Origin of the sequence: Leisingera caerulea DSM 24564, from assembly GCF_000473325.1 — a bacterium.
Taxonomy (GTDB): domain Bacteria; phylum Pseudomonadota; class Alphaproteobacteria; order Rhodobacterales; family Rhodobacteraceae; genus Leisingera; species Leisingera caerulea.
Genome location: NZ_KI421513.1, coordinates 2,662,567 through 3,106,372 on the forward strand (window position 1 = coordinate 2,662,567; position 443,806 = coordinate 3,106,372).

The window sequence follows — 443,806 nt, forward strand, 5'->3', positions numbered from 1 at the left end:
CAGGCCAAGCGCTGCCGCGCCAGCAAGCGTCAGTGCCCGGTTGCCGGAGCGCAGCGCGGTAACCAGGGCTGCCACAACGATCAGGCCGCTCCACAGCAGTGCGCCGCCGGGCAGGGCCGCAAGGGAGATCTGTTCGCCCACGGGAAGGGTGATCGCACCAAGCGTGGTGCGGACCGGGGCCAGCACGCCCTTCAGCGTGGCGTGGGCCACAATGGCAAACACCGCAATCACCAGCAGCGCCCGCAGGTTGCCGCTGCCCGCCAGCACCAGCAGCCGCGAGGCGCAGCCGCGGGTCAGGATCATGCCGCTGCCGAACATCAGCCCGCCAAGTGCAATGGCCGCCAGCGGCAAATCCTGCACCATCAGCCGGTGATCGGCAAAGCTGATCCAGCCCTGCGCCACGGCCGCCTGAGTGCCGGCAACGGCCACGGCCAGGGTCATTGCCCAGACACCGGCGGCCTGGCGGCGGTCTTCTCCCACCAATGCACGGCGGAAGCAGAAACGGGTCAACTGCGCCAGCGCGCCGAAAAGGGCGCCAATGCCAAGCGCAAACAGGACGGAAACCTCCCGTGCGGTGGTCTCCTCAAAACCGAGTGTTTCGAACATGGCGCTCTCCAGCTGTGGATTCGGAACGTTTTCCCGAAATGGCCGGATTTGCGCACCCGCGCAAGCCGCAGGTGGGGCGCGGGAAGGGGGCAGCGGCAGGAAAAAATTCCGGGTCGGACCGCCCGGAAGAAATCCTGCCTTTGCCGGACACGGCTGCTGCAAAACAAACTGGCCGCTTTCTGCAAAGCGGCCAGTAGGTATGTTTTTATTTGAATGTGTGCGTGCGTTCCGCCTCAGCGGCCCCGGATCCGCGGATCCAGCGCATCGCGCAGCCCGTCGCCCAGGTAGTTCACGCTCAGCACCGTCAGCGAAATAGCCATGCCGGGCCAGAACACCCGCTCCGGGTACTGCTGCAGATAGTCGGTGGCATCGAACAGAAGCCGCCCCCAGGTCGGGAAATCCGGCGGGAAGCCGAGGCCGAGGAAGGACAGCGATGACTCGGTGATGATCGCGGTGGCAATCCCCAGCGTGGCCGAAACCATGATCGGCGACAGCACGTTGGGCAGGATGTGCCGGGTGATCAGCCCGGTGTTGGTGGTGCCGATGGAGCGTGCCGCCATCACGAACTCGCGCTCTTTCAACGCCAGCACATCGCCGCGCACGATGCGTGCGGTGGGCATCCAGCTGGTCACCCCGATCGAAGCCACAATCAGGATGAAGATCCCCTGTTCCGGCCCGAAGGCCGCGTTCAGCGGCTCGCGGAACAGCAGCATCATTACCAGCAGAAGCGGCAGCAGCGGCAGCGCCAGGAACAGGTCGGTCAACCGCATCAGCGGGCCGTCCAGGCGCTTGAAGAAGCCGGCAACCACCCCGATGAAGGAGCCCAAGAACAACGCCAGCAGCATCGCCGTCAGACCCACGGATACCGAGGTCGCGCCGCCCGCCATCATCCGGGCCAGCATGTCGCGGCCCAGCTGGTCGGTGCCGAAGGGATGCGCCCAGGTGGGGCCCTGGTTGCGGGCGCGGATGTCGATCTTGGTGGCGTCGATGTCCCAAACCAGCGGCCCGGCATAGACCGCCAGGATGATGAACAGGAACAGGGCCCCGCCCATCAGCGCGCCGCGGTGGGATTTGAACTGGTCCCAGACGTCCAGCCACTGGCTGCGCGGCGGGTTGTGCAGCTCCTCCAGCGCGCCGGCGCCGGGCACCGCGGTCGAGGCCGGCGCCATGCCTTCGTCGGGCACAAAGCGTTCCTTGTCAGTCATAGCGGATCCTCGGGTCAAGAATGCCGTACAGCACGTCGGCGATCAGGTTGAACAGCACGATCAGCACCGCAAAGATGAAGGTCAGCGTCTGCACCATCGGCAGGTCGTTGGCCTGAATGGCGCCGATCAGCAGCTGGCCGATGCCGTTCACCTTGAACACCTGCTCGGTGATGATGGCGCCGCCAAAGATCGACGGAATCCCCAGCGCAATCACGGTGACCACCGGGATCATCGAGTTGCGCAGGACGTGGACCATCACCACCACATATTCGCTCAGGCCCTTGGCGCGGGCGGTGCGTACGTAATCCTGGTTCAGGTTGTCCAGCATCGAGGCGCGCATGAAGCGGCTCAGCTGCGCGGTGATCTGCAGCGCCAGCACCATCACCGGCATGATCATCTGCTTCAGCTGGTAGACAAAGGCGTCCCAGCTGTCGACCACATGGGTGGTGTCATAGATCGACGGGAACCAGCCCAGCTGCACCGAGAAGATGACGATCACCAGCACGCCGGAGAAGAACGGCGGCACCGAGAAGCCCACCATCGACACGAAGGTGCCCAGCTGGTCGAACCAGCTGTACTGGCGGTAGGCGGAATAGATACCGATCGGCAGGGCGATCAGGATGGCGACCACATAGGCGGTGCCGACGACCCACAGGGTCTGCGGAATGCGCTGGATCACGATGTCCATCACCGGCGAACGGGTCTGCCAGGAGATCACCCGCAGGTCGCCGGCAGAGAAGGACGTGCCCAGGTAATGGTCGATCAGAACCTGCGGCTCGATCCAGAAGAACTGCACGATCCATTTCCAGAACCGGATATGCATCGGCTGGCCAAGGCCAAGCGCCTCGCGCATTTTCTCTTTGACTTCGGGGGGGACGGTCAGGGGAACCTGCGCCATCGGGTCGCCGGGAGCGAGCTCCAGCAGCAGGAAGATCACGAGGCTGATGAACAGCAGTGTCGGAACTGCCAGGATCAGCCGCCGGATTGTAAAGGTCAGCATCAGGTAGGCGCCTTTGCAACTTGTATTAAGGTCGGAGCAGGCGGGGAGGGCCTCACATCCATGTCACGCGCAGGCGGTTAAACGTAACCAATGCTGAATGGCAAGGGGCCCCGATGTAACGTCAGGGCCCCAAGTGAGGCAAGCGCTGCTTACTTGATGCGGTACCAGTCAGCTGCGTTCCACAGCTCGCTGTCCCAGACGTTCAGGTGAACGCCGCCCAGCGTGTTGGAGTGCGCCGACAGGCGGCCGCGGTGCACCAGCGGGATCATGCCGCCGTTTTCGACCATGATGTCATTGAGGCGGCGGCCGATTTCGGCGCGGGCCTCAAGGCTGGCGGTCTTGGTCAGCTCGGCGTGCAGCTGGTCGAACTCTTCGTTGCAGAAGCGCGAGATGTTCTCACCCTGCCACTGGGATTCCGGTTTCGGTGCCTTGTCGCACAGGCCGTTGGCCAGATAGGCCTGCGGGTCGGTGCCGTCGAAGTTGTTGGCGTACATCTCGACGTCGGCATAGAACTTTTGGAAGGTGTCGGGCGAGCCCGGGTCACCGCCGAAGAACACCGAGGCGTTGATGTTGCGCAGCTCGGATTCGATGCCGATCTGGCTCCACCACTCCTTGATCAGCGCCTGGAAGTCCTGGCGCACGGCGTTGGTCGAGGTCTGGTACAGGATCTTCATCGGCTTGCCGTCCGGGGTCTCCCGCACGCCGTCGCCATTGGTGTCCTTATAGCCGGCTTCCTCCAGCATCGCCTTGGCGCCTTCGATGTCCTGGGTGGAGCAGTCAAAGGTGTCGGAGGCGAAGGCCGCAGGCGCAGGCACCCAGTTGCAGCCGACCTTGCCGGCCTTGCCATAGCCGATTTCGACCAGCAGCGGACGGTCGATCGCCATCGACATCGCCTTGTAGACGGCCGGGTCCGTCAGGAACGGATGCGGATGCTTGGCGGTGGAGCGTTCGCCCTCCGGCAGGTCCGGCGACGGGTCGGTCTGGTTCAGCATGATGCGTTCCACCAGCGAGCCGAAGCCCGCAACCGGCTTGCCCTTGCCGCCTGCTTCCATCTGGGCGATCACTTCCGGCGCCAGCTGCAGGTTCCAGGCATAGTCGAACTCGCCGGTTTCCATCACCGCGCGGCCGGCAGCGGTTGCGTCACCGCCACCCTTGAACAGCACCTTGGCAAACGCGGGCTTGGCCGGATCGCGGTAATTGGGGTTGGCCGACATGGTGATCACGTCGTTCGGCTTGAACTCATCCACCACAAACGGGCCGGTGCCGATTGGGGCAAAGTTGGCGTCGGTGCATTCCGGCGCGCGGGCGCCCATGCAGTTCTCGAACTGCGCTTTCTGCAGGATCGGGCTTTCACCGCCGGAGAACGGGCCATAGGGGAAGGGGGTCGGTTTGTCGAAGGTGACCTTGACGGTCATGTCGTCCACCAGCTCGACTGAGCTCACGCCCTCGAACTTGGTCAGCTGCGCGCAGCCGCCCTCGGGATGCATGCAGTAATCGGCGGTGAACTTCACATCATGGGCAGTGAAGTCGGTGCCGTCGGACCACTTGATACCGGGCGCGATTTTCCAGGTGATCGAGGTCAGGTCTTCGCTGACGCCGCCGTTTTCGACGGTCGGGATCTCGGTCGCCAGATAGGGCACCATGTTGCCCTCGGGGTCATAGCGGGCCAGCGGCTCGATCACCAGCGAGGCGGCCTGAATGTCCTTGGTGCCGCCCGACAGGAACGGGTTCAGGATCGACGGCGCTTGCCAGTAGATGATGTTGACCTGGCCATCGGACCCGCGCTCAGCAAAAGCTGCCGGCGCCAGGGCCGCCGTGGCAACGGCCCCCATCAATAGGGATTTGAGTTTCATCACACTCTCCTTGTCGGACACGTTTTGTGTCTTTTTGTTGGCCGGGCCGGATGAGGCCCGGAGGTTTGCCGCATTACTGCGGAGGTGTCGCAATCGCACCTGCAGGCAGGCTGAAATCGCAGGCATTAAGCACTCTTAACATGTTGCCGGACGCACCGGCGCATGACGCTCTGCAGGCAACCACGAGGGTATCGAAAACCACTTCCCGGGAAATTGCAAATTCCAATTTCGAAAAGCCTATGCATTATTTGCATGAGCATTTTTGTGCAAAGTAGAGTTTACTCCGGGTGCTGAGGCCGCGATCTGCGGCCGGCTTGGGGAATGAAAGATAGGGAAGCCGTCATGCTGGACAACGCTATTGCGTCCATTCGAAACCTGCGCGTGGAGTTTCAGACCAAGGACGGTCCGGTTGTCGGTGTCGAGAACGTCTCCTTTGACGTGAGCCCGGGCGAAACCGTTTGCATCGTCGGCGAATCCGGCTCCGGCAAATCGGTTTCCTCGCTGTCGCTGATGCGGCTGGTGGAGTTCGGCGGCGGCGAGATTGCCGGCGGCGAGCTGCTGTTTGACCGGCGCGATGGCGGCGAGACAAACCTGGCGGACACCGAACAGGAGATGATGAAGCAGATCCGCGGCAATGAGATCGGCATGATCTTCCAGGAGCCGATGACCGCGCTCAATCCGGTGTTCACCGTCGGCCGCCAGCTGACCGAAGGGCTGCGCATCCACAAGAACATGAACAAGGCCCAGGCCGAGGAGCGCGCGCTGGAGCTTTTGCGCCAGGTCCGCATCCCTGAGCCGGAGCGGCGCCTGCAGCAGTACCCGCACGAGCTCTCCGGCGGCATGCGCCAGCGCGTGGTGATCGCCATGGCAATGGCCTGCGAGCCGCGGCTGCTGATTGCGGATGAACCCACAACCGCGCTGGATGTGACCATCCAGGCGGAGATCCTGGCCCTGATGGACCGCCTCAAGCGCGAGACCGGGACGGCGGTGATGTTCATCACCCACGACATGGCGGTGGTCGCCCAGATGGCCGACCGCGTGGTCGTCATGTTCCGCGGCAACAAGGTTGAGGAAGGCCCGGTCGAGCAAATATTCGAGAACCCCAAGCATGACTACACCAAGGCATTGCTGGCGGCGGTTCCGAAACTGGGCGAGATGCGCGGCAAGCAGTACCCCGAGCCGATGAAGCTGATGGGCGTTGAGGACCAGAAGATCGAGCCGATCAAGGGCACCGATGAGGTGCTGCTGGACGTGCAGAACCTGACCACCCGTTTCCCGGTCAAGGGCGGGCTGCTGCGCCGCACCATTTCCAACGTGCACGCGGTGGAGGACGTTTCTTTCAAGGTGTTCAAAGGCCAGACCCTGTCGCTGGTCGGCGAATCCGGCTGCGGCAAGTCCACCGCGGGCCGATCCATCCTGCGTCTGGTGGAGCCGCTGTCAGGCAAGGTCGATTTCGAAGGCCGCGACGTTTTGAAATTCAGCGCCTCCGAAATGCACAAGGCGCGCCAGGACATGCAGATGATCTTCCAGGATCCCTTTGCGTCGCTGAACCCGCAGATGCAGCTGATGGATCAGGTGGCAGAACCGCTGCGCAACTACGGCCTGGCCTCCGGCTCCGAGCTGCAAGACCGTGTCGCCAGCCTGTTCGACCGCGTCCACCTGCCGCGCAGCTTCATGCGCCGCTATCCGCATGAGATGTCCGGCGGCCAGCGGCAGCGGATCGCCATTGCCCGCGCGCTCGCCCTGAACCCCAAGCTGATCGTCGCGGATGAGGCCGTCTCGGCGCTCGACGTGTCGGTGCAGGCGCAGGTATTGAACCTGATGATGGAGCTGCAGGCGGAACTGGGCCTGTCGTTCCTGTTCATCAGCCACGATATGGCGGTGGTGGAGCGCGTCAGCCATCAGGTCGGCGTCATGTACCTGGGCCGCATCGTCGAAATCGGCCCGCGCGAGCGCGTTTTCGAAAACCCGCTGCACGCCTACACCCAGGCGCTGATGAAGGCGGTGCCGATCGCCGACCCGCGCCAGCGCAAGTCCGAGAAGGAACTGAACTTCAAGCCGATCCCGTCGCCGATCCACGAGGTGGGCTATGAGCCGGACCCGTCGGAATACCTGGAGCTGGAGCCCGGCCATTTCGTGCTGACCACCGACAGCGGCTACTGATGATGGCGGTAGCATCGCAGGACCGGCCTGTCGCCTTGGTGACAGGAGCGGCCCGCGGGATCGGGCAGGCCATCGCTCAGGAGCTGGCAGGAAACTACTCCGTTGCGATAACCCATTTGGAAACCCGCCCTGCGGACAGTTCCTTTCTCGCGGTGCGCGCGGACTTCCGTGATCCGGAAGCACCTGCCATGGTGGTGGAGCGCACGTTGCAGCACTTTGGCCGGATAGATCTGATCATTAATAACGCCGGTGCTATCGCATCCGATGGTCCGGAAGTTTTCGACAGCTCTGCCCTGCGGGAAATGTTCGATGTAAACCTCTTTGCCGCTCAGGGATTGCTGGCCGCCGCGCTTCCGCATTTGACACCCGGTGCGGGCGTGATCTCCATTTCTTCGGTAAACGCAAGTATGCCTCCGGCTGGAGCCGCGCTGTTCGGGGCCAGCAAAGCGGCGCTGGAGCTGTGGACCCGCGGCATGGCCAAAGAGCTGGGACCGCGAGGTGTCCGGGTTAATGCCGTGGCTCCGGGTGCGGTCAATGACCCACAGAACCCAAGGCCGCCGGAGCTGGTGGGTGAATTCGAAAAGTTGACTGCGCTGGGCCGGTTGCCCTCGCCATCCGATATAGCAGCGGCGGTTAGTTTCCTGGCTGGGAGCGGAGCAAGCTTCGTCACAGGCGAGGTGCTTACTGTTTCAGGGGGCTACAGACTATGACTAAAAAACTGACGCCGCTGGAGATCATGACACAGCTGGTCTCCTTCCCGACCGTGAGCCGGGACACTAATCTGCCGCTGGTGGATTGGGTGCAGGACTATCTGTCCTCCCATGGCATCGAAAGCCACCGCTGGGTGGACCCGGACCAGCCGCACAAGGCTGCCACCTTTGCCCACGTGGGACCGATGGAAGAGGGGGGCGTGGTGCTGTCGGGACATACCGACGTGGTGCCCGTGGACGGCCAGCCCTGGGACACCGACCCGTTCTCCGTTGTGGAGAATGACGGCAAATACTTCGGCCGCGGCACCTGCGACATGAAGGGCTATGATGCCCTCGCCATCTGGGCGCTGGTCGAGGCGCATGAGCAGGGCGTCAAACGTCCGATGCAACTGGCTTTGAGCTTTGACGAGGAAATCGGCTGCACCGGCGCGCCGCCGATGATTGAGGCGATGCAGCCCGTGCTGCCCAAGGGCTCCGCTGTGATCGTGGGCGAGCCTTCGATGATGAAGGCGGTGACCGGCCACAAGGGCGGCACCGGCTATGCCACCCATCTGGTCGGGTTCGAGGTGCATTCCTCGCTCATGCACACTGGCGTCAGCGCCATCATGGAAGGAGCGAAGCTGATCGACTGGGCCAACCAGAAGAATGCGGAGAACATGGCCAAAGAGCCCGGCGAGGTGCAGGCGATGTTCACCCCGCCCTGGACCACCTGTCACGTCGGCATGATCGAGGGCGGCACCGCCCATAACATCACCGCCAAGGACTGCCGCTTCATGATGGATTTCCGGGTGGTGCCAGGGGAAAACGCCGCCGATTGGGAAGCGGCCTATCTCGCCAAGGTGCGCACGGTCGAAGCGGAAATGCAGGCCATCCACCCGGAGGCCCGCATTGATGTGTCCAAGCATTTCGATGTGCCGGGCCTGGTCCCGGAGCAGGACGGCGTGGCGGAGGCGCTGGTGCGCAGCCTGACCGGCGACAATGGCTCCCACGTGGTCAGCTACGGCACCGAGGCCGGGCAGTTCCAGAAGGCAGGCTATTCTGCCGTAATCTGCGGCCCCGGCGACATCGCCCAGGCGCATCAGCCCAATGAGTACATCACAGTGGCGCAGTTCAACGCGGGCCATGCCTTCATGCGCGGGCTGGTGGAAAAGCTGCGGGGGTGATCCCAGCGCCTTGAAACCGGGCCTTTCGTGCTCAGATTGGTGTGGAAGGCGTACGGGGGGTGTACAGGTGGTGCAGGGGGTGCACGCATGTCACCCCACTCTGGCGGGTTCCGCCGCGTCCAGGCGGCCCCGGATACTTGCGAAGCTAAGTTTTTTCGCGGACAGTCTGCCGCAACGGAACCTGAAACAGTAAAGGGGAGGGGATTATGCCGGCCAAGAACCGCTTTGCCGAGATGCACCAGGAGATCACTGCCTGGCGCCGTCATCTGCACGAAAACCCCGAGCTGATGTACGAGGTGCATGAGACCGCCGCCTTTGTGGTGGAGCGGCTCAAGGAGTTCGGCGTCACCGATATCACCACCGGCGTCGGCCAGACCGGCGTGGTCGCGGTGATCGAGGGCAAGACCAACACCTCGGGCCGCGCCATCGGTTTGCGTGCCGACATGGATGCGCTGCCGATCCCCGAGGCGTCCGGCGTGGACTATGCCTCCAAGACGCCCGGCGTGATGCACGCCTGCGGCCATGACGGCCATACCTCGATCCTGCTGGGGGCGGCCAAGTACCTTGCAGAGACACGGAATTTCGACGGTAAGGCGGTGCTGATCTTCCAGCCGGCCGAGGAAGGTGGCGCCGGTGGCAAGGCGATGTGCGATGACGGCCTGATGGACCGCTGGGGCATTCAGGAGGTATACGGCCTGCACAATATGCCAGGCCTGCCGGTGGGCGAATTCGCTATCCGCCCCGGTCCGCTCATGGCGTCTTCGGACGAGTTTGTCATCACGGTCACCGGCAAGGGCGGCCACGCTGCTGCCCCGCACGACGCGATTGATACCACCCTGGCAGCTTCGCAAATCGTGGTCTCGCTGCATTCCATTGTCTCCCGCAACGTGGACCCGGTGAAACGGGTGGTGCTGACCGTTGGCACGTTTGAGACTGACAGCACCGCGTCCAACGTGATCGCCCATACCGCCAAACTGCAGGGCACCGTCCGCACCCTGGACCCCGAATACCGTGCCCAGGCCGAGGACTGGGTGCGCCGGGTGGCGGAAAACACCGCCGCAGCATTCGGCGCCACGGCTGAAGTTGAATGGCTGCCCGGCTACCCTGTGACTATCAATGATGAAAACGGAACCGCCCACGCGATAGAGGCGGCGCAGGCTGTCTCCGCCGAGGTCAACACTGAGACCCCGCCGATCATGCCGTCGGAAGATTTCTCTTACATGCTCGAGGAACGCCCCGGCGCCTATATCTTCCTCGGCAATGGCGACACCCAGATGTGCCACCACCCGGCCTATGTCTTTGACGACGAAGCGATCCCGCTGGGATGCAGCTGGTTTGCCGAGCTGGTGGAACGAAGAATGCCCGCGGCCTGAGGCTGCGGGGAAAGACAACCAAAGGAGTGAGAAATGCCGGTCAAGAACCGCTTTGCCGAACTGCAGGATGAAATCACCGCCTGGCGCCGTGACATCCACGAAAACCCGGAAATCCTGTTCGAAACCCACCGCACCAGCGCCCTGGTGGCGGAGAAGCTGCAGGAATTCGGCTGCGACGAGGTGGTGACCGGCATCGGCCGCACCGGCGTGGTCGGCGTGATCAAGGGCAAGGCGGACACCTCCGGCAAGGTGATCGGCCTGCGCGCCGACATGGACGCGCTGCCGATCCATGAGCAGACCGGGCTGGACTATGCCTCCAAGACACCCGGCGCGATGCACGCCTGCGGCCATGACGGCCATACCGCAATGCTGCTGGGCGCGGCCAAGTACCTGTCGGAGACGCGTAATTTCGACGGTACCGTGGTGGTGATCTTCCAGCCCGCCGAAGAGGGCGGCGGCGGCGCCAAGGTTATGTGCGACGACGGTCTGATGGACCGCTGGGGTGTGCAGGAGGTCTACGGCCTGCACAACTGGCCGGGCCAGCCGCTGGGCACTTTTGCCCTCCGCCCGGGTTCCTTCTTTGCCGCCACCGACCAGTTCGACATCACCTTCGAGGGCCGCGGCGGCCACGCCGCCAAGCCGCATGAGACCGTGGATACGACCGTGCTGGCTGCCCAAGCCGTGCTGGCGCTGCAGACCATCGCCTCGCGCAATGCTGACCCCGTGCATCAGATCGTGGTCTCGGTGACCTCGTTTGAGACGTCGTCGAAAGCGTTCAACGTGATCCCGCAGAAGGTGCAGATCAAGGGCACCGTGCGCACCATGTCTGGCGAGATGCGCGACTTGGCAGAGAAGCGGATCAACGAGGTCTGCACCGGAATCGCCGCGACCTTTGGCGGCACTGCCGATGTCACCTATCACCGCGGCTATCCGGTGATGGTGAACCACGAGGAGCAGACCGAGTTTGCCGCCAAGGTGGCGGCCAGTGTCGCCGGTTCCTGCGAGGATGCGCCGCTGGTGATGGGCGGCGAGGATTTTGCCTTCATGCTGGAGGAGCGCCCGGGCGCCTACATCCTGATGGGCAATGGCGACACCGCGATGGTGCATCACCCGGAGTACAACTTTAACGACGATGCCATCCCCGCGGGCTGCAGCTGGTGGGCGGAGATCGTCGAGCAGCGGATGCCTGCGGCTTGATCAGCACCAGGGGGAGGGGGCTGTCTGCCCCCTCTTGAGCCTTCGGCTCAATTCACCCCCGATGATATTTTCAGCCAGATGAAGAGGGATCAGGCTGCGCTATGGCGCGGGGGTCAGTGTTCCAGCAGCTCGCGGTAGATGGTGACGAGGGTTTCCGCCTCTTTCTCCAGCGCGAAATTGGTCATCGCGTGTTTGCGGGCGGCTTCTGACCACTCCGCCAGCCGGCCATTGGTGGAGAGCACCTCGTTGATGGCCTGCACCATCTGACCGGCCTCGCCCGGGTCGATCAGCAGACCGGTTTCACCGGGAGCGATCAGCTCCTCGAAAGCGCCGACGCGGGTGGCAACGGCCGGCACGCCGCAGGACATGGCCTCCAGCGGGGTCAGGCCGAAACCCTCCCAGCGCTGCGGCGCCACGTAGAGGTCCAGCGCCTGATACCAATGGGAGACTTCCCAGACAGGCACCTCGGGCGGGAACAGCAGCCGCTCGGACAGGCCCGCGGCCTCGACCTTGCCACGCAGTTCTTTCTCGAATGACACGTGTTTTTCGGTGGCGCGGCCCATCACAAGACCCACCGCCTTGGGGTGCGCCTTCAGCACATCCAGCATGGCATCGACAAAAACATCGGTGCCCTTCTGCGCCCGGATGCGCCCGTAGCAGCCGATCAGGATGGCCTCTTCCGGCAGGCCCAACTCGCGCCGCAGCGCCGGTTTATCGGCGGGCGGGCAGAATTCCTCGGTGTTGATCCCGTGATGCACTACCTGCACGGGCTTCTCCAGGTAGGCCGCGCCCTTGGCCGAGGTGGCAATCACCCGGTCCATCTGTGAGATCAGCCACTTGGTATAGTCCGAATGCTGCCGCTGCGAGGCGGAAGTGAACAGCAGCTTAAGCCGTTTGCCCAGGAGATATTTAAGCGCCAGCCCGCCCAGCATTTCCACATTGCGCCGGGCGTGCCAGACACGGGCGCCCGCAGGGCCGTTGCGGTTCATGAACACAAGCTGCGCCGCCGACAGATGCGGCATATCCCCGGGCAGGCCGCTGCCTGCGGTGGCAATGGCGATCTGCCGGCGTTGCAGCGGCACCAGCCGCACGATGGTCGAGGTCACCCCGGACAGGCGGCGTTTGAAGTTCGGCGCGATGACTTCGATTGTATTGGCATCAACCTGTGCCATCATGGCCTCCTTTGCGGGGGCAGAAGCGCCAGCAGGGCGTCTACCGTCTGGTCCAATTGATCCGACTGCCGGGAGATGAACTGCCCGGCGGCATCGCGTGCGGCCTGGAAAATGTCCGGCTTCTCAAGCCATTCCGCAACCTGGTCCGCCAGTTCCCCAGCAGAGCCGATTTCCGCAGCGGCGCCAAGTGCGGACAGCTCAGCATAGGTTTCGGCAAAATTGTAATGCCCGGTGCCGGTGATGACCGCGGCCCCTGCCTGCATCGGCTCAAACGGGTTGTGGCCGCCGATTTCGCGCAAGGACCCGCCCAGGAACACGAGCGGGCTGAGCGCGTACCAGGTGCCGACCTCGCCCAGCGTATCCGCCAGATAGACCTGCGTGGCTTGCCCCGGCAGCATGCCCCTGCTGCGCCGTGCACAGCTGAGGCCCGCTGCAGTCACCAGAGCTTCCGCGGCGTCTCCGCGCTCCGGATGGCGGGGGGCCAGCAGCAGGCAGAGATCCGGGTGCTGTTTCAGCAGCGCCTGATGGGCCTCCAGCACGGTCTCCTCCTCGCCCTCGTGGGTGGAGGAGGCAATCCAGATGGGGCGGTCCCCAATGCTGCCGTGCACCTTGGTGAGGATATCCTGGTCAACCGGGAGCGGCGCGGAGACGGCCTTGAGATTGCTGCCGGGGCGGATGCGGTCTTGCGCGGCGCCCATTGCCTGCAGGTTTGCAGCCGTTTTGCGGTTCTGGGTGACCAGCAGATCGAATTGATCCAGGATGAAGCGTGCGGTGTCCGGGCGTTTCTTCCAGCCCTCGACCGATTTGTCCGACAGCCGGGCGTTCAGCAGCACCAGCGGACAGCCTGCTTGGCGGGCGCGCACCAGCATTTGCGGCCACAGTTCGCTTTCGACAAAGACCCCCAGGTCCGGGCGCCAATGGGTGAGGAAGCGGTCCACGGCGGCAGCGGTATCCAAGGGCGGGAACTGGTGGCGGCAGCGCGGCGGCATCCGTTTGGCGATCAGCTCGGCGGAGGTGGGCGTGCCGGAGGTAATCAGAAACTCCGCATCCGGGGCCTGCTCGCCCATTCGCCGGATCAGGGTCAGCACCGACAGGCTTTCGCCGACCGACGCGGCATGGAACCAGATCAGCCGCCCGGAGGGGCGGGGCAGGGAGGCATGGCCAAGGCGCTCGCGCACGCGCTCTTCCGGCAAGCCGTAATCGCGCAGCTTGGCCGCGACCTTGCGCCAGGCGAAAGGGGCAATCAGCGCGCTGGCGCCGCAATAAAGGGAGTACAGCAGCGTCGGCCGCGCGGGCGTGTTCCCGGACATGGTCAGCCGCCGGTGTGGCTCATGTGGCGGGTCATCTTGCCGCCGACTTCCTGGCGCGAGTAGTCGAAGTCGTGGCCGCGGGGCTTGTCGCCGATGGCGGCGCGGATGGCGGCCTCCAGCACGCCGGTGCCTTCCTCATTGGCGCGCAGGGGCGCGCGCAGGTCGGCTTTGCCCTCCTGGCCGAGGCAGGTGTAGATTTCGCCGGTGCAGGTCACCCGCACCCGGTTACAGCTTTCGCAGAAGTTATGGGAGAGCGGGGTGATAAACCCGATTTTCTGGCCGGTCTCTTCCAGCCGCACATAGCGGGCAGGCCCGCCGGTGCGCTCAGCGAGGTCAGTTACCGTGTAGTGGTTTTCGTATTCCGCACGCACGTCCTTCAGCGACCAGTATTGCCCGATGCGTTCCATATTGCCGATGTCTTCGCCCATCGGCATCACCTCGATCCAGGTGAGGTCCATGTCCCGTTCGGCGCACCAGCGGGTGATGGCGGGCAGCTCTGCCTCGTTGAAGCCTTTCAGCGCAACGCTGTTGATCTTGACCCGCAGGCCAGCCTTTTGCGCCGCGTCGATGCCTTTCAGCACCTGCGGCAGCCGGCCCCAGCGGGTCACGTCCGCAAACTTCTGCTCATCCAGCGTGTCGAGCGAGATATTCACCCGGCGCACCCCGGCGGCATAGAGGTCATCGGCGTATTTCACCAGCTGCGAGCCATTGGTGGTCAGCGTCAGCTCTTTCAGGGCGCCGGTGTTCAGATGGCGGCTCATCGCTTGGAAGAATGTCATGATGCCGCGGCGCACCAGCGGCTCGCCGCCGGTGATCCTGAGTTTCTCGACACCCAGACGGATGAAGGTGGAGCAGAGCCGGTCCAGCTCCTCCAGCGTCAGGAGGTCCTTCTTGGGCAGGAAGGTCATATTCTCGGACATGCAATAGACGCAGCGGAAATCGCAGCGGTCGGTGACCGAGACACGCAGGTAAGTGATTGCGCGGGCGAAGGGATCAATAAGCGGAGCCGTCATGCTACCTAGGTAAAGCGGGGCACCGCCCGCGGCAAGGGGGGACAGCTTTTGTGTCTGGCAAAGAGTTTCGCGGATAGCTAGGGTTTGCCCATGCGTATGATATTCTTTTCCCTTGCTTCGATTTCCCTGCTGGCGGCCTGCGAAGGCATCCAGCTGAATTCTTCCGTTTTGAATGGCCGGGATGCACCGGCGCCGTCTGAGCCGCAGGACCCTATGCTGCAGCCTGCTCCTGGTATTGACGTGGCGGAGGCGGATCCCGCCGTGCCTGCAGCGCCGTCGTTCCGCGGCTCCGCCACCACGGTGGCGTCGCTGGGCGATCCCTCGGTTCCGGGGATGTGGATGGAGACGCCGCTGGTGGCGGCAGAACAGCAGGCGCTGATCCGGACGGGCCGCAACACTGAGGCGGTGGTGACACTGAAACCGGTTCCGGGTGCGGAATCGGGCGGCAGCCGCTTGTCGATCAGCGCCATGCGCGCGCTGGGCCTGCCGCTGACCGAACTGGCCGAAGTGCAGGTGCTGCCCGCAGGCTGAGCTCTGGTTTTGCAAGAGGGGGAGCCCCCGCCCTATTAGGGCGGGGGCGTGCGCTGCCCGGCGGGTGCCGGGCGCGACCCTGGCAGGGCTAGGCGTGTTTCAGATACTTCGCCGCTTCCTTGCGGGCAAAACCTTTCATCTCCGCACCATGCGCGTCCAGAAAGGCGTGGGTGCGGGCGGCGTCATGCTTGCTGAGGTCGCGCAGCCACCAGCCGATGGCCTTTTGAATGAACCAGTTCCGGTCCGGCACATACGCGGCCGCCCAGCCAAGAATGCGCTCTCGCCGGTCCTGATCCGCCGGTTTCACGTTATTCATCTTGGCCCAGGGCAGAGTGGCCACCAGCGCGGCGCGGCGCGTCCACATATGGTCGGAGCGCGACCAGGCCTCCACCGTGTCCAGCCGCTCAGGATCCGCCTGCAGCCGCTTGGCAATGGCGGAACAGACGTGATCGGCAATGGCCCAGCTGTCGAACTCCGGCACCCAGGTTTGCAGCAGCGCCCAGATAGCCTGGTCGTCCTTGATCCGGGCCTGCGTCAGCAGTTTGGCGGCGGCGATGCGGGCCTCGAAGACATCGCTCTCCCACAGGGCCCGCGCCAGCCCGGCACGTTCTTCAGTGTTCAAGGTTTGCCGCCAGGCTTTGGTCAGATCATTGGTGGCCGGGTTGGGCACGCCAAGAACCGCGCGGGTTTGCTTGTGATAGGCGGCCATCTGTTCTGCCCGGCCGGGTTCGGCCAAGGCTTTCAGCTGCGCCAGAGCCTCCTGCAGCGTCACGGCGGTCACTCGACCGTTACCGATTTCGCCAGGTTGCGCGGCTGGTCCACATCGGTGCCCTTGGCCACCGCAGTGTGATACGCCAAGAGCTGGGCGGGAATGGCGTAGAGGATCGGTGTCAGCGCCTCCTTGACCCGCGGCATCCGGATGGCGCACCAGACGTCGTCGCCGGCCTCGTTGATCCCGTCCTGGTCGGAGATCATCAGCACCTTGCCCTTGCGGGCCAGCACCTCCTGCATGTTGGAGACGGATTTGTCAAAAAGCGCATCCTTGGGCGTCAGCACCACCACCGGCATGTTCTTGTCAATCAGCGCGATGGGGCCGTGCTTCAGCTCGCCGGAGGCATAGGCCTCGGCATGGATGTAGCTGATTTCCTTGAGTTTCAGCGCGCCCTCCAGCGCCAGCGGGAACATCAGCCCGCGGCCCAGGAACAGCACATCGCGGGCTTCGCTCACCTTCTGAGCGGCCTGGCGGATCGCCTCGTTCTGCTCCAGCGCGGAAGACAGGACATTGGGCAGGCCGCGGATCGCGGTGGCATACTCTGCCATCTCCTCAGCACTCAGGTGTCCGCGGTCGCAGGCGGCCTTGAGCGCCAGCGCCAGCAGCACCGTCAGCTGGCAGGTGAAGGCCTTGGTGGAGGCGACGCCGATTTCAGGGCCGGCAAAGATCGGCAGCGCCAGATCGCTTTCCCGCGCGATGGAGCTTTCGGGAACGTTGACCACCGACAGGATCTTGTTCGCCTTCTCCTGACAAAAACGCAGCGCCGCCAGGGTGTCGGCGGTCTCACCCGATTGCGAGACAAACAGGGCCAGTGTCTTGGCCGGGATCGGCGGCTCGCGGTAGCGGAACTCGGAAGCGATATCGACTTCGACCGGCAGGCGGGCGATTTGTTCGAACCAGTATTTGGCGGTGACACAGGCATAATAGGCGGTGCCGCAGGCGACCATTGTCAGCCGCTCGACCTGAGAAAAATCAACCTCTCCGGGCAGCCGGACGGTATCTTCCTCGACTGGCAGGTAATGGCGGATCGCCTCGGCGATCACATGGGGCTGCTCGGCGATTTCCTTGGCCATGAAGTGCTTGTGGCCGGCCTTGTCGACCTGGGCGGCGTCGATCTGGATGGTCTTGGTTTCGCGGTTCACCAGGTCGCCATGCGCGTTGCGGATCTCGGCGCCTGCGCGGGTCACGACGGCGCGGTCGCCTTCCTCCAGATAAGTGATCCGGTCGGTCAGCGGCGCCAGGGCAATGGCGTCGGAGCCCACGAACATCTCGCCGTCGCCATGGCCGATTGCCAGCGGCGAGCCCTTGCGGGCGGCGACGATCAGGTCCTCCTCGCCGTCAAACAGGAACGCGAGCGCAAAGGCGCCCTCCAGCTGGTCCAGCGTCTTGAAGGCGGCATCCGCCGGCGCAAGGCCCTCCTGCAGGTAGCGTTCCGTCATCAGGGCAACTGTTTCGGTGTCGGTCTCGGTGCGGAACTCCAGGCCGCAGTTCAACAGCTCTGCGCGCAGTTCCTTGTAGTTCTCGATAATGCCGTTGTGCACCACGGCGACGGCGCCCGCGCGGTGCGGATGCGCGTTGCTGACGGACGGCGCGCCATGGGTCGCCCAGCGGGTGTGGCCGATCCCGGCCTTGCCGGCCAGCGGCTCGTGCACCAGGAGGTCGGAGAGGTTCACCAGCTTGCCCACCGCGCGGCGGCGGTGCAGTTCGCCCCTGTTCACCGTGGCGATGCCCGCACTGTCATAGCCGCGGTATTCCAGCCGCTTCAGCGCCTCGACCAGGATCGGGGCGGCCTCGTGATTGCCCAGTACGCCGACAATTCCGCACATCACTTGGCTCCCTTTTGCAGGCGGGCTTTCTTGGCGTGCAGCATCTCCATGAGCTTGCGCGCGCGGCCCGGTTTGTTGGTTTGTTCAGCGCGGCCAATGGCCAGGTCGCCGTCTTCGACATTCTTTGTGATGATGGCACCTGTCGCGGTCATCGCCTCGTTGCCGACCCGCACCGGGGCCACCAGCATGGTGTTCGACCCGATAAAGGTGCGGGCGCCGATTTCGGTGCGGTGCTTCATCACACCGTCATAGTTGCAGGTAATTGTGCCCGCGCCAATATTGGTTGCTTCGCCGACCGCGGCGTCGCCGATATAGCTAAGGTGGTTCACCTTGGCGCCTTCGGCAATCTCGGCGTTCTTGATTTCGACGAAGTTGCCGATGTGGGTGTTCTCCGCCAGCTCCGCACCGGGGCGCAGGCGGGCATAAGGCCCCACTTTGGCACCGCGGCTGACGTGGCAGCCCTCCAGATGCGAAAACGCCCGGATCAGCGCGCCGCTTTCCACCGTCACGCCGGGGCCGAAGACCACATTGGGTTCGATCACCGTGTCGCGGCCGATGATGGTCCCGAAAGAGAGGTAGACGGTTTCCGGCGCCATCAGGGTGACGCCCAGGTCCAGAAGTTCGGCCCGTGCGCGTGCCTGGAACAGCCCGTCGGCCTGCGCCAGTTCCGCGCGGGAATTGACGCCCAGCGTTTCCGCCTCGTCGCAGGACACGGCGGTGACTTTCAAGCCCTCGCGGCGGGCCAGTTCCACCAGATCGGTCAGGTAGTATTCCCCCGAGGCGTTTTCATTGCCAACCCGGGCGATCAGATCGAACATCGCGCTGGCCTTGCAGGCCATCAGCCCGGAATTGCAGAAGGTGATGGCGCGCTCGGCTTCAGAGGCGTCCTTGAACTCGACAATCCGCTCCAGGCTGTCGCCGTTCATCACCAGGCGGCCATAACGTCCCGGGTCGGCAGCCTCGAACCCCAGGATCACCAGATCGGCGCGCTGGCGGGCTTCGACCATCCGCTCCAGCGTCTCGGCGCTGACAAAGGGCGTGTCGCCGTAAAGCACAACCACATCGCCCTCGAAGCCGTCTAACGCGGCGCGGGCCTGGTTCACCGCATGGGCGGTGCCAAGCTGTTCCTCCTGAAGGACGACTTCGGCCTCCTCGTCGATTTCGGCTACCGCCTCACGCACTGCCTCAGCCCCGTGACCTGCCACAATGATGGTGCGCTCCGGCTCCAGTGCGCGGCCTGCAGCCATAGCGTGCTCCAGCATCGGCGCCTGGGCGATCGGGTGCAGGACTTTGGGGAGGTCGGAGTTCATCCGCGTGCCTTTTCCGGCCGCCAGGATGACAAGGGCAATGCTCATAATCGCTTTTCTCTTTGTGTTTTTAGCGCTCCCGTTTTATCCGCTGGGGGGCAGGGCGCAAGGGATAGCGCCATCAAACTAGATTGCGGGCTGCAACATGCGGCGGCGGAAAAGTGCCGAAAGGGCAGGGTATGCGAACAGTTATCTTCGATCTGGACGGCACGCTGGCGGATACCTCGGGCGATCTGCTGGCGGCGGCCAATTTCTGCTTCCGGCAGATGGGGCTGGGCGATGTGCTGAGCCATCCCGAAGATGCAGGCGTCGCTCTGCGCGGCGGCCGGATGATGCTGACCGCAGGTTTGAAACGGGCAGGGCAGTTCAACCCCGCCACCGTCGATGAGTTTTATCCGGTTCTGCTGGAAGCCTATCGCGATGCTATCGACCACCACACTATACTTTATCCCGGTGCAATGGAGGCTGTGGAGGTGCTGAAAGCCGCGGGCTTCGGCGTCGGCATTTGCACAAACAAGCCGGAAGGGCTGGCAGAGCAGCTGATGCGCAGCCTTGGCGTGCGGGATGCCTTTGCCTCGCTGGTTGGGGCGGACACGCTGCCGGTGCGCAAACCCGACCCGGAGCCGCTGTTCGAGGCCGCCCGCCGCGCTGGCGGCGATCCGGCGCGCACGCTGCTGGTCGGTGACAGCGACACTGACCGCACAACCTCTGCCAATGCGGGTGTGCCGTCGGTGCTGGTGACCTTCGGGCCCTCCGGCGATGACATGGCGGCGCTGAAACCCGAGGCTCTGCTCGACCGGTTCGAGGACCTGCCGGAGGTCGCGGACCGGCTGATTGCGTGATCCCGCAACTTAGTTTCGGGAAAGCCGTCCTTTCGGGTTCTCTCTTGACCCTTGAGGGGCAGCGGCTCACAAACGCCGCATGAGCGAGACATTTTCCGGGTCTTTCACCCAGCAGGAACCCATCCCTGAAGACGCCATCGAGGCCGCGCTGGCGGTGCTCCGTAGCGGGCGGCTGCACCGCTATAACGTGGCAGAGGGCGAGGCAGGGGAAACCGCCCTGCTGGAGCAGGAGTTCGCGGCGCAGACGGGCGCGAAATACTGCCTTGCGGTGGCGTCCGGCGGCTATGCGCTGGCGACCTCGCTGCGCGCGGTCGGGGTGAAGCCCGGCGACAAGGTTCTGACCAACGCCTTCACACTGGCGCCGGTGCCTGGATCAATCGCCTCTGTCGGGGCGGAGCCGGTGTTTGTCGAGGTGACCGAAGGCCTGACCATCGACCTGGAGGATCTGGCGGCGAAGGCGGATCAGGCGAAAGTGCTGATGCTGTCGCACATGCGCGGGCATCTGTGCGACATGGACCGGCTGATGGAGATCTGCGACGCAGCCGGTATCACCGTGATCGAGGATTGCGCCCACACCATGGGCGCCTCCTGGAACGGGGTGCTGTCGGGCCGCCATGGCGCGGTGGGCTGCTATTCCTGCCAGACCTACAAGCATGTGAACTCGGGCGAGGGCGGGCTGCTCATCACGGATGATGAGGAAATTGCCGCCCGCGCCATCATGATGTCGGGCTCCTACATGCTGTATGGCCGCCATCTGGCGGCGCCGGGGCCAGAGGTGTTTGAGCGGGTGAAATACGAGACCCCCAACATCTCGGGCCGCATGGACAACCTGCGCGCCGCCATCCTGCGGCCGCAGTTGCGCGACCTGGATACTCAGGTGGAACGCTGGAACGACCGCTACCGCGCGGTGGAGGACGGTCTGCGCGGCACGCCAGGCCTGACGGTCGTGGAGCGACCCGCGCAGGAGGACTATGTCGGCTCCTCCATCCAGTTCCTGCTTTTGGACTGGAGTGAAGACGCCGTGCAGGAGGCCGTGCGCCGCTGTGCCGCCCGCGGGGTGGAGCTGAAATGGTTCGGCACGCCGGAGCCTGTTGCCTTCACCTCCCGCTATGACAGCTGGCGCTATGCGGACACCCCGCGGCTGCCGCAAAGCGACCGCATCCTGGCGGGGGTCATCGACATGCGGGTGCCGCTGACCTTCAGCCTGGAGGACTGCGCCCAGATCGCCCGGATCATCCGGGCAGAGGTGTCTGCCGTCTATCAGTCGGGCTGATAGAGCGGCACGGTCGAGATCGAGACCTTGGCGGAGCCATCCGTCAGCTCGGCTGCGTGGGCGACATAGATCAGCGTCTGGTTGGTTTCATCGAACAGACGTTTCACACGCAGGGATTTGAGGATGATGGACCGCGACTCCCGGAACACGTCCTCGCCGTCATCGCTGCGGTCGATGTCGCCCAGCGTGATCGGCCCGGTCTGGCGGCAGGCCAGCGAGGCGTTGGAGGGGTCCTCGAACCAGTTGCCCTTGGACAGCCGGTCAATCAGCCCGCGCTCAAAATAGGCGATGTGGCAGGTGACACCTTGGACCTTGGGATCGGAGATCGCCTCGATCACAATATCATTGCCGACCCAGTCGACCCCGATCTGGCCGATCTCCTCGGCGGCGGCTGGCATGCCCAGCAAGCAGAATGCGGCAGCCAGGGCGCGGTTCAAACGTTTCATGGAAATCTCCTGATTCTATTCGGCGGGGCAGGTTTCGCTCCCTTTATGCATCACTTACGCGCAGGTGCGGAAAAGGATCCATGGAACCTTTTGCCGGAGGCGGAGTTACTCCTGCTCAACGGCGCGTTGAGGCGCCGATGACAGAAAATGGATGAGAGGACACTATCATGTTTACGCCGAAACGCGCCCTGACCGCATCTGCCTTGGCCCTGCTGGCTGCACCGGTTTGGGCCGGCGCGCAGGTGCAGGCCGTGACCGACCTGAACCTGCGCGCAGGCCCGGGACCGCATCACGAAATCATCGGTGTGATCTCTGCCGACGGCTCGGTTGATCTTGAGGGCTGCCTTGAGGAAAGCAACTGGTGCAAGGTCGCATACGATGGTGCGGACGGCTGGGCCTATGGTGAATACCTGACTGGGGCCGTCACCGAAAAATTCGTTCCGGTGGTTGCCAAGGAAAGCCCTGTCAAGTTCAACACCGTGACCTATACCACCACTGAAACCGGTGAAACCGATGCAGCAATGGGCGCACTCGGCGGCGCGATCACCGGCGGCCTGATTGCCGGTCCGGCCGGCGTCGTCGCGGGGGCCGTGGCAGGCAGCCTCGCAGGGGAAGCCGCTGTGCCGGACGAGAAAGTCGTCACCTATGTGCGCAGCAATGCCACCGAACCGGTGTACGTGCAGGGTGAAGTGGTGACTGGCGTCATGATCCCGGAGGAAGTGGAGCTGACCGCGGTTCCGGACTCCGAATACCGCTATGTCTACCTGAACGGCTTGCCTGTGCTGGTTGAGGCGGATGACCGCACGGTGGTCTACGTGGTGCGCTGATCCGGTCCAAAGCGAAATTGTGCGGGCGGTCCCTTGCGGGCCGCCCGTTGCCGTTTGCGGTGTCCGCACAGGAACACGATTGACCCGAATCGTGCCCTGGTCTATTGAATTGAACAACTGTTCATATAATCGGCTGTGCCCTGGAGGATCTGCGGGATGTTCAACGCAAGCATGAGTTTCGATCTTGGTGAGGATGTTAACGCCCTGCGCGATGTGGTTCACCGCTGGGCGCAGGACCGCGTCAAGCCGATGGCGCAGGAGATCGACCAGAACAACGAATTCCCTGCCGGTCTGTGGCAGGAGATGGGTGAGCTGGGCCTGCTCGGCATCACCGTGCCGGAAGAATTCGGCGGCGCGGGCATGTCTTACCTCGCCCACACCGTCGCGGTTGAGGAAATCGCACGGGCCTCGGCCTCCGTTTCGCTGTCCTACGGCGCGCACTCCAACCTCTGCGTTAATCAGATCAAACTGAACGGCAATGCGGAGCAGAAGCAGAAATACCTGCCGCGGCTGATCTCTGGTGAGCACGTCGGCGCGCTGGCGATGTCAGAGGCGGGCGCGGGTTCGGACGTGGTCTCGATGAGCTTGCGCGCGGAAAAGCGCAACGACCACTTCCGCCTGAACGGCAACAAGTACTGGATCACCAACGGCCCGGATGCCGATACGCTGGTGGTCTACGCCAAGACCGATCCGGAGGCGGGCTCCAAGGGCATCACCGCCTTCCTGATCGAAAAGGAGATGAAGGGTTTCTCCACCTCCAAGCATTTCGACAAGCTGGGGATGCGCGGCTCCAACACTGCCGAGCTGGTGTTTGAAGACGTGGAAGTCCCGTTTGAGAACGTGCTGGGCGAAGAGGGCAAGGGCGTGCGCGTGCTGATGTCCGGCCTGGATTATGAGCGCGTGGTGCTGGCGGGCATCGGCCTGGGTATCATGGCGTCCTGCATGGATGAGATGATGCCCTACATGGCGGAGCGCAAGCAATTCGGCCAGCCGATCGGGAACTTCCAGCTGATGCAGGCCAAGATTGCCGACATGTACACGGCGATGAACTCGGCGCGGGCCTATGTCTACGAAGTCGCGAAATCCTGCGACAACGGCACCGTGACCCGCCAGGACGCGGCGGCCTGCTGCCTTTATGCGTCCGAGGTGGCGATGACCCAGGCGCACCAGGCGGTGCAGGCCTTTGGCGGCGCGGGCTATTTGTCCGACAACCCGGTCGGCCGCATCTTCCGCGATGCCAAGCTGATGGAAATCGGCGCAGGCACCAGCGAGATCCGCCGGATGCTGATCGGCCGCGAGCTGATGGGTACCATGTAACAAACGAAAACCCCGCGCATCCCAGGGAGGCGCGGGGTTTGAAACAAGCCTGGCGGCACGAGGCCAGCCGCCAGACCGGAACAAAGTCACTAAGGATCAGAAGCGGTGCACGTAAGCGAGGTTCACGACAACCGGATCAATCTCTGCGGTGCCGATTGCGGCGCCGTTCAGGGTTGCGTCGGTGTCGATGTCCATCCAGCGCACGTTGAACCGCAGCGCGCCATTGTCGGAGATCTGGTAGTCGGCACCGGCGTTGACCGCCACACCAAAGCTGTCATCGAGGTCGAGCGTGCCAAGCGCGGTCTCTTCCTCAAAGAAGGTGGTGTAGTTCAGGCCCAGACCCAGGAACGGCTTGACCTTGCCGGCGGTCGGGAAGTGGTAGTTGACCGACAGGGTCGGCGGCAGCTGCTTGGCGGACGCTGCAAACGCGCCGTTCAGGCGAACGTCATGCTCGAACGGCGAGGCCGCCAGCAGCTCGACACCCCAGTTGTCGCGGAAGAAGTATTCAACGGTCAGCGAAAGCGCGGTGCCATCGTCGATATCCGCTGCGGCGCCGGCCAGGGTGCCGTTGCCGGATTTCGGGTTGACGTTGGCGATACCAACACCAACGGTCCAGTCGCCTTGCTGCTGGGCCAGCGCGGGGCCAGCCAGGGCGGCGAGGGCAGAAGTCAGTGCCAAAGCGGAAACGATGCGTTTCATCGGGTGCGTCCCTTTTCTTGTGTTTACCCCGCAGTGGTGCCCCATGGCGCGGCCGAAAACTCTGATCTGGATCAAGGGGCGGATCGCTTTCCCCTTGAAAAGCCGGTGAAAAATTGCATGTCCGCCATGCGTTTCGGGAATGTCTAAATATGCATGACACCTGTAACATTCCCGGGCTTCGCGCTGATGGCAGCTGGGACCTGCCGGAGCGGCTGAACATGGCCGCGCAATGCCTGTCGCATCCGGCTGAAAAGACCGCCCTGATTGATATGACCGGTCCGGCGCGGCGGGACATTTCTTACGGCGGGCTTGCGGAGATGACCGACGGGCTGGCCCGCTACCTGCTGCAGCGTATCCAGCCGGGCGACCGGGTCGGGGTGCTGCTCAGCCAGTCGCCCTGGTGCGCCGCGGCGCATCTGGCGATCTGGAAGGCAGGCGGCATCTCGGTGCCCTTGTTCAAGCTGTTCAAGCGCGACGCGCTGGCGTCACGCGCCGGCGACGCGGGTGTGCGCTTCGTCTTCACCGACGCCGAGGGCGCCGGCCTGCTAGGCGATCTGGCCGAAGCGGTGATGACGGACAGCGCCGGGCTGGAGGGGGCACCGGTCCCCTTCGCCGATACCGCGCCGGATACGCCTGCCGTTCTGATCTACACCTCCGGTACCACCGGCAGCCCCAAGGGCGCGTTGCACGGCCACCGCGTGCTGACCGGCCATCTGCCGGGCGTTGCGATCAGCCACGACCACCTTGGCCAGCCCGGCGATGTCCTCTGGACGCCGGCCGACTGGGCCTGGATCGGCGGGCTGTTCGACGTGCTGATGCCGGGCCTGGCGCTGGGCGTGCCGGTGGTTGCCGCGCGACTGGACAAGTTCTCGCCTGAAGCCTGCGCCGGTCTGATCGCCAAGGCAGGCGTGCGCAATATCTTCTTCCCCCCAACGGCGCTGCGGATGCTGAAGGCAGCAGGGCAGGGGCTCAACGGCCTGCGCTCTGTTGCCAGCGGCGGAGAGCCCCTGGGCGCAGAGATGCTCGCCTGGGGCCGGCGCCGGCTGGGCATGACCATCAACGAATTCTACGGCCAGACCGAATGCAACATGGTTGCCTCCTCCTGCGCGGCAGATTTCGATCCGCGGCCGGGCTGCATCGGCAAGGCTGTGCCGGGGCATGAACTGGCAGTGATCGACGAAGCGGGCAACCCTACCGAAGGCGAAGGCGACGTCGCGATCCGCCGCGGTTCTGCCTCAATGCTGCTGGAATACTGGAACCGGCCCGAAGAGACCGCCGCCAAGTTCCGCGGCGAGTGGCTGGTCACTGGCGACCGCGGCATCTGGGACGGCGATTACCTGCGCTTTGTCGGCCGCGAGGATGATGTGATCACCTCCGGCGGCTACCGAATTGGCCCGGCGGAGATCGAGGATTGCCTGCTGACTCACCCAAGCGTCGCGACGGTGGGTGTGGTCGGCAAGCCCGACAACCTGCGCACCGAGATCGTCAAAGCTTATGTGGTGCTGAAACCCGGTGCCGCGGCCTCCGAGAAGGAGCTGCAGGACTACGTCAAGGACCGCCTCGCGCATTATTCCTATCCGCGCGAGGTGGCGTTCCTGGACGCGCTGCCGATGACCGTGACCGGCAAGGTGATCCGCAAGGAGCTGAAGGCGCGGGCTGCGGGGGAGGTGAACTGATGAAACAGCCAGCTCCTTTCGCAATTGCAGCCAGTGTCTTTGCTTTGGGCATGGTGTCACCACCTGCAGCGACAGGTGATGAGCACTCCCATTTTGATACACCTGGTTTTCTATCCGCGTGCACGGTGTTTGTCCCGGATGTTGCCTTTGCGGTGCCGATGGACACTCAATGCGTCTCGCAGGCAGTCCGCATGTGCAACTTGAGCCGCGAAATGAAGGCTTTGCAGCATTGTGCTGACCTTGCCGCGGCTTGGATGGAGGCGGATGGGGCAAGCATCGTCAGTCAAATGCCCGGTTTTGATGAGAGTGTTCTTGATGACAATTGGCACGAAGGTTTGTCTTTGCCTGCTTTGGCCGACGCGCCGGATTGCACCAAGGTCTTTGACCCCAATCTGCCACCCGAAACAGCGTGCCGCTATTCCGAAGCACTTTCAGAATGGCTTAAGCTGAGAATTTTGCTGCGCAGTGAAGTTGTGGCCGGGGATGCAAGCCAATGACCTACGGTGTTGCACACCCGGCGTACGCTGCGCCAACCGGAAATATAGATCTCAACCCTATAACGGGAGAGTGGACATGAAACTCACATCCAAGGCGATGCCCTCTTCGGAAGGCTTCAAGCAGAACCGCGAGGCGCATCTGGACGCCCTCGCGCAGATCAGCGAAGCGGCCGAGGCCGCGCGCATGGGCGGCGGCGAGAAATCCCGCGCCCGCCACGAGAGCCGCGGCAAGATGCTGCCGCGCCGCCGGGTGGCGAACCTCCTCGATCCCGGCTCCCCGTTTCTGGAAATCGGCGCCACAGCGGCGCACGGCATGTATGACGGTGCGGCACCTGCGGCAGGTGTGATCGCAGGCATCGGCCGGGTGCACGGCCAAGAGGTCATGGTGGTCTGCAACGACGCCACCGTGAAGGGCGGCACCTATTACCCGATGACGGTGAAGAAGCACCTGCGCGCGCAGGAGATCGCGGAGGAGAACCGTCTTCCCTGCATCTACCTTGTCGACTCGGGGGGCGCCAACCTGCCCAATCAGGACGAGGTATTCCCCGACCGCGACCACTTCGGGCGCATCTTCTACAACCAGGCCCGGATGTCGGCCAAGGGCATCCCGCAGATTGCCGTCGTCATGGGCTCCTGCACCGCAGGCGGTGCCTATGTGCCAGCGATGTCGGATGTGACCATCATCGTGAAGGAGCAGGGCACCATCTTCCTGGCGGGCCCGCCGTTGGTGAAGGCCGCGACGGGCGAGGTTGTCAGCGCCGAAGACCTGGGCGGCGGCGATGTGCACACGCGCCTGTCCGGCGTGGCCGATTACCTGGCCGAGGATGATGCCCACGCGCTGGCGCTCGCGCGGCGCTCGGTGCAGTCGCTGAACATCACCAAGCCGCTGACGGTGAATTGGGCCAGCCCGGAAGAGCCTGCCTACGACCCCGAGGAAATCCTGGGCGTGGTGCCCGGCGACCTGCGCACGCCCTACGACATTCGCGAGGTAATCGCGCGGCTGGTCGACGGCTCCCGCTTTGACGAATTCAAGCCGCGCTTCGGCGAAACGCTTGTCACTGGCTTTGCCCACCTCAAGGGCTGCCCGATCGGCATTGTCGCCAACAACGGTGTGCTGTTCTCCGAAGCCGCACAGAAGGGCGCGCATTTCGTCGAGCTGTGCAGCCAGCGCAAGATCCCGCTGGTGTTCCTGCAGAACATCACCGGCTTCATGGTCGGCCGCAAATACGAAAACGAGGGCATCGCCCGCCACGGCGCCAAGATGGTGACCGCTGTTGCCACCACCAACGTCCCCAAGATCACCATGCTGGTCGGCGGGTCCTTCGGGGCCGGCAATTACGGCATGTCGGGCCGCGCCTACCAGCCGCGGTTCCTGTGGACCTGGCCGAACTCCCGCATCTCGGTGATGGGCGGCGAGCAGGCGGCGGGCGTGCTGGCGACTGTGAAACGCGATGCCATCGAACGCCAGGGCGGCAGCTGGAGCGCCGAGGAAGAAGCCGACTTCAAGCGCCCCACCATCGAGATGTTCGAGGAGCAGAGCCACCCGCTCTATGCCTCGGCGCGCCTTTGGGATGACGGCATCATCGACCCGCGCAAATCCCGCGACGTGCTGGCACTTTCGCTCAGCGCGGCGCTGAACGCCCCGATTGAAGATACACGCTTCGGCGTCTTCCGGATGTAAATTCCGCGCTTCATCTGGCCAGAAATATCCCCGGGGGTCCGGGGGCAGGCAGCCCCCGGTCCAGAGATCCAGACAAAGGACCAACCCCATGTTTGACAAGATCCTGATTGCCAACCGCGGCGAAATCGCCTGCCGTGTGATGGAAACTGCCCGCGCCATGGGCGTGCGCACGGTGGCGGTCTATTCCGACGCCGACGCCGCCGCAAAACATGTGCAAATGGCGGACGAGGCGGTGCATATCGGCGGCCCGGCCCCGGCGGACAGCTACCTGAAAGGGGATGAAATCATCCGCGTGGCGCAGGAAACCGGCGCCCAGGCGATCCATCCGGGCTACGGCTTCCTGTCGGAAAACCCCAAGTTCGTCGAGGCGGTGGAGGCCGCGGGCCTTGTCTTCATCGGGCCGTCGGCGGATGCGATCCGCAAGATGGGCCTCAAGGACGCCGCCAAGGCGCTGATGGAAGAGGCCGGCGTGCCGGTGGTGCCGGGATATCACGGCAGCAACCAGGACCCGGAGTTCCTGGCCGCCGAGGCTGAGAAGATCGGCTACCCGGTGCTGATCAAGGCGGTGGCCGGCGGCGGCGGCAAGGGGATGCGGCTGGTTGAGAAACCGGAAGACTTTGCAGATGGACTGCAAAGCGCGCAGGGCGAGGCAACCACGGCCTTTGGCAATCCCGACGTTCTGATCGAGAAATACATCCAGCAGCCCCGCCATATCGAGGTGCAGGTCTTTGGCGACGGCGAAAAAGCGGTGCATCTGTTTGAGCGCGACTGCTCGTTGCAGCGGCGCCATCAGAAGGTCATCGAAGAGGCTCCCGCGCCCGGCATGACGCCGGAGATGCGTGAAGCGATGGGCCAGGCCGGCGTGCGCGCGGCCGAAGCCATCGGCTACAAGGGCGCTGGCACGGTGGAATTCATCGTCGACGGCTCCGACGGGCTGCGCCCCGACGGCTTTTGGTTCATGGAAATGAACACCCGCCTGCAGGTGGAGCATCCGGTGACCGAGCTGATCACCGGTGTCGATCTGGTGGACTGGCAGCTGCGCGTTGCTTCGGGCGAGAGCCTCCCTGCCAAGCAGGAGGACCTCACCATCACCGGCCATGCGTTTGAGGCGCGGCTTTATGCAGAAGACGTGCCAAAGGGCTTCCTTCCGGCGACAGGCACGCTCACGCATTTGTCTTTCCCGGCTGAGTGCCGCGCCGACAGCGGCGTCAGGGCAGGGGACACCATCAGCCCCTGGTACGACCCGATGATCTCCAAGGTGATCGTGCACGGCTCCACCCGCAAGGTGGCGCTGTCGCGGCTGGCGCGCGCGCTGGAGGATACTGAGGTCGGCGGCACGGTCACCAACCTGGCGTTCCTTGGCGCGCTGGCGGCGCACAAGGAGTTTGCCAACGGCGACGTGGACACCGGATTGATCGCCCGCGATCTGGACGCTCTGGTGGCCGCGCCGGAGGTGGAGCTGCGCCACAAGGCGGCGGCGGGCATGGTGGCGCTGGACCTGGCGGGGGCTGCGGCGCACACTGGCTTCAGCCTTTGGGCACCGCTGCACCGGGCTGTTACCCTGTCGCATGCGGGCGAAGAGTTCACCGCCGATGTGCAGGTGGACGGGCCTGACCGGCAGCTGTGGACCATTGGCGGCGAAACCGTCGTGGCGGAGCGCAGCCAGGGCCAATGGCGCATCGGCGAGCGCCGGATGCCAACCGTTTCGCAATCCGGAGCGCTGATCACCGTGCATGATGCCTACGGGCTGGAGTTCACCGTGGTGGACCCGCTGGACCGCGCAGCCGCAGCCGGTGGCGACATGAACGTGGTCGAGGCGCCGATGCCAGGCCTGGTCAAGGCGGTATTTGCCGAAGCGGGCCAGGCGGTGAAGGAGGGCGACCGGCTTGCCGTTCTGGAAGCCATGAAGATGGAGCACTCGCTGCTGGCCGCCCGCGATGGGGTTGTGGCCGAGGTTCTGGCCTCTGCCGGTGATCAGGTCGAGGCCGGCGCCGCGCTGGTGCGGCTGGAAGACGAGGATAGCTGATCCGGATCTGCAGGCGGTGTGAGTGCCGCCCTGGCAGCAGTTTGAGTATTTTTTGGAAAGATGAAGCCAGAGGGGCGTTCCATGAGCGAATTTGCCGAGATCTTCGAGGTGGGCCCGCGTGACGGGCTGCAGAACGAAAAGCGCGAAATCCCGGTGGCCGAGAAGGTGGCGCTGACCGACTGCCTGTCGCGCGCCGGGTTCAAGCGCATCGAGGTAGCGAGCTTTGTGTCGCCCAAATGGGTGCCGCAGATGGCGGGCTCTGGCGAGGTGCTGGCGGGCATCACCCGGGCCGAAGGGGTGCGGTATGCGGCGCTGACCCCCAACATGCGCGGGTTTGAGGATGCGGTGGCGGCAAGGGCGGATGAGATCGCCGTCTTTGCCTCGGCGTCCGAAGGCTTTTCCAAGGCCAACATCAACGCCACCATCGAGGAAAGCATCACCCGCTTTCTGCCCATTCTGGAGGCCGCAAAGAACATCGGCCTGCCGGTGCGGGGCTATGTCTCCTGCGTGACGGATTGCCCGTTTGACGGGCCGACCCCGCCGCAGAAGGTGGCGGAGGTGGCGCACCGGCTGTTCGACCTGGGTTGCTATGAGATCTCGCTGGGCGACACCATCGGGCAAGGCACGCCGGAAACGATCTCGGCGATGCTGCGGGCCGTGGTCCAGCAGGTCCCGGCCGGGCGGCTTGCCGGTCATTATCATGACACTGCGGGGCGGGCGCTGGACAATATCGAAGCCTCGCTGGAGCTTGGCGTGCGGGTGTTTGATGCCGCCGTGGGCGGCCTCGGCGGCTGCCCCTATGCGCCGGGGGCCGCGGGCAACGTGGCTACCGAAGCGGTGCACAAGCGCCTGACGGATTTGGGCTATGATACCGGGCTGGACGCGGATGTGCTGGCCGAAGCCGCCGCGATGGCCCGCGCCATGCGCGGCCTGCAGTAAGATTTCAGCGGAGAAGCAAGATGTTTGAAACGATCACCCTGGACACCGACGCCCGCGGCGTCTGCACCCTGACGCTGAACCGCCCGGACAAGCACAACGCGATGTCCGGCCAGATGCTGCAGGAGCTGACCCTGGCGGCCAAGCGGCTGGCGTCGGACGAAACCGTGCGCGTGGTGGTGCTGACCGGTGCGGGTAAGAGCTTTTGCGCGGGCGGCGACCTGGGCTGGATGCGCCAGCAGATGGATGCGGATGCCGAAACCCGCGGCCGCGAGGCGCGGGTGCTGGCAGAGATGCTGATGGCGCTCAACACCCTGCCCAAGCCGGTGATCGGCGCGCTGCAGGGCAATGCCTTTGGCGGCGGCGTCGGCATGGCCTCGGTCTGCGATGTGGCGATCGGCGCGGATCATCTGAAGATGGGCCTGACCGAAACCAAGCTGGGGCTGATTCCCGCCACCATCGGCCCCTATGTGATTGCCCGCATGGGCGAGGCCAAGGCGCGCCGCGTGTTCATGTCGGCGCGGCTGTTCGGCGCGGACGAGGCGGTGGAGCTTGGCCTGCTGGCCAAGGCAGTGCCGGCGGACCAGCTGGCTGAGGCAGTCGAGGCGGAGGTTTCCCCCTATCTGAACTGCGCGCCGGGGGCCGTGGCGGCCGCCAAGCAACTGGCCCGCGACCTTGGGCCAAGGCTGGATGATGCGGTGATCGACCACACGATTGAGGCGCTTGTGGAGCGCTGGGAAGGCGAGGAAGCCCGTGAGGGCATCAGCGCTTTCTTCGAGAAGCGCAAGCCAGGCTGGCAGGTCTGAAAAACCGGCATCTTCGACTCACTTTTGAAGGGCGGCTGCAACTTTCGTTGCGGCCGCTTTTCTTATGAAATCACTAAGAGATTACAGACATGTTGCGGCAGTGCTTTTTCCTTGTCACAAACCCCCGATGATTAACCTTGCCTTAGTTGACGCTGTAGGGGCGGAGGGGTAGACACGGTCCAAATCAACACGCCAATTGACGTCGCGCGGGAAACCGCCGGGGAAAGGAGCTGCTCTTGGAAGAGATGTTGAGGGAATACCTGCCGATCCTGGTCTTCCTGGCCGTCGCGGCAGGATTGGGGATTGTCCTCATCCTGGCAGCCGTTGTGCTGGCGGTCCGCAACCCGGACCCGGAGAAGGTCAGCGCCTATGAATGCGGTTTCAACGCTTTCGACGATGCCCGTATGAAATTCGATGTCCGGTTCTATCTGGTGTCGATTCTCTTCATTATTTTCGACTTGGAAATCGCTTTCCTGTTTCCCTGGGCCGTCGGTTTCAAGGACATCAGCGACACCGGCTTCTGGTCGATGATGGTGTTCCTGGGCGTGCTGACCATCGGATTCGCCTATGAGTGGAAGAAAGGGGCCCTGGAATGGCAGTGATGACCGGAGCCAACACCGCCGGTGTGGACAAGGAAGTTGTCACCCGGGCCCTGAATGCCGAGCTTCAGGACAAGGGCTTCCTGCTCACCTCAGCTGAGGACATCATCAACTGGGCGCGCACCGGCTCCTTGCACTGGATGACCTTCGGCCTCGCGTGCTGCGCGGTGGAGATGATGCACACCTCGATGCCGCGCTATGACGCTGAACGTTTCGGCATCGCGCCGCGCGCCTCTCCGCGCCAGTCCGACGTGATGATCGTTGCAGGCACCCTCACCAACAAGATGGCGCCGGCCCTGCGCAAGGTTTACGACCAGATGCCCGAGCCTCGTTATGTGATCTCGATGGGCTCCTGCGCCAATGGCGGCGGTTATTACCACTACAGCTATTCGGTTGTGCGCGGCTGCGACCGGGTTGTGCCGGTCGACGTCTATGTGCCCGGCTGCCCGCCGACCGCCGAGGCGCTGCTTTATGGCCTGATGCAGCTGCAGCGCAAGATCCGCCGCACCGGCACCCTGGTGCGCTAAGGAGGGCGGAACAGATATGACTGAAGCACTGAAAGAGCTTGGCGCCCAGATCGAAGCCAAACGCCCCGATTGCGTGGTGGCCTGGGACGTGTCCTTTGGCGAGCTGAACCTCGACGTCACGCCCTCGAACATCGCCGGCCTGGTGGAGTTCCTGAAATCGGACGCCAACTGCAAGTTTTCAACCCTGGTGGACATCACTGCGGTGGATTACCCGGCGCGGGCCAAGCGGTTCGATGTGGTCTACCACTTTCTGTCGATGTACCGGAACCAGCGCATCCGCCTGCGTGCCGCCGTGCGCGAGGATGAGATGGTGCCCTCGATCGTGAACGTGCACCCCTCGGCCAACTGGTTTGAGCGGGAAGTCTACGACATGTTCGGCATCCTGTTCTCCGGCCACCCGGACCTGCGCCGGATCCTGACCGACTACGGCTTCCGCGGCTACCCGCTGCGCAAGGATTTCCCGACCACCGGTTATACCGAAGTCCGCTATGACGACGCCCAGAAGCGCGTGGTGTATGAGCCGGTGAAGCTGGTGCAGGAGTACCGCCAGTTCGATTTCATGTCCCCGTGGGAAGGTGCTGAATACATCCTGCCCGGCGACGAGAAGGAGGGGGCGCAATGATGGACGGCTCCAAATTTGACGACGGCAGCGTCGACGCGCTGAGCGGCGAGCAGAAGATCCGCAACTTCAACATCAACTTCGGCCCGCAGCACCCTGCGGCACATGGCGTTTTGCGTCTGGTGCTCGAACTCGACGGCGAGATCGTCGAGCGCTGCGACCCGCACATCGGCCTGCTGCACCGCGGTACTGAGAAGCTGATGGAAAGCCGCACCTACCTGCAGAACCTGCCGTATTTCGACCGCCTCGACTATGTGGCGCCGATGAACCAGGAACATGCCTGGTGCCTGGCCATCGAAAAGCTGACCGGCACCGAAGTGCCGCGCCGCGGCCAGCTGATCCGGGTTCTGTACTCGGAAATCGGCCGGGTGCTGAACCACCTGCTCAATGTCACAACGCAGGCGATGGACGTCGGCGCGCTGACCCCGCCGCTGTGGGGTTTTGAAGAGCGCGAAAAGCTGATGATTTTCTATGAGCGGGCCTGCGGTGCGCGCCTGCACGCGGCTTACTTCCGCCCCGGCGGCGTGCATCAGGACCTGCCGGATGAGCTCTTGGACGATATCGACCTCTGGGCGATGGAATTCCCCAAGGTTCTGGACGACATCGACGGCCTCTTGACCGAAAACCGCATCTTCAAGCAGCGCAACTGCGACATCGGTGTGGTGACCGAGAAAGATATCCAGGAATACGGCTTCTCCGGCGTCATGGTGCGCGGTTCCGGCCTGGCTTGGGACCTGCGCCGCGCGCAGCCCTATGAATGCTATGACGAGTTCGAGTTCCAGGTGCCGATCGGCAAAAACGGGGACTGCTACGACCGCTATCTCTGCCGCATGGAAGAGATGCGCCAGTCGACTTCGATCATCCGCCAGGCGATTGCCAAGCTGCGTGAAGCCACCGGCGACGTGCTGGCCCGCGGCAAGCTGACCCCTCCCAAGCGGACCGATATGAAGACCTCGATGGAAAGCCTGATCCACCATTTCAAGCTGTACACCGAAGGTTTCCACGTCCCGGCCGGCGAGGTTTACGCTGCCGTCGAGGCGCCCAAGGGCGAGTTTGGCGTCTATCTGGTGGCGGACGGGTCCAACAAGCCCTACCGCTCCAAGATCCGCGCGCCGGGCTTCCTGCACCTGCAGGCGATGGACCACGTTGCCAAGGGCCACCAGCTGGCCGACGTCGCCGCCATCATCGGCACCATGGACGTTGTGTTCGGGGAGATTGACCGTTGAGGTTGGTTGGCGCGCTTCTTCTGTCAGTGCTTGGTTCAACTGCTTCCTCTCAGGAAGTGGAAGGTCAAGGTGATGCTGAGGGCGTAGCCCAGTATGTTGTGGAGGCGGCTACGTCACCGGAATTCCAAGAGTTTCATTGCCGCGGCTTGCTGGATCGAGCTGAGATGGAAGTGGCTCGCGTTTTGAACGACTTAGACTACAGTTTGGTGCTTTCCGCCCGCGGAAATGGCGGTGCCATTGGCAATGTCGAATGCCATCTCTCTTCGTCGAGAACGGTAACTAAAACCTATGAAGGTGTGAAAGACTGATGCTTCGCAGACTGCACCACGAACAACCCGACAGCTTTGCCTTCACCCCGGCCAACCAGGCCTGGGCGGAGGCGCAGATCACCAAATATCCTGAGGGCCGCCAAGCCTCGGCGGTCATTCCGCTGCTGTGGCGCGCGCAGGAGCAGGAAGGCTGGGTTTCCAAGCCCGCGATCGAAGCCATCGCCGACATGCTCGGCATGGCTTATATCCGGGTGCTGGAGGTTGCCTCCTTCTACTTCATGTTCCAGCTGCAACCGACCGGTTCCGTTGCCAATGTTCAGATCTGCGGCACCACATCCTGCATGATCTGCGGGGCAGAGGACCTGGTGGCGGTATGCAAGGAAAAGATTGCCGAGAAGCCGCACACCCTGTCGACGGACGGCAAGTTCACCTGGGAAGAGGTCGAGTGCCTGGGCGCCTGCACCAACGCCCCGATGGCGCAGATCGGCAAGGACTACTACGAGGACCTGACCGTCGAGAGCTTCACCAAGCTGCTGGACGATCTGGCCGCGGGCACGGACGTCACGCCCGGCCCGCAGAACGGCCGCTATGCGGCAGAACCGAAGTCGGGCCTCACCACACTGACTGACTTCGACAGCGGCAAGACGCAGTACAATGCCTCGGTGCAGCTGGCGGTGGACATCAAGGACGGCGTCAAGCGCATTCAGGGCGATGAGGTGCCGCTGCTGACCCCGTGGATCGGCAAAGACGGCACCGTTGCCGGCCGCGCCGCCGAGGGCCAGCCGCCCAAGGCGCCCGAAGCCCCGGTCCCCGCGGCCCGGCAATCGGAAGCGGTCAAGACCGCCCCGTCGAAAAAATCCGACGCGGCTGAGCCTGCCTCGCCCGAGGGGGCCGCAGCCAAGGCATCCGAGGAAAGCGAGCCGGAGCTTCTGAAGGAAGCCCGCGGCGGCCTGGCCGACGACCTCAAGATGCTGAAGGGCGTTGGCCCCAAGCTGGAGGCAAAGCTGAACGAGCTTGGCTTCTTCCACTTTGATCAGATCGCCGACTGGACCGAGGAGGAGATCGCCTGGGTCGATTCCCGTCTGCAGTTCCGGGGCCGGATCACCCGCGATGGCTGGGTCGAACAGGCGAAACGGCTGCAAGTGGGCGATGAGACCGAATTCGCCAGACGTGCCAAAGAAACGCACATCTACGGCGACGACGAATAATCACGCCGCGGCCCCTGCGGGCCGGGCTTGGGTGATAGGGAACAGATGACCAAGGAGCAGGACCAGGCCATTGCAGCAAAGGGCCGGCATATCGCGCTTGTGATTGCCGGGACCATCTCGCTGTGGATCGTCCTGTCGCTGTTCATCGGCCCCATGCTGGGGCTGCCGGGGCGCTTTGCGCTGCTGTTCGACTTCGCCGCGCTGGCGGGCATGATCTATGCCCTGGTCAACATATATCAACTCTGGCGCATGCGCCGGGACAGCCAAAGGTAGGCACACATGCTGAAGGATCAGGACCGGATCTTTACCAACCTTTACGGGATGCACGAGCGCACGCTGGCGGGCGCCAAGGCGCGCGGCCATTGGGATGGCACCGCGGGGCTGATCGAAAAGGGCCGCGACTGGATCATTCAGACCATGAAGGACAGCGGTCTGCGCGGCCGCGGCGGTGCGGGCTTCCCGACCGGCCTCAAGTGGTCCTTCATGCCCAAGGAAAGCGACGGCCGTCCGGCGTATCTGGTTGTGAACGCCGATGAATCGGAGCCCGGCACCTGCAAGGACCGCGAAATCATGCGCCACGATCCGCACACGCTGATCGAGGGCTGTCTGATCGCCTCTTTCGCGATGAACGCGCACACCTGCTACATCTACCTGCGCGGCGAATACATCCGCGAGCGCGAGGCGCTGCAGGCGGCGATTGACGAAGCCTACGGCCAGGGCCTGTTGGGCAAGAACGCGGCCGGGTCCGGCTGGGACTTCGACATCTTCCTGCACCATGGGGCAGGGGCCTATATCTGCGGCGAGGAAACCGCCCTGATTGAGAGCCTGGAAGGCAAGAAGGGCATGCCCCGGATGAAGCCGCCGTTCCCGGCTGGCGCGGGTCTTTACGGCTGCCCGACCACCGTGAACAACGTTGAATCCATCGCCGTCGTGCCGACCATCCTGCGCCGCGGCGCCGACTGGTTCGCGGGCTTCGGCCGCCAGAACAACGCGGGCACCAAGCTGTTTGCGATTTCCGGCCACGTCAACAACCCCTGTGTTGTCGAAGAAGCGATGTCGATCTCCTTTGAGGAGCTGATCGAGAAGCACTGCGGCGGCATCCGCGGCGGCTGGGACAACCTGCTGGCGGTGATCCCCGGCGGCTCCTCCGTCCCGTGCGTGCGCGGCGAGAACATGCGCGACGCGATCATGGACTTCGACTACCTGCGCGGCGAGTTGGGCTCCGGCCTCGGCACCGCCGCGGTGATCGTGATGGACAAGCAGACCGACATAATCAAGGCGATCTGGCGGCTGTCCAAGTTCTATAAGCACGAAAGCTGCGGCCAGTGCACGCCGTGCCGCGAAGGCACCGGCTGGATGATGCGCGTCATGGACCGCCTGGTGAAGGGCGAGGCTGAGCTGGAAGAGATCGACATGCTGTGGGACGTGACCAAGCAGGTCGAGGGCCACACCATTTGCGCCCTTGGCGATGCGGCGGCCTGGCCGATCCAGGGCCTGATCAAAAACTTCCGCGAGGAAATCGAAGACCGCATCAAGGCCCAGAAGGCGGGCCGCATGGGCGCGATGGCGGCGGAATAACTATTGATGGAAGCTTTCGCCGCATATTCCCACGCTCTGGCTGCGCTGGTGATCTTTACCCTGATCATCCTGGCACTGTCGCCGGTTTCGGCGCTGGCCAAGCAGAAGTCGGGCCTCGCTCCCGGGGCCACGCCAGATGAGGATTATGCGGACAAAGCCTACCGTCTGAACCGGGCCTATCTGAACGGCTGCGAGACGCTGCCGGCCTTCCTGACCGTGACGCTGGCGGCCATTCTGGCCGGTGCGGCGCCGTTCTGGGTGAACCTGCTGGCGTCGCTGGCGCTGGTGTCGCGGCTGATCATGATCGTTATCCATTTGCGCGGGTCCGGCAAACCGCATGGCGGGCTGCGGTCGGTTTTTTACGTGATTGGCTGGGCCTGCATGGCCGGCCTGGCACTTTTGACTTTGGTGGCAGTATTTTGAGCATTTTGAAAACATACCGGATGGCACTGCCGATGGCCTGCCTTGCAGCGGTAACGCTGGTCACGGCCTGCGGGACCTCCGTCAGCAACAGGGACCGGCTGCTGTACGACGGCGTGCCGTTCAAGGCCAAGACCAAGCCGGTCGACAAGAAGACAGACCCGGCCGCGTTCTACGTCGAAATCAAGGGCGCCGACCGCTCCGTCAAGGGCGCGCGTCAGGCGGCGCATCATGCCGGCACGAAATACTGCGTGGTCACTTATGGCTCTTCGAAAATCGCCTGGGCAACGGATCCCAGCGACGAGACAGCGCCGCTGACGCTGACCGATGGCCGCGCAACCTTCCAGGGAACCTGCACCCCGTGAGCGGATTTCCGGCATATCAGGGCCGAAAGGCCGGTCTGCTATTGAATAGCAGCGCCGCATGCCTGCGCATGGGGTCTTTCAAATTGAAGGAGTCCCCTGCCATGCGTGCATTGATCGCCGTTGTCCTGTCCACCTTTGTTGCCTTGCCTGCCGCGGCGCTGGCCAAGCCGTCGCTGCGCGACGTGCAGGAAATCGAAGACCCGCTGTTTGCCGTCGCCGTGGCCAAGGAAGTGTCCGACTACTGCGATGATATCTCCCCCCGCTACCTGAAAGGGCTGGGGGAGTTGCGCCGGCTCAAAGCGCGGGCAAACGCGCTGGGATACACGGACGCGGAAATCCGCGACTACATCGACTCTGATGCCGAAAAGGACCGGATGCGTGCCAAGGGAGAGAAGCTCCTGGCGCAGAACGGCGTGGATTACGGCAAACCGGAAACCTTCTGCGCCTATGGCCGCGCGGAAATCGAAAAGAACAGCGCGATCGGCGTGTTACTGAGGGCGAAATAGACCATGTCTGACCTCCGCAAGATCAACATTGACGGAACCGAGATCGAGGTGGATGGGGCGATGACCCTGATCCAGGCCTGTGAGGAGGCCGGTGTCGAGATCCCGCGCTTCTGCTATCACGAGCGGCTGTCCATTGCGGGCAACTGCCGCATGTGCCTGGTCGAAGTTGTGGGCGGCCCGCCGAAACCTGCCGCCTCCTGCGCGATGCAGGTCCGCGATCTGCGCCCCGGCCCCGAAGGCCAGGCGCCGCAGGTGAAGACCAACTCGCCGATGGTCAAGAAGGCCCGCGAAGGCGTGATGGAATTCATGCTGATCAACCACCCGCTGGATTGCCCGATCTGCGATCAGGGCGGCGAATGCGACCTGCAGGACCAGGCGATGGCCTATGGCGTGGATTTCTCCCGCTTCCGCGAGCCCAAGCGCGCGGTGGACGATCTGGATCTGGGGCCGCTGGTCGGCACCGCAATGACCCGCTGCATCTCCTGCACCCGCTGCGTGCGCTTCACGACTGAGGTCGCGGGCATCACCCAGATGGGCCAGACCGGGCGCGGCGAGGATGCGGAGATCACCTCCTACCTGAACGAAACCCTGCAATCGAACTTGCAGGGCAACATCATCGACCTGTGCCCGGTGGGCGCTCTGACGTCCAAGCCCTATGCCTTCACCGCACGGCCCTGGGAACTGACCAAGACCGAAACCATCGACGTGATGGACGCGCTGGGATCGAACATCCGCGTCGACACCAAGGGCCGCGAAGTGATGCGCATCCTGCCGCGCAACCACGACGGCGTGAACGAGGAGTGGATCAGCGACAAGACCCGCTTCGTCTGGGACGGCCTGCGCCGCCAGCGCCTCGACCGCCCCTATGTGCGCGTCGATGGCAAGCTGAAGCCTGCCACCTGGCCGGAAGCTCTGGCCGCTGCGGCGAACGCCATGAAGGGCAAGAAGGTTGCGGGCCTGATCGGCGACCTGGTCCCGGTTGAGGCGGCCTTTGCCCTGAAACAGCTTGTCGAGGGCTTGGGAGGCAAGGTGGAATGCCGCACCGACAACGCCCGACTGCCGATCGGCAACCGCGCAGGTTACGCCGGCACCGCCACGATTGAGGACATCGACAGCGCCAAGTTCATCCAGCTGATCGGCACCAACCCGCGCGACGAGGCGCCGGTGCTGAACGCCCGCATCCGCAAGGCATGGCTGAACGGCGCGCAAGTGGGCCTGGTCGGCCAGCCGGCAGACCTGACCTATGACTACACGCACGTGGGCACCGACCGTGCCGCGCTGGAAAGCCTGCTGAACAAGGACTACGGCGCCGTCACGGACGCGCCGTCCCTCGTGATCGTGGGGCAGGGTGCCCTGCGCGAGGCCGACGGCCTGGCGGTTCTGGCCGCCGCGCAGAAGCTGGCCGCAGACACCGGTTCCAAGCTGCTGGTGCTGCACACCGCCGCCTCCCGCGTGGGTGCAATGGACATCGGCGCTGTGACCGAAGGCGGCATGGCAGCGGCCATCGACGGGGCCGAGGTGATCTATAACCTCGGCGCCGATGAGGTCGAAATCGACGCAGGCGCCTTTGTGATCTATCAGGGCTCCCACGGCGACCGCGGCGCGCACCGCGCCGACGTGATCCTGCCGGGCGCCGCCTACACCGAGGAAAACGGCCTGTTCGTGAACACAGAAGGCCGTCCGCAGCTGGCGATGCGTGCGAGCTTTGCACCGGGTGAGGCCAAGGAAAACTGGGCTATTCTGCGTGCTCTCAGCGCCGAAGCGGATGCCAAGCTCGGCTATGACTCGCTGGCTCAGCTGCGCCAGGCCCTGGTGGCCGAGGTGCCGCATCTTGCCCGGATTGACGAAGTGGCCGAAAAGGACGGCGAGCCGCTGGAACAGGACAAGCTCGGTAAGGCTGACTTCCTGCCCGCGATCAAGGACTTCTACCTGACTAACCCGATTGCCCGCGCCTCAACGCTGATGGCAGAGCTGTCGGCAGGCGTGAAAGCCCGCGCAACCGGGAAGCTGGCCGCCGAATGATCCGTCTTGCCCTCATAACGCCTGTTCTGCTGGCCGCCTGTGCAATGGCGCCCGGCACTGAAGGCGTGCGGCCTGCCCCGGTGTATGAAGGGGTGGAAACCAGCCTGCTGGAGGGCGACCTGGTTCAGTTTCACGTCTCCATGCGCGGCGCGGCCGTGCAGGAAGATCTCGACAATTATGCGGAATGTGCCGCCGCGCAATACGCGCTGATCCGGGGTTATGGATTTGCGCGCCATGTGCGCACAACAATGAAACAGGCAGGGGGCAGCCGGACCGCTGATGCGGTCTATCTGATTTCGCCCTCTCTGCCGCGCGGCCTGCGCACCATCGACGCCGAAGTCGTGGTCGCGGATTGCGCGGCGAACGGAATACCCACGGTGTGAGGACCTATGGCTGATTTCTTTAACACTCCAGGCGGCATCGCTGTTCTGATCCTGGCGCAAGTGCTTGCAGTTGTTGCCTTTGTGATGATCTCGCTCCTGTTCCTCGTCTACGGGGACCGCAAGATCTGGGCCGCGGTCCAGATGCGCCGGGGCCCGAACGTGGTGGGCGTCTACGGCCTGCTGCAATCGGTGGCCGATGCGCTGAAATATGTGGTCAAGGAAGTGGTGATCCCGGCCGGCGCCGACCGCACCGTCTTTATCCTGGCGCCGATGACCTCCTTCGTGCTGGCGATGATCGCCTGGGCGGTGATCCCGTTCAACGACGGCTGGGTGCTCTCTGACATCAACGTCGCCATCCTCTATGTCTTCGCGGTGTCTTCGCTGGAAGTTTACGGCGTGATCATGGGCGGCTGGGCGTCGAACTCGAAATACCCGTTCCTGGGCTCGTTGCGCTCCGCGGCGCAGATGATCTCCTACGAGGTCTCCATCGGTCTGATCATCATCGGCGTGATCATCTCCACCGGTTCGATGAACTTTGGCGACATTGTACGTGCGCAGGACGGCGATCTGGGCCTTTTGAACTGGTATTGGATCCCGCATTTCCCGATGGTCTTCCTGTTCTTCATCTCGGCACTGGCAGAGACCAACCGGCCGCCGTTTGACCTGCCCGAAGCGGAATCGGAACTGGTTGCGGGCTACCAGGTGGAATACTCGGCCACGCCGTTCCTGCTGTTCATGGCCGGGGAATACATCGCCATCTTCCTGATGTGCGCGCTGACCACCCTGCTGTTCTTCGGCGGCTGGCTGTCCCCGATCCCGGGCCTGCCGGATGGCGTGCTGTGGATGGTCGGCAAAATGGCGTTCTTCTTCTTCCTCTTCGCGATGGTAAAGGCGATCACCCCGCGCTACCGCTACGACCAACTGATGCGCCTGGGCTGGAAAGTGTTCCTGCCGTTCTCGCTGGCCTGGGTGGTCTTCGTATCCTTTGCTGCAAAATTTGACTGGTTCTGGGGCATCTTCGCCCGCTGGACCGTGGGAGGCTGACCGATGGCAAACATCGACTACACCCGCGCCGCCAAATACTTCCTGCTGCAGGATTTCTGGGTCGGCTTCAAACTGGGGCTGAAGTATTTTTTCGCGCCCAAGGCCACCTTGAACTACCCGCACGAGAAGGGGCCGCTGTCGCCGCGCTTCCGCGGCGAGCACGCGCTGCGCCGCTACCCGAATGGAGAGGAGCGCTGCATTGCCTGCAAGCTGTGCGAGGCGATCTGCCCGGCGCAGGCGATCACCATCGACGCGGAACCGCGCGAGGACGGCAGCCGCCGCACCACGCGCTATGACATCGACATGACCAAATGCATCTACTGCGGCTTCTGTCAGGAAGCCTGCCCGGTGGACGCGATTGTCGAAGGCCCGAACTTCGAGTTCGCCACCGAGACCCGCGAGGAGCTGTTCTACGACAAGGAGAAACTCCTGGCCAACGGCGAGCGCTGGGAAGCCGAGATTGCCCGCAACCTGGAAATCGACGCACCGTACCGATGAAATTGCCAGGCAAAAGTTTTCTGAAAACTTTTGCCAAGACTTTTCAGAAAAGTCTTGGACCGGAGGAAAAGACGTGACCAAGCCGCCGCCCAATCCGTTTGAGGCCATGATGGAACAGATGCAGGCCCAGGCCCAGCAGATGGCCAAGGCGTTCAACCCGGCGCTGGAGAACTTCTCGCCCTCCGAGGCCTTCAAGGAGTTCGAGGCGCTGTGGCCCACCATGCCCAAAGAGGTCATGGAAATGATGTTCGGCAACACCGTCAACAAGGACGGGCTGGATGCCAAGACCCGGCTGCTGCTGACGCTGGCCGGGCTGACTTGCCAGGGCGCGCAGGCTGACTCGGCGGTGCGCCAGACCGTGCGCCATGCCTTGGAAGCCGGCGCCAAGAAACAAGAGATCGTGGAAACGATCGGACAGATGTCGGTTTTTGCCGGCATTCCGGCCATGAACCGGGCGCTGGATCTGGCGCAGACGGTCATGGACGACAACAAGGACGATGAGAAATGAGCGTTTTTGCCTTCTACCTCTTCGCCATCAGCGCCATCACCGGCGGGCTGTTCACCGTGATCAGCCGCCAGCCGGTGCATTCGGTGCTGTGGCTGATCCTGGCTTTCCTTTCCTCGGCCGGGCTGTTTGTGCTGCTGGGGGCGGAGTTCGTCGCCATGCTGCTGGTCATCGTCTATGTGGGCGCGGTCGCGGTGCTGTTCCTGTTTGTGGTGATGATGCTGGATGTGGATTTTGCCGAGTTGAAGGCGGAGATGGCCAAGTACATGCCGCTCGCCTTGCTGATCGGCCTGGTGATCCTGATGCAGTTCGTGATGGCCTTCGGCGTCTGGGAAACCGCGCACAAGGCGCCTGAGCTGCTGGCCAATCCGGTGCCTGCGGACCGCCACAACACCGAGGCGCTCGGCCTCATCATCTATGATCAATATTTCCTTCTGTTCCAGCTGGCGGGCCTGATCCTGCTGGTGGCGATGATCGGCGCGATCGTGCTGACCCTGCGCCACCGCACAGACGTAAAGCGCCAGGACGTGGTTGCGCAGATGATGCGCGACCCGGCTGCCGCGATGGAGCTCAAGGACGTGAAACCGGGGCAGGGGCTGTGATCCAATGATTGGACTTGAACATTATCTGACCGTCGCGGCGACGCTGTTCGTTATCGGCATTTTCGGGCTCTTCCTGAACCGCAAGAACGTGATCATCCTCCTGATGAGCATCGAACTGATGCTGTTGGCGGTGAACATCAACCTGGTCGCATTCTCCAGTTTCCTGGGCGATCTGGTGGGGCAGGTCTTTACCCTGTTCGTGCTGACCGTGGCTGCGGCTGAGGCCGCCATCGGCCTTGCGATCCTGGTCTGCTTCTTCCGCAACCGCGGCACCATCGCCGTCGAAGACGTCAACGTGATGAAGGGCTAAAGAAACATGGAAACCATCCTCCTCTTTGCCCCGCTGGTGGGGGCCGTGATCTGCGGCTTCGGCCACAAGATGATCGGCGAGAAAGCCGCCACTGTGACGGCTACGGCGCTCTTATTCCTGTCGGCGCTGCTCAGCTGGATCGTCTTCCTGTCCTTTGACGGGGTGACCCAGAACATCGAGATCTTCCGCTGGATCGAAAGCGGCTCGCTGTCGACCTCCTGGGCGATCCGGCTGGACCGGCTGACCGCGATCATGCTGATCGTGATCACCACGGTGTCCTCGCTCGTGCACCTTTACTCCTTCGGGTACATGGACCATGACCCGCAGTGGAAAGAGGGCGAGAGCTATAAGCCGCGCTTCTTTGCCTACCTGTCGTTCTTCACCTTCGCGATGCTGATGCTGGTGACCTCCGACAACCTGGTGCAGATGTTCTTCGGCTGGGAAGGCGTGGGCGTTGCCTCCTACCTGCTGATCGGCTTTTACTACCGCAAGCCTTCGGCGAATGCCGCGGCGATGAAGGCGTTTATCGTCAACCGGGTTGGCGACTTCGGCTTTGCGCTGGGGATCTTCGGTCTGTTCTTCCTGACAGACAGCATCAACCTGGCAGACATCTTTGCCGCGGCGCCGACGCTTGCGGAAACTCAAGTGTCCTTCCTGTGGACTGAATGGAACGCGGCAAACCTGATTGCCTTCCTGCTGTTTGTCGGTGCGATGGGCAAATCGGCGCAGCTCTTGCTGCACACCTGGCTGCCGGACGCGATGGAAGGCCCGACACCGGTGTCGGCGCTGATCCACGCCGCAACCATGGTGACCGCGGGCGTGTTCCTGGTCTGCCGCATGTCGCCGCTGATCGAGTTCGCGCCAGAGGCCGCGGCCTTCATCACCGTTCTTGGCGCTGCGACCGCGTTCTTCGCGGCAACCGTCGGGCTTGTGCAGAACGACATCAAGCGCGTGATCGCCTATTCGACCTGCTCGCAGCTGGGCTACATGTTCGTGGCCGCAGGCGTCGGCATGTATTCCGCCGCCATGTTCCACCTGTTCACCCACGCCTTCTTCAAGGCGATGCTGTTTCTGGGCGCCGGTTCGGTGATCCACGCGATGCATCACGAGCAGGACATGCGGAACTATGGCGCGCTGCGCAAAAAGATCCCCTATACCTTCTGGGCGATGATGATCGGCACGCTGGCGATTACCGGTGTGGGTGTCCCGCTCAGCGGCTGGGTTGGCTTTGCCGGTTTCGTGTCCAAGGACGCGATCATCGAAAGCGCCTATGCAGGCGGTTCTATGTTCGGCTTCTGGGCGCTGGTGATCGCGGCCTTCATGACCTCCTTCTACTCCTGGCGCCTGATCTTCATGACCTTTTACGGCGAGGCCCGCGGTGACAAGCACACCCACGACCACGCCCATGAAAGCCCCTGGACCATGCTGGTGCCGCTGGGCGTGCTGGCCGTTGGCTCGGTCACCGCAGGCATGATCTGGTACAGCAGCTTCTTCGGCCACGCCGATCAGGTCGGCAAGTTCTATGGCATCCCGGTGGCCGAAGCTTCTGCTGCCGCACATGGCGAAGAGGCAGGTCAAGGCGAGGAAGCCGCGCATGGCGAAGAGGCTGCACACGGCGAGGACGCCGGCCACGGCGAAGCCGCGGCAGCGGGCGAGCACCACTATGTGTTTGCCGGCCAGCCGGGCGAGGGTGCGCTGTACATCGCACCGGACAACCACATCCTGGAAGACGCGCATGCAGCGCCGAAATGGGTGAAACTGTCCCCGTTCATGGCGATGTTGGGCGGCTTGGTGCTGGCGCTGTGGTTCTACATCTGGAACCCGTCGCTGCCGAAACGCCTGGCTGAACAGCAGCGTCCGCTGTACTTGTTCCTGCTGAACAAGTGGTACTTTGACGAGATCTATAATGTGATCTTTGTGAAGCCCGCTCTGGCAATCGGACGCTTCTTCTGGAAGCGCGGCGACGGCGGCACCATCGACGGCTTCCTCAATGGCCTGGCCATGGGTGTCGTGCCCTTCTTTACCCGCCTCGCGGGCCGGGCACAGTCCGGTTACATCTTTACTTATGCCTTCTGGATGGTGCTGGGCATCGCAGCCCTGGTCACCTGGATGTCGATCGGCGGAGGAGCGCACTGATGGACAATCTCCTTTCTATTGTCACCTTCATTCCGGCGCTCGCGGCGGCCATCCTGGCCCTGTTCCTGCGCGGCGAGGATAAGGCGGCGCAGCGCAACGCCAAGTTTGTTGCGCTTTTTGCCACCACGATCACCTTCCTGGTGAGCCTTGGCATCTATTTCGAGTTCGATCCCGCCAATACCGGCTTCCAGTTTGTCGAGGACCGGGAGTGGATCTTTGGCCTCAAGTACAAGATGGGTGTAGACGGCATCTCGGTTCTGTTCGTGATGCTGACCACCTTCATCATGCCGCTGACCATCCTGGCCAGCTGGTCGGTCACGGACCGGGTGAAGGAATACATGGTGGCCTTCCTGCTGCTGGAGACGCTGATGCTGGGCGTCTTCATGGCGCTGGACCTGGTGCTGTTCTACCTGTTCTTCGAGGCGGGCCTCATTCCGATGTTCCTGATCATCGGCATCTGGGGCGGCAAGGAGCGGATCTACGCATCCTTCAAGTTCTTCCTCTATACCTTCTTCGGGTCGGTTCTGATGCTGGTGGCGATGGTGTTCATGTATGTGGATGCCGGCACCACCGATATTGAGACCCTGCTGACCCACAACTTCTCTGCGGCGTCGTTCGACGTGCTGGGCGTCCACATAGTGGGCGGCGCGCAGACGCTGATGTTCCTGGCGTTCTTTGCCTCCTTCGCGGTGAAGATGCCGATGTGGCCGGTGCACACCTGGCTGCCGGACGCACACGTGCAGGCGCCGACCGCGGGGTCCGTGGTGCTGGCGGCGATCCTCTTGAAGATGGGCGGCTACGGCTTCCTGCGCTTCAGCTTGCCGATGTTCCCGGTGGGCGCGGACGTGATGACCGATGTGGTCCTGTGGATGTCGGCCATCGCCGTCGTCTACACCTCGCTGGTGGCGATGGTGCAGGAAGACATGAAAAAGCTGATCGCCTATTCCTCGGTTGCGCATATGGGCTTTGTCACCATGGGCATCTTTGCCGCCAACCAGCAGGGCATCGACGGCGCCATCTTCCAGATGCTGTCGCACGGCTTCATCTCCGCCGCGCTCTTCCTTTGCGTCGGCGTGATTTATGACCGGATGCACACCCGCGACATCGACGCCTACGGCGGCCTGGTGATCCGGATGCCGGCCTATGCGCTGGTGTTCATGTTCTTCACCATGGGCAACGTCGGCCTGCCGGGCACCTCGGGCTTCATCGGTGAATTTCTGACCCTGATGGGCGCCTTCCAGAAAAACACCTGGGTGACCGCGGTGGCGGCAACCGGCGTGATCTTCTCGGCCGGCTACGCGCTGTGGCTCTACCGCCGCGTGGTGTTCGGCGACCTGATCAAGGGCAGCCTGATGGGCATCAAGGACATGTCCGCGCGCGAGCGCTTCGTCTTTGCGCCGCTGGTTGCCATGACACTGATCCTGGGCGTCTATCCGGCAGTGGTCACCGACGTTATCGGTCCCTCGACCGAGGCGCTGATTGCAAACTTCAACCAGTCTCTGGCAGCGGCCGACACCTCGGCAGCCACCCAGATTGCTTCGCATTAAGGGAGCATCAGGCAGATGATCCAAGCTGATCTTACTGTAATCCTGCCAGAGATCGTTCTGGCGCTTTACGCCATGGCTGCGCTGATTGGCGCGGTCTACACCACCAAGGACAAGCTGGCGGCCCCGCTGGTCTGGAGCACGGCAGCACTGATGGCCGCGGTGGCATTCTGGATCGCCTCCAGCCCTGCGGGCACTCAGACCGCCTTTGGCGGCATGTTCATCGACGACGGCTTCTCGCGCTTTGCCAAAGTGGCGCTGCTTCTGGGCGCCGCTGCGGTGCTGCTGGTCGGGCAGGACTATATGGCCCGCCGCGGAATGCTGCGGTTCGAATACCCGATTCTGGTGGCACTGGCCGCCGTCGGCATGATGATGATGGTTTCCGCGGGCAACCTGATGTCCCTCTATATGGGGCTGGAGCTGCAGTCGCTGTCGCTTTACGTCGTCGCCGCCATGCGCCGCGACAGCGTCAAGTCGACCGAGGCGGGCCTCAAGTACTTCGTGCTGGGCGCGCTGTCCTCCGGCCTGCTGCTCTATGGCGCCTCGCTGGTCTACGGCTTTGCCGGCACCACCCAGTTCGCAGGCATCATCCAGGTGGCCGAGCAGGGCCATATGTCCATCGGCATGCTGTTCGGCCTGGTGTTCATGATCTCGGGTCTTGCGTTCAAGGTCTCGGCGGTGCCCTTCCACATGTGGACCCCGGACGTCTATGAAGGCTCGCCGACCCCGGTCACCGCCTTCTTTGCCACCGCGCCCAAGGTTGCGGCTATGGGCCTGTTTGCCCGCGTGCTGCACGACGCCTTCGGCGGCGCCATTGCCGACTGGCAGCAGATCATCGTGGTGCTGTCGGTGCTGTCGATGTTCCTGGGCGCCATCGCGGCGATCGGCCAGCGCGACATCAAACGCCTGATGGCGTTCTCTTCGATCGCCCATATGGGGTATGCGATGATCGGCCTGGCAGCGGGTACCGAAGCGGGCATCACCGCGATGCTGGTGTATCTCGCGATCTACGTCACCATGAACATCGGCACCTTCTCCTTCATCCTGATGCTGGAAAAGGATGGCAAGCCCGTCACCGACATCCTGGCCCTGAACCAGTTCGCCGCGCGCGAGCCGGGCAAGGCGCTGGCGGTGCTGATCCTGATGTTCTCGCTGGCCGGCGTGCCGCCGATGCTGGGCTTCTTTGCCAAGCTGGGCGTTTGGAAAGCCGGCGTCGACGCGGGCCTGATGGGGCTGGTCGTGGCCTCCGCAATCGCCTCGGTCATCGGTGCATTCTATTACATCCGGATTGTCTTCTACATGTACTTCGGCACTGGCGAGGACGATGTGGAGGCGAAGGGCTCGCCGGTGCTGACCGTAGCGCTGATGGCCTCAGCCGCGATGATGCTGGTCGGGCTGGTCTATCAGTTCGGTATCGACACTGCGGCGGCTGCTGCTGCAGCAACCCTTGTAAATTGATCTGCTTTTCAGGCAGGCTGAAAAGGCCCGGTCACGCGACCGGGCCTTTTCGCACTTTCGAGGAGCGCAGATGAGCTGGCCAGCAGGATATGGAAAACGGGTGCTTGCCGAGGTGGACAGCACCCTCAATGAGGCCGCCCGCATCGCCGGGGAACTGGCGGGGCCGGAGTGGATCCTGGCCCTGCGCCAGACGCAAGGAAGGGGCCGCCGCGGCCGCGACTGGAAAGACCCCAAGGGCAATTTCGCCGCCACCCTGGTAATGCGGCCTGAGGGCGCGCCGGACCTGGCGGCGCTGCGCAGCTTTGTCGCCGCATTGGCTGTTTACGACGCCTGCGTCGCGGTCACGGGCCGCAGCGAGGGCCTGTCGCTGAAGTGGCCCAACGACGTGCTGCTGAAGGGCGGCAAGCTGGCTGGCATTCTTTTGGAAAGCGCGGGCAACGGGCAGGGAGTCACCCACCTGTTTGTCGGCATCGGTGTGAACCTGGTGGAGACCCCGATGCAGGAATGGCTGGAACCCGGCGCGGTCTACCCGGTGTCGCTGCTGTCGGAGACCGGTGTGCAGGTCACGCCGGAAGAATTCCTGGAGGCCGTGGCCGAGGCGTTTGCCCGGTACGAGCAGCAGTTCGCGACCTATGGCTTTGAGCCGATCCGCACCGAATGGCTGGCCCGCGCAGCCAAGCTGGGCGAGGTGATTACTGCCAAGACCGCGTCGTCAGAAACCGAGGGCACCTTTGAAACGGTGGACGCCAGCGGCAACCTTGTCCTAAACACCGCCAAGGGCCGCGTCAGCATTCCCGCGGCGGATATCTATTTCTAGGAAGGGGCAGCAATGCTTCTGGCAGTCGACTGCGGCAACACCAATACCGTTTTCTCGATCTACGACGGGGAGAAGTTCGTCGGCATGTGGCGCACTGCCACCGACTGGCAGCGCACGGCTGATCAGTATTACGTCTGGCTGAACACGCTGATGCGGCTGCAGGGGATCGAGGCGGATATCACCGACATGATCATCTCCTCTACCGTGCCGCGCGTGGTGTTCAATCTGCGTGTGCTGGCGGACCGCTATTTCAACACGCGGCCCCTGGTGGTGGGCAAACCCGAATGCCTTCTGCCCGTCGCAGTGCGGGTGGACGAAGGCACAGCCGTCGGCCCCGACCGGCTGGTCAACACGGTCTCCGGTTTCGATGCCCATGGCGGCAATCTGATCGTGGTGGACTTCGGCACCGCAACCACCTTTGACGTGGTGGCAGAGGACGGCGCCTATGTTGGCGGGGTGATCGCACCGGGCGTGAACCTCAGCCTGGAGGCGCTGCACCAGGCCGCCGCGGCGCTGCCCCATGTGGATATATCCAAACCTGAAAATGTCATCGGCACCAACACTGTGGCCTGCATGCAGTCCGGCGTGTTCTGGGGCTATGTCGGCCTCGTCCGCGAAATCTGCACCCGCATCAAGGCAGAGCGCGGCGTGCCCATGAAAGTGATCTCGACAGGCGGGCTGGCGCCTTTGTTCCAGCAATCTGCCGATCTGTTCGACGCATATGAGGACGATCTCACCATGCATGGGCTGCAGATCATCCATAAATACAACAAGGAAAATGGTACTGACGCATGAGCAGTGAAAGATTGATCTACCTGCCCCTCGGCGGGGCGGGTGAAATTGGCATGAACGCCTATGTCTATGGCTATGGCCCGCAGGGCCAGGAACGGCTGGTCCTGGTTGACCTGGGCGTGACCTTCCCCGACATGGACACAACCCCGGGCGTGGACCTGATCATGCCGGATATGACTTGGCTCAAGGACCGCGCCGACAGGCTGGAGGGGATTTTCATCACCCACGGGCACGAGGACCACATCGGCGCCATCGCCCACATGTACGCGCATCTGAACGTGCCGGTCTACGCCCGCGCCTTTACCGCCAATCTGGCGCGCCGCAAGATGGAGGAGGCTGGCCACGATCCGGCCAATGTGCACACCGTGCAGGCCTGGCCCGAGGTGACCAAGCTCGGGCCCTTCACCATCGGTGTTGCGCCCATGAGCCACTCGATCCCGGAGAGCGGCGGACTGGTGATCGACAGCCCGGCAGGGCGGGTGGTGCATACCGGCGACTTCAAGCTTGACCCCAATCCGCTGGTGGGGGAGCCCTTTGACCCGGAGATGTGGTCAGAGATCGCCAAGGACGGCGTCCAGGCGCTGGTCTGCGATTCCACCAACGTGTTCTCGCAGCATCCGGGCCGCTCCGAAGCGGAACTGCCGGAGGAAATCACCAAGCTGTTCTCCGAGGCCAAGGGGCTGGTCGCAGCCACCACATTCGCCTCCAATGTCGCACGGGTGAAGACCCTCGCGGAGGCGGGGGTAAAGGCGGGCCGCTCCGTGGTCCTGCTGGGCCGTGCCATGCGCCGGATGATCGAGGCGGCGGTGGAGACCGGCGTTCTGGTGGACTTCCCCAAGACGATCAGCCCCGAAGACGCCGGCAATGTGCCGCGCGACAACCTGATGCTGATCACCACCGGCAGCCAGGGCGAGCGCCGCGCCGCCACCGCGCAGCTGGCGCGCGGCAAGTACCGCGGGCTGGAGCTGAAGGAGGGCGATTTGTTCCTGTTCTCCTCCAAAACCATTCCGGGCAATGAGAAGGGTGTTATCCGCATCATCAACCAATTCTCGGAAATGGGCGTGGATGTGGTCGACGACAGTTCCGGCCTCTACCACGTTTCGGGTCATGCCAACCGCCCGGACCTGGAGGAGATCCACAGACTGCTGAAGCCCAAGATGCTGATCCCGATGCATGGCGAGCACCGCCACCTGCGTCAGCACGCCCGCCTGGGCGAGGAAAAGGGCATTGCCAGCGCCGTTGTGGTGAACGGCATGATGATGGACCTGACCGGCGATGCGCCGAAGGTGACCGAGTGGATCGAAACCGGGCGCACCTATCTGGACGGCACCGTCAAATACGGCGCCATGGACGGCATTGTCCGCGACCGCATCCGCATGGCGCTGAATGGCCATGTGGTGGTTACTGTGATCCTCGATGAAGAGGACGAGCCGCTGGGCGAGCCCTGGTGCGACGTCAAGGGCCTGCCCGAGACCGGCAGCTCCAAGGCCGCCCTGGTGGACGTGATGGAGGAAGACCTGAACCAGTTCCTGATGCGCGCCGGGGCCAAGACCCTGCGCGATGACGACAAGCTGGAGCAGGAACTGCGCCGCATCGCCCGCCAGAGCGCTTTCAGCGAAATCGGCAAGAAGCCAGAGGTCACGGTGGTGGTCAGCCGCATGCGCTGATCTTTTGGGGCAGGGCGGTTCTCCCGCCCGGCCCAAGCCGCATCAAAAATGCAGCAGGTCCCGTTGGGCCGAGCGCCGCGCGCCCTGACGGGCCCGCAGCGCTGTTGCGTCCGGCGGCCGCCCGATTAGACTGCCTCAGCAAGTGTTTTCGAGGTGCGGATATCATGACGCGCAACAGAGCGATCCAGCATCCCAGCTGCAGGGTGCCCATCCTGACCTGGTGGGAAGGGATCTATGACCAGGTGTTCGTCGCGCTGCATCCCTTTTACCGGATCCGGAAAGCGGAGATGTTGGTCTCTCGCGCTGGCAGCGAAATCTATGAAGGCGTCCTTCCTTGCGAAGACCGGCCGGAGAATTTCGGTGACAGGATTAAGTCACGCGGAGACGCGGTTTCCTGGGCGGAGGTTCATCAGTCTGTCGCGCCGGACCTGCCCTGAAGTGACGTTTACCTGGCGATCTGGCTGCTGGCCTGTATCGGCTATCAGAACCGTGCCGGCATTGATCTGCAGAAGCGGCTGGCCGCCTACTGCCAGGAAAACCGGCTGTACCTGCCTGAGGACGACGGGCTGCCCGCCATACTGGAGCCCGTTGTGCAGGAGTTCCTCTCCTGTTTCGGCTGCCGGCATGTCACAGCCTGGGATGAGTTCAGGCACTACAGCGACACGGTGCCGCTTTCGGTATTCAGAAAGGCTGAGCCCTGCTACTTGCTGCCGCAAAGCGTCACAAGTTCAGCCGTTTGGGGGCTGTATCTCCCGGATCCCGGCGTCCTGATGACCTGGGGCTTCGACGGCACCGAGGCCATTATTGCCATGACAAGCAGGGCGCTCGAAATCGCCAAGCCTGAGAATTTTTTTGAAGGCTGGTACGCGGATGCAGGGACCTATGAGGACGTGTTCAATCCCGTTGAATTCCTGAACCGGGAGCAGTGACACAGGCTGCCAAAAGGAAACGCCGCGGCCCCTTGGGGCGCGCGGCGTTTTCATATTTCTGCTGCTGCCGGGAACCGGCGGGCGCCTCAGCCGTGCAGCGGACGGGCGCAGCTGGGGCAGGAGACCACCTTGCGCGGGGCGCGGAACAGGGCGCGGAACAGGCTGCGCATCATGTTGGCAAAGGCCTCTGCGCGCAGCTCGTGGGCGCGGGCCTCGATGGCCTGGAAATGGGAAATGGTCAGGGTTTGGGTGTCTTTGGTGTTCATGGCTCAGCCCATCATCAATGGCGCGTTTCAGTGTTGCGTTTCCTATACGCCCGTTGCCGCGGGCTGACACTGGCCAAGTTCGAAGACCCGGTATGCTGCAAGTGCAAAGGTCCTCATGCTGCATCTGCATGGCCGCAGCCGCAGGCGCCGCAAATATAAAGGCCGCCCCAAAAGGAGCGGCCCCGAAATATTCTGTGGCGCTGGTCAGCTGGCGCGGCGTTCGGCAAAGCTGAGCGCGATGAAGCTCGGCAGGTGGTCGCCCATGCCAACCACGGCCTTGTCGTCGCGCTTGCCGTATTTCCCGCGCGACGAGGAGCGCTCGGGCTTCTGCGCGGGCTTGTCCTCCTTGCGGGGTGCGCGCGCCTCAGCATCTGCCTTGGCCTCCGGCTTGGCGCTCTCCGGCTTGGCAGTGTCCGGCTTGGCGGAGCGGGACGGCTTTTCCCGTTTGGGCTCCGTTTTCACCGGGTTCTCCAGACGGGTGATTTCCTTCTGGATCAGCTTCTCCACTGCATCCAGCGCCTTTTCGTCGCGCGGCGTGCAGATGGTGATTGCCTTGCCCTCGCGGCCGGCACGGCCGGTGCGGCCGATGCGGTGGACATAGTCCTCGGCATGGCCCGGGACGTCGAAATTGAACACATGGCTGACGCTGGGCACGTCCAAACCGCGGGCGGCCACATCCGAAGCCACCAGGATGCGCAACGCTCCGTCACGGAAGGAGTCCAGCGTTTTGGTCCGCTGGCTCTGGTCCAGGTCGCCGTGAATGGCAGCGGCGTCATAGCCGTATTTCTTCAGCGATTTCGCGCAGATATCCACGTCCGTCTTGCGGTTGCAGAAGATGATGCCGTTGGTCAGCTTGTCGCCCTCGCCGTCGATCAGCGCGCGAAGGACCGTGCGCTTTTCGCTGCCCTCGCGGTCGCGGCGCGACGGTTTGACCTGCACCACTGCCTGTTCGATGGTCTCCGACGCGGTGGCCTGGCGGGCCACTTCGATGCGGGCCGGACCCGACAGGAAGGTATTGGTAATCCGCTCGATCTCCGGCGCCATGGTGGCGGAGAAGAACAGCGTCTGGCGGGTGAACGGCGTCAGCGAGAAGATGCGTTCGATATCCGGAATGAAGCCCATGTCGAGCATCCGGTCGGCCTCGTCCACCACCATGATCTGCACGCCGGTGAGCAGCAGCTTGCCGCGCTCGAAATGGTCCAGCAGGCGGCCCGGGGTGGCGATCAGCACGTCGACGCCCTTGTCGATCAGCGCGTCCTGCTCCTTGAAGGACACACCGCCGATGAGCAGCGCCTTGGTGAGCTTCACATGCTTGGCATAGGTGTCGAAGTTTTCCGCCACCTGGGCGGCCAGCTCACGGGTCGGGCACAGCACCAGGCTGCGCGGCATCCGGGCGCGGGCGCGGCCACGGGCCAGCAGGGTGATCATCGGCAGCGTGAACGACGCGGTCTTGCCAGTGCCGGTCTGGGCGATTCCCAGAACATCGCGCCCTTCCAGCGCGGGCGGGATCGCACCGGCCTGGATCGGCGTGGGGGTTTCGTAACCAGCTTCCTCAATAGCTTTGAGGACCTTGGGATTCAGGTTCAGATCGGTAAATTTTGTCATCTGTGTCCGTCATTGCGGACACTGACCTGGCCCGCGCGTGTGTGTTCCAGCCGGATCCGCAAAGGTCATGCGGGATGGCAGCTTCCGGCTCGCTGCGGGGCATATCAAAATCCCGGGCCATCGTCAATTAATGCCGGATTTTCCAGTATTTTTGCCTGCTGGCTATGCAGAAAGGAAACAAATCACCCGGAATCCGGGAAGTGTCCAGGGCAATTGCGGTGCTGCGGCCGGGCCGGCGAATCTGCTGGCGGCCGCAGAAGGATGCAAGGAAGAACGCCCGGAAGGCCGGGCGTTCTTGTCAGACCATCATTTCCTTGGTCGCGGTCAGGTGCAGGTCGGGATAATCCCGCACCACCCGGTCGATATCCCACTGCAGCCGCGTCAGATAGACGATGTCACCATCGTGGTCATGGGCGATGTGCTGCTTGTTGGCGTTGGTGAACTTGTCCACCGCCGCCTTGTCGCCGCTGACCCAGCGGGCCGAGGTGAACTGGCTCGCTTCAAACCGCACCGGCAGGCCGTATTCCATCTCGATCCGGGAGGCGAGTACCTCAAACTGCAGCTGCCCGACGACACCAACGATGAATCCGGAGCCGATCGAGGGTTTGAACACCTTGGCCGCGCCTTCCTCGGCAAACTGCATCAGCGCCTTTTCCAGATGCTTGGCCTTCATCGGGTCGCCGGCGCGCACGCCTTGCAGCAATTCCGGCGCAAACGACGGGATGCCGGTCACCCGGATCGCCTCTCCCTCGGTCAGCGTGTCGCCGATGCGCAGCTGGCCGTGGTTGGGGATGCCGATGATGTCGCCGGCCCAGGCTTCTTCCGCCAGTTCCCGGTCGGAGGCCAGGAACAGCACCGGGTTGGACACCGCCATCGGCTTTTTGGTGCGCACATGGGTCAGTTTCATGCCGCGCTTGAAGTGGCCGCTTGCCATCCGCACAAACGCCACCCGGTCGCGGTGCTTGGGGTCCATATTGGCTTGAACTTTAAAGACAAATCCGGCGACCTTCTTTTCCTCCGGGCTGACCTGACGGGGCTCGGCGGATTGGGGCTGCGGCTCGGGGCCGTATTTGCCGATGCCGTCCATCAGTTCCTTGACGCCGAAGGAGTTGATGGCGGAGCCGAACCAGATCGGCGTCATGTGGCCCTCAAGCACCGATTGCGGGTCCAGGGCGGGCAGCAGCTCGCGCGCCATCTCAACCTCTTCCAAGAGCTTTTCCAGAAGATGCTCCGGCACATGCTCGGCCAGCTTGGGGTCGTCCAGGCCGTTGATCTCGATGCTTTCCGCCACCTTGTTGCGGTCGGCGCGGTCCATCAGCTCCAGCCGGTCGCGCAGCATGTCGTAGCAGCCGATGAAATCGCGGCCCACCCCGATAGGCCAGCTGGCGGGGGTCACGTCGATCGCCAGCATTTCTTGGATTTCGTCAATAATTTCAAAGGTGTCCCGGCTCTCGCGGTCCATCTTGTTACAGAAGGTCAGGATCGGCAGGTCGCGCAGGCGGCAGACCTCGAACAGCTTCTGGGTCTGGCTTTCCACACCTTTGGCGCCGTCTATCACCATCACCGCCGCATCCACCGCCGTCAGGGTGCGGTAGGTGTCCTCGGAAAAGTCCGAGTGGCCGGGCGTGTCTACCAGATTGAAGCGGAAGCCGCTGAAATCAAAAGACATCGCCGAGGCGGAGACGGAGATCCCGCGGTCCTTCTCCATCTGCATGAAGTCCGAGCGCGTGCGCCGCGCCTCACCCTTGGCGCGCACCTGTCCGGCCATCTGAATCGCGCCGCCGTACAGCAGGAACTTTTCAGTCAGCGTGGTCTTGCCGGCGTCCGGGTGCGAGATGATCGCAAAGGTCCGGCGCCGCGCTATTTCGGGCGGCAGTTCGGGGCGGTTTGCAGCGGTGTCCAACATGCGGGTGGCTGTATCCACAAACCGCGAAAGAGGCAAGGAAAACGGCTGTCCCCGTATCCTGGCCGCTGGACAGGACCGAATTCTGTCTTGCCTGTATTTTGCTAACGCTTTTTCTGTAACGTTTACGCTAGGCCTGTGTGGTACAGGAACTTATAGACTTATCCGTTTTAGGACCGGCACGTGCAACTGGGTGAATTCTCCGATCATTTTGAAATTCTGGACGCAGTTGAACTTGCCGTGATCGTCCTGGAGGTGGGCAAAGACGGGTTGCCGCGCTATGTCGCCATGAATACTAAGTCGCGGCAGTTCACTAAGTTCAAGTACAGTGATTACGCAGGCAAGACGGCGCTTGAGCTTTATGGCGGGGCGACCGGCCGCCGCGCCTTGAACCATCATTTGGCAGTCATCAGCAGCGGCGAGGAGGCGACATATGACATTGTCCTTCCCACGGAGCATAAGGCCAAATACCTCAGCACGACACTGCGGCCGGTGTTTAACAAGGATGGCCGCCTGACTTACTTGGTCGGCTCCTCGTCTGATGTCACATCGGAACGGGAGCGGGACGAGGCCCTGGAGCTCACCAAACTGGCCCTCGATAAGGCCGAGGAGGCGAGCCAGGCCAAGGAGCGGTTTCTGGCCAATATGAGCCATGAAATCAGGACGCCGATGAATGGAATCATCGGAATCTGTGAGTTGCTGAAGGAGACGGAACTGGACGAGCAGCAGCAGCTGTTTGCAGACACGATCTTCAACTCGGCGACTGCGTTGCTCAGTGTCATCAATGACGTGCTCGACTTTTCCAAGATCCAGGCCGACAAGATATCGCTTCACGACGCGCCGTTTTCACTGCTGGAGCTTGTTCAGGATGTTGGAACCCTGCTGTGGGCCAGAGCCGCCTACAAGGGCATTGAACTGCGCACGGATTACCCCGACAACGCACCCCGCGAATTTACCGGCGATGCCAGCAAGATCCGCCAGATTCTGATGAACCTGCTGGGCAACGCGATCAAATTCACCGAAGACGGACATGTGTGCGTCAGCGTCACCTATGATCCCGGGGCCGCAACCTTGCCCCTGCGCATTCAGGTCAGCGACACCGGCATAGGGATTGAGAAAACTCAGCTTAAGTGGATCTTTTCCGCGTTCGAACAGGTCGACCGCCGCGCTGCGCGTGTGATTGAGGGGACCGGCCTGGGGCTGGCGATCACCCGGGCGCTGGTGGAGCGGATGGGGGGCACAATCACCGCATCGTCCATGCCCGGCGAAGGGTCGGTCTTTACGGTGGGCTTGGATCTGCCGCAGCCGGACTGGCGCGCTGCACAACAGGCAAGCACCTCGGCGGCGGTCCGTTCCCAGGCTCACAGGACCGCGCTTAACATTCAATCCGGCATTCCGGTTCCCAGAATGCCGCCAGAGGCGCTTTCGGGCATGCGCATTCTGGTGGCCGAAGACAACAGAACCAACCAGTTGGTTGTTCGCAAGATGCTGAAATCGACCGGTGCCGAGCTTCGTTTCGCCGGAAATGGCCAGATTGCGCTGGATGCCTACAAGGCCGATGGCAGTGACCTGATCCTGATGGACCTGTCCATGCCCGTCCTTGGCGGGCTGGAAGCAACGCGCCTGATACGCGAGCATGAACAGCAAGCTGAGCTGCCGGAATGTCCGATCATTGCACTGACCGCCAACGCGCAACCCAGCGATGTCGAAGCCTGTTTGGCTGCAGGCATGAACGACTTCCTCTCAAAACCGTTCCGCCGGCATGAACTGCTGGAGCGCATTTTGCGGTGACACCCTGATCAGGACTTCAACTTTCGCGGAGCAAATCAGGCGGCGCTTGAAGGCACAGCGGATTGGCAGGCCGGGGCCTCATTGAGCACCTACCGCAACGAAGCCCGCTTCAGCAGCCCCACCGCATCAGGCCGGTCCAAGAGTGACCGGCTCACATCCAGCCCATGGGCGCCGCGCTTGTGGGCGGCGGGCAGGGGGGCGTGCTGGTGTGCTGAGCGCGTGACCCAGATATCCTCCGGCAGCGCGGGGCGGGTGACGGGGTCGAGGAAGGTGCTCTCGGCGGCGATGCCCTCGGCGTAGATGATGTGGTGGCGGTCGAACAGGATTTGGAAGTAATCGGCAAAGCCGCCGTCCAGCACCACCACGCTGTCGCCGTTCACCAGGTCGCGGGCGCGGACCAGGATCTCTGGGGCGCCGGCGCCGATCTCGTCGCTGCGCTGGTAGACCATCAGCCGGTGGGCGGGGCTGACGATCAGGTCGCGGGCGTTGTTCAAGGCGCCCTTGCGGATCAGGACCGGGGCCAGATCGCCGACCGCGCGCAGGGTGGACTGGCCGACCCAGCGCACCTCTTGGATGCCGTCGTCGCGGGTGAGGACGCGGTCGCCGGGGCGCATGTCTTCGATGGGGCGCTGCGCGCCGGTGGACAGCGTGATGCAGGTGCCGCGGGTAAAGGAGACGCAGGCCGACTGCGCCAGCTTGCGCCGGGCAGGCTCGCGCTCAGCCTTGACCAGGGTATAGGGCATCTGCGGCTGCAAGGGGGCGAGCGGCACCAGGTAGATGCCAGCGATGTAGCCTTCGGCGTCGGCCTCCACCATCACCAGGGTTTCGGTGTTGGGGCCGCGGTCGGGCATCAGGGTCAGCAGGCAATCCAGGTGCAGCGCGGCGCCGGGGGTGCCAAGCGCGGAGTTCTCCGCAATGGAGAGGCTGCCGTCGTGATGGGCGGCGATGCCCAGCCGCCGCTGTGCAGAGGCGGCATCGAGCATGTAGACGTCATCCAGCACCAGATCCTCGAGCACGCCCAGCGGGTCGCCTGCATTGGCGCCGCATTCGGCACGGAAATGCTCGGCCAGGCAGGCCTGGACGGAGGTGAGGCTGGCGGTCAAGGTCTGTCCCATGAGCGGCTTTGTGTTTCGTTCCCACTGTGGGCCCGTGCGGGGCGCTGTCCAATAGATTTGCCGCAGAAATGTGGCAGAAAACGGTCCGGAAGAGGCGGATTTTCCGACCAGTTAACGTTTGGGGCAGGGCGCGCGGGGCTGGCTTTCGCGGGGCGGTCAGTGCAAGCTCCGCGCGAACGGTGAAGATTCCCGAGGGAGGACGACAATGGATCTGGGTGTTTCGGGCAAGCGCGCGCTGGTCTGTGCCAGCAGCAAGGGGTTGGGTCTGGGCTGCGCCGAGGCGCTGGCGGAGGCAGGCGTGAACCTGGTGATGAATGCCCGCGGGGCGGAGGCGCTGGAGGCCTCGGCGCAGGCGATCCGTGACGCCTATGGCGTGGATGTGGTGACGGTGGCCGCCGACGTGACCACGCCGGAGGGGCAGCAGCAGGTGCTGGATGCGGCTGAGGGCGTGGACATCCTGGTCACCAATGCGGGCGGGCCGCCGCCGGGCATGTGGACCGATTGGGACCGCGAGGATTTCATCAAGGCGCTGGATGCCAACATGCTGACCCCGATTGCGCTGATCAAGGCGCTGGTGCCGGGCATGATGGAGCGCGGCTGGGGGCGGGTGGTCAATATCACCTCAGTCTCGGTCAAGTCGCCGATCCCGGTGCTGGGGCTGTCGAATGCGGCGCGGGCGGGCCTCACCGGCTATGTCGCGGGCACTGCGCGGCAGGTGGCGGGAAAGGGCGTCATCATCAACAACCTGCAGCCGGGCATTCATGCCACCGACCGGGCAGAGGCGCTGGACGGAGGAGCCGCGAAGGCGCAGGGGATCTCGGTGGAGGACGCCAAGGCGCAGCGTTGTGCCACCATCCCGGCGGGCCGTTACGGCACCCGTCAGGAGTTCGGCGCGACCTGTGCTTTCATGTGCTCGCAGCATGCGGGGTTCATGGTCGGGCAGAACATCCTGCTGGACGGCGGCGCCACCAACACCACGATGTAAGGAGCCGTGCATGGCCAGCGGTTTTTCCCTGAAGGATCAGCTGTTCAACCGCGGCAAGGTCCGCTATCTGGCGGGCCTTTTTTCCGCGGCTGAGACTGGGTTTGATGCTGAAACCTTTGAAGCCCAGGTGATGGCGGAGCTGCCGGCGCTGGAGCTGAAGCAGCGGATCACGCTGATTGCGCAGGTGCTGGCGGATCACTTGCCGGACCCGTTGCCGGAGGCAGCGCCGGTGCTGGTGAAAGCGCTGCCGCCGCCGCTGGACCCGGATAAGACGGATGATGATTTTGGCGATTTCATCTTTGCCCCCTTGGGGGAGTATGTCGCCGCGCGGGGGCTTGAGGCGCACCGGGATCTGTCGCTGGACCTGCTGGAAGAGATCACCCAGCGGTTTTCGATGGAATGGGCGATCCGGCCGTTCCTGAACCGCTGGCCCGCGGAGGTGCTGGAACGGATGAACGACTGGGCCGGACACAGCAGTTATCATGTGCGGCGGCTGGTCAGTGAAGGCACCCGCCCGCGGCTGCCCTGGGGTGAAGCGGTGGGGCTGCAACTGGCAGAGCCGCTGCCGCTTTTGGACCGGCTGCACGGGGACGGCACGCGCTATGTCACCCGCTCGGTAGCCAACCATCTGAATGACATTGCCAAGAAGGATCCGGACCTGGTGGTGGACCGGTTGCAGGGCTGGCGCGAGGCTGGCCAGCAGGACCGCAAGGAGCTGGACTGGATGACCTCCCACGCCCTGCGCGGGCTGGTCAAGGCGGGCCATCCGCGGGCGATGGCGATGCTGGGGTATGACCCGGAACTGATCTTGGATGCGTCTGTCACTGTTCCGGAAGCCGTGCGCATCGGCGAAGCGCTGGATCTCTCCTGTCGGTTGGAAGGCGCTGCCGACGCGCCGGTGCTTGTGGATTATATCCTGCATTTCCAGCGCCCTGGCGGCAAGGCTTCGGCTAAGGTGTTTAAGCTGAAACAGGCACGGATCGCCGGCGGCACGCTGGAGCTTGGAAAGAAGCACAAGCTGAAAGGCGATGCGACGACCTTCAAGCTGGTGCCGGGACCGCACCGGATCGAGCTGATGGTGAACGGCAAGGTACGCGCCGAGGCAGCGTTTGAGCTGCTGCCGGAAGGGTGAGTTAACGTACACACTCCTCGTTCGCCCGGCGGCACGCCGGGCAGCGCCCGTCCGCGGACCGGCACTGTCCTCAGAGCTTTGTATCGCACACTCAATCACACTTGCGTCAGACTTCCCGCCAGCCCGATTGCCCGGGTGCTTGGGGGGCGCTATCCCAATGGTCCGGAACCATCAGGAAAGGCGCCTCCATGAAACATGAAAACGTGCAGACCTATTACGGCGAGGTGCTGCAGGGCAGCGGCGATCTCCAGACCAACGCCTGCTGCACGCCGGACGATGTGCCGGACCATGTGAAGGCGGTTCTATCCAAGATCCATGACGAGGTGCTGACCCGCTATTACGGCTGCGGCCTGATCGCGCCGGAGGCGCTGGAGGGCGCGCGCATCCTTGATCTGGGCTGCGGTGCGGGCCGCGATGTCTATGCGCTGTCGGCGCTGGTGGGGGAGCATGGCAAGGTGGTGGGTGTCGACATGACCCCGGCGCAGCTGGAGGTGGCGCGGCGCCATCAGGACTACCACGCCGAGGCCTTTGGCTATGCCAAGCCGAATGTCGAGTTCCACCACGGCTATATTGAAAAGCTGGAGGAACTGGACCTGGAGCCGGGCTCCTTTGACATCATCGTCTCCAACTGCGTGATCAACCTGGCCACCGACAAGGGCGCTGTGCTGCGCGGCGCGCATCATCTGCTGAAAGAGGGCGGGGAGATGTATTTCTCCGACGTCTACGCCGACCGCCGGGTGCCGCAGGTGATGGCGGAGGATGAGGTGCTCTATGGCGAATGCCTGTCCGGCGCGCTGTATTGGAATGACTTCCTGAGCATCGCCACGGAATCCGGGTTCAAGGACCCGCGGATGGTAACCTCGCGCCTGTTGACCATCGAAAATCCGGTGCTGGAGAAGCGAGTGCAGCCGCTCAAGTTTCTGTCAGCCACCTACCGGCTGTTCAAGCTGCCTGCCTTGGAGCCCGCCTGCGAGGATTACGGCCAGGCGGTGATCTATAAAGGCACAATCGAGCACGCGCCGCATGTGTTTGCACTGGACGACCACCACATCATCGAGGCGGGCAAGGTGTTTCCGGTCTGCGGCAATACATGGATGATGCTGCAGGACACTCGCCTGGCGCCGCATTTCGAGTTCATCGGCTCGTTCGAGACCCACTATGGGATTTTCGAGGGGTGCGGCGGCAATTCGCCTTTCAACGGGCTGGAGCAGAACGGCGCCGCGGCAGGGTGTTGTTAGAACGGTCCATTCGCAATTGAAATCTACCGCCCGGCGGCACCGCCGGGCAGCGTCCGTCCGCCCGCACGGGCGGACGCTTCGCTTCCCCGCCCTCGGACGGACGCCGCCCTCAGCGTGGTTTCTTGACCGTCTGCTGCTTTTCTGACCGCTTGCGGCGGCTGAGCAGGGTTGCTATCCCGGCGTGAACCCAAGCGTTTTCATCGGAAACAGCCCCGAGGCCTCATGAACACTGCCCCCGCCGAGATGCACAGCACCATGGCCCCGCCGCGGCTGGAGATCCGCAATATCCGGCGCTTCTTCGAGGGCCGCGCGGTGGTCGACGATGTCTCATTGCAGATCCAGGCAGGGCAGGTGACCTGCCTTTTGGGGCCCTCGGGCTGCGGCAAGTCCACCACGCTGCGGATGATCGCCGGGGTGGAGATGCAGGACAGCGGCGAGATCTATGTCGATGGCAAACTGATCTGTGACACTGTGTTCCGGGTGCCGCCGGAGCGGCGCAAGATCGGGCTGATGTTCCAGGACTTTGCCCTGTTCCCGCACCTGAGCGTTGCTGACAACGTCGGCTTTGGCCTGAAGGGCAGCAAGGACGAGAAGCGCGCGCGGGTGGAGGAGCTGTTGAACCGGGTGTCGCTCAAGCGCTTTATCGACGGCTACCCGCACCAGCTCTCGGGCGGTGAGCAGCAGCGGGTGGCGCTGGCGCGCGCGATTGCGCCCAGGCCGCGGATCATGCTGATGGATGAGCCGTTCTCGGGCCTTGATAACCGGCTGCGCGACGGCATCCGGGATGAGACGCTGAGCCTCTTGAAGGAAGAGGACGCTGCCGTCCTGCTGGTCACGCATGAGCCGGAAGAGGCGATGCGGATGGCCGACGAGATCGCCCTGATGCGGGGCGGCAAGATCGTGCAGCAGGGCGCGCCTTACAACGTCTATACTCACCCGGTGGACAAGGCGGCGGTGGCGTTCTTCAGCGACGTGAACGTGCTGAAGGCCGAGGTGAACGGCGCCTTGGCGCGCACCGCCTTTGGCGAGTTCCTCGCGCCGGGGGTGGCCGATGGCACCGCGGTGGAGATCGTGTTCCGCCCGCAGCATTTGCGCATCGACTTCGACCGCGGCGGCCAGGGGCCGCTGCCCACTCCCAGCGATGGCGTTGCCGCGCGCGCAGTAGTGGAGCGTGCCCGCTTCCTGGGCAGCGAAAGCCTGGTCGAGTTCCGCATGGACTTCGACGGCTCAGTCCTTAAGGCGACGGTGCCGAATGTCTTCCTGCCGGAAAAGGGCCGGGTGATGTGGCTGACAGTGCGCCGCAACCGCTGTTTCGTCTTTCCCGCCTGAGGTTCAAGGGGCATTCTGCACCCGGTGAAACAGGAGGTGCAGATGCAGGGCAGCTATCAGATCCGGGCGTTGGCGCCTGCGGAAATCGAGACCGCTGTGGACTGGGCCGCGCGCGAAGGCTGGAACCCAGGGCACAGCGATGCGGCATGCTTTGCCAGCGTTGATCCCGAAGGATTCTGGGGCGGCTTCCTGGACGGGCGGATGATCGCCTGCATCTCAGTGGTGAATTACGGGCAGGCGTTTTCGTTCCTCGGCTTCTACATCGTGGCGCCGGAATACCGCGGGCAGGGCTATGGCTATGCGCTGTGGCAGAACGCGCTGGAACATGCCGGGGACCGGGTTGTCGGCCTTGACGGGGTGGTGGATCAGCAAGGGAATTACTGCCGCTCAGGCTTTGAGCTGGCGTACCGCAATATCCGCTTTGGCGGGGTGCCTGCCGGCAGGCCGGAGGCGTCTGCGGATTTTGAACTGTCCCCGCTGAGTGCCCCCACGCCGGAGCTGGAGGCGCTGGACGCCCGCGTTTTCCCGGCACCGCGCCGGGCCTTCTGGCAGCAGTGGCTGGGGGCGGAGGGGCACCACTCCTTTGCCGCGTATCAGGATGGGGACTTTGCCGGGTTCGGCACCCTTCGGCCCTGCGGCAGCGGCTGCAAGATCGGGCCGCTGGTGGCGGCCTCCCGTCCGGCGGCGGAGGCAGTGCTGGCGCGCCTGCTGCAGGAGCTGCCGGCCGGGCAGGAGGTGTTCCTGGATGTGCCGGAACCCCATTCTGCGGCGGTGGACATGGCGCGCGTCCTCGGGCTGGCGCCGGTTTTTGAGACCGCCCGGATGTACCGGGGCGCCGCGCCGCAGCTGGAGACGGACCTGATTTTCGGCGTGACAAGTTTCGAACTCGGCTAGGGGGCGCTCCCCCGCCGCCGCTGGCGGCCCCCCCGGAGTATTTGCACAAAGGTAAACGCCGCCCCAGCACATCGACTGCTGGTGCGGCAGCTGTCAGCGCAACGCGCGCCCGTACCGCAGCAGCAAGTGCGCCATGGTGCAGACGGCCACGATCGCCAGCAGGCCCAGGCCGCGCTCGTACACGCCGTCGATGCCGGTGGGCAGGAAAAAGAACACCGGCGCCGTCAGCGTCCAGATCACTGCAATGGCCCGCAGCATCCGGGTGTAGCCTTGGCCCATCTGACCCGCCGCACCTGCCATCACCCAGGGCGCGACCGCCATCAGCACCCCCAGTGCGTAGACGAGGTAGATGTGGATCACCACGCCCTCGTTGTCGCTGTCGCCGTATTCGTTGCGCGCGCCGACCAGGAAGACAATCAGCCCCATCAGCGCAAAAGCGACGATTCCGAAACTCCAGCCGCGGCCGCCCAGATGCACATGGGAGGCGGCAACAGCGATGGCCACCAGCGCGGCGGAGAAGGCATAGAGCCCCGAATCAACGATGAATTCATAGCGCCCCGCGCCAAGGTCGCTGATCGTGTCCGCGACCCAGTCATGGTCCGGCACGACGAAATCGGCGGCTATCACCGAACCAGCCAGCAGCAAACAGCCGAGGACGGCATAGGCGGCGAGCAGAGTGATCAGGGTGGGGGCGATATGCAGGGTAGGGGGAAGCGGGGATTGGGACATCGGCGCGGGCTCCTGGTGCTGTCAGCATCTCAACGCAGCAGGCAGGCCAAGTGTTCCGCGTCTGCGCGGTGCAAGCCGCGCTGTGTGAGCCCGCCCGGATGTTCCGCGGCGCTGCGTACAGTCCTGAGGCGGACCTGAGACCCGGCGTGAAAGCTATGAGCTGGGACAGGGGGGCGCTGTCCTCGCCGCCTGTGGCGGCTCCCCCGGGATATTTTCGGCCAGAAGAAGAGAGGACCTTAGGAGCCGTATGGATCGTAGTCCTGCAGACGTTTGCCGGGTTCATCCACGAACAGCTCGGGCAGGGCCTGTGCGTTTTCGATCAGGTCGACCCGGAATACCCGGAAATCCTGCCGCGTTTCGCACCACGCGGTCAGGGTCCAGACACGGCCCCAGTATTCCATGTGCAGCGGGCGGATTTTGCGTTCGGTCAGGGTGCCGTCGATGCGGCGGTAGCTCAGCTGCAGCTTCTGGCGGGCTTTGATCGCGGCCCGCAGCGCCGGCATGTGGGCCAGGGCGCGCGCCGCGTCCGCAAACGGGTAGACCGCGAATTTCCAGGCGTCGGCCTCGGCGATGGTTTGCTCCGGCAGCACCGCATCCACCTTGGCCGCCAGCGACTGGGCGGCGGCCTTGAGGTCCGGATCGGCGGCCTCTGCCACGATGGCCATGCCGAGGTTCAGCGCCTCCAGCTCCTCCGGCGTCAGGGTGAGCGGCGGCAGGCTGATCTGCTCGCGCACCATGTAGCCGACGCCGCGCTCACCCTCCACCGGCACGCCGGAGGCCATCAGCGTGTCCATGTCGCGGTAGATGGTGCGGGTGGAAACCTCCAGCCGTTCGGCGATGTCCTGGGCGCGGTGCAGCTTCCCGTCGCGCAGGATCTGGATGATTTCGAAAAGGCGGTCGGTGCGGCGCATGGCCCTAGCCTTCGCGCGGGGGAGGGAGGAGGTCAAGGGCTGCGCCCGCCCGGGAGCGGCGCAGCCCCAAGGGGTCAGGGGGCCATCTGCCACTGAACCTCTTCGTGGCGCATTTGGGTGCTGCCGGGGGCAATCGCCGCCATCACCTCCGGGCTGAAATCCTGCTGCATGAAGTCCTGCGCCACCTTTTGCGCGGTGGCCATGTCCTTCCACACCACGTAGTCGGTCCAGCGGCCATCCGCGCCCTGGCTCAGCTGGCGGGTGACAAAGCCCGCCTGGGCGCGCACAAACCCTTCGGTGCGCTGCATCAGAGCGGTGAAATCCGCCGTGCTGATGCCATCAGCCAGTTTGAAGGTCACGATTTCGGCGACATGTTTGGTCATCACGTTTCTCCTGATTTGCTGTGATGGGCTGGATTTACCGCACCGCAACTGACATAAACCTGTCAGTTGGATGCGGGCGGGCGGCAAAAACTGCCAAATCCGCCCGCTGGGGGGCATTTCTGCACGGCTTGTTGCTTTCGCTCAAAGCAGCCCGCGCGCTAAACCCGTAGCGAACAATTCCACCGGCGCCGCCAATCCGCGCCGGATCACGTAAGGAGAGACTTTCATGCTCAACAACATCGGCCTGCCTGGCCTGCTGCTCATCGCCGTTGTGGTTCTGGTCCTGTTCGGCCGCGGCAAGATTTCTTCGCTGATGGGCGAGGTCGGCAAAGGCATCACCTCGTTCAAGAAGGGCATCAGCGAAGGCAGCAATGAACTGGAGCAGGACTCCGCGGACTCGGCCAAGGACGTGACCCCCGAGACCGAAAAAGATAAGGTCTAAGCGCGGATGTTCGATCTTGGGTGGACCGAACTGCTGGTCATCGGCATTGTCGCGCTGATCGTGGTCGGCCCCAAGGACCTGCCGGTGCTGTTCCGCAATGTCGGGCGGTTCGTGGGCAAGGCCAAGGGGATGGCGCGCGAGTTCAGCCGGGCGATGCATGACGCGGCGGATGAGGCCGGAGTCAATGAGGTCGCCAAGGGCCTGAAGGCCGCGTCGAACCCTATGGGCTCTGCCATGGACGGGGTCAAGCAGGCGGCGCAGGAGATGGCCTCGTCGATCGACCCGACCAAATTCGATCCCGATAGCGAGACCGGAAAGCTGGCGGCGCAGCGCGCGGAGGATGCCAAGAAGATCCAGGCCTCCACCGCGCGGGCCGCAGCGGAGCGCAAGGCGCGCGAGGCGGAAGAGGCGATGGCCAAGGCGGATGCCGCCGAGGCGGCGCTGAAGACGGATGATGAGGCCAAGCCATGAGCAACACGGATGAGATCGACGACTCAAGCGCGCCGCTGATCGAACATCTGGCCGAGCTGCGCACCCGGCTGATCCATTCGGTGCTGGCGTTTATCGTGGGCATGGTGATCTGTTTCACCGTGGCAACGCCGGTGTTCAACTTCCTCACCGCGCCCCTGTGCCAGGTGCTGGCCGAGAGCGGCCAGGACTGCTCGCTGATCTTCATCAGCCCGCAGGAGGGCTTCTTTGTCGCGATCAAGATCTCCTTCCTGGGCGGTTTCATTCTGGCGTTTCCCTATATCGGCTTCCAGATGTGGCGGTTTGTGGCGCCGGGGCTGTACAAGTCTGAGAAGGGCGCGTTCCTGCCGTTCCTGGTGGCCTCGCCCTTCATGTTCCTGCTGGGCGCGAGCTTTGCCTTCTACGTCGTCACCCCGCTGGCCTATGACTTCTTCCTGGGCTTCCAGCAGTTCGGCGCCTCTGGCGAGGCGATTACCGGCGAGGAGGTCACTCAGGGCCTCAGCGTGGTGTTCCAGGGCTCTGCGCAGGAGTATCTGAACCTGACGATCAAGTTCATCGTGGCCTTTGGCTTGTGTTTCCAGCTGCCGGTGCTGCTGACGCTGATGGGCAAGGCGGGTCTGGTCAGCGCCGAGGGCCTGGGCTCGGTCCGCAAATATGCGGTGGTGGCGATCCTGGTGCTGGCCGCACTGGTGACGCCGCCGGATGTGATCACCCAGATCATCCTGTTTGTGGTGGTTTACGGGCTTTATGAAATCTCGATCTTCCTGGTCCGCCGGGTCGAGGCCAAGCGCGAGGCGCAGCTGCGCGCCGACGGCTACTATGATGATGAGGATGAGATGGATGCCCATCCAGACGATCCGATGATGGCCGAGTTCGAGGCCGAGGACGGCAAGGACAAGTAAGCCGGAGACGGTTTGAAACGAAGAAGCGCGCCTGAGAGGGCGCGCTTTTTTTACGTTTGACCGGGGGCGAGGAGGCCGCCGGGCGTGCAGTCAGCCGCTGTGCGCAGCATTGATGATCCGCCGCATCAAGCCCAGGAACTGCTCTCTTTCCTCGTCTGACAGGGGCGCTAGGGAATGTTCATTCTGATCGTTGGCGGCCTGGTAGGCACTGTCCCGGGGCGCCTGTCCTTTTTTTGTCAGCCAAATTTGCTGCGACCGCGCGTCCGCAGGGTGTTTCTTTCTGACGATCAGCCCGTCTCTTTCCATGCGGTTCAGCGTATTGGCCAGGGTCGCTTGTTCCAGCGCCAGTTTTTCCAGAAGCTCGCGCTGGGTCACCCCGTCCTTGACCCAGAGTTCCAGCAGGATGGGGAATTGCCCGATGGTGATGCCAAGCGGAGTGATGCGCTCCTGCAGCCCGGCAGCAAACAGGCGGGCGGTGTGGTTGACCAGATAACCGGCGGAGTTTTCTTTCTCGAATTCCATAGTTCTCATCTGCACTTGAATAGCAAGCTATGCAATGATACATAGCAAGCTATATTAATTGAAAGGAACCGACATGCCTGGACTTGCTGAACTGGACGCCGCCGTCACGCTTGCCGATCAGATGGAGGCCCGGGAAGGGCCTGTTGTTCTGATGAATGTGTTCACCATCGACCCGTCTGATGAGCAGGCCTTGCTGGAGGCTTGGGCGCATGACGCCGACTTCATGAAGTCGCAGCCCGGGTACATTTCGACGCAGATGCACAAGGGGATCGCAGGCAGCGCCACATACGTGAATTATGCTGTCTGGCAGGATGTCCAAAGCTTTCGCGCGGCCTTCATGAACCCCGAGTTTCAAAGCCGGATTGCCCGATACCCGGAAAGCGCGGTCACGCGGCCGCATTTGTTCAAGAAACTGGCAGTCGCCAACCATTGCGTCGCCTGACCTGTTTGGGATGCAACAGCCATGAAACAGAAAATTCACGCAGCCGCAGGTGTCACCGCCTTTCTGATCATCCTGACGTTTTGGAGTTCCACGGTGCTGAGCGAGGCCTTTGGAACACCGGAAACCATAGCCCTGGTCAAATCCAGAATCCTTATTGGCATGTTTGCCCTGATCCCGGCGATGGCCATCGCTGGTGGATCTGGCATGGCCATCGGGCGGCGGCGTAAAGATGCGCCGGCCGCTGCGAAGAAAAAACGCATGCCCTTGATTGCCGCGAACGGTTTGCTGATCCTCCTGCCGGCGGCCTTCTTCCTTGAAGCCAAGGCAAGTGCCGGAAACTTTGACGGTGCCTTCGTCTTTGTGCAGGGCGTTGAGCTGCTGGCCGGCGCGCTGAATCTCACCATGATGGGATTGAACATCCGGGACGGCCGCAGAATGGCAGCGCGGCGCAAGGGCCTGGCTTAGGCCGGTTCTTCCCCTTGCCGGCCTTGCCGGAACATGCTTTGAAATCCGTCGACTTACCGACGGAGGCACCCCATGGACCAGATCGCATTGACCCGCATTGCCGAGGCGCTGGAGCGGATGTCTCCGGCGCCTTTGGAAACCCCCGATTTCAACGCGGCCAGCGCCTTTGTCTGGCATGTGGGGCCGGAGCGGCTGGAGGCCGTTGAACAGGTGAACCGGGTGGATCTCGACCTGCTGGTCGGCATCAACCGTTCCCGCGATACGCTCTTGGAGAACACCCGCCGTTTTGCGCAGGGGTTCGCCGCCAACAACGCGCTGTTGTGGGGCGCCCGCGGCATGGGCAAGTCGAGCCTTGTCAAAGCCGTGCACGGGGCATTGGCCGGCGATCACCCGGACTTGAAACTGGTGGAGCTGCAGCGCGAGGATCTGCCGTCGGTCGCGCGGCTGTTGAACCACCTGCGCGGCTCGGAGCACCGGTTTATCCTGTTCTGCGATGACCTGTCGTTCAGCCATGACGACCAGCATTACAAAAGCCTCAAGGCGGTGCTGGACGGCGGGATCGAGGGGCGGCCGGAGAATGTGGTGTTCTATGCCACCTCCAACCGCCGCCACCTGATGCCGCGGGACATGATCGAGAACGAGCGCTCCAGCGCCATCAACCCGTCCGAGGCGGTGGAGGAGAAGGTCTCCCTTTCGGACCGCTTTGGCCTGTGGCTGGGCTTCCACCCCTGCGATCAAGACGACTACCTGGCGATGATCGCGGGCTATTGCGCCGCTTACGGTGTCAAGGTGGACGCAGAGGGATTGCGGGCGGAGGCGGTAGAGTGGCAGGCCACCCGGGGCGCGCGCTCTGGCCGGGTCGCCTGGCAATTCTTCACCGATCTGGCCGGGCGGCACGGGGTGGCGCTGCGCTAGGACACACAGGGCGCTGAGAGTTGCCGGAAACGGGAAAAGCCCGGCCAGCCAGCCGGGCTTTTGCATGTTAACAGAGCTTTACCTCTGTCAGTTCAGGTAGCTCAGCGGGTCGATGCTTTCGAATCCGTCGCGGACCTCGAAATGCACGTAGGCGTCATCGCCGCCGCGCAACGAGGCGATGCGCTGGCCGCGGGCGACGCTCTCGCCCTTCTTGACGGTGATGTTGTCGACGTTCTGGTAAACCGTCAGCAGCTTCTGGCTGTGGCGGATCACCACGATCGGCACGTTGTTGGAATCCTTGGTGATCGCGGCCACGGTGCCGGCTTCGGCGGCGTTGACCGGCGCGCCGGGCGCGGCAGCGATGTCGATCCCGTCATTGCGGCCCTTCGAGTAGGTCTTGATGATCTTCCCCCGCACCGGATAGGCCATCGCCGCGCTGCTGGCGCGGGTGGGTTTCGGCAGTTCCGGTTTGGGCAGGGTCTCGGCCGCGGGCTTGACTGCGGCGGGCTCCACTTTCTCTTCCGGCAAAGGCTTGCTGGCGCTGGGCGGCACCGGCGTTTCGGACCCGGTGCCGGGTTCGGTCACCGCCACCGGAACGGCGGTTGCGGCAGGGGTCACCTCCGCTGTGCGCTCTGCTTTCAGCGGGATCAGCAGGAACTGGCCTTCGCGCACCGCGAAATCGCTGCCCAGGCCGTTCCATTCCGCCAGCGACTTCACCGGCACCTGATACAGCCGCGAGATGGTATAGGCGGTCTCGCCGCGTTTCACCTTGTGGCGCACCGGTTCAGGGCCGCGCTGCACCTTGGCAGGCTGCGGCTTGGGCGCCGGCTGGATCGCGGTGGTCGTCACCGAGCCCGGATTGGGCGAGGTCAGCGGTGCGGTTTCGATCGCCTGGCCGGCCAGGGACGCGATATCCACAGAGCCCGGGGTGGAGCTGCCGCCTTCGGACAGGCTGGCAGGCGCCCGGCGCGGCAAGGCCAGCACTTCACCCTGGCGCATTTTGTCGCCGGTCTCCATGCCGTTGTAGCGGGCGACCTCCTCCGGTGGCAGGCCGATGCGCGCGGCTACATCCGAGACGGTGTCGCCGCGCTGCGCCACCGCCACCTGGTAAGAGGGGTAGGTGATCAGGCCGCGGCCGTCCGGAGCGGGCCGGCTGGAGGTGGCCGACTGGGCGGCGGTGGCGGTGTTGAAGGCGCCAAGCTGACCGCGCAGGTCGTAATCCAGCGGGCTTTGGCAGGCGGCCAGCACCCCGGCCAGCGGCAGCAGGGCCAGCAGCCGTGCCCGGGGCAGCATAATACGGGGCAGCCCGCGGGATGCGGTCCGGGTGGGGGTGGTCCGGGTCATCTTGCTCTCCTCAAAACACGCTTCCCCTTTTTCGCGGGGATTCTCTCGCGTCAATCACTATAGCCCATGCAATCCAGCCGGCGGCTGAATTCCGCCGTCAGTTTACGGGGGCGGCGCAGGAATATCAAACGCAGCTTGCGAACTGCGGCAGCGGTCCTAACTGTCCTTGCCCAGGCCTTCCAGCAGCGGCACAAACCGCACCGGGCGCAATTCGTCATACTCCAGCCCGTCATCGGTTTTGCGCACCCGGATCAGGGTTTGCACATGGTCCGACTGCCCCACTGGCAGCACCATGATGCCGCCGGTCTTAAGCTGCGCCAAGAGCGGCCCGGGCGGATCCTCGGCGGCCGCGGTCACGATGATGCGGTCAAACGGCGCCTGGTCCGGCAGACCGTGGCTGCCGTCGCCCACCAGCGATGTCACATTGGAAAGCCGCAGGCCGTCGAACACGGCCCGCGCCTCGCGCACCAGGCGGGCGTGGCGGTCGATGGTGTAGACACGGCGTGCCAGTTTCGACAGGATCGCCGCCTGATAGCCGGAGCCGGTGCCCACCTCCAGCACGGTGTCGCGCTGCGACAGCTGCAGCGCCTGGGTCATCATGCCCACCACCGAGGGCTGCGAAATGGTCTGGCCGCAGGCGATCGGCAGCGGCACGTCCTCATAGGCACGCTGTGCAAAGATGCCGCGCACGAACAGGCCGCGGTCGATCTCTTCGATCGCTTCCAGCACTTTCTGGTCCGTCACCCCGCGCGAGCGCACGGAGTACAGGAACTGCATCTTGGTTTCCGGATCGGGTCCGTTCATTGCTGCGCTCACTCGCCCGTCCATTCGACCGCCTTCAGCGCATCCATGGCATCGCCCGCGGTCAGGTCGGCGCGCATCGGGGTGACGGAGATATAGCCGTCCAGGTTGACTGCGGCGTCTGAGCCGGGCGTGGCTTCCACATGCTGGTTGCCGCCGCGGATCCACAGATAGCGGCGCCCGGTGGGCGACAGCTGCTCCTCAGCCGAGAAATGGCAGCCATGGCGGTACCCCTGCGGCGCCACGCGGGCGCCCTTGACGTCCGCGGCCGGGACCGGCGGGAAATTGATGTTGTAAAACAGGCGGTAGTCCTGCGCATCCTGCGGCTGGGCGGCCAGGATCTTTTGGATCAGCGCGGCGCCGTGCACGGCAGCGGCCTCAAACGGATTGTCTGTCTCCCGGTTGGCAGGCCCGTAATACTGCGACAGCGCCATGGCCGGGATGCCCTGCAGCGCGGCCTCCATCGCGCCGCCCAGCGTGCCGGAGTACAGCGCGTTCTCCGCCGAGTTGTTGCCGCGGTTCACACCGGACAGCACCAGGTCGGGCCTTTGGCCGTGCATCACCACATGCAGTCCCGCCAGCACGCAGTCGGCGGGTGAGCCTTCGGCGGCAAAACGGCGTTCGTCCAGCTGGCTGAGCATGGTGGGGCGGGTATAGCTGATGCAATGGGCGACGCCGGATTGCTCAAAGGCGGGCGCCACGGTCCAGACCTCGCCATCGGGGCCTGCGACCGCATGGGCGATGGATTCGAGGATGGTGAGCCCTTCGGCACTGATGCCGTCGTCATTGGTGATCAGAATGCGCATGGGGTGTCTGCCTGCCGTCTTCAACCGGGTTTCCGATTGAATAGGACCTGTGCCGGAACGGGGCAAGGTTTTCGCGGAGGGAAGCGGCATCCGCCGCAAAGCGGGGCAGGGAGGCAACAGGCGAAGCCGCAGGGCGCACTCCCGCCCCTTTGGCCTGCATCAAAGATGCCGCCCAAATCGTTGGGCCGGGCGCCGCGCAATGCGCGGCGCCCGGCAAATTGCCGGTGTCAGTCTGCCAGGATCTGCGGCAGCAGGCGCGCGGCCTCTTCCTGGATGGTGGCCAGGGCGGCGCGGTCCTCACCCGGGTGGAAACGGGCGCGAAGGGCGGTCGCCATCGGCTGCGGCTGCAGAATGCGCACCTGCGGGCCGGTGCGTTCGGTTTCTGCCTGCCAGCTGCGCGCCAGCGCCATCTGGGCCGCCTTGGTGGCGCCGTAGGTTCCATAGAACTTTTCGCCCGCCTTCGGGTCGTCAAAGAACACCGCGCGCCCGGTCTGGCCCAGCAAGGGCGCCACGTAGGGGATCAGCACCGAGGTGGCCGTGGCGTTGATCGCGACCGCCTTGGTCCAGTCCTTGGCGGCAACGGAGGGCGCCGGGCAGAGCGCGGTGGCATGGATCGCGGTGTGCAGCCACAGGTCCAGCTTGCCCCAACGGTCGTGGATGCCGCGGCAGAGCGTGGCCATTGCCTCCGGCACGGTGACGTCCATCGGCGCAAGGGTGGCGCTGCCGCCCGCGGCCTTGATACGGTCGTCGAGCTCTTCCAAAGCACCGGTGGTGCGGGCTACGGCGACGATGTGATGCGTGGGCGCAAGCGCCTCGGCCAGGGCATTGCCAAGGCCGCGGGATGCGCCGGTGATGAGAGCAAGCTTTTCTGTCATGGCCGCCTTCTTGGGCCGCCCGCGCAGGCAGGTCAAGGGGCAGCGGCCCGGGGCAAGAATTTTCGAAAACTCCTGGCAAATTTCTTTGAAGAAATTTGCGTGGCACCCGTGGTTCAGCTGCCCGGCATGGACAGGCGCTTGGTCTCGCCGCGGGCGCTGAGGATCAGCCCGTGAGCGTCGATTGCCACCACCTGGCCCAGCGAGGACAGGCGGGCACCGCGCGTCACGGTCTTGGTGCGGCCGTTGGGCAGGCGGACCAGCGCGGTCAGGCTGTTTTCGGGGCCATAGATGCCCAAAAGGTTCAGCCGGTTGCGGTTCACTGCGTTATCCTGTGTGGCCAGCCCGGCCACTTTGGCGGGCGTGCGCCCCGCCTTCTCTGCGTTTGCCATATGTGTCATCCCCGAAGTGTCAGGGCGTATCTGGCCACTCGGCCGGGCCGCTTCAACCAGCCTGCGCGGGCGTCGGCGGGAAGCCGCGGACCGGCCGGGCGCGATGCGTGGAACCCCGCCGCCGCAGCCGGGCAAGGGCCAGGGCGTAACGGTCAGGCGTCGAAAACCAGCGAGGGCAGGTCGTGGCCGTAAGCATAGAGCAGCTCCAACAGCTCCTCCAGCGCGGCGCCATCCTTTTGCAGCGGGTAAAGCGGGTGGTTCTGCTCGGTGACTTTCAGTTCCGGATACTGGCCCTCAGGCCGCATCTCCAGCACACAGCCCGCAGGCATCGGCATGTCCGGCGGGATCGCATTGGCGAGCCAGGCCGGGCGGTCGCCCAGCTTTTCCGACTCGCGCATCTCGAAAAGGTCGAGATAGGCATCGAAATCATCGCGGCTGAGGCTGGCCCATGTGCCCAGCAGAAACTCCTCGCCGCGGCTGCCGGACAGCGGGATCGCCAGCACCGCGCGGACGAAGCGCAGGTCGCCCAGGCGGCAGAAATCCTCGGTCAGAATGTCGCCGCGGGTGGCGAGGACGGCGGAGTTGTCCTCCACCTCCATATCCTCGGAGCAGATATCCGGCCGGTCGCAGCTGAGGCTCAGCAGTTGCGCAAAGGTGGCGCCGCAGCAGCGGCACTGGCGCGGAGAGGTCAGCATGCGGGCAAGATGCGCGTCCAAGGGGCGGCCTTTCGTCTGGAAGCATAAAAAGGCGCGGGCCATCACGGCCAGCGCCTTGTCCATGCAGTGGTCGCGGCCCTCATACGCGGATGCGGCCGGAAGTTCAAACCCCCCTTTCCGCAAGGAGGGCAGGGCGGGATCAGCCGGAGGCCAGGTTGGAGGCGTTCCAGGAGGCGCCGGGCACCGGCATGTCCTTGATCTTGGCGCTCACGCGGCTGCTGCCTTCGAGCGCCGCCAAGTACTCCTCGGTGACGCCGGTGATGTAGTTGCCGTCAAAGCAGGAGCAGTCAAAGCCCTGGATGTCCGGGTTGCCTTCCTGTGCCGCCCAGATCAGGTCCTCGAGCTTCTGATAGAACAGCGCATCGGCGCCCAGCTCGTCGCGGATTTCCTCGATGCTGAGGCCATTTGCGATCAGCTCATGCTTGGTCGGCATGTCGATGCCATAGACGTTGGGGTATTTCACCGGCGGCGACGCAGAGGCGATATAGACCTTCTTGGCGCCGGCTTCGCGGCACATTTGCACGATCTTCTTGATGGTGTTGCCGCGCACGATCGAGTCGTCGATCAGCAGCACGTTGCGGTCCTTGAACTCCAGCGGGATCGCGTTGAGCTTGCGGCGCACCGATTTCTGCCGCTCCGCCTGGCCCGGCATGATGAAGGTGCGGCCCACGTAGCGGTTCTTCACCAGCCCCTCGCGGTAGCGGATGCCGGTGGAATTGGCGACTTCCAGCGCCACGGGGCGGGCCGAATCAGGCACCGGGATGATGCTGTCGATTTCGAGCCCTGACTCCTGGATCTGCTTGGCCAGCGCCTGGCCCATGCGCAGCTGGGTCTTGTAGACCGAAACGCCGTCCATCATCGAATCCGGCCGCGCCAGATAGACATACTCAAAAATGCAGGGGGTCAGCTTGCCCTCGACCGCCTGGAAGGTATGCAGCTTGCCGTCGAGGTCGATCAGCACGGCCTCGCCTGCCTTCACGTCGCGGACCTTCTCGAACCCGTTGATGCCGAACGCCACATCTTCGGAGGCGATGCAGTAATCGTCGCCGTCACCCTGTGCCGGGCGCTTGCCCAGCGACAGCGGCCGGATGCCGTGCGGGTCGCGGAACGCCAGCATGCCGACACCGGCGATCATGCACAGCACCGAATAGGCACCCTGCACCCGCTCCATGGTCATCTTGACGCCGGCAAAGATGTTGCGGATCGGTTCGGCGTTGCCGTTCACCTTGATGGCATCGGCCACCTTGTCGGCCAGGACGTTCAGCAGGATTTCCGAATCCGAGGTGGTGCGCAGATGGCGGCTGTATTTGCCGGTCACCTTTTCGCGCTGCTCGGCGGTGTTGGTGATGTTGCCGTTGTGGACCAGGTAGATGCCGTAGGGCGCGTTGACGAAGAACGGTTGCGCCTCCGTCGCGCTGAGCGAGCCTGCGGTGGGGTAGCGCACGTGGCCCATGCCGACACGGCCGGTCAGGGTTTCAGCGTCTGCGGGGCCGAACACATCCTTGACCAGGCCGTTTTCCTTGCGCTCGCGAAAGAACTCGCCGGTGTAGGTCACGATGCCCGAGGCGTCCTGGCCGCGGTGCTGCAGCATCAAGAGGCCGTCATAAATTTCCGCAAAGACATCGGTGTCCCGGCTTGCGATCCCCAAAATCCCGCACATTGGCTGGCTCCAATCCCACTTAGGCTTTGCTGTTCGATGGCTGTTGGAAGCGGTGGTGCCGGCAGTCTAGCGCATTTTGCGGCGCGCGCGCCAATCCGGCCGGGCTGGCCGCACTCTTTCCCGGTGCCTGAGCCTGAAGGCCAATTGCGTCATCGGACCCCGGCGCCGGGCGCGGCAGGTCATGTCCACAAAGGCAGGCGGGCAGCAGCGGCAAGGCGGTGAGGCTCCGAATCCGTTTCCTGTTCGCGCCCTCACATAGTGGCTTTCTTTCCCTCTGTCATCAGAGGATCACAATTCCCCGCTGCACTGCGGCGGCTGGTAGCGGGCAGGGCGGCGGATGGTCTGTGCCGCCCCTCCCGTCAGTGCAGCGTCAGCAGCGAGATGGACCCGACCAGAACAAGGCTCAGCGCCCAGACCAGGTCCAGGTTGAACCACCCTTTGGACAGGAATTTCAGCCCCACCCAGCGGTAGATCCCGTAGGCCAGCACACCGCCCGCTGCCGTCATCGCAGCGGTATGAAGCAGCGCCACCAGCGCCGCGATGCCCGCGTTGCCGGTGATCAGCGTGCCCGCGGCGGCATGGCCTGCGTCCGTCTCGACCGTGCGGCAGATGCCAAGGTAGATCGGCACCAGCATCAGCCCCGCGCCATGCGCCATCGCCGCCAGGAACGACCACAGCGCCAGCCGCGACGGCGGCACCCGCGCCAGAAACCGCGGGTGGCGGCGGTTCCACAGCAGGTAAAGGCCCAAAGCAATCACCAGGCAGGCGGCGCCGATCTGGATTTCGCGCTGCCACTCAGCCAGCACCATCAGTGCCGAGAACGGAAACAGGATCGCCGCCATGGCCAGCAGGTGGCCGGCCGCCAGCGCGGCCAGCGCCCGCCATAGGCTGCCCTGCGACCGGTCCATCAGCGCGGCTGACACCGCCAGCGGCCAGCCCATGCCGGGGTTCACGCCGTGATACACGCCAGAAGCGGCAACGGCCCCCCACAGGGCCGCCGCCGTGCTGATCTCTGCCACGCGTCAGGCGGAGGGGTAGCAGAAGCTGTCGGTGGAGCAGTCGCCCCCTTCCAGCCGGATCTGGTGGCTGCGGTAGCCCTTGGGGAATTCGACATAGAAATCCTTGTCCAGCTCCAGCCCGCCGGTTTCCCCGGCGTTGGCCATCACCATCTGGCCGCCCTCGGCGTCCGGATAGAACTGGTCATCCCAGGTGGAATAGAGCGAGTTGGTCCAATAGACGCGCTTGCCGTCGCGGCTGATCTCGACCATCTGCGGGCCATAGGCAAACTCGTTGCCGTTCGGGTGCTTGGCGCCCCGCGCAATCCCGCCGATCTCCACCTTGCCGGCCAGCTTGGGGTTCATCGGGTCGGACACATCATATTGATGCATCTCGCCCAGGCCCCAGCAGGCGACGTACAGAAACCTGTCATCCAGGCTCAGGTCGATATCGGTGACCAGCGGCGGCACCGCCTCGAACCCCTGCAGCAGCGGCGGCAGGTTCTCGGCCTTTTCGGGCCGCGGGTCGATTGTGATGGTCTTCTTGGCATCAAAGGTGCCGTCGTCATTCTGCCACCAGGTGAAGATCGCACCTTGCAGGTTGGTGGTGTCGACCACCACACCGCAAAAACCGTAATCCTTGGACGGGTCATGCGCAGGCCGGATTTCCAGCGCCATCTGGTGGTTTTCGCCCAGGTCGATGGTCTGCACGTTCTTGCGCTCGCGCAGGTTCCAGAAATGGATCGAGTGGCCGTATTTGTTGCTCAGCAGATCCTCCGCCACGATGCCGTTCTCGAACTGCGGCGGCAGGCCCCATTCCGAGCTCACCATGTAGTCGCGCGGCAGGTTCCACCAGAAGTCATAATGCTTGTCCTGCTTGCCGCGGTCCATCTCGTAACGGCCCAGGATCTCGAAGGTTTCGCAATCCATGATGAAGATGCCCGGCGGCCCGTCGGTGCCGTCCTCGCCGCCGCCGCCCAGGGTGGACACATAGATGCCCTCCGGCCCGCAATGGATGGTGTGCGGGCGCGAATAGCCGGTCTTGGCAAAGACCTCCTCCGGTTCGATGATTTTGTGGATCTTCGCCTCGCGCGGCTCCTTCACATCCACCACGTAGATCCGGCTGGAGCGGATGCCGGGAATGATCAGATAGCGCCGTTCCAGAAACGCATGGCCGGATAGCGGCGACAGCGACGAGGAACAGGCGTTCCAGCCGAAGTGGTGAAACTCGTCGCCTTTGTTGGGCATGATCAGCTGATGCACGATCTCGCCATAGCTGTCCGACTTCGGGTCGACATCGACCACCGCCAGCCCGTCGGGCTGGGAGCCGTCCGGGCTCAGCATCAGGGTAAAGGCCAGCGTTTCCGCCGGGGCCTCCATGGCAAGCCTGGGGGTGGCATGAAATGTGGGGTCAGGCCTCAAGTTCATAGTCAAATCCTCCCTGGAAAACAGGCGCCTGAACTGTTGGTCTTCTAGGTGCGCCCGCACCGATGCTGGCACACATCCGGATTTCGGGCAAATTTTTTTGAAAAGACGCCGCCGGGCGGAACATATGTTCCGTTTGGGCGGCCGCATAACGCGCTTTTCGCCCGGTCGCGCAGCGCCGCAGCGGACGGTTGTTCCTGAAGGGGGTGATCGCCGCCGCTGCAAAAGGAAAGGCCCGCACAGGGGCGGGCCGGAGGTGGGGGAGGGAAAAACGGTTCGGGATCAGGCCGCCAGGATGCGGTCCAGCAGGTTGTCCAGCGGCGCGGGCAGGCGGGCGTCTTCCGCACCCATGCCGGTCTCTGCAAGGGCGCGGCCCTCATCGCTGGCCAGAACCTGGCGGGTCTCGGTCAGCGACAGCTGGTGAAAGGCAGAGCCTTCGCGGTCATCGCCGGCGGGCATCAGCATGCCGCTTTCGGCCCAGACCAGCTCTTCTTCCTCGAATTCGAAATGGATGCGGCCCAGGCGCTCCGGCGCGGCGGCAGCGATGCCCTTGTAGCCGGCCAGGGCGATCAGCTTGGTGACCACAACCGGGAGGCCGAACAGGCGCTCGGCGGTGTCCATCTCCAGCGCCACTTTCTGGTCGGAGGGCAGCATCAGGTCGGTGTCATTGCCCAGGGCGCCGGCCGGCACATGCATGCAGGTGGTCAGACGCGGCACCGCGTGGCTGACCGCCTTCACTTCCTGGGCGCCGCCGTCAAAGGTGAACACCATGTCGCCGGGCTTGATGTCGCGGGCCTGTTTGAAACCCTCTTCGGTTTCCACCAGGGTTGCGGGCAGAAAGCCGCCGCTGCGGATGCGGGCCCGCTTCGGCGCCGGTTTCCCGGACTGCGGCAGGAGGTCGTTCAGCAGCACATCAACCGGCAGGAAATCGGCGAAATCTGTGGTGTGATCCAGCTGCATTTTGTGTCCCTTCTGAGCATCCTTGGCCCGGCGTTTTGCCGTTGAAGCCATGAGGCCCCCGAATTGGGACCAAATTGGGGCATGGGTGCGGCCCCTTCCGGGATGCGGCAGATTTCTGGGGACAAAACCGCGGTTTTACCCGGGATTGTTAACCTTTCGGCGGCTCAGCATGAGGATTTGTTAAGATTTGACCGGCGTTTGACGCTCGGCTTCTGCACGCCTCGAATCGTGATTCCTGTTGGTTAACAGAGTGTTAATGCACGGTTGCGCTGTTAATAATTATGGTGATGAAGCTGTGGATAACTGTGTGAACGCTTTGAAAGCAAACAAAAACGGGCGCCTTGCGGCGCCCGTGCGGCTTTGTTCCGGTAATGTCTCTTGGACAGTTACTGTCCGCAGCTGCCGATCAGCGCCTCATACTGTTCGGTGACCCAGCCCAGGGCCTGCTCCGGATTGCGCTCCTCGATCTTGCCGATCATGCGCTCAAACACCACCGCGGAGCGGCTTTCGTCAACAACGGTAAAGCTCTGCCCGGTCATCACCACGGCATAGAGGAAGAAGGCAATTGCGACCAGAAGAATGCCGCGCAGCACCCCGAAGAAGAAGCCCGCGCCCTGGTCCACCCCGCCAAGCGCCGAGCGCTGCACCAGGGTCGAGAACAGCGGCGTGAAGAATGAGACCACAATCAGTGCCAGCGCGAACACTGCGGCAAAGGCGGCGATGATGGACAACTCGCAGCTGTCGGCGATGAATTCGCCGATCACCGGGATCTCTGCCATCAGCGGCTCGACCTGCGGCGCAAAGATGAAGGCGAGGATGCCGGCGGCGATCCAGCCGGCGATGGCCATGGCTTCGCGCACGAAACCGCGTGAATAGGCCAGCAGCGCCGATACGACGATGACCAGGGCCACGACCCCGTCAATGATTGTGAAACCTTCCATGTCCCTCGCCCGTTTACCTGCGGTATCAAATTTTTTGCGACTTTAGCCGGCCCCGAAGAATTCGCCAACAAAACCGGCCAGGTCGCTGGACTTTCGCAAGTTCAGGCCGGTCACGGACACGGTTTTGCTGCCGCCTGGGGCGATCGCCGCCGTGAAACCAAGTTTTTGCGCCTCTTTCAACCGGTTTTCGGTCTGCGGCGCCGGGCGCAGGGCCCCAGATAGCGAAATTTCTCCGAAAACCGCGGTATCGGCGGGCAAAGCGACGTCTTCCCGCGCACTGAGCAGCGCCGCCGCCACCGCCAGGTCTGCGGCAGGCTCCGAAATCTTCATGCCGCCCGCCACGTTCAGGTAGACATCCAGCCCCGCAAAAGGAATGCCGCAGCGCGCCTCCAGGACGGCCAGGATCATCGCCAGCCGCGAGCTGTCCCAGCCGACCACCGCGCGGCGCGGCTGCGAATGCGGCGAGGGCGCAATCAGCGCTTGCATTTCGACCAGAACCGGCCTCGTGCCCTCGATGCCCGCAAACACCACCGAGCCAGGTGACGGCTCGCCGCGTTCCGACAGGAACAGGGCAGAGGGGTTCACCACCTCCGCCAGCCCGCCGCCGGTCATCTCGAACACCCCGATCTCATCCGCCGGGCCAAAGCGGTTCTTGACCGCGCGCAGGATGCGGAACTGATGGCCGCGCTCGCCTTCGAAGTACAAAACGGTGTCGACCATATGCTCGACAACCCGGGGGCCTGCGATCTGGCCTTCCTTGGTGACATGGCCGACCATGATGATCGACACCCCGTTGCGTTTGGCAAAGGTGGTCAACTCATGTGCTGCCGCGCGCACTTGGCTGACCGACCCCGGGGCGCTGTCCACGTGATCAGCCCACATGGTCTGAATGGAATCGATAATGGCGAGCTGCGGCTTTTCCGCCTCCAGCGTGGTCAGGATATCGCGCAGGTTGGTTTCCGCCGCCAGCTGCACCGGCGCGTCCGCCAGCCCCAGCCGCTGCGCCCGCATCCGCACCTGGGCCGAGGCTTCCTCGCCGCTGACATATACGGTCTTCAGCCCCGCATGGGCGAACCGCGCCGCCGCCTGCAGCAGCAGTGTGGATTTGCCGATGCCCGGATCGCCGCCGACCAGGATCGCCGAAGCGGGCACCAGCCCGCCGCCCAGCACCCGGTCCAGCTCTCCAACGCCGCAGCAGGTGCGCGGCGGCGGGGTCTCCCGCGCCGACAGATCCGTCAGCTGAATAGTGCGCCCGCGCTTCACGCCCAGCGACTTCTTGGCGGGGCCGGAGGACAGCCCCTGGTCCTCGCTGATGGTGTTCCACTCGCCGCAGCCTTCGCAGCGGCCCGACCATTTGGAGAAGCTCGCGCCGCAGGCCGAGCAGGAGAAAGATGTTTTTGCCATGCCGGATCAGTGGCAGATGTTTCCCTTTTGTTCAAGAGGGCTGCGGGCGCTGCGGCGGCGGATGCGAGGCGCTGCCTCGCGCTCCGGGATATTTGGGGCCAGATGAAAGAAGGATCCGGTCTTCATCTGGCTGAAAATATCCCGGGGGAGGCCCGTCAGGGCCGGGGGCAGCGCCCCGGCTCCAAGTCAGTCGGCGCGCCGCGGCGGCTTCATCGCGACCACGCTGCCGGTTTCGGGATCGGTGCCGTCCGGCGGGCTTTGCAGCTGGGCCGACAGTTCCGGCAGCAGCTCGAACAGCTCCTCGCGCAGGCGGCCAAGGTGCGATTTTGCCAGTGATTCCTCGATTTCCACATCCCGGGTCCATTGGCGCAGCTCGTGCATCACCATCTTGGCGTCCTCCAGCCTCGTCTGGAAGGCATCCAGTTCCTCCTGGCGCTGCTTCAGAAATGTGCGGGCGCGCTCGACGTTGGCGTCTGAGTAGGTGCTGGCCAGGTCCTGGCTGACCTGGCTCATCTGCGCTGCCAGCTCCAGCACTTCCGGCTCCAGCTCGCCCAGATCCGGGTGGTTGCGCATGAAGGCCAGCCGTTCCTTGACCGCGTCGAATTCGGACCGGGCGGTGAACAGCCCTTTGCGGTCGCCCGCGTGGGCGGTGTGATAGGCGCGGGCCACATCCTCCATCTGCACGGTGAATTTGCGGTGCGAATTTTCCAGCGCCAGCATGCGGCCGTTGGCGGGCAGAAAAAACGCCAGCATCAGAACCAGCGCGGTCAGCGAGATCTGCGCCACCATGCCTGCCTGCGGATAATAGGTCCCGTCCAGCCCCGCCTGCAGCGTCAGCCAAGGCCAGACACCGGCAGCCGACAGCGCTGTCGCTAGGACCGCGCCGAGGGCGGCAATGCAGATCAGCGCAAACGTGAGGCGCAGGAACAGCGCCTGGGATTTGAAAAGGACAGTGTGAACGGCGGACATGAAAACCCCTCCATAATACCGAAACCACCCGGGGGCCGGTGGCAGGGGGGGGTGGCCTTGTCAGGCCGTCCACGGCGGCACCCTCGGAACACAACAACGCGGTTCGTCGGCAAAATGTTGCACAAGAATCAAATTTTAGGCAACTATCCGCTGATATTATTCCTTAACGCCTGCGGCGCATTTGCCATGCCGAGCACCAGCGAGGCGAATACGCAGCCGGTGAACAGGTAGAGCCCCCAGGCGGTCTCGATGGTGGCGAGGCCTATGCCCTTGGCGAGGGTTATATAGAGCGCGATCAGGAACACATCGGCCATCGCAAGCTTGCCCAGCACATGCAGCACCGGCTGCAGCCGCGCATCCAGCAGGTTCCACTGCACCAGTGCCAGGCCCATGGTTTTGAGATAGGGCGCGAAGATCGCAAAGAAGGTGACGATCAGCGCCAGCACCGCATCGCTGCCCCAAAGGCTCTGCAGCCCGGTGATCACCGAGATCTCGCTGAGGCCGAAGATCGGCAAGAGACCCGCCCGCATCAGCGGGGCAAACCAGGCGACGGGGTAGAGGATCAGCAGCGACAGGGTGAGGAGGCGGAGGGTCAACCTAGGTTAACTCGCTTCTTAATCTGGAGATGCTGCGCCGCACATACCACAACCCCAGGCACGAAAGCACTGTCCAGAAAAGTAGGACTGTTCCAGCCCCCCACGGACTTTCCCGAAGTATACCATCAGCTACCGCAAGGCAGAGTTTGCCAGATAAAGCGGTTGCAAGCATGGCACCCAAAAGCCGTACATTGGCTATTCTAAAAAACCTTCTGCGCAACAGCGGGGCATAGAGATCCGGGCCTTTAGCAACCTCGAACCAAACGCTCATAGTGAACATCATCACAATAGCGCCTAGTGCAATTGAATAGATTGCCATTTCTACCGCACCGCCTCGATCGGCCCCTCCGCGCGGCCGTGGATGAACTGCTCCATGTAGGGATCGCCCGAATGATCCATCTCCGCGACGGGGCCGGTCCATTGGATCACCCCGCCGTGCAGCATCGCCACGTTGTCGGCAATGGCGCGGACGGAGGTCATGTCGTGGGTGATGGTCATGGCTGTGGCGCCCATCTCCACCACGATTTCGCGGATAAGGTCGTTGATCACACCCGACATGATCGGGTCGAGGCCGGTGGTGGGTTCATCAAAGAAGATGATCTCCGGCTCCGCCGCAATCGCACGGGCCAAGCCCACGCGTTTCTGCATCCCGCCGGACAGTTCTGAGGGAAAGAGGTCCGCCACATTGGCCTTGAGCCCGACGCGGCGCAGCTTTTCGATGGCGATGGCGCGGGCTTCCTCCGCCGGCCGCTTCAGCGCCCCGCGCAAGAGGCGGAAGGCCACGTTCTGCCAGACCGGCAAGCTGTCAAACAGCGCACCGCCCTGGAACAGCATGCCGAAGCGGGCCAGGAACTTGTCGCGGTCGCCGGAGTCGGCGGGTTTGCCGTCGACATAGATCTGCCCTGAGTCCGGCTTGATCAGACCCAGGATGCTTTTCAGCGCCACCGACTTTCCGGTGCCGGAGCCGCCGATAATCACCATCGACGTGCCCTTGGGGATCTCCAGGGTCATGCCGTTCAGCACCTGGTTGTCGCCAAAGGCCTTATGGACGTTTTCCATGCGGATCATAGCGAGAAGAACACCCCTGTGAGGACAAAGTTGGCAGCCAGGATCAGCACCGCGGCGGATTCGACAGAGCCCTTGGTGGCGCGGCCCACGCCCTGGGCGCCGCGGCCCGATTGCATGCCGTAATAGCAGCCCATCATCGCCGCGATGGTGCCAAAGGCCGCGCCCTTGACCAGCGAGGAGATAATGTCGAGCGGCTCCAGGAAATCGACCGTGTTCTTGAGGTAGGCGGCAGCGTTGAAGCCGAGGTTCTGCACCGCAACCGTATAGCCGCCCATGATGCCGATGATGTCGCCGACGCCGACCAGAACCGGCACGGTGACCAGCGCCGCCAGCACGCGGGGCGCCACCAGGTATTTCATCGGATGGGTCGACAGCGTCACCAGCGCGTCGATCTGCTCGGTCACCTTCATGGTGGCGATCTCGGCGGCGATGGAGGAGGTCACGCGCGCCGCAATCATCAGTCCCACCAGAACCGGGCCCAGCTCGCGCACCATGCCGATGGCGACGATCTGCGGCACCACGGCTTCGGCGTTGAAACGGGCGCCGCCTGCATAGATCTGCAGCGCCAGCGCGCCGCCGGTGAAAATCGCGGTGAGGCCGACAACCGGCAGCGACAGCCAGCCGATGTTCAGCAATGCCTGCAGCAACTCACGGGGGTAATAGGGCGGGCGGACCATGTGGCTGAAGGCTCCCAGCGCAAACAGCGCTGCGCGCCCGACCGCGGCCATCCCGGCCAGCGCGGTGCGGCCCAGCCGGGCCAGGAGGCTGACGGGATTCATTCCTGATAGGTCCGTGCGTAGCGGTGCCCGGTGGCGGTCAGGATCTCATACCCGATGGTGCCGGCGGCTTCGGCCAGCGTATCTACGGTCTGATGCTCATTGAGGATGACCAGCGCCTCCGGCACCTCTGCCAGGCCGGTGACATCAACAGTGATCAGATCCATCGAGATCCGGCCCACGACAGGGCAGGGGGTGTCCCCGGCATAGACCTGAATGCCGCCATTGCCCATCGCCCGGTGCAGGCCGTCGGCGTATCCCGCCGCCACGGTGGCGATGCGGCTGGGGCGCTTTGCCACCCAGGCGTTTCCGTAGCCGGCGCTTTCGCCCGGCTCCAGGTCGCGCACCTGAATGACCGGCAAATCAAGATGCACCACCGGCAGCGCGTCCTTGAACGGCAGGCCGCCATAAAGACCGATGCCGGGGCGGCAAAGGTCGAAGTGGTAATCGGAGCCCAGCAGCATGCCGCCGGTCGCGGCCAGCGAGCGCGGAATGTCCAGCCCGTCCGTAAACTCGCGGAAGGTGTGCAGCTGGCGGGCGTTCATTTCGTGGCCCGGCTCATCGGCGCAGGCAAGGTGCGACATCAGCAGCACCGGGTTCTGGCCCAGGGCGATCTCCGCCACCGCGGCCCATTCACCCGGCTCCATCCCCAGCCGGTTCATGCCGCTGTCCAGCTGCACCCCGAACGGGTGGCCGGGCAGGGTTTCGAAATGGCGCAGCATCTGGTCCAGCGAGTTCAGCATCGGCGTCAGCTGGAAATCCTTCAACAGCTTGGCGTCGCCCTCCATATGGCCAGAGAACACCGAAATGCCGGGACCAGGCCCCAGCGCACGGCGCAGCGCGCCGCCTTCCTCGGCCGCGGCCACAAAGAAATTGCGCGCGCCGGCTTTGGCCAGCGCCTTGCCCACGCGGCCTGCATCCAGGCCATACCCGTTCGCCTTGACCACTGCCGCAGTCTCGCAGCCGGTCAGCGCATCCAGATTCCGCCAGTTGGTGACCAGCGCATCCAGGTTGATTGTCAATCTTGCCGTGCTCATGCGGTGTTCATGACACGGGGAAAGCGCAGGTCAAGGGGGAAAAACCGGAATGCCGGCGGAGGTTTGCCTTTGCCGGACCAAAAAAGCCCGGTCCGGCGGGGGTGCCGGGCCGGGCTGGTGCTGATGGCCTGACGGTCAATGGGTCCGGCAGGCAGCAGCACTGTAAATCCGCGATCCGGCCCGCCGGGCCGTGATCAGTGTTCGTCGTAGCCCTGCTGCCAGGCCTTGGCGAGGTTGCCGAAGCGGGTGAACTGCGCTTCGAACGACAGCTCCACCGTGCCGATGGGGCCGTGACGCTGCTTGCCGACGATGACCTCGGCCTTGGCGTGCAGCCGTTCCATCGCCTGCTTCCACTCTTCCATCTTCTCCAGTTCGTGGTCGCCGGGCTTTTCCCGTTCCTTGTAGTATTCCTCGCGGAACACGAACATCACCACGTCGGCGTCCTGTTCGATCGAGCCCGATTCCCGCAGGTCCGACAGCTGCGGACGCTTGTCCTCGCGGTTTTCCACCTGACGCGACAGCTGCGACAGCGCGATCACCGGGATGTTCAATTCCTTGGCAATCGCTTTCATCCCCATCGAGATTTCGGCGATCTCGTTGACCCGGTTGTCGGACATGCCGCGGCAGAGCTGCAGATAGTCGATCACCAGAAGGTCCAGCCCGTGCGTCCGCTTCAGGCGGCGGGCCCGTGCGGCCAGCTGCGAGATCGGGATCGCCGGCGTGTCGTCGATGAACAGCGGGCAGCTTTCCAGGTCCTTTGCCGCCTGCACAAAGCGGCGGAATTCGCTTTCCGTCATGTCGCCCTGGCGGATCTTGTGCGAGGAAATCTCCGACGCTTCCGCCAGGATCCGGCCCGCCAGCTGCTCGGCGCTCATCTCGAGGCTGAAGAAGCCCACGACGCCGCCGTCCAGCGCGCCTTCCGATCCGTCGGGTTTCACCCCGCGTTTATATGCCTTGGCGACGTTGAAGGCGATGTTGGTCGCCAGCGACGTCTTACCCATAGAGGGGCGGCCTGCGAGGATGAGGAGGTCCGAGGGATGCAGGCCGCCAAGTTGCTTGTCGAGGTCTGTCAGGCCCGTCGAGATGCCGGCCATGCCGCCACCCCGCTGATACGCCTCGTTGGTCACATTGACCGCTTCTGTGACGGCCTTCAGGAATGATTTGAAGCCGCTTTCCGTCTGGCCCTGCTCTGCCAGCTGGTAAAGCGCCTGCTCTGCTTCAACGATCTGCTCTTTAGGTTCTGATGCCACGTCAACGCGGCGTGCCTTTTCCGAAATGCTCTGGCCCAGGGCGATCAGCTCGCGCCGGATCGCCAGGTCGTAGATCATCTGCGCGTAATCCCGCACCGCAAAGGCGGAGATCGACGCGCCCGCGAGCTTGGCCAGATAGGCCGGCCCGCCCAGTTCCTTCAGCCCCTCGTGGTCCTCCAGGAACGCCTTCAGCGTCACTGGCGAGGCCAGCGCGTTCTTGGAGATCCGCGCCGCGGCCACCTCGTAGATGCGGGCGTGCACGGGGTCGTAGAAATGCGACGAATCGATGATCAGCGCGATCTTGTCGTAGACCTCGTTGTTGGTCAGAATCGCGCCCAGCAGCTGCTGTTCCGCCTCTACCGAATGCGGCAGCTCATTGTCCGGCATCGCGGCCTCCGGCGCCGCGGCGGAGTCGGGCATCGGGGCAGGAGGGGGCATGTCGCCGTCGAAAGGGGTAATCTCGTTCATCACTGCTCTCGTCTTTCCGGCCGCCTTATACGGTGCGCGGGGCCATTCGCCTATCTGGGAATCTCTGGGGATCCCTTGTGGATATCCGCACCGGGCCTGTGGGCTGTTTACCGCAATGGGCCAGCAAGCCTGTCCTAAGCAAACTACATGATGCGGCAGGGTTTGGGTAGACCCCTATATCTGCCTGTCAGTCTTTGCGGAAAACGATTCGAAGCGGGCTTTTCCACAGCCCGCCCGGTAACGCATGACCAGGCGTTAAGCGGATTTGCGCGCGCCCCGCTTCCGGCTTTGGGAGGCGGGCGAGTTGCCCGTCGTCCCAAGCGCTTGGTCCGCCTCAGGCTTTATGCGCTTCCTGCCAGGCGCGCGGGTCCTTCAGGAAGGTTTCCACCTCATCCAGCGTCCCGGTGCTGAACACGCCCTGTGCGCGCGCCTCGGCCAGAACATCCCACCAGGTGCACAGGTAATGCAGCTCCACCCCGTGATCGCCCAGTGTCTTGGTGGTTTCCGGGAAGATGCCGTAATAGAAAATCACCGCGGTGTGGCCGCAGGTGGCGCCGGCCTCGCGGATCGCATCGACAAACGACAGTTTCGATCCGCCGTCGGTGGTCAGGTCCTCCACCAGCAGCACCCGCTCGCCCTCGCTCATCGCGCCTTCGATGCGGGCGTTCTTGCCGTACCCTTTGGGCTTCTTGCGCACATAGGTCATCGGCAGTGCCAGCCGCTCCGCCACCAGGGCGGCAAAGGGGATGCCCGCGGTCTCGCCGCCGGCGATGTTGTCAAACGCCTCAAAGCCCGCGTTGCGCATCACGGTCACCGCCATGAAATCCATCAGGGTGGAGCGGATGCGCGGAAAGGAGATCAGCTTGCGGCAGTCGATATAGCTGGGCGACGGCAGGCCGGAGGCCAGGGTATAGGGCTCTTCCGTGTTGAAGTTCACCGCGCCGGTTTCCAGCAGCATCCGGGCCGACAGGCGGGCGATTTCTTCTTTCGACGGATAGGAAGTGGGGATCATGGCGGCAGGCATCCTTTGCGGCGGCGGTTTTGCTGTCCTTAAACCGGAACGCTGCCGTTTTGAAGCCCTGGCGAAGGGCCGGCCCCCAATGATCGCGGGGGCCGGCCGCAGCGTGGTTCAAATGCGGTTCAGAAGATAAAGTCGTTGCCCGACAGATCGGCAATTCCGACCCCGTCCAGCGTGATCGAATTGCCGTTGTTGTCGCTGATCACAGCATCGCCATCGCCGTTTTCGGAAAGGTGGTTGTTCTTCAGATCGCGGAACGACTTGATGTTGCTGACACCGGACAGGTCGATCTTTTCCTTCCGGCCCGCGGTCTCGAAATCGGACACGGTGTCGTCGCCGAAGGCGCCCTTGAAGATGAACCGGTCGGCGCCGCCTTCGCCGAACAGGTCGTCGTTGCCGCCGTCGCCCAGGATCTTGTCGCGCCCGGCGCCGCCCAGGATCAGGTCATCGCCGCCCTTGCCGGACAGCGTGTCATTGCCACCCAGTCCCATCAGGCGGTTATCGCCGCCGTTGCCCAGGAGCTTGTCCGCGCTTTCGGAGCCGCGCGCCCGTTCAATGCTTTTCAGCGTGTCGCGGTCGCCGAAGCCGTCGATGGCAAAGCCCTTGGCCAGGTTCACCGTCACACCGTCCTCGCCGCCATAGCGCGCGTCGCGGTCATAGCGGACCTCGTCCTGGCCTTTGCCGCCGTTGATGGTGTCGTCGCCTTCGATGCCGCGGAAGTAGTTGGCCTTGCCGTTGCCGGTCAGCGTGTCGTCATGGGCGGAGCCGCGCAGCGCCTCGATGCTTTTCAGCGTGTCGGTCTTGCCCCAGCCGTCTGTTGCGGTGCCGTTGCCCAGATGCGCGGTGACGCCGCTGGGGTCCCAGGTGAACGCGACCTGGTCGAAGCCGCCGCTGCCGCCATTGTAGGTGTCGCGCCCGTCGGAGCTGACGAAATAGTCGTCGCCGGCGCCGCCGTTGAACGTGTCGCGGCCCGCGGTGCCGAAGAACTCGTCGTCTTCGGTGGACCCGGTGGTGGCGAGCGACGACCAAGCTATGACCTGGCCCGGCGCCAGCGCCCCGGCGGGGTCGGACAAGCCGGAGATGGTATCGTCGAAGTCATTCCAATCCGCCGGTGAACTCACTTGCGGCAGCGCCGCCCCGTCAATCACGAAATAGAACTCTGTGTCAGTGTTATCGCCGGTTTCAAAAGTGACCCCCAGGATCACACTGGTGCCGCCGGACCAGGTGACCTGCGTCAATATTGTTTCGTCGGAGAGGAAGCTGAAATCAGGGTTGTTCAGATTAACGCCGCCGGAAATCGCCTGAAGGACATCGTCATTCATGTCGATAAAGGCGACGCCGTCGTCGTCACGGCCGCTAATGGAATAGGTGAAGGTCGAACTGGCGTCCGGAACCACCACCTGCACGTCGACGTTGCTGACGGACGACGGTTCGCCGTCCACAAAATCGACCCGTGCGCCACTGAATGTAAAAGTTGTCATACCATTGCCCCTTACCGGTATTGCGCCAGAAGCCGCCGCTGGCGGAAATCAATAGCCCGATACTTGAAGGGGGCTGCTGATTCCCGGCAAGGCGGAGGGGATAGAAACTTTATTGTTGGTTAACAAGTGTTGCTATTCGGCACGCCAGTACACGTCAAAGCCCGGATCAAACACGGTGACAGGCCCGTCGCCGCTCTCGATCTTCTCCGGGAACTTTACCGGCGCATCACCCTTGCTCAGCGTCAGGCTCCCGCCGCTCACCGGCAGGCCGTAAAACGCCGGGCCATGTTCGGAGGCAAAGCCCGCCAGCTTGTCCAGCGCGCCTTCCTCCTCGAACACATGCGCCAGCAGGGACATGGTGTTGGTGGCGGTGAAACAGCCGGCGCAGCCGCAGGCGCTTTCCTTGTTCGGGTCGGTGTGCGGGGCAGAGTCGGTGCCCAGGAAATAGCGCTTGTCGCCCGAGGTCGCAGCCGCCCGCAGCGCCAGCCGGTGCTCTTCGCGCTTGGCCACCGGCAGGCAGTAGTAATGCGGCTTGATGCCGCCCACCAGGATGTGGTTGCGGTTGATGATCAGGTGGTGCGTGGTGATCGTCGCTCCCAGGTCCTTGTCCTGGCTGGCGACATAGTCGGCGGCGTTTTTGGTGGTGATATGCTCCATCACAACGCGCAGCCCCGGGGTGGACTTGCGGATCGGGTCCAGCACCCGGTCGATGAACACCGCCTCGCGGTCGAAAATGTCGATATCGTGGTCGGTGACCTCGCCATGGGTGCACAGCGGCAGGCCGATCTCGGCCATTTTCTCCAGCACCGGGCGCACCTTCTCGAAATCGCGCACGCCAGAGGCGGAGTTGGTGGTCGCCCCGGCAGGGTACAGCTTCACCGCCTTGACCAGCCCGCTGGCATGGGCCGCGGCCACATCTTCCGGATCGGTGTCCTCAGTCAGGTAAAGCGTCATCAAGGGTTCAAACGCCATCCCTTCCGGCAGCGCCGCCAGGATGCGGTCCCGGTAAGCCGCGGCCTGATCCCCGGTCACCACCGGCGGCACCAGGTTCGGCATGATGATGGCGCGGCCGAAGTGGCGGGCGGTTTCGGGCAGCACGGCCTGCAGCATCGCGCCGTCGCGCAGATGCAGGTGCCAGTCGTCGGGGCGGGGGATGGTCAGCGTCTCGGTCATGCGCCCGCGTTAGCACATGACCGCACGGAAACAAAGCGGCGGATTGCGTGCTTTTACAGTCCGCGTCAGCGTTTGGGGGGGAAGGTGAACCCGCCCTCCTCGGCGCGTTGTTCCAGCTCCCGCAGGCGGCGGCGGAACCGCGGCGCGCGCATCCGCTCCGTCACATTGCGGCACATCAGCGCCATCAGGTAAGGGCGGTCCTCCCGCTCCAGCCGCCCCAGCAGGTTGCGCAGGAAGAAGGAGTTGTTGCGGCGGCTGCGGAACAGCTTGTAAAAGGCGCCCCCGGTGAGCTTGCGGCTGCCCGCCAGCGACAGGATGTGATAGAGCATCTCCATCTCGATCAGCCGCGTCTGCACCGCATCGCCCATATGCATCGCCCGCAGCCGGGTCACGTTCTTGCGGGCAAACAGCGAAGCGTGCATCGCGTCCAGCCGCTCCTGCGGATCATAGATCACATAGGCCTGATCCGCCGCATCCAGCATATCCGGCGCATAGCCGTAGCGATCGGTGAAGGACAGGCGGCGCATCTCGGCAAACCGGTCGTCCCATTCTGTCATCCGCGGGTCCAGCGTGGCCTGCGGCTGCACCGCCACAACGACAGCGCCGGGCGCCGCCACCGAATAGGCCGCCGCCGCATAGCCGCAAGGCCCTGCGCCGTAAAAGATCACGTTGTCGAATTCGTCGAAAAACCCGTCATCAATCAGCTGGTCGAAAAAGCCGTAGATGCCGCTGTCGCGGAACCAGGTGTCGCCGTCGGACACCACGCACATATGCGACCAGCCCAGGTTCTTCACCAGGTCAAACCCCAGCGGCTGCGCCAGATCGGACAGGTTGTGGATGCCTTGCATGGTCTCGAACGTCACCAGCAGCGTGTTGCCCTGGTCGATGAAGGTCGCGAAATGCCGGCTGCCCAGCGGCTGGAACATGCCATGTTCTTCGGCCAGGGCCGCCATCCGGGCCTTCCACTCTGCAGGCTTCAGCCCGGAAAGGTCTTCATCCAGATTTTCAAGTCCGTCCTGCATGCCTGCTATCCTCCGCGCCCTTCAGGAAAGGTCCGGGCCTGCTGTTCGGAGTAACAGTTAGGGGTGAATTAAGGCCAAATTTGGAAAAACTCTTGCCTCTTTAAGGCGTTGCAGCGTCCATTCGGCGGCCTTCAGCAGCGCCGCCAAAGGCTCAGCTGCCGTCCTCCGGCCGCCGCCCTGCGGATTGCCCCTGAACGGCAAAATCCCGCAGCAGCGCCGCCGCTGCCGGGCTGAGCGCGCGCGAGGGCGGCGTCATCAGCAGCCGGGCAAACAGCGCGCGGCTGGGTTCCTGCTGCATCAGTGCCGCAAACCGGGCATGGCGCCAATCCACCGCCTTGGCATGCAGCCGCGCCAGTTCCGGGTCGCTCAGCAGGCTGGCCTGAATCTCGGCCCGCGCCGCCCGGCAGCGGGTGATGGCGGTGTCCTCGGCGCCGCAATAGTTCCGCTCCACCCAGTAATCCATCCCCAGCTCCGCCTGCCGGTTGACGCGGCCGCGGTCAGCCTTCAGCACATAACTTTCCATCGCACCCAGCGGGTAGTGGTTCAGCTGCGCCAGACGCCCGTTGGGCTGGCCGTAGCTGGAAAACAGCCGCTTGGTCTTGAACTCGGCGCCCAGCTCGCGCCCCTCGCAGTCGAACCAGCGGAAGCTGTCCAGCCGCGCCGCATCCCTGGCATCGCGGGGGCGGTGAACGCCGCATTTGCGGTAGGTGCCGTCATTGCGGTACAGCGTCTTGAACATCACCGCCCGCCAGGGCCAATGGATCACCTCCGGCGCACAGCGGGTGAATTGCTCGGTGACCGGCACGTCCTCATACCGGACGATGCCGGCATTGCCGAACAGCCGCCAGGTCAGCGTCACCGCATCCGCCTGCGGCAGCGCAGCCAGCAGATCCGCCACCGTGCCGTCGCCGGTCTTGATGCAGACAAATTCGTCGATATCCAGCACCAGCACCCAATCGGCCTGTTTCATCAGCGGATGCCGGTCCGCCTGCTTCAGCGCGGTGAACTGGATGCCGCCCTTGTCATACGGGCCATCGTTGCGCAGGTGGGTCAGCTGCCCCAGCGCCTGCAGCCGGTCCAGCATCCGGGCGGTGCCATCCTGGCAGTTGTTGGAAAAGACAAGGAAATCGGTGAAACCCGCCGCCCGGTGATGGGCCAGCCATTCCAGCAGAAAGGCAGCTTCGTTGCGTACGCAGAGGATGGCCAGAACCCGCATCCGCCTCAGGCCCCCCGGCTGGAGTCAGCGGCCGGGGCAGGGCGGCAGGACGGCATGTGTGGCGCGTTGCGCATGGCGTGCTTCCCGCTCCTCGTAACCCGCGCCCGGGTCAGCGCATCTCAGGTTGGAAGTTTTACCTGCCCGGGCGGGATTTACAACTCTCCGGCGGCCTGCGCGGGTGCCGCCGCCCGCCGCCGCCGCAGCGTCTGCACGCCGCGCGGCTTGACCGGGGCCGCCCTGCGTGGCCTGTTGGGCGGGGCAAAGGGAGGCACAGCATGCAGCAGGCGCAGTCAATTGATCAGGTCCAGCAGATTCTCTTCGGCCAGGGCTATGTCTGCGGCCGGGCGCTGGCCACGGTGGTGTTCCTGTCGCTGAAACTGGGCCGCCCGCTGTTCCTGGAGGGCGAGGCCGGCACCGGCAAGACGGAGATCGCCAAGGCGCTGGCCGCGGGCCTCGGCCGCCGCCTGATCCGGCTGCAATGCTACGAGGGGCTGGATGCCGCCAGCGCTGTCTGCGAATGGAACTTCGCCGCCCAGATGGTCGCCATCCGCACCGCTGAGGCTGCGGGCGCTGCCGACCGCGCCGCGCTGCAAAACGAACTGTTCTCTGCCGACTACCTGATCGAACGCCCGCTGCTGCAGGCGATGCGCCCGGATGAACGCGGCGCGCCGGTGCTGCTGATCGACGAGCTTGACCGCACCGATGAACCGTTTGAGGCCTTCCTGCTGGAGGCGCTCAGCGACTTCCAGGTCACGATCCCCGAACTGGGCACCATCCACGCCCCGGAGCCGCCCATCGTAGTGCTCACCTCCAACCGCACGCGGGAGGTGCATGACGCGCTGAAGCGCCGCTGCCTCTACCATTGGGTCGACTACCCTGATTTCAGCCGCGAGGTGGAGATCCTGAACGCCCGCGCGCCTGAGGCCAGCCAGCAGCTCAGCCGCGAGATTGTCGCCTTCGTGCAGGCCCTGCGCACCGAAGATCTGTTCAAGAAACCGGGGGTGGCAGAAACCATCGACTGGGCCAATTGCCTCTTGGCGCTCGACGTCATCGCCCTCAGCCCCGAGGTGATCGCCGACACCCTCGGCGCCATCCTAAAATATCAGGACGACATCGCCCGCCTGCAGGGCTCCGAGGCGAAACGCATCCTCGACCAGGCCAAAGCCAGCCTGGACGCGGCGTGATGCTTCTTCTGGCTGAAAATATCCCGGGGGTATGGGGGCAGAGCCCCCATGAAACGCACTAGTGCCCGACACTCCGCCGCTGTCCCTGCCGGACGATCCCAAGCTGGTCCGCAACATCACCCATTTCGCCCGCGCCCTGCGCAAGGCGGGGCTGCCGATCGGCCCGGGCCGGGTGCTGGACGCGGTGCAGGCGGTGGCCGCCGCGGGCTTCACCAGCCGCGGGGATTTCTATTGGGCCCTGCACGCCTGTTTCGTCACCAAGCCGGAGCAGCGGCTGGTGTTTGCGCAGGTCTTCCGCCTGTTCTGGCGCGACCCCAGATACCTTGAGCAGATGATGGCCGCGATGCTGCCCGCAATCCGCGGCGTGCAGCAGGAGCGCGCCGCCAAACCCGCCGAAAAACGCGCCGCCGAGGCGTTGCTGGACGGGATGCTCGATCAGCCCGATGCCCCGGCGGAGGAGCCGGAAGGCACCGAAATCGACATCGACGCCGCCCGCACCGCCTCGGCAGAGGAGCGCTTGAAAACCCTGGATTTCGAACAGATGAGCACGGAGGAGGTTGCCGCCGCCAAACGCATTCTTGCCCAGCTGCAGCTGCCGGTGACGCCGATCCAGTCCCGCCGCCTGATGGCCTCGCCACAGGGCCGCCGGGCCGACTGGCGCCGCACCCTGCGCAAAGCCGCACGCCAAGGCGGCGATCTGCAAACCATCGCCCGCGCCAAGCGCCGCATCCGCTGGCCCAACCTGGTGGTGCTCTGCGACATCTCCGGCTCGATGAGCCAGTACAGCCGCATCATCCTGCATTTCCTGCACGCCGCCGCCAACGCCAAGGGCGCAGGCTGGGCCAGGGTGCATGGCTTCACCTTCGGCACCCGCCTCACCAATATCACCCGCCACCTGCACCAGCGCGACGTCGACGCGGCGCTGGCGGCGGCAGGGGCAGAGGCGCAGGACTGGGAGGGCGGCACCCGCATCGGCGGCTGCCTGCACGCCTTCAACCGCGACTGGTCGCGGCGGGTGATGGGGCAGGGGGCGGTGGTGCTCTTGGTCACCGACGGGCTGGACCGCGGCGATCCGGAGGTGCTGGCGCGCGAGATGCAGCGGCTGCAGCTGTCGTCGCGCCGCCTGATCTGGCTGAACCCCTTGCTGCGCTGGGACGGCTTTGCCCCCAAGGCGCAGGGCATCCGCGCCATGCTGCCCTATACCGACAGCTTCCGCGCGGGCCACTCCATTGCCTCGCTGGAGGAGCTGGCCCAGGTGATCTCCAGCCCTTCAGACACGGGCGAAAAGGCGCGGCTGATGGCGCTGCTGCGGTCCGGCGGAAATTAAATTCCAAAAACAGAATGTGACTTGATCTGAATCAACTTGTCTCCTATTGCCTTAATATATTCTGAAAACAGAATGTAACGTGCGAAAGGAGAAATCATGCCACTCAACTGGAAAGCCGGGGGCCTCCTGCTGGGGCTGGTGTTCTTTCTGGCGGTGCTGCTGGTCAAACCCATCGGGGTGTCGACCCAGTTCGTGATCCTCGACGGCATCATTGCCGATGCGGTCAACCCGCAGCTGGTGACGGAGACTGCCGGCGGGTACACCTCCAGCAATGCCTATCTGGCAAAATCGGACGGCAAATACGCCAAGTCCGTCGTCAATCCGCTGAACTACAGCTTTGTCTTCGTGCTGGCGATGGCGCTGGGCGGGCTGCTGTCGGCCAAGCTGCGCGGCGGCATCACCGGGGTAGAGCGCAGCGTGCATGCCCTGTGGCGCGCCAATTTCGGGGACAGCCCGGCGAAACGCTATGCCGCGGCCTTTCTCGGCGGGTTCATCGTGCTTTATGGCGCGCGGCTGGCGGGCGGCTGCACCTCCGGCCACATGATGTCCGGCATGATGCAGACCGCACTGTCAGGCTACATCTTTGCCGCCGGCGCCTTTGCTGCCGCCATTCCCGTCTCGCTGATGCTGTTCAAGAAGGAGGCCTGAGCCATGACCACCATTCTCCTGGCAATCGTGATCGGCGCCGCCTTTGGCGCGGTGCTGGACCGGATCGGGGCGTCCAACCCCAACTACATCGGCAAGATGCTGAACCTCACCAATCTGAACCTGGCCAAGGCCATCCTGCTGGCAATCGGCACCGGCTCGGTGCTGATGTTCGGCGGCCAGATGGCGGGGCTGGTCGATGTCGGCCACATGTCGGTCAAGGCCGCCTATGCCGGCGTCTTCATCGGCGGGTTGATGCTGGGCGCGGGCTGGGCGCTGGCGGGCTACTGCCCCGGCACCGGCGTGGTCGCCGCCGCCTCGGGCCGCAAGGATGCGCTGTTCTTCATCGCGGGCGGCCTGTTGGGCGCGGCGGCCTATATGGTCACCTACCCGGCATGGAAGGCCAGCGGCCTCTTGGACAGTTTCGCGGGCGGCAAGGTGACCCTGGGCACCGTGCCCGGCGCCAAATACGACGGCCTGACCGCGCTGCCCGGCGACCTTCTGGGCATCATCCTGGGTCTTGGGTTCATCGCCTTGGCCTTTGCCCTGCCGGACCGGCTGGTGCCGCAGAAAGCGGCCGCGCAGCCTGCGGAATAACCCGCGCGCGAGCAGCAGCAAGGGGCGCCCGCCGGGGATGGCGGGCGCATTCCTGTGCCTGACTGCTGCTTCGCGCTTGAAACTTCACGTGCCAGCGCCGAGGTTTAAAAGCAGCCGCCGCCCGGGCGGTCCGGGGAGAGACGCAAGATGCAGCACACCGCCCAGTTTGAGAACGCACCGGAAACCGCGCTGGACTGGCACAAGTCCGGCGCAGGCGCGGCCCTTGCGACCGTGGTGCAGACCTGGGGCTCCGCCCCGCGCCGCACCGGCGCGCAGCTGGCTGTGTCCGGCGATGGCAGGATCGAAGGCTCGGTCTCCGGCGGCTGCGTCGAAGGCGCGGTTGTGGTGGAGGCGCAGGAGGCGCTGGCGGACGGCAAACACCGGCTTTTGGAATTCGGCGTCAGCGACGAGGACGCCTTTGCCGTCGGCCTCGCCTGCGGCGGCACCATCAAGGTGCTGGTGGAACCCGTTGGCCCTGCATTGCCCGAGGACATGCTGGAGGAGCTGGCGGCCGCCCGCGCCAGCCGCGCGCCCGTGGCCTATGAGGTGAACCTGACAACCGGCGCCCGCCGCCTTGTGCGCGGGGAATACAAGGACCGGATGCGCATGGACCGCTCCGGGCTGGAGGACGACGAGGAGACCTTTGTCGCCGTCCACAACCCGCCGCTGCGGCTGGTCTGTGTCGGCGCTGTCCACATCGCGCAGGCGCTGGTGCCGATGGCGCGGATCGCGGGCTATGATCCGGTGATCATCGACCCGCGCGCGGCCTTCGCTTCACCGGAACGCTTCCCCGGCGAGACCCTGATGGACGACTGGCCCGACGAAGCCGTCGGAAAACTCGGCCTCGACACCCGCACCGCGCTGGTGCTGCTGACCCACGACCCCAAGCTGGACGATCCGGCGCTGCAGGCCGGGCTGGCAGCGGAGGTGTTCTACATCGGTGCGCTGGGCTCCAAAAAAACTCACGCCGCCCGTGCCGCCCGGATGCAGCAGGCGGGATTCACCGAAGACCAGATCAGCCGCATCCACGGCCCCATTGGCCTGGATATCGGCGCCGCCGGTCCGGCGGAAATCGCCGTTGCGATCCTGGCCGAAATGACCGCCGTCCTGCGCGGCAAACAGCCATGAGGTTCGGCCCGGTCCCCTTGAAAGATGCCGAAGGCGCGATCCTTGCGCATTCCTTGCAGGGCGCATCGCGCAAGGTGGCCAAAGGCACGGTGCTGACCGCCGAGGACCTCGATGATCTGGATGCCGCCGGTTACACGGAGCTGACCGTCGCCCGGCTGGACCCCGCCGACCTGCATGAGGACGCCGCTGCCGAAGCCCTCGCGCATGCGCTGGTTGCGGATCCGTCGGCGCAGGGCATCCGCATCTCCGGATCCGGCACCGGCAGGGTCAATCTTTATGCCACAGGCGCCGGGCTGGTGCGGCTGGACCGGGACAAGCTGGAGGCTGTGAACGCGGTGGACCCGATGATCACCGTTGCCACCGTGCCGGACTATCACCGGGCCGATGCGGGGGGCATGCTGGCGACCATCAAGATCATCTCCTATGGGGTATCCGCCGACGCCATCCGCCGCGCCAGCGAGGGCGCCGCGGATGCGATCCGGGTGCTGCCGCCGGTGCTGTCCTCCGCCACGCTGATCGAAACCACGGTGAGCGATGATACCCCGCCGGACAAGGGCCGCGCCGCGATGGCAGGCCGCCTGCACCGGATGGGGCTCAGCCTGTCGGCACGGGTGGTGGTCCCGCACCAGCAGGACGCGCTGGCAGAGGCCATCGCGCAGGCGCCGGGGCAGCTGGTGCTGATCCTCACCGGCTCCGCCACCTCTGACACCCATGACGTGGCGCCCGAGGCGCTGCGCGCCGCAGGCGGCACGGTGACCCGTTTCGGCATGCCGGTCGACCCCGGCAACCTGCTGTTTCTGGGCAAACATCAGGACAGGGTGGTGATCGGCCTGCCGGGCTGCGCCCGGTCTCCGGCCCTCAACGGCGCCGACTGGGTGCTGGAACGGGTGATCTGCGGCCTGCCTGTCGGGTCCGCCGATATCGCCGCCATGGGTGTTGGCGGCCTGCTGAAGGAAATCCCCACCCGCCCGATGCCGCGCCGCGACGCAGAAGGCTGACGCCGCAGCGCAGCGCGGGATTTGTGACGCAAGGTCACAACCATAGGTGCACCCTCCTGACCCGGAAATTACCCTTTGCCCCCCTGTTAAAACACTTCGCGGATGGCGCGGCACGTGCTTAACTCCCCTCAGCCAGACAAGAACGAGCTAAAGGGAGGGTACTATGGCCAAGGTCTCAATGACCGTGAACGGCAAGGCTGCCAGCGGCGTGGTTGAAGGGCGCACGCTGCTGTCCGCGTTCCTGCGCGACAGCCTGGGGCTGACCGGCACCCATGTGGGCTGCGACACCAGCCAATGCGGCGCCTGCGTTGTGCATGTGGACGGCAAGGCGGTAAAAGCCTGCACAATGCTGGCGCTGGAAGCCGAAGGCGCGGAGGTTGCCACCATCGAAGGGCAGGCCAACGCCGACGGCTCGCTGAACACGATCCAGCAGGCGTTCCAGGACCATCATGGTCTGCAATGCGGCTTCTGCACGCCTGGCATGGTGATGTCGGCGGCGGCACTGCTGCAGGACAACCCCAAGCCCAGCGAACAGGAAATCCGCGACTACCTTGAGGGCAACCTGTGCCGCTGCACCGGCTACCACAATATCGTCAAGGCGATCATGGCGGCCTCGGGACAGGATGTGTCCTCCATCGCGGCGGAATGACAGGACGACCCCAGGCCGGCACCCGGCCTGAGCTGACCAAGGAGTGACTGACAAAGAGGTGCGCCCCGCTAGGCAGCACCCTCCAGGGAGGAAGACCAGACATGCCCAAGGACAATCCAAACGGCGGTGGCATCGGCGCCAGCCCCAAGCGGCGCGAGGACGTGCGGTTCCTGACAGGAGCCGGGAACTATACCGACGACATCAACGTGAACGGCCAGGCCTACGTGCATTTCCTGCGCGCGGATGTGGCCCATGCAACCATCAACTCCATCGACACATCTGCAGCGGCTGAAATGCCCGGCGTGGTGAAGATCTTCACCGGCGCCGATTTCGCCGAGGTCGGCGGTATCCCCTGCGGCTGGGGCGTGACCGACCGCCACGGCAACCCGCAGCAGGAGCCGCGCCACCCGATCATCGCAGACGGCACCATCCGCCACGTGGGCGAGATCGTCGCCGCCGTGGTTGCCGACACGCTGGAACAGGCCCGCGATGCGGCGGAAGCGATTGAGCTGGACCTCAGCGACAAGCCCGCCGTGGTCAACATGGCGGCGGCCTTGGCCGAGGATGCCACCAAGGTGCATGAGGATCTGACCTCAAACCTCTGTTATGACTGGGTGTTCGGCAATGACGACGACGACGCGGTGCAGGCAGCCTTTGACAGCGCCGCGCATGTGACCACGCTGGAGCTTGTCAACAACCGCCTGGTCGCCAACCCGATGGAGCCGCGCGTGGCGATCGGCGACTACAGCCGCGGCACGGACGAATACACGCTCCACACCACCAGCCAGAACCCGCATGTGATCCGCCTGCTGATGTGCGCCTTCGTGCTGGGCCTGCCGGAACACAAGGTGCGGGTGGTGGCGCCGGATGTGGGTGGCGGCTTCGGCTCCAAGATCTTCCACTATGCCGAAGAGGCCTTTTGCACCCATGCCGCCAAAGCCTGCGGGCGGGCGGTGAAATGGACCTCGACCCGGTCCGAGGCGTTCATCTCGGACGCCCATGGCCGCGACCATGTGACCAAGATCGAACTGGCGCTGGACGCAGACAACAATTTCACTGCGCTGCGCACCAATACGATGGCCAATATGGGGGCCTATCTCTCGACCTTCTCCACCTCGGTGCCCAGCTACCTGCACGGCACGCTGATGGCGGGGAATTACAAGACGCCGATTGTGCAGGTGAACGTCAAGACCGTGTTCACCAACACCGTGCCGGTCGATGCCTACCGCGGCGCGGGCCGGCCCGAGGCGACCTATCAGCTGGAGCGCGTCATCGACAAGGCCGCGCGCGAACTGGGCGCCGACCCGATTGCGCTGCGCCGTCAGAACTTCATCACCGAGTTCCCCTATGAAACCCCGGTGGCGCTGACCTATGACACCGGCGATTACGTGGCGACCATGGACAAGCTGGAGGAGGTCGCCGACGTGGCAGGTTTCGCCGCCCGGCGCGCGGAGAGCGAGAAGAACGGCAAGCTGCGCGGTTTCGGCGTCAACTGCTATATCGAGGCCTGCGGCATCGCGCCCTCCAACATCGTCGGCATGCTGGGGGCCCGTGCGGGGCTTTATGATGCTGCAACGGTGCGGGTGAATGCCACCGGTTCAATCAGCGTGATGGTCGGGGCGCATTCCCACGGGCAGGGGCATGAAACCTCCTTCCCGCAGGTTGTGGCCGACATGATCGGCATCGACGAGAGCATGGTCGACATCGTGCATGGCGACACCGGGCGGGTGCCCTTCGGCATGGGCACCTACGGCTCGCGCTCCATCGCGGTCTGCGGCTCTGCCATGGTGCGGGCGACCGAGAAGATCATCAGCAAGGCCAAGAAGATCGCCGCCCATCTGATGGAGGCCTCGGACGCGGATATCGAGCTGAAAGACGGCCAGTTCACCGTTGCGGGCACCGACAAATCGGTGGCCTGGGGCGATGTCTGCCTGACCGCCTATGTCCCCCACAACTACCCGCTGGAGGAGCTGGAGCCGGGGCTGGAGGAAACCGCGTTCTATGATCCGGCCAACTTCACCTATCCGGCCGGCGCGTACGCCTGCGAGGTGGAGGTGGACCCCGACACCGGCAAGGTCACCATTGAACGGTTCGCAGCCGCCGATGATTTCGGCAACATCATCAACCCGATGATCGTCGACGGCCAGGTCCATGGCGGGCTGGGGCAGGGCATTGGCCAGGCGCTGTTGGAAAACGCAGCCTATGACGAGGACGGCCAGCTGCTGTCGGCCTCCTACATGGACTATGCGATGCCGCGTGCCGATGACGTGCCGTTCTACCAGGTGGATCATTCCTGCCAGACGCCCTGCACCCACAACCCGCTGGGGGTGAAGGGCTGCGGCGAGGCAGGCGCCATTGGCTCGCCGCCTGCGGTGGTCAACGCAGTGATCGACGCGCTGCAGTCGGGCGGCAAGAACGTGACCCACATTGACATGCCGCTGTCGCCCGCTCGGGTCTGGGCGGCGATGAATGGGTAAGGTGTTCGCGGGGGCGCTGCCCCCGCACCCCCGGGATATTTCCAGCCAGAAGAAGAGCCTGAGCGCTCTTTGGAAAGGAAAAGAAGATGTATGAATTCGAGTTTGAGAAACCCTCGACCGTCGCAGAGGCCGTGGCCGCGCTGGCGGAGGAGGACGCGCAGGCGCTGGGCGGCGGGCAGACGCTGATCCCGACGCTGAAGCAGCGGCTGGCGATGCCGTCGAAACTGGTGAGCCTTACAGGCATTCCGCAGCTGAAGGAGCTGAGCGACAACGGCGGTATGCTGACCATTGGCGGCGCCGTCACCCATGCGGAGGTGGCCGAGGCCGCTGCGGGCGCCTATCCGGCGCTGGCGGATCTGGCCGGCCGCATCGGCGACCCGGCAGTCCGCAACCGCGGCACCATCGGCGGCTCGCTGGCCAATAATGACCCGGCCGCCTGCTATCCGGCGGCGGCGCTGGGCAGCGGCGCAACCATCGTCACCAATACGCGCGAAATCACCGCCGACGACTACTTCCGCGGACTGTTCGAGACCGCGCTGAACGAAGGCGAAATCATCACCGCGGTGCGCTTCCCGGTGCCGGAAAAGGCGCATTACGAGAAGTTCATCCAGCCCGCCTCGCGGTTCCCGATGGTTGCGGTATTCGTGGCGAAATACGCCGCGGGGGTGCGCGTTGCGGTCACTGGCGCATCAGAGGACGGCGTGTTCCGCTGGAACGAGGCCGAGGCGGCGCTGGATGCCAGTTTTGCACCGGATGCATTGGATGGGCTCAGCGTGGATGCCGGCGGCATGATCGGCGATCTGCACGGCAGCAAGGAATACCGTGCCCATCTGGTCGGGGTGATGGCGAAACGCGCGGTGGCCGCGTCGGGGTAGCCCGCAGAAGTGAAGCATGGAGTCAGGCACCGGTCCCCGGTGCCTGTTCCGCGTCAGTGCTTCAGATAGGAGGACATTTCCTCCAAGAGGCTCTGGGTCTTGCCCGACAGTTCCCGGATTTCTGTTGCAATGACGGCAAATCCCTTGCCCATGTCACCGATCCGCGCCGCCTCGATCGAGGCGTTGAAGGAGATAAACTTGATATTCTTGCCGACCCCTTCGGCATGGGTGATGGTGGCCCGCATCTGCGCGTCGCGCTCCTCCTCGCGCAGCTGCTGCGCCTGGTGCAAGGTTTGCACCATGTCCTTGAGAAAGGCGGACACCGCAGGTTCCAGCCGGTAAAGGCACAGGGCGGCCAGATCCGGCACCGCGCGCACATGCGCCAGCGCGGTGCCATCCGCGGCCGTCACGGCGCGGTGCAGCGGCCCCAGCATCTCAAGGCAGGCCCGGCGCTTGGCCTCAAGCTCAGCGGGCAGGGCATAGCTGCACTCCGCCAGCAGGGTGTCCAGCCCGCTGCTCAGCATATCATGCGCCGCACTGATGCGCTGCACCGACAGGGCCAGAACGTCCCCGGCACTGCTGCTGTCCGCACTCTCCGGCGCTTGCACAAGCGCCAGCAGCGACAGGGCGGCGATGCGGCTGGGGCCGATGGCCATGAAGGCGGTGTTCTGAATGTCGGTCAAGCTGGTCATGCGGCTGCCTTTTGTGCGGTCAAGGCAGGTATACCCGGCAGCCGTTAAGGCCGCGCTAACCGCGGCGCCGGGGGCAAAGAAAAGCCCCGCGGGCTGGGCGCCTGCGGGGCTGATGGTGTTCCGGGCCGGAAGGCGCGGCTTATTTCTTGGCGAGCGGCCCGATCATCATGATCATCTGGCGGCCTTCCATCTTCGGCATGTTTTCGACCTTGCCGATTTCCTTGGTGTCTTCGGCAACCCGCTCCAGCAGCTCGCGGCCAAGGTTCTGGTGCGCCATCTCGCGCCCGCGGAAGCGCAGGGTGACTTTCACCTTGTCGCCGTTCTCCAGGAACTTGACGACATTGCGCATCTTCACTTCGTAGTCATGGGTGTCCGTGTTGGGGCGGAACTTGACCTCTTTGACCTCGATGATCTTCTGCTTTTTGCGGGCTTCGCTCTCGCGCTTCTGCTGTTCGTACTTGAACTTGCCAAAGTCCATGATCTTGCACACGGGCGGGTTGGCATTGGGCGAGATTTCTACCAGATCCAGTCCGGCCTCTGCCGCCATCTCCATGGCCTTGGCGGGGTGCACAACCCCGACATTCTCGCCATCGGCGCCGATCAGGCGGATTTCAGGGGCACGGATTTTTTCGTTGACGCGCGGGCCGGTGTCACGTTGGGGCGGCGCGTTATGAGGTCTGCGGGCTATGACTGCTATCCTTCTGTCATTGCAAAAAGTGCGGGAACGCTACTGCCCCCGCGAGTGTGATTCAAGGCTTATGGGCGGTATGGCTGCAGGAAAGATGCTTTTCAAGGCCGCATGTTGCAAATCGCCCTTTGAGCGTGCGCTTTTGAGGCCCTTGGCGGGCTGCGGGCCGCGCGCCGCAACCTCCTGAAAAGTCGGGATTGCGGCGGGGTTCCGCCGGTTGCGGTCCGGCGGCGGCACGCGCCCGCCCGTGAGGCGGCTGCGGTGAACTTTCCCCTTGAGCGGACCCGGCTGCCGCCCCATTTGGCAGAGCAGAAGGCGAAAGACCGGCCAGCGGAGCCGGATCATGGAAGGAGCCCGTTATGAAAAAGTTGTTGATCGTGATCGCCGTGGCCGTTGCAGCGGTTGCCGGCTATGTGCTGCTGACCGGCCCGGAGCCGCAGGAGACGGTGCCGCAGGTGCAGGAGGAGCAGAGCAGCACGGTCCCGGAGACCGCTGAAGACAGCACTGCCCCGGCTGAACAGGCTGTAGAAGACGCGGCGGAGGCCGTGGAAGAGGCGATCGAGTCCGGCGCAGAAGCCGCAGGCACGGCGGTTGAGGCGGTGCAGGACACGCTGAACGAGGCGGCAGACGCCGCGGCAGAGGCGGCGGGCGATGCCGTCGAGGCGGTGCAGGACTCCGCCGGTGAGGCCGGGGGCGTGGCCGACCTGGCCGGTGAAGCTGCGGATGCGGCGGAAGAAGCCGCCGTTGAGGCCGGCCAGGCCGCGGAGGCCGCAGCGGATGAAGCTGCAGGCGCGGCGGACGCCGCCCAGGATGCCGCTGCAGACGCCGCCACTGAGGAGCTGAACAGCGCAACCGGGACAACTGAGGGCGGCGCGGCCGCGGAAGCTGAAGCCGAAACCAGCACCGGAACCGGCACTGGCAGCAACTGAGCGGCGCTGTCTCCGCTCAGCCGCCTGTAAGGCGGTGCCGTGCGGCCGGCCTGGCCGGCCGCAGGATCATGGCGCGGTTCAGTGCGGCCGCGCCTGGGCCTGCTGGGCCACGCGCGCCATTTGATCCAGAGCGCTCTGGCCCCCCGCCTGGGGCTGCGGCGCCAGGAAGGCCAGGAAGGTTTCCCAGCCGGCGGCGCTGCTGCCCTGTTTGCGGGCGCGCTGGATTTGCAGCTGTGCGACGCCGACCAGGTCCAGCGGCTTGGACCCGTCATAGGCGCTGCCGGTGATACCGGCCAGATGGCTGCGGAATTTCCGCCCCATCGAATTCAGCAGAAGCATCGGCGCGGTCACCGGCTGGCCGGCCTGCACCAGCGCATCGAACATCTGGTCGATGTCCTGCGGCGTGATGGCGCGCGGATCATAGCGCGCTTTGACACCGGCGATTTTTTCGGGGATCGAGGGCTGCACCTGGCCCGGGCGGGCCTGAAAGCCTGCCACCGCAGCCTTGACGCGTGCCTTGCCTGCTTCTGTCCTGACGGACATGAAAACCGGCTCCTGCCCGGAGGCCAATTCATTCTGCATTTCGAGCTTCTCCATTCTGGATACTTGCTTCCAGAATACAGAATCGTCCCCAACAAATGATAAACGGGAGGCGGCGGCCTCCCGTCAAAACAGTGTCAAAAATCGGGCAGCCTGCGGGGGCAGCCCGGCGCAGGATCAGTCCAGGAACGCCTTTTCGACCACGAAATGCGCGGGCTTGGAGTTCGCGCCTTCTTCCAGGCCATAGGTGTTCTCAAACAGGTCCTTGAGCTCCAGGTTGAAGGCCAGGTTGCCGCAGATCATCGCGCGGTCGCTTTCCGGGTTCAGCGGCGGCACGCCGAGTTCGGCAAACGCCTCGCCGGAACGCATCAGGTCGGTGATGCGGCCCATCTTGGGGCTCTCCTCGCGGGTGGTGGTCGGGTAGTACTTGATCTTCTTCCAGAAGCCCTCGCCGATCACCTCGTTCAGCAGCTCGTCGTCCTTGAGGCTGTCGATCAGGCGCTTGCCGTATTCCAGCTCGCCCACTTCGCGGCAGGTGTGGGTGATGATCACCTCGTCGTAATCCTCGTAGGTCTGCGGCTCGCGCAGCAGCGAGGCAAAGGGCGCAAAGCCGGTGCCGGTGGCAAAGAACCAGATCCGCTTGCCCGGCAGCAGCGCGTCATGCACCAGGGTGCCGACCGGCTTGGGGCGCAGGATGATCTCGTCGCCCGGCTTGATGTGCTGCAGCTTGGAGGTCAGCGGACCGTCCTGCACCTTGATCGAGTAGAACTCCATTTCCTCGTCCCACGACGGCGAGGCGATGGAATAGGCGCGCAAGAGCGGCTTCTGTTTGCCGGTCTTGGGGTCCGGATCGCCCATCAGGCCGATCATCACGAACTCGCCGGAGCGGAAGCGCAAGGAAGCAGGCCGGGTGCAGCGGAAGGAAAACAGCCGGTCGGTCCAGTGTTTCACCTCAGTCACGGTCTGGGCGTCGGGCAGGGCCGGCACCGCTTTGGCCGGTTTCGGGTCGGTTGCAGTGTCGGTCACGGGCGTCATCTCATTCATCGGTTCCACTGCCGGAGGAGTAGCCGGCACCTCTGATTAATCTTTGATACAGGTCAGGGAAAGCCCCCGTTTTGGAAAACCGGCCCCGCGCGTGACGCAACGGAACCGGTTTCAGAGGCATTTCCCGGGTTCGGGAGGGCTGGCTCAGCGGGCAGCGGTGCTGCCGCGCAGGCGGGCCTGATAGCTGTGGTCCTGCCAGTTGGCGCGGGCCAGCCATTGGTCCTCGGGCTGGCGGGCGGCCAGCTCATCGCTCAGCTCCACCTCGTCAAAGCCGGAGCGGCGGGCCATCGCGTACTGATCGGCGATCACATGGCCGAAGGCGCGCAGGCGGCCCTCATAGCCCTTCAGCCGCAGCTGGCGGGCCAGGGTGAAGCCGCGGCCGTCGGCAAAGCTGGGGAAGGCGACCCGCACCAGCTCGACGCCGTCCAGCGATACCTCGTTCAGATTGGCATCCGAGGCCAGCTGCAGCACATTGGCGCCGTCAAAGCCGCCGGTCCAGTCGTCGAGGGCAAAGCCCGTGTCCGTCACGATAACGCTCATCGTTCAAGCTCCTGTTCGCACGAATTTGCCATCCACCACATGGATGCCGCATTCTTCTTTGTTTTCGCCGCGCCAGCGCCCGGCACGGGGGTCTTCGCCTTCCTTGACCGGGCTGGTGCAGGGCGCGCAGCCGATCGACGGGTATCCCTTGGCCACCAGCGGATGGCGGGGCAGGCGGTTTTCGTCCATATAGGTGCGCACGTCCTCGGGCGCCCAATGGGCCAGCGGGTTGATCTTGAGCCGCCCGGTGCCGTCCTCGACCTCAAAGAAGTCCAGCGCGGCGCGGCTGCCCGACTGAAACCGCTTGCGGCCGGTGATCCAGCCTTCATATCCGTCCAGCGCCTTTTGCAGCGGGATCGTCTTGCGCAGGGTGCAGCAGGCGTCCTTGTCGCTGAACCGCAGCGCCCCGTAGGGGTCTTTCTCGGCGATGTCATCGGCGCGGATGATGCGCACATTGCGCAAGCCCAGCCGCTCGCTCACCTCCTGCTGGTACAGCAGGGTTTCGGTGAACAGCAGTTCGGTGTCCACGAACACAACCGGCGTCGTCGGGTCGATGATCGCGGCCATGTGCAACAGCACCACGGATTCCGCGCCGAAAGAGGAGACCAGGGCGATATGGCCCGCGTCCCGCAATGCGCCCTCCATCACCGAGGTGGCCGAATGGTGGCGGAAGCGCGCATTCAGCGCTTCCGCCTTGGCGGCCAGCTCCCGGTCCCGGAGAAGCTCGGCTTCTCCGGCGGGCCTATTTCCGGCTGGTTGGAACATCAGATCAGGCGACCTTTTTCTGAGCCTCGGGATAGAGCGCTGCCTTGAAGGGCTCCATGCCGATGCGGTTGTAGGTCTCGAGGAAAGTTTCCTCAGGCCCCTCGCGCCGCGCCATATAGACCTCGACGATGCGCTCCACGGCCGGGACGATCTCGTCATAAGCAAAGCCGGGGCCGGTGCGGGTGCCGATGGCCGCCGTCTCAGTCGCGTCGCCGCCCAGGGTGATCTGGTAGTTCTCCACCCCTGCGCGGTCCAGGCCCAGGATGCCGATGTGGCCCACGTGGTGGTGGCCGCAGGCGTTGATGCAGCCCGAGATCTTGATCTGCAGATGGCCGATGTCGTGCTCCATCTTCAGTTCGTCAAAGCGGGTTGCGATCTCCTGCGCGACCGGAATCGAGCGGGCGGTTGCCAGCGCGCAATAGTCCATGCCCGGGCAGGCGATGATGTCCGAGATCAGGCCGATGTTGGCGGTGGCCAGGCCATGCGCTTTCAGCGTGGCGTGGATCGCGGGCAGGTCGTTCTTGTGGACATGCGGCAGGATCACGTTCTGCTGGTGGCTGATGCGCAGCTCGTCATAGCCGTACTGCTCGGCCAGATCGGCCATCACGCGCATCTGCTCGGCGCTTGCGTCACCCGGGGTGGCCCCATGCGCCTTGATTGAGATGGTGGCGATGGCGTGGCCTTCGGCGCGGTGCGCGTGCAGGTTGGTGTCGGCCCAGGCGCGGAACACCGGGTCGTTTGCGTAAGCGGTGTCGAACGCATCGGTCGGGGCGGAGCGGAACTCCGGCGCCTGGAAATGCGTCTTGATCTCTTCCAAGAGCTGCTGGTCGGTGCCGTCGTACTGGCCGCGGATCGCCAGGAAGGCTTCCTCGGTCATCGCGCGGTAGGTGTCGATGCCATTCTCGGAGACGGTGATCTTGATGCGCGCCTTGTACTTGTTGTCGCGCCGTCCCAGCACGTTGTAGACGGTCAGAACCGCCTCCAGATAGGGCAGCAGATCCGCCTGCGGCAGGAATTCCCGCAGCACCTGGCCGATCATCGGGGTGCGGCCCAGGCCGCCGCCGACGATGACCTTGAAGCCGGTCTTGCCGTCCTGTTCCACCACCTGCAGGCCCACGTCATGCGCCTTGATCACGGCGCGGTCGGCGCTGCTGCCGGTGATGGCGATCTTGAACTTGCGGCCCAGGAACTGGAATTCCGGGTGGTCGGTGGACCACTGGCGGATCAGCTCGGCATAGGGGCGGGGGTCGGTCAGCTCATCCGCGGCGGCACCGGCGAAATGGTCGGCGGTGGTGTTGCGGATGGTGTTGCCCGAGGTCTGGATGGCGTGCAGGCCGACCTCACCCAGCGCGTCCAGCATGTCCGGCAGGTCGCGCAGTTTGGGCCAGTTGTACTGGATGTTCTGGCGGGTGGTGAAATGGCCGTAACCCTTGTCCCATTTCTCGGCCAGCAGCGCCAGCTGGCGCATCTGGGCGGAATTCAGGGTGCCATAGGGGATCGCGACCCGCAGCATATAGGCGTGCAGCTGCAGGTAGACGCCGTTCATCAGGCGCAGCGGCTTGAACTCGTCCTCGGTGAGGGAGCCGTCGATGCGGCGCTCGACCTGGGCGCGGAACTGGGCGTTGCGTTCAGCCAGGAAGGCTTCGTCGAATTCGTTGTACTTATACATTGGCGTCAGCCTCCTGCTTGCCGTGGAAGTAGTTGGAGGGGCCGGTGCGGCGGAATTCCTCGCGGAAGTGGGTCGGCTCGGGGCCGTTCGGGCCTGCCTTGGCGTCGGCCAGATAGGCGCCGACGATCTTGATGTTCTGCTTCTCCGCCTCAAGCAGGCGCAGCTGGGCTTCGGCCTCGTCGGTGATCAGCTCGGCCTCGGACAAGTCGCGGGTCCAGGTGTCCTGGGCGGTGAAATAGATCACGTCGCCTTCCAAAAGGTCGTTGGCGGTGATGACTTTGGGCGTAAAGGGGCGAGGCATTATGCAAGCTCCGTCTTGAGGTCGTTCAGGGCGGCCACGGCTTTGCGCGGGGCGAGGCCCAGGAATGTAAGGGCAGGGCCGCTGAACCCGGCCGCGTCCAGGTCGGCGGGCAGGCGGTCCAATGTGGTTTCCAGCACCCGCTGACCGGGGCGGGAGGCGTTCTCGACGATGGTCACCGGCGTCGCGCGGTCGGCACCATGCATGATCAGGCGGCCCTGCACGAAACGGGCGGATTTCTTGCCCATATAGACCGCGGCAACCTCGCCCGGACGGGCCAGCGCTGCCCAGTCGTGATCGGCAAAGCCGCTCATCGCGTGGCCAGTCAGGAACCGGACCGCGGTGTTGCGGCCGCGCTGGGTCAGGCTCTGGCCGATGGCGGCGACAGCCGCGGAGGCTGCGGTGATGCCGGGGATGATGCTGTAAGCGATGCCCGCTTCCTCGCAGGCGGTCAGCTCCTCATCCAGGCGGGCAAAGACCGCCGGGTCGCCGCCCTTCAATCGCAGCACCTTCTTGCCTTCCTTGGCCAGTTCCACCAGACGGGCATTGATGTCCGCCTGGGACACCTGCGCGCCAAAGCCTTCCTTGCCTGCGTCTTCCAGCACCGCCTGCGGGCCGGCCAGCGCCAGGATTTCATCGCTGACCAGACGGTCGTGCAGGATCACATCGGCGGCTTGCAGCGCGCGCAGCGCCTTCAGGGTCAGCAGTTCCGCATCGCCGGGGCCGGAGCCCGCAAAGGTCACCTGGCCTGCAGCCATACAGTCCATGCCGCCGCGGACGTGAGTGGCGGCATTGGCAGCATGTGTGGATGGTGCGGACATTCCAGTACCCTCTGCGGTGTGTTTGACTTGAGGGTAGATATAGGAAATATTCCCGGTATAACGCTATATGGGCGCGGAAATAAGAACATTGGTTTTGCCGGGGCGGGGCATCGGGCCGATTGGTCCTCACATAAGGAGAAAACAGGAATGACGGTGCGGATCGACGGCACGGACCGGAAAATTCTGGCTGAACTGCAGCGGGATGCCAGCCAGTCTCTGGACGAAATAGCCCGCCGGGTAGGGTCTTCCAAGACCCCTGTTTGGAATCGCATCCGCAAGCTGAAGGAGGCCGGCGTGATCGGCCAGCAGACGGTGCTCTTGGACCCGGAGGCACTGGGGTTTGAGGCCTGTTTCTTTGTCCTCATCCGCACCTCGGAGCATGAGGCGGAATGGCAGGCCAAGTTCCTGCAGGCCCTGCGCGACCGCCCCGAGGTGCAGGAGGCGCACCGGCTGGCGGGGGACATCGACTATATCCTGAAGGTGCGGGTGCAGAACGCGCGGGCCTATGACGTGTTCTATCAGGCGCTGATTTCAGAGGTGAAGGTGCACAACGTGACGGCGCTGTTGTCGATGGAAGAGATCAAATCGACCACCATGCTGCCGCTGGGCGCCTGACCGGCGGCTGCGGTTCTGCACCAGCCGGCAGGACCGGTGCCCTGCCGGCTGCCCCGGTTGTCACAGGGGCGGCTGTCACAGGGGCGGTTGTCACAGGGGCGGGCGCAGCAGCAGATGCCGCCCGTCCTGCAGCCGCCAGGGCGATGTGTCCCCGGCGCAGGGGGCCGGCAGGACGCCGATATCGGCCAGCAGATGCGGTGATGTTTCCGTCAACCGCTGCAGCTCGTGGCGCGGTACCTGCACCGCGTCCTGGAGTGCCGCAGCATGAGGCTCAGCTTTTCTAAGACCCGTCAGACCCGCAATCCAGCCAAGCACGCTGCGGGCTGGAGACCCATGATGCCGGGCGTCTGCGTTTTCGCAATATGCAGTCATAGCAAATCCTCCGTTCTGGCCTTTGAGAGTTAGGGCTGGAGGGGCTTGCGCGCAAACCAGTTAAACTCCACCATGGATCAGGAAAACTGACCCATGGTGAACGCATGCGCCTGCCGCCCCTCAATGCCCTCCGTGCCTTCGAGGCCGCCGCCCGGCACGAAGGCTTCATCGCTGCCGCAGACGAGCTGTTCGTGACGCGGGGCGCGATCAGCCGCCAGGTGAAGATCCTGGAGGACCACATCGGCGTGCAGCTGTTCCACCGCAACGCCCGCGGGGTGGAGCTGACGGCGGCGGGGCGGCGGCTCTATCCGGTGCTGACAGAGGCCTTTGCGATGATGCAGCGTGAAGTGGAGCAGGTCGCGGCGGATGCCGCGGAGCTGCGGGTGATCTGCCCGCCGACGCTGTCGATCCGCTGGCTGCTGCCGCAGCTGGAGCAGTTCCGCGCCGCGCATCCGGAGGTCAAGCTGCGGCTGACCACCGACTTCTACAGCTACAAGGGCTTCGAAGCTGCGGAATACGATCTGGGCATATCGCTGCAGAACCGGCCCGGGCGGCCGCCGGACATTGAGGTTCTGCCGCTGTTCGAGATGATCCTGTCACCGGCCTGCGCCCCGTCGCTGCTGCCGGCCCTGGCGGATGGCCCGGCGGCGCTGGCGGGCCAGCGGCTGCTGCACGAAAGCCCGCGCCGCAGCGACTGGGCGACCTGGGGGCAGCATTTCGGCGTGGGGGAGGTAGACCCGTCCGGCGGCGAGGTGTTCCCGAACCTCGACATGGCCACCCGCGCGGCGGTGATGGGGGCCGGGGTGGTGATGGCCGACCTGGTACTGTGCCAGGAAGAGCTGGCCCGGGGCGACCTGGTGCTGCCCTTCCCGCAGATGACCTGCGGCACCCCGGACGGCGCCTATGCGCTGATCGGCGAGCGGCAGAAATGGCATGACCCCAAAGTGGCCGCCTTCCGGGACTGGCTGCTGAGCGGCCCCTGCATGGCGGCGCTGTCTGCCCTGCCTGAATGACATCCCGGCGCGGGTAAGGAGGGGAACGGAAAGGGGGCGCTGCCCCCTCGGCGCTTGGGCGCCTCACCCCCGGAGTTTTTTGCCAAAGGTGAAAGGGGGGCGCCGCGCCGCGTCAGCGGCGCTTGGCCCAACCGGGCAAAGGGATCTTTGATCCCTGCCGCGCGGGCGGGAGTGCCCCCGGTCCCTCAGGTGCGGCTCACCATCAGCCGGGTCAGGCCGTGGAAGTGGTAAGTGTTCGAATATTCCGGCTCTGCCGCCAGTTTCAGGTCCGGGCAGCGCTCAAACAGGATCGGCAGGGCGATCTGCATTTCCAGCCGCGCCAGCGGCGCGCCGACGCAGAAATGCAGGCCGCCGCCAAAGCTTTTGTTCACCTTGGGCGGCCTGGACGGGTCGAACCGGTCCGCGTCGTCCAGCGCCGCCGGGTCGCGGTTCGCGGCCCCCAAGAGCAGCGCAACCTGATCGCCGCGCTGGAAGGTATGGCCGAAAACCTCTGCCTCTTCATAGGCGTAGCGGGTGAACATATGGAGCGGCGGATCAAAGCGCAGGATTTCCTCCACCAGCCCCTCGATGCCCGCGGGCGCCAGCCACTCCGGCTGCCAGCCCTGCTGCAGCATGGTCTTCACGCCGTTGCCCAGGGAATGCACGGTGGCCTCGTGGCCTGCGTTCAACAGCAGGATGCAGGTGCCGATCAGCTCATCCGTGGAAAGCTTGTCGCCTTCCTCCTCTGCCGCGATCAGGCGGGTGATCAGGTCGTCGCGGGGATCGTTGCGGCGCTCGTCAATGTAGCCGCGCAGGAAGTCCGTGAACTCTTGCGAGGCCTGTGCCGCAGCGTGTTCGGTCGCTTCGGTGCGCGACGCCTGGTACATCGCCACCATCTTGTGCGACCAGTCCAGAAGCTGCGGTGCCATCTCCTCCGGCACGCCCAGCAGGCGGCAGATGGTGATCACCGGCACCTGGGTGCAATAGGTGTCCAGCAGGTCGAAGGGCTGGTCCGGGAAAGCATCAATCAGCTGGTGGCACAGATCCCGGATGCCCGGCTCCAGCGCCGCGATCTCGCGCGAGGTGAAGGCGCGCAGCACCAGCTTGCGCAGGCGGGTGTGGCGGGGCGGCTCGGCGTCGAGCATCGAATGCGCCTCCACCGCCAGGAAGGGGGCAAGGTGGGCCGGGCCGTCCGTGCGCAGCTCTTGCGGCACCTCGCGGCCGAAGCGGCGGTCGCGCAGCAGCATGTGAACCGCAGAATGGCCGAAGGCGGCAACCATGCCATAGTCCTGCCAGCGGTGCAGCTGGCCCTCGGCCCGGGCGGTGGCATAAAAGGGATAAGGGTCCTGCACAAAGGCGGGATCGGTAGGGGATTGGGTTAAAGTCTTCATATACCGGTTCTTGCCGCTGCATCTGGTCAATGCAAGGGGCGCTTTGATAACGTGCCGCCATGAAAACACAAAAATTTCTTCGCTGGAGTCTGCCTGCCGGGTTCCTTTTGGCCGTGGCGGCGCTGGCGCTGGCGGTCTGGTCCTATGGCTACCGCCAGGCACTGGACAGCCTGGCCGAGCGCAGTGCGGCCGATCTGGCCCTGGCCTCGGACCGGGTGAGCACGCAGTTGCAGGTCTATCAGGAGCTGGCGGTGCTGACCGCGGAGCATCCAGTGCTGGCGGATCTTGCCGCGCCTGAGGCGCAGGCCGGTGCGGCGGATCTGCTGCGGTCGGTGGCGGATAAGACCGCGGCGCTGGATGTGTTCTTTGCTGCGGCAGACGGAAATGTGCTGGCGGCGGCCGAAGGGGTGACCGGCGCCAGCGTGGCGCAGCAGGATTATTTCATCCGGGCGATGCAGGGCGCGCTGGGCACCGGCCACGGGGTGCTGCAGCCGGATGGCAAGCGGGCCTATTTCTATGCCGCTCCGGCCTTTGCCCCGGACGGCCGGGTGCGCGGGGCGCTGGTGGTGGTCGCTGACGTGGAAGATGTGGAGCAGACCTGGCGCGGCTCGCTGCCGGCGGTGTTCTTCACCGACGAGAGCGGCGAGGTGTTCATTGCCAACCGCTCGGAGCTGTTGTTCTGGCAGCGCGGCGCGGAGGGGCAGAGCCCGAGTGTGACGGGCCGGGAGTTTTATGCCGGGCATGAGATCTGGACCCTGCGGGGCAGCCCCTATCTGCCCGCCCGGGCGCTGCATCTGTCAGTCGGGCTGCCGGTCATTGGCATGACGGGTGAGATCCTGGTGGATGTGGCCCCCGCGCAGCGGATTGCGGTGCTGCAGGCGGCGGCGCTGGCGGCGGTGTGCCTGGCCCTGGGCGCCATGCTGTTCATCGTGATGGAGCGCCGCCGCACCCTGGCGGAGGCCAATGCGGTGCTGGAAAGCCGGGTGGAGGCGCGCACAAGGGCGCTGTCGGCGGCCAACCTGCAGCTGCGCCGCGAGGTGCGCGAGCGCGAGGAAGCGGAGGCGGCCCTGAAACGCGCGCAGGAGGAACTGGTGCAGGCGGGCAAGCTGTCGGCGCTGGGGCAGATGTCGGCGGGCATCAGCCATGAGCTGAATCAGCCCTTGATGGCGATCCAGCAGTATGCCGAGAACGGCGCGGCCTTTCTGGAGCGCGGAAAGGCGGCGCGCACCGGGGAAAACCTGGGGCGGATTTCGGACATGGCGGTGCGGATGGCGCGGATCATCAAGAACCTGCGCGCCTTTGCCCGCAACGAAAGCGAGCCGATGGGGCAGGTCGATCTGGTGCAGGTGATCAGCGCTGCGGCAGAGCTGACCGCGCCGCGGCTGAAAGCGGAGCAGGTGGATCTGCGCTGGCAGCCTGGCGACTATCCCGCGCCGGTTTATGCCTGGGGCGGCGAGGTGCGGCTGACGCAGGTTTTCGTGAACCTGATCAACAACGCCGCGGATGCCATGCAGGGACAGGTGGAGAAGGTGATCTCGATCTCAGTCGTGACCGGCCCGCGGCTGCAGGTGCGGGTGCAGGACAGCGGCCCCGGCATCAAGGAGCCGGAGAAGATGTTCGAGCCGTTCTATTCCACCAAGGTGGTTGGCAGCTCCGAGGGGATGGGGCTGGGTCTGTCGATCTCCTATGGTCTGGTGCAGAGTTTCGGCGGCAACATCCGCGGCACCAACACCGGCGGCGGCGCGGTGTTCACGGTTGAGCTGGAGCCGTGGAGCGACGCCGGGCAGAAGGATGATGCCGCATGACCCGCAAGGTGCTTTTGGTGGATGACGATGCGGCGGTGCGGGAGGCGCTGGCGCAGACGCTGGAGCTGAACGACCTAGAAGCGGTCACCGCGGGGTCCTTTGTGGCGGCCAAGGACCATATCACGCGCGGCTTCGACGGCGTTATCGTCTCTGACCTGCGGATGCCGGGGCGGGACGGGTTTCATCTGCTGGACTATGCCCGCAGCGTGGATGAGGAGCTGCCGGTGGTGCTGCTGACCGGCGAGGGCGACATTCCGATGGCGGTAAAGGCGATGTCGCAGGGGGCGTTCGACTTCCTGGAAAAACCCTGTGCCGCGGCGGATTTCCTGCCGGTTTTGGAGCGCGCGCTGAAGACCCGGGCGCTGGTGCTGGAGAACCGGCGGCTGAAGCGGCAGCTGGAAACCGGCGATCCGGCCTCTAGGCTGCTGTTCGGCAGCTCGCCGCAGGCGGAGGAGATGCGCCAGCGGGTGCGGGCGGTTGCGCCGACGGGCGCAGAGGTGCTGGTGACCGGCGCGCCGGGCAGCGGTATTTCCAAGGTGGCGGAGGTCATCCACCTGATGTCGCCCGCCTCGCAAGGCCCGTTTGTGAAACGCCCCGCCGCCGGGCTGGCGGCGGAGACGGTGGCGGAGCTGTGCCAGGAGGCGGCGGGCGGCTCATTGTTTCTGGACGAGGTGCAGGCGCTGCCGGAGGCGGCGCAATACGCGCTGCTGGCGCAGCTGGAGCAGGGCGGCGGAGTGCGGATCATCGCGGGCTCCAGCGCTGATCTGGCGGGCAAGGCGGAAGCGGACGGGTTCAGTGCCGATCTGTTTTACCGGCTGGATGTGATGCGGGTGCGGATCCCGTCGCTGGCCGAACGCCCCGGCGACATTCCGGTGCTGTTCCGCCATTACGTGGCGCAGGCGGCAGAGCAGGCGGGGATTGAGGCGCCAGAGATCAGCCAGGATCATCTGGCGGCGCTGATGGCGCAGGACTGGCCGGGCAATGCGCGCTCCTTGATGTCGGCGGCGATGCGGTTTGTGCTGGGAATGCCGGAGGAGGCCGCCGCAGCCGCGGGGCTGGGGCTGGCGGAGCAGATGGCGCAGGTGGAGCGGTCGCTGCTGATTGCGGCGCTGGGACGGGCCAACGGGCGCGCGGCTGCGGCTGCGGAAGCCCTGAAGCTGCCGCGCAAGACGTTCTATGACAAGCTGGCCCGCTATGGCATCCGGCCCGAGGATTACCGCCGCTGAGGGCGCTGGGCTGTAGGGCCTTGCGGTTCGTCCGATCCGGCTGGGATGCCGGGGTATTAAGGAGGCGGCGCCGCCGGTGAAGCCCCAAGGGGGCCATAGGCGGAGGGAGGACGGGGGTCGCAAGCCCCCATGTCCGCTGAAGCCTTCGGTGCGGGACGCCCCTGCACCCGATGAAGAGGTGGTCTTGGGGGCCCTGTGTTCTCCTGGCGGTGCGGGGTGTCAGTCCGCGCCAGTGTCGCGACGGATGGCAGTATTGCAGCGCGGGGTTAAGGCCGGGAAAGCGGGGCGTGCGGTGGGCGTGCAACACCCCGGCTGTGGTGTTACTGCGTCAGGTAGGACGCCTCCCATTTCGGCGGCAAAGCCGCCTGCCGGGCAGCGGGACGGGAGTTTTTGCGAAAGATGAAAGGGCGGCGATTCCCCTGCAGTTCTGTCGGGCGCTAACATTTGTGCGGTTTTCCGCACAAAGCCGGAAGCACCTTGTGCGGGATTTCGCACAGCTTTTGATCCGCTTCGCCAGGACGTATTCAGAGATGTCCGTAAGCCTCTGTCAAATTGCGGAAATTCCGGATGGGAGATGATTCCCGAATCAAATCTTGAGCGGTTTTACGCAACTTGGGATGCTCTGAGCGGGCTTCAGCTATGCGCTGAGGGCAACATAGAATTTTCTGATGATTTTTCTGGGAGGAAAGACATGAAATTCCTGACCACTGCTGCAACCGCACTGGCACTGGCTGTGACCGCAGGTGCCGCAAGCGCCGCCTGCGACGATGGCGAGGTCGTGGTGAAATTCAGCCACGTCACCAACACCGACAAGCACCCCAAGGGGATTGCCGCGTCGCTGCTGGAAAAGCGCGTGAACGAGGAAATGAACGGCACCATGTGCATGGAGGTCTACCCGAACTCCACGCTGTACAACGACAACAAGGTGCTGGAAGCGATGCTGCAGGGCGACGTGCAGCTGGCCGCGCCGTCGCTGTCGAAGTTCGAGAAGTTCACCAAGCAGTTCCGCCTGTTCGACCTGCCGTTCATGTTCAAGAACATCGAAGCCGTGGATGCGTTCCAGGCGTCTGAAACCGGCCAGGAGATGCTGGACTCGATGCAGCGCCGCGGCCTGCAGGGGCTGGCGTACTGGCACAACGGCATGAAGCAGATGTCGGCCAACAAGCCGCTGGTGGAGCCCACGGATGCCAACGGGCTGAAGTTCCGCGTGCAGTCGTCGGATGTGCTGGTGGCGCAGATGGAAGCGATCGGCGGCTCGCCGCAGAAAATGGCGTTTTCGGAAGTGTACGGCGCGCTGCAGCAGGGTGTTGTGGACGGGCAGGAAAACACCTGGTCCAACATCTATGGCAAGAAGTTCTTTGAGGTGCAGGACGGTGTGACCGAGACCAACCACGGCGCGCTGGATTACCTGGTGGTGACCTCGGTTGACTGGCTGGACAGCCTGGAGCCGGACGTGCGCGACCAGTTCCTGACCATCCTTAAGGAAGTGACTGCCGTGCGGAACGCCGAATCCACCAAGGTGAACGGCGAGGCCAAGCAGGCGATCATCGACGCCGGCGGCGTGGTGCGCGAGCTGACCCCTGAGCAGCGCGCGGCCTGGGTCGAGGCGATGAAGCCGGTCTGGGAGAAATTCGCAGGCGACGTCGGCCAGGAAAAGATCGACGCGGCGCAAGCCATCAACGCAGGCCTGTAATCCGGGCCTGACCGGGGTGCCCCTGCGGGCGCCCCGTATCCGCGGGCGGCGCGGGGATCCGCCGCCTGCACCCCTTTCCGCAAAACTTGGGAGGCAGCCATGGCGGGGTCCAGAACCGGCCCGAGCGGGCTTATCAACTCACTCGAAGAAACCCTGATCGCGCTCCTGCTGGGGCTGATGACGGCGATTACATTCGCCAATGTGATCGCGCGGTTTGTATTCAATTCCAACATTCTGTGGGCGCTGGAGCTGACCGTGTTCCTGTTTGCCTGGCTGGTGCTCTTGGGCGCGTCTTATGCGGTGAAGACCCATGCGCATCTGGGGGTGGACGCCATCGTCAACATGCTGGCGCCCGGTGCGCGCAAGGCGGTGGGGCTGTTTGCCGTTGCCTGCTGCCTGGTGTTTTCGCTGCTTCTGCTGAAGGGCGCCTATGACTACTGGGCAGTGTTTGCCGACCTGCCGCCCACCTCGGGCCGCTGGTTCCCGACCGGGTTTGACATGAAGGCGCGCAGCCAGAGCTTCTATGAGGTTCAGGACGTGCCGATGGTGGGGATCTTCAAGTTCCTGGAAGACCTGATCAATTACGGCGACTCCTACGAGAAGCTGCCGAAGGTTGTTCCTTACGTGGTGCTGCCGGTGTCGATGCTGCTTCTGGTGTTCCGCTTTACCCAGGCAGCGTTCCAGATTGCCCGCGGCGAGGCGGACCGGCTGGTCGCCAGCCACGAGGTCGAAGACGAAATTGCAGAAGTGCAGGCACAGCGCGGGGAGCATGACTGATGGAAGTGGTAATCCTCTTTGCGATGGTGATTGGCCTGTTGCTGATCGGGGTGCCGATTGCGGTGTCGCTGGGCCTCAGCTCGACCATCTTTCTGCTGATTTATTCCGACAGCTCTCTGGCGTCGGTCGCAGGCACGCTGTTTGAAGCCTTTGAGGGGCATTTCACCCTGCTGGCGATCCCGTTCTTCATTCTGGCCTCGTCATTCATGACCACAGGCGGCGTGGCGCGGCGGATCATCCGCTTCTCCATCGCTTGCGTCGGCCATCTGCCGGGCGGGCTGGCGATTGCGGGCGTGTTTGCTTGCATGCTGTTTGCGGCTCTGTCCGGGTCGTCTCCCGCGACCGTGGTGGCCATTGGCTCCATTGTGATCGCAGGGATGCGGCAGGTGGGCTACTCCAAGGAGTTTGCGGCCGGTGTGATCTGTAACGCGGGCACCCTGGGCATCCTGATCCCGCCCTCCATCGTGATGGTGGTCTATGCGGCGGCGGTTGAAGTCTCGGTGGGGCGCATGTTCCTGGCGGGCGTGATCCCGGGCCTGATGGCCGGTCTGATGCTGATGATCACCATCTATGTGATGGCCAAGGTCAAGAACCTGCCCAAGGGCGACTGGAAGGGCTGGGGCGAGATCTTCACCTCGGCGCGCGAGGCCGGCTGGGGTCTGTTCCTGATCGTGATCATCCTGGGCGGTATTTATGGCGGTATCTTCACGCCGACCGAGGCCGCGGCGGTGGCGGCGGTTTATGCCTTCCTGATCGCCTCCTTCGTCTACAAGGACATGGGGCCGCTGTCGAACGGCGAGGGCGAGGCCAAGACGCCGCTGATCAAGAAGCCTTATGCGCTGGTGACGGCGTTCTTCCACAGCGACACCAAGCACACGCTGTTCGAGGCGGGCAAGCTGACCGTGACGCTGCTGTTTGTGATCGCCAACGCGCTGATCCTGAAGCATGTGCTGACCGATGAGCAGGTGCCGCAGCATATCGCCAATGCGATGCTGTCGGCGGGCTTTGGCCCGATCATGTTCCTGATCGTCGTCAACGTGATCCTGCTGATCGGCGGCCAGTTCATGGAGCCCTCGGGCCTGCTGGTCATCGTTGCGCCGCTGGTGTTCCCGATTGCCATCGAGCTGGGCATCGACCCGATCCACCTGGGCATCATCATGGTGGTGAACATGGAGATCGGCATGATCACCCCGCCGGTCGGCCTGAACCTGTTCGTGACCTCAGGCGTCGCGGGGATGCCGATGATGGGGGTGGTGCGCGCGGCGCTGCCGTTCCTCGCCGTGCTCTTCGTGTTCCTTATCCTGATCACCTATGTGCCGTGGCTGTCGACCGTGCTGCCAAATGCGGTGATGGGGCCGGAGATCATAACGAAATAGGCGGTTTGCCAAAAAGAAACGCCCCGGGAGACCGGGGCGTTTTTCGTTTCAGGGCAGGGGCTTTGCCCCTCTGCGCCGCTGGCGCATTCACCCCAGGATATTTGGTGCCAGATGAACACGGGATCCGCTGTTGGACTGGCTGAGAAAAACTCCGCCGGAGGCCCGCGCCGGGAGCCGCGTATCAGGCCGCCTCTAGCGCGGTGATGATCGGGGAGAAATCGGCCGCCTTCAGGCTGGCGCCGCCCACAAGCGCGCCGTCGACGTTGGAAACGGCGAAGATTTCCGCGGCGTTCGAAGGCTTGACCGAGCCGCCGTAGAGCAGGCGGATGCTGCCGGCGGTCTCAGCGCCGAAGCGGGTGGTGAGTTCTGCGCGCAGGAAATCGTGCACTTCGGCGATTTGTTCCAGCGTGGGCACCTTGCCGGTGCCGATGGCCCAGACCGGCTCATAGGCGATCACGGTTTTTGCGCCGGAGGCCGAAGCCGGGACCGAGCCTGCCAGCTGAGTGCCTGCGACCTTGAGCGTGTCGCCTGCCTCGCGTTCCGCCAGGGTTTCACCGATGCAGATCACCGCGGTGAGGCCCTCGGCCATGGCGGCCTCTGCCTTGGCGCAGACCTGGGCGTCGGTCTCGCCGTGGTCGGCGCGGCGTTCGGAGTGGCCGAGGATCACGGCGGAGGCGCCTGCGTCCTTGAGCATGGCCGCCGACAGATCGCCGGTGTGGGCGCCGGAAGCATTGGTGTGGCAGTCCTGGCCGCCGATGGCGACAGCGCTGCCCCTGGCGGTGTCTGCGGCGCGCGAAAGCAGGGTCGCGGGCGGGCAGATCAGGATATCGGCTGCCGGGCCGGGGTGGCCTTCGGCCAGTGCCGCCAGTTCACCCAGGCTGTCGCCGGTGCCGTTCATCTTCCAGTTGCCTGCTGCCAGTTTCCGCCGCATGGGGGTGCCTCCGAATGTCCTGTTTGGGCGTGACTGGTAGCACCGGCAGCGGAGCGGCGCAATTCGCTTGGAGGGGGAGTGGCGATGCAAAAAGGGCGGGGAAGGCCCCGCCCGGTGTTTTCTTGCCCGACGCGCCGGATCAGGTGCCGGGCGCTTCCTTAAAGGAGATCGACTCGCCGCAGCCGCAGGCCTCGGCCACGTTGGGGTTGTTGAACTTGAAGCCGCTTTCCAGGAGCGTCACCTCATAGTCGATTTCGGTGCCGAACAGGAACATCTGCGCCATCGGCGCGATCAGGATGCGTGCGCCGTCCTGTTCCACCACCTCGTCGTTGGGGGAGGGCTCGTCGACGTATTCCATAGTGTATTCCATGCCCGCACAGCCGCCTTTCTTGACACCGATGCGCAGGCCGGCATGGCCGTCCTTCTGCATCAGCTTGGCGATCTGCGCCGCTGCCTTGGGCGTCATTGTCACAGCTTGCTTGCCGGGAATTCCAAACATCCGGGTCTCCAAAAAGTCGCGCGTTGCTTATTATCTAGGAGCGTCTTGCCGCTGTCTCAAGTGCGCCCGGGCCGCGGACCGGCGCGTTGCGGCGCCGGACACGCTCCTGCGGCTTACATGAAGCCCAGTTCGAGGCGGGCCTCGTCGGACATCATTTCCATGCCCCAGGGCGGCTCCCAGGTGAGTTGCACATCGACGCTTTTGACGCCGGGCACCGGTGACACCGCATCGACGATCCAGCCCGGCATCTCGCCCGCCACCGGGCAGCCGGGCGCGGTCAGGGTCATGATGATCTTGACGTCGTTTTCGTCGTTGATGTCGATCGTGTAGATCAGGCCCAGTTCGTAGATGTTCACCGGGATTTCCGGGTCATAGACGGTGCGGCAGGCCTCGGCCACGGCCTCGTACAGCGGGTGGCTGACGGAGGAGGGCGCGATCAGCGGTGCGCCTTCGAGCGGTTCGGAAGGATTGGTCATGATGGTCCCGGTCTGATTTTCCGACGATTTATATAGGAAATAAGCAGCCCGGCGTCCAGAGGCGCCGCGCGCGGCCGCGGAAATGATCTGTCAGCCAGCCTTGCGCGCGGCCGGGCGTGCGGGTTTGATCTGAGGGGTTTCCGCGCTAAATCGTTGCTCCCCCATAATGATTTTTGAAAGCTGCCCGGGTGCAGCGGCCGGATGACGCATGCCGGCCGTGCCGCTGGGCCTGGCAGGAACGGGGGAGGGAGAGCCATGCCTGAACCGAGTGTGCCCGCACGGGCTGCTGCGATTGCTGTGCCGGCGCTTGCCGCGCTCTTGGCGACCGCCGCTGCGGCCCAGGATCTGAGCGGCTGGCGCTGGCAGCTGACGCCGTTTGTGCTGGCGCCTTCGGTGGAGAGCACGACAGAATTGGGCCGGGCTGCCGGGGATGTGTCGTTTGAGGCAAGCGACGTGTTCGATCAGCTGCAGGCGGGCGGAATGCTGCAGTTCGAGGGCGTCCACAGCAGCCGGTTCGGGTTCCGGCTGCGGTATGCGCTGCTGGATGCCGATGCCACCGGCAGCAGCCCTGCCGGGGCGCTGCCGGTGACCTATGATCAGAATGTGGCGGAAGCGGTGGTGACCTACAGTTTCGGGCGCGGCCGGGACAGTTTCCAGCTGTTCGGGGGCGTGCGCCACTGGGATGTGGATGTGATTGCCGGCTTGCCCGGCGGCAGCGTGCGGCAGGGGGCGGAATGGACCGACCCGATTGCCGGGCTGCGCTGGCAGCGGCGCGTGTCGCCGGAGTTCAGCATCCTGCTGGAGGGCGACATCGGCGGGTTCGGCGCCGGGTCGGATCAGAGCTGGTCGGCGATGGGCGGGCTGGTCTATGACCGCTGGGAGCGCGCCTCGATCTATGTGATGTACCGCGGGCTGGGGGTGGATTACCAGGAGGGCACCCGCGGCACCGGCAGTTTCTTCCGCCATGATGCGGTGACCCATGGCCTGCTGGCGGGCATCGGGTTCAAGTTCTGAGGGCGGGCGGCAGCGCGGCGGCCCGCCCGCCGGATCAGTCGTTGATATCGTGATCGAAGGTTTTGACCTGGCCCTTGGGCAGGGCAAACAGCCGTTTCAGCAGCAGCCAGGCGGCCAGCGACAGGCCGGCAAAGATCAGCAGCAGCAGGGGCAGGCCCCAGCTGCCGCCGGACACCAGCAGCAGCAGCGCCACAGCGGCGGCGCCGATGGCGAAGCCGAGGAAGACAAACCCGGGCGCCAGGATTTCGAGGATGCCCAGCACCAGCGCTGCCGCGGCCCAGACCCACCAGAGCGTCCAGAAGCCATCTGCCATCACTTGCTTCCTTTCAGCAGACTGAAGGCATCGCCAAAGGCTTCCAGCGCGTGGGCCGGGACCAGAATGGTCTGCTTGCCTTCACCCTTGCCAAGGGCGTTGAGCGATTCCACCTGTTTGAGAGCGACCTGGTACTGGGCGGCCTCGAGGCCATTCTCGGCAATCGCCTTGGCGACAACCTGGGTCGCGTAGGCCTCAGCCTCGGCCTGGATGCGCCGGGCCTTGGCGGTCTGCTCGGCGGCGTAAAGCTCGGCATCGGCCTGCAGCTCGACCGCGCGCTTCTGGCCCTCGGCCTTGGTCACCTCGGCCCGGCGGGCGCGCTCGGCGTTGAGCTGCTGCAGCATGGCGTCGCGGGTGGCCTGGTCGAGGTTCACATCCAGGATCTCGGCGCGGGTCACTTCGATGCCCCAGTCATCCACCGCGCTTTCGACGCTTTCCTGGATGCGGGAAATCAGCTGGGCGCGGTTCGACTGCACCTCGTCCAGATCCATCTTGCCGATCTCAGCGCGCACGATGCCGGCCACGGTGGTGGCAATGGCGCCGTCCACATCGCGGATCCGGTAGACGGTCTTTTCCGGTTCAAGGATGCGGTAGAACACGGAGGTGTCGATCTGCACCAGCACGTTGTCCTTGGTGATCGCGTCCTGGGTGGCGTTCGGGAGCTGGCGTTCCAGGATCGAGATCTTGTGGCGGGCCACGTCGAGAAGGGGCACGATGAAGTTGATGCCCGGCCCCAGCACCGAATGCAGGCGGCCGAAGCGTTCGACCACGAATTTCTGCGACTGCGGCACGATGCGGATGCCCTTGAGCGCGATGATGATCAGCAGGAGGGCGCCCAGCAGGTAGAGAAGGTTGCCGGACAAGAGGTCGAGCAGTTCGTTTTCGGTCATGAATATGCTTTCTGTTTCAAACTTCTGCGCGCAGGATCATGCGGGCGCGCAGCGAAGGTCAAGGAAAACCGCGGATCAAGTGGCGGCGGGTTTCAGGCGGCGCACCGGAGCCGGGCGGACCCGGTTTTCGATCTCGATGTAGATCAGAGCGGCGATGTTCTTGGCGGAGGTCTTTTCAATCCCTTCCAGCCCGGGAGAGGAATTCACCTCCAGCACCTTGGGGCCGGTTTCCGAGCGCAGCAGGTCCACCCCGGCCACGTTGAGGCCAAACGCCTTGGCTGCGCGGACAGCGGTGGCGCGCTCCTCCTTGGTGATGCGGACCGCCTCGGCGCTGCCGCCCAGATGCAGGTTGGAGCGGAAATCGCCATCGGCGCCGGAGCGTTTCATCGAGGCCACCACCTTGGAGCCGACCACCAGGCAGCGGATGTCCTCGCCCGCGGCCTCCTTGACAAATTGCTGCACCAGGAAGTTGGCCTTGAGCCCGCGGAAGGCAGTGATCACGCTTTCGGCAGCCTTCTTGGTTTCCGCCAGCACCACGCCCTTGCCCTGGGTGCTTTCCAGCAGTTTGACGATCAGCGGCGCGCCGCCCACGATCTGGATCAGGCTGCCGGTGTCCTTTGGCGAGGCGGCGAAGGCGGTGGCGGGCATGCCGATCTTGTGGCGGGCCAGGATCTGATGGGCATGCAGCTTGTCGCGGCTGGCGGTGATGCCCTCGGATCCGTTGACGCAGAACGTGCCGAGCGTTTCGAACTGGCGCAGGAGCGCGGTGCCGTATTGGGTGACGGAGGCGCCGATGCGTGGGATCACCGCGTCATAGCGGGGCAGGCGCGTGCCGTCGTAATGGACCTCTGGCGCCAGTGCATTGAGGGCCATGTAGCAGCGGGTGGTGTTGATGACTTCCACCGTGTGGCCGCGGTTTTCGCCCTCTTCCACCAGGCGGCGGGTGGAGTAATTGTCCTCGCGGCTGAGCACAGCGATGCGCAGGGCGCGCTTGGGGGCGGATTTGCGGATATTTGCAGAGGCGTAGACGGAATAGTCCAGCGCCGGCTGGCACATGCGTTCGCCGGGCACCACGGTCACGTTGTCGGTCAGCGCCTGGCGGCCCAGCAGCATGTGCTTGGCCATGCCGCGCCGGTCGGTCAGCGTCAGCTCCACCGGCCAGGACTGGCCTGCGATCGCAATCGGCGTCTCGATCACAAAGCGCATTTCGCTTTCGCCGTTGGAGGATGTCACCTCGCGCCGGTCCTTGATCAGGGCAGAGCAGGGGATTTCGAGGTCGTACTGGCCGGGAATGGGATGCACCATGAAGCGCACCTTGGGGGCGCTGGCCGGGCCGAAGGTTTCAATACCGGTGGCGTGCAGCGACGAGGTGCGGGCGCCGGTATCCACTTTGACCCGCAGCGCAGGCAGGCCGAGGTCCGGCAGGCTGACCCACTCCTCCCATCCGAGTTTCAATTGCGGCGCGGGGTCTGCTGTGGACATGCGCGGGGCTCCTTGGCATTAGGGGGAATCACCGGTGTGCCGGTGTCATGGTAACGGCAGGAATACGAGATGGCAGAGCTTTTCAACTTTGAACTGAAGGCAACCGACGGCAAAGCGCGCACGGGCGTTATTAATACCCCGCGCGGCGAGATCCGCACGCCCGCGTTCATGCCGGTTGGCACTGCCGGAACCGTCAAGGCGATGATGCCGGAAAGCGTGCGCGCCACCGGCGCCGACATCCTATTGGGCAATACCTATCACCTGATGCTGCGCCCGACGGCGGAGCGGATCGACCGGCTGGGCGGCCTGCACAAGTTCATGAACTGGGAGCGCCCGATCCTGACCGACTCGGGCGGGTTCCAGGTGATGTCGCTGGCCGGTCTGCGCAAGCTGACCGAAAAGGGCGTGACGTTCAAATCCCACATCGACGGCTCCAAGCATGAGCTGACCCCGGAACGCTCGATGGAGATCCAGCGGCTGCTGGGGTCTGACATCGTGATGTGTTTCGACGAATGCCCGGCGCTGCCTGCGGACCGCGACCGGATTGCCGAGTCGATGCGGCTGTCGATGCGCTGGGCGGAGCGCTCGCGCGAGGCGTTCGGCGACCGTCCGGGGCACGCGCTGTTCGGCATCCAGCAGGGCGGGCTAGCGCAGGACTTCCGCGAGGAAAGCGCCGAGGCGCTGAAGACCATCGGCTTTGACGGCTACGCGGTGGGCGGCCTGGCAGTGGGCGAGGGGCAGGCGGCGATGTTCGGCTGCCTGGACTTTGCGCCGGACATGCTGCCCGGGGACAAGCCGCGTTACCTGATGGGCGTGGGCAAGCCCGACGACATCGTCGGCGCGGTCGCGCGCGGCATCGACATGATGGACTGCGTGCTGCCGTCGCGGTCGGGGCGCACCGGGCAGGCGTTCACCCGCTACGGCGTGGTGAACATCAAGAACGCCCGCCACCAGGACGACCCGCGGCCGCTGGATGAAAACTGTTCCTGCCCGGCGTGCTCAAATTATTCCCGTGCCTATCTGCACCATGTGTTCCGCAGCAACGAGATGATCTCGGGCATGCTGCTGACCTGGCACAACCTGCATTATTTCCAGGAGATCATGGGCGGCATGCGCGAGGCGATTGCGGCGGGCACGTTTGAAGCCTGGCAAAAGGACTTCCACGACACCCGCGCGCAAGGCGATATCGAGCGGTTGTGAACAGGCAGGGCTGAACAGTCACTGTGCGCAGGCGGGCAGCTTCTCTGGCTGACGCCCGGTTGAAAGCGCGGTGCAGGGTGCTCAGGTCATTCCGGCAACGTTCTTGTTGCTGGACACTTTGACCGGAGGGACATCCCCGTGAGCCAAGAATTGTTTTCCGCCGCCACCGCTGGCGCAATCGAGTTGAGAAACCGCATTGTCATGGCGCCGCTGACCCGCAACCGGGCTGATGACCAAACCGGCGAGGTGCTGGACCGGCATGCCGAGTATTACGCCCAGCGGGCGGGCGCCGGACTGATCATCACCGAGGGCAGCCAGATCAGCCCCGAGGGCAAGGGGTATATCCAGACCCCGGGCATCCACACGGCGGCGCAGGCTGCGGCCTGGCGCAAGGTCACGGATGCGGTCCATGCCAAGGGCGGCAAGATTGTTATTCAGCTGTGGCATGTCGGGCGGATCACACATGACTCGCTGCTGCCCGAGGGCACCAAAGCCGTGTCCTCCACCGATGTTGCGGCAGAGGCGCAGACGTTCACCCATGAAGGGTTTGTGCCGACGGCCAAGCCGCAGGCGCTGAGCGCGGAAGACATCCAGCGGGTGATTGCCGACTTCGTGCAGGCCGCGAAATACGCCAAGGATGCGGGGTTCGACGGTGTCGAGCTGCATGCGGCCAACGGCTATCTTCTGGAGCAGTTCCTGAAGGACGGGGTGAACACCCGCACCGATGCCTATGGCGGCTCCCCGGAAAACCGCGCCCGGATCGTATTTGAGATTCTGGACGCGCTGCAGACGGTTTGGCAGGCCGGCCGGATCGGCCTGCGCCTGTCGCCCTTTGCCACTTTCAATGATGTGTCCGACAGCGATCCCGTAGGTCATTACACGCCGGTTATCCAGAAACTGAACAGCTATGGCCTGGCCTATCTGCACATGGTCGAGGGTGAGACCGGCGGCGCCCGGGACGGGGATTTCGACGCCCTGCGCAAGCTCTATACCGGCACCTATATGGCCAACAATGGCTATGACCGCGAAACCGCGCTGGCGCGGACGGCCTCGGGCGAGGCTGACCTGGTGGCCTTCGGCCGCCCCTTCATCGCCAACCCGGATCTGGTGCAGCGGCTGGCCGCAGACGCGCCGCTGAACGAAGGCAACCCGGAAACCTTCTATGGCGGCGGAGATGAGGGGTATACCGACTACCCGGTGATGCAGCAGGCGGCTGAATAATCCGCTGAGGCCCAGATGAGGCAATGGCGGCCGGGCAGCAAACGCCCGGCCGCCGGTATCAGTTCAGCTGGGGTCCGGGCGCCTGTTCACCTGTTGTGAAGACCCTGTCTGCTAACCTCGCGCAAAAGCGGGGAGGATGGCGATGACCGGTTTGCGCGCGATTGTTCTGGCGGTTCTGCTAGGCAGCTCTCCGGCGGCACAGGCGCAGGAACAGGAACCTTCTCAGGGCACGGGAAGCGCCAAGTCTCCCGGATCTCTGGCGGAGGCGTCGGGCTTCTTCAAGGCGCCGCCGATTGATGGCTGCACCATCACGCTGGAGGAACTGGTCAAGGGCAAGTCCAGCGCGCTGCGCGGGCGGTGGACCCTGCGCAAGGGGCCGGGCGAAATGGGGCTGGTTTCGGCCGGGCGTGTCGAGATGCTGCCGGTGCCGCAGCGCAGCGGCGAGATTCTGTCGCTGGATTTCCGGAACGGCCGGCTGATGGCGGGCTCGCCTGCGCTGGGCTTCATGCCGGTCGCAGTTGAGGACCGTGCGCCGCCGGCGCCGGGCAGCGGCCTGCGGGCCGAAAGCGCAGGCCGCGGCGACCTGCCGGACGACGCTGAGGTGTTTCTGGACGAGATCGCCCTGGGTCCCCTGGCGTGCGGTCCGGACCAGCTTTTGCGGCTGAATATCGCGGGCGCGCAGGACAGCGGGACGGGGCATGTTCTGCGCCAGGACTACCGGCTGTTTCTGGTCGACCAGTCAAGGCTGAGCGGCACCTACAGCGAGACCGGCGCGGCGGGCCGCTTTGAGCGCGGCCTGGTGACGCTGGAGCGGCGCTGAATGGCGGATCGCACCAGTCTGCCCGGCCGTTTCCGGCACCTCTGCCCGGCCGTTTCCGGCACATCCCCGGGCGTGTTAGCGCTTTGCTCACCCTTCGGTCATTTGCGCCTTGTGGTCCGGGCGCGCTGCGGGCAAGGTGGGGCCAACCAAGCGGCGGGCTGGTTGAAAATCATTAACCTTCCCCCCAGATAAAGACATCCAATGAGGAGACGCGCCAAGCGCTGCCGGGATCGGGGCCGGGCCGTCTTGCCAAGCAAAGGACCGAGTATGCAAGAGCCACTCAATTCCTCCTATCCTGTGCTGCCGCTGCGCGATATCGTGGTGTTCCCCCACATGATCGTGCCGCTGTTCGTGGGCCGGGAAAAGTCGGTGCGCGCCCTGGAAGAGGTGATGGCGGACGACAAGCAGATCCTGCTGTCCAGCCAGATCGACCCTTCCGAGGACGACCCGGAAACCGATAGCATTTACACCGTCGGCGTGCTGGCCAATGTGCTGCAGCTGCTGAAGCTGCCCGATGGCACCGTCAAGGTGCTGGTCGAGGGCCAGTCGCGGGTGAAAATCACCGAATTCCTGGAAAATGACGACTACTTCGAGGCGAAGGCCGAAGAACTGGCGGAAATGCCGGGGGACGTCACCACCACCGAGGCGCTGGTGCGCACCGTGGGCGATGAGTTCGAGCGCTATGCCAAGGTGCGCAAGAACATTCCCGAGGAAGCGCTGTCCGCCGTTGGCGAGACCGCCGAGCCGGCCAAGCTGGCCGACCTGGTGGCGGGCCACCTGGGCATCGACGTGGAGCGCAAGCAGGAGCTTTTGGAGACTCTGTCTGTCAGCGAGCGGCTGGAGAAGGTCTATGGGCTGATGCAGGGCGAACTCTCGGTCCTGCAGGTCGAGAAGAAGATCAAGACCCGCGTCAAGAGCCAGATGGAGAAGACCCAGCGCGAGTATTATCTGAATGAGCAGATGAAGGCCATTCAGAAGGAGCTGGGCGACGGCGAGGAAGGAGCCGGCGAAATCGCCGAGCTGGAAGAGAAGATCGCCGCCACCAAACTGTCGAAAGAGGCGCGCGAAAAGGCCGATGCGGAGCTGAAGAAGCTCAAGAACATGTCGCCGATGTCGGCGGAAGCCACGGTTGTGCGCAACTATCTCGACTGGATGCTGTCGATCCCGTGGGGCACCAAGTCGCGCGTCAAGAAAGACCTGAACAAGGCGCAGGAGATCCTGGACGCCGATCACTATGGCCTCGAGAAGGTCAAGGAGCGGATCGTCGAGTATCTGGCGGTGCAGCAGCGCTCGGCCAAGCTGAAGGGGCCGATCCTGTGCCTCGTCGGCCCTCCGGGCGTGGGTAAGACCAGCTTGGGCAAATCCGTGGCCAAGGCGACAGGGCGCGAGTTCATCCGCATCAGCCTGGGCGGCGTGCGCGACGAGTCCGAGATCCGCGGCCACCGCCGCACCTATATCGGCTCGATGCCCGGCAAGATCATCCAGGCGCTGAAGAAGGCGAAGACCACCAACCCGCTGATCCTGCTCGATGAAATCGACAAGATGGGCCAGGATTTCCGCGGTGACCCGGCAAGCGCGATGCTGGAGGTGCTGGATCCGGAACAGAACAACACCTTCATGGATCACTACCTGGAGGTGGAATACGACCTGTCGAACGTGATGTTCCTGACCACCTCGAACAGCTACAACATGCCCGGGCCGCTTCTGGACCGGATGGAGATCATCCCGCTGTCGGGTTACACCGAGGACGAAAAGCGCGAGATCGCCAAGCAGCACCTGATTTCCAAGCAGGTGAAGAACCACGGCCTGAAGGCCAAGGAGTTCGAGCTGACCGAGGATGCCGTGACCGAGATGATCCGCACCTACACCCGCGAGGCGGGGGTGCGGAACCTGGAGCGTGAGATCGCCAAGGTGGCGCGCAAGTCGCTGACCAAGATCGTCAAGAAAGAGGCCGACAGCGTGACTGTCACGCCGGAAAACCTTGACGAGTTCCTGGGCGTGCCGAAGTTCCGCTTCGGCCTGGCCGAGAAAGAGGATCAGGTTGGTGTGGTGACCGGGCTGGCGTATACTTCCGTCGGCGGCGAGCTGCTGTCGATTGAGGCACTGCGGCTGCCGGGCAAGGGCCGGATGAAGACCACCGGCAAGCTTGGCGACGTGATGAAGGAATCGATCGAGGCGGCCTCGTCCTACGTGCGCTCTGTCTCGCCGAAACTGGGCATCAAGCCGCCGAAGTTCGACCATTGGGACATCCACGTGCACGTGCCGGAAGGCGCAACGCCTAAGGACGGCCCCTCGGCGGGCCTGGCGATGGTGACCTCCATCGTGTCGGTGCTGACACAGATCCCGGTGCGCAAGGATATTGCGATGACCGGCGAGGTCACCCTGCGCGGCAATGCGCTAGCGATCGGCGGCCTTAAGGAGAAGCTGCTGGCGGCCCTGCGCGGCGGTGTCAAGACAGTGCTGATCCCGCAGGAGAACGAGAAAGACCTGCCGGATATCCCGGACAACGTGAAAGAAGGTCTGGAGATCATCCCGGTGTCCCATGTCTCTGAGGTGCTGAAGCATGCGCTGGTATCGCAGCCTGAGCCCATCGAATGGGACGAAGAGGCCGAAGAGGCCGCCGCCGCCAAGGCGGCGCTGAGACGATCGGAAGAGGGGGCGGGGGCAACCGCTCACTGATCCGCCGGTCAGATCCGGAAACAGCAGATCCGGAAACAAAAGAAAGGGCGGTCCGAGGGGGCCGCCCTTTTTCAGTGCTCTCTTCCGTTCTGGCCCTTCTGTTCGGGGCTTTTTATCACTGGCGCAGGGGGCATGGCTTCAGGCAGTCCTCCCGCCCGTCGCCGGATGCGCCGGGGCGCATCCGCCCCCGTTGGGCGTGGCGCCGCACCTGCGGTGCGGCGCGCGGCCTGCCCCGGAAGGGGCAGGCCGCCGGGCCCAAAGGCAGGATGGGACCCGGCCGCAGGCCGGGGTCCGTTCAGCCGCGGGAGCGCCCTGCTGCTGCCGCATCAGAGTGACGGATCAGGCGGCCTTGCTGGCCTTCTCCATCTTGGCCTGCACGGTGGCAATGGCCATTTCCGCAGGGCTGACATCCGCCGCCTTGGCCTGGGTCAGGATCGCTGCCATGGTTTCATCCAGCGCCTGCAGCTTCTCGGCGACAAATCCCTCGCGGTCCTTGATCTTCTGGATCTCGGTCGCGACGTTGATGATGCCGCCGCCGTTGGCAACGAAATCGGGCGCATAGAGGATGCCGCGGGCGTGCAGCGCTGCACCGTCCTCAGCCGTTGCCAGCTGGTTGTTGGCGCCGCCTGCGACGATGTCCGCCTTCAGCTGCGGGATGGTCCGGGCGTTCAGGATGCCGCCGATGGCGCAGGGGGCAAAGACGTCTGCCTCGGCGCTGTAGATCTCTGCCAGCGGCACGGCCTTGGCGCCGAATTCTTCAATCGCCCGCTCCACACGGGATTCGTCGATGTCGGTGACAACCAGCTTGGCGCCGGCCTCATGCAGGAACTGGCAGAGGTACCAGCCGACGTGGCCGAGGCCCTGCACCGACACGGTGACGCCGGACAGATCGCGGCTGCCGTGCTTGTGGGCGCGTGTGGTGCGGATCGCGTTGAAAATCCCCCGCGCAGTGATCGGCGAGGGGTCGCCGCTGGCAAACTCGCCATCTGCCAGGCCAGCCACAAAGCGGGTTTCTTCCGCCAGGATCGCCATGTCCGCCGGACTCATGCCCATGTCCTCGGCGGTGATGTAGCGTCCGTCCAGACCCTCGATGGCGCGGGCAAAGGCGCGCAGGAGGTCCGGCGTCTTGTCCTTGGCCGGATCGCCGATGATCACCGCCTTGCCGCCGCCCAGCGTCAGCCCCGCCGCAGCGTTCTTGTAGGTCATGCCTTCGCTGAGGCGTTTGACGTCAGTCAGCGCTTCGTCTTCACTGGCATAGGGGCGCATGCGCAGGCCCCCGGCTGCCGGGCCCAGCTGGGTGGAATGCACGGCGATAAAGCCGAGGAGGCCGACAGACGGCTCCTCGACGCGGAAAATTTCTTCATGGCTGCTGGATGCGACGGCAGTCACTGTCATTGGGATTGATCCTCCTAAACCTATCCGGATAATAGCCGGGCCGCGGCGCCGGTTTTCACCAAAAAACCGTGCCGGAGTCCGGTGTTTTGGTGGTAGCCTCCACACAGGGCGCCACGTTTAGGGGAAACCTCCATGGATTCGATCGACCGCAAGATTGTCGCCGCGCTGCAGCGCAATGGCCGGCTGAAAATTTCGGAACTTTCCGGCATGGTCGGGCTGTCGCCCACGCCCTGCGCCCGCCGGGTCGCGAGCCTGGAGGAAAGCGGGGTGATCTCCGGTTATTCCGCCCGGGTCGATCAGGCCAAGCTGGGGCTTCCGGTCACCATCTTTGTGGCTGTGGAGCTGGACAAGCAGTCCACCGAAGCGCTGAGCGCGTTTGAGAGCGCAGTGCGCCGCTTTGATCAGGTGATGGAGTGTTACCTGATGACCGGCACGCGGGATATCCTCTTGCGGGTGGTGGCCGAGGACCTGCCGGATTTCGACCGTTTCCTGGAGGACAAGCTGATGCGGGTGCCGGGCATCCGCAACACGCGGTCGAGCTTTACGCTGCGCACAATGATTCAGCGCGACGCGCTGCCTGCCTGCTGACCGGTTCACGGCGCCGTCTGCATGCAGCTGCAACCGCGCCTGAAGAAAATGCAAGCGAAGGGCAAAAATCTTCTGCCGGCCCTCTTGCGGAGCCTGCATCGGACGGGTAAAAGCCTGCCTCACGGGTGATTAGCTCAGTGGTAGAGCGCTTCGTTCACATCGAAGATGTCAGGAGTTCAAATCTCTTATCACCCACCACCTTCCTCCTTGGTGAAATTCTGTTTAAATTCAGTTGCTTTAGGCGTTGTCGGCAACCGACTAAGAACGGCTTCCATTGTACTCTTGCCGGGCTAGCCATTGTACTTTTCGGCCCAGTCAGAAGCGGAATTCGCTCTGAAATTGGCCTTGTGAAGCACAGGCTTGCGACTCATTTTTCGTGTCCTCCATAGCCGGTTCGGATTCGTACGAGCGCAAGCGGCCTTAGGCATCCGCACATTCGAAGGGTGTGTGTGCTCCGAGCTGTATCTATTGAAGCGAAACCATAGGGGGGTGACGTCTGCCGAAACTGTATGTCGCAAGGGTTGAGTTGTGCTGGTTCTTATTGCCGCCTAGGTGCTATGCATTGAGAAAACTCAGGTGATTTAATGCAGGCCACTGACTTCATAAAAAAATGGGAAGCTTCGGAGCTGAAGGAGCGAAGCGCTTCCCAGTCCCATTTCAACGACCTCTGTGCACTTCTCGGAATTGAAGACCCCATCAGTGCTGACCCCAAGGGCGACTGGTTCACATTCGAACGCGGTGCGTCCAAAACATCAGGCGGGGAGGGCTGGGCGGACGTTTGGCGCAAAGGGTGTTTTGCATGGGAGTACAAGGGCAAGAAGAAGGATTTGGACAAAGCCTTCGACCAGCTTCTGCAATACTCCATAGCGCTGGAAAACCCGCCGCTTCTGATCGTGTCGGACATGACGCGCATCCGTATTCACACGAACTGGACGAACACCGTTCAGCAGGTCCACGAAATTACCACGCCGGACCTTCTGGATGCCAGCAAGCGCGACTTCCTTCGTGCCTGCTTCACTGATCCGGAGAGCCTGCGCCCAGCCAAGACCCGGCAGGCCTTGACCGAAGAAGCTGCGCAGAAGTTCGCTTCGCTGGCGCAGCGTCTGCGCAACCGCAAACACGACCCGCAGACTGTCGCTCATTTCGTGAACCGTCTGGTTTTCTGCATGTTTGCAGAAGACGTGGACCTTTTGCCGAACAAGATGTTCCAGCGCGTTCTTGAACATTCACTTAAGGTCCCGGAGGACTTTCGCGAGAATGCTGAACTGCTGTTCAACGCTATGGCCTCCAAGGAAATTGGTAAGGTTGGTCTGGAAAAGGTTGAATGGTTCAATGGCGGGCTGTTCGATGATGGCAACGCGTTGGACCTTGAACAACAGGATGTAGCGGACCTGCTCGCCGCCGCGAAACTGGATTGGTCCGAAATCGACCCTTCAATTTTGGGCACTCTGTTCGAGCGCGGGCTAGACCCGGACAAGCGCTCTCAGCTTGGCGCTCACTATACCGACCGTGACAAGATCATGCAGATCGTCAACCCGGTCGTGGTGGAGCCGCTGCTTATAGAATGGGGCGGGGTAAAAGCCCGGATTGAAGCGGCACTGAAGAAGGCGGAGAGCGCCAAGTCACGGGCTGCCCGGACCAAGGCTGAGAAAGCGGCGGAACGCCTTCACGCGGCGTTTCTGGAGCGTCTGCGGGGCTTCCGCGTGCTGGACCCGGCCTGTGGGTCAGGGAACTTTCTGTACCTGTCCCTCTTGGCGCTAAAGGACATTGAACACCGTACGAACCTTGAGGCTGAGGCCTTGGGGTTGCCGCGTGGTTTCCCGACCATCGGTCCGGAATGCGTGAAGGGGATCGAACTGAACCCCTACGCCGCCGAACTAGCGCGAGTGTCTGTCTGGGTTGGGGAAATCCAGTGGATGCGTCGGAATGGCTTCGACGCCGCGCGCAACCCGATCCTGCGTCCGCTGGATACTATCGAGAACCGGGACGCCGTACTTGCCCCGGATGGGGCCATGGCCGACTGGCCCGATGCGGATGTTGTAGTCGGCAACCCGCCGTTCCTGGGGAACAAGCGTATGATCGCGGTGTTGGGCGAAAAATACACGACAGACCTGCGCAAGGCATGGAAAGGCGTCCCCGGCGGCGTGGACCTCGTGGCCTACTGGTTTGCCAAGGCATGGGAAATGATGCAATCGCGCCGACTGAAACGTGCTGGACTGGTTTCGACGAATTCTATCCGAGGCGGCGCGAACCGAGAGGTCCTGAAACCCATCGTGGAAGCCGGGCGCATCTTCAATGCTTGGTCCGACGAGGACTGGACCGTCGAAGGAGCAGCGGTGAGGGTTTCCATGGTTTGCTTCGATACCAAGCAGGCTACCGAGTCAAACGGTGCGGTTCTCGACGCCCTAAGTGTTGCGCGGATTCACTCAGATTTGACGGCAAGTGAAAAATTGGACTTTACCTCGGCTTCGAGGCTTGGGGAGAACCGCCGCCTCTCTTTCATGGGAGTAACCAAGTCAGGGCCATTCGATTTGGAAGGCAGTGTTGCGCGAGGTCTTTTGGCAAAGGTTGGGAACCCGCACGGAAAGCCTAACAGTGACGTGCTGAAGAGATCCGTAAACGGCACTGAGTTAGTGCGCCGTAGAACAGACCGCTGGATCGTGGATTTCGGACCGGGCACCAAGGTTGAGGAGGCGGCACTCTATGAGGCGGTCTTCGAGTTCGCTAAGAAAGAGATTTTTCCCAGGCGACAGGAAAGTCGCACGGAGAAAAATCGCGTTCACTGGTGGCTTTACGAACGTCACCGCCCTGAGATGTACCATGCTCTGCGACGCTATTCGCGCTATATTGGAACGGCAATGGTCGCGAAGCACCGTGTATTTGTTTGGCTGGAAGCAAGCTATGTTCCTGAGAACCTTGTTATAGTTGTTGCCCGAGACGACGATGTCACCTTCGGCATTCTGCATTCCCGCTTCCACGAACTTTGGGCCCTACGGATGGGCACGTCCCTCGAAGATCGGCCCCGCTACACCCCTTCCACGACCTTTGAGACCTTCCCTTTTCCAGTGGGCCTGACCCCGAACATTCCTGCTTTCGACTACGCCAAAGACCCTTGCGCTGGGAAGATCGCCGAAGCCGCCGCAGAGTTAGACCGCCTGCGTGAAAACTGGCTGAACCCGCCTGACCTCTTGGACAGGGTTCCCGAGGTTGTCGAAGGCTACCCTGAACGGTTGATACCTAAAGACGACAAGGCCGCGAAGGAACTCAAGAAGCGCACCCTGACCAACCTTTACAACGCCCGCCCCGCGTGGCTGGACCATGTCCACAAGAAGCTGGATGAAGCCGTGGCAGAGGCCTACGGCTGGGGCGATGACTGGCGCGACGGCAAGCTGACCGACGATGAGATTCTGGCGCGCCTCTTCCGGCTCAATCAGGAGCGAGCGGCAGAGCAGGACAAGGCATGATGAAAGCGGCTGCGCGGATCGGGCAGGGTGCCAGACCGATCAGTGCCGCGCAGTCTCGCGGGACCGAACAGAGAAAAATCGCGCAACTCTGACTGTGGAGATACCCCATTGTACAGAAAAGTCGGTCCCTTCAAAAAACTGAGCGCCGGGACAGGTCAATATTGACCTATTGCTCCAAGGGCTTTGGGCTAGGATGGGTGCAACAAAATTCTGATTTCTGTCGAAAATTACTAGGGCTGAATCGTGATGGAAAGAGGGGTCTTTACTGCGCGGCTGGGTCCCCTGCGGTGCGGAGTTTTATACCGGGCGAAAAATGGTGGTGCGCAACGGGATCAGGGTCAGATAGCAACGGATGTGCTAAACATCACTTCGACGCGGTTGCATAGCGGTCGGTGGGTAGCACCCGTCGCCCCTTTGAGCGATGGGCGTACTCCCCAGACGGGTCCCATGCCTTTGGTTTCAATTTTGTAACCGGTTTTTGCCCGTCTGGTGAGGCAGCTAGTGCGCCAAACACAAGTTCAGCAGGCGCGGCGCGCCGTATTGTCCTGTTATGCCACCTTAGCCAATATCAGGCCGTCTGAGGGCCGCTGACGCGGCCTGCGACCTACTCAGGCGGCGCGGGCGGACAGCCTGTCAGCGGCGTTCTTGACGCTCATAGAAGCCCATTTCTTACCTCTTGGAGTCGGCACACCAGCGGCGTTCAAGGCATCGGCGATCTTCTGATACGACGCACCGGATTCCCGCATGGGAAGGACGATAGAGGCGACACGGTCAGCAGCCGCGTCAGCGGCTTCTTTCGCGGCCTCATTCCGCTTCATTGTCTTGTCGCGCAGGCCGCCCAGCTTCACGCCTCTAGCCTTGGCTGCGGCGAGGGCTTGCTTGGTTCTGAGGCTAATGAAGTCGCGTTCCTGTTCGGCCAAGGCGGCGTAGATATGCAGGCTGAACTTGTCGGCATTCGGCATGCTCGAAACCCTTATTTTTAGGGCCTGATCGTCCATCAGTGCGGCAATTTGGCTGACCTTCCGAGACAGTCGGTCGAGCTTCGATACCAGCAGCTCCGCGCGCTCCTTCTTTGCCAGTTCGATGGCTGCGGCGAGTTGGGGGCGGTGCGCGTCAGCGCCGCTCAGGACGTCCGTGAAAGTGCCCAGAACCTCAAAGGGGGTGTCGCTGTAGTTGTCCAAGAATAGCGCAATATCGCGGTCCTGAGCTTCCAGACCAAGGCCCGACTCGCCTTGTGAAGCGGTCGAGACGCGGCGGTAAATCACGTATTTCTTGGTCATGCTGGCCCTTCATAAAAGCAGTCATCGTTCGTTGTGATCTTTATATGGCATGCGCCAGCATGATTCGCGAGTCTTTTCAATTACTTATGTGGAAACGGTGCGTTTCGGGCCTGCAATATTTGAGTCTTTCAGTTGATTAATAATATGTCAGCATTGCTTGCATATTTTTGAATGTTGCTCACGTTGGGGCGCGTGGCGGCTGACGCAGTTTCAGTCACGTTACAAAACACCAGATCTAGAAACGCTCGAAAAAAGTTCGCTAATGGCGAACTTTTTTCTTGCAATCACGCGGGGGTTCACCTATCTAAAATCTCAGTTAGTCATAGTGGAAGGAAAAGTCGTCACATCTTGAGCCGCAAGGCTCGCGGGAGGCCTTGCCTCCTACCGCTTAACCGGCCCCACGGCCTCCGGCCCCCTCAGGGACGTCAGAGGACACGGCGCGGCGAAGCAGAGACCCACAGATGACCCGTGGGTCTCTTGGTACCTTGGTTTGGTTGTCGTTGTCCGCACTTCTTGCTCGCGATGACACTCGGTTCACGTTGAATCGAGTGGGTAAGAAGGAGACCAGAAAATGGACTTGAAGACTAATGAACGACAACAGCGACTGAAAAGAACGAGCAAATGGCCTTCATGGCTGCGCGCTCCGTTCCTGCTTAAGTGGGCAATCCGGATAGGGTTGTGTGCTTACCGCCTCTGGCGGCTGTGGAATGCCCTGATGGGTGATCCCGGTAGCTAAGTCGCTTCCATTGTATCCCTGTTCAAGAAAGGAAAAGCGATGCTTTCGGAAGCGCTCCGCCTTATCCGCGTGTATCACGATATAAAGCAACAAGAACTCGCCGAACGACTTGGGCTATCAAAGTCCTACATATCGGAGTTGGAGAAGGGCAAGAAAGCCCCATCCATGGATGTAATTCAAAAGTACTCAGATGAGTTTGGAATTCCCGCCTCTTCGATTCTGTTCTTCTCCGAGAACCTAGGCAACCCATCGAAGGCGACCAGAGCAAAGTCTGCAATTGCGGGGAAGGTCCTGCAGTTTTTGCAGTTCATCGAGGCTAAAACCGCAAATGGTGAATCGTAAGTACGGGTTGAGGGACAGCCCATTTTTTCGCCTTAGCTCTAAGGCAAAGTTGGCGAAACTCTTGCAGGTGTCACCTGCTAAGCTTAAGAAGCTGTCTCACCTTGAGACAGGCTATATACGTTTTAAGAAACCCAAAAAGAAGGGTGGGTCACGCGACATTAGCGCTCCTATCCCCCCTCTTAAATCTGTACAGGCTCGGATTTCGGACCTGTTGGGACGGATCGCACCACCTGATTACCTCTTCGCTCCTGTGGCAGGGCGGTCATATGTAGACAATGCGGCACATCACATTGGGTCTCGGTCGGTCCGATTGTTGGATATCGAGGACTTCTTTCCAAGCTGCACAATCAACAAGGTCATCTGGTTTTTCCGTCGTCGCATGGAATGCTCACCGGATGTTGCAGTTATCCTTGCCAAGATTGTCACGCACGAGGGGGTTCTTCCTCAAGGAAGTCCCTGCAGCCCAATTCTTGCCTACTTCGCATACCTTGATATGTGGGAAGAGCTTGAAAAATGCGTTAGGGGCGCAGGCTGCAAGCTAAGTGTCTACGCTGATGATTTGACCGTATCCGGCGACACTGTGCCAGAGTCCATGATCTGGGAAGTAAAAAAGACACTCCACCGTCATGGGCATCGGTACGCCGCCCATAAGGAGAAGGCACGGCGGGAACGCCCCGCCGAAATAACTGGGGTCATTCTCACGCCATCGGGTGTGACCGTACCGAACAGGCAGAGACAAGGCATCCATCTTGTTTTGGACGAACTTCGGAAGGTTAAAAACCCTGAACAGGCGAAGCGTCTCGAAGCCCAGTTGCGTGGGCGAAAAGCCCAGTTCAAGCAGGTCCAAGCAGGAAATAAGCGATAGGCGCTATCAGGGCCCATTTGTCCACGTTCGGCGGCGTGGACAAATGACGGACAAATAGATTTCCTCTTCAAGCCCCTTATTTTTATGGTCCGATTGTCACTATTTGTCCATTTGTCTATTTGTCCAATATATATAGGGTCCCGTCCCCCCGCCAAACACATACCCCTGACTGCGCCGCCGGGGGTGTATGTCTCTGTCCGGGTCGGTCCATCCAAAATTTATTGGACAACGCGGACAAATGGACAAATAGACATCAACCAATTGAATAAAGACGATTTTCTTTTGTCCATTTCGTTGTCCGCCTAGCCTTCCGTTGGACAAAAGGGGGGCTAACGCGCCCCTCTACCTTCATCCGTTGGACAAAAGGGGCGCTAACGCGCCCCTCTACCGTCATCCGTGTACAAACATTCCCGGAACCCGGATGTTCTTTTCACGCCCTTCGCCGGGTACGTATTCATGATACCACTGCATCCGGTCACCCTTCTTGCGTTCGATAAGGGCGTCCACCCCCCCTCAGGCGGTCCGCGAGGGCCTTGGGGTCGGTCGTGATGCCAAGCTTGCCCAACCGGTTGACCGGGATGATATAAGTACGGGCCAGCATTTCTGCTTCCGGGTCCTGCATCTTGTTATGGGCGGTATCGTCGGGCCGTCCGTTCTCTGACAGGTGCCCGTAATATCCGAGAATTTCCTGCCGGTTGAACTCGCGTTCTTCATGCATGGTCACTACGTCGCCCGTCTGGATGCCCCGGCGGAGTGCGGTACGCAACGCCTCCACCTGCTGCCGGTCGGTGTCCAGATGGCCCATGCGGACGTCCATATTGTCTTCGAGAAGCGCGCGCATGTATTCGCGTACGGGGACATTACAAAACAATCCCGCGTCCTGTGCGATTTCTCCGGTCACCGCGAAGATAGCAGCGACACGGACCACCCGGCGGGCAGAAGACCCCGGCGCAAGGTCGGACCATTCATCCATGATGCCACGGACGCGGCTCCGCACCTCATCCCGCCCCAACTTCGCCAGCGCTTCGGCAAAAACCGGTGCGGTCACTCCAAAAATCGCCCGTTCCCGGTCATCGCCGGACAAGACCTTGATCGCCGCCAGTTCATCGCTGTCCGGGGCAAGCTCCGCCGCGCTGCTGAAATTGACGGAAAACGTCCGGGCAATGGTGCCGGTCTTCGTATCAACGCCCGCCGCCTCAAACACCCGCAACATGTCACGCTCAGCAGAGGTAACGAAACAGGTACGCCATGACCGAGTCCTCCGCCGTCCGCCGTCTGCCGTGCCCCGTCCGCGTCCCTGACCTTCCGCCCACTGCATAAGCGTCCGCTGCTTCTCGTTCGCGTCCAGCTTGGATGCGCCGTCTTCGTCCAGAACGTACACCGCGCCGTTGGCCTGTTCCGCCTTGGTCTCGACATAGGCAGGCGTCGCATCTGCCTTGTCGAAAAGACCGGTAGCATCCGGTGAGGCATGGTGCGCCGCACCGGCCTTGCCTGCCGACGACTTGCCGCGCCCGCCGTCGCCTTCATGCGCAAGGATAACAGATACATCATTTTCGATGTAATCGACCACCATCCCCACGAGTCCAGAGAGATAACCGGGCATGAAATACCTGCCGTTGACGCCCGTCAGGGCGGTGGACGCGTAAAAGTGATGGTCTTCCAGCGTGCCCCGCGTCTTCCCGCTAACGCGGGCCTTGGGATCAAGGATGTACCGGGTCTCACCTTCGTTCACCACGTTCCCCGTGGGCGATACATAGGTGTCTCCAAACCACCCCGGCTTCTGCACCAATACAGCTTCATTGTCGGTCTGCACTGCCTTCAGCAGGGCCACCATCACCGGAACCTTTGCCACGGCGTCAATTTCGAGTCCGTCATCAGCGAGACGGGAAATAAGGCTACCGGAATCCCGGAAGGCGTCCCCGATGGAATAGACCGACTCCACGATACCCCGCTGCGCTGACCGGTGGCGATACCGGATCGTGATTTCATTCGTGCGGCCTTCCTCGGTTTCGCCGAAGGCGACGAACGGGACCTCGAAAGCGCGGCACAGGCGCTTGGGACCTGCGTCCGGCTTGTCAAAGTCCGGGGCATAGAACCACCCGGCCTTGTAGGTCACGAAATCAGGCAGCCACGCTGCGTTCTGCGCGGCACGTTCAACGGTGGCGGTGGTGGCCTCTCCCAGCGGAACGAAAGGCGCAGGTGCAGACTTGCGGCGGGCCTCGGCAAGCTGCCTGCGGGCGTCAGCCCGTTCGGCCCGGTCCAGCCTATCCCAGATGCCCCGAACGTCATCCAGCTTGAGCGCGGTCTGCTTCGCAAGGAAAGCATTGATCCGCCCCCGAATTGCCTTGTCGGTGACGCCCGCAGTGTGTGCTACGCCGATGAAATATTCGACGTCCGACTCGTTGGCGTCCATCGTAAACGCAGCCGCCTGAGCCTCAAAATCCGCCGCCTGTTCAGCCGCTTCCACTCGTTCCTCTTCCAGTTCTGCCGGGGTCAGTTCTTCAAAGGGTCCCGGCTGGTCAGGCGCGCCGATCATGAAGGAGTCGCTTTCCAGCCAATCGGGATCAATGACTCCGTCTTCGATCCACCGGGCGATGTAGTTCACGGTATGGTACCGGTCCTTGCACGTGTGCTGGCAACGTACATACGCAAAGTCGTGATCCGCGTATTCCCCGGCATTCCAAACGGTCGTGGACGTGAGGCCGCTTTCGCTGGTGTGTTCGTCGGAGAACGGGCATTCGACGTGCAGGCGGTCGCTGCCTACACCCTTCGCGACGTGGGATTCAGACAGCATGTCCGCCAGCATCCACCGCTTGCCGTAGCGTCGATACAACGCGGTCACGTCGATTCCGATGCTGGTGGTTACGTCCGGGATGGTAGTGCCACCCTTGCCGCTTCCTGCCTGCGAAAACGGATTGTCAGCGCCCCTTGCGACCTCCGGAATCTCATCCCACTGGACGGAACGGCCCCGGAAAACGGCGCAGTAGCAGTCAGCGCCGGGGCGGTGCTTGGCGATGTACAGAATCCGGCTGGGGTCAGTCGCCACGGGGTCGATCCGCACGCCCAGCATCCGGGCCAGCCCCCGGACCTTGTTCGCCCAAATCTCCTGACCGCGCTTCGGACTCGGGTCCAGCGTCGTGACGTCAATCGGCTCCGCAAAGAGCGCGACGGCGCGCATCTTCTGCAAGGGCGGGCAGGACCAAACGGCCTGAATCTTCCCGTCAATATCGGCGCGGGGGTCGGTCAGTTCGCACTGTGAAATGAAGTCTTCGGAATACGCCCCCTTGTGGCGCAGGTACGCCCGGACGGCTTCCGTGGATACTTCGTCGCCATACTCCAGAATCTTGTCCACGGCCTCGCAGTCCGTAGTCCGTTCGTGGTTGTAAGAGGTGTACAGGACGATTGCGAGGCCGGAGGCTTCGCACCGGGCAATGACGTCCGCAAGTGGCTGTTCCGGTTCAATGTCCAAGCCCATCGCAACCATGCCGCGCATGTTCTCTGCCTTGCGCTCGCCGTTGGCGCTCGCCCCGAACACGTACCCCGCGCCGTCCTTCCGGTCGTCTTCGCGGTGCCACGTCAAGGAGTCGTCCAGCCATTCGCCCCAAGTCTTTGCCTTCGGACGCCAGCCCCGCGTCGGCATGAACCGCTTTCCCCAATCCTTTTCGATAAGGGGGGCGGTACAGCCCATAAGGGCGTCGAATACTTCGGATGCTTCGCCGTGGATATACGCGTCGTTCCAAGTCTCCCCCACGTTCCACGGCGCGCGGTTGCGCGCCTGTTCGCGGGACAGTTCTTCGCTCAGGTCATATACCTGCGCCGTGTTTCCTGCCATTCGTATTTCTCCTTGCGCAGTCAATCATTTCATTTTCTCTCTCCTTCAGACCTGTTCATTCGGCCCCATCCTGTGGGGCGACGGGCGGCAGTAGAAACAGGACAAGCCTGCCGCCCCAGTGTGTCTCTGACTGGGCCGCTGACGCGGCCCTTTCCTTACAGATTGCAAACCGGTTCTAATTCATCCTGAGCTTGCCAAATTGCGCTTGGCTTACCTGCTGTCACTTCGTCAGGCAGGCGCGGTCGTACTTCTTCATGGTGCCATTCCGCGTACGTACCTCTCGGCGTCCGCTAAGTGTGCAGCAAACTGCGCCTGTAGCTCCTTCAGTTCCCTGACCATGGGCACTGACAGCGGACCCTGCGATGCTTCACTGATTTCAGCACCAGTACAGACCAACTCCGTCAGGAGCATGAACTCTTCAGCCTCACGGCTCCCCAGCGGGAAAACTTCTGCCATTTTCATTCCTCCGTTTCGTTTCGAATGTGACGAACTTGGTAAGAATTCGAACGGCAGTCAAATGTAACATACTGACTTTGTGTGATTTTTTGAGACTTTGATTGTCACGGAAACTGACATTTCGGGAAATAGCACATCTGCCAATTTAGCTTCCCGCCGCTAAGTTCAGAGTTGCTGGGAAGAAATGCCGAATTGCTGAGTGTCACATAAAATGACGCCCTTGGAAAATGGCACATCCTGCGCTCAAAGTGACGTTGCGTCACTTTGAGCGCAGCACATCTGTCGGAGCTTTCAAACCGGCGCGTATTCATCCAGCACGTCCGTCAGGTTGTCGGCAAGCACAGGCGGGTAGGAGAAATCTCCCAACTCTGCGGCCCTCCGCCCGGTGCTGTAAGTCGCGGGGTCAGGAGAAAATCCCGCACGGCGCAGGACATGACGCGCGAGCTTGCCGTCACCGTCCAGCACGTTCACCAACCACGGCAGCGAGATACGCAAGCCACGCCCACGCGACTTGTTGGCTTCCTTCAGCAAGAGGTCTGCGAGGTCATCAATCATATGGGATTCGTACATTTTGTTTTCCTTGTCTGGTAAGTTTGGTGCCCCGGCGGGAAGGAGAAGGACCCGCCGGGGCTGGTATGGCGGAGTTGTCAGTTCTTTCCGTGCCCATACCCATTTGCAATTGCGCGCTCGAAGCGCTGGGCCACCTGTTCAGTGATGAAGGCATCAAGCTTGCCAGCCTCGCGCGCCAGTGCCATCTTCCGCGCGCGAGGAATTTCTGCCAACACTTCACGGGTCAACCGTTCGCGCAGTTCATCATCCGATGATGCCAGAGAACGCTGGGAGAATTCACATTCACTAACTGCGTCACGCGCCCACTGCGCCCAGCCAGAGGGGTCTGAAGGCAGTTCTGCGACGGTTGCACCCTCAAGGTGCGCGAGCACCTCAGGCCGCAAGATTACTTCCTGCGCCAGCTTCTCAGTCATCAAAGGCGAAAGGCGGTTTCCGTACTCGCGCGCCAGCGACAGCGCCATATTCTGCCGAACCTTTTCCAGCTTTTCTACCTGCGGCGGAGTCAAGCCGCGTTCCAGATTTTCGATAGTGTTCAGTTCGTGGGCAGCCATGGATAGTTTCCCTTCTTAAAAAGTGCGTGGATGTAAAAAGTGTCGCCGAAGCCTGCGTCCTTGACGCGTGGAAGCACGGCGCTGATGGAATAGTTCTTTTCCCTGCCTCCGCCCTTCGAGCTTGAAGGTGCCAAGACGTACGGCAAGGGAAACGGATGGTTCAAAAGGCGGCGAGCGACGTGATATGAAATACCCAGCGCTTCACCGACCTGACGGGTTGTCAGCATCTGCGGTCCTTATTGGTAACGATGGAAGAAATAGCGCCCCCGGCGCTTCGGTCTGCATCCCCGATGCCAGCCGATGGTCAAATAATACCACAGAGCTAGCCCCCCACCAAACTTGAGCGGACAAACGGGTCACGTTGTTTACGTGGTCGTTCAAAAAGAAAAAGGCCCGCCAATCCGGCGGGCCTGTACGTTGTTGGATGTTGCGTGGGTCACCAGTAGGTGATGGCGTCTAGCGCGGTTCTCAGCATAGCCAGACCTTCTGGCGTATCGTTCAGGCGGGTTTTATAGTTCCGGAGCTGACCTTGTCCGGAGACGTGGCCCGTTATCCCGCGAATAATATCATCAGAATGCCCAGCTCGCTGCAATCGGTCCACCAGCGTGTCTTTGGTGCTGTACAAGACCTGCCGGTCATTAGTGAAACCAGCCGCTCTGATAGACTTGGTGAAGGAGTCCGACATGGTCCCCGCGACGGACTCGGGTTTGGCTTTGCCCAAATTCCATCCGCCGTCCTGCATGAATTCGAAAAAGCCGCTAAGGTGTTTGGTTAGAGGCAACTTGCGGCTGATCCGGGTTTTTACATCGCCTGTTGTCATGGTGATAAAGTCCGGCATCACGTTTTCAGGCTTCATGCGGAATATCTCGACTGGTCGCGCGGCGGTGTAGAGTGCCACCCTGAACGCCCACTTGAACGCTTCCTGTCTTTCGGGTGTGTACTTGGACTCTGGCCCCCACGCTTCCTGAACCAGCCCCCACACATGCTTGATTTCGTCGTCGTCGAACCGTTGCCACCGCGACTCTTCGACCGGGGTGTCATTGCGCGGCATTTTCACTTTGTCGGTCGGCATCGCATCGAATCCGGGCACCAGTTCTTCAGAGATGGCCCATCGCATGATCGCTTTCACGGGGGCGAAATATTGCGCCACTGAATCCGGTTTCAGACCTTCTTCAAGCAGATGATCGCGATAGAGACGCAGTTTCTCTGGCGTGAACTGGTGCAGCGGTAAGTCGCCCAGTTTGTCCGTCATTGCGTCGATCTTGCCGCGGTAGCTCCGCATGGTCGCCGCGCTTGAATTATTGAGCTTGAAGTAGCGCTCTCGAAGGGATGAAAGACGATAGGCGTCACTTTCCTTGGACTTACCTACGAGTTCGGAAAGTCGGTCATTCAAGACAGTCTGCATGGCCGCGTAGAGAGCTTGTGACATGGTATCGCCCCCATCAGGAGGTGTTGCCACCGGCAAGGAGAGAGCCTCTTTCAGGACGGGTGAGGGTTCTTTGATCTGGTCAATGTGCGACCGGTCCCCGAACGCTTGCCACGCAAATGCGGCGAGGGACTCCCTTTCGTACTGCGGCGACAACTTGGCCGCGCCTATTAAGTGTTCCTCCGTGTCGCGCCACGAAAGGGCGAAAGAGTCGGGATAGTCTTCTATGTCATCGCGGAGCTTGGCCGCGGAGAAATCTTCTATGCCACGCCTGATCACATCAGAGCGGGATTCACTGTCTTTGAGTAGAGCAATGATGCGGTCATGTTCTTTGGTGTACGCCTCACATTTGACCTTTGCTTGATCGAATTTGCTTCCAAGCGACAGGTCCCATCTCTTTCGCCCAAGAAGAGGCTGTAGGGCTTTTGGAACGTCGCGCAGATATTTGAATGCCACCCGGTTTTGGCGGGAGTATGCCGCCATGTATCTGGGGAACTCGATTTGTTCTTTAGCCTGCTGTTTGGCGGTCGGCATCGCGGCGATTCCATTGTACTTCTGACTGGAAAACCATTGTACTTTTCGATAATTTCGTCAATGAAATAAGGGTTTTATAGATGTTCTTGCCGTGGGGTTGTACAAATCTCTTATCACCCACCATTTTTCTGGAAAGGCGCTCCCTGCAAAGGTTGAGCGCCTTTCTTCGTTTCCGGGGTTCCGCCGGCGGCGGCTTGCCGCTACCAATTTGCCTGAGACACCGGGCAAGGGGCATGTGATGCGATTTCCGAAAATCTGGCTGCTGCGGCACGGGCAGACCGAATGGAACGCCGAGCGGCGCATCCAGGGGCAGCTGGAATCACCGCTGACGCCGCTGGGGGTTCAGCACGCCCGCCGCCAGGCCGCGCTGATGGCGCCGGTGATGGCGCAGAGCCCGGCCTGCTATGCCTCGCCCCTGGGCCGGGCGCAGCAGACGGCGGATATCGCCCTGGGCGGCGCGCCGTTTGTGACCGATCCCCGCCTGGCGGAGGCTTTTGCCGGGGATTTCCAAGGCATGACGCTGGATGAGGTCGCAGCGCAGTACCCGCAGGTTCACGGGAACAACCCGCGCAATCTGGACCTGTTCTGCGAAGCGCCGGGCGGCGAGGGGTATGACAGTTTTCATGGCCGCATCCTGGACTTCATGCAGTCGCTGACCGGCCCGTCGGTGGTGGTGGCGCATGGGTTGCTGGGGCAGGTGATGCGCGGCATTGTCTGCGGGCTGAGCCGGGACCGGATGGCGGCGCTGCCGAACGGGCAGGGCTGCGTGTATGTGCTGGAAAACGGGGCAGAGACGGTTCTGGAGTGACCGGGCAGGGCGGTTCAAAAAATCTGCTTTTTGCTCTTGAACTGCCGGGCGGCTTTGTCTAAATCCCCGCTCATCGGGTCGTTAGCTCAGTTGGTAGAGCGCTTCGTTTACACCGAAGATGTCGGGAGTTCGAGCCTCTCACGACCCACCATCCCCCCTTACAACGCAATACCTAAGATCGCCCAGGCGGCGGTGCGGGTAGGGTGTTTTTGCAGAAGTTTCAAGGCGTTACGGGGCTTAGGTCATTTTTTTTCCGGAAAGTTCCGAAAAAGGCAAAACACGGCTTGACGGCTTAGGGGGCGGGGAATATTACAGCCCAACATTCAGCAGCGATGCTGGATGTGCAGCGGGCGGTTGTAGCTCAGTTGGTTAGAGTACCGGCCTGTCACGCCGGGGGTCGCGGGTTCGAGCCCCGTCAACCGCGCCACTGCTGCACCCCATCCTGGGGTCAATCAGGATCCGCCCCGGAGGGGACCAGGGCCGGTAACGGTCCGCCGCAAGGCGAAAATGCGGTTGTAGCTCAGTTGGTTAGAGTACCGGCCTGTCACGCCGGGGGTCGCGGGTTCGAGCCCCGTCAACCGCGCCACTTTCTTCCTGTGAACAAGATAATGACTTGATCCGGTGCCGGACGCTCCGCGCGCGCCGGTCAGCCTGCCGGTTCCGGCGTGTCCTGGCTGAAACTGTTGCGCCAGCCGTGTTCGTCCTTCTCCCAGAGCGAGGAAATCAGCATCTGTTTCCAGTCCCCGCTGCCAGCCGGACGGTAGGCGGCGCGGTAGGACAGCAGAACAGCCTCCGGCGTAAGGACGCGCATCTGGGCATCGCTGAGGCGGTAGTCCGCCATCACCGGCCCGCTCTGCAGCTGCGCGCAGTGGCTTGCCTTGTCCGAAAAGCCGCTGGGGTAGACGCCCAGGAAATCCTCCGTCAGCATCCGGGCGTCCGCGGCAGGGTCGCCCGCCGCCAGCGCCTCCCATACCGTTGTTTCCAGGGCCAGGAATTCGGCGAGCCGCGGGCCGTCAGTGAGAATCTCAATCGTCATGCAGGCAGCCTGGCGCCTGCGCCTCCGCCTGGCAAGCCATGCAGAGGCGAAAGGGCATTAGAGCGAGGGCGGCACCGGTTCCGCGCTGGTGTCGTGGCGCCAGCCGGTCAGCTCGGAATCGACCCATTTCCTCAGGAGTTCCATATCAGGCTTGGGGTTGGCTTCCAGGTAGCGCAGCAGCACGCGGGTGCCGTGCTGATAGCCGGCGCGGTAGCTTTCTTCCGGGTCGGTCTGATTGCCTTCGAACCCGGGCGGCCGTTTGAACCTGCTCTGAACCATCTGCTGTCTCCGTCTGTAAGGGCGTGCGTGTTACCGGGCAGGCTAGGCCAAGAGCGATAAGCAAGTCTTAATCGGCGTGCGTAAAACGAACGCAAATTGCGGCAGAGAACTGCCGCGCTGCGGGGCCGCTACAGGGACGGCAGGGGGGTGAGAAACTCCAGCAGCGCGGCAGCGGTTTCGCGGGCGCTGCTGTCAATGAAGAAGTGCCCGCCCGGGACGCCTTGCGCGGTCATGTCCTGCAGGCGCGGCGCCCAGGTCGCGGCGACGTCATAGGCCTTGGCCATGGCGCCGTCTGCGCCGTAAAGAACCAGCGCCGGGCAGTGCACCTTGCGGCCCAGGTCGCGGGCATCGTCGTGAAAATCGACGCCGATGGCGGCGCGGTAGTCGTTGCACATGGCATGGACGCAGGCGGGATCGTCCCAGGCGCGGCGGTGGGCTGCCAGCGCCGTGGGCGGGAAATCAGACAGGGATGCACCGCCCCAGCCCAGCAGGCAGCTTTCGAAATAGGCCTGCGGATCGGCGCCGATCATCCGTTCCGGCAGCGGCGCGGGCTGGGCGAGGAAGAACCAGTGGTAATAGGCGCGCGCCACTTGATGCGTCAGCTGGTCCAGCAGCAGGTGGGTCGGGATGATGTCCATCACAGTCAGGCTGGCCACCGCCTCCGGCGCGTCGAGCGCCAGCCGGTGCGCGGTGCGCCCGCCGCGGTCATGGCCCGCCAGGTGGAAACGGGGAAACCCCAGCGTCTGCATCAGCGCCAGCTGGTCGGCAGCCATGTTGCGGAAGCTCATGGCCTCCATGCCTTCGGGCTTGGAACTGGCGCCGTAACCGCGCAGATCCGCCGTCACCACGGTGAAGCGGCGGGCGAGGGCCGGGGCGGTGTCCTCCCACATTTCCTTGGTTTGCGGGAAGCCGTGCAGCAGCAGCAGCGGCGGGCCGCCGCCGCGCAAGGTATAGGCAATCTGCTGGCCGTTCACCTGCAGGCTGCCGGATTGAGGTGATGCTGGCATGGTCTTCCCCCTTCGCTGCTTTGCGGTGCGGGGATTGGACCCTGCGGGCGGCACAGGATCAAGCCTGCCGCTGCGTTTGCGCATTGGGGGAGGGGCTCCCGCGCCTTGGCGCCGCATCAAAGATGCAGCCCCAAAAGCCTTGGGCCCGGCACCGTGCTGCTGCACGGCGCGCGCCGCGCAAGCGGCGCCATGCCCAACGGGAAGAGGGCCTTGCCAAAGGCCCGATGACGGGCGGGAGCGCTTCCATGCGCGCCCCCAGCCCGGAAGCTGCGGGACCGGGCGGCGCCCCGGAGAGCGTCCGCCTGGCGTCCGTTACTTGCGGGACAGGGCGTCCAGCACGCGGGCCCAGGAACGGATGCCCTTGTGGAAGCTCTTCAGGTCGTATTTCTCGTTCGGCGAATGGATGGCGTCGTCGTCATTGGCAAAGCCGATCAGCATCGCGTCCATGTCCAGGATCGACTTGAAGTAGCCGGCAATCGGGATTGAGCCGCCCATGCCGCAGAATACCGCCTCGCGCTGCCACTCGTCCGAAAGCGCGCCGCGGGCGGCCTCGAATTCAGGGCGGGAGATGTTCATAACCGAGGCGGGCGAGCCTTCCAGGTCGTTGTCCCAGCGCACCGAGGCATCCACCGGCAGGCGGTCCTCGACGTGCTTGCGGATCTTGCTGCGCAGCGCGTCCGGGTCCATGTCGCCGACCAGGCGGCAGGTGATCTTGCAGTGCGCCTCCGACGGAATCACGGTCTTGGAGCCCGCGCCGTTGTAGCCGCCCCAGAGGCCGTTCACCTCCAGCGTCGGGCGGGCCCATTGCTGTTCCAGGGTGGAATAGGCTTTTTCGCCGTGCGGGCGGGTGTAGCCGACCGAGTTCAGATACTCGGCCTCGTCAAAGCCGCAGTTCTGCCACTGGCGCAGCTGGTCTTCGGGCACCTCGTGCACGCCTTCATAGAAGCCTTCGACCGCGACGCGCCCGGTGTCATTGTCATAGAAGGAGGCGACGACTTCCGACAGCACCCGCAGCGGGTTCAGGCCGGGGCCGCCGTAGTGGCCGGAGTGCAGGTCGATGCGCGGGCCGATCACGGTGAACTCATCCTTGAGCATGCCGCGCAGCTGCGAGGAGATCGACGGCACCCCGCGCGACACCATCGAAGTGTCGCAGATCAGCGCGATGTCGGCTTTCAGCTCTTCGGCGTTGGCCTCCATGAAGGGGATCAGCGAGGGTGAGCCGGATTCCTCTTCGCCCTCGAAGAAGAAGGTGATGCGGCAGGGCAGGGAGCCGTTCACGTCCTTCCAGGCGCGGCAGGCCTCGACAAAGGTCATCAGCTGGCCCTTGTCATCCGACGCCCCGCGGCCGCGGATCACGGTGCCGTTCGGGGTGTCTTCCAGCTGCGGTTCAAACGGCGGCGTGTTCCACAGCTCCAGCGGATCGACCGGCTGCACATCATAATGGCCGTAAAACAGCACATGCGGGACATCGGTGTTGTCCTCGCCCACGTGGCCCACCACCATCGGATGGCCCGGGGTTGCGCGTTTCTCTGCCTTGACCCCGATAGAGTTCAGATCCGCGACCAGCCAGTCTGCTGCCTGATCGCACTCCGCCTTATAGGCCGGATCGGTGGAAATCGACTGGATCCGCAACAGCTCCATCAGCCGCTCTGTTGCGGCGTCCAGCTCTGCGTCGATCCGGTCCAGAACATCATTCAATGCCATTGTGCTCTCCTGTAATTCGGGGAGGCCCGGGGAAAGGCCGATTTGCCGCGGACCCTAGCAGTGCCCCGGGAGAGGGGCCAGAGGGGGCAGCGCAGGAATTCTGCGGTCTGGTCGCGGCCGCAGGTTTCCGATCCGGTGCAGCCGGGCGCGGAATCGGCGGCGCCTGCGACGCAAACGGCCACAGCTTGGCCGCTGCTGTCCTTGCCCGGCCTTTGATTAAGTTCTATTTGACCTGCATCAATGTTGCGCACCCTTGCCGGGGCGTATGCAGTTGATCAGAAGGGACGCCTGCGGTAACCATTCCTGAACGTGAATGTGGTCATACTGCCAGACGGCCGAGCCCTTTACACAGCCCGCGTGCTTTTGAGGAGCACAATTAGCTATGGAGATGCCGGTGGACTATACCGCGAAACTGGACGCTGCAATTGCCAGCCTGCACCAAGAGGGACGCTACCGGACCTTCATCGACATTGAGCGCAAGAAGGGCCATTTCCCGCATGCGGTCTGGACCCGCCCGGACGGCAGCCAGCAGGACATCACCGTCTGGTGCGGCAATGACTACCTTGGCATGGGCCAGAACCCGGTTGTGCTGCAGGCGATGCATGATGCCATCGATTCTACCGGCGCAGGCTCCGGCGGCACCCGCAACATCTCCGGCACCACGGTTTATCACAAGCAGCTGGAGGCCGAACTGGCCGACCTGCACGGCAAGGAAGCGGCGCTGCTGTTCACCTCTGCCTATATCGCCAACGATGCAACGCTGAGCACGCTGCCCAAGCTGTTCCCGGGGCTGATCATCTATTCCGACGCGCTGAACCATGCCTCGATGATCGAAGGCGTGCGCCGCAACGGCGGCGCCAAGCGTATCTTCCGCCACAATGACGTCGCCCATCTGCGCGAGCTGCTGGAGGCTGATGACCCTAGCGCGCCCAAGCTGATTGCCTTTGAATCGGTTTATTCGATGGACGGCGACTTTGGCCCGATTGCGGAAATCTGCGACCTCGCCGAGGAATTCGGCGCGCTCACCTATATCGACGAGGTGCACGCGGTCGGCATGTATGGCCCCCGCGGCGGCGGTGTGACCGAGCGTGATCAGCTGGCCCACCGGATCGACATCATCAACGGCACCCTCGCCAAGGCATACGGCGTGATGGGCGGCTATATCGCGGCGTCGGCCAAGATGTGCGACGCTATCCGCTCCTATGCGCCGGGCTTCATTTTCACCACCTCGCTGGCGCCTGCGGTGGCGGCAGGGGCGGCGGCCTCGGTTGCCTATCTGAAGGGCGCGCAGGACTTGCGCGACAAGCATCAGGACCAGGCCAAGGTGCTGAAACTGCGCCTCAAGGGGCTGGGCCTGCCGATCATCGACCACGGCAGCCACATCGTTCCGGTGATTGTCGGCAATCCGGTCCACACCAAGGTGCTGTCTGACCACCTGCTGGAGGACTACGGCATCTACGTGCAGCCGATCAACTTCCCCACCGTGCCGCGCGGCACCGAGCGGCTGCGCTTCACGCCGTCGCCCGTGCACGGTCCCAAGGAGATCGACGCGCTGGTCAAGGCAATGGACTCATTGTGGTCGCATTGTGCGCTGAATCGTGCCGAACTTGCCGGTTAACATACTGATCAGTGTAAATTAACACTGAGTGTGTTACGCTGCTGTCAACCAATGAGCGGATCTGAGTCGCGACTGTGATTCTTTCACCACTCTGAAACGAGGCGGCAGGCATTTATGGGACGGCAGGCATGATCGGGCGCTTCACCCAGCGCAAGCAGGAAGAGCATGGCGAAACAGCAGAGCCCAAGGGTTTTGATGATTTCGAGTTGAAGCTTGGCGACGTGATGCGCGGCGAACGGGCGACAATGGGCAAATCGCTGCTGGACGTCCAGCGCGAATTGCGGATCAAGGCCTCTTACATCGCTGCCATCGAAAATTCCGACCCTTCTGCGTTCGACACCCCCGGCTTCATCGCCGGATATGTCCGCTCCTACGCGCGCTACCTCAACATGGATGCCGAGCAGGCGTTCCAGGATTTCTGCCAGGAAAGCGGTTTTTCCGTGGCCCACGGCATGTCCGCCGAGGCGTCCAGCCGCACCAAGGCGGGCGCGGCGCCAGCCGCCAAGTCCACAGGCCTGGGCGGCGATGCCTTTGCCTCGCCGAACACGCCGTTCATTCCCGCCCCCAGCAGTTTCCTCAGCCAGATAGAACCGCGCGCGGTTGGCTCGCTGATGGTGCTGACAGCGCTGATCGGCGGCATCACCTATGGCGGCTGGGCTGTTCTGAAGGAGGTGCAGCAGGTGCAATTTGCGCCGGTGGATCAGACCCCGGCGGTGCTGGCGGATCTCGACCCGCTCAGCAGCGCGGTGCTGGACGTTGCCGAGGGCAGCCAGGACCCGGCGGCTGAGGCGCTGGATCGGCTTTACCGCCCGCAGGCGCTGGATGTGCCGGTACTGGTGGCGCGCGATGCGCCGATCTCGACCCTGGATCCCTCCACCATCGGCAACTTTGCCGCGCCGGAGCTGCCCAGCGTCGCCCTGGCCGAGGCCAGCATGAGCTATGAGGAAGACGCGCTGTCGCAGCCGGTGCCGCAGGTGGTGGCCGAAGCCGCGCCAGGCGTCGAAATGGTGGCGGTGCGTCCCTCATGGGTGCAGGTTACCGCGGCCGATGGCAGCGTGATCCTGGAAACCATCATGGACGCGGGCCAGCGCTTTGAGGTGCCGATGACCGAAGATGCGCCGCGCCTGCGCACAGGTGAAAGCAGCGCCATCTATTTTGCGGTGAACGGCGAGCATTTCGGCCCGGTGGGCGCGCGCGGCCAGGTCTCCAAGAACATCGAGCTGTCGATGGAGGCGATCACCGGCCGGTTTGAGCTGGCCGATCTGCAGGATGGCCGCAATGAGGCGCTGGCCACCCTGGTGGCGCAGCTGCAGACCGAACCGCCGGCCGAATAATATCCATCCGTTTCCTGTCCGGTCCGGGCACCTGCCATTGCAGGACGGCACTGCTGCGCGTATCTAGGCGCTAACAGGATCCAGCCGGGACACCAGCCATATGTCGATGAACCACATCCGCCCCTGGCGCCATATCGAGCGCCGCAAAAGCCGCCAGATCCATGTGGGCAACGTCCCCGTCGGCGGCGATGCCCCGATTGCGGTGCAAACGATGACCAACACGCCGACCACCGATGTGGCGGCGACGGTGGCACAGGTGCAGGCCGCGGCAGAGGCGGGTGCCGATCTGGTGCGGGTCTCGGTGCCGGATGAGGCGTCGTCGAAGGCGCTCAAGGAGATCGTGCGCGAAAGCCCGGTGCCGATCGTCGCCGACATCCATTTTCACTACAAACGCGGCATCGAAGCGGCGGAGGCGGGTGCTGCCTGCCTGCGCATCAACCCGGGCAACATCGGCGACGAAAAGCGCGTGGCAGAGGTGATCAGGGCCGCCCGCGACCACAGCTGCGCGATTCGCATCGGGGTGAATGCCGGCAGCCTGGAAAAGCACCTGCTGGACAAATACGGCGAACCCTGCCCCGAGGCGATGGTGGAGTCGGGCCTCGACCATATCCGCATCCTGCAGGACCACGACTTCCACGAATTCAAGATCTCTGTAAAAGCCTCTGACGTGTTCATGTCCGCTGCCGCCTACCAGCAGCTGGCAGAGTCGACGGACGCGCCGATCCACCTTGGCATCACCGAGGCGGGCGGCTTTGTGTCCGGCACGATCAAATCCGCCATTGGCCTTGGCCAGCTGTTGTGGATGGGCATCGGCGACACCCTGCGCGTCAGCCTCTCTGCCGATCCGGTGGAGGAGGTGAAGGTGGGCTTCGAGATCCTCAAATCCCTTGGCCTGCGCCATCGCGGCGTCAACATCATCTCTTGCCCCAGCTGCGCGCGGCAGGGGTTTGACGTGATCAAGACCGTGGAAACGCTGGAAGAGCGGCTGGCCCATATCCACACCCCGATGAGCCTCAGCATCATCGGCTGTGTGGTGAACGGCCCGGGCGAAGCGCTGATGACCGATGTGGGCTTCACCGGCGGCGGCGCGGGCTCCGGCATGGTCTATCTGGCGGGCAAGGCCAGCCACAAGATGTCCAACGAGCAGATGGTCGACCACATCGTTGAAGAGGTCGAGAAAAAGGCCGCCCAGATCGAGGCGGCCCAGGATGCGGCAGAGTAAGCATCCGTTCTTCATCTGGCTGTAAATATCCCGGGGTCCGAGGCAGCGCCCCGGTTCCTCCGGTTCAGCTCAAGGTATCAGCTCTGCTTTTCGCGGATCTCCGCGACCATGATTTCCATCTGGTCGGCGGGCAGGTAGCCGCGCAGCAGTTCGGTGCCCAGCACAAAGGTCGGGGTGCCGGAGATCGCCATCTTCTGGGCCAGCTCGCGGGTCTGGCGCAGTTCGGCGGTCACCTCCTCGCTGTCCATCCTGGCAAAAACCGCGTCTGCATCCAGCGACAGCCCCTCGGCCAGGCGGCGCAGCGCAACCTCATTCGGCTCGCCGCCAAAGGCGATCAGCGCATCATGCACCTGCTTGTAGGCGTCATCCCCGGCCACTTGCTTGGTTGCCACCGCAAAGCGTGAGGACAGCACCGAGGCTTCGCCGAGGATCGGGAATTCCTTGATTACCAGGCGGATATTGCCGTCGCTTTCCAGAAGCTTCTCCACTTCCGGCGCGGCACGGCGGCAGTAGCCGCAGCGGTAGTCCATGAACTCGACCAGGGTGATGTCGCCGTTGGGGTTGCCGCCGACCCAGGAATAGCCGTCGTTCTGCAGCTCCTCCAGGTTGTCGGCAACCAGGGTGTCATCGCGCGCGGCCTCTGCCTGCTGCTGGCGCTGTTCCAGCAGATCGACCGCCTCCAGGATCAGTTCCGGGTTGTCCAGGATGTATTCGCGGACCTGCTCGCCAAAGGCCTCGCGCTCGGCATCGGACATGGCGCTGATGTCAAAGGCCTGCGCCGGAGCGCCCAGCAGGGCAAGGGCCGTGGCTGCCGCGGTAGCGGTGCGGGTGAAAAGGGTCATTTTCTTCTCTTTCTCTTCTGAGCTTGTTCATAGGCCACTAGCACATCCTGCGCCCGCCGCGCGGCGGGGGATCCTGCTGGCAGCTGGGCCACTGCCCGTTTTGCGTGAATGCCGGCGTCATCCAGACGCCCCTGCAAGGCATAGCGTTCGGCGGTGACCAGTGCGGCCATGCCGGTCTGCCCGGTCTTGGCATAGGCCAGCGACATGTCGCGCAGCAGCACCGGGTTGCGGAAGTCAATGGCGCGGGCGCGCTCCATGGATTTGAGCGCCGCCTTGGGCTGGCCCGCGGCCAGCTGGGCGCGCCCGTAGCCGGTCAGGATCAGCGCGTCCCTGGGGGCCAGGCTGACGGCCTTGCCATAGGCGGCGAGCGCTGCGTTCCACTGGCGGTTTTCGATCAGGATCTGGCCCTTCAGCTCATGATAAAAGGGGTCGGACGGCCGCACGGACAGCGCGCCGTTCACCGCCTTCAGAGCTTTCTTGAGGTTGTTCTGCCGGTGGTAAGCGGCTGCCTCGCGTATCAGGCGGACGTCCTTGTACTGTTCCTCGCGCACCCGGCGCAGGGTCCATTTCGGCGCCCGGGTAAAGGCCGACAGCTTGCCGCGCACCCTGGCAAACCAGTACTGGGCCTCGGGGCTGGCCTGGCCCTTGTCGCCATGCGCTGCCAGATACGCTTGGGCGGCGCGGATGCGGTCGCGGCTGAGCGGGTGGGAGCGGGTATAGGGATCCTGGCTGCGTGTGCTCAGCACTTCCTGGCCGGCGAAGGCCTTGTGGAGGTCGACCAGGCCCTGCGGGCTGATCCCTGCGCGGTTCAGGTAATCGGCGGCGGAGCGGTCGGCGGAGCTTTCCTCAGCCCGGGTGTGGGCCAGGAAGCTGCGCAGGGCGGAATTCTGGGTGCCGATGGCGATGCCCCCCGCCGCCTCGCCGGCCCCGGCTGCGGCTGCCAGTACTGACAGCGCCAGGCCCAGCCCCGCGGCGCTGTTGGCAGAGCGCAGGTTCTGCATCCGCCGCGCCAGGTGGCCATTGGTGATATGGGCAGCCTCATGGGCGATTACCGCCTGCAGCATCTCCGGGCTGGTGACCTTGAGGATCAGACCGTAATGCACGAAAATCGTTCGGGAATCCAAAACAAAGGCGTTGAAGGAGGAGTCGTTGACCAGCAGGATCCGCATCCGGTTGGCGTTCAGCCCGGCAGCCCGGAAAACGGGGGCGGCCAGCCGGTTCAGCCCGTGTTCGATATCCGGGTCCCGCAGCAGCGAAATTGACGCTGCCTGCGCCGCCGCCGCAAACTGAAGCAGCGCGCAAACCACAAGAGCCGGGATTGACGCCAGCCGGAAGAAACGGTCAAAACTCATGCGCGCACCATGGGAGATCAGAATGCGAAACTCAAGCCGCTCCAGTGTTGATCCGTTTATTGTGATGGATGTGATGGAGGCCGCCCGCAAAGCCGAAGAGGGCGGGCGCCACATCATTCATATGGAGGTCGGGCAGCCCTCGACCGGGGCGCCCGCAGGGGCGCTGAGGGCGCTGGGGAATGCGCTGGAAAACAATGCGTTGGGGTATACCGTTGCGCTTGGCCTGCCGGAGCTGCGCAAGCGAATCGCGCAGCTGTACGGCGACTGGTACAATGTCGACCTGAACCCGGAGCGGGTGATCGTGACGCCGGGCTCCTCCGGCGCGTTTCTACTCAGCTTCACGGCGCTGTTCGACAGCGGCGACCGGGTCGGCATCGGCGCGCCGGGTTATCCGTCGTACCGGCAGATCCTCAAGGCGCTGGGGCTGACCCCGGTGGACATCCAGACCGCACCGGAAAACCGGCTGCAGCCGGTGGCGGCGGACCTCAAGGGGCAGAAACTGGCGGGCCTGATGGTGGCTTCGCCCGCCAACCCCACCGGCACCATGCTGGACCGTGCGGCGATGGGCTCGCTGATCAATGCGGCCCAGGCAGAGGGCGCCAGCTTCATCTCCGACGAGATTTATCACGGGCTGGAGTATGAGGCGAAGGCGGTGACCGCGCTGGAGCTGACGGATGAGTGCTACGTCATCAACTCCTTCTCCAAGTTCTTCTCCATGACCGGCTGGCGGGTCGGCTGGATGGTGGTGCCCGAGGATCATGTCCGGGTGGTGGAGCGGATTGCCCAGAACATGTTCATCTGCGCGCCGCACGCCAGCCAGGTGGCGGCGCTGGCCGCACTTGATTGCGAAGACGAGATGCGGGAGAACCTGGCGGTCTATGCAAGGAACCGCCAGCTGATGCTGGAAGGGCTGCCCAAGGCCGGTTTCACAAAAATCGCGCCGCCGGATGGTGCGTTTTACGTCTATGCCGATGTCTCGGACCTGACGGATGACAGCCGCAGCTTTGCCGCGGAAATCCTTGAAAAGGCTGGCGTTGCGGTGACGCCGGGGCTGGACTTCGACCCTGTCCGCGGCGCCACAACGCTGCGGTTCTCTTATGCGCGCTCCACCGCGGATATCGAGGAGGGGCTGGCGCGGCTAGCGCTTTACATGGCGTCCAGGGACTGAGCCGGGGATAACTGCAGAAGGCGGATTTCCAAGCCTGCGCAAATTGCCTAGTCTGCCCGGCAAAAGGCCAGCAAGGCCGGGCAAGAGGCGCGCATGGGCAGACTGTTTTCATTTTCCGCACTGATTTGGCTGCTGGCCGCGGCCGCCTGGGCGCAAGGATTCAGCGGCCTGGCCCGTATCGACGCAGAGGCCAGCCAGGTGCGCGATGCCGGGCAGGGGGCGGAGGTGTCGCTGGGCCTTAGCCAGGGGGTGCCGTACCGGCTGTTCACCCTGGACGGTCCGCCGCGGCTGGTGCTGGATTTTCAGGAGGTCGACTGGACCGGGCTGACGGCGGACAAGCTGGTGCAGGGCGAACAGGTTACCGCTGCGCAGTTCGGCACCTACGTGCCCGGCTGGTCCCGGCTGGTGCTGCAATTGGCGCAGCCGATGAAGGTCTCCGCGGCTGCGATGGCAGTGGATCAGGTGACGGCGGCGGCCCGGCTGGCGGTGTCGCTGGAGCCAGCCACAGCGCAGGAGTTTGCCGCCAGCGCCGGCGCCCCGCAGGATCCGCGCTGGGACCTGCCGGCGCCGGAGGAGATGCAGGGCAGGGCCGCGCGGGACGAAAACGCGCCGCTTCTGGTGATGCTGGATCCGGGCCATGGCGGCATTGATCCGGGGGCGGAGACAGAGGTTGTCGTCGAGAAGCACCTGATGCTGCAATTCGCCCGCGAGCTGGGCGAGGCGCTGCTGCGCTCTGGCCAGTTCACGGTGATGATGACGCGCGACGATGACTATTTCGTCTCGCTGGAGCGGCGCATCGCGATGGCGCATCAGGCCGGCGCCGATGTTTTCATTTCGCTGCATGCTGACACGATCTCGGAGGGCCGCGCACATGGCTCCACCGTTTACACGCTGTCCAAGGAGGCCTCGGATGCGGCCTCGGCCAAACTGGCGGAGCGGCATCTGCGCGGCGATTTGCTGTCGGGCACCGACCTGAGCCAGGCCGACGACCGGGTGACCAGCGTGATGCTGGATCTGGCCCGGCAGGAAACCCAGCCGCGCAGCGATGCGCTGGCGGCGGCGCTGATCGACGGGCTGCGGGCGCAAGGAAAGCCGATCAACAACCGGCCGCTGCGCTCTGCCGGGTTTTCGGTGCTGAAATCGGCGGACATCCCGTCAGTGCTGGTGGAGATCGGTTTTTTGTCCAGCAAGCGCGACCTGAAGAACCTGGTGGATGCGGACTGGCGCGCCAAGGCCGCGCGGGGCATCCTGAACGGGCTGATCACCTGGCGCGCCCAGGATGACGCCCGCCGCGCGCTGGTGCGGAAGTAGCCGCTGCCATGAAACTCATCTGGATGTCCGACCTGCATTTCGAGGCAGAGGGGCTTGTCCAGGGCCACGACCCGCGGCTGCGGCTGCAAGCCGCCGTGGGCTATATCGCCGAGCACCACGCCGATGCGGCGGCCTGCCTGATCACTGGCGACCTGGTCGAAACCGGATCAGAGAGGAATTACAAGCGGTTGAGAGAGGCTCTTAGCGGCCTGCCGATGCCGGTTCTGCCGTTGGCCGGCAACCACGACGACAGGCGCGTGTTGCGGGACGTGCTGCTTTTGCCGGACAGCGCGATGCCCGGCTTTGTCCAGTACCGGGCGGATTTTGAGGATCTTTCGGTGCTGTGCCTCGATACGCTGATCCCTGGCCAGGCGGCAGGCAACCTGTGCCAAGAGCGCATGGGATGGCTGGCAGCGGAACTGGCTGCGCTGGAGGGACGGCCCGCCATCGTGGCGATGCACCACCCGCCAGTTAAACTGGGCCTGCCGATGCTGGACGCGGACAATCTGCAGAACGGGAACGAGCTTTTGGATTTGCTGGCGGGCTTTCCCAACGTGCTGCATCTGCTGGCAGGTCATGTGCACCGGCTCTGCTCCGGAACCGCGCGGGGTATTCCCTTTTCCACGGCAAAGTCGGTGCTCTATCAGGCGCCGCCGCCGCAGCCGGAGTGGGACTGGTCCAGTTGCCGGCCCGCGGCCGAAGCGCCGGCACTGACGGTTCTGGAGCGCACTGAAACCGGCCTGACCCTGCAGCAGTGTCAGTTCTGCGATTACACCCTGGCAGCAGCCGGCGCGGCCTAGAAGCAGGCTGGCCCTAGCCGGCTTTGGCTTCGGCCTTGGCCAGCGCCTTTTCGATCTCGCGTTCCAGCTCCTGCTTGTGCGGGGCCAGGATGTCATTGGCGGCCTTTGCCATCAGCCCCTGCTTTTCCAGCCCGGCAGCGATACAGTCCATCAGCTGCCCCTCGGCCTTGCTTTTCTCCATGCAGGAGCTGACGATTTTCTCCAGCGCGGTCATGTGATTGGTCAAGGCCTTGGCAATGGCCCGGCCAGTGAAAAACTTATGAGCCATCCGCAGGACGGTTTGCAGCGCGATTTCGGCGCCGATCTTGCGCGGGATGGCGGTGAAGCGGCCCAGGATGATCTCAATCTCCTTGCCGCCCCAGCGGGCCGCGGTGCTCCACAAATATTTGTTGATCCAGCGGGAATTGACCATCCGGCTGGCCAGCCGCTCGCCAACCCCCTTCATGACAAGCTGACCGGCCTTTGCGCCCAGCCAGCCCGAGAATCCGCCCGCCACCGCGGCAAAGGTGACGCGCTTGAAGGAGCCGGCCACGCCACCGGCCTTGACCCATCGCCCCTTGAGAATGACACCGTTGGCGATCTCCTGGACGGTGTTCTTGCTGGCGGCGACAGCGGCGCCCGCGGTGGCGGGGTTCACCCCGTTGGTGACCAGGATCAGCTGCACGATGTCGGCGGCACCGTCGCGCAGGTCGACCGAGATCTCCTCGCAGATCTTGGCGCTTTGACCCAGCTCCTTGGACAGCATGTTCAGATCCAACGCCACCGCGTCGAGCAGGATCTTGGTCTTTTTCATCTGCTTGAACGATTCCAGCAGGCTTTTCTTGTTCTTGCCATAGGTCATGTCCACCAGCTTGCCGACGGCAGCGTCGGCCTTCTTCAGCGACTTCGCCGGGCGGTCGATGTCCGCATTCGGGGTGACCATCTTCACGAAGAAGGTCCAGAACCCCTTTTGCATCTCGCGGTACTGGTCCTGGTAATTCCGCAGCGTGCTCATGAACGCCAGGGTTTCGGTGTGCAGGCGGCTTTGTATCGCGTCTACGGCGTCGCCCATGTCGTCCTCGGTGAACCAGTGGGTCTTGCCGCGCCATTTCAATTCATAGACCTTGCCCTTGGCGGGCAGCGGCCTGCCGCCCTGCGCTTTGGCGAACTGTTCGGCGACCTTGACCGGGGAACTGTCCAGCATCTTGAAGGTCTTGGAGCCGGGTTCGACCAGGCTGGTCACCTTGGTCTTCACCACCTGCTGCTGAAACTGGCCGATGGCGAGGATTGTCGGCTGGCCCACTTTGCCGTTGGTGGGCACCCGCTTGTAACCGACAGTCGCCGCGTGTTCGTTGAGCATCTTCTGCACCTGCACAACGTCCTTGGGGTCGTTCACGGCAGTCTTGCCGCCGCCGACCGGAGCTCCGAGTTTGGCCATAGCAGTCTCCTCCACCTTTCGGGCTGCCGGGTAATACCTGAAACGGGCACATGCCGCTGCTGGCGGGCGGGGAATGGGGAGGCAGGCCGAGGCGGCGGTTGCGTGCACGTGCGTTCAGCCTGCCCGCCGCTTGCGCCGGTCCGCGGCAAGCATTGGGAAAATCGGGCAGCCGCTGTTAGTATTGTTTGGTCAGGATACATCAGGGACGGCGCAAAACCAATTCTCCGGGCGGCAGGTTTCAGAACAGCACACTTTCGCCGCTGCATGCTTTGACCCCGGACACCGCCGCGCCTATATAGGCGGCACCTCGCGAGAAAGGCCAAACCCCGTGATCAGGTTCATACTCTCCTTCTTCGGCTCCATTTTCAGCACCATCACCCTTGGCGTGGCGATGGTGGCGCTGACCATCGGGGCGGTGTTCTGGATCTACGGGCGCGACCTGCCGAGCCATGAATCGCTGGCCCAGTACCAGCCCGCGACGATCAGCCGGATCTATTCGGGCGAGGGCTTTCTGATCGACGAGTTTGCCAAGGAACGCCGCCTGTTCACCCCGTCGCATGAGATTCCGGACCTGGTGAAACAGGCCTTCATTTCTGCCGAGGATAAGAACTTCTACAGCCATTCCGGCTATGACGCCCGCGGTATCGCCGCTGCCGCGATTGAGGCGGTGCGCTCGCGCGGGGAGAATGTGCGGGGCGCCTCGACCATCACCCAGCAGGTGATGAAGAACTTCCTGCTGTCCGGCGACCGCCGGGCCGAGCGCAAGATCAAGGAGATCATCCTCGCCACCCGGCTGGAGGAAACGCTCGACAAGGAACGGATTCTTGAGCTGTATCTGAACGAAATCTTCCTGGGCCAGAACTCCTATGGCGTGACCGCCGCGGCGCAGACTTATTTCAACAAAACGCTGAGCGACCTGGCCCCGCACGAGGCGGCGACGCTGGCCGCGATGCCCAAGGCGCCGTCGGACTACCACCCGGTGCGCCAGAAGGACCGGCTGCTGGCGCGGCGCAACTACGTGCTGCGGGAAATGCGCGAGAACGGTTATATCTCCGCCGACGTCTACGAGGTGGAGGTCGCGCAGCCGCTGCGGTCGGTGCAGAACGGCGATTTCGAGGCGTTCCGCACCGCGCTGCCGCCGCGGGACTATTTCACTGATGAAATCCGCCGCCAGCTGACCCAGGACTTTGGCGAGGGCGAATTCTTCACCGGCGGCTTCACCGTGCGCGCGACCCTTGACCACGAAATGCAGGCCGAAGCGGCGCTGGCACTGCGCGGCGGGCTGGAAAAATACGACCGCTCGCGCGGGAAATGGCGCGGCACCGGCGTGCAGCTGGAGGAGGCCCAGCTGGCGGACGAGACCACCTGGCGCGCCGCGCTGGCAGATGCCGATGTCCCGCGCGATATTGTTTTGGGCGGCAGGTGGCATCCGGCAGTGGTGCTGGAGGTCGGCAGCGAGTCGATGACCGTGGGTGTCGAGAAAAGCAAGGGCACCGGGTCGGTGCCGCGTTCCGATATCAAGTGGATGAAGGGCAGCTTTGCCGACAATTTCACCCGCGGCGACGTGGTGCTGGTCCGGGCCGAGAAGAAGGACGGCGAATTCAGCCATTGGTCGCTGCGGCAGGTGCCGGAAGTGCAGGGCGGCTTTGTCGCGATGGACGTGAACACGGGCCGGGTTCTGGCGATGCAGGGCGGCTTCTCCTACCAGCACTCGGTGTTCAACCGCGCCACCCAGGCTCTGCGCCAGCCGGGCTCCAGCTTTAAGCCGTTTGTCTATGCAGCGGCGCTGGACAGCGGTTACAGCCCAGCGACAATCGTGGTCGACGCCCCGATCGAGATCAACACGCCGCAAGGCCTGTGGCGGCCCAAGAACTCCAGCAACAAGTTCTACGGCCCCACGCCGCTGCGGACCGGGATCGAGATGAGCCGGAACCTGATGACCATCCGCCTTGCGCAAGAGGTGGGGATGCCGGTGGTTGCGGGCTATGCCGAACGCTTTGGCGTTTATGACAACATGGGCGCCTTCCTGGCCAACTCGCTGGGCTCGGAGGAGACCACGCTTTACAAGATGGTCGCGGCCTATGCGATGTTCGCCAATGGCGGCGAGCGGGTGCAGCCGACGCTGGTGGACCGGGTGCAGGACCGCTTCGGGCGCACCATCTACCGCCATGACGACCGCGACTGCGTGGATTGTTCCGACCCGTCGCTGGCTGCAGGGCAGGCGCCGCGGATCGTCACCGACCGCGAGCGGGTGATGGACCCGGTCACCGCTTACCAGCTGACCTCGATGATGAAGGGCGTGGTGGACCGCGGCACCGCCTCCAGTGTGATCAACCTGCCGGTGCCCACTGCTGGCAAGACCGGCACCACCAACGATTCGCGCGATGTCTGGTTTGTCGGCTTCACCTCCAACATTGTGGCGGGCTGCTACATGGGCTTTGACCAGCCCCGCCCGATGGGCCGCGGCGCCTATGGCGGCACCATGTGCGGCCCGGTGTTCCAGCAGTTCATGACCAAAGCGGTGGAGAAGTTCGGCGGCGGCCCGTTTGAGGTGCCGGAAGGCGGCCACTTCATCAAGATCGACCGCTATACCGGCAACCGGCTGCCGGATGATGCCTCTGGCCCGTATGTGGTCGCGGAGTACTTCCGGGATGGCGCGGAGCCGATCTTCGGCCTGACCTATGACGGCGGCTTTGCCATGGGGTCCAACCTGCCGCTGGTCGAGGAGGTGCAGCAGTCCGGCCGCAAGGTCACCACCTCCAGCGGCGGCACTGCGGTGCTGGGGCCCAAGGCCACTTTCGGCACTGTCAGTTCAGGCGGCCTGTACTAGGCGCCCGGCTACGCCCCCAGCAGCACAGCCTCGTGGCGCGTCACGCACTGGCGCGCCGTGGCGCCATAGGTGCCGGGGCACCAGCGCAAATCCGGCATGATCCTGAACAGCTCCTCCCGCACTGGCGCGTCCAGGGCCGACATCGCCTGGCTGCCGGGGTGGAAGCTTTCGGTCGGTGCGCCTTCGGCATAGATGATCTCGTGCCGGTCAAACAGCAGATGCACATAGGTCACCATGCCGCCGGGCTGCTGGCGGATGCTGCTGCCGTTGACCAGATGCAGGGCGGACACCAGCACCTCTTGCGCACCGCACAGCAGTGCGGCGGTTGACCCGGTGTAAAGCATCCGGTGCTGCGGCGAGACCAGCAGGTCGCGTTCCGCCCCGAACAGGCCCGCCGGAATGCGTACCGGCGCCAGATTGCCCTCCGCCGGAACGGTGGAGCAGCTGATCCAGCGCACCGGCTGCAGCCCGTTGTCACGCGTCACCACCTGATCGCCCGGCTGCAGGGTTTCGATGGCGCGCAGGCCCGCCGCGGTGGCAATCCTGGTGCCGGCGGAGTAGCAGATGATGTTTTCAATGCCGGAAAAGCTGACCACGCTGCCATCCAAGAGCGTCGCCGTGCCGGTCAGGCTGCCGCCGGTGTTGTCGGTGATGTTGAGCGAGCCCTTGTCCAGCTGCCCGTTGAAATCCAGCGTGTCGCCGGTTGTCTGACCGTCGTCGCCGCCCGTGATGGTGATATTGTTGCTGCCGCTGTCGCCGGTGTCGACGATGGTGAAGTAGTCGTCGCCGTCGCCGCCGGTGGCGGAATCGCCTTCACCCGCGATGAGGCTGTCATTTCCGGCGCCGCCCTCCAGCGTGTCGGCGCCGCTGCCGCCCGCCAGCGTGTCATCGCCGCCCTGCCCATAGATCACATCGTCCCCGGCGCCGCCGGAAATGCTGTCGTTGCCGTCCACGGGCGTTTCCGGCGGCACCGTGAAGGTGATGTTCGAGACCGTGTAGTCAGAGCCGTCAGTGCCGTCGGTCTGCAGATTGGCAGAGAGCACCAGCTGGTCGAATTCCCCGTAGCCGCTGATATTGACCGTGCCGGCGCCGGTGCCTGCGGTATCCTCGGTGAAATCGCCCTGGGCGACCAGAACCCCGTCCTTGTAGATCGCCCAATGGCCCTCTTCACCGAACCCGTCGGTATACAGGTGATTGTAAGAGAAGCTGGCTTCGGTGGTGTTCTGGTCGAAATCTACGATCAGTTCCTCGGAGATGCCTGAGGCCTTGTCATAGCCGATCTGGGCGTCGATGCCGCTGTCTGAATCCGAAATCGCCCCGGCAACACCAAAGGCGCCGTCGTAATAGTCGATATTGGCTGCACTTGCGTTTCCGGCCAGGTCCTTGGCAGTAACGGTGAAACCGCTGCTGGTATCGGTGACGTTAGAGTCGTCGATGTGCTGCTGCGAGTCGCCCAGCCCCGCCTCAGTGCTGCTGTCGCCATAGATCGTGTCGTCGCCGCTGCCGCCCTCAAGGCTGTCGCCGCCCGCGCCGCCCAGCACCAGGTCATTGTCCGCACCGGCATCCACCGTGTCGTCGCCCGCGCCGGCCTCCACCGTGTCCTGGTTGCCGGAGGCGCCGCCGCCGCTGCCGTTGTCGATCTGGTCGCCATCGCTGTCGGTGTAGCTGCTGTCGATCGTGTCGGCGCCGCTGGTCCCCTCAACCGGGCCATCCATGTCGGTGTAGGCGGGCGGGTTGTCTGCGCTGGCCGAACTGAAGGTGTCGGGCGGGCCGTAGTCCGGCACAAAGTAGACATTGCCGTCTGCGGCCAGGTAATAGACCCCCGGCTCAATCTCATCGGTGTAGGGCGTGCCGCCATCCGACCCTGTCCAGCTCCAGTTGCCGGCGCCCAGGTTCTGATCCGTGGTAAAGGAGGAGTAGGTGGACGTGATCGTATCACCGTGATCGAGTGATCCGTCTCCAAGCTGGACAAGATATCCGCTAGGCATACTTCAGGTCCCCAGGTCCAGTCGCGGCTGCGCGCAGAAAACATTACAGGAACATGATTAACCGGACGGCGTTAAGGCTGCGTTTTGGCAAGCCTGATTCTGTGTCGCATTTTAGGAGGTTTTTCTGCAGCACCTTCGGCGGCGGCGCGGGGCGTGGCGGCTTGCCCGCGGCGCAAGGGTGGTTTATCACGCAGGCCTGACCTGAGATTGCCCGGATATTGCAAGGATACCCCATGCGCGCGGAAACCCAGAACATCGTGGCGGAGATCGAAAAGTCGCTGGAGCTGCTGGCCCAGCGGATGAATTGGGAAACCGCCGAATTCCGCCTGGAGGAATTCAACGCACGGGTCGAGGATCCGAACCTGTGGGACGACCCGGAGGCGGCGCAAAAACTGATGCGCGAGCGCCAGGCGCTGGTGGATTCCATTAATACTTACAAGGGCATCCAGCAGGATCTTTCCGACAATATCGAGCTCATCGAGCTGGGCGAGATGGAGGAGGATGATGAGGTCGTCAAGGATGCCGAGGCGGCGCTGGGAACGCTCAAGGAAAAGGCCGCCGAGAAGGAGCTGGAAGCGCTTCTGGACGGTGAGGCCGACGCCAACGACACTTTCCTGGAGATCAATGCAGGCGCCGGCGGCACCGAAAGCTGCGACTGGGCGTCGATGCTGGCGCGGATGTATGTCCGCTGGGCCGAGAAGAAGGGCTACAAGGTCGAACTGCAGTCCGAAAGCGCGGGCGACGAGGCAGGCATCAAATCCGCCGCCTACAAGATTTCCGGCCACAATGCCTATGGCTGGCTGAAGTCCGAGAGCGGCGTGCACCGGCTGGTGCGGATTTCCCCCTATGACTCGGCGGCCAAGCGGCACACCTCGTTCAGCTCTGTCTGGGTCTATCCGGTGGTGGACGACAATATCGAGATCGACGTGAACCCGTCCGATATCCGTGTCGACACCTACCGCTCCTCGGGCGCGGGCGGCCAGCACGTGAACACCACCGACTCGGCGGTGCGGATCACCCACATCCCGACCGGCATCGTGGTGACCTCGTCCGAGAAGTCGCAGCACCAGAACCGCGATATCGCCATGAAGGCGCTGAAATCGCGCCTGTACCAGCAGGAGCTAGACCGCCGCAACGCCGAGATCAACGCCGCGCATGAAGCCAAGGGCGATGCCGGCTGGGGCAACCAGATCCGTTCGTATGTGTTGCAGCCCTATCAGATGGTGAAGGACCTGCGCACGGGGCACGAGACCTCGGACACCAAGGGCGTGCTGGACGGCGATCTGGACGGCTTCATGGCTGCAACGCTGGCTATGAACGTCTCGGGCAAGAGCCGTTCCGAGGCCCAGGGCGAGGACTGATCCCCGCCGCCGGTCTGCCCTGGCGGCAGCGGCACGCAGCAGCTGCTGAGAGAATTGCAAACTCCAGCCGTATCAGCCGGAGTTTTTCCATTTCTGACGCCGCATGCAAGCTATCGAAATCGCCACCTTGCCCGTCCGGGCCGGACGCTTTTTGCTGGATATGCCAAGGTTGGTGTTCGTGGTGAAGGGGGAGTGTCATGGCACGGGTCAATCTGAATCTCGTATTTGACGGTGAAACAGCCATTCCCCGGCTTGATGGCCAAAGCAGCGTTGAGTGGTTCGACCGCTTTTTGAACACCTACAATGTCTTTGAAAGCAACGCGGACAACAGGCTGGTGGCAGATATCGGCCTCACCGGGCAAGACTGGACGGCCAAGATCGTCCGGTTCGGCGGCGCTGCGGAAAACAACCTGACCAGGATCACCGATCTGGACGGCGGAACCGGCCGCCGGATCGACTATCTGGAGCTGGGCTACAACTCCAGCGTGGTTCTGGACACCACCCGCGCGCGGCAAATCAACGGATGGGACGGGAAAAAGCATGAGGTCACGCTGGGCGAAAACCAGCAGGACAGCACGTTTTCCATCCATCTGTTTGCCGAAGAAAACATTGTCACCACCGGCAGTGCGTTTGTGTTCAACATCGAAACCGGCCTTGGCAGCAGCGACGCAGACAGGGCCAGGGGGGATATGATCACCATCGGCAGCGGCGGCGCGGGCACCGTGCGCACTGCCGCCGGAGATGACAAGGTTGTGGTGCGCAAAGGGTTTGCGGAGTTCATCAGCACTTCCGATGGCGGCGATACCGTGGTGGTTGGCAACAGCGGCGCTGGCGTGGTCCGCACAGGCGACGGCAGCGACACTGTCCGCACAGGCAACGCTTTCGTGGAACTGATCTCAACCGGTAATGGGAATGACACCGCCGCAGTCGGGGCCGGGAGCGCTGGCCTGGTCCGGCTGGGCAGCGGGCGGGATACCGTCAGCATTTCGGAAACCGACCCCGGCGCAGGAGTGCAGATCAGCGGCGGCAGCGGCAGGGACACTGTAGATTTCTCCAAGTTCTCAGACGGGGTGGTGTTTTCCCTCAACCTGGATGGGGCGTGGCAGAACCCCGGCGCACCGGGCGGCAAGCTGGGCGCGGAGGGGACCGGGTTTGTGCAAGCCTCCTCCGTTGAGAACCTGACCGGCACCGCCAAAGGGGACAGGCTGACGGGGGACGGCGGTGCGAACCTGCTGTCGGGGAAGGGCGGCAACGACCGCCTGGCCGGGCTGGCGGGCGCGGACACGTTGAACGGCGGCGGCGGCAACGACAGGCTGGCCGGCGGCGGCGGCAAGGACACCCTGAACGGCGGCAGCGGCAATGATACAATGACGGGCGGCGGCGGGGCTGATACCTTTGTGTTCACAGTCGGCGACGACCTGGTCAGGGACTTCAAGGATGGCACCGACATCCTGCAGATCCGCGGTCACAGCGGCGGCTTTGCCAGCCTTGGTATCACAGACAGCGGCGGTGACCGCCTGATCACCCATGACGGCGGCACGGTGCGGCTGGACGGCGAGGCGGGGCTTGGCCTGACGGCCGACGACTTTGTCTTCGTCTGACCGCGGGCAGGCTTCATCCAACCGGAAAGACGGGCGGCACAGCCCGTCTTTTTTGTGCGGCGGTCGCTGCGGCCCGCCGGGCGGCGGACCCGGCGCAGCAGTTTAAAATATGTATCCGGAAGGTATTTTTTGGCGCGGGGTTCGCGGCTAGGCTGGCGGAAACAGGCAATCGAGAGGAACACCGCGATGACCACAGAAAAGCCCTTTGGGGTGCCGGAGCTGCGGCCCGCTGCCATGCCCATGCTGTTCGAAGCGCTGCGGCGGGGCTGGGCCGATTTCCGGGCCAAGCCGCTCTACGGGCTGTTTTTTGCGGGATTTTATGTGCTGGCAGGCTGGGCCATGGCCTGGGTCACTGTGCAGACGGGCACCACCTACTGGCTGGTTCTGGCTGCCATCGGGTTTCCGCTGATCGGCCCCTTTGCCGCGGTGGGGCTTTACGAGGTGTCGCACCGGCTGGAGCAGGGACAGCCGATTGCCTTTGGCGGCATCCTTGGCGTGGTGCTGCAGCAAAGCCGCCGCCAGCTGCCCTCGATCTGCGCCATCATCGTTGTGGTGTTCCTGTTCTGGTTTTTCCTTGGCCACATGATCTTTGCCCTGTTCATGGGGCATGCGACGATGACCAATGTTTCCAGTTCCGCTGAGGTGTTCCTGACCGCCAACGGGCTGACGATGCTGGCGGTGGGCACCGCGGTTGGCGCATTGTTTGCGCTGCTGCTCTATATGATCACGGTGATTTCGCTGCCGCTGCTGCTGGACCGTGAGGTCGATTTCGTTACCGCGATGATCACCAGCTTCCAGTATGTGCAGCAGAACTTCCTGGTGATGATGGTCTGGGCCGCGCTGATTGCCGCCGCCACCTTTGCGGCGCTGCTGCCCTGGTTCCTGGGATTGTTCCTGGTGCTGCCGCTGCTGGGCCACGCCACCTGGCACATCTACCGCCAGGCTGCCGCCCAATAGCGTCAGCGGAAGGGCTGGCCGGTGTGCAGCAGGCGGCGGTGGAAGGGCAGCAGGTCCGCCGCGTCGGCAAAGCCGGAACTGCGCGCAGCGGCCAGCACCTGTCCGGTTTCGCGGCCAAGGTGTTCGTAAACCATCCGCGTCACCCGCTCGCCGGTCTGGCTTTCGCGCACGGTGCGGGCGACGTAGCCGGACCAGAAATTATTCTCCAGAGAGGCCTCGCGGGCCAGGTAATTGAAGGAATAGGTCATCGCCCTGCGCCGCGCGATGACAAAGGCAACGCCATCCTCGTGGCCGCTGACATAGCCGCGGAATTCGCGTACTGCCGGGGTGGCAGGCAGCCCCTGGCTGTACATCGCCTCCTTGGCTTCAAAGCCCTTGATGTAGGTCACGCCCGCATCCCGGAACACATAGGTCAGGCCGATCACGAATTTATCGTCATTGATGAAGCTGCGGCGGGTAAAACGGTAAAACCCGGACGGGAAAAACTCCTCGCTCAGCTGCTGCACGCCGCGGCCCAGGAAATCTGACAGAAACGCGCCGTTTATTACCTGACCGGCTTTGGAAAGTTTTTCGACAGGGTCCAGAAGAATACGGGCATCGACTTCGAAAAAACGGCAGATCCGGTCCAGCACGTCCGGGCGCGGGAAACTCTCGCCTGAAAGGTAGCGGTTGAATTGAGTGCGGTTGATGCCAAGCTGGCGCGACAGCTCGGAAACCGACGGGTATTGCCGCGATAACTGACGCAAATTGGCGCCGAACATGTTCCTTAGATCAGCTGGGGAGCGGTTCTGACTGTTCATCTTTGACCCTGACGGTTCGAATTTTCGCGAAACATTTGCGGCGCTTCCGGGCTGATTGTGCCAGGCTCCGGGTGTGAGCCTAAAGCGGGCGCTGCCGTTCTGCGTCACGGCTGTCGCTACTTCACGTCAGAAGGCTAGTCAAGCCGACACAAAATGCAATAGCCCAGAGCGCATTTTATCATGTTGGCGTCACCTCAATTGTTTCAAAATCGGAGGGCGGCAATGCGAGGACTGGTATGATTGGAGTCGTTTTGTGGCGGGATGAAACCCTGACTAAAGCCGTAATCTGGTGTGAAGATCAGGGGGATCTCGCCTTTTATACAAATGAGGCCGGGGCAGAGTTTCAGGAATTCAATCCAGGGGATTGGGTTGAATTCGACCTGACCATAAGCGGAAATGTCAGGATTGCCGGAAACCTTGCGGTCCTGATCGAACAGGGCAGCCCGGATTTGGCAGACCGGCTGTCAGCAGAAGCCTGCGCGCCGGCCGCCGGCGCAGAAGACCAGACCTCCGGCGCCGTGGTTCCGTTCCCCGTGCAATCCGCAAAAAAGCGGGGCGTTTCCGCTCCGCTTCAGGTCCGGCAGCGCTAAGCGCCGGCCTGTTTCCAGGCCGGCAGCAGGATTAGTTTCCGCGCAGCAGCGCGGCGACGCCGGTGCGGGCAATCTCAGCCAGGCCAAGCGGCCGCATCAGCTCGGCAAAGGCGTCGATCTTGTCCGGCGCACCGGTGATCTCAAACACAAAGCTGTTCAGCGTGCTGTCGACAACGTTGGCGCGGAAGATGTCCGCCAGCCGCAGCGCCTCAACCCGCTTGTCGCCTTCTCCCGAAACCTTCAGGATTGCCAGCTCCCGCTCCACTGCGACGCCTTCGACCGTCAGGTCATGCACGTCGCGGACCGAGACGATGCGGCCCAGCTGCGCCTTGATCTGCTCAATCACCTGCGGGGTGCCGGTGGTGACAATGGTGATGCGGCTTAGGTGGCCGGTATGATCCACCTCCGCCACGGTGAGGCTTTCGATGTTGTAGCCGCGGCCTGAAAACAGGCCGATGACACGGGCTAGAACGCCGGGTTCGTTTTCCACCAGCACTGCAATCGTGTGGCGTTCCTGCACGTCCGAAAACGTCGGGCGCAGGTTGTAGGCGGAGTGGCGGGTGGAGCCTTTTTTGATATGCAGGGCAGACATCAGTCGCCGTCCTTTCGTTTGTCGCTGCCAAAAGTTTTCGGAAAACTTTTGGCAAAATTCTTCATAAGAATTTTGCGGTCCGGCCGCGGTTACACCAGCACTGCGCCGCCGGCCTGGATGACGCCCTGCGTCTCGGCCTCGCCCAGCAGCATCTCGTTATGCGCCTTGCCCGAGGGGATCATCGGGAAGCAGTTCTCGTGCTTCTCGACCAGGCAGTCAAAGATCACCGGCCCGTCATAGTCGATCATTTCCATGATCGCGTCATCCAGATCGGCGGGATCGCTGACGCAGATGCCCTTGGCGCCAAAGGCCTCGGCGAGCTTCACGAAATCGGGCAGGGCCTCGGACCAGGAGTGGCTGTAACGCTCGCCATGCAGCAGCTCCTGCCACTGACGCACCATGCCCAGGCGCTCGTTGTTGAGGATGAACTGCTTGACCGGCAGGCGGAACTGCACCGCGGTGCCCATTTCCTGCATGTTCATCAGCCACGATGCCTCGCCCGCGACGTTGATCACCAGCGCATCCGGATGCGCCATCTGGGCGCCGATCGAGGCCGGGAAGCCATAGCCCATGGTGCCAAGCCCGCCGGAGGTCATCCAGCGGTTCGGATCCTCAAAGCCCAAGTACTGCGCCGCCCACATCTGGTGCTGGCCTACCTCGGTGGTGACATAGCGGTCGCGGCCCTTGGTGAGCTCCTCAAGGCGCTGCAGCGCGTACTGCGGCTTGATGGTCTTTTCCGAGTTCTTGAACGACAGGCAGTTCACCGCGCGCCATTCGTCGATCTGCTTGTGCCACTTGGCCAGTGCCTCGCGGTTCACCTTGCGGCCCCGCGATTTCCAGACCTTCAGAATATCTTCCAGCACATGCGCCACATCGCCGACAATCGGGATATCGACCCGGATCACCTTGTTGATCGAGGAGGGGTCGATGTCGATATGCGCCTTTTTCGAATTCGGGCTGAAGGCGTCGATGCGGCCGGTGATGCGGTCGTCGAAGCGCGCGCCGATGTTGATCATCAGATCGCATCCGTGCATCGCCATGTTGGCCTCGTAAAGACCGTGCATCCCCAGCATGCCCAGCCAGTTCTTGCCGGATGCGGGATAGGCGCCCAAGCCCATCAGGGTCGAGGTGATCGGGATGCCGGTGCCATCCACCAGCTCACGCAGCAGCTGGCTGGCCGCGGTGCCGGAATTGATGACGCCGCCGCCGGTGTAGAACACCGGGCGTTTGGCGGACTCCAGCGCCTCGACCAGCTCAGTGATTGCTTCCATGTCGCCCTTCAGCTGCGGCTGGTAATGCGAGGCTGCCGGTTTCGGCGCCTGATACTTGCCGTTGGCAAACTGAACGTCCTTGGGGATGTCGACCAGAACCGGGCCGGGGCGGCCGGATTTGGCGACGTGGAACGCCTCATGCAGGGTGCTTGCCAGCGCGTCGGTGTCCTTGACCAGCCAGTTGTGCTTGGTGCAGGGCCGGGTGATGCCTACGGTATCGGCCTCCTGGAAGGCGTCGGAGCCGATCATGAAGGTCGGCACCTGGCCGGTCAGAACCACGATCGGGATCGAATCCAGCAGCGCATCCGTCAGGCCGGTGACCGCATTGGTGGCGCCGGGGCCGGATGTCACCAGAACAACACCGGGCTTGCCGGTGGAGCGGGCATAGCCCTCGGCGGCGTGGACCGCGCCCTGTTCGTGCCGCACCAGAACGTGGCGGATGTCATTCTGCAGAAAGATCTCGTCATAGATCGGCAGCACGGCGCCGCCAGGGTATCCGAAGACCACGTCCACCCCCTGATCCTTCAGGGCCTGAACAACCATTTTTGCGCCGGTCATCTCACGTGTCATCTGCTTTTTGCTCCAATTGGCGGCATCGTCATTACGCATAAAAAAAGCCCCCGATTTCAAGTCGGAGGCGCATGGGTTCGATTATGGTCAACCGTTACCGGCCCATGCGCTTGGTTCCTACGATTACGACTAGGGTGGTCACGTCCACAGGCTCCTCATTGCGTTGCAGCGGACATTATGGGCGCTGGACAGGGGCGTCAACCGGCAAACGTATCAAAAAAGCCCTGCCCGGAGACATTTTCTTGCTTGTGCCGTGGGGTGCGGCGAAATATCCGCGAAAATGCACGGTCGCAGAGTTGCGAAATCGTTCAAAACCGGCACGCCGGTGTCCCGAATGTGCCAGATCGGCGCCCCTGCCGCAGGCAAGCTCAACCTAGGAAAGAGGTAGCAGAGAAGGAAGCGGACATGATGCAACTCGCCGATCTGGTGGATCTCGGGCGGTATCCGATTGACCGGCCCGGGTCCAGCGCCTGCGCCCAGCTGATCGCGGATCTGCAGCGCGACCTTGCGGCGGACGGCTGTGCGGTTCTGCCTGGGTTTGTGCATGAGGCAGGCATAGCCAGGCTGGTGGCAGAGGCAGACGCAGTGGCGGACAAAGGCCACAAGTCCTTTAGCCGCACCAATGCCTATTTCTCCAAGGACGACAGCACCTTGCCGGAGACCCATCCGGTGCGGCAATTCTACGACCGTTCCAATGCCTTTATCCCGGCCGACAATTTCGGCGCCGGCAGCCCGCTGCGGGCAATCTACGAATTTCCCGGCTTCATGCCCTTTATCCGCGAGGCGCTGGGAGAGCCGGAAGACCGGTTCTTCCGGTATGACGATCCGCTGGCAGATGTGATCATCAACATGGTCGAGGCGGGGCAGGGCTTCCCCTGGCATTTCGATACCAACAATTACACCGTGACGCTGGCAATTCAGAACGGCGACGGCGGCGGTGAGTTCGAATATGCGCCGATGCTGCGCACCCCCGCGGATGAGAACTACGATGGCGTTGCGCAGGTGCTGGCGGGCGGTTCGCCGCTGGTGCGCAAGCTGGTGCTGCAGCCCGGCGATCTGCAGATATTCAGGGGCCGGTATTCGCTGCACCGGGTGGCACCGGTTGAAGGACCGCGCAGACGCTATGTCGGCATCTTCTCCTTTGTCGAGCAGGAGGGCATGTGCGGCGGGGTGGAGCGCACCAGGCAGCTTTATGGCCGGGTCCTGCCGCGCCACTACGAACGTGAAGGCCTGCGCGCGGACGCGCTGCGGGATTGACAGAGGGGCACCAGGGGGCTGGACGTGCAGCGCGGGTTCGCGATACTTATATGCAGGTTTCTGCAGGAAAGCCGCTGGTGCCCAAAGTCATTATCCATTTGCGCAAGAAGCATGTTGATCAAGACCTCTCGCGCGGGTTCCTGCAGCTTTACGGTGTGATCCGTCAGATGCTGGCGGCAGAGGGCGGCGGCTGTGAAATCCGGGCAATGGACCGGGACATCACGAGCCGCACCCGGCATGTGTCCGGCCGCCGTTTCGAGGATGGCAATCTGCATATTCTGGATGACCGCAACGTGCAGATGCCGAATGTGCTGAACGCGGCCTTGGCGTACCTGGACGGCTTCTGGCATCTGGACCCGGAGGGAACCCGCGGGTTCAGCCCCATCGCGGCCAGGGAGTTCCGGGAGGACATGATCCCGTACCAGTACGCCAAGCGGTTTTTCGGCCGGCTGCAGCGGACTTGGAAGGACACCCGCCGGACCCGGTACCAGCCGCCAAGGGAGCGGCAGGAGATTCCGCAGGGCGCTGTTTCCGTCTTCTTCCAAGGCTCGTACCCGCTTCGGGCCGGGGCAACGGAATTTACCGATATCACCATGCTGCAGGATGTGCTGCAGGGCGCGGGCAGCCGGACCGTGCTGGTCAAGCCGCACCCCAGGACAGCGGATATCGGAAGCATGGCAGAGCTGGCTGAGATTGCAGCGGGCGACAGCCGGGTGGTCATTTCCGGCGCCAATATCCACGATATTCTCGCTGCCAGCTGTGCCACCGTCTCAATAAACTCAACTGTGGCGATCGAAGGGTTTCTGCACCGCTCTCCCGCCATTCTCTATGGCACGTCTGACTTTCACCATATGGCAGAAACCGTCACCGCGCCGGGGCAGTTCGCGGAGGCGCTGCACCGCGCACAGGCGCGAACCGGCGGCTATGCCCAGTTCCTGACCTGGTACTTCCGGCACAATTGCCTTGAAATCGGCGCGCCGGACCTGGAGCAGCGGATCTGGGAGATTTTTGCCCGGGCAGGCTTCCCGCGGGAGCGGTTCGCGTCGGGGCGGGCATTGGACAGACAGGCGGGACACCAAGACGGCAGGTCTTTGCTCTGACGCGATTCCGGACCTTGGCGGCCCCGCCGGTTTCTGGCAGCCTGTGAGGCAAAAGCCCTGCTGCACAAGGCAGGCGGCAACCAGCGGAACGGGCAGAGATTATGAATATCACACGGCGTCATTTCGGGTTTGGTCTTACAGCCTTCGGGCTTACGGCCTGCAGCAGCACGGTGCCTGCGGGGGGCAGCTCCCGCAGCACTGGTCTGCCGGCGGATCTGCGGCCCGTGCCTAATACGGGTTATGACCGGTGGGTGGCTTCCTTCCGCTCCCGGGCTGAGGCCCGGGGCATTTCCCAATCCACCCTGCGCGCGGCCTTCCGCGGGGCCGGGTATCTGCCCGGGGTTATCAAGCGCGACCGAAACCAGACCGAATTCAAGCGCACGCTGGAGGATTATCTGTCCATCGCCGTCTCGGACGAGCGGCTGGCCAAGGGCCGCGCCGCTTTTGCCCGGCACCAGACCATCCTGCGCACTTTGGAGCGCACCTATGGCGTTGATGCGGAAATCATCTGCGCCATCTGGGGGCTGGAGAGCTTCTTTGGCGAGCGCCGCGGCGACGTGCCGGTGATTTCCGCCACTTCGACGCTGGCCTATGACGGGCGGCGCGGCTCGTTTTTTGAGAAGCAGCTGATGGCGGCGCTCAGGATCCTGCAGAACGGTGACATCACGCCCGCCCGGATGACCGGCAGTTGGGCAGGCGCCATGGGGCATACCCAGTTCATCCCGACCTCCTACCAGGCCTTTGCGGTGGATTTCACCGGCGACGGGCGGCGCGATATCTGGTCGGAGGACCCAAGCGACGCGCTGGCGTCCACCGCTGCCTATCTGCAAAGGAACGGCTGGACCCGCGGGCTGAAATGGGGCGGAGAGGCCGGGGCGCCCGGCACCCCCTCAGGCCGTATCATCCAGCCGCAGGCGGGCGGGCCGAAGTTTGCGGTGACCAGCAATTTCAACGCCATCAAGCGCTACAACAACTCGGATGCCTACGCGATCGGGGTGGGCCATCTGGCCGACCGCATCGCCGGGGGCGGTCCGCTGCGCGCGGGTTTCCCGCCGGACAAATACGGGCTGACCAAGGATGACCGCATCCTGCTGCAAAAACGCCTGACGGCCAAGGGCTTCGATACCGGCGGTGCCGACGGGGTGCTGGGGCCGAAAAGCCGCGCTGCGATCAGCGGCTACCAGTCCAGCCGCGGCCTGCCGGTGACCGGCGATCCGTCTCCGGCGCTGCTGGCCAGTCTGAACTAGGGGCAGGGCGCCTCAGAACCCGGCGCCGGTGCCCTGCAGCACCCCGTGCTCCAGCGCATAGCGGGTCAGCCCGGCGGTGGAGGAGATGCCCAGCTTGCGCTTGATGTTCTTGCGGTGGGTTTCGACTGTTCTGACCGAAATATCCAGCGCCTGGGCAACTTCCTTGTTGGATTTGCCCTGCGCCAGTTCCAGCAGGATGGTTTGCTCGCGCCCGGTCAGCGCTTCGCGGGTGCCGTTATCCTTGGGCTTCAGGGAGCCGGCCGCACCGGTGCAGAGATAGGTCTGCCCCTCCATCACCGCGTCAATCGCCTGCTTGATCTCATCCGTCGGCACGTCTTTCAGCACATAGCCCATCGCGCCGTGGCTCAGCGCGGTGGAGATATATTCGGCGCTGTCATGCATCGACAGGATCAGGATGCGGGTGCCGGGGTGCTGTTCCAGGATGATCTCGGTGGCGCTGAGGCCGCCGAGCTTGGGCATATTCAGGTCCATCAGCACCACATCCGGCGCCAGCCTGCCCATCTGGTCCACGGCATCGCGGCCGTCGGTCAGCGAACCGACCACCTCAATATCGTCGTAGCTTTCCAGGATCGACTGGATGCCCTCGGCGACCATCGGGTGGTCATCCACGATCAGAACCTTTACCGGATCAGCCATCATTCCCCCAATGCAGCTTTCCATTGCCCGGGAGCCTTGCACCTTGCCGCATTCTCCCCGGTCACGGCAGCTGTGCAGGCGTTCCCTCTTCGCCCGGCGGCAGCAGATGGCTGAGAGGCAGGCTTGCCTCGATCACCGTGCCGCTTTGGGTGCCCCGTGATGACAGAATGCGCAAGGTGCCGTCAAGCTGCTCGATCCGTTCCTGCATGTTGCGCAGGCCGATCCCGGGGCCAGTGCGGGCATCCCGCGGCGGCAGGCCGCGGCCATTGTCGGTGATCCGCATGGTGGCGCCCTTGGTGTGGCCGCGCAGGTCGATGCTGACCTTGGTGGCGTCCGCGTGGCGTTCGATGTTGGTCAGCGCCTCCTGCGCGATGCGGTAGAGTGCAATCTTGGAATCCTGGTCCAGCCGGTTGCGGAACACTACGGTTGAGAATGCTGTCTCGATCCCTGTGCGGGCGGCAAAATCATCGGTCAGCGCCTTCAGCGCGGGCCCCAGGCCCAGATCATCCAGCACCCCGGGGCGCAGATCGCGGCTGATCCGGCGCACCTCGGTAATCGCGGTCAGCAGGCTTTCGGTGCCTTTCTCCAACGGCGCAACCGCGCCTTCGCCATCGCCGCGGGTCAGGCGGCGGCGGGTGTTGTCCAGCGCATAGCGCACGCCAACCAGCAGTTGGCTGATGCCATCATGCAGCTCCCGCGCCACCCGGCCGCGCTCCTCCTCCTGGGCGTCGAACACCCGCTGGGTCAGCTCCTTCAGCTTGGCGTCCGCCAGCCGCCGCTCGCGGATGTTCAGGAACATCCCCGAGGCAAAGACCAGTACCAGAGAAATCAGCGTGATCGCCCCGATATACAGAAATGTGCGCTGCACCCGTGCCTCCACGTCCGCGCGGGAGGCGGCCACGGTGGCCAGCACATCGTCGATGAACACGCCGGTGCCGATGGCCCACTGCCAGTCCTGCAGGCCCAGCACATAGGCGATCATCTGCGCCTCTTCCCCGGTGGAGGGCTTTTCCCAGGTGAAGCTGTGCCAGCCGGCGCCGTCGCGCGCCAGCCGGATGAACTCATCCACCACCGGCACGCCTGCGCTGTCCGTCAGGCCCGCCCAGTTGCGGTTGATGAATTCGGTCTGCCGCGGGCTGACCAGATTGGTGCCGTCATAGTCATAGACAAAGAAGAAACCGTCCTTGCCGTAGATCATCGCGCTGAGGATCTGCGCCACCTGTTCCTTGGCCTGCGTATCATCCGGCGCCGCCAGGCCATAGATATGGGCAAAGCCGTTGCGCGCCTGGGTCACGTAGTTGCGCAATTCCGCCTTCTTGGCCTCCAACAGCTGCACCTCCAGCGCCTGAATCTCGCGCTCGGCCAGGGCGCGCGACTGGTAGCCCACCAGAACCGCAATCGCCGTGCCCGCCACGATCAGCGGCAAGGTCATCAGAAGCGACAGTTTCTGCGCGTAGGTAGGGCGCAAAAGTGTTTCGAAAAGACGCATCAGCGGGGTCCTGGAATTGGTCAGAATCTTGTACCGAATCATTGTGCAGCCGCCCAGAAGAATCAAAGAGGCATCACACGATTGCGCCCATTGCGTGTGCCGGCATTTGGCGGTTCGCGCCAGAAATGCGCCAACTTTTCCTGTCCGGCCGCGAAAAACGTGCCGTTCTACGCAGTACTAGGTATTCACATAAAATTCGCCGCCGCTAGGCTGGCCGCACTCGAACCGATCCGCCCGGGGGGGACCTTCCGGGCAATCCGAATGATAATGGGAGGAATACTTTATGGATCGCCGTTCTTTTTTGAAAACGTCCGCACTGGGCGGCTCCGCCGCAGCAGCCGGCACATTGGCCGCGCCGGCCTATGCCCAGGGCAAGCGCACCCTGACCATGGTCACCACCTGGGGCCGCGGCCTGGCAGGTGTGCATGACTCCGCGCAGTATGTTGCCGACACCATTACCGCCATGTCCGATGGCAACCTGACCATCGACCTGAAAGCCGCAGGCGAGCTGGTCGGCGCGTTTGAAGTGTTCGACGCCGTGACCGCAGGCCAGGCCGACATGTACCACGCGGCCGATTATTATTTCGTCAGCCAGCACCCGGGCTATGCGTATTTCACCGCAGTGCCGTTCGGCATGACCCCGCAGGAGCTGACCAACTGGTACTACCACGGCGACGGCCACGCGCTGCATGACGAGCTGGGCCAGATCTTTGGCCTGAAGTCCTTCATCGGCGGCAACACCGGCCCGCAGTCCGGCGGCTGGTACAACAAGGAAATCAAAGGCCCCGAAGACTTTAACGGTCTCAAGTTCCGGATGCCTGGCCTCGGCGGCAAGGCACTGGGCAAGCTGGGCGCCTCCGTGCAGAACATCCCTGGTTCCGAAGTGTATCAGGCGCTCTCCTCCGGCGCCATCGACGGCACTGAGTGGATCGGCCCCTGGGCGGACGAAAAGGCCGGTTTCCAGGAAATCACCAAGACCTACTACACCGCGGGCTTCCACGAGCCGGGCGCGGCGCTGTCGGTTGCCACCAACCGCGAAGTCTTCGAAAGCCTGTCGCCGGCCCATCAGAAGATCATCGAGATGGCGTCCGCAGCCGGCCACCAGTGGAGCCTGGCGCAGTTCATGAACAACAACGGCGCAGCGCTGCAGCGCCTGCAGTCCGGCGGCGTGAAGACCCTGGAATTCCCGGACAGCGTCTGGGATGCCTTCGGCCAGGCCACCAAGGAAACCCTGGACGAGTTCATGGGCGACGAGCTGTTTGCGAAAATCCGCAACAGCGTCGAAACCTCAATGAAAGCCTCCTCCGGCTGGATCACCAAGTCCGAAGGCGCCTACCGCGTGCAGCGCGACCGCGTCCTGGGCTGATCCGCCTGACTGGCATTAACCGGATCCTCCGCCGCAGGCGGGGGATCCACATGCAGTTGCCCTAAGCGCGGGACGGCCGGCCAGCAGCGCCGTGTGCCCAATCCTCCGCCGCAACTTCGCAGCAATCTTCCCGGGGGAAACATGCAGGAAGAGAGTGGCATCACCTTCTTTGGCGCAATCTGGGGCGGGCTTGTCTGGCTGATCCAGAACATCGCCGGCGCCTTTTACAACTTCGGCTACGCCGTCACCCATCCTCAGCTCTGGCTCGACTGGTCGGACAAGGCCTCGATCATGCGTTTCGTCTACTATGGCGGCTCAGTCGAGTTCTTCTTTGTCGTCTTCACCACCTTCCTGGTGCTGACCGGCATCGGCTTCTACTTCCGCGGCTTCATGTGGGGCATGGTGAGGGGACTTGAGGGGCTGGCCAACACTCTGGGCCGCTTCTTTGCCTGGGCGGGGCTTCTGATGGTCCTTCAGCAGATCATCATCGTCTTCATGCAGCGGGTGTTCGCACGGCCCGACATCAGTTTCGGCTTCGGCATCCCGTTCAGCCAGGATATCAGCTGGTTTGCCGAAGAACTGAAGTTTTACAATGCTCTGGTGGTCTGCCTTTGCGTGACCTACACCTTTGTGCAGGGCGGCCATGTGCGGGTGGACCTGATCTATTCCGGCATCAGCTTCCGCGCCAAGAAGGTTGTGGATATGGTGGGCTCACTGATCTTCATGATGCCCGCCGCGGTGCTGACATGGATGTACGGCTGGTTCTTCCTGTGGCGGCATCTGATCGTGCCGAAACCGTCGGCGTCGGACAGCCTTGACCGGCTGGTGATGAAATCCCGCGCCCTGCGCTGGAACGTCGAGACCATCGGCTTCAGCCCTAACGGGTTCAACGCCTACTTCCTGTTCAAGATCCTGCTGGTGCTGTTTGCGGGCCTCGTGTTCCTGCACGCCATTGCCTTCTTCTACCGCTCCTTCCTGGAGTTCGTCGAAGGCCAGGGCAGTGAAAACAAATACCTCGACAAGGATAGTCTTGGAGAGGGTGAAGAAGCCTACGAAGGCACGCACTAAAGGGACGTCGGAAACATGCTATTTGGACTTGATGGCGTCGAAATCGGACTGCTCATCGTATTCTTCTGCCTCTTCGGGGGCATCCTCTCCGGCTTTCCGGTGGCCTTTGCCATCGGCGGTGCCGGGATCATCTCCTTCGGGATCATCGCCGCATTGGACAGCGCCGGGATCCTGGTGCACCAGGCGATTGATACCTCGTCGCAGGCCTACCGCGACCTGCTGAATTCGGGCATCAGGCCCGATAAGGTGTCGGTCTTCCGGTACCCGGATTTGCCAAGGCTGGCGGAACCGGTGTTTGCGCAGGGCTGGGAAGTCGCGCTGGACCGCAACATCTCCTTCATCGTCAACCGGATGAACGAGCGGGTGCTGGCCGGTGCCTCGATTGAGACCCTGCTGGCGGTGCTGATGTTCGTTCTGATGGGCATCACCCTGGAGCGCTCCAAGATCGCGAACGATCTGCTGACCACCATGGCGCGCGTCTTTGGCCCGCTGCCCGGCGGCCTGGCGGTGTCGATTGTGGTTGTGGGCGCGTTCCTGGCAGCCTCCACCGGTATTGTCGGCGCCACCGTGGTGACCATGGGCCTGCTGGCACTGCCCACCATGCTGCGCAACAACTACTCGCCGGAACTGGCGACAGGTGTGATCGCGGCGTCCGGCACGTTGGGCCAGATCATCCCGCCGTCCATTGTGATCGTTCTGCTGGGCACCCTGGCGGGCGACCTTTATTCCACCGCGCAGGAGACCCGCGCGATGGAGGCAGGCTGTTCCGACGCGCTCACCTACCTGGGCGAACCGGCGGTGGTTTCGGTCGGCACCTTGTTCCAGGCGGCGCTGCTGCCGGGCATCATGCTGGCGCTGCTTTACGCCACTTATGCCTTTGGCTATGCGCTGTTGAACCCGCACAAGGCCCCGGCTGTGGCAATGGAGCAAAGCACCGGCGAGGTGATCACCCGCAACGAAGGCCTGATCTGGTTCCTGGGCGTCCCGGCCGCAATCATCGGCGGCGCGGTCCTGCTGAGCAGCTTCAACGTGATCGGCAGCCAGAACATCGTTGTTTCCACCTTCTCCGACGCCGGCGAGACCGCGTCCCTGCGCACCAATGTCGGCGCCGAGTGCAAGGCGTCAATGATTGACCTGCACGGGCAGGAAGCCTGGGACGCCGCGGTGGCGGAACAGGTAGCCATCAACGAAGCAGGCGGTGTCACTCTGGCGGAACGGCTGACCGAGGAAGAAATCGCCGCGGCGGTTGAGGCCAAGACCGCCGCCGCAGCCCCCATCGGCACCGGCATCAGCGTGATCATGGTGCTGCTGGGCCTGGTGCTGGCCTTTGGCCGCGGCGTGGCGCCTTCGCGCGATCCCAAGCCGCTGATCCTGGGCGCCATCGGCATCCTGCTGATTGCGCTGGTGGATCTGGTGGCGATTGCGCCGACCACCTCTCCCGGTGTCACGGTGCTGTGGATCGCGCTGCCGCTGCTGCTGGCGCTGTGGGGCAGCCGCGAGGCCGCCGCGCGCTGCGCCCGAAACGATCTGATCCGGGTGGTGTTCCCGCCGCTGGTGCTGATCGTTGCAGTGCTGGGCTCTATCCTGGGCGGCATCACCAACCCAACCCCCGCCGCGGCGCTTGGGGCAGGCGGTGCCATCATGCTGGCGGCCTACCGCAAGCTGCAGGACGAAGGCAAATCGGGCAAGATCATCATCTGGTCCACCTTTGCAGTGATGCTGTGCATCCTCGTCGGCATGAACTTCGACCTGCGGGTGAACCAGGGCGGCGTCAGCGTCGAGAGCTGGATTGCCTTCTTCGTGGCCTACGGCGCCTATCTCTATGCGCTGTTCGGCCTGCTGTATGGCTGCTGGGTTCTGTTCCGCTCCGGCGTGCTGACCCCGGTGGTGCGGGAAACCGCCAAGGTGACCTCGATGGTCTTCACCATCCTGATCGGCTCGCAGCTGCTCAACCTGGTGGTGATCTCCTTCGGCGGCGAGCACTATATCCAGCAGTTCCTGAAGAGCTTCGACAACGAAATGACGGTCTTCCTGATCGTGATGCTGGTGCTGTTCTTCCTGGGCTTCGTGCTCGACTTCCTGGAGATCATCTACATCGTGATCCCGATCGTGGGGCCGGTGATCTATGGCGGGTCGTTCGATCCGAAATGGGTGACCATCATGGTGGCGGTGAACCTGCAGACCTCGTTCCTGACACCGCCCTTCGGCTTTGCGCTGTTCTACCTGCGCGGGGTGGCGCCGAAAGAGGTGACGACGGCGCATATCTACCGCGGGATCGTGCCGTTTGTGCTGATCCAGGTGGTGGGGATTGCCATCCTTTGGGCCTTCCCGTCGATTGTGACGATCGTTCCGGCGCTGATCCCGAACTGATCCGGGGTTTCCAGGACAAGACAACGGAAAAGGGGCCCCAAGCGGGCCCCTTTGCTTTTGTCCCGGGGCAGGGGCGCTGCCCCTCTGCGCGCGCGGCGCGCATTCACCCCGGGATATTTTCAGCCAGATGAACAGGGGATCCCGGCGGGGACCGTCAGGCGAGGCGGGCGGCTCAGGCGAACTGGATAAGGTCCCAGCGGTTGCCGAAAGGGTCGCGCCAGACCGCGACGGTGCCATAAGGCTCCTGGCGGGGGGCTTCCTCGAAGGTGACGCCCTGGGCCAGCATTGCGGCATGGTCGCGGGCAAAGTCATCCGTGGCCAGGAACAGCCCGACGCGGCCGCCGAACTGGTTTCCGATTGCCGCCTCCTGCGCGGCCCCTTCGGCGCGGGCCAGGATCAGGCTGCCCTGCGCAGCCCCCGGCGGCAGGATGCGGACCCAGCGCTTGCTGCCCTGGTCAATGTCCTCCGCCAGATGCCAGCCCAGCTGGCCGCAGTAAAAGGCGATGGCGGCGCCGTAGTCCGGCACCACCAGCGAGACAGCGTGAAGGTTCTGCATCAGCGGTTGCGGTGAATGGGCTGTTCGGGCAGCTGGATATTGGCCACCTGTTCAGCAATCGGGTCGGTCGACAACGGATGCACGGCGGCCTCGAACTGCGCCGGGTCGGTCATCTTTTTCCATTCGCTCTGGTGATAGATTTCCAGTCCGGAGAATTTGGCCTTGTAGCCCATCTTCTGGCTGCCGGGCACCCAATAGCCCAGGTAGACGTAGGGAAGGCCTGCCTCGCGCGCGATGCTGATGTGGTCGAGGATCATGAAAGTGCCGAGCGAATCCTGCGGCTGGTCCGGCGCGTAGAAGGAGTAGACCATGCTGAGGCCGTCCTCCAGCACATCGGTGAGCGACACCGCGGTCAGCTGATTGCTGCCTTCCTCGGCATATTCAACCACCCGGCTGCGCACCGGGGTTTCCTCGATCATCGCGGCGTATTCGAACACATCCATGTCGGCCATGCCGCCGTCTGCGTGGCGGCTGTCCAGATAGCGGCGGAACAGGGCAAACTGGTCCTCTGTCGCCCAGGGCGAGGTCGCCCGGCGTTCAAGGTGCGCGTTGCGCTTCAGGGTGCGCTTCTGACTGCGGCTGGGGCTGAAGGCCGACACATCAATCCGGGCGGACAGGCAGGCCGAACACTCCGAGCAGGACGGCCTGTAGAGCACGTTCTGCGAGCGCCGGAAGCCCTGCTGGCTGAGGCTGTTGTTGAGCTGCTCCACCCCGTCGCCCTGCAGCGCGGTGAACAGCTTCCGCTCCATCCGGCCCTCCAGATAGGGGCAGGGCTGAGGGGCCGTCACGTAGAACTGCGGTGCAATCGGAAGGGTATGGCGCATCGGAACTCTTCGGCAGTTTCGCGGGACAGGTGGAACAAGCGGCAGCTACTCCAACTGATGATAACAACGCGGTTCCGGTGCGCCAAGTGGCCTTGTGGAAAATGGCTTAACGCTGTCTTGCGGAATTCACTCAAACCCGCCGGTTCAGCATGACGGTGCCGAGGAAATGGTCGGTCAACCCCTGGCCGCGCGGCGAGGTCAGCATCAGGATGATCGAGATCACCTGCAGCACCGGGAAGCCCAGCGACAGTGAATAGCCCGCGGTGTGCAGCGCCGCTAGGCCGCTGTCGAGCCGCTGGCCCGCGCTGTCGCGCAGCTCAATCCCGGCAAAGCGCATGCCCCAGGTGGCGGAGCCGTTGGCGATCGTCACGGTCCGGTAGGCAAAGCCGACCGCCAGATACAACAGCGGCCAGATCAAAAGCCCGGTAAACGCGGTCAGCAGCACCGCGGCAGCGCTGAGGGTGAAGATCAGGATGCTGTCGATGACCCAGGCGATCAGACGCTTGGCCGGAACAGACGCATAGAATTCTGCCTGGTAGTCGGGGTCGGGCAGGGCGGTCATGCAAGGGGACCTTTGCTAGGGGAAAAGGCAGGCAGCGGAAGCCCCGCCCGGACGGGGGCGGGGCAGCCGGAGGAGGGGCAGAGCTTAGTGGCGCTTGGGTTCGCCGCCGGCTTCGTCCTCGTCCTCCGCGTCATCGCCATGATCGGCGGCGCGGGCGCGCTCGTCCATGAACTGGTCGAACTCGGCCTTGTCCTTGGCCTCGCGCAGGCGTTCCAGGAAGGCCTCGAAATCATGCTGTTCCTGCTCCAGGCGGCGCAGCGTATCGGCCTTATAGGCATCAAAGGCGCTGTTGCCCGAGGGTTTCATCGCCGAGAACCCGTGGCGCGCCCAGGCTTTGCCTCTGTGGCGGCAGGAGGATTTGCTGAACATGCGTTTGCTCCAGATCATGTAGAAAAGAAGGGCCAGGCCCACCGGCCAGAAGAACACAAAGCCCAGCACCATAACGGCAATCCAGGCGCCTTTGCCCTTGCTGTCCAGCCAGGCTTCGCTGCGGGAAAACCAGCCCTGCACCGGTGTATGGGGGGCGGTTTGGGTGAAACTCGTCATCGGGGTCCTCCAGGTTGCGGGTGTATGTAAATCCCTTTCACATTATTGCATATCGGGAGCCGCCGCGGGGGTTTCAAGTCCCTATGTGAATCTTTTTCACATGCTCTCTGAAAAGCGGCTGGGCTCAGGCCTGCAAGGGCTGTGTGTCCGGGCGGGAGGCGCATGTAGCGGGACACTTCGCGTTGCAGTGTGGGACACTTCCCGTTGCAGCAACTCATTTTTGAAAACCCACTGTTTTTAGGGCTTTTTGCGGCGGGTTTCCAGCCCCGGTGCGGCGCAGGCGGCAGCGGCCAGATACGCAAGCTTGGGACACTTCAGATTGCAGTAGCGGGCAGTCTGCCGTTCGAACCCTTCAAATCCGGCCTATTCGATGTGCGTTTAAAGGCGGCTTAAACGGATATTGAACAGTTGAGAGGTGTCCTCGTGCTCAGATCTACTGGCTGGGATTAGCTAAGATCTTTTTCAGCCCGTGACCCACTATCAGCGCCTCAAACTGCGCGCGTGCGTTGGTGGTGTCAGCCGGGCCATGTGTCAGCACCAGATGGTCACCCACCGCCTGCCAGTCTGCTTTATCCAGCACCTTCGGAAAAAACTCTTCGCCCAATCCTTCAGGCAGGCCGGGTGCGGCTTCCACGGCGCGTACAAACAGGTCTGTCTCACGCGCAGAGCCGCCAAGGTGGGTAGCGGGTTCCGCGCCGGTTGGCGACAATCGGATTAGAAAGTTCTGGCCGCTTATCCCCCAAGCGTTCGCTGCCCGATTGCAGGCGATAGCGGTGCCAATAGGGGCGAAAAAATCGACCTGCCAGACAAAACGGGTCATAGTGTGCGCCCTTGCTTTGCACCCATCCAAGAGGTGGCACGCATCAGCTCCGCATCCGTCAAGCGGAACGGAAACACCAGGATGGCGTAAATCCTGCCGCCAAACCATTCCGCCGCATTGGGCTGAGCGAACATCGAGAACTTTCCGCCGGTGTCTGAAGGCACCACGCCGGGGTTTGTGACTGATGTTTGGAGCTGTTCCACGCCATCCACAAACACCTGACCATTGCCGTAGGGGTCCCCGGCGGAGCGCCGCCAAGCGATCACAGCATCAGTGTTATTGGCAATAGCAGGGAATTTCCGGTTGCCGTTGTTGTGCCGCCACGACGGGCCATCAGATCCGACAGCTCCTGAAATGGAACCGGCCATGGCGCCCCCGATGTGCCAGATGCGCTCGATTGCTGACATCTGATCACCCGTGTTGATTGCCGCTATGACAGTCAGATCAGGGTCCGCGCTCAATCCGAAGCGCGTGTCAGCGGTGTAGAAGTCGTCATTCCCGTCCCCGTCGAGCCAGAACCGCCCGCCGCCGGACTGATATGCCGCACGGTTGGAACCTGACGGCGCAATGAGGTGGTTGCCAGGCAGGGCGCGGAACGAAACGTCAGATAGCGTCCCGGTGAAAGCACTCCCATCGAACCAAAGGTGGTGGCCGTCACCGTTTGTGGAGTAACCGGCCCTCACGATTGCGCAATGCGTCCCGGTTCCGAAATCGCCTGCGGCCTGTTCATTGCTGGTGGCTGTCGCGTCCCGGCGCCACAGGTTCAGAACGCCGGTGGTCGCGCTGATTGTGAACTTGGCTTCATACCATTGTCCCGCGGTCAGGGTGGTAAGGCCAAGCGTTGCGAAGCCGGTCTCTGGCTTGGTGTAGACCCCGCTGCTTTCCGTCCAGTTCGCGCCGGATGAAGCGTCTGCGATATTCCACAGCTCTTTGCCCCGCACCAATCTGTGCGACTTATCCAATGGTGTCATGACAGGGTCGCCCGCAGCGGAAACAGGCGTGCTCTCATCCTGCATCAGCGTGGATAGGTCAGACGGGTCGAGGAAAAGTACCGGATTGAGGGTTAGAACAGAGAGGCGAGAGGTTTGAAATGGATTGCGCAATGCACTTCGGCCGGAAAGGAACGGGTCACGCATGATCCACCAGAACCGTAGATTTGGCTGCCCTGCGGCCCTTGGCCCAAACACGACTGCCCTGCGCCACGCTGATATCTGCCAGTGGCAGCTTTTCCCGGCCGGTCCCGCCCGGGTAGATCCAGCCGCGCGCTTCGGAACCGGGCGCTGCGGTGCCGCCGCGCCTCAATTCGATTTCTCCATCCAGGACCTGAAAGCTGATTTCGGTGACATCGTCGTCCGTCAGCTGCACCCAGGTGTCTTTGTCTACGGTGATGGGGGTTTGCTCTTGTGCCATCGTCTAGTCTCCTCTTGGGCAGGCTTCTGCGTCCGCCGTGCCAATGTTCCTCGGTGAATTTGTCCGGCCAACTGCATGGACGCGGTCGCGCGCGGGTTCAGTAGGGTTGTTAAACTGCTTCCTCCGGCGCCATTTCCAGTGCAGCAGCAAAGGCAGACGTTACATCGAAGGCAGGTACCTCTGCGTCGGTCAGCGCGCCGATTTGCCCTGAGACGGTCAACTCGGCATCAAAGCAGCTCTGAACGTGCTGCGCGACCGCGGCTGCCACTGCCTCGATCTCTGCCTGGCTGACAGACCGCCAGCCATCCGGGAACTTGAAGTTCAGCGGGCCGCTCACCAAGCCGCTCTGCAAGCTCGTAACGGTAGCGGTCAGTTTTGCGGTGCTGCGCTCATCGGTGGCCATGGTGGAGCCGTCTGGCAGGGTGATACCGCTGGTTTCGCGCTGCCAGCGGATGTTGGCGAGATCGGCGAACAGGGCGGCCCTGGCGGCGCCAGCCTTGGCCTCAACGGTGACGGTCTGGGAAAAGTCGATGTTGCTCATACTGCGTCCTCCTCTTCGTCTTCAGTTTCAGGGTTGCAGCGGCGCGGAACTGGTACCGGCCCGTCAGCGGCCATCACCACTGGCTGCGGAAACCGAATTTCTTCCGGCGCATTGGCGCCATGCGGCAGGATCAGGGTCAGGCTGATTTCGCCGCCGCTGCGCTCCACGTCCGAGGCCAGCCACTCGCAAGCCACCGCGTCGCGCGGCAGGGTGGCCCCATCGGGCAGAGGACTGAAATCGAACACCTCGCCGTTGATCGTTAGGGAATCGCCCGCCTTGTTGATTGTCAACGCCTCATCCCGGCGCATTGGGGTCCAGTTGATCTGCATGGGATACACTCCTTTAGAACCAGCGGCCGACGGCCACAGCGCTGATGGATCGGGATGCAGCGGTTAGTGCGGCGCTCGACCAGATCACAACTGCGGCAGCTTGAATGGAATTTACAGCGCCGGCCTCAGCCCATTGCGACCCCGCGTGGGCATTGGCGGTCACTACCGGCGGTGCTGTGAAAGATGCGGGGAACACCCAAACGCCGAAGTCGCTCAACGACTTGTGAAGCGCTCCATCCGCAGCCGTGGTGAGATTGAGTGTGCGCTCAATTGTGCAGATTTGCGTGCCGTCTGCAAAGCGCACGTATTCGCCATTCGCACTGCCGCCGCGCTCGATCACCGCGCCGGTCGGCACGCCTGCGGATTGGGAGACGGTTCCAAGTATGTTCTCGGCACAGTAGATCTCGGACCAAGAACGCCACACGTTGTCATGCTTTGTGCGGATGTACACCCGATTACTGGCCGCTCTGAACACAAGCTGGCTGGTTCGCCCTGCCTGGTTTACTCCGGTGAACACAGTCCCGCTTGTCACGCCCGGCGGTTTTGACCCTACGGTTGCTCCAGAGATCCTTCCGAACCCAGTTGGGGCCGTGTCCATATCAACAACATCCGGGGCAACCATTCCGTCAGCGACCCCCAAACCGAAGGCCCCAAACTTCAGGAGCTTGCCAATAGTGCCGTCAGTTTCGCTGGACTGTACTGCCGCACCGGAGGCCACACCGCCGGTCATGCGCAACTGCTCCGCGCCGCCCGCTTTCAGCGCCACGGTGTTGCTGGCGGGCCAAGCGAGACCAGTGTCCTCATCGCCCTGCTTCACCACATCGGTGGCAAATTTGCCCGAACCCGGTCCATCGGCAATGGCCTGGTAGTTACCGATCAGCGTCTGCACAACTGCAACCAAATCATGCGCCAGCGACATGGTCGGAAACAGAGAATAGACCTGGCCCGCGGCGGTTGCGCCCTGATAGTTGCTCGCCAAGGTGATCTGGGTGGGGCTGTCCGCCGTCAGCACCTCATAAACACGCCCATCCGGGCCAACAAAGCCCCAGCCTGCCTGGGCAGAGCCGAAAAAGCTGGTGCCGGTGCCGGTGACAACCGCGCTGCCATTGGTGACGCTCACCGTTCCTGTCTTTGGCCAAGCCATTTATGTAACCTCATATAGTTTCCAGTGAATTTTTCCGCCCAGCGTGGCGTTGCCGGAGCGGTGCAAGGCGCTGATGCCCTTGGCCCACAGCTCGATCCGCAGATACAGCTGCTGCGGCCCGTTCCAGCGGGCAAAAGGCAGAACCTCGGCCTTGCAGCCCCAATACTCAGAATTGCCGCTGATGCCGCCTGGCGCCGTCGCGCTGCCGTCGAAGGCCGCATAGGCCAGGTAGGTTTTGTTGGACGCCATCCAGACCTGATCCACCGGCACTTGCAGCCCGGTTTCCACCAGCTCCCACGTCTCCACCTGGTACAGGCCGGAATTCGGATCCACGGTGATCGGTCCGCCAGTCCAGAAGCTGCCCGCGGCCGCTTCAATGTTGCGGCTGATGACAGGCCCTGCCAGCTTCACCACGTCGTTACGGAAGTCGATTTTCACGCCTTCCGTGGGAATGCCATCGGCGTCCTCGGCGTAATTGTCAGATTGCAGGCTGCCCGCAATTTCAGCGTTGCCGATGGAGCCGTTTCGGATCGCTGCCTTGCGCATGTAGACGCCCGCGGGCACCAGCACGCCACCTATCGTGGTGTCCTCGGTGTAGACCACAAAGGGGCTGCGTTTTTGCGACCCGTCCGCTGAGACAATTGCGAACTTGTCCGACTGAAACGCCACCTCAGAGGCTGGCTGGCCCTGGTCATCCAACTCAGAGCGCACCACCATGCCCGAGACGTGGCCGTTATTGTCAATCCGCAGGGTGTATTCACCCATCACCCCGTTCACGGCCTGCATGGTCTGCTGAATGCTGGCGCTGTTGCTCCCCACATTGGATTGCAGTGTGGTTATCGCCGTGGCCTGGCTGGAGATATCCCCTTCGGCATCCGCGACCCTCGTATCCAGCTGGCTCACCGCCGTGGCGTTGCCGGAAATACTGCCCTCTGCCGTGGTCAGGCGGCTGTCCAGGCTGGTCAGGCTTTGGCTTTGGCTGGTTATCGTGCCCTCGGCATCCGTGACGCGGGTAGTCAGAGCAGACAAAGCCGTGGACTGCGCTGCAATATCCCCGTCCAGCCGCACCTCCAGGGCATCTATTGTGCTGGCCAGCGCATTATCACCGCTCGCGCGCACCAGCTTTTCCGCTTCAACCAGCGCCACGCTGTTCTCAATCGCAACCCCCAGCGCCGCGGTGATGGCGGCGGTGGCCGCGCGCTCATCGTCTACCCGCGCCCGAATGTCTTGGGTGGCATAGGCAATTTGGGTTTTGAGTGCCTCACGCTGATCATAAGCCAGCAGAAGCTGCTCCAGTGTAGCCACGTCCTGCGCCGCTAGCTGTTCGTGAATGGTGCGCACATCGCTCACCGTCTGGGTGATGGAAGGCCCCTCCAAAGTGCTGATCTGAAATTCAGCAGTGGAAAGGCGGCTTTCGGCGGCATCAAACTTGGCCTGATCTACCTTCAGGCCAATCGCCGCCCCGGCCGCGTCAATGTCGACCTCCGCCGAAGTCAGGCGGGTTTCCATCCCGTCCAGTTCGGTCTGGCTGGCCTTGAGGGTAATTGCCGCCTCAGCAGCGTCCAGGTCCGCTTCGACCTGATTGACCCGCACCTGCAGATCGTCCACTACCGGGATTTGACTGGGGTCCAGAACTGCATTTGAAATCTGCTGATTGACCCAAGCCTGGGTGGCAGACAGGGAAATACTCGCCTCCGCGGCGGAAAGCCGGATCTCCGCCTCGCTGATCCGCTCCGCTTCAGCCTCGATCCCGTAGATGCGCACAGTGCCGGTTTCGGGGTCCTTGAATATCCCGGCATCTGCCATGCGGCCGTCAATTTCGGAAACCTTGGTGAGCGCCCAGAGCACTTGGTCCCCGATCAACCCTAGCGCTTCGGCGGCATGGAAAGACTGCACGTCGCGGATCTGCAGCTCCCGCTGCACCGCACTCTCCAGCGGATCAATGCGGTCCAGGACCAGTTGATCGTCCAACCCGGCCGCAATCGAAGCCGCATCATCGGAAACCGCCTGCCAAACCGTCTCGTCCAATACGTCTGGCTGAAGCCGGAACTCCGGAGTGGTGACCGGCAGCCAGCCGGTCCAATTTGTCTTCCTGCTCCTGGAGATGGCCTTTGCCCGCGCTTCGTAGTCCGTCGCGCCTTGCATCGGTTCCAGCCGGAAGGTGCCGAGTTTCAGGTCCGAAGCGCTGGCGCTGAACCGTTCGTCGTCGCCATTCTTGACCCGTACCTGGAACGAGATCCCTTCGGCGGAATAGGCGAGGTCGGGATCCCAGACCGCACGGATCGCCACGCCGCGGACTACGCCGTCTGCGTCTTTGATCTCGACACCAGACACGCCGAAACCAGGCACACCGGCATCTTCGACGATGATCGGTGTGGTCACCTGGGGCGCTTCAGGGATTTCAAGCGCAAGGTCCGGATCATAATCGCTGTGGTCCCATTCGCGCAGGCTCACAGACACATTCAGCGTGAGTAGATCATAGGCCATTTCCGTAATGGTGAAGGCCTTCGCGCCGTACCCGTACCAGTCCGAGGTGAACCGGACTTTCAGCAGCGGCCGCAGGCGCGCAAACTCCGGAGGAAGCGGCAGGCGGTGGGTGCGGAAGCGGCGGTTTTCCTTTAGCAGCGCGTTGCCGAGCTGGCGCGCCTGCTGTGCGTTGAAAACCATCGGCAGCTTGAGACTGAACATCCTCTGGCCGCCATCTTCGGCTTCCCATTCAGGCTTAGTCAAAGTGATCGGAGCGGCAGGGTTCCAGAGCGCATTGGGCGACGTGTGGGTGACGGTCACGGCGTTGTAAGCGGTTTCGAGGCCGGGAAAGGGATCGTGTTTCCAGCCCTCTGAGACCAACAGGTCCCCCTCCGTCAGGTCAGCGGCAATTGTGTTCTCAGAACCGACCAGCGGATACCAGTACCCGCCAAGTTCCAGGATATCAGCGTTGGCCGAAGCGAACACTTCTTCCAGAAAGTCGGCCGGCGCCTCTTCGAAGCGGATCTCCATCCCGCCGCGGAACTGCGGGCGGGAGTTGCCGCCGACGCCCAGGTCGCAGGCGTCCATGGCGGCCGCCCACTCCTGGTAAGGCAGGTCCTCAGCCGGGAAGCCACCGCCCCAGACGCTGCCGCAGGGCAGGGTGATCCCGCGCATGACGTTGTAGGCGATCACCATTAGGTTTTCGGTTTCGGACCAGGTGGAGGGGTCGTTCCAGCGGTGCGTTCCGCTGCCCCCGGCCGTGGTGTCCTGCCGGGGATCGTACAGAGGCGGGGACCCCAGTTCGAAGCGGACTTGCGGCCTGCCGTTCGGGTAGACGCCGTCGTTCCGCTTGAAGATGACAATTGCGTAGCAGATGCCGGTAAGGATGTGGTTTTCGGTCCACGGCCGGTCTTCCTTATCCTGCAGCTCGGACACGATATAGGGATCGGCCGCAGTTTGCGTCCCGTCATAATAGTGGATCCAGCCGAACGGGACGCCGGCGGCGTCCTTCTTGCCCAGGAGCTGCGAGTTGCCGAACTGATCGGCTTCTTCAGCGATGTCGGTGTATTCCCCGTCGACGATAAGTCGGCGAAGCTTGACGCCTGGAAGATCGCTGACCTCGATGATGTGGACCAGGTAGCAGTTATTCTCCAGGTAGCTGTTCTGGTAGACCAAGTGCCCGGCCGTTGCGTGACGGCCCAGAACAGTCCCTTGGGGATCCGTTCCGCCGGATGTCGTTGCGGTCGTCTGAAGGCCGGGCTTGCGCTGTTTGCGCTGCTTGAACTTCTTCACCAGCTGAGAAACGCCCGCACTGATCAGCGTTCTCAGGGCAAATCCAGCGATTGCATTCGCGGCGACGTAGGCTTTAAACGCGGTGCCCAGAGCCACCAGTGCGGCCCCGATTGACGCCGCGTCTGCAGGCTGGGTGAGTGCCAGCAGCGCCAGCAGGGAGGCAAACAGCAGCTTCATGGTCTGAACACCCTTTCAGCGCGATCCAGGTAGACGTAATCCAGCCCTTTAAGCCCCAGAACATGGATCTGAGGGCCGCCGATGATCCCCAGCGCGATGTGGCCCTGGTCGCGGATCGCAGCGACATCGCCGGGCTGTGAGCTGCCCCAGCCGCTGATCTCGCGCAGATGCGCTGCAGCCAGCTCGTCCAGATCCCCGTATCCGGCGGCCTTGAGCTTGGCCCGGCCTTCGTCGAGGCTGCTGTACTGGCCGCGCCAGTCAGCAGCCAGGTCGGCGCCCGAACAGGCCTTCACCCACCCCGCGGCGAAATGGGCGCAGTCGAAGACCGACGGGCGGAGGGCGGCCGCCCTGGCACGGACGCCGCTCAAATAGTCAAAGAGGAGTTCGGCCCGGGTCATCATCAGCCGCCCCACGGGACAGGCCATTCGCCCGCGACATCGCTGTATTCCCGGCCGAGGTCATTCGGGTTGCGGCGCTGCAGCTCCGAATTCGAGCGCTTCAAGGGCAGGCCCTGGGTCAGCTTTCGCGCAGGCGAGACCAGAACAAGCTGGGTATGGCTGGGTTTGCCTTTGGGGCCGAGTTCTTCCGGCGCCTTGTTTAAATAGCCCTTAAACCGGCGGTTAACGGGGGGCATCAGATTGCCGGTGTCGATATCGAAAGCGGCGGAATGGATGTGAACCTCGGCGTGGCGCGGCTCATACTGCTGCAGGAGCTGCTTCACCTCGTCCAGCATCGGCGGCAGCTTCACCCTGTATTCGCGAACACTGAACCCCGGCGCGGCGATGATAGGCGGTACGTCAATCACGCTGCCCGCACCGAAGTAGGTGCGGATCTCGCCGTCGACCAGGAATTCGCGGTGATCGTCACCGGACCAGAAACCAAGGGTCTCAGGGGCGCCGGTGCTGCGGTTGCGCGCTTGGAACCACAGCAGGACATGCGCATCCGTGCCGCGGCGTTCTTGAAGCTGCTGCTGTGCTGCTTCTGAATAGGCCATTGTTACCTCAGCGTTTGGAGCCAGTTGAAGGAGCCGCCTTCGGTGACGCCGGATCTGCCTTCGCCGTACTGGGCGGTGGTGAGCACGGCTTTCAAAACCGGATTGCCAAGTGTGACCGCGGTGCCTGTCGCGGCACCGGGCCGGATGAAGGGGGTGACCTCGATGTTGGCCGCCGTCCCGGCGCCGTCCGCTGCCGCACCTGTCACGACACGGTGATAGGCGTGGCGGGCGGGGTTTGCGCCATAGGTGAAGCCCAGCAGGTCGCCGCGGCTGATCTCATAGCCTGCGGGCAGGCCGGAGATGCCGAGTTCCCGGTTGTTCTGGTTCAAGCTGTCTATGACCGGCGCGGCGGAGCCGAGGATGAGCTTTTGAGGGTCCGCAAGCGGGTGAGGCTGCCGCGTGTCCCACATCATGAACGATGCGCCGGGCTCGTCCAGCAGGGACAGGCAGGCTTCAATAGCTGCGACGGCGCCATGGTGGTCCATGTCCAGGACAATGCGGCCGCCCCACAGCCGACTGCCGTGGCCGTGCTTGATGACATCGCCGCTGAAAGTCTCGGAGATGGTGTTGGCGGCGGCGGCCCGGGAAGTGATCCGGGCAATGGGCAGGCGGTCGAAAAACTCGCTGACGGGAAGGGGGTAAGCCAGGGCCATGATCAAACCTTGTATGGGTCTTCGAGGGTGTCTTTGACGGTGGCACGGGCGGGGCCGTGGTCGTAATCCTGGATCAGCTCGACACCGATCTCCGAGGCGCGCTCGTCGACCACAGCTTCGAACATCGGCGAGGGCAGGATCCGCACAGTGAGCTGGGACCGGCCCTGATTTGCGGCGGCGGGGGCGCCAGCACCGGCGGGGGCGGGGGGGATCAAACCGGTTGCGAACCCGGGGATCTCCACGCCGTCATTCATGGCCTGCAGAAGCGGGCGGTAGCGGCGGGTAGCCTTTGCGGTGATTACGCTTTCGCCTGCGGAGAGCATGACCGGCACCCTGTCGTCGCGGTTGCCGCCGTCGCCGTAGATCATTGTGGGAGGGACCCTGCCGTCAGCAAACCCCAGAAGGCCGGTGACAAAGTCCCCGAACAGGTCTGCGCCGCCTCCGGAGCTGCCGCCGCCGCCCAGCAGACCGCTGCCAAGGTTCAGAAATTCAGCAAGGGGGCCTTTGCCGAACAGAACAGCCTCCGCCGCGGCGCGCAGGATCGCCTCTTTGACCCGGTCCCAGGCTGCAGCGGCAGTATCGCCTTCGGTTCTCAGAGCTTCGCCCAGGTCCTGCCCTGTCGCTTTCAGCCAATCTGAGGCCTCCTTGGTCCGCCGCAGGGCCTGTTCTTCTTCCACCCGCTCACGGATGATGGCTTCAACCGCCTTGCGTTCGGCTTCGGTGGCGTCCTTCAGAACTTCGCGGTGCCGGATCATTTCCTGCATCACCGGGTCGGTCTCTTTCAGGATCTCGAGACGCTCCCGCTCTCTGGCGATCAGCCGTTCAATGGCCTTGCGTTCCGCATCATGCTGGCTGGCGCCGCCGCGCTTCGTGCTTCTGGATTTGCTCGGGTTCGGGGGCAGGTCGACGCGGGGCAGTCCCTGGTCGCGGTAGACGTGGTCGGGGTTGCCAGCGCCCGCGCTTTCGCCTCGCGGGTCGTTGAAATCCGGGTTCGCCCGGATCCGGCCCATGATGTCCTTGCCCTGCGCCGCCAGCAGGTTGGTCTTCAGGCGGTGGGCCTCATCAGCGGCCAGGGTGATATTGCCCGCCATGTCGGCGGAGGCCACTCCGTTGGCAGCATCCCAGGCCGCCATCAGGGCGTCTTTCAGCTCGTCGGATATTTCCTGGGCATCGACCTGCGCCTGGTAGGCTTGGCGCTCCGCCTGAAGGCGCAGTTCGGCCACCTGCAGGCTGCCTTCGCCGTGGATGGCAATGGCCTCCTGCAGCGCGGCTTCGGCCTGCAGCTGGGCAATGGTGTTCCGGGCAGCTGTCTCGATCTTCAGGCGCTCGGCCAGGTAGTCTCCGGCGGCAGTTTTCAGGCTCGCCCAAAGATCGCTGCCTGTGGATTTCAGCTCCTGCCATGGCGCCTGAAGGCGGCCGGCGAACACTTCAAGATCCCGGATCACTGCCGCCAGGCCGTCGTAGAACTCCCGCTGCCGGGTGTTCAGGCCGTCGAGGCCGCCAGCCGCCTCCAGCAGCATTTCCCGCACGTCCAGAGCCGCGCTGAGGCGCTTGGCCGGGTCTTCGCTGCTGTTCAGCAGGTCCAGATTGCGAGCGAAGATGTCGCTCATCTCCCGATGTGATGACAGCATCGAGCTAAGCCCAAGAAAATCCCGGGCAAGGCCGCGCGCGTTGCGGTCGTCGAAGAAGGAGGTTTCGAGCACCAGGTTCCGGACGCTTTGCGCGGTGGCATCAATGGCCTTCTGCGCATCAAGTTTGGCGAGAGCCGCCATGTCGGCCAGCACCAGGCGCAGTTCCGGAGACGCGGAGCCGAACTCCTCGACCATGTCCGCCACGCTCAGGCGGGTTTTCTGGGACTTGCTGTGAAACGCCTCAATGGCGTCCCCGGCCGCCTCGATCCGGTCCTCCAGGGTTTCGGCCGCCTCGGAGGAGCCGGTCATCCACTGGATCATTGCCGCGCCCGCAGCGATCCCGCCGATGGTGATCAGGTTCAGCGGGCTGATCATGCGCACCAAAGCCTGGCGCAGCATGGCGACAGCGTCGGCGGCCCCCGCGCTTCCGAACACTTGGGTGATCTGGGTGCCCTGCTGAATAGCGAGCTGAAGCGGGTTTTGGCCCGCCGCCAGCATCACGCCGATGTCGTTGAACTGGGCGGTGAGGTTGCCGACCTGACCGGCTGCGAGCTGGTGGCTGGTGCCAACTTCATCGGCTCCACGCGAAATAACGGTGAAAGCGGAACGCTGAGCCTCCGCCCGCTTATCGGCCAGCTCTTGCGCCTGGCGGGCTGCTACCCCTGCCGCCGTGCCTGCCTCCTTAATCTGGCGCGCGATCTTGGCTTCCTCGAAACTCAGGACCTTGGCGGACTTCCCGGCGGCGTCTTTCGCGCCCTTCAGCTCCTTCAGCTCCTGGATGCCCTGGGAGGCATCCATCAAGACTTTTCCTGAAACAACAAAGGGCATGTTCAGCTTCCGTTCATTTCGGCCAGAGCGCCGCCTTCGATCATCTGGACTTTGGCAAACAGGGCGGGGGTCATTTCGGTGCCGCCGAGTGCCCAGGCGGCCTGTGCGCCGGGGTAGTTCAGGCCGGTTGCGCGGATCCGGCCGTCAGCCAGGGCGATCCGGTTGAACTGTGTCGCGGCGTCCAGAAAGGCTTCCACCGCCTCCACGTTCTGCCGCCAGACCCCTTCAGCCTCCTGGTGGCCGGGCCGCCCGGCCACCATCAGTTCCTGGGGAATGCCGAGGGCGGCCGCGTCTTCGTCATCCTGGCACCGGGCGGAGGAGTGCTGGAACAGGGTGCCCTTGGCCCAGGCCCGCCCGGCCCAGATCAGTTTCCCGGCAGCAGCCCGTTCATGCTGAGGTGGTAGGCCCCCATCAGGGCGATCCGGGCGTAGGGCTTGGCGATCACCGCTTCGCGGATCTCATCGCTGTAGGGGATAGGCTTGCCGTCTTCGCCCGCCAGGTCATCCATCGACAGAACCGCCCGGCGCAGGAAGTCTTTGGTCTCATCGGCGGTGGCCATGGACAGGCCTTCCAGTTCGGCTTCATCCAGCGCATTGAAGGTGGCTTTGAACACCTGTTCTTCGACGCCGTCGCCTTTGGGAACCTGGACTTTCACCGGGCGGGTAAAGGTGGGGCTTTCAAGCACATTGAACACGGGAATGCTCCTTTCTGGGGTCAGGTGAGGGTCATCGACCACTGGCCGTTTTCAGTTGCGGCGCGGGGCACCAGGCGCAGGGACCATTCCTTGATGCCTTGGGATTGCGACAGCCCCGGCCGCTGCATCTGCGCGGTCGGCAGGGACAGGCTGGCGATCTTGCCCGCCTCGGTGCCGTGGGTCACAGCGACAGGCACCTGGGTCATCGCCATCGCCATCTGGAACGGGTTGAAGGCGGCCAGCTGCTGGGCTTCCACGGTGGTCTCGAACAGCTCCGACTTGTCGGTGATCAGCACCCGCTCAGCACCCACCAGGAAGCGCGGCTCCACCTTGTTGCCCAAGGCCAGCTTGGCGGTTTTCATGACCAGGGCGGTGCCGCCGATGGTGAACACCGGGGTGTTGTTGTGGCTGACCACCAGCGGCTCGGTCCACGACGCCAGATCGACGGCGGGTGCGGCGGTGTCTGCCGGAAGCGTGAATAGGCCGGTCAGGTCGAACTTGATCTTCGGCGTGGCCTGCGCATCGAGCATGAACTCTGCGGTGCCGCGGGTGCCCAGCATGACGTAGCGGGTGCCGCCGATGCTGATATGCACCGTGCCCGACTCTTGGCCGTTCACAATGGGGGTGTACTCAACAGAGGTGCCGGCGGTGATGGTTTCGGCCACAGCACAAGCGCGCAGGAGCGACCCCCAGGCCGGTGCGGTGCCCGCGGCGCCGGAGGTGCTGAGATCAACGGTCAGGGTTAGCTTGGAGTGCAGGTCCAGCGGAATGGTGCCGTTGGCGCTCATGCCGGGCTGTTCCAGATCGCGCTCCTGGTCTTGGCCTTCCATCGGCTTCAGGGTGACGTCGAAGCCCAGGATAGCATTGGCCGCGCCGGTCGGGGCGGCGTCGGTGCCGTAGGTGCCTTCCAGCTTGAACAGGATGCGCTTATCGCGCCAGTACATCGGGGCGGCCATTTATGCCTCCTTTTCCTTGCGGGGCGCAGCGGCGAGTTTGGCCGGAGCGGGGGATTTGGGTTTCGGGTCCGCGGCGGGCTTTTCGACCTGCTGCAGCTTGCCGTCAGGCTTGCGGATGAAGCTGCCGCCGGTTTGGGGCAGGGGGTTCTTGCTCATTGCGCGATCCTCAGTTGCGTGTTGATGGAAAAGACCAGCTCGTAGAACATCCGGCCTTCCTTGAAGCCGAGCAGGCGGCCGCCGCCGACCTGAAACACCCCGGGCCCCTGTTCCGGCGCCCAGCCCGCGACGGCCCCGATCACGGCCTTGATCAGAGGGCTGGCCTCCGCCAGGGCTTTGCGCCCGGCCTTGTCTTGGGAAGACGCCACCAGGACCACGGAATAGCTCTCAGCCAGCTCCTGGCTGAACACTCCGGTTCCATCCTGGGCCTTGCCGCCCTTGATGCCGTTCGGGCAGACATAGGCGTTGGCGTTTTGGGGCAGGCGCTTGCTGTTCATCAGCTCGGTGAAGGACAGCACGCCAGATGCGCGATGGTGCAGTGCGGGCACCTCAGAATTCAGCCGGGCAATCAGCGCGTCGATCATCAGATAAACCCTTTCAGGTTATCCGGGGTCAGCGGCCGCTTCCGGTCGTTGACGCGCACCCCGTTGCCGGGCTGTGTGGCCGGTTCCACGCCTTGCACCGGCAGGCGCACTTCACCCTTGGCAATCTGGCGCAGGGTGGCCTTGGCGTCCTTGTACTCTTCCACCTTCTTGGCGTCCGGCTCGTAGAGGTGCAGCTTGTAGATGGCGATCTGCTCCGCCAGCTCCTCGATGAGGGGCGGGGTTTCCGAGAGCGGCAGCACATAGCGGCCCTGCAGGTGGCCGTCGATCAGGGCCGCGGCGCCGGTGATGGCATCGGTGACCACCGTGGGGTCGATCTGGCCGGTCGGCACTTCGGCGCGGTCGGTCAGCTCGATCAGCAGGCTCTCGCCGTAGCGCTTAATCAGCTTGTCCTGGGTGCTGTAGGTCATGACGCTCTCGGGGTTCGGGAAGGGGGAGGCGGCGCGCGGGGCGCCGCCTGCAAGGTCAGCGGACGGAGACGATCAGCTCCGGGTCGTTCATCAGCGCCGCAATGTCGTCGTCGCTCAGATCTGCGCGCGGGATTTTGGTCTCGTCGCGGCTGAACTTGCGCCCGATCCGCCAGCGGCCACGCTCCGGCCCCTGGACAACCACAAAGCCTTCAGCAGCTTCGTCCTGGCCGTCCTGGCCGTCCTGGCCGTCCTGGCCGTCCTGGCCGTCCTGGTCGCCCTGGTCGCCCGGTGCGGCGTCCTCGTCGCCGGACTGGGTCGCCGGGGCGGCGGGGGAAGGTGCCGCCCCGGTGTCCGGCTGCTGTCCCGTTTCAGCAGCCTTGGCGCCCGTCTCCGGATCGCCATTCGCGTCCTTTGCCTGAGCGGCCGCCTTGGCTTCAGCCTCGGCAATCGCTTTCTTCAGGTTGTCGGTGGACGTGTTTTTCGCCAGATCCAGCTTGAGTTCAGCGGCGCGGGCGAACAGAGCTTTGCGTTCTGCGTTCATCAGATCAGCTCCTTACGCCAGCCAGGGAACCATCAGCACCTCAGCGGTGCCGCGCCATTCGTTGTCCGAGCCGTTGATCTGCTCGTTCTTCATCAGGCGATTGGCTGCGCCCTCGTTGGAGGGGCCAACGACCAGCAGGTTCGGGGTGATGCCCAGCGGGCGGCCATGGTCACCCTTCAGGCTGGTGAGCGCCACGCGGGCGGCCTCATAGTTGGCGGCGTCCAGCGTCTGCTTGGAGCCATGCGCCATCTGCCAGTAGCCGAAGCCGACGTTGGAGCGGCCATCCACCCCGTAGATGAACTTCTTCTTGCTGAAGACATTCGGGTCCTGCGGGTTGTCCAGGGCGACGAAGTTCGGTTTTTCGCGCTCCTGGAACAGGATCGGCTTCAGTGCCCGGCTGGTATCCAGCAGGAACCAGGGAGCGCCAGCGCCGCCGGAAGTGTTCGAGACGGTGATCACCTCGCCGTTTTCGTCCAGCACCGGATGGTCGGTGTCGAAGAAGTTCTGGCCGTCGTAGCAGGGCGAAGTGAAGCCGTTCTTCAGCAGGCTGAAGACCAGCTGGTCCGGGTGTGCTTTGGTCGAGCGGCCCATCTCTTCGAACATCGGAGCGTAGACGCCGATCTTGTCATCCTTGATCGCGTTCCGGTCCACGCCGATGGTCAGTTCGTGGTCCTTGTTCTTGATGGTGTAGGCGTGCTCCGAAATACCATGGACATGGCGCTCGCCGACCCATTCGCGCATGTTCGGCATCTGGCCGAGCCAGCCGTAGGTCTCCTCGCCAGCGGTCGATGGAACCACCGTTGCGACCCGCTCGTACTGCGAGGCAGCCTGGCCGAGACCGCGGTTAAAATGCGCTTTAAAGCCCCTGCGAACGGCTTCAAGAGTTGAGGAATTGATGTGCATTGCGGCCTCCTTAGCCTGCGTTGGTCAGCGCTTCATCGAAGCGGACCCAGACGCCCTGGGCGTCCACATTGTCGATGAAGCCGGCGCGGGAGCGGGTGCCAGTGCCGTCCGTCTTGGCGACGGTCTGGTCGTCCACGACGAAAGACATCTGCCCGATGTCGGCGATGGTGATTTCGTCGGCACCTGCGGAGTTGGCAAATCGGGAGATGCCGGGATCGTAAGGCACATCCAGATCGCCATCAGCACCCAGGCGGTTGTCCACATGCTCGCTGGCGCGGCCAACCGCTACCAGGTTCAGGGCGGTTTGGCCCTTGGTCAGGTAGCCGGCAGCGTTGCGCATGACGATGGCGCCGGTGAAAATCCGGACGGCTGCGGCGGCCTTGCCGACCTTGTTGCCGCCCAGGGCTTTCGGGGTGTTGCGGTCACTGGTCAGGGCGGTCATCAGCTTGCCTCCTCTGCTTTGGCGAACTCCTCGGCGCTGAGACCGAGCTGGGTGGTGACGCTGCTCTCTTCCGAGTTCAGCGAAACCTCACCTTCCTTCGGCGCAGGCGGCAGGATTGTGGTGCCGGACTGGGTGAGCTTCGGCAGGCCGTTGATCAGCTTTTCAGCCATCGCCGGATCCTGCTGATGCAGGGTGATGTAGTGGTCCCGGCTGGCCTGGACGCCGACACGCATTTCCTTGATGGCGCCGTCGACAAAGGCCTCGGCCGAGGACTTCTTGTTGCCATCCTGGAGGGAGGTGACGGTTGCGCTCAGCTCGGTGAGAGTGGACTGCAGCGCCTCGATGGTGGCGTCCTTGCTGGTGTCCGCACCCGCGGTCTTGGCCGCGGCCACGATGTCGACCGCCTTGGCGCCCTCTGCACAGCCCAGGGCAATGCCGATTTCGCCCATCTGGGACTGCAGCTCATCATTGCCGCCTTCCAGGCGGGCGTTCAGTTCAGTTCGCAGGGTCTCCTCGCTGGCATCGGGCTTGAGGCCCAGCAGCGTGGCGACGAATTGCTGAAACTCCATGGTTTCGGTCTCCTGGTGATGAAGCGCGGTCATGCCCTGCAGGTTCGGCCGGTTGACCAAAGACGCGCGCGGGATGGCCAGGATCTCCCGGCCTTTGGGTTTTTGCAGGGTGATGACGGGAGAAATCCCGTTGTAGGCGCGGTCCTTCAGAAGCGCCTGGCCAGCTTCGGTCCATTCGACCTTGCCCCAGATGCCGTCTTCGCGCGCCTGCATTTCGGTGATCCAGCCGCGGGCGGGGGCGGGCAGCCCCTTGGGTGCGGCAAGATCCAGTGCGTGGTTTTCGTCAATGGGCAGCTTGGCCGAGCTGGCAAAGCTGCTGTCGATCACTTTCTGAGCGTCGGCTACATTGTAAGGCCCCCGGCTGTCGTTGGTGCGAACCACACCGGACGCCGCAGGCAGAAGCTGCACCCACTCCGGAACCCCGTCGCCGTCCTGGCTGGCGGGGATCTCGGATTGCAGCGCGATAGTGGTGGTTTCAAACTCTTTTCCCATGTCCGCCAATGTCGCAGGACCGGAAAACAAAAAATGCCCGCAACGGTTTGCGGGCACTTTTCTGCGGGAGCGCTTCGGGCAGGTTGGCGCGGCTGGCGCCGCCGGTCAACCCTCGCCGTCAGCGGCGTCCTGAAGCCATTCTTCCAGCTCCAGGACGATGTTGGACTGATCCTCCTCCGAGATCCCGATGAACTCCCGCGCCGGGATGTCCCCCCAGGGGATTGAAGACCCGTTTGAGGCGGTGCCGAAAGCACCCTTCGCGGCCCCGAACTGCATCACGGCTGATTGAATCGCATTGGAGCCGTATTCGACGCCGTCCTTGCTGGCCTCGTAGAACAGGTGGTTTCGCATATCACCGCTGACATTCAGCGGCGCGCCGAAGGTCAGCCCCAGCTTGGCATAACGGGCCAGCGTTGCCGGTGACCGTGGCGCGAAGGGGCTGCCGTCGGGGTTTTCGCCGCGCTGCATCCGGTCCTGGCTGGAGCTGAGCAACAGCTCGCCAATATCGGCCATGGCCTCAGACGGGTCTTCCAGCGCTTCACGCACCGCCTGGAGCATCGGGTCAAGGGTGTCGGTGTTGTAAACAAGTCCGGTCATGGCTATCTTTCTCCTGCAGGCGCGACACGGTGATATTCTCCCGGCCGTAGCACAGTCCTAGCGGCTGGAGCGTTATGCGGGGTTTCCGGCATTGCCGGGTGGGAGGCCCCGCCGCCTGTTTCTCTCCTCCTAAAGCAGCGTCAGCCGCGGTTCGAAATTGGTGATGAACAGCTCCGCTGCGTCCGTCGCCGCTTTCTGTGCGACGGTGTATTTCAGGCGGACCTCCTCAAAACGGAATGCAGCAAAGATCTCGCGGATCTCCGGCCGGTCGTTGATCGACAGCAGGAACTTGCCGTTGATGCCCGCCAGCAGGTCGGCCATTTTCTGAAACTGGCCGCGGTCGAACATGTCTTTGCCGTAGTCGTTCTCGCCGCCGAAGTAGGGCGGATCCAGATAGAACAGCGTGCCGGCGGTGTCGTAGCGCTGCACCAGCTCCGCCCAGTCCAGATTTTCGAACACCACGTTCTGCAGCCTCTCGTGGGCTGCATCCAGAATTGGCTCCAGGCGGCTGAGACTGAACCGGGGGCCATGGGTTGGTGAGACGCCAAAGGTGCCGTCGTGCTGGCCCCCGAATGCCTGTTTCTGCAGGTACAGAAAACGCGCAGCGCGCTCCAGGTCGGTCAGCGTTTCCGGGTTGACTTGGCGCAGCCGCTCGTACTCCCGGCGCGATGAAATCTGGAACCGCATCACGTCCATGAGCTGCGGGAAATGGCGCTGCAGGATCCGGAACAAGTTGGTGATCTCGCCATTGATGTCGTTGGCCACTTCCAGCTTGGGTTTCCAAGCCCGCCGCAGGAACACGCCGCCCATGCCGACAAAGGGTTCGGCATAGGTGGAGTGCTCCACTGTTTCGATCCGCTCAATAATCCGGCGGCTCAGGGCTTTTTTGCCGCCAAGCCAAGGCGCTACAGGCGCCGCGGGTGCTACTTTCTCCATTGTAGTCATTGGTGATTCCCAAATAGAAGCCGCCTTGCTCTCGCGGGAGCCGGGCGGCACTGAGCTTTCTTGTGCCGGCGCAGACGCTTTGAACGGATGTTTGCGCGGGAAAGGGTGGTGAGACACCCGATCCCCCCGCCTGGCGGCGAGGGAAGTGTTCTTAGAGGCGACCGCTCTTACGCAGCAGGCGCTGCAGCTCACGGTCGCGTTTGGCGGCATCGCCGCTCAACCTTCTGAAACTGGTGACGAACAGGCCCTGGCCGGTCTGAGTGGCCTTGACCACCAGCACATGGCCGTCGGCATCTGCTGCGCGAACAAACACCAGGCTGCGCGCGCCGTCCGGAATGCGGTGGGTCGCCTGGCTGACCGTTGCCTGGGCCATTGCATAGTCGGCTGCCGTCAGCTCCGGATGTTCGCGGAGCTGCTTTGCGGCGGTCTGGGGCGAAATGTCCGCCACCATCCGCTGGGCGCCTATGGCCTTGGCGTCCTCTGCCTTCAGGCGGACCAGGGGGAAGTTGCCCTGCGGGTTTTTCAGCCAGGTGTCGAACGGGCCGCCGGCCACCCAGCTCTGGATCAGGTCGACCGAAGGGCGCTCGTTCAGCTTGTCCAGCTTCTCGCGGAGCTGCAGCACGGTTTCGCTGACGGTTGAACCTGGCGCGTAGCCCCAGCCCTTTCCAATCCCGGCGGGCGCCCCGGTCCTTGGGTCCAGCTTGTCCCAGCCCGGCTGCAGCTCCACCTCTGGCTTGCCGCCGCGCCGGATGGCCCCGGCGACGGAGCGGGCACCGAACACCCGGCAGGAGCAGCCCCAGCCATTGGGCGGGTAGTGGGTGGCCCAGAATAGATGGTCTGCAGGCAAGATCAGCCCGTCCCAGGCAAGATGGTGCAGGCGCGGTTCGGCCGAGCCGCCATGCCGGTAGACCCAAAACGGGAAATTGCCGTTCCGGAGCTGCGCCAGGCGCCCGGCCATATAGCTGGTGCGCATGTTGGTGCGGTAGATGGTCCGCATCCGCCAGGCTTCACCTTTGGGGGTGCCTTCGCCAGTCCAGCCGTGCCAGCCGTGCTTCTCGACAATGGCCCTGAAATCCGCCTTGAAGGTCTCAAAGCCGGTGCCGTCAGCGATAGCCTTGTCCACGGCCGCTGCCAGGTCTGACAATAGATCCGCGTTCGTGGCGCCCGCGACCATGAAGGCGCGGTCATGAGCGCTGTGGCGCAGATCCTCCCAAGTGGAGGTGGGCACCAGGTCGCCAAGCCGCAGCCGGAAGGCGGCAACCTGTTCCTTGAACGGCTGCCGAAAAATGGCTGAGAACTGATCAGGCACCGGCTTCGTCCTCGACCGCTGCCATCCCGGCGGTGACGCTGGCGGTGATCGCCTGGGCCATTACCTGTGTCAGCTGGCCGGTGCTCAGTTTCGGGAAGGCGCTCAGCAGATATTCGCGGAACTCCTCCAGATCCGAGGAGGCTTCCAGCATTCCTTCAATTTGCTTGATGGTGTCATCCATCGCAGGCGCCATTTCCCGCTCCAGCCGGCCGGTCAGAGCCGAAACCGGCGAGAACGGCTCAGAGGCCCCAGAAGGGGCTTGTTCGGCCTGCAGCGCGTCTTCCCCTTCCGCACCCCCGCTTACCCCGTTTAAACCCCGTTTAAATTCGCTCTCAGGGCGCTTGCCGCCCTTTTCCGGGGTCGGCACATCGTCCTGCGGTGGGGTTTCGGGCTTTTTGCCCAGGGTTTTCTCTCCGCTCTCAGGCGCGGCCAGGCCGAACTTGCCGCGAACCTCCTGTTCCGACACCACCAGCCCGCGGTCCACCCAAGGCGTTACGCCCTCGGTCCAGGCCACCAGGTCCTCCTCCTCCGGGCGGCCGATCTTCAAGCGCGGATAGATCTTCTGCGGCCCGTAGTTCAAATCGACGAAGGCGCGCACCAGCTGCTGGTTGATGTGCCCGCGCAGCTGCACCGCATCCGCCCGCTCAATGTCCTCCTGGACTTCCCGGTGCTCTTTGCCCGATCCCAGGCCTCCGGTCTTGGCGTCGGTGGTTGCGGTCTGCCCCAGGACGGCTTTGGAGGTCTGTTCGTCCAGCCAGACTGCGCGTTCCTTATAGAGGTCGCTGGAGGAGCTGGCGCTCTTGGCCTCGATGAACTCGATGGCCATGCCTTCCGGGATGATCGCCGCGCAGTCACCGGCGATGTTCGCAACCGCGCCGAAAAGGGTGTCCTTCTCCGCCTCCGACGCGGACGAGTTGTATTTGCCGACCCGGATCGGCTGGCCGTAGGTCTGGGTGAAGATGGCCCAGTCCCGCTGCGTGAAGGCCTTGAACATCCACGTCCAGGCCGCTACGCGGGCGAGGCCGCTGCGGAGCGGCAATCCGGACTTCGCCTTCATGGTGGTGAATACGAACTTGAAGGCAGGCAGATCCTCCTCCTGGCCGCCGTTGGACAGCATCACCGGTGTGCGCAGATCCTCCCGCTTGAAGCGGAACCAGCGGGGGTCGCGCCATTCAAGCCGGGCGGGGATGGTCATGCCGCCGGAGTGCTCCCAAATGATTTCCGTGAAAGAGTAGCCTTTGCCGACCGCGTCCAGCATATCGAACAGCTCGGTTTGCAGCTCGTCGCGGGTCAGCCAGTCGCGCAAGGCATCGGCGTGCTTCTCGCAGTCCTTGGTCGTGCCCTTGGTCTCAACGGTGATGTCCAGCTGGCTCACAGACCGCTTGCGGGTGCCCAGCACTGCCAGGTAATGCGGATCGCGCTCCTCCAGGGTCTCCGCCAGCTCCAGATAGCTGACCGGGTCACCCTGGTCGGCCTGGCGCAGGATGGTGGCGAGGCGCACCGGGTCCAGCCCGTCGGCCGGGTAGCCGGTGGCTGGCGAGCGGATCGTGCCGAATTCCGCTTTCGCCACTTCCTGGTTCAGCAGCTCCCGCTTGACCGGCCGTCCGTAGGGATCCACGAGCTGGTAGCGTTCGGCCATCACCGTCCCCCCCGCAGCATAGCGCCCAGGAAAAGGCGGGTTGCGCTGAAGGCGGAGCTGCCCGCCTGCAGCTGGGGCCGGTTCGCCGCTCCCGGCCGCAGCTCCTTGGCCTTTTGCTCAGCGCGCTTCTTGGCCTGGATCTGCTTCCGGCGGTTCTTCTTGTGAGGCATCACACCCCTCCTCGGATACGGGCGCCGAGCGGTCCGGCCCAGGGGCTGCGGGCGGCATGGTCTGCGGCGCGGTTGCGGGCCAGGCGCTCGGCGCTGGTCATGGCCATCCCTTCGCTGCCCTGGGGTTTCTTGACGGCGCGGTAGCCGATTTCGCCGAACGGCTGATTGCTGGCGTAGAAGGCCAGGGCGCTGGCGATGGCGCTGTCGCCGTGCCGGGTCAGCCCGTCGGTGCCCTTCATCCGGAAATCTTCGGGGACCTTGATGATGCCGCCGACGAACTGCAGCGACTGGTGGTCCTGGACAACATCGGCATGGGCCACCAGGACGATGGTCTTGTCGCTGAAGGCCTCAATGTAAGGCGGCATCTCGCGGGCGTACCATTCCCGGCTGAGGCTCACCTCCATGATGATCTGGCTGCCGTAGCGCTGAGTGGCCTTTTCCGCCAGGTAGGCGCCATTGCCGGTCTTATCCAATGCGCCTTTAACGAAGTTCGGCAGCCGGTCGCAGATGTAGTAGAGGATGTCCCGCTGCTGGTCGAAGGGGATGTTGCGCAGCTCCACCAGCAGTTTGGTCTCGCGCACCAGCGCGGGGGTGATCTCCTTGATCACGATGTCTGTGGCGTCACCGGAGCGGGCAAAGTCTTCGCCCATCACATGCTTGCTGTCGGGGTTCAGCCTGTCGAGGACCGGCTTCAGCTTCAGTTTGCACCACTCAAGGGCAGCGCGCTTGCGCACATCGTCGGGCTTGTTCTTGAACTCGTCCGGCTGGGTCCAGCGCTCGTATGGAATGCCCTGCTTGGTGCAGGCCTCGATCTGGACGCGGGTCAGGGCTGCGCCCTCGGCTTCGGCCGGGATGGCGTCCAGCTCCTGGCGCATTGCCGCGGTGCGGGAGCCATAGGAGCTGCGGATCTTCTTTTCCCACGCCTCCTGCGCCTCCTGAGACCAGTCGTCGCCTTTCATCAGGCAGACGCGCTTGAACAGTCCGTTCTCGACGGCCTGGCTGAATGGGATGTGGTGGACCTTGAAGCCGTTCTTCCCGGCCTTGGCCTCGCGGATCAGCTCGTTAAAGGCGTTCAGCACGCCTTTGTGGGTGGAGATCACCCGCACCTTGCCGCCCCAGATCAGCAGCGCGTTCACCGCGTCGATGACTTCCCGCACATCCCGGTGATAGGCAGCCTCGTCAATGACCACCACGCCCTGGAGGCCGCGGATGTTGGCCGGGTTCGAGGACAGCGCCTCAACCCGGAAGCCGCTGGCACAGGTGATCCGGTAGGCCGAGATATCTTTGGAGGAACCGTCTTCGCGCTGGTCCTTGAAGATGAACTCCTCAATCTGCGCCAGCTCGTCGGCCACCACCTTCAGGAAGTGAGAGACATAGCCGATGAACTCCCGGCCCTTGTCCTTGGTGTCGCCGATGTAGAAGACATTGCTGCCGCCGCCGGTGCGGCTGGTGGAGGCGGTGATCGCGCAGTCCAGGGCCTCGGCGAAGGTAATGCCGGTTCGGCGCCCCTTCTCAGCGATTTTCAAGTCGCTCTTGTCTTCAAGCCAGGCGCTCTGGTGCGCCATCAGGATCCCGTCTGCCAGCGGATCCAGATCCTCCGGCAGATCGGTGCCGAGGTTCAGCCCCTCCGGCAGCTTCGCGGCATCCCGGGAGAGGACAGGCTTTTCCGGTGCCAGGTCTGCAGGGTTTTGTGCGGTCACGACCGCACCCCCAGGAGCTTCTTGCGCAGGTCCGCCGCGCGCTCGGCACTCAGGCCAGCCTCCGCCACAGCCCCTTCCACCCGGCCGGCCATCTCGTCCTGGGCCTGACGGCGGGCCTCGGCCGCGATACGCTCGCGCTCCGCCTCCATGATCTTTTCCCGAAGCCCGGCCGAGTGCATCAGATCCTTCAGGGTGCGCGCCAGGTTTGCCAGGCTTTTGGCGTCGATGTGCTCGCCTTTCTCGGCCACGGCCTGCATCAGCTGGAACATCGCAGCGGCGATCATCTGCATGAGCGCCCGGTGCATCCCGCTTTCCGCCTCGATGTCCATGTCCGAGAGCAGCGTCTCCGCAATGGCGAAGGCCTCGCGCTGTGTCTTCAGCAGCTTGGAGAACTCGCCGACGGCCGTCTTCCCGACTGTCAGGCAAAGCCCTTCCTCCTCAAGCCAGAAGTTCAGGTCCTCGGTCACGCCGATAATGTCCCCAAAACCGCGGTCCTGAAGCGCCTTGGCCAGCCGGTGGCGGATCTCCACCGGGACCAGATCAAGTTTCTTGGGAGGCGGCATGGGTTACCTCCCGGGGCGGGGGCGCTGGATGTTCGGATGGCGGGCAATACCTTGGGCAATCTCCACGCCGCGGGTCGTCGCAGTGGCCACGATGAAACCGCTGTTGTCTTCCAGGGAGACCAAGCCCTGCTCCTGCAGCCAATGCAGTTCGGTTGCGACCTGGTCGCGCGTGAAAGCGATGCCGAGCCTAGGCAATTGGGTACCCAGCATCGAGGCGTTGGAGGTGTATGCCGGCGCATCTTCCAGAAAGCGGAGAATGGCAATTCGTGCGTGCTCGCGCACGGTTTCGTGGTAACTCATCAGCGGCTCCCTTTAAGTAGGTGGTCTTCGTGGCGGGAGACGATGCTTTCCAGGCGGCCCATAATTTGCTGGTTCCCCTCCAGCACGGCTTCCATGCGGCCCATGGTTCCGTTCACCCGCTCCATCGCCAGTTCAATCTTGTGAACGTCCTCCCGGCTCGGCATCTCCTTGACCGTATGCTCCAGGGCGAGCAGCCGGTTTTCGTGCCGGTCCATCCGGTCGGACCCTTGCTTGAAGCGCTCTTCGACATTCGTCCGGCGGGAGCTGATCCAGGCGTAAACGGCGGTTCCGAGAGAAACCGCCAGTGTCACGAAGGCCACGATGTTGGACCACGTGAAGGTCGGGTCAAACTCCATCAGTGCAGCTCCCCGGTGTGCTCCGGACCAGGAGGCCCGAGAGCCTGAAAGTCTGCGCCGTAGCCGAGCGCACAGGACACGCCGCCCGGTTCCGTGGAAACGATGGTCCAGGTGCCGTCGTTTGGAGCAATGAACAGGTGAATGGTGTTTCCGTTCTTTGCCAGCATCTCCGCAATGGGCAGCTCGCTGTATTGATCCAGCAAAGCGCCGGCCATGAGGTCGAACGTTGAAAAACAGGTCACGGCAACCGCGGGAGACGCTGCCCAGCCGAATTGAACGGCGGAGCCAATGGCGATGGCGGCTGCAAGGGCGATGATCCGGATCATGCTGCACCGCCTGTCATGCTGGCGGCGATGATCTGCTGCTTTTCCTTGGAGCCGGTCGAAGAGCCAAAGAAGTAGTTGCCCACCTGGCTGGTCATGGCACCAAGCGCGCCAACCATGATCAGCAGCACTTCGCCGCCGTCATCGGGCAGGCCGAGGTAGAAGATCGCAGACAGGACGCCGAAGAAACCGGCGATGATCAGCACGCCGAGGACGGCCGGGGTCCAGTCCCGCATCTTGACCTGCCGGTCGCGCGCGCTGGCCCGGTCCCCGGCGGCGATGCGCTCCAGCTCGATGCCGGCTTCCTGGAGCTGGGCGGCAAACTCGGCTTCGATCTGCTTCAGCTTCACCAGGTCGGCGGGCGCAGCATTGAGCAGCGCCTCCTCGACAGCCGCTTCGCTGGCGTCCTCATTGCCCTGCAGTCCCTTTGCCAGTGCTTTAACCGCAACCCCCGCCATAGGGCCGCCAAGGGCGGTGGCGATGGTCGGGGCGATGCCGCCCAGGAACCGGATGATTTTGTCCTTGTGCTTCATTTGGGGCCTCCCTTGAAGCCGGGTTCAGAAAAGGTGACGGGGTCGGCGTAGCGCTTGACGATCCAGCCCACGGCGCCGCCGTAGAAGACCTTCAGCCACTGGCGGCCGCTGAAAGAACCCGAAGCAATCACCGGGAGCGGTGTGCCATCGGGGATTTCCGTGATGATGTTCGGATTGAAGCTGGGCCACTTGCGCATGTTCAGCGCCCCGCCGGGGACGTTGACGATGGCCATCTCTTCCTCGGCGGAGGACACCGACCGCTCCTCCAACTCCGCCTCGGCCGGATCGTCCCGGCCGAGGATGCGTGCCCGGACGTGCTCCAGCGGGAACAGAGGATTTGAGTCCACTTTGCGGCCCGGCGAAATGTACCAGTGGGTAGTGATGTCTTCGAGAGTCGGGATTGAGGAGAACAGCGTCTGCAACAGCTTCAGCAGGGCACTGATCTGCGCCTCCGGGTAGGGCATCCACAGGCCGCGCCCGTGTTCGAGGGTCTCAGCCTCCTCGATGCCGTGCAAGCCGATGTCGAGCTTCTGGCCGAACCAGGTGCGGGCGTAGGTCGCCGAGCTGCGGGTCATGCGGCCGGGGTTCACCAGCTCGATACCGATGGAAAAGCCGTTGCACCATTTGCGCCCGTGATATTCGGACGTGCCGGCATGGAAGGCCCTGTCGCCAGTCCGAACCTGCTGCACAGTGGTCCCGTCCAGTTCGATCACGAAATGAACGGACACCTTGGCGTCATTGTTCTGGAGGTAATAGGCGGCGCTGCCGGGCTTCAGGCTGCTGGCCGTGTCATGCAGAACGACCAGGCTCGGCGTGATCTGACCGCCTGACCACTTTGCCTCCTGAAATTCGATGCCTGTAACCTTGCCGCCTTGGATGCCCATTTCCGGCCCCTTTAAACCCCGTTTGAATGGGGTTCAGGATGGCGGGCGCGGCGCAAAAAAAATGCCCGCAACGGCTTGCGGGCTATTTTTCAGAAGAAGGAAAGTTGCGCCTCATCGCCTGGCGGCCGTTCGTCCAGGTACTTTCGAACCGTGACGTCGGACACGCTGAGCTTGCGGGCAATGTCGGCAATATTCAAGCCCTTTGAGCGGTAGACCCGGGCGCGCCATTCTTTGGCAATTGGGGTGCGCCGCTGCAAGCGGTGCGACACAGAGCCGAGCGCCTTTGCCTTTGCATAACCGACAACGCCCACAAGCTTTGAGGTTTGCCGGGGCTTCAGGGAGTACCTGACTTCGGTGCCGCCGAACGCCTCCAGGAACTTCAGGGTGTCCTCAAGGCCCAGCACTTCGAAATAGGGCTGCACCTGGGCGGTCGGCCGCGGAAAGGTCGGGGTGACGTCGCCCATCAGCCCCTCCCTTTGCGGTGCTTCCGTCTGGAGCGCTTGCCCAGGGTGCTTGCTGGAGTGACGGTCGTCACCACGCCATTTTCGAGGACGTACCGGCGGCCGCCGCTGATTACGGCGGTTGCCTCCGGGTGGCCCTCAGCCAGTTCGACCTTGCGGCGGATCTTCCGGCGCACGGCGTTGACATTCAGCCCTTCGGCCAGCTCCAGGTGCCGGATCACGGCTTTGTCGGAAACGAAGTAGCGGGGGGGCTTCATGATCTACTGCTCCAGCTCGATGCCGGCGCGCCAGCACCAGTCTGTAAGCGCGTTGATCACGTCGCTGATCTGCTCATGCTCGATGAGCATGTCCACGTCCGCCACCTCCGCGCCCCAGGTATCGCCGAAGCGCGACCGGATGAACTTGTTCAGGCCTGCGCGGGTCGGGTCCTTCAGTTCGCCGCGGGAACCAAGCAGGCTCCACAGCACATGGATGAACCGCACGCCGCCGTGCTTGGCGCGCGGGTGCTTTTTCTTGCCGCCGGGGCGGGTGCTCGCCCCGGCTTCCTTCAGGTGGCTGACCACCCTCAAAAGGTCAGCTTGGCCCATGTCGGTCAGCGAGCTTTTGCCGGTGACCTGCAGCTGCATTTCCTGGCGGGCGTCATTGTCCATGCCGAGTTCCCGGCATTGCGCGAAGATCTGCCTTTTCAGGTTGGCGGTCATGACAGCACCTCTTCGATGTCATGCACGGGCGCCACCGGGTGGAACGCCTGTTGCTGGGCCTTCATGCGCTGCATGGCGCGCTCCATTTCCTCCCTGGCCAGCGCGTCGAACTCGTCGTCGGGCATCTTCGCCAGAGCAGCGTTCTGCTTTACCACGGACAGGCGCCCGCCCAGCACCAGTCCGGCGCGATGTTGCTTCGTTGCGTAGGCGCTGAAACCGCGTCGCAGGCTTTCCCTGATTTCGTCTTTCGTCATTGCCATGTTCCGGCTCCAATTCTTCAGGATTGGGTTGAAGGGGCTTGGCTTTGGGTGATTGCGGATTTTGGCTGCAGCCAGTGGACGGTGAAGCCGTCGGCCTCCATATCGCGGGCCTGCTCCAGCGGGATTTCCATGCTCCAGGGGCAGTCCTGGCCCTCCAGTTTGACGTGAACGGCAGCGGCCACCGGGGGGATAGTGAGATCTGCGAATTTTGCAGGTACTGAAGGCTCAGACATTCTTTCTCTCCTCATCTTGGGTTAGCCGGCAATCTGCCGGGCCAAAGCGGCCTCCAGCATTTCGCTGCGGCGCTGCAGGATGCTCAAAGGCAGGCCCTGGGCGCGGGAAAGGTCCTTCAGCTCCTCTGGGGTGGCGGCCAGCAGTTCGGTGTCCAGGCGGCCGGAATTCACCCGCCCGCCATAGCCGCGTTCCAGGACCGCCCGCACCCCGCCCGACACCGGGGTGTCATCGCCGGAAACCTCAACGGACGTGCGGCGGTCGAAGAAGGTCAAAGCGCTCATCGGGGCACCTCACGCTTTGGCCAGGTCGATGGAGATATGCTCCCAGGGAGCGTCAGGGGCGGGGCGCTGATGGCAGTTGACATAGGTCGCCTTGCCCACCGCGCGCTCCGCGTCCTTGATAGCCTTCATGGCGCGCTGCCAGCGTTCGTCCTTGATCTCCAGCTTCTTCAGCTTCAGCAGTGCCGCCCGGTTGATCTTGCCTTCCTTGTCAACATTAAAGGCGTCGGTAACGACCGCGCGCAGCTCGGCCTGGGCGCCGGACGTCCAGTCGCTCAGGCATTCGTCCACCAGGGACTTGGCAATCTGCAGCTCTGGGCCGAAGTCAAAGCGATCCGCGGTGCGGACGCTGACCTTGAACAGCCCGTCATAGCTCATCAGCGTTTTGTTGCCCTTGGGGCCGCCCAGGGTGGCGCCATATTCCATCGCCAGCACATCTTCAAAGGTCGAAATGTCCTCGAACACGTGAGCCTTGAAGCGCGCCGTCTGCTCGCTCAGTGCGATGGCATAACCGATGATCTTGCGCACGGTTTCGTCCTGGAACTGGTCCTGGGCTTTCACCAGCTCCAGCGGCACCAGCGCCCCTTTGGCATCCGCCATGTAGGTTTTGCCGTTGGCTTCGACTTTGCCACTGGGGATCTCCGCAGGCTTGAACTCGCTCTGTGGTGTGTCTTGGGGGGAGTATTCAGTCATGAGTGATGCTTTCGGTTTTGCGCGGGTGGCGCGGGGTCTAGGTTTCCTTGTTGAACTTCGGGCAGGCGCGGCAGGCCCGCTGCATCCGGACCCGGAACGGGTTCGAATGGGACCAGGTCTCGGCGCGGCGGCGGTGGGCCAGGCAAGCGGCACTGGAGATCTCTGTTTTCAGGGCAGGGCAGTGAACCGGCGCGTTCATGAAGACGTCGCGCACGACCTGTTCGACCATTGCAATGCTGCCGGGATAGGCATTGCGAATGGTCTGGCTTACCACCGTGGCGCTGAGATCCAGTTTCGCGGCGACTTTCTTCTGCGAAGACTGGTCGCACTCCTGCACCAGAACCCGGATCCAGTCGGGCAGCTCGTCGCCCCAGGCATCCTTGGCAACAATCAGGCGGTCGCTCATCACAGGCGCCCTCCAGGTGCGTAGACAATTTTGTCATCGTTGGTGTCGATGACGACTGTCATGCTCCGCTTCTGCGGGGGCAGCGGGCCGGTGTTCTTCATCAGGACCAGAGGGGTTTCGTTCTGCAGAATGCGGGTGCGGGCAGCGGTGCGGAGGTAGCCTGCACGGCGCAAGGTCCGGCAATAGTCCAGAATGCACTTCTGGGAGATGTCCGGGCGGGCTGGGGACAGTGCGGCAAACAGGTCAATCGGCCGGAACCGCTTCTGCTGACGCATCGCGGACCAGATTGAGCCTTCCTTCGTGCCGCGCTTGCCTTTCGCATCTTTCCGGGCTTCTGCCGGGGACTTAACGGTGAGGAAGGTTTTGCCCTGGCTGCGGCCCCACACCCTCATGATGCCGGCTTGCTTCAGACGGTTCAGGAACCGCGTCCGGATGGCTTCAGACGCGCAGATGGAGGCTACATCCGCCGATGTGAAATAGGGGCGCTCCGAAACGTACTTCCAAATCTGCTGCTCTTCCGGGCCGCGTGGTTCGGTGGTGGGCAGTTCAACCTCAGTGCCGTTCTGGCGCATTTTTTCCAGCAGCTTGCTAAGCCGCTCCTGCGACCAGGCGGTATCCAGCTCGCGTCCTTGCGCGGCCGCGATGATATCCGCGGCCTCATCTTTGCCCCAGACAGTATAGTACTGCGTGGAGCCTTCTTTGCCGCATTCGGTCACAAGGCCTTTACGCTGCAGCGAGCGTAAGAAATTCTGACGCGCCCAATCGCTCGCTTCGCAATAGGTAGCGACGTCTTGGTGGGTGAACCGCAGGCGGGTCTGGATGAATTCCAGGATCTCTTTTTCAGCGGCGTTGCGGGTTGTGATCCGGATCATTTCAACCCCCGGCGCGGGCTGGGTGCGTCCTTGCGGCGGAATTCGATGCCGCCCCAATCCTGAAGGGATATAGCGGTCTGGCCCATCTTACGCGCCTCGCTCTTGACCTGGGCAAGATCTGTCACCATGCGCCGAACGTTGCCGGTGTTGCGCTCCAGGATGGCGTCCAGAAGATCATCGGCAACCTCCACGCCTTCGGCGTAGACGCTGGCCAGCAAGCCCGCGTCTTTCAGGGTCGCGGGCTGGGCAGCCACCCAGGACATGACCCGGCTGTCGATGAGTTCGTATTTACGGAGCTTCTGCGGAAATTCCTCCATGCCGATCATGATGACCGGTGTGTCCGACCCATCGTGCAGGTCCCGGATCAGCTCGATGACGCCGCGGCGGAAGGCATAGTCAGCCTCGTCAACGATCAGAGTCCGGCCGTCCTGCGCCAGCGCCTCGCAAGCCTGCAGAACCATATCAGGCACGACCCGCTTGGGCGGGAGGCCCAGTTCGTGCAACAGCCGTTCCAGGAAGGTCTTCTTAGTCCAGTCGCCCTGCATGGAAATATGGATGACGTCAAACGCCGACGCGCAGAAAATCGCCCCGAACGTCTTGCCATAGCCCGGATAGCCGTAAAATACGCCCAATCCAGGCATTCCAAAGGTCCGGTTCTGCAGCTCCTTTACCAGTGCTGCCATCGTTGCAACGTTGGTCAGCGGCTGTACGCTATTGCCGATTTCCAATGTCTGTGTCATGCTCGCTCCTAGTCAATCAATGCCGTCGCCGTGGGGTCCATCCAGGCGGCGGCTTTCTTTTGTGATCTACCCGGCGTTATTGCCGCCGAATGCCTGCTTCAGCGCTGCCAGCGCCTCGTATTCCGAATGGCTTTGGTAGCCCTCCAGCCAGGCCGCTTCGCGGTCCCCGACAGGGTCGCCGTTCTGCTGCCTGCGCTCGATGTCCTGCGCCTGGCTGAACCGTTCTTCCGGTGTACCTGCCACCTTGAATTCCTCCTGTTTGCTTGCAGGCGCAGGCTTCTTACGCCCGCCATCCATTTCCAGGATAAGTGCTTCCTGCGCGGCTTCCGCGTTGGGGTCGGAATGCTGCCGGAAGTTTGAAACCCTGGGAGTCTTCGCGAACACTGGCTTCACCACCTTGGCTTCCATCAGGGCCGTGGTTTCCTCGCGATGCTTGTTCAGGTCGGCGGCAAGCTGCTCTGGCGAGTGCGGGGCGTGCAGCTCGGCAAGTTTCTTCTCCGCCTTGGCAATCTGACGCTTTCGCTTTGCGGTGGCACGTGCGCCTTCCAAGTCGAAGAAACCGATCTTCTGCTGGCACTCGGCAAAGCCCAGGTAACCGCCTTCGGGACCGTAGATATGGACGCCGCTGTGCAGGTCCTCCGGGTCAAAGCGCACCACGATCTTGCGGTTGGCTTCCTGGCTCATCCAGTCGCAGTGGTAGACATTGCCGTGGAAGGTCAGGCTGCCGTTGTGCTTGTGCAGCTTGGCGGTGTCTTGGCCCATCAGCCAGAGATTGCGCTGTTCCTCCGTCGCCTTCAGAACCGGCGCCGAGGCGTAGCTTTCCGCGAAGGTCTCGTCGAAGGACCGGCCTTTTGCGGTATCGGAGCGACGCCCGGTGCGGGCATTGTGCTCTTCAATGCCCTCTTCAAACACTTCCAGGAACTCGGCCGCATTGATCGCGCGGCTGCCGTAGTTTTCCGGCTTGGCGGTCGGGCGGTTTCCGACATAGGCGCCTGCGAACCGGGGGTCCTTGGCGATAACCTTGGCCACGTCCCCAAAGCCGCGTTCAATCGGCTTGGACTGGCCGCTGGCGAGGTTTGCCCAGTGCATCTTGATGCCCAGCAATGGCAGAACGCCGACCGGGTCATCCTCGCGGATCTTGAACCGGAACCGGGTAGGAGCGCCGGCGGTCATCCACTTGTTCGCAAATTCGTGGCCGTTGTCGAACAGGCAGCGCTTGGGGATGCCCCAGGTGTCGACCATTTCGCCGAAGGCGGCCATCACCATGACCTTGTTGGGGTCGTGGTCCACACGCCAGGACAGGAACTTGCCGGAATACAGGTCCTGGAACACAACGATCTGAGGCCGGTTCACGGTGCCGTCGGGCCATTTCACAAAGACGTCGATCTTGTGGCAGTCCGCGTTCACGGCTTCCATCGCGTGAAGGCCGGTGCGGTCGCGGATCTGAGCCGGGAAGCAGCGCATAAGGCCTTTGACGCCTTGGCGCAGATAGGCCTGGGTTGTGCGCTGCACCTCGGCATCCAGCCAGCGCTTGGCAGTTTTTTGGATCGGGTAGGGCCAGCCTTCCCGCTCCGCGATTTTCACCGCGGATCTGTAGGAGGGAGCGAAGTCCGGGCCTTCCAGCCGCAGGTAGGCGCTCTTGAGCCAGTCCATGAAGGGCTTGTACTGGGTGCGGTCTTCCTTCCTGACACGCTTCCTGGGCGGCTGAGGCGCCAGGTATGCGAGACGGTCTTCGGCCGCGACACCTTCGGCCAACTCCATCCAGTTATACACCGTGCGAGGGCTGACGCTCACCTCCGCCGCGATGATTGCCACAGCCTGCACTTGGGTCGTTCCGCTGCTGTGCAGCAGCTCCACCTTGTTCAGGGCATCCAGGCGGCGTTGGCCTTCAGCTTTGGCAGCGTCGGAGAGCTTTTCGTAAGCCAGCCAGGCCGTCGTCCGGTCGGGAGGTTCTGCAGGGGCTTTAACGCCCTGTTCAAAGAGCTTTAAACGGGCTTCTAGCGGCAGCAAAGACCAGTGGAAGAACAGACCGCCGCCGCGGCCCGGCCTGCGCTTCAGCGCCTCCTGATTGTCCTTCCAGCCTTCCCGCTCGGCATAGGCATTCACGCCGCGGACGCTGCCGGGCAAACCGGGCAGGCGCGCAGCGGCAATATCCGCAGCGGACCACCATTCCTGTGCTGGAGACAGATCGCCGGTCACTGTGCCGCCTCCCGCTTACTGGAAAAAGGCACGACTTCACCCGCGGCGGCTTGCTGCTGGGCCTCGGCCAGCAAGGCAGCCAGGTCGTCGAAGTGGGTGCGGACAAATTGCAGCCGCGCGGCCTTTGATGCCCGGGAAAAGGCGTCGCCGATCTTGCCGGACTGCGCTTCCGCGGAAGACACCGTCGCCGCTCCGGGGGCCTTCTTCCGGTCCAGCACCTCTTTCGCGGATTTCGCCTCGCCTGCTCCCAAGGCTGCGCAGATCTCGCTGCGGTCTGACTGCGCACCGCATTTGGCGATGTGTTCCAGGTCCTTAAATTGCACCCTGTTCGGGGCGCAGCGGAGTTGGCCGATTTCCTCTTTGGACAGCTTTTCGCCGACGCTAATCAGGCGGAAGATCTGGCGCTCTCCCTTGCCGAACACCTCTGCGGCGTTGGCGGCGAACGATGCAACTGACATTTTGTCAGTTGCATTCCAGCGGCCGCGCGCCCCAGCTTTGCCCCGGGTGCTATCCGGATTGTCCAGCTCATACAGCTTCTTGTGCTCCGCCAGGAACACCGCCATGTCCAGCGGGGTCAGCGGAGCGCCGGCGACGTTGGCGTCAACCTCAATGCGGATCGCCTCGTCATTGGTGCATTCGGTGACCTTGACTGGCACTTCATCCAGCCCGGCCTCCCTGGCGGCGGTCAGCCGGTGCAGGCCGTCCATCAGCCGGTAGCCGTCCTTGATCCGGCGCACCAGCAGCGGCTGCAGGATGCCGCCCACCTCTTGGATGGATGAAACGATGCTGGCCACCGCCGTGGCGGAGGCGGTACGCAGGCGTTCCTCCACCTGGATGTCGGCAACGGGCAGCGTTTGAATTTTCTGCCAATTCGGAGGGGTCATTGGGGATGCTCCTTCGTGTTGAATTTGAGGGTGTTCATGGGCCGGTGTGCCGTTCTCTGCAGCTTGACCGGGGGACTGGGCGTGCAAGCCAGGCGTTACACCGCCTTTTATGACCTGCGCGCCGGGCATCAGGGGCGGCCTGCGGTAGCGGCTGCCAGAAGCTCGCTGAGGTCGTGCAAGGCACCGTCCACCGTCAGTGCCACCGTCAGATCAGCCACCCGCTGCTGGGTGGCGCCGAGCCGGTCAGCGGCGGCGTCAAGTTCGTCGCTGAACTGCCCGGTGTCGCGCTGACCGGACTGCGCCAAGGTCTTATCAGCCGCGTCAAATGCCTCACGTGCGCGGGCATACTCTTTGGCGGCCTCGATCACCGCTTTGGCGCGTTCATGCGGTGTCTTGGGAAAGTCGAAGATTTCGGCACTCATGTCAGGAAGGCTCCAAACAAAAACAGGAAGGGCAGGGCGAGCACACAGGCCGCGCCAATGATGTCACCGGCCAAGTCAGCCGTGCGGGGCCACCACGCGCGCGTCCGCTGGCCCCAGCCCGCCAGAAATGCGGCAAGGCTGGGACCCGTTCCGGCGAGTGGTAAGCGGGAAGAAAAAGGCCCCGGCAGCGCATCCCCATGGCTGCCGGGAAGTTGAACCAGGCCGCTACCGGCAGGCGGGCGGGACTGGCTATAAAGCAGCGGCGAGCAACTCTTTTCGGCCGCTGAGGTCGAATGACGCATATCCAACACTCCGCTCAGGAAGCGCGAATTATTGAAGCGAGTTGCTCGATCTTTATCGGATCGAGGTTTACGCCATAGCGCACTGCATCTGTCAGGATCTGACGTTGCAGCTCGTATGCAAGCTCCAGTCGCAGGTTGTTCGGGTTCTTCAGGAAGTTCGAAACCCGGTTTTTTGAGCCGGGCTTTCCCTCGACTAAGAGGTAGTGACTTGCGCGGGTGGGGAGCCGGTCCAGTGATCCTTCCACCCACCGCGCAAACTGTTCAGGGGAGGGGATCACGGGGACAATGTGCTGGTGAGGTGTGTTGATCATCGTTGTCTCGCATTATGATTGATGCAAGAAAATCATAAGAGATTATGATTTGCAACGGAAAATTATGACAAAAATCATAAAATCGGTTAACCTGCAAAAAAATACAGGTTGAGAAAATCACATGCCAGCGTGATAACCTTGCTCCAAATATGGAGACTGGACATGGATGGCGTGGATTGGGAAAGGCGGCGGCGCAACATACGCATCTTGATGGCCGCACAAGGGACTAACCCGACGAAGGTGGCCAACTCTGTTGGGCTTTCACCGAATACGCTGTCGAAGTTCACAAGCGGCTCAACTGCCACACTAAGCCACCGGTCTATTACCAAAGTCGTTAGTGCGCTCGGCCTATCGGCAGTCGAGGATCTCGATACCGATAACCCTTTGAACAACCCTCGAGCTGTTTTGCGTCAACTTATCGAAGACCTGCCTGACGAAGTTCTCGACCCGCTGCTTCGGGAGCTGGAGGTTCGGTTTTCTGAGCACCTTCAGGATTAGCGCGTTCAATAACAACCAGGATAGCTTCTAAGAGCGCCTCCCGTGGGAGGCGCTCAATTGTTTTGTCGATGTTGCCGCGGGGACACCTCATTTCGGGTCCTTTGTTGGTGTTGACACGTTATGAAAAATCACGCTAGATTATGAAAATGCTCATTTATGGAGATTGTTTTCACAGTGATGCAATTTATGCAAGAGAGATTTTCCGGGTACGGGTATGTCATCTTGGCTCCTGGTGAGGTGCCGAGTTCAGCTGAAACCAACTTCGGGGAAGAGTGGCACAAGCGGTACTTTGACTTAAAATTCCATACGGTTGACCCAGTTTTCCATTTTACCAGGCAGTGCCGGGGGAGGTCTTCGGTCCGCTTGCTGGCGGCAGATGAAATGGCTTCACCACTTTATGAGGAAGCTCGGTGTTTTGGTGCGGACAGCAACTTCATTTCCATCTCAGTAATAGGAGGCAGCAAGATGGTGTTTGGCGGGGTTAACCATGACCTGAACAATCATTCTGCACAAGAACTGCACGGGTATTGCCACACAGCACACCAGACTGCTCTACTAAAGAGGGTAGATGAACTGACTGATGCTCAAATCGACTTTTTGGAGATGTGCGAAGAAGGGTTGCTGGACAAGCAGATCGCTTGTGAACTCGGTGTTACTGTATCTGCCATCGCACAGCGCAAGAAGGCAGTATGCGGAAAGCTGGGGGTGGCTCACTTCAGGGCCGCTCTTTCCCTCTACTCACTTAGAAAGTGGAGCGGTATCATACCTTTGATATAGTATCTCATTTCGGGTAAAATCATAATCCGTTATGTAATATGGATACTTCGGATGATTTCCACACATCTCGTCGACCTTACCAACCCAAAAAGCAGAGCGGATCTATATACCGCTTGTCTTCGTTTGCGCAGAGACGTGTTCATTTCGTCAATGGGCTGGAACCTGCACGAAAGCTTCGGCTGCGAGTTTGATCAGTATGACATTCCTGCGTCGATTCATATTGCAGCAGTTGCCGACGGGAAGCTAGTTGGGTGCATTCGCCTGCTTCGTACAGACAGCGAGCACAGCGGTACTACCTACATGATACTGGATGCGCACAGGGGCAACATTCCCAACCTACCTGCAAACATCATGTATAAAGAGCTCGCTTCTAGCAACGTTTGGGAGGCGTCGCGGCTGGCGATTTCCTCCTCGGTTGACCGAGCAGAGAGAAATGCCGTGTTGATTGCTTTAGTTTCAGCTGCTCGGGAGCATGTGCTTTCGAAGGGCGGTGACACAATGTTGGGTCTGATGAACCCAGTATTTATCAGAGTGTTCCGCAGAGCAGGGTTCGAAGTGGTACGGTTCGGTCCGGTAACCGATCAGAGAGATGGGCGCATTTGCGTTCTCCGTTGGGACTTTGAGAAGCGTCCGACACATGCCCAAGACACCGGAGCAGCCGCCCTCGCCCTTCAATGAACATAAGGTTGATTACAACACCGACTTTCGCGAAAGCTAGGCACTTAATTTGTCACCCGAGCAGAACCGACCGCATCTTCAAGAACATGCATCACGAATGCTTCGACGGGGACGCCTCGCTGGCGCGCTTGCTCTCTCAACCAACGCAGCGTCAGTTCATCAATCTCGATGGTCAGCTCTCGAACGGGTTCTTTCGGCGGCTCGGGAGGAACGTCAATTGTAATCGGCTCCTCGTCTGGCACAATCGGGTCTCCAACTTTATCAGGCGGCACCTTATGTGCCGGTCCCTCAAGTAGGGACCGCACCGCCTCATCAAGGCGATCTTGGTCGCCAAACGCAACCAGAGCAGATGCGAGCGCTACCGGAAGGGAAAGATTGATCCGCCCTGCAGCCTCGGAGCAATTCTCCTTCTCAGACACAATAAAGTCCTCATAACAACCCCGTCAGAATAATGCGCTCTAAGCGGCGTAAAAGCAACTTTATTAATAATAACCGAGGTGAGCATTCGATTTTTCTTGGCAATGTGGTTGTTTGCGCGCAGTGTCATACATATATACTTATTTTGTCTGACAAATTGGCTGACCTCCAGCGGGAAGCGGAAAAGGAGATGATCATGAGTTCGGATAGACAAGACACTCCGGAGGAGGCTTCGCGTGATCGCATTTCCCTCAGGTTGTCGCGGGGTGCTCAGGAAGCGCTTCGTGAGATCAAAGAAGCCTACGATCTCACGTCGGACGCAGAAGCGGTTAGGATAGCCCTGGGAACTGAGCGGCGCATGGTCGAGGCCTTCAAAAAGTTCGAGCATGTACTAGTCGCCGATCAAAACCGTAAGAACGTGCGGGAGCTCGTGTTCAGCCATTGGCAGACGGCTAGAAGATGAGTGAGTCAGGCGTCAATCCTCCTGGACCTAGAGAGGGGCCTCCCGAAAACATTGTTAATGACCCAGTTGATGCTGGCGAAAAAGATTTAGTTAAATTTCCGAATGTACCGGACGAAAAGGCCTTTGATCCTCAGCAGGCCGCCCATGACGCACGAGTCAGTCTTGCGAACAGAATTTACTGGCTCTTGGTGGGCGTCATTTTGTTGATCGGCCTCTTGGTTTCTGCGTCACTGTTTGTCGCGCCGAACCTGAACGATCCCGATGGTACATCACCTCGCGAGGCGGCCAATTTTTTGGCGACGTCTTTGTTACCCGCAGTAATCGGCATTTTTGGCTCAGTCGTTGGGTTCTATTTTGGGAAGGAGACCCGCGATCCGCCGAGTTGATAGAGCGGCGTTGACTAGATGAGCGGTAGTTCTGCCCACGCGGTGAAAAGTCTGCATAGGGAGCTGCTGCTTATGAGATGGGCGCTTCCGAACTGATGTCGCTTTCGCTCCCTGGGCTTGGGCCCCTACTAATACGCTTCGGCTATAAGGTGCGCAGGGAGCCCACCCGCTACGTCTGCAGTGATGACGGAAGAGAGTATCGGGCTTTCCGCATGGGTTGCGACCCCAGCGTGAACAATAGCCTCGTTGTCCGTCATTGCCTTCCTTGTTTGGCTCCGGCATTGGAATGTGAGCTGGAAGGGGCCGCGTAGTGAAACATGGCCGTCAATATTGAACATAACTGCGCTTATCGGGAGCCTAGCCTCCCTCGCGCCAAAATAAGCCTACTCAATTACAATCTGTATCGGTGGCTAGGGCTATGTTCGATAGTTGTGCTTCTTACCTCCGACGGTGGTCACACGGTAGTTGTGGAAACCGTGCTGGAATGTTGCAACGGTTTCGTGCGGTTCGCCGTACATATCACTGTATTCCACACGGATTTTTAGAAACACAAAGGCTTGATTGGAGTTGACTTGAGCGTATTCAGGTTCGCGCAGTCTCATTAGGACACTTCCCGTGCTGGGCTGAAAATGCTGTCTAGGCAATAACAATAGATCTTCAGGCACACCGGGGGCCATGCCATTCAGTTTCGCAGCTTGCTCCCCGCTCCAATTTTGGTTTGAATCCAACTCTTCGGATATCGTAGCGCGTATCAATACCTTGGTTATGACCGCTGCGGAGTGACCAAGGTTTTTAATTGTGACAGGCCAAGAGAGGGGGCGGTCACCTGTAAGCCAATCAGCAAAATTGCTTGCGTTCGGCTCGACATACAAAAAAGGCCTGCTTTGCTCACGTATAGAATTCCGAGCAAGCTGATTGGCTTCGTTAGCTGACTCAATCTGCTCTCGACCAATGGTATGAGTGATCCGAAGCGTTTCCTCCGCAGCTCGAGTTGCAGTCGCGGCTTCTTCTACCATATCGACCGAAGCGTTCGCGGCTTTGCGAGTGTAGTGCAAAGTTATCGCGATGGTGAGTAGCGCAAGAGCAGTTAAGACGACTGTTGCCCCTGTGGCATAATACATCAACTCGGCCCATTTCGCCATTTTCTCCTGGGCGTTCAGATCACGAGTTGCGTGTTCAATCCGGAGGGCTTCATCAACTTGGTCTTTGACTGGTACAAGATCCCGGATCGCATCTTCGATAAGGTTGAGAGCTGGCACAAGATCAATCTCAGTTTGATTATTTTCTCTTGCCAGGTCACGGATAGCCTGCTCAATAAGGCGAAGCGAGTAGGTGGGATCAAATGTTTTAGGAGATGCAACATGATCTGTCGTATCTATATATTGAGCGTCGGGTGTTCCTGTGGAATTCTGCGGTAACGATGACTGGGGCCAGGCTGGGCCGCAGATTGCCGTGATCTGAAGCCCTAATACAAAAAGAAAACGTGTTAGCATCAAGGGCTACCTGTTTGTGGTTCGACGGGTTCAACTTTTGGCAAACCTCTGACCCCAAGGTACAACTGTCAAGCTGTTATCCGGCAGCCTTGAGTAGGACTCTCCAAGCGGAAAAACAGTTCCAAGTTCCGGAAGCCGAGGTTGCCCGCAAATTTTGCTTAAGGTCATGTTATCTAAAGAGTAATCCAATACTAGGAATTGCCCGCGGGTTTTTGGAGCCAGTTCAAAGTTCGGGACCGCGATTTTAGCAGACTTCCTGCCGCCGCTTTCGCGTTAAAACCCTGTTTTACGGGCCTTTCAGGGGTGTTTGCGAGTTTGCAACGGTAAGTGTCCCAGAATTGCCTTCAGGCGCCATGTCGGCCATTTTGCCGAGTATTGAAGGACAAACGCTCCGGGCCTGCCCTCAGCCGCAAACCTTCCTGAAAGCCCTTTTTTATATGCCGCCATCCGGCTTCATTCGGCTTCATCCTGCCTCATCCGGTTACTGCAATATCAAGTGTCTCCTAACAGCGCAATCCGCCTGCCCGCAGCGGGCAAACTGCCGGCGGACACCCTGGCTGGGGCTCCCGCACCGGCACCGATCACAGGCTGGAGCGGGAGGAGGGAAATCCCGAAGGTGCGCGGCGGCACCTGGGCCGGGGCCCTGCCGCGCGGCATTTCGGCCATTGACGCGGCGGTGCCGCGGGAACAGTGTCAGGGGCATGACGACCGCCCTGCAGATCACCCGCATTCCCCGCCCCTTTGACCCTGAGCTTGGCGCCGAAGCGCGCGCGCTGGTGCCGGCGCTGTCCGGCGAACTGGCCGATCTGGTGGCCGGGGCCTGCGGCTCCAGCCCCTATCTCTCGGAACTCACCGGACGGGAGGCCGGGTGGCTGCCGGAGGCGCTGCAGGATCCCGGCGCGGCGCTGGAAACCATTCTGGCGGATTGCCGGACGCTGGAGGGCGCGCAGCTCAAGCCCGGCCTGCGCCAGGCCAAGCGGCGGCTGGCGCTGCTGACCGCGCTGTGCGACCTCAGCGGCGGCTGGAGCCTGGAGCAGGTGACCGGCGCGCTGACCGAATTCGGCGGGCTGAGCGCGGATGTCGCCATCAAGGCGGAAATCGCCAACCTGATCCGCCGCAAGAAACTGCCGGGCCTGACAGAGGACGACGTGGAAACCGCTGGCGGCCTCACCATCCTGGCGATGGGCAAGATGGGCGCGCATGAGCTGAACTACAGCTCCGACATCGACCTCATCTGCCTGTTCGACGAAACCCGGTTCGATCCGGATGACTTTTATGAGGCGCGCCAGGGCATGGTGCGCGCGACCAAGAACATGTGCGCAGCCCTCAGCGACCGCACCGGTGACGGTTACGTGTTCCGCACCGACCTGCGGCTGCGCCCCGATCCAGCGGTCACGCCCGTCTGCCTGGCGATGGAGGCGGCGGAGCGGTACTATGAGAGCCTGGGCCGCACCTGGGAACGCGCCGCCTATATCAAGGCCCGCCCCTGCGCCGGCGACATCGCCGCGGGCCAGCGGTTTCTCAAGACCCTGCGCCCCTTTGTCTGGCGGCGCCATCTGGATTTTGCCGCCATCCAGGACGCCCATGACATCCGCCTGCGCATCCGGGAAAGCAAGGGCACCGGCGGTGCGCTGAGCGTGCCGGGGCACGACATGAAACTGGGCCGCGGCGGCATCCGCGAAATCGAGTTCTTTACCCAGACCCGGCAGCTGATCGCGGGCGGGCGCGATGAATCCCTGCGCCTGCGCGGCACCGTCGAGGGGCTGGCGGCGCTGGCGGGCAAAGGATGGGTGCCGCAGGACGCGGCAGAGCAGCTGGCGGCGCATTACCGGGCCCACCGGGAGGTCGAGCACCGCATCCAGATGGTGCATGACGCCCAGACCCACCGGATGCCGAAATCCGATGACGGCATCGCCCGTATCGCCTGCCTGATGGACCGCGACCCGGAACCGCTGATGGCGGAAATCAAGGAACGCCTGGAAGACGTGCATGCGCTGACCGAAGGGTTCTTTTCCGCAGGCGCCGTGCCGCCGCCTGCTGCGCTTCCTGCGGAAACGGCGGAACTCGACGGCGCCGTCATCGCCCGCTGGCCGACCTACCCGGCGCTGCGCTCAGCCCGCGGTGCGCAGATCTTCGAACGGCTGAAACCGGAACTGCTGGCCCGGGTTGCCAAGACCGCCAAACCGGCAGAGACGCTGCTGGCGCTTGACGGCTTCCTGGCCGGGCTGCCTGCCGGGGTGCAGCTGTTCTCGCTGTTCGGCGCCAACCCGCAGCTCATCGACCTGCTGATCGATATCGCCGGCACCTCCAGCGAGCTAGCCAGCTTCCTGTCCCGCAACTCCGCCGTGTTTGATGCGGTGATTGGCGGATCCTTCTTTGATCCCTGGCCGGGCGCGGCCGAACTGCGGGGTGAACTGGCCCGCCGCCTGGCCCTGGAAAGCGATTATGAATCCCGCCTCGACGCCACCCGCCGCTGGTGCAAGGAATGGCACTTCCGTATCGGGGTGCATCACCTGCGCGGGCTGATCGACGGCCACCAGGCCGGGGCGCAATACGCCGAACTGGCAGAGGTGGTGATCGCCGGGATCACCCCGGAAGTGGTGGATCACTTCGCCCGTAAACACGGCCCCGCACCGGGCCGCGGCGCGGCGGTGCTGGCGATGGGCTCGCTCGGGGCCGGGCAGATCAACGCGCAATCCGATCTCGACATCATCGTGATCTACGACCCCGGCACGGCAGAGATGTCAGAGGGCAAACGCCCGCTGGCCACGCGCCCCTATTACGCCCGTCTTACCCAGGCTTTTGTCACCGCGCTGTCGGCGCCAATGTCGCAGGGCCGCCTCTACGAGGTCGACATGCGGCTGCGCCCCTCCGGCACCCAGGGTCCGGTGGCGGTCAGCCTGGCGGGTTTCACCCTCTACCAGCAGAACGAGGCCTGGGTCTGGGAGCATCTGGCGCTGACCCGCGCCCGGGTGGTTGCAGGGGAGGACAGCCTGGCCGCGGAAATTGAGGATTTCCGCGCGGGCTTCCTGGCGCAGCCGCGGCCGCGCGGCGAGGTGCAGCACGAGGTGGCGAAGATGCGCGAAAGGCTGGCCGCCGCCAAGGCTCCGGCGGGTGTCTGGGACGCCAAGAACGGGCCCGGGCGGATGATGGATGTGGAGCTGATCTCGCAAGCGGGGGCGCTGACCTCCGGCTCCGGCGCGCGCGATGTGCCCGCAGGCCTGGCCGGGGCTGTCGCTGCCGGATGGCTGAGTGACGCGGATGCAGAATACCTCGGCGCCAGTTACCGGCTATTCTGGTCCGTGCAATGCGCAGCGCGGCTGCTCTCCGGCAAGGCCATCGAGGCTGATGCCATCGGCGAGGGCGGGGCGCAGTTCCTCTGCCGCACCACCGGCTATGCCCGGCTGGATGCTCTGGAGCAGGAGCTGCAGTCCCGCTACACAGGCTGCGCTGCGATCATAGCGGAAGCCTTGCAAGGAGAAGGGGCGGATGAAGGGCAGCAGTGAACACGACCCGCGCGGTCTGATCTACGAATCCTACCGGATCGACGGCATCACCGGCGCGCAATGCCGCAGCATCTTCTTTGACTGGGCGCTGGGCATGGATGCTGCACGTGACAGCCGCGCCGACATTCAGGCGCTGTTGGAGCTTTACGGCACCGACCAGCCGGACCACCCGATGACGGCGGTGCTGCGCGACGGTCTGGCAGGCTCGGAAAAACCGCGCCGCCGCGGCGGCTGGCGCTCGCGCGAGCGGTGACAGGCCCGGACGCGCAGGGGCGCAGGCCGCCGCGCCGGTTCTGCGGCCGGGGGCGAAACGGCCTCTTTCCCTGTTTGGGGCTTACGGATATGAGGGGGGCATGACAGCCTCCCCTGATGCGCCGCAGCGCCCCCGCGTGAAAATGAAGCCCAAGTCCAACGCCCGCGCCATCCGGCACGGGTTTCCTTGGGTTTATGCCAACGAGCTGGTCACCGACCGGCGCACCCGCAATCTGGCGCCCGGCACCCTGGCGGTGCTGGAAGACGAGGCGCAGCGCCCGCTGGGGCTGGTTTCGGTCAATCCCGAAAGCAAGATCATTGCCCGGATGCTGGACCGTGACCCGGAGGCGCAGATTGATCAGGCCTGGTTCGCCGCACGCCTGACCCGCGCGCTTGAGATGCGCGAACGGCTGTATGATGCGCCGTTCTACCGGCTGGTCCATGCCGAATCCGATGGCCTCCCCGGCGTTGTGATAGACCGCTTCGGCGGCACTTGCGTGGTGCAGCCCAACGCCGCCTGGGCCGAGGCGCATCTGGACATGCTCGCCGCCGCCCTGGCAGACGTGACCGGCGCTGAAGTTATCCTGAAAAACGCGACAGGCCGCACCCGCGGGCTGGAAGGCCTCGATGACGTGAACCAGACCCTGCTGGGCGAGGCGCCCGCCGCGCCGGTGCCAGTCATGATGAACGGCGCCACCTATATGGCCGACCTTACCGGCGGCCAGAAGACCGGCCTGTTCTTCGATCAGCGCGAAAACCACGCCTTTGCCGCGCGCCTGACCGCGCCGGGCGCCAAGGTGCTGGATGTGTTCTCCCACGTCGGCGGCTTCGGCCTGGCGATGCTGGCGGGCGGAGCAGGGCAGGCCACCTGCGTCGACGGCTCTGCCGCCGCGCTGGAACTGGCCGTCCAGGGCGCTGAGGCCGGAGGCTTCAAAGACAAGCTCACCGCCCGCCAGGGCGATGCGTTCGACGTGCTGGCGGCCCTGGGGCAGGAGGGCGAGACCTTTGATGTGGTGATCTGCGACCCGCCCGCCTTTGCGCCCTCGAAGCAGGCGCTGGAAGCGGGCTTGCGCGCTTATGAGCGCGTGGCCAAGCTGGCCGCGCCGCTGGTAAAGCCGGGCGGCTACCTCGGCCTGTGCTCCTGCTCGCACGCCGCTGATCTGTCCCGGTTCCGCAACGCCTCGGCCCGCGGCATCGGCAAAGCGGGCCGCTGCGGCGCGCTCATCCACACCGGTTATGCAGGCCCCGACCACCCGCAGCTGCCGCAGCTGGCCGAAAGCGGCTATCTGAAGGCCGTGTTCTTCCGGCTGGACTGACGCAGGTGAAGCTGCTCCTCGACACTTGCGTGCTCTACCCGACGGTGATGCGGGAGATGCTCCTGGGCGCGGCGCGCCTGGGCCATTTCACCCCGCTGTGGTCCGCCCGGATCCTGGGTGAGTGGGAGCGCGCGGCGCTGAAACTCGGCCCCGAAGGCGCGGCGCAGGCATCGGCAGAGATTGCCCTGGCCCGCGCCAATTGGCCCAAGGCCGAAGTCGCCCCCGCACCGGGGATTGAGGCGCGCCTCTGGCTGCCCGACAGCGGTGACACCCATGTGCTTGCCGCCGCCATCGCAGGCCATGCCGACGCCATCGTGACGGTCAACAACAAGGACTTCCCCCGCCACACCCTGGCGGAGGAAGGGCTGGAGCGCCTTGGCCCGGATGAACTCCTCTACCGCTTCTGGCTTCAGGACAGCAGCGGCATGGAGGCGCTCGGCGCGCAGGTGCTGGCCGAGGCCAACCGCCTCTCCGGTGGCGCCTGGCAAATCCGCCCGCTGCTCAAGAAAGCCCGCCTGCCGCGGCTGGCCAAGGCCCTCTCGTCTTCTTTGTGAAAATCCTCCGGGGAGTTTGAGGGGACGGCCCCTCAATCCCGCCCTTGCCGCAGGCTCAGCCCCTGGACCATTTCGCTTCCAGCCGCTCCAGCGCGGCGATACGCTCATCTGTCTTGGGGTGGCTCATCAGCCAGGCAGGCGCCATGCCGGCCCGCGCCTGGGTCAGCTCTTCCAGCTTGGCAAACAGGCTTTTCTGCGGGGCCAGCCCGATCCCCGCCTTGGTCAGCAGCGCTGCGGCATATTCGTCCGCCTCATATTCATCCCCGCGCGACAGCCGCGCCGCCAGCAGCGAGGTCAGCGCCCCGGCAATCCAGGGGCCGATAAAGGGGATGTAACGTCCCAGGATCAGCATCAGCGCCGTGCGCAGCGCATTCTGGCCGGAAAAGTCGATGATCCGCTTACGCGCATGCCCCAGCGCGACATGGCCCAGCTCATGCGCGATCACGCTGGCCAGCTCCTCTGCGCTCACCTCGCCGTTCTGGTATTTGCGGTAAAAGCCGCGGGTGATGAAAATCCGCCCGTCCGGCGCCGCCAGCCCGTTCACCGGGTCGACTTCATAGATATGCACCGGGATGCGGGCGATGTTCAGCGCCGCTGCCAGCCGGTCGGTCAGCCGCTTCAGCCGCGGGTCCGCCAGCTCGGTTGAGCGCTGGTCCAGCTCGCGGCTGGTGCGCCAGACGGAAATCCGGTACATCACAAGGCCATAAAGCACGGCCAGCAGAATTGGCATGAGGCGCAGCATGCTCCAGATATGGGCCGAAACCGCGCCGCCAGCAAGAGGCAGCGGCCCGGAAGCCTTGCATCCAGCGCAGGCCGCCATGCAAAATCCGCACTCGCCGCCGCTTGCCGCATCCATTAAGGGGGCTGAACCCCAACACACTCCAGAACAACGGCATCCGGTACATGGCACCCCTGTCTCAGCTCCGCAACATCGCAGACACAGGCGAGACCCTGCACCGCAGCGGCTGCGCGCCCTACAAGATCGAGAAGTACCTGCAGTTCTATGCCAGAAAGCAGGGCATCAATGTGATCGTGCAGGCCACTCCCACCTCTATCTCCTGCCAGTTCCCGGATGAGGACAACCAGTTCATCATCCGCCGCCTGGAACCCGCCCAGATCAACCTCAGCCTGCTGGCGCGCACCATCATCCGCATCAACGCGGTGGAGGACCCGGGGATCGAGGAGCCGGGCCGCTATCCTGCCTGGCTGATCATGCTGGCCAATATTGCCATTCCGCCTGCCTTCCTGACCCTGATCGGCAGCGCGCTCACCACCATTGCGCTGTCGGCGGTGCTGGGTTTTCTGGTCTGGCTCTGCCAGCTGTTCTGCCGCGGCGACCGGGTGATCCTGGTCGAATTTCTGTCGGCGCTGGTAGCGGGGCTGGCGGTGTCGCTGGTCAGCAGCATGGGGGTGGAGGTTCCGGTCTGGGGCACCTGCATCGCCGCCATCGTGCTGTTCGTGCCGGGGCTGTCGATTGCCAACTCCCTGGAATGCCTGGCCTTCAACGACGTGATCTCCGGCTCCAGCCTGTTTGCCCAGTCGATCTTCGTGCTGATGAAACTTTTCATCGGCATCTACATCGGCGTCAGCATCGGCGCGGCACTGTGGGGGGCAACGCCGCATGTGGAGAATGTGAACGAAGTTTTGTGGTGGATGCCCTATCTGGCGCTGCCCGCGCTGTCGTTCTCGATCGGGGTGATCTTCAATGCCCGGCTGGTGGATATCGTGCGGGCACTGCCGGTTACGGTGCTGGGCATGTGGGGGCCGCTCTACCTCGGCTTCGGCGGCGGCTGGATCGTCGGCACCTGGGTCACCGCCATGTGCATCACGCTGTACGGCACCTGGCTTGCCAAAACGCTGAACCTGACCGGTGCGATCTACATCGTGCAGGGCATCCTGATTCTGGTCCCCGGCAGCCGGGTGCTGATGAGCGCGACGCAGTCGCTGTTCAATGAAACCCTGATGGCGGACGCCAGCATCGGCCTGTCGGCCCTGCTGATGTTCTCGGCCATCGTGGCGGGGCAGGTGACGGCGCTGGCGCTTTATGCGCAGAAGAACCGCAACCTCGCCAGTTAGGCGCTCTGTTCTGCCGCGGGCAGTTCCCAATCCCCGCCGGTCAGGGGCGCATCGGTGGCCGCGGGCCAGCCGCTGGCCGTCACCGCATCCTGCAGCGCGGCATAACACTCGGGATCAATGCCGGGACCGGCCAGTTCATCCATGATGGCATAGGTCTTCTCCAGCGGCAGCGCTGCGCGGTAGGGACGCTCGGCGGTCAGCGCGTCAAAGATATCGGCCACCGCCATCACCCTCATTTCCTGCGACAGCTGGCTGGCGTCCAGCCCGTAGGGGTAGCCCTTGCCGTCAAGCCGTTCGTGATGCGCAGCGCTCACATCCGCAAGCTCGCGGAAGGCGGCAATCCGGCTCAGCACCTCATGGCCCAGCACCGGGTGGCGCTTCATCAGGGCAAACTCCTCATCGGTCAGCTTGCCGGGCTTGTCCAAGATGGTGTTGGAGATCCCAAGTTTGCCGATGTCATGCAACAGCGCGCCGCGCACCATCCAGCGGCGCCGCTCGGGAGAGTACCCCAGCTGGTCGCAGATCAGCCCGGTGTAACGCGCAACCCGCTGCGAGTGGCCGTGGGTAAAGGGGCTCTTGGCGTCAATAACCAGCGAAAACGCCCGGGCGATCTCATCCAGGTAGTCTTCATTCACGGCGTGGATATGCTGCGCCTGCGGGGTGGCAAAGACCTCTGCCTCCAGCCCCGAGTCCTGCAGATCAGCCAGGAAGCCGGGACGGCGGATCACTTCGGTGAAGACCGGTACAAGATCCGGGTCGAACCAGCTGCCTGCGCGGGCTTCCAGCTCCGCCGCTGCGGCCTCCGCCCCTGCACTGGCGGTAAAGACGTCTGCCACCTGCGCCATCAGCGCGATGCGCGCAAACAGCGGGATTGCTGCGCCTTTCAGGCCCTGCGGCTGGCCGCCGCCGTCCCAGTGCTCATCCAGACTGGCGATGCCCTCCGCCACATCCTCGGAGAAGCGCATCTGCCGGGCGATACTGGCGCCGCGGTTGCAGCGGGTCTGGATCAGCTCGCCCGCCAGCTGGCCGTTCCGGGCAATCACATGGCCCAGCGTTTTCAGCTTTTGCAGCGGGCTGGACCCCAGCGCGGTGTTGCGCAGCAAAAACTCGATGCCCTGGCGTGCGCCGCTCACCGTCTTGAAGTTCTGTTTGAAGGACAGATCATCGGTCAGGTACAGCTGGCAGATGCGGGCCGCGTTGGAGCTGCACCCGAGATCCTTCAGCAGCAGTGTGAAATAAAGGTCGGAGCGCGCCTGCGGCGGCAGCTCCAGCTCCCGCGCGGCCTGCATGCCGATCCAGCAGCAGCGGACGCAATGGCCCTCAGGCTGGCCTTCGGTCAGATCGAGGGCATGGCTGAGCGCTCCCAGCAGCTCCCCCAGCCGCAGGGTGCCCTGCGGTGCGGCTCTGCCGGACTGGCCGGGACTGGAGGGGGAGAAGATATATGTCATGGGCCTTCGGCAGGGCAATTGCGAAAGGCCCATGACAGCACGGGCAGGATTAACCTGCCCTTACCCGGCGCAGGATAAGGGTGGGGTCTCTGCGCCGGATTTTCTTAAAATTTCCGGGGCCGCCGTTTGGCAGCCCCGCAGTCTGAATTCAGAGGCCGCCGCTAGGCAGCCCCCAGGGCCCCGGCCCTAGTTCACACCCAGTTTTCCCGGGAATTCGATGTTGATTTCGAGGCTGGACAGCTCATCGCCGCGCTCCATCCGGATGTCGATCGCCTCGTCGCCGATCTGCATGTGGCGGCGGATCACTTCCAGGATCTCGCGCTGCAGCTGCGGCAGGCAGTCGGGGCGGGCGCCGCCGCTGCCGCTGCGCTCATGCGCCAGCAGGATCTGCAGCCGTTCCTTGGCAGTATTGGCAGAGGCTTTGCGGGGGCGGAGGGAAAATCCGAACATTGCTTACACCGCCCGGCGGAACAGCCGCTGCAGCAGGCCGCGGCGGGGATCTGCGGCAATCCGCATCTCGATCTGCTCGCCGATCAGCCGGCCCACCGCGTCCTCATAGGCCGCAGCCGCCGCCGACGGGTCGTCCAGCACCACCGGCACGCCCAGGTTGGAGGCGCGCAGCACCGCCGGGCTTTCGGGGATGATGCCCAGGAGCGGCACCGCCAGAACCTCCAGCACATCCTCCACCGTCATCATCTCGCCGCTGTCGATGCGGGATTTGTCGTGGCGGGTGATCAGCACCTGCGCCTTCACCGGCTCTGCGCCGCTCTTGCTGGCGCGTTCAGTGATGCTGTTCAGCAGCCCCAGAACCCGGTCACTGTCCCGGACAGACGACACTTCGGGGTTGGTGACCACAATCGCCTCATCGGCAAAATGCATCGCCATCTGGGCGCCGCGCTCGATCCCTGCCGGGCTGTCGCAGATGATATAATCGAACTCCTGGCGCAGCTCTTCCAGAACCCGTTCAACACCCTCTTTGGTCAGCGCGTCCTTGTCGCGGGTCTGCGAGGTCGGCAGCACCGACAGGTTTTCCAGCCGCCGGTCGCGGATCAGCGCCTGCTTCAGCTTGGCGTCGCCCTGGATCACGTTGATAAAGTCGAACACCACCCGGCGCTCGCAGCCCATGATCATGTCCAGGTTGCGCAATCCGACGTCGAAGTCGATCACCACCGTCTTGTGGCCGCGCCGCGCCAGCTCGGCGCCTACTGCCGCCGAGGTTGTGGTCTTACCGACACCGCCCTTGCCCGAGGTGACAACGATCACCCGGCCCAGCGGTTCTTCCAGTTTCAGGTCCTTGCTCATTCGTCCTGCCTCTCTCATTCCAGCCCTCTTAACAGCCTTCATCCCAAGGCTTCCACACACAGCCGCTCGTCCTGCAGGAACACCTGCACCGGGCGGTTCAGCAGCTCCGGCTCCAAATTCTCGTTTGTCCGGTACAGCCCGGCGACCGCCAAAAGCTCCGCGTCCAGGCTGTTGCAAAAGATCCGGGCGGTCTCGTCGCCCTCGGCGCCGGCCATGGCGCGGCCGCGCAGGCGGCCATAAACATGAATGCTGCCGCGCGCGATCAGCTCGGCGCCCGAGCTCACCGGCCCGACCACCACCAGATCGCCGCCTTCGGCCACCACCGTCTGGCCGGAGCGCACCGGCTGGGTGATCAGCCGGTTTTCCGGCGGCCTGAGTTTTTTGGGGATTTCGCGGCGCGGGCCGGGCCTGGTGCTGCCTTCCATGTTGAGCGGCGCATCCTTGCCGCTGGCGATGGTGATCAGCCCGGCGTCCTCAGCCGCGGAGATCTGTTCCGGCGTGGCATTCTGCACCCCGAACACTGCCAGCCCGCGGCTGCGCAAGCAGTCCGTCAGCGCCCGCAGTTCGGCCGGGCGGGACAGGCCGGGCGCCTGCGCCAGATCCAGAATCAGCGGCGCGCCGTCGAAGAAGTGGGGGTTCCAGCGCAGCTGCGCGTCCAGTGCCGCGTAGAACGCCTGGTCCAGCGGCCCGTTCTCCGGGCGCAGCGCAACGGCGGTGAAATACCGTCCGCGGATCTGAAACGGCTTCACGGTGGCGGCGGGGGGCGCGCCACGGGGGGATATGTCTTGATGCGGCACGCTCACGCGATGCTCCTGCTCGGGGAATGCGGTTTTGGTCCGCGGCTTCTTTTCCTCTTGCGTAGCGTCAGCGGCATGGCCCGTTCAACCGGGGCGCGGCTGCTTCGGCGGACATGCGCCGGATGCCGCAGGCACCGGCGGATTTCCGCACGCAGACTGCTTCAGGTTGCGCAGAAAACCGTTGGCAAACCGGGACTGGCGGCGGCTACAGCCGCAGCGGTTCGGACTGGCCCGAGGTTTCCAGATCCCAGATTGCGGCCCACTGCGTGTCCCGCCTTTCCAGGATCAGATAGTTCCGTTCCGCCGCATAGCGCCCGGCCTGACCGGGGATCTTGCGGATGCGGACCGGGTGGCCGGGCAGGGGGGCGTCCCCCAGCCAGGACAGCATTCCCAGCACCCGCGCCCAGGCCTTGGGCGGCGCCCGGTGGGAAATGCCGGAGGCGACCAGCTGGTGCAGCGTCTTGCCGCCGCCCAGGGGCATCTCGGCGCGCGCCGCCAGGTGGATCTCGCCGGACACGGCGGTGACCTGCTGGCCGTCCTTGGCGGCGGTATCCCGCATCATCCGCAGCATCCGCCGCCAGGAGGCCCGGTGGGCCCGGCTTTGCCACTGGTCGCGCAGGTCGTCCTCATATTTTTGCATCCGCGGCGTCAGCACCATCAGCAGCTCCAGCAGCGACAGCCGTGGCCCCAGCAGGGGCACGCTGGACAGCAGGAAGGTCTGCCCCGGTGCGCCCCGCTTGACCTCGGCCTTCATCATCCGCCAGCCGCCGCGCGCCATCACCCGGCGGCGGCTGCGCTCCGAGCGCAGATCGGGCGCCAGCAGCCGCAACCCCGGTGCCTCAATGCGCCAGCCCAGGTGGGTGCCATCAGGATCGGCAAACCGCGCGGGCAGGTCCCCGTGGCAGCAGCCGTGCTGAAACAGCAGCGCTGCTTGCCGGGCTGCCGCAAACAGTGTCTGGCCCACCGGCGAATAGGTGCTGGAGCGGCGCAGCGATCCCCAGCCGTCGCATATATCGTGGTCGTCCCATTGCATCAGCGAGGGCACGCGGGCCGCGAGCCAGGCCAGCTCCGGCGCGCTGTAGACCGCCAGGTAGCGGCGCAGAAAGCCCTCCCGCAGATGCGCGCGCAGGCTGTCCAGATCCTCCCGCGAGGGATCGCGCGGCAATTTGTCCGGCCAGCCCTCGCTCAGCCGGTGGCCGTCCGTCACCTCATCGGCATAGACCTGATCGCCGCCATGCAGCAGCAGCGAGAAGGGGCGCTTGCGGTGCTCCGCACCCATCCGCGCCAACATGGCGTTGCGCTCTTTCCCGTCGCGGTCCAGGTCGCCATGCTCCTCGCCGTTGCAGGAGGCATAGGCAATCCGCATATCCCCGCCGAACCCGCCCGCGACCTCAAAGCGCTGCCCGTTCCACTGATAGCTGGAGGGCCGGTCCGCAGGCAGGGAAAAGCGCGCGCGCAGAACCGAAACGCTTGCGTATTCCGCCAGCGGCTCGGCCTGACGGTCCATGCCGTCGAGCGAGACAGGCGGCACGGTTTGCCCCTTGGGCGCAATGAACAGCGCCGCAAGCTGCATCTGGCCATCGCGCAGATCGTCAAGGATCAGAATGGGGCCGGTGATGGAGTGGTTGCTGCTCATTCAGCAACAGGACCTAGGTGCGGCGGCTGCCGCAATCAACCGTCTGCAGGGCTGCAGAGGGGGATTTGCAGGGGCTGCGGCGGAATTGCCCGTGGCGCGGCAAGGCAACGCGTGGTCAAGATGCGCAATACGCCCGGCCCGGATGACCCCAAGGCCGCTTAAGCATTGATCCGGAGAAATTTTATGCAATGGACTTTTCTTGCAGCGTCAGCGCTGGCAGCTTTGTGGATGGGGGTGCATGCCGTGATCGGCGGCCGCGAATGCGCCGTGCCGCTCGCGCAGGACCGCAGCCTGCCTGATGCGGTGCGCGAGACCACATTGCTTTGCTGGCATTTGGTGACCGGGTTCCTGGGCCTGATGGCCCTGTTTTTGTTTCTCGGCGCCCGCGGTTCGGCGGATATGGCCCTGGCCGGAACGCTGATGGCAGCGGTCACGGCCGCGGCGGGCATCCTGGTGCCGCCGCTGCGCCGGGTGGGCTACGGCCTGCTGCCGCAGGGCTGGCTGTTCGTCCCAATCGCGGTTCTGGGCAGCTGGGGCTTGCTAGGCGGCTGACGTCCCGATCCGCGAAGCGAGGCGGTGCTCCCGCCCGTGCGGCCTGCATTGGAAATGCCGTCCTCCCGGTTGGGCCCGGCGCCGGACCTTAGGGTCCGGCGCGCATCCTGCTTGCCCCGGCAAGCAGGATGCCATGCCCAAGGCCGCCAAGGGGACTGGCGCAAGCCAGCGCACCTGCGGGCGCGGGAGGGCCGCTTGGCGCGGCTGCACAGGTTTCTCAAAAATGGGGAAGGCCTAGCGGCTCAGCTCCCGCATGCCGCGTTCCAGACCGTCCAGCGTCATCGGCACCATGCGGTCCTCAAAGATCTCCCGGATCATGCTGATTGAATGGGTGTAGTCCCAATACTTCTCCGGCACCGGGTTGATCCACAGGTTCGACGCCCAGGCGTCGCGCGCACGCTGCAGCCAGATCTGGCCCGCTTCCTCGTTCCAATGCTCATTGGCCCCGCCGGGATAGGCGATTTCATAGGGCGACATCGAGGCATCCCCCACAAAGATGCATTTGTAATCCGGCCCGTAGGTGCGCAGCACCTCATGGGTCGGGATCTTCTCGTCCCAGCGCCGCCGGTTGTCGCGCCAGACGCCCTCATACAGGCAATTGTGGAAGTAGTAGTATTCCAGATGCTTGAACTCTGCCCGCGCGGCAGAGAACAGCTCCTCCACCACCTGGATATGCGGATCCATCGAGCCGCCGACGTCCAGGAACAGCAAGACCTTCACCGCATTGTGCCGTTCGGGGCGGGTCTTCACATCCAGATAGCCGTGCTCGGCAGTGGAGCGGATGGTGCCGTCCAGATCCAGCTCCTCCTGCGCGCCCTCGCGGACCCAGCGGCGGAGGCGTTTCAGCGCCACCTTGATGTTGCGGGTGCCGAGTTCGACATCGCCATCGAGGTTCTTGAACTCGCGCTTGTCCCAGACCTTGACCGCGCGCTGGTGGCGGCTCTTGTCCTGCCCGATCCGCACGCCCTCGGGGTTGTAGCCATAGGCGCCAAAGGGCGAGGTGCCGGCGGTGCCGATCCACTTGTTGCCGCCCTGGTGGCGGCCCTGCTGTTCCTTGAGGCGCTCCTTCAGCGTCTCCATCAGCTTGTCGAAACCGCCAAGCGCCTCGATCTCAGCCTTCTCCTCTGCGCTCAGATGCTTTTCCGCCATCTTGCGCAGCCACTCCTCGGGAATGTCCACCGCCTCCATCACGGCCTCGGCGGGGATCGCCTCCAGCCCTTCAAAGGTGGCAGCAAAGGCGCGGTCGAACTTGTCGATGTTGCGCTCATCCTTCACCATTGCGGCGCGGGCGAGGAAGTAGAAGGCCTCGATGTCATAGGTCGCCAGCCCCGCCTTCATTCCCTCAAGGAACGTCAGGTACTCGCGCAGGCTGACCGGAATGGACGCCTTGCGCAGGTTTTCAAAGAAGGGCTGGAACATCGCAGAGCCTCCGGCAGGGTTACGCCAGCACCCGGTGTGTCAGAATGGTTGCCAGCAGGCCGAGAATACCAAAAACGATGGCATAGACAGCCCCGTATTGCAGCATGTCCAGGGTGTTGCCGCCACGTTTGCGGGCCTTCATCGCGCCAATCAGAGCGCCCAGCACCAAGCCGGCGATTACGATCATGTCTCTATCCGTTTCTGTTCAGTCACTGCCGGATCAGGGGGCAGAGGGGCGCAGCGCGGCGATTTCCTCCAGCCGCGCCTCGACCACCCAATCCGGACCAAAGCCGTACCTTGCCCATCCCAGGCTGTCCAGCCTGACCCGGCGGGCTTCGACGCTGCGGCCCTCCAGCTCCAGCGCCTCCGCCTGCAGCATCAGCAGCGTCGACAGCAGCGCCGCGTTCTCATGCGCTGCCGCGGTGTCCGCCGCCGGTCCCAGCCGCGCCAGCGCCGCCGCCCCGTTGCCGGTGGCAATCTCATAGGCGGCCAGCTGCACCGTCAGCTTGGCCTGATGCATCCGGGTGCCGGGCAGGCCCCGCAGGTAGCTCATTGCGGTGCGGAAGTGCTGCAGCGCCAGCTCCGGCTCGCGGACGTGCAGCATCCGGCCCAGTGTATAATGGCTCAGGGCGCGGCGGTGGTCCTGCCAGCCCAGGTCGCGGGCAATCTCCGCAGCCCGGTTGGCGGCCCGCAGCCGGTCCCGCGGCGAGGCGCTTGGCCCAAGCGCCTGCTCATAGGCGGCGATCCAGGCCCGCGGCGTTTCCGGCAGCCAGACGGCGGCGGTGCGGGTGCCGCCCGGATTGAGCCGCGCCAGCACCGCGGGCAGCTGCTCTGCCACTTCGGCCCGGCTCATGCCGGTGCGCAGCTCTGGCGCGTAGGTGGCGCGCAGGATCAGCATGTCAAAGCCTGTCAGCACCGCATGGATATTGTCATCGTTGAAGATCGAATCCGGCAGCCGGTAGAGATCGTTCAGCGGGCCGAGCGCCTGGGCCAGCTCCTCATGCAGGCAGTCGCGCACCTCCTGCGGGCTGGTGTCATTGGGGATGAACACCGCCAGCCGCTCGCGGCTGCGCAACAGCGACCAGTTGGTGCGCGCGCTGCGCCGGTTGCGCCGGTACTCACTCAGCGAGGACACATTCGGCACCACGAAACAGGCCGCCTTGGGCAATGCCCGCCGGATCTCCGCGCGGGAGACCGACTGGATGGTGATGCCGGCACTGTCGCCGGACACCCGGCGGATCGGGATCCCGGCCTCGTCCCGCAGCCGTGCCAAAAGCGCGTTGAGGTCGCGGCTGAACCCCGGGGCGGGGCTGCCCGTCACCCGCAGGGTGACTGGGCCTTCGAACCGGGTGAACTGGGGCAGGGTGCTGCCGCCTTCCAGCCGGAAATGCAGGTCCAGGAAATCGCGCGCAATATCTGCGTTGGAGCGCTGCGGCGGCTGCGGCCGGCGGGCGGGGAACACCTTGACCGGCGGCAGCGCGGCCGGGGCTGCTGCCGCCCGGGTCGGCGCCTCCACCCGGGCTGAGGGGACGGAACAGGCGGCCAGCGCCAGCAGCGCCGCTGCGGCGGCAGCGCCCCGCAGCAGGCGCAGGGCCTGACGGCAAGCGGGCAGGTGTGAAACCGGGGCAGCGTCAGCAGGCAATCAGGCGTCTCCTATCAGCCCGGACATGGCAGCCCGGCTCTTACCACTCTGATAGGGGAATGCGGCAGCAATTTGAAGGAAAACGGGAGGGCGCCGGACAACGGCGCCTGCCGGGTGGTGCAAGCGGGCGTCAGCGCCGCCCGCGGGCCATGAACGCGAGGCGTTCGAACAGATGCACGTCCTGCTCGTTTTTCAGCAGCGCCCCATGCAGCTTGGGCAGCGCGCTGGCGCCGTCGCGGGCGATGTCCTCCGGGCTCAGATCCTCGGCCAGCAGCAGTTTCAGCCAGTCGATCACCTCCGAGGTTGACGGTTTTTTCTTCAGCCCCTGGGTATCGCGGATCTCATAGAACTGGGTCAGCGCAGCGGTCAGCAGGGCGTCCTTGATGCCGGGGTGATGCACCTCGACGATCTTCTTCATCGTCTCCGCATCCGGGAAGCGGATGTAGTGGAAGAAGCAGCGGCGCAAAAAGGCGTCCGGCAGTTCTTTTTCGTTGTTGGAGGTGATGATCATGATCGGACGGTGCCTTGCCTTGACCGTCTCGCCGGTCTCGTAGACGTGGAACTCCATCTTGTCGAGCTCCTGCAGCAGGTCATTGGGGAATTCGATGTCGGCCTTGTCGATCTCGTCGATCAGCAAAACGACTTTCTCGTCCGCCTCAAAGGCCTCCCACAGCTTGCCCTTTTTGATGTAGTTCCTGACGTCATGCACCCGTTCGTCGCCCAGCTGGCTGTCGCGCAAGCGGCTGACGGCGTCATATTCATAGAGGCCCTGCTGCGCGCGGGTGGTGGACTTCACATTCCACTCGATCATCCGAAGCCCCAGCGCCTCTGCAACCTGCTTGGCCAGCTCGGTCTTGCCGGTGCCCGGCTCGCCCTTGACCAGCAGCGGCCGCTCCAGTGTCACTGCCGCATTGACCGCAACTTTCAAATCATCCGTTGCGACATATTCTTTAGTGCCCTGAAATTGCATATCTTTCCTGTTCCAGTCATGATCGGTGCCGCAGCGCCCAGTTCTTATCAAGGTTTTAACCAAACCGCGCCACTATTGTGTAGTGACATTCCTTCCCGATAGGGATAAACGCTGCGGCAGAGGGGGAGCCAAAATGTTCAGGTGCAAATTATGACCAGCATTATGGGCCAGACCGAAGGAGCCGAAATGAAGCAAGAAGTGTTTCTGCCGGACGACTACCGACCGGCCGAAGATGAGCCGTTCATGAACGAACGGCAGCTTGAGTATTTCCGACGCAAGCTATTGAATTGGAAGCAGGAACTACTGTCCGACAGCCGCGATACAATCGAAGGGCTGCAGGACAACACCCGCAATATTCCCGATGTCGCCGACCGTGCCAGTGAAGAGACCGACCGCGCGCTGGAATTGCGCACCCGCGACCGCCAGCGCAAGCTGGTCGCCAAGATCGACTCTGCGCTGCGCCGCATTGACGAGGGCGAATACGGTTATTGCGAGGTGACCGGCGATCCGATCTCGCTGAAGCGCCTGGATGCGCGTCCAATCGCCACCATGAGCCTGGAAGCGCAAGAGCGCCACGAGCGCCGCGAAAAGGTCCACCGCGACGACTGACCGCTGGCTGCAGCGGACAAACCGACAATTTGATGACGCCGGGGTCTTTTGCTCCGGCGTTTTTTGTTTCATTGGGAACAGGCGGAGAATCTGCAGGAGCCCATGGAACTCAAAGGCCTGAAAATAACCGTTATCGGCGCCGGAATCGGCGGTCTGACCGCAGCGCTGGCGCTGCGCCGCCAGGGCGCCAGCGTGACCGTTCTGGAACAGGCCGAAGCAATCTCCGAGGTGGGCGCCGGTCTGCAGATCACCCCCAACGGGGTTGCGGTGCTGCAGGCTCTGGGGCTGGCGGATGACCTGGCCTGGTGCTCTCAGCGGGCGCGCGCCGTGGTGCTGCGCGGTCACCGCCGAGGCACTGAGGTGCTGCGGCTGGATCTCGATGAATACGCCGCCGGTTTGCGCTATTACTTCGTGCACCGCTCCGACCTGATCGGCATTCTGGCCGGTGCCGCGCGGCGCGAAGGCGTGCAGGTGCGGCTGCTGCAAAAGGCGGAGCGGGTGGAGCCCGGGCCGCAGCCCGTTGTGCATCTTGGCAATGGCGCCCAATGCGGCGGCGATCTGGTGGTGGGCGCCGACGGGCTGCACTCCAAGGCCCGCGTGGCGCTGAACGGCGAGCGCAATCCCACGTTCACCGGCCAGGTGGCCTGGCGCGCCACCGTGCCGAACCACCTGAACCTGCCGCCGGAGGCGCAGGTTTTCATGGGGCCTGGGCGGCATCTGGTGGCCTATCCCCTGCGCGATGGCAGCCTGATGAACCTGGTCGCGGTGCAGGAGCGCCGCGCCTGGGCCGAGGAAGGCTGGAACTTCAAGGACGATCCCGCCAATCTGCGCGCCGCCTTTGCCGGTTTCGGCGGCAGCGCCGCAGCGCTGCTGGAAGCGGTGGAGGAGGTGCTGCTGTGGGGGCTGTTCCGCCATCCGGTAGCGGCCAGCTGGCATGGGGAAAACACCGCGATCCTGGGCGACGCCGCGCATCCGACGCTGCCATTTATGGCCCAGGGCGCCAATCTGGCGCTGGAGGATGCCTGGGTGCTGGCCCGGTCCCTGCAGGAGTCGGCGGGGGTGAAGGCCGGGCTTGCGCTTTATCAGTCGCGCCGCCGCGACCGGGCGGAGAAAGTGGTGCAGGCGGCCAGCAGCAATGCCTGGAAATACCACCTGCGGGCGCCGCTCAGCTGGCCTGCGCATCAGGTGCTGAAACTGGGCGGCCGCTTTGCGCCGGACAGGATGGTCAGCCAGTTCGACTGGATCTACCGCCACGACGTCACCGCCTGAGGCGGGGCAGGCGGGGGTCTCCCGCCGGCCGCAGTCTCATTTGTGAAATGAGCCGCTCCCGTTGGGCCGGGCGCCGCGCCGGGGCGCGGCGCGGGCGGCGCCTAGATGTCCAGGTCGACCCACACCGGCACGTGGTCGGAGGGTTTTTCCCGGCCGCGCACGTCCTTGTCGATCTGGCAATCCAGCAAGAGGTCGGCGGCCTGCGGCGTCAGCAGGAAGTGGTCGATGCGGATGCCGTCGCCGCGGTTCCAGGCCCCGGCCTGGTAGTCCCAGAAGGAATAGTGGCCCGGGCCCTGGTGCCGGGCGCGGAAGGCCTCTGTAAAGCCCAGGTTGACGATCCGCTGGAAGGCGGCGCGGCTTTCCGGGCGGAACAGCGCATCCTCGGCCCAGGCCTCCGGCCGCTTGGCATCTTCGGCTTGCGGGATGATGTTGTAATCGCCGGCCATCAGCGCGGGCATCTCATCGGCCAGCAGCGCTTCGGCCCGTGCCTTCAGCCGCTCCATCCAGGCGAGCTTATAGGCGTATTTGCCGCCTGCCACCGGGCTGCCGTCCGCGTCCAGCTCCACCGGGTTGCCGTTGGGCAGGTACAGGCCGCAGATCCGGATCGCCTGCTTGCCCACCACCGTGGCCTCGATCCAGCGCGCCTGTTCGTCGCTGTCATCGCCGGGCAGGCCGCGGCGCACATCCTCCAGCGGCAGTTTTGACAGGATCGCCACCCCGTTAAAGCTTTTCTGGCCGTGGGTCTCTACGTTATAGCCGCGCTCCTCGAAGATTTCGCGCGGAAACGCCTCATCCACGGATTTGATTTCCTGCAGCAGCACCACATCCGGCTGCGCCTCATCCAGCCACTCCGGCAGCGCCTGGGCCCGGGCCTTGATGCCATTGATGTTGAAGGTGGCGATTTTCATGGCTTGTCTCCGGCGCAGGTTGCGGTATGTGAAGCCGATCTATCGCTGAATCAGCGCTGGGGGGCAAGCCCGGCACCGGTGCCGCGAATCACCAAGGCGCCGCCGAATCATCCGGTTTTGCGTTTGTGAAAAATAACCCTCAGGTTGATTATATTTATTTTGCAAAAATAGACGTGTGAATAACGCGGTGAATATTCTGTGGATTAATTGAATTAAATTAAAATTCACAAAAAATAACGCGGCGAAGTTAAAGTTAAAAATCAAAGAAAATGCAATGTGAAATTGCATTTTATGTTTGCGCTGTATCCGGGCCGTGCCAGCGTCAAGGAGCCTTTTGTCAAAAACGAATGGGGTTCCAACATGACTGCTCAGCTCAAAATCCAGCCCATCCATGCGACCCGCCCGGCCGTAAGCACGAGCCTGTTTGCGGGTGATGCCACAGAGATGTTTTCTTCCGGCTCAGCGCCGGAATGCACTGCGGATCTGACGGCCGGAGAGGGCGCGGCACTGTTTTCTTCAGGCTCGCTGCCGCAAACGGCCAAAAACTGGGCTGGCGGGGAAACCGGTTTGTTTTCGTCCGGCTCGGCACCCATGGCTCACGGCGGAACCGCAGCGGGCGACCTGGTGGAAATGTTCTCCTCCGGTTCGGCGCCGGCGGCGCAAGGCGATGCTGCCGCAGGTGATCTGGTGCAGTTGTTTTCCTCCGGGTCAACCCCGCAGGCTCAATCAGAAGTTGCCGAAGGCGGCCTGACTGAGATGTTCTCTTCCGGGTCCGCCCCTGCGGCGGGTGAAACTGCATCCGGGGATCTGACGGAAATGTTCTCTTCCGGCTCAGCGCCCGCGGCAACGGCAGAGGCCGGCACGGGCGAGGGCACCCATCTGTTCTCCTCTGGGTCCGCACTGGCAGCGGGTGCGCGCACCAGCGCTGGCGATGCCACCCGGCTGTTTTCCTCGGGCAGCTGAGCGGAACGGGGCCGGTCTCCCTCCCGGCCCCCGACCAGGGGCGGCTCCGCCTGCGGGGCCGCTGCCGCGCCGCTTCGATCCGGTATCCATCCGCAAGAGGTTTCCATGGCCGAAATCATCCCGTTTTTCCCGCCCGCCGCCCGCCAGTCCCGGGCCGATGCCCAGAAGGCGCTGATCGCCGGTTTCGCCTCGCACCGGCGCAGTCAGGAGGACGTTTTCTGGCTCAAGGAAAACGCGGAGCTTCTCAACATTCTGGAATGCACAGGGGCGGATGTTGCCGCGGACGCCCTGCAGCCCCTGCTGCCGTTTTACGACGGCGCAGCGCGCCATATCAGTTTTTTCCGCCAGTACTACCGCTTTATACTGTCAATCTGCCTGGACCTGGAGGACTTGGGTCTGCCGGGGCAGACCGGGGCGCAGATTGCCCAATGGGTTTCCGCCCAAGGGCTGGCCCAGGCAGAGCTGTCGGACCTGCAGCGGGCAGAGGCCCGCCGCCTGCTGGCGCGGCGCGGCATCGCTCTGCGGGACGAGGGGCTGGACGACCGGCTCCGCGGCTTTATCTCCCGTCCTCAAACCTTTGCTATTCCGAACAAAAAGGCCGCCTATGAGCTGACCCATATCGTGTTTTACCTGTCCGAGTACGGGCGCCGGGATCCAGCCCTGCCGGCGGCTGCCGTGACCAGCCTGGAATTTGCGGGCCTGGTGGCGTTTCTCGACCAGAATGCCGACCTGCTGGCGGAGATCTGCATCGCCATGCGTTACGCCGGGCAGCAGCCGTCGGCAGCGTGGGAGGCTTGGATCGACGGGCAAGTTTCCGCTTATATACTCGCTAAAGATGAATTTTCTGGACTTCATGATGCGTATCACGAGTACTTTGTAGTCAACTGGCTCATGCTGCTGTCTGGCCGTTCGGCCTTCCGGCAGCCGGTTCCCCCGGGGGCTTTGCATGTGTCGGCGCAGCAGGGAGGGAGCATTTTGAGGAGCCTGTCTGAAGCCGTGTTTGATGCCGGAGCGGCCCGCGCCAGCTGGAGCGCCGTGAAAGCCCGCGCCGAAGCGGCGCTGAGCGAGGAGCAGCATCGCATTCTTTCCGCGGCGGAGCGCAGCTGCGCCGGATTTGCCGGATTTTTCGAAGGCTTTGCCCGTGCAGGCAGCGCGGGAGCGGCATGATGCGCTGCTCCCGCAACCAGGCCCTGGCCGGGGCGCTGCTGGTGATCGCCTATACCGGGCTGATCGCCTCTGCCGACGGGATCACCAAACTGCTTGCGGGCCAATACGCAGCGGCCCAGCTCTATGCGCTCTCCGGTGCCATGGTTGCGGGGTTTTGCCTGCTGGCGGACCGGCTGCCTGCTGTGCGCGGCGGCTTCCGCACCCGGTGCCCGCGGGCGATGGCCTTGCGCTCCGGTGCGACGCTGGTTGCGGCGGTGTGCTTCTTCTATGCCTTCCGGCTGCTGCCCTTTGCCGAGGTGTTTGTGTTCATCGGGCTGATGCCGCTGCTGGCGGGCGCCATGTCCGGGCTGGTGCTGAAGGAGCCGGTGCGCCCGGCCGCCTGGGCGGCGCTTGGCGCTGGTTTTGCAGGCGTGCTGTTTCTGTTTCCGGGCGGGGTTGCCTCCGCCTCGCTGGGCCATCTCGTGGCTTTGGCCGCTGCGGTTTCCGGCACATTTTCCATGACACTGGCGCGGTTTATCGGGCGGTATGAAAGCAATTCGCTGGCGCAGGTCTTTTATCCCAACCTGACCATCTGCCTGGTGATGCTGCTGCTGCTGCCCTTTGTCTGGATCCCGATGCCGCTGGTTGATGCGGGCTGGGCTGCGGCTTATGCCTTCCTGTTGTTCGGCGCACGCTGGCTGCTGGTGGTGGCGCTGCGGCTCTTGGCCTCCTACGCCGTCACCCCTTTGATGAATTTGCAGTTCATCTGGATGGCGGTGATCGGCGCGGTGTTCTTTGGCGAATTCCCGCCCGCGACCACCTATGCCGGCGGTGTTATCGTCATTGCCTCGGGGCTTTATCTGGTCTGGGACCAGTTCGCCCCGGCGCTGCCGCGGCTGCGCAATCCGGGACGGCTGCAGACCGATCCGTGACGCGCCAATCCAACGGCCTGAGCCCCGAAAGGAGCGCTGGATTTATTCGATAATTGCGGCCCGGAAAACACGCGTTTTCCGGGTCGTTTCCCGCGCTGGGAAACGTGCCCGCAAGGGCGGGATCACATTGAGAACGAGGTGCCGCAGCCGCAGCTGGAGGTGGCGTTGGGGTTCTCGATGGTGAACCGCGCGCCGATCAGTTCCTCGGTGAAATCAATCACCGCGTTCTCCAGGAACGGCAGCGACACGGCATCGACCACCACTTTTTCGCCCTGTCCTTCAAGGACCAGGTCATCGGGTTTCGCCTCATCCAGCGCGATCTCATACTGGAAGCCGGAACAGCCGCCGCCTTCGACCGCGACGCGCAGCGCCTGGCCCTGATCCGCGGCGCCGATTTCGGCCAGCCGGGCAAAGGCGCGGTCGGTGACTTTCGGGGGCAGGTTCATACGGTCTCTCTCCAAAGCTGATGTTGCAGCGCAAGACATTATATAGAAAGGTGCAATCCAGGCAGCAAGATTTGCCAAGGAAAAGATTTGATATGCATGCGCCTTTTGCCACGATGCCCGACCGCAGCCGCGGGCGGCAGGTTCCGGAGGAGGAAAGCTCCTTCCGCTCGCCCTATCAGCGCGACCGCGACCGGATTATCCATGCCAGCGCTTTCCGCAGGCTCAAGCACAAGACCCAGGTATTTGTGGAGCATGAGGGCGACAACTACCGCACCCGCCTGACCCATTCGATCGAGGTGGGGCAGGTGGGCCGCACCATTGCCGGCGCGCTGGGACTGAATCAGGAGCTGACCGAGGCGGTGGCGCTGGCGCATGACCTGGGCCACACGCCGTTCGGCCACACCGGCGAGGACGCGCTGCATGCGCTGATGGAACCCTACGGCGGCTTTGATCACAACGCCCAGGCGATCCGCATCGTCACCCGTCTGGAGCGGCACTATGCCGCGTTCGACGGCTTGAACCTCACCTGGGAAACCCTTGAAGCGATTGCCAAACACAACGGCCCGGTGGTGGGGGAGCTGCCCTGGGCGCTGGCCGAATGCAACGCCGAGGTCGACCTGGAGCTGCACACTCACGCCAGCGCCGAGGCGCAGGTGGCGGCGCTTTCCGATGACATCGCCTATAACAACCACGACCTGCATGATGCGCTGCGCGCCGGTCTGTTCACCGACGATGACCTGGCCCGCCTGCCGCTGCTGGACAAGGCCTATGGCGAGGTGGACCGGCTCTATCCCGGCCTCGACCCGAACCGCCGCCGCCACGAGGCGCTGCGCCGGTTCTTCGGTGTGATGGTCAGCGACGTGATCGACACCGCCCGCGCCCTGCTGGCAGAAACCGGCGTCCAGAGCGTCGAGGAAGTCCGTGCGCTGGGGCAGCCGGTGGTGAAATTCTCCGATCCCTTGTGGCGCGACCTGAAGGACATCCGCGCCTTCCTGTTCACGCGCATGTACCGCGCGCCATCAGTGATGGAGAAGCGCGCCAAGGTCGCCAAGGTGGTGGAGGCGCTTTTCCCCTACTTTCTGGACAATCCGCTGGAGATGCCGGAGCGCTGGCACGCCGACATTGCCGCAGCCGAAGACCGCACCGCGCTGGCGCGGATCGTGTCGGACTATATCGCCGGCATGACCGACCGTTTCGCCCTGCAGCAGCATGAACGGCTGATCGGGGTGAAGGTCGAGGTATAAGGGCTTCCGGCTGCTGTTTCTTTCCTTTCGCCAGTGCCGTTCATCGGCAGGGCAGGGATGGCGGCGCCGCCAACAGGGGCGGAGGATAGGGCCGGAACGCCAGCGCGCCCCGGGTCCGGTCAAAAGCTTCATCCGTCAGACGCCCCTGCACCTTTTGCCGAGGTGGTCTTTGGGGCCCTGGTCTCCTGTTCGCGCGGGGTGCCAGACCCGCGCCATGTGCTGCAGCGGGAGGGATCTTCGCAGCTTCCGGTTAAACCCGCGCTAGCGGGGCGTACGGTGCTGGCGGCCGCGGCGCAACGGGGGCGGGCGCCTTGTTTGCCTGTGAATGTTCCTGTAATGTTCTTAATCATTGGGTGATATGAAGGAACGCTGGAATGATTGAGGGAAGCTGCTGTTGCGGTGCCGTGAAATTTGAGCTGCTGGCGCAGCCCGCGCTGATGGGCACCTGCCATTGCTCCCGCTGCCGCAAGGCCGGGGCCAGCACTATTGTCTTTGTGAAAAAGGACGACTTGCGCTGGGTTTCCGGCAAAGAGGAGGTGGCGCTGTACCAGCCCGCGCCGCCCTATAAGAACGGCCGCTGTTTCTGCCGGATCTGCGGCAGCTCGCTGGGGGAGATCCTGTCGGAGGAGGAGAGCTTCCCCATCGCCGCAAACGCGCTGGATGGGGTGCTGGAGGTGGCAAACAGCTTTCATGAGTTTGTGGGCGAGAAGCCCAGTTGGTACGAAATCTGCGACGGTGCAAAGCAGTCGCAGGGGCATCCGGTTTAGGTATGGCAGCGTAGGGCGGGCGATTGCGCCCGCCGCGCGCGGTAGGAAAACCGGAACGGGGTGGTGGGCAAATTGCCCGCCCTGCGTGCTCAGGGGGGGGCATTCGCGCCAGCCCAGGCAGGCGCAGACCTATCTGGTGTGTCCTGCCGGTCATCACCGGGTTTTCTGAAGCTCCGCCAAATTGGCCGTAAGCCGTGCTATGATCTGGCCCTATGACGCCGCGGGGCATCGGCGGTATCCGCAAACGGAGCAGCAAGGGAAAAGCCATGGCACGCTGGACCGTCACATTTACAGACAAGCCCGAGATGGACCGGGTGCGCGGCGACAGGAAGCGGCGTGAGGCGCATATCGCCTACGTGCGCGCCCATCCTGAATTGCAGATCGGCGGCGCGCTGGCGATGCGGCCGATGCAGGACTTTCCCGGCGCGATCTGGAATGTGGAGGCCGAAACCCGGCAGGATGTCGAGCGGCTGATCCTGCAGGACCCGTATTACGTTGCCTCTCTGCGCCGTTACACGATCACGGAATGGGGCACCGCCTCAGCCGTTCAGGGCATTTTGTCCTGATCCGCCGGCGGCCAGGCCAGACGGCGCGCGCCGCAGCGGCGGCGCATATTTCCGGCGCGGAAAAATGGCCGGAAAATTTGAATTTTCCGGAGCGCTCCGCCTGAGGCCGCGGGCTGCCCCTGCAATGCTGTTGACCCTTCCTGCAGCCCCCGGTATCCGCTGTGCTGAACATATGGGACGCCAGATATGAACCTCTTTACCGATATCCGCACGCTTGTGATTGAAAGCCTGACCGCCATGACCGGCGAGGGCGCGCTGCCCGAGGGGCTTGATTTTGCCAATGTCGCGGTGGAGCCGCCGCGCGATGCCGCCCACGGCGACATGGCGACCAACGCGGCGATGGTGCTGGCCAAGCCCGCGAAAATGAAACCGCGCGACATTGCCGAGATGCTGGCGGCCAAGCTGGCAGCGGATGACCGGATCACCAGCGCCGAAGTTGCAGGCCCCGGTTTCCTCAACCTGCGCTTGGCACCCGGCATCTGGCAGGGGGTGCTGAAATCCGTCCTGGACGCAGGCACGGATTACGGCCGCTCTGACTTTGGCGCGGGCAAGCGCGTGAACGTCGAATATGTCTCCGCCAACCCGACCGGCCCGCTGCACGTGGGCCATACCCGCGGTGCGGTGTTTGGCGATGCGCTGGCGGCATTGCTGGCCTATGCCGGCTATGACGTCACCCGCGAATATTACATCAACGACGGCGGCGGCCAGGTCGACGTGCTGGCGCGCTCTGTCTACCTGCGCTACCTGGAGGCGCACGGCCAGGAGATCGCCTTTGCCGACGGCACCTATCCCGGCGACTATCTGGTTCCCGTCGGCCAGGCGCTGAAGGACAAGGTGGGCGACGCCTATCTGAATCAGCCGGAAGAGGTCTGGCTGGCAGAGGTGCGCGCGTTTTCCACCGATGCGATGATGGCGCTGATCCGCGAGGATCTGGCCCAGCTTGGCATCGAAATGGACGTGTTTTATTCCGAGAAATCCCTCTATGGCACCGGCAAGATCGAGGCGGCGCTGAAGGCGCTGGAGGCCAAGGGGCTGATCTATCAGGGCGTGCTGGAGCCGCCGAAAGGCAAGAAGCCGGACGACTGGGAGCCGCGCGAGCAGACCCTGTTCAAATCCACCGATCACGGCGACGACGTCGACCGGGCGGTGAAGAAATCCGATGGCTCCTGGACCTATTTCGCGCCGGACATCGCCTATCACTACGACAAGGTGGAGCGCGGCTTTGACGAGCTGATCGACATCTTCGGCGCCGACCACGGCGGTTACGTCAAGCGGATGAAGGCGGCGGTGTCGGCGCTGTCCGATGGCAAGGTACCGCTGGACATCAAGCTGTGCCAGCTGGTGAAGCTGTTCAAGGACGGCCAGGAATTCAAGATGTCCAAGCGGGCAGGGACCTTTGTCACCCTGCGCGATGTGGTCGATGCCGTCGGCCCCGACGTCACCCGCTTCATGCTGCTGACCCGCAAGAACGACCAGGGATTCGACTTCGACCTCGATAAGGCGCTGGAGCAGTCCAAGGACAACCCGGTGTTTTACGTGCAATACGCCAACGCCCGGATCTGCTCCACCCTGCGCAAGGCGGCGGAACAAAACATCACCGCGGATGATGCCGCGCTGAAGGCTGCCGACCTCAGCCTGATCGCCGACCCGGCGCAGCTGGCGGTGGCCAAGAAGCTGGCCGAGTGGCCGCGCCAGGTGGAAATCGCCGCCCGCACCCATGAGCCGCACCGTGTGGCCTTCTATCTTTACGACCTGGCGTCGGAGCTGCACGGGCTGTACCACCTCGGAAAATCGCAAGAAGGTTTACGATTTGTTAACGAGAGCAGCCAATCGGCAACACATGCGAATTTGGCCCTGGCCAAGGCCGTTTCCGTTGTCATTTCGGCAGGTCTTGGTATTCTTGGCGTGAAACCGGCAGAAGAGATGCGATAACCAAAACGGGGCGGGTGCCCCTGCGGTGTAAATTGCACATCCGCCGGAATGAGGCAGTTCAAGAGACTTGGGGCGCAGCGCTGTTTCGGCGCTGCCAAACCGGGCAGTGAGGCGGACAATGGCGTATTTTGCGCAGGCGGGCCAAGGGCACGCCTATACACAGGGCGGTGTTCAGCAGCAGGACACCGCAACTGGCGGCTCTTACGGGCAGCAGTACTCCGATCAGCATCTTACAGGTCAGCAATACACAGGTCCGGGAGCGGAACCGGCTTACGGTTACGAGGATGCCGCCTACGGGTACCAGCCTGACGGCCAGGGCTATGATGCGCAGGATTACGCTGCTTTCGCTGCGCCCGCCGGGCTGCGGGCGCGATTCTCCAAAACGCTGAGCCTGCTGGGCGCCGCGGCCTCGGTTGCGCTGGTCGCAGGGGTTGGCTTCTGGGGCTACAAGCTGGTGATGCGCGATGTCAGCGGCGTGCCGGTGGTGCGCGCAGCCGAAGGCCCGATGCGCGAACAGCCCGCGAATCCGGGCGGCTCCCAGGCAGATCATCAGGGCCTGGCGGTGAATGCGGTGGCCGCCAGCGGCAGCGCTGAGGCACCGGCTGACCGGCTGACCCTGGCACCGCCCGCGATCCGGCTGACAGAGGACGACAAACCGCTGCCGCAGCTGGCCGCGGAAACCGCACCGGCAGAGCTTCCGGCCGTTCCGGCAGAGCCGGGGGCGTCCGAAGGCCCCGGTGTCAGCGATGACGCGGTGGCCTCTTTCCAGAACGGCGATATCGACGCATTGGTTGCCGAGCTTGCCCGCGAAGCGGAAACGCTGTCGGCTGCGGTGCCTGCCTCGGCGCAGGCGCCTGCCATCGTGCAGCCGGAACCGCTGAAGCCGGGTTTGGCCGCAGCAGCGCCGTCGCCTGCCGTCCTGAATGCGCCCGGCGTCAAAGTCTCGCTGCGGCCATCGGCCCGGCCCGCAAGGTTCAGCCCCGCTCCGGTCGCAGCCGCACCGGCAGCGCGGGCTGCAACTGTCGATGTCGACCCGGCCACCCTCCCGGCCGGCACACGGCTGGCGCAGCTCGGCGCCTATGAGAGCCCGGAAGTCGCGCGCGCCGAATGGGACCGCATCCATGCCCGCTTTGCCGATTACCTGGAAGGCAAACAACGGGTGATCCAGCGCGCCGAAAGCGGCGGCCGCACCTTCTACCGGCTGCGGGCGATGGGCTTTGCCGGTCTGTCGGATGCCCGCCGCTTCTGCTCGGCGCTGGTGGCTGGCAATGCCGACTGCATTCCTGTAACCACGCGGTAACGAACCGCCCGGCCGGCAGGCCGGGCAGCGCCCGACCCGCCCCCAGGGCGGGCGCTTTGCACCCACCCCGGGCCGGGCGTTGCCCTCCCGCACTTAAGGGGGCGATAGGGCATACTCATGACTTTTGGAGCCACCATCCTCGACGCCGACGGCCTGCGCCTGAGCGCAGATGAAAAGGCGTTCTTCCGCGATGCCGATCCCTTCGGCTTTATCCTGTTTGCCCGCAACATCGCAGATGCCGGTCAGGTCCGCGCCCTGTGCAACGACTTCCGCGAGGCGGTGGGGCGCGACTGCCCGATCACCATCGACCAGGAGGGCGGCCGGGTGCAGCGCCTGCGCAGCCCGCTGGGGCGGGAGTGGCTGCCGCCGCTGGAGCATGTGCAGCGGGCGGGCGCCGGCGCCGAACGCGCCATGTACCTGCGCTACCGCCTGATCGCGGATGAGCTGCACGGCCTCGGGATCGACAGCAACTGCGCCCCGATTGCCGATGTGGCCTGCGCGGACACTCATGAGTTCCTGAAAAACCGCTGTTACGGCGAGGGCGCACCGGCCGTGGCCGCGATCGGCCGCGCGGTGGCGCAGGGGCATCTGGACGGCGGCGTGCTGCCGGTGCTGAAGCACATTCCCGGCCACGGCCGCGCCACTGCCGACAGCCATCTGGACCTGCCGCATGTGGCCAGCACCCCGGACCTGCTGGAGCAAACCGATTTCGCTGCCTTCCGCGCGCTGAACGATCTGCCGCTGGGGATGACCGCGCATCTGGTCTATGACGCCTACGACAGCCGCCCGGCCACCACCTCGCCGGTGATGATGCAGCTGATCCGCGAGCAGATCGGCTTTGACGGGCTGGTGATGACGGATGATATTTCGATGAAGGCGCTCAAGGGCTCGCTGACGGATATCACACGTGACTCGCTGGCGGCAGGCTGCGACGTGGTCCTGTTGTGCAACGCCCCGCTGGCCGACCGCATCGCGGTGGCTGAGGCCGCAGCGAGCATGTCAGAGGCAGCGCAAACCCGCGCAGACCGCGCGCTGGCGGCCCGCAAACCCCCTGCGGATCTTGACATTCAGGCCGCCGAAGACGAACTTGCCGCCCTCATGGGCGGGCAGGTGTATGGCTGAGCAGACACTCTTTTCAGACGCGGACACATCGGTAGAGGAACGGCTGGCGGCCGAGGCCCTGATCGTGGATGTGGACGGCTTCGAAGGTCCGCTCGACCTGCTGCTGACGCTGTCGCGCACCCAGAAGGTGGACCTGCGCAAGATCTCCGTGCTGGAGCTGGCGCGGCAGTACCTGGCCTTTGTCGAAAAGGCCAAGGAGCTGCGGATAGAGCTGGCCGCCGACTATCTGGTGATGGCGGCCTGGCTTGCCTTCCTGAAATCCCGCCTGCTGCTGCCCCCCGACCCGGAGGAGGAGGGCCCCTCGGGCGAGGAACTGGCCGCCCACCTGGCGTTCCAGCTGGAGCGTTTGCAGGCAATGCGCGATGCCGCCGCGCGGCTGATGGGCCGCGACCGGCTGGGCCGCGACTTCTTTGCCCGCGGCGAGGTGGAAACCGTCGCCCGGATCAAGACCGTCACCTATACTGCCAACCTCTTGGATCTGATGCAGGCCTATGCCCGCATCCGCACCAAGGAGGATTTCCGCCCCTTTGTGATGGACCGCGACTCGGTCTTCACCATGGAGGAGGCGCTGGACCGGATGCGCCACCTCTTGGGCTTTACCGGCGATTGGACCGACTTGATCAGCTACCTGCCGGACGGCTGGCACAGCGACCCGGTCAAGCGGCGGTCGGCCACCGCGGCGACCTTTGCCGCCTCGCTGCAGCTGGTCAAGGAAGGCAGGCTTGAACTGCGCCAGAGCGAAACATTTGCGCCGATCCAGCTGCGCAGCCTGAACGAGGATACCTGATGGAAGACCAGCTTATGGACAGCCAGGGCGCTCCCATCCCCGATGACAATGACACGCTTTTCGATGCCCCGCCGATGGCGGAGCAGGAGCGGATGGTGGAAGCGGTGCTGTTTGCCAGCGCCGAGCCTGTCACCCTGCGCGATCTGGAAGGGCGGATGCCGCATGGCTGCAACCCGCGCGAGGCGGTGGAGCATCTGCGCAAGCGATATGAGGGCCGCGGCGTGCGGGTGGTGCGCCTGGGCGATGCCTGGGCAATCCGCACCGCGCCGGACCTGGGATTCCTGATGCAGAAGGAAACCACCGAGCTGCGCAAGCTCAGCCGAGCCGCGATCGAAACCTTGGCCATCGTTGCCTATCATCAGCCGGTCACCCGCACCGAGATCGAGGAGATCCGCGGCGTCTCGGTGTCGCGCGGCACCATCGACCAGCTGATGGAGATGAACTGGATCCGTCTGGGCCGCCGCCGGATGACGCCGGGCCGCCCGGTGACATTTGTGGTGACGCCGGATTTCCTCGACCACTTCGGCCTGGAAAGCGCCCGCGACCTGCCGGGCCTGAAAGAGCTGCGTGCCGCGGGCCTGCTGGAGAACCGCCCGCCGCCGGGCAGCCTGCCGCTGGGCCAGAGCGGCGACGAGGACGACGAGGCGGAAGAACAGGCGGAACTGTTCGAGGAGTGATGCCCCGGCAGCGGCAGTTGCCGGATGCTTGCCCTGCGCACGCTTTATGCCCCGAAATGGTCTCAATCTGGAGGTACGGTCCCAGGCAGGGCAAAGCATGGGGCATAGCCATGAATATCAACTGGATCGTCAACATGGTGCTGCGGCGGCTGGTCAGCCGAGCAGTGGGTGCCGGTGTCAACGCAGGCATCAACGCCGTTGCCAGGCGCAGCAAGCAGCAGAGCCGCAGTCAGGGACACAGCGCCCCGCCGGTGCAGCAGGCGGGCCGCTCTCGCATTCCTTCCGTCAAGCAGGGGCGCCGCCAGCGCTAGGGGCTGCCGGTTTGAGGCCAAGCGCCTCCAGCGCGGCGCAGGCCGACAGCAGCGCCGACACGCCCAGGCAGCCCGCCAGCCCCCAGACGGCATAGGCAGCCGCGCCGGTGAAAGGCGCTGCAAAGACACACAGGTACGTCACGGTGCTGAACAGCCCCATAATGGCGCCGCGCTGGCCTGGGTCCAGCAGCGTCACTCGCGCCACCACAAGGTTCAGCGCCAGATGCTGGCCAATTCCCCACAGCACCGCCAGCCCCAGCAGCAGCCCATAGCTGTCCGCCCAAACCATCATCAGCAGGTAGCTGGCCGTGACAGCCAGGAACACCGGCGGCGTTGCGCGCGCCAGGCCCAGCCGGTCCAGCAGCGGATCAAGCAACACCGCCAGCCCGAACCCGGTGCCATAAAACAGCGGCAGCAGCCCGGCTTGGGTAATGCTCAGCCCCAGGTCTTCGGTGATATGCGCGCCGGTGAAGAAATAACTGCTGTAAAACCCAAGCATCATCAGCGCGGTGGACAGCAGCCCGCGGACAATCCCCGGCACCCGCAGGGCCGTCAGCGGCGAGGTGGCCTGGCCGCTGGGGCTGCCGGCGCCGCGCAGCCGGGCCGCAGCGGCCCAAAGCAGCAGCGCCACACCCGCCAGCGTGCCATAGACCGCGCGCCAGCCTGCCAGGTCGGTGGCCCAGGCGCTGACGCTGACGCCCAGCACCAGCGAAACCGTCCAGCCCGACAGCACCAGCCCCAGCACCCGCGACTCGCGCCCCTTGGGGGCAATCACCATCGCCAGAGTGTAGATCGAGGGCAGGGCGGCGCCGGCGGCCAGCCCGCAGACCGCCTGCGCCGCCATCAGCGTCCAGACATCCGGCGCCGCGGCGCTGGCACCCAGCCCGGCACCCAGCAGCAAGAGCGCGGCGCGCAGCAGCCGCCCCGCGCCGATACGGTCCCCCAGCGGTGCCAGCAGCAGTGCTGCGGCGGCCACTCCCAGCCCATAGGCGCTGGCCGCCCGCATCACCTCTGCCGTGGTGGCATTCAGGGTTTGGCTGACAGCCGTGACCACCGGCGACAGCAGCAGCGAGTTTGCACCAATCACGCCAATTGCGCTCATCAGGATCAGAATCGGGGTTCGCATGGGTTTACCTTGAAAAATGTTCAGGTAAATTTGCTATGTGCTGAATGTGGTTCTGTGAAGGGCGTGCAGCCAAGGCGGTAGGAAAAACAGATGGAGTTCGGAAAATGGCTGGGAGCACCCGTGCGCTGGACGCTTTGGACCGAAAAATATTAGGCGCGCTGAGCCAGGACGCGACGCGCTCCTACGCTGCCATCGGCCAGCAGGTCGGGCTGTCGGCGCCCGCGGTGCACGAACGGGTCAAGCGGCTGCGGGCGTCCGGCGCGATTGAGGCAACCATTGCGCGGCTCGACGGCGCCGCGGTGGGCAAGCCGCTCCTGGCCTTCATTCACGTGGATACCGAGGGCTGGGGCGTGACCACGGATCTGCTGGCGCTGCAAAAGATGCCGGAACTGGAGGAGGTTCACAGCTCCGCCGGGGACACCAACCTGATCCTCAAGGTCCGCGTCGCCTCGCCCAAGGCACTGGAGGGTTTGCTGGCCCGGATCTATGAGGTCGGCTGCGTGCGCGCCACCCGCACCTATACGGTGCTGTCCACCCATCTGGACCGGCCAGTGCAGGCGGGCACGACAGAGGATCTGGCAGACGGCGGGCCGGTGAAGTAATTGATCCTCCGCCTGGCCGAAGGCCGGGCCGTGCCCGTCCGCCCCGTCAAACCGAAGGTTTGCCTGCGGTAAAACGGGCGGGCACTTCGTTTCCGCCCTCGGACGGGCGCTGCCCTAACCGGTATCAGGCAGGCGTCTTGAAGTGCTTGGACAGCTTCAGCCCCTGGCCCTGGTAGTTCGACGCAATCCCGGCACCATAAAGCTGCTCCGGCACCTCGGCCATCTTCTCATAGACCAGACGCCCCACCACCTGGCCGTGCTCCAGCACAAACGGCGCCTCATGGCAGCGCACCTCCAGCACCCCGCGCGAACCGGCGCCGCCCGCCGCGTCATGACCGAAGCCGGGATCGAAGAACCCTGCGTAATGCACCCGGAATTCGCCCACCATCGCCAGATACGGCGCCATCTCGGCGGCAAAGGCAGGCGGGATATGCACCGCCTCGCGGCTCACCAGGATATAAAACGCGCCGGGGTCCAGAATGATGCGGCCATCCTTGGTGCGCACTTCCTCCCAGTATTCCTGCGGGTCGTATTCGCCAATCCGGTCCAGGTCGATCACGCCGGTATGCGGCTTGGCGCGGTAGCCGACCAGATCGGTGCCCGGCAGTTTCAGATCAACGGAAAAGCCCAGCCCGTCCTCGATCACCGCCTCGCCATCGACCAGCGGCGTGCCCGCGTGCAGCATTTTCAGCTCCGCATCCGACAGCACCGCCTGGCCGCGGCGGAACCGGATCTGGTTGAGCCGCATGCCCGGACGCACCAGGATCGAGAACGACCGCGGGCAGATCTCGGCGTACAGCGGCCCGGTGTAGCCCTGCTTGATCCGGTCAAACTCCTCGCCGCCATCGGTGATGGTGCGGGTCAAAAGGTCCAGCCGCCCGGTCGAGCTTTTGGCGTTGGCCACCGCTGAGACATCCTGCGGCAGCGCCAGCCCCTCCATCAGGGGCACCACATAGACGCAGCCCTTTTCCAGCACTGCGCCGCCATCCAGGCTGATGCGGTGCATCTCGAATTCCGTCAGGCGGTCTGAGACGCTGCGGCCCTGGCCTGCCAGAAAGGACGCCCGCACCCGGTAGGCCACAGTGCCCAGCCGCAGGTCGAGGCTGGCGGGCTGCACCTGACCTTCCACCAGCGGCGAACTGACGGTGATGTCCCCGCTCTCCAGCATGTTTTCAATGGTTTGGCTGGGCAAAACGCCTGTCATTTCCTGTCCCTCCCCGCGCCGGATTTTCCGGCGATGCTGGCCCAATCGGCCCCGCTGCGCAATCGGCAATTCAGGGCCGGGATATGAAAACGCCCGGGTGCCGAAGCACCCGGGCGTTTTTCAAATGGTCGGGCTAGCAGGACTCGAACCTGCGACCTTCCGTCCCCCAGACGGACGCGCTACCAGGCTGCGCCATAGCCCGTTGAAGAGCCTTCTAACCGTTTTCACGGCAGGGGCAAGAGGGCGCGGCAAGATTTTTTACCGATCCGCCCGGAAATCCTGCCGGCAGAGACAGTTGCGCAGCCGGGTGCTTATGGCTGCCGGTTCCAGGCACGGGAACCAGCCCGGAAATCAGGTGATTTCCGGACCGGAAGCGGTGCCGTTTTCAAGCGTTGTTCCCGCAGCCGCATCTTTTGCGACCAGGGACCGCAGTTCATCGGCGCAGGCGGCGATCCCGGCCACGGACTGCGGCGGCAGGCTGCGGATGGCCGCCAGATGGGCCAGAACACCGGGCTGCGGCAGCACGGGGGCAGGGGCGTCTGCCGCTGTCTCCACCGCTGCCGCATCCTCCGGCGCAGGCGCTTGTTCGGGCGCTTGTCCGGGGGGCTGAGCTGCTTCCAGGCTGTCCTGCGGCTGGTCAGTCTCAGGAGCTGCATCCGCTTCGGGGTCAAAGCCGGAGCCGAATTCCAGCGCATCCACCTGCCGGGCGGCTTCGTCCAGATCGTGCGGCGGGAAGGCGGCCGCAGGATCGGCCGCCGGGTCCGGGTCCGCTTCGGTCTCCGGCAACGACGCGGCAAAAGGCTCTGCGCCGCTGCCGCCAAAGTCCAGCGGTTCTTCGGGCTGAAGGCCTGCCGCCGCAACCAGAGTGTCCTGCGCCGGTTCCGGCTCAGCCCCGGTTCCGGGGGCGGCAAACGGGGCGGCTTCTGTGGCCCAGGCGGCCTCTTCTGCCGCCCTGTGCTCTTCCACGGTGTCCAGAGCCTCTGCCGGCTCAGATCCGGCGGACGGTTCCGGCGCAGCGGCGTGCTCCGGCTGGTCAAAAGGTGCCGGCTCCGTCAGGTCCTCCGGCGCCGCCTGCGGGTCCGGTTCGGCAGTGTCTGCAGCGGCGGGCGCTTGGGCGGTCCAATCTGAGACGTCCGCCGGTTCTGTTGAGTCCGGCATGTCGTGCGCGGGCGGCGGCACTGCGGCGGAGGCAGGGGCAGCAGGAAACTCCTGCTCCGGCGTGGTTTCAGGCTCCGCATCTGACACGTCCCGCGCGTCCGGCTGCTCCTGCTCCGGCGCAGGGGCAGCGGCGTCCTGGGCAGAAACCTCGTCAAAACCAGCACCTGCGGCAGGAGGCTGAAAATCTTCATGCGGTTCCGGCGCAGCCTCCTGGACGGCCTCATCTGCGGCCGCTGCAGGCTGCTCCAGCGGCACAGAGCCGCTGTCCGGTGCGGGTTCAGGCGGGGCGGCTTGGCCGCCGTCGTCCGGGGCGATTTCTGCCGGGCGGGTTTCTTCGGGCGCGTCTTCTGCGGCCTCTGCAGCGCCGCCGCTCCACGGCGATGCGGCCTCCGTTTCCACGGCAGGGGCAGAGAAATCCTCCGTGGCCGCGGGCGCGATGCTGTCCGCTGGCGGCTGTTGCGCAGCCGGGGCGCTGGGGGCGGGTTGATCAGTGTCTGCCCCGGTCTCGTGCTCTGTACCGGTCTCGGCGGCAGGCGGCGCCAGATCCATCCGCATCTGCGGCTCAGGCGCAGCGGCAGCTGGGCCGGCGGGGCTGTCAGGCTCAGCGGCGGCGGCGGGCTCCGCCGCATCATCCGGGGCAGCGTCCAGGATGCCGTCAGCAGGACTGTCAGGGGCGCTGCCAGAGGCGGCAGGGTCTACCGCTGCAGGGGCGCCTGCCGGTTCCTGCAGGATATCGTCCGCGGTGGCGGCCTGTTGCGGGAACCCGACCACATTGCTGGCATCGGAGCCGGCGTCTTCCTCTGCCGCCTGCTCGTGGCTCAGCTCCAGCGAGCTTTGCCAGTTGTCGCCCAGCTTGTCCGCCGGCGGCACCGCCGCGGGCCGGTCGGCGGGTGCCCCATCCACCGGGTGCGAGAACTCCGCCACATGGCCGGCGCCATGCTCGCGCAGCAGCGCCTGAACGTCCTTGATCGACATCCCGTCGTCATGCAGCAGCTTCCTGATGCCGCCCAGCAGCCGCATATCCGCAGGCCGGTAATAGCGGCGCCCGCCGGCGCGCTTTACAGGTTTAACCTGGGTGAACTTGCTCTCCCAGAAGCGCAGGACATGCGCCTGCACGCCCAGCCAGTCCGCAACTTCGCTGATGGTGCGGAAGGCGTCCGGTGATTTTGACATGGCTCAATTGGTCCCGTTTATTTACGGTTGCCGTCTGCCACGCGGTCTTTCATCAGGTGGGAGGGCCGGAAGGTCAGCACGCGGCGCGGCTGAATCGGCACTTCTTCGCCGGTCTTCGGGTTGCGCCCGACCCGGGCAGACTTGTCCCTTACGCTGAATGTCCCGAACGAGGAGATCTTCACCTGTTCACCGCGCACCAGGGCGTCCGACATATGCTGCAGCATGCTTTCCACCAGCTGCGCGCTTTCGTTGCGCGACAGGCCTACTTCCCGGAAAACTGCTTCACTCAAATCCATTCGTGTCAGTGTTTTTTCGCCCATACCAATCCCCGTTGTTTGCCAAAGCATAGGGCGCAGGGAAATTCCCTGTCAATATCAATGAATTGCGCGGGGTGTTTCGGGCGGGAATCCGGGTGGAATGGTTACCAGCGCAGCACAACGGCGCCCCAGGCCAGACCGCCGCCGATGGCTTCGGTCACGATCAGGTCGCCTTCTTTGATCTGGCCGCGCTCTTTGCCGACAGACAGGGCAAGCGGAATGGAGGCCGCGGAGGTGTTGCCGTGATCCTGCACGGTTACCACCACGTTGTCCATGCTCAGGCCCATTTTCTTGGCGGTGCCCTGAATGATGCGGATATTGGCCTGATGCGGCACGATCCAGTCCACATCCGCCGCCGACAGCCCGGCGCGGTCCAGTGCGGTGTTCGCGGTAGAGGCGAGTTTTTCGACCGCGTGGCGGAACACCTGGTTGCCCTGCATCCGCAGGTGGCCGGTCGACTGGGTCGACGACACGCCGCCGTCGACATACAGCAGATCCTTGTAGCGGCCGTCCGAGTTGAGGTCGGTTGCCAGAATGCCGCGGTCCTTGTTGGTGCCCGCCAGCTCCTGGCCCTCCAGCAGCAGCGCGCCTGCGCCATCGCCGAACAGCACGCAGGTGGAGCGGTCGGTCCAGTCCATGATCCGGCTGAAAGTTTCGGCGCCGATCACCAGCACCCGCTCCGCCTGGCCCGAGGCGATCAGCGCATTGGCGTTGCTCAGCGCATAGACAAAGCCCGCGCAGACCGCCTGCACGTCAAAGGCAAAGCCCTTGGTCATGCCCAGCTTGGACTGCACCATGGTGGCGGCAGAGGGGAAGGTGAGGTCGGCGGTGGAGGTTGCCACCACGATGGCATCCACATCTTCAGCCGTCAGGCCCGCATCCGCCAAAGCGCCTTCAGCAGCCTTGGCAGCCATATCCGATGTGGTCTCTCCCTCAGCGGCGAAATGGCGGCGTTCGATGCCGGACCGGGTACGGATCCATTCGTCCGTCGTGTCCAGTGAGGCCTCGAATTCCGCGTTTTCAACCACCCGTTCAGGGAGATAGTGGCCTATGCCAACAACTACCGCGCGTCGCGTCATCCGGTGCCTGCCTATTTCAGTCTTTATCGGTGGCCGCCCGCAGGGCGCGGGCAGCAGTATTATCTTGGGTATGCGCGCCGGCAGATGCAACCCGCGCGGCCAGTTTTTCGGCGAATCCGTGCTGAGCCAGGCGGTAGGCCAGCTTCACCGCCGCCGAAACGCCGGTGGCATCGGCGCCGCCGTGGGATTTCACCACAGTGCCGTTGAGGCCCAGGAACACCCCGCCGTTGACCCGTCGCGGGTCCATCCGCTTGGACAGCCGCTTGAGCGAGGTCATCGCCAGCAGCGCCGCAATCTTGGACAGGAAGGAGTACTGGAACGCCTCGCGCAGCGCGGTGCGCATCACCCGGGCGGTGCCTTCGCCGGTCTTGATCGCCACATTGCCTGTAAAGCCGTCCGTGACGATCACATCCACGGCATCGCCGGGAATGTCGCTGCCCTCGACAAAGCCCACAAACTCATAGTTCGCCTGCGCCGCATTGTCCGCAATCAGCCCGAAAGCCTCTTTCAGCTCGGCGCGGCCCTTGTGCTCTTCGGTGCCCACGTTCAGCAGCCCCACCCGCGGGCAGGTGATGTCCATGGAATTGCGCACATAAGAGGTGCCCATCAGGGCATATTGCAGCAGGTCCTCGGCATCCGCCTTCACGTCGGCGCCGACATCCAGCATCACGTTGAAGCCCTGCGGGTTCAGCGACGGCCACAGGATGGCAATGGCCGGGCGGTTGACGCCGGGCAGCTTGCGCAGGCGCAGCATGCTGAGCGCCATCAGCGCGCCGGTGTTGCCGCAGGAGACAGCGCCCGCCGCCTCGCCTTTCTTGACCGCTTCCAGCGCGGACCACATCGAGGTGCCCTTGCCGTTGCGCATCACCTGAGAGGGTTTGTCCTCCATGGTGACCACGTCGCGGACGTCACGGATCTCGACGCGGCCCTTGAGGGCGCGCTTCTTGGCAACCAAAGGTGTCAGCTGATCCGCAGGACCGTGCAGGATGAACCCGATATCCGGGTTCTTCTGTGCCGACATGGCAATGCCGGCCACCACAACAGCGGGGCCGGCGTCTCCGCCCATGGCGTCAACAGAAATGATGATGCGGCCGGCTTCTGCCTGATTTTTCGCGGGTTTACCCGTCATGCGAAAGCCTGCCTGGCATCAGGATCCTGTCCGTGGCTTACGCCGCGTCCTCGTCGATCTCGATTTCGTCAGCTGCCGCGACGATTTCTTTGTCGTCGTAATGGCCGCAGGACGGGCACACGTGGTGCGGGCGCTTCAGCTCGCCGCAGTTGCCGCATTCGTTCGGGTTCGCAGCAACCAGTGCATCGTGCGCGCGGCGGTTGTTGCGGCGCGATTTGGATACTTTGTTCTGTTGGACGGCCATGTCTCAACCTTTGTCTGTTTGGGCCTTGGGGCCATCCCCGCGGCGCGATTGCATTCTGTTCGATCGGTGTGACGTGCGTTTAGGCGCCTGCCTTAGCATTGTCCAACCAAAAATTCCGATGAGCGCGCGAAAATACTGCGAATCTCCGCTGGCGCAAGCTGTTTTTTAGGGCAGCGCAGCGCCTGGCGCCAGATGCAATTTCCGCATGTGCGAAAAATCCGACCTCAGTCCTCATCTTTCAGCTGCCCGCGCAGGGCGGCGAGTCCGGCAAAGGGCTTGGTGTCCTCGTCCCGCATCGGCGCCACGCCGTCTTCGGCATAGACCGCTTCGCCCAGTTCGGCGCCGTCTTTGCGCGGGTAGGGGGGGATAAGCAGCGCCAGCGCCTCGGCCATCACCGCGGCCGGGTCGATGTGGCTGCCCAGCGGCTCGATGCTGTCGTCCTCGGGCATTTCCACTTCGGTGCCTTCCGGCGTCTCGAAATGGGCCGCATAGGTGAGGCTGACCTTTTCCTCGATCCGGGTGGTCACCGGCTCCAGCGTCACCACGCAATCCTGCACCACTGTGGCGCCCAGGGCGCCGGTCAGCTGCCAGTCGCGCTTGCCCATGGCCTTGACCTCCCCGGTGAAGCGGACCTTGCGCAGGGCGTTCACCCCCAGCTCGGCGGCCAGGGCGGCCAGCTCCTCCTTGCCCGGAGTGATTTCAAAGGCGGTCGGGGTGTTCTGCGGCAGGTCCGCCACCCGCAATGCGGTGCTCTCAGACATGTTGGGGACTTTCGTTTCTTGAACCGGAAGCGGTCATTAGGTAATCGGGTTGAAAGACGTATTCAAGCCGCGCTGTGCGGCGCGGCTCGGGGGGCCCTCATGTTTGCAAAGGCGTTTCATTACAAGTCCGTTCTGCGCGGCGCGGTATTTGCGGCGGCCGGGCTGGCGCTGGCGGCCTGTTCGTCGGTTTACCGCAAGCATGGCTATGTGCCGACACCGGGTCAGCTGGCCGAGGTGGTGCCGGGCATCGACACCCGGGATTCGGTGGCTGAAACCATCGGCGTCCCGACCTCGACCGGTGTGCTTAACGACAGCGGCTATTATTATGTCGCAACCCGCTTCCGCCACTATGGCGCCGCTGCGCCGGAACCGGTGGCGCGGGACCTTGTGGCGATCAGCTTTGACGCCCAAGGCGTGGTGGAGGGAATCCGCCGCTACAGTCTGGAAGACGGCAAGGTGGTGCCGCTGGAGCGGCGGGTGACCAGCTCCGGGGTGGAAGACAGCACCTTCCTGCGCCAGCTGCTGGGCAACCTCGGCAACTTCGGGCCCAGCCAGATCCTCAACACCGAATAGCCCGGCTTCACGGCTGTGTTACAGCGTCTGTGTCAGCATATGCGGGCCGCAGCAGCAGCGCGGGCCTGCAGCAGGGGGCAGCCATGGCAGAGCCGGACATTTTGCTGAGCAGGGGGCAGTACCGCGCCCGGCTTGCCTGCGGGGCGGCGGATGTTGCCGCGGCGCAGGCCCTGCGCACCCTGTGCTTCCGGACCTCTGGAACAGACTGCGACGCTTTTGACGGCCTGTGCACGCATGTGCTGGTCGAACACGCCGCGGCCGGCGCGCTGGTCTGCTGTTTCCGGCTGCTAGTGATGGAGGGCGGCGGCGGGCTGGAGCGCAGCTATGCGGCGCAGTTCTATGATTTGAATGGGCTTCAGGACGCCGGGGGCCGGATGGCGGAGCTGGGCCGGTTCTGTCTCCACCCGGACTGGCACGACCCGGACATCCTGCGCATTGCCTGGGGGGCAATCACGGGGTTTGTCGACAGGGGCGGTGTGCAGATGCTGTTTGGCTGCTCCTCCTTTGCCGGCACGTCGGCCGGGCCGTATCTGGACGCTTTTGCGCTGCTGCGGCAGCGGCACCTGGCGCCGCCGCAGTGGCGGGTGCGGGAAAAGGCGCCGGAGGTGGTCCGCTATGCTGCGGAGCTGCAGCAGGCGCCTGATATGAAGAAAGCGCTGCAGGCAATGCCGCCCCTGCTGCGGACCTATCTGGCGATGGGCGGCCGGGTCAGCGATCACGCCGTGGTGGACCGGCGGATGAACACGCTGCATGTGTTCACCGGGCTGGAAATCGGGGCGATCCCGGAGGCCCGCAAACGGCTGCTGCGGGCGGTGGCCGGGTGATTCTGAGTATTTTCGGAAAGATGAAAGCGGAGCGTTGACGCGATTTTGCCACCGGGGTAGCTGGCTGGCATGGCACGTATTCCTCTTTTGCAGATGTCCGGCATTTCCCTCACCTTTGGGGGCGATCCGGTTTTTTCGAACCTCGATCTGGTGGTGCAGCCCGGCGACCGGGTGGCGCTGGTGGGCCGCAACGGCTCGGGAAAATCCACGCTGATGAAGGTGATGGCGGGGCTTGTTGAAGCGGACACTGGCGATATCGTGGTGCCGCCGGGCAAATCCGTGGGCTACATGGAACAGGACCCGAAGATGGAGGGGTTTGCGACCTTGGGCGATTTTGCCGCCAGCGAACTGGACCCCGGCGAGATGTACAAGGTGGAGCGCGCGGGCGAAGGGCTGAAATTCGATCCTGCACGGCCGGTGGAAACCGCCTCTGGCGGCGAGCGGCGGCGCGCCGCACTGGCCAAACTCATGGCGGAAGCGCCGGACCTGATGCTGCTGGACGAGCCCACGAACCACCTGGACATCGAGGCGATCACCTGGCTGGAGAATGAGCTGAAGGCGACCCGCGCGGCGTTTGTGCTGATCTCCCACGACCGGGCCTTCCTGCGGGCGCTGACCCGCGCGACGCTATGGGTCGACCGCGGCGAGGTGCGCCGGCAGGAGAAGGGGTTTGAGCATTTCGAAGCCTGGCGCGACAAGGTCTGGGATGACGAGGATATGCAGCGCCACAAGCTGAACCGGCTGATCAAGTCGGAAAGCCGCTGGGCGGTGGAGGGCATCTCGGCCCGCCGCAAGCGCAATATGGGCCGGGTGCGGGCCCTGCAGGACCTGAAGGCGGAACGCTCTGCCCAGATCAAGCGGCAGGGCGCGGCGGAGATGGCGCTGGAAGCCGGGCCGAAGTCCGGGCGCAAGGTGATCGAGGCAGAAGGCTTGAGCAAGGCGTTCGGCGGCAAGCAGATCGTCAAGGATTTCTCGCTGAAGGTGCAGCGCGGCGACCGGGTGGCCTTTGTCGGTCCGAATGGCGCGGGCAAGACCACGCTCTTGAAGATGCTTTTGGGGATGGAAGAGCCGGATGCGGGGTCCGTGCAGCTGGGCACCAATCTGGAAATTGCCCTGTTCGATCAGACACGTGACCAGCTGGATGGCGATTCGACCCTGTGGGAGAACCTGACCGCCGATCCCTTGCTGGGGATTTCCGGCAAGGCCGATCAGGTGATGGTGCGCGGCCAGCCCAAGCATGTGGTGGGCTACCTCAAGGAATTCCTGTTCGACGAGCGCCAGGCGCGGGCGCCGGTGCGGTCGCTGTCGGGCGGCGAGAAGGCGCGGCTGTTGCTGGCGCGGCTGATGGCGCGGTCCTCGAACCTGCTGGTTTTGGATGAACCGACCAACGATCTGGATGTGGAGACGCTGGACCTGCTGCAGGAGCTCTTGGACAATTATGATGGCACCGTGCTGCTGGTCAGCCACGACCGGGATTTTCTGGACCGGGTGGCGACCACCACCATTGCGATGGAAGGCAACGGGCGGGCCACGGCCTATGCCGGCGGCTGGAGCGATTACATCGCGCAGCGCGGCCCGCTGGACACTGCGGAGCGGCCTGAGAAGGTGAAAACTGCGAAGGCAAAGCCCAAGCAGGAGAGCCAGCCCAAGGACGGTCTCAGCTTCAAGGAAAAGCACCGGCTGGACGCGTTGCCGGGCGAGATCGAGCGTCTGGAGGCGGAGATCGGCAAGCTGCAGGAGCTGATGGCGGATCCGGAGCTGTTCACCCGCGAGCCGGTGAAGTTCAAGAAAGCCACCGAGGCGCTGGTGGAGCGGCAGGAAAAGCTGGCGGCGGCCGAGGAGGAATGGCTGGAGCTGGAGGAAAAGGCCGGGGGCTGAGGATGTGTCCGGCGCGGAACACGGCCGAAGGCCACCGCGCATCGCCGGCGCGCGCCCACGCGGCGGCGATGCGCGGCTTCGGGTATGCCGTGTAACGCGGGCTTTGATCTTGCCTGCCCGTTAGGTCAGTACGCCTGACCAAATGTTTCGCGCGCGAAACATTTAGTCAAAGATGCTGCCGTAAAACTTTGGAAAGTATTAAGAAAACTGAGCTGCGGGTAAAGCCGGCGGGCGCGTGCTTTACCCTTGGATTACATCTGCCGGTGCCGGGCGGGATTGCCGGTGACGGTCTGGCCTGCGTCGACGTCCTTGGTCACCACAGCGCCGGCGCCGACAATGGCGCCATCGCCGATGGCGACGCCGGGCAGGATAATCGCGCCGCCGCCGATCCAGACGTCCGATCCGAGGGTGACAGGATGTGCGATTTCCAGGCCCTTTGCGCGCAGGTCTTTGTCCTTGTGGTGCTGGGCGCAGTAGATCTGCACATTCGGCCCCAGCATGGTGCGGTCGCCGATGGTCACGGGTGCGGTGTCCAGAATGGTGCAGCCCGCGTTCATATAGACGTTGTTTCCAAGGGTGATGTTGATGCCATAGGCGCAGTGAAACGGCGCCTCGATCAGGCAGTTTTCGCCGTGCGCGGCAAAGAGCGCGGCCAGCGGCGGGCTGAGATTTTCAGCCGGATCGGGCGGCGCGGTATTATGCTGACGCACCGCGGCGCGGGCCTGATGGCGCAACACCGACAGTTCGCTGTCCAGGCAACAGTACCACTCGCCCGCCTGCATTTTCTGCCGTTCGGTTCTGCTCATCGGGGCCTCCTTCCCGGGAAGAGGACAGTGGCCCCGGCGGTTTGTCAATTGGCGGAGTGCTCCCGCGCCCGCAGGCGCCCTGGCTGCGCCAAAGCGCCTTTTTGCGGCCTTGGGCCGCGCGTTGCTGCGCAACGCAAACGTGTTTGGCTGAGAAGCGCTTGAGGGGCGGGTCTGCCCCTCAAGACGCCATTTCGAGGATGATTGCCGCTGTTTGCGCGTCAGCGCATACGCAAGGCGCCGTCGATGCGGATGACCTCGCCGTTGAGGTAGCCCATCTCGACGATGAAACCGGCAAGGCGGCCGTATTCGCGCGGATCGCCCAGGCGGGCGGGGTTGGGAACGTCGGCGGCCAGCTGCTGCTGCACCTCTTCCGGCAGGCCCGCCAGCATCGGGGTCATGAAGATGCCGGGCGCGATGGTCATCACCCGGATGCCGGAGGACGCCAGATCGCGCGCCATCGGCAGGCACATGCCCGCGACGCCGCCCTTGGAGGCGGCATAGGCGGCCTGGCCCTTTTGGCCGTCGAAGGCCGCGATGGAGGCGGTGTTGATGATCACGCCGCGGGCGTTGTCAGCGTCCGGTTCGTTCTTGGCGATCTCGACGGCGGCCAGACGGGCGACGTTGAAGGTGCCGACCAGATTGATGTCGATGGTGCGCTTGTAGGCATCCAAGGGGTGTGCGCCCTCTTTGCCGACGGTCTTGGCGCCGATGGCGATGCCCGCGCAGTTCACGCAGGCGGTGATCTTGCCCATCTTGTCCACTGCGCGGGCCATGGCTGCGGCAACCGACTCCTCGCTGGTCACGTCGGTCTGGGCGAAATGGCCGCCGATCTCTTCCGCAACCTGGGGGCCGCGTTCGGTATCGCGGTCGAGGATGGTGACCTGGGCGCCTTGTTCGGCAAAATAGCGCGCGGTGGCCTCACCCAGGCCCGAAGCGCCGCCGGTGATCACGGCCGCGGTGTCTGCAAGTTTCATGAGCGGGGCTCCTCCCGATTATCTGAACATGCGTTCATATAATGGGTTTGCCCCCTGCCTGTCCAGCGGGACGGGGCGTCGCGGCAGCGGGGGCGCGGATGTCAGCCCGCCATCAGGCGGCGGTCCAGCAGTGCGAGGGGGCGCAGCAGCAGGCCAAGCGGCGGCCACAGGCCCCAGGTGCCGCCCAGCCGGTGCAGCCGGGCGCCGGTGCCGAGCTTGAACCGGGCCAGGCCCGCGGCGTCCTCAGTATTGATGAGGCCCAGGTCCAGCTGGCAGATGCCCTTGGTGGCAAGCCAGCTGGCAGCCTCCCACAGCAGCAGCGTATGGGCGCTGAGCTGTTTGCCGCGGCGGGTGGTGTGGGCGATGTGATAGGTGGCAGTGCTGCCGTGGGTGAGGATCAGGATGGCGGCCACCGGATCCTTGCCCTCAAACGCCTGGAAAAGTTTCGCCTGGCCCTTGTTCTCACGCGCGTAGGCGAGGGTGAGGCCGATGGGCCAGCTGCGGTAGCCGCGGGCGGATTGCTGTTTTGCGTCGGCCTGGAACAGCCAGTGGCGCACATCATGCGGCAGGTTCTGGCGGGTGAGGCGGAGGTTCTGCGCCTCGCCGTGTTTCAGCCGGTTGCGCCATTTCTGATGCAGAGCGGCGCGGCGCTGGTCCGGATCGCGGGTCAGATCCCAAAGTGCGGCGTGCGCGGGGGTGACCAGCGGCACTGCGCCGAGGCGGGCGAGATGCGGCGCCGGGGCGTCCGGCGACAGGATCAGCGGGGTCCGGCCGAGGCCGTGTTCACGCAGCGCGGCCATCAGCGGGGCGGGATCGCGGAGGTCCGCCCGGTTCACCATCGCAAGCCGCAGCCCGGCGGGCAGGCGGCGGTGCAGCACCAGCATACCGCCCAGCATCAGAGGGTCCTGGCCGCAGGCCATCAGCGCCCGGGCGAATTCCGGCGATTGCTGCAGCGGGCGGGGTTTCGGGCGGGCGGTTGCCGCGGCGGGCATATCAGGATCGGGGGTGCTGTCGAACATGGGTCCATTAACGCGCTGGAAACCTAAATCAGGGTTAATGAACGCATGAAAAAGACAAAACAGATCATGGGGCAGGCAGCTGCGGCCCCCCGGATGACCAAGGCAGCCGCGCTGCTGGTTGCCATCGGCCTGTCGGTGCCGGTGTTTCTGCTGCTGACACTGCTGGAGGCGGTGGTGTTCTGAAGCGGCCGGGCGGGCTCCCGCGCCCGCAGGGGCATTGGCTGTGCCACTGCGCCTTTGTGCGGCCTTGGGCCGGGCGCCGCTGCGCGGCGCGCTGCTGCGCAGCGGATAGATTGCTGAGTGCCGCTGAAGGGCAGACCTGTCCTTCGGCACGTTTGCGGGTGCATTCCGGTGCTCGCCGCATAGCCGCATAGCTGCATCAAGGATGACCTGTGCTGCGCGCGGTGGCTGCAGGTGTGCGTTTCACAAGCTGAACGCTGCCCCGGGGCGGTTCCAAACAGCTTGCTCACGCCTTCCTCCGGCGCCGGCCAGTCAGGGGTCCTGTGACGGAGACGCAACCGCGCCGCGGCGCAGCGCGGCGCTATGCCCAACCATGAAGCTTCATCTTTGATGCAGCTGGAATGGGCGGGAGTGCCTGCGGGGATGAAAAAAGGGAGCGCGGCGGCTCCCTTTCTCCGTCTCAGGTCAAGAGGATCAGCTATCCAGCCGCACCAGGGCGTGGCGCTTCTTGCCGGCGCTCAGCTTGATCGGCGAGGACAGCGCGCCCGCGTCGATCATCAGGCCCGCGTCGGTCAGCGGCTGGTCGTCGATCTTGGCGCCATGTTCCGCAATCAGGCGCTTGGCGTCCTTGCCGGATTTGGCGAGGCCGGACTTCACGATCAGCTGCACGATTGAGATGCCGTCGCCCAGATCGGCGGGAGACAGGCTGAGGGTCGGCAGGTCGTCACCGACGCCGCCCTTCTCGAACACCTCGCGCGCGGTGGCCTCTGCCGCTGCCGCCGCGCCGCGGCCGTGGCACAGGGTGGTCACCTCATTGGCAAGGATCACCTTGGCGGCGTTGATCTCGGAGCCCGCCAGGGCGCCCAGGCGCTCGCATTCCTCGACCGGCAGCTCGGTGTAGAGCTTGAGGAAGCGGCCCACGTCCGCATCGGTGGTGTTGCGCCAGAACTGCCAGAATTCATACGGGCTGCGCATTTCCGCGTTGAGCCAGATCGCGCCTTCGGCGGTTTTGCCCATCTTCTTGCCGTCCGAAGTGGTCAAGAGCGGCGACGTGAGGCCGTAGACCTCATGGTCGATCACCCGGCGGGTCAGGTCGATGCCGTTGACGATATTGCCCCACTGATCCGAGCCGCCCATCTGCAGGATGCAGCCGTAGCGGCGGTTCAGTTCCATGAAGTCATAGGCCTGCAGGATCATGTAGTTGAATTCGAGGAAGCTGAGCGACTGTTCGCGGTCGAGGCGGGATTTCACGCTTTCGAACGACAGCATCCGGTTCACCGAGAAGTGGCGGCCGATGTCGCGCAGGAATTCCAGGTAGTTCAGATCGTCGAGCCATTCGGCGTTGTTCAGCATCAGCGCCTTGTTCGGCGCGTCAGAGTCATAGTCGATGTAGGCGGAGAACACCTTTTTGATGCCTGCGATGTTCTCGTCGATCTGCGCTTCGGTCAGCAGAGGGCGTTCGTCGGCGCGGAAGGAGGGGTCGCCCACCTTGGTGGTGCCGCCGCCCATCAGGGTGATCGGCTGGTGGCCGGTCTTCTGGAACCAGCGCAGCATCATGATCTGGATCAGCGAGCCGACGTGCAGCGACTTTGCTGTCGCGTCAAAGCCGATATAGGCCGGGCGCACACCTTGCAGCAGGGCTTCGTCCAGGCCCTGATAATCGGTGCAGTCCGCGAGGAACCCGCGTTCCATCATGACTGCGACGAAATCCGATTTCGGTGTGTAGGTCATAACATGCCTCGGTCTATGGTTTTGCACCTTGCCCCTATAAATCGCTATGGCGCGGGTTGGAACCTGTTTTCCCGGCAAAATATGCGCTGTATTGTGATGCGCGAACGGGCGGGACGGCCCGGATCCTTGAAAGGGGCAGGGGCCATGAGCAAGGCCATAGGAAAATCGGGTGCGGTGCGGGCGCTGGGCGCGATGAGCGGCACCTCGCTGGACGGGGTGGATGCAGCTGTTGTGATAACAGACGGCGCGCGCATTCACGGGTTTGGCGAAAGCAGCTACCGCGAATACACCGCGCAGGAGCGCAGCGTGCTGCGCGCAGGCCTGGGCAAATGGACAGGGCCGGAGGTGGAGGCCGCGGCAGAGGTCTGCGACACGGCCCATGCAGCGGCGCTGGCAGCGTTCAAGGACGTGGAGATTATCGGCTTTCACGGCCAGACCCTGGCCCATGCGCCGCGGCGGCAGGGCACGCTGCAGGTGGGCGATGGCGCTGCCCTGGCACAGCGCCTGGGCAAGCCGGTGGTCTGGGATTTCCGCTCCGGCGATGTGGCGCTGGGCGGTGAGGGTGCGCCGCTGGCGCCGTTTTTTCATTTTGCTTGCGCGAAATACATCGGTGCCGCGAAGCCTCTTTGTTTCCTGAACCTCGGCGGGGTCGGCAACCTTACCTATGTGGACCCGCGGTTTGACAAGCCGGAGGAGCCGGGGGCGTTGCTGGCGTTTGACACCGGGCCTGCCAATGCGCCGGTCAATGATCTGGTGCAGGAGCGGCTGGGCATTCCCTGGGACGCGGATGGTAAGGTGGCACGCTCCGGCCAAGTGGAAACCGGTGCTCTGGAGCTGTTCCTGGCAGAGCCGTATTTTGCACGAATGCCGCCCAAGTCGCTGGACCGGAACGATTTTGCCGAAATGGTCAGGCTGGTCAACGAGCTGAGCGACGCGGATGCCGCGGCGACCCTGATTGCCATGTGCGCCGCCGCGGTCGCGCAAGGCATGGAGCATTGCCCGGAGCCGCCCGAGGCGGTGCTGGTCACTGGCGGCGGGCGGCACAACCCGGTGCTGATGGAGATGCTGCGGGTGTCGCTCGGCTGCCCGGTGAAGCCGGTGGAGGATGCAGGCCTGGACGGCGACATGCTGGAGGCGCAGGCCTTTGCCCATCTGGCGGTGCGGGTCGCGCGCGGGATGCCGACGTCGGCCCCTGGCACCACCGGTGTCAGTGCCTGCGTGGGTGGCGGGGTGGTGAGCGTGCCGGAGGAGTGACCGGGGGCATCCTGGCGCAAGAATTTCAGGAAAATTCCTGCCAGATTTCTTCAGAAGAGATTTGCACGCCCTTGGCGGCGGCTCAGCGGGAAAGCCGGCGGAGGTAGTTGCCGGTGAATTCGGCGTAGCCGTCCGAAGTGGACTTCAGATAGTCCCGGGCAATGCCGTGCAAGGCGGGCAGCTGATGGAACGGCACGTTCGGGAAGGCGTGGTGCTCGGCGTGATAGGGCATGTTCCAGGCCACAAACCGCACGATCCGGTTGGTGAAAGTGGTGCGGGAGTTCTCCAGCATGTTGGCAACTGCCGGGCACAGGCCATGTTCGGCCAGAAGATACGCCCGCAGGACCGGTTGCCCGATCAGCAGCGGCAGGATCCACAGCCATAGCACCAGCGGCGAGGCCAGCAGGGTCAGCAGCGCGGCGGCGTAGATCAGCAGCAGCAGCCGGGCTTCCAGCCGCATGTCCGCGTGGCGGCGCCGGGGCAGGTAGGGGGCTTCGATTGTCCCGAAGGCGTTGCGCCAAAGGGTTGCCCCCATCCCGCGCCAGTAGCCCCAGCCGCTGAGGTATCCGAGCCATTGCGCCATGGTCGCGGGGCGGGGGCCGTGTTCAAGCTCCGGGTCGCGGTCCGGGTCATTGGTGTATTTGTGATGCGCCAAGTGAAAATAGCGAAACCAAGTGAAGGGCAAGGCGATGGCAAGCGCGCAGAAGTGGCCCGCTGCCTCATTCAGCCATTTGCTGCGGAAAGGCGTCTGGTGTGTGCATTCGTGGCTGAGCGTGAAGAGAAACACCAGCAGCACTCCTTGCGGCAGCAGCAAAAGCGGCCAAAGCGGGGCTTTCAGCGCGATCCCCGCAGTGCAGGCTGCCAGCGCGGCCAGGTAGAGGGCCAGGTGACGCAGGCCCGCCGCGTTGGAGCGGGCGGTCAGGGCGGCCTTGGTCCCGGGCGGCAGCGATTTGATCAGGCGCGTGTGGTCCATGCAGGCAGTCTTGGGGGCCGGGCGATTCGCTGCAAGGGGCGGGTCAGCCGCGGGGGATGTCGAACCCGGGCGCGGCCAGCTCAAAACCCTCGAACTGGAAACCGGGGGAGACGGTGCAGCTGACCAGCGTGTAGTCCCCAGTGGTGCGCGCCGCCTGCCAGTGGCCCTCCGGGACAATCAGCTGCGGTGCGCCCTGGGCCAGGTCCGGGCTCAGCAGATGGTCCTCAGCGGGGCCTTCCTCCGTTGCGGCCATCGACAGAACCAGCGGCGCGCCTGCATGGTAGAGCCAGATCTCGGCAGCGTCGACACGGTGCCAGTGGCTGTGCTCGCCGGCCTTTAACAGGAAATAGATACAGGTGCCTGTGGGGCGGCCTGCATTCGCGGCCCGCCAGGTCTCCTTGTACCAGCCGCCCTCAGGGTGCTGCGTCAGGTTCAGGTGCCGGATGATTTGATCTGCGTTCATCTCTGCTCTCTGTGCTTGGGTGCTGGTAAATCTCAGTGCCGGTCATATGTTTGGGCCATGACACTCATGATCCCTTTCGACAACACATATGCCGCCCTGCCGGGGCAGTTCTACTCCAAACTGCCGCCGCAGCCGGTCAAGGCGCCCAGGCTGGTGGCGTTCAACGAAGACCTGGCGCGGGTCCTGGGGCTCACCCCTGGCGGGACGGCGGAGATGGCGGAAGTGTTCGGCGGCAACCGGGTGCCGGAGGGGGCCGATCCGCTGGCGCAGCTCTACGCCGGGCATCAGTTCGGCACCTATAATCCGCAGCTTGGCGACGGGCGCGCGATCCTGCTGGGGGAGACGGAGGGCACCGACGGCAAGCGCCGCGACATTCAGCTGAAAGGCTCCGGGCGGACGCCCTATTCCCGGGGCGGTGACGGGCGCGCCTGGCTGGGGCCGGTGCTGCGCGAATATGTGGTGAGCGAGGCGATGCACGCGCTTGGCATCCCCACCACAAGGGCGCTGGCGGCGGTGGAAACCGGCGAGACCGTCTGGCGCGAGGGCGGCTTGCCCGGTGCGGTGCTGACCCGGGTGGCGGCCAGCCATCTGCGGGTGGGCACCTTCCAAATCTTCGCCGCCCGCGGCGACAAGGCAAGCCTGCGGCAGCTGACAGACTATGCGGTTGCGCGCCACTACCCGGAGGCGGAAGGCCCGATGGGGCTGCTCAGCGCGGTGCGCGATGCGCAGTCGGAGCTGATTGCTGCCTGGATGGGGGTCGGCTTCATCCACGGGGTGATGAATACCGACAATTTCTCCATCTCGGGTGAGACGATCGACTATGGGCCTTGCGCCTTCATGGATATTTATCACCCCCACACGGTGTTTTCCTCGATCGACCGGGGTCGGCGTTATGCCTATGCCAACCAGCCTGCGATTGCGGTCTGGAACCTGGCGCAGCTGGCCACTGCGCTGATTCAGCAGATGGACGACCCGCAGGAAGGTGTCGAGGCGGCGACAGAGATCGTGCACGCGATGCCCGCGCTGACCGAGGCCGCCTGGCTGCGGCGCTTCCGCGCCAAGCTGGGGATCACCACGGCGCAGGAGGGCGACCTGGAGTTGATTACCTCCCTGCTGGGGCGGATGGCGGAGAACCAGAGCGATTTCACTAATACCTTCCGGGCGCTGACTGAAGGCAAGGCGCGCAGCCAGTTCACGGACCCTGCCGCCTTTGACAGCTGGGCAGAGGGCTGGCAGGCGCGGCTGGAGGGGGAGCCGGATCCGCACGCGGTGATGCGCGGTGCCAACCCGGCGTTTATCCCGCGCAACCACCGGATTGAGGAAATGATCGCCAGCGCGGCGGCCGGTGACTATGCCCTGTTCCACCGGCTGAACGCTGTGCTGGCTAAGCCTTTCGACGACCAGCCGGACCACGCGGATCTGCAGCGCCCGCCGAAGCCTGAGGAAGTGGTGCAGGCGACGTTCTGCGGCACCTGATCCCTTGTTCATCTGGCTTCAAATATCCTCGGGGGTGAATTGAGCCGCAGGCTCAAGAGGGGGCAGACAGCCCCCCATTCAAACCCCTGCCGCCCGACGATGCCGGTTGTGCTTGGGCCGCATTGTGCGCCACACTCCCGGCAGGCCCCGGAGAGAGAGCAGATGCCGAAGACACCCCCGCCGGACACCCTGCGGATTGCCACCTACAACATTCAGAAATGCATCGGCATGGACTTGCGGCGGCGGCCGGAGCGCATCTTGCAGGTGCTGGCCGGGCTGGGCGCGGATGTTGCGGTGCTGCAGGAGGCCGATAAGCGCTTGCCGCCGCGCCCTGCGGCGCTGCCGCATTTCCTGATCGAGGAGACCGGCTGGCAAGCGGCGGATCTGGGCGGCGCGGGGTCCTTGGGCTGGCATGGCAATGCGGTGCTGTTCCGCAACGGCGTGCGGCTGCAGGCCAAAGGTCATATCGCGCTGCCGGGGCTGGAGCCGCGCGGCGCAGTCTGGGTGCTGCTTGAGACGGACGTGGGGCCGGTGCGGGTGATCGGCGCGCACCTGGGGCTGACCGGCCGGGCCCGGCGCGAGCAGATGCATGCCCTGGCCCGGGCGGCGGAGGCGGATGATGCCGCAGTGGTGCTCGCAGGTGATTTCAACGAATGGTCGCGTTCCCAGGTGCTGGAGCATATCGCCCCGGCACTGACGTTTCTGCCGCCCAAGGCGAGTTTTCCGGCGCTGAGGCCGCTGGGGGCTCTGGACCGGATCGCCCATTGCCGGCGGCTGGAGGCGGTGGCGCACGGCGTGCATGGTGCGCGGCCGGCGCATATTGCCTCTGACCATTTGCCTGTCTGGGCGGATTTGCGGGCAGTCTGACTGCCTTTTAAGACTGCCGCTGAGCAGGGAGGGCTCCCGCGCCCGCAGGCGCTTCAGGCTGCGCCTTACGCGCCTTGGCGGCCTTGGGCCGGGCGCTGCTGCGCAGCGTAGAGAGTTTTCTGCAGAGAGGCGCCTAAGGGCGAACCTGCCCTTAAGCGCCATTTCGAGTGTGTGATGTGCTGATCCGCGTCAAGGATGAACAGCGCTGGCGCGCTGCGGCTTTGCCGTCCTTGACCCGGACCAGCACCGGGAAGAGTCAGCGCGCGCGCTGTTTCTGGCCGCGGCGCTGGGCGTTGCCGGGCTTGGCTCCCTGCGGTTTGCCCTGGGCACTGCTGCCGCCACCGCCGCCGCGGCGGCGTCCGCCGCCCGCGCCGCCGCGGCGCCCGCCGGGGCGGCCGCCCGGCTTGCCTGCTGGTGCGGCAGGATCGGGCATCGCTTCCCAGGCGCGGCCGGAGGCGACGGGGATGGTGATCTTCATCACCTTCTGGATTGCCTTCAGCTCGTCCATCTCATCCGGCGAGCAGAACGCGATGGCGGCGCCATCTTTGCCTGCGCGCGCGGTGCGGCCGATGCGGTGCACATAGGCGTCCGGCACATTCGGCAGCTCGTAGTTGTAGACGTGCTTCACGTCCGGGATATCCAGGCCGCGGGCGGCCACATCGGTGGCAACCAGCACTTTGATATCGCCCGACTTAAACGCGGCGAGGGCGCGTTCGCGCTGGCCCTGGGATTTGTTGCCGTGGATGGCGGCGGCGGCAAAGCCTGCCTTGTCCAGCACCTTCATCAGCTTTTCCATGCCGTATTTGGTGCGGCCGAAGACCAGCGCGCGCTCGTCCTTGTGGTCTGCCAGCAGTTCCTTCAGCAGGCTCAGCTTTTCGGCCTTGGCGATGAAGTGCACCGACTGGGTGACCTTGTCGGCAGCCTTGCCCGGAGGCGAAACCTCGATCCGGACCGGGCTTTGCAGGTAGGAGTTGGCGATCTCGTTCATCTGCTTGGGCATGGTGGCCGAGAACAGCATGGTCTGGCGCTCGGTCGGCAGCAGCGCCGCGATCTTGCGCAGGGTGTGGATGAAGCCGAGGTCCAGCATCTGGTCGGCCTCGTCCAGAACCAGGAAGTCGCAGGATCCAAGGTCCAGCGCGCCGCGGTCGAGGATGTCGATCAGGCGGCCCGGGGTGGCGACCAGGATGTCAGTGCCCTTGGCAATGCGAGCGATCTGCGGGTTGATGGAGACGCCGCCGACCACCAGGCCGACCTTCATCGGCGTGTTTTCGGTCAGGCCCTTCAGGGTATCGGCGATCTGATTGGCCAGCTCACGGGTGGGGGCCAGCACCAGGCCGCGCACGGTGTTGGCGGCGGGCTTGCGGCCGTATTGCATCATCTGTGCGATCAGCGGCACGCCGAAGGCCGCGGTTTTGCCGGTGCCGGTCTGCGCCAGCCCCAGCACGTCCTTGCCGTTCAAGGCATGCGGAATGGCGCGCGCCTGGATCGGTGTGGGATCGTTCAGGCCCATGTCCTGGAGACGGGCGAGGAGCTTTTCAGGAAGCCCCATGGTCGAAAATTCAGTCACGTATCGTCCTTTCACGGCCCTGCACGCAGCACGGGCCGGATCCGCTGTTGCACAGCGGTGTCTTGCGGGGCAGGGACCTCGGGCGCGCGCTGGCCGGATGCCAGGCCGCTGGCCTCTGCAATCCCCACGCGTGATTTTGGGAATGGCGGCATATCACTAGACCCCGGGTGTTCTGTCACGCACATGCGGTGCGGCCGGTCTTGGTCTCTGCTCACGCGGCAGGGAGGGATGCCTGAAAGCCAAATGGCTGTGGATAAGCCTTTTGTCAACTGCTGATGCAAATGAAAAGCCGGTTTTCGGCGCAGTTTGCATCCGTTAAAGAGGAAGCCCAGAAAACCGTGAGGACGGATATGCGAAAGACGATTATCGCCCGCTGCGAGGCCAAAGGGCTGCGCATGACCGGCCAGCGCCGGGTGATTGCCCAGGTGCTGCAGGACAGCGATGATCACCCGGACGTTGAGGAGCTGTATGCCCGGGCCAGCGCGATGGACGCAGGCATTTCGATCGCCACCGTCTACCGCACCGTGAAGCTGTTCGAGGAGGCGGGCATTCTGGAACGGCTGGAGTTCGGCGACGGCCGCGCGCGGTACGAGGACGCCGAGCGCGAGCATCACGACCACCTGATCGACATGAACACCGGCGAGGTGATCGAGTTCTGCGACCCGGAGATCGAGGAGCTGCAGGAGCGGATCGCCCGCAAGCTGGGCTATGAGCTGCGCGGCCACAAGCTGGAGCTTTACGGGGTGCCGCGCAAGGCGGATTGAGCCGGCGCAGCCGTATTCCGGCATGGAAAACGGCCAGGAAAGCGCGTGTTTTCCGGGCCGGGATTCCGGGAAAATTCCGGGTGCGCTTGCGGCTGGCAGAGCGCCGTGTATCACGAAGATTGATATATAGGCTCACGTCCTTTCATGGGCCGGCGTCGGAAACGGAGTTGTCCGGGACCAAGTGCTGATGTCATTTGCCCGGATGGTCTGGCCTGCTGCCGGTCCGCAAAACGGGACGTGCGAACATGAACAACCTGCAAGGCATTCTGCTGGTCATTGCCTCAATGGCTTTCTTCACGCTTGAGGACATGTTCATCAAGCAGCTGTCGGGCACATTGCCGGTCGGGCAGATCCTGATCTGCCTGGGTATCGGCAGCGGGCTGGTCTTTGCGGTGATGGCGCGGATGCAAGGGCACAACCTGTTTGCGCCGCGCTGCTGGCGGCTGCGGCCCGTGTTGCGGGCATCGACTGAGGCGGTGTCGGCGATGGGGTTTGCCTCGGCGCTGGCGCTGGTCGATATTTCAGTGGTGGCGGCGGTTTTTCAGGCAACGCCGCTGGTGATCACCATGGGCGCGGCGCTCTTTCTGGGGGAGCAGGTGGGCTGGCGGCGCTGGCTGGCGATCTGCGTGGGCTTTGCCGGCGTCTTGCTGATCATCCGGCCGGGGCTGGACAGTTTCGAACCGGCGGCCCTGCTGGTTGTGATCGCGGTGCTGGGCGTTGCCGCGCGGGATCTGATGACGCGGGTGATGGACAGTGCGGTGCCGTCCACCGTTGTCAGCTTTCAGGCGTTCCTGTCGGTCATTCCGGCCGGGCTGCTGCTGCTGGCCTTCACCCCTGGCGAGGCGCAGGTGATGGCGCAGAATGAATACCTGATGATGGCAGGCGGAGTGCTTTTCGGGGTGCTGGGCTATTACGGGATCGTCACCGCGATGCGGGTGGGGGATGCCTCGGCGGTGACGCCGTTCCGCTATACCCGGCTGCTGTTTTCGATCCTGGCGGGCGTTCTGGTCTTTGGCGAGCGGCCCGATGCGCTGACGCTGACGGGGGCTGCGCTGATTATCGGCTCGGGGCTTTACACCTTTGTGCGCGAGCAGCGGCTGGCGCGGCGGGCGCGCCGCGCAGCAGCGGCTGCGGCCTGACGTCCCGGCTGGCAGAAATCCTCCGCCCTGTTGGCGCAAACAGCGTTTTGTTAGCCCTAACCTGCCGGATTTAGGCGTGTTAGCGATAACGATCATGGTTTACATTTCCGCCGCGGCTGGTATGACGCTGGCAGCAAAACGCGCCGCTTTCAGGCACCACACAAGGATGGACAGATGAGCACCATTATCGACATTCACGCCCGTGAGATCCTCGACAGCCGGGGCAACCCGACGGTTGAGGTCGACGTGATCCTGGAAGACGGCACCATGGGCCGTGCCGCCGTGCCCTCGGGTGCTTCGACCGGCGCCTATGAGGCGGTGGAGAAGCGCGACGGCGACAAGTCCCGTTACATGGGCAAGGGCGTGCTGGAAGCGGTTGCCGCTGTGAACGGCGAGATCGCTGAAGAGCTGGTCGGCTTTGACGCGACTGAGCAGGTTGCGGTTGACCAGGCGATGATCGAGCTGGACGGCACCGAGAACAAGGGCCGGCTGGGCGCCAACGCGATCCTGGGCGTGTCGATGGCGGTGGCCAAGGCAGCGGCGGATTTCACCACCCAGCCGCTTTACCGCTATATCGGCGGTACCTCGGCGCGGGTTCTGCCGGTGCCGATGATGAACATCATCAACGGCGGCGAACATGCCGACAACCCGATCGACATTCAGGAATTCATGATCATGCCGGTGGCTGCGGACAACATCCGCGAAGCGGTGCGCATGGGCTCTGAGGTGTTCCACACCCTGAAGAAAGAGCTGTCGGCGGCGGGCCTGTCGACCGGGATCGGCGATGAGGGCGGCTTTGCCCCGAACATCGCCTCTACCCGGGAAGCGCTGGATTTTGTTCTGAAATCCATCGAAAAGGCGGGCTACAAGCCGGGCGAGGAAATCTACCTGGCGCTCGATTGCGCGGCCACCGAATACTATAAGGACGGCAAATACGTTCTGTCCGGTGAAGGCAAGACCCTGTCGTCCGAGGAGAACGTTGCCTATCTGGCGGCGCTGGTGAACGACTACCCGATCATCTCGATCGAGGACGGCATGTCCGAGGATGACTGGGACGGCTGGAAGGCGCTGACCCAGGAGATCGGCGACAAGGTGCAGCTGGTGGGCGACGACCTGTTCGTGACCAACCCGGCGCGTCTGGCCGAGGGCATTGAGCGCGGCTGCGCCAACTCGATGCTGGTGAAGGTGAACCAGATCGGCTCCCTGACTGAGACGCTGAAGGCGGTCGATATGGCGCACCGCGCGCGGTACACCAACGTGATGTCGCACCGCTCGGGCGAGACTGAGGACGCGACCATCGCCGATCTGGCGGTGGCCACCAACTGCGGTCAGATCAAGACCGGCTCGCTGGCGCGCTCCGACCGGCTCGCGAAGTACAACCAGCTGATCCGGATCGAGGAAATGCTGGGCGAAGTGGCTGAATACGCGGGCCGTTCGATCCTTAAGTAAAAAAGCGCCACATTTGGACGCCGAAAAGCGCCCCGAACCTTTGTTCGGGGCATTTTTTGTGGCAGCCGAACGTGTCTGCTGAAGGTCTTCCACAGCGGTGGCTCCGGCTTCCCTCAAGCAGCGCCGCATCGCAGGCAGCGGGCCGGGCAAAACCATGGCCGGGCCTTAACACGCATCAAGGCCCGAGGTGCCGGAAACGGGCATTCTGTACCCGCATCACCATGAACGCAGGAGCCTGGAATGACCCCCGTCCGCCTTATTATGCTTGCCCTTATGTCTCTGCCGCTGCTGCTTGCAGCCTGTAACGAGCCCGGTACCTATCCCGTCAGCGGTGAGGAGTGCGGGCCCGATGATCCGGTGCTGGAGCTTGATGCAAGCGATTGCCCGGCGGGCGCGGCGGTCTGAGCTGACTTCGCCGCTGTCCGGTCGGCGCCGGGGCCAACGGCCGGACGGCCGGGGAAGGCGGCGATCCGTGGAAATCATGCTTTCGTCCAGATTTTATCTTCCGGAAGTTGCATGTGTGGCCCGGATCACAGACGCTCACGCAGGCGTTACGTTATGGTGATCCTACGCGGTGCGAAGGCGTCGCGGGAAAGGGGATCAGGCCATGAAGACGCGAATTCTGCGCACGGTGGCAATCTGTGCAATTCTTTCAGGGCTTTTGGGGTGCAGCGGGCCGGGGACCTATCCGTTCAGCGGGCAGACCGCCTCAGCGGACGATCCTGTCAAGCGGCTGAACCTTGGCGCGGAACTGCGCTGATACCGGGAATTCTTATACCGGGAATGCGGCCTGACGTCAGGCCGCGTCCTGAGATCTGGCGCCCTGGCGGGGGAGGGCGCCAGATCAAATTATCTTAACACGGGGCAGTGTAATAGGTGCCGTCGCCACGGGAGTAGGCGCACTGCTGGGTCTGGTTGTTTTGCGCAACCAGAGTGCCGGCCGCAGCGCCGCCGAGGGCCGCGATCAGGCGCCAGTCGTCGTCGGCCTTGAGCGCATCAGCAGCGATCAGACCGGCGGCGGCGCCGCCTGCCACTCCGGCAACGGTGCGCTGTTCCGGGGTCAGGTTGGTGCAGGCGCCCAGGCCCAGTACGGCGCTGCTTGCGAGAGCAGGGATCCAGCGGAAAGTCATATTCTTCCTCCATTTTCTTTGGTCCGGACGGCCGGCTTCAGGGCCGCGGATGGCACTATAACTCCGGCCGCTTCCAGATGGTTCCGCTTTGTTGTGTCATTTTCCGGCTGCGGCGCTGTTCCGCCCGTGCCGTTTCCCGCGGCGGCGAGCTTCCGCCGCGGGGCCGGCTGTGAGCGCTACAGGCTTTTGGTCATCAGAATGTAATTCTTGCGCGGCTGGAACCGGGTGCGCAGATAAAGCCGCTGGGCGGTCTCGTTGTCCCGGTCGACCTCCAGGTGCAGTGCGCGCACGCCTGCCTCGGCCAGCGATTTCGGCAGTTCGGTCAGCACTTCGGTGGCGACGCCGCGGCCGCGCACGGCGGGGCGGATGTACAGCTCATCGACAAACCCGTCCATGCCGCCGAACTCCACCGACCAGCCGAAGGTGATCACGATATAGCCAATCGGCGCGCGGGTGGGTCCGATCAGGTAGACGGCGCCATAGGGGTGGCCGTTCAGCAGCGGTTCGATCCCGGCGCGGCGGTGCTCGTCGCTGCTCTCCAGGCCGGATTCGGTGTGAAAGGCGGCGACCAGCGCCAGCACGGTGTCCAGGTGTTCGGGCTTGGCGAGATGCAGGGCGGCGCTCATAGGAGGGCGAGCCTTTCGGTCAGAAGTTTGAAGAAGCCGTCCGCATCGGCATCACCGATGAACAGGGCGTTGGGTTTGCGGTCCGTGACACCCCACCAGTCTGCGACGGTCATGCCAAGAGTGAGCGCGGAGGCGGTTTCGATTTCCACATTCACATGGCGGCCGGAGAAGAGTTCAGGCTTGAGCAGCCAGGCGATGACGCAGGGATCATGCAGCGGGCCGCCTCCAGAGCCGTATTTCGCAACATCGAAGCGCTCGAAGAAGTCGAGCATTTCGGCGGTGAAATGGCCGACGCGGGTACCGAGGGCGCGGATCGCCTCGACGCGGGGCTTGGTGGCCAGCACCTTATGCGTCACATCGAGCGGCATCACGGTGATCGGCGCGCCGGATCTGAACACGATTTCAGCGGCTTCCGGGTCGGCGTAGATGTTGAATTCCGCTGCCGGGGTGATGTTGCCCACCTCGAAATAGGCGCCGCCCATCATCACGAGTTCCTGCACCCGTTCTATGATGTCGGGCGCGGTATTGAAGGCGGCGGCGATATTGGTGAGCGGACCCAGGGTGCACAGTGTGACAGTTCCCGAAGGCTCGCTGCGCAGGGTCTCGATAATGAAGTCGACGCCGTGGCCTTCGGCCAGCGGCATTTGCGGCTCCCACAGTTCGGGCCCGTCGAGGCCGGTCTGGCCGTGCACATGCTCAGCGGTAATCAGCGGCCGGGCGAGCGGCGCCCTGCTGCCGGCATAGACCGGCACGTCCGTTTTGCCTGCCGCCTCGCAGGTGATGCGGGCGTTTTTGCTGGTGAGCGGCAGCGGCACGTTGCCCGCGACGCAGGTGATGCCGAGCAGGTCCAGCTGGTCCGGGCTGGCCAGCGCCAGCAAAATGGCCACGGCATCATCCTGGCCCGGGTCGGTGTCGATGATGATTTTCCTGGCGCTCATTGCGGTCTCCGTAAGTCGTGAGCCACGAGACTACGCGCAGTCCGGCCGGGATTGAACCGCCGACTGGCGGGGCAGTGCGAAATTCCGGAGATTTTCTGTGATAGAAATTCGCGGCCTGCCCGGCAGGCCGCGGGAGATTGAGTATTTGGAGAAAGATGAAGCAGAAGGAACGCGCTCAGGCGCGCTCGTCAGCTTTCACTTCGTCCCAGAGCGCATCCATTTCGGCCAGGTCGCTGTCCTCCGGGCGCTTGCCGCGGGCGGCGAGCTTGGCTTCGACGCCCTCAAACCGGCGGGTGAATTTGGCGTTGGCGGCGCGCAAGGCGGCTTCGGGTTCAACACCCAGGTGGCGGCCCAGGTTGGCCATCACAAACAGCAGGTCGCCGAATTCCTCCTCGACCTCCGCTTGGGAGAGGGTGTCGCGGGCCTCGACCAGTTCGGCGCATTCTTCGGTGATCTTGGCGATGACATTGTCTGCCGAGGGCCAGTCAAAGCCGACGCGGGCGGCGCGTTTCTGCAGCTTGTAGGCGCGCAGCAGGGCAGGCAGGCCGACGGCGACCCCGTCCAGCGTGCCTTTCTGTGCCTTGCCTGCGCGCTCTGCGGCCTTGATCGCCTCCCAGTCGCGGGTCTGCTGTTCGGCGGATTTCTCGCGGCTTTCGCCGCCAAACACATGCGGGTGGCGGGAGACCATCTTGTCCGACATCGTCCTGACCACGTCCTGGAAGGTAAAGTGGCCCGCCTCCTGAGCCATCTGCGCGTGAAAGACGGATTGGAACAACAGATCGCCCAGTTCGCCCTTCAGCTCATCCCAGGCTTCGCGCTCAATCGCGTCGGCAACTTCGTAAGCCTCTTCAATGGTATAGGGGGCGATGCTGGCGAAATCCTGTTCGATGTCCCAAGGGCAGCCTGTCTGCGGATTGCGCAGGCGCGCCATGATCTCCAGGAGCCTTTCAATGCCCGCGGTTTCGTCGTGGATCAGGTCTGTTTCTTGCATTGCGGCTGCTCTTGTTCCGGTGTCAGATGCATCATCCCGAGTCTGGAGCAGGAGTCCACCCCGATGCCCGTTGTGAACCGTATCGCCGATTACGCCGAGGAGATGAAGGCCTGGCGGCGGCATCTGCACCAGATCCCGGAGCTGGCGCTGTACCTGCCCAAGACCGCCGCCTTTGTGGCGGAGCGGCTGCGGGAGTTCGGCGTGGATGAGCTGCACGAAGGCATCGCGCAAACCGGGATGGTGGCGATCATCAACGGGCAAGGCGAGGGGCCGACCGTCGGGTTGCGGGCGGATATGGACGCGTTGCCGATCCCGGAGGAGACCGGAGTGGAGTATGTCTCGGGCCATGAAGGCAACATGCACGCCTGCGGCCATGACGGGCATACCGCGATGCTGCTGGGCGCAGCGAAATACCTGGCAGAGACGCGCAACTTCAAGGGCCGGGTGGCACTGATCTTCCAGCCCGCGGAGGAGGCGATTGGCGGAGCGCGCATCATGGTCGAGGAAGGCATCATGGAGCGTTTTGAAATCGGCGAGGTTTATGCGCTGCACAATGCGCCGGGCCTGCCTGTGGGGCACTTCCTGACCACGCCGGGCGCGCTGATGGCGGCAGTGGACACGTTCCACATCCATATCCAGGGGCTTGGCGGCCACGGCGCCATGCCGCAAGAAACCCGCGATCCGGTGATGGCGGCCTGCGGTATTGCCCAGGCGATCCAGACGATTGTCTCGCGCAACCATCACACGCTGGAGGATCTGGTGGTCTCTGTCACGCAGATCCACACCGGCAGCACTGACAACGTGATCCCCGACACCGCCTATATCAACGGGACCGTGCGCACCTTCAAGCCGGGGGTGCAGCAGATGGTGATGCGTCGGATGAAGGAGATCGTCGCGGGGCAGGCGGCCAGCTATGGCGTCGAGGCGGAGCTGGATTATGAAATCGGCTATCCGGCCACGTTCAACGACACGGAAAAAACCGCCTTTGCCGTGGATGTGGCCAAGGAAATCTCGGGCGAGGCCAATGTCGAGCCGGACGGCGGGCGAGAGATGGGGGCGGAGGATTTCGCCTATATGCTGCAGGCGCGGCCCGGATCCTACCTGTTCCTGGGCCAAGGGGACTCTGCCGGGCTGCATCATCCGAAATATGACTTCAACGATGACATCGCGCCAGTGGGGGCGTCCTTCTTTGCCCGGCTGGTGGAGCGGGCGCTGCCGGTCAGCGGGTAAATCCCCGGCAGATGACAGAGACCTGCAAAGCCGGTATTTGATCAAAATCTGAAACCGCACAACAGGGACGCACCGCCATGGCACTGGAAGACGCAAAGCACATGATCGACCACGCCTTCACCCGCGAGGATCTGAAGGGGTTGAGTTTCGAGATCACCTTTGGCGGGGCGACATCCTTTCTGCGCCGCAAATACACCAAGGATCTGACCGGCGTGGATATTGCCGTGACCGGTGTGCCCTTTGACCAGGCGGTGACCAACCGCCCCGGTACCCGGCTGGGACCGCGGGCGATCCGTGAGGCCTCTGCCCTGCAAAGCCCGGATGAGCCTTATGGCTGGCCGCATAAACCGCTGAGCACGCTGGCGATTGCGGATTACGGCGATCTGGCCTTTGACCACGCCAATGTGCCGGAGTTCCCGGCGGCGCTGACAGAGCATATCCGCGGGATCCTTGCGGCGGATACGGCCTCGGTCGTTTTGGGTGGCGATCATTATATCAGCTTTCCGATCCTCAAGGCCTATGCCGAGAAGTACGGGCCAATCTCTCTGCTGCAGTTTGACGCGCATACGGACACCTGGCCGGATGACAACATGGACCGGGTGGATCATGGCACCATGTTCTACAAGGCCGTGAAAACCGGGATCGTGGACCCCGAGACTTCGGTTCAGGTGGGGATCCGCACCACCAACGACGACACGCTGGGGGTCAACATCATAGACGCCCCCACTGTGCATGAGATCGGACCCGTCGAGACCGCGCGGCGGATCAAGGACATCCTGGGGAACCGGCCAACCTATCTGACCTTTGACATCGACTGCCTGGACCCGGCCTATGCCCCCGGCACCGGCACACCGGTCTGGGGCGGGCTGAGTTCCGCGCAGGCCGCGCGTATCCTGCGCGGGATTGCCGGCATCAATATCAAGGGCGGTGACGTGGTGGAGGTCTCTCCCCCCTTTGACACAACCGGCGCAACTGCTATTGCCGGGGCGCATGTGGCGACGGAAATCATCTGCCTTCTGGGCTGGAACATGAGAGACAATGACTGACTTCAATCAACCGATCAGCGGCAACGACCTGGCCCGGTTCTCGGGACCGAACACCTATATGCGGCTGCCGCAGGCAACCTCGCTGGACGGCTTGGATGTTGCGGTGCTGGGGGTTCCGATGGATATCGGCACGTCCTGGCGGTCCGGAACCCGGTTCGGCCCCAAGCAGATCCGCGCCGAAAGCGCGATGCTGCGGCCCTATAACATGGCCACCGGCGCGGCGCCGTTCGACAGCCTGAACATTGCCGATATCGGCGATCTGGCGATCAACACGTTTTCGCTGCCGGATTCACTCAGGATCATCCAGGAGAGCTATGAGGCGATTCTGTCAGGCGGGGTGATCCCCATGGCGATGGGGGGCGATCATTCGATCACGCTGCCGATTCTGCGCGCCATCGCCAAGAAATACGGCCCCGTGGCGCTGGTGCATGTGGATGCTCATGCGGATGTGAATGATGACATGTTCGGCGAGCGGGAAACCCATGGCACCGTGTTCCGCCGCGCTTATGAGGAAGGGCTGATCGTCCCCGACAAGACCTATCAGATCGGCCTGCGCGGCACCGGATATGCCGCCACCGATTTCGCCGAGGCGCAAAGCTGGGGGTTCCAGCATTTCCCGGCGCAGGAATTGTGGGGGCGGCAGCTGCACCAGATGGGTGCGGAAATTCGCCGCGATATCGGCAATAGGCCGGTCTATGTGAGCTATGATATTGATAGCCTTGACCCGGCCTATGCGCCGGGCACCGGCACGCCGGAAATCGGCGGGCTGACAACGCCGCAGGCGCTGGAGCTGATCCGGGCGCTGAAGGGGGTCAATATCGTCGGCTGCGACCTGGTGGAGGTGTCGCCGCCCTATGATCCCTCGGGCAACACCGCTTTGGTGGGCGCAAACCTGCTCTATGAGCTGTTGTGCGTGCTGCCGGGCGTGGCGACAAAATAAGCGGTCCGGCCTCACGCGACAGGCCGGGGGAGGGCCGCGCAGGGAGGAGGCAAGGCTTGACCTTGAAACCGCAATGAAGCGGCTGATGCTGTTTGGCTGGCTGGTGCTGGCCGCCGTGGTTGCCGGGCTGGGGTTCATCCGGCTGGCACCCAGCGATCCGCTGGACTGGAACACCCAGCCGGAATTCACCGAGGACAAGGAGTTCCGCGGCGGCGTGTTCCGGGTGGTGCGCACCGGGCCCGGCGGGCTGGAGCGGTTCCACCGCATCGCCAGCCATGCGCCGCGCACCAGCGTGCTGGCGGGCGGGCCGGACGACGGGATGGTGACCTATATCACCCGCACCCAGGTGCTGGGCTTTCCCGATTACACCACCGCGGCGCAGGACGGCGACCTGCTGAAGGTCTATGCCCGGCTGCGGTTCGGCCGGTCCGACCTGGGCGCCAACAAGGAGCGGATCAACGGCTGGCTGGCAGAGATGGAAGGGGCGCCGCAAGAGGCCTCGGCCAGCGAGTAGCCAGGCGGGCATGCTCCCGCCTGTTCGCGGGCTTTTGGAACAAGCCCCTCACAGTTGGGCCGGGCGCCGCGCTGGGCGCGGCGCGGGCCCTGCCGCCTTTGGCGGCAGGGCCTTTAGCTTTTGTTGAGAAGCGTTTCAGGGGCTTGTTTGCCCCTGAAGGTGCCATTCCAATTGTGTTTCGTCTTGCCGCGTCAAGGGTAAGCCGCGCTGGCGCGCGGTGGCTGCGCCGCCCTTGACCCGGCGCGGAGTTTGCAGCGAATTGTCATGCAATACTTGTTGAAACTCTTGCAGGATCACCGGGCAGAAAGGCTCTGTCCAGCAAAGGAGGGTGGAGTGTCTGGACTTTCAATTGAGGAGCTGGAAGAACTGGGCTCGGATGCGGTTCGGGAAAAGCTAGTCCAAGGGGTTTGGAACGACCGGAAGGTGGCTACGGCGGAGCGTTGGCTTGCTGAGATCGACCGAAGAGCAAGCATACAGGCATCTAAAGACAGTGCAAAAAGCGCAGCCAGTTCTCGCTTGGCGGCTTGGGTCGCGGCAGTCTCTGCGGTTGTCGCCGCGGCGGCAACGATATACGGCGCATGGCCGATTTAAAAAGGCGAACTCAACTGAGTGAATGTGAGCACCAAGCAGAGCTGGAGGCGTACAAGCAGAACACTCGTGTAGCTAAGGAGGCGAAGCCGTGGACCTGTTGAAGTGTGTCGCGCTCTTGGGGGGCAGGAATGCCAGTTTTCATTGGGATGGCTTTCTACTGAAGCGATGCGCTCTGGGGATTTGCAGCTTGCGCTGTAATGTCTTGGCTACCTAGAATCGTGAAGGCGGTTCGCCCAGGTAGGCGTCCAGATTAGGAGCGTCCGCCAGACTCGTGTTTTCGCCGCAGAGACTGCGATGCAGCCGGGGCGCCCTGAATCAGAGCTGCGGCAGCTCCAATGGTGCGGCTGACGTCTCAGGCAGCGGAGCCAGCGACGCCGAAAGGCAGCTGCTTTGCACCTCGCGCCACATCGGCACGTTCAGGGACATCTGGCATTGCGCCATGAACATGCGCCCGTCCACCTGCAGGCAGCGCAGTTCGCCCAGTTCCACCCGGGCGCCGGACTTGTCGGTGCAGTAGCAGTCGATGGTTTTGCCGCCGGACCCCTTCACATCCGCCAGTGCAATGCCGGGTAGAGTGAGGAGGATTGTGGCAATAAGGACTCTGGCATGTCGCATGGCTCTAGCATATCACATGGGGGTCACTTGGCCAAAACATGAACAACAATAGGCGCGCCCATGGTTCCCGAAGAGCGGCTGGAACAGATCCTGCAGCGGTTTCAGTATCTTGAAGCCGCAATGGCGGATGGTGCCGGGGGCGGGGATATTGCGGCTCTGGCCAAGGAGTATTCCGACCTGCGCCCGGTGGCGGAGCAGGTGACGGCCTACCGCAAGCTGCTGAGCGATCTGGAGGAGGCCGAGCTGATGCTGGCGGATCCGGATATGAAGGATCTGGCGGAGGAGGAGATCCCGGCGCTGAAGGCGGCGATCCCGGAAGCCGAGCATGCGCTGCAGCTCGCCTTGCTGCCCAAGGACGCGGCGGACAGCCGCCCGGCGATGCTGGAGATCCGCCCCGGTACAGGCGGCGATGAGGCGGCCTTGTTCGCCGGCGACCTCTTGCGGATGTACCAGCGCTATGCCGAGGGGCGGGGCTGGAAGTTTGACATCATCGAGGAGCAGGCCACCGAACTGGGCGGCATCAAGGAAGTGGTAGCCCACATCAAGGGTGAGAATGTCTTTGCCCGTCTGAAGTATGAATCGGGCGTGCACCGGGTGCAACGGGTGCCAGCGACCGAGAGCGGCGGGCGCATCCATACCTCGGCGGCCACGGTCGCTGTGCTGCCGGAGGCGGAAGACGTGGATATCCATATCGACGCCAATGACATCCGTATCGACACCATGCGGGCCTCGGGTGCGGGCGGTCAGCATGTGAACACAACCGACTCGGCGGTGCGGATCACCCACTTGCCAAGCGGGATTGTCGTGACAAGCTCGGAAAAGTCCCAGCACCGCAACCGGGAGATTGCCATGCAGGTGCTGAAGACGCGGCTGTATGACCTGGAGCGGCAGCGGATCGACAGCGAGCGCTCAGCCGACCGGGCGAGCCAGGTTGGGTCCGGCGACCGCTCGGAACGCATCCGCACCTACAACTTTCCGCAGGGAAGGATGACGGATCACCGCATCAACCTGACGCTGTACAAGCTGGATCAGGTGATGGGCGGCGATCTGGACGAGATTATCGACGCGCTGACGGCGGACAATCAGGCCCGGCTGCTGGCCGAGATGGGGCAGTGAGCATGGCAGAGACCGCGGCACAGGCGATGGCGGCAGCGACGGCGCGGCTGCGGGCGGCAGGAGTGCAGGATCCGGCGCGGGATGCACGGGTTCTGCTGGCCCATGCGGCCCGGATTGAGGCCAGCCGGGTGACGCTGATTGCGCCCGAGGAACTGGCCCCGGAAGTGGCTGAGCGCTATGAGCAGCTGATTGCGCTGAGGGCGGTGCGGGTGCCGGTGTCGCATCTGATCGGGGAGCGGGAGTTCTACGGGCGCCGCTTCAAGGTTTCGCGCGATGTGCTGGACCCGCGGCCCGAAACCGAGATTCTGATCGAGGCGGCGCTGGCGGAGCCCTACAGCCGGGTTCTGGACCTCGGCGTCGGCTCCGGCTGCATCCTGGTGACGCTGCTTGCGGAACGGCAGGAGGCGACCGGGCTGGGGGTGGATATCAGCGAGGCCGCTTGCCTGCAGGCCAGTGCCAATGCGGTGCTGCACCGGGTCCAGGCACGCGCGGATATTCAGCAGTCGGACTGGTTCGAGGGGGTTGAGGGGCAGTTCGACCTGATCGTCTCGAACCCGCCTTATATCGCGCTGGAAGAGATGGAAGGCCTGTCGGCGGAGGTGCGCGGGCATGAGCCCGGCATTGCGCTGACCGATGGCGGCGACGGTCTGGGTGCCTACCGGCGCATTGCAGCTCAGGTGGGTGCGCACCTGGCGCCGGGCGGGCGGGTGCTGCTGGAGATCGGGCCGTCGCAAGGCGCTGCGGTGAGCGCGCTGCTGGAAGCGGCCGGGCTGAACGGCATTGCCGTGCTGCAGGATCTGGACGGCCGCGACCGGGTTGTGCGGGCGCATTCCAGCGCAAAGAGCAGCATTTAACGCGGAAATTCGCGATTTCGAAAGAAAAAACACAGAAAATACCATTGTGCCCCTTGTCTGGGGCTACGTAAAATGGTTACTCAGAGGGAGCCGCTTGAGGAGAAAGCTCAGCAAGCCTTCCCGCGGCTTCAAGCCCAAAAAAGCTGATGATCCGGCGCTCAGGCGCGCATGATTGGGTCTACGGCGCATTAACTCAAGGCTTACGTTAGGCATATGAGATCGTCCAAATCACGTTCACGTTCCAAGTCGAACCGGAACCGTCCCAATGGCGCCAATGTTGTCAACCGCGTGTTTGACAGCTCCGGTCCCGAAGGAAAGGTGCGCGGAACGCCGCAGCAGATCATCGACAAATACAATCAGTTGGCGCGCGATGCGCAGCTGAGCAATGACCGGGTGGCCGCGGAGAATTTCCAGCAGCACGCAGAGCATTATCTGCGCATGCTGAACGAAGCTCAGCGCGAAATCGAGGCGCGCCGTGAGGAGCAGGAGCGGCAGAACCGCGAACGCCAGGCCGAGCGCGACCGCGAGCGGGCCGAGCGGCTTGAGCGGCAGGAGCGTGAGGCCGCTGCAGCCGCTCCGGCGGCTGAACCGTCCGGCAGCCCGCAGCCTGAGGTGATCGACCCGCGCGGCGACAACGGCAACGGAGCCGACAGCGGTCTGGTGGAAACACCGGAAAGCCAGTCGGCGGCCCCTGCAGAGGCTCCGGCCGAGGGCGCGCCGAAAAAGGCCCCGGCCCGCAAGCCGCGGGCACGCAAGCCCGCAGCCAAGGCTGAAGATGGGGCACCGGCCGGCGATGGCGGCGGCGAGGCGGAGGCCAAACCCGCGCCAAAGAAGACCAGCCGCTCGCGCGCGAAGCCGAAGCCAAAGACCGAAGACGGTCCGGCGGAAGCAGCTGAATAAGCGGCGCTAAAACAGATGAGCGAAAGACCCCCGGTGCCAATGGCGCCGGGGGTCTTTTGTTGTTGAGAGGGTGTTGCGGGAGAAATCCCGGTTTTGATGCTTGTGCTACCAGTAGTCCGGATTGTTCAGGGCCTCGATGCAGGATGACGGGCCGCGCAGGGGCGCAAGCTCTGCGCCGCTGAGCGGCTGCGCCAGCCAGCCCTCCGGAAAACGCAGCGGCACGGGGGCTGCGGCCTGCGCTTCGGTTATCTGACGAAAGCCAGCCTTGCCGTAATAGGCCGGATCGCCGTATGTGACGGCGGTGTCGGCGCCCTGTTCGCGGATCCCGCTCAGCCCGTATTTTATCAGCGCCTGCCCGATGCCCTGCTTTTGCCGCGCGGTTGCGACAGCAACGGGTGACAGGATGAACACCGTGCGGCTGTCCTGATCGTAGCGCAGCCGTGAGAAGATGATGCAGCCGGCGAGCGCGCCGCCGTCCCGGGCCGAATAAACAAAAAAGTCCTCATCCGGCGTCTTGGCGAAGATATCGCGGACCAGCCCCGCGATCAGATCGCCTTCGGCGTCCCCCTCCGAGGCGGCGAAAACCGCCCGGAAGAGGCTGATGATTTCAGAGGTATGGCCGCGGTTCTCCGGCAAAAACTCCATTCGCCGCTCCTGTCTCTGGTGGCTGGCTGTTGCACCCAGCATAGGGCAGCCGCGGGGCGGGCCGTCAAGCGCCGGGCCGGGGCGGTTAAGCTTTGTGGCCCAGCACCTGCAGGTAGCGGCGGACCGCCTCCGGGAAACCCAGCATCAGCGCATCGGCAGTGAGGGCGTGGCCGATGGAGACTTCGGCCAGATCCGGAATGGCCTGGCGCAGGGCAGGCAGGTTGTCCACGGTCAGGTCGTGGCCCGCGTTCATCATCAGCGCAGTGCTGACGCCCTCTGCGCCAAGCCGGCGGGCGGCGTCTGCGGTGGCCGCGATCCTGGCCAGTTCCCGTTCTGTGGCGTCAGGCGCGGTCTGATTGGCGTAAGGCCCAGTGTAGAATTCGATCCGGTCAGCGCCCGCCTGCTGCGCCAGCGCCGGGTCAGCGGGGTTGGCGTCCACGAAATAGGAGACCCGGATGCCTTCGGCCTTGAACTCCTCGGCGACGGGCAGAAGCATTTCGCCATCGGCCGCAAAGTCCCAGCCGTGGTCGGAGGTGGATTGTTCAGGGCTGTCGGGCACCAGCGTCACCTGATGCGGCTTATTTTCGAGCACCAGGTCGATGAAGTGGCGGGTCGGGTAGCCCTCGATGTTGAACTCCGCCTGCGGGAATTCATTGGCGATCAGGCGGGAGAGGTCCGGCAGGTCGGAGAAACGGATGTGGCGCTCATCCGGGCGGGGATGAACGGTGATGCCATGGGCGCCGGCCTGCAGGATGGCGCGGGCGATGTCGATCAGATTGGGCCAGGGCACCTCGCGCCGGTTGCGCAGGTAGGCAACGGCGTTGACGTTCACGGACAGCAGGGTCGGGCGGGAGGTAACCGGTCGGGTCATCGGAAAATCAGGCTCCGGCAAAGAAATCGGGAAAGGAGGCTCAGGCCTTGGCCAGTTCGCGGGCCAGCGCGCAGAAGGCTTCCAGGCTGACCTGTTCGGCGCGCTCCGTGGGCGGGATGCCTGCGGCGTTCAGATGCGCCTCGATGTCAGGGGAAATCCCCTTGAGCGAGGCGCGCAGCATCTTGCGGCGCTGGTTGAAGGCGGCGGCGACTACGCGGGACAGGATCGTGGCATCGGCGGGGAAGCGCGGCTCGGGCAAGGCGTCCAGATGCACCACGGCGCTGGAGACCTTGGGCGGCGGGGTGAAGGCGCCGGGCGGCAGCGACAGCACGATGCGGGCATCGGCCCGCCACTGGGCCAGGATCGCCAGGCGGCCATAGGCTTTGGAGCCGGGCTGCGCCACGATGCGCTCGGCCACCTCGCGCTGGAACATCAGGGTGAGGCTCTGCCAGAACGGCGGCCATTCCTTGGGCGTCAGCCAGCGCACCAGGAGTTCGGTGCCGACGTTATAGGGCAGGTTGGCCGCGATGCGGATCGGCGGCGTGAGGTGTTCAAGCGGGTCGATTTCCAGCGCGTCGCCATTGATCACCTCAAAGCGGCCCGGGTAGGCGTCGGCGATCTCCTGCAGAGCGGGCAGGCAGCGGGTGTCCTTTTCCACCGCCAGCACCCGGCGGGCGCCTTCGGCCAGCAGGCCGCGGGTCAGACCGCCGGGGCCGGGGCCGATTTCCAGCACGTCGCAGCCGGTGAGATCGCCTGCCTGGCGGGCGATCTTGGCCGTAAGGTTCAGATCCAGCAGGAAGTTCTGGCCCAGCGATTTGCGGGCGGAGAGCTGATGCGTCGCGATCACTTCGCGCAGAGGAGGGAGGGAGTCGATGGCGCTCATGTCATCTGTACCTTGGGACATGGCGCGGGCCATGCGCCAGAAATTTCATGCCTCCGGCGGGGATATTTCCCGCCAGAAGAAGAATCAAGTGCTGGCGGCCATGCGCTGCGCCAGCTTCAGGGCCTCGATCAGGCTGGAGGGGTTGGCCTGGCCGGTGCCCGCGATGTCAAAGGCGGTACCGTGGTCTGGCGAGGTGCGGATGAACGGCAGGCCCAGGGTCACGTTCACACCGCGGTCGAAGTCCAGCGTCTTGATCGGAATCAGCGCCTGGTCATGGTACATGCACACCGCCGCGTCATAACGGGCGCGGGCGGCGGCATGGAACATCGTGTCGGCGGGGTGCGGGCCGGTGATGTCCAGCCCCTCAACCCGCATCTGGCCGATCAGGCCGTTGATCCAGTCAAGTTCCTCAGACCCCATGGCACCGCCTTCGCCCGCGTGCGGGTTTAGTCCCGCAACGGCGATGCGGGGCGACGCGATGCCGAATTGATCGCGCAGCCCGGCGGCGGTGATCTCAACGGTTTCGCGCAGCAGGCCCGGGGTCAGCACCTGCGGCACGTCTGCCAGGGCGATGTGGATGGTGGCGGGCACCACCCGCAGCTGCGTGCTGGCCAGCATCATCACCACGCGGTCGCGGCCTGCGAGCGCGGCAAGAAATTCGGTGTGGCCGGGGTAGGCAAAGCCCGCGCCGTCGATCAGCGCCTTTTTGTGAATGGGGGCAGTGCAGACGGCAGAGGCTTCACCCTGCTGCACCAGCCGCACGGCGGTTTCGATCGACTGGATAACACCGGCGGCGTTGGCCGGGTCGGCCGTGCCCTTGGACGCGCTGCCGCCGAAGGCGAGGGGCAGCACCGGGAAGTGGTCTGCGCAGGCTGCCGCGGCCTGTGCCGGGGCGGCGATTTCCTTGACCGGGGTGCCGGCGGGCAGGTGGCGCGGGTCGCCGATCCAGAAAAACGGGCAGGTTCCGCGCAAGGCGTCCCAGGCCTTGACGGCGATTTCCGGGCCGATGCCTGCGGGCTCGCCGCAGCTGAGTGCAATGGGCCCGGGCTGATTCATTTGATGTCGATCCGAGCGTCCGCGCGCAGCTGCTCCAGGTAGCTGTCAACCAGGGAGGTCATCCGCTGCGCCGCCAGCGCATTGGCTACGGTTTCGCGGCTGGCGCCTTCGCCCAGATCGGCGGTGCGGCCGCAGAGCATCAGCACCATAAGGGTCTGGCCATTGTTGCGGGTCAGCGCGGTGGAAGTCTCATTCGGGTCCAGCTTGGACAGTTCCAGAGCGATATCGCTGGGGATCTCAGAGGGCGGCAGGCTTTCGACCGCCAGAACCGACGGATCCTGCCCCTGTGCCAGGCCGTAGAAATCTTCGCAGGTGTCGACGCTGTTCACCACCTGCTGCGCGGCGGCCAGGGTTTCGGGCGTGCGTCCGCCGGGCAGGAAATAGGTGGCATATTCGATGGCGGTATAACGCGGGGCGGCGCCCTCGACCTCGCGCAGGCCGCGCATTTGGAACAGCGCCACGGCGCCCTGCAGCGGCAGCGGCTCAGAAATCTCGCCCGGTTGCAGCGCCAGCACAACTTCCTGCAGCTGCGGCGGCAGCTTGGTCAGCGGCATCCAGGGCAGGCGGCCGCCATCGCTGCGGCTGCCAGCCGCTGAATACTGGGCGGCAGCGGCAGAGAAACTGTCATAGCCCTTGAGCTGGGCCACCTGCTCCACCAGTTCCTCGACCTGGGCGGCGTTCTGGTCATTGACCGGCACGATGAATTCGCTCAGCAGGACCTGGACGCTGCCGCTGCCCGCCGTGCCCATGGCGCGGTCGATCTCTTCCGGCGTGGGGCGGGCGCGGGACAGGAAACGGGCGCGGGTGTATTCGCGCCAGCCCAGCCCGACCTTGGTGAAGTCGCGCAGCGTCTGCGGTGCAACGCCCTGCTGCTGCAGCGCGGTGAGGAAGTCGTTGAGCGAGAGGTTGGCGCGCCCGGCCAGTTCTTCCATGCCCGCTGTGATGTCTTCTTCGGTCAGTTCAATTCCGGCCTGCTTCAACACCTGCAGCTTGAGCCGGTCGTTGATCAGCTCTTCGCGGGCCGTCTCCAGCGGATCGCCCGGCACCCGCAGCGCGGCCTGAAAGCGCGCGCGCTGTTCCAGCTCATAGCGGGTGATGACCTGATCATTCACGGTGATTGCCGGGGCAAAGAGGTTTTGCGCGCCCGCTGGCAGGCCGCTCCAGGCCAGCCCTGCCGCCAGCGCCAGCGCGGCCGCAGTTTTGAGAGCACGGGAAAGGAAAGGTGCCGGGAACCGGGTATTCACGTCTTGCTGCATGACCGCCTGTACTGTTTGCTGCCGCTTTTTACGGAAAATCCGCTCAGCGAGATGGTAAAGCCGAAATCCGTTGTCGGCTCAACACTTGTTGTTGAGGTATAGCGGCGGTTGACCGAAACGTCGACCGTCACGCATTCGTTGCTGTAAGCTACGCCAAGGCCCGCGCGGGTGGCCTGGGCGCCGGCGATGTCATAGCGCAGCCGGGCACTGGCAGACCAGTTGGGGTTGATGTCATAGCGTCCGTCCACCCACAGTTCCGAGCTTTCCTCGTCCCGGTCTTCATCCGGATCGGTGCCCAGCCACAGGTATGTGCCGGCAAGGCTGGAGCGGCTGGTGTGCCATTCGCCGCGGAACTCTGCCTTGGAGAAGTTGAGCGAACCGTTCAGCAGGCCGCGGGTGGAGATCGCCAGGCTGTCGCCGTATTTGATCTGGCCCGCCAGCAGGATATCCGATGTGGTGCCGCCCAGGCCCGAACTTTTGGTGAAGCGGCCGTCGCCGTCGCTGCGCAGCACCTGGCCCGCGGTGGCATAGGCCTGCCAGCCGGTGGGCGCATAGCGGGCCCAGTTGGCGCCGTAGACCAGCGTCAGCCCGTCTTCGCGGGCGTCGGTTGCCGGGAAGCGCGACAGCGACAGCAGGTTGCCCTGGTCGAACTCGACAAAGCGGCTTTCCTCGCTGACCACGTCGCCGCCGCCTTCGTCGCGCCAGCCCAGTTGCAGGATCGGCTCCAGGTACTGGCTGGCGCCGCCGGCTTCGCGGCGGATCATCGGCAGGCGCAGGGTAAGCGCGCTGCGCGGCGTGAGGCGGGTGACTTCCTCGGTAAAGAAAGCGTCATCGTAGGCGCGGAAGGCATCGGCGGCGGCGCCGATCTCCCATTCCGCCAAGATGCCATAGCCCAGGCGCCAGCTGCGGCGCCAGTCGACGTCAGCGGTCAGCCGGGACAGATCGCGGCCGTTGCTGTCGGTGGCGGTGCCTTCGATGCTGGAGCTGCGGTGGTGGCCGTGGCCCTGCAGCGTCAGCCGCAGCTCGCCGCCGGTGAGGGCCGGGAAATAGCGGGTCTGATAGAAGGCCTCGGCGATGCCGGAGGGAATGTCGCTTTGTTCCTCGCTGTCGCGCAGGGTCTTGTAATGGGTGAACGAGGTGCGGAACAGGCTGTCGCGCTTGGACCGTGTCAGCACCGCCTCGGACCGCAGGCGGTCCAGATCGGGCAGGCCGTAGTCCGCGACATACGCGTCGTCCGAGACCGCCTTGACGTCGAAGGTGAAGCGGAAGTCGCGCGGAAGGTCGAACTGGCCTTCGCCAAAGATGTACCCGCGGTCCTCCCCGGAGAACAGGTCGTCGCGCGTATAGGCGGCGTTGAACTCGATCCTGCCGCGGCGGAATGCCTGGCGGTAGCGCACATCCAGCGTCTGGGTGCTGGAGGAGATATAGGGGGCCAGTGTCAGGTCGCGGTGCGGGCCGAGGGTGAAGAAATACGGCACCTTGATCCCGGTGCCGAGGTTCGAGGTGGAGCGCACCGACGGCACCAGGAACCCGCTGGCGCGGTCCAGCGAGGGATCCGGCAGACGGATCGCGGGGAAGTAGAACACCGGCACATCCAGCACCCTGAGCTGGGCGCTCTCGAAATAGAGCTGGCGTTCCTGCTGGTCGTGGATCACCCGCTCAGCCCGGATCTGCCACAGCGGCGGGCGGCCGTCGTCGCAGACGTGGCAGGAGGTGACGGCGGTTTTGTACAGCTGGGTGTAGCGGCCGCTGACCCGGGTCATTTGCAGCGAGGCCAGCTGAAGCTGCTGCTGAAACACCATTCGGGCGCCGGTCAGCAGGCCATTGCGCAGGTCGCGGTCCATCTCGGCGGCGTTGGCCAGAATGGTGATATCGCCGTTCTGGTCGATACGGATCGGACCCTCGATCTGCAGGGTGCCGTTGCTTTGGTCAAAGGTTATCTTGCGGGCGCGCAGCCGGATATTGCCCTGGAACGCCTCAACGTTGCCCTCGGCCACCAAGGTGCGGTCCGGGGTGATGAAGACCTGATCGGCCACCAGCATTGCGGGCTGCGCCGGGTCGGGGGGCGCTGCGGTCTGCGCCTGCAGTGCAGGGGCTGACAGCGCCAGCCAGGGCAGCACGGCAGAAAGAAGCAGCGCCCGGCGCAGGTTACCCGTCTTCGGCATGGAGAAGCAGTCCCAAGGTCAACAATATTGCAGCAGCGGGCGGCGCCCAGGCGGCCAGCGCCACCGGGATTTGCCCGTTCTCGCCAAGGATTTGCGCGAAATTGCGGATGAAATAAAGCCCGAATCCCAGCAGCACAGCCATCAGCACCGCCAGGCCGGTGCCGCCAAAGCGCGCATGCCGCATGGTAAAGGACGCACCGACCAGCACCATAGCGATCAGGAACAGCGGCCGGGCCAGTTCCGCCTGATAGCGGACCTCATAGCGTTTGGTGGTAAAACCTGCGGCGGACAGCTCGCGGATGGTGGCGGGCAGGTCATAGATCGAAATGCCGCTGGCAGTGCCCAGCGTGTCGCGGATGCGGTCGGTGGTCAGGGTCGTCGGCAGCTGCAGCTCGTCATGCGCTGCGGCGCCGGCTTCCGGGTTGATGCCTGCCGCGAGCGGCCAGGACTTGGCGTTGGTCAGGATCCAGTTGCTGCCGTCCAGCCGGGCGCTCTCCGCAATGATGCGGCGCACGGGGCCCCCGGCGTTGGTATAGGCGTGGATCGAAACGTCATGCAGGGTGATGTCGGCGGCATCGCCGCTGTAGCCCTTGGCGTGGATGACCGATTGGCCGCGGGCGCCGCCCTGGCGCAGCCACAGGCCTTCACCGCTGAGCGACAGGGCGGAAGGCCCGCCGTTGTGATAGGTTTCGGCCAGATCCTGATAGCGGTTGGCGGTGGCTGCCGCGATCGGGTTCAGCATGGTGACCGCCAGGGTGCCGATCCCGGCCGCCACCAGCACCGGTGCCGCCAGGGCCCGGATGCCGGAGCGGCCGATGGCCCGGGTCACCACCAGCTCGCTGCTGCGGGCCAGCCCGACAAACAGCACGATGGTGGTAAGGATCATGATCAGCGGCAGGAACTCGCTGAGCGCTGCCGGAATGTTTAGCAGGCTCAGGCCGATCAGCTGCGGCAGGCCCAGGCCGACCCCTTCGAAGCGGCGGATCTGTTCGTTCAGGTCTATCAGCACCACCAGTGTCATCAGAACCGCGCAGATCACCAGGAACCATTGCAGGAAGCGGCGCGCGTAATAGAGATCCAGCTTCATGCGGAGGCCTCCCGCCGGATGCGTTTGGGCCGGGAGGACAGGATCAGAAAGACCAGAGCCACGGACAGCCCCAGCAGGGTAGGCAGGTAGATCAGCGGCCACAGGCTGGGGTTTTCCAGAACCGGCTCGGAAACGACTCCGCGCAGGCCTTCGATGAAGATCAGCACGACAAACGCCAGGAAGGCCTGCCGCCAGACGCCGAAGCGGGAGAAGGTGCCCAGCATCAGCGCCGAGAATCCGATCAGGGCCACCGCAACGCACACCAGCGCACGGGCAAAGCGCAGATGCAGCTCTTCTGCTTGGGCCCCGGCGGAATACCCATCGGTGCGGGTGACCGCTGCGGTGCTGGTCATCAGCTCAAGGCTGGGGATGGCGCGGATATTGCGGGCCGGGTTCTCAGCTTTGCGCGCCAGGGTGCTGATATCGTAAGAGAAATCCGAAAAGAAGGTGGTCGACATCCGCTGGGTGTTGTTGTCCAGCCGCTGCGCCATGCCCTCCACCATGATCAGATGCGCGCTGCCTTCGTCGCGCACCAGAAAGGCGCGGGCGCCCGTATAGGTGACGGTGATTTCTGGGTCGCGGCGGTCCGACAGGAAGACATCGTTCAAGGTGCCGTCCGGGTCGATCTGCCGGATGTAGAAGGTGACGCCATCCACCGGATGCAGGAAGTCGCCCTCGCTCAGCAGTTTGGCGGTGATGTTGCGGGAGACTTCGCTTTCGCGCACCTCCAGCTGGCTGATCGAGGCGGGCAGCAGGTAATGGGTCAGGGCCGACATCATCAGCGCGGTGATGACGCCGAAGGCCAGCGCCGGGCGGGCCATCTGCCAGGGGCTGGTGCCGGTGGCGCGCAGCACGGTCAGCTCGCTTTCGCTGTTCAGCCGGTTGGTCACCCAGACCGAGGCGCCGAAGGCGGCGATCGGCAGCACCATGCGGATCAGGTTCGGCAGCGTAAGGGCGGTGAATTCCAGAAACACCAGCGCCGACTGGCCATTGCCGATGAGCGTGTCGAACAGCACCACGGCCCGGTTGACCCAGAACACGGCCACCAGAATCAGGGCAAAGAAGCCGAAGAAGAGCAGATACTGTGACAGCACATATCTGTCGTAGCGTGACACCCGATCCCCCCAGACCTTGCCATTGTTATTTTGCCGGACCTTAGTGGATTTGATTGGCGGGGAAAACTGCATTCTCGCACGGGGGCGGGATAGGCGGCGGTTTGCGGATGAGCGCGGGTCTGGCCAAGCGGCGCTGCGCAGGATACCTCTTGAGCCAACAAACAGGTGATACCAGCAGGAGTTCGCAAAAAATGAGCAGTCTTACCCCGATCCGTTTTGCCGAATATGACCCCAAGGCGCTGGCAGAGATGACCGGCCGCGTCGCGGTGATGGTCACGCCGGAGGGCAGCATGGACCAGGCAGCGCGGGCCGCCAACCGGCTGAGCAAAGGCGCCATTGCCCGTCTGATCGAGTCCGAGGGGTTCAAGAAGGCCAAGACCGGCGACGTGATTTCTGTGAGCTGGCCTGCAGGGATGCAGGCGGAGGCGCTGGACGTGCTGGTGCTGCCGCGTAAGCTGACGCCGGTCGAGGCGCGCAAGGCAGGCGCCAATCTGGCCAAGCGCGCCGCGGGCAAGCGTCTGACCGTGATGGCCGGAGGCATGAACAAGGCCGCCGACTTGACCCAGGGGATTGCGCTGCGGGATTATGCCTTCGACAACCACAAGTCGCCTAAGGACGACAAGCCTGAGGGCGAGGTGGTGATCGCCGCCAAGGAACCGTCGGAATTGGAAGCCGCCTGCGCGCCGCTGCTGGCGGTGGCCGAGGGCGTTCACATGACCCGCGATTTGATCAACGAGCCGGCCAATGTTCTGACCACCACCGAATTCGCCCGCCGCATCGAGGAGATGAAGGAGATCGGCCTGGAGGTCGAGATCCTGGAAGAAGCGGACCTGGAAAATCTGGGCATGCGCACGCTGCTGAGCGTCGGCCAAGGCTCCGACAGCCCCTCCAAGGTGGCGGTGATGCAGTGGAAGGGCGGCGCAGACGATGCCGCGCCGCTGGCGCTGGTCGGCAAGGGCGTGGTGTTTGACACCGGCGGCATTTCCCTGAAACCCGCGGCCGGCATGGAAGAGATGACCATGGACATGGGCGGCGCGGGTGTTGTGACCGGCACCATGAAGGCGCTGGCGCTGCGCAAGGCCAAGGCCAATGTGGTCGGTCTCGTCGGGCTGGTGGAGAACATGCCATCGGGCAACGCCATCCGCCCGGGCGATGTGGTGAAGTCAATGAAGGGCGACACGGTTGAGATCATCAACACTGACGCCGAAGGCCGTTTGGTGCTGTGCGATGTGCTGTGGTACGCGCAGGAGCAGTTCAAGCCTGCGGGTGTGATTGATCTGGCGACGCTGACCGGTGCGATTATCATTGGTCTTGGGCATGAAAATGCCGGCGTGTTCTCCAACGACGACGACCTGTGCAATGCCTTCCTTAAGGCCGCCGGCACGGAAGACGAGGGCGCCTGGCGGATGCCCTTGGGCAAGGCCTATGACGACCAGCTGAAATCGCGCATTGCCGACATGAAGAACGTCGGCGGCCGGCCCGCGGGCTCGATCACCGCGGCACAATTCCTCCAGCGTTTCATCAAGGAGGGCATGCCCTGGATCCATCTGGACATCGCGGGCGTGGCCTCGGTGAAGTCTGACACCTCTTATGCGCCCAAAGGCGCCACCGGCTGGGGCGTGATGGCGCTGAACCGTCTGGTCGCGGACAAATTCGAGGCGGAATAAACACTGATGGGGGCTGCCTATTTCTATCATCTGACCCGCAGACCGCTGGAAGAGACCTTGCCGGTCCTTCTGGAGAAGGCGCGCGGGGCGGGCTGGCGCATTGCGGTGCGCGGGCGCGATCCTGAGCGCATGGCCTGGCTGGATGACCGTCTGTGGCAGGGGCCGGAGGAGAGCTTTCCTGCCCACGGCCTAGCGGGCGGCCCCCATGATGCACTGCAGCCGGTCCTGCTGACGGCAGGGACGGAGGCCGCCAATGCACCCGATTGCGTGATGGCGGTGGATGGCGCCGCCGTCAGCGCTGAGGAAGTGCAGGCCTTGCAGCGGGTCTGCATCCTGTTCGACGGCACCGACCCGGAGGCCGTCCAGCACGCCCGCACCCAATGGAAGAGCCTGACGGACGCCGGCTGCTCCGCCCAGTACTGGTCGGAGGAAAGCGGGCGCTGGGAGAAGAAGGCAGAGAAGTAACCCGCCCAGCGCGCGCAATCGGCGGGTTTTTGCCAGTTTTCTTCCGAATTATTTCAATTGTGCAGGAAATGCTCGCGTGAACGCGGGCAGCGCAGTAATCCTCCCGGTCAAAAGATCCAGACACTGGGGGGACAGATGACTTTGAAGCGTGTGTTTCTGCGGCCGCGGCTGCTGCCTGTTGTTGGGGCGGTACTAATGTTGCTGGCAAATTGCGGTGCCCCCCAGAGCGGTTCTGTCGGCCGGGCCGAGGTCGACATCCAGCGTCTGGATTTTGCGGTTCAGGAAGTCCAATCCTTGCGGTCCAAAGGCAAGCGCGTGTGGTGCGTGCCGTTTGCCCGCAATGCCAGCGGCATCGAAATTTACGGCAATGCCAAGACCTGGTGGTCGCAGGCCAAGGGCCAGTTCAGCCGCGGGAAAGAGCCGCAGCCTGGTGCGGTGATGGCCTTTCAGGCAACCCGCTCCAATCCGCTGGGCCATGTTGCGGTGGTGTCCAAGGTCGAAAACCCCCGGCGGATCGAGGTGAACCACGCCAATTGGCACCGCAACAAGGTGTCGCTGGGCATGGCAGTTATCGACGTATCGGCGGCCAATGACTGGTCCGCGGTGCGGCTGGAAAGCAACCCGGGCGCGTTCGGGCGTGTTTACCCCATCGTTGGCTTCATCTCGCCGCCGCAGCCCGGCTCAGGATGAGGCACGAGACGTGAAGCAAGCGGCTGTCAGCTGTTCTGAATGCCGCCGCGCTGGATCATCCGGCCGGAAATCTCCTCAAAAGCCGTGCGCCACAGCGTTTCGAGCTCCGGGGTGAAATCGTCTTCCAGCGCGTTGCGCAGGGAGTCGATCAGTGCTTCCTCCATCGGGGCGAAGTGGGAGATGCGGACGCCCAGGCTAGCGTGTCGTTTGCCGAGTTCCTGAAAGTGCGGGTCGACGGCGGATTCATCGCCAAGCTTGGCAAGAATGACGCCCAGGGTTGTCATGAACTTCATACCCTGGCCTTCCAGATCCTCCCGGAATAGCTGCCGCAGCTCGGGCGCGTGGCGGAACAGCGCGTCATAGAAGAACGCGGGATCCCTGACGGCCTCGTCTCTCAGCTTGCTGTAACTTTCTCTCAGTTGTTCCAGTTCTGCGTCTGTCACGGGGATATCATACTCCTTTCTGGTGTCTCAGTTACTATCCAGCTTAGGAGCAAAGCAGCTGGAATTCCTTGATCCGGCTCAATAACCTGATTGGCGGCGCTGCGGTGACGGGAGAGGCTACCGTGTCAGGACCAGGGCACCGTTGCGGATCTCGATGCTGGACCAGCGCTGCAGGTAGCCCATGCCAAGCAGCGATTGTTCCAGCACCCCCTTGTTGACCCAGACACGCACGCCGGTATCGGTAATGCCGCCCAGCGACATTTCATCAATCCAGACTGAGGCAGTGCGCACTTCGCCATTGGCGGTCTGGGCGCGGCCGAGATAGGCGAGGTTTTCAGTATCAATGCCGGCGCGCCGGGCATCGCTTGCGTTCAGCACGACCTGGCTGGCGCCGGTATCGACCAGAAACTCAATGGGGGTGCCGTTGACATCCAGGGTCAGATAGTAATGCCCGTCCGGTGCGCGCGGCACCTCGACCCGGCCCGCATCCACCGCAACGTTCTGCTGCGGGCGCACGGTCTGGCGGATGTCCTGCCACAGCCCGTAAGACGCAATCACACCAAGGAAAATAAAGCCCCAGACGGCGAACATCTGCAGCGTCTTACCCAGGCTCTGGCGGTTTTGAACAAAGACCCAGGACCCCACTGCCACCAGCAGGATCGCCAGATAGATGAACCGCCCGATCTCATAGTCGCCCATTTGCGCACCTCCTGAACAGAATGTAGGCGTGCCAGGGCGGTATGCTAGCCGGCAAAGCCAAAGGCGCGCAGCCCGTCCAGCACAAACTGTACCGACAGCGCCGCCAGCAGCATCCCCAGCAGACGGGTGACCACGGTGATGCCGGTTTTGCCGAGCATCCGCTCGAACAAGCCGGAGAACAGGCACATCACCAAGAGGATCGCCAGCACCGCGATCACCACCCCCATGACCATGGCAAAGCCGGTGAAGCCGGGCTGCTGGCCGGTCAGCAGGATCACCGTGGCAATGGAGCCCGGCCCGGCCATCAGAGGGATTGCCAGCGGGAAGACGGACGGGTCGTCGAAATCATCCTCCTCGCTGCGGTCCTCGCGCCGTTTGTTGCGGCGTTCGAACAGCATGTCGAGCGCGGTCAGGAACAGCAGCGCGCCGCCCGCAACCCGGAAGGCGGGCATGGAGATGCCGATAAAGCCCAGTACGGCCTCGCCGAGGGCGGCAAATACCGCCAGCAGCACCGCCGCCGTGATGGTCGCCCTGAGCGCGATGGAGCGGCGGCGGGCAGACGGCATCCCTTGGGTCAGCGCGATGAAGACCGGCGTCAACCCGATCGGGTCGACAATGACAAACAGCGTCACAAAAGAGGTGATCAGAAATGCGGTGTCGATCATTGCGCCTCGGCCTGCTCCAGTTTCTCCAGCGCCTCCATCCACAGGCCTTCGGCCCGCTCCAGCGCCTCAATGCATTCAGCGTGCTTTTTCTGCCAGACCGCCATATCCGCAGCCTTGCCCGGCTCGTACAGGTCAGGGTCGGCGAGCTTTTCATCAAGCTTTTCGCGCATTTCGCTGAGCTTTTCCACCCGCGCCTCGGACTTGCGCACGTCGGCCCGCAGCGCAATCAGCACATCGCGGGAGGCGCGTTTGGGCTTGGCAGGTTTTGCCGCGCTGCTTTTGGCGGCGGGCTTTTCCCGCGCCAAAAGCAGCGCGCGGTAGCTTTCCAGGTCGCCGTCATAGGGTTTTACCGTGCCGTCCGAAACCAGCCACAGCCGGTCCGCCACCAGGCTCAGCAGGTGCATGTCGTGGCTGACCAGGATAACCGCGCCGGAATAGGCGGTGAGGGCCTCCACCAGCGCCTCGCGGCTTTCGATGTCCAGGTGGTTGGTCGGCTCGTCAAGGATCAGCATATGCGGCGCGTCGATGGTGGCGATCAGCAGGCTGAGCCGCGCCTTCTGGCCGCCGGACAGCCGCCCGACCTCGGTTTCCACCTGTGCGGCGCCAAGGCCGAAGCCCGCCAGCCGGGCGCGCCATTTCGCAGGCGCTTCATCCGGGCGCAGGCGGCGCAGGTGGTCCAGCGGGGTTTCATCGACATAAAGTTCATCCACCTGATGCTGGGCGAAATATCCGATGCGCAGCTTGCTGGAACGGGTCATTTTGCCGGCCATCAGCGGCAGCCGGTCGGCCAGCAGTTTCGACAGCGTCGACTTGCCCTGGCCGTTCTTGCCCAAGAGCGCGATGCGGTCGTCCTGATCGATGCGCAGGTTCAAGCGTTTCAGGATCTCAGTTTCGCCATAGCCGGTGATGCCGCCCTCGATATGGATGATCGGCGGGGACATTTCCTCCGGCTCGGGGAAAGTGAAGGCGCGCAGCGCTGCCTCCTGCGGGGTGGTGATCGGCTTCATCTTGGCGATCATCTTGAGGCGCGCCTGCGCCTGCACCGCCTTGGAGGCCTTGGCGCGGAAGCGGTCAACGAAGCTTTGCAGATGGGCGCGGCGGGCCTCCTGCTTTTTCGCCTCGGACTGGGCCGCCAGAATCCGCGCCGCGCGGGTCTCGGCAAATGTGTCGTACGGGCCCTGGTAAAGGGTGAGCTTCTTGTCCTCCAGATGCAGAATCGCACCCACCGCCCGGTTCAGCAGGCCGCGGTCATGGCTGACGATCAGCACCGTGTGCGGGTATTTTGCCAGATAGCTTTCCAGCCACAGCGCGCCTTCGAGGTCCAGATAGTTGGTCGGCTCGTCCAGCAACAGCAGGTCGGGCTGGGCAAACAGCACTGCCGCCAGTGCCACCCGCATCCGCCAGCCGCCGGAGAAATCGGAGCAGGGGCGTTTCTGGTCGGCGTCGTCAAACCCCAGGCCCTTGAGGATCGAGGCAGCCCGCGCCTCTGCCGACCAGGCATCAATGTCGGACAAACGGGTCTGGATTTCAGCGATCCGCGCCGGGTCGCTGGCGCTGTCAGCTTCGGCCAGAAGGGCTGCGCGTTCTGTGTCGGCGGCCAGCACCGTATCGGTCAGCGAAACATCGGAGGACGGCACCTCCTGCGCGACACCGCCGATGCGGGCCTTGAACGGCAGGGAGATGCTGCCGCCCTCCAGCGCCAGCTCACCCCGGATCAGGCGGAACAGGGTGGTCTTGCCGGTGCCGTTGCGCCCGACCAGGCCAACCTTGTGGCCGGTGGGAATGGTGGCGGATGCGCTGTCGATGAGCGGGCGGCCCTCGACCGAATAGGTGATGTCCTGAATGCGTAACATGATCAGCGGTGTGGCGCAGGTGCCGGAGGCTGTCAATCGGCCTGCCGCCTTACTCTTGATGAAAATACCCTCGCAGGAGGCACGCGCGGTTTCGCACGCCTCGAAAACGGCTTCCCAAGCGCGTTCAGCCATGTTACGCGGCGCGCGGAGTTTCCGGCCCGGGGATACGCCCTGCGGCCCATCAATCAGGAGAATGCCAAATGGCTCTGGAACGCACTTTCTCGATCATCAAGCCCGATGCAACCCGCCGCAACCTGACCGGCAAAATCAACGCCAAGTTCGAAGAAGCCGGCCTGCGCATCGTGGCGCAGAAGCGCATCCACATGACCAAGGAACAGGCAGGCAAGTTCTACGAAGTGCACGCTGAGCGTCCGTTCTACGACGAACTGTGCGAGTTCATGTCCTCCGCTCCGGTTGTTGTGCAGGTGCTGGAAGGCGAAAACGCCATTGCCAAGAACCGCGAAGTGATGGGCGCCACCAACCCGGCAGACGCAGCACCCGGCACCATCCGCGCCGAGTTCGCTGAATCGGTTGGCGAAAACTCCGTCCACGGTTCCGACGCTCCGGAAACCGCAGCCGTTGAGATCGCCTACTTCTTCTCCGGCATCGAGCTGGTCGGCTGATCACCCGGTTAGCGGGACAAAAATTGAAGGGGCTGCAGCGTTAGGCTTGCAGCCCCTTTTACATGGGTCGAGTTTTTCATGGGTCGAGGAACCGGTTCAGCGGGTGCTGCCGGATAACAGGCTGTTGCTGCTCGGGGCCCGTCCTGCTCCTGGCGTAGGAAAGCGAGCGGCCGAACTCGCGCGGCGCAGTCAGTTTCGAGAATGCCCGGCGCCCAAGGCGCTTGGGCAGGGGCTCACCCCTTGAGGCGGAGTCCTCCAAGTCGCGGCGCAGCAGCTCTGTGTTGCGGGTGTTCGACTTCCAGGCAACGTCGAACAGGTCACCCACCAGTGGCACAGAACCGATGACGGCGTCGATGCCGGTATTCGCCGCCATCCGGGCCAGCGTGCCGGTGGAGGCGCCCAGCTGGTAGCCGGAGTACAGAATGTAGCCCGCCGGCGCCAGTGCCAGGGCATCGCCGATACCGGGCACCAGACCTGCGATGCTGTCCCAGCCGACCCTCAGGCCGATACCGGGAATGCGGAACGCCCGGTCCATGCGCTGCGCCAGGCGCTCCAGCGATTGCAGCTTGGCCTCATGGTGTTGCGGCAGATCAGGCATGGCTCGGTGTCCTTGCGATGACCCAGACCGCGTGCACGATGCCAGGGATGTAACCCAGGAGGGTCAGCAGAATGTTCAGCCAGAAGTGCTTGCCAAGCCCAACCTGGAGAAAAACGCCAAGCGGGGGCAGTAGTACTGCGAATATGATGCGGATCAGGTCCATGCCGGTACTCCTTCTGTTGCACGCATTGCTGTATGGTTAACGGCTGAACCCGGAAAAAGTTGCATAGGAACCGGCGCTGCGGCTGACAGCTGTCATTTCACGGCGGGCGCGGACAGGGGGCGGCGCGCGCTGCGGCGCCGTTTACAGGGGCTTCAGGTCAGCAGGCACGGCGCGGACGCCGATGGCGTCCAGCTCCGCCAGCAGTTTCGAGCTGTGCTGTGGCCGGGTTTCAGCCTTGATCGCGTCAAAGCGTTTACGCAGCTCTTCCTTTTCCTTGCCCTTGCAATCATTCCAGGGGCGGCCCTGCAGTGCCATCACCAGAACGTAATAGCCGATGAAATGCGGCCGGGTGCCTGTTTCCAGCAGCCGGGCATAGGCCGCATCGGCACCTATGGCGCGCAGGTCTTCAGCCGAGGTGATACCGGCCCGGTGGCAGGCTTCCTCGTAAGCGGGGCCAAGATTGCGGATGGAGGAAATGGCTGTGTTCATGGTTTGTTTCTATCCGCTGAGGGCGCAGTTGTCACGCCGGAAACTGCCATATTCGTTAACCGCGCAGATGCGCCCTGACGCTGGGTCCTTTGCCGCGCTGCCCGATTGACAGTCGCAAATCCGCCAGAAAGCCTTGCGGTCAAGGCAAGCGGAACCGGTGGGAGAGCGGCGATGAAGGAAAGCCAGCAAGCAACTGTGAATGTGGAGGGTTTTGATCTGGCGAACCCGCCGGAGGGGTTTGCGGAGGATCCCTTTCCCTATTACGACGCTCTGCTGCGCGATGCGCCGGTGCTGCCGCAGCCGGACGGGTCGCTGCTGGTAAGCCGCCATGCTGATCTGGACCGGATTTACCGCGACACCACGTTGTTTTCTTCGGACAAGAAGAAGGTGTTTGCCCCCAAATACGGCGCAGGCTCGCCGCTGTTCGAGCACCACACCACCTCGCTGGTGTTCTCCGACCCGCCGCTGCACACGCGGGTGCGCAAGATCATGACCTCAGCCCTGACCCCGCGGGCGATTGCCAAGATGGAGCCGGGGCTGATAGAAACGGTGGATCATCTGCTGGAGGCGATGGCGGGCAAAGAGCAAGCGGATCTGATCGGCGATTTTGCCGCCTCCATCCCGATCCAGATCATCGGCAACCTGCTGGATGTGCCAATGGCGGAGCGTCGGCCGCTGCGCGACTGGTCGCTGGCCATCCTGGGTGCGCTGGAGCCTGTATTGAGCGCTGAGCAACTGGCCGCCGGGCACCGGGCGGTGGAGGAGTTCAAGGACTACCTTAGCGGTTTGATTGCCCGACGCCGGGCCTGCCCCGGCGATATCGAAACAGATGTGCTGACGCGGCTGATCCGCGGCGAGGGGGCCGAGGGCACGCTGAGCGAGATCGAACTGATCCAGAACTGCATTTTCATCCTGAATGCGGGTCACGAGACCACCACCAACCTGATCGGCAACGGGCTGGCACTGCTGCATGACTTCCCAGAGCAGAAGCAGCGGCTGCTGGAGGCGCCGGAGCTGATCAAACCCGCGATTGAAGAGATGCTTCGGTTCCGCTCACCCAATCAGCTGGGCAACCGGGAAACCACCGCAGAGGTGGAAATTGGCGGCCACCGGGTGGCGGCGGGAACCAATCTGCATCTGGTGATCGGCGCTGCCAACCGTGATCCGGAGGTGTTTGAAAAGCCGGCGGTTTTCGATATTTCCCGGAGCCCCAACCGCCATCTTGCCTTTGCCGGCGGCCCGCATGTTTGCGTCGGGCTGACGCTGGCGCGGCTGGAGGGGAAGATCGCAATTGAACGGTTTCTGCGCCGCTTCCTGCACTATCAGTTGCTGCCCGGGCGGGTGCCGGGCGGACGGATCCGGTTCAGGGGCTATGCGGCCCTGCCTGCCAGGGTGCGCTGATTCATTTCCCTTGGGCAGGTGCCTCAATCAGAATAGTCCGGCTTCCTTGGCGGTGAGCGCTGCCTGGGTGCGGTTCTTGGCATCCAGCTTGCGGCACAGGGTGCGCACATGCAGCTTGATGGTCACCTCCTGGAGGTCGAGATCGCGGGCGATTTCCTTGTTCGACTGCCCCCGGCACAGGCCGTTCAGCACTTCCAGTTCCCGCGGGCTGAGCTTCTTGGCCAGCGGGTGGGTGCTGGCCGCCGCTTCCTCGCGCATCAGATCGACCGGCACATAGATTTCGCCGGCGCTCATGAAGCGGACCGCGTTCAGAAGCGATTGCGCCCCCATGGTCTTGGGGATGAAGCCGATGGCGCCCGCATCCAGCGCCTCCTGCGCGGTGCGGGCCGGGGCGCTGCCCGAGAGGATGGCCACACCCTTGCCGCCATTGGCCGCCAGCGCCCTGGCCAGCCCGTCGAGCCCCATCATCCCCGGCATGTTGTAGTCGAGCAATACCAGGTCAAACGGGCCCTGGCCGGAAATCTGTTCGATCGCGCCGGACAGATCGGTGGCCAGCGCCACCTCGGCGCCGCCCTCGGACCGGAGGTAGGCGGAGATGGTTTCCCGTACCATGTCGTGATCGTCTGCCAGCAAAATTCGCATGATGCCCCTGGACCTGTTTTTCAACTCACGGTCCCAGTCTACAGCCACAAGTGTTTCAAAACTGTCAACTGGGGATTGCGCGCCCGCCTGGTAATAGGACATCTGTTGCTGCTCCTGTGCGTTTGCCGGAATATTATTGATATTAGGCCGGCCGGGCGGCGGCCGGTAAGCCAACATTAGGGTGCTGGCGCTACGCTTGCGGCTGGGCACCCTATACGGAAGGTCAGGATCCTATCCTCTGGTGCCGGTTTCCGGGCTGCGCCGATGTGGCATGGTTCCGGGGAAGTCGATGAAGGCATGAGGAGAGCTGGAATGAGAGGAATTATGTCGAGGGCCGCGGTGCTGGCTGCCCTGGTGGTCATGACCTGTGCCGCAGCTGTTTTCGCAGGCGAAGAGCCGCGGGTGCTGCTGTCCGTGCGTATGGACGGCGCGGCAGAGCCGTCGGCGCAGTACACGATCGAGGATCTGCGCGCGCTGGATCCCGTGACCTTTGAGACGGAAACCATCTGGACCACCGGCCCGCAGCAGTTCACCGGCGTGCCGCTGGCGGTTCTGATGGCGCGGATGGGCGTGAGCGGCGGCCTGATGGTGGCGCATGCTGTGAACGACTATTCGGTGGACATCCCGGTGTCGGACGCGGTTGAGGGCGGACCGATTGTTGCCTTTGAACGCAATGGCGCGGAAATGTCACTGCGCAACAAGGGGCCGCTGTGGGTGGTGTACCCCTACGACAGCAACCCGGCCTACAGGACTGAGGAGGTCTATTCGCGCAGCATCTGGCAACTCGACCGCATCGTGATCCAGCCGTGACCGGAGGGCAGGGGGCCGGCTGCTGATGCTTCACGGGTTTCCATCTGTACCGCGCTGGGTTCTGGCGCTGGTGCTGGCCATCGCTGCGGCGCTGGCGGCGCAGTCGGTGCGGCTGGGCCATCAGGTCCTGCAGGAGCTAGACGGGCTGTCGACCGCGGCCACTGACAACATGCAGTGGAACCTGTCCCAGGCCGAGGTGGAGCATCTGAAGCTGCAGACCGCGGTGCTGACGGCGCGCACGCCTGCCGATCTGGCCCGGCTGCGGCGCCAGTTCGACATTTATTACAGCCGGATCGCGACCTTCCGCGAAAGCCCTCTGTTTGCGGACTTGCGCCGCAGCCAGGGCGGGGCGGGGCTGCTGCAGCAGATGCAGGACCGCCTGGACCGGATGGCGGCAGTGGTGGACAGTGGCGATCAGGCGCTCTTGAACGGATTGCCAAAGCTTGAGGCGGAGCTGGAGGCAAACAGCGCCGACGTGCGTGAGCTGGCCTTGTTCGGAGTTGTCCTGCAGGTTGACGATACCAAGGACAAGCGGCTGCAGCTTTTCACTATCCTGTCCCGGCTGGGCTGGGTGGTGCTGGCGTTGGTGCTGGCGCTGGCGCTGGCGGCGCTGATGCTCGGGCGGCTGTACCGCAAGGGGCGTCAGATGGCGATCGAGCGCAGCCGGGCCGCGGCGCGGATGGAGGCAATGATCGCCTCGTCTTTGGACGCGATTCTGGTGGTTGGCGCCGACGGGCGGATCCAAGCCTTCAACGGCGCGGCGGAATCGGTTTTCGGCTACAGCCGCGAAGAGGCGGTCGGCCAGCCGATGGTCAACCTGATCGTGCCGGACCATTTGCAGGAGGCGCACAAGGCCGGGATGAAACGCTTCCTGCAAACCGGCGAAGCGCGGGTTGCGGGCAAGGGGCGGTTGCAGCTTGAGGCGCGGCGCAAATCCGGCGAGCTGTTTCCGGTCGAGCTGTCGGTCTCGGTCAGCCAATCGGGCACCGACATGGTGTTTGTCAGCTTCCTGCGGGACATATCCGAGCGGATCGCAGCGGAAGAGGAGCTTCGGCGCGCCCGCGATGATGCGCTGGCAGGCGAGCGGGCCAAGCACAATCTCCTGACGGTGATGAGCCACGAGATGCGCACGCCGCTGACCGGGGTGCTGGGTGCCATCGACCTGATCGAGGGCACCGGGCCGACACAGGAGCAGCGCCGCTATTTGCAGGCGATGCGGGTTTCGGGCGAGCTGCTGCTTCATCATGTCAATGACGTGCTGGAGCTGTCACGGCTGGAAGCCGGTGCTGACTCGGAAAAACTGCGGATTTTCGATCTGGAAGAGCTGGTCAGCGGCCTGGTTGAGAGCCAGCAGGCCAGTGCCAAGGGCCGGGGGATCGACCTGTCGCTGCACTGCAGCCTGAGTGGGAAACCCGTGGTCGCCGGCCGCCCCCGCGCGGTGCAGCAGGTGCTGTTGAACCTGATCGGCAACGCCTTGAAATTCACCAGAGAAGGCGCGGTGAGCATTGACGTGATGCGTTTGCCGGATGGCGAAACGGTGGAGTTCAGCGTGGCTGATACCGGCCAGGGCATCGCGCCGGAGAACCTTGACCGGATCTTCGAGGATTTCATTACCCTGGATGCCAGCTATGGCCGCAGCAGGGAGGGCACCGGGCTGGGGTTGTCGATCACCAAACGCCTGGTGGAGGCGATGGGCGGCTCCATCACCTGCGAAAGCGAGCCGGGCGAGGGCAGCCTGTTCACCATTGCACTGGCTCTGCCCGCGGCCAAAGCGCCGCCGCGGCAGGCCGAACAGGACCAGCCCCGGAACAAGGGGGCCTGCCGGCTGCTGATCGCGGAGGACAATGACATCAACCGCGAGCTGCTGGCCACCTTGCTAGGCCAGGAGGGGCACCAGGTCACCGCGGTGCCGGGCGGTGCCGAGGCGGTGCAGGCGGCCGGGGAGGGCCGGTTCGACCTTATTCTAATGGACATCAGCATGCCGGAGGTTGATGGGATTGAGGCGCTGCGCCGGATCCGCGCCAGGCAGCTGGCCGAGGGCACCGACATCGTTGCGCTGACCGCCCATGCCGCAGCGGAGGACCATGCCCGCATTCTGGAGGCAGGGTTTGCCGAGGTGCTGACCAAGCCGGTCAACAAGGCGGAACTTGCAGATGTGATTGCCCGCCGGGCCGGCGGCGGGGTCAAGGCGCTGCCCAGAACCGAATCCGATATCCACCAGTTCTTCGAGGCCTTGGGAAAGGATCGGGCGCGCAGCTTCCTGGTTTCCTTCTGTGATGAGGTGAGCCAGTTGCAGGACACGCTTCTGAGCGCTGCGGTGCTGGAGGACCCCCAGCGCAAAGAAGCGCACCGGCTGGCCGGATCGGCAGCAGTGCTGGGGTTGTCGGATCTTCGCAGGGCGATGCTGGCAATTGAAAAGGCGGAGCTGGGAGAGAACCCGCCCTTGGCACCGTTCCAGCAGGCTTGGGCCAGTGCGTCAATGATCCTGGCGCCGCATCTGCATTCCTGACGGTGCGGCAGCCGTTCTTGGCGGAGCATCTGGGAGGAGTGGGGGAGGCTGCCGAATCGGAACGGCTGGGGCAAGCCAAAAGGGGGCAAAGCATCTCTACTTTGACCCCTGTAAATCTGGCTCCGGCGGTAGGGATCGAACCTACGACCAATTGATTAACAGTCTGAGATTGCGAGTAAATCATGGTCCATTTTGGCTCATTCGGGGCGTACGACCCCTTGAAAACATAGCAATATCATCCCGGTAGCACCATCCAGGCCCACCTGGATTAATCGCAAACACTGTACTCGGGACTGTACTTTCCATGACCATATTCAAATTCACCGAGGCCCGTATCAGGGACCTTCCACTTGGCTCGGGCATCCATCGGGATACCGATGTGAAAGGGCTGATGTGCATCTGCCATAAGACCTGCAAGACCTTTTCTGTGCAAAGCGACGTCCGCCGGGAAAAACGGCACGTTCGAACCGTGAGGGTCAAGATCGGACGTGCTGACCATATCCGACTGGCCGAGGCCAGAAATGAGGCCCGAAAACTCATGGCCACGATCCAGTCTGGCGTTGATCCCACGGCGGGGCCGGAGTCCACCGGCATCACGTTGGAACAAGCCCTGAAGGAGCATCTAAAAGAGCGGGAACTTTCCGATGCTACGGTCAGGAATTACCAATACCATATGGACAACTACCTTGGGCGTCTTCGGCGTCGTGCAGTGGCTGACATTACGCGTCAGGACTGCCGAGAGCTTATGGACCAACTCACAAAGCGTCACGGCAAGACTACGGGTGGTTCGGTCATGCGCACCGTTCGAGCTCTTGTGAATACGGCCCGTCGCAATGACGAGACGATTGGGGCAAACCCGGTTGATGCCCTCCGTGTCCCTGCAACCCCGAAGCGGAAAGTCGGGGAACTGGACATGGCCGATTTCTGGTCCACCACCGAAGCTATGTCTCCCTTGATGCGTGACCTGCAACGGACGTTCCTTTTGACGGGTGCACGGAGAACATCTCTGCTTGGTGTGAAATGTGCCGACTTCGACACCGAGGCTGGCGTTCTGACCTTTACCCATATGAAAACAGGTGGAGCTTGGTCCTTCCCAACCGGCCGCTGGTTGACCGAAACCTTGAGGGCCAGAATGAAGGAGGACGAGCCTCTAAACTCGCCCTGGCTTTGGCCGTCACCCGGATCAGCCACAGGCCATGTTGCAGAACCAAAGCGGGCTGGTGTTCCGTCTCCGCACGCACTTCGCCACCATGCTCGGACGATGATGATTGCCGCTGGTGTGCCTTATGCAGAAGGGGCGCTTCTGTTGGGTCAAAGGCTTCCAGGGGCTTCTGGCGGGTATGTGCATCAGACGCATTTGGTTGAAGCCCTTCGTCCCCATTCACAAGCCTTAGAGGATTTGGTTTTGGCCAAGGCAGGCATTGCGTGAATGATGGTACGCCAGCTTAACTCGCTGGCATATCAAGACCTTGCAAGCTGATAACCTGATTTCATCGCTGTCCATTTGGACGCACTTGGATATTGGAGTTATCAGCATGAGCACCCCACACACTGACACCCCTTGGATGACAACCGAGGCCGCTGCCAAATACCTTTCGGTCTCACCTGGCACCATGCACAATTGGCGTAGCAAGGGCACTGGCCCGTCTTACCGGACCGTTGGCCGAATTGTCCGTTATCACCGTGACGACCTGGACGCCTTTATGATGTCGGGGGCAGCGTGATGCGAACGATTACAGTCACACAGCACCGAGACCCGATGCCGGACTATTCCGACGAAGAAGACCGGTACGAGATGGCCAAGATGCTCCTGCAAGAGGCTGAATTGGACAGCACCGATCCGGTTGAGCAGGTGATCGAGGCCAGTTGGGCTGCGGGCTTCAACGGCTTTGACGATGCCTGTCTTCGATTGCTTGCCGAGTTTCTGGGTCTTCTCCCGATTGATTGGATGCAAGACGAGCAGGGGAAAATAACCGTTCAATTCGGCACCGCTTTGGATGCGATCAACTCGAATGCAGACAACGTGAATTTCTGGGAAAACGGATACTTGCGGGACGAAGCCGCAAGACGTGAGCCGAACAGGTGGCGTGTCCATGAGGCGGAACTGGCAAGACAATTCCACCAGCATGTGACCTAAGACCAACGATCCGCTTTGAGGGTGAGGCTAAAGATTTCCCTACGCCAGCGTTCGTTGCGTGCGGGTCAAGTGTTGGTATGCGGGGGAATTTGGGCACGGTATTGTTCTGATCGATAGACCGGATTGCCACAGCCGCCTAGCAGGACAATCCGGTCGATACTTTAGCATATAGGAGGCCTGCCATGCCTGAGAATGAAGATAACGCCCCCAAGCCTTCTGGCACACCATTGAAAGACCTTCTGACGACGAAGGAAGCCGCAGCCTTGACCGGGCATCCGGCAACCACGCTGATGGCCTTCCGCAATCGCCGCAACAACACCAAATACAAGAATGCTGGCCCTGATTACGTAAAGATCGGGACGGCCGTTTTCTATGAGCGTTCTGTGATTGAGGCCTACAACGCCAATCGTGCGGGGGCTTGAAATGGGTGTTCATACCGATGCTTCGCAACTGACGCCCTTGCTGGCCAGTGGATACCAGCTTCTCCCTTTGCATAAGTTCTCGGCCGAAGATGAGATTAAGGGCAAGAAACGCAAACGGGGCAAGTCTCCGATTGATCGCAACTGGATAAAGCGAGCCTATAAATCCCAAGACCAAATCAAGCATATGGAGGCAGGGAATAATGTGGGCGTTCGTCTGCGACCCTTTGAAATGGTCTTGGATGTGGACCCACGGGCATTTCCTGAGGGACAGACCTTGGCGTCCCCAATCAACCCATTTGTCGAACTGGTTCTTTGGACTGGCATGGACCCGGACCTCTATTCGACCGTGGAAACCGGCTCGGGTGGCCTCCACATCTACATGACCAAGCCAGAGGATGTTTCCACCAGAGACAGCCTAAACGATCAGTTCCCCGGCATTGAGTTCAAAACGGTTGGCCGTCAGGTTGTTGCTCCTGGCTCGATCCATCCCGACACCCTGAAAACCTACACATGGAAGGCTGGCACTCCTGAGCTTGATGCTTTCGGTGCTGAGGCTGCACCTAAGGCCCTTGTCGATCTGATCCGAAGACCGTCAGGCAGCGTGGCAACTGGCGGGGGCGAGCACGATCAGGAAGAATTGGCTCAGATGCTTGAACATCTGGACCCAGCCGACTTTTCAGATCACGACGATTGGCTCACTTTGATGCAGGCCTGCCACCATGCAACGGCAGGGGAGGGCCGTCAGGAGTTTGTGGATTGGTGCACACAGGACCCCGCATATGCCGATCACGGGACCCTGATCGGCATCCGATGGGACAGCCTTCACGCCGACAATGACGGAAATCGTATAACTTTCCGCACCCTGCATAAACTTCTGAGAGACGCAGGGGCCGAAGACGCCATTCCGAGAACGCCGGCAGCAGATGATTTCGACGACGACCTGGACCAAACCGGAGTGCCAGCAGGGGCAATAACCACGCCCAAGAGGAAGCCGGTGCATGAAGGTGGTTTGATCGTCAACAAGAAGATCGGCATAGCCCCCGACACAGCGAAGAATGCCCTGAAGGCAATTACCGGCTCCAAGCTCGATCCAAGGTTTGACGAGCTCAAGCAGCGGGTTGTTCTGATGGGTGAATTGCCCTGGGGTGAAGGCTATGGCCGTGTGCTGACTGACAAGTTGCTCTTGTTGGCCCGCACGTTCTTGATGGAACAGCACCAGCGTAAGGACTACCAGCCGTCCAAGGAAAACGTGCAGGACGCAATCACAACGGTTGCCTATTTCTACAAGTTCAATCCGATCTTGGACTATCTGGATAGCCTGACTTGGGATGGGACAAGCCGGGTGAAAGACCTCTTCACTGTTGCCTTTCAATGTGGCCGGGACGAATATACCGAGGCCGTCTCACAATGCTTTATGGTCGGGGCCGTATCTCGTCAAAGGCAACCCGGCTGCAAGCTGGACACGATGCCAGTCATCAAGGGGCCGCAAGGCTCTTTGAAATCTACGGGCATTCGGGACCTGTTTTCCCTGGATTGGTTCAGTGACGCAGAGCTTGGTGATCTGAGGAACAAGGATGCAGCCATGAACCTGGAAGGTGTCTGGGTGCATGAGTTTGCCGAATTGGCCGGTCTTCGGGCAAGTGACATGGACGTTCTCAAGGCGTTCATGTCCCGAGCCACAGACAGGTATCGGACACCCTATGGTCGCAACACCGAAGATCATCAACGCCGTGTTGTTTTTGCGGGCACGGTGAACGAAGGCGGATACCTGAGCGACCCAACGGGTGCTCGGCGTTTCTGGCCGTTGGAAATGGCCTCCGGGTCCAGGGTTGATCTGGGCTGGATTGCCGAGCACCGGGACCAACTCTGGGCCGAAGCTGATGCATTGTTCAAATCGGGCATCGGTCACGTATTGCCCGAGCCTTTGTGGTCGATGGCAGCAGAACGCCAGGCAGATGAAACGGTTGATGATCCTTGGGTTGATAAGCTGGCTGTCATGCTCAGCTATCGGCAAACGGAACGGCAGGCCTTTGAGACTGGCACGGGTGATTATGCCGAAGAAATGATCGATGGGAAGCGGGTTGCCTCACCGTTGCGTGAGCCTCCCCCCGCCGACAAGGTGCATACCCAGGACCTGCTCAGCTATCTCGGCTTGGAAAGCGACCGGCAGAATAAGGGCCATGCGCAGCGTTTGCGGCGTTCTATGGAAACCCTGGGCTGGAAGCACAGACGGGGCGTCAGGTTGGGTGGCCGTGTTTCGGCAGGGTATGTCCGAGCCGATGAGTGACGTTCTGGCAATCGGAGCGTATCAATTCGGTCACGGCGTTGACGGTCGTTGATCTTTGTTGACCTGAGGCGTCGCTTCTAAGGCCTTGTTTCGGAACACTTGTTGACGATGTTGATCATGTTGATCTTAAAGCAATATATCTTGGTAGAATAAGCCGATTAGGCATAGGTCACGGACCAGGACATAGGGGCAGTGTGCAATCCGGATATATATAGCGAAAACGGTCAACGAAGATCAACGTCGTCAACAAAGCAATAAAAACAATGCGTTACGGAAAGCTCCAAAAACGCCTTGTTGACGTAGAAATCTTCCAGCCTGGAAGACCGGGACTGCACAACGTTGTGAGCCGGCACACTCCCTTGTAAATCGCTGGCATACGGCTCCAACGGAACACGACATTCTGACCTCGAACGGCGTTGAGGATGCTGTCCGTGAAAAACCTGAGGCTATCAGCCCGCACAGATAGGCCGTCCCATTGATACTGAATTGGGCGTTCTGGCGTCTGGGGCGTGAATGACTTCAAGGGCTTAATCGGCACCTTCCTCAGCCAAGCACAGTGATGAAGACAGAATAGGCACCCAAATGAGCTTGATGAGGATGAACCGGATCAAACCGGCCAGTGACCCGCGGATGCCTTCCAAGATTGCAGCGATCACCCGCCCCATCTATGGCGAGAAGGGTGACGAGTTTCTGCTTTATCTCCGTCAGTTCGGCCACATCACCTATGCGGCCAATATGACTGGCCTGACCCGGCGGACCTTCTATGACCGGCGTGCAAAGCATCCTGATTTTGCGGAGGCTTGGGACGAGGCCTTGGCAGCTTTCGAGGAAGAATTGACCATGCGGGTGGTCCAGACGGCCTTGGAGATGGGGACTGGCAAATGGGTTCAGTGCTTCGATCCTGAGACGGGCGACCCCGAATTGGATGACGACTTCGAGCCGGTTTACCGCTTCGAGACGGCCAGCGTCGATCCCCGCGTCTTGAACAAACTCCTATCCCTGCGGATGAGTTCCGTCGATGGACCTGCCCAAACCAATGTCCAGATCAACAATTCCACGAGCGTTCAAACCTCCCTGCCGGCCAAACCCAGGCTGGTTCAGCCTGAAGGGGCTGTACGGAGGCCCGTGGTGACCGATACGGTTTTGGGTAAGCGACACGATACGATCGACGCCGAAGTCGTCCAGGGGACGCCACAGGAGACCGGGGGAACATCTGATGACTGATCCGATCAACCAGATAAACCTGGTGCGACCTGGCGGCGTTGCCACCGTAGCATTTGCCGATGGCGGCGAGACCATGCGCATATGTTTGGGTTATTTGCATGACCCAGACGATGGGCTTCTAGCGGAGATGACCGCCAACCGCGATCCTGTTCCCTGGCAATCCGCCAAGGTGAGAGACGAAGCAATCGGGGCAGTCGAGAGACGCAAGGACCTTGACGATGAAACCCGCACTCAATTGGTCGAATGGATCGTAGCCACGCCCTATTTTGAGGATATTTGAACCATTCGGCTGTGCTCAGTGCGGTGTTCGCCAGTGAATCTGGCTGTTAAGTCGTTGTTGTGTATATGATTTTCCCAAGCTGTCCCGCTGATCCTCGATCAAATGCTGTTGACATCACAGCGCAACTGGCGCGTGCTGCCTGAGAGGCAAGTTTTTAGCGGGATGTTTCATGGAATTGATTTTGGGAGCTATCAACGGCAACTACCTTCGGAATATCACCGAAAATGCGGCCAAAGATACAGAGGAAGTCTTGGCCGCTGTAGCTTATGCCACCGACAATTCCCTTTTGTTCGATTGGTGCATCAAACACGACATTCCTTTGAAATTCTATGGGCGGCTGGATTCACAGGTTGCGGTCAACACAAACGTTCTTTCCAAGTTCTTGACTAGGAAGTCGGCAAAATTCACCTGCAAGCTTGTTGAGAAACACCATGCAAAAGTCATTTGGTGGCGGGGGTATGGTATTTACGTTGGCTCCGCAAATCTGACGGATAGCGCGTGGAACAGAAATGTGGAGGCCGGTTTCTTTATCCAAGAGCCAGACATTGATGACAATTTGGCCAGCGATATATTGCAGATGTTCTCGGTTCTCGACAAGCACGCCACGCCATTAACGCAGGAGTTGTTCGACCTGATGGTCAAACGCCAAAAAGATCTGGCTAGCAATAAGCCTGACGACAAGGCGTTTTGGACCAACTCCAGCGTAAACAACTGGCACGGTTTAGTCACCACAACGCCTAAAAAGGCCATTGATGCAAAGAGGGATAGCTTTCTTGCCGAGTGGTACTCGACCCTTCAAATACTCAGAGACATTAGCAGCCAGGTAATTCTACCTGAAAACCGTCCAGCTTGGATCGCTGACGACGCTCCATCCGGTGCACAGGCCGACCAATTCCTACATGCCTTCTATTACCAAAAGACCTTCGAAGGGCAGAAGGCACGCTATCTGGACTTCTTTGATCGAAACAAATCCAATCCGGACATAGCCAGAGCGGAAGCGCTCAGGTGGTGGGCTGGCCTTAAGGCTGCACCTCAAGGCGAAGACGTCATGCTAAACACCACTGCGCCGTTCCTCAGAAACGCATTGTCTCAAGAGAACCTGCCAACCTTGAAATACGATGACTTCAAGGAGGTTTGCTATTCAGTTCATTCGATCAAAGACTATGCACGCCGAGTAAGAAATACCTCGGTCGGATTGCCGTCAACTGGTCAGGCGTACGACATTCCCCAAAAGGTCGCCGCGCTCTCAAAGACGATCTGGGAACAAAGAACGGACGCCGGGCTGGATGTTAAAGAGGTGCTTTCGTATATCTTCTACGGCGGCAAATTGGATGAGCTGCCAGATCGTCTGTGGCAGGCGATAGATGATCCGAAGTTCAAGAGTGACGGCCTCGGCATCAGCGCCTTGGGGGAGTTGGTCGGTTGGGCATTGCCTGACCATTACCCGCCCAGAAATGGCAGAACGTCAAAGGCACTTAAGGCCCTTGGATATGATGTGACTGTTCACGTTCAATAGCTTGAATCGGTCAGCCACCGACGCAGATGCTGTGCTCAATTCTGTGCTTCTGCAGTTGGATGGTCTCTATGCTTCAGAAAACAATATGTTTTAGGGACGTTTCTCATTGATCGAATGTCAGAGGGGCGGCTTGTTGGCTTACTTGCCCACGATGTAGCGGCACGGTGTTCCGGACGCCAATGACGCCCGAGAACCCCGAATGAGTGAACCTCCGCCCCGGCCAATCCCGCCTTTGCCTTCAATCTCCTATGCCAAGACCAAGCAAGCGGCTGAGGCGTTGGTTTTGGAGGCGTTTGAGGATTTTCCGCCGTCCTCGGATTTCTCGATGCGGGCCAATGCCGTCAGATTGCTGGTGGGCATGTGGTTCATCCACGGCAGCATGTCCTTTCCCAGAGGGTGGGTCACACCGGCGATGCAGGCATTCATTAAAAGCGGGATTGATTGCCCAAATCCTCGGTGCTGGCGCTCTTATCGGTCGGACGTGAAAGACAACCCTGGCCAATTCCTTTCAACCCCAGGGGCACCGGTTGATCTTATCCGTCAGATGGAACTCGACCTGATGGGCGAAGCCTAAGCCAGCATTTCACGCTGCACAGTCACACGCTGGTCCCCCGCAGCAGGCAAACGCGGCATCGTATTGTTGTTGGGTCATTTCAACTCCTTTCCCGACACCGGCCGGCTAGCATGTTTCTCCTTTTCAGCTAGCCGGTCGGCTCCCCGACGCAAATGAACCGAGGACTGATATGGACAAGAAGGAACTGGACCAACGCATTGATGAACTGAAAGCCGAGCTTGAACGCCTGATCGGGGAACTCGACAAAGCCCGCATTGAGGCCCGAGAGGCCATGATTGCCGGGAAGAAGCCCGGTGGAACCGCAGCCGCATTGGCTGAACGGATCGCAATCGTGGACGATGCCCTGGCCGAGCTTCAAGATCGCAGCCGAGGGGCTGCCGAAAGTGCCGAACGGAACAATCGCCGGCGTCGTGCCGAGGCCGCACTTGATGCCTCATCGAAGCGGGCCAAGCTCGCTGCTGCGGTGGACGATGCGCTCAATGCTTTGGCGTCTTCGTGGGATGCTTACGCCGATGCCCTGCGAAAGGACGTTGGGCAGGTTTCGGGTGCCGGTGGCGACCTGACCGCCGTGGAGCGGGCGCTGACGAACAACCGGGCCGCCGAACCCCTGGTGAAAGCTCTGATCCAGTCGGGCGGCGTCAAGCTCGCCCGCACGTTTGGCATCGATACCCCGATCCGAGAACGCCACGCCATTTCCCTCGCTGATGCCGAGGCACGGGTGGCTGAAAGCCTCCGTGTCGAATTGCTCCGCATCAAGGCATCGTCCCCGCAACCATATGTGTCCCGCGAGGCACAAGCTGAACTGGAAAAGATGGAGGCCACCCGATGAGCCAAGAAGGACAACGCCATGCCGAGGAGTTGGCACGGCTGGAAGCACGCAAGAAAGACCTGGAAGACGCTTTGATGCGGTTGGCCCGTGATGAAGCCGAAGCCCAGGAAGTCGCTGAACTGGCCCTGGAGGTCGAACAGCTTGAAAACCAAGTGGAGACCGCCCGAGCGGCGGCGAATATGGAGAAGACCATGACCAAAGATGTGCGTAAGGCCGCACGGCTGAACCGTGAAGCCGCCGAAACCCAGCTTGATACGCTGGCCAAATCGATGCAGCAGGACGGCGAAACCTTCGAGAAAGCCTACCTGCGGGCGCTTGATACTGACATGGGCAAGGCGCTGATGCAGACCCGTGACGATGCGCAGGAACTGGAGCGGGGCGGTATCACCAGCATGGACGTGGCCGAAGCCCACAAGAGCTTGCAGCCTTAAGTTCTGCCCATTTCAGAAGATTGCCAAGCTCGCATCATCATTTGGTGCGGGCCTTTTCCGTTTCCAACATTTTAACGCACCGAACGCCTCTGCCAAATGAGGATATGCCGGGGCTTGACGTTTTCCTATTAAATGGACCGTTCACGCGAATCGCTTGGACGGAAACCTTAGATTGGAGAACTCGAATGAAAGCCCAAAACGTGACCAACCTATCCGAAAACACCATTCGCACCGCTAAGTTGAAGGACGCCATTTTTGAGACGCGTTCAGAACTTGGGTATCGGCGTCCACATGTTCGTGCTGCCATGGACCTGGCGGCGGTTATAGCCGATGATCCAAACTTGTCTGATGATCCGGCCAACGCATACAAAGTCGTCTGGCTGGCTTCTCATATCTTAGCGAAAGCCGAAAGAAAGTTGCCCAGCGGTTTGGCCCAATTTGCCAAGTTGGCAACCAACGCGTCTGCCTTCAACAATATGGCTTTCTCGGAGAACGGTGGGAAATATGCTGTCTGTGGCAGGTATCCCAGTTAACTCATTGCCCATGTTTTCGCAGAAGCTGCCTTAAATACGATCCCGCCCGGCACATACGCAGGGCGGGGCTAATTCGATCAATAAAGCAGTGCTAGACGCAGTGCTTTTTAAACCGAATTCGCAAAATATCATATCGGATCAAGGTGTTATGAGTCTCGACCCATCTGACTAAATATCAATCAGAGGCGTTCTGTATGGCTGATTTCTAACGATTACGCGGGATCGTTGTCTTTGTCGGTGTACTTCATCAACATCGTAAATGAGCTCAGAACTGCATCGTCAGGTGAATAGCTATGCATTTGTCCGTCCTCATACACGTGGTGCGTCGCGCCAACCAATGCTTCAAAGGGCAAGGGATGCTTGGCATTTGGGTTGTGAAACACCTGTATTTCTTGGGTCCAGTATTCCTCGTAGTTTGGGTCTGCGACGTCCACATGGAACGCCTTTCCAACGACTGCGTTGGGATCAGGATTGTATTTCAATCCAACGCGGAAGTACCCATGGCCATCTGCACCGAAGCCGGCGGCAACCCCCATCCTATCAAATTTTGCGATCGTGCCTGCATTGGAGAAAATTATTGCTGAGACGTTCTCTGCTTCTGGAAGATCAAAGAACCCGGAAGGTACCTTTTTCCCTTTGTATTCGTGCTCACCAATTTCATGAGGTTCGATGATCAACTCATCATCTTCGAAACGCCAAGTCACTCTTGATCCGTAAAGATACTGCCACAAAGCGGACTGCGTGTAGGTCATTGGACCGAGTTCATCTTCCTCGGCCGGTTTGTGAAAATCGGCGATTGCAATTGTGAACGGCTTGCCTTCACTCTCTGGTCGTTCCCAGTAGTGTTGTCCCTCAGCATTCGTCTTGTTCAATTTTGAAGTCAAAGGGCCACCAAATTTCATCGGCATGTAGTCGCGAAGAAATGACTCACGTTCATCTGGTGTTTTGGGGTTCGGATGTTCTTTCAGCGGTCCTCCCTCTGAGGGGGCTACAGTCGTGGCTTCAACAGTGAAATCCAATCCGGGGCCCCGGCAGCGAAAGTCAGGCGCTTCAAGTTGTTCAACATCAAGAGAAAATTCACGAAAAGCGGCCCAAAGAAACAGCTCCCATAGACGTTGATCAAAGCCGTTCGTTTGAAATTCTCGCACGAAATGGGGATCCTTCGGAGCAAGCCAGAGCGCCAACTCTGATACTACTTTTCGGGCCGGCGCGCGCCCTGGCTCATTTGCAAGCAGCAAAAAATATGGATGCAGCTTGTCTTCTCCCAATCCTGCAGGGAGTTCGAATGGATCAAGTGGGCTGTTCGTTTCATCCCCTTGCTCTCCAAATTCAGCGATTTCCCCTTTTTCAATAATATCTGCCATAGCAACTCGGAGTCGCTTTTCAGCGTGAGCTTGATCCCGGATGCTGACATCAAGGGCTGCGCACCGAAATCGACCGATTTTGTCTCTGGCAAGGATCATCCATAAATAATCGTCATCGGTGGCGTCGCGAGCGACCATTCCGAGCAGCGCTTCATCTGCTGAGGCCCACCAGGATAGTTCCTCCGACATGTAGGCAGCTTTGGAATGCCTTGTGCCAGTAGTGTAGAGGTTAAAGCGAGCCCGCTTCATTGGCTTCGAAAATGTTTCAGCCCAGTTTTCGCGTTGCCGGCGGCGTTTTGCTTCACCCATTTTCTAATCTTACTCCTATCTGGACAATAACTTTACATGGACTTCTTTTTCACAAGTCTAAGTTCGAATCCTGGTTGATCACAACGTTCCCGGAGTTCGGGGAACTGACTTTTTTGGGGTGCTGCCATCAGTGTTGCGGGAAAATTCGCCTTTTCGCAAATACCTTTTGGGTTGCAACCAGAAACTGTTTCTTGGCCGTTCAAATTCCGCTTTGCGGATTGGTTCTATGAGACAGGTCAGTGTGTCGACGCGCTAGTACATCGGATGCAGGGCGTTGAAGCAATTTGTGAGTGATCGCGCGGCTCGCAGGCACCATCTTCCCCGACAAGTTGGTTCCATCAGAGATGAAAAGGAAACCTGCTATGACCACATATGTTGCAACTGCCCCTGACGGATCGGAACACACCCGCAAGACTGATCGAACCTACACACATGCTGTCCTTTTGGAAGGCAAAGAAGGTTGGACAGTGGTCGGCTTCTGCGGTCGTCTTGACCTCGCCCAAAAGAAGCAAGGCGAGCATCCCGGCAGTATCTTTGTCGAGGTCAGCGAACTCGGTGCGACCGAGGCCGACGAGACCAAGGCCGAGGCTGCCGAAGACGCCGAGCAAGGGAACCAAGAAGCTGAGGGTACAGCCGAGACCGACACGCCAAAGCGGACGATCAGTCGCCTCACTGAGAAGCTGCTGATGGACGAGAATTTGGGTTATGCGGCGATTGTGGATCAGGTCGTGGCCGAGTTCCCAGACGCTAAGACCACTACGCGTTCAGTCGCATCTGTTGCGGCCGTTATGCGAAAGAAGGGTGTGGATGTCCCGGTGCGCAAGAAGTCAAAGGGCTAGGCGTTTGTGTAGTTGGCGGCCTTCGTGGTCGCCGACCCCAGCGGTTTCTTAGGCAGCTTTTCGTGGCGTGATCGTAGCGTGCATCCGTTTTGCCATAAACGACGGAATTCTTTGGCTCAACCTTCGGAGATCATCGCTGTGACAGTCCCTCAGGCGTTTTCCGCTACCGCAAGGACACAATGCGTGTCCTTTAATTTTCTGGCGAGCAAGCAGGTGAAGATAGTCTGCTATGACTTTTGCGTCGGGGGACACGCCGAGAAGATCAGCATAGCTTTCTAAAACGCCGAGAACGCCATGTGATCTTTCACCATAGGGCCAACTGCCATTGACCTCAAAGTGGGTTTGGCTGACGAAATAGTCATGCATCGGTCCAGTGAGAAAGGTCTCAAACCGATGATCTGGTGCCGTCAATAACCACTCCTCCCATACGCCCAGGCAGCAGTTCCCATCCTCTGGAAAAACATGACGATCAGCTATCCGCGGAATACGCCCTCCGGTCTCGAAAACGACTGGTTCCTCAGCGGGAAATCCCGCAGTCACTCCCGCCTGGATTTTGTAGGAATCGAAGACCCCATCTGGCGTATCGATTGGCCCATCGGGTCCACAAGCAAGGAACTGGCCCTCAAGAATAATTAACCTTTCTGTTCGTGAAACGCTCAGCTCTGGCTGATGATGAGCTACTGCCTTTTGCACCTCAGAATAGAGGGCGTCCGGTATCGTCACTCCGCCCAAGGTTTGCCACCACTCCCGCTCTCTTTCCGGGCGTTGACCGCCGACTCCATCCGCGATTGCTTTTCGCTATCTGAGAGTGCGGCTGCTGCTTTCGAGGCAAGGAATGGTGCGGCCAGACCGGCGCCACCAAGAGCGCTCTTGGTTTCAAAGGGAGCACTGGAGCTGTTTGCCGCATTCTTAGAAGCACCGTCAAAAAAGCTATGCCGAAAGACGGTCTTCCAAACCTTGTTGGCGTCTGAATCTGTGATGTCGTCCGCGTCGAGTTTGTCGAGTTCCTTTACGGAGTCCTTAGCCTGGTCGATCAACCGACCAATGCGGTCGGTATCCTTGTCGTCTGATACTTGAACTCCGTTGGCAAACACGGGCGTGTATTTCGAACGCTGTGACAGGCTGCTAAGCGTCTCTCGGAAGGACCTGTCGTCACGGCCGTCATCCGCCGTGTAGCACTCAATGAATAGCGCGGTAGCGACCAAACCGCCGGGAAAAGACCTTTTGAGCCTTGCGGCATGCGTCTTCGAGAAGAACTTACCAAATCTGATGATGCGTCGTAGCTGGTAGCTGCCCGAAGTCTCCGGGCTTTTCCAGGAAACTTCTCGCTCAATCCACTGGTTCATGGCGGCAGGGTCGGAGGCAACCCACTCGTCGCCCGAAGACAGTTCGTAGCGCCAGCCTGCATCGGTCCAGCGCCTACGGAACACAGGGAAATCACACTGATACCCGTCCGCATACACAACCCGGACACACTTTTTCTTAGTCACCGGATCGTTCTTCATATTGGTCGCCTTGCGGGCGATTGCCTGGCGAACCCAATCACGGGTGGTTCTCGGTCCCTTGGCATCGTCCTGATCGAAAACGATGCCAAGGTCGATGTCGTACCGGCTTTCCTGATCGGATTCCGGCGGCTGGGTCATGGTCTTTTGAGCGTAACCACCTTGATTGATGGTTTCTTTGAAGGCTGGCTTTTCCAATTCTTCGAGGCCCTTCTCGATACGTTCGAGATTGGTTTCGCGTCTGCGCTTCATGTCCGCGCGCTGGTCGTTGCTCAGCCGAACTTGTTGGTTGTGAAAGCTGGAAATTCGCTTTGAAAAATCATACATCTTGAGCACCTGCCTCTGTCGTTCCGCTCTATCTGGTGGGCGCACCGACGAAATTCAAGGGGGCTGGGCCAGAAAAGAATCGGAGAACGAATCGTGTATTCACTGTTGCCTTGGAGATGGATTGGTTCCGCTGTCGCGTTGATTGTGGCGGTCTCGCTTTACGCTGACGACATTGGTCTGCTGTTGGACTTCACGGTGACCGATCAGCACCTCATCCGATATCTTCCTCCCGTGCTCTTGGGTTTCCTCGCCGGGTTTTTCGGGCCCACCGGCTACTGGGCACCTTGGCGGATTGTGTGGCGCTGGATACCCGCTCTCAACAGATGGCTACCTGACCTGAATGGAGTATGGCTGGGGACAACTGGCTCTAACTGGCCAACGATCAAGAAGATGCTGGATGGGGCACAGGCCTACTCGGTCATAGACAAAGAAGAGCTGCAGTCAACGCAAGAACAGGTGGATGCTATGGCCGTTCAGGTCACGGCCTCCTTGTTCCGTTTGAAGGTCGAAGCTGGCCTCAGTTCGACCGACGGGCGTTCGCATTCGATTACCGCGAAACCCCATCGGGATCAGCACTCAGGGCGGTTACATCTCACCTACGTATATGAACAGACTTCGCCAAATCCGGCCATCACAGACGAGGAACGGCATATGGGTGCTGCCGATCTGACCATCGACCCCGACAACCTCGACGTAGCTGAAGGAGTGTATTGGACCCGAAGGAATTGGCAGATCGGGCTCAATACAGCAGGACGCCTTGAGCTGCACCGATCCACTCAGCGTAAGGAAAAGGGCAAATCTCTACGTCAATATGCGGCTGAGGAGAAAAAGCGTTTAGAGGTCGAGAGTTAGCGCAAATACATGGCGCCGGGTCACAAATGATCCACCAACACTGATTGAGACAGTGTTTTCTGTACTTATTCTGTACTCGAAAAGAAAAAGGACTTAGCGGGTAAGCGCTAAGTCCTTGAAATCTTTGGCTCCGGCGGTAGGGATCGAACCTACGACCAATTGATTAACAGTCAACTGCTCTACCGCTGAGCTACGCCGGAATGTGAGGCGTCGTATAAGAGTTCTAACTTAGGGCGTCCAGAGGAAAATTCGCCATTCGAACGATTTTTTTACGCTCGAATTCCGTCGGGCCGCGCAGGCAGGATAACAGCGGAAACCCGGAAGCGGGGGAGCATCAGGCGGGGGCAGGGGAGATGCCGGAACTGGCATCAGATTGTGCGGACAGACGGCCGATATTGGGCAGATGCCACAGGCAAGGACAGAGCCGCGTGCTGTGCACATTGAGGCCTAAGAGCCTGTTTTATTGTTTTTTTGAGAATGGCTCCGGCGGTAGGGATCGAACCTACGACCAATTGATTAACAGTCAACTGCTCTACCGCTGAGCTACGCCGGAACGGTCTGTGCCGTATAGCGCCCCCCGGATTGGGCGTCCAGAGGGCGGGGGGCATTTTTTGAAAAAAATTCAGCCGCCGCGCCGCTCGAATACGGCTGCCGCGGAGAGTGTGCCCTGCGGTGCCGCCAGGCCGCGGCCGCTGAGGTCCACCAGATGTGCAAAAACGTTGCGTTCCGCGGCGTTCAGCAGGGATGGCGGTGTTTCGGTGTAAATCTGCTCCGCAAGGGCGCGGGCGGTGGCGGGGGCCTGCGCCAGAGCTTGCAGAATCGCAGCCTCGCGCGATTCCCGGTGCGCGATCAGCCAATCGAGCCGGCCGGCGGGATCGGTGACCGGCGCGCCGTGGCCGGGGTGGAACACCCGCCAGCGGCGCTGCCGCAGGCGGCGGCAGGAGGCCATGAAATCGGTAAGGTCGCCATCCGGCGGCGACACCAGCGAGCTGGCCCAGCCCATCACATGATCCGCGGTGAAGCAGGCATCCCCCCAGGCCAGAGCGATATGGTTGCCAAGGTGGCCGGGTGTGTGAATCACCTCCAGCTCCCAGCCGTCGGCGCTGATCACTTCGCCGTCGCGAACGGTGATGTCCGGGGCAAACTGAGTGTCGATGCCTTCGCCGCCGCCGACCAGCCCGCTGGCGGCAAGACGGGCCATAACGTTACTGCGGCCCGCGCCCGCGCCGCCATAGCCATGAACCGGCGCGCCGGTGGCCTGACTCAGGCCGCGTGCAAGGGGAGAGTGATCCAGGTGGCTGTGGGTCACGATGATATGGGTGATCTGCTGGCCGGGCTGGACGGCGGCGAGAATCGCCTCCAGATGCGGCGCGGACTCCGGTCCCGGGTCGATAACGGCCAGGCTGCCGGTGCCAATCAGATAGGTGTTGGTGCCGCGGTAGGTCATCGGCGAGGGATTCGGCGCCAGGATGCGGCGCAGGCCGGGCTCCAGCTCTGTTGCCGCCCCCGGCTGCGGGTTGAAGTCATCTGGTGCCTGCATGGTCTTGCCCCGCTGCTGTTTTCCTGCACTTATGCGCCGCCGGACTGTCTTTCCTCTTTTCCTGACGCCCTATAGGCTTAGCCCATGTCCTTCGATTGGCTCAAACGATATATGCCGCGCAGCCTCTATGCCCGGGCGGCCTTGATCCTGGTGGTGCCGATCGTTGCGCTGCAGATCGTGGTCTCGGTGGTGTTCATCAAGCGGGATCTGGAAGATGTAACGGTGCAGATGACCGCCACCATCCAGCGCGAGCTTGAGCTGCTGCAGCAGGTGGCGGACGCGGCGCCGGACCAGGAGACGGCGCTGGCGCAGATGGCACCGCTGCTGCAGCCGCTGAAAATGCAGGTGCAGTACCTGGCGCCCGGCGCGCCGCTGCCGGAGGATCAGTTCAGCCTGATCGAGTTTTCCGGCCGGGTGGTGCGCGATGAGCTGGAGAAGACTTTCCCGGGTTTTCTGGCGGCGCGGTTCCCGTCAGACCGCAGGGCGCTGGTCTATTTCGGCACTGCTCACGGGCTGGTGGAGCTGAGCTTTGACCGCCGCCGCCTGACCGCTGCGGCACCGCATCAGCTGATCGTCACCATGCTGCTGTTCGGCTTTCTGATGATGCTGATCTCCTTTCTGTATATGCGCAACCAGCTGCGCCCGATCAAACGGCTGGCCAATGCGGCCGAAGCCTTTGGCCGCGGCCGGGTGGTGCCTTATTCGCCCGGCGGCGCCACAGAGGTCCGTGCAGCCGGCAGTGCGTTTCTGGACATGCGGAGCCGGATCGAGCGTCAGATCGAACAGCGCACATTGATACTGTCGGGGGTAAGCCACGACCTGCGCACGCCGCTGACCCGGATGAAGCTGGAACTGGCGATGCTGGACGAGGAAGACGCCGCGCCGATGCTGCGCGACGTTGATGAAATGCAGGCGCTGCTGGATGCGTTCCTGGATTTCTCCCGCGGTTCCGCGGTGAGCGAGCCGGAACCGGTCGATCCGCACGAACTGGTCCGCACCATCATTGCCGACTGGCAGCGCCAGGAAACCCAAGTGTCACTGGGCGAGATGAGCGGAGCTGGCGAAGTGATGCTGCGCCGCCAGCCGGTCCGGCGGGCCGTGGAGAATCTGATTTCCAACGCGATGCGCTATGGCACCCAGGCCCGGGTGTCGGTGGCGCTGACGGAGAGGTCCCTGCGTATCCGGGTCGAGGATGACGGGCCGGGCATCCCGCCGGAGCAGCGCGGCGATGCGGTACGGCCCTTTACCCGCCTGGATCCGGCCCGCAATCAGAACCGGGGTTCCGGTGTCGGCCTCGGGCTGGCGATCGTGGCAGATACCGCGCGCGCCCATGGCGGGACGCTCCGGCTGGGGGAAAGCGCCGACTTGGGCGGGTTGCAGGCCGATATCGTCATCGCCCGCTGATCCGGCGGCAGCTGCGGGGTTTTCCGGCTATCTTGGTGTTGCGCAGCACACCGGCTCACCGCACGCCGGCTTTGCCCGGTGTTTTCTCTTTTCCGGTATCACTCTGGCATTGGGGCAGGCTGCCCTGGAGCGAAACTGTGTTTGGAGTCCTCTCATGCCTCAGATTGATCCGTTCGCCAGCCATCGCCGGGGAATGCAAAGCCCGGCCACGCATCACCTGAGCGTCACGCCGCAGAACGCGGTGGATCTGCCGGTCCGCCCGCGGGTGCTGCGTGTGCTCACGTCCGGCGGTCTCAGCCTGCGTGACGAGGCCGGAACGGTCATCACCTGTGCTGTGACGGCCGGGGAGCCATCGGAGTCTCCTCTGTCGGCGTCGAGCGGACGGCACCACCGCAACCGCTGCGGGGTGGTACTGAGGCCGGGGCAGGACCGGCAGAGCAGCGGCGCTGGCATCCCTTGCCAGAACGCCATGCCGCTTGGCCGGGCAGGCAGGCGCAGCGCAGACATGCTTCAGAAGGCGGTATTGCGGAAGTTGATATGGTAGGCCTTAAGGGAGAAAGTTCGAACCAAGTTTTTACTGAACTTTCTAGGTGGGAAGCCGATCTAAAGTCAGTGACTGCTAGGGGTGCTCCGGAGCTAGGATCCGAGCCAAGCGATCAAGTTTGACCGATCAAAGTTTCGTTCCTTTAGCTTCTCCTTTTGATCATTCTTTGGTGACATCCCGCTGTCTCTTCTTCGGTTCTTAGGGCGTTTCGCTCTGCGGGGCCTTGGGGTTCCAACAGCGGAGGTGAGTGTCATGCTTTCCACTTGAGGTTGGGGGCGTCGTGGTTGTACCGAAGGCAATCGCGATGATCGGTTGCGATCAATGTCATGCTGTTGCGCACTTGTTGAAGTGTGAAACATTGACGCGTGTATTACTTGGTCCCCTGATTTTTTTGACAGTATCTTTACGTTGTTGATTTGAAAGGCTATTCACCGCCAGATTGTTGATGGAAGGAGCATGGTTTTGAAACCTAGAATTTTTATTGGTTCGTCACGGGAAGGGGCAAAGTTGGCCGATGCAATCCACTTTAATCTTACCTACGACGCTGAGTGCACCGTGTGGAAGGATGGAGTATTTCAATTGTCGTCGCACACGCTTACGGCTTTAATAACAGCGCTTCGCTCCGCTGACTTTGGCATTTTTGTTTTTTCACCGGACGATGTTACCGTCATGCGAGGCGAAACGCACAACACTGTCCGCGACAATGTTCTTTTCGAACTTGGGATGTTCATAGGCCGTTTAGGTCCAGAACGATGCTTCTTCTTAGTTCCAGATGACTGCTCAGGTCTGAGGTTGCCTAGTGATCTGGCTGGCGTTACACCGGGACGCTACGAAAGTAGGCGCTCTGACAACAACTGGCAGGCTGCACTAAATCCTGCCTGCATGCAAATTCGCAGCCAAGTAGCGTCCTTGAAGTCCTTTCAAGACGCCGTTTCAACAGACGCCTCACCCACTAATCAAAATGGGTGTTCCACTGCGGCACACGAGAGTGAAATAGAGCAGGTTTCAGCTCAGTATTATAAAAGAAGCATCCTAGTTAAAGGTTTGCCAAGGGTTGAAAATGTGAAGATAAAGCCTATCGGAAGTTGGAACAACTCATTGGCGGGATGGGTAGTTCCACGAAGCCGGGAGAAGAAGCTCCTCGAAATATTCCCAAGTCTTGAAATTCTCCCAGCTGACGTTGACTAAAGATAACGGTGTGTTGGCTGCTAGATTTTCTACAGCAGTCTTGGCTCGGTGCGGTATCGCAACGCCATGTCGAAAAGCACCTTTATTCAAAAGCAGGTCTGGATGGCGGCATGGCTGAGGTTCTGCTGGCGTCTAGCCTGCCGGTTGGTGCAGCATGCCATCGCAACTGCGGGGCGAACCAGATCGTCAGCGAGCCACAGCGCTTGAGCGCTTTGTTGCGGGCGGTCAAGCTCCTGGTCTTGTAAGTCTGTGGTGTCGGTCTGCTCATGTAACCCAGCAATCATGCTGGATGCATGACATGAATCCCCCTTAGGGATTTGTGCAATACAGCTCACAAGCTAACAAAAACCTCCGCACGGAGGCTCGCTTCGTTGACGTGTGCGTTGCCAATCGCAAGCAATAGTGGACCACTTCTCAAAGAAAAGTCTGGGGTCATGGACTTTCGGAGCAGTTTAGTGCGTCAGTGTTTCCTCTTGTGGTTGCGTGCAGATGAGCGGAGTGTTTCTACATAGAAGAGAATCGGAATGGGTTGAATGGACAAGAGAATTTTCGACACGCTTCAAGCTCGCACCCCTTGGACGCTTGCTAACCGGGCAATGAAACGGTCGGGGTTGAACGGGGCACAGGGATGGGATGGAGCGATTGAAAAGCACAAAGATGCAGATAATCCAGCCGCCGAAACAACATTGAAGGAACTTCTGAGGCAGCACGCGCTCTGCGGCGAGAAGATGACAAAGTTCTATCCTGCCTCCACCGAAGTTCTAGCTGCTCTGAGAGAGGCAATCGGCAATCTGGAAGTAGCTGACCACCCGTTCACGGCCAGCTTTCCCATGGTTCTTTCTGAAGAGGAGCTACTGCAAACAGACGCCGAGCCGGTACTCGTAAGCGTAGAGAAATCGGATGATGGGATTGGCGCCGTTTTTTCGGCGATGATAAAGCTGACTTCTCGTGAGGAAATTCCTATCGGGGAACTTTTCGAAGACCCGGAGGAAGTCAAGGAGCGCTACGATGAGGTCATCGGTCTCAAGTTCCAAGCAGTTCAACTATTCAACGTCATCTGGGTTCCTCATCACGACGACTTTGTAGAAATTCGAACCGATTTTCCAAAGGGAATGAAGCAAGAGCTAGCACATGAACTGCAGTCTCAGTACAAAAGCATTGCTAACAGCATGCTGCAAGAGCCTGAGCTATCCGATCCACTGGACTTGTTCCCTCTAATTGAGGCTATGTACGAAGATGCGAAGGAAGGTACCGTAGTCGAGCTTAGCTTCAAGACTTCTACAGCCTCTATCAAGAATGAGAAGATGAGACGGACTCGTCTATGTCTAAGGGAAGAACTGTACCATAAGGGTGGTAAGGAAGCCCTTGATACAAAAATCGAGCCTTTTAAAGTCAGTATTAGGTGGGAGTTCCAATCAGAAGGGCAGGACTACCAGCCAGAGCTTACTCTCGCGGGAACATCTAGAGGTAGGCAAACAGTGGCCGGAGCATCCAAGGGGCAACTTGTGTCGGGTGCAGTTATCAAGAACTGCATCGGTAGTGTGGACTATGAACACGTTAAGGAGCGTTTGGTACATCACCTCAGCAAAATTGAGGAAGAACAACCGGACTTAGTTGAGTAACCGTGGACCGTAGTGAGATCACCGCAGGTATTAAACAATACTGGGGGCAGACGCCCGCCGGTGATCTCAGCTTATTGCTGGTTGATCGCATTCTTTCGATACGCCCAGAGGCCGCTGCTGCGCTGTCCTATCGAAATCTGATCGACTTAGCCGAATTAGACGCACTTTCAACAGAACTTCTCGCTGCTGTGAATATTTTGACTACCTCAGAATTCGCGATTCTGGATGCAGGGGGATTTTTTGTCGACTCTGATGACGAAAGCTATGAATTGACCTCTGAAGATTTCGATCGAGTTGTTAGAGAGAATGTTTTGGTGCATCCAGTTCGAGGGGAGTTGGTGGAAGACCCAGCCTCTAAAGTTTCTCCCTTTTTTTCCCTTAAAGAGGAAGTGCACGACGGGAGTAAAACGTCGTGACTAGTGATATTACAGTGAGCACACTTCTTTTGCACCAGCAAGGGACAGCAATTGAAGCTGCCAACTTATACACATTAGCGCAATCCCATGATGCCAGATTGCAAGCGGTAAGGAAGGTTCTAGATTTCGCGTGCAATGAGCTTGAAATCAATAAGCACCTGAAGCAAGATCTTAGTGAAGATCAGTTGACAATTGAAATTTGCCAGTTTTTAAGTGCGCTGGGTTTTCAGCCCAGACATGATGAGCAGGTTGGCGGGCACTGTGATATAGTCGTCCGTGGGAAAGATATGTTCCTATGGTTGGCTGAGGCAAAATGGCACAACAGTTACGGCTGGCTGGATAAGGGTTTTAAGCAGCTTTCAACTCGATACTCTACGGGTGTTTCGGGGCAAGATCAGGCTGAAGTCGTGATCTACTGTAAAAACAAAGACGCCGTTGCAATGATGCAAAAATGGCGTAAAGAACTGTCCTCTAGAAATGGCGACATTAAAACATTCGATAGCGAAGGTGAAAACCCCTTAGAGTTTTGGTCAGAACACTCTCACGTGGCTTCTGGTATGACTTTTAAAGTTCGTCATAAAGCCGTGGTATTGTATCATCAGCCAGTCGATAATGTATCCGCGTAAATCGTTGCAGGCTGATCGTGGGCTTCCTTCAATGAGGTGGCGACACGATTTATGAGGTCAGTGTGCCTCCTATGGTGTTCCGACTCTGATTGGCGGAAATTCTCTAAATACCATTTAGGATCACAATTTCATGAGTGATTTGACCTTAAAGAAAAAGTTGTGATTTTTCATATCCTTGACTCAAGTATGACGGCGGCAGACACTGTTGCTGCTATCTGGTTTTGAAGTCTACGTGGAAGTTGGCGGTTCGAACTATGAGTAAGGCGCCGAAGACAGATTCGAACTACGAGTTCGAACCTACTGCAATAAGTCGTGAGTGCATGAACTCACTTCGCTCAATAGCTGATGCTTTTGTCGACCTAAGCTTTGGAAATCTGCAAACAGGCTTTTCCGATAAAAAGGTCAGGGATGACATTAGGCAGTTCTTCGAATCTTCTTCGCAGGCGCAGAGGAGGAGAAGATGGAGAACTTTTCAAAGAAAAGCAGGGTGCAGAAATGTTTGATTTACTGCCGTGTCTCTTCAAGGAAGCAAGAGCGAGAGGGGTCAGGTCTTTCAGGGCAAGAACGAAGTTGTCGAGACTATGCCAAGTTAAAAGGGTATAGGGTTGTCGAATTCATAGATGATGTGTTTTCTGGAGCCTATTCTGATCGCCCGGGTGTTAAGAGGTTAGAGCAATTTCTTACAAGGGTGAACCCTAAGGAATATGTGGTGATTGTATACGACATTTCGAGGTTTGCCCGGGACATTGTTGCTCATAGAGCGGTTCGAAACTTAATTGGGTCCACGGGCGCAGGCATAGAAAGTCCAAATGTTGTGTTTGGCCATGATGCGAGTTCTCGGTTTGCTGAAGAGGTTCAAGCTCTTTTTGCGCAGTACGAAAGAGAGAGGATAGTCGAAACAGCGAAAAGTCGGTCGCTTGCTAGACTTAGAAACGGTTATTGGGTTTTTCCAAAACCTCCCGGATACAAGTACGAAAAGGATATTGGGGGCGGGAAGATTCTAGTAAGGGATGAACCTGTGGCCACAATTGTTGAAAATGTCCTGAATGGTTTCGCATCGGGTCGTTTCCAGTCTCAGGCCGAAATACAACGTTACCTAGACGCGAATCCAGGCTTTCCCAAGGCGCGTGCGAGTAAATCGATAAAGATTGATCTTGTAGCAAGAATGCTGAAAAATCTCCTTTACGCAGGCTACCTCCAGCAGAAGAAGTGGGGCGTACCTCTCACCAAGGCAAAGCACGAAGCGCTGATCACTTACGAGACCTTTCAGGTTATTCAATCGCGTCTTAATGAACGAGCAGTCGCTCCGGCTCGACCGAACATCAAACGTGATTTTGTCCTAAGTGGTGTCATGAAATGCGGAAATTGTGGGAGAAGTATTACCTACTGTTGGTCAAGAAGCCACTCGGGTAAAAAATACCCATACTACCTATGCCCCAATCGTACTTGTCCTGATGGGGGGAAGTCGATCCGACGTGGCAAACTTGAACGGGAGTTCGAAGAAATCCTGCGTGGCCTGTCGCCGTCCGAGGAAGTGTTCGAAGTTGCGGAAAGGGTTTTTCGATCCGCATGGAAGACACGAGTTGAAAAGTTCGCGGTGGAAACTAGGAAACTGCGAAAGCGCTCCAACCAGATCGATCAAGAGATTGAAGAGCTAGTAAAGTTGGTAACAGGCAACCCCACCAGCCCAGTCGTGGGAGCCTACGAAAGGAAGATAGTCGATCTGCACTCCGAAAAGGCTTTAATCGACGAAAGGGCCGAGAGTGTGTGTCAGCCTTCCACTGACTTTGACGAAATGTTCGAACTCTCAATGGCGTTTCTGTCAAGCCCTTATGATGTGTGGAAAAATTGCGGTTACACTGTAAGAAGAATGATCCTTCGGTTGGTTTTTCCACACCGAATTGTCTTCAGTCTAAATGAAGGGCTTCGAACCCCAGAAACCACCTTTCCGTTCAAGGTTTTAACGTTTCTGAGGCAGGCAAATTTCAGGTTGGTAGGCCCGGCAGGATTCGAACCTGCAACCAAAGCGTTATGAGCGCTCTGCTCTAACCGTTGAGCTACAGGCCCGCCACAGACCCGTGGTTAGAAAATGGCGGGCAGGAGGTCAAGCGGCGATTGCACCGCAGCGCCGCGGCCGCGGCCTTCTGTGCCGGGATGCAATCGCTTGTTTCCTTCTGTTCCGCCTTGCGCTAAAGGCTGCCGCAACGTGTTGGAAGGAGCCAGATGATGACCAGCGGCAAGAACGGCCTGACCTATGCAGACGCAGGTGTGGACATTGATGCGGGCAACGCCCTGGTCGACCGGATCAAACCGGCCGCCAAGCGCACCAACCGCCCCGGCGTGGCCAGCGGGCTGGGCGGATTTGGCGCCCTGTTCGATCTGAAAGCCGCCGGTTACAACGACCCGATCCTGGTGGGGGCAACCGATGGTGTCGGCACCAAGCTGCGGATTGCCATCGACACAGGCGTGGTGGACGGCGTCGGCATCGACCTGGTGGCGATGTGTGTCAATGACTTGGTCTGCCAAGGTGCCGAGCCGTTGTTCTTCCTCGACTATTTCGCCACCGGCAAGCTGGAAACCGATGTGGCGGCCCGCATTATCGAGGGCATCGCCGAGGGCTGCGTGCGCTCCGGTTGCGCGCTGATCGGTGGTGAGACCGCGGAAATGCCCGGCATGTATCCAGAGGGCGACTTTGACCTTGCAGGCTTTGCCGTTGGTGCGATGGAACGCGGCACCGCGCTGCCCGAAGGCGTGGCAGAGGGCGACGTGCTGCTGGGGCTGGCCTCTGACGGTGTGCATTCCAATGGCTATTCTCTGGTGCGCAAGCTGGTCGAGGTCTCCGGCCTGGGCTGGGACGCAGATTGCCCGTTCGGCGAGGGTTCCCTGGGCGAAGCGCTGCTGACCCCGACGCGCCTATATGTAAAACAGTGCCTGGCGGCGGTGCGGGCAGGGGGCGTGCATGCGCTGGCCCATATCACCGGCGGCGGGTTGACCGAAAACCTGCCCCGCGTGCTGCCCGAAGATCTGGGTGCCGATATCGACTTGAACGCCTGGAACCTGCCGCCCGTGTTCAAATGGATGGCAGAAACCGGCGGCATTGCCGAAGCGGAAATGCTGAAGACCTTCAACTGCGGCATCGGCATGATCCTGTCCGTCTCCGCGGACCGCGCCGATGAGCTGGTGCAGGTTCTGGAAGCCGAGGGCGAGACCGTTGCCCGCCTGGGCACCGTCACCAAAGGCGCCGGTATGCGCTATGCGGGCAAGCTGCTGTGAGCCACAAAAAGGTCGCGATCCTGATTTCCGGCGGCGGCTCCAACATGGTGTCGCTGCTGGATAGCATGACCGAGGACCATCCGGCACGGCCCTGTCTGGTCCTGTCTAACAACGCCGATGCCGGGGGGCTGGCCAAGGCCGCCGCCGCAGGCGTGGCCACCGCCGTGGTGGATCACCGCCCCTTCAACGGCGACCGCGAGGCCTTTGAGGCCGAACTGGTGAAGCCAATCTTCGAGGTGGGCGCTGACATCGTCTGTCTGGCCGGGTTCATGCGGGTTCTGACCGCGGGCTTTGTGTCGCAGTTCGAAGGCCGGATGCTGAACATCCACCCGTCGCTGCTGCCCAAATACAAGGGCCTCCACACACACGCCCGCGCCTTGGAGGCAGGCGACGCTGAGCACGGCTGCACCGTGCATGAGGTGACACCGCGTCTGGACGACGGCCCGGTTCTGGGTCAGGCCCGGGTGCCGGTTCTGCCCGGCGACACGCCGGACACGCTGGCGGCGCGGGTGCTGGTGCAAGAGCACAAGCTGTACCCGGCCGTGCTGCGCCGCTTTGCCGCTGGCGACAAGACTCCGGTTCAACTGGCCTAGCGTCTGTCTTGAACGGCTGCGCTGTTGCCATGCCAGTCCAGCGGATTTTGCGCCGGGGCCGGGGCCATAAGCGCGGGCAGGCCAAACAGAACCAGCAAAGCAGCAGCCGCGAGCAGCGGAATCAACTTGCGAAACGGTGCAGCTCCTGCGGTTTTTGCGGGGGAAAGGTCGAGTGCAGTCATCGGTCATTCTCCTGTTTGCGATGCTCAGCTAATTTAGGAACTGCACACGCATCAGAAAAATGAATGTTTGGCGAAATAATATCACAAACCGTGAAGTCTTGTTGTGCCGGAGCGCCAGTGGCTGTGCTGCTTGCAGCGCAAATCCACGGCAGCCGCGGCACCTGTTTGCATTGCCCGGAACAAGCGCGTATCACGGCCCGGCCCACGTGAGATTGAAAAGCGGTATTTGATGAAAACCCTGACCACCACCGAAGAACTGCAGGCATTTTGCGATGCTACCGCACAATATCCCTATGTCACGGTGGATACCGAATTTCTGCGTGAACGGACCTATTACTCCAAGCTCTGCCTGATCCAGCTGGCCTTTTCCGGCGACGGGGAAAACGACGCGGTGCTGGTCGACCCGCTGGCCGATGGCATCTCGCTGGAGCCGCTTTATGCGCTGTTCCGCAATGAGAACGTGGTCAAGGTGTTCCATGCGGCGCGCCAGGATCTGGAGATTTTCTGGGTCGAGGCCAGCGTCTTTCCCAAGCCGCTGTTTGACACCCAGGTTGCGGCGATGGTCTGCGGCTTTGGCGAGCAGGCGGGCTATGAAACCCTGGTGCGCAAGATCGTCAAACAGGGGCTGGACAAAACCTCGCGCTTTACTGACTGGTCGCGCCGCCCGCTGAGCGAGGCGCAGAAGACATATGCGCTGGCGGATGTGACCCATCTGCGCAAGATCTATGAATTTCTGGCAGCCGAGCTGGAAAAGAGCGGCCGGTCCCATTGGGTGGCGGAAGAGTTGCAGGTGCTGACCGACCCGGCGACCTATGACATCCAGCCGCAGGACGCGTGGAAGCGGGTCAAGACCCGCACCAATTCGGGCAAGTTCCTGGCGGTGGTTCGCGAGCTGGCGGCGTTCCGCGAAACCTACGCGCAGAGCAACAACGTGCCGCGCAACCGGGTGTTCAAGGATGACGCGCTGGTAGAGCTGGCCTCTACCAAACCGCGCACCGCGGCAGAGCTTGGCGGCTCCCGTCTGCTGCTGCGCGAGGCCCGCAAAGGCGCGATTGCCGAAGGCATCCTGGAAGCGGTGGCCAAGGGCGTCAGCTGCCCGCCTGAAAATTTCCCCCGCCTGGACCGCAGCAAGGAAAAGCTGCAGGTGAACCCGGCGCTGGCGGATCTTCTGCGGGTGCTCCTGAAGGCCAAGACCGAGGCTGAAGGCGTGGCCGCCAAGCTTATTGCGCCGAGTTCCGACCTGGACGCTATTGCCGCGGGTTTGCGCGATGTGCCGGCCCTCAGCGGCTGGCGCCGCGAAGTGTTCGGCGCGGATGCGCTGCGGCTGTGCGAAGGCAAAATCGGCCTTGCTGCCAAGGGGCAGGCGGTGCAGGTTGTGGAGCTGTAATCCAGCCCGCAGCCGCACAAAAGAAACGCCCGCAGATGCGGGCGTTTTTCGTTTCCGGTCCGTCTGCAACTCGCTGCGTCAACGGCGGCGGCTTTCCCGTGCGTTCTCTGCGCCGTTCACGCGGACCAGACGGATTGCCTCAAGATCCTGATTCGACAGCGTTCGGGCGGCGTGCAGAGTGCGGCTGAATTCGCTGCCCTTCAGGGTCGCTTCCTCCGGATAGACCACGCGGAAGTCATAGGCCAGGACGCCGTCCTCTGCTGTCTCCGCCTTGCGCAGCTCGACATCAAATGCGCCCTGGCGCGCGGCAACGCCTGAGGCATGGATGATGGCCCCGGAGGCGGTGCGCTCAATCTGCAGCCCGGTGACCTGGCTGATCAGGACGCTTTTGTCCTCTGGCGGCTTCTTGGCGAAAATCCCGCGCGCGTTGCTTTCCTGCGGCAGCAGCGGGTTGGTGCCCTCCGGCACAGTTGCCTCTGCGGGGGCGGATCTGCCGAACCAGTTGGTGGGGTTGACCCGCGAGTCCTTCCAGCCGCCGCAGCCGGCCAGCACCAGCGTTGCGGCCAATGTGAGAGCCAATGGTTTGTGCATCTGTCCCCGCCCATTCAAAATGTCTTTGCAAGGGATTACCCGATTGGCCGAAGCTTGAAAAGCTGTTGAAATGGGGCGGGCAGGGGCTTAGGTGCTGATCAGCCCCGGAATGCGGATTTTGAGGATAGACGGACGATGGCCACAGCCGCCTTTGAAGAGATCGTGGAAGACTTCGAGTTCATGGAGGACTGGGAGGACCGCTACCGCCATGTGATCGACCTGGGCAAGGCGATGGAGCCGCTGGACGACGCGCTGAAGGTGCCCGCCACCAAGGTCGACGGCTGCGCCAGCCAGGTCTGGCTGCATGCCACAGTCGAAGGCGGGGTGTTCCGCTTCGATGGAGACAGCGACGCGATGATCGTGCGCGGGCTGATTGCGGTGCTGCGCAAGCTGTACAACGGCCTGCCCCTGCAGCAGGTGGCGTCGGTGGATGCCAAGGCGGAACTGGGTCGGCTGGAGCTGAATGAACATCTGTCCTCGCAGCGCTCCAACGGCCTCAGGGCGATGATCGAGCGGATCCGCGAAACCGCGATGGCGCAAGTCTGAGGATAGCGGGCGAGGGGCCGGCCCCTCGCGCTCCCCGGGATATTTTCAGCCAGATGAAGAGGATCCCTTGGCCCAGGCGGCCAGGGATGTTTCCAGATCGCCGTAGCCGGTGTGACGGTGCTCGAAATCCAGTCCCATTCGGACCGCGCAGTCGCGGGCCTTTTCCACCAGCTTGGGGTCGCGGGTCTGCGACTGGTAGACCAGCTTGGTGTAATTGCCGAACACCATGTCCCGCAGCTCCGGGTTCTTGTCGAGACCCATGGGGCGCCAGACGAAGGCGTCGAACTGCTTGACCAGGAAGTCGGTCAGGTAAAAGGCGGTGATTTCGCCTTCATCGGCATGTTTGGCAAAGGTGTCGTTGCCCTCGAAGAACGAATAGCAATGCGGGCCCGCCACCATTTCCACGCCGAGCTCTGCGCACTTCCGCTCCAGCGCGCCGCCGGTGCCGCAGTCGGCATAAACCACATAAATCTTGTCATAAACCGCTGAATGCTTGGCCACAGCGCCCTCTACAGCGCCGGTGATCTGCTCAGGATAAAGGTGCAGCTTGGCGGGGAGGCAGGTCAGGTCGATGTGATCCAGCCCGTTCTTCTCCTTGATATCAAGGATCTCGCGCGCAAGCGCGCCGCAGGCGATCAGCAGGATGCGGCCAGCTTTCTTTTCAGGGGCGGCCAGGCCCTGTTCGGTGAGGCAGCTTTCCTCAAGCGTCCGCCCGGTGGGCGGGCGGAAGGCAGCCCGCTCTGTCAAGCGGGCTGCGCGTCCTTTGCGTGCCAAATCAGGCGCTCATCGCGTTGTGCTTGCGCGCGACAAAGTCCTTGGCCATTTCCACGGCCACGGCTGCGTCACGGCAATAACCGTCGGCGCCGATTGCCTTGCCGAACTCTTCGTTCAGCGGCGCGCCGCCAACCAGCACCACATAGTCGTCGCGCTTGCCTTGCTCGATCATCGTGTCGATCACCACCTTCATGTAGGGCATGGTGGTGGTCAGCAGAGCGGACATGCCGAGGATGTCCGGCTTGTGCTCTTCGAGCGCTTCCAAGTAGTTCTCGACCGGGTTGTTGATGCCGATGTCAACCACCTCGAAACCTGCGCCTTCCATCATCATGGAAACCAGGTTCTTGCCGATGTCGTGGATGTCGCCCTTGACGGTGCCGATCACCATGGAGCCCATGCGCGGGGCGCCGGTTTCGGCCAGCAGCGGCTTCAGGATGGCCATGCCGCCCTTCATCGCGTTGGCCGCCAGCAGCACTTCGGGAACGAACAGGATACCGTCGCGGAAGTCGGCGCCGACGATGGTCATGCCGCCCACCAGAGCCTTGGTCAGGATGTCGTAAGGCGCCCAGCCGCGCTCGAGAAGGATGTTCACGCCTTCTTCGATTTCCTCTTTGAGACCATCATAGAGGTCGTCAAACATCTGCTGAACAAGTTCCTCGTCATCGAGTTCCGAGAGGATGATGTCTTCTTCGTCCGACATGCGCCTAATCCTTGCTGACGGGGGTGTCCCCGGTGTTGGCCTATTTCAGAAGCTTTTGTGACAGAATGCCGCCCGCGGACTGCATTATTTGCGACATTGCCGCTGTTCTAACCGACGTATAGAGACAATTTCAGTGCAAGAATAATGAAGATTCCGCATGGAAATCTTCGAAATTACCCATTTGTTCTTTATTTGTTCTTGCGCGCCGGTTATTTTGCGCCCATGCCGCCCGAAATCACGCCAAATCACATACGCCGCAAAGCGCGCGCCAGTCTCAGCAATGCGGCAGGCCGCTATGATTTTGCGTGCGATGCCGTCGATGACGGCTGGTTTCAGGACACGCCGGAGGCGGTGATTCCCACCGAGGTGCGGCAGGAAACGGCGCGATCGCTGATTACCTACAACAGGTCGCCGGATCTGCCGTTTGACCGGTCTATCAATCCGTACCGGGGCTGCGAGCATGGTTGCATCTACTGTTTCGCGCGCCCCACTCATGCATATTTGGGGCTGTCGCCGGGAATGGATTTTGAAACCCGGCTGGTAGCACGGCCCAATGCGGCCGGGGTGCTGCAGCGGGAGCTGTCTGCGCCACGCTATAAGGCGGCACCCATTGCGATTGGCACCAATACCGATCCCTACCAGCCGTGTGAGCGGGACTATGGCATCACCCGGGCCTGCCTGGAGGTGCTGCGCGATTTCAACCATCCGGTGGCAATTGTGACCAAGGGTGCGATGGTGGAGCGTGATCTGGACATTCTGGCGCCGATGGCGGCCAAGGGTCTGGTGCGGGTCGGCATCTCCGTCACCACGCTGGATGCGGATCTGTCGCGCAGGATGGAGCCGCGGGCGCCATTGCCCGCCAGGCGCCTGGCGGCTATCCGGCGTCTGACGGAGGCTGGGGTGCCGGTGCGGGTGATGACGTCTCCGGTTGTGCCGGGGCTGACGGATCATGAACTGGAGGCGCTTTTGGCTGCCGGAGCAGAGGCGGGCGCGGATGCTGCCAGCTGGATTATGCTGCGGCTGCCGCGGGAGGTGTCGGAGCTGTGGCAGGAATGGCTAGCTGAGCATGAGCCGGGCCGCGCTGCCAAGGTGATGGCGCGGCTGAGAGAGATGCATGGCGGTCGGGACTATGATCCGCGCTGGGGGCACCGGATGCGGGGCGAGGGGCGCTATGCTGAGATGATCGCGCAGCGGTTCAAGGCTGCTTGCAGGCGGCTGAGCCTTCAGGAGCGGACCGCCGGACTGCGCTGCGATCTGTTCCGGCGTCCGCCGCAGCCGGGCGATCAGCTGGCCCTGTTCTGACTCTTTCTTGATCAGCCGGGCCTGGGTTTCGTGGTAAGCTGGAGACCTTCATGACGGAAAGGAAGGTGTCCTATGACTTCTGTTGCTGTAAAGGCGCGTGTCACCGGGCATGTGCAGGGTGTGGCCTTCCGCACCTGGGCGCGGGCGGAAGCGCTGCGTCACGGGCTGACCGGCTGGATCCGCAATGAACCTGACGGGTCCGTGCGGGCCTTGCTGATAGGGCCTGCAGCCAGCGTCGCGGATATGGTGCGCAGAATGGGCCGCGGCCCTGGGGCCGCGTCAGTCAAAGATGTTTTGACGGAAAAAACCGACCCGGAGACCGGTATCAAAGGGTTTCAGATCGTAGGCTGATGCAGCCGGAGCACGGCTGCGGCCGGGCAGCGCGGCGCGCCGGGCAAAATCGCAGAATGAAAGCGGCGCCGCATCAAATGTGCGGCGCCGCAGCAGTTCTGGCCATGCTGTAACTAACAAGGGGCAGCGCTGCCGCCGCCAATGGTGTGTCTCAGGCGCGGCGGCGCCGGCGGGAGCGGCGCTCGCCGCCCGGGTTTGCATCATCGCCGGTGCCGTCGCCGTCGGAGGTGAAGGGGCCCAGAACCTCAACGATCTGTTCCAGCGCCGGGCGGTCGCCGCGCGGACGGCTGTCGAGCGCTTCGCGCATGTGGCGCAGGTGGTCGGGCATGGTGCCGCAGCAGCCGCCGATGATCTTGGCGCCTGCGTTCCGGGCCATCACTGCATATTCGCCCATCAGTTCCGGGGTGCCGTCATAGTGGATGTGGCCGTCGACGTATTTCGGAATGCCGGCGTTGCCCTTGGAAATGATCGGGCGCTCGGTGCCTTGGGCGGCAAAACCCAGCACGGTGCGCAGGATGTCGGAGGCGCCGGTGCCGCAATTGGCACCAAAGGCCAGCGGCGCGTTGTCGAACTCCTCCACCAGCTGCGCCAGATCTGACGAGGTCACACCCATCATTGTGCGGCCTGCGGTGTCAAAGCTCATGGTGCCGCACCAGGGCATATCCGCCAGTTCGAAGGCCTCAGCCGCGGCGCGGAATTCCTCCGGCGCGGAAATGGTTTCCAGCCACAGCACGTCGGCGCCGCCTTCCTTCAGGGCGTCGGCCTGCTCGTGGAACATCTCAACCGCCAGCGCATGGGACATGTCGCCGACGGGTTCGAAGATTTCCCCGGTCGGGCCGACGGAGCCGGCCACGGCAATCTTGCGCTCTGCCTTGTCGGCCACCTCGCGGCCCAGTTCGGCTGCGGTGCGGTTCAGTTCGCGCACGCGGCCTTGCGCGTCGTGCAGCTTCAGACGTGCGGCGGTGCCGCCGAAGCTGTTGGTCAGGAACAGATCGCTGCCCGCATCGACGGAGCCCTGGTAGAGCGCCATGATCTTCTTGGGCTCATCCACGTTCCACAATTCCGGCGCGTCGCCGGACTGCAGCCCCATTGCAAACAGATTGGTGCCGGTCGCGCCATCCGCCAGCAGCACATCCCTGGTCTCCAGCAGCTGTTTGAAAGTATTTGTCATCAGTTTTGTCCCATGTCAGCGGGCCGCCCCGGCGGTGCGGACGGCAAAGTGGTCTGTTTCCCCTGTCTCACGCCCCGAGGGCAAGGGCAATTTCATTTTCTTCATCTTCATTATGAGTTCGCGCCGCGGAGGCCTGCTGCACCGGTGGCGGGCTGCGGTCCGCGCCCTAGGCTGTTCGGAAATCCGGCTCCGCGGCCAGAGGCAGGCCCGGGACCCCCCGCATCGCACTTGCCCCTTTCCAGGCCGGAAGGACGCAATTAATGCGCCACCCTAGGCGAGGGAAGACAGCCCCGATTGCGGCGGCAGCAGCTAGAAGCAGCCCGTGATGACTGCAAGCGCAGAGGCCGGCTGGGGCAGAAGGGCGGCCGTTCCGGGCGGCAGAGGAGATTGAAACCAGCATGACACTCCTGTGTGGCGCAACAGGCACCTCGCCCGGCAGGCTGGCGCATGCACTCGCCGGTTCGGTTAACCCGAAAATTCCAGAGTTGTCTGTCCGGCGGTGCCAGGCGGAAAGTGAACCAGGAGATCAGCACAGCACGCTCTTGCCACCGGCTGATGCCGCGCCAGGGTGCCAAACACAGGGCTAGCCGGGTTTCCGGCGGCCGGGCCTTGCGCCGCTGCAAAGCTGTTCAGTTGGATTCGCTGAGCATTTCTGCCTGCGCCTGCACCAGAAGCTCCTGCAGTTTCAGCCGTATCTGCTCCTCGCTGGCCCGGCTGCCCAGGTCGCCGGTAAGCTTGCGCACGACATCCTCATGGCTGGCTTCCTCCAGGTCCGCGGCAACAATGGACTGGGCGTAATCATTGGCCGAGGAGCCGGTTTTGCCCAGAAGCTCCGCCGCCCAAAGGCCCACCAGCTTGTTGCGGCGCGCCCGCGCTTTGAACTGCATTTCCTCATCATGCGCAAACTTGGCCTCAAAGGCCTGCTCGCGTTCGTCGAATGTTGTCATGGCTGATCCTCATTAACCTTGTGCACCTAAGATATGATAGGAGTATGATTGCCCCTCAGGGCAAGAAAAAACGGTTCCTGGCAAAGCCTTTGGGCGGTTTTGTCCTAGGCGTGGCAGCGGCTGGCCGTATCCGCTGTCCGTTCCGGAGGCTGGTGCCGCCGCTTCCGCGGCAGGGCAGCCCTGTGCAGCAAGCTTGCGGCTGAGAGCCCCTTGCACTATGAGAGCGGCACATCGCAGGGCCGGATTCCCGGCAATGACCCGAAAGGTTCCCAATGGCGCGCCGCAAGAAAATCTACGAAGGCAAGGCAAAGACACTGTATGAAGGCCCGGAACCGGGCACCATCGTGCAGTATTTCAAGGATGACGCCACCGCCTTCAACGCCGAAAAGCACGACGTGATCGAGGGTAAAGGGGTCCTGAACAACATCCTGAGCGAGTTCTTCATGCTGGGCCTGGCACAGATCGGCGTGCCGACCCATTTCCTGAAGCGGCTGAACATGCGAGAACAGCTGGTGCGCAGCTGCGAGATCATTCCGCTGGAAGTGATTGTGCGCAATTATGCGGCCGGCTCGATTTCCAAGCGCCTCGGGATCGACGAGGGCACCCAGCTGCCGCGACCGATTGTGGAATACTGCTACAAGGATGACTCCCTGGGCGACCCGCTGGTCACCGAAGAGCATATCGCCGCCTTCGGCTGGGCAAGCCAGCAGGACATGGACGACATCCTGAGCCTGGCGCTGCGCGTCAACGATTTCCTGTCCGGCGTGTTCCTGGCCGTGGGCATCCGTCTGGTCGACTTCAAGATCGAGATCGGCCGGATTTACGAGGGTGACTTCCAGCGCCTGGTGATCGCCGATGAAATCAGCCCGGACAGCTGCCGCCTGTGGGACATCAAGACCGGCCAGAAGCTGGACAAGGACGTGTTCCGGCGCGACCTGGGCAGCCTGACCGACGCCTACAGCGAAGTGGCGCGCCGTCTGGGTGTGATGCCGAACAACCCGCCTGCGCCGGGCAAGCCGACGCTGGTGAACTGACATAAGGACCCGCTGCGCCTGACCGCGCCGCGGGTCCTTGAGTATTTTTGCAAAGAAGAAGCCTGGATGGGGCTTCGCCATCGAAAACCTGAGGGATGATGCGATGAAGGCACGGGTGCATGTGATGCTGAAGAACGGGGTTCTGGATCCGCAGGGCGAGGCCGTGCGCCACGCGCTGGGAGCCTTGGGCTTTGAGAAGGTTGAAGGCGTGCGTCAGGGCAAGGTGATCGACCTGGATCTGGCCGAAGGCGCCACCGAGGCAGATGTGACCGCGATGTGCGAGAAGCTGCTGGCCAACACCGTGATCGAATCCTACAGCATCGAGATGCAGTGATGAAGGCGGCGGTAGTAGTCTTCCCCGGTTCGAACTGCGACCGCGATCTGGCGGTCGCGTTTGAGCAGGCCGGGTTCGATGTGTCGATGGTCTGGCACAAGGACAGCGCGCTGCCCGGCGGCGTCGATATCGTTGGGGTGCCGGGCGGCTTTTCCTATGGCGACTACCTGCGCTGCGGCGCCATTGCGGCGCAGTCGCCGATCTGCAAGGCGGTGATCGAACATGCCGACCGCGGCGGCTACGCCATCGGCGTCTGCAACGGCTTTCAGATCCTGACTGAGACCGGCGTGCTGCCGGGGGCGCTGCTGCGCAATGCAGGCCTGAAATACATCTGCCGCACTGTGAACCTGAAGGTCGCCACCTCCGATAGCGTCTTTACCCAGGGCTACAGCGCGGGCGATGTGATCGGGGTGCCGATCGCGCATCATGACGGCAACTATTTTGCCGACGCGGACACCGTCAAGGCGCTGCAGGACCAGGACCGTGTGGCCTTCACCTATGAAGATAACCCCAACGGCTCGGTCGCGGACATTGCTGGCATCCTTTCGGAAAACCGCCGTGTTCTCGGCATGATGCCGCACCCGGAACGGGCCGCGGATGAGGGCCATGGCGGCACCGATGGTGCGGCAGTGTTCCGCGCATTGGCGGGAATGGTCACCGCGGCGTGACTTGAGGATGCGGGGCGGCCGCAATAGGTATGAGTTATGACCGCCCCGCGCTCTGACACGACCAAAAGCAAAGCCAAGGCAGGTTCGCGCACGATTTCGTGGCGGGCGCGGCTGGCGCTTGTGCTGTTCATGGTGGTCGCGGCGGTCACCGTCTGGACCACCAACCGGGCGCTGACCCACCGGTTCACCGAAAGCACCCGCAACCGGGCGGAGCTGCGGCTGGCGCTTTATTCCGGCAACCTGCTCAGCGAGCTGCGCCAGCATGCCATCGTGCCGCAGCTTCTGGCGCGCGACCAGACCTTGATCTCGGCGCTTCAGTCCAGCGATTTCTCGCTGTCTACCCAGCGGCTTATCTCCTTTGTCGATGAGATCGGTGCGGCCTCGATCATGCTGCTGGCGCAGGACGGGCGCACGGTGGCGGCCACCGACCGCAACCGGCTGGGCTCTAACCACCGCAATGCAGCCTATTTTGTTGATGCGGTGCGGGCCAAGTCGACCGTATTCTCGGTCATCCCGCGCGAGGTGGGCGGCTACCGCTTTACCTACTCCCGCCGCATTATTGATGCGACCGGCGTTCTGGGCGCGATTGTGGTTGAGGTGGACCTGCAGAAATTCGAACGCGCCTGGGCGGGGATTTCCGACGCGGTGCTTGTGACCGACAGCACCGGCACCATCATCCTGGCCACCGAAGCGCGCTGGCGCGGCCTGAAGGAAGGCGATGCGCTGACGCTGCAGACGCCCGAAGGCGCGATCCAGCGGGCGATCCGCGCAACCACCGACTGGACCGCGCTGCCGCCCGATGCCTATCTGCAGGGCGAGGCGGTGATGCGGCTGGAAACGAGGGTGCCGTTCCAGGGCTGGCGGATGGCGTCCTTCACCACCTATTCGTCGGTGCGGGAGCGGGTAAATGCCGTGCTGGCGCTGGAAATCATGGGATTCGCGATCCTTTTGGCGCTCGCCTTCTATGCGCTGAGCCGCAAGACCGCGCTGCGGATGGCGCTGTTCCAGCGGGAGTCGGCAGAGCTTCGCGTATTGAACGCGCGCCTGCAGCGGGAAATCGCCGAGCGGGAACGGATGCAAAAGACCCTCGCCGTGGCCGAGCAGAGCCTGGCGCAAAGCTCCAAACTGGCTGCCCTGGGCGAGATGTCGGCCGCCGTCAGCCATGAGTTGAACCAGCCGCTGGCGGCGATGAAAACTTACCTGGCCGGCGCCCGCCTGCTGCTCAACCGCAACCGCCCGGATGAGGCGCTGGCCTCCTTCGGCCGCATCGACGACCTGATCGAGCGGATGGGCGCGATCACCCGCCAGCTCAAATCCTACGCGCGCAAGGGCGGCGACGCGTTCAGCCCTGTAAACTTGGGCGATGCGCTGGCCTCCAGCCTGTCGATGATGGAGCCGCAGCTGCGCCAGAGGCATGTGAAAATCACCCGGATTTTGCCCGAAGAACCTGTTATGGTGATGGGCGACCGGATGCGCCTGGAACAAGTTATGGTCAACCTCTTGCGCAACGCGCTGGACGCCACCAAATCCGTGGCGGACCCGGAGGTGGAAATCCTGCTGGCCGCCGGTGAGACGGCAACCCTGTCGGTGCGCGACAATGGGGTGGGAATCAAGGACTTCGACAACCTATTCGAGCCTTTCTACACCACCAAGCAGCCCGGCGACGGGGTTGGTTTGGGTCTTGCCATCTCCTCGGGGATCGTCAACGACCTTGGGGGACGGCTGACCGCCCGCAACGGACAGAGCGGCGGCGCGGTCTTTGAGATGCAATTGCCGGTCCTGGTGGACGGTATCGAAGCTGCTGAATAGGGCAGCCCGGAGTGATTAGGAGTGAACGCGCATGGCCCAGGCTATGAAAATCGCGATCGTCGATGATGAACAGGATATGCGGCAGTCGATCAGCCAGTGGCTGGCGCTGTCAGGGTATGACACAGAGACCTTCTCCAGCGCTGAGGAAGCGCTCAAGGTGCTGGGGCCGGATTACCCGGGGATCGTGATCTCCGACATTAAAATGCCGGGCATGGACGGCATGCAGTTTCTGAAAAAGCTGATGGGCACTGACAGCGCGCTGCCGGTGATCATGATCACCGGCCACGGCGATGTGCCGATGGCGGTTGAGGCAATGCGCGTCGGGGCCTTCGACTTCCTGGAAAAGCCCTTCAACCCGGACCGCATGTCGGAGCTGGCCAAGCGCGCCACCGGCGCCCGCCGCCTGACGCTCGACAACCGGGCGCTGCGGCGCGAGCTGTCGGACGGTTCGCAGATCATGAAGAAGCTGATCGGCCAAAGCCCGGTGATGGAGCGCCTGCGCGAGGATATTCTCGACCTCGGTCAGGCCGACGGCCATGTGCTGATCGACGGCGAGACCGGCACCGGCAAGACGCTGGTCGCCCATGCGCTGCATGCAGTCGGCAGCCGTGCGGGCAAGAAATTCGTGCTGGTCTCCTGTGCCGCTTTGGAAGAAGAGGCGCTGGCCAAACGCCTGTTCGGCCCGATGCAGCCAGAAGACAGCATGCTGCCTGCCATCGAGGAAGCCCGCGGCGGTACCCTGGTGCTGGAAGACATTGACGCGCTGTCGGAAACCCTGCAGGCCAAGCTCCTGAGCGTGATCAACGAGCAGGGGACGCCTGCCGAAACCCGGATCATCGCGATCTCCAACCTGCAGGAAGCCGGCAAGACCTGCGAAGACGCGCTGCGGCCGGACCTGTTCTACCGTCTGGCGGCGCTGCGCATCACCGTGCCGCCGCTGCGCCAGCGCGGCGAGGATATCCTGACGCTGTTCACCCGCCTCAGCGAGCAGTTTTCCGAGGAGTACGGCTGCGATGCGCCGCAGGTCAGCGCCCAGGAAGCGGCGCAGCTCTTGCAGGCGCCCTGGCCGGGCAATGTCCGCCAGCTGATCAACATCGCTGAACGCGCGGTGCTGCAGTCGCGCCGGGGCTCCGGCACCATCGCCTCGCTGCTGATGTCCGATCACGAGGAAATGCAGCCGGTGATGACCACCGAAGGCAAGCCGCTGAAAGAATATGTGGAAGCCTTTGAGCGCATGCTGATCGACAACACCATGCGCCGCCACAAGGGCTCCATTGCCAGCGTGATGGATGAACTGTGCCTGCCGCGCCGGACGCTGAACGAGAAAATGGCAAAATACGGCCTGCAGCGCTCGGATTACCTGGCCTAACCGCTCTCCAGGGCCGTTTTCCAATGCGGGAAGCGGCCCGGAACACCTCTATTTGTGGCGCCGGACTTCTAGCGGACCTTCGGTAGACCGCTGAATTTCAATGAAAAGTTAACCACTTTCCGGGTAACAGCAGGCGGATTTCATTTTCAGGTCCTGCGGTGACGAATGCCCATTGTCATTACCTATCCACAGGCCTTATGCTGTCCCAACGGGCTGGAAACCGGCAATTGCCTTCCCCCGTTCTGATGAGTTTCGCTGGCTTCGGCTTTTGTCCGGCACGACCCGAGAAAGCTGCAGCCAGACCGATTGGCCCCCTTGACTGAGGGGGCAGTTTAGCGCCCGAGCCGGAATTCAAGCCGGCGCAGGGATTATAGGGCAGGGAAGGCTATGGCCCGCCTGCCGGAGAAGAACCGCGATGACGCGCGTGAGAGCGAAGAGCACTGAGGCAGGAAGGCCGGGCACAGTCCCCGGGACCACCTGCTGCACCGCGCCGTCCCAGATCGCCCTGACAAGACACCACCCGAAACGCGCGCGGCCGCCTGGAAGCAGACAGCTTGCGGGCGCACAGGGCAGGTGCACCAAGGACACATGGCAAAGAAGATGCTTATTGACGCCACCCACGCGGAAGAAACCCGCGTTGTGGTGGTCGATGGAAACAAGGTTGAGGAGTTCGACTTTGAATCCGAAAACAAACGCCAGCTTGCTGGCAATATCTATCTCGCAAAGGTAACCCGGGTCGAACCGTCGCTTCAGGCGGCGTTTGTCGACTATGGCGGCAACCGCCACGGCTTCCTTGCGTTCTCGGAAATCCACCCGGATTATTACCAGATCCCCGTCGCGGACCGTGAGGCCCTGATGGAGGAAGAACGCGCCTATGCTGAGGCAATGCGCGCCCGCGACGAGGAAGAGGACGAAAAACCGTCCAAGCCGAAGCGCGCCCGCAAGTCCCGGTCTGCCGCCAAGGCGGCCAAGGCTGCTTCCGGTGACGCGGTGGAGACCAAGGAGGTTGACGCCTCGGAGGAAAAAACCGGTGAAATCGCCGGGATGGAAACCATCGACCTGAGCGACAGCGCCGAAGCCGCGGACGTGCCTGCGGAACTGGCCGAGGTGCCCGAAGGCTCCTCGCCGGTGGAACGTGTCGCGGAAACTCCGGTGGAAGAGCCGGAAGACGAAGGCGAAGCCCCGGCTGAGCCGGCGGCAAAGGAAGCTCCTGCCGAGGCAGGCGAAGAGACTGCGGCCGAGTCGGTTGAAGTGTCCGCTCCTGCTGAAGAGGCCGCCGCGGAAGAACCTGCAGAAGAGGCCGGTGACGCGCCTGCTGAAGCTGAAGCCGGAACGGGCGCAGAAGAAGCCAAGGCTGAAACCGCCAGCGACGACGCTGCCGGTGAGGAAGGCGAGGAAAACGGCGAACCCCGCCGGGCTGACGCCACATCCAAGGACGAGAACATCGAGTCCGTCGCTGACGAGGACGACAGCGAGGATATCCGCCCGCCGCGCAAGCCGCGCCCGCGCCGCTACAAGATCCAGGAAGTGATCAAGGTGCGCCAGGTGCTGCTGGTGCAGGTCGTCAAGGAAGAGCGCGGCAACAAGGGCGCGGCACTGACCACCTACCTGTCGCTGGCAGGCCGCTACTGTGTGCTGATGCCGAACACCGCCCGAGGCGGCGGCATCTCCCGCAAGATCACCAATGCTGCCGACCGCAAGAAGCTCAAGGACATTGCCTCCGAACTCGACGTGCCGACCGGCGCGGGCCTGATCGTGCGCACCGCCGGGGCCAAACGCACCAAGGCGGAGATCAAGCGCGATTACGAATACCTGCAGCGCCTGTGGGAACAGATCCGCGAGTTGACGCTGAAATCCATCGCGCCGGCCAAGATCTACGAAGAGGGCGACCTGATCAAACGCTCGATCCGCGACCTGTACAACCGCGAGATCGACGAGGTTCTGGTGGAAGGCGACCGCGGCTACCGCATCGCCAAGGACTTCATGAAGATGATCATGCCGTCCCACGCCAAGAACGTGAAGCATTACCAGGACGCGCTGCCGCTGTTCGCCCGCTATCAGGTCGAAAGCTACCTGGGCGGCATGTTCAACCCGGTGGTGCAGCTGAAGTCCGGCGGCTATATCGTGATCGGCGTGACCGAAGCGCTGGTGGCGATCGACGTCAACTCCGGCCGAGCGACCAAGGAAGCCTCGATCGAGGAAACCGCGCTCAAGACCAACCTGGAGGCTGCCGAAGAAGTGGCGCGCCAGCTGCGTCTGCGCGACCTTGCGGGCCTGATTGTGATTGACTTCATCGACATGGACGAGCGCAAGAACAACGCCGCCGTCGAAAAGCGCATGAAGGACAAGCTGAAGACGGACCGCGCCCGTATTCAGGTGGGCCGGATCTCGGGCTTCGGCCTGATGGAAATGTCGCGCCAGCGGCTGCGCCCCGGCATGATCGAGGCGACCACCGCGCCGTGCCCGCATTGCCACGGTACCGGCCTGATCCGTTCCGACGATTCGATGGCGCTGTCGATCCTGCGCCAGATCGAGGAAGAGGGCACCCGCCGCCGCTCCCGCGAGGTGCTGGTGCGCTGCCCGGTGTCCATTGCCAACTTCCTGATGAACCAGAAACGCGAGCATATCGCCCAGATCGAGGCGCGTTACGGCCTGTCCGTGCGCATCGAAGGCGACGCGCATCTGGTCAGCCCGGACTTTGTGCTGGAGAAGTTCAAGACCGCGTCCCGCACTGTGCCTGCGGCCACTGCTCCGGTTGTGTCGGTTGATACCTCGATCATGGATCAGGTGGACGCGGAGGAAGCCACGCAAGACGAGGACGAGGCACCTGCCGCCGCTGAGGCGCCTGAGACCGCCGAAGACACGGCACCGCAGGACGACAAGCCCAAGCGCAAGCGCCGCCGCCGCCGCCGCCGGAAGTCCGGCAACGGCGATCAGTCCCAGGCGGGCGAGAACGGAGAGGAGACGTCCGAAGATCAGGACCAGCCCAAGGAAGAGGCCGACGAAGCGCAGGAAGCTGCCTCTGAGGCGGAGGAGCCTGCCGCGGAAGAGGTGAAGGAGAAGAAACCGTCCCGCACCCGTACCCGGTCCCGTTCGCGCAAGCCGAAGGCCAAACAGGCCGAGGCGGACAGTGCCGAGGCGGACAGTGCCGAAGCGGACAATGCAGAGGCCGGTGCCGCTGTTGAGAGCTCCGATGCCGCTCAAGAGGATGCTCCGGCTGCGGCTGAAGTTGCCGAAGCGCCTGCCGCAGAAACAGCTGCGGACGTTCCGGCTGAGGAGACGGCAGAACACGCAGCTGCTGCGGTTGCGGACAGCGCGGGGGACACCGCCGCCGGGGACGCAGAACCTGCTGAGGCATCTGATCAGGCCGCTCCGGCAGAAGAACTGGCCGCTGCTGCAGACGCCGCGCCGTCTGAGGAGGCTGTGGAAGCGGTCGAAGAGCAGCCTGCTGAAGAAACCGCTGCAGAAGCCGCCGGGGAGCAGCCCGCTGTGAAAGAGGCAGCACAGCTGGAACCCGTTGCCGCGGAAGAGGAAAAGCAGCCGGAGCCTGCCATGGCCGGCGCCGGGTCAGAGCCGGAACCCGCAGCCCCGCCTAAACCGAAACGCCGCGGCTGGTGGTCGATGGGCGGTTGAGCCAGACACATGACTTAAGGAAAAGGCAGGCTTCCAAGCCTGCCTTTTTCATTTAAAGCTGCTGTCAGTTAAGGAACTGCAGGCCGCGCGCGAAACACCGTTTCCCGGCGCAGGAAACGGCCCGGAAAACGCGTGTTCTCCGAGCCGGAGTTTTCGCAGAATTCCGGCGCCGCCAGTTGCAGGCGCTGCAGAGATTTCCGGATTAGCCGCCTTTGCGGATCAGGTAGATCTGATGGCCCGCGCCTTCGCTGTGGCCCAGGAACTCATGCCCTGCCTCATTGCAGAAATGCGGCACGTCGATCACCGCCGCCGGGTCATCCGCCAGCAGCTGCAGCACGTGGCCAGGCTGCAGCGATTTCAGCCGCTTGCGCGCCTTCAGGACGGGCAGGGGGCACAGCAGCCCGATTGCATCAAGGGTCTCTTTGATCTCGCTCATGGTGTTCAGATAAGGGGGATGTTTCATGCTGTCCACAAGGATGTGACCAGCCGTCCCCGTGACGTTGGCCGCCCGCTGGCATAAGTGTTGGACCATGTTTGGAATCGAGATCATCGACGCAGGGCTGCTCCCTGCCATGCTGGTGGCGCTGCTGGGCGGCGTTATCAGTTTCCTGTCGCCCTGCGTGCTGCCGATTGTGCCGCCGTATCTGGCGTATATGAGCGGGGTCACCATCGGCGAGATGCAGGGCACGGTCGCCGCGCGGCGCAAGGCCATCATTGCGGCGCTGTTTTTTGTGCTGGGGTTGTCCACGGTGTTCCTGCTGCTGGGCTTCACGGCCTCGGCGTTTGGCGCCTTTGTGCTGCAAAATCAGGAGCTTTTCGCTCAGGTTTCAGGTGTTGTGGTGATCATCTTCGGTCTGCACTTCCTGTCGGTTTTCCGCATTCCGCTGCTGGACCGCGAGGCGCGGATGGAGGCCGGCGAATCCGGCGGTTCCGCGTTGGGGGCCTATGTGCTGGGGCTGGCCTTTGCCTTTGGCTGGACCCCCTGCATCGGGCCGCAGCTGGGCGCCATCCTGTCGCTGGCGGCATCCGAAGCTTCAGTCAGCCGCGGCACCATCCTGCTGGGCGTTTATGCCGCGGGTCTGGGCGTGCCCTTCCTGCTGGCCGCGATGTTCCTCAATCGCTCAATGACGCTGATGAACAAGATGAAGCGCCACATGGGCCTTATCGAAAAGGTGATGGGCGGCCTGTTGCTTTTTGTCGGCATCATGCTGGTCACCGGCCTGTTCACCACCTTCTCCTGGTGGCTGCTGGAGACCTTCCCGGCGCTGGCAACACTGGGCTGATCCGCGCGTTTCCAAGGGGGCCTCAGGGTCCCCGTTTTTCTTTGTCTCTCCCGGCCTTACTCTTGCCGGAAAGCGCTGTTAGTCTGCGCTTGAAACGTCAGAGCAGGACAGCGCGGATCAACAGCGTGGATCACATGGGTTCCAACCCCCAGCAGGTGCGCAAACGCCGGGTGTTCTATATTCCCGGCTATGATCCGATTCACCCGCGCCGCTACCGCGAGCTCTACCGCACGGAAGGCGCCGCGCAGGCCGGGATTTCCGGCTACAGCCTGACGCTCTCACCGAAGCAGACCAAGGGACTATACGGCTGGCATGTTGCAGCGGTGATGGACGGGCAGCGGACCGAGGCGGACATCGAAGTGCTGGTCTGGTCCGACATCGTGCGCGGCAGCATGGAGGCCACGATCCCGGGCACCTACTGGCAGCTGCTGCGGACAGCCTGGATCTACATCTCCACCGGCGCGCTCAGGCGGCTGATGCGGCTTCGCAAAGGGCCAGTAATTGCCGCGCTCTATCCGGTTGGGATGCTGCTTCTGCAGGCGCTGCTGGCGCTGCTGCTGGCATGGGGCGTGGCGCATGCCATTGGCCTTATTGCCGGTTCTGCCGGGCTGAACGGCCTTTCCGCCGCGCTGCCAGCCTGGCTGCTGGGTCTTGGCGCCGGCTATGCGCTGCTGCGCTGGTTCAAGAAACGCGATGGCAAGTTCTTCGCCTATTACCTGATGCACGACTACGCGCATTCGGCAGCCTCCCGCGGTGCGATCCCGCCGGAGATGGACGTGCGGATGGGCGAATTCCGCGCTCTGATTGCAGACGCCTTGCACGATAAAACCCTGGACGAGGTGCTGGTCGTCGGCCACTCCTCCGGTGCGCATCTGGGGGTGTCGGTTCTGGCGGACCTGATCCGGGACGGGCTGCCTGAGGACCGCCCCGCCCTTGGGTTTCTCACGCTGGGGCAGGTGGTGCCGATGGTTTCCTTCCTGCCTCAAGCCAAGCGGCTGCGGGCCGACTTGAAATACCTGTCCCAGCGCACCGAGCTTGCCTGGGTGGATGTGACCGCGCCGGGCGATGGCTGCGCCTTTGCGCTGTGTGATCCGGTCGCCGTCAGCGGCGTCGCGCCGGAGGGCAAGCGCTGGCCGCTGGTGTTCTCCGCCGCCTTCACCCAGACCCTCAGCCCGGAGCGCTGGCAGCAGCTGCGCTGGCGCTTCTTCCGGCTGCATTTCCAGTATCTTTGCGCCTTTGACCGGCCGGGCGACTACGACTATTTCCGGATTACAGCCGGGCCGCTGACGCTGGCAGAGCGCTACAGGAACCGGAAACCCTCGCAGTCGCGGATTGACGTGCCGGTGTCGAAGTTCACGTCGGTTGCCGCCGGATGACCCAAGTGATGCCGCCGAAACCGCCTGCGCGCCCCGACCGGGTGTCGCTGTGGCGCTATGCAAAACTGTTCCGCCAGGACATTCTGTCGGCCCAGCCCGCGCGCCTCTACCGCGCCTGGATGGCCGAGTTCCGGACGCCGTTTTTCCGCTCCTTTCTGGTCAATCAGCCGGATCTGGTGAAGCTGCTGCTGAAAGAGCGGCCTGAGGATTTCCCCAAGTCGGACCGCATTGCCGAAGGGCTGAAGCCCTTGCTGGGCAATTCCGTGTTTCTGACCAATGGCGAGGCCTGGAAGCGGCAGCGGCGGATCATTGATCCGGCGTTCGAGGGCGGACGGCTGAAGGATACCTACCCGGCGATGCGCGCCGCGGCAGAGGCGGCGGTCAAGCGGCTGGAAGGGCGGACGGGGCCAGTGGAGATCGAGGAGGAAACCTCGCACGCGGCGGCTGACGTCATCTTCCGCACGCTGTTTTCCATCCCGATCGATCATGAGGTGGCCGGCGAAGTCTTCACCCGGTTCCGCGACTATCAGCGCAGCCAGCCATTGCTGAACCTGGCCGCCTTCGTGCGGCTGCCGCGCTGGATGCCGCGGCTTTTCCGCGCCGGGACCCGGCAGAATGCAAAGACGATCCGGGCGCTGATCGCGCAACTGACCACCGAACGGATGGCTGCGATTAAGGCGGGCAGGGCGCCCGATGACCTGGCGACCAAGATCATGACCACCCGGGACCCGGAAACCGGCAGCACCTTCGACACCGCCGAGATGGTGGACCAGGTCGCGATATTCTTCCTGGCAGGACATGAAACCAGCGCCTCCGCTTTGGCCTGGGCGCTCTATTTGATGGCGCTCTACCCGGACTGGCAGGAGAAAGTGGCCGCAGAGGCGGCCGCGCTGGAGGATGAGAGCTTCGCTGCGGTCTCACGGCTTAAGATCAGCCGCGATGTGTTCCGCGAGACCCTGCGGCTGTATCCGCCGGTGCCCATGATGGTGCGGGAGGCCGTATGCCCCGAACGCTTCCGCAACCGTGCAGTGCCTAAAGGTGCGCAGATGGTGCTCAGCCCTTGGCACCTGCACCGGCATGAGCGGTTGTGGGAGAACCCGGACGGCTTTGATCCCGCGCGCTGGGGGACAGAGAACGGCAAGCAATGCCAGCGGGACGCCTACATCCCGTTCTCAGCCGGTGCCCGCGTGTGCACGGGGGCGGGGTTTGCGATGGTGGAGGGGCCGCTGGTCCTGTCGATGATCCTGCGCCGGTTCCGTATCGAACCGGCGGCGGGCAAGGCGCCGGTGCCTGTGGCGCATTTGACGGTGCGGTCGAAGAATGGAATATGGCTGCAACTGTCGCCGCGGCAGCCAAAACTATTTTGAAAAGTTTTGGCCAAAGTTTTCAGAAAACTTTGGCGTCAGCTCAACAAGTGAACGGGTTCATTGTTGCAGAAGATGACGACCTGATCGCCGTTCAACACCGCATGATAGCCGCGGCGTTTCACTTCGGCTTGCAGCCGGGGCAGGCCAACATTGCGTTCGGCATCGCGCAGTTTTCGCCGCACGACACCGCCTTGGCGGGCAGACTTCACAACGAAAATCTGCTGCATCCACAACTCAGGGGAAATTGTACGGAACACATGCGCCATGCGGTAAGTGTCCGGGAGCGTGGTTAACCCGCCCTTAACCGCCGCAGCACAAACAGCCGGATGGCAGATGCCAGCCCGCAGTCCTCGCCGCGGGTTTCATCGATTTCGGCTGCCAAGTCGTTAATTGCCCGGTCTTCGGCGGCTGCAATCTCGCGGAAGGCATCCCAGAAGTCATCCTCCAGCGACACCGAGGTCCGGTGCCCGCGCAGGGTCAGGGAATGCTTCTTGGGGCGGGAGCTCATTCGTCGCGCTTGTGCTCGTCCAGACGCTTGATCTCATGAGCGTTGCGCGCATTGTCCAGATCTTTTTCTGCCTTGGTGCGCCCAAAGGTCACGGCGTTCCGGTCAGCACGGGCCTTTTTCTCGGCCCGTGCTTTTTCTTTTCTGAACCGGTTCAGATTGACCGGTTTTCCCATCAGTCCTTCGGCCCGATCATCTGCTCAGGCCGCACCACGGCGTCAAAGGTGGCTTCATCCACGAAGCCCAGCTTGACAGCTTCTTCCTTCAGCGTGGTGCCGTTCTTATGCGCGGTCTTGGCCACGGTGGTCGCGTTGTCGTAGCCGATGGTCGGTGCCAGTGCCGTGACCAGCATCAGCGACTCTTTCATCAGCTTTTCGATGCGCGGCTCATTGGCCTTGATGCCGTTCAGCATCCGCTCAGTAAAGCTGTCCGCCGCATCGCCCAGCAGCTGGATCGACTGCAGCAGGTTGTAGGACATCATCGGATTGTAGACGTTCAGCTCAAAATGGCCCTGGGAGCCTGCGAACTTGATCGCCGCGTCATTGCCCATCACATGGGCTGCCACCTGGGTCAGCGCCTCTGCCTGGGTCGGGTTCACCTTGCCCGGCATGATCGAGGAGCCCGGCTCGTTCTCCGGCAGGATCAGCTCGCCGAGGCCGGAGCGCGGGCCGGAGCCCAGGAAGCGGATGTCGTTGGCGATCTTGTAGCAGCTGCCCGCAATGGTCGCGAGCGCGCCGGACAGGAATACCATGGCGTCATGCGCCGCCAGCGCCTCGAACTTGTTCGGGGCGGTGACAAAAGGCAGACCGGTAATCTCTGCCATATTGGCGGCAACCTTCTCGCTCCAGCCCTTCTGGGTGTTCAGGCCGGTGCCCACGGCGGTGCCGCCCTGCGCCAGCTCATAGATCCCGGGCATGGCCGCCTCGACCCGCGCCAGCCCTTGGCGGATCTGATGCGCGTAACCGCCGAATTCCTGGCCCAGGGTCAGCGGCGTCGCGTCCTGGGTGTGGGTGCGGCCGATCTTGATGATGTCCTTGAACTCTTCGGACTTCTTTTCCAGCCCTTCGGCCAGCTTGGTCAGGCCCGGCACCAGCACGTCGCGCACCATCATCGCAGTGGCGATATGCATCGCGGTCGGGAAGGTGTCGTTGGAGGACTGGCCCATGTTGCAGTGATCGTTCGGGTGAACCGGATCTTTGGTGCCGATGGTGCCGCCCAGAATCTCGATGGCGCGGTTTGCGATCACTTCGTTCGAGTTCATGTTGGACTGGGTGCCCGATCCGGTCTGCCACACCACCAGCGGGAAGTTGTCGTCGAACTTGCCAGCCACAACTTCGCTGGCGGCCTGGATGACGGCATCGGCGATTTTCGCGTCCAGCTTGCCCGACTCCTTGTTGGCCATGGCGCAGGCCTGCTTAATCACCCCCAGCGCGCGCACGATGGCGACCGGCTGCTTTTCCCAGCCGATCGGGAAGTTCATGATCGACCGCTGGGTCTGGGCGCCCCAGTACTTGTCTGCGGGGACCTCAAGCGGGCCAAAGCTGTCGGTTTCGGTGCGGGTTTCGGACATCCGTCTTCTCTCCGTTGCGTATGCGATTGCATGCCGTTTAGCCTGCGCGTTGCTGCAGTGCAATTGGCCAGTTGCGCGCAGCATAGCCAATCACGCGGACAGGTATAGTGCCGAATTGGCGCATTCCAGGACATGCCATTGCCTGAAACCATGCTATGGTTACAGTGCAGGGGCAGGCTGGGACATCCGGAAGGAAATGCAACGTGCCGACGCTTATGCGAAACTTCACGTTCACGTTGAGCTTTGCCGCCGTGCTTGCGGCGGCGGCCCTCTTGCTGCTGCCGCATTGGGCGCGCGCGGATATTTCCCGTTTTGCGGGCGAATACGCCGGCAGCGTCGAGATCGTGAAGGAGGACGGTGACACCGATCCCCGGGATATGAGCGTGGTGATCCGCGAATTGAAGAAGGGGTTCACCATCAAGTGGACGTCAACGACGGAAAAGGACGACGGGCGCCGGAAATCGAAAACCTATGAGATCGAGTTCCTGCCCAGCGCCCGCGACGGCGTGTTTTCCGCAGCGATGACCCGCAATGTTTTCGGCCATTCGGTGCCGCTCGACCCGATGAAGGGGGAGCCGTTTGTCTGGGGCCGCATCACTGATGACACACTGACGGTGTTCTCGCTGTATATCCATCCCAACGGCGATTATGAGATGCAGCAATACGACCGGACACTGGCCGAAGGCGGACTGGATCTGGACTATACCTCACGCCTGAACGGTGAGCCGCGGCGGCAGCTCAGCACATTCCTGTCGCGGCAGTGATACAGACAGAAAAAGGCGGCCTTCGCAGCCGCCTTTCGCGAACCGGGATGTCTGCGTGTGCTATTTGCGGAAGCTGTCCAGCGAAACGATGTCGGCGTTCTTCTTTTCCTCGGCCGGGGCTTGCACGGTGTCCTGCTCCTCCTCCGCATCCGGCGCCGCTGCATAGCCTTCCGGCTCTTCATCGGCGCTTTCGAAGCGCAGTCCGAACTCAACCGACGGGTCGACAAAGGTGCGGATGGCGTCATAGGGGATATAAAGCGGTTCCGGCGAGTCGCCGAAGTTCAGTGTGACGGCAAAACCTTCATCATCCACTGTCAGATTGTCGAACCAGTGCTGCATGACCACGGTCATTTCGCCAGGGTAGCGGTCGGACAGCCAATCGGCCAGTTCCACATCCGGGTGGGCCGTGTCGAATGTGATGAAAAAGTGGTGGTTACCCGGCAAGCCGTTCTCAGCGATATCCTGCAGCACGGTCCGGATCAGGCCGCGCATGGCTGAGTGCATCAGGTTGCCATAGTCGATTTCACGGGACATGCAGTCACCCTTTGTTCATTTGCCCTTAAGCATAAGAGATTCTGGCGGAAACAAAAGACCGCCCTTTTGTCCGGCAGAATTATTTTTGGAACGGAACCGCTCTCAGGAAACAGCCGCAGTTAACTGATCGCAAACGGGATTCCTGTCATGGCCAGCGCGGCGCAGGCCATGGCGGCCAGTAACAGCAGCATATTGCCGCGCACCATCCAGGCCGCCAGCGGCGCCAGCAGAACCAGCAGGACGGCGGTGGCGTTCATGCTGCTCCAGACTGGTACGGGGACATGCAGGATGCCTGCGTCAAAAACCTGGGTATTGGCAAAGGCCACATGCATCAGGAACCAGACCGACAGGTTCAGGATGACTCCCGCGACCGTGGCGGTTACTGCCTTCAGTGCCATGCCAAGCCGCGGATGCGCGGCGATGCGTTCGACATAAGGCGCAGCAGCAAAGATCCACAGAAAGCAGGGCATGAAGGTCGCCCACAGCGCCACCGCGCCCGCCGCCAGGAACAGGCCCAATCCATCCTGCAGCAGCCCCGACAGCATGGCGACAAACTGGGTGACCAGGATCAGGGGGCCGGGGGTGGTCTCGGCCAGTCCCAGCGCGTCGATCATTTGCCCGGCGGTGATCCAGCCGAACTGGCTCACTACCGTCTGGCTGATGTAGGCCAGCACCGCGTAGGCACCGCCGAAGGTCACCACAGCAAGCTTGGAGAAGAACCAGCCCACGTCGGCCAGAAAACCCGCGCCGGACAGGCTGAGCGCGATCAGCGGCAGCAGCCACAGGCTGCCCCAGACGGCAATGGTCCGCAAACTGCTGGCAGCCTGGAAGGGCGCGGCGGCGGCTGGGAGATCCGGGTCTGCTGCCTTGCGCAAGTATCCGGTAAGGGCGGCCGCCAGCACCACCAGCGGAAACGGCAGGTTCAGCAGGAACAGCGCGGCAAAGCCAAACCCGGCCAGCATCCAGTCCGCCCTGTTGCGCAGCGCCTTGCCTGCAAGCCGCCGAAGCGCCTGCAGGATGATGACGACGACGGCGGCCTTGATGCCCAGAAAGGCCGATTGCACCGCGGGCAGGGTGCCGTATTGCACATAGAGCCAGGCCAGAAGGGCAACCACCGCAGCACCCGGCAGGACAAACAACAGCCCCGCCAGCAGCCCGCCGGCGGTGCCGCGCATCTTCCAGCCGGTGTAGGTGGCCAGCTGCATCGCTTCCGGCCCCGGCAGCAGCATGCAAAAGGACAGCCCCCGCAGGAAGCTCTCCTCGCTCAGCCACGGGCGGTCCTCGACCAGTTCCTTGTGCATAACCGCAATCTGCGCCGCCGGGCCGCCGAAGCTCAGCACCCCGATGCGCCCGAAGACACGGAACATCTCCGTCCAGGCGGGAGGGTTCATGCCTTGCGGTCCGATGGCCAGTCGCGGCCAACGCACTGGCTGCCAAGGGCCCAGCGGTACAGCGCGTCACAATGGGTCATGCCTGCCTCAAGCTGCTGATGGTCCTTCATTGACCGGCGCGACAGCTCCTCCGCCATGCGGAGCGGCAAGCCGTGCCACTTGGTACCGGCGCCTCTCACACACCTGGCCAGCCTGTCAAGCACCGCAAGGCTTGGGCGCGGCCGCTCCGGCAGGGGGCAATGATCAGAACTCTCTATGATGCCGCCGCAATGCGCCCGTTAGCGGAGCCGTTCTCCCGTCAGGCAGATCGCCAAGGCCTCTGGCGGCAGCTGGCCCAGCATTTCAAACATCCGGAAATAATCCATGTTGGAGTGCAATTCGGCAATTCTGCCGTCTTCCACGCGCGCCATGACCTGGCCGGTGATCTCAAAAGGTTCGCCATCGCGGGGATTGCTGGTCGCGACCACCAGCCGCACTGACACCCATTCGTCCGTCTCCATCACATGAGTGAAGGTCACTTTGATCGGGCCCACAAGGTTGCGCAGCGCGGCAACCACTTCGCTATAATCGCTTTCCGGTTCCGCCAGCGCGGAAACTGACCCCGAAATCAGCGTATTGCGATGCATGATTTCGGAGACGGCACCCAGATTGCCTCTGCTCCAGACCTCTTCGAACCAGTAGTGCAGCAGCTGGGCCAAGGGCATGTCCGCCATGCTCGCCGGATCGAATGGCGCCGCCATGGCAGTGCGGACGCCGGATGCGGCAGCCCGGCGCGTGGAGAAGGGTTCAGTTGCGGAATTGGTGAGTGTCTGAGTCATTATTTCGTTACCTAAAGCCATGCCGCTCAGGCAGGCATCAGAGGGGGCTGTCAGTCGGCCGCGGTGATCCTGGCGGCAGGCCTCAAAGCAAAGGGCTCTTCCCGCTCCGGCACTGCCGGGCTGGAAACGCAGGACGTTAGTTTTTCAGCATCGGGCGGGCAAAGGCATACACAGCTTTCTAAGGGCGCAGTTCCGGTACAGACCCGGCATCCTAGCCGCTGGCGGCTGGCATTGCAGCTTTAACTTAAGGTTTTAAGCATTCCCTGCAGGCAGCGGAGCTGGTTTCCATGGGTGGTGAAAGTGCAGGTTTCTGTTGCCAGGTACCTGCGAACCCCGCCTTACGCGGCTAGGCGCAAGGACTTAGATTTCGATTCCTCGAACTGCTTACGCAGCCAGAGCAACCGGAGCACGATTGTCGTTTGCAATTGTACTGTTCGGGCCGGTACGGTGGCACCCCGCCGAGACAAAGCATACCCCTTTAGACGTCCGTCGATCCTGTTTCGGCCCCATGATCCCCAAACGAAGGATTTTGGTGGAGCCGCCGGGTACCGCCCCCGGGTCCGATCCGCTTATTACGAGCGCGTTTATGTCCATAGTTCCACAAGGGAACAGCAGCTATATAGTGTGCTTCGCTGCGGTTGCAAAGGGGTCAACCGGAATCCTGCGAGGATTCCAGCCAGTTTTCCGGCGCGGAAAACTGGTGCAGTGCCGCCGTCGGAGCCGCCGGAAATCCTCGCAGGATTTCTGGCGGATTTCCGCGCCGGAAAACGGCGCCGTCACACCAGTCTGCGGATCGGGGCGCTGTTGCAGAACACGACCACCTGCCCGCGGTTTTGCACCGCCTGAAATCCACGGGCGCGGACCTCGGCCAGAAACGCCTCCATCCCGGCGTAACGCTCAATAACGCGGATCTTGCGGCGCAGCACCTGGCCGCTTTGCACCGCCTTGCAGGCGAAGATATCGCGCAGCCAGATATCGGGGGAGAGGGCGGAGCCGGGCTTGACCATATCCCCAGTGTCCCGGCTCTTGGTTAGCAAAGTGTTGAGCGGCTACTTCTGGGCCCGGGCGGCAAAGACGTCGGAGGCCAGTTTGCGGGTCTCGCTTTCCAGGTCCTGCAGGCCGGAGACGGCTGCACTGCCGTCGCCAGCCTCGATGGCGTCGGCGATACGTGAGTGCAGGCCGGTGATCACCTCGCGGTCGCGGGCGGTGAAGGTGATCATGTTCATCAGCGGCTGCATCGCCTCCACCGCGCCGGCCAGCTGGTAGGACAGCACCGGATTGCCCGCGCCATCCACCAGCGCCCGGTGAAACGCCACGTCGGAGGCGCAGAAGGCCTCATCGGTCAGGCCCGGCTGCCCCTGGCGGAAGATCTCCGCCCGCATGGTGGCCAGGTGATCCGCGCTGCGGCGCTCGGACGACAGCGGCGCACAGGCGCGTTCCAGCGCATATCGCGCTTCGCAGGCGGTATCGAAACTCACCGCGTTCATGCTCAGCAGCAGCGTAGAAGTGGTGATCTGCTGCGAATAAGCGTCCTCAAAGCTCAGCCGGTTCACAAAGGCCCCGCCGGAAGCGCCGCGCTGGGTGCGGATCAGCGATTGCGCCGCCAGTCGCTTCAGCGCTTCGCGCACGGTCGGGCGGGACACCTGGAAATGATCCGACAGCTCCGCCTCGGAGGGCAGCCGCTCATCGACAATCAGCTCGCCGGAAATGATGGCATCCTTGATCGCCTGGGCTATCTGAACCGAAAGATCGGCGGAGCTGTTGGGGTCAATCTTCATGCTCAGGGTCCTGACGCTGCGTTACGCCGGAGTTGGCCCGGCAAGAAATCATTTGTCTGACATTTAAAAGTCTGACATTTAAAACTCAAGACGTGAGTCGCTAACCCTCATACCCGGAGCGCGCCATGAAAGCCATTCTGGCACAACGGATCAGAACCATGGGAGGCTGGCATTGGCTGGGCCTGTTCGGGCTGATCCTGGGGGCGTGGGGGCTGCTCTATGCGATGTCCGCGCCGGCTGAGCTGCGCGCGGCGGGGGCCATATACGGGCCTGATTTCTGGCGCGACTTCTGCACGCTGACGCCGGATGCGGCGGGCTTTGGCAAGATGCTGATGATGTGGGCGCTGATGTCGGCGGCGATGATGGCGCCGACCGCGCTGCCTGCCTTTGCCACTTACGAGGATCTGTCCCACACCGCGCCGGACACAAGCTTCACCTGGCTGGTGGGCGGCTATCTGGCAGTGTGGCTGGGCTTTTCGGCGCTGGCCGCCGTGCTGCAGCTGGGGCTGTTCCAGGCAGAGCTGCTCACCGCTTTCGGCGACAGCAACTCGCGCTACCTGTCGGCGGGTCTGCTGCTGGTCGCGGGCGGCTATCAGTTCTCGCCGGTGAAGGAAGCCTGCCTCAGCAAATGCCGCCGCCCGCTGGTGTTCTTTATGCAGCACTGGGACGAGGGTCCGCTGCGCAACGGGCTGCGGCTGGGGCTGGTGTGCCTGGGCTGCTGCTGGGCGCTGATGCTGCTGGCCTTTGCGGGCGGCACCATGAACATCGCTTTCATGGGGCTGGCGACCGTGATCATGATTTTGGAAAAGCTGCCGGAGCTGGGCCGCTACATCACCAAACCGCTGGGTGCGGGGCTGGTGGGAGCGGCGCTGGCGCTGGCGGCAGGGATTATCTGAGAGGGAGACTAAGATATGGCCTTGGACGCCGCAACGGGCACCGTGCCCTGGACAATCAAAGGGGAACTGATCCTCAACTGCAACTGCACCGTGTTCTGCCCCTGCGTGGTGTCGCTGGGCAAGCACCCGCCGACCGAGGGCCACTGCCAGGCCTGGGCCGGGGTGCGCATCGACGCGGGCGACTACGGCGGGGTTGACCTGTCGGGCCTGAACGTCGGCCTGTTCCTGGAGATCCCCGGCAACATGGGCCGCGGCAACTGGAAAGCGGCGGCCTATATCGACGACCGCGCCTCGGATGACGCCTATGATGCGCTGGTCGCGATCTTCTCCGGCGCGGCGCGCGGCACCACCGGGCTGTTCTCCATGCTGGTAGGCGAGTTCCTGGGCGCTGAACGCGCACCGGTCACGTTCGAGACCGAAGGCAAGGAGCGCCGCCTGATGGTCGGCAAGAAGATCCAGGGCGCGGTGGTCCCGGTCGAGGGCAAGGACGGCAAGGAGATCGTCGTCACCAACACCGAATACTGGATGGGTCCCGACATCACCGTCGCCACCGCAACCAAGGGCCGCGTGCGCGCCTTTGGCAGGGTCTGGGATTTCGACGGCCGCTCTGCCGAGATCTGCCAGATCGACTGGCACGGCCCGAAGTAAACGGCTTTTCCGGCGGCGGCGCCTGCGCGGCCGCCGGGCATCCTGCGCATGGTTCTGGGAGGATACGCCATGGCCCTGATTTCCCCGTCGCGCCGCCTTCGGCGCACCCCGTTCTCCGATGGCGTCGAAGCCGCCGGCGTCAAGGCCTATACGGTCTACAACCGGATGCTGCTGCCCACTGTTTTTGACAGCGTGGAAGCCGACTACCGCCACCTGAAACAGCATGTGCAAGTCTGGGACGTGGCCTGCGAGCGCCAGGTGGAGCTGCGCGGCCCAGACGCCGGACGGCTGATGCAGATGCTGACGCCCCGCGATCTGCGCGGCATGACGGCAGGGCAGTGTTTCTACGTGCCCATCGTCGACGAGACCGGCGGCATGCTGAACGATCCTGTGGCGGTCAAGCTGAGCGACGACCGCTGGTGGATTTCGATTGCCGACAGCGATCTGCTGTTGTGGGTCAAGGGCATCGCCAACGGCTGGCGGCTGGATGTGCTGGTGGACGAGCCCGACGTCTCGCCGCTCGCCATTCAAGGCCCCCGCGCGGACGACCTGATGGACCGCGTCTTTGGCGAGGACGTGCGCAAGATCCGCTTCTTCCGCTTCGGCATCTTCCAGTTCGAGGGCCGCGACATGGTGATCGCGCGCTCAGGCTATTCCAAACAGGGCGGCTATGAGATCTACCTTGAAGGCGGCGACCTTGGGATGCCGCTGTGGAACCGGCTGTTCGAAGCGGGCGAGGATCTGCAGGTCCGGGCCGGCTGCCCCAACCTGATCGAGCGGATCGAGGGCGGGCTGCTGAGCTACGGCAACGACATGACCGACGACAATACCCCGCATGAATGCGGGCTTGGCAAGTTCTGCAATACTCACACGGCAATTGGCTGCATTGGCCGCGACGCCCTGCTGCGGGTGGCCAAGGAGGGCCCGGTGCAGCAGATCCGCCCGATTGCGATCGACGGCGATGCGGTGCCGGGCTGCGACCGGCCCTGGCCGGTCTTTGCAAATGGCAAGCGGGCGGGGCAGGTGACGTCCGCCGCCTGGTCACCGGACTTTGAGACCAACGTTTCGATCGGCATGATCCGCATGACCCATTGGGATGCGGGCACGAAACTTGAGGTGGAGACACCTGACGGTATGCGCACAGCCACCGTGCGCGACACATTCTGGATTTAAGGAGAAGGCAGATGTTCAACGCTTTGGTTGTGAACAAGGACGAAGAGAGCGGCAAGACCTCCGCCGCGGTCGAGCAGATCAGCCTCGATCAGCTGCCCGAGGGCGAGGTGACCGTAGCGGTGGAATATTCCACCGTGAACTACAAAGACGGGCTCTGCATCGGGCCGGGCGGCGGTCTGGTGCGCAAGTATCCGCATGTGCCGGGCATTGATTTTGCCGGCACGGTCGAGGCGTCCTCAGACGACCGTTACAAGCCCGGCGACAAGGTGGTGCTGACCGGCTGGCGTGTGGGCGAGGCCCATTGGGGCGGCTACAGCCAAAAGGCCAACGTGCGCGCCGACTGGCTGGTGCCGCTGCCAGAGGGGCTGGACAGCCGCCAGGCAATGGCTGTGGGCACCGCGGGCTTTACTGCGATGCTGGCGGTGATGGCGCTGGAGGACCACGGGCTGGAGCCGGGCCACGGGCCGGTGCTGGTGACAGGCGCGGCAGGCGGTGTCGGGTCGGTGGCCACTGCAATCCTGGCCAATCTCGGCTATGAGGTGGCTGGCGTCACCGGCCGCCCGGAAACCGCGGACTACCTGAAGTCCCTCGGCGCAACCCAGATCGTGGCCCGCGAGGAGATCAACGAAACCACCAAGCGGCCGCTGGAAAGCGAAACCTGGGCGGGCTGCGTGGACGCCGTTGGCGGCGCCATGCTGGCGCGTGTGCTGGGGCAGATGAAATACGGCGCCTCAGTCGCGGCGGTTGGTCTGGCGGGCGGCGCCGCGCTGCCGGCCACCGTTGTTCCGTTCCTGCTGCGCGGTGTGAACCTGCTGGGCATCGACTCCGTCATGCAGCCCTATGATAACCGCGTCCGCGCCTGGCAGCGGATCGCCAAGGACCTGCCGATGGACAAGCTGGAAGCGATGATCCATCCCGCAACGCTGGGCGATCTGCCGCAACTGGGGGCGGATATCCTCAAGGGCCAGGTCAAGGGCCGCGTCGTGGTGGACGTCAACGCCTAAATCATTATAATACATTCGTATCTGTCGGATAAACGCGCGGCGATGTCCGCGCGTTTTTCATGCGTACCGCGGCCCTGCCGCGGTCCTAGGGTGGGTGCAGCGCCGCGATTATGCGGCCCCGGTACCGCCCCGCCCGGTGCGCTGTTGGCGACTGTGCCGCAGACGCATTGAATTTGAAGCAAGAGGAGGGAGACCGTGTATTCCAGAATCATGGTGCCCGTCGATCTGACCCACGCCGACCGCCTGGAACGGGCGCTGCAATTGGCATCGGATCTCGCGCATCTTTACAAAGCAGAAGTGATTTTCGTGGGGGTGACCTCACCCCAGCCCAGCAAGGTGGCGCATAACCCGCAGGAGTTCTCCGCAAAACTCGATGAGTTCGCGTCCGGCCAGGCAGCCAAGCACAGCATTACCGCTTCGGGCCATGCGGTGGTCAGCCACGATCCGGCGGTGGATCTTGATAAGACGCTGATCAAGGCCTGCAGCGATACCGGGGCAGAGCTTATCGTGATGGCAAGCCACGTCCCGAGCGTGAGCGACTACCTGTTCCACGCCCATGGCGGACGGGTCGCAGAAAAGGCGCCGGTGTCGGTGCTGGTCGTGCGCGAGAGCTGACCGGCGGGGCCCGTTGAACGCGCAAGCGCCAGTTTGCGGGGCCAATGTTTGCAAGGCCGAAGGATAATGGGCCGGAGTTTACAGGGAAGGAGGCCGCAATGGCTGACGAAACCACAAATCAGGGTATCCCCGCGCCTGAAGGCGAAGCGGATATCATCGATACCGAATACGAGATCGGTCAAGACAATATCGAAACCCAGATCGGCCCGTTCGGGGTCGACATTCACAACCCGGTGTTCCTGGTCTCAGGCCTGGTGATCGTAGCCTTCGTGTTCTACGCGCTGGCGCTGCCGGAGCAGGCGGCAACATTTTTCAACTGGCTGCGCCCCGCGGTCACCAGCAGTTTTGACTGGTTCTTCTTTGGCGCCGCGGATTTGTTTGTCCTGTTCTGCCTGTTTTTGATCGTCTCCCCCTGGGGCAGCGTTCGCCTGGGCGGCAACGAGGCAACGCCGGACTACAGCTACATGGGCTGGTTTGCGATGCTGTTTGCCGCGGGCATGGGCATTGGTCTGATGTTCTATGGCGTCAGCGAACCGATGAGCCATTTCTCCACCGCTTTCGGCGGCACGGCCGTGCCCGAAGGCGGCGGCGCCCGCACCGACTGGGCACCACTGGGGGCTGCTGCGGGGGATGAGGCCGCGGCGGTGCGTCTGGGCATGGCGGCGACAATCTTCCATTGGGGGCTGCACCCCTGGGCAATCTACGCCATCGTGGCTTTGGCGCTGGCGCTGTTCACCTACAATAAGGGCCTGCCGCTCACCATCCGCTCTGCCTTCTACCCGATCTTCGGGGAGCGTATCTGGGGCTGGACAGGCCATATCATCGACATCCTGGCGGTCTTTGCCACGCTGTTCGGCCTCGCCACATCGCTGGGGTTCGGCGCGACCCAGGCAAATGCCGGCCTGAATGAGCTGTTCGGCGTGCCAACGGGCGCAACCACCGAGGTGATCCTGATATCCGCGATCACCGCAGTGGCCCTGATTTCGGTGCTGCGCGGCCTGGACGGCGGCGTCAAGGTGCTGTCGGAAATCAACATGGGGCTGGCGTTCCTGCTGCTGGTTTTTGTGCTGCTGGTGGGGCCGACCATGGCGATCCTGACCGGGTTTGCCTCCAGCCTGATGGCCTATATCGAGTATCTGCCGGCACTGTCGAACCCGATCGGGCGCGAGGATGTGAACTTCAGCCAGGGCTGGACCGCTTTCTATTGGGCGTGGTGGATCAGCTGGTCGCCGTTTGTCGGCATGTTCATCGCCCGCGTCAGCCGCGGCCGCAGCGTGCGGGAATTCGTGATCTGCGTGCTGCTGATCCCCAGCCTGGTCTGCGTGCTGTGGATGAGCGTCTTTGGCGGCACCGCGATCCACCAGGTGGTCGCTGACGGGTTCACCGGGGCGCAGGACGCGTCGCTTGAACTCAAGCTGTTCAAGATGCTGGGCGAGCTGCCGCTGGCCGGGATCACCTCCTTTGTGGGGATCGTGCTGGTCGTCGTGTTCTTCGTGACCTCGTCCGACTCCGGCTCGCTGGTGATCGACACTATCACCGCAGGCGGCAAGGTCGATGCGCCGGTGCCGCAGCGGGTGTTCTGGTGCATCTTCGAGGGTGCCGTTGCCATCGTGCTGCTGCTGGGCGGCGGTCTGGCGGCGCTGCAGGCGATGGTGATCTCCACCGGTCTGCCGTTCACTGTGGTTCTGCTGCTGATGTGCTGGGCCATCTTCCGCGGGCTGCAGACCGAAGCGCGCTGAGGCTTCTGGCAGCGGAAATAGGAACGCCCCGGCTGCAGAGCCGGGGCGTTTTTTTAGTGTCAGTCGTTGTATTTGAAGAACCCCAGCGAATTGCCATCCGGGTCGGTCGCATAAAAGAACCGCCCCGGCGGGATGGCGATAGTCTCCGACACCACCTTGCCGCCCGCGTCCGTTACCCGCTCCATCACGTCCTCCAGCGCGCCCTCTGCCGTCAGGTGCAGCGTCGGTCCGCGGCCGTCGCCTGCGGGTTTGCCGGGGTAAAGATGCAACGCGATCCCCGCCGCCTGATCAGCGGGCTTGAACATCGCTATAGGGTTGGGCCCGCTGGTGTCGATGCTCAGCTCCGCACCGGTGACCTTGGAATAAAACGTTACCGCCGCGTCCAGATCGCTCACGGGCAGCTCGCCCCAGACCAGAAAATCCTTGGGAGTAAAGGCCATGTCAAATCCTCCATGTTTGCCTGGGGGCAAGGTCTCATGCCCTGATGACAGTTTCCGGCATCAGCCTTGCCGCTTGACCGGACCGCCGGTGCTACGCTACGACCCTTGCGTCCTGCCCGGCCTTTTGCGCCTTGCAGGGCTGCCTGCGATCCCTCAATCCTTGTGCGGGAGCGCGGCTCGGCTGGAAGACCTGCCATGTTCGGGGAGATCCCTGGCATGTGCCGGCCTTCCCATCGGACCGCAGCGATTGAGGAGAGATTTGCAATGACTGCATTGGATATTGATTTTGTCCGGGCCCAGTTTCCGGCCTTTGCCGAACCCAGCCTTCAGGGCCAAGCGTTTTTTGAGAACGCGGGCGGCTCTTACACCTGCCGGCAGGTGATTGACCGGCTGATCCGCTTTTACACCCAGCGCAAGGTTCAGCCCTATGCCGCCTATGAGGCCTCGCGCCTGGGCGGGGAAGAGATGGACGAGGCCCGCGCCCGCCTCGCGGCCCTTATGGGCGTTGCCACGGATGAGCTGAGCTTCGGCCCCTCGACCACCCAGAACACCTATGTTCTGGCCCAGGCCTTCCGCAAGTTCATGAAACCAGGCGAGGCCATCATCGTCACCAACCAGGACCACGAGGCCAACAGCGGCCCCTGGCGGCGGCTGGCAGAGGAGGGGATTGAGGTCCGCGAATGGCAGATCGACCCGCAGACCGGTCATTTGGACGTGGCGCAGCTGGAAACCCTGCTGGACGAGAAGGTGCGCCTCGTCTGCTTCCCGCATTGCTCCAACGTGGTGGGTGAAATCAACCCGGTGGCAGAGATCACCGCGATGGCGCACGCCGCTGGCGCCTTTGTCTGCGTCGACGGCGTCTCTTACGCGCCGCACGGGTTGCCCAACGTGGATGAACTGGGGGCCGACATCTACCTGTTCTCCGCCTATAAGACCTATGGTCCGCATCAGGGCATCATGGTGATCCGCAAGGCGCTGGGAGAACTGCTCCCGAACCAGGCGCATTACTTCAACGCTGAGAGCCTCTACAAACGCTTCACCCCGGCAGGTCCGGACCACGCCCAGGTGGCAGCCTCGGCCGGCATGGCGGATTACTTCGAGGCGCTGGCCGCCCATCATGGCCACGCGGGCACCGCGGCGGAAACCGGGGCCTTTGTCCACGACCTGATGCGCGCGCATGAGATCAAGCTGCTGCAGCCGCTGCTGGACGCGGTCAGCGACCGCAACGACGTGCGCCTCCTGGGGCCGTCCCGGGCCGAAAACCGCGCGCCGACGGTGGCCCTGTCCCTGAACCGTGCCGCGGAACCGGTTGCGGCGCAGCTGGCAGAATTTGGCATCATGGCCGGGGGCGGCGATTTCTATGCCGTCCGCGCGCTGGAGGCGATGGGCATTGATCCGGCCGAGGGCGTGCTGCGTATCAGCTTTACCCACTACACGTCCGAGGCAGAGGTCGCGAAGCTGATCGAGGCCCTTGACCGGGTTGTGTGACAGGGTGCTGTAACGCGAACAGGACAAGGAAAACGACATGAGCAGCCGTGCCCCGGTGATTTGGTGGATCAGGCGGGATCTCCGCCTCTGCGACAACCCGGCGCTGACGGCTGCCGTGAACAGCGGCGCCCCGGTTCTGACGGTCTATATCCTGGACGAGCAGGACGAGGCGCTGGGCGCCGCCCCCAAATTCCGCCTTGGCCTGGGGCTGGAACATTTCGGGCAGCAACTGGCCAAGGCAGGCTCCCGTCTGATCCTGCGCCGGGGCAAGGCGCTGGAGGTTTTGCAGGACCTGATCGCAGAAACCGGGGCAGGGGCCGTGCACTGGTCCCGCCTCTACGATCCCCAGGCCATCACACGCGACAGCGAAATCAAGCAGCAGCTGAAGGAGCAGGGCGTCGAGGTGAAGTCCCACGGCGGCCGGCTTCTGTTCGAACCCTGGACGGTGGAGACCAAGGCCGGCGGCATGTACAAGGTCTACACCCCGTTCTGGAAGGCAGTGCGGAGCCGCGATGTTGACAGCCTGCTGCCCGCCCCTGGGAACCTGGCCGCACCGGACAGCTGGCCTGCCAGCGAGGTTCTGGCGGATTGGCATATGGGGGCCGCCATGCGCCGCGGGGCGGATGTGGTGGCCCGCTATTGCCGGGTGGGCGAAGCCTCAGCGCAGGCACGGCTGGAGGCGTTTCTGGAAGACAGCGTTGAGGACTACAAGGCCCGCCGTGACTATCCGGCTGAGGACGCGACCTCAGGCCTGTCGGAAAACCTTGCCTGGGGCGAGATCAGCCCGCACCGGATGTGGCACCAGGGCAGCGCAGCGATGGAGCGCGGCGGCAAGGGCGCAGAACACTTCCTGAAGGAAATTGTCTGGCGCGAATTCGCCTACCACCTGATGTACAACTCACCCCGCATCCTGACCAAAAGCTGGCGCGAGGAGTGGCAGGAGTTCCCATGGTCCGAAAAGATCACCCCGCATGTCCAGGCCTGGCAGCGCGGGCAGACCGGTTACGGCTTTGTCGATGCCGCCATGCGGGAGCTGTATGTGACTGGCAAGATGCACAACCGGGCCCGGATGATCGTCGCAAGTTTCCTGACCAAGCACCTGATGACGCATTGGAAAATCGGCATGGACTGGTTTGCGGAAACGCTTGTGGACTGGGACCCGGCCTCCAACGCCCTGGGCTGGCAATGGGTGGCGGGCTCCGGCCCTGACGCGGCCCCCTTCTTCCGCGTCTTCAATCCCAGCGGCCAGCTGGACAAATTCGACCCCGAAGGCGCCTACACCGGCCGCTGGATCGCCGATGGCCAGGACAAGCCGCCGCAGACCGCGCTGGACTTCTTCGACGCTGCGCCTCTGTCGTGGGGTCTGGCCGCCGGCATGCCGCCAGCGGAGCCGGTTGTCAGCCTGCAGGCAGGCCGGGACCGCGCGCTCACGGCCTATCACGAGGCCCGTGAAAACCGCTAACGCACAGTTTTCTTGCCAGAAAGCCCTCTGCGGCCTAGCTTTTCCCTGTAGCACTTCCGTATTTTGTACAGGGGGAAGCGTATGAAGCTCACGTCCGCTGAGGGCCAAGAAAACCTGCCGCGCTACTTTGCGCCGGTGTTTGCAAGGATCAAGGCAATGGAGGTCGGGCAGCTGGATATCCACCTGCCGGACGGGCGCGTATTCTCGGCCAAGGGGCGCAACCCTGGCCCGGTGGCCGATCTGCACATCCATAACCCGGACTGCTTTGCCCGGCTGATCCGCGAAGGCGATCTGGGCTTTTCCGACGCTTACCTGGAAGGCTGGTGGAGCACCTCGGACCTGCAGGCTTTTATGGATCTGGTGCATATGGGCGCCAACACCGTTTATGACGGCTTCCCGGGCCGGGGCCTGGCACGCGCTTATGAACGGTTCCGCTTCTGGCTCCACCGCAACCACCGCCGCCAGGCGAAAAAGAATATCTCCTACCACTACGATCTGGGCAATGATTTCTACGGTCTGTGGCTGGACGACACGATGACCTATTCCAGCGCCCTGTTCCAAAGCGGCCAGGACAGCCTGGAGAAGGCGCAGACCGCCAAATACGCCTCGATGGTGGATCAGATGGGGGTCAAGCCCGGCGACCATGTGCTGGAGATCGGCTGCGGCTGGGGCGGCTTTGCCGAATACGCCGCTGGTCAGCGCGGGCTGCGGGTCACCGGCCTGACAATCAGTAAGGAACAGTTAAGGTTTGCCCGCGAAAGGCTTGAAAAGGCAGGGCTTTCGGACAGGGTGGAGCTGCGGTTGCAGGACTACCGCGACTGCCGCGGCCAGTTTGACGGTATCGCCTCTATCGAAATGTTCGAGGCGGTGGGCGAGAAATACTGGCCCGCCTATTTCAGCACCATCCGCGACCGGCTGAAGCCCGGCGGCCAGGCCACCTTGCAGATCATCACCGTCGCAGACCGGCGCTGGGAGGTGTACCGAAAAGGCGTCGACTTCATCCAGAAGCACATCTTCCCGGGCGGCATGCTGCCGTCCCCGAAAGTACTGCGCGACCAGGTGGAGAAGGCGGGCCTGGGCGTCGTGCGCTCAATCGAATTCGGCGACAGCTACAACCAGACCCTGCGGCGCTGGCATGACACATTCAATGCCCGCTGGGACCAGATTTCCAGCATGGGCTTTGACGAGCGCTTCCACAAGATGTGGAACTTTTACCTCACCTCCTGCGCGGCAGCCTTTAAGACTGGAAATTGCGACGTAACGCAGATTACAGTTGCGCATCGCTGAGTGAACTGCCGCACGGATCTGACCAGACATGCCCACCGGAGCCCGACTGACCGCCGCAATCTGCCTGGGCCTGGTGGCGTTTTTCGTATCCTTCCTTGTCATGCCGCTGATGCCAGAGGGCACCGATTTCGGCTATTTCGTGCATGTGAATGTGGCGCTGGGGCTGCTCTGCGGCTGGATCTTCATGGGCAAGCGGGTCGGCCGCGGCCTGGTGCCTGCCATCAACAACGGCATCACCGGCATGGCCGTGATGGTGCTGTGGGCGCTGTTCATTCAGGGTGCCTGGGAGATGTTCCGCCTCGCCATGCGCCACCGCTATGACGGCCCGTTTGAGGCGCTGTCCGCGATCTTTGTCATTGCGCTGGACTATTTCTTTGTTATCGCTGTGCCATCTGTGCTGGTGCCGTTGGCTGTGGGCGGGGTTCTGGCCGGGCTTGCGGCCGAAAACGCCTCCCGCCGCTGGCGCTGATTGGGCTTTTTTAACAACAGGTTACCAACTGTGGCTAATCTCTTTTTCTTTGGCACGCTGCGCCATCTCCCTTTGCTTGAACTGGTGCTGGGCCGCAGCGGTACGGCGCTCAATGCCCAGGCAGCGCAACTTCCGGGGCATGGGGTTTACCAGGTCGCGGGGCAGCCGTTTCCGGCGATCGAGGAACGGGAGGATGCCACTGCCGGCGGTGTTCTGGTGCAAAACCTTTCGCCCGACGACCTGGATGCGCTCAACTTCTACGAAGGCGGCTTTGGCTATACGCTGAAACCGGTCAACGTGCAGCTGGAGGACGGCAGCACCGCCGCGGCGGAGGTTTATTTCCCCGAACCCGGCCTGTGGCAGACGGCAGAGCCCTGGGACCTGGCGGCCTGGGTGCAGAAGTGGGGCGCGCTGTCGATGCGCGCCGCCGAGGAGGTGATGGCCTATCACGGCCGCATGACCGCCGAGGAGGTGGCCCGCTGCTTCCCCTCGGTGCGCCGCCGCGCGGCTGCCTGGCTAGCCGCGCAGGCCCGCCCGGGCGATCCGGAACATGACCTGTCCAAGGATGTGATCGTCCACAGCCACACTCGCGCCCATCTGAACTTCTTTGCGATGGAAGAGATGGAGCTTCAGTTCCGCCGCTATGACGGCAGCATGAGCCCGGTGATGCACCGCTGTGCTTCGATGGCGGGCCATGCGGCGGTGGTGCTGCCCTATGACCCGGTCCGCGATCAGGTTCTGCTGGTGGAGCAATTCCGCGCACCCCCCTTTATGATGGGCGAAGCCAGCCCCTGGATGTGGGAGCCGGTCGCGGGTGTGATCGACCCGGGCGAAACACCCGAGGAGACCGCCATCCGCGAGGCGCAGGAAGAAGCAGGCGTCACGGTGCAACGGCTTGAGCCTGTGGCGCAGGTCTATCCCTCAAGCGGCGCGCTGGCGGAATTGATACATGTTTTCATTGGCATATCGGACCTTTCTGACCTTAATGGCGGCGGCGGGGTCGCAGGCGAAGGCGAGGATATCCGCAGCAAGATCCTCAGCTATGATGAGCTGATGCTGGGGGTGGACGGCCAGATCTATCAGGACATGCCGCTGGTCACCGCGGCGCTGTGGCTGGCACGCCACCGCAGCCGGCTGCGGATCGCGTCCAGCTGAGCCGCTTCGCGCCTTGTGAACGCCGGGGCGCTTGGTTACATCTTGGGGAACAGATCGAAAGGGATACCATGCGCATTGCACGTGATCTGGCTGATGCCATCGGCCACACACCTCTTATCCGCCTGAACCGCGTCAGCGAAGAGACCGGCTGCGAGATCCTGGGCAAGGCCGAATTCATGAACCCGGGCCAGTCGGTCAAGGACCGCGCCGCGCTCTATATCATCAAAGATGCAGTGGCCCGCGGCGAGCTCAAGCCCGGCGGCACCATTGTCGAAGGCACTGCCGGCAACACCGGCATCGGCCTGGCGCTGGTCGGTGCGTCGATGGGGTTCAAGACGGTGATCGTGATCCCGGAAACCCAGTCCGAAGAAAAGAAGGACATGCTGCGCCTGGCGGGCGCCCAGCTGGTCCAGGTGCCTGCAGCACCTTACAAAAACCCCAACAACTATGTGCGCTATTCCCAGCGCCTGGCGGAAAAACTGGCCCAGACAGAGCCGAACGGCGCGATCTGGGCCAACCAGTTCGACAATGTTGCCAACCGCCAGGCCCATGTGGAAACCACCGGCCCGGAGATCTGGGAACAGACCGGCGGCAAGGTCGACGGCTTTGTCTGCGCCGTGGGCTCCGGCGGCACCCTGGCGGGCGTGGCCGAGGCGCTTCAGCCCAAGGGCGTGAAGGTCGGCCTGGCCGATCCGATGGGCGCGGCGCTGTATTCCTATTACACCACTGGCGAACTGGCCGCTGAGGGCAGCTCGATCACCGAGGGCATCGGCCAGGGCCGGATCACCAGGAACCTGGAAGGCTTCACCCCTGATTACAGCTATCAGGTGCCGGACAGCGAGGCGCTGCCGTATGTCTTTGACCTGCTGCATGAGGAAGGCCTGGTGCTGGGCGGCTCCTCCGGCATCAACATTGCAGGCGCTGTGCGCATGGCCAAGGACATGGGCCCGGGCAAAACCATCGTCACCGTTCTGTGCGACTATGGCACCCGCTACCAGTCCAAGCTGTTCAATCCGGATTTCCTGCGGGAGAAAGACCTGCCGGTGCCGGAGTGGATGACCCATACGCCTGCGTCGATCCCCGGCGTATTTGAGGACGTATGACACCTATCATAACCGCTTTGCGGACTGTTTTGCTGGGGCTGGCCCTTGTGGCCGGCCTCGCTATGCCTGCCCTGGCGCAGCTGAATGCTGAATCCCGGGCCGTTTATCAGGACTGGCTCAAGACCGCCAACCGCGCGGAGGAGGTGATTGACGCCAGGCGGGCCTCCAGCGCCGCGCTGGAAACCCTGCGCACGGAGTTGGCCGGATACCGTCAGAATTTCCTCGACGCGCGCACCGATAACGGCGACCGCATTAAGACGCTGGAAGGCCAGCTTGCCGCCTTGGGCGAGCCGCCCGCCGAGGGCGAGAGCGAACCCGAGGACATCGCCCAGCTGCGCAGCTCGCTGGAGCAGCAGCTTAAGGACCTGAAGGTCCCGCGCATCGTGGCCGAAGAGGCCTTCAGCCGCGCCAATGGCCTGATCACCGAAATCGACAAGATCATCCGCGAACGCCGCACCCGGAAATTGCTGGAGCGCGGCCCGTCGCCGCTCAATCCGGAAAACTGGCCGGGCGCGTGGCGCACCTTGTCGCGGTCTGCCGGATCGCTTCTGAATGAAACGGCCACCCGCATCGGCAGCGCCACCACCGCAGAGCGGATCCAGAACAGCCTGCCTGCCTTGCTTCTGCTGCTGGTGATTTCCGCGCTGCTGCTGCTGCGCGGCCGGCCCTGGGCCCATGCGGCGGGCGATTACCTGCGCCAGTTCGGCAGCAGCGGCCGCGGTGTCTGGGGGTTTGTGGTTTCGCTGCTGGAGGTGATCCTGCCTTTTGTGGGCATCCTCCTCCTGACGGCAGCCATTGACCTGTCCGGCATCCTCGGGTTCCGCGGCGCGGTTCTGCTGGACCATATCCCCGGCTGGGCTCTGCTGATCCTGTCCTTCCACTGGCTGGGCAACCAGCTGTTTTCCGGCCGGATCGATAACGACCTGGTGCCGGTGCAGGACGGGCGCCTGAACGAAACCCGGCTGATGGTCGATATCCTGGCGGTGATCCTGGTTCTGCAGGATGCGCTTAGCCTGATGGAAAACATCGACAACATCCCGGCAGAGGCCCATGCGGTCGCCAGTTTCCCGCTGATCATGGGTGCGGCGCTGGTGCTGCTGCGCTTGCACAGGATCGGCGCAAAGCGCCGCCAGCAGCAAAGCGAGGATGACACCGACGAGGACGGCGCGATTGCCGCCGGTGCCAACCGGGTCATGACGCTGGTGCGCCGCGCCACCTACCTCCTGGGGTTCGTGTCGCCGGTGCTGGCCGCCTTCGGCTATGTCAACGCGGCAGAGGCGCTGATCTACCCGGCGGCTTCCACCTTGGCGCTGCTGGCGGCCCTTTTGGTGCTGCAGCGCTTCCTGGGCGATGTCTACGGCTGGCTGTCCGGCAAGGGTTCCGAGGCGCGGGATTCGCTGTTTGCGGTGCTGATCGGTTTCCTGCTGGTCACCCTCGCGCTGCCGCTTCTGGCGCTGATCTGGGGCGCGCGGGTGGCCGACCTGACAGAGCTGTGGTCGCGGTTCCTCGAAGGCTTCCAGATCGGCGGCACCCGGATTTCGCCCACCGCCTTTCTGACGTTCGCCATTGTTTTCGCCATCGGCTACGCCCTGACGCGGCTGGTGCAGGGGTCCCTGCGCAACTCGCTGCTGCCCAAGACCAAGATCGACCCGGGCGGCCAGAACGCGATCACCTCCGGGCTTGGCTATGTCGGTATCTTCCTGGCGGCGGTGGTGGCCATCTCCATGGCGGGGCTCGATCTGTCCTCGCTGGCCATCGTTGCCGGTGCGCTGTCGGTCGGTATCGGCTTCGGCCTGCAGACCATCGTGTCCAACTTCGTCTCCGGCATCATCCTGCTGATCGAGCGTCCGGTCTCCAAGGGCGACTGGATCGAAGTCGGCGGGCTGATGGGATACGTCCGCGACATCTCGGTGCGCTCCACCCGGATCGAAACGTTTGACCGCACCGATGTGATCGTGCCGAACTCGGACCTGATTTCGGGCACCGTCACCAACTACACCCGCGGCAACACCGTGGGCCGGGTAATCGTGCCGGTGGGCGTCGCCTATGGCACCGACCCGCGCAAGGTGGAGGCGGTCCTGAACGAGATCGCCAAGGCCCATCCGATGGTGCTGCTCAATCCTGCGCCCACAGTGGTGTTCCAGGGCTTCGGCGCCGATTCCCTTGACTTCGAGATCCGCGCCATCCTGCGCGACGTGAACTGGGTCCTGTCGGTGAAATCCGACTTGAACTATGAAATTGCCAAGCGGTTTGAGGAAGAAGGGATCGAGATCCCCTTCATGCAGCGCGACATCTGGATCCGCAATCCGGAAGCGCTGGCCCAGGCCAAAGCTGCAAGCTCTGCTGAAGCACCGGCTGCCGCCCCCGCGACCGCTCCGCCAAAGCCGGATCTGGACGATCTGCAGCACGATCCCGACAACGATGCCGAAGGAGAGGCAGATGCCGACAAGTGAGCTGCTGTACCGCAAGGACGCTTACGCCCGGATGACCGAAGCCGAGGTTCTGGCGCACACAAAGCAGGGCGGGATCATCCTGGACCGCACTTTGTTTTACGCCACCGGCGGCGGCCAGCCCGGCGACAGCGGCAAGCTGCTGTGGGCGGAGGGGCAATGCAGCATCGCCACCACCGTCAAGGGTGAGGATGGCGCCGTCGTGCTGGTGCCGGAGGAGGGCTCGGCCCTGCCGCCAGTGGGTGCCACGGTGACCCAGGTCCTTAATTGGGACCGCCGTTATGGCCATATGCGGGTGCACACCGCGCTGCATCTGCTGTCGGTGGTGATCCCGCTGGAGGTCACCGGCGGCTCCATCAGCGATGGCAAGGGGCGGCTCGATTTCAACATGCCCGAAGCGCCGGAGGACAAACAGGCGCTGCAGGACCGGCTGCAGGCGCTCATTGACCGCGATCTGGAGGTGACAGAGGACTGGATCACAGACGCCGAACTGGACGCCAATCCGCAGCTGGTCAAAACCATGTCGGTTTCGCCGCCGCGAGGGGCAGGGCAGGTGCGGCTGGTGCGGATCGGCACCGCGGATGAGCAGATCGACCTGCAGCCCTGCGGCGGCACCCACGTCAGGCGCACCGCTGAAATCGGCAGAATCCGCCTCGGCAAGGTGGAAAAAAAGGGCAAGCAGAACCGCCGCGTCTACCTGCATCTGGAGGCCTGAAAAAGAATGCGGGGGAAGGCGCATTTTTTGCCATTTCGGCTCTTGCAATTCCCCTGCCGATCCTTCAAAAGCCCCCTCAACGGAGAGGTGGCCGAGTGGTCGAAGGCGCACGCCTGGAAAGTGTGTAGGCGGGAAACCGTCTCCAGGGTTCGAATCCCTGTCTCTCCGCCATAACCCCCAGTTAGATGCAATCAGTTGCCCGGATGCGCGGCCGGTGCTAGTGCCGTGCGGCTGTGCTCGCGGCTTGTGCAGCTAAGTCCTGCGGTTTGAATCAGTTGGGCCGGACCGCCACCAGAACGACGCCCAGTTCCTCTTCCAGCTCCTGCAGCTTCTTGAGCTGATCTTCCGGCAGCGCCGCGGTATCCGCCTCGACCTCGGCCAGCGCCACCACAGGGCTGCCGATATCCTTCTCGAGATCCTGGATCGCGTTGAGCTTCTCGGTTTCGAGCGTGGCGAGCGGGTATAGCATTGTGGTCTCCTGTCTGTTGATGAAGCCAAGTATACCCGGATTTTCCAGGTGCGGGATTATTGATTTTTGGCCGGGCCGCGCAGTGGCTCTACGTCGGGCTGGGCTGCGGGCTGGCGGCGGCTGAGTGCTGGAGGGTTCGCTAAATTTTTTAGCGTTATTCGCTTTCGGGTCTGGCCGCGCTGACCCTTCGGTTAGGGGCTTTGATTCGAAAGAGAGGCGGGCGGGATTGCGCGTTTCGGGAAACAAACTCAGTATTTCCGGTGAATTGAAACCAATAACAGTCCATTTCCCGAAGTGCCGCCAGGCGGTCCTGGCGGGTTTCCGGGGCAGTCTGATCGTTGGATTGTGTTTCGAAAATGGAAACGAATGCCACCCTGGGACCTCTGTTGCATGCGGCGCTGTGCATATTTCGGCAGGTTGCGGAGCGTGCTTCCCGCTTCGGTGGAAACAATGCGCGGCGGGACGCTGCTGCTGCCGGCCAGATGGCGAGGACAATGCGAGGAATTTTAGGCAATTTTTCGGCTTTGAGGGCGCAGGTGCCTAAAGTATGCATGGTCTAGCCCATTTTGGGGGGCGAGTTCTGCGAGCTGCTGGACTGTGGTGGACTGCTAAATTTTAAGACAAATCCCGATGCTGATTTTTCGGGCGCACCACTGATTAAAAAGCTGCTGCTATCCGCTTGCGCGTCATTCAGGCGCGCAATCCGGTGCGTGCGCGCATTGGCTCTCTACCCGCGTGGGCTGGTGTTTTGACTGCGGCAGACCGCATGGCTGTCCGGCGGGCCCGGCAGTTGGGTTTTCACCCGACCGGTGAGGAGAGGGTAATGACAAAGAACGACGAGCAGCCGAACCCGGCACGGGACGGGATTGTCGAGGGCACTTCGGGCGATGACCTGATTGATGCCGCCTACACCGGCGATCCGGACGGTGACATGGTGGACAACGCCGACGCCACCGGCCCGGCGGCAGGGTCGGATGATGATGTCATTCTGGGCGGCGCGGGTGATGACAGCATCTATGCCGACGCAGGTGATGACACCGTCGAGGGCGGCAGCGGCGGCGACCTGATCCTGGGCGACGGTGTGTCCGGCGCCACTGCGGCAGTTACCATTACAATCGACCGCACCACCGCGGGCATCGCAAACCAGCTTTTCGCCTATACCATCGACCCGGAGACCGGTGAGATCAGCAACGTGGTGGTGCTGACCGAAAACGCCAACGAGAGCGTTGGCGGCAGCTTCACCTACGACGCCCCCGAAGGCGCCATTGTCGGGGTTGGCATCTCCAACGCCAAGGGCACGTATTACTCCTCCGGATATGGCGGCAATGCCGGTTTGAATTCCGATGGGCTGGTCCACACTCATGGCTTTGGCCAGAACCCGGACGGCTCCGTGCAGATCGGCTTTGAGGATCTGCCCGGCCTTGGAGACCGGGACTTCGACGACGTCCTGCTGACCGTCGAACTGGGCACCTCGGGCACGAGCTTTGATAACACCCATTTCGATTACTCATCGGATCCGCTGGGCCCGGTGGTGCCGGGCGACGACCTGCTGACCGGCGGCGAGGGCGATGACACTATCCTTGGCGGCGGCGGAAACGACACCATTGACGGCGGCGACGGTTCGGACTCGGTGGACGGCGGCACCGGCGACGATGTCATCGACACCTCCAGGGACAGCGGTGTGCCGCTGCCGGACCGCGGTTTCCCGGGCTACACCGGCACCGACCCGGACATCCCCTTCATCCCCGCGGATCCGGACCCGGCGGACGATATGGACACGGTGCTGGGCGGTGCCGGAAACGATACCATCTCGACAGGGGACGATGCCGACCTGATCGACGGCGGCAGCGGCATGGATGTGATCGACGGCGGTATCGACGACGACACCATCGACGGCGGCGCGGGTGATGACTTTCTGGCCGGCAATGAAGGCTCCGATATCCTTTACGGGCGCGGCGGCGATGACACCATCTTTGGCGGCCTGGACCCGGCGTTCCCCGACGGGCTGAACATCACCGATGACGGCAGCGACGGCCGCCCGGCTGACCCGGACCCCGCCAACGGGATGGACACCATCCACGGCGGCGCCGGCAACGACCTGATCTTTGGCCAGGATGATGACGATTATATCACCGGCGGGTCGGGCGATGACACAATTGACGCCGGCATCGACGACGACGTGGTCAGGGGCGGGGCTGGCAACGATCTGATCACCGGCGGTCACGGGGCGGACACCCTGTCGGGTGGCGGGGGCCGCGACACCTTTCTGGGCGGCACTGCCGGTGACGTCGTGAACGGCGGCTCGGGCGGCGATGATTTCGATACCTTGGATCTGCGCGGCTCCGGCCCGTTTGAGCTGACTGGCGTGACCGAGGATGCGGATGGCAACAGCATCTCGGGCACTGTCAATTTCCTGGACGGCGACGGCGCTGTGACCGGCTCGATGACCTTCGGAGAGATCGAGCAGATCATTCCTTGCTTCACGCCGGGCACGCTGATCGCCACCCCGCTGGGCGAGCGCCGGGTCGAGGATCTGAAGGCCGGCGACCGGGTGATCACCCGCGACAACGGCATCCAGGAAATCCGCTGGATCGCGGCGCGCACGCTGGAAGGCCGGGACCTGGCCGGCGCTTCGCATCTGCAGCCGGTGCTGATCCGCAGGGGCGCCCTGGGCAACGGACTGCCGGAGCGCGACATGATGGTCAGCCCCAACCACCGGGTGCTGGTCGCCAACGACAAGACCGCGCTGTATTTCGAGGACCGCGAGGTTCTGGTGGCGGCCAAGCATCTGACCGGCTTGCGCGGTGTCGACCGGGTGGAGGTGTCCAAGGTCACCTATATTCACTTCATGTTCGATCAGCATGAAGTGGTGCTGTCTGATGGCGCCTGGACCGAGAGCTTCCAGCCCGGCGACCAGTCCCTGCGCGGCCTGGACAATGCACAGCGCAACGAACTGTTCGAGCTGTTCCCGGAGCTGAAATCGCTAAAAGGCCGCGAGGGTTATACCGCGGCGCGCCGGTCCTTGCGTAAACACGAGGCGCATCTGCTTGTGCACTGAAAGGTGCAGCTGCCGCTTTGGGGGAAGCGGTGGATAAGAGCGTAGCGCAGGAAGGCAGGGCCTTGTGCCCTGCCTTCTCTGCATTAGCGGCGCGGGTCAGCGGCGGCGGCGCCAGTCGGCCCAGTCTTCAGGTGTGTCCAGGTCGGTCAGCGCGTGGCGGCCAGGCAGGGAAACAGGCTGGACCGTTTCGGCTTTCAGGATGCTGCGGGCGCCCTGGTCGCCGCGCAGGGATTTCAGGGCCGCAAAGCAGCGCCGCGGGAACAGCACCGGGTGGCCTGGTGTGCCGTCCTGTGCCGTGGCGCGCAGGATAGGGCTGTCTGGTCCGCGGTAATGCGCGGCGAGGTGCAGTATGTACTGCGCCGTGATCTCCGGCATGTCGGCGGGCAGAATCATCACCGCCTCCGTCTCAGCAGGCAGCGCCGCGGTGCCGCGGCGGATGGAGGCGGCCATGCCCTCCGCTGCGTCAGGCACCGGTACCTGGGTTGCATCGCCTGTTGCGTCCGCCCGCGGATGGGACAGGCTGGGCAGGGTGACAAAGACCGGCAGCCCGGTCAGCGCGGCGCGGCGGCACATCAGGGACAGCAGGGGCTGGCCCTCCACCTCCTCCATCAGCTTGTCGCGGCCCTGCATCCGGGACGACGCGCCGGCGGCGAGCAGGAGAATGGCGATGGCGGTCATGACTGTTCAAACCTCGGCGCTGTGCCGGGCTGATGGGTGCCTCCGGCGGGGATATTTTTAGCCAGATGAAGAGACGGATCCAGTGATAGTCGCACAGGTCAGCAGGGTTGACCAAATGTTTCGCGCGCGAAACATTCGGGTGCGGCCGCTGACCTATGTGTTGCGCGGGTTTCGCGGCGTCAGCGTGCGCTGCCTTGGCAACAGCGCGGAGTCAGGTCAGGCGGGCTGACCTGACTCCGGTGCTTTTGGGCCTCAGCCGCGCATCCGGGCGCCGTCGGCGTCGAACAGCGGCTGGGTGATCAGCCGGGCCTTGTACATCTTGCCGAGGATTTCGATTTCCACTTCCAGGCCTTCAACGGCTTTCCCCGTGGGGACAAACCCCAGCGCGATGGATTTCTGCGCGTGGTGCGAGTAGCCGCCGGATGTGCAGAAGCCCACGACCGCCCCGTCCAGCCAGATTGGCTCATAGGCCACCACATCAGCGTCGTCCGCTTCGACCTCAAAGGCGCAGAGCTGGCGGGCGGGACCTGCCTCACGCTCCGCTTCGGCGGCGGCGCGGCCGATGAAGTCCGCTTCCTTCTTGAAGGAAATGAAGCGGTCCAGCCCGGTTTCCGCGGCGGTGTAGTCTGGCGAGAACTCGCGCAGCCAGGAGCCGAAGAACTTGTCGAGGCGCAGCGACATCATCGCCCGCATGCCGAAAGGTTTCATGCCCGTCGGCTGACCTGCATTCCACAGCGCATCCCAGAGGGCGCGCTGGCTGGGCAGATCGCAGTAGATCTCATAACCCAGATCGCCAGTGTAGCTGACGCGCTGCACGATGCAGTCGGCCATGCCCACGGTCAGGCGGCGCACGTCCATGAAGCGCATGTCCGAGATGTCCTGACGGGTGCAGGCCTGCAGCACCTCGCGCGCCTTGGGGCCTGCGATCTGAAAGCCGTTGCGGGTGTCAGAGATATTCTCAAGGCTGACGCCATCGTCCAGGTTCTGCAGGAACCAGCGCATGTGATAGGCTTGTGAGCCGTAGGAGGCGGTGAGCTGGAATTCTTCCTCCGACAGGCAGGAAATGGTGAAATCACCGATCAGGCGGCCCTTGGGCGACAGCATCGGGGTCAGCGACAGGCGGCCCGGCTGCGGCACCCGGCCCGCCATGATGCGGTCGAGCCAGGCGCGGGCGCCGGCGCCCTTGACCAGGTACTTGCCGAAGTTGTGGACCTCGTTGATGCCGACGTTTTCGCGCACCGCCTTGACCTCGCGCGCGGTGGCCTCAAAAGCGTTGGAGCGGCGGAAGGAGGGGGTTTCATAGCGCGGCTCGTCCCCTTCGGCGAAGTAGTTCGGGACCTCCATGCCGTACTGCGCGCCCCAGACGGCGCCCATGCCATCAAAGATGTCGTACATCGGGGTGGTGCGGAACGGGCGGGCGGCAGGCAGCTCCTCGTTCGGGTAGGCGATGGAGAAGCGTTTCTGATAGTTTTCAATGACTTTCGGCCGAGTGTAGCCCGGGGTGATCCAGTCTCCGAAGCGGGCGCAGTCCATCGCAAAGGTGTCGCGCTCGCACTCGCCCTCGACCATCCACTGGGCCAGCATCAGGCCGACGCCGCCGCCCTGACTGAACCCGGCCATGACGGCACAGGCGGACCAGTAGTTGCGCATGCCGGGCACCGGTCCGACCAGCGGGTTGCCGTCCGGGGCAAAGGTGAAGGGGCCGTGGATCACCGATTTTACGCCTGCGGCCTCCAGTGCCGGGAAGCGGTTGTAGGCGAAGGCGATGGAATCCTCGATCTTGTCAAAGTCATCGGGCAGCAGCTCGTGGCCGAAGTCCCAGGGAGTGCCGTCGACCGCCCAAGGTTTGCAAGGCTGTTCATAGAAACCGATGCAGAGGCCGCGGCCCTCTTGCCGGAGGTAGCTTTCGCCGGCCGGGTCCATCACATGCGGGTGTTCGCCGCCGCCGTCGATGATTTCGGCGATCATCGGCACCTCGTCGGTGACGATATACTGGTGCTCCATCGGGTGGAGGGGGAAGTAGACGCCGGCCATCGCGCCGACCTCGCGCGCCCACAGGCCGCCGGCGTTGACGACGTGCTCGGCGTGGATGGTGCCCTTGCTGGTGACCACATCCCAGGTGCCGTCCGGGCGCTGGTTGGTCTCGATCACCTTGCAGTGGGTCTCAATCGTGGCGCCGCCCATGCGTGCCGCCTTGGCATAGGCGTGGGTGGTGCCGGAAGGGTCGAGGTGGCCGTCCAGCGGATCGTAAAGCCCGCCGATGATGCCGTCTACGTTGGTGACGGGGGCGATCTTCTTGATTTCTTCGGGGGAGACGATTTCGGTCTCCAGCCCCATGAAGCGGTGCTTGGCGCGTTCGGCCTTCAGCATGTCGAAGCGTTCCTGGGTCTCGGCCAGGGTGACGCCGCCGACGTGGTGCAACCCGCAGGACATGCCGGTGATCTCTTCCAGCTCTTTATACAGCTTGATGGTGTAGCCCTGCAGCGCGGCCATGTTTGTGTCGCCATTGAGGGTGTGGAACCCGCCCGCGGCGTGCCAGGTGGAGCCGCTGGTCAGCTCCGAGCGTTCGATCAGCATGACGTCGGACCAGCCGAGCTTGGTCAGGTGGTAGAGGACAGAGCAGCCGACGACGCCGCCGCCGATCACTGCCACGCGGGTGGTGGTTTTCATTCGGGCCTCCCTGAATAGGCGTTTCCTGCATTCTGTACAGAAGTGAACAGTAGTCCAGAAGAAAAACGGCACGGCGTGCCGCTAACGGACCGCCGGAGGCTGACGGGGTTATTCAGAGGTGCGGAAACGGCTGTTCTGGATGAGGAAAATGGCGGTCAGCGGTGCGGCCAGGAGGATCACGCCAACCGTGATCAGGAGCATCCCCAGCTGGGAATAATCCGCAGGGGTGGTGATGCTGCCAGCCGAATCTGTGACTTCGCGCGTCACCACAAAGATCTCGTTCAGGTATTTGGTGCCCAAGCTGGAGGCCGAGAGCGCCAGGTTGGTGAAGGAGGCCATGACCGCAAAGAAGGTCGCCTTGAGCCCTGAGGGCGCGTTGCGGGCGATCCAGGCGAGCATCGGGATCATCGCGACCTGGCCCAGCGGCGATTCCACTGCGGTATCGACGATGGCGATAAAGCGGGCATCGACCACGCCGCCGGTCATCGCGGCGGTCCAGTGGTGAACACCATAGTAAAGCGCGATGTTGGGCAGGCTGAGGACAGCCTCGGTGATCGCCAGGAAGGCGACAATCCAGGCAATCGGGCGGCTGGCCATCATCGGGCGGAAGATCAGCATGCCCGCCAGCGTCAGCAGCGAGGTGATGAGGGACAGGACCGACAGGAACTGCTGGTCGAACCCCAGCACGTCGATTTCAAACCAGGTGGCGCCGGGGCCGCGCAGGGGCGTGGCGCGGTAGACAAAGATGATGATGGCAGTGCCGATCAGGGTGCGGGCCTGATTTGCGGGCAGCACCGCAACCAGCTGGCGCATCAGGAACAGCACGATGGCCATGGAACCGGCAAAGACGATTTCCTGCGAGTAGGGCACATCGCTCAGACCCACGGCCAGCGACAGCGCGACAAAGGCGCCGCCGCCGATGAAGTACCAGTGGTTCGGGGCGACCGGCTCACGCGGGAGGTCAATGCGGCTGCGGATATCGGCCTCCGCCACGCCCGCGCGTCGCAGCCGGTTGGCCTTGCGCCACTTTTGCCAGATCGCCAGCGCCACACCGGAGAGCGAAATCACCGGGATCAGCAGGGCGAGAGTGAAGACAAAGCCGTAAAGCGCGCCCTTTTCCGGTTGCGGCAGCGCGTCGGCGCCGTCGAACAGCGCGACGTTCAGGGCCGCGGCGGCACTGGAGCCGCCGATCAGCGCGATGCGGCCGAAGGTTTGCATGGTGGTGTGCAGGGATTTGGTCTCAGCCTCGGGCAGGGGATTGCCGCGGGCGTCGGTGTGGGGCACCGCCTCCACCGACATGGCGTCCGCCACCACGTCCTGCAGCACAAAACCGCAAGGCGCCAGCAGCGCGGCAGTGACGTACCAGGCGCTGACGGGCATCACCGCATCCATCAGCGCCGGTTCCAGCACGATGGCAGCCAGGATGCCGTAGCTGCCGGCCATCAGCCCGGCCCCCACTAGTATCAGCAGGTATTTCCAGCGCCAGATCAGGTCAACCAGATGTCCCAGCGGCATCTTCAGCGCCCAGGGCAGCCCGACCCAGAATGCCAGCCCGGCCAGAAAGGCGGCGGACAAGTCCAGGTATTCCTTGACAAAAAACGAGGCGGCGACGGTGGTGATGCCCTGCGCGCCATAGGCGAAATAGATCAGCAGCGGCGGCAGGAAAGACCAGCGGAGCTGGCGGAACAAGTCCAGCACAACCCTGTCAAAGCCATCCCAGGCCAGCGCAGCCGCGCGTGTCACGGCTGCACCTGCCGGCTGTCAGGACACTTGGCGGGCCTCATGACAGGGGCCGGATCCTGAGGCCGGTCACCCGGTTGCCTTCCCGTTCGGTGACCTCAAAACGGAACCCGTGGAACGAGAACACCTGGCCCTTGGTGGGGATCATCTGCGCCTCGTGGATCACCAGGCCGGCAATCGTGTTGGCCTCGTCGTCCGGCAGGTTCCATTCGGTGGCCCGGTTCACGTCGCGGATGGTGGCGGCGCCGTCGACCAGATAGGAGCCCTCGGGCGTTTTCTTGACGATGATTTCCTCGTCAGGGTCGAATTCGTCGGTGATTTCGCCGACGATCTCTTCCAGGATATCCTCCAGCGTGATCAGGCCCTGCAGGGCGCCGTATTCATCCACCACCAGCGCAAAATGCGAGTGCATCCGCAGGAACTGCCGCATCTGCTCGTCCAGGGTTGTGGTTTCGGGCACGAAATACGGGGCCTTGGCGACCTCGGTGATGTCGAAGGCTTTCAGCCGTTCGGAATCGCCTTCGGCGCCGCCGGCTTGGGTGTACATGGTCCGGAACAGATCCTTGGCGTGGACCACGCCGATGATGTTTTCCTGCTCGCCGCGGAACACCGGCAGGCGGGTGTGCTGGCTTTGCAGGCACTGTTCCAGAATGGTTTCGGGCTCTGCGTCCGCGTCGATCATCTCGATGTTGGAGCGGTGCAGCATGATTTCCTCGACAAAGCGGTCGGACAGGTCCAGCGCGCCCAGGATGCGGTCGCGGTCCTCTTTTTCGACCACGCCTTCGGAATGGCCCAGGTGCAGGGCGCCGGCAATCTCCTCGCGCACCGCCATGATGTGGCTGTCCGGGTCGATGCGGACGCCAAAGACACGCAGCACGCCGCGCACGAAAAGCCGCACCGCGCCCACCACCGGCGACAGAACCTTGACGATGAGACCGATCGGCGCCGAGACGGCGGAGGCGGCCTTTTCGGCGTTGGAAATGGCGTAGGTCTTGGGCAAAACCTCGGCAAAGATCAGCACCAGCAGGGTCATCACCAGCGTGGCCATCGCAACGCCGCCTTCGCCGAAGATACGGGTGAAAAGCGCGGTGGCGAGCGAAGCCGCGAGGATGTTGACGACGTTGTTGCCCAGCAGGACCGAGCCGATCAGCCGTTCGTTGTCTTCGGTGATCTGGAGCGCGCGTCTGGCCCCCGCCGAGCCCTTGTCGGCCTGGCTGCGCAGCTTACCGCGAGAGGCGGCCGTCAGCGCGGTCTCGGAGCCGGAGAAAAAGCCGGAGCACACAAGCAGCAGTGCAATCGAGCCGGCAGTGATCCAGAAGTCGCTGTCAAAAACAGGTGTGGCGGGGTCCATTTGGAGTCCGTTGTTGAGAATGTCTGCACAGTTATGGGGTCTTAGGGCCTGCGCTTCAAGTTCTGCAGGCGCCGTCAGCCGTCCTTGGCCAGCGGGTGATGCTCCAGCACCAGTTCCTGCAGCCGGGCGTCCAGCACGTGGGTGTAGATCTCGGTGGTGGCAATGTCGGCATGCCCCAGCAATGCCTGGATGGCGCGCAGGTCGGCGCCATTGGCCAGCAAGTGGGTGGCAAACGCATGGCGCAGGGTGTGGGGTGTGACCTTGTCCGGTGAAACGCCTCCGGTCACCGCCAGTTCCTTGATCAGCAGATAGAATCTGTGCCGGGTCAGGTGGCCGGATCTGCCGCGCGAGGGGAACAGGAACCGGGAGGCCGGAGTGCCCTTCTGCTCGCGCTCGTCCTCCGCCGCGTCGCGGACCAGCAGCCAGGCCGCCAGCGCTTCGCGCGCGGGCGGCGACAGCGGCACCATGCGCTCCTTGCCGCCTTTGCCGAGAATCAAGAGCATCCTGGGATCGCCGCGGGCGGCGGAGACCGGCAGCGAGACCAGCTCCGTCACCCGCATTCCGGTGGCATAGAGAAGTTCCATAAGGCAGGTGTTGCGCAGCCGGTCGGCCTCGCTGCGGCCGGTCTTGCGGGCGGCCTCCAGCAGGCGGTCGACCTCGATCACCTCCAGCGTTTTCGGCAGCCGTTTCTCGCGGCCCGGACCGCGGATCTGAATTGCCGGGTTGTCCTCGCGCCAGCCTTCCTCGAACGCAAACCGGTAGATCTGCTTGACCGCCGACAGCCGCCGCGCCCGGGTGGAGCGGGCCAGTCCTTGCGCGTCGCAGTTGATCAGGTAGGCCTCGATATCATCCTGGGAAGCGGTATGAAAATCCAGAGAGCGGTGCTCCAGCCAGGCAGTCAGGTCCTTGAGATCGCGGCCATAGGCCAGCAATGTGTTCTGCGAGGCGCCGGTCTCTGCCGCCTGGGCGTCGAGAAAGGTGGAAATCCATTGAAAGTTCGCGGCGGGGGCAGCCATGTCACTGCCGCTCCAGCAGCATCAGCTGCAGGGAGGCCCGCCGGGCGGTGTCCTCCAGCCCGACGGCGCGGAAGGCGGCCAGAGCGGCGGTCAGATCGCCCAGATTGCCGTCGGCGCCCTGAGCAAACAGCACCATGCTGCGCAGGATCGCCTCGCCCAGCTGGCCGTTGTCCAGCAGCTGCCGGATCCGGGCGGGAACGGGCCGTTCCGGTTCGAACCCCAGCGCGATGGCTTCCGCCAGCGGCGACGGGGCCGGGGCATCGCCGGGACGTCCCTGGGCAAGCCCTGCCAGGAACTGCTCCTCGGCGCCGGCGGCAGGGGCGGCGTGCGCGGCGAGCTCATAGAGCGGTGACAGCAAGCGGATGCGCCAGGCCAATGCCTTTTCCGGGCCGTTCAGGTCTGCCCGGGCAAGCGGCTCGGCAAAAAGATCGGCGAAAACGGTTTCGGTGCCTGCCTGCTGCATCGCCGCCCAGGCGCGGGGCAGGGAGGCAGCGAGTGCGTCAGCACTGCCCGAGTTCAGGTCATGCTCAAGCTGCTGCACGGCAGCAACCCGGTCCCAAATGCCGCCTGAGGCGGCCGGTTTGCGGTCGCTGAACAAGCCAAGGTACTGGTTGGGGTTGAGCGCACCGCCGCGCGCCAGCCGCTCAGCTGCCTCCAGCTGGGCTTTCCAGCCGGCAATGTCGCGCAGGTCCGCCGCGGCAAAGGCCGGCGGCAGCGGCGCCGTGGGCATCGGTTCGCCAATGGTTTCAAACAGGCGGAAGGTCAGCGGATCCGGATCCGCCGGATGGGGCAGCGGCGGTGCCATCTCAAACAGGTCGGGGTTGAGGAACCGGTCCAGCAGGTCCATCCGCTCCTTGGGCAGCAGCTCCAGCGCGTGGGCGGTTTCCAGCATCAGCGCTGCGGTCGGCCAGTCGCTGCGCCGCGCTGCGCAGAAGATCCTGGCGCCATAGCTGTCCGACAGGTGCGGGGCCGCGGCGAGCGCTTCGCAGGAAGCATCCTCGCTGCCGGTCAGCAGGGTGGTATCGAACCAGCGGGCAAAGCGCTCTTTGCTGCTGATGGGGCCTGCGTGTTCCGCCAGCGCCTGCGACGGGTCGGCGGCCCCCAAGGCCAGCAGCCGGTCGAGCCGGGCCAGCAGGATCCGGTCCTTGGAGTTGGCGGGCGGGCGGCTTTCCGACAGCAGCAGGGTGAACAGCAGCGCCTGCATCGCCGGGCTGCCGCGCACGGGCACGGTTTCGATCAGTCGGGCGATATCCTCCGCACTGCTGCCGCGCCACATGTCGGGCGGCAGCCCGGTTGCGGCTGCGGGCACCAGACCCACAGGCGGCTGAAGCGTCTCCAGCGGGGTGACAGCCACGGGCGGCACGGCGGCGGTGCCGGTAACCGGCGGCTCCAGCAGCACGGTGCCGGGCAGGCCGCTGCGCGGCGGCGGCCGGTTCAGCCAGTCGATCGCTGCCAGGGGCTCATTGGCGAGGGCGCTGCCTGCCATCATGACCCCTGCGGCAGCTGCCTTAATCCGCATTCAGGACCACCGGCTTGCGCACTTCGGTGCTGGGCGCGCGGAAATCGGCGCCGAACCACGGCCCCACATAGGCATAGCCCACCAGCCCGATCCCGGCGAGAACTACCAAATAGACCAGATACTTAATCAAACGCCCCATATCGTGTCCAATGCCTGTTTCCTGCTCTTTTGCCCAAGTTATATATTCCCTTTTCCGCAAGATCACGTCATTCACTGAAGAATGAGCGAAAAAGAGCAAATCAGCGGCCAGAAGGCAGCAGGCCCGGTGCCTGGGAAGTTGAAGAAAACCATCGTGATGGTGGGGATGATGGGGGCTGGCAAAACCGCTGTGGGGCGGGCGCTGGCGGCTCGACTGGATGTGCCCTTTCTGGACAGCGACCACGAGATCGAGGCCGCAGCCAATATGACCATCCCGGAAATTTTCGCCCGCGACGGTGAGCCGTTTTTCCGCCAGAAGGAGCGGCAGGTGATTGCCCGCCTGCTGGAGGAGGAGCGCGGTATTCTGTCGACCGGCGGCGGGGCGTTTCTGGCGCAGGAAAACCGCGAGGTGATCACCGCCAAAGGGGTCTCTGTCTGGCTGGACGCGGGCCTGGATGTTCTGTGGAACCGGGTCCGCCACCGCGACACCCGGCCGCTGCTGCGCACAGCCGATCCCTATGCGACGCTTAGGGGCCTGTACGAGCAGCGGGTGCCGCTTTATGCGAAGGCCGACCTGACCGTCGCCTCCGATGGCCAGGCCGCGATTGAAACCATGGTTGACCGTGTGCTGGACGCGTTGAAGGCACGCCCCGATGTACTGGAGTGGAAATGATGGAACGCACGGTTCACGTGCCGCTGGGTGAGCGCGCCTATGACGTGGTGATCGGCCCCGGGCTGCTGGCGCAGGCGGGCGAGCGGATCAAGCCGCTGCTGAAACGCCCGCAGGTGGCAGTGCTGACCGACGAGACCGTGGCGGAGGAGCATCTGGACGCCTTGCGCGCCGGGCTGGCGGCTGCCGGGGTGGAAATGACCGCTCTGGCACTGCCGCCGGGCGAGGCAACCAAGGGCTGGCCGCAGTTCACCCGGTCGGTGGAGTGGCTGTTGGAGCAGAAGGTGGAGCGCGGCGACGTGGTCATCGCCTTTGGCGGCGGGGTGATCGGCGACCTGGCGGGGTTTGCCGCCGCCGTGCTGCGCCGTGGGGTGCGGTTCGTGCAGATCCCGACCTCTCTCTTGGCGCAGGTCGACAGCTCTGTCGGTGGCAAGACCGGCATCAACGCGCCGCAGGGGAAAAACCTGATCGGCGCCTTCCATCAGCCCTCGCTGGTGCTGGCCGATACCTCGGTGCTGGAAACGCTGCAGCCGCGCGATTTCCTGTCCGGCTATGGCGAAGTGGTGAAATACGGGCTGCTGGGCGATGCGGCGTTTTTTGCCTGGCTTGAGGAAAACGGCCCCGCCCTGGCCGCCGGCGATGTGGCCGCGCGGGTCGAGGCGGTGGCGCGCTCGGTGCAGATGAAGGCGGATATCGTCGTGCGCGACGAGACCGAGCAGGGCGACCGGGCGCTGCTGAACCTGGGCCACACCTTTTGCCATGCGCTGGAAGCGGCGACCGGATATTCGGACCGGCTGCTGCATGGCGAGGGGGTTGCGATCGGTTGCGCGCTGGCGTTTGAGCTGTCGGCGAAACTGGGCCTGTGCTCCCAGGAGGATCCGAGCCGGGTGCGGGCGCATCTGAAGGCGATGGGCATGAAGACCGATCTGGCGGACATCCCGGGTGAACTGCCCGGGGCGGAGGCGCTGCTGGAGCTGATGGGGCAGGACAAAAAGGTTGTTGCCGGCCAGCTGCGGTTCATTCTGGCGCGCGGCATCGGCGAGGCCTTTGTGACCGGCGATGTGCCGCCGGAGCAGGTCCTGTCAGTGCTGCGCAGCGCCGGGGCCTGACTGGCAGGATGGACCGGCTGAGACCGGAAACGCAAAAAAGGGCAGCCGCAACGGCTGCCCTTTTTAGCTGAGTGCCCGCGGCGGCGGCCGGTCTCAGGCCGCAGCGCTGCCTGTGTCATAGCCGGGCTGATCGGCGTCGAAGTCGACTGTCATGTGCGGCTCGCCCCCGTTAACCGGGCCGGAGAGCGCTGGCAGAGAGCCGGAGGCCTGAGGAACGGTGAACTGCGTGACCAGCTCCCGCAGCTCCTGCGCTTGCTCAGACAGGGAGGTGGTGGCGGCGGTGGTCTGCTCGGCCATGGCGGCGTTTTGCTGCGCCATCACTTCCAGCTCGCCCACGGCGGTGTTCACATCGCCCATTTGCACCGACTGTTCCTTGATATTTCCGGCGATTTCAACGACCAGCGTGGAAATCTCTCCCACCTGCTCATTCACGTTGGACATCGCCTGGCCGGCCTGATCGACCAGAGTGGCGCCGTTTTTGACCTGCTCGGAACTGCGGGCGGTCAGCTCGTCGATCTGCTGCACCGCATCGGCACAGCGCTGCGCCAGCATCCGCACTTCGCTGGCGACCACCGCAAAGCCGCGGCCCGCTTCGCCGGCCCGGGCGGCCTCCACGCCGGCATTCAGCGCCAGCAGGTTGGTCTGGAAGGCGATATCCTGAATCACCTTGGTGATCTGCGAGATCTCCTGCGAGGATTCCTGGAGCTTGTCCATCGCAACAATGGTGTTCTTCACCACCTGGTCACAGGAGGCGACGCCGGTCTGGGCGCTGTCGGCCAGCCGTTCCGCACGGCCTGCATTCTCCGCCGACTGCTGAACATTGGAAGTCAGTTCGCGCATTGCATGGGTGGTTTTCTCCAGCGTTGCCGATTCCGCTTCGGTGCGGTGCGCCAGATCCATCGAAGCTTCCGCAATCGACCGGGTGCTTTCATCGACGCTGCTGGTCAGCTCACCAATGGAGGAGACCGCCTCGCTCAGCGCTTTCAGGGAGTCGTTGAAATCCATCCGGATCGACTTGAACTCGACGGGGAAAAACTCCGTGATAGGGTTGTCCAGCCGCTTGTTCTGCAGATCCATCAGGGCAGCGCCGATGCGGCGGGCGACTGACAGGATTTCCTCGCGGCGCTCTTGCTCGGCCCGGGTTTCCTCTTCTTGCTTCTGCTGGGTAACGGAGCGCAGCTCGACGACATTGCGAGCGACCGCGCCGATCTCGTCCCGGCGGCTGGCACCGGTAACTTCGGCATTGGCGTCACCGCTGGCGAGCTGTTTCAGCGCCTTGTTCAGGATCGACAGACCGCTGGTCATGTCGCGCGCAATCACCAGGCTCAGGATCAGGACACCGGCCAGGAGAACCGCCGTGAAGATGGCCATCTCAGTCAGCAGCAGTTTGTTCTGCGCATCGAAAGCGGCCATGTCCTCTTCGAGGTGCTGTATGAGGAGCGACTCCTTGCCGCGCAGGACTTTCAGCATATCTGTGGCGGCTGCAAACCATGAGTCGGCGGTAAAGCCCGAGAGATCCCCGCCGCTCAGGATGGCTTGCCGGATGTCCTCAAACTTCTTCATTTCAGGTGTGGACTTCAGGCTGGCAACGGCGTTGCGGTCCTCCACTGTTGCAAAGTCAAGAAAGCGGTCCAGGCGTTCCTTGAAGCGTTCATGCGTTGCGACGAAAACCTGAAAATCGGTTGGCGTCCAGCCATTGGCAAATCCCACCGCTCCGGCCGCGCGCTCCAGCCCGGCCGCGTCCTTGGCCCGCAGGAACATTGACAGGGCGACAGCTTCCTGGGAGATCCGGGGGTTGTCGATTTGCTGGGCGACAGAAAGCCCGGTCTGGATCAGCGCCGTGTTCAGATCAGTGTAATACTCAACTGCAGCGCGCACCGGCATCGCGCGGCTGGCGATCTGCTGGCGGACTTCCTTTTTCCGGCCCAGTTCAGTTTGCGCGACGCGGAATGACTGCAAGGCTTCGGTGCTGAGGCCATCGCGGTCAACCTGCTCCAGCTTGGAAAGAAAACCGGCCATTGCAGCGTCATTTGTCTGCCGGATCTTCACAAGCGCCTCCGGCATCACAGACGACTCGCCGCCCAGGTAAGCGGCGCTCATCCCGCGTTCGACCTGCAGCGAGTGCACCAGGCTGCTGGTCCCTTCGAGAAGCTCCCCGGCGAGGGCTGTGTTGATCTGTGCCCGTTCATACAGCTCTATCAGCTTATTGCCTATGAACCACAGGCTGAGAAGCAGCGGCGCCGCCAGCAGCATGGTGATCTTCACCTTAATCGAGAGATGCTGCAGAAATCGCATACCCATAATCTGAACCCTTGTTGAACATTTATCGCATCAGTTGCATCCACAATGCGGAATGTGTCTTAATATTCGGCTACCCTGAAGGAAGGGGCTGACTGTGCAGCAAGGCCGCCTTCATATGCGAGTGGAAGCCGTTAGCAGAGGGCAGGTGGGGGTCGGGTAAACTGTTGAAATTGATTGGATAAATTAGCGCGCTTGACCGGTTCCAGGCGCAAGCACGGGGTGCGGTGCGAAAGGGTGCCGGCCCGGTTTTCCCGAGGGAAAGGCCGCTGCGCGAGCCGTTAAATCTTCGAAAAAGCACGGCGGAATTTGAAAAGCCCCCGCGGCACGGGGCCTGGGGGCTTTCCGGAACATTTTCTGCGGCAGCCGGGCCGCAGCCGCTGGTTCAGAACGGGATTTCGTCGTCGTCGATATTATGCGAGGCACCGCCGCCGTACCCGCCGCCGCTGCCGCCGCCTTGGGAACCGCTGTCATAGCCGCCGCCGTACCCGCCGCCGCCCTGGCTGCCGCCGCCATAGCCGCCGCCGCTCTGGCCGCCGCCGCCGCCGCCCTCGCCGCGGCCGTCAAGCATGGTCAGGGTGGAGCCGAAGCCCTGCAGCACCACCTCAGTGGAATAGCGGTCCTGACCGCTTTGATCCTGCCATTTGCGGGTCTGCAGCTGGCCTTCGACGTAAACCTTGGAACCTTTGCGCAGATACTGTTCGCAAACCCGGACCAGGCCTTCGCTGAAGACCGCCACGGAATGCCATTCAGTCTTTTCGCGGCGCTCGCCGGTGTTGCGGTCCTTCCAGGTTTCCGACGTGGCGATGCGCAGGTTGCAGACCTTGCCGCCGTTCTGAAAACTGCGCACCTCGGGGTCGCGGCCCAGGTTGCCGATGAGCATGACTTTGTTGAGTGAGCCGGCCATAGGGATCCGTCCTTTAGTTTCTGTTCGTCTTGTCCAGCAGCGGCAGGGCTCGAATCCGGCCCCGCTGCGTTCCGGCGACAGTATAGCCCCATGACTGGCGTGAAAAGCAGGCATCTGTGGATGCTTTCCGGGGCACGCGCGCGGGATTTGCGGCGGTTCACGCCCGTGTTGCTTTAATTTTGTTTCGCATTGGGTATATTGCCCGCAGTGGGACAGTATCAGGACAGCGGAAATGCGCAAAGCCGTTGCGGGGTTGGTGATTGCGGTCATGGGAGCGGGGCAGCCCGCCGCGGCCGATGTACTCAGCACGAAAAGCAGGCGGGACCTGTTTGCCGCCCATACCAGGGTGCTGGATGGCCGCGCAGCGGCGCAGTACAAGAACTCGGTCCGGCTGCAGCCGAAGACTTATGGGATCCCCTCCGCCGCGGGGACGCTGCCTTATAACGGCAAGTACCGCGGGCAGTATCTGGAAATGGCGCGCGAGTCCGCCCGCCAGCATGGCGTGCCCGAAGACCTGTTTCTGCGCCTGGTCCAGCAGGAGAGCAACTGGAATCCGAATGCCAAGTCGCATAAGGGCGCGCTGGGGCTGGCGCAGCTGATGCCTGCCACGGCGCGGGCGTTGGGGGTCAACCCGGCGGTGCCCAAGCAGAACCTGGATGGCGGCGCGCGCTACCTGGCGCGGCAGTTTCGCAAGTTCGGCTCCTGGCGGCTGGCGCTGGCGGCCTATAATGCCGGGCCGGAAGCGGTGGTGAAACACGGCGGCGTGCCGCCGTATAAAGAAACCCAGAACTATGTGAAGAAGATCTGGGGCAGCTAGAGCGCCTGCGCGGCCGGACCGGATGTGCCGGAATAATCTGCCCGCTCGGGTTAATCTGTGGATAACTTTTATTAATGCCCCGTTAACTCCAACGGGACGTCATGCATTTGCCTTAATTTTTCGTGAATCTGGCGGCAAGTTCAGGGGGAAATGCATTGTATATCAACAGCTTCGAAGACCGGATCGACCGCATTGACTGGCAGCCGAGCGCCGTGCCGACGCGTAAGGTGATTGACAGCATGCTGGGCAGCCGGCAGCCGCGGCAGCCGCGCAGCGCGGTCCTGAGCCTTGCCGGTGCGCTGACCGGGCTTGTGATCGGCGTCGGTCTCAAAGGCATGGTGCTGCCGGGCTCGCCCTGGGGGCCGGGCACCGGGCTGGCCGGCGCGGCAGGCGGCAGCCTGGCGCTGGCCGGGCTGGCGGTCTCTGTCCCTGCAGCCCTGTTTGCCGCGGCCAAGGGAAAGCGGGCGCCGCGGCTGATGCAATTTGCCTCGATGAACCTGCTGATGATTATGATGGTTCTCTGGAGCTGACTGTGACCGCCCTCGTGGGAGTGGGGGAGCGTTGCGGAGCCCCATGCGCCGCCGCTGAACCGCGAGGCTGCCCGGTCAGGGCGGCGCGGAACCGTGCAAACAGCCTCGCGGATGCAGGTGCGCGACGGCATCAATACCGCGGGCTTGGGGCAAATGGCGGCGTTATGAAGACCTGCAGGAACCACTCAAGGAGGCCCTGAGCGGAAAGGTTTGGATCGGCTAGTGGCAGCAATGGGACCGGAGCGCTGCCAGAACCGGCAGGCTGGAACCGGACGCCGCCTGAACGCCGCCCTTCCGGGCATAGGGTTTCCCCCTGCCAGAACGGGAAGCGCCGCCGCCTGAGCTCAGGCGGCGGCGCGGTTCTTGTCCCGGCACATGCGGCCGGAGCTTATTCCGCGGCGACCTTGATCACCGGAGTCATCCGCTCAAGCACCTCGTCGCTGAGGTGGCATTTGACCTGATGCCCGCCGCCCAGCTGGCGCACCGGCGGCACGTCGCGCTCGCACAATCCGCCCGGCACTTCGGACTTCCAGCGGCAGCGGGTCTGGAACGGGCAGCCCGGGGGCGGGTTCATCGCCGAAGGGATGTCGCCCTCCAGCACGATGTGCTCCTTCTCGACCGAGGTATCGGCAATCGGCACCGCCGACAGCAAGGCTTCGGTATAGGGATGGTAGGGCGGCGAAAACACCTGGTCGGTGGTGCCCAGCTCCACCACATGGCCGAGATACATCACCATCACCCGGTCCGACAGATAGCGCACGATCGACAGGTCGTGGGAGATGAACAGCAGCGTGGTCTTTTCCTTGCGCTGGATCTCCATCAGGAGGTCGGTGACAGCGGCCTGCACTGACACATCCAGCGCCGAGACGGGCTCGTCGGCCACCACGATGCGGGCGCCGCCGGCAAAGGCGCGGGCGATGCCGACGCGCTGTTTCTGGCCGCCGGAGAGCTGCCGCGGCATCCGGTCGGCAAAGGCGCGCGGCAGTTTCACCAGGTCGAGCAGCTCCAGCATCTTTTTGCGCCGCTCCGCCTCGGAATTGCCGATGCCGAAGATCTCCAGCGCCCGCATGATCTGGCGGCCCACTGTCATCGACGGGTTCAGCGTGTCGAACGGGTTCTGGAACACCATCTGAACGTCGGACACTGTCTTGGTATCGCGCTCCTCGATCGGGATCTGCTCAATATTGCGGTTGTCGAGCAGGATCTGGCCCTCGGTTGCGGTTTCCAGCCCCATCAGCACCTTGGCAAAGGTGGATTTGCCGCAGCCGGATTCGCCGACGATGGCCAGGGTTTCGGATTCGCGCGCCTCAAAGCTCAGCGTCTCGTTGGCCTTCACCACCTTTTTCTCGCCGCCGCCGAACAGCGCATTTGCGGCCACCTCATAGTATTTCTTTAGGTTCTCCATCTTGAGAACGACATTGCCGGGCGCGGTCTTTTCCTTCTGATCGGCCAGGGTCAGCGGCGCGTTCCAGTCGATCTCTTCGAACCGCAGGCAGCGGGTCTCGTGGCGGTCATTGCCCTGCACCGGCCGCATCGGGATGATCTGGTCGGCATCGCAGCGGCCCTCTTCGAAATAGTCGCAGCGGGGGCCGAAGTTGCAGCCGGGCGGGCGCTCGTGGGGCAGGGGGAAGTTGCCCGGGATTGCCACCAGGGGGCGCGCGTTCTTGTCGGCGCCGGGCAGCGGGATCGAACGGAACAGCGCCTGGGTGTAGGGGTGCTGCATCTCGTCGAAAACGTCGTGGATCGAGCCGCGCTCCACCGCCTCGCCCGAATACATCACGCAGAGGCGGTCGCAGGTTTCCAGAACCAGGCCGAGGTTGTGGCTGATGAACAGCATTGACGTGCCGTATTTCTTGCCCAGGTCCTTGACCAGCTCGACCACCGCGGCCTCCACCGTCACGTCGAGCGCGGTGGTGGGCTCATCAAGGATCAGCAGAGAGGGTTTCGACATCAGCGCCATTGCGATCACGATGCGCTGCTGCTGGCCGCCCGACAGCTGGTGCGGGAAGGAGTTCAGCATCCGCTCCGGGTCCGGCAGGCGCACGTCGCTGACCACTTCCAGGGCGCGCTGATAGGCCTCCTTTTCACTGACGCCCTCGTGGATCATCGGCACTTCCATCAGCTGCTTGCCGATCTTCATCGCCGGGTTCAGCGAGGCCATCGGCTCCTGGTAGATCATTGCGATCTCATTGCCGCGGATGTCGCGCAGCTCTTCGGCGCTCATCTCGGCCAGGTCGCGGCCCTTGAACTTGATGGTGCCGCCGACAACGCGGCCGTTCTTGCCGAGGTCCTGCATCACCCCCAGCGCAACGGTGGATTTTCCGCAGCCGGATTCGCCGACCAGGCCCACGGCCTCGCCCGGCTGCACTGCCACGGAGAAGTCCATCACCGCCGGAATTTCGCGCAGGCGCGTGAAGAAGGAGATCGACAGCTTGTCGATTTCCAGGATCGGGCCTTCATAGTCTGCCATTTTGATCATTTTTTATCTCCCTGTTGAGGCTGGAAGGAACGGGATCCCTTTCATCTGGCCTCAAATATCCCGGGGGTCCGGGGGCTGGCCCCCGGTCCCGCCGGTTTGGATCAGTCTTTCAGGCTCTCTTCGCGCAGTCCGTCGGCCAGCAGGTTCAAGCCAAGAACCAGCGTCAGCAGCGCAAAGGCAGGCGGCAGGGCCGGGTGCAGGTAGATCGACAGCAGCTTGCGGCCGTCATTGATCGTGGAACCCCAGTCCGGGCTTTCCGGCGGCAGGCCAAGGCCGAAGAAACCCAGGGTGCCCAGCAGGATGGTAGTGTAGCCGATGCGCAGGCAGAAATCGACGATCAGCGGCCCGCGGGCGTTTGGCAGGATCTCCCACAGCATGATGTACCAGGGGCCCTCGCCGCGGGTCTGGGCGGCGGCCACATAGTCGCGGGTCTTGATGTCCAGGGTCAGGCCGCGGACGATGCGGAACACCGTGGGCGAATTGACAAAGACAACTGAGACGAACACCACGAGGATACCGCCGGGGATGTCGAAGAGGTCCATGGCCGGGGGAAGGCCCCAGATGGAATACTCCGGCGTGTTGATCAGGTAGCCGCCATTGGAGACCAGCTGCAGATAGAACCAGATGATGGTCCCGAGCACCACAGGCAGCAGCCAGTTGCGCAGCTTGGGGCGGGTGTAATAGCGCGAGTTCAGCAGCACCCCGACAAAGATGATCGGGAAGATAAACAGAACGATCGCCATGTAGTTCGGCACGCCGGTGTCCACGATTTCAGGTGTGACCAGCAGGTAGAACAGCAGGATCACCGGGAAGGCCAGGATCAGGTTCGCCGCAAAGGACAGGACCGTGTCCAGCTTGCCGCCGTAATAGCCCGCAGGCAGGCCCAGGGTGATCCCCACCATAAAGGCAAAGACCGCGGCCATCGGGGCGATCTTGATGACTTCCCAGGCGCCCTTCACCAGACGGCTGAAAACGTCGCGGGCCAGGTTGTCGCCGCCCAGCAGGTAGTACTCGTACTCGCCTTCTCCGGCGCCGCGCACCGGGGTGCCGGGCAGCTTGTTCTTCATGCCCGAGACCTGGGTCAGCGGATCATGGGTCACGATCATATCCATCGCGCCGTAGATGCCGGTGAACACCCAGAACATCACCAGCCCGAAGCCGATCATGCCGATGGGGCTGTCAAACAGCTTGCCGTACAGGCCGAGCCGCCGCTTGAAGCCGATTGAGAGTGCAAACAGGATCACCATCGAAATCCAGACCGGCGACAGCTGGTAGATGATCCGCAGGGCGATTTCAAAAAAACCAAGAGGTTCCATGCTCAGCTGCCTTCCTTAAGAGATCCGGATACGCGGGTTCAGGTACACATAGCCGATGTCGGAAATCAGCTGGGTGACCAGCACCACGACAACTGAGACCACGGAGACGGCCAGCAGCAGTTCGATGTCGTTGTTGCCTGCGGCTTCCACCAGCACCCAGCCGAAGCCCTTGTAGTTGAACAGGGTTTCGACGATTACCACGCCGTTCAGCAGCCACGGGAACTGCAGCATGATGACGGTGAAGGGGGCGATCAGCGCGTTGCGCAGCGCGTGCTTCAGAACGATGTTGTGGAAGCTCACGCCCTTGAGGCGGGCAGTGCGGATATATTGCGCGGTCATCACCTCGGTCATCGAGGCCCGGGTCATCCGGGCGATGTAGCCCATGCCGTAAAGCGCAATGGTCAGAACCGGCAGGAAGAAGTTTTCGAAGTTCGGATTGTCCATCGCCGACGTGGCGGTGCCCTTGAACCATTTCAGGCCGACGGTCGACGATGTGAAGACAGCGATGAAGATCACGCCGGAGACATATTCGGGCGTCGCCGTGGTCAGGATCGACGCGGTCGACAGGCTGCGGTCGGTCACCGAGCCTTCGCGCATCCCGGCCAGAACGCCGATGATCAGCGCCGAGGGCACCATCAGCACCAGCACCCAGAACATCAGCAGGCCGGTGTTGCCGAGACGTTCGGAGATGATGTCGGAGACTTCGTCCTTGAACCGTGTCGAGTAGCCCCAGTCGCCTTGCAGAATGCCGCAGAACGTCGGCGCTTCGGCGGCTTGTTCGGCACTGACGGTACCGGTGATGCAGCGGCCGGTGATGCCCTTCTCGGTCTCGTGGGTCCAGCCGGGCAGCACACCCAGCCACTGGCCGTATTTCGAGATCATCGGGCCGCCATAACCGTTTGCATCCAACCAGCTGGCCACAGCCTCATCCGACATCCGGAAGTTGCCCTGGGTTTTGGCGAGTTTCTCGAGGTTAGGGTAGAGGTTCGTCAGGAAAAACACGATGAACGTCAGGCACAGGGCCGTCAGCAGCATCACGCCCGAGCGTCGGAGAATGAAAAGTCCCATGGGGTCCCCTGTCAGTCTGGCGGATCGGACCCGGTTGCAGGCGCGGGTCTCTTATCGTCTTAGCTGGAGTGCACCGCCCCGGGCGGGGCGGTGCAGGAGGCCGGAGCGGCGCCGGGAGCCTTTTAGGCGGCCCAGCCCCACTTGTAGTGGTGATGCTCGAAGGCGATGTGCATGTCGGCACCGGCGACACCTTCGCGCAGGTGGCGGTACAGCGAGCGCCAGTAAGGCTGGATGGTGACGCCTTCTTCCTGGATCAGCGCTTCGCCCTTGGCGGCGATTTCGCGGCGCTTGTCAGCGTCGGCGATCGACAGGGCGTCAGCCAGCAGCGCGTCGAACTCGGGGTTGGACCAGCCAAACTCGTTCCAGGCCTCGCCCGACTTATAGGCCAGTGCCCAGATCTGGACACCCAGCGGGCGGTGGTTCCAGTTGGTGGAGCTGAACGGGTATTTCACCCAGTCATTCCAGAAGGTCGACCCCGGCAGAACGGTCCGCTTCACCTTGAAGCCCGCATCACGCAGCTGCGCCGCCACCGCGTCGGTGGTGTTGCGGCGCCAGTCGTCGTCGATGGACAGCAGCTCGTGCTCAAAGTCCATCATCCCGGCTTCTTCCATCAGCGCGCGGGCGGCTTCCGGATCCGCCTTCAGCGGCGGCAGTTCGGCATACTCCGGATGGATCGGGCCGACATGGTGGTTTTCGGCAGGCTCGCCGCGGCCGCCATAGCCCAGTTCCAGGCAGACTGCGTTGTCGACCGCCATCTGGATCGCCTTGCGGACGCGCTTGTCGGCATAGACCTTCTTGCCGTCGATCTCTGCCAGCTGGTTCGGGCGGATCACCAGGGTCGCCATGGTGACCACTTCGGATTTCTGGTAACCGAGGCCATCCAGAACGTCGATGAATTCACCCACGGATTCATGCAGCATGTCGACTTCGTCGGATTCCAGCGCCGCCATCCACGACGACGGGTCGGTGCCGAAGTCGATGTATTCGATGCGGTCCAGGGCTGGCTTGCCGAAGACGGACTCGCCCCACCATGCATGGTCGGCGTTGCGTTCCAGCGTCGCTTTCACGCCCACTTCCAGCTCGGTCAGAAGGTAAGGGCCGGTGCCCACATTGGCGAGGAAGTCGTCGGTCTGGTAACTGGAATGCACGATGGCCGCCGGATAGTCGGACATGCCGGCAATCAGCGAGATGTCGGAGGACGGCAGGTTCAGCTTCACGGTATGGCTGTCGACCACCTCAATGCCACCGTCCACGGCCTGGCCGGAGGCTTCGTCGATCAGGGTGCCGAAACGGCCGGCCATCGAGTTGCCTTCAACCGACTTGTCGCACCAGCCGGCGATGTTGCGGGCCACGTCCTCGGCGGTGAAGTCGTCGCCGTTGCTCCACTTGACGCCCTGGCGGACGTTCAACGTGTAAACGGTGGCGTCTTCGTTGATTTCCCAGCTTTCCAGCAGCATCGGGCTGAACGAGCCGTCGTTGTTGTACTCAACCAGGTATTCCAGGGTGCCGCGGGTCTGGTTGCCCATTTCCGACCAGTCATAGGTGCGCGGATCTTTCAGCGGGCGCACGCTCATCTGTACGCGCAGGGTGCCGCCTTCCTGCATGCCCTCGGCAGCTTTGGCCGGGGCGGCCATGCCAATCATGCCATAGGCAGCGGTTGCGGTGACGCCCAGGGCGGTGGCGCGGGTCAGGAACTCGCGGCGGTCGAGCTTGCCTTCGAGCACTTCCTTGGCGTGCATCTTGGCGGCCCAGTGCACCGGTGCTCCGGTCATGGTGTCGTTGGTCATTTAGGTCTCCCTGTTGTAGCGTTTGATCTTAATTATCTCGCGAAACGGCTATCGGCTCAGCGGCTGGCTGAGCGTCGCGTGAAGCACGTTTTGGATTAAAGTTTCCCCATAGCTGCATTCGGACAGAGATATGCCGTTTCGTCAATGCACAGTTTCGCCGTTTCACCGCAGAAATACGACATTTGCGGCGTCGTTTTTCTCAAATGAAATGGCATGCGGCCGCATACTGTTCAAAACTGCCCAGTAACGGGTGGCGTTTTCTGGCCCGGGCGGCACACATTCGAGAATCTGCTGGCGGATCAACCTATTGGGTTTTTGCGAGTGCTGTTTTGCGCAAGGCGCTAGGGGGCCGGCCGGTGTGCTGGCTGATGAATCTGGTGAAATAGGCGGCGCTGCCGAAACCCAGCCGCGCGGCGATGTCGCGAATGGGCAAGTCGGAGGCGATCAGCAGGGTGCGTGCGGAGTGCAGCTGGCGCTCGGTCAGCAGGGCGGCGGCGGTCTTGCCTGTCTCGGCCTTGCAGACCCGGGTCAGGTGGGTGGGGGTCACCTTCAGCGCTGCGGCGTGGTCCGCCATTGTGGCCTGATGTTCCTGCAGTCCGGCCACGCGCTGGCAATAGGCCTGGCACAGGCGCTGCGCTGCAGTCTGCCGCGCCGGCCTGCCGTCCGCGTCCAGCTGGCGGCGCAGGGAAATGGCGGCCAGCTCGCAATACGCCTGAACGGCGCGGCGCCAGAACGGCCCCTGGCCGGCCTGCTCGCGGCTGATCGCCTCGAACAGGGTGGTCAGCCCGGCCTGCGCCTGCAGGCTGGTAAAACGCTTGTGGCAGGGCGATTCGGGAAGGGGCGGCATCAGCGGGCCGGTCACGGTCAGAACCTGGCCAAGGCACTGGCGGGTGAATTCCGCCGACCACAGCGTGCCGGCCGGGATAAAGATAGCGCTGTGCGGCCCGAAGCCGCGCTGGCCGCCGTTGAGGCAGATCCGGCCCTGTCCGCGGGTGATCCAGATCAGAAGGTGCTCGCGGCGGCTGTGCGACAGCGCGGTTTGCCAGGCGCCGCCCGGGCTGAGGCTGGGCAAAGGGGCGGCATGAATGTCGCCGGAAAAATCTGGATCAAATGGCATCTGTTGCCTTGGGCGGTAAAAAAAGATTTGCCGCAACAGGCCAGAAAACGCTGATTCTGGCAAGTTTCCGCCGGAAAAAGCGGAAACTGAGTGGTATTTTAATGACCCGCCTGCCAGGCGGTGTCTGTTTATGGCAGTGCCACCTGCAGCCAGTCCTTCATCCGGGCGCGGAACCAGCTGCGCTGGCGCTTGGCAAACTGCCGGGTGGAGATGGCGGCGCGCTCTTCTGCCTCCGCCAGCGTGAGTTGGCCCCGGGCATAGGCCGTCAGCTCCGGCACCCCGATTGCCTTGCAGGAGGGCAGGGCGGGGTCATAGCGGTCCCGCATCGCCTCAATCTCTGCCATCGCCCCCTGGTCCAGCATCAGGCCGAACCGCTGGCGGATACGGGCCTCCAGCCAAGCCTTGTCCGAATTCAGAACCATTGCCGTGCAGCGGGACGGCGGCAGCGCCGGGGCTGGGGTGTCGTCCTGCCAGCTGGCCAGCGGCCGTCCGGTGGCCTTCAGCACCTCCCAGGCGCGCTGCACCCGGGCGCGGTTTTGCAGGTCGATGCGGCTGGCGGTCCTGGGGTCAAGCTCTGCCCGCAGCACCTCAAGCGGCAAGGCGTCGGCCTCCGCCCGTACTGCGGCCGGCGTGGGCGGGATGTCAGCCATACCCTCGGTCAGGGCGGTAAAGTAAAGACCGGTGCCGCCAACGATAATCGGCCGCTCCGGCCCGTCCAGCAGCGGCAGCACCTCGCGGAGCCAATGCCCGGCGGAATATTCCGCGTCATACGCCACGTGGCCGTACAGCGCGTGCGGCGCCCGGGCTTCTTCCTCCGGCGAGGGGCGGGCGGTGATCACCCGCCAGCAGTCATAGACCTGGCTGGCATCGGCGTTGACAATAACACCGCCTTGGCGTGCGGCGATTTCAAGCGCCAGCGCGGACTTGCCGGAGGCGGTGGGGCCTGCAATCAGCACAGGCAGATCCGGGTCGGTGTCGGGCAGCTTCATGCGGGTGTGATCCGTCTCTAAGGCCAGTTCCGCAAATCTCGGCGGAAACCGCGCTGCGCGGATTGAAACCGGCAGCGAATTACTCCATTTTGCGCGCAAATTAACCCTCACATCTTCTGGAGCGCAACATGCCTCAACCGCAAGACAAGCCGGAGCTGGATCCGGCCGCCGCCTATAAACGCGTCATGCTGAAAATTTCCGGCGAGGCATTGATGGGCGACCAGGGGTTCGGCCTGCACCCGCCGACCGTTCAGCGCATCGCCCGCGAGGTAAAGTCTGTGCAGGAAATGGGCGTCGAGATCTGCATGGTGATCGGCGGCGGCAACATCTTCCGCGGCCTCTCGGGTTCCGCTCAGGGGATGGAGCGCACCACCGCAGACTACATGGGGATGCTGGCCACGGTGATGAATGCGCTGGCGATGCAGTCGGCGCTGGAAGGCTTGGGTGTGTTCACCCGGGTGATCTCGGCGATCCGCATGGATGAGGTGGCAGAACCCTATATCCGCCGCCGCGCCGTGCGCCATCTGGAGAAGAAGCGGGTGTGCATTTTTGCGGCGGGCACCGGCAACCCTTATTTCACCACTGATACCGCTGCGACCCTGCGCGCCAATGAAATGGCGTGCGAGGCGATCTTCATGGGCAAGAACGGCGTCGACGGTGTCTATGACAAGGACCCCAAGGAGCACCCGGATGCGGTCCGTTATGACGAGATCAGCTACGACGATGTGTTTGCCAAGCGGCTGAAGGTGATGGATGCCTCCGCCATCGCGCTGGCCCGCGACAACAACCTGCCGCTGATCGTGTTCCCGCTGGATGAGCCGGGCGGTTTCCGCGGCATTCTGTCGGGCAAGGGCACCTACACCAAGGTGCAGGGTTAAGCGCCTGCCGCATTGAGAGGATCCGGACTCGGGCCAAAGGCAAGGCCCGCGTCTTTTCCGAGCTGCCGGACGGAAGCCTGCGCGCCGGAGGCCGCGGGCCGCATTCTGTCCGCGCCCTGCCGCTGCAACAGCAGGAAAAACCCGGCGGGCGGGCTATTTGCATGAATGCGGGCGCAGGCGCCGGAGCACCGCTTTGCGCGGGATGTTGCGGCAAATCCCCCGCATGATCGCTATACATCAGCCTTCCAATGGCTTATGAGCCAGAGGAAGACCGCCTCAGATAAGGGGAGAGAGCAGCATGTCTGATGATTTTGAACTGGATACCGACGACCTGAAACGCCGCATGGACGGCGCGATGGCCAATCTGCGCACCGAATTTGCCTCGCTGCGCACCGGCCGGGCTTCGGCCTCGATGCTGGAGCCTGTGATGGTGGATGCCTATGGGTCGCCGACGCCGATTAACCAGGTCGGCACCGTGAACGTGCCGGAGCCGCGGATGGTGACCATCAACGTCTGGGACAAGTCGCTGGTCGGCAAAGTAGAGAAGGCGATCCGCGAGTCCGGGCTGGGCATCAACCCGCAGCTTAACGGCACCATCATCATGCTGCCGATCCCGGAGCTGAACGAGGAGCGCCGCCGCGAACTGACCAAGGTCGCCGGCCAGTATGCCGAGCACGCCCGCGTGTCGATCCGTAACGTCCGCCGCGACGGCATGGATCAGATCAAGAAGGCCAAGGCCGACGGCATGTCGGAAGATGACCAGAAGTTCTGGGAAGCCGAGGTGCAGGAGCTGACCGACACCATGATCAAACACGTGGACGAGGCGCTTGAGACCAAGCAAGCCGAGATCATGCAGGTCTGACGGCGCATTATGCCGGGAGATGCAAATCCGCAGATGAGCCCCGCCGGAGAAGCTCCGGCGCCCCGCTCCGGCCCGCGCCATGTGGCCATCATCATGGACGGCAATGGCCGCTGGGCGCAGGCCCGCGGGCGGCCGCGGCTGTTCGGCCATCATGCCGGCGCGCGCCGGGTCCGTGAAGTTGTCGAGTGCTGCCCAAGTCTGGGCGTGGAATACCTCACCATCTTTGCTTTTTCGACAGAGAATTGGAAGCGCACGCAGACCGAAGTTGCCGGCCTGATGAGCCTGTTCCGCCGCTATATCTCCAAGGAAATGAACGCCTTGGCGGAAAAGAACGTCCGGGTGCGCTTTATCGGTGACCGGGTGCGGCTGGATGCAAAGCTGATTGACCTGATGGACAAGCTGGAGCGCAAGACCGCAGGCAACAGCGGCACCCAGCTGACCATCGCGCTGAACTATGGCGGCCGGGACGAAGTGGCGCGCGCCACCAAGCGGCTGGCGCGGGACGTGGCCGAGGGCCGCCTGGACCCTGAAAACGTCGACGAGGAAACCCTGCCGCGCTATCTGGACACCCATGTGCTGCCGGACCCGGATCTGGTGATCCGCACCAGCGGCGAGGCGCGGATTTCGAACTTCCTGCTGTGGCAGTCGGCCTATGCGGAGTACGAGTTCATCGACACCCTGTGGCCGGATTTCACGGCGGAGGAGCTGGCGCGGCTGTGCGGCAGCTATGGCCGCCGCGACCGCCGCTTCGGGGCTGTCAAAACATGAGCGCTGCCAAGGGCCGCTGGGCCGACCTGCTGCCGCGGGTTCTGTCGGCTGTCGTGATGGTCGCGGTGGGCGGTTTTGCCGTCTGGGCCGGCGGGCTGGTCTTCGATACGATGATCGCGCTGTGCTGCGGCGGCATGATCTGGGAGCTGGTGCGGATGCTGGCGCCGCAGCGCGGCGGCCTTGCGCTGCAGCTGGGCGCGGTCTCTGCGATTGCGGTTCTGCTGGCGTCCCTCTTGCCGGTGATCTGGGTGGTGCCCTTGCTGGCTGCACCGGTTGCGGCCGGGTTCAGCCAGTTTGAGCGCAACCGCCATTATTTCTCCGGCTGCGCGATTTGGGTGCTGTTTGCGGGCTTCGGCTTCATCTGGCTGCGCGGCCAGATGGGGGTTGAGTGGATGCTGTGGCTGATCGGCATCGTGGTGGCCACCGATGTGGCGGGCTATTTCGCGGGCAAGGCCATTGGCGGGCCCAAATTCTGGCCGCGGGTCAGCCCCAAGAAAACCTGGAGCGGCACGGCGGCCGGCTGGCTGGCTGCTGCGGCCGTGGGCGGAGTGTTTGCCGCGCAAATGGGCCTGGGGTTCGGCGTAGTGGTGTTGTCGGTGCTGCTGTCGATGGCCAGCCAGGCCGGCGATGTTACGGAAAGCGCGCTGAAACGGAAGATGGGCGTCAAGGATTCCAGCGCGCTGATTCCGGGCCACGGCGGCCTGTTCGACCGGTTCGACGGGATGCTGGGCGCCGCGGCCATGTTCCTGGCTGTGACCGCCATCTGGGGATAACCAGTCAGGAAGAGCTATGCGCAAAGTTTCGATTTTCGGCGCCACCGGGTCGATCGGGCAGAATACCATCGACCTGATCCGGCGCGCGCCTGAAGCCTATGATGTGGTGGCCCTGACCGGCGGCGCCAATATCGCGCGGCTGGCGGAGGACGCCATCGCGCTGCGGGCGGACTTAGCTGTCACCGCCTATGACGACCGTTTGCCGGATCTGCGGGCGGCGCTGCAAGGCTCAGGCGTGGAAGCCGCGGCCGGGCAGGCGGCCCTGGTCGAGGCTGCGGCGCGCCCGGCGGACTGGATCATGTCGGCCATCGTCGGCGCGGCCGGTCTGGCACCGGGGCTGGAGGCGCTGAAACACGGCACCACGCTGGCACTGGCCAACAAGGAGTCGCTGGTCTGCGCGGGCCGGCTGCTGCTGGAGACAGCCGAAAAGCACGGCGCCCGGCTGCTGCCGGTCGACAGCGAGCATTCGGCGGTGTTCCAGGGTCTTGCGGGTGAAGACATCGAAGCGGTCGAGCGGATCGTCATCACCGCCTCGGGCGGGGCCTTCCGCGACTGGCCGCTGGAGGATCTGCCCAAGGCAACTCTGGCGCAGGCGTCTTCGCATCCCAACTGGGACATGGGGCAGCGGATCACCATCGACAGCGCGTCGATGTTCAATAAGGCGCTGGAAGTCATTGAAACCCGGGAATACTTTGGCGTTCGCCCTGACCAGATCGAGGTGCTGGTGCATCCCGAATCCCTGGTTCATGCGCTGGTCGGATTCAACGACGGGGCGCTGATGGCGCATCTTGGAGCTGCCGACATGCGGCATGCCATCGGCTATGCGCTGCATTGGCCGGACCGGCAGCATCTGCCGGTGGAGCGGCTGGACCTGGCCCGCATCGGCCAGCTGAATTTCCGCGCCCCGGACCCCGCCCGCTATCCGGCGCTGCGGCTGGCCTATGAGGTGATGGAGCGCGGCGGCATGATGGGCGCGGCCTTCAACGCTGCCAAGGAGCAGGCGCTGGATGAGTTCATCGCAGGCCGCATCCGCTTTACCGATATGGCGGCAGTGACGGAGGCTGTGCTGGAGCGCTTTTCGGCGGAGAGCGGCCTCATCGATGCCGCAATGACACTTGATAACGTGACCCGGGTTGACCATCTCGCACGGCAAGAGGCCGCCGGGGCCGCAGAAAAACGCATAGGGTAGATCTTTGGACATACTTGCTTTTGTCCCGCAGTTTGGCGGTTTCCTTTATACGATCGCCAGCTTTGTCATCGCGCTGTCGGTGATCGTGGCCGTGCATGAATACGGCCACTACATCGTCGGCCGCTGGTCGGGCATTCACGCACAAGTGTTCTCGATCGGATTCGGCCCGGTGCTGTGGAGCCGGGTGGACAGGCACGGCACACGCTGGCAGATCGCGGCGCTGCCTTTTGGCGGCTATGTGAAGTTCCTGGGCGATGCGGATGCGGCCTCGGGCAAGGACGCACAGGCGATGCAGGCGGCCGCCGACGATCCGGAGCACCTGCGCCGGACAATGCATGGCGCGCCCCTTTGGGCCCGTTCGGCAACCGTTGCGGCCGGGCCTGTTTTCAACTTCGTCATGTCTGTAATCATCTTTGCCGCCGTGGCGATGTCGCAGGGGGTGATGCGCGATCCGCTGACCGTTGGGGACATGGCGCCGCTGCCCGGGGTCGAAAACGGGCTGCAGCAGGGCGATGAGCTGATCACAGCAGGCGGCCTGCCGGTGCCAAGCTATCTGGACACCGAGGCCTGGGAAGAGTTTCGCAAGGCACTGCCGCAGCAGCAGCCGCTGGACTATCAGGTGCGCCGCGAGGGGTCTGAGCACAGCGTCAGCGGACCGTATCTGTACCCGCCCTATGTGCGCGGTGTGGTGCCGCGCAGCGCGGCCTCGGATGCCGGGCTGCAGCCCGAGGACCTGATCGTCGCGGTGGACGGCGCGCCGCTGGTGTCCTTTGACCAGCTGAAAGAGCATGTCGAAGCCGCAGACGGCAAGGTGCTGGTGCTGGATGTGCTGCGCGGCGGCGAGAAGGTCGAGATGGCGCTGGCGCCGCGGCGCACGGATGAACCGCAGCCGGACGGCGGCTTTGCCACCCGCTGGCGGATCGGAATCATCGGCGGGCTGGCGTTTGAGCCGGCCACCGATAAGGCCGGCTTGGGCGAGTCGCTGGCAGCGGGCGCTTATCAGGTCTGGGCGGTGGTCGGCACCTCCCTGTCCGGGCTGAAGCATATGATCACCGGCGCCATCAGCACCTGCAACCTGTCCGGGCCGATCGGGATCGCCGAAACCTCCGGCGCGATGGCAAGCCAGGGGGCGGAAAGCTTTATCCGCTTCATTGCGGTGCTGTCCACTGCGGTCGGGTTGCTGAACCTGTTCCCGGTGCCCGCGCTGGATGGCGGCCACCTGATGTTCTACGCCTATGAAGCCGTCGCCGGGCGTCCGCCCAGCGACCGGGCGGTGCGGGTGCTGATGTCGCTTGGCATTGCCATCGTGCTGTCGCTGATGGTGTTTGCGATTGGCAACGATCTGTTCTGCTGACCTGGCAGGCAGCAGCGCCAAGGGGCGGCCACAGTGCCGCCCAACTGCCGCCACATTCCCCCGTTAACGTTTTATCAATCCGCGGCAGCCTCCCGATGCCGGCACCGCGGACGGGTGAACGGAAACTGGGGGATGACCGATGCAGACACTCTCGCAATCTTACCGCGGCCTTGGCCTTCTGATGCGGCTGAATTGGGACCGGGCGCTGACCGGATTTGCCATCCTTGGCGCACTGACCGCGGGCACCTGGCTCGCCACGCTGTGATTCCCGCAACCGGCGCGCAAGCCCGCCGCGCCGGATGCTGCCAGAATGCGCTTTGATAGTTTTGACAAGCGCTTTCAAACCCGGTACGCACTTGCCAAAGCTGCTAATATAATCGGGTTGTAAAAAAGATGGTTTGGGGGAAAGTCGCAGGCAAGTCCTGTGGTGAGCGTAAGTCGGGCATCAATATCTTGTACCGGAAAGTTTCTGCCATTTCTCTGGCAGTTGCGCTGGGTTACGCGTTGTCGCCGCTGCCGGCAGAGGCTCAAAGCTACCGCTTCACGTCGGTCCAGGTGGAGGGCAATCAGCGGATTCAGACATCCACCGTTGTCGCCTATACCGGCATCGAGCGCGGCCAGACGGTCAGCGCTGGCGAGCTGAACGACGCCTATCAGCGTATTCTTGACAGTGGCGTATTTGAAACAGTCGAAATCGTGCCGCGCGGCAGCACCCTGGTGATCAAGGTCACCGAGTTCCCGACCATCAACCAGATCAGTTTCGAAGGCAACCGCCGCCTCAAGGACGACGCGCTGAGCGACATTGTCGAGTCGGCGCCGCGCCGGGTGTTCAGCCCGTCGCAGGCCGAACGCGACGCGGCGCTGATTGCCGAGGCTTACAGCGTTCAGGGCCGTCTGGCCTCCCGCGTGACCCCGCGCATCATCCGCCGCAGCAACAACCGCGTCGATCTGGTGTTTGAGATTTCCGAGGGCGACACCATTGAGGTGGAGCGCGTGTCGTTCACCGGCAACCGGGTCTATTCCGACCGCCGTCTGCGGCGGGTTCTGGAAACCAAGCAGGCCGGTCTGCTGCGCACCTTCATCCGCTCCGACACCCTGATCGAAGACCGCCTGGAATTCGACAAGCAGGTGCTGCGCGATTTCTACCTGTCGCGCGGCTATGTGGATTTCCGCGTCAACAGCGCCAACGCTGAAGTCACGCAGGAGCGTGACGCGGTATTCTTGGTGGTGGATGTGACTGAGGGCCAGCAGTTCCGCTTCGGCAACATCACAGTGACCAGCGAAATGCCGGAAGCCGATGCCGACCTGTTCAGCTCCACCCTGAAAATCCGGTCCGGTGTTGTTTATTCCCCGGCCTTGGTCGAAAATGCGATCGACCGGATGGAAGGGCTGGCCGTCCGCAACGAGATCGACTTTCTGCGGGTCGAGCCGCGCGTCACCCGCAACGACCGGGACCTGACGCTTGATATCGAATTCGTGCTGACACGCGGGCCGCGGGTGTTTGTCGAGCGGATCGACATTGAGGGCAACACAACCACGCTGGACCGGGTGATCCGCCAGCAGTTCCGCTCCGTCGAAGGCGACCCGTTCAACCCGCGCTCGATCCGCAACAGCGCCGAGCGGATCCGGGCTCTGGGATTCTTTGCCACGGCCGATGTGGAGACCCGTGAGGGCAGTTCTTCGGATCAGGTCATTGTCGACGTGGACGTCGAGGAGCAGCCGACCGGTTCGCTGAACCTCGGCGGTGCCTACTCAATCACGGATGGCTTTGGTGTCAGCGTCGGTCTTAGCGAAAACAACTTCCTGGGCCGAGGCCAGCGGCTGTCGTTCAACATTGCCACCGCGACGGAATCCGATTCCTATGTTCTGGGTTTCACCGAACCGTTCCTGCTGGGGCGGGAGCTGAAGTTCGATCTGGACCTTGGTCTGAATGAAACCGACTCCAGCTTCTCGGAGTATAAAACCAAACGCGTCTTCTTCCGCCCGGCGCTGACCTTCAACACGGGCGAGGATTCGTCGCTGCAGGTGCGCTACACCTGGGATGCGGACGAGATGCAGTTTGACGATGATGACACCAACCAGAATCTGGCGGGTCCGGTCATCCAAAGCGAAATCGCGCAGGGTGAACGGACTGCCAGTGCTGCCGGGGTCACCTACCGCTATGACAGCCGCTTGACCGGCCTCGACCCGAATGCCGGCTTCCTGGTCGAAATTGGCGCCGATTACGCCGGGCTTGGCGGCGATTCCGAATACATCAAGGCAACTACCAAGCTTGTTGCGCAGCGCCGCATCTGGAATGAGGAGGTCACCCTTCGCGCGACCCTGGAAGCAGGCGCGTTTCAATGGGAAGGCAGCGGTAACAGCCGCACAATCGACCGCTTCGTTCTGACCCCCTCTGTCATCCGGGGCTTTGAACCTGGCGGTATCGGTCCGCGGGATCAGACTGACGGCAACCCGAATGGCGGAAATTATAATGATTTCCTCGGCGGTAACTACTATGCGGTTGCGCGTTTCGATGCGGAGTTCCCGCTGGGCCTGCCGGAAGAACTGGGGCTGCGCGGCGCTTTGTTCTATGATGTCGGCGGCCTCTGGGGGCTGCAGAATGTCAACACCGCAGGCTTTAACTCCGGCAACGGGATCGTGGGGCGTGACAGGTCTTTCCGTCACGTTGTCGGTTTCTCGCTCTTGTGGACCACCGGCTTTGGCCCGCTGCGGTTCAATTTCTCCAAAGCTCTCAAGAAAGAGGACTTCGACGAGGAGCAACCCTTCGACCTGACTCTGCAGGCGAGGTTCTGATCTGGTGCGGCAGCAGTCTCCCGGCCGTTGGGCGGCGCGCGGTCTTGCCGTGGCGCTGGCCTGTTTCGGGGCTGCTCCCGCCTTTGCGCAGGACACGGCGCAGCCTGCGCCGGGTCCCGGGCGCGGTTATCAGCTGGGGCTGCCGCAAAGCGGCATCCTCACCATCCAGCCGGAGCGGCTGTTCTCCGAAAGCGCTTTTGGCAAGCGGGTCGAGCGGGAGATGGAAGCAGAAGGCGCTGTGCTGACTGCGGAAAACCGCCGCATCGAGGCCGAACTGCGGCGCGAGGAGCTGGAGCTGACCGAACGCCGCAGCGAGATGGAGCCGCAGGCGTTCCGGGCGCTGGCAGATGCCTTTGACCAGAAAGTGCAGGACACCCGCCGCCGCCAGGAGCAGAAACTGCGCGAAATCAATCAGATGGGCGAAGAGGCCCGGCGCGAATTCATCAGCGCCTCGCTGCCGGTGCTGCAGCAGATCCTGCGCGAAACCGGGGCAGGCGCAATCCTCGACCACGCCTCGGTGTTTCTGAGCGCGGATGCAGCCGACATCACCAGCCTGGCGATTGCCCGGATCGACGCGGTGCTGGGCGACGGCGCGGCGCAAGAGGATGGCGATCGCTGAGCCGGCGAACTTGCCCAAACGCTGCCTCCTTGCTAGGGACGGCGCAGCACATTTGACGAATATGGGAAACCAAGCATGACCACCGAGCTGCAAAGCGCTGACATTCAACTGATCCAGCGGATCCTGCCGCACCGCTACCCGTTCCTGCTGGTCGACAAGGTGGTCGATATCGACAGCTACAAGTCGGCACGCGGCATCAAGAATGTCACCATGAACGAGCCGCACTTCCAGGGCCACTTCCCGGGCACGCCGATCATGCCCGGCGTCACCATCGTCGAGGCGATGGCGCAGACCGCGGGCGTGATGCTGGGGGTTGGCATGGATATGGTCGACACCAACCTGCTGATCTACTTCATGAACATCGACAAGTGCAAATTCCGCCGCAAGGTGGTGCCGGGCGACGTGCTGGAAATGCATGTGGAAACCCTGCGCGGCAAGCCGGGCGGCAAGATCTTCAAGTTCTCCGGCCGCGCCACCGTCGATGGCGATGTGGCGGCCGAGGCGGAATTCTCGGCTATGGTCGACGTGCAGAAGGACGGATGAACATGAGCCGGATTCACCCCAGTGCCGTGATCGAAGAGGGCGCCAAACTTGGAAAGGACTGCGAAATCGGCCCGTTCTGCGTGGTTGGCCCTGAGGTTGTGCTGGGGGACCGGGTTGTTCTGAAATCCCATGTTGTCGTCACCGGAGACACTGAGATCGGGGACGAGACCGTCGTCTTTCCCTTTGCCGTGCTGGGCGAGATCCCGCAGGATCTCAAGTTCAAGGGCGAGAAGTGCCGGACCGTCATCGGCAAGCGCAACCGCTTCCGCGAACATGTGACGGTGAATGCCGGCACCGAGGGCGGCGGCGGCGTGACGTGTATCGGCGACGACGGCCTGTTCATGGCGGGCTGCCACATTGCCCATGACGCCCAGATCGGTGACCGGGTGATCGTTGTGAACTCCGCTGCGGTGGCGGGCCACTGCGTGCTGGAGGATGATGTGATCATCGGCGGTTTGTCCGGCATCCATCAGTGGGTGCGGATCGGCAAGGGCGCGATCATCGGCGCCGTCACCATGGTGACCAACGATGTGATCCCCTATGGCTTGGTACAGGCACAGCGCGGCGAGCTGGACGGGCTGAACCTGGTTGGCCTCAAGCGCCGCGGCGTGGCGCGTAGCGACATCACCGCCTTGCGCGCGGCCTTCCAGATGCTGGCGCAGGGGGAGGGCACCTTTCAGGAACGCGCCAAGCGATTGGGAGATGAGACCGAAAGCCAGTATGTTCAGGAGATCGTCGCCTTCATCACCGGCGAAAGCGATCGCTCCTTTCTGACACCGGGAGGCTGAAGCCATGCTGGCTTTGATTGCAGGCACCGGCGGCTTGCCGGCGGAAGTGGCAGCGCGGGCTCCGGGCCGTCCGCTGATCTGTGCGATGGCGGGGTCGGAACCGGATTCGGTGGATCCCGAAATCACCTTCCGGTTTGAGCAGCTGGGCTCTTTTCTCGAACGGCTGGAGGCAGCGGAGGTCACCGAGATCTGCATGGCAGGCGCGGTGCAGCGGCCGAATATCGACCCTTCGGCCATCGATGCGGCGACCCTGCCCCTGGTGCCGGTGCTGCAAGGCGCGCTGGCTGCGGGCGATGACGGCGCCTTGCGGGCGATCATCGGCATTTTTGAGCAGGCAGGATTTGCCGTGCGGGCCGCGCATGAGGTTGCGCCGGATCTGCTGATGGCGGCTGGCGTGCCGACCAAGGTGCAGCCGGGCGAGCTGGACAAGGCGGATGCGGAGCGCGGCGCGCAGATCGTGGCCGCAATGTCAGCCGCCGACATCGGCCAGTCCTGCGCCGTGCGCAAGCGGCAGGCGATTGCGGTGGAGAACGTCTTTGGCACCGACTGGATGCTGGCCGCACTGGCGCAGCGTCCGGACGGGCAGGGCGGCTTGCTGTTCAAGGCGCCCAAGCCCGCGCAGGACCGCCGCGCCGATCTGCCCACGATCGGCGTCGAAACGGTTGAGGCTGCGGCCAAGGCCGGCCTCTCCGGCATCGTGCTGGAGGCGGGCGGCGTGATCGTTTTGGATCAGGATGCGGTGATTGCGGCCTGCGACCGGCTGGGCCTGTACCTGTGGCTGCGTGAAGCATGAACCTTCGGGTGTTCATCCTGGCCGGGGAGCCTTCGGGCGACCGGCTGGGCGGGGCGCTGATGGCGGGGCTGAAACAGCTGGAACCTGGCGTCAGCTTTGACGGTATCGGCGGCCCGCTGATGGCGGAGCAGGGGCTGTACTCCCGCTTTCCGATGGATGAGTTGTCGGTGATGGGGCTGGCCGAGGTGCTGCCCAAGTACCGCCATCTGAAACGCCGCATCCGGGAAACCGCGGAGGCGGTGCTTGAGACCCGCCCGGATGTTCTGATCACTATCGACAGCCCGGACTTCAGCTTGCGCGTGGCGCGGCTGGTGAAAGAGAAAAGCAACATCCGCACGGTGCATTATGTGGCGCCTTCGGTCTGGGCCTGGCGGCCCAAACGGGCCGGGAAGATGGCGGAAGTGATCGACCACGTTCTGGCACTTTTGCCGTTTGAGCCGCCTTACATGGAGGCGGCAGGCATGGACTGCGACTTCGTCGGCCACCCGGTGGTTGCCGAACCGCAGGCCACCGGGGCGGAAACTGCCGCATTCCGCGCGGAGTTCGGTCTGGGCGAGTCGCCCTTTGTGCTGGCGCTGCCCGGCTCGCGGCGGTCCGAAGTCGCGCGGCTGGCACCGGATTTCGGCGGCGCGCTGCAGCGCTTCACGGCGGCGCACCCGGACTTCCGGATCGTCGTGCCCGCCGCCGCGCCGGTGGCCGGGCTGGTGCAGGACGCGCTGAAAGACTGGCCGGAGGCTACGGTGCTGGTCGATCCGAACCGGTTTGAGGCTGCCACCGCCAAGGCGCACAAACGCGCCGCCTTTGCTGCGGCGGATCTGGCGCTGGCCGCCTCCGGCACCGTCTCGCTGGAGCTGGCGGCCGCAGCCACTCCGATGGTGATCGCCTACAAGTTCCAGTGGCTGACCTGGCAGATCATGAAGCGCATGGCGCTGATCGACACGGTGACTCTGGTCAACCTGGTGAGCGAGACCCGGGTGGTGCCGGAATGCCTGGGGCCGGAGTGTACACCTGGAAACATTGCCGCCCGGCTGAATGCGCTGGCGGCAGATCCGGGGGCACAACTGGAAGCGATGGAACTGACTATGCAGCGCCTGGGCCAGGGCGGTGAAGCGCCCGGTCTGCGGGCCGCCCGCGCGGTCCTGGACCGTCTGCCTAAGAGCTAAGGCGAAGCGCGCCGGATGCAGAGCCTCCGGCGCGCGCCTTCTGGCAGCACGGGCGCTGGTGCACCCGCGCGGCGCTTGCCGCTCCGGTCATGCAGACCTCTGACAGTCAGGAAAAGAGGGCGCGCGGGAGCTTCTTCTGCTGAGAGGCGCCTAAGGGCAGGTCTGCCCTCAGGCGCCAATCCGATTTTAATCTGGAATACCGCGTCACGGACAAGCCGCGCTGTCGCGCGGCGGCTGCGCCGTCCTTGACCCGGCGGTCAGGCTATCAGTAGCCGCGCCAGATCCAGCCGCCGCCGAAGATGCGGGAGCCTTCGCTGGCGTAGAACACGCAAGCCTGGCCGGGGGAGACGCCTTCCTCCGGGGTCAGCAGCTCCACTTCGGCGGTTGTATCCGTCAGCGGCCGGATGATCGCCTCCCGGGGCGGGCGGGTGGAGCGGACCTTGACCTTCAAATGCCATTCGTCCCGGCTGGTGAAAGGCTCATCGCCCAGCCAGTTGATCTCGCGCACCGGAATGGTGCGGGTGGCCAGCAGCTCCTTGGGGCCGACCACCACCTGTTTCTTGTCCACATCCAGTTTCACCACATAAAGCGGCTCCGAGAGACCGCCGATGCCAAGGCCGCGGCGCTGGCCGATGGTGTAGTGAATCACCCCTTCATGGCTGCCCAGCACCCGGCCATCGGCGTGCACGATCTCGCCCGGATCCACGGCGCCGGGGCGCAGTTTCTCGATCACGCTGGCGTAGTTCCCGTCCGGCACGAAACAGATGTCCTGGCTGTCCGGCTTGTCCGCCACCGCCAGCCCGTACTGAGCCGCCATCTCACGCGTTGCGTCCTTGGAGGGCAGGTGCCCCAGCGGGAAGCGCAGAAAATCCAGCTGCTCCGGCGTGGTGGAGAACAGGAAATAGCTCTGGTCGCGGTTGGCATCCTCGGCGCTGTGCAGCTCCGGCCCGCGGGTGCCTATTTTGCGCTGGATGTAATGGCCGGTGGCCATGCAGTCGGCCTCCAGGTCCTTGGCAGTTTCCAGCAGGTCCTTGAACTTCACCCGCTCATTGCAGCGGATGCAGGGTACCGGGGTGGCGCCCGCCAGATAGCTGTCGGCGAACTCGTCAATCACCGCATCTTTAAAAATGTTCTCATAATCCAGAACATAATGCGGGAAGCCGCGCTCCTCGGCGACGCGGCGCGCATCGTGGATATCGATGCCGGCGCAGCAGGCGCCTTTCTTGGCCAGCGCCGCGCCGTGATCGTACAGCTGCAGGGTCACGCCGACCACATCATAGCCCTGATCGGCCAGGTATGCTGCAACGACAGAGCTGTCGACGCCGCCGGACATGGCCACCACCACCCGGGTTTCCGAGGGCGGTTTGGCAAAGCCAAGCGAGTTCAAGGTGGTGTTGTGGTCCAGCGCCATGGGGCAGCTCCTGAAGGCAAGGGGGCAGGCGCCGCAGAATATAGGAAAATCCTAACGACTCTCAAGGGCCTTGGTTCACGCCCCGTTAAGCCTGATCGGAAATTCTTTTGCCGGACCGCAACGAAAAAGATCTTCAAAGGGAAGACGGATGTTTTTGAAGAAAGTCGACGGCCCGCGGGCAGTCACCCTGCCGGACGGAACCATCATGACCCGGGCGGATTTGCCGCCGGAAACGACCAAGCGCTGGGTCGCCTCGCGCAAGGCTGCGGTTGTGCGCGGCGTGCTTTACGGGCTGCTGCCGCAGACCGAGGCGATGCGCCGCTACGGGCTCAGTGAGGAGGAATTCCGGAGCTGGGTTGCGGCGGTGGCCGACCACGGTGAAGAAGCGCTGAAAACCACACGGTTGAAGAAATTCCGCAACCCGGACGCAAAATAGTTTGGGCCGCCCTTGAGTTGAATTCGTAAATTAACCATCATGGTAACGGGCCATTAACTTTTTTCCACCAAGGTTAACGAGACCTGAGGGAAACAGTGTACAGGCGGAGAATAAAATATGCGCATTCTTTTGGTTGAGGATGATCCGACCACGGCAAAAAGCATCGAGCTGATGCTGACCCACGCCAACCTGAACGTCTATTCGACGGATTTGGGTGAGGAGGGGATCGATCTGGCCAAACTCTATGATTACGACCTGATCCTGCTGGATCTGGGGCTGCCGGATATGAACGGCCATGAGGTTCTGCGCCAGCTGCGCATGTCCCGTATCGAAACCCCCATCCTGATTTTGTCCGGTGCCGATGATACCGACAACAAAATCAAGGGCTTCGGCTTTGGGGCGGACGACTATCTGACCAAACCGTTCCACCGCGAGGAACTGGTGGCGCGGATCCATGCGATCATCCGCCGGTCCAAGGGCCATTCGCAGTCGATCATCAAGACCGGCAAGATCTCGGTCAACCTGGATGCCAAGACAGTTGAGGCTGACGGCAAGGCGGTGCATCTGACCGGCAAGGAATACCAGATGCTGGAGCTTTTGTCCTTGCGTAAAGGCACCACGCTGACCAAGGAAATGTTCCTCAACCATCTTTATGGCGGCATGGATGAGCCGGAACTGAAGATCATCGACGTTTTCATCTGCAAGTTGCGCAAGAAACTCAGCAACGCAACAGGCGGCGAAAACTATATCGAAACGGTCTGGGGCCGCGGCTATGTGCTGCGTGATCCGCAGGAGGATCATATGTCCGGCGGCCAGCGGATGGCGGTCGGCGCTTGAAAGAATGAAAGTCCGGACGGCACTTGAATTTGTGCCGCCGGTTGTAAAGGCCTGCCGTTTGGCGGGCTTTTTTCATGTCTGCCGGCGCAGCAGACCGCTCTGACAGAGTCGCTGGACGCGGCGCGCGCGGCGTCCTATCACCATGGGTGAGAACGAAGAGGGACCGCGCGTGGCAGAGAATTCGGAAAAAGACGTGACCGGCCTGACGGCAGAGGACGCCCGGGCAGAGTTTCTGGCGCTGGAGGAGCAGCTGCAGGCGGCGGATCTGGCCTATCACCAGGCTGACGCGCCCGAGATCAGCGATGCCGAATATGATTCGCTGAAACGGCGCTACCGCATGCTGGCGGACGCCTTCCCGGAACTGGCGGAAGAAGCAACTCAGCTGGAGGCGGTCGGCGCGCCGGCGGCGTCGGGGTTCGGTAAGATCACCCATACGGTGCGGATGCTGTCGCTGGGCAATGCCTTCGAGGATGAGGATGTCTCCGACTTTGACCGCAGTATCCGCAAATATCTGGGCCTCGGCGGCGGGGCCGCGCTAGGCTACACGGCGGAGCCCAAGATTGACGGCCTGTCGCTGTCTCTGCGCTATGAGCAGGGCCGACTGGTCCAGGCCGCCACACGCGGCGACGGCAGTGTGGGCGAAAACGTGACCGCCAACGCGCGAACCATCACCGATATTCCGCAGCAGCTGAACGGCGCGCCGGAGGTTCTGGAGGTGCGCGGCGAAGTCTATATGAGCCACGCCGATTTCGAAGCACTGAACGCCCGCCATGCGGAACGCGGAGGCAAGATTTTTGCCAATCCGCGCAACGCCGCCGCCGGGTCCTTGCGGCAGCTGGACGCAGAGATCACCCGCGCCCGGCCTTTGCGGTTCTTCGCCTACAGCTGGGGAGAGCTGAGCGCACCTTTGGCAGAAACGCAGTTGGAGGCGATCGAACGGCTGCAGTCGCTTGGGTTCCAGACCAATCCGCTGACCCGGCTGTGCACCAGTGTTGCGGAGATGA

General features: G+C 63.3%; 442 protein-coding genes, 9 tRNA genes, 1 other RNA gene and 3 pseudogenes (2 of these 455 running past the window's edge). 230 read left to right on the forward strand and 225 right to left on the reverse strand.

Annotated features, from left to right (window positions below):
• From CAER_RS0120130 to CAER_RS0120150, 4 genes are all read right to left on the reverse strand, one after another.
• Window positions 1-606 carry the 5' portion of a YeeE/YedE family protein gene (locus CAER_RS0120130; protein ID WP_027237060.1) on the reverse strand. 468 nt of this gene lie to the left of the window's left edge, so 606 of the gene's 1,074 nt are visible here — the first part of the coding sequence; the start codon lies at window positions 604-606; the stop codon falls past the left edge of the window.
• 233 nt (window positions 607-839) lie between these two features.
• Complete coding sequence (locus CAER_RS0120140; RefSeq protein WP_027237062.1) at window positions 840-1,811, reverse strand: ABC transporter permease; 972 nt, start codon at window positions 1,809-1,811, stop codon at window positions 840-842.
• Window positions 1,804-2,811: an ABC transporter permease gene (locus CAER_RS0120145; protein WP_027237063.1), complete on the reverse strand. Its 1,008-nt coding sequence runs from the start codon at window positions 2,809-2,811 to the stop codon at window positions 1,804-1,806. Before CAER_RS0120145 ends, CAER_RS0120140 begins: the two co-directional genes overlap by 8 nt.
• 149 nt (window positions 2,812-2,960) lie before the next feature.
• A complete protein-coding gene (locus tag CAER_RS0120150; RefSeq protein ID WP_027237064.1) occupies window positions 2,961-4,664 on the reverse strand; it encodes a peptide ABC transporter substrate-binding protein in 1,704 nt (567 codons plus the stop codon).
• A gap of 342 nt (window positions 4,665-5,006) precedes the next feature.
• Between CAER_RS0120150 and CAER_RS0120155 the strand changes: the two genes are divergently transcribed.
• From CAER_RS0120155 to CAER_RS0120175, 5 genes are all read left to right on the forward strand, one after another.
• Window positions 5,007-6,827 (forward strand): ABC transporter ATP-binding protein, encoded by a 1,821-nt coding sequence (locus CAER_RS0120155; protein ID WP_027237065.1) that lies wholly within the window; start codon window positions 5,007-5,009, stop codon window positions 6,825-6,827.
• Complete coding sequence (locus CAER_RS0120160; RefSeq protein ID WP_245597389.1) at window positions 6,827-7,537, forward strand: SDR family NAD(P)-dependent oxidoreductase; 711 nt, start codon at window positions 6,827-6,829, stop codon at window positions 7,535-7,537. Before CAER_RS0120155 ends, CAER_RS0120160 begins: the two co-directional genes overlap by 1 nt.
• On the forward strand, window positions 7,534-8,700 hold the full coding sequence (gene argE, locus CAER_RS0120165) for an acetylornithine deacetylase (RefSeq protein WP_027237067.1): 1,167 nt from the start codon (window positions 7,534-7,536) through the stop codon (window positions 8,698-8,700). Before CAER_RS0120160 ends, argE begins: the two co-directional genes overlap by 4 nt.
• A 206-nt stretch (window positions 8,701-8,906) precedes the next feature.
• Complete coding sequence (locus CAER_RS0120170) at window positions 8,907-10,073, forward strand: M20 aminoacylase family protein (RefSeq protein ID WP_027237068.1); 1,167 nt, start codon at window positions 8,907-8,909, stop codon at window positions 10,071-10,073.
• Window positions 10,074-10,106: 33 nt separating this feature from the next.
• Window positions 10,107-11,270 (forward strand): M20 aminoacylase family protein, encoded by a 1,164-nt coding sequence (locus CAER_RS0120175; protein ID WP_027237069.1) that lies wholly within the window; start codon window positions 10,107-10,109, stop codon window positions 11,268-11,270.
• Window positions 11,271-11,383: 113 nt separating this feature from the next.
• Here CAER_RS0120175 and CAER_RS0120180 read toward each other — a convergent pair whose 3' ends face one another.
• Genes CAER_RS0120180 through moaA form a run of 3 tightly spaced genes read right to left on the reverse strand, consistent with a single transcriptional unit; the run spans window position 11,384 to window position 14,765 of the window.
• Window positions 11,384-12,442: a glycosyltransferase family 4 protein gene (locus CAER_RS0120180; protein WP_027237070.1), complete on the reverse strand. Its 1,059-nt coding sequence runs from the start codon at window positions 12,440-12,442 to the stop codon at window positions 11,384-11,386.
• The gene (locus CAER_RS0120185) at window positions 12,442-13,752 is read right to left on the reverse strand and encodes a 3-deoxy-D-manno-octulosonic acid transferase (protein WP_027237071.1); all 1,311 of its coding nucleotides are present in this window, start codon (window positions 13,750-13,752) and stop codon (window positions 12,442-12,444) included. The genes CAER_RS0120180 and CAER_RS0120185 overlap by 1 nt, the downstream gene beginning before the upstream one ends.
• A 2-nt stretch (window positions 13,753-13,754) precedes the next feature.
• Window positions 13,755-14,765 carry a GTP 3',8-cyclase MoaA gene (gene moaA, locus CAER_RS0120190; protein ID WP_027237072.1) on the reverse strand — a complete coding sequence of 337 codons (1,011 nt, stop codon included), beginning with the start codon at window positions 14,763-14,765 and terminating at the stop codon, window positions 13,755-13,757.
• Between the two features lie 90 nt (window positions 14,766-14,855).
• Here moaA and CAER_RS0120195 point away from each other — a divergent pair, with 90 nt between their 5' ends.
• Window positions 14,856-15,296, forward strand: a complete 441-nt coding sequence (locus CAER_RS0120195; RefSeq protein ID WP_027237073.1) for a hypothetical protein — start codon at window positions 14,856-14,858, stop codon at window positions 15,294-15,296.
• Between the two features lie 88 nt (window positions 15,297-15,384).
• On the opposite strand, the gene CAER_RS0120200 is transcribed toward CAER_RS0120195, so the two are convergent.
• From CAER_RS0120200 to glmU, 3 genes are read right to left on the reverse strand one after another with little or no spacing between them, the layout of a single operon-like run.
• On the reverse strand, window positions 15,385-16,068 hold the full coding sequence (locus tag CAER_RS0120200; RefSeq protein WP_027237074.1) for a DNA alkylation repair protein: 684 nt from the start codon (window positions 16,066-16,068) through the stop codon (window positions 15,385-15,387).
• A gap of 5 nt (window positions 16,069-16,073) precedes the next feature.
• Entirely contained in the window at window positions 16,074-17,894 is a 1,821-nt protein-coding gene (gene glmS, locus CAER_RS0120205; RefSeq protein WP_027237075.1) for a glutamine--fructose-6-phosphate transaminase (isomerizing), read from the reverse strand.
• Window positions 17,894-19,249 carry a bifunctional UDP-N-acetylglucosamine diphosphorylase/glucosamine-1-phosphate N-acetyltransferase GlmU gene (gene glmU / locus CAER_RS0120210; protein ID WP_027237076.1) on the reverse strand — a complete coding sequence of 452 codons (1,356 nt, stop codon included), beginning with the start codon at window positions 19,247-19,249 and terminating at the stop codon, window positions 17,894-17,896. Before glmU ends, glmS begins: the two co-directional genes overlap by 1 nt.
• A 131-nt stretch (window positions 19,250-19,380) precedes the next feature.
• Here glmU and CAER_RS0120215 point away from each other — a divergent pair, with 131 nt between their 5' ends.
• Window positions 19,381-20,043, forward strand: coding sequence for an HAD-IA family hydrolase (locus CAER_RS0120215; RefSeq protein WP_027237077.1), 663 nt, complete (start codon window positions 19,381-19,383; stop codon window positions 20,041-20,043).
• A 79-nt stretch (window positions 20,044-20,122) separates the two neighbouring features.
• Window positions 20,123-21,316, forward strand: coding sequence for a DegT/DnrJ/EryC1/StrS family aminotransferase (locus CAER_RS0120220; RefSeq protein ID WP_027237078.1), 1,194 nt, complete (start codon window positions 20,123-20,125; stop codon window positions 21,314-21,316).
• Here CAER_RS0120220 and CAER_RS0120225 read toward each other — a convergent pair.
• Window positions 21,304-21,762 carry a CreA family protein gene (locus tag CAER_RS0120225; RefSeq protein WP_027237079.1) on the reverse strand — a complete coding sequence of 153 codons (459 nt, stop codon included), beginning with the start codon at window positions 21,760-21,762 and terminating at the stop codon, window positions 21,304-21,306. The genes CAER_RS0120220 and CAER_RS0120225 overlap by 13 nt on opposite strands.
• A gap of 167 nt (window positions 21,763-21,929) precedes the next feature.
• Here CAER_RS0120225 and CAER_RS0120230 point away from each other — a divergent pair, with 167 nt between their 5' ends.
• Complete coding sequence (locus CAER_RS0120230; protein WP_051357818.1) at window positions 21,930-22,589, forward strand: DUF1236 domain-containing protein; 660 nt, start codon at window positions 21,930-21,932, stop codon at window positions 22,587-22,589.
• A 156-nt stretch (window positions 22,590-22,745) separates the two neighbouring features.
• Window positions 22,746-23,906, forward strand: a complete 1,161-nt coding sequence (locus tag CAER_RS0120235) for an isovaleryl-CoA dehydrogenase (protein WP_027237081.1) — start codon at window positions 22,746-22,748, stop codon at window positions 23,904-23,906.
• Window positions 23,907-24,002: 96 nt separating this feature from the next.
• Here the strand turns inward: CAER_RS0120235 and CAER_RS0120240 are convergent, their stop codons facing one another.
• Window positions 24,003-24,605, reverse strand: a complete 603-nt coding sequence (locus CAER_RS0120240; protein ID WP_027237082.1) for an OmpW/AlkL family protein — start codon at window positions 24,603-24,605, stop codon at window positions 24,003-24,005.
• Between the two features lie 149 nt (window positions 24,606-24,754).
• Between CAER_RS0120240 and CAER_RS0120245 the strand changes: the two genes are divergently transcribed.
• The 32 genes from CAER_RS0120245 to CAER_RS0120395 all read left to right on the forward strand — a co-directional run bounded on the left by CAER_RS0120245 (window position 24,755) and on the right by CAER_RS0120395 (window position 54,251).
• Window positions 24,755-26,281, forward strand: a complete 1,527-nt coding sequence (locus tag CAER_RS0120245; protein WP_027237083.1) for an AMP-binding protein — start codon at window positions 24,755-24,757, stop codon at window positions 26,279-26,281.
• Window positions 26,281-26,778, forward strand: coding sequence for a hypothetical protein (locus CAER_RS0120250; RefSeq protein WP_154667796.1), 498 nt, complete (start codon window positions 26,281-26,283; stop codon window positions 26,776-26,778). The genes CAER_RS0120245 and CAER_RS0120250 overlap by 1 nt, the downstream gene beginning before the upstream one ends.
• Window positions 26,779-26,854: 76 nt before the next feature.
• Window positions 26,855-28,459 (forward strand): carboxyl transferase domain-containing protein, encoded by a 1,605-nt coding sequence (locus CAER_RS0120255; protein ID WP_027237085.1) that lies wholly within the window; start codon window positions 26,855-26,857, stop codon window positions 28,457-28,459.
• A gap of 88 nt (window positions 28,460-28,547) precedes the next feature.
• On the forward strand, window positions 28,548-30,485 hold the full coding sequence (locus CAER_RS0120260; RefSeq protein WP_027237086.1) for an acetyl/propionyl/methylcrotonyl-CoA carboxylase subunit alpha: 1,938 nt from the start codon (window positions 28,548-28,550) through the stop codon (window positions 30,483-30,485).
• A gap of 81 nt (window positions 30,486-30,566) precedes the next feature.
• Complete coding sequence (locus CAER_RS0120265; RefSeq protein WP_027237087.1) at window positions 30,567-31,424, forward strand: hydroxymethylglutaryl-CoA lyase; 858 nt, start codon at window positions 30,567-30,569, stop codon at window positions 31,422-31,424.
• A gap of 20 nt (window positions 31,425-31,444) precedes the next feature.
• On the forward strand, window positions 31,445-32,227 hold the full coding sequence (locus CAER_RS0120270; protein ID WP_027237088.1) for a crotonase/enoyl-CoA hydratase family protein: 783 nt from the start codon (window positions 31,445-31,447) through the stop codon (window positions 32,225-32,227).
• A gap of 236 nt (window positions 32,228-32,463) precedes the next feature.
• Entirely contained in the window at window positions 32,464-32,829 is a 366-nt protein-coding gene (locus CAER_RS0120275; protein ID WP_024090668.1) for an NADH-quinone oxidoreductase subunit A, read from the forward strand.
• The gene (locus CAER_RS0120280; RefSeq protein WP_027237089.1) at window positions 32,820-33,353 is read left to right on the forward strand and encodes a NuoB/complex I 20 kDa subunit family protein; all 534 of its coding nucleotides are present in this window, start codon (window positions 32,820-32,822) and stop codon (window positions 33,351-33,353) included. Before CAER_RS0120275 ends, CAER_RS0120280 begins: the two co-directional genes overlap by 10 nt.
• A gap of 16 nt (window positions 33,354-33,369) precedes the next feature.
• Window positions 33,370-33,975 (forward strand): NADH-quinone oxidoreductase subunit C, encoded by a 606-nt coding sequence (locus CAER_RS0120285; protein WP_027237090.1) that lies wholly within the window; start codon window positions 33,370-33,372, stop codon window positions 33,973-33,975.
• Window positions 33,975-35,198: an NADH-quinone oxidoreductase subunit D gene (locus tag CAER_RS0120290; RefSeq protein ID WP_209320211.1), complete on the forward strand. Its 1,224-nt coding sequence runs from the start codon at window positions 33,975-33,977 to the stop codon at window positions 35,196-35,198. Before CAER_RS0120285 ends, CAER_RS0120290 begins: the two co-directional genes overlap by 1 nt.
• Window positions 35,195-35,506, forward strand: a complete 312-nt coding sequence (locus CAER_RS29795; RefSeq protein ID WP_154667797.1) for a hypothetical protein — start codon at window positions 35,195-35,197, stop codon at window positions 35,504-35,506. The genes CAER_RS0120290 and CAER_RS29795 overlap by 4 nt, the downstream gene beginning before the upstream one ends.
• Window positions 35,506-36,675 (forward strand): NADH-quinone oxidoreductase subunit E, encoded by a 1,170-nt coding sequence (locus tag CAER_RS0120295; protein WP_027237092.1) that lies wholly within the window; start codon window positions 35,506-35,508, stop codon window positions 36,673-36,675. The genes CAER_RS29795 and CAER_RS0120295 overlap by 1 nt, the downstream gene beginning before the upstream one ends.
• A gap of 45 nt (window positions 36,676-36,720) precedes the next feature.
• Window positions 36,721-36,948, forward strand: coding sequence for a DUF5337 domain-containing protein (locus CAER_RS0120300; RefSeq protein ID WP_027237093.1), 228 nt, complete (start codon window positions 36,721-36,723; stop codon window positions 36,946-36,948).
• A gap of 6 nt (window positions 36,949-36,954) precedes the next feature.
• The gene (gene nuoF, locus CAER_RS0120305) at window positions 36,955-38,253 is read left to right on the forward strand and encodes an NADH-quinone oxidoreductase subunit NuoF (protein WP_027237094.1); all 1,299 of its coding nucleotides are present in this window, start codon (window positions 36,955-36,957) and stop codon (window positions 38,251-38,253) included.
• A 6-nt stretch (window positions 38,254-38,259) separates the two neighbouring features.
• Window positions 38,260-38,676 (forward strand): MAPEG family protein, encoded by a 417-nt coding sequence (locus tag CAER_RS0120310; RefSeq protein ID WP_027237095.1) that lies wholly within the window; start codon window positions 38,260-38,262, stop codon window positions 38,674-38,676.
• A gap of 20 nt (window positions 38,677-38,696) precedes the next feature.
• On the forward strand, window positions 38,697-39,038 hold the full coding sequence (locus CAER_RS0120315; protein WP_036797486.1) for a hypothetical protein: 342 nt from the start codon (window positions 38,697-38,699) through the stop codon (window positions 39,036-39,038).
• A 101-nt stretch (window positions 39,039-39,139) separates the two neighbouring features.
• Window positions 39,140-39,544: a DUF5333 domain-containing protein gene (locus CAER_RS0120320; RefSeq protein ID WP_027237097.1), complete on the forward strand. Its 405-nt coding sequence runs from the start codon at window positions 39,140-39,142 to the stop codon at window positions 39,542-39,544.
• Between the two features lie 3 nt (window positions 39,545-39,547).
• Window positions 39,548-41,566, forward strand: a complete 2,019-nt coding sequence (gene nuoG / locus CAER_RS0120325; RefSeq protein WP_027237098.1) for an NADH-quinone oxidoreductase subunit NuoG — start codon at window positions 39,548-39,550, stop codon at window positions 41,564-41,566.
• A complete protein-coding gene (locus CAER_RS0120330; protein ID WP_027237099.1) occupies window positions 41,563-41,949 on the forward strand; it encodes a hypothetical protein in 387 nt (128 codons plus the stop codon). Before nuoG ends, CAER_RS0120330 begins: the two co-directional genes overlap by 4 nt.
• A 6-nt stretch (window positions 41,950-41,955) precedes the next feature.
• Window positions 41,956-42,993, forward strand: coding sequence for an NADH-quinone oxidoreductase subunit NuoH (nuoH, locus tag CAER_RS0120335; RefSeq protein WP_027237100.1), 1,038 nt, complete (start codon window positions 41,956-41,958; stop codon window positions 42,991-42,993).
• Window positions 42,994-42,996: 3 nt separating this feature from the next.
• A complete protein-coding gene (nuoI, locus tag CAER_RS0120340; RefSeq protein WP_027237101.1) occupies window positions 42,997-43,491 on the forward strand; it encodes an NADH-quinone oxidoreductase subunit NuoI in 495 nt (164 codons plus the stop codon).
• A gap of 106 nt (window positions 43,492-43,597) precedes the next feature.
• Window positions 43,598-43,999, forward strand: a complete 402-nt coding sequence (locus CAER_RS0120345; protein WP_036797832.1) for a carboxymuconolactone decarboxylase family protein — start codon at window positions 43,598-43,600, stop codon at window positions 43,997-43,999.
• Window positions 43,996-44,598, forward strand: coding sequence for an NADH-quinone oxidoreductase subunit J (locus tag CAER_RS0120350; RefSeq protein WP_027237103.1), 603 nt, complete (start codon window positions 43,996-43,998; stop codon window positions 44,596-44,598). Before CAER_RS0120345 ends, CAER_RS0120350 begins: the two co-directional genes overlap by 4 nt.
• Window positions 44,599-44,602: 4 nt before the next feature.
• The gene (gene nuoK, locus CAER_RS0120355) at window positions 44,603-44,908 is read left to right on the forward strand and encodes an NADH-quinone oxidoreductase subunit NuoK (protein ID WP_008553673.1); all 306 of its coding nucleotides are present in this window, start codon (window positions 44,603-44,605) and stop codon (window positions 44,906-44,908) included.
• A gap of 6 nt (window positions 44,909-44,914) precedes the next feature.
• The gene (gene nuoL, locus CAER_RS0120360; protein WP_027237104.1) at window positions 44,915-47,044 is read left to right on the forward strand and encodes an NADH-quinone oxidoreductase subunit L; all 2,130 of its coding nucleotides are present in this window, start codon (window positions 44,915-44,917) and stop codon (window positions 47,042-47,044) included.
• Window positions 47,044-48,591: an NADH-quinone oxidoreductase subunit M gene (locus CAER_RS0120365; RefSeq protein ID WP_027237105.1), complete on the forward strand. Its 1,548-nt coding sequence runs from the start codon at window positions 47,044-47,046 to the stop codon at window positions 48,589-48,591. The genes nuoL and CAER_RS0120365 overlap by 1 nt, the downstream gene beginning before the upstream one ends.
• 15 nt (window positions 48,592-48,606) lie before the next feature.
• Entirely contained in the window at window positions 48,607-50,046 is a 1,440-nt protein-coding gene (gene nuoN / locus CAER_RS0120370; RefSeq protein WP_027237106.1) for an NADH-quinone oxidoreductase subunit NuoN, read from the forward strand.
• A 70-nt stretch (window positions 50,047-50,116) separates the two neighbouring features.
• On the forward strand, window positions 50,117-50,863 hold the full coding sequence (locus tag CAER_RS0120375; RefSeq protein WP_027237107.1) for a biotin--[acetyl-CoA-carboxylase] ligase: 747 nt from the start codon (window positions 50,117-50,119) through the stop codon (window positions 50,861-50,863).
• Window positions 50,864-50,875: 12 nt separating this feature from the next.
• A complete protein-coding gene (locus tag CAER_RS0120380; protein ID WP_027237108.1) occupies window positions 50,876-51,658 on the forward strand; it encodes a type III pantothenate kinase in 783 nt (260 codons plus the stop codon).
• Window positions 51,655-53,322: a ribonuclease J gene (locus CAER_RS0120385; protein WP_027237109.1), complete on the forward strand. Its 1,668-nt coding sequence runs from the start codon at window positions 51,655-51,657 to the stop codon at window positions 53,320-53,322. The genes CAER_RS0120380 and CAER_RS0120385 overlap by 4 nt, the downstream gene beginning before the upstream one ends.
• A gap of 164 nt (window positions 53,323-53,486) precedes the next feature.
• The gene (locus CAER_RS0120390; RefSeq protein ID WP_027237110.1) at window positions 53,487-53,759 is read left to right on the forward strand and encodes a hypothetical protein; all 273 of its coding nucleotides are present in this window, start codon (window positions 53,487-53,489) and stop codon (window positions 53,757-53,759) included.
• Between the two features lie 267 nt (window positions 53,760-54,026).
• The gene (locus CAER_RS0120395) at window positions 54,027-54,251 is read left to right on the forward strand and encodes a hypothetical protein (protein ID WP_154667798.1); all 225 of its coding nucleotides are present in this window, start codon (window positions 54,027-54,029) and stop codon (window positions 54,249-54,251) included.
• Between the two features lie 86 nt (window positions 54,252-54,337).
• Here CAER_RS0120395 and CAER_RS0120400 read toward each other — a convergent pair whose 3' ends face one another.
• The 3 genes from CAER_RS0120400 to CAER_RS0120410 all read right to left on the reverse strand — a co-directional run bounded on the left by CAER_RS0120400 (window position 54,338) and on the right by CAER_RS0120410 (window position 58,028).
• Window positions 54,338-54,517 carry an RSP_7527 family protein gene (locus tag CAER_RS0120400; RefSeq protein WP_027237112.1) on the reverse strand — a complete coding sequence of 60 codons (180 nt, stop codon included), beginning with the start codon at window positions 54,515-54,517 and terminating at the stop codon, window positions 54,338-54,340.
• A gap of 204 nt (window positions 54,518-54,721) precedes the next feature.
• The gene (locus CAER_RS0120405) at window positions 54,722-56,122 is read right to left on the reverse strand and encodes a DEAD/DEAH box helicase (protein WP_027237113.1); all 1,401 of its coding nucleotides are present in this window, start codon (window positions 56,120-56,122) and stop codon (window positions 54,722-54,724) included.
• Between the two features lie 298 nt (window positions 56,123-56,420).
• Window positions 56,421-58,028 carry a peptide chain release factor 3 gene (locus CAER_RS0120410; RefSeq protein ID WP_027237114.1) on the reverse strand — a complete coding sequence of 536 codons (1,608 nt, stop codon included), beginning with the start codon at window positions 58,026-58,028 and terminating at the stop codon, window positions 56,421-56,423.
• Between the two features lie 180 nt (window positions 58,029-58,208).
• Here CAER_RS0120410 and CAER_RS0120415 point away from each other — a divergent pair, with 180 nt between their 5' ends.
• Window positions 58,209-59,816, forward strand: a complete 1,608-nt coding sequence (locus CAER_RS0120415) for an ATP-binding protein (RefSeq protein ID WP_027237115.1) — start codon at window positions 58,209-58,211, stop codon at window positions 59,814-59,816.
• Window positions 59,817-59,905: 89 nt separating this feature from the next.
• Here CAER_RS0120415 and CAER_RS0120420 read toward each other — a convergent pair whose 3' ends face one another.
• Window positions 59,906-60,931 carry a Hint domain-containing protein gene (locus CAER_RS0120420; protein ID WP_027237116.1) on the reverse strand — a complete coding sequence of 342 codons (1,026 nt, stop codon included), beginning with the start codon at window positions 60,929-60,931 and terminating at the stop codon, window positions 59,906-59,908.
• Between the two features lie 205 nt (window positions 60,932-61,136).
• On the opposite strand from CAER_RS0120420, the gene CAER_RS0120425 reads away from it, so the two are divergent.
• From CAER_RS0120425 to CAER_RS0120445, 5 genes are all read left to right on the forward strand, one after another.
• Window positions 61,137-61,916 carry an SDR family oxidoreductase gene (locus tag CAER_RS0120425; protein WP_027237117.1) on the forward strand — a complete coding sequence of 260 codons (780 nt, stop codon included), beginning with the start codon at window positions 61,137-61,139 and terminating at the stop codon, window positions 61,914-61,916.
• Window positions 61,917-61,926: 10 nt separating this feature from the next.
• On the forward strand, window positions 61,927-63,048 hold the full coding sequence (locus CAER_RS0120430; protein WP_027237118.1) for a hypothetical protein: 1,122 nt from the start codon (window positions 61,927-61,929) through the stop codon (window positions 63,046-63,048).
• A gap of 188 nt (window positions 63,049-63,236) precedes the next feature.
• Window positions 63,237-64,286: a methyltransferase domain-containing protein gene (locus CAER_RS0120435; protein WP_027237119.1), complete on the forward strand. Its 1,050-nt coding sequence runs from the start codon at window positions 63,237-63,239 to the stop codon at window positions 64,284-64,286.
• 222 nt (window positions 64,287-64,508) lie between these two features.
• Window positions 64,509-65,615, forward strand: a complete 1,107-nt coding sequence (locus tag CAER_RS0120440; RefSeq protein WP_027237120.1) for an ABC transporter ATP-binding protein — start codon at window positions 64,509-64,511, stop codon at window positions 65,613-65,615.
• Between the two features lie 42 nt (window positions 65,616-65,657).
• Window positions 65,658-66,509 carry a GNAT family N-acetyltransferase gene (locus CAER_RS0120445; RefSeq protein ID WP_027237121.1) on the forward strand — a complete coding sequence of 284 codons (852 nt, stop codon included), beginning with the start codon at window positions 65,658-65,660 and terminating at the stop codon, window positions 66,507-66,509.
• Between the two features lie 93 nt (window positions 66,510-66,602).
• On the opposite strand, the gene CAER_RS0120450 is transcribed toward CAER_RS0120445, so the two are convergent.
• The 3 genes from CAER_RS0120450 to CAER_RS0120460 all read right to left on the reverse strand — a co-directional run bounded on the left by CAER_RS0120450 (window position 66,603) and on the right by CAER_RS0120460 (window position 68,532).
• Window positions 66,603-67,238: a DUF998 domain-containing protein gene (locus CAER_RS0120450; protein ID WP_051357819.1), complete on the reverse strand. Its 636-nt coding sequence runs from the start codon at window positions 67,236-67,238 to the stop codon at window positions 66,603-66,605.
• A gap of 236 nt (window positions 67,239-67,474) precedes the next feature.
• Entirely contained in the window at window positions 67,475-68,149 is a 675-nt protein-coding gene (locus tag CAER_RS0120455) for a helix-turn-helix transcriptional regulator (protein WP_027237123.1), read from the reverse strand.
• A gap of 74 nt (window positions 68,150-68,223) precedes the next feature.
• Window positions 68,224-68,532, reverse strand: coding sequence for a hypothetical protein (locus CAER_RS0120460; protein ID WP_027237124.1), 309 nt, complete (start codon window positions 68,530-68,532; stop codon window positions 68,224-68,226).
• 226 nt (window positions 68,533-68,758) lie between these two features.
• Here CAER_RS0120460 and CAER_RS0120465 point away from each other — a divergent pair, with 226 nt between their 5' ends.
• The 3 genes from CAER_RS0120465 to tatC are packed head-to-tail and all read left to right on the forward strand — an operon-like array spanning window position 68,759 to window position 70,344.
• Window positions 68,759-68,974, forward strand: a complete 216-nt coding sequence (locus CAER_RS0120465; RefSeq protein WP_027237125.1) for a twin-arginine translocase TatA/TatE family subunit — start codon at window positions 68,759-68,761, stop codon at window positions 68,972-68,974.
• 6 nt (window positions 68,975-68,980) lie between these two features.
• The gene (gene tatB / locus CAER_RS0120470; RefSeq protein ID WP_027237126.1) at window positions 68,981-69,445 is read left to right on the forward strand and encodes a Sec-independent protein translocase protein TatB; all 465 of its coding nucleotides are present in this window, start codon (window positions 68,981-68,983) and stop codon (window positions 69,443-69,445) included.
• Window positions 69,442-70,344, forward strand: coding sequence for a twin-arginine translocase subunit TatC (gene tatC, locus CAER_RS0120475; protein ID WP_027237127.1), 903 nt, complete (start codon window positions 69,442-69,444; stop codon window positions 70,342-70,344). The genes tatB and tatC overlap by 4 nt, the downstream gene beginning before the upstream one ends.
• 90 nt (window positions 70,345-70,434) lie before the next feature.
• Here the strand turns inward: tatC and CAER_RS0120480 are convergent, their stop codons facing one another.
• Window positions 70,435-70,866: a MarR family winged helix-turn-helix transcriptional regulator gene (locus CAER_RS0120480; RefSeq protein WP_027237128.1), complete on the reverse strand. Its 432-nt coding sequence runs from the start codon at window positions 70,864-70,866 to the stop codon at window positions 70,435-70,437.
• Window positions 70,867-70,939: 73 nt separating this feature from the next.
• Here CAER_RS0120480 and CAER_RS0120485 point away from each other — a divergent pair, with 73 nt between their 5' ends.
• From CAER_RS0120485 to CAER_RS0120495, 3 genes are all read left to right on the forward strand, one after another.
• Window positions 70,940-71,308: an antibiotic biosynthesis monooxygenase family protein gene (locus CAER_RS0120485; protein WP_027237129.1), complete on the forward strand. Its 369-nt coding sequence runs from the start codon at window positions 70,940-70,942 to the stop codon at window positions 71,306-71,308.
• 93 nt (window positions 71,309-71,401) lie between these two features.
• Window positions 71,402-71,773: a hypothetical protein gene (locus CAER_RS0120490; RefSeq protein WP_245597390.1), complete on the forward strand. Its 372-nt coding sequence runs from the start codon at window positions 71,402-71,404 to the stop codon at window positions 71,771-71,773.
• Between the two features lie 72 nt (window positions 71,774-71,845).
• Window positions 71,846-72,688 (forward strand): ATP-binding protein, encoded by an 843-nt coding sequence (locus CAER_RS0120495; RefSeq protein WP_027237131.1) that lies wholly within the window; start codon window positions 71,846-71,848, stop codon window positions 72,686-72,688.
• A gap of 87 nt (window positions 72,689-72,775) precedes the next feature.
• On the opposite strand, the gene CAER_RS0120500 is transcribed toward CAER_RS0120495, so the two are convergent.
• The 23 genes from CAER_RS0120500 to CAER_RS0120615 form a co-directional block, all read right to left on the reverse strand.
• Entirely contained in the window at window positions 72,776-74,032 is a 1,257-nt protein-coding gene (locus tag CAER_RS0120500; protein WP_027237132.1) for a peptidoglycan DD-metalloendopeptidase family protein, read from the reverse strand.
• A gap of 156 nt (window positions 74,033-74,188) precedes the next feature.
• Window positions 74,189-74,836 (reverse strand): protein-L-isoaspartate(D-aspartate) O-methyltransferase, encoded by a 648-nt coding sequence (locus CAER_RS0120505; RefSeq protein WP_027237133.1) that lies wholly within the window; start codon window positions 74,834-74,836, stop codon window positions 74,189-74,191.
• Window positions 74,837-74,844: 8 nt separating this feature from the next.
• Window positions 74,845-75,639: a 5'/3'-nucleotidase SurE gene (gene surE / locus CAER_RS0120510; protein ID WP_027237134.1), complete on the reverse strand. Its 795-nt coding sequence runs from the start codon at window positions 75,637-75,639 to the stop codon at window positions 74,845-74,847.
• A 227-nt stretch (window positions 75,640-75,866) separates the two neighbouring features.
• On the reverse strand, window positions 75,867-76,514 hold the full coding sequence (locus CAER_RS0120515; RefSeq protein ID WP_027237135.1) for an SDR family NAD(P)-dependent oxidoreductase: 648 nt from the start codon (window positions 76,512-76,514) through the stop codon (window positions 75,867-75,869).
• A 113-nt stretch (window positions 76,515-76,627) separates the two neighbouring features.
• A complete protein-coding gene (locus CAER_RS0120520; protein ID WP_027237136.1) occupies window positions 76,628-76,903 on the reverse strand; it encodes a hypothetical protein in 276 nt (91 codons plus the stop codon).
• 152 nt (window positions 76,904-77,055) lie between these two features.
• A complete protein-coding gene (locus CAER_RS0120525; RefSeq protein ID WP_036797836.1) occupies window positions 77,056-77,598 on the reverse strand; it encodes a DUF2199 domain-containing protein in 543 nt (180 codons plus the stop codon).
• 160 nt (window positions 77,599-77,758) lie between these two features.
• Window positions 77,759-79,279, reverse strand: a complete 1,521-nt coding sequence (gene purF / locus CAER_RS0120530) for an amidophosphoribosyltransferase (RefSeq protein ID WP_027237138.1) — start codon at window positions 79,277-79,279, stop codon at window positions 77,759-77,761.
• A gap of 359 nt (window positions 79,280-79,638) precedes the next feature.
• The gene (locus CAER_RS0120535) at window positions 79,639-80,298 is read right to left on the reverse strand and encodes a hypothetical protein (RefSeq protein WP_027237139.1); all 660 of its coding nucleotides are present in this window, start codon (window positions 80,296-80,298) and stop codon (window positions 79,639-79,641) included.
• A 3-nt stretch (window positions 80,299-80,301) separates the two neighbouring features.
• Complete coding sequence (locus CAER_RS0120540; RefSeq protein WP_027237140.1) at window positions 80,302-81,702, reverse strand: selenium-binding protein SBP56-related protein; 1,401 nt, start codon at window positions 81,700-81,702, stop codon at window positions 80,302-80,304.
• Between the two features lie 279 nt (window positions 81,703-81,981).
• Window positions 81,982-82,659: a Hint domain-containing protein gene (locus CAER_RS0120545; RefSeq protein ID WP_027237141.1), complete on the reverse strand. Its 678-nt coding sequence runs from the start codon at window positions 82,657-82,659 to the stop codon at window positions 81,982-81,984.
• A gap of 386 nt (window positions 82,660-83,045) precedes the next feature.
• Entirely contained in the window at window positions 83,046-83,600 is a 555-nt protein-coding gene (locus CAER_RS0120550; protein ID WP_027237142.1) for a CvpA family protein, read from the reverse strand.
• Window positions 83,601-83,642: 42 nt separating this feature from the next.
• The gene (gene radA / locus CAER_RS0120555; protein ID WP_027237143.1) at window positions 83,643-85,004 is read right to left on the reverse strand and encodes a DNA repair protein RadA; all 1,362 of its coding nucleotides are present in this window, start codon (window positions 85,002-85,004) and stop codon (window positions 83,643-83,645) included.
• Window positions 85,005-85,190: 186 nt separating this feature from the next.
• Window positions 85,191-85,973, reverse strand: a complete 783-nt coding sequence (locus CAER_RS0120560; protein ID WP_027237144.1) for a hypothetical protein — start codon at window positions 85,971-85,973, stop codon at window positions 85,191-85,193.
• 143 nt (window positions 85,974-86,116) lie between these two features.
• Window positions 86,117-86,569: a paraquat-inducible protein A gene (locus tag CAER_RS0120565; protein ID WP_027237145.1), complete on the reverse strand. Its 453-nt coding sequence runs from the start codon at window positions 86,567-86,569 to the stop codon at window positions 86,117-86,119.
• Window positions 86,570-86,890: 321 nt separating this feature from the next.
• Window positions 86,891-87,637: an ABC transporter ATP-binding protein gene (locus CAER_RS0120570; protein WP_027237146.1), complete on the reverse strand. Its 747-nt coding sequence runs from the start codon at window positions 87,635-87,637 to the stop codon at window positions 86,891-86,893.
• Window positions 87,634-88,416, reverse strand: coding sequence for an MlaE family ABC transporter permease (locus CAER_RS0120575; RefSeq protein WP_027237147.1), 783 nt, complete (start codon window positions 88,414-88,416; stop codon window positions 87,634-87,636). Before CAER_RS0120575 ends, CAER_RS0120570 begins: the two co-directional genes overlap by 4 nt.
• The gene (gene alr / locus CAER_RS0120580) at window positions 88,413-89,450 is read right to left on the reverse strand and encodes an alanine racemase (protein ID WP_027237148.1); all 1,038 of its coding nucleotides are present in this window, start codon (window positions 89,448-89,450) and stop codon (window positions 88,413-88,415) included. The genes CAER_RS0120575 and alr overlap by 4 nt, the downstream gene beginning before the upstream one ends.
• Before the next feature lie 194 nt (window positions 89,451-89,644).
• The gene (locus CAER_RS0120590) at window positions 89,645-91,168 is read right to left on the reverse strand and encodes a replicative DNA helicase (protein WP_027237149.1); all 1,524 of its coding nucleotides are present in this window, start codon (window positions 91,166-91,168) and stop codon (window positions 89,645-89,647) included.
• Between the two features lie 334 nt (window positions 91,169-91,502).
• On the reverse strand, window positions 91,503-92,180 hold the full coding sequence (locus CAER_RS0120595; RefSeq protein WP_027237150.1) for an orotate phosphoribosyltransferase: 678 nt from the start codon (window positions 92,178-92,180) through the stop codon (window positions 91,503-91,505).
• A 128-nt stretch (window positions 92,181-92,308) separates the two neighbouring features.
• Window positions 92,309-93,667: a calcium-binding protein gene (locus CAER_RS28940; protein ID WP_027237151.1), complete on the reverse strand. Its 1,359-nt coding sequence runs from the start codon at window positions 93,665-93,667 to the stop codon at window positions 92,309-92,311.
• 132 nt (window positions 93,668-93,799) lie between these two features.
• Window positions 93,800-94,840: a dihydroorotase gene (gene pyrC, locus CAER_RS0120605; protein ID WP_027237152.1), complete on the reverse strand. Its 1,041-nt coding sequence runs from the start codon at window positions 94,838-94,840 to the stop codon at window positions 93,800-93,802.
• 65 nt (window positions 94,841-94,905) lie between these two features.
• The gene (locus CAER_RS0120610; protein ID WP_027237153.1) at window positions 94,906-95,862 is read right to left on the reverse strand and encodes a hypothetical protein; all 957 of its coding nucleotides are present in this window, start codon (window positions 95,860-95,862) and stop codon (window positions 94,906-94,908) included.
• A 151-nt stretch (window positions 95,863-96,013) separates the two neighbouring features.
• On the reverse strand, window positions 96,014-97,078 hold the full coding sequence (locus tag CAER_RS0120615; RefSeq protein WP_027237154.1) for a glycosyltransferase family 2 protein: 1,065 nt from the start codon (window positions 97,076-97,078) through the stop codon (window positions 96,014-96,016).
• 275 nt (window positions 97,079-97,353) lie between these two features.
• On the opposite strand from CAER_RS0120615, the gene CAER_RS0120620 reads away from it, so the two are divergent.
• The 9 genes from CAER_RS0120620 to CAER_RS0120660 all read left to right on the forward strand — a co-directional run bounded on the left by CAER_RS0120620 (window position 97,354) and on the right by CAER_RS0120660 (window position 106,958).
• On the forward strand, window positions 97,354-98,262 hold the full coding sequence (locus tag CAER_RS0120620; protein WP_027237155.1) for an AAA family ATPase: 909 nt from the start codon (window positions 97,354-97,356) through the stop codon (window positions 98,260-98,262).
• A 61-nt stretch (window positions 98,263-98,323) separates the two neighbouring features.
• A complete protein-coding gene (locus CAER_RS0120625; RefSeq protein WP_027237156.1) occupies window positions 98,324-99,589 on the forward strand; it encodes a vWA domain-containing protein in 1,266 nt (421 codons plus the stop codon).
• Between the two features lie 96 nt (window positions 99,590-99,685).
• Window positions 99,686-100,237, forward strand: coding sequence for a YeeE/YedE thiosulfate transporter family protein (locus CAER_RS0120630; protein WP_027237157.1), 552 nt, complete (start codon window positions 99,686-99,688; stop codon window positions 100,235-100,237).
• Window positions 100,238-100,240: 3 nt separating this feature from the next.
• A complete protein-coding gene (locus CAER_RS0120635) occupies window positions 100,241-100,831 on the forward strand; it encodes a DUF6691 family protein (protein WP_027237158.1) in 591 nt (196 codons plus the stop codon).
• A gap of 147 nt (window positions 100,832-100,978) precedes the next feature.
• The gene (locus CAER_RS0120640; RefSeq protein ID WP_027237159.1) at window positions 100,979-101,959 is read left to right on the forward strand and encodes an XdhC family protein; all 981 of its coding nucleotides are present in this window, start codon (window positions 100,979-100,981) and stop codon (window positions 101,957-101,959) included.
• Window positions 101,956-102,957: a molybdopterin-binding protein gene (locus CAER_RS0120645; protein WP_027237160.1), complete on the forward strand. Its 1,002-nt coding sequence runs from the start codon at window positions 101,956-101,958 to the stop codon at window positions 102,955-102,957. The genes CAER_RS0120640 and CAER_RS0120645 overlap by 4 nt, the downstream gene beginning before the upstream one ends.
• A gap of 163 nt (window positions 102,958-103,120) precedes the next feature.
• Window positions 103,121-103,606, forward strand: coding sequence for a (2Fe-2S)-binding protein (locus CAER_RS0120650; protein WP_027237161.1), 486 nt, complete (start codon window positions 103,121-103,123; stop codon window positions 103,604-103,606).
• A 101-nt stretch (window positions 103,607-103,707) separates the two neighbouring features.
• Window positions 103,708-106,083, forward strand: coding sequence for a xanthine dehydrogenase family protein molybdopterin-binding subunit (locus CAER_RS0120655; protein ID WP_027237162.1), 2,376 nt, complete (start codon window positions 103,708-103,710; stop codon window positions 106,081-106,083).
• 86 nt (window positions 106,084-106,169) lie between these two features.
• Entirely contained in the window at window positions 106,170-106,958 is a 789-nt protein-coding gene (locus tag CAER_RS0120660) for an FAD binding domain-containing protein (RefSeq protein ID WP_027237163.1), read from the forward strand.
• Between the two features lie 53 nt (window positions 106,959-107,011).
• On the opposite strand, the gene CAER_RS0120665 is transcribed toward CAER_RS0120660, so the two are convergent.
• Window positions 107,012-107,650 carry a methyl-accepting chemotaxis protein gene (locus CAER_RS0120665; protein ID WP_027237164.1) on the reverse strand — a complete coding sequence of 213 codons (639 nt, stop codon included), beginning with the start codon at window positions 107,648-107,650 and terminating at the stop codon, window positions 107,012-107,014.
• Window positions 107,651-107,789: 139 nt separating this feature from the next.
• Complete coding sequence (gene infC / locus CAER_RS0120670) at window positions 107,790-108,347, reverse strand: translation initiation factor IF-3 (RefSeq protein WP_322786357.1); 558 nt, start codon at window positions 108,345-108,347, stop codon at window positions 107,790-107,792.
• 350 nt (window positions 108,348-108,697) lie between these two features.
• Here infC and CAER_RS28255 point away from each other — a divergent pair, with 350 nt between their 5' ends.
• The gene (locus CAER_RS28255; protein ID WP_051357820.1) at window positions 108,698-109,267 is read left to right on the forward strand and encodes a hypothetical protein; all 570 of its coding nucleotides are present in this window, start codon (window positions 108,698-108,700) and stop codon (window positions 109,265-109,267) included.
• Window positions 109,268-109,345: 78 nt separating this feature from the next.
• On the opposite strand, the gene CAER_RS0120685 is transcribed toward CAER_RS28255, so the two are convergent.
• The 7 genes from CAER_RS0120685 to cobA form a co-directional block, all read right to left on the reverse strand.
• Window positions 109,346-109,864, reverse strand: coding sequence for a hypothetical protein (locus CAER_RS0120685; protein WP_027237167.1), 519 nt, complete (start codon window positions 109,862-109,864; stop codon window positions 109,346-109,348).
• A 120-nt stretch (window positions 109,865-109,984) separates the two neighbouring features.
• Window positions 109,985-110,851, reverse strand: a complete 867-nt coding sequence (locus tag CAER_RS0120690) for a ferredoxin--NADP reductase (RefSeq protein ID WP_027237168.1) — start codon at window positions 110,849-110,851, stop codon at window positions 109,985-109,987.
• A gap of 144 nt (window positions 110,852-110,995) precedes the next feature.
• Window positions 110,996-111,391 carry a DUF934 domain-containing protein gene (locus CAER_RS0120695; protein ID WP_027237169.1) on the reverse strand — a complete coding sequence of 132 codons (396 nt, stop codon included), beginning with the start codon at window positions 111,389-111,391 and terminating at the stop codon, window positions 110,996-110,998.
• A gap of 3 nt (window positions 111,392-111,394) precedes the next feature.
• Complete coding sequence (locus tag CAER_RS0120700) at window positions 111,395-112,156, reverse strand: phosphoadenylyl-sulfate reductase (RefSeq protein WP_027237170.1); 762 nt, start codon at window positions 112,154-112,156, stop codon at window positions 111,395-111,397.
• Window positions 112,157-112,160: 4 nt separating this feature from the next.
• Window positions 112,161-113,825 carry a nitrite/sulfite reductase gene (locus CAER_RS0120705; RefSeq protein WP_027237171.1) on the reverse strand — a complete coding sequence of 555 codons (1,665 nt, stop codon included), beginning with the start codon at window positions 113,823-113,825 and terminating at the stop codon, window positions 112,161-112,163.
• Window positions 113,818-114,126, reverse strand: a complete 309-nt coding sequence (locus tag CAER_RS0120710) for a DUF2849 domain-containing protein (protein WP_027237172.1) — start codon at window positions 114,124-114,126, stop codon at window positions 113,818-113,820. The genes CAER_RS0120705 and CAER_RS0120710 overlap by 8 nt, the downstream gene beginning before the upstream one ends.
• The gene (cobA, locus tag CAER_RS0120715) at window positions 114,126-114,881 is read right to left on the reverse strand and encodes a uroporphyrinogen-III C-methyltransferase (protein ID WP_084299604.1); all 756 of its coding nucleotides are present in this window, start codon (window positions 114,879-114,881) and stop codon (window positions 114,126-114,128) included. The genes CAER_RS0120710 and cobA overlap by 1 nt, the downstream gene beginning before the upstream one ends.
• Before the next feature lie 210 nt (window positions 114,882-115,091).
• Here cobA and CAER_RS0120720 point away from each other — a divergent pair, with 210 nt between their 5' ends.
• Entirely contained in the window at window positions 115,092-115,559 is a 468-nt protein-coding gene (locus CAER_RS0120720; protein WP_008553370.1) for an Lrp/AsnC family transcriptional regulator, read from the forward strand.
• A gap of 90 nt (window positions 115,560-115,649) precedes the next feature.
• On the opposite strand, the gene CAER_RS0120725 is transcribed toward CAER_RS0120720, so the two are convergent.
• Window positions 115,650-115,931 (reverse strand): hypothetical protein, encoded by a 282-nt coding sequence (locus tag CAER_RS0120725; protein WP_027237174.1) that lies wholly within the window; start codon window positions 115,929-115,931, stop codon window positions 115,650-115,652.
• A gap of 104 nt (window positions 115,932-116,035) precedes the next feature.
• On the opposite strand from CAER_RS0120725, the gene CAER_RS28260 reads away from it, so the two are divergent.
• The gene (locus tag CAER_RS28260; RefSeq protein WP_036797491.1) at window positions 116,036-116,944 is read left to right on the forward strand and encodes a LysR substrate-binding domain-containing protein; all 909 of its coding nucleotides are present in this window, start codon (window positions 116,036-116,038) and stop codon (window positions 116,942-116,944) included.
• A 185-nt stretch (window positions 116,945-117,129) separates the two neighbouring features.
• Here CAER_RS28260 and CAER_RS0120735 read toward each other — a convergent pair whose 3' ends face one another.
• Window positions 117,130-118,314: a cytochrome P450 gene (locus tag CAER_RS0120735; RefSeq protein WP_027237175.1), complete on the reverse strand. Its 1,185-nt coding sequence runs from the start codon at window positions 118,312-118,314 to the stop codon at window positions 117,130-117,132.
• Between the two features lie 59 nt (window positions 118,315-118,373).
• Between CAER_RS0120735 and CAER_RS0120740 the strand changes: the two genes are divergently transcribed.
• The 5 genes from CAER_RS0120740 (at window position 118,374) to CAER_RS0120760 (ending at window position 125,191) form a co-directional block, all read left to right on the forward strand.
• Window positions 118,374-120,119: a sensor histidine kinase gene (locus tag CAER_RS0120740; RefSeq protein ID WP_027237176.1), complete on the forward strand. Its 1,746-nt coding sequence runs from the start codon at window positions 118,374-118,376 to the stop codon at window positions 120,117-120,119.
• Complete coding sequence (locus tag CAER_RS0120745) at window positions 120,116-121,345, forward strand: sigma-54-dependent transcriptional regulator (protein WP_027237177.1); 1,230 nt, start codon at window positions 120,116-120,118, stop codon at window positions 121,343-121,345. Before CAER_RS0120740 ends, CAER_RS0120745 begins: the two co-directional genes overlap by 4 nt.
• Window positions 121,346-122,036: 691 nt before the next feature.
• A complete protein-coding gene (locus tag CAER_RS0120750) occupies window positions 122,037-123,038 on the forward strand; it encodes a DctP family TRAP transporter solute-binding subunit (RefSeq protein WP_027237178.1) in 1,002 nt (333 codons plus the stop codon).
• 99 nt (window positions 123,039-123,137) lie between these two features.
• The gene (locus CAER_RS0120755; RefSeq protein WP_027237179.1) at window positions 123,138-123,815 is read left to right on the forward strand and encodes a TRAP transporter small permease; all 678 of its coding nucleotides are present in this window, start codon (window positions 123,138-123,140) and stop codon (window positions 123,813-123,815) included.
• The gene (locus CAER_RS0120760; protein ID WP_027237180.1) at window positions 123,815-125,191 is read left to right on the forward strand and encodes a TRAP transporter large permease; all 1,377 of its coding nucleotides are present in this window, start codon (window positions 123,815-123,817) and stop codon (window positions 125,189-125,191) included. Before CAER_RS0120755 ends, CAER_RS0120760 begins: the two co-directional genes overlap by 1 nt.
• A 181-nt stretch (window positions 125,192-125,372) precedes the next feature.
• Here CAER_RS0120760 and tpiA read toward each other — a convergent pair whose 3' ends face one another.
• The 3 genes from tpiA to CAER_RS0120775 all read right to left on the reverse strand — a co-directional run bounded on the left by tpiA (window position 125,373) and on the right by CAER_RS0120775 (window position 127,097).
• Window positions 125,373-126,122 (reverse strand): triose-phosphate isomerase, encoded by a 750-nt coding sequence (tpiA, locus tag CAER_RS0120765; protein WP_027237181.1) that lies wholly within the window; start codon window positions 126,120-126,122, stop codon window positions 125,373-125,375.
• Between the two features lie 139 nt (window positions 126,123-126,261).
• The gene (locus CAER_RS0120770) at window positions 126,262-126,621 is read right to left on the reverse strand and encodes a HesB/IscA family protein (protein WP_027237182.1); all 360 of its coding nucleotides are present in this window, start codon (window positions 126,619-126,621) and stop codon (window positions 126,262-126,264) included.
• Between the two features lie 113 nt (window positions 126,622-126,734).
• Entirely contained in the window at window positions 126,735-127,097 is a 363-nt protein-coding gene (locus CAER_RS0120775; protein WP_027237183.1) for an SUF system Fe-S cluster assembly protein, read from the reverse strand.
• A gap of 255 nt (window positions 127,098-127,352) precedes the next feature.
• On the opposite strand from CAER_RS0120775, the gene CAER_RS0120780 reads away from it, so the two are divergent.
• Window positions 127,353-128,111: a hypothetical protein gene (locus CAER_RS0120780; protein WP_027237184.1), complete on the forward strand. Its 759-nt coding sequence runs from the start codon at window positions 127,353-127,355 to the stop codon at window positions 128,109-128,111.
• Window positions 128,112-128,145: 34 nt separating this feature from the next.
• Here CAER_RS0120780 and CAER_RS0120785 read toward each other — a convergent pair whose 3' ends face one another.
• From CAER_RS0120785 to rimK, 3 genes are all read right to left on the reverse strand, one after another.
• Window positions 128,146-128,424, reverse strand: a complete 279-nt coding sequence (locus tag CAER_RS0120785; RefSeq protein ID WP_027237185.1) for an NfeD family protein — start codon at window positions 128,422-128,424, stop codon at window positions 128,146-128,148.
• Window positions 128,424-129,314 (reverse strand): SPFH domain-containing protein, encoded by an 891-nt coding sequence (locus CAER_RS0120790; RefSeq protein WP_027237186.1) that lies wholly within the window; start codon window positions 129,312-129,314, stop codon window positions 128,424-128,426. The genes CAER_RS0120785 and CAER_RS0120790 overlap by 1 nt, the downstream gene beginning before the upstream one ends.
• A gap of 75 nt (window positions 129,315-129,389) precedes the next feature.
• Window positions 129,390-130,796, reverse strand: a complete 1,407-nt coding sequence (gene rimK, locus CAER_RS0120795; RefSeq protein WP_027237187.1) for a 30S ribosomal protein S6--L-glutamate ligase — start codon at window positions 130,794-130,796, stop codon at window positions 129,390-129,392.
• Between the two features lie 69 nt (window positions 130,797-130,865).
• Between rimK and tgt the strand changes: the two genes are divergently transcribed.
• From tgt to lon, 4 genes are all read left to right on the forward strand, one after another.
• Entirely contained in the window at window positions 130,866-131,996 is a 1,131-nt protein-coding gene (tgt, locus tag CAER_RS0120800; RefSeq protein ID WP_027237188.1) for a tRNA guanosine(34) transglycosylase Tgt, read from the forward strand.
• 138 nt (window positions 131,997-132,134) lie between these two features.
• On the forward strand, window positions 132,135-133,217 hold the full coding sequence (locus CAER_RS0120805; RefSeq protein ID WP_027237189.1) for an alkene reductase: 1,083 nt from the start codon (window positions 132,135-132,137) through the stop codon (window positions 133,215-133,217).
• Between the two features lie 142 nt (window positions 133,218-133,359).
• The gene (locus CAER_RS0120810; RefSeq protein WP_245597391.1) at window positions 133,360-134,037 is read left to right on the forward strand and encodes a hypothetical protein; all 678 of its coding nucleotides are present in this window, start codon (window positions 133,360-133,362) and stop codon (window positions 134,035-134,037) included.
• Between the two features lie 267 nt (window positions 134,038-134,304).
• Entirely contained in the window at window positions 134,305-136,716 is a 2,412-nt protein-coding gene (lon, locus tag CAER_RS0120815; protein WP_027237191.1) for an endopeptidase La, read from the forward strand.
• Window positions 136,717-137,055: 339 nt separating this feature from the next.
• Here lon and CAER_RS0120820 read toward each other — a convergent pair whose 3' ends face one another.
• Entirely contained in the window at window positions 137,056-138,111 is a 1,056-nt protein-coding gene (locus CAER_RS0120820; protein WP_027237192.1) for a Glu/Leu/Phe/Val family dehydrogenase, read from the reverse strand.
• A 132-nt stretch (window positions 138,112-138,243) separates the two neighbouring features.
• On the opposite strand from CAER_RS0120820, the gene CAER_RS0120825 reads away from it, so the two are divergent.
• The 3 genes from CAER_RS0120825 (at window position 138,244) to CAER_RS0120835 (ending at window position 142,163) form a co-directional block, all read left to right on the forward strand.
• The gene (locus CAER_RS0120825) at window positions 138,244-138,699 is read left to right on the forward strand and encodes an Lrp/AsnC family transcriptional regulator (RefSeq protein ID WP_027237193.1); all 456 of its coding nucleotides are present in this window, start codon (window positions 138,244-138,246) and stop codon (window positions 138,697-138,699) included.
• Between the two features lie 123 nt (window positions 138,700-138,822).
• Window positions 138,823-138,897, forward strand: a tRNA-Val gene (locus tag CAER_RS0120830).
• A 386-nt stretch (window positions 138,898-139,283) separates the two neighbouring features.
• Window positions 139,284-142,163, forward strand: a complete 2,880-nt coding sequence (locus CAER_RS0120835) for a class I SAM-dependent DNA methyltransferase (protein ID WP_027237194.1) — start codon at window positions 139,284-139,286, stop codon at window positions 142,161-142,163.
• Between the two features lie 608 nt (window positions 142,164-142,771).
• On the opposite strand, the gene CAER_RS0120840 is transcribed toward CAER_RS0120835, so the two are convergent.
• Window positions 142,772-143,443 carry a recombinase family protein gene (locus CAER_RS0120840; RefSeq protein ID WP_027237195.1) on the reverse strand — a complete coding sequence of 224 codons (672 nt, stop codon included), beginning with the start codon at window positions 143,441-143,443 and terminating at the stop codon, window positions 142,772-142,774.
• A 775-nt stretch (window positions 143,444-144,218) separates the two neighbouring features.
• Here CAER_RS0120840 and CAER_RS0120845 point away from each other — a divergent pair.
• Window positions 144,219-144,521 carry a helix-turn-helix transcriptional regulator gene (locus CAER_RS0120845; protein ID WP_027237196.1) on the forward strand — a complete coding sequence of 101 codons (303 nt, stop codon included), beginning with the start codon at window positions 144,219-144,221 and terminating at the stop codon, window positions 144,519-144,521.
• Entirely contained in the window at window positions 144,508-145,386 is an 879-nt protein-coding gene (locus CAER_RS29335) for a reverse transcriptase family protein (RefSeq protein WP_084299605.1), read from the forward strand. The genes CAER_RS0120845 and CAER_RS29335 overlap by 14 nt, the downstream gene beginning before the upstream one ends.
• Before the next feature lie 475 nt (window positions 145,387-145,861).
• Here the strand turns inward: CAER_RS29335 and CAER_RS0120855 are convergent, their stop codons facing one another.
• From CAER_RS0120855 to CAER_RS0120875, 6 genes are all read right to left on the reverse strand, one after another.
• On the reverse strand, window positions 145,862-149,218 hold the full coding sequence (locus tag CAER_RS0120855; protein ID WP_027237198.1) for a DUF927 domain-containing protein: 3,357 nt from the start codon (window positions 149,216-149,218) through the stop codon (window positions 145,862-145,864).
• Window positions 149,219-149,470: 252 nt separating this feature from the next.
• Window positions 149,471-149,674 (reverse strand): hypothetical protein, encoded by a 204-nt coding sequence (locus CAER_RS0120860; protein ID WP_027237199.1) that lies wholly within the window; start codon window positions 149,672-149,674, stop codon window positions 149,471-149,473.
• A gap of 291 nt (window positions 149,675-149,965) precedes the next feature.
• A complete protein-coding gene (locus CAER_RS0120865; RefSeq protein ID WP_027237200.1) occupies window positions 149,966-150,244 on the reverse strand; it encodes a hypothetical protein in 279 nt (92 codons plus the stop codon).
• A gap of 77 nt (window positions 150,245-150,321) precedes the next feature.
• Window positions 150,322-150,795, reverse strand: a complete 474-nt coding sequence (locus CAER_RS0120870) for a hypothetical protein (protein WP_027237201.1) — start codon at window positions 150,793-150,795, stop codon at window positions 150,322-150,324.
• Window positions 150,777-151,022 carry a hypothetical protein gene (locus CAER_RS29800; RefSeq protein WP_154667799.1) on the reverse strand — a complete coding sequence of 82 codons (246 nt, stop codon included), beginning with the start codon at window positions 151,020-151,022 and terminating at the stop codon, window positions 150,777-150,779. Before CAER_RS29800 ends, CAER_RS0120870 begins: the two co-directional genes overlap by 19 nt.
• 209 nt (window positions 151,023-151,231) lie before the next feature.
• On the reverse strand, window positions 151,232-152,755 hold the full coding sequence (locus tag CAER_RS0120875) for a site-specific integrase (RefSeq protein ID WP_027237202.1): 1,524 nt from the start codon (window positions 152,753-152,755) through the stop codon (window positions 151,232-151,234).
• A 238-nt stretch (window positions 152,756-152,993) separates the two neighbouring features.
• Here CAER_RS0120875 and CAER_RS0120880 point away from each other — a divergent pair, with 238 nt between their 5' ends.
• From CAER_RS0120880 to CAER_RS0120895, 4 genes are all read left to right on the forward strand, one after another.
• A complete protein-coding gene (locus CAER_RS0120880) occupies window positions 152,994-153,563 on the forward strand; it encodes a histidine phosphatase family protein (protein ID WP_027237203.1) in 570 nt (189 codons plus the stop codon).
• A 75-nt stretch (window positions 153,564-153,638) separates the two neighbouring features.
• Window positions 153,639-153,714 (forward strand) — tRNA-Val (locus tag CAER_RS0120885).
• A gap of 199 nt (window positions 153,715-153,913) precedes the next feature.
• Window positions 153,914-153,990: transfer RNA gene (locus CAER_RS0120890), tRNA-Asp, on the forward strand.
• A gap of 82 nt (window positions 153,991-154,072) precedes the next feature.
• Window positions 154,073-154,149, forward strand: a tRNA-Asp gene (locus CAER_RS0120895).
• Window positions 154,150-154,209: 60 nt separating this feature from the next.
• Here the strand turns inward: CAER_RS0120895 and CAER_RS0120900 are convergent.
• The 4 genes from CAER_RS0120900 to CAER_RS0120915 form a co-directional block, all read right to left on the reverse strand.
• Window positions 154,210-154,599: a nuclear transport factor 2 family protein gene (locus tag CAER_RS0120900; RefSeq protein WP_027237204.1), complete on the reverse strand. Its 390-nt coding sequence runs from the start codon at window positions 154,597-154,599 to the stop codon at window positions 154,210-154,212.
• Window positions 154,600-154,656: 57 nt separating this feature from the next.
• Window positions 154,657-154,878: a hypothetical protein gene (locus CAER_RS0120905; protein ID WP_027237205.1), complete on the reverse strand. Its 222-nt coding sequence runs from the start codon at window positions 154,876-154,878 to the stop codon at window positions 154,657-154,659.
• A 128-nt stretch (window positions 154,879-155,006) separates the two neighbouring features.
• The gene (locus CAER_RS0120910) at window positions 155,007-155,885 is read right to left on the reverse strand and encodes an alpha/beta fold hydrolase (protein WP_027237206.1); all 879 of its coding nucleotides are present in this window, start codon (window positions 155,883-155,885) and stop codon (window positions 155,007-155,009) included.
• A gap of 312 nt (window positions 155,886-156,197) precedes the next feature.
• On the reverse strand, window positions 156,198-157,589 hold the full coding sequence (locus tag CAER_RS0120915; RefSeq protein ID WP_027237207.1) for a M20/M25/M40 family metallo-hydrolase: 1,392 nt from the start codon (window positions 157,587-157,589) through the stop codon (window positions 156,198-156,200).
• A gap of 382 nt (window positions 157,590-157,971) precedes the next feature.
• Here CAER_RS0120915 and hemA point away from each other — a divergent pair, with 382 nt between their 5' ends.
• From hemA to ispG, 3 genes are all read left to right on the forward strand, one after another.
• Window positions 157,972-159,207 (forward strand): 5-aminolevulinate synthase, encoded by a 1,236-nt coding sequence (gene hemA, locus CAER_RS0120920; protein ID WP_051357821.1) that lies wholly within the window; start codon window positions 157,972-157,974, stop codon window positions 159,205-159,207.
• Window positions 159,208-159,335: 128 nt separating this feature from the next.
• The gene (locus CAER_RS0120925; protein ID WP_027237209.1) at window positions 159,336-160,541 is read left to right on the forward strand and encodes a helix-turn-helix domain-containing protein; all 1,206 of its coding nucleotides are present in this window, start codon (window positions 159,336-159,338) and stop codon (window positions 160,539-160,541) included.
• Between the two features lie 100 nt (window positions 160,542-160,641).
• Window positions 160,642-161,763: a flavodoxin-dependent (E)-4-hydroxy-3-methylbut-2-enyl-diphosphate synthase gene (gene ispG, locus CAER_RS0120930; RefSeq protein WP_027237210.1), complete on the forward strand. Its 1,122-nt coding sequence runs from the start codon at window positions 160,642-160,644 to the stop codon at window positions 161,761-161,763.
• A 77-nt stretch (window positions 161,764-161,840) separates the two neighbouring features.
• Here the strand turns inward: ispG and CAER_RS0120935 are convergent, their stop codons facing one another.
• Window positions 161,841-162,605, reverse strand: coding sequence for a DsbA family protein (locus CAER_RS0120935; RefSeq protein WP_027237211.1), 765 nt, complete (start codon window positions 162,603-162,605; stop codon window positions 161,841-161,843).
• The gene (locus CAER_RS0120940) at window positions 162,602-163,957 is read right to left on the reverse strand and encodes a M48 family metalloprotease (RefSeq protein ID WP_209320212.1); all 1,356 of its coding nucleotides are present in this window, start codon (window positions 163,955-163,957) and stop codon (window positions 162,602-162,604) included. The genes CAER_RS0120935 and CAER_RS0120940 overlap by 4 nt, the downstream gene beginning before the upstream one ends.
• Window positions 163,958-163,979: 22 nt before the next feature.
• On the opposite strand from CAER_RS0120940, the gene CAER_RS0120945 reads away from it, so the two are divergent.
• From CAER_RS0120945 to CAER_RS0120955, 3 genes are all read left to right on the forward strand, one after another.
• On the forward strand, window positions 163,980-165,125 hold the full coding sequence (locus CAER_RS0120945; protein ID WP_027237212.1) for a pyridoxal phosphate-dependent aminotransferase: 1,146 nt from the start codon (window positions 163,980-163,982) through the stop codon (window positions 165,123-165,125).
• A gap of 93 nt (window positions 165,126-165,218) precedes the next feature.
• A complete protein-coding gene (locus tag CAER_RS0120950; RefSeq protein WP_027237213.1) occupies window positions 165,219-166,436 on the forward strand; it encodes an N-acetylmuramoyl-L-alanine amidase in 1,218 nt (405 codons plus the stop codon).
• 8 nt (window positions 166,437-166,444) lie between these two features.
• The gene (locus CAER_RS0120955) at window positions 166,445-167,236 is read left to right on the forward strand and encodes a phosphodiesterase (RefSeq protein WP_027237214.1); all 792 of its coding nucleotides are present in this window, start codon (window positions 166,445-166,447) and stop codon (window positions 167,234-167,236) included.
• A 13-nt stretch (window positions 167,237-167,249) separates the two neighbouring features.
• Here the strand turns inward: CAER_RS0120955 and CAER_RS0120960 are convergent, their stop codons facing one another.
• Window positions 167,250-168,653, reverse strand: a complete 1,404-nt coding sequence (locus CAER_RS0120960; RefSeq protein WP_027237215.1) for a nucleotidyl cyclase domain-containing protein — start codon at window positions 168,651-168,653, stop codon at window positions 167,250-167,252.
• 328 nt (window positions 168,654-168,981) lie between these two features.
• Between CAER_RS0120960 and CAER_RS0120965 the strand changes: the two genes are divergently transcribed.
• Window positions 168,982-171,483: a penicillin-binding protein 1A gene (locus tag CAER_RS0120965; RefSeq protein ID WP_027237216.1), complete on the forward strand. Its 2,502-nt coding sequence runs from the start codon at window positions 168,982-168,984 to the stop codon at window positions 171,481-171,483.
• A gap of 8 nt (window positions 171,484-171,491) precedes the next feature.
• On the opposite strand, the gene CAER_RS0120970 is transcribed toward CAER_RS0120965, so the two are convergent.
• A complete protein-coding gene (locus CAER_RS0120970; RefSeq protein WP_027237217.1) occupies window positions 171,492-173,471 on the reverse strand; it encodes a Hint domain-containing protein in 1,980 nt (659 codons plus the stop codon).
• Window positions 173,472-173,704: 233 nt separating this feature from the next.
• Here CAER_RS0120970 and prfB point away from each other — a divergent pair, with 233 nt between their 5' ends.
• From prfB to CAER_RS0120985, 3 genes are all read left to right on the forward strand, one after another.
• Entirely contained in the window at window positions 173,705-174,832 is a 1,128-nt protein-coding gene (gene prfB, locus CAER_RS0120975) for a peptide chain release factor 2 (RefSeq protein WP_027237218.1), read from the forward strand.
• Between the two features lie 197 nt (window positions 174,833-175,029).
• On the forward strand, window positions 175,030-176,433 hold the full coding sequence (locus CAER_RS0120980; RefSeq protein WP_027237219.1) for a calcium-binding protein: 1,404 nt from the start codon (window positions 175,030-175,032) through the stop codon (window positions 176,431-176,433).
• A 186-nt stretch (window positions 176,434-176,619) separates the two neighbouring features.
• A complete protein-coding gene (locus CAER_RS0120985; protein WP_027237220.1) occupies window positions 176,620-177,390 on the forward strand; it encodes a DUF2189 domain-containing protein in 771 nt (256 codons plus the stop codon).
• Between the two features lie 2 nt (window positions 177,391-177,392).
• On the opposite strand, the gene CAER_RS0120990 is transcribed toward CAER_RS0120985, so the two are convergent.
• A complete protein-coding gene (locus tag CAER_RS0120990) occupies window positions 177,393-178,190 on the reverse strand; it encodes a helix-turn-helix domain-containing protein (RefSeq protein ID WP_209320213.1) in 798 nt (265 codons plus the stop codon).
• A 236-nt stretch (window positions 178,191-178,426) separates the two neighbouring features.
• Here CAER_RS0120990 and CAER_RS0120995 point away from each other — a divergent pair, with 236 nt between their 5' ends.
• Window positions 178,427-178,780 (forward strand): hypothetical protein, encoded by a 354-nt coding sequence (locus CAER_RS0120995; protein WP_027237222.1) that lies wholly within the window; start codon window positions 178,427-178,429, stop codon window positions 178,778-178,780.
• Window positions 178,781-178,811: 31 nt separating this feature from the next.
• Here the strand turns inward: CAER_RS0120995 and ilvN are convergent, their stop codons facing one another.
• Together ilvN and CAER_RS0121005 are read right to left on the reverse strand one after the other, a co-directional pair.
• Window positions 178,812-179,372 carry an acetolactate synthase small subunit gene (gene ilvN / locus CAER_RS0121000; protein ID WP_027237223.1) on the reverse strand — a complete coding sequence of 187 codons (561 nt, stop codon included), beginning with the start codon at window positions 179,370-179,372 and terminating at the stop codon, window positions 178,812-178,814.
• Window positions 179,373-179,461: 89 nt separating this feature from the next.
• A complete protein-coding gene (locus CAER_RS0121005) occupies window positions 179,462-181,213 on the reverse strand; it encodes an acetolactate synthase 3 large subunit (RefSeq protein WP_027237224.1) in 1,752 nt (583 codons plus the stop codon).
• A gap of 405 nt (window positions 181,214-181,618) precedes the next feature.
• On the opposite strand from CAER_RS0121005, the gene CAER_RS0121010 reads away from it, so the two are divergent.
• From CAER_RS0121010 to CAER_RS0121020, 3 genes are all read left to right on the forward strand, one after another.
• Window positions 181,619-182,470, forward strand: a complete 852-nt coding sequence (locus CAER_RS0121010) for a HalD/BesD family halogenase (protein WP_027237225.1) — start codon at window positions 181,619-181,621, stop codon at window positions 182,468-182,470.
• Between the two features lie 77 nt (window positions 182,471-182,547).
• Entirely contained in the window at window positions 182,548-183,570 is a 1,023-nt protein-coding gene (locus CAER_RS0121015; protein WP_161631096.1) for a capsular polysaccharide export protein, LipB/KpsS family, read from the forward strand.
• A 101-nt stretch (window positions 183,571-183,671) separates the two neighbouring features.
• On the forward strand, window positions 183,672-184,817 hold the full coding sequence (locus CAER_RS0121020) for a lytic murein transglycosylase (RefSeq protein ID WP_027237227.1): 1,146 nt from the start codon (window positions 183,672-183,674) through the stop codon (window positions 184,815-184,817).
• A 12-nt stretch (window positions 184,818-184,829) separates the two neighbouring features.
• Here CAER_RS0121020 and CAER_RS0121025 read toward each other — a convergent pair whose 3' ends face one another.
• Together CAER_RS0121025 and CAER_RS0121030 are read right to left on the reverse strand one after the other, a co-directional pair.
• Window positions 184,830-185,474, reverse strand: a complete 645-nt coding sequence (locus CAER_RS0121025) for a response regulator transcription factor (RefSeq protein ID WP_027237228.1) — start codon at window positions 185,472-185,474, stop codon at window positions 184,830-184,832.
• Between the two features lie 61 nt (window positions 185,475-185,535).
• On the reverse strand, window positions 185,536-186,963 hold the full coding sequence (locus tag CAER_RS0121030) for a cache domain-containing protein (protein WP_027237229.1): 1,428 nt from the start codon (window positions 186,961-186,963) through the stop codon (window positions 185,536-185,538).
• A 283-nt stretch (window positions 186,964-187,246) separates the two neighbouring features.
• Between CAER_RS0121030 and CAER_RS0121035 the strand changes: the two genes are divergently transcribed.
• The 3 genes from CAER_RS0121035 to CAER_RS0121045 all read left to right on the forward strand — a co-directional run bounded on the left by CAER_RS0121035 (window position 187,247) and on the right by CAER_RS0121045 (window position 191,767).
• Window positions 187,247-188,329, forward strand: coding sequence for a TRAP transporter substrate-binding protein (locus CAER_RS0121035; protein ID WP_027237230.1), 1,083 nt, complete (start codon window positions 187,247-187,249; stop codon window positions 188,327-188,329).
• A 141-nt stretch (window positions 188,330-188,470) separates the two neighbouring features.
• Window positions 188,471-189,397: a TRAP transporter small permease subunit gene (locus CAER_RS0121040; protein WP_027237231.1), complete on the forward strand. Its 927-nt coding sequence runs from the start codon at window positions 188,471-188,473 to the stop codon at window positions 189,395-189,397.
• Between the two features lie 15 nt (window positions 189,398-189,412).
• A complete protein-coding gene (locus CAER_RS0121045; protein WP_027237232.1) occupies window positions 189,413-191,767 on the forward strand; it encodes a TRAP transporter large permease in 2,355 nt (784 codons plus the stop codon).
• A gap of 172 nt (window positions 191,768-191,939) precedes the next feature.
• Here the strand turns inward: CAER_RS0121045 and CAER_RS0121050 are convergent, their stop codons facing one another.
• The 4 genes from CAER_RS0121050 to CAER_RS0121065 all read right to left on the reverse strand — a co-directional run bounded on the left by CAER_RS0121050 (window position 191,940) and on the right by CAER_RS0121065 (window position 194,255).
• Window positions 191,940-192,323 carry a VOC family protein gene (locus CAER_RS0121050; protein ID WP_027237233.1) on the reverse strand — a complete coding sequence of 128 codons (384 nt, stop codon included), beginning with the start codon at window positions 192,321-192,323 and terminating at the stop codon, window positions 191,940-191,942.
• Window positions 192,323-193,147 carry an arginyltransferase gene (locus CAER_RS0121055; RefSeq protein WP_027237234.1) on the reverse strand — a complete coding sequence of 275 codons (825 nt, stop codon included), beginning with the start codon at window positions 193,145-193,147 and terminating at the stop codon, window positions 192,323-192,325. Before CAER_RS0121055 ends, CAER_RS0121050 begins: the two co-directional genes overlap by 1 nt.
• Window positions 193,148-193,277: 130 nt before the next feature.
• Complete coding sequence (locus tag CAER_RS0121060) at window positions 193,278-193,709, reverse strand: RDD family protein (RefSeq protein ID WP_027237235.1); 432 nt, start codon at window positions 193,707-193,709, stop codon at window positions 193,278-193,280.
• An 84-nt stretch (window positions 193,710-193,793) separates the two neighbouring features.
• Window positions 193,794-194,255, reverse strand: a complete 462-nt coding sequence (locus CAER_RS0121065; protein WP_027237236.1) for a DUF2852 domain-containing protein — start codon at window positions 194,253-194,255, stop codon at window positions 193,794-193,796.
• Window positions 194,256-194,459: 204 nt separating this feature from the next.
• On the opposite strand from CAER_RS0121065, the gene CAER_RS29805 reads away from it, so the two are divergent.
• The gene (locus CAER_RS29805; protein ID WP_154667800.1) at window positions 194,460-194,648 is read left to right on the forward strand and encodes a hypothetical protein; all 189 of its coding nucleotides are present in this window, start codon (window positions 194,460-194,462) and stop codon (window positions 194,646-194,648) included.
• Window positions 194,649-194,688: 40 nt separating this feature from the next.
• On the opposite strand, the gene CAER_RS0121070 is transcribed toward CAER_RS29805, so the two are convergent.
• The 47 genes from CAER_RS0121070 to CAER_RS0121300 all read right to left on the reverse strand — a co-directional run bounded on the left by CAER_RS0121070 (window position 194,689) and on the right by CAER_RS0121300 (window position 230,229).
• Window positions 194,689-195,075, reverse strand: a complete 387-nt coding sequence (locus CAER_RS0121070; RefSeq protein WP_027237237.1) for a hypothetical protein — start codon at window positions 195,073-195,075, stop codon at window positions 194,689-194,691.
• Window positions 195,072-196,211 carry a hypothetical protein gene (locus CAER_RS0121075; protein WP_154667801.1) on the reverse strand — a complete coding sequence of 380 codons (1,140 nt, stop codon included), beginning with the start codon at window positions 196,209-196,211 and terminating at the stop codon, window positions 195,072-195,074. Before CAER_RS0121075 ends, CAER_RS0121070 begins: the two co-directional genes overlap by 4 nt.
• On the reverse strand, window positions 196,204-196,485 hold the full coding sequence (locus CAER_RS0121080; RefSeq protein WP_027237239.1) for a hypothetical protein: 282 nt from the start codon (window positions 196,483-196,485) through the stop codon (window positions 196,204-196,206). The genes CAER_RS0121075 and CAER_RS0121080 overlap by 8 nt, the downstream gene beginning before the upstream one ends.
• Window positions 196,486-196,594: 109 nt before the next feature.
• Window positions 196,595-197,026, reverse strand: coding sequence for a DUF4376 domain-containing protein (locus tag CAER_RS0121085; RefSeq protein ID WP_027237240.1), 432 nt, complete (start codon window positions 197,024-197,026; stop codon window positions 196,595-196,597).
• Window positions 197,023-197,355: a hypothetical protein gene (locus tag CAER_RS28265; protein WP_051357822.1), complete on the reverse strand. Its 333-nt coding sequence runs from the start codon at window positions 197,353-197,355 to the stop codon at window positions 197,023-197,025. The genes CAER_RS0121085 and CAER_RS28265 overlap by 4 nt, the downstream gene beginning before the upstream one ends.
• 13 nt (window positions 197,356-197,368) lie before the next feature.
• Window positions 197,369-198,499, reverse strand: a complete 1,131-nt coding sequence (locus CAER_RS28945) for a pyocin knob domain-containing protein (RefSeq protein ID WP_051357823.1) — start codon at window positions 198,497-198,499, stop codon at window positions 197,369-197,371.
• A complete protein-coding gene (locus CAER_RS28950) occupies window positions 198,500-202,435 on the reverse strand; it encodes a phage tail tip fiber protein (protein ID WP_051357824.1) in 3,936 nt (1,311 codons plus the stop codon).
• Entirely contained in the window at window positions 202,432-202,860 is a 429-nt protein-coding gene (locus CAER_RS0121105; protein WP_154667802.1) for a DUF6950 family protein, read from the reverse strand. Before CAER_RS0121105 ends, CAER_RS28950 begins: the two co-directional genes overlap by 4 nt.
• Window positions 202,836-203,429, reverse strand: coding sequence for a hypothetical protein (locus CAER_RS0121110; protein ID WP_027237242.1), 594 nt, complete (start codon window positions 203,427-203,429; stop codon window positions 202,836-202,838). Before CAER_RS0121110 ends, CAER_RS0121105 begins: the two co-directional genes overlap by 25 nt.
• A gap of 2 nt (window positions 203,430-203,431) precedes the next feature.
• On the reverse strand, window positions 203,432-204,082 hold the full coding sequence (locus CAER_RS0121115; RefSeq protein ID WP_051357825.1) for a hypothetical protein: 651 nt from the start codon (window positions 204,080-204,082) through the stop codon (window positions 203,432-203,434).
• A gap of 2 nt (window positions 204,083-204,084) precedes the next feature.
• Window positions 204,085-206,511: a phage tail length tape measure family protein gene (locus CAER_RS0121120; RefSeq protein ID WP_027237244.1), complete on the reverse strand. Its 2,427-nt coding sequence runs from the start codon at window positions 206,509-206,511 to the stop codon at window positions 204,085-204,087.
• 32 nt (window positions 206,512-206,543) lie between these two features.
• A complete protein-coding gene (locus tag CAER_RS0121125; RefSeq protein ID WP_161631098.1) occupies window positions 206,544-206,798 on the reverse strand; it encodes a DUF1799 domain-containing protein in 255 nt (84 codons plus the stop codon).
• Window positions 206,799-206,905: 107 nt separating this feature from the next.
• The gene (locus tag CAER_RS0121130) at window positions 206,906-207,235 is read right to left on the reverse strand and encodes a hypothetical protein (RefSeq protein WP_027237246.1); all 330 of its coding nucleotides are present in this window, start codon (window positions 207,233-207,235) and stop codon (window positions 206,906-206,908) included.
• 20 nt (window positions 207,236-207,255) lie between these two features.
• Complete coding sequence (locus CAER_RS0121135) at window positions 207,256-208,191, reverse strand: phage tail tube protein (RefSeq protein WP_027237247.1); 936 nt, start codon at window positions 208,189-208,191, stop codon at window positions 207,256-207,258.
• Window positions 208,192-208,347: a hypothetical protein gene (locus tag CAER_RS29810; protein WP_154667803.1), complete on the reverse strand. Its 156-nt coding sequence runs from the start codon at window positions 208,345-208,347 to the stop codon at window positions 208,192-208,194. It lies immediately after the preceding gene.
• Window positions 208,344-208,772, reverse strand: a complete 429-nt coding sequence (locus CAER_RS0121145; RefSeq protein WP_027237248.1) for a phage tail terminator protein — start codon at window positions 208,770-208,772, stop codon at window positions 208,344-208,346. The genes CAER_RS29810 and CAER_RS0121145 overlap by 4 nt, the downstream gene beginning before the upstream one ends.
• Entirely contained in the window at window positions 208,772-209,200 is a 429-nt protein-coding gene (locus tag CAER_RS0121150) for a gp436 family protein (RefSeq protein WP_027237249.1), read from the reverse strand. The genes CAER_RS0121145 and CAER_RS0121150 overlap by 1 nt, the downstream gene beginning before the upstream one ends.
• A gap of 55 nt (window positions 209,201-209,255) precedes the next feature.
• Window positions 209,256-209,741, reverse strand: a complete 486-nt coding sequence (locus tag CAER_RS30215) for a hypothetical protein (RefSeq protein WP_027237250.1) — start codon at window positions 209,739-209,741, stop codon at window positions 209,256-209,258.
• Between the two features lie 12 nt (window positions 209,742-209,753).
• Entirely contained in the window at window positions 209,754-210,644 is an 891-nt protein-coding gene (locus CAER_RS0121160) for a Mu-like prophage major head subunit gpT family protein (protein WP_027237251.1), read from the reverse strand.
• Window positions 210,645-210,654: 10 nt separating this feature from the next.
• Window positions 210,655-211,086, reverse strand: a complete 432-nt coding sequence (locus CAER_RS0121165) for a hypothetical protein (protein ID WP_027237252.1) — start codon at window positions 211,084-211,086, stop codon at window positions 210,655-210,657.
• Window positions 211,086-212,147 (reverse strand): phage protease, encoded by a 1,062-nt coding sequence (locus CAER_RS28285; RefSeq protein ID WP_051357826.1) that lies wholly within the window; start codon window positions 212,145-212,147, stop codon window positions 211,086-211,088. Before CAER_RS28285 ends, CAER_RS0121165 begins: the two co-directional genes overlap by 1 nt.
• A gap of 105 nt (window positions 212,148-212,252) precedes the next feature.
• Window positions 212,253-212,744: a phage virion morphogenesis protein gene (locus CAER_RS28290; protein WP_036797495.1), complete on the reverse strand. Its 492-nt coding sequence runs from the start codon at window positions 212,742-212,744 to the stop codon at window positions 212,253-212,255.
• 129 nt (window positions 212,745-212,873) lie between these two features.
• The gene (locus tag CAER_RS0121180; protein ID WP_027237253.1) at window positions 212,874-213,680 is read right to left on the reverse strand and encodes a DNA adenine methylase; all 807 of its coding nucleotides are present in this window, start codon (window positions 213,678-213,680) and stop codon (window positions 212,874-212,876) included.
• A 160-nt stretch (window positions 213,681-213,840) separates the two neighbouring features.
• On the reverse strand, window positions 213,841-214,998 hold the full coding sequence (locus CAER_RS28295; RefSeq protein WP_036797497.1) for a phage head morphogenesis protein: 1,158 nt from the start codon (window positions 214,996-214,998) through the stop codon (window positions 213,841-213,843).
• A complete protein-coding gene (locus tag CAER_RS0121190; protein WP_027237255.1) occupies window positions 214,991-216,637 on the reverse strand; it encodes a DUF935 domain-containing protein in 1,647 nt (548 codons plus the stop codon). Before CAER_RS0121190 ends, CAER_RS28295 begins: the two co-directional genes overlap by 8 nt.
• A gap of 169 nt (window positions 216,638-216,806) precedes the next feature.
• Window positions 216,807-218,507 carry a hypothetical protein gene (locus CAER_RS28300; RefSeq protein ID WP_051357827.1) on the reverse strand — a complete coding sequence of 567 codons (1,701 nt, stop codon included), beginning with the start codon at window positions 218,505-218,507 and terminating at the stop codon, window positions 216,807-216,809.
• On the reverse strand, window positions 218,504-219,070 hold the full coding sequence (locus CAER_RS0121205) for a phage protein Gp27 family protein (RefSeq protein ID WP_027237256.1): 567 nt from the start codon (window positions 219,068-219,070) through the stop codon (window positions 218,504-218,506). Before CAER_RS0121205 ends, CAER_RS28300 begins: the two co-directional genes overlap by 4 nt.
• 3 nt (window positions 219,071-219,073) lie before the next feature.
• Entirely contained in the window at window positions 219,074-219,370 is a 297-nt protein-coding gene (locus CAER_RS0121210; protein ID WP_027237257.1) for a VpaChn25_0724 family phage protein, read from the reverse strand.
• On the reverse strand, window positions 219,370-219,726 hold the full coding sequence (locus tag CAER_RS0121215) for a DUF2730 family protein (RefSeq protein ID WP_027237258.1): 357 nt from the start codon (window positions 219,724-219,726) through the stop codon (window positions 219,370-219,372). Before CAER_RS0121215 ends, CAER_RS0121210 begins: the two co-directional genes overlap by 1 nt.
• Entirely contained in the window at window positions 219,726-220,052 is a 327-nt protein-coding gene (locus tag CAER_RS28955; RefSeq protein WP_051357828.1) for a hypothetical protein, read from the reverse strand. The genes CAER_RS0121215 and CAER_RS28955 overlap by 1 nt, the downstream gene beginning before the upstream one ends.
• Window positions 220,049-220,582, reverse strand: coding sequence for a hypothetical protein (locus CAER_RS0121225; protein WP_027237259.1), 534 nt, complete (start codon window positions 220,580-220,582; stop codon window positions 220,049-220,051). The genes CAER_RS28955 and CAER_RS0121225 overlap by 4 nt, the downstream gene beginning before the upstream one ends.
• Window positions 220,579-221,466 carry an N-acetylmuramoyl-L-alanine amidase gene (locus tag CAER_RS0121230; protein WP_027237260.1) on the reverse strand — a complete coding sequence of 296 codons (888 nt, stop codon included), beginning with the start codon at window positions 221,464-221,466 and terminating at the stop codon, window positions 220,579-220,581. Before CAER_RS0121230 ends, CAER_RS0121225 begins: the two co-directional genes overlap by 4 nt.
• An 89-nt stretch (window positions 221,467-221,555) precedes the next feature.
• Window positions 221,556-221,930, reverse strand: coding sequence for a hypothetical protein (locus CAER_RS0121235; protein WP_036797499.1), 375 nt, complete (start codon window positions 221,928-221,930; stop codon window positions 221,556-221,558).
• A complete protein-coding gene (locus CAER_RS0121240; RefSeq protein WP_027237262.1) occupies window positions 221,930-222,184 on the reverse strand; it encodes a hypothetical protein in 255 nt (84 codons plus the stop codon). The genes CAER_RS0121235 and CAER_RS0121240 overlap by 1 nt, the downstream gene beginning before the upstream one ends.
• A 3-nt stretch (window positions 222,185-222,187) precedes the next feature.
• On the reverse strand, window positions 222,188-222,628 hold the full coding sequence (locus CAER_RS0121245; protein ID WP_027237263.1) for a regulatory protein GemA: 441 nt from the start codon (window positions 222,626-222,628) through the stop codon (window positions 222,188-222,190).
• On the reverse strand, window positions 222,625-222,882 hold the full coding sequence (locus tag CAER_RS28310) for a hypothetical protein (RefSeq protein WP_154667804.1): 258 nt from the start codon (window positions 222,880-222,882) through the stop codon (window positions 222,625-222,627). Before CAER_RS28310 ends, CAER_RS0121245 begins: the two co-directional genes overlap by 4 nt.
• Window positions 222,883-222,905: 23 nt before the next feature.
• Window positions 222,906-223,121, reverse strand: a complete 216-nt coding sequence (locus CAER_RS29815; protein WP_154667805.1) for a hypothetical protein — start codon at window positions 223,119-223,121, stop codon at window positions 222,906-222,908.
• Window positions 223,122-223,142: 21 nt separating this feature from the next.
• Window positions 223,143-223,403 (reverse strand): hypothetical protein, encoded by a 261-nt coding sequence (locus CAER_RS28315; protein WP_051357829.1) that lies wholly within the window; start codon window positions 223,401-223,403, stop codon window positions 223,143-223,145.
• Between the two features lie 9 nt (window positions 223,404-223,412).
• The gene (locus CAER_RS0121265; RefSeq protein ID WP_027237264.1) at window positions 223,413-224,093 is read right to left on the reverse strand and encodes a DUF3164 family protein; all 681 of its coding nucleotides are present in this window, start codon (window positions 224,091-224,093) and stop codon (window positions 223,413-223,415) included.
• A gap of 37 nt (window positions 224,094-224,130) precedes the next feature.
• Complete coding sequence (locus CAER_RS0121270) at window positions 224,131-224,499, reverse strand: hypothetical protein (RefSeq protein WP_036797504.1); 369 nt, start codon at window positions 224,497-224,499, stop codon at window positions 224,131-224,133.
• Window positions 224,499-225,371 carry a hypothetical protein gene (locus CAER_RS0121275; protein WP_027237266.1) on the reverse strand — a complete coding sequence of 291 codons (873 nt, stop codon included), beginning with the start codon at window positions 225,369-225,371 and terminating at the stop codon, window positions 224,499-224,501. The genes CAER_RS0121270 and CAER_RS0121275 overlap by 1 nt, the downstream gene beginning before the upstream one ends.
• Window positions 225,368-226,111, reverse strand: coding sequence for an AAA family ATPase (locus tag CAER_RS0121280; RefSeq protein WP_027237267.1), 744 nt, complete (start codon window positions 226,109-226,111; stop codon window positions 225,368-225,370). Before CAER_RS0121280 ends, CAER_RS0121275 begins: the two co-directional genes overlap by 4 nt.
• Before the next feature lie 66 nt (window positions 226,112-226,177).
• Window positions 226,178-228,310 carry a transposase domain-containing protein gene (locus tag CAER_RS0121285; RefSeq protein WP_027237268.1) on the reverse strand — a complete coding sequence of 711 codons (2,133 nt, stop codon included), beginning with the start codon at window positions 228,308-228,310 and terminating at the stop codon, window positions 226,178-226,180.
• Entirely contained in the window at window positions 228,307-229,194 is an 888-nt protein-coding gene (locus tag CAER_RS28320) for a ParB/RepB/Spo0J family partition protein (RefSeq protein WP_051357830.1), read from the reverse strand. The genes CAER_RS0121285 and CAER_RS28320 overlap by 4 nt, the downstream gene beginning before the upstream one ends.
• 128 nt (window positions 229,195-229,322) lie before the next feature.
• Entirely contained in the window at window positions 229,323-229,616 is a 294-nt protein-coding gene (locus CAER_RS0121295) for a hypothetical protein (protein ID WP_027237269.1), read from the reverse strand.
• The gene (locus CAER_RS29820) at window positions 229,613-229,918 is read right to left on the reverse strand and encodes a hypothetical protein (protein WP_154667806.1); all 306 of its coding nucleotides are present in this window, start codon (window positions 229,916-229,918) and stop codon (window positions 229,613-229,615) included. Before CAER_RS29820 ends, CAER_RS0121295 begins: the two co-directional genes overlap by 4 nt.
• Before the next feature lie 14 nt (window positions 229,919-229,932).
• Complete coding sequence (locus CAER_RS0121300; RefSeq protein WP_027237270.1) at window positions 229,933-230,229, reverse strand: hypothetical protein; 297 nt, start codon at window positions 230,227-230,229, stop codon at window positions 229,933-229,935.
• A gap of 162 nt (window positions 230,230-230,391) precedes the next feature.
• Between CAER_RS0121300 and CAER_RS29825 the strand changes: the two genes are divergently transcribed.
• From CAER_RS29825 to CAER_RS0121315, 3 genes are all read left to right on the forward strand, one after another.
• Window positions 230,392-230,727, forward strand: coding sequence for a helix-turn-helix domain-containing protein (locus tag CAER_RS29825; protein WP_154667807.1), 336 nt, complete (start codon window positions 230,392-230,394; stop codon window positions 230,725-230,727).
• Window positions 230,728-230,883: 156 nt separating this feature from the next.
• Window positions 230,884-231,504, forward strand: coding sequence for an autoinducer binding domain-containing protein (locus tag CAER_RS0121310; RefSeq protein WP_027237271.1), 621 nt, complete (start codon window positions 230,884-230,886; stop codon window positions 231,502-231,504).
• A 51-nt stretch (window positions 231,505-231,555) separates the two neighbouring features.
• Window positions 231,556-232,182, forward strand: a complete 627-nt coding sequence (locus CAER_RS0121315) for an acyl-homoserine-lactone synthase (protein ID WP_084299611.1) — start codon at window positions 231,556-231,558, stop codon at window positions 232,180-232,182.
• 44 nt (window positions 232,183-232,226) lie between these two features.
• Here the strand turns inward: CAER_RS0121315 and CAER_RS29830 are convergent, their stop codons facing one another.
• Window positions 232,227-232,601, reverse strand: a complete 375-nt coding sequence (locus CAER_RS29830) for a hypothetical protein (RefSeq protein WP_154667808.1) — start codon at window positions 232,599-232,601, stop codon at window positions 232,227-232,229.
• 194 nt (window positions 232,602-232,795) lie between these two features.
• On the opposite strand from CAER_RS29830, the gene CAER_RS0121325 reads away from it, so the two are divergent.
• Entirely contained in the window at window positions 232,796-233,062 is a 267-nt protein-coding gene (locus CAER_RS0121325; RefSeq protein ID WP_154667809.1) for a hypothetical protein, read from the forward strand.
• A complete protein-coding gene (locus CAER_RS29835; protein ID WP_154667810.1) occupies window positions 233,059-233,448 on the forward strand; it encodes a hypothetical protein in 390 nt (129 codons plus the stop codon). The genes CAER_RS0121325 and CAER_RS29835 overlap by 4 nt, the downstream gene beginning before the upstream one ends.
• Before the next feature lie 416 nt (window positions 233,449-233,864).
• Here CAER_RS29835 and CAER_RS0121335 read toward each other — a convergent pair whose 3' ends face one another.
• On the reverse strand, window positions 233,865-234,941 hold the full coding sequence (locus tag CAER_RS0121335) for a hypothetical protein (protein WP_154667811.1): 1,077 nt from the start codon (window positions 234,939-234,941) through the stop codon (window positions 233,865-233,867).
• Window positions 234,942-235,642: 701 nt separating this feature from the next.
• Between CAER_RS0121335 and CAER_RS0121345 the strand changes: the two genes are divergently transcribed.
• The 4 genes from CAER_RS0121345 (at window position 235,643) to CAER_RS0121360 (ending at window position 240,569) form a co-directional block, all read left to right on the forward strand.
• On the forward strand, window positions 235,643-238,447 hold the full coding sequence (locus tag CAER_RS0121345) for a [protein-PII] uridylyltransferase family protein (protein WP_027237277.1): 2,805 nt from the start codon (window positions 235,643-235,645) through the stop codon (window positions 238,445-238,447).
• Window positions 238,431-238,700 (forward strand): hypothetical protein, encoded by a 270-nt coding sequence (locus CAER_RS0121350; protein ID WP_027237278.1) that lies wholly within the window; start codon window positions 238,431-238,433, stop codon window positions 238,698-238,700. The genes CAER_RS0121345 and CAER_RS0121350 overlap by 17 nt, the downstream gene beginning before the upstream one ends.
• A gap of 100 nt (window positions 238,701-238,800) precedes the next feature.
• On the forward strand, window positions 238,801-240,015 hold the full coding sequence (locus tag CAER_RS0121355; RefSeq protein WP_027237279.1) for an RSP_2647 family RNA methyltransferase: 1,215 nt from the start codon (window positions 238,801-238,803) through the stop codon (window positions 240,013-240,015).
• A gap of 5 nt (window positions 240,016-240,020) precedes the next feature.
• Complete coding sequence (locus tag CAER_RS0121360) at window positions 240,021-240,569, forward strand: RSP_2648 family PIN domain-containing protein (RefSeq protein WP_027237280.1); 549 nt, start codon at window positions 240,021-240,023, stop codon at window positions 240,567-240,569.
• 55 nt (window positions 240,570-240,624) lie between these two features.
• On the opposite strand, the gene CAER_RS0121365 is transcribed toward CAER_RS0121360, so the two are convergent.
• Complete coding sequence (locus CAER_RS0121365) at window positions 240,625-241,311, reverse strand: M48 family metallopeptidase (RefSeq protein WP_027237281.1); 687 nt, start codon at window positions 241,309-241,311, stop codon at window positions 240,625-240,627.
• Between the two features lie 161 nt (window positions 241,312-241,472).
• On the opposite strand from CAER_RS0121365, the gene CAER_RS0121370 reads away from it, so the two are divergent.
• A complete protein-coding gene (locus tag CAER_RS0121370; RefSeq protein WP_027237282.1) occupies window positions 241,473-242,645 on the forward strand; it encodes a threonine/serine exporter family protein in 1,173 nt (390 codons plus the stop codon).
• Here the strand turns inward: CAER_RS0121370 and CAER_RS0121375 are convergent.
• From CAER_RS0121375 to CAER_RS0121395, 5 genes are all read right to left on the reverse strand, one after another.
• The gene (locus tag CAER_RS0121375) at window positions 242,642-244,093 is read right to left on the reverse strand and encodes an HD-GYP domain-containing protein (RefSeq protein WP_027237283.1); all 1,452 of its coding nucleotides are present in this window, start codon (window positions 244,091-244,093) and stop codon (window positions 242,642-242,644) included. The genes CAER_RS0121370 and CAER_RS0121375 overlap by 4 nt on opposite strands.
• Before the next feature lie 186 nt (window positions 244,094-244,279).
• Window positions 244,280-244,543, reverse strand: coding sequence for a cell division topological specificity factor MinE (gene minE, locus CAER_RS0121380; RefSeq protein ID WP_027237284.1), 264 nt, complete (start codon window positions 244,541-244,543; stop codon window positions 244,280-244,282).
• 3 nt (window positions 244,544-244,546) lie between these two features.
• A complete protein-coding gene (minD, locus tag CAER_RS0121385) occupies window positions 244,547-245,395 on the reverse strand; it encodes a septum site-determining protein MinD (RefSeq protein ID WP_036797507.1) in 849 nt (282 codons plus the stop codon).
• A 38-nt stretch (window positions 245,396-245,433) separates the two neighbouring features.
• Window positions 245,434-246,198, reverse strand: coding sequence for a septum site-determining protein MinC (gene minC, locus CAER_RS0121390; protein WP_051357831.1), 765 nt, complete (start codon window positions 246,196-246,198; stop codon window positions 245,434-245,436).
• Window positions 246,199-246,397: 199 nt separating this feature from the next.
• On the reverse strand, window positions 246,398-247,828 hold the full coding sequence (locus tag CAER_RS0121395; protein WP_027237287.1) for an alkaline phosphatase D family protein: 1,431 nt from the start codon (window positions 247,826-247,828) through the stop codon (window positions 246,398-246,400).
• Window positions 247,829-248,011: 183 nt separating this feature from the next.
• On the opposite strand from CAER_RS0121395, the gene CAER_RS0121400 reads away from it, so the two are divergent.
• Window positions 248,012-248,380, forward strand: coding sequence for a hypothetical protein (locus CAER_RS0121400; RefSeq protein WP_027237288.1), 369 nt, complete (start codon window positions 248,012-248,014; stop codon window positions 248,378-248,380).
• A 234-nt stretch (window positions 248,381-248,614) separates the two neighbouring features.
• Here CAER_RS0121400 and CAER_RS0121405 read toward each other — a convergent pair whose 3' ends face one another.
• The 4 genes from CAER_RS0121405 to CAER_RS0121420 all read right to left on the reverse strand — a co-directional run bounded on the left by CAER_RS0121405 (window position 248,615) and on the right by CAER_RS0121420 (window position 252,411).
• A complete protein-coding gene (locus CAER_RS0121405; protein WP_027237289.1) occupies window positions 248,615-249,799 on the reverse strand; it encodes a vWA domain-containing protein in 1,185 nt (394 codons plus the stop codon).
• A gap of 19 nt (window positions 249,800-249,818) precedes the next feature.
• Window positions 249,819-249,986 (reverse strand): hypothetical protein, encoded by a 168-nt coding sequence (locus tag CAER_RS30220; protein WP_027237290.1) that lies wholly within the window; start codon window positions 249,984-249,986, stop codon window positions 249,819-249,821.
• A 33-nt stretch (window positions 249,987-250,019) separates the two neighbouring features.
• Window positions 250,020-251,441, reverse strand: coding sequence for a DUF2927 domain-containing protein (locus CAER_RS0121415; RefSeq protein WP_245597392.1), 1,422 nt, complete (start codon window positions 251,439-251,441; stop codon window positions 250,020-250,022).
• A 130-nt stretch (window positions 251,442-251,571) separates the two neighbouring features.
• Window positions 251,572-252,411: an AAA family ATPase gene (locus CAER_RS0121420; protein WP_027237292.1), complete on the reverse strand. Its 840-nt coding sequence runs from the start codon at window positions 252,409-252,411 to the stop codon at window positions 251,572-251,574.
• A 186-nt stretch (window positions 252,412-252,597) separates the two neighbouring features.
• On the opposite strand from CAER_RS0121420, the gene dksA reads away from it, so the two are divergent.
• Window positions 252,598-253,020 carry an RNA polymerase-binding protein DksA gene (gene dksA / locus CAER_RS0121425; RefSeq protein WP_036797862.1) on the forward strand — a complete coding sequence of 141 codons (423 nt, stop codon included), beginning with the start codon at window positions 252,598-252,600 and terminating at the stop codon, window positions 253,018-253,020.
• Between the two features lie 102 nt (window positions 253,021-253,122).
• Complete coding sequence (locus CAER_RS0121430) at window positions 253,123-254,289, forward strand: FAD-dependent monooxygenase (protein ID WP_027237294.1); 1,167 nt, start codon at window positions 253,123-253,125, stop codon at window positions 254,287-254,289.
• 101 nt (window positions 254,290-254,390) lie between these two features.
• Here CAER_RS0121430 and xth read toward each other — a convergent pair whose 3' ends face one another.
• Window positions 254,391-255,197, reverse strand: a complete 807-nt coding sequence (gene xth, locus CAER_RS0121435; protein ID WP_027237295.1) for an exodeoxyribonuclease III — start codon at window positions 255,195-255,197, stop codon at window positions 254,391-254,393.
• Window positions 255,198-255,557: 360 nt separating this feature from the next.
• Here xth and CAER_RS0121440 point away from each other — a divergent pair, with 360 nt between their 5' ends.
• The 3 genes from CAER_RS0121440 to CAER_RS28325 all read left to right on the forward strand — a co-directional run bounded on the left by CAER_RS0121440 (window position 255,558) and on the right by CAER_RS28325 (window position 258,238).
• Window positions 255,558-256,160, forward strand: a complete 603-nt coding sequence (locus CAER_RS0121440) for a DUF6749 family protein (protein WP_027237296.1) — start codon at window positions 255,558-255,560, stop codon at window positions 256,158-256,160.
• 105 nt (window positions 256,161-256,265) lie between these two features.
• A complete protein-coding gene (locus CAER_RS0121445) occupies window positions 256,266-257,327 on the forward strand; it encodes a DUF6902 family protein (RefSeq protein ID WP_027237297.1) in 1,062 nt (353 codons plus the stop codon).
• The gene (locus CAER_RS28325) at window positions 257,327-258,238 is read left to right on the forward strand and encodes a DMT family transporter (RefSeq protein WP_036797509.1); all 912 of its coding nucleotides are present in this window, start codon (window positions 257,327-257,329) and stop codon (window positions 258,236-258,238) included. The genes CAER_RS0121445 and CAER_RS28325 overlap by 1 nt, the downstream gene beginning before the upstream one ends.
• Before the next feature lie 122 nt (window positions 258,239-258,360).
• Here the strand turns inward: CAER_RS28325 and CAER_RS0121455 are convergent, their stop codons facing one another.
• The gene (locus CAER_RS0121455) at window positions 258,361-258,684 is read right to left on the reverse strand and encodes a HesB/IscA family protein (protein WP_008558117.1); all 324 of its coding nucleotides are present in this window, start codon (window positions 258,682-258,684) and stop codon (window positions 258,361-258,363) included.
• Window positions 258,685-258,776: 92 nt separating this feature from the next.
• Between CAER_RS0121455 and CAER_RS0121460 the strand changes: the two genes are divergently transcribed.
• From CAER_RS0121460 to CAER_RS0121500, 9 genes are all read left to right on the forward strand, one after another.
• Window positions 258,777-259,928 carry a deoxyguanosinetriphosphate triphosphohydrolase gene (locus CAER_RS0121460; protein ID WP_027237298.1) on the forward strand — a complete coding sequence of 384 codons (1,152 nt, stop codon included), beginning with the start codon at window positions 258,777-258,779 and terminating at the stop codon, window positions 259,926-259,928.
• 374 nt (window positions 259,929-260,302) lie between these two features.
• Window positions 260,303-260,695, forward strand: coding sequence for a GFA family protein (locus CAER_RS0121465; protein WP_027237299.1), 393 nt, complete (start codon window positions 260,303-260,305; stop codon window positions 260,693-260,695).
• 266 nt (window positions 260,696-260,961) lie between these two features.
• On the forward strand, window positions 260,962-261,261 hold the full coding sequence (locus CAER_RS0121470) for a YciI family protein (RefSeq protein WP_027237300.1): 300 nt from the start codon (window positions 260,962-260,964) through the stop codon (window positions 261,259-261,261).
• 186 nt (window positions 261,262-261,447) lie between these two features.
• Window positions 261,448-263,193: an arginine--tRNA ligase gene (gene argS / locus CAER_RS0121475; protein ID WP_027237301.1), complete on the forward strand. Its 1,746-nt coding sequence runs from the start codon at window positions 261,448-261,450 to the stop codon at window positions 263,191-263,193.
• A gap of 118 nt (window positions 263,194-263,311) precedes the next feature.
• On the forward strand, window positions 263,312-264,493 hold the full coding sequence (locus CAER_RS0121480; RefSeq protein WP_027237302.1) for an SPOR domain-containing protein: 1,182 nt from the start codon (window positions 263,312-263,314) through the stop codon (window positions 264,491-264,493).
• Between the two features lie 117 nt (window positions 264,494-264,610).
• Window positions 264,611-265,615: a beta-N-acetylhexosaminidase gene (nagZ, locus tag CAER_RS0121485; protein ID WP_027237303.1), complete on the forward strand. Its 1,005-nt coding sequence runs from the start codon at window positions 264,611-264,613 to the stop codon at window positions 265,613-265,615.
• Window positions 265,608-266,402 carry a segregation and condensation protein A gene (locus CAER_RS0121490; protein WP_027237304.1) on the forward strand — a complete coding sequence of 265 codons (795 nt, stop codon included), beginning with the start codon at window positions 265,608-265,610 and terminating at the stop codon, window positions 266,400-266,402. The genes nagZ and CAER_RS0121490 overlap by 8 nt, the downstream gene beginning before the upstream one ends.
• Window positions 266,402-267,079 (forward strand): SMC-Scp complex subunit ScpB, encoded by a 678-nt coding sequence (gene scpB, locus CAER_RS0121495; protein WP_027237305.1) that lies wholly within the window; start codon window positions 266,402-266,404, stop codon window positions 267,077-267,079. Before CAER_RS0121490 ends, scpB begins: the two co-directional genes overlap by 1 nt.
• 110 nt (window positions 267,080-267,189) lie before the next feature.
• Window positions 267,190-267,390, forward strand: coding sequence for a hypothetical protein (locus CAER_RS0121500; RefSeq protein WP_027237306.1), 201 nt, complete (start codon window positions 267,190-267,192; stop codon window positions 267,388-267,390).
• Here CAER_RS0121500 and CAER_RS0121505 read toward each other — a convergent pair.
• Window positions 267,365-268,516, reverse strand: a complete 1,152-nt coding sequence (locus tag CAER_RS0121505) for an MFS transporter (RefSeq protein ID WP_027237307.1) — start codon at window positions 268,514-268,516, stop codon at window positions 267,365-267,367. The two genes, CAER_RS0121500 and CAER_RS0121505, sit on opposite strands and share 26 nt — an antisense overlap.
• A gap of 104 nt (window positions 268,517-268,620) precedes the next feature.
• On the opposite strand from CAER_RS0121505, the gene CAER_RS0121510 reads away from it, so the two are divergent.
• Window positions 268,621-269,118, forward strand: coding sequence for an Lrp/AsnC family transcriptional regulator (locus CAER_RS0121510; RefSeq protein WP_027237308.1), 498 nt, complete (start codon window positions 268,621-268,623; stop codon window positions 269,116-269,118).
• A 124-nt stretch (window positions 269,119-269,242) separates the two neighbouring features.
• Here CAER_RS0121510 and CAER_RS0121515 read toward each other — a convergent pair whose 3' ends face one another.
• The 8 genes from CAER_RS0121515 to CAER_RS0121550 form a co-directional block, all read right to left on the reverse strand.
• Window positions 269,243-270,322, reverse strand: coding sequence for a 2'-deoxycytidine 5'-triphosphate deaminase (locus tag CAER_RS0121515; protein ID WP_027237309.1), 1,080 nt, complete (start codon window positions 270,320-270,322; stop codon window positions 269,243-269,245).
• Between the two features lie 125 nt (window positions 270,323-270,447).
• Window positions 270,448-270,524: transfer RNA gene (locus CAER_RS0121520), tRNA-Pro, on the reverse strand.
• A gap of 149 nt (window positions 270,525-270,673) precedes the next feature.
• Window positions 270,674-272,653, reverse strand: coding sequence for a MerR family transcriptional regulator (locus CAER_RS30540; protein ID WP_084299613.1), 1,980 nt, complete (start codon window positions 272,651-272,653; stop codon window positions 270,674-270,676).
• Between the two features lie 17 nt (window positions 272,654-272,670).
• Entirely contained in the window at window positions 272,671-272,973 is a 303-nt protein-coding gene (gene ihfA / locus CAER_RS0121530) for an integration host factor subunit alpha (protein WP_008207184.1), read from the reverse strand.
• Between the two features lie 101 nt (window positions 272,974-273,074).
• Complete coding sequence (locus tag CAER_RS0121535; RefSeq protein WP_027237310.1) at window positions 273,075-274,049, reverse strand: beta-ketoacyl-ACP synthase III; 975 nt, start codon at window positions 274,047-274,049, stop codon at window positions 273,075-273,077.
• A 16-nt stretch (window positions 274,050-274,065) separates the two neighbouring features.
• On the reverse strand, window positions 274,066-275,178 hold the full coding sequence (gene plsX, locus CAER_RS0121540) for a phosphate acyltransferase PlsX (RefSeq protein WP_027237311.1): 1,113 nt from the start codon (window positions 275,176-275,178) through the stop codon (window positions 274,066-274,068).
• A gap of 37 nt (window positions 275,179-275,215) precedes the next feature.
• Window positions 275,216-275,422: a 50S ribosomal protein L32 gene (gene rpmF / locus CAER_RS0121545; RefSeq protein WP_008558107.1), complete on the reverse strand. Its 207-nt coding sequence runs from the start codon at window positions 275,420-275,422 to the stop codon at window positions 275,216-275,218.
• Window positions 275,423-275,646: 224 nt separating this feature from the next.
• Complete coding sequence (locus CAER_RS0121550) at window positions 275,647-276,183, reverse strand: YceD family protein (RefSeq protein ID WP_027237312.1); 537 nt, start codon at window positions 276,181-276,183, stop codon at window positions 275,647-275,649.
• Between the two features lie 99 nt (window positions 276,184-276,282).
• Here CAER_RS0121550 and CAER_RS0121555 point away from each other — a divergent pair, with 99 nt between their 5' ends.
• The 3 genes from CAER_RS0121555 (at window position 276,283) to CAER_RS0121565 (ending at window position 279,458) form a co-directional block, all read left to right on the forward strand.
• The gene (locus CAER_RS0121555; protein ID WP_027237313.1) at window positions 276,283-276,756 is read left to right on the forward strand and encodes an outer membrane protein assembly factor BamE; all 474 of its coding nucleotides are present in this window, start codon (window positions 276,283-276,285) and stop codon (window positions 276,754-276,756) included.
• Between the two features lie 83 nt (window positions 276,757-276,839).
• Window positions 276,840-277,580: a GNAT family N-acyltransferase gene (locus CAER_RS0121560; RefSeq protein ID WP_051357833.1), complete on the forward strand. Its 741-nt coding sequence runs from the start codon at window positions 276,840-276,842 to the stop codon at window positions 277,578-277,580.
• Window positions 277,581-277,649: 69 nt separating this feature from the next.
• Window positions 277,650-279,458 (forward strand): ABC-F family ATP-binding cassette domain-containing protein, encoded by a 1,809-nt coding sequence (locus tag CAER_RS0121565; protein WP_036797511.1) that lies wholly within the window; start codon window positions 277,650-277,652, stop codon window positions 279,456-279,458.
• Between the two features lie 251 nt (window positions 279,459-279,709).
• Here the strand turns inward: CAER_RS0121565 and CAER_RS0121575 are convergent, their stop codons facing one another.
• The 3 genes from CAER_RS0121575 to CAER_RS0121585 all read right to left on the reverse strand — a co-directional run bounded on the left by CAER_RS0121575 (window position 279,710) and on the right by CAER_RS0121585 (window position 282,257).
• Window positions 279,710-280,264, reverse strand: a complete 555-nt coding sequence (locus CAER_RS0121575; protein WP_027237316.1) for a sugar O-acetyltransferase — start codon at window positions 280,262-280,264, stop codon at window positions 279,710-279,712.
• 218 nt (window positions 280,265-280,482) lie between these two features.
• Entirely contained in the window at window positions 280,483-281,238 is a 756-nt protein-coding gene (locus CAER_RS0121580; RefSeq protein WP_027237317.1) for an SDR family NAD(P)-dependent oxidoreductase, read from the reverse strand.
• A gap of 101 nt (window positions 281,239-281,339) precedes the next feature.
• Window positions 281,340-282,257, reverse strand: a complete 918-nt coding sequence (locus tag CAER_RS0121585; protein ID WP_051357834.1) for a GNAT family N-acetyltransferase — start codon at window positions 282,255-282,257, stop codon at window positions 281,340-281,342.
• Window positions 282,258-282,302: 45 nt separating this feature from the next.
• Here CAER_RS0121585 and CAER_RS30225 point away from each other — a divergent pair, with 45 nt between their 5' ends.
• Entirely contained in the window at window positions 282,303-282,440 is a 138-nt protein-coding gene (locus CAER_RS30225; RefSeq protein ID WP_167332329.1) for a hypothetical protein, read from the forward strand.
• A gap of 471 nt (window positions 282,441-282,911) precedes the next feature.
• Here the strand turns inward: CAER_RS30225 and tyrS are convergent, their stop codons facing one another.
• Window positions 282,912-284,168 (reverse strand): tyrosine--tRNA ligase, encoded by a 1,257-nt coding sequence (gene tyrS / locus CAER_RS0121595; RefSeq protein WP_027237319.1) that lies wholly within the window; start codon window positions 284,166-284,168, stop codon window positions 282,912-282,914.
• Window positions 284,169-284,312: 144 nt separating this feature from the next.
• On the opposite strand from tyrS, the gene CAER_RS0121600 reads away from it, so the two are divergent.
• Window positions 284,313-285,422, forward strand: a complete 1,110-nt coding sequence (locus CAER_RS0121600; protein ID WP_027237320.1) for an anhydro-N-acetylmuramic acid kinase — start codon at window positions 284,313-284,315, stop codon at window positions 285,420-285,422.
• 82 nt (window positions 285,423-285,504) lie between these two features.
• On the opposite strand, the gene CAER_RS0121605 is transcribed toward CAER_RS0121600, so the two are convergent.
• Together CAER_RS0121605 and CAER_RS0121610 are read right to left on the reverse strand one after the other, a co-directional pair.
• Complete coding sequence (locus tag CAER_RS0121605; RefSeq protein ID WP_027237321.1) at window positions 285,505-286,395, reverse strand: fatty acid desaturase; 891 nt, start codon at window positions 286,393-286,395, stop codon at window positions 285,505-285,507.
• Between the two features lie 43 nt (window positions 286,396-286,438).
• Complete coding sequence (locus CAER_RS0121610) at window positions 286,439-286,858, reverse strand: cupin domain-containing protein (protein ID WP_027237322.1); 420 nt, start codon at window positions 286,856-286,858, stop codon at window positions 286,439-286,441.
• 57 nt (window positions 286,859-286,915) lie between these two features.
• Between CAER_RS0121610 and CAER_RS0121615 the strand changes: the two genes are divergently transcribed.
• Entirely contained in the window at window positions 286,916-288,334 is a 1,419-nt protein-coding gene (locus tag CAER_RS0121615; protein WP_027237323.1) for a protein adenylyltransferase SelO, read from the forward strand.
• Window positions 288,335-288,496: 162 nt separating this feature from the next.
• Entirely contained in the window at window positions 288,497-289,201 is a 705-nt protein-coding gene (locus tag CAER_RS0121620) for an endonuclease/exonuclease/phosphatase family protein (protein WP_027237324.1), read from the forward strand.
• Between the two features lie 256 nt (window positions 289,202-289,457).
• On the opposite strand, the gene CAER_RS0121625 is transcribed toward CAER_RS0121620, so the two are convergent.
• Window positions 289,458-290,768, reverse strand: coding sequence for a DEAD/DEAH box helicase (locus CAER_RS0121625; protein WP_027237325.1), 1,311 nt, complete (start codon window positions 290,766-290,768; stop codon window positions 289,458-289,460).
• A 350-nt stretch (window positions 290,769-291,118) separates the two neighbouring features.
• On the opposite strand from CAER_RS0121625, the gene CAER_RS0121630 reads away from it, so the two are divergent.
• From CAER_RS0121630 to CAER_RS30230, 4 genes are all read left to right on the forward strand, one after another.
• Window positions 291,119-291,532: a Fur family transcriptional regulator gene (locus tag CAER_RS0121630; RefSeq protein ID WP_027237326.1), complete on the forward strand. Its 414-nt coding sequence runs from the start codon at window positions 291,119-291,121 to the stop codon at window positions 291,530-291,532.
• Between the two features lie 245 nt (window positions 291,533-291,777).
• A complete protein-coding gene (locus CAER_RS0121635) occupies window positions 291,778-292,671 on the forward strand; it encodes a DMT family transporter (protein ID WP_027237327.1) in 894 nt (297 codons plus the stop codon).
• A 174-nt stretch (window positions 292,672-292,845) separates the two neighbouring features.
• Window positions 292,846-294,120, forward strand: a complete 1,275-nt coding sequence (gene eno / locus CAER_RS0121640; RefSeq protein WP_027237328.1) for a phosphopyruvate hydratase — start codon at window positions 292,846-292,848, stop codon at window positions 294,118-294,120.
• A 240-nt stretch (window positions 294,121-294,360) separates the two neighbouring features.
• Window positions 294,361-294,525 (forward strand): hypothetical protein, encoded by a 165-nt coding sequence (locus tag CAER_RS30230; protein WP_167332330.1) that lies wholly within the window; start codon window positions 294,361-294,363, stop codon window positions 294,523-294,525.
• A 449-nt stretch (window positions 294,526-294,974) separates the two neighbouring features.
• Here CAER_RS30230 and CAER_RS0121655 read toward each other — a convergent pair whose 3' ends face one another.
• The 4 genes from CAER_RS0121655 to mazG form a co-directional block, all read right to left on the reverse strand.
• Window positions 294,975-295,250, reverse strand: coding sequence for a glycine zipper 2TM domain-containing protein (locus tag CAER_RS0121655; protein ID WP_027237329.1), 276 nt, complete (start codon window positions 295,248-295,250; stop codon window positions 294,975-294,977).
• A 176-nt stretch (window positions 295,251-295,426) separates the two neighbouring features.
• Window positions 295,427-295,876 (reverse strand): GNAT family N-acetyltransferase, encoded by a 450-nt coding sequence (locus CAER_RS0121660; RefSeq protein ID WP_027237330.1) that lies wholly within the window; start codon window positions 295,874-295,876, stop codon window positions 295,427-295,429.
• Window positions 295,873-296,814, reverse strand: a complete 942-nt coding sequence (locus CAER_RS0121665; protein ID WP_027237331.1) for a nucleoside hydrolase — start codon at window positions 296,812-296,814, stop codon at window positions 295,873-295,875. The genes CAER_RS0121660 and CAER_RS0121665 overlap by 4 nt, the downstream gene beginning before the upstream one ends.
• Window positions 296,815-296,989: 175 nt before the next feature.
• Window positions 296,990-297,805 (reverse strand): nucleoside triphosphate pyrophosphohydrolase, encoded by an 816-nt coding sequence (mazG, locus tag CAER_RS0121670; RefSeq protein WP_027237332.1) that lies wholly within the window; start codon window positions 297,803-297,805, stop codon window positions 296,990-296,992.
• A 63-nt stretch (window positions 297,806-297,868) separates the two neighbouring features.
• On the opposite strand from mazG, the gene CAER_RS0121675 reads away from it, so the two are divergent.
• From CAER_RS0121675 to CAER_RS30360, 5 genes are all read left to right on the forward strand, one after another.
• The gene (locus tag CAER_RS0121675; protein WP_027237333.1) at window positions 297,869-299,035 is read left to right on the forward strand and encodes a M20 aminoacylase family protein; all 1,167 of its coding nucleotides are present in this window, start codon (window positions 297,869-297,871) and stop codon (window positions 299,033-299,035) included.
• 77 nt (window positions 299,036-299,112) lie between these two features.
• Window positions 299,113-300,081, forward strand: coding sequence for an agmatinase (gene speB, locus CAER_RS0121680; protein WP_027237334.1), 969 nt, complete (start codon window positions 299,113-299,115; stop codon window positions 300,079-300,081).
• A complete protein-coding gene (speB, locus tag CAER_RS0121685; RefSeq protein ID WP_027237335.1) occupies window positions 300,074-301,021 on the forward strand; it encodes an agmatinase in 948 nt (315 codons plus the stop codon). Before speB (CAER_RS0121680) ends, speB (CAER_RS0121685) begins: the two co-directional genes overlap by 8 nt.
• Before the next feature lie 73 nt (window positions 301,022-301,094).
• Window positions 301,095-301,535, forward strand: coding sequence for a DUF1499 domain-containing protein (locus CAER_RS0121690; protein WP_027237336.1), 441 nt, complete (start codon window positions 301,095-301,097; stop codon window positions 301,533-301,535).
• 264 nt (window positions 301,536-301,799) lie between these two features.
• A complete protein-coding gene (locus tag CAER_RS30360) occupies window positions 301,800-302,126 on the forward strand; it encodes a hypothetical protein (RefSeq protein WP_027237337.1) in 327 nt (108 codons plus the stop codon).
• 315 nt (window positions 302,127-302,441) lie between these two features.
• Here CAER_RS30360 and CAER_RS0121700 read toward each other — a convergent pair whose 3' ends face one another.
• Window positions 302,442-302,741, reverse strand: coding sequence for a hypothetical protein (locus CAER_RS0121700; RefSeq protein WP_027237338.1), 300 nt, complete (start codon window positions 302,739-302,741; stop codon window positions 302,442-302,444).
• 60 nt (window positions 302,742-302,801) lie between these two features.
• Between CAER_RS0121700 and prfA the strand changes: the two genes are divergently transcribed.
• From prfA to CAER_RS0121715, 3 genes are all read left to right on the forward strand, one after another.
• Window positions 302,802-303,857 carry a peptide chain release factor 1 gene (prfA, locus tag CAER_RS0121705; RefSeq protein ID WP_027237339.1) on the forward strand — a complete coding sequence of 352 codons (1,056 nt, stop codon included), beginning with the start codon at window positions 302,802-302,804 and terminating at the stop codon, window positions 303,855-303,857.
• Between the two features lie 2 nt (window positions 303,858-303,859).
• A complete protein-coding gene (prmC, locus tag CAER_RS0121710) occupies window positions 303,860-304,711 on the forward strand; it encodes a peptide chain release factor N(5)-glutamine methyltransferase (protein WP_209320214.1) in 852 nt (283 codons plus the stop codon).
• Between the two features lie 213 nt (window positions 304,712-304,924).
• Window positions 304,925-305,611 carry a DUF4167 domain-containing protein gene (locus tag CAER_RS0121715; protein WP_027237341.1) on the forward strand — a complete coding sequence of 229 codons (687 nt, stop codon included), beginning with the start codon at window positions 304,925-304,927 and terminating at the stop codon, window positions 305,609-305,611.
• Between the two features lie 105 nt (window positions 305,612-305,716).
• Here the strand turns inward: CAER_RS0121715 and CAER_RS0121720 are convergent, their stop codons facing one another.
• The 3 genes from CAER_RS0121720 to rsmA form a co-directional block, all read right to left on the reverse strand.
• A complete protein-coding gene (locus CAER_RS0121720) occupies window positions 305,717-306,256 on the reverse strand; it encodes a GNAT family N-acetyltransferase (protein WP_027237342.1) in 540 nt (179 codons plus the stop codon).
• Window positions 306,257-306,341: 85 nt separating this feature from the next.
• On the reverse strand, window positions 306,342-307,127 hold the full coding sequence (locus tag CAER_RS0121725; protein WP_027237343.1) for a pyridoxine 5'-phosphate synthase: 786 nt from the start codon (window positions 307,125-307,127) through the stop codon (window positions 306,342-306,344).
• A gap of 40 nt (window positions 307,128-307,167) precedes the next feature.
• Complete coding sequence (gene rsmA, locus CAER_RS0121730; protein WP_027237344.1) at window positions 307,168-308,010, reverse strand: 16S rRNA (adenine(1518)-N(6)/adenine(1519)-N(6))-dimethyltransferase RsmA; 843 nt, start codon at window positions 308,008-308,010, stop codon at window positions 307,168-307,170.
• Between the two features lie 31 nt (window positions 308,011-308,041).
• Here rsmA and CAER_RS30795 point away from each other — a divergent pair.
• Window positions 308,042-308,131: pseudogene (locus CAER_RS30795) on the forward strand (hypothetical protein); the annotation flags it as partial.
• On the opposite strand, the gene pdxA reads toward CAER_RS30795, so the two are convergent.
• From pdxA to lptF, 5 genes are read right to left on the reverse strand one after another with little or no spacing between them, the layout of a single operon-like run.
• Window positions 308,095-309,066 (reverse strand): 4-hydroxythreonine-4-phosphate dehydrogenase PdxA, encoded by a 972-nt coding sequence (pdxA, locus tag CAER_RS0121735; protein ID WP_027237345.1) that lies wholly within the window; start codon window positions 309,064-309,066, stop codon window positions 308,095-308,097. The pseudogene CAER_RS30795 and the gene pdxA sit on opposite strands and share 37 nt — an antisense overlap.
• Window positions 309,063-310,322: a peptidylprolyl isomerase gene (locus tag CAER_RS0121740; protein WP_027237346.1), complete on the reverse strand. Its 1,260-nt coding sequence runs from the start codon at window positions 310,320-310,322 to the stop codon at window positions 309,063-309,065. The genes pdxA and CAER_RS0121740 overlap by 4 nt, the downstream gene beginning before the upstream one ends.
• Window positions 310,307-312,487, reverse strand: a complete 2,181-nt coding sequence (locus tag CAER_RS0121745) for an LPS-assembly protein LptD (protein ID WP_209320215.1) — start codon at window positions 312,485-312,487, stop codon at window positions 310,307-310,309. Before CAER_RS0121745 ends, CAER_RS0121740 begins: the two co-directional genes overlap by 16 nt.
• Window positions 312,471-313,574: an LPS export ABC transporter permease LptG gene (lptG, locus tag CAER_RS0121750; RefSeq protein WP_027237348.1), complete on the reverse strand. Its 1,104-nt coding sequence runs from the start codon at window positions 313,572-313,574 to the stop codon at window positions 312,471-312,473. The genes CAER_RS0121745 and lptG overlap by 17 nt, the downstream gene beginning before the upstream one ends.
• Window positions 313,571-314,689 carry an LPS export ABC transporter permease LptF gene (lptF, locus tag CAER_RS0121755; RefSeq protein WP_027237349.1) on the reverse strand — a complete coding sequence of 373 codons (1,119 nt, stop codon included), beginning with the start codon at window positions 314,687-314,689 and terminating at the stop codon, window positions 313,571-313,573. The genes lptG and lptF overlap by 4 nt, the downstream gene beginning before the upstream one ends.
• A gap of 191 nt (window positions 314,690-314,880) precedes the next feature.
• Between lptF and CAER_RS0121760 the strand changes: the two genes are divergently transcribed.
• The 3 genes from CAER_RS0121760 to CAER_RS0121770 all read left to right on the forward strand — a co-directional run bounded on the left by CAER_RS0121760 (window position 314,881) and on the right by CAER_RS0121770 (window position 317,511).
• Window positions 314,881-316,356 (forward strand): leucyl aminopeptidase, encoded by a 1,476-nt coding sequence (locus tag CAER_RS0121760; protein WP_027237350.1) that lies wholly within the window; start codon window positions 314,881-314,883, stop codon window positions 316,354-316,356.
• Between the two features lie 6 nt (window positions 316,357-316,362).
• A complete protein-coding gene (locus tag CAER_RS0121765) occupies window positions 316,363-316,821 on the forward strand; it encodes a DNA polymerase III subunit chi (protein ID WP_027237351.1) in 459 nt (152 codons plus the stop codon).
• Window positions 316,822-316,956: 135 nt separating this feature from the next.
• Complete coding sequence (locus tag CAER_RS0121770) at window positions 316,957-317,511, forward strand: CHAP domain-containing protein (RefSeq protein ID WP_027237352.1); 555 nt, start codon at window positions 316,957-316,959, stop codon at window positions 317,509-317,511.
• Between the two features lie 26 nt (window positions 317,512-317,537).
• Here the strand turns inward: CAER_RS0121770 and CAER_RS0121775 are convergent, their stop codons facing one another.
• From CAER_RS0121775 to CAER_RS0121790, 4 genes are all read right to left on the reverse strand, one after another.
• A complete protein-coding gene (locus CAER_RS0121775) occupies window positions 317,538-317,954 on the reverse strand; it encodes a globin domain-containing protein (RefSeq protein ID WP_027237353.1) in 417 nt (138 codons plus the stop codon).
• 117 nt (window positions 317,955-318,071) lie between these two features.
• Window positions 318,072-318,653 carry a retropepsin-like aspartic protease family protein gene (locus tag CAER_RS0121780; protein WP_027237354.1) on the reverse strand — a complete coding sequence of 194 codons (582 nt, stop codon included), beginning with the start codon at window positions 318,651-318,653 and terminating at the stop codon, window positions 318,072-318,074.
• A gap of 44 nt (window positions 318,654-318,697) precedes the next feature.
• Complete coding sequence (locus CAER_RS0121785; protein WP_027237355.1) at window positions 318,698-319,318, reverse strand: MarC family protein; 621 nt, start codon at window positions 319,316-319,318, stop codon at window positions 318,698-318,700.
• Window positions 319,315-321,171, reverse strand: a complete 1,857-nt coding sequence (locus CAER_RS0121790; protein WP_027237356.1) for an ABC-F family ATP-binding cassette domain-containing protein — start codon at window positions 321,169-321,171, stop codon at window positions 319,315-319,317. Before CAER_RS0121790 ends, CAER_RS0121785 begins: the two co-directional genes overlap by 4 nt.
• Window positions 321,172-321,371: 200 nt before the next feature.
• Between CAER_RS0121790 and ndk the strand changes: the two genes are divergently transcribed.
• Window positions 321,372-321,794 (forward strand): nucleoside-diphosphate kinase, encoded by a 423-nt coding sequence (gene ndk, locus CAER_RS0121795; RefSeq protein ID WP_027237357.1) that lies wholly within the window; start codon window positions 321,372-321,374, stop codon window positions 321,792-321,794.
• 76 nt (window positions 321,795-321,870) lie between these two features.
• Here the strand turns inward: ndk and CAER_RS0121800 are convergent, their stop codons facing one another.
• The 3 genes from CAER_RS0121800 to CAER_RS0121810 all read right to left on the reverse strand — a co-directional run bounded on the left by CAER_RS0121800 (window position 321,871) and on the right by CAER_RS0121810 (window position 323,044).
• Window positions 321,871-322,392: a DUF4112 domain-containing protein gene (locus tag CAER_RS0121800; protein WP_027237358.1), complete on the reverse strand. Its 522-nt coding sequence runs from the start codon at window positions 322,390-322,392 to the stop codon at window positions 321,871-321,873.
• Window positions 322,385-322,555, reverse strand: coding sequence for a YqaE/Pmp3 family membrane protein (locus CAER_RS29345; protein ID WP_008553983.1), 171 nt, complete (start codon window positions 322,553-322,555; stop codon window positions 322,385-322,387). Before CAER_RS29345 ends, CAER_RS0121800 begins: the two co-directional genes overlap by 8 nt.
• A gap of 141 nt (window positions 322,556-322,696) precedes the next feature.
• Entirely contained in the window at window positions 322,697-323,044 is a 348-nt protein-coding gene (locus tag CAER_RS0121810; RefSeq protein ID WP_027237359.1) for a TfoX/Sxy family protein, read from the reverse strand.
• 171 nt (window positions 323,045-323,215) lie between these two features.
• Here CAER_RS0121810 and CAER_RS0121815 point away from each other — a divergent pair, with 171 nt between their 5' ends.
• Window positions 323,216-324,445: a cytochrome P450 gene (locus CAER_RS0121815; RefSeq protein ID WP_027237360.1), complete on the forward strand. Its 1,230-nt coding sequence runs from the start codon at window positions 323,216-323,218 to the stop codon at window positions 324,443-324,445.
• Between the two features lie 27 nt (window positions 324,446-324,472).
• On the opposite strand, the gene CAER_RS0121820 is transcribed toward CAER_RS0121815, so the two are convergent.
• Window positions 324,473-325,087, reverse strand: coding sequence for a response regulator transcription factor (locus tag CAER_RS0121820; protein WP_027237361.1), 615 nt, complete (start codon window positions 325,085-325,087; stop codon window positions 324,473-324,475).
• Window positions 325,088-325,408: 321 nt separating this feature from the next.
• Between CAER_RS0121820 and CAER_RS0121825 the strand changes: the two genes are divergently transcribed.
• From CAER_RS0121825 to CAER_RS0121885, 14 genes are all read left to right on the forward strand, one after another.
• Entirely contained in the window at window positions 325,409-325,897 is a 489-nt protein-coding gene (locus tag CAER_RS0121825) for a putative pterin-binding protein (protein ID WP_027237362.1), read from the forward strand.
• 25 nt (window positions 325,898-325,922) lie between these two features.
• Window positions 325,923-328,406, forward strand: a complete 2,484-nt coding sequence (locus CAER_RS0121830) for a hybrid sensor histidine kinase/response regulator (protein ID WP_027237363.1) — start codon at window positions 325,923-325,925, stop codon at window positions 328,404-328,406.
• A 304-nt stretch (window positions 328,407-328,710) separates the two neighbouring features.
• A complete protein-coding gene (locus CAER_RS0121835; protein WP_027237364.1) occupies window positions 328,711-329,835 on the forward strand; it encodes an integrase arm-type DNA-binding domain-containing protein in 1,125 nt (374 codons plus the stop codon).
• A gap of 106 nt (window positions 329,836-329,941) precedes the next feature.
• Window positions 329,942-330,130, forward strand: coding sequence for a helix-turn-helix domain-containing protein (locus CAER_RS29350; RefSeq protein ID WP_209320216.1), 189 nt, complete (start codon window positions 329,942-329,944; stop codon window positions 330,128-330,130).
• Window positions 330,130-330,543 carry a hypothetical protein gene (locus tag CAER_RS0121840; RefSeq protein ID WP_154667812.1) on the forward strand — a complete coding sequence of 138 codons (414 nt, stop codon included), beginning with the start codon at window positions 330,130-330,132 and terminating at the stop codon, window positions 330,541-330,543. Before CAER_RS29350 ends, CAER_RS0121840 begins: the two co-directional genes overlap by 1 nt.
• Window positions 330,544-330,725: 182 nt before the next feature.
• On the forward strand, window positions 330,726-330,965 hold the full coding sequence (locus tag CAER_RS0121845) for a helix-turn-helix transcriptional regulator (RefSeq protein ID WP_118067767.1): 240 nt from the start codon (window positions 330,726-330,728) through the stop codon (window positions 330,963-330,965).
• Window position 330,966: 1 nt separating this feature from the next.
• Window positions 330,967-333,252 (forward strand): VapE domain-containing protein, encoded by a 2,286-nt coding sequence (locus CAER_RS28960; RefSeq protein WP_051357836.1) that lies wholly within the window; start codon window positions 330,967-330,969, stop codon window positions 333,250-333,252.
• A gap of 597 nt (window positions 333,253-333,849) precedes the next feature.
• Window positions 333,850-334,476, forward strand: coding sequence for a hypothetical protein (locus CAER_RS0121855; RefSeq protein WP_154667813.1), 627 nt, complete (start codon window positions 333,850-333,852; stop codon window positions 334,474-334,476).
• Window positions 334,469-334,756, forward strand: coding sequence for a hypothetical protein (locus tag CAER_RS0121860; protein ID WP_027237368.1), 288 nt, complete (start codon window positions 334,469-334,471; stop codon window positions 334,754-334,756). The genes CAER_RS0121855 and CAER_RS0121860 overlap by 8 nt, the downstream gene beginning before the upstream one ends.
• A gap of 169 nt (window positions 334,757-334,925) precedes the next feature.
• Window positions 334,926-336,272, forward strand: coding sequence for a phospholipase D family protein (locus CAER_RS0121865; RefSeq protein WP_027237369.1), 1,347 nt, complete (start codon window positions 334,926-334,928; stop codon window positions 336,270-336,272).
• A 199-nt stretch (window positions 336,273-336,471) separates the two neighbouring features.
• Window positions 336,472-336,846: a hypothetical protein gene (locus CAER_RS29845; RefSeq protein ID WP_154667814.1), complete on the forward strand. Its 375-nt coding sequence runs from the start codon at window positions 336,472-336,474 to the stop codon at window positions 336,844-336,846.
• 169 nt (window positions 336,847-337,015) lie between these two features.
• Complete coding sequence (locus CAER_RS0121875; RefSeq protein ID WP_027237371.1) at window positions 337,016-337,675, forward strand: hypothetical protein; 660 nt, start codon at window positions 337,016-337,018, stop codon at window positions 337,673-337,675.
• Window positions 337,672-338,106, forward strand: a complete 435-nt coding sequence (locus CAER_RS0121880; RefSeq protein ID WP_027237372.1) for a hypothetical protein — start codon at window positions 337,672-337,674, stop codon at window positions 338,104-338,106. The genes CAER_RS0121875 and CAER_RS0121880 overlap by 4 nt, the downstream gene beginning before the upstream one ends.
• Window positions 338,107-338,291: 185 nt before the next feature.
• A complete protein-coding gene (locus CAER_RS0121885) occupies window positions 338,292-338,639 on the forward strand; it encodes a hypothetical protein (RefSeq protein ID WP_027237373.1) in 348 nt (115 codons plus the stop codon).
• Between the two features lie 212 nt (window positions 338,640-338,851).
• Here the strand turns inward: CAER_RS0121885 and CAER_RS29355 are convergent, their stop codons facing one another.
• On the reverse strand, window positions 338,852-340,312 hold the full coding sequence (locus CAER_RS29355) for a hypothetical protein (RefSeq protein WP_036797517.1): 1,461 nt from the start codon (window positions 340,310-340,312) through the stop codon (window positions 338,852-338,854).
• Window positions 340,313-340,674: 362 nt separating this feature from the next.
• On the opposite strand from CAER_RS29355, the gene CAER_RS28345 reads away from it, so the two are divergent.
• Window positions 340,675-341,151: a hypothetical protein gene (locus tag CAER_RS28345; RefSeq protein WP_036797519.1), complete on the forward strand. Its 477-nt coding sequence runs from the start codon at window positions 340,675-340,677 to the stop codon at window positions 341,149-341,151.
• Window positions 341,152-341,199: 48 nt separating this feature from the next.
• On the opposite strand, the gene CAER_RS29850 is transcribed toward CAER_RS28345, so the two are convergent.
• Entirely contained in the window at window positions 341,200-341,874 is a 675-nt protein-coding gene (locus CAER_RS29850; RefSeq protein WP_154667815.1) for an SEC-C metal-binding domain-containing protein, read from the reverse strand.
• Entirely contained in the window at window positions 341,871-342,980 is a 1,110-nt protein-coding gene (locus CAER_RS0121905) for a cyclic GMP-AMP synthase DncV-like nucleotidyltransferase (RefSeq protein WP_027237375.1), read from the reverse strand. The genes CAER_RS29850 and CAER_RS0121905 overlap by 4 nt, the downstream gene beginning before the upstream one ends.
• 93 nt (window positions 342,981-343,073) lie before the next feature.
• Here CAER_RS0121905 and CAER_RS0121910 point away from each other — a divergent pair, with 93 nt between their 5' ends.
• Window positions 343,074-343,832, forward strand: a complete 759-nt coding sequence (locus CAER_RS0121910; protein ID WP_154667816.1) for a Cap15 family cyclic dinucleotide receptor domain-containing protein — start codon at window positions 343,074-343,076, stop codon at window positions 343,830-343,832.
• A 125-nt stretch (window positions 343,833-343,957) separates the two neighbouring features.
• Here the strand turns inward: CAER_RS0121910 and CAER_RS0121915 are convergent.
• The 3 genes from CAER_RS0121915 to CAER_RS0121925 all read right to left on the reverse strand — a co-directional run bounded on the left by CAER_RS0121915 (window position 343,958) and on the right by CAER_RS0121925 (window position 345,372).
• Window positions 343,958-344,032: transfer RNA gene (locus CAER_RS0121915), tRNA-Asn, on the reverse strand.
• 278 nt (window positions 344,033-344,310) lie between these two features.
• A tRNA-Asn gene (locus CAER_RS0121920) sits at window positions 344,311-344,385 on the reverse strand.
• A gap of 69 nt (window positions 344,386-344,454) precedes the next feature.
• Complete coding sequence (locus CAER_RS0121925) at window positions 344,455-345,372, reverse strand: MBL fold metallo-hydrolase (protein WP_027237377.1); 918 nt, start codon at window positions 345,370-345,372, stop codon at window positions 344,455-344,457.
• 84 nt (window positions 345,373-345,456) lie between these two features.
• On the opposite strand from CAER_RS0121925, the gene CAER_RS0121930 reads away from it, so the two are divergent.
• The 3 genes and pseudogenes from CAER_RS0121930 to CAER_RS29360 all read left to right on the forward strand — a co-directional run bounded on the left by CAER_RS0121930 (window position 345,457) and on the right by CAER_RS29360 (window position 348,508).
• On the forward strand, window positions 345,457-346,776 hold the full coding sequence (locus CAER_RS0121930) for an ATP-binding protein (RefSeq protein WP_027237378.1): 1,320 nt from the start codon (window positions 345,457-345,459) through the stop codon (window positions 346,774-346,776).
• 154 nt (window positions 346,777-346,930) lie between these two features.
• A pseudogene (locus CAER_RS28350) lies at window positions 346,931-347,192 on the forward strand (spike base protein, RCAP_Rcc01079 family).
• A 590-nt stretch (window positions 347,193-347,782) separates the two neighbouring features.
• Window positions 347,783-348,508: a TIR domain-containing protein gene (locus CAER_RS29360; RefSeq protein ID WP_161631100.1), complete on the forward strand. Its 726-nt coding sequence runs from the start codon at window positions 347,783-347,785 to the stop codon at window positions 348,506-348,508.
• Between the two features lie 89 nt (window positions 348,509-348,597).
• On the opposite strand, the pseudogene CAER_RS30545 reads toward CAER_RS29360, so the two are convergent.
• Window positions 348,598-348,776 (reverse strand): annotated as a pseudogene (locus tag CAER_RS30545) (IS5/IS1182 family transposase); the annotation flags it as partial.
• Window positions 348,777-349,041: 265 nt separating this feature from the next.
• Here CAER_RS30545 and CAER_RS0121945 point away from each other — a divergent pair.
• The 4 genes from CAER_RS0121945 (at window position 349,042) to CAER_RS30800 (ending at window position 353,207) form a co-directional block, all read left to right on the forward strand.
• Window positions 349,042-350,130 (forward strand): hypothetical protein, encoded by a 1,089-nt coding sequence (locus CAER_RS0121945; RefSeq protein ID WP_036797521.1) that lies wholly within the window; start codon window positions 349,042-349,044, stop codon window positions 350,128-350,130.
• A 2-nt stretch (window positions 350,131-350,132) separates the two neighbouring features.
• Window positions 350,133-350,546 carry a hypothetical protein gene (locus CAER_RS28355; protein ID WP_036797523.1) on the forward strand — a complete coding sequence of 138 codons (414 nt, stop codon included), beginning with the start codon at window positions 350,133-350,135 and terminating at the stop codon, window positions 350,544-350,546.
• Entirely contained in the window at window positions 350,543-351,172 is a 630-nt protein-coding gene (locus CAER_RS29855) for a hypothetical protein (protein WP_154667817.1), read from the forward strand. The genes CAER_RS28355 and CAER_RS29855 overlap by 4 nt, the downstream gene beginning before the upstream one ends.
• Before the next feature lie 460 nt (window positions 351,173-351,632).
• A complete protein-coding gene (locus CAER_RS30800) occupies window positions 351,633-353,207 on the forward strand; it encodes a recombinase family protein (RefSeq protein ID WP_409359729.1) in 1,575 nt (524 codons plus the stop codon).
• Here CAER_RS30800 and CAER_RS0121950 read toward each other — a convergent pair.
• Window positions 353,164-353,239 (reverse strand) — tRNA-Ile (locus tag CAER_RS0121950). The genes CAER_RS30800 and CAER_RS0121950 overlap by 44 nt on opposite strands.
• 159 nt (window positions 353,240-353,398) lie before the next feature.
• Between CAER_RS0121950 and purM the strand changes: the two genes are divergently transcribed.
• Together purM and purN are read left to right on the forward strand one after the other, a co-directional pair.
• The gene (gene purM / locus CAER_RS0121955) at window positions 353,399-354,445 is read left to right on the forward strand and encodes a phosphoribosylformylglycinamidine cyclo-ligase (RefSeq protein ID WP_027237380.1); all 1,047 of its coding nucleotides are present in this window, start codon (window positions 353,399-353,401) and stop codon (window positions 354,443-354,445) included.
• On the forward strand, window positions 354,442-355,038 hold the full coding sequence (purN, locus tag CAER_RS0121960; protein ID WP_027237381.1) for a phosphoribosylglycinamide formyltransferase: 597 nt from the start codon (window positions 354,442-354,444) through the stop codon (window positions 355,036-355,038). The genes purM and purN overlap by 4 nt, the downstream gene beginning before the upstream one ends.
• Here the strand turns inward: purN and CAER_RS0121965 are convergent.
• Window positions 355,035-355,220: a hypothetical protein gene (locus CAER_RS0121965; RefSeq protein WP_027237382.1), complete on the reverse strand. Its 186-nt coding sequence runs from the start codon at window positions 355,218-355,220 to the stop codon at window positions 355,035-355,037. The genes purN and CAER_RS0121965 overlap by 4 nt on opposite strands.
• Before the next feature lie 229 nt (window positions 355,221-355,449).
• Here CAER_RS0121965 and rnd point away from each other — a divergent pair, with 229 nt between their 5' ends.
• Complete coding sequence (gene rnd, locus CAER_RS0121970) at window positions 355,450-356,607, forward strand: ribonuclease D (protein WP_027237383.1); 1,158 nt, start codon at window positions 355,450-355,452, stop codon at window positions 356,605-356,607.
• A gap of 78 nt (window positions 356,608-356,685) precedes the next feature.
• On the opposite strand, the gene CAER_RS0121975 is transcribed toward rnd, so the two are convergent.
• Window positions 356,686-357,198 (reverse strand): hypothetical protein, encoded by a 513-nt coding sequence (locus tag CAER_RS0121975; RefSeq protein WP_027237384.1) that lies wholly within the window; start codon window positions 357,196-357,198, stop codon window positions 356,686-356,688.
• 135 nt (window positions 357,199-357,333) lie between these two features.
• On the opposite strand from CAER_RS0121975, the gene CAER_RS0121980 reads away from it, so the two are divergent.
• Window positions 357,334-357,744: a SufE family protein gene (locus tag CAER_RS0121980; RefSeq protein WP_027237385.1), complete on the forward strand. Its 411-nt coding sequence runs from the start codon at window positions 357,334-357,336 to the stop codon at window positions 357,742-357,744.
• Between the two features lie 45 nt (window positions 357,745-357,789).
• Here CAER_RS0121980 and CAER_RS0121985 read toward each other — a convergent pair whose 3' ends face one another.
• Window positions 357,790-358,518 carry a DUF1638 domain-containing protein gene (locus CAER_RS0121985; protein WP_027237386.1) on the reverse strand — a complete coding sequence of 243 codons (729 nt, stop codon included), beginning with the start codon at window positions 358,516-358,518 and terminating at the stop codon, window positions 357,790-357,792.
• A gap of 1 nt (window position 358,519) precedes the next feature.
• Window positions 358,520-359,218 (reverse strand): corrinoid protein, encoded by a 699-nt coding sequence (locus CAER_RS0121990; protein WP_027237387.1) that lies wholly within the window; start codon window positions 359,216-359,218, stop codon window positions 358,520-358,522.
• Window positions 359,219-359,440: 222 nt separating this feature from the next.
• On the opposite strand from CAER_RS0121990, the gene CAER_RS0121995 reads away from it, so the two are divergent.
• The gene (locus CAER_RS0121995) at window positions 359,441-360,520 is read left to right on the forward strand and encodes a PA0069 family radical SAM protein (protein ID WP_027237388.1); all 1,080 of its coding nucleotides are present in this window, start codon (window positions 359,441-359,443) and stop codon (window positions 360,518-360,520) included.
• A gap of 72 nt (window positions 360,521-360,592) precedes the next feature.
• Complete coding sequence (locus CAER_RS0122000) at window positions 360,593-360,871, forward strand: acylphosphatase (RefSeq protein ID WP_027237389.1); 279 nt, start codon at window positions 360,593-360,595, stop codon at window positions 360,869-360,871.
• A gap of 151 nt (window positions 360,872-361,022) precedes the next feature.
• Here the strand turns inward: CAER_RS0122000 and bmt are convergent, their stop codons facing one another.
• Together bmt and CAER_RS0122015 are read right to left on the reverse strand one after the other, a co-directional pair.
• Window positions 361,023-362,042 carry a betaine--homocysteine S-methyltransferase gene (gene bmt / locus CAER_RS0122010; RefSeq protein ID WP_027237390.1) on the reverse strand — a complete coding sequence of 340 codons (1,020 nt, stop codon included), beginning with the start codon at window positions 362,040-362,042 and terminating at the stop codon, window positions 361,023-361,025.
• Window positions 362,043-362,671: 629 nt separating this feature from the next.
• Entirely contained in the window at window positions 362,672-362,989 is a 318-nt protein-coding gene (locus CAER_RS0122015; RefSeq protein ID WP_027237391.1) for a DUF1476 domain-containing protein, read from the reverse strand.
• Window positions 362,990-363,261: 272 nt separating this feature from the next.
• Here CAER_RS0122015 and purC point away from each other — a divergent pair, with 272 nt between their 5' ends.
• The 6 genes from purC to CAER_RS0122045 all read left to right on the forward strand — a co-directional run bounded on the left by purC (window position 363,262) and on the right by CAER_RS0122045 (window position 371,836).
• Window positions 363,262-364,023, forward strand: coding sequence for a phosphoribosylaminoimidazolesuccinocarboxamide synthase (purC, locus tag CAER_RS0122020; protein ID WP_027237392.1), 762 nt, complete (start codon window positions 363,262-363,264; stop codon window positions 364,021-364,023).
• Between the two features lie 103 nt (window positions 364,024-364,126).
• On the forward strand, window positions 364,127-364,357 hold the full coding sequence (gene purS, locus CAER_RS0122025; protein ID WP_027237393.1) for a phosphoribosylformylglycinamidine synthase subunit PurS: 231 nt from the start codon (window positions 364,127-364,129) through the stop codon (window positions 364,355-364,357).
• On the forward strand, window positions 364,357-365,025 hold the full coding sequence (gene purQ / locus CAER_RS0122030) for a phosphoribosylformylglycinamidine synthase subunit PurQ (RefSeq protein ID WP_027237394.1): 669 nt from the start codon (window positions 364,357-364,359) through the stop codon (window positions 365,023-365,025). Before purS ends, purQ begins: the two co-directional genes overlap by 1 nt.
• Before the next feature lie 36 nt (window positions 365,026-365,061).
• Window positions 365,062-366,834, forward strand: coding sequence for an ATP-binding protein (locus CAER_RS0122035; protein ID WP_027237395.1), 1,773 nt, complete (start codon window positions 365,062-365,064; stop codon window positions 366,832-366,834).
• 31 nt (window positions 366,835-366,865) lie between these two features.
• Window positions 366,866-368,203 carry a sigma-54-dependent transcriptional regulator gene (locus CAER_RS0122040; RefSeq protein WP_027237396.1) on the forward strand — a complete coding sequence of 446 codons (1,338 nt, stop codon included), beginning with the start codon at window positions 366,866-366,868 and terminating at the stop codon, window positions 368,201-368,203.
• A 588-nt stretch (window positions 368,204-368,791) separates the two neighbouring features.
• Window positions 368,792-371,836: an Rne/Rng family ribonuclease gene (locus CAER_RS0122045; RefSeq protein WP_027237397.1), complete on the forward strand. Its 3,045-nt coding sequence runs from the start codon at window positions 368,792-368,794 to the stop codon at window positions 371,834-371,836.
• A gap of 202 nt (window positions 371,837-372,038) precedes the next feature.
• On the opposite strand, the gene CAER_RS0122050 is transcribed toward CAER_RS0122045, so the two are convergent.
• Window positions 372,039-372,272 carry a sulfurtransferase TusA family protein gene (locus CAER_RS0122050; RefSeq protein WP_027237398.1) on the reverse strand — a complete coding sequence of 78 codons (234 nt, stop codon included), beginning with the start codon at window positions 372,270-372,272 and terminating at the stop codon, window positions 372,039-372,041.
• A gap of 94 nt (window positions 372,273-372,366) precedes the next feature.
• Here CAER_RS0122050 and CAER_RS0122055 point away from each other — a divergent pair, with 94 nt between their 5' ends.
• The 4 genes from CAER_RS0122055 to CAER_RS29860 all read left to right on the forward strand — a co-directional run bounded on the left by CAER_RS0122055 (window position 372,367) and on the right by CAER_RS29860 (window position 376,155).
• Window positions 372,367-373,119, forward strand: a complete 753-nt coding sequence (locus CAER_RS0122055; RefSeq protein WP_027237399.1) for a cytochrome c biogenesis CcdA family protein — start codon at window positions 372,367-372,369, stop codon at window positions 373,117-373,119.
• A 134-nt stretch (window positions 373,120-373,253) separates the two neighbouring features.
• Window positions 373,254-374,495 (forward strand): hypothetical protein, encoded by a 1,242-nt coding sequence (locus tag CAER_RS0122060; RefSeq protein ID WP_027237400.1) that lies wholly within the window; start codon window positions 373,254-373,256, stop codon window positions 374,493-374,495.
• Window positions 374,492-375,862: a cytochrome P450 gene (locus CAER_RS0122065; protein WP_027237401.1), complete on the forward strand. Its 1,371-nt coding sequence runs from the start codon at window positions 374,492-374,494 to the stop codon at window positions 375,860-375,862. Before CAER_RS0122060 ends, CAER_RS0122065 begins: the two co-directional genes overlap by 4 nt.
• Window positions 375,823-376,155 (forward strand): hypothetical protein, encoded by a 333-nt coding sequence (locus CAER_RS29860; protein WP_154667818.1) that lies wholly within the window; start codon window positions 375,823-375,825, stop codon window positions 376,153-376,155. The genes CAER_RS0122065 and CAER_RS29860 overlap by 40 nt, the downstream gene beginning before the upstream one ends.
• On the opposite strand, the gene CAER_RS0122075 is transcribed toward CAER_RS29860, so the two are convergent.
• The 3 genes from CAER_RS0122075 to fumC are packed head-to-tail and all read right to left on the reverse strand — an operon-like array spanning window position 376,152 to window position 377,937.
• Window positions 376,152-376,370, reverse strand: coding sequence for a ribbon-helix-helix domain-containing protein (locus tag CAER_RS0122075; RefSeq protein ID WP_027237403.1), 219 nt, complete (start codon window positions 376,368-376,370; stop codon window positions 376,152-376,154). The two genes, CAER_RS29860 and CAER_RS0122075, sit on opposite strands and share 4 nt — an antisense overlap.
• A complete protein-coding gene (locus CAER_RS0122080; protein WP_027237404.1) occupies window positions 376,367-376,543 on the reverse strand; it encodes a DUF4169 family protein in 177 nt (58 codons plus the stop codon). Before CAER_RS0122080 ends, CAER_RS0122075 begins: the two co-directional genes overlap by 4 nt.
• On the reverse strand, window positions 376,543-377,937 hold the full coding sequence (gene fumC / locus CAER_RS0122085; protein ID WP_027237405.1) for a class II fumarate hydratase: 1,395 nt from the start codon (window positions 377,935-377,937) through the stop codon (window positions 376,543-376,545). Before fumC ends, CAER_RS0122080 begins: the two co-directional genes overlap by 1 nt.
• A gap of 215 nt (window positions 377,938-378,152) precedes the next feature.
• Here fumC and CAER_RS0122090 point away from each other — a divergent pair, with 215 nt between their 5' ends.
• On the forward strand, window positions 378,153-378,701 hold the full coding sequence (locus tag CAER_RS0122090) for a hypothetical protein (RefSeq protein ID WP_154667851.1): 549 nt from the start codon (window positions 378,153-378,155) through the stop codon (window positions 378,699-378,701).
• A 60-nt stretch (window positions 378,702-378,761) separates the two neighbouring features.
• Here CAER_RS0122090 and CAER_RS0122095 read toward each other — a convergent pair whose 3' ends face one another.
• The 6 genes from CAER_RS0122095 to CAER_RS0122120 form a co-directional block, all read right to left on the reverse strand.
• Window positions 378,762-379,235, reverse strand: a complete 474-nt coding sequence (locus CAER_RS0122095) for an SspB family protein (protein WP_027237407.1) — start codon at window positions 379,233-379,235, stop codon at window positions 378,762-378,764.
• Between the two features lie 119 nt (window positions 379,236-379,354).
• Window positions 379,355-380,626 carry a chromate efflux transporter gene (gene chrA / locus CAER_RS0122100; RefSeq protein WP_027237408.1) on the reverse strand — a complete coding sequence of 424 codons (1,272 nt, stop codon included), beginning with the start codon at window positions 380,624-380,626 and terminating at the stop codon, window positions 379,355-379,357.
• Between the two features lie 278 nt (window positions 380,627-380,904).
• Window positions 380,905-381,444, reverse strand: coding sequence for a nuclear transport factor 2 family protein (locus CAER_RS0122110; RefSeq protein ID WP_051357838.1), 540 nt, complete (start codon window positions 381,442-381,444; stop codon window positions 380,905-380,907).
• 299 nt (window positions 381,445-381,743) lie between these two features.
• Window positions 381,744-382,093, reverse strand: a transfer-messenger RNA (tmRNA) gene (gene ssrA, locus CAER_RS29375).
• A 127-nt stretch (window positions 382,094-382,220) separates the two neighbouring features.
• On the reverse strand, window positions 382,221-382,481 hold the full coding sequence (locus CAER_RS0122115) for an aspartate aminotransferase (protein WP_409359726.1): 261 nt from the start codon (window positions 382,479-382,481) through the stop codon (window positions 382,221-382,223).
• A gap of 12 nt (window positions 382,482-382,493) precedes the next feature.
• Complete coding sequence (locus tag CAER_RS0122120; RefSeq protein WP_027237411.1) at window positions 382,494-383,222, reverse strand: FadR/GntR family transcriptional regulator; 729 nt, start codon at window positions 383,220-383,222, stop codon at window positions 382,494-382,496.
• Window positions 383,223-383,347: 125 nt separating this feature from the next.
• On the opposite strand from CAER_RS0122120, the gene CAER_RS0122125 reads away from it, so the two are divergent.
• The 6 genes from CAER_RS0122125 to CAER_RS0122150 all read left to right on the forward strand — a co-directional run bounded on the left by CAER_RS0122125 (window position 383,348) and on the right by CAER_RS0122150 (window position 389,297).
• The gene (locus CAER_RS0122125; RefSeq protein ID WP_027237412.1) at window positions 383,348-384,118 is read left to right on the forward strand and encodes a DUF2182 domain-containing protein; all 771 of its coding nucleotides are present in this window, start codon (window positions 383,348-383,350) and stop codon (window positions 384,116-384,118) included.
• Between the two features lie 15 nt (window positions 384,119-384,133).
• Complete coding sequence (locus tag CAER_RS0122130; RefSeq protein WP_027237413.1) at window positions 384,134-384,766, forward strand: DUF1326 domain-containing protein; 633 nt, start codon at window positions 384,134-384,136, stop codon at window positions 384,764-384,766.
• A gap of 69 nt (window positions 384,767-384,835) precedes the next feature.
• Entirely contained in the window at window positions 384,836-385,939 is a 1,104-nt protein-coding gene (locus CAER_RS0122135) for a dimethylsulfoniopropionate demethylase (protein ID WP_027237414.1), read from the forward strand.
• Between the two features lie 11 nt (window positions 385,940-385,950).
• On the forward strand, window positions 385,951-386,943 hold the full coding sequence (gene acuI / locus CAER_RS0122140) for an acryloyl-CoA reductase (protein WP_027237415.1): 993 nt from the start codon (window positions 385,951-385,953) through the stop codon (window positions 386,941-386,943).
• A 195-nt stretch (window positions 386,944-387,138) separates the two neighbouring features.
• Entirely contained in the window at window positions 387,139-387,558 is a 420-nt protein-coding gene (locus CAER_RS0122145; RefSeq protein ID WP_027237416.1) for a universal stress protein, read from the forward strand.
• Window positions 387,559-387,656: 98 nt separating this feature from the next.
• Window positions 387,657-389,297, forward strand: a complete 1,641-nt coding sequence (locus CAER_RS0122150; RefSeq protein WP_027237417.1) for a BCCT family transporter — start codon at window positions 387,657-387,659, stop codon at window positions 389,295-389,297.
• Between the two features lie 59 nt (window positions 389,298-389,356).
• Here the strand turns inward: CAER_RS0122150 and CAER_RS0122155 are convergent, their stop codons facing one another.
• Window positions 389,357-389,737, reverse strand: coding sequence for a VOC family protein (locus CAER_RS0122155; RefSeq protein WP_027237418.1), 381 nt, complete (start codon window positions 389,735-389,737; stop codon window positions 389,357-389,359).
• 264 nt (window positions 389,738-390,001) lie between these two features.
• Between CAER_RS0122155 and CAER_RS0122160 the strand changes: the two genes are divergently transcribed.
• From CAER_RS0122160 to CAER_RS0122200, 9 genes are all read left to right on the forward strand, one after another.
• The gene (locus CAER_RS0122160) at window positions 390,002-391,225 is read left to right on the forward strand and encodes an aminotransferase class V-fold PLP-dependent enzyme (RefSeq protein ID WP_027237419.1); all 1,224 of its coding nucleotides are present in this window, start codon (window positions 390,002-390,004) and stop codon (window positions 391,223-391,225) included.
• Window positions 391,226-391,262: 37 nt separating this feature from the next.
• A complete protein-coding gene (locus tag CAER_RS0122165; RefSeq protein WP_027237420.1) occupies window positions 391,263-392,687 on the forward strand; it encodes a cryptochrome/photolyase family protein in 1,425 nt (474 codons plus the stop codon).
• Between the two features lie 81 nt (window positions 392,688-392,768).
• Window positions 392,769-393,974, forward strand: coding sequence for an SAM-dependent methyltransferase (locus CAER_RS0122170; RefSeq protein ID WP_027237421.1), 1,206 nt, complete (start codon window positions 392,769-392,771; stop codon window positions 393,972-393,974).
• A 28-nt stretch (window positions 393,975-394,002) separates the two neighbouring features.
• Complete coding sequence (locus CAER_RS0122175; RefSeq protein WP_027237422.1) at window positions 394,003-394,443, forward strand: TrgA family protein; 441 nt, start codon at window positions 394,003-394,005, stop codon at window positions 394,441-394,443.
• A gap of 30 nt (window positions 394,444-394,473) precedes the next feature.
• Entirely contained in the window at window positions 394,474-395,598 is a 1,125-nt protein-coding gene (locus tag CAER_RS0122180) for an NUDIX domain-containing protein (protein ID WP_027237423.1), read from the forward strand.
• 68 nt (window positions 395,599-395,666) lie between these two features.
• The gene (locus tag CAER_RS0122185) at window positions 395,667-396,701 is read left to right on the forward strand and encodes a cysteine synthase A (RefSeq protein WP_027237424.1); all 1,035 of its coding nucleotides are present in this window, start codon (window positions 395,667-395,669) and stop codon (window positions 396,699-396,701) included.
• Complete coding sequence (locus CAER_RS0122190) at window positions 396,698-399,154, forward strand: DUF3772 domain-containing protein (protein WP_027237425.1); 2,457 nt, start codon at window positions 396,698-396,700, stop codon at window positions 399,152-399,154. The genes CAER_RS0122185 and CAER_RS0122190 overlap by 4 nt, the downstream gene beginning before the upstream one ends.
• Window positions 399,141-399,866, forward strand: coding sequence for an alanyl-tRNA editing protein (locus tag CAER_RS0122195; RefSeq protein ID WP_027237426.1), 726 nt, complete (start codon window positions 399,141-399,143; stop codon window positions 399,864-399,866). The genes CAER_RS0122190 and CAER_RS0122195 overlap by 14 nt, the downstream gene beginning before the upstream one ends.
• Before the next feature lie 81 nt (window positions 399,867-399,947).
• Window positions 399,948-400,037: transfer RNA gene (locus tag CAER_RS0122200), tRNA-Ser, on the forward strand.
• Between the two features lie 100 nt (window positions 400,038-400,137).
• Here the strand turns inward: CAER_RS0122200 and CAER_RS0122205 are convergent.
• Window positions 400,138-400,335: a hypothetical protein gene (locus tag CAER_RS0122205; RefSeq protein ID WP_027237427.1), complete on the reverse strand. Its 198-nt coding sequence runs from the start codon at window positions 400,333-400,335 to the stop codon at window positions 400,138-400,140.
• Between the two features lie 823 nt (window positions 400,336-401,158).
• On the opposite strand from CAER_RS0122205, the gene CAER_RS0122210 reads away from it, so the two are divergent.
• Complete coding sequence (locus CAER_RS0122210) at window positions 401,159-403,393, forward strand: Hint domain-containing protein (RefSeq protein WP_027237428.1); 2,235 nt, start codon at window positions 401,159-401,161, stop codon at window positions 403,391-403,393.
• Between the two features lie 96 nt (window positions 403,394-403,489).
• Here the strand turns inward: CAER_RS0122210 and CAER_RS0122215 are convergent, their stop codons facing one another.
• From CAER_RS0122215 to CAER_RS30235, 7 genes are all read right to left on the reverse strand, one after another.
• Entirely contained in the window at window positions 403,490-404,071 is a 582-nt protein-coding gene (locus tag CAER_RS0122215) for a nucleotidyltransferase family protein (RefSeq protein WP_027237429.1), read from the reverse strand.
• Between the two features lie 252 nt (window positions 404,072-404,323).
• Window positions 404,324-406,741 (reverse strand): GcvT family protein, encoded by a 2,418-nt coding sequence (locus CAER_RS0122220; RefSeq protein ID WP_027237430.1) that lies wholly within the window; start codon window positions 406,739-406,741, stop codon window positions 404,324-404,326.
• A gap of 108 nt (window positions 406,742-406,849) precedes the next feature.
• Window positions 406,850-408,484, reverse strand: a complete 1,635-nt coding sequence (locus tag CAER_RS0122225) for an MFS transporter (protein ID WP_027237431.1) — start codon at window positions 408,482-408,484, stop codon at window positions 406,850-406,852.
• Between the two features lie 37 nt (window positions 408,485-408,521).
• The gene (locus CAER_RS0122230; protein WP_027237432.1) at window positions 408,522-409,832 is read right to left on the reverse strand and encodes an HlyC/CorC family transporter; all 1,311 of its coding nucleotides are present in this window, start codon (window positions 409,830-409,832) and stop codon (window positions 408,522-408,524) included.
• Between the two features lie 74 nt (window positions 409,833-409,906).
• Complete coding sequence (locus CAER_RS0122235; protein WP_027237433.1) at window positions 409,907-410,848, reverse strand: site-specific tyrosine recombinase XerD; 942 nt, start codon at window positions 410,846-410,848, stop codon at window positions 409,907-409,909.
• 1 nt (window position 410,849) lies between these two features.
• Window positions 410,850-412,367 carry a hypothetical protein gene (locus CAER_RS0122240; protein ID WP_027237434.1) on the reverse strand — a complete coding sequence of 506 codons (1,518 nt, stop codon included), beginning with the start codon at window positions 412,365-412,367 and terminating at the stop codon, window positions 410,850-410,852.
• A complete protein-coding gene (locus tag CAER_RS30235; RefSeq protein WP_167332331.1) occupies window positions 412,357-412,506 on the reverse strand; it encodes a hypothetical protein in 150 nt (49 codons plus the stop codon). The genes CAER_RS0122240 and CAER_RS30235 overlap by 11 nt, the downstream gene beginning before the upstream one ends.
• An 81-nt stretch (window positions 412,507-412,587) precedes the next feature.
• On the opposite strand from CAER_RS30235, the gene CAER_RS0122250 reads away from it, so the two are divergent.
• Together CAER_RS0122250 and aroB are read left to right on the forward strand one after the other, a co-directional pair.
• Window positions 412,588-413,178, forward strand: coding sequence for a shikimate kinase (locus CAER_RS0122250; RefSeq protein ID WP_027237435.1), 591 nt, complete (start codon window positions 412,588-412,590; stop codon window positions 413,176-413,178).
• Entirely contained in the window at window positions 413,178-414,284 is a 1,107-nt protein-coding gene (gene aroB, locus CAER_RS0122255) for a 3-dehydroquinate synthase (protein ID WP_027237436.1), read from the forward strand. Before CAER_RS0122250 ends, aroB begins: the two co-directional genes overlap by 1 nt.
• 93 nt (window positions 414,285-414,377) lie before the next feature.
• Here aroB and CAER_RS28360 read toward each other — a convergent pair whose 3' ends face one another.
• On the reverse strand, window positions 414,378-416,579 hold the full coding sequence (locus CAER_RS28360) for a methyl-accepting chemotaxis protein (protein WP_051357839.1): 2,202 nt from the start codon (window positions 416,577-416,579) through the stop codon (window positions 414,378-414,380).
• A gap of 388 nt (window positions 416,580-416,967) precedes the next feature.
• Complete coding sequence (gene ssb / locus CAER_RS0122265) at window positions 416,968-417,489, reverse strand: single-stranded DNA-binding protein (RefSeq protein ID WP_027237437.1); 522 nt, start codon at window positions 417,487-417,489, stop codon at window positions 416,968-416,970.
• Between the two features lie 232 nt (window positions 417,490-417,721).
• Here ssb and CAER_RS0122270 point away from each other — a divergent pair, with 232 nt between their 5' ends.
• A complete protein-coding gene (locus CAER_RS0122270) occupies window positions 417,722-418,306 on the forward strand; it encodes a lytic transglycosylase domain-containing protein (RefSeq protein WP_027237438.1) in 585 nt (194 codons plus the stop codon).
• A 155-nt stretch (window positions 418,307-418,461) separates the two neighbouring features.
• Entirely contained in the window at window positions 418,462-418,836 is a 375-nt protein-coding gene (locus CAER_RS0122275) for a hypothetical protein (protein WP_027237439.1), read from the forward strand.
• Window positions 418,837-419,224: 388 nt separating this feature from the next.
• On the opposite strand, the gene CAER_RS0122280 is transcribed toward CAER_RS0122275, so the two are convergent.
• The 6 genes from CAER_RS0122280 to miaA form a co-directional block, all read right to left on the reverse strand.
• Window positions 419,225-421,315 carry a dipeptide ABC transporter ATP-binding protein gene (locus CAER_RS0122280; protein ID WP_027237440.1) on the reverse strand — a complete coding sequence of 697 codons (2,091 nt, stop codon included), beginning with the start codon at window positions 421,313-421,315 and terminating at the stop codon, window positions 419,225-419,227.
• A gap of 101 nt (window positions 421,316-421,416) precedes the next feature.
• On the reverse strand, window positions 421,417-422,631 hold the full coding sequence (locus tag CAER_RS0122285) for an ABC transporter permease (RefSeq protein WP_027237441.1): 1,215 nt from the start codon (window positions 422,629-422,631) through the stop codon (window positions 421,417-421,419).
• A 15-nt stretch (window positions 422,632-422,646) separates the two neighbouring features.
• A complete protein-coding gene (locus CAER_RS0122290; RefSeq protein ID WP_027237442.1) occupies window positions 422,647-423,699 on the reverse strand; it encodes an ABC transporter permease in 1,053 nt (350 codons plus the stop codon).
• A gap of 122 nt (window positions 423,700-423,821) precedes the next feature.
• Window positions 423,822-425,486 (reverse strand): ABC transporter substrate-binding protein, encoded by a 1,665-nt coding sequence (locus tag CAER_RS0122295; protein ID WP_027237443.1) that lies wholly within the window; start codon window positions 425,484-425,486, stop codon window positions 423,822-423,824.
• A gap of 304 nt (window positions 425,487-425,790) precedes the next feature.
• Window positions 425,791-426,603, reverse strand: a complete 813-nt coding sequence (locus tag CAER_RS0122300; RefSeq protein ID WP_027237444.1) for a helix-turn-helix transcriptional regulator — start codon at window positions 426,601-426,603, stop codon at window positions 425,791-425,793.
• A 128-nt stretch (window positions 426,604-426,731) separates the two neighbouring features.
• Window positions 426,732-427,592, reverse strand: a complete 861-nt coding sequence (gene miaA / locus CAER_RS0122305) for a tRNA (adenosine(37)-N6)-dimethylallyltransferase MiaA (protein WP_027237445.1) — start codon at window positions 427,590-427,592, stop codon at window positions 426,732-426,734.
• Between the two features lie 128 nt (window positions 427,593-427,720).
• Between miaA and pyrH the strand changes: the two genes are divergently transcribed.
• From pyrH to lpxB, 13 genes are all read left to right on the forward strand, one after another.
• Entirely contained in the window at window positions 427,721-428,470 is a 750-nt protein-coding gene (gene pyrH / locus CAER_RS0122310; protein WP_027237446.1) for a UMP kinase, read from the forward strand.
• A 298-nt stretch (window positions 428,471-428,768) separates the two neighbouring features.
• Window positions 428,769-429,332 carry a ribosome recycling factor gene (frr, locus tag CAER_RS0122315; RefSeq protein ID WP_027237447.1) on the forward strand — a complete coding sequence of 188 codons (564 nt, stop codon included), beginning with the start codon at window positions 428,769-428,771 and terminating at the stop codon, window positions 429,330-429,332.
• Between the two features lie 9 nt (window positions 429,333-429,341).
• Window positions 429,342-430,100, forward strand: coding sequence for an isoprenyl transferase (locus tag CAER_RS0122320; RefSeq protein ID WP_027237448.1), 759 nt, complete (start codon window positions 429,342-429,344; stop codon window positions 430,098-430,100).
• Window positions 430,097-430,873, forward strand: a complete 777-nt coding sequence (locus tag CAER_RS0122325) for a phosphatidate cytidylyltransferase (protein ID WP_027237449.1) — start codon at window positions 430,097-430,099, stop codon at window positions 430,871-430,873. The genes CAER_RS0122320 and CAER_RS0122325 overlap by 4 nt, the downstream gene beginning before the upstream one ends.
• A 16-nt stretch (window positions 430,874-430,889) precedes the next feature.
• Window positions 430,890-432,062, forward strand: a complete 1,173-nt coding sequence (gene dxr, locus CAER_RS0122330) for a 1-deoxy-D-xylulose-5-phosphate reductoisomerase (protein ID WP_027237450.1) — start codon at window positions 430,890-430,892, stop codon at window positions 432,060-432,062.
• 4 nt (window positions 432,063-432,066) lie between these two features.
• Window positions 432,067-433,416 (forward strand): RIP metalloprotease RseP, encoded by a 1,350-nt coding sequence (gene rseP, locus CAER_RS0122335; protein WP_027237451.1) that lies wholly within the window; start codon window positions 432,067-432,069, stop codon window positions 433,414-433,416.
• A 139-nt stretch (window positions 433,417-433,555) separates the two neighbouring features.
• Entirely contained in the window at window positions 433,556-433,681 is a 126-nt protein-coding gene (locus tag CAER_RS30660) for a hypothetical protein (protein ID WP_259956561.1), read from the forward strand.
• Window positions 433,682-433,809: 128 nt separating this feature from the next.
• Window positions 433,810-436,212 carry an outer membrane protein assembly factor BamA gene (bamA, locus tag CAER_RS0122345; protein ID WP_027237452.1) on the forward strand — a complete coding sequence of 801 codons (2,403 nt, stop codon included), beginning with the start codon at window positions 433,810-433,812 and terminating at the stop codon, window positions 436,210-436,212.
• Window positions 436,213-436,216: 4 nt separating this feature from the next.
• Window positions 436,217-436,831, forward strand: a complete 615-nt coding sequence (locus CAER_RS0122350) for an OmpH/Skp family outer membrane protein (protein WP_027237453.1) — start codon at window positions 436,217-436,219, stop codon at window positions 436,829-436,831.
• A gap of 75 nt (window positions 436,832-436,906) precedes the next feature.
• Window positions 436,907-437,374: a 3-hydroxyacyl-ACP dehydratase FabZ gene (fabZ, locus tag CAER_RS0122355; protein WP_027237454.1), complete on the forward strand. Its 468-nt coding sequence runs from the start codon at window positions 436,907-436,909 to the stop codon at window positions 437,372-437,374.
• A gap of 2 nt (window positions 437,375-437,376) precedes the next feature.
• Window positions 437,377-438,162: an acyl-ACP--UDP-N-acetylglucosamine O-acyltransferase gene (lpxA, locus tag CAER_RS0122360; RefSeq protein WP_027237455.1), complete on the forward strand. Its 786-nt coding sequence runs from the start codon at window positions 437,377-437,379 to the stop codon at window positions 438,160-438,162.
• A 4-nt stretch (window positions 438,163-438,166) separates the two neighbouring features.
• Window positions 438,167-438,955, forward strand: a complete 789-nt coding sequence (locus CAER_RS0122365; protein ID WP_027237456.1) for an LpxI family protein — start codon at window positions 438,167-438,169, stop codon at window positions 438,953-438,955.
• Window positions 438,952-440,118: a lipid-A-disaccharide synthase gene (lpxB, locus tag CAER_RS0122370; protein ID WP_027237457.1), complete on the forward strand. Its 1,167-nt coding sequence runs from the start codon at window positions 438,952-438,954 to the stop codon at window positions 440,116-440,118. Before CAER_RS0122365 ends, lpxB begins: the two co-directional genes overlap by 4 nt.
• 265 nt (window positions 440,119-440,383) lie before the next feature.
• On the opposite strand, the gene mnmA is transcribed toward lpxB, so the two are convergent.
• A complete protein-coding gene (mnmA, locus tag CAER_RS0122375; protein ID WP_027237458.1) occupies window positions 440,384-441,529 on the reverse strand; it encodes a tRNA 2-thiouridine(34) synthase MnmA in 1,146 nt (381 codons plus the stop codon).
• A gap of 148 nt (window positions 441,530-441,677) precedes the next feature.
• On the opposite strand from mnmA, the gene sciP reads away from it, so the two are divergent.
• From sciP to ligA, 3 genes are all read left to right on the forward strand, one after another.
• Complete coding sequence (gene sciP, locus CAER_RS0122380; RefSeq protein ID WP_008557698.1) at window positions 441,678-441,965, forward strand: CtrA inhibitor SciP; 288 nt, start codon at window positions 441,678-441,680, stop codon at window positions 441,963-441,965.
• Between the two features lie 117 nt (window positions 441,966-442,082).
• The gene (gene ctrA / locus CAER_RS0122385) at window positions 442,083-442,802 is read left to right on the forward strand and encodes a response regulator transcription factor CtrA (RefSeq protein WP_008556381.1); all 720 of its coding nucleotides are present in this window, start codon (window positions 442,083-442,085) and stop codon (window positions 442,800-442,802) included.
• Window positions 442,803-442,944: 142 nt separating this feature from the next.
• Window positions 442,945-443,806, forward strand: the start of a protein-coding gene (gene ligA / locus CAER_RS0122390) for an NAD-dependent DNA ligase LigA (RefSeq protein ID WP_209320217.1). 1,418 nt of this gene lie beyond the right edge of the window; 862 of the gene's 2,280 nt are visible here — the first part of the coding sequence; the start codon lies at window positions 442,945-442,947; its stop codon lies off the right edge, out of view.

What these genes read in the sequence shown, in the direction of transcription:
- CAER_RS0120640 (WP_027237159.1), top strand. Translation starts at nt 100,979, where the DNA reads ATGCAGCACACCGCCCAGTTTGAGAACGCACCGGAAACCGCGCTGGAC.
- CAER_RS28320 (WP_051357830.1), bottom strand. Translation starts at nt 229,194, where the DNA reads ATGACCCCTCCGAATTGGCAGAAAATTCAAACGCTGCCCGTTGCCGAC.
- CAER_RS0120985 (WP_027237220.1), top strand. Translation starts at nt 176,620, where the DNA reads ATGACCACAGAAAAGCCCTTTGGGGTGCCGGAGCTGCGGCCCGCTGCC.
- rsmA (WP_027237344.1), bottom strand. Translation starts at nt 308,010, where the DNA reads ATGAGCGCCATCGACTCCCTCCCTCCTCTGCGCGAAGTGATCGCGACG.
- nuoG (WP_027237098.1), top strand. Translation starts at nt 39,548, where the DNA reads ATGTCTGACCTCCGCAAGATCAACATTGACGGAACCGAGATCGAGGTG.
- CAER_RS0120270 (WP_027237088.1), top strand. Translation starts at nt 31,445, where the DNA reads ATGTTTGAAACGATCACCCTGGACACCGACGCCCGCGGCGTCTGCACC.
- CAER_RS0120495 (WP_027237131.1), top strand. Translation starts at nt 71,846, where the DNA reads ATGGACCAGATCGCATTGACCCGCATTGCCGAGGCGCTGGAGCGGATG.
- CAER_RS29335 (WP_084299605.1), top strand. Translation starts at nt 144,508, where the DNA reads ATGGTGAATCGTAAGTACGGGTTGAGGGACAGCCCATTTTTTCGCCTT.
- CAER_RS0120380 (WP_027237108.1), top strand. Translation starts at nt 50,876, where the DNA reads ATGCTTCTGGCAGTCGACTGCGGCAACACCAATACCGTTTTCTCGATC.
- CAER_RS0121490 (WP_027237304.1), top strand. Translation starts at nt 265,608, where the DNA reads ATGGCTGAGCAGACACTCTTTTCAGACGCGGACACATCGGTAGAGGAA.
- CAER_RS0121355 (WP_027237279.1), top strand. Translation starts at nt 238,801, where the DNA reads ATGACAGCCTCCCCTGATGCGCCGCAGCGCCCCCGCGTGAAAATGAAG.
- CAER_RS0121005 (WP_027237224.1), bottom strand. Translation starts at nt 181,213, where the DNA reads ATGACACGTGAGATGACCGGCGCAAAAATGGTTGTTCAGGCCCTGAAG.
- CAER_RS0122175 (WP_027237422.1), top strand. Translation starts at nt 394,003, where the DNA reads ATGCCCACCGGAGCCCGACTGACCGCCGCAATCTGCCTGGGCCTGGTG.
- CAER_RS0121550 (WP_027237312.1), bottom strand. Translation starts at nt 276,183, where the DNA reads ATGTCTGAGAGCACCGCATTGCGGGTGGCGGACCTGCCGCAGAACACC.
- CAER_RS0121315 (WP_084299611.1), top strand. Translation starts at nt 231,556, where the DNA reads ATGATTTCCACACATCTCGTCGACCTTACCAACCCAAAAAGCAGAGCG.
- CAER_RS0121075 (WP_154667801.1), bottom strand. Translation starts at nt 196,211, where the DNA reads ATGCGTGACCCGTTCCTTTCCGGCCGAAGTGCATTGCGCAATCCATTT.
- CAER_RS0120240 (WP_027237082.1), bottom strand. Translation starts at nt 24,605, where the DNA reads ATGAAACGCATCGTTTCCGCTTTGGCACTGACTTCTGCCCTCGCCGCC.
- CAER_RS0120300 (WP_027237093.1), top strand. Translation starts at nt 36,721, where the DNA reads ATGACCAAGGAGCAGGACCAGGCCATTGCAGCAAAGGGCCGGCATATC.
- CAER_RS0120665 (WP_027237164.1), bottom strand. Translation starts at nt 107,650, where the DNA reads ATGACCAGCTTGACCGACATTCAGAACACCGCCTTCATGGCCATCGGC.
- CAER_RS0121880 (WP_027237372.1), top strand. Translation starts at nt 337,672, where the DNA reads ATGAGCCAAGAAGGACAACGCCATGCCGAGGAGTTGGCACGGCTGGAA.
- CAER_RS0120785 (WP_027237185.1), bottom strand. Translation starts at nt 128,424, where the DNA reads ATGGCAGATGGCTTCTGGACGCTCTGGTGGGTCTGGGCCGCGGCAGCG.
- CAER_RS0120960 (WP_027237215.1), bottom strand. Translation starts at nt 168,653, where the DNA reads ATGGCCAAACTCGGAGCTCCGGTCGGCGGCGGCAAGACTGCCGTGAAC.
- CAER_RS0120980 (WP_027237219.1), top strand. Translation starts at nt 175,030, where the DNA reads ATGGCACGGGTCAATCTGAATCTCGTATTTGACGGTGAAACAGCCATT.
- CAER_RS0120330 (WP_027237099.1), top strand. Translation starts at nt 41,563, where the DNA reads ATGATCCGTCTTGCCCTCATAACGCCTGTTCTGCTGGCCGCCTGTGCA.
- CAER_RS0121855 (WP_154667813.1), top strand. Translation starts at nt 333,850, where the DNA reads ATGAACCGGATCAAACCGGCCAGTGACCCGCGGATGCCTTCCAAGATT.
- CAER_RS0120770 (WP_027237182.1), bottom strand. Translation starts at nt 126,621, where the DNA reads ATGTTTGGAATTCCCGGCAAGCAAGCTGTGACAATGACGCCCAAGGCA.
- CAER_RS0120910 (WP_027237206.1), bottom strand. Translation starts at nt 155,885, where the DNA reads ATGCCAGCATCACCTCAATCCGGCAGCCTGCAGGTGAACGGCCAGCAG.
- CAER_RS0121555 (WP_027237313.1), top strand. Translation starts at nt 276,283, where the DNA reads ATGTTTGCAAAGGCGTTTCATTACAAGTCCGTTCTGCGCGGCGCGGTA.
- frr (WP_027237447.1), top strand. Translation starts at nt 428,769, where the DNA reads ATGTCTGATGATTTTGAACTGGATACCGACGACCTGAAACGCCGCATG.
- CAER_RS0121030 (WP_027237229.1), bottom strand. Translation starts at nt 186,963, where the DNA reads ATGCGTCTTTTCGAAACACTTTTGCGCCCTACCTACGCGCAGAAACTG.
- CAER_RS0121060 (WP_027237235.1), bottom strand. Translation starts at nt 193,709, where the DNA reads ATGACCGCCCTGCCCGACCCCGACTACCAGGCAGAATTCTATGCGTCT.
- CAER_RS0121395 (WP_027237287.1), bottom strand. Translation starts at nt 247,828, where the DNA reads ATGAGCAGCAACCACTCCATCACCGGCCCCATTCTGATCCTTGACGAT.
- CAER_RS0120375 (WP_027237107.1), top strand. Translation starts at nt 50,117, where the DNA reads ATGAGCTGGCCAGCAGGATATGGAAAACGGGTGCTTGCCGAGGTGGAC.
- CAER_RS0120180 (WP_027237070.1), bottom strand. Translation starts at nt 12,442, where the DNA reads ATGGCACAGGTTGATGCCAATACAATCGAAGTCATCGCGCCGAACTTC.
- CAER_RS0120170 (WP_027237068.1), top strand. Translation starts at nt 8,907, where the DNA reads ATGCCGGCCAAGAACCGCTTTGCCGAGATGCACCAGGAGATCACTGCC.
- CAER_RS0122320 (WP_027237448.1), top strand. Translation starts at nt 429,342, where the DNA reads ATGCCGGGAGATGCAAATCCGCAGATGAGCCCCGCCGGAGAAGCTCCG.
- CAER_RS0122170 (WP_027237421.1), top strand. Translation starts at nt 392,769, where the DNA reads ATGAAGCTCACGTCCGCTGAGGGCCAAGAAAACCTGCCGCGCTACTTT.
- CAER_RS0121085 (WP_027237240.1), bottom strand. Translation starts at nt 197,026, where the DNA reads ATGAGCAACATCGACTTTTCCCAGACCGTCACCGTTGAGGCCAAGGCT.
- prfA (WP_027237339.1), top strand. Translation starts at nt 302,802, where the DNA reads ATGGTTCCCGAAGAGCGGCTGGAACAGATCCTGCAGCGGTTTCAGTAT.
- dxr (WP_027237450.1), top strand. Translation starts at nt 430,890, where the DNA reads ATGCGCAAAGTTTCGATTTTCGGCGCCACCGGGTCGATCGGGCAGAAT.
- rimK (WP_027237187.1), bottom strand. Translation starts at nt 130,796, where the DNA reads ATGTCCACAGCAGACCCCGCGCCGCAATTGAAACTCGGATGGGAGGAG.
- CAER_RS0121835 (WP_027237364.1), top strand. Translation starts at nt 328,711, where the DNA reads ATGACCATATTCAAATTCACCGAGGCCCGTATCAGGGACCTTCCACTT.
- CAER_RS0122050 (WP_027237398.1), bottom strand. Translation starts at nt 372,272, where the DNA reads ATGAGCGAGATCAAAGAGACCCTTGATGCAATCGGGCTGCTGTGCCCC.
- CAER_RS0122210 (WP_027237428.1), top strand. Translation starts at nt 401,159, where the DNA reads ATGACAAAGAACGACGAGCAGCCGAACCCGGCACGGGACGGGATTGTC.
- CAER_RS0122325 (WP_027237449.1), top strand. Translation starts at nt 430,097, where the DNA reads ATGAGCGCTGCCAAGGGCCGCTGGGCCGACCTGCTGCCGCGGGTTCTG.
- CAER_RS0120160 (WP_245597389.1), top strand. Translation starts at nt 6,827, where the DNA reads ATGATGGCGGTAGCATCGCAGGACCGGCCTGTCGCCTTGGTGACAGGA.
- ihfA (WP_008207184.1), bottom strand. Translation starts at nt 272,973, where the DNA reads ATGGGCGAAAAAACACTGACACGAATGGATTTGAGTGAAGCAGTTTTC.
- CAER_RS0121010 (WP_027237225.1), top strand. Translation starts at nt 181,619, where the DNA reads ATGATGCAACTCGCCGATCTGGTGGATCTCGGGCGGTATCCGATTGAC.
- CAER_RS0121345 (WP_027237277.1), top strand. Translation starts at nt 235,643, where the DNA reads ATGACGACCGCCCTGCAGATCACCCGCATTCCCCGCCCCTTTGACCCT.
- CAER_RS0121565 (WP_036797511.1), top strand. Translation starts at nt 277,650, where the DNA reads ATGGCACGTATTCCTCTTTTGCAGATGTCCGGCATTTCCCTCACCTTT.
- CAER_RS0121035 (WP_027237230.1), top strand. Translation starts at nt 187,247, where the DNA reads ATGGATCGCCGTTCTTTTTTGAAAACGTCCGCACTGGGCGGCTCCGCC.
- CAER_RS0120745 (WP_027237177.1), top strand. Translation starts at nt 120,116, where the DNA reads ATGACCCGCAAGGTGCTTTTGGTGGATGACGATGCGGCGGTGCGGGAG.
- CAER_RS0122150 (WP_027237417.1), top strand. Translation starts at nt 387,657, where the DNA reads ATGGCTGACGAAACCACAAATCAGGGTATCCCCGCGCCTGAAGGCGAA.
- CAER_RS0120435 (WP_027237119.1), top strand. Translation starts at nt 63,237, where the DNA reads ATGAAACATGAAAACGTGCAGACCTATTACGGCGAGGTGCTGCAGGGC.
- CAER_RS0120295 (WP_027237092.1), top strand. Translation starts at nt 35,506, where the DNA reads ATGCTTCGCAGACTGCACCACGAACAACCCGACAGCTTTGCCTTCACC.
- CAER_RS0121535 (WP_027237310.1), bottom strand. Translation starts at nt 274,049, where the DNA reads ATGACGCGACGCGCGGTAGTTGTTGGCATAGGCCACTATCTCCCTGAA.
- minD (WP_036797507.1), bottom strand. Translation starts at nt 245,395, where the DNA reads ATGAGCAAGGACCTGAAACTGGAAGAACCGCTGGGCCGGGTGATCGTT.
- CAER_RS0120575 (WP_027237147.1), bottom strand. Translation starts at nt 88,416, where the DNA reads ATGAATCCCGTCAGCCTCCTGGCCCGGCTGGGCCGCACCGCGCTGGCC.
- CAER_RS0121150 (WP_027237249.1), bottom strand. Translation starts at nt 209,200, where the DNA reads ATGACCTACAGCACCCAGGACAAGCTGATTAAGCGCTACGGCGAGAGC.
- CAER_RS0121230 (WP_027237260.1), bottom strand. Translation starts at nt 221,466, where the DNA reads ATGGGCATCCAAGGCGGCAAGGTTACAGGCATCGAATTTCAGGAGGCA.
- glmS (WP_027237075.1), bottom strand. Translation starts at nt 17,894, where the DNA reads ATGTGCGGAATTGTCGGCGTACTGGGCAATCACGAGGCCGCCCCGATC.
- tpiA (WP_027237181.1), bottom strand. Translation starts at nt 126,122, where the DNA reads ATGCGGCGGAAACTGGCAGCAGGCAACTGGAAGATGAACGGCACCGGC.
- CAER_RS0120255 (WP_027237085.1), top strand. Translation starts at nt 26,855, where the DNA reads ATGAAACTCACATCCAAGGCGATGCCCTCTTCGGAAGGCTTCAAGCAG.
- CAER_RS0121215 (WP_027237258.1), bottom strand. Translation starts at nt 219,726, where the DNA reads ATGGAGTTTGACCCGACCTTCACGTGGTCCAACATCGTGGCCTTCGTG.
- CAER_RS0121115 (WP_051357825.1), bottom strand. Translation starts at nt 204,082, where the DNA reads ATGGCCCTGGCTTACCCCCTTCCCGTCAGCGAGTTTTTCGACCGCCTG.
- CAER_RS0120400 (WP_027237112.1), bottom strand. Translation starts at nt 54,517, where the DNA reads ATGAACACCAAAGACACCCAAACCCTGACCATTTCCCATTTCCAGGCC.
- ilvN (WP_027237223.1), bottom strand. Translation starts at nt 179,372, where the DNA reads ATGTCTGCCCTGCATATCAAAAAAGGCTCCACCCGCCACTCCGCCTAC.
- CAER_RS0120185 (WP_027237071.1), bottom strand. Translation starts at nt 13,752, where the DNA reads ATGTCCGGGAACACGCCCGCGCGGCCGACGCTGCTGTACTCCCTTTAT.
- CAER_RS0121455 (WP_008558117.1), bottom strand. Translation starts at nt 258,684, where the DNA reads ATGAACCTGCCCCCGAAAGTCACCGACCGCGCCTTTGCCCGGCTGGCC.
- CAER_RS29835 (WP_154667810.1), top strand. Translation starts at nt 233,059, where the DNA reads ATGAGTGAGTCAGGCGTCAATCCTCCTGGACCTAGAGAGGGGCCTCCC.
- CAER_RS0120230 (WP_051357818.1), top strand. Translation starts at nt 21,930, where the DNA reads ATGTTTACGCCGAAACGCGCCCTGACCGCATCTGCCTTGGCCCTGCTG.
- CAER_RS0120835 (WP_027237194.1), top strand. Translation starts at nt 139,284, where the DNA reads ATGCAGGCCACTGACTTCATAAAAAAATGGGAAGCTTCGGAGCTGAAG.
- CAER_RS0122155 (WP_027237418.1), bottom strand. Translation starts at nt 389,737, where the DNA reads ATGGCCTTTACTCCCAAGGATTTTCTGGTCTGGGGCGAGCTGCCCGTG.
- CAER_RS0120420 (WP_027237116.1), bottom strand. Translation starts at nt 60,931, where the DNA reads ATGGGACAGACCTTGACCGCCAGCCTCACCTCCGTCCAGGCCTGCCTG.
- nuoH (WP_027237100.1), top strand. Translation starts at nt 41,956, where the DNA reads ATGGCTGATTTCTTTAACACTCCAGGCGGCATCGCTGTTCTGATCCTG.
- CAER_RS0120630 (WP_027237157.1), top strand. Translation starts at nt 99,686, where the DNA reads ATGCCACTCAACTGGAAAGCCGGGGGCCTCCTGCTGGGGCTGGTGTTC.
- CAER_RS0121190 (WP_027237255.1), bottom strand. Translation starts at nt 216,637, where the DNA reads ATGGCCGAACGCTACCAGCTCGTGGATCCCTACGGACGGCCGGTCAAG.
- CAER_RS0120955 (WP_027237214.1), top strand. Translation starts at nt 166,445, where the DNA reads ATGAAACTCATCTGGATGTCCGACCTGCATTTCGAGGCAGAGGGGCTT.
- CAER_RS29345 (WP_008553983.1), bottom strand. Translation starts at nt 322,555, where the DNA reads ATGGACCTGATCCGCATCATATTCGCAGTACTACTGCCCCCGCTTGGC.
- CAER_RS0120145 (WP_027237063.1), bottom strand. Translation starts at nt 2,811, where the DNA reads ATGCTGACCTTTACAATCCGGCGGCTGATCCTGGCAGTTCCGACACTG.
- CAER_RS0121600 (WP_027237320.1), top strand. Translation starts at nt 284,313, where the DNA reads ATGAGCAAGGCCATAGGAAAATCGGGTGCGGTGCGGGCGCTGGGCGCG.
- CAER_RS0122290 (WP_027237442.1), bottom strand. Translation starts at nt 423,699, where the DNA reads ATGGGACTTTTCATTCTCCGACGCTCGGGCGTGATGCTGCTGACGGCC.
- CAER_RS0121350 (WP_027237278.1), top strand. Translation starts at nt 238,431, where the DNA reads ATGAAGGGCAGCAGTGAACACGACCCGCGCGGTCTGATCTACGAATCC.
- CAER_RS0122235 (WP_027237433.1), bottom strand. Translation starts at nt 410,848, where the DNA reads ATGGCTGCCCCCGCCGCGAACTTTCAATGGATTTCCACCTTTCTCGAC.
- CAER_RS0120685 (WP_027237167.1), bottom strand. Translation starts at nt 109,864, where the DNA reads ATGGAGAAGCTCGAAATGCAGAATGAATTGGCCTCCGGGCAGGAGCCG.
- CAER_RS0120450 (WP_051357819.1), bottom strand. Translation starts at nt 67,238, where the DNA reads ATGTCCCAATCCCCGCTTCCCCCTACCCTGCATATCGCCCCCACCCTG.
- CAER_RS0121240 (WP_027237262.1), bottom strand. Translation starts at nt 222,184, where the DNA reads ATGAAGCCCCCCCGCTACTTCGTTTCCGACAAAGCCGTGATCCGGCAC.
- CAER_RS0120615 (WP_027237154.1), bottom strand. Translation starts at nt 97,078, where the DNA reads ATGCGGGTTCTGGCCATCCTCTGCGTACGCAACGAAGCTGCCTTTCTG.
- CAER_RS0122250 (WP_027237435.1), top strand. Translation starts at nt 412,588, where the DNA reads ATGAGCGAAAAAGAGCAAATCAGCGGCCAGAAGGCAGCAGGCCCGGTG.
- CAER_RS0122090 (WP_154667851.1), top strand. Translation starts at nt 378,153, where the DNA reads ATGCGAAACTTCACGTTCACGTTGAGCTTTGCCGCCGTGCTTGCGGCG.
- CAER_RS0121980 (WP_027237385.1), top strand. Translation starts at nt 357,334, where the DNA reads ATGGCCACAGCCGCCTTTGAAGAGATCGTGGAAGACTTCGAGTTCATG.
- CAER_RS0120950 (WP_027237213.1), top strand. Translation starts at nt 165,219, where the DNA reads ATGGGCAGACTGTTTTCATTTTCCGCACTGATTTGGCTGCTGGCCGCG.
- CAER_RS0121770 (WP_027237352.1), top strand. Translation starts at nt 316,957, where the DNA reads ATGACTTTGAAGCGTGTGTTTCTGCGGCCGCGGCTGCTGCCTGTTGTT.
- pyrH (WP_027237446.1), top strand. Translation starts at nt 427,721, where the DNA reads ATGCCTCAACCGCAAGACAAGCCGGAGCTGGATCCGGCCGCCGCCTAT.
- CAER_RS0122125 (WP_027237412.1), top strand. Translation starts at nt 383,348, where the DNA reads ATGAAAGCCATTCTGGCACAACGGATCAGAACCATGGGAGGCTGGCAT.
- CAER_RS0121605 (WP_027237321.1), bottom strand. Translation starts at nt 286,395, where the DNA reads ATGGACCACACGCGCCTGATCAAATCGCTGCCGCCCGGGACCAAGGCC.
- CAER_RS30540 (WP_084299613.1), bottom strand. Translation starts at nt 272,653, where the DNA reads ATGTCAAAATCACCGGACGCCTTCCGCACCATCAGCGAAGTTGCGGAC.
- CAER_RS0120760 (WP_027237180.1), top strand. Translation starts at nt 123,815, where the DNA reads ATGGAAGTGGTAATCCTCTTTGCGATGGTGATTGGCCTGTTGCTGATC.
- CAER_RS0121055 (WP_027237234.1), bottom strand. Translation starts at nt 193,147, where the DNA reads ATGCGCCATACCCTTCCGATTGCACCGCAGTTCTACGTGACGGCCCCT.
- CAER_RS0121560 (WP_051357833.1), top strand. Translation starts at nt 276,840, where the DNA reads ATGGCAGAGCCGGACATTTTGCTGAGCAGGGGGCAGTACCGCGCCCGG.
- CAER_RS0120840 (WP_027237195.1), bottom strand. Translation starts at nt 143,443, where the DNA reads ATGACCAAGAAATACGTGATTTACCGCCGCGTCTCGACCGCTTCACAA.
- nuoI (WP_027237101.1), top strand. Translation starts at nt 42,997, where the DNA reads ATGGCAAACATCGACTACACCCGCGCCGCCAAATACTTCCTGCTGCAG.
- pdxA (WP_027237345.1), bottom strand. Translation starts at nt 309,066, where the DNA reads ATGAATCAGCCCGGGCCCATTGCACTCAGCTGCGGCGAGCCCGCAGGC.
- CAER_RS0121780 (WP_027237354.1), bottom strand. Translation starts at nt 318,653, where the DNA reads ATGGGCGACTATGAGATCGGGCGGTTCATCTATCTGGCGATCCTGCTG.
- CAER_RS0122135 (WP_027237414.1), top strand. Translation starts at nt 384,836, where the DNA reads ATGGCCCTGATTTCCCCGTCGCGCCGCCTTCGGCGCACCCCGTTCTCC.
- CAER_RS0122195 (WP_027237426.1), top strand. Translation starts at nt 399,141, where the DNA reads ATGCCGACAAGTGAGCTGCTGTACCGCAAGGACGCTTACGCCCGGATG.
- CAER_RS28255 (WP_051357820.1), top strand. Translation starts at nt 108,698, where the DNA reads ATGAAAAAGTTGTTGATCGTGATCGCCGTGGCCGTTGCAGCGGTTGCC.
- purC (WP_027237392.1), top strand. Translation starts at nt 363,262, where the DNA reads ATGGCGCGCCGCAAGAAAATCTACGAAGGCAAGGCAAAGACACTGTAT.
- CAER_RS0121280 (WP_027237267.1), bottom strand. Translation starts at nt 226,111, where the DNA reads ATGACACAGACATTGGAAATCGGCAATAGCGTACAGCCGCTGACCAAC.
- speB (WP_027237334.1), top strand. Translation starts at nt 299,113, where the DNA reads ATGGCACTGGAAGACGCAAAGCACATGATCGACCACGCCTTCACCCGC.
- CAER_RS0121365 (WP_027237281.1), bottom strand. Translation starts at nt 241,311, where the DNA reads ATGCTGCGCCTCATGCCAATTCTGCTGGCCGTGCTTTATGGCCTTGTG.
- CAER_RS0121875 (WP_027237371.1), top strand. Translation starts at nt 337,016, where the DNA reads ATGGACAAGAAGGAACTGGACCAACGCATTGATGAACTGAAAGCCGAG.
- CAER_RS0120935 (WP_027237211.1), bottom strand. Translation starts at nt 162,605, where the DNA reads ATGACCCTTTTCACCCGCACCGCTACCGCGGCAGCCACGGCCCTTGCC.
- CAER_RS28290 (WP_036797495.1), bottom strand. Translation starts at nt 212,744, where the DNA reads ATGACCGGACTTGTTTACAACACCGACACCCTTGACCCGATGCTCCAG.
- CAER_RS0120460 (WP_027237124.1), bottom strand. Translation starts at nt 68,532, where the DNA reads ATGACCAAACATGTCGCCGAAATCGTGACCTTCAAACTGGCTGATGGC.
- CAER_RS0120465 (WP_027237125.1), top strand. Translation starts at nt 68,759, where the DNA reads ATGCTCAACAACATCGGCCTGCCTGGCCTGCTGCTCATCGCCGTTGTG.
- CAER_RS0120285 (WP_027237090.1), top strand. Translation starts at nt 33,370, where the DNA reads ATGACTGAAGCACTGAAAGAGCTTGGCGCCCAGATCGAAGCCAAACGC.
- mazG (WP_027237332.1), bottom strand. Translation starts at nt 297,805, where the DNA reads ATGCAAGAAACAGACCTGATCCACGACGAAACCGCGGGCATTGAAAGG.
- CAER_RS0122185 (WP_027237424.1), top strand. Translation starts at nt 395,667, where the DNA reads ATGCGCATTGCACGTGATCTGGCTGATGCCATCGGCCACACACCTCTT.
- cobA (WP_084299604.1), bottom strand. Translation starts at nt 114,881, where the DNA reads ATGGCTGCAGGCCAGGTGACCTTTGCGGGCTCCGGCCCCGGCGATGCG.
- CAER_RS0122045 (WP_027237397.1), top strand. Translation starts at nt 368,792, where the DNA reads ATGGCAAAGAAGATGCTTATTGACGCCACCCACGCGGAAGAAACCCGC.
- CAER_RS28265 (WP_051357822.1), bottom strand. Translation starts at nt 197,355, where the DNA reads ATGCAGATCAACTGGACCCCAATGCGCCGGGATGAGGCGTTGACAATC.
- CAER_RS0120445 (WP_027237121.1), top strand. Translation starts at nt 65,658, where the DNA reads ATGCAGGGCAGCTATCAGATCCGGGCGTTGGCGCCTGCGGAAATCGAG.
- miaA (WP_027237445.1), bottom strand. Translation starts at nt 427,592, where the DNA reads ATGAAGCTGCCCGACACCGACCCGGATCTGCCTGTGCTGATTGCAGGC.
- CAER_RS0120860 (WP_027237199.1), bottom strand. Translation starts at nt 149,674, where the DNA reads ATGGCAGAAGTTTTCCCGCTGGGGAGCCGTGAGGCTGAAGAGTTCATG.
- CAER_RS0122300 (WP_027237444.1), bottom strand. Translation starts at nt 426,603, where the DNA reads ATGCCATTTGATCCAGATTTTTCCGGCGACATTCATGCCGCCCCTTTG.
- tyrS (WP_027237319.1), bottom strand. Translation starts at nt 284,168, where the DNA reads ATGACCTACACACCGAAATCGGATTTCGTCGCAGTCATGATGGAACGC.
- CAER_RS0121620 (WP_027237324.1), top strand. Translation starts at nt 288,497, where the DNA reads ATGCCGAAGACACCCCCGCCGGACACCCTGCGGATTGCCACCTACAAC.
- CAER_RS0120365 (WP_027237105.1), top strand. Translation starts at nt 47,044, where the DNA reads ATGGACAATCTCCTTTCTATTGTCACCTTCATTCCGGCGCTCGCGGCG.
- CAER_RS0120525 (WP_036797836.1), bottom strand. Translation starts at nt 77,598, where the DNA reads ATGCTGACCTCTCCGCGCCAGTGCCGCTGCTGCGGCGCCACCTTTGCG.
- CAER_RS0120865 (WP_027237200.1), bottom strand. Translation starts at nt 150,244, where the DNA reads ATGTACGAATCCCATATGATTGATGACCTCGCAGACCTCTTGCTGAAG.
- CAER_RS29825 (WP_154667807.1), top strand. Translation starts at nt 230,392, where the DNA reads ATGGATGGCGTGGATTGGGAAAGGCGGCGGCGCAACATACGCATCTTG.
- CAER_RS0120705 (WP_027237171.1), bottom strand. Translation starts at nt 113,825, where the DNA reads ATGTATAAGTACAACGAATTCGACGAAGCCTTCCTGGCTGAACGCAAC.
- CAER_RS0120650 (WP_027237161.1), top strand. Translation starts at nt 103,121, where the DNA reads ATGGCCAAGGTCTCAATGACCGTGAACGGCAAGGCTGCCAGCGGCGTG.
- CAER_RS0121270 (WP_036797504.1), bottom strand. Translation starts at nt 224,499, where the DNA reads ATGAGCGACCGCCTGATTGTTGCCAAGGATGCCTGGGGCGACGAGCTG.
- CAER_RS0120245 (WP_027237083.1), top strand. Translation starts at nt 24,755, where the DNA reads ATGCATGACACCTGTAACATTCCCGGGCTTCGCGCTGATGGCAGCTGG.
- CAER_RS0121050 (WP_027237233.1), bottom strand. Translation starts at nt 192,323, where the DNA reads ATGCAGAACCTTCACGCTGTCTCGCTGGTGGTGCCGGACTACGGCGCC.
- CAER_RS0121065 (WP_027237236.1), bottom strand. Translation starts at nt 194,255, where the DNA reads ATGACGAGTTTCACCCAAACCGCCCCCCATACACCGGTGCAGGGCTGG.
- CAER_RS0120440 (WP_027237120.1), top strand. Translation starts at nt 64,509, where the DNA reads ATGAACACTGCCCCCGCCGAGATGCACAGCACCATGGCCCCGCCGCGG.
- CAER_RS0121325 (WP_154667809.1), top strand. Translation starts at nt 232,796, where the DNA reads ATGAGTTCGGATAGACAAGACACTCCGGAGGAGGCTTCGCGTGATCGC.
- purS (WP_027237393.1), top strand. Translation starts at nt 364,127, where the DNA reads ATGAAGGCACGGGTGCATGTGATGCTGAAGAACGGGGTTCTGGATCCG.
- CAER_RS0121120 (WP_027237244.1), bottom strand. Translation starts at nt 206,511, where the DNA reads ATGGATGCCTCCCAGGGCATCCAGGAGCTGAAGGAGCTGAAGGGCGCG.
- argE (WP_027237067.1), top strand. Translation starts at nt 7,534, where the DNA reads ATGACTAAAAAACTGACGCCGCTGGAGATCATGACACAGCTGGTCTCC.
- CAER_RS0120925 (WP_027237209.1), top strand. Translation starts at nt 159,336, where the DNA reads ATGATCGGGCGCTTCACCCAGCGCAAGCAGGAAGAGCATGGCGAAACA.
- CAER_RS0121020 (WP_027237227.1), top strand. Translation starts at nt 183,672, where the DNA reads ATGAATATCACACGGCGTCATTTCGGGTTTGGTCTTACAGCCTTCGGG.
- CAER_RS0120140 (WP_027237062.1), bottom strand. Translation starts at nt 1,811, where the DNA reads ATGACTGACAAGGAACGCTTTGTGCCCGACGAAGGCATGGCGCCGGCC.
- CAER_RS0121905 (WP_027237375.1), bottom strand. Translation starts at nt 342,980, where the DNA reads ATGTATGATTTTTCAAAGCGAATTTCCAGCTTTCACAACCAACAAGTT.
- CAER_RS0121445 (WP_027237297.1), top strand. Translation starts at nt 256,266, where the DNA reads ATGGCCGAAATCATCCCGTTTTTCCCGCCCGCCGCCCGCCAGTCCCGG.
- CAER_RS0122080 (WP_027237404.1), bottom strand. Translation starts at nt 376,543, where the DNA reads ATGGGAAAACCGGTCAATCTGAACCGGTTCAGAAAAGAAAAAGCACGG.
- CAER_RS0122240 (WP_027237434.1), bottom strand. Translation starts at nt 412,367, where the DNA reads ATGCGGATTAAGGCAGCTGCCGCAGGGGTCATGATGGCAGGCAGCGCC.
- CAER_RS0121790 (WP_027237356.1), bottom strand. Translation starts at nt 321,171, where the DNA reads ATGTTACGCATTCAGGACATCACCTATTCGGTCGAGGGCCGCCCGCTC.
- CAER_RS0121820 (WP_027237361.1), bottom strand. Translation starts at nt 325,087, where the DNA reads ATGCGAATTTTGCTGGCAGACGATCACGACATGGTACGGGAAACCATC.
- CAER_RS0122160 (WP_027237419.1), top strand. Translation starts at nt 390,002, where the DNA reads ATGACTGCATTGGATATTGATTTTGTCCGGGCCCAGTTTCCGGCCTTT.
- CAER_RS0122035 (WP_027237395.1), top strand. Translation starts at nt 365,062, where the DNA reads ATGACCGCCCCGCGCTCTGACACGACCAAAAGCAAAGCCAAGGCAGGT.
- CAER_RS0120825 (WP_027237193.1), top strand. Translation starts at nt 138,244, where the DNA reads ATGGATTCGATCGACCGCAAGATTGTCGCCGCGCTGCAGCGCAATGGC.
- CAER_RS0122055 (WP_027237399.1), top strand. Translation starts at nt 372,367, where the DNA reads ATGTTTGGAATCGAGATCATCGACGCAGGGCTGCTCCCTGCCATGCTG.
- CAER_RS0120655 (WP_027237162.1), top strand. Translation starts at nt 103,708, where the DNA reads ATGCCCAAGGACAATCCAAACGGCGGTGGCATCGGCGCCAGCCCCAAG.
- CAER_RS0120695 (WP_027237169.1), bottom strand. Translation starts at nt 111,391, where the DNA reads ATGAGCGTTATCGTGACGGACACGGGCTTTGCCCTCGACGACTGGACC.
- hemA (WP_051357821.1), top strand. Translation starts at nt 157,972, where the DNA reads ATGGAGATGCCGGTGGACTATACCGCGAAACTGGACGCTGCAATTGCC.
- CAER_RS0121930 (WP_027237378.1), top strand. Translation starts at nt 345,457, where the DNA reads ATGTCCTTCGATTGGCTCAAACGATATATGCCGCGCAGCCTCTATGCC.
- fumC (WP_027237405.1), bottom strand. Translation starts at nt 377,937, where the DNA reads ATGTCCGAAACCCGCACCGAAACCGACAGCTTTGGCCCGCTTGAGGTC.
- CAER_RS0122120 (WP_027237411.1), bottom strand. Translation starts at nt 383,222, where the DNA reads ATGAAGATTGACCCCAACAGCTCCGCCGATCTTTCGGTTCAGATAGCC.
- CAER_RS0120280 (WP_027237089.1), top strand. Translation starts at nt 32,820, where the DNA reads ATGGCAGTGATGACCGGAGCCAACACCGCCGGTGTGGACAAGGAAGTT.
- CAER_RS29860 (WP_154667818.1), top strand. Translation starts at nt 375,823, where the DNA reads ATGGCTGCAACTGTCGCCGCGGCAGCCAAAACTATTTTGAAAAGTTTT.
- CAER_RS0120915 (WP_027237207.1), bottom strand. Translation starts at nt 157,589, where the DNA reads ATGGCATTGAATGATGTTCTGGACCGGATCGACGCAGAGCTGGACGCC.
- purQ (WP_027237394.1), top strand. Translation starts at nt 364,357, where the DNA reads ATGAAGGCGGCGGTAGTAGTCTTCCCCGGTTCGAACTGCGACCGCGAT.
- CAER_RS0121465 (WP_027237299.1), top strand. Translation starts at nt 260,303, where the DNA reads ATGATTGAGGGAAGCTGCTGTTGCGGTGCCGTGAAATTTGAGCTGCTG.
- CAER_RS30215 (WP_027237250.1), bottom strand. Translation starts at nt 209,741, where the DNA reads ATGAACGCAGAACGCAAAGCTCTGTTCGCCCGCGCCGCTGAACTCAAG.
- CAER_RS0121245 (WP_027237263.1), bottom strand. Translation starts at nt 222,628, where the DNA reads ATGACCGCCAACCTGAAAAGGCAGATCTTCGCGCAATGCCGGGAACTC.
- speB (WP_027237335.1), top strand. Translation starts at nt 300,074, where the DNA reads ATGACTGACTTCAATCAACCGATCAGCGGCAACGACCTGGCCCGGTTC.
- CAER_RS0121500 (WP_027237306.1), top strand. Translation starts at nt 267,190, where the DNA reads ATGAATATCAACTGGATCGTCAACATGGTGCTGCGGCGGCTGGTCAGC.
- CAER_RS30225 (WP_167332329.1), top strand. Translation starts at nt 282,303, where the DNA reads ATGAAAAAGACAAAACAGATCATGGGGCAGGCAGCTGCGGCCCCCCGG.
- CAER_RS0121225 (WP_027237259.1), bottom strand. Translation starts at nt 220,582, where the DNA reads ATGAAGCACAAGGACAAAATCATCCGGTTCCTGGGCGGCATCGCCCCG.
- CAER_RS0120155 (WP_027237065.1), top strand. Translation starts at nt 5,007, where the DNA reads ATGCTGGACAACGCTATTGCGTCCATTCGAAACCTGCGCGTGGAGTTT.
- CAER_RS0120990 (WP_209320213.1), bottom strand. Translation starts at nt 178,190, where the DNA reads ATGAACAGTCAGAACCGCTCCCCAGCTGATCTAAGGAACATGTTCGGC.
- CAER_RS0121615 (WP_027237323.1), top strand. Translation starts at nt 286,916, where the DNA reads ATGACACTCATGATCCCTTTCGACAACACATATGCCGCCCTGCCGGGG.
- CAER_RS0120880 (WP_027237203.1), top strand. Translation starts at nt 152,994, where the DNA reads ATGCGATTTCCGAAAATCTGGCTGCTGCGGCACGGGCAGACCGAATGG.
- CAER_RS0122110 (WP_051357838.1), bottom strand. Translation starts at nt 381,444, where the DNA reads ATGACTCAGACACTCACCAATTCCGCAACTGAACCCTTCTCCACGCGC.
- CAER_RS0120590 (WP_027237149.1), bottom strand. Translation starts at nt 91,168, where the DNA reads ATGAACGAGATTACCCCTTTCGACGGCGACATGCCCCCTCCTGCCCCG.
- CAER_RS0120790 (WP_027237186.1), bottom strand. Translation starts at nt 129,314, where the DNA reads ATGACCGAAAACGAACTGCTCGACCTCTTGTCCGGCAACCTTCTCTAC.
- CAER_RS0122365 (WP_027237456.1), top strand. Translation starts at nt 438,167, where the DNA reads ATGCTGGCTTTGATTGCAGGCACCGGCGGCTTGCCGGCGGAAGTGGCA.
- CAER_RS0122065 (WP_027237401.1), top strand. Translation starts at nt 374,492, where the DNA reads ATGACCCAAGTGATGCCGCCGAAACCGCCTGCGCGCCCCGACCGGGTG.
- CAER_RS0120735 (WP_027237175.1), bottom strand. Translation starts at nt 118,314, where the DNA reads ATGAAGACTTTAACCCAATCCCCTACCGATCCCGCCTTTGTGCAGGAC.
- CAER_RS0121135 (WP_027237247.1), bottom strand. Translation starts at nt 208,191, where the DNA reads ATGGCCGCCCCGATGTACTGGCGCGATAAGCGCATCCTGTTCAAGCTG.
- CAER_RS0120645 (WP_027237160.1), top strand. Translation starts at nt 101,956, where the DNA reads ATGAGGTTCGGCCCGGTCCCCTTGAAAGATGCCGAAGGCGCGATCCTT.
- CAER_RS0121715 (WP_027237341.1), top strand. Translation starts at nt 304,925, where the DNA reads ATGAGATCGTCCAAATCACGTTCACGTTCCAAGTCGAACCGGAACCGT.
- rnd (WP_027237383.1), top strand. Translation starts at nt 355,450, where the DNA reads ATGAAAACCCTGACCACCACCGAAGAACTGCAGGCATTTTGCGATGCT.
- CAER_RS0121510 (WP_027237308.1), top strand. Translation starts at nt 268,621, where the DNA reads ATGGCTGGGAGCACCCGTGCGCTGGACGCTTTGGACCGAAAAATATTA.
- nuoF (WP_027237094.1), top strand. Translation starts at nt 36,955, where the DNA reads ATGCTGAAGGATCAGGACCGGATCTTTACCAACCTTTACGGGATGCAC.
- CAER_RS0121045 (WP_027237232.1), top strand. Translation starts at nt 189,413, where the DNA reads ATGCTATTTGGACTTGATGGCGTCGAAATCGGACTGCTCATCGTATTC.
- CAER_RS0120620 (WP_027237155.1), top strand. Translation starts at nt 97,354, where the DNA reads ATGCAGCAGGCGCAGTCAATTGATCAGGTCCAGCAGATTCTCTTCGGC.
- CAER_RS0121575 (WP_027237316.1), bottom strand. Translation starts at nt 280,264, where the DNA reads ATGAGCAGAACCGAACGGCAGAAAATGCAGGCGGGCGAGTGGTACTGT.
- CAER_RS0120500 (WP_027237132.1), bottom strand. Translation starts at nt 74,032, where the DNA reads ATGACCCGGACCACCCCCACCCGGACCGCATCCCGCGGGCTGCCCCGT.
- CAER_RS0122015 (WP_027237391.1), bottom strand. Translation starts at nt 362,989, where the DNA reads ATGACAACATTCGACGAACGCGAGCAGGCCTTTGAGGCCAAGTTTGCG.
- CAER_RS0121765 (WP_027237351.1), top strand. Translation starts at nt 316,363, where the DNA reads ATGGGGGCTGCCTATTTCTATCATCTGACCCGCAGACCGCTGGAAGAG.
- CAER_RS29350 (WP_209320216.1), top strand. Translation starts at nt 329,942, where the DNA reads ATGAGCACCCCACACACTGACACCCCTTGGATGACAACCGAGGCCGCT.
- CAER_RS0122095 (WP_027237407.1), bottom strand. Translation starts at nt 379,235, where the DNA reads ATGTCCCGTGAAATCGACTATGGCAACCTGATGCACTCAGCCATGCGC.
- CAER_RS0121635 (WP_027237327.1), top strand. Translation starts at nt 291,778, where the DNA reads ATGAACAACCTGCAAGGCATTCTGCTGGTCATTGCCTCAATGGCTTTC.
- CAER_RS0120970 (WP_027237217.1), bottom strand. Translation starts at nt 173,471, where the DNA reads ATGCCTAGCGGATATCTTGTCCAGCTTGGAGACGGATCACTCGATCAC.
- CAER_RS0121070 (WP_027237237.1), bottom strand. Translation starts at nt 195,075, where the DNA reads ATGACCCGTTTTGTCTGGCAGGTCGATTTTTTCGCCCCTATTGGCACC.
- CAER_RS0121815 (WP_027237360.1), top strand. Translation starts at nt 323,216, where the DNA reads ATGAAGGAAAGCCAGCAAGCAACTGTGAATGTGGAGGGTTTTGATCTG.
- CAER_RS30360 (WP_027237337.1), top strand. Translation starts at nt 301,800, where the DNA reads ATGCAATACTTGTTGAAACTCTTGCAGGATCACCGGGCAGAAAGGCTC.
- CAER_RS0120315 (WP_036797486.1), top strand. Translation starts at nt 38,697, where the DNA reads ATGGCACTGCCGATGGCCTGCCTTGCAGCGGTAACGCTGGTCACGGCC.
- aroB (WP_027237436.1), top strand. Translation starts at nt 413,178, where the DNA reads ATGGAACGCACGGTTCACGTGCCGCTGGGTGAGCGCGCCTATGACGTG.
- CAER_RS0121205 (WP_027237256.1), bottom strand. Translation starts at nt 219,070, where the DNA reads ATGCCGCCTCCCAAGAAACTTGATCTGGTCCCGGTGGAGATCCGCCAC.
- CAER_RS0121235 (WP_036797499.1), bottom strand. Translation starts at nt 221,930, where the DNA reads ATGGGCGACGTCACCCCGACCTTTCCGCGGCCGACCGCCCAGGTGCAG.
- CAER_RS0121295 (WP_027237269.1), bottom strand. Translation starts at nt 229,616, where the DNA reads ATGAGTGCCGAAATCTTCGACTTTCCCAAGACACCGCATGAACGCGCC.
- CAER_RS0121165 (WP_027237252.1), bottom strand. Translation starts at nt 211,086, where the DNA reads ATGACCGCCCTGACCAGTGACCGCAACACCCCGAAAGCCCTGGGCGGC.
- chrA (WP_027237408.1), bottom strand. Translation starts at nt 380,626, where the DNA reads ATGAACCCTCCCGCCTGGACGGAGATGTTCCGTGTCTTCGGGCGCATC.
- bmt (WP_027237390.1), bottom strand. Translation starts at nt 362,042, where the DNA reads ATGACAAATACTTTCAAACAGCTGCTGGAGACCAGGGATGTGCTGCTG.
- CAER_RS0121760 (WP_027237350.1), top strand. Translation starts at nt 314,881, where the DNA reads ATGAGCAGTCTTACCCCGATCCGTTTTGCCGAATATGACCCCAAGGCG.
- CAER_RS0121785 (WP_027237355.1), bottom strand. Translation starts at nt 319,318, where the DNA reads ATGATCGACACCGCATTTCTGATCACCTCTTTTGTGACGCTGTTTGTC.
- CAER_RS0121740 (WP_027237346.1), bottom strand. Translation starts at nt 310,322, where the DNA reads ATGCAGCAAGACGTGAATACCCGGTTCCCGGCACCTTTCCTTTCCCGT.
- CAER_RS0120480 (WP_027237128.1), bottom strand. Translation starts at nt 70,866, where the DNA reads ATGGAATTCGAGAAAGAAAACTCCGCCGGTTATCTGGTCAACCACACC.
- ssb (WP_027237437.1), bottom strand. Translation starts at nt 417,489, where the DNA reads ATGGCCGGCTCACTCAACAAAGTCATGCTCATCGGCAACCTGGGCCGC.
- glmU (WP_027237076.1), bottom strand. Translation starts at nt 19,249, where the DNA reads ATGAGCATTGCCCTTGTCATCCTGGCGGCCGGAAAAGGCACGCGGATG.
- CAER_RS0121665 (WP_027237331.1), bottom strand. Translation starts at nt 296,814, where the DNA reads ATGAGCGCCAGGAAAATCATCATCGACACCGACCCGGGCCAGGATGAT.
- CAER_RS0120870 (WP_027237201.1), bottom strand. Translation starts at nt 150,795, where the DNA reads ATGGCTGCCCACGAACTGAACACTATCGAAAATCTGGAACGCGGCTTG.
- CAER_RS0120570 (WP_027237146.1), bottom strand. Translation starts at nt 87,637, where the DNA reads ATGATCCGCATGGAAAACGTCCATAAGGCCTTTGGCGACAACCAGGTG.
- CAER_RS0121440 (WP_027237296.1), top strand. Translation starts at nt 255,558, where the DNA reads ATGACTGCTCAGCTCAAAATCCAGCCCATCCATGCGACCCGCCCGGCC.
- prmC (WP_209320214.1), top strand. Translation starts at nt 303,860, where the DNA reads ATGGCAGAGACCGCGGCACAGGCGATGGCGGCAGCGACGGCGCGGCTG.
- CAER_RS28360 (WP_051357839.1), bottom strand. Translation starts at nt 416,579, where the DNA reads ATGCGATTTCTGCAGCATCTCTCGATTAAGGTGAAGATCACCATGCTG.
- CAER_RS0120320 (WP_027237097.1), top strand. Translation starts at nt 39,140, where the DNA reads ATGCGTGCATTGATCGCCGTTGTCCTGTCCACCTTTGTTGCCTTGCCT.
- CAER_RS0121865 (WP_027237369.1), top strand. Translation starts at nt 334,926, where the DNA reads ATGGAATTGATTTTGGGAGCTATCAACGGCAACTACCTTCGGAATATC.
- plsX (WP_027237311.1), bottom strand. Translation starts at nt 275,178, where the DNA reads ATGACGGGTAAACCCGCGAAAAATCAGGCAGAAGCCGGCCGCATCATC.
- CAER_RS0120720 (WP_008553370.1), top strand. Translation starts at nt 115,092, where the DNA reads ATGACGGTGCGGATCGACGGCACGGACCGGAAAATTCTGGCTGAACTG.
- surE (WP_027237134.1), bottom strand. Translation starts at nt 75,639, where the DNA reads ATGCGCATTCTGATCACCAATGACGACGGCATCAGTGCCGAAGGGCTC.
- CAER_RS0121580 (WP_027237317.1), bottom strand. Translation starts at nt 281,238, where the DNA reads ATGAAACTTGCAGACACCGCGGCCGTGATCACCGGCGGCGCTTCGGGC.
- CAER_RS0120750 (WP_027237178.1), top strand. Translation starts at nt 122,037, where the DNA reads ATGAAATTCCTGACCACTGCTGCAACCGCACTGGCACTGGCTGTGACC.
- tgt (WP_027237188.1), top strand. Translation starts at nt 130,866, where the DNA reads ATGGCAGAGCTTTTCAACTTTGAACTGAAGGCAACCGACGGCAAAGCG.
- argS (WP_027237301.1), top strand. Translation starts at nt 261,448, where the DNA reads ATGAACCTCTTTACCGATATCCGCACGCTTGTGATTGAAAGCCTGACC.
- CAER_RS0120940 (WP_209320212.1), bottom strand. Translation starts at nt 163,957, where the DNA reads ATGAGTTTTGACCGTTTCTTCCGGCTGGCGTCAATCCCGGCTCTTGTG.
- CAER_RS0121720 (WP_027237342.1), bottom strand. Translation starts at nt 306,256, where the DNA reads ATGGAGTTTTTGCCGGAGAACCGCGGCCATACCTCTGAAATCATCAGC.
- CAER_RS0122060 (WP_027237400.1), top strand. Translation starts at nt 373,254, where the DNA reads ATGGGTTCCAACCCCCAGCAGGTGCGCAAACGCCGGGTGTTCTATATT.
- CAER_RS0120425 (WP_027237117.1), top strand. Translation starts at nt 61,137, where the DNA reads ATGGATCTGGGTGTTTCGGGCAAGCGCGCGCTGGTCTGTGCCAGCAGC.
- CAER_RS0120810 (WP_245597391.1), top strand. Translation starts at nt 133,360, where the DNA reads ATGACCGGTTTGCGCGCGATTGTTCTGGCGGTTCTGCTAGGCAGCTCT.
- CAER_RS0120595 (WP_027237150.1), bottom strand. Translation starts at nt 92,180, where the DNA reads ATGATCCCCACTTCCTATCCGTCGAAAGAAGAAATCGCCCGCCTGTCG.
- dksA (WP_036797862.1), top strand. Translation starts at nt 252,598, where the DNA reads ATGAAGCAAGAAGTGTTTCTGCCGGACGACTACCGACCGGCCGAAGAT.
- CAER_RS0120900 (WP_027237204.1), bottom strand. Translation starts at nt 154,599, where the DNA reads ATGACGATTGAGATTCTCACTGACGGCCCGCGGCTCGCCGAATTCCTG.
- alr (WP_027237148.1), bottom strand. Translation starts at nt 89,450, where the DNA reads ATGAGCACGGCAAGATTGACAATCAACCTGGATGCGCTGGTCACCAAC.
- CAER_RS28260 (WP_036797491.1), top strand. Translation starts at nt 116,036, where the DNA reads ATGCGCCTGCCGCCCCTCAATGCCCTCCGTGCCTTCGAGGCCGCCGCC.
- CAER_RS0122230 (WP_027237432.1), bottom strand. Translation starts at nt 409,832, where the DNA reads ATGGACCCCGCCACACCTGTTTTTGACAGCGACTTCTGGATCACTGCC.
- CAER_RS0120780 (WP_027237184.1), top strand. Translation starts at nt 127,353, where the DNA reads ATGCCTGAACCGAGTGTGCCCGCACGGGCTGCTGCGATTGCTGTGCCG.
- CAER_RS0121375 (WP_027237283.1), bottom strand. Translation starts at nt 244,093, where the DNA reads ATGACATATATCTTCTCCCCCTCCAGTCCCGGCCAGTCCGGCAGAGCC.
- CAER_RS28955 (WP_051357828.1), bottom strand. Translation starts at nt 220,052, where the DNA reads ATGATCCGGATCATCGCCCTTGCAGCCGCCATCGCCATTGGCTCCGCC.
- CAER_RS28325 (WP_036797509.1), top strand. Translation starts at nt 257,327, where the DNA reads ATGCGCTGCTCCCGCAACCAGGCCCTGGCCGGGGCGCTGCTGGTGATC.
- CAER_RS0121430 (WP_027237294.1), top strand. Translation starts at nt 253,123, where the DNA reads ATGGAACTCAAAGGCCTGAAAATAACCGTTATCGGCGCCGGAATCGGC.
- CAER_RS28950 (WP_051357824.1), bottom strand. Translation starts at nt 202,435, where the DNA reads ATGAAGCTGCTGTTTGCCTCCCTGCTGGCGCTGCTGGCACTCACCCAG.
- CAER_RS0121610 (WP_027237322.1), bottom strand. Translation starts at nt 286,858, where the DNA reads ATGAACGCAGATCAAATCATCCGGCACCTGAACCTGACGCAGCACCCT.
- CAER_RS0120220 (WP_027237078.1), top strand. Translation starts at nt 20,123, where the DNA reads ATGAGCGAGACATTTTCCGGGTCTTTCACCCAGCAGGAACCCATCCCT.
- CAER_RS0121040 (WP_027237231.1), top strand. Translation starts at nt 188,471, where the DNA reads ATGCAGGAAGAGAGTGGCATCACCTTCTTTGGCGCAATCTGGGGCGGG.
- CAER_RS29815 (WP_154667805.1), bottom strand. Translation starts at nt 223,121, where the DNA reads ATGTCTGAGCCTTCAGTACCTGCAAAATTCGCAGATCTCACTATCCCC.
- purM (WP_027237380.1), top strand. Translation starts at nt 353,399, where the DNA reads ATGACCAGCGGCAAGAACGGCCTGACCTATGCAGACGCAGGTGTGGAC.
- CAER_RS0121210 (WP_027237257.1), bottom strand. Translation starts at nt 219,370, where the DNA reads ATGAGTTACCACGAAACCGTGCGCGAGCACGCACGAATTGCCATTCTC.
- CAER_RS0120845 (WP_027237196.1), top strand. Translation starts at nt 144,219, where the DNA reads ATGCTTTCGGAAGCGCTCCGCCTTATCCGCGTGTATCACGATATAAAG.
- CAER_RS0121180 (WP_027237253.1), bottom strand. Translation starts at nt 213,680, where the DNA reads ATGGAGAAAGTAGCACCCGCGGCGCCTGTAGCGCCTTGGCTTGGCGGC.
- CAER_RS0122205 (WP_027237427.1), bottom strand. Translation starts at nt 400,335, where the DNA reads ATGCTATACCCGCTCGCCACGCTCGAAACCGAGAAGCTCAACGCGATC.
- CAER_RS0122295 (WP_027237443.1), bottom strand. Translation starts at nt 425,486, where the DNA reads ATGACCAACGACACCATGACCGGAGCACCGGTGCACTGGGCCGCCAAG.
- CAER_RS30235 (WP_167332331.1), bottom strand. Translation starts at nt 412,506, where the DNA reads ATGGGGCGTTTGATTAAGTATCTGGTCTATTTGGTAGTTCTCGCCGGG.
- scpB (WP_027237305.1), top strand. Translation starts at nt 266,402, where the DNA reads ATGGAAGACCAGCTTATGGACAGCCAGGGCGCTCCCATCCCCGATGAC.
- rpmF (WP_008558107.1), bottom strand. Translation starts at nt 275,422, where the DNA reads ATGGCCGTCCAACAGAACAAAGTATCCAAATCGCGCCGCAACAACCGC.
- CAER_RS28960 (WP_051357836.1), top strand. Translation starts at nt 330,967, where the DNA reads ATGGGTGTTCATACCGATGCTTCGCAACTGACGCCCTTGCTGGCCAGT.
- CAER_RS0122280 (WP_027237440.1), bottom strand. Translation starts at nt 421,315, where the DNA reads ATGATCAAAATGGCAGACTATGAAGGCCCGATCCTGGAAATCGACAAG.
- CAER_RS0121885 (WP_027237373.1), top strand. Translation starts at nt 338,292, where the DNA reads ATGAAAGCCCAAAACGTGACCAACCTATCCGAAAACACCATTCGCACC.
- CAER_RS0122270 (WP_027237438.1), top strand. Translation starts at nt 417,722, where the DNA reads ATGCGCAAAGCCGTTGCGGGGTTGGTGATTGCGGTCATGGGAGCGGGG.
- CAER_RS0120250 (WP_154667796.1), top strand. Translation starts at nt 26,281, where the DNA reads ATGAAACAGCCAGCTCCTTTCGCAATTGCAGCCAGTGTCTTTGCTTTG.
- CAER_RS0121675 (WP_027237333.1), top strand. Translation starts at nt 297,869, where the DNA reads ATGCCCGTTGTGAACCGTATCGCCGATTACGCCGAGGAGATGAAGGCC.
- CAER_RS0120410 (WP_027237114.1), bottom strand. Translation starts at nt 58,028, where the DNA reads ATGTTGGACACCGCTGCAAACCGCCCCGAACTGCCGCCCGAAATAGCG.
- CAER_RS0121335 (WP_154667811.1), bottom strand. Translation starts at nt 234,941, where the DNA reads ATGCTAACACGTTTTCTTTTTGTATTAGGGCTTCAGATCACGGCAATC.
- CAER_RS0120455 (WP_027237123.1), bottom strand. Translation starts at nt 68,149, where the DNA reads ATGCGCCGCACCGACCGCCTTTTCGAAATCATCCAGATCCTGCGCGAC.
- CAER_RS0121275 (WP_027237266.1), bottom strand. Translation starts at nt 225,371, where the DNA reads ATGATCCGGATCACAACCCGCAACGCCGCTGAAAAAGAGATCCTGGAA.
- CAER_RS0121460 (WP_027237298.1), top strand. Translation starts at nt 258,777, where the DNA reads ATGCATGCGCCTTTTGCCACGATGCCCGACCGCAGCCGCGGGCGGCAG.
- pyrC (WP_027237152.1), bottom strand. Translation starts at nt 94,840, where the DNA reads ATGACCGAGACGCTGACCATCCCCCGCCCCGACGACTGGCACCTGCAT.
- CAER_RS0120700 (WP_027237170.1), bottom strand. Translation starts at nt 112,156, where the DNA reads ATGTTCCAACCAGCCGGAAATAGGCCCGCCGGAGAAGCCGAGCTTCTC.
- CAER_RS0121830 (WP_027237363.1), top strand. Translation starts at nt 325,923, where the DNA reads ATGCTTCACGGGTTTCCATCTGTACCGCGCTGGGTTCTGGCGCTGGTG.
- CAER_RS0121700 (WP_027237338.1), bottom strand. Translation starts at nt 302,741, where the DNA reads ATGCGACATGCCAGAGTCCTTATTGCCACAATCCTCCTCACTCTACCC.
- moaA (WP_027237072.1), bottom strand. Translation starts at nt 14,765, where the DNA reads ATGACGGCTCCGCTTATTGATCCCTTCGCCCGCGCAATCACTTACCTG.
- nagZ (WP_027237303.1), top strand. Translation starts at nt 264,611, where the DNA reads ATGACTTTTGGAGCCACCATCCTCGACGCCGACGGCCTGCGCCTGAGC.
- CAER_RS28345 (WP_036797519.1), top strand. Translation starts at nt 340,675, where the DNA reads ATGACCACATATGTTGCAACTGCCCCTGACGGATCGGAACACACCCGC.
- radA (WP_027237143.1), bottom strand. Translation starts at nt 85,004, where the DNA reads ATGGCAAAAACATCTTTCTCCTGCTCGGCCTGCGGCGCGAGCTTCTCC.
- CAER_RS0121025 (WP_027237228.1), bottom strand. Translation starts at nt 185,474, where the DNA reads ATGGCTGATCCGGTAAAGGTTCTGATCGTGGATGACCACCCGATGGTC.
- CAER_RS0120855 (WP_027237198.1), bottom strand. Translation starts at nt 149,218, where the DNA reads ATGGCAGGAAACACGGCGCAGGTATATGACCTGAGCGAAGAACTGTCC.
- xth (WP_027237295.1), bottom strand. Translation starts at nt 255,197, where the DNA reads ATGAAAATCGCCACCTTCAACATCAATGGCATCAAGGCCCGGGCCCAG.
- CAER_RS0121585 (WP_051357834.1), bottom strand. Translation starts at nt 282,257, where the DNA reads ATGTTCGACAGCACCCCCGATCCTGATATGCCCGCCGCGGCAACCGCC.
- CAER_RS30660 (WP_259956561.1), top strand. Translation starts at nt 433,556, where the DNA reads ATGCAGACACTCTCGCAATCTTACCGCGGCCTTGGCCTTCTGATGCGG.
- CAER_RS0120195 (WP_027237073.1), top strand. Translation starts at nt 14,856, where the DNA reads ATGCGTATGATATTCTTTTCCCTTGCTTCGATTTCCCTGCTGGCGGCC.
- minE (WP_027237284.1), bottom strand. Translation starts at nt 244,543, where the DNA reads ATGTTCGGATTTTCCCTCCGCCCCCGCAAAGCCTCTGCCAATACTGCC.
- CAER_RS0121725 (WP_027237343.1), bottom strand. Translation starts at nt 307,127, where the DNA reads ATGACCCGACCGGTTACCTCCCGCCCGACCCTGCTGTCCGTGAACGTC.
- CAER_RS0120290 (WP_209320211.1), top strand. Translation starts at nt 33,975, where the DNA reads ATGGACGGCTCCAAATTTGACGACGGCAGCGTCGACGCGCTGAGCGGC.
- eno (WP_027237328.1), top strand. Translation starts at nt 292,846, where the DNA reads ATGAGCACCATTATCGACATTCACGCCCGTGAGATCCTCGACAGCCGG.
- CAER_RS0120995 (WP_027237222.1), top strand. Translation starts at nt 178,427, where the DNA reads ATGATTGGAGTCGTTTTGTGGCGGGATGAAACCCTGACTAAAGCCGTA.
- sciP (WP_008557698.1), top strand. Translation starts at nt 441,678, where the DNA reads ATGTTTTTGAAGAAAGTCGACGGCCCGCGGGCAGTCACCCTGCCGGAC.
- CAER_RS0122075 (WP_027237403.1), bottom strand. Translation starts at nt 376,370, where the DNA reads ATGAGCTCCCGCCCCAAGAAGCATTCCCTGACCCTGCGCGGGCACCGG.
- purF (WP_027237138.1), bottom strand. Translation starts at nt 79,279, where the DNA reads ATGTGCGGGATTTTGGGGATCGCAAGCCGGGACACCGATGTCTTTGCG.
- CAER_RS0122190 (WP_027237425.1), top strand. Translation starts at nt 396,698, where the DNA reads ATGACACCTATCATAACCGCTTTGCGGACTGTTTTGCTGGGGCTGGCC.
- CAER_RS29845 (WP_154667814.1), top strand. Translation starts at nt 336,472, where the DNA reads ATGAGTGAACCTCCGCCCCGGCCAATCCCGCCTTTGCCTTCAATCTCC.
- CAER_RS0120560 (WP_027237144.1), bottom strand. Translation starts at nt 85,973, where the DNA reads ATGTCCGCCGTTCACACTGTCCTTTTCAAATCCCAGGCGCTGTTCCTG.
- CAER_RS0120350 (WP_027237103.1), top strand. Translation starts at nt 43,996, where the DNA reads ATGAGCGTTTTTGCCTTCTACCTCTTCGCCATCAGCGCCATCACCGGC.
- CAER_RS0120660 (WP_027237163.1), top strand. Translation starts at nt 106,170, where the DNA reads ATGTATGAATTCGAGTTTGAGAAACCCTCGACCGTCGCAGAGGCCGTG.
- CAER_RS0120235 (WP_027237081.1), top strand. Translation starts at nt 22,746, where the DNA reads ATGTTCAACGCAAGCATGAGTTTCGATCTTGGTGAGGATGTTAACGCC.
- CAER_RS0121660 (WP_027237330.1), bottom strand. Translation starts at nt 295,876, where the DNA reads ATGAGCGCCGCCCTGCATCTCGCCAAGCCCGAACACCTGGACACCGTG.
- CAER_RS0122215 (WP_027237429.1), bottom strand. Translation starts at nt 404,071, where the DNA reads ATGACCGCCATCGCCATTCTCCTGCTCGCCGCCGGCGCGTCGTCCCGG.
- CAER_RS0121105 (WP_154667802.1), bottom strand. Translation starts at nt 202,860, where the DNA reads ATGGCCTGTCCCGTGGGGCGGCTGATGATGACCCGGGCCGAACTCCTC.
- CAER_RS0120545 (WP_027237141.1), bottom strand. Translation starts at nt 82,659, where the DNA reads ATGCAGCTGGATCACACCACAGATTTCGCCGATTTCCTGCCGGTTGAT.
- CAER_RS0122000 (WP_027237389.1), top strand. Translation starts at nt 360,593, where the DNA reads ATGACTTCTGTTGCTGTAAAGGCGCGTGTCACCGGGCATGTGCAGGGT.
- bamA (WP_027237452.1), top strand. Translation starts at nt 433,810, where the DNA reads ATGGTTTGGGGGAAAGTCGCAGGCAAGTCCTGTGGTGAGCGTAAGTCG.
- CAER_RS0121810 (WP_027237359.1), bottom strand. Translation starts at nt 323,044, where the DNA reads ATGAACACAGCCATTTCCTCCATCCGCAATCTTGGCCCCGCTTACGAG.
- CAER_RS0120740 (WP_027237176.1), top strand. Translation starts at nt 118,374, where the DNA reads ATGAAAACACAAAAATTTCTTCGCTGGAGTCTGCCTGCCGGGTTCCTT.
- CAER_RS29800 (WP_154667799.1), bottom strand. Translation starts at nt 151,022, where the DNA reads ATGCTGACAACCCGTCAGGTCGGTGAAGCGCTGGGTATTTCATATCAC.
- CAER_RS0120710 (WP_027237172.1), bottom strand. Translation starts at nt 114,126, where the DNA reads ATGCCTCGCCCCTTTACGCCCAAAGTCATCACCGCCAACGACCTTTTG.
- CAER_RS0122285 (WP_027237441.1), bottom strand. Translation starts at nt 422,631, where the DNA reads ATGGAACCTCTTGGTTTTTTTGAAATCGCCCTGCGGATCATCTACCAG.
- CAER_RS0120610 (WP_027237153.1), bottom strand. Translation starts at nt 95,862, where the DNA reads ATGCAGGACGGACTTGAAAATCTGGATGAAGACCTTTCCGGGCTGAAG.
- CAER_RS0121845 (WP_118067767.1), top strand. Translation starts at nt 330,726, where the DNA reads ATGCCTGAGAATGAAGATAACGCCCCCAAGCCTTCTGGCACACCATTG.
- CAER_RS0121840 (WP_154667812.1), top strand. Translation starts at nt 330,130, where the DNA reads ATGCGAACGATTACAGTCACACAGCACCGAGACCCGATGCCGGACTAT.
- ispG (WP_027237210.1), top strand. Translation starts at nt 160,642, where the DNA reads ATGTCGATGAACCACATCCGCCCCTGGCGCCATATCGAGCGCCGCAAA.
- CAER_RS30220 (WP_027237290.1), bottom strand. Translation starts at nt 249,986, where the DNA reads ATGATCGTAATCGCCGGCTTGGTGCTGGGCGCTCTGATTGGCGCGATG.
- CAER_RS28310 (WP_154667804.1), bottom strand. Translation starts at nt 222,882, where the DNA reads ATGACGAAAGACGAAATCAGGGAAAGCCTGCGACGCGGTTTCAGCGCC.
- CAER_RS28315 (WP_051357829.1), bottom strand. Translation starts at nt 223,403, where the DNA reads ATGAGCGCTTTGACCTTCTTCGACCGCCGCACGTCCGTTGAGGTTTCC.
- CAER_RS0121975 (WP_027237384.1), bottom strand. Translation starts at nt 357,198, where the DNA reads ATGCACAAACCATTGGCTCTCACATTGGCCGCAACGCTGGTGCTGGCC.
- CAER_RS28285 (WP_051357826.1), bottom strand. Translation starts at nt 212,147, where the DNA reads ATGGGAAAAGAGTTTGAAACCACCACTATCGCGCTGCAATCCGAGATC.
- CAER_RS0121945 (WP_036797521.1), top strand. Translation starts at nt 349,042, where the DNA reads ATGGACAAGAGAATTTTCGACACGCTTCAAGCTCGCACCCCTTGGACG.
- lpxA (WP_027237455.1), top strand. Translation starts at nt 437,377, where the DNA reads ATGAGCCGGATTCACCCCAGTGCCGTGATCGAAGAGGGCGCCAAACTT.
- CAER_RS0120485 (WP_027237129.1), top strand. Translation starts at nt 70,940, where the DNA reads ATGCCTGGACTTGCTGAACTGGACGCCGCCGTCACGCTTGCCGATCAG.
- CAER_RS0120755 (WP_027237179.1), top strand. Translation starts at nt 123,138, where the DNA reads ATGGCGGGGTCCAGAACCGGCCCGAGCGGGCTTATCAACTCACTCGAA.
- CAER_RS0120945 (WP_027237212.1), top strand. Translation starts at nt 163,980, where the DNA reads ATGCGAAACTCAAGCCGCTCCAGTGTTGATCCGTTTATTGTGATGGAT.
- CAER_RS0120520 (WP_027237136.1), bottom strand. Translation starts at nt 76,903, where the DNA reads ATGGCAAACGCAGAGAAGGCGGGGCGCACGCCCGCCAAAGTGGCCGGG.
- CAER_RS0120875 (WP_027237202.1), bottom strand. Translation starts at nt 152,755, where the DNA reads ATGCCGACCGCCAAACAGCAGGCTAAAGAACAAATCGAGTTCCCCAGA.
- CAER_RS0121370 (WP_027237282.1), top strand. Translation starts at nt 241,473, where the DNA reads ATGGCACCCCTGTCTCAGCTCCGCAACATCGCAGACACAGGCGAGACC.
- CAER_RS0121420 (WP_027237292.1), bottom strand. Translation starts at nt 252,411, where the DNA reads ATGCAATTTCAGGGCACTAAAGAATATGTCGCAACGGATGATTTGAAA.
- CAER_RS0121160 (WP_027237251.1), bottom strand. Translation starts at nt 210,644, where the DNA reads ATGCACATCAATTCCTCAACTCTTGAAGCCGTTCGCAGGGGCTTTAAA.
- CAER_RS0122165 (WP_027237420.1), top strand. Translation starts at nt 391,263, where the DNA reads ATGAGCAGCCGTGCCCCGGTGATTTGGTGGATCAGGCGGGATCTCCGC.
- lptG (WP_027237348.1), bottom strand. Translation starts at nt 313,574, where the DNA reads ATGAAGCTGGATCTCTATTACGCGCGCCGCTTCCTGCAATGGTTCCTG.
- CAER_RS0121745 (WP_209320215.1), bottom strand. Translation starts at nt 312,487, where the DNA reads ATGCCGAAGACGGGTAACCTGCGCCGGGCGCTGCTTCTTTCTGCCGTG.
- CAER_RS0121145 (WP_027237248.1), bottom strand. Translation starts at nt 208,772, where the DNA reads ATGATCGACGCGCTGATTGCCCGGCTGAATTCTGAGGTGCCCGCACTG.
- CAER_RS0120310 (WP_027237095.1), top strand. Translation starts at nt 38,260, where the DNA reads ATGGAAGCTTTCGCCGCATATTCCCACGCTCTGGCTGCGCTGGTGATC.
- CAER_RS0120540 (WP_027237140.1), bottom strand. Translation starts at nt 81,702, where the DNA reads ATGAACTTGAGGCCTGACCCCACATTTCATGCCACCCCCAGGCTTGCC.
- ndk (WP_027237357.1), top strand. Translation starts at nt 321,372, where the DNA reads ATGGCTCTGGAACGCACTTTCTCGATCATCAAGCCCGATGCAACCCGC.
- CAER_RS0121110 (WP_027237242.1), bottom strand. Translation starts at nt 203,429, where the DNA reads ATGGCCTATTCAGAAGCAGCACAGCAGCAGCTTCAAGAACGCCGCGGC.
- CAER_RS0121965 (WP_027237382.1), bottom strand. Translation starts at nt 355,220, where the DNA reads ATGACTGCACTCGACCTTTCCCCCGCAAAAACCGCAGGAGCTGCACCG.
- ctrA (WP_008556381.1), top strand. Translation starts at nt 442,083, where the DNA reads ATGCGCATTCTTTTGGTTGAGGATGATCCGACCACGGCAAAAAGCATC.
- CAER_RS0121300 (WP_027237270.1), bottom strand. Translation starts at nt 230,229, where the DNA reads ATGATCAACACACCTCACCAGCACATTGTCCCCGTGATCCCCTCCCCT.
- CAER_RS0120405 (WP_027237113.1), bottom strand. Translation starts at nt 56,122, where the DNA reads ATGACAAAATTTACCGATCTGAACCTGAATCCCAAGGTCCTCAAAGCT.
- CAER_RS0120390 (WP_027237110.1), top strand. Translation starts at nt 53,487, where the DNA reads ATGACGCGCAACAGAGCGATCCAGCATCCCAGCTGCAGGGTGCCCATC.
- CAER_RS0121995 (WP_027237388.1), top strand. Translation starts at nt 359,441, where the DNA reads ATGCCGCCCGAAATCACGCCAAATCACATACGCCGCAAAGCGCGCGCC.
- acuI (WP_027237415.1), top strand. Translation starts at nt 385,951, where the DNA reads ATGTTCAACGCTTTGGTTGTGAACAAGGACGAAGAGAGCGGCAAGACC.
- prfB (WP_027237218.1), top strand. Translation starts at nt 173,705, where the DNA reads ATGCGCGCGGAAACCCAGAACATCGTGGCGGAGATCGAAAAGTCGCTG.
- CAER_RS0120820 (WP_027237192.1), bottom strand. Translation starts at nt 138,111, where the DNA reads ATGACAGTGACTGCCGTCGCATCCAGCAGCCATGAAGAAATTTTCCGC.
- CAER_RS0120215 (WP_027237077.1), top strand. Translation starts at nt 19,381, where the DNA reads ATGCGAACAGTTATCTTCGATCTGGACGGCACGCTGGCGGATACCTCG.
- CAER_RS0121400 (WP_027237288.1), top strand. Translation starts at nt 248,012, where the DNA reads ATGCAATGGACTTTTCTTGCAGCGTCAGCGCTGGCAGCTTTGTGGATG.
- CAER_RS0120225 (WP_027237079.1), bottom strand. Translation starts at nt 21,762, where the DNA reads ATGAAACGTTTGAACCGCGCCCTGGCTGCCGCATTCTGCTTGCTGGGC.
- CAER_RS0121080 (WP_027237239.1), bottom strand. Translation starts at nt 196,485, where the DNA reads ATGGCACAAGAGCAAACCCCCATCACCGTAGACAAAGACACCTGGGTG.
- CAER_RS0121505 (WP_027237307.1), bottom strand. Translation starts at nt 268,516, where the DNA reads ATGCGAACCCCGATTCTGATCCTGATGAGCGCAATTGGCGTGATTGGT.
- CAER_RS0122220 (WP_027237430.1), bottom strand. Translation starts at nt 406,741, where the DNA reads ATGAAAACCACCACCCGCGTGGCAGTGATCGGCGGCGGCGTCGTCGGC.
- CAER_RS0121925 (WP_027237377.1), bottom strand. Translation starts at nt 345,372, where the DNA reads ATGCAGGCACCAGATGACTTCAACCCGCAGCCGGGGGCGGCAACAGAG.
- CAER_RS0120265 (WP_027237087.1), top strand. Translation starts at nt 30,567, where the DNA reads ATGAGCGAATTTGCCGAGATCTTCGAGGTGGGCCCGCGTGACGGGCTG.
- CAER_RS0121310 (WP_027237271.1), top strand. Translation starts at nt 230,884, where the DNA reads ATGGAGATTGTTTTCACAGTGATGCAATTTATGCAAGAGAGATTTTCC.
- CAER_RS0120550 (WP_027237142.1), bottom strand. Translation starts at nt 83,600, where the DNA reads ATGGAAGGTTTCACAATCATTGACGGGGTCGTGGCCCTGGTCATCGTC.
- lon (WP_027237191.1), top strand. Translation starts at nt 134,305, where the DNA reads ATGCAAGAGCCACTCAATTCCTCCTATCCTGTGCTGCCGCTGCGCGAT.
- CAER_RS0120505 (WP_027237133.1), bottom strand. Translation starts at nt 74,836, where the DNA reads ATGAACGGACCCGATCCGGAAACCAAGATGCAGTTCCTGTACTCCGTG.
- CAER_RS0120175 (WP_027237069.1), top strand. Translation starts at nt 10,107, where the DNA reads ATGCCGGTCAAGAACCGCTTTGCCGAACTGCAGGATGAAATCACCGCC.
- CAER_RS0121655 (WP_027237329.1), bottom strand. Translation starts at nt 295,250, where the DNA reads ATGACTTTCCGCTGGATCCCTGCTCTCGCAAGCAGCGCCGTACTGGGC.
- CAER_RS0122130 (WP_027237413.1), top strand. Translation starts at nt 384,134, where the DNA reads ATGGCCTTGGACGCCGCAACGGGCACCGTGCCCTGGACAATCAAAGGG.
- CAER_RS0121800 (WP_027237358.1), bottom strand. Translation starts at nt 322,392, where the DNA reads ATGCCTGATCTGCCGCAACACCATGAGGCCAAGCTGCAATCGCTGGAG.
- CAER_RS28940 (WP_027237151.1), bottom strand. Translation starts at nt 93,667, where the DNA reads ATGACAACTTTTACATTCAGTGGCGCACGGGTCGATTTTGTGGACGGC.
- CAER_RS0120775 (WP_027237183.1), bottom strand. Translation starts at nt 127,097, where the DNA reads ATGACCAATCCTTCCGAACCGCTCGAAGGCGCACCGCTGATCGCGCCC.
- CAER_RS0120635 (WP_027237158.1), top strand. Translation starts at nt 100,241, where the DNA reads ATGACCACCATTCTCCTGGCAATCGTGATCGGCGCCGCCTTTGGCGCG.
- CAER_RS0120430 (WP_027237118.1), top strand. Translation starts at nt 61,927, where the DNA reads ATGGCCAGCGGTTTTTCCCTGAAGGATCAGCTGTTCAACCGCGGCAAG.
- CAER_RS0120725 (WP_027237174.1), bottom strand. Translation starts at nt 115,931, where the DNA reads ATGACTGCATATTGCGAAAACGCAGACGCCCGGCATCATGGGTCTCCA.
- nuoK (WP_008553673.1), top strand. Translation starts at nt 44,603, where the DNA reads ATGATTGGACTTGAACATTATCTGACCGTCGCGGCGACGCTGTTCGTT.
- CAER_RS0121860 (WP_027237368.1), top strand. Translation starts at nt 334,469, where the DNA reads ATGACTGATCCGATCAACCAGATAAACCTGGTGCGACCTGGCGGCGTT.
- CAER_RS0121990 (WP_027237387.1), bottom strand. Translation starts at nt 359,218, where the DNA reads ATGTCGGACGAAGAAGACATCATCCTCTCGGAACTCGATGACGAGGAA.
- CAER_RS0121690 (WP_027237336.1), top strand. Translation starts at nt 301,095, where the DNA reads ATGAAGCGGCTGATGCTGTTTGGCTGGCTGGTGCTGGCCGCCGTGGTT.
- CAER_RS0121480 (WP_027237302.1), top strand. Translation starts at nt 263,312, where the DNA reads ATGGCGTATTTTGCGCAGGCGGGCCAAGGGCACGCCTATACACAGGGC.
- tatB (WP_027237126.1), top strand. Translation starts at nt 68,981, where the DNA reads ATGTTCGATCTTGGGTGGACCGAACTGCTGGTCATCGGCATTGTCGCG.
- tatC (WP_027237127.1), top strand. Translation starts at nt 69,442, where the DNA reads ATGAGCAACACGGATGAGATCGACGACTCAAGCGCGCCGCTGATCGAA.
- CAER_RS28945 (WP_051357823.1), bottom strand. Translation starts at nt 198,499, where the DNA reads ATGGCTTGGCCAAAGACAGGAACGGTGAGCGTCACCAATGGCAGCGCG.
- CAER_RS0120260 (WP_027237086.1), top strand. Translation starts at nt 28,548, where the DNA reads ATGTTTGACAAGATCCTGATTGCCAACCGCGGCGAAATCGCCTGCCGT.
- CAER_RS0120345 (WP_036797832.1), top strand. Translation starts at nt 43,598, where the DNA reads ATGATGGAACAGATGCAGGCCCAGGCCCAGCAGATGGCCAAGGCGTTC.
- CAER_RS0120905 (WP_027237205.1), bottom strand. Translation starts at nt 154,878, where the DNA reads ATGGTTCAGAGCAGGTTCAAACGGCCGCCCGGGTTCGAAGGCAATCAG.
- CAER_RS30800 (WP_409359729.1), top strand. Translation starts at nt 351,633, where the DNA reads ATGGAGAACTTTTCAAAGAAAAGCAGGGTGCAGAAATGTTTGATTTAC.
- CAER_RS0121515 (WP_027237309.1), bottom strand. Translation starts at nt 270,322, where the DNA reads ATGACAGGCGTTTTGCCCAGCCAAACCATTGAAAACATGCTGGAGAGC.
- nuoN (WP_027237106.1), top strand. Translation starts at nt 48,607, where the DNA reads ATGATCCAAGCTGATCTTACTGTAATCCTGCCAGAGATCGTTCTGGCG.
- CAER_RS0121405 (WP_027237289.1), bottom strand. Translation starts at nt 249,799, where the DNA reads ATGTTCCAGCCCTTCTTTGAAAACCTGCGCAAGGCGTCCATTCCGGTC.
- CAER_RS29820 (WP_154667806.1), bottom strand. Translation starts at nt 229,918, where the DNA reads ATGCGTCATTCGACCTCAGCGGCCGAAAAGAGTTGCTCGCCGCTGCTT.
- CAER_RS0122040 (WP_027237396.1), top strand. Translation starts at nt 366,866, where the DNA reads ATGGCCCAGGCTATGAAAATCGCGATCGTCGATGATGAACAGGATATG.
- lpxB (WP_027237457.1), top strand. Translation starts at nt 438,952, where the DNA reads ATGAACCTTCGGGTGTTCATCCTGGCCGGGGAGCCTTCGGGCGACCGG.
- CAER_RS0121265 (WP_027237264.1), bottom strand. Translation starts at nt 224,093, where the DNA reads ATGACTGAATACTCCCCCCAAGACACACCACAGAGCGAGTTCAAGCCT.
- CAER_RS0120150 (WP_027237064.1), bottom strand. Translation starts at nt 4,664, where the DNA reads ATGAAACTCAAATCCCTATTGATGGGGGCCGTTGCCACGGCGGCCCTG.
- CAER_RS29355 (WP_036797517.1), bottom strand. Translation starts at nt 340,312, where the DNA reads ATGGGTGAAGCAAAACGCCGCCGGCAACGCGAAAACTGGGCTGAAACA.
- mnmA (WP_027237458.1), bottom strand. Translation starts at nt 441,529, where the DNA reads ATGGCGCTGGACCACAACACCACCTTGAACTCGCTTGGCTTTGCCAAA.
- CAER_RS0120515 (WP_027237135.1), bottom strand. Translation starts at nt 76,514, where the DNA reads ATGACAGAAAAGCTTGCTCTCATCACCGGCGCATCCCGCGGCCTTGGC.
- CAER_RS30230 (WP_167332330.1), top strand. Translation starts at nt 294,361, where the DNA reads ATGACCCCCGTCCGCCTTATTATGCTTGCCCTTATGTCTCTGCCGCTG.
- CAER_RS0121630 (WP_027237326.1), top strand. Translation starts at nt 291,119, where the DNA reads ATGCGAAAGACGATTATCGCCCGCTGCGAGGCCAAAGGGCTGCGCATG.
- CAER_RS0120690 (WP_027237168.1), bottom strand. Translation starts at nt 110,851, where the DNA reads ATGAATGAGATGACGCCCGTGACCGACACTGCAACCGACCCGAAACCG.
- CAER_RS29810 (WP_154667803.1), bottom strand. Translation starts at nt 208,347, where the DNA reads ATGAGCAAGAACCCCCTGCCCCAAACCGGCGGCAGCTTCATCCGCAAG.
- CAER_RS0120385 (WP_027237109.1), top strand. Translation starts at nt 51,655, where the DNA reads ATGAGCAGTGAAAGATTGATCTACCTGCCCCTCGGCGGGGCGGGTGAA.
- nuoL (WP_027237104.1), top strand. Translation starts at nt 44,915, where the DNA reads ATGGAAACCATCCTCCTCTTTGCCCCGCTGGTGGGGGCCGTGATCTGC.
- fabZ (WP_027237454.1), top strand. Translation starts at nt 436,907, where the DNA reads ATGACCACCGAGCTGCAAAGCGCTGACATTCAACTGATCCAGCGGATC.
- CAER_RS0121470 (WP_027237300.1), top strand. Translation starts at nt 260,962, where the DNA reads ATGGCACGCTGGACCGTCACATTTACAGACAAGCCCGAGATGGACCGG.